The 461373-nt window shown below is 72.1% G+C and carries 395 protein-coding genes, 10 tRNA genes, 1 other RNA gene, 6 pseudogenes and 1 riboswitch (2 of these 413 running past the window's edge); of the genes and pseudogenes, 225 read left to right on the forward strand and 187 right to left on the reverse strand.

The features are described 5' to 3' along the window. The 3 genes from BLW14_RS20805 to BLW14_RS20815 form a co-directional block, all read left to right on the forward strand. Positions 1-159, forward strand: partial view of a response regulator transcription factor gene (locus BLW14_RS20805; RefSeq protein ID WP_177154042.1) — the end only. Its footprint begins 546 nt before the window's first position; the window shows 159 of its 705 coding nt (coding positions 547-705); its start codon lies beyond the left edge, outside the window; the stop codon is at positions 157-159. Further along, positions 156-1556 (forward strand): HAMP domain-containing sensor histidine kinase, encoded by a 1401-nt coding sequence (locus BLW14_RS20810; RefSeq protein WP_093708725.1) that lies wholly within the window; start codon positions 156-158, stop codon positions 1554-1556. Before BLW14_RS20805 ends, BLW14_RS20810 begins: the two co-directional genes overlap by 4 nt. Before the next feature lie 128 nt (positions 1557-1684). Further along, on the forward strand, positions 1685-3172 hold the full coding sequence (locus BLW14_RS20815) for a glycoside hydrolase family 18 protein (protein WP_093708726.1): 1488 nt from the start codon (positions 1685-1687) through the stop codon (positions 3170-3172). Between the two features lie 139 nt (positions 3173-3311). Here the strand turns inward: BLW14_RS20815 and BLW14_RS20820 are convergent, their stop codons facing one another. Then, the gene (locus BLW14_RS20820) at positions 3312-5099 is read right to left on the reverse strand and encodes a 2-isopropylmalate synthase (protein ID WP_093708727.1); all 1788 of its coding nucleotides are present in this window, start codon (positions 5097-5099) and stop codon (positions 3312-3314) included. Positions 5100-5274: 175 nt separating this feature from the next. On the opposite strand from BLW14_RS20820, the gene BLW14_RS20825 reads away from it, so the two are divergent. Continuing rightward, a complete protein-coding gene (locus BLW14_RS20825; RefSeq protein ID WP_177154232.1) occupies positions 5275-5970 on the forward strand; it encodes a FadR/GntR family transcriptional regulator in 696 nt (231 codons plus the stop codon). An 18-nt stretch (positions 5971-5988) separates the two neighbouring features. Here BLW14_RS20825 and BLW14_RS20830 read toward each other — a convergent pair whose 3' ends face one another. Further along, a complete protein-coding gene (locus BLW14_RS20830) occupies positions 5989-7644 on the reverse strand; it encodes a bifunctional aspartate transaminase/aspartate 4-decarboxylase (protein ID WP_093708729.1) in 1656 nt (551 codons plus the stop codon). Positions 7645-7702: 58 nt separating this feature from the next. Beyond that, positions 7703-9382, reverse strand: a complete 1680-nt coding sequence (gene aspT / locus BLW14_RS20835; RefSeq protein ID WP_093708730.1) for an aspartate-alanine antiporter — start codon at positions 9380-9382, stop codon at positions 7703-7705. A gap of 644 nt (positions 9383-10026) precedes the next feature. Here aspT and BLW14_RS20840 point away from each other — a divergent pair. The 8 genes and pseudogenes from BLW14_RS20840 to BLW14_RS20880 all read left to right on the forward strand — a co-directional run. Next, complete coding sequence (locus BLW14_RS20840) at positions 10027-11352, forward strand: ABC transporter substrate-binding protein (protein WP_093708731.1); 1326 nt, start codon at positions 10027-10029, stop codon at positions 11350-11352. Between the two features lie 166 nt (positions 11353-11518). After that, a complete protein-coding gene (locus tag BLW14_RS20845; protein ID WP_093708732.1) occupies positions 11519-12517 on the forward strand; it encodes a carbohydrate ABC transporter permease in 999 nt (332 codons plus the stop codon). 16 nt (positions 12518-12533) lie between these two features. Beyond that, positions 12534-13454: a carbohydrate ABC transporter permease gene (locus BLW14_RS20850; RefSeq protein ID WP_093708733.1), complete on the forward strand. Its 921-nt coding sequence runs from the start codon at positions 12534-12536 to the stop codon at positions 13452-13454. A 124-nt stretch (positions 13455-13578) separates the two neighbouring features. Next, entirely contained in the window at positions 13579-15045 is a 1467-nt protein-coding gene (locus tag BLW14_RS20855; RefSeq protein ID WP_093708734.1) for a GH1 family beta-glucosidase, read from the forward strand. 258 nt (positions 15046-15303) lie between these two features. Beyond that, positions 15304-16335, forward strand: a complete 1032-nt coding sequence (locus BLW14_RS20860) for a LacI family DNA-binding transcriptional regulator (protein WP_093708735.1) — start codon at positions 15304-15306, stop codon at positions 16333-16335. 56 nt (positions 16336-16391) lie between these two features. Next, positions 16392-16988 carry a hypothetical protein gene (locus tag BLW14_RS20865; RefSeq protein ID WP_093708736.1) on the forward strand — a complete coding sequence of 199 codons (597 nt, stop codon included), beginning with the start codon at positions 16392-16394 and terminating at the stop codon, positions 16986-16988. Continuing rightward, on the forward strand, positions 16985-17194 hold the full coding sequence (locus BLW14_RS20870; RefSeq protein WP_093708737.1) for a DUF397 domain-containing protein: 210 nt from the start codon (positions 16985-16987) through the stop codon (positions 17192-17194). Before BLW14_RS20865 ends, BLW14_RS20870 begins: the two co-directional genes overlap by 4 nt. Before the next feature lie 153 nt (positions 17195-17347). Beyond that, a pseudogene (locus tag BLW14_RS20880) lies at positions 17348-17694 on the forward strand (MBL fold metallo-hydrolase); the annotation flags it as partial. A gap of 57 nt (positions 17695-17751) precedes the next feature. On the opposite strand, the gene BLW14_RS20885 reads toward BLW14_RS20880, so the two are convergent. The 3 genes from BLW14_RS20885 to BLW14_RS20895 form a co-directional block, all read right to left on the reverse strand. Next, positions 17752-17824: transfer RNA gene (locus BLW14_RS20885), tRNA-His, on the reverse strand. 115 nt (positions 17825-17939) lie between these two features. Then, entirely contained in the window at positions 17940-18542 is a 603-nt protein-coding gene (gene orn / locus BLW14_RS20890; protein WP_018518050.1) for an oligoribonuclease, read from the reverse strand. Positions 18543-18552: 10 nt separating this feature from the next. Further along, positions 18553-19755, reverse strand: coding sequence for a GlxA family transcriptional regulator (locus BLW14_RS20895; protein ID WP_093708738.1), 1203 nt, complete (start codon positions 19753-19755; stop codon positions 18553-18555). 904 nt (positions 19756-20659) lie between these two features. Between BLW14_RS20895 and BLW14_RS20900 the strand changes: the two genes are divergently transcribed. Then, a complete protein-coding gene (locus BLW14_RS20900; RefSeq protein ID WP_093708739.1) occupies positions 20660-21181 on the forward strand; it encodes a universal stress protein in 522 nt (173 codons plus the stop codon). Positions 21182-21313: 132 nt separating this feature from the next. On the opposite strand, the gene glmS is transcribed toward BLW14_RS20900, so the two are convergent. Continuing rightward, positions 21314-23143: a glutamine--fructose-6-phosphate transaminase (isomerizing) gene (gene glmS / locus BLW14_RS20905; RefSeq protein WP_093708740.1), complete on the reverse strand. Its 1830-nt coding sequence runs from the start codon at positions 23141-23143 to the stop codon at positions 21314-21316. Positions 23144-23200: 57 nt separating this feature from the next. Further along, positions 23201-23476: a hypothetical protein gene (locus BLW14_RS20910; protein WP_018105728.1), complete on the reverse strand. Its 276-nt coding sequence runs from the start codon at positions 23474-23476 to the stop codon at positions 23201-23203. A 322-nt stretch (positions 23477-23798) separates the two neighbouring features. Here BLW14_RS20910 and BLW14_RS20915 point away from each other — a divergent pair, with 322 nt between their 5' ends. Continuing rightward, complete coding sequence (locus BLW14_RS20915) at positions 23799-25460, forward strand: beta-N-acetylhexosaminidase (protein WP_093708741.1); 1662 nt, start codon at positions 23799-23801, stop codon at positions 25458-25460. A gap of 51 nt (positions 25461-25511) precedes the next feature. Here the strand turns inward: BLW14_RS20915 and BLW14_RS20920 are convergent, their stop codons facing one another. The 6 genes from BLW14_RS20920 to BLW14_RS20945 form a co-directional block, all read right to left on the reverse strand. Further along, positions 25512-26543 carry an ABC transporter substrate-binding protein gene (locus tag BLW14_RS20920; protein ID WP_177154043.1) on the reverse strand — a complete coding sequence of 344 codons (1032 nt, stop codon included), beginning with the start codon at positions 26541-26543 and terminating at the stop codon, positions 25512-25514. Positions 26544-26661: 118 nt separating this feature from the next. Then, a complete protein-coding gene (locus tag BLW14_RS20925; RefSeq protein ID WP_093708743.1) occupies positions 26662-27093 on the reverse strand; it encodes a PIN domain-containing protein in 432 nt (143 codons plus the stop codon). A gap of 102 nt (positions 27094-27195) precedes the next feature. Next, entirely contained in the window at positions 27196-28362 is a 1167-nt protein-coding gene (locus BLW14_RS20930; RefSeq protein ID WP_093708744.1) for an acyl-CoA dehydrogenase family protein, read from the reverse strand. A 23-nt stretch (positions 28363-28385) separates the two neighbouring features. Then, positions 28386-29339, reverse strand: a complete 954-nt coding sequence (locus BLW14_RS20935; RefSeq protein WP_093708745.1) for a hydroxymethylglutaryl-CoA lyase — start codon at positions 29337-29339, stop codon at positions 28386-28388. Next, on the reverse strand, positions 29336-31426 hold the full coding sequence (locus BLW14_RS20940; protein WP_093708746.1) for an ATP-binding protein: 2091 nt from the start codon (positions 31424-31426) through the stop codon (positions 29336-29338). The genes BLW14_RS20935 and BLW14_RS20940 overlap by 4 nt, the downstream gene beginning before the upstream one ends. A gap of 7 nt (positions 31427-31433) precedes the next feature. Continuing rightward, positions 31434-33041, reverse strand: a complete 1608-nt coding sequence (locus BLW14_RS20945) for a carboxyl transferase domain-containing protein (protein ID WP_093708747.1) — start codon at positions 33039-33041, stop codon at positions 31434-31436. A gap of 119 nt (positions 33042-33160) precedes the next feature. Here BLW14_RS20945 and BLW14_RS20950 point away from each other — a divergent pair, with 119 nt between their 5' ends. Beyond that, on the forward strand, positions 33161-33796 hold the full coding sequence (locus BLW14_RS20950; protein ID WP_093708748.1) for an SACE_7040 family transcriptional regulator: 636 nt from the start codon (positions 33161-33163) through the stop codon (positions 33794-33796). Between the two features lie 53 nt (positions 33797-33849). After that, the gene (locus tag BLW14_RS20955; protein WP_093708749.1) at positions 33850-34629 is read left to right on the forward strand and encodes a phosphatase; all 780 of its coding nucleotides are present in this window, start codon (positions 33850-33852) and stop codon (positions 34627-34629) included. Between the two features lie 4 nt (positions 34630-34633). On the opposite strand, the gene BLW14_RS20960 is transcribed toward BLW14_RS20955, so the two are convergent. From BLW14_RS20960 to BLW14_RS20970, 3 genes are read right to left on the reverse strand one after another with little or no spacing between them, the layout of a single operon-like run. After that, positions 34634-35605, reverse strand: a complete 972-nt coding sequence (locus tag BLW14_RS20960; RefSeq protein ID WP_177154044.1) for a cation diffusion facilitator family transporter — start codon at positions 35603-35605, stop codon at positions 34634-34636. A gap of 57 nt (positions 35606-35662) precedes the next feature. Next, the gene (locus BLW14_RS20965) at positions 35663-36535 is read right to left on the reverse strand and encodes an acyl-CoA thioesterase (RefSeq protein ID WP_093708751.1); all 873 of its coding nucleotides are present in this window, start codon (positions 36533-36535) and stop codon (positions 35663-35665) included. A gap of 16 nt (positions 36536-36551) precedes the next feature. Continuing rightward, positions 36552-37709: an acyl-CoA dehydrogenase family protein gene (locus BLW14_RS20970; protein ID WP_093708752.1), complete on the reverse strand. Its 1158-nt coding sequence runs from the start codon at positions 37707-37709 to the stop codon at positions 36552-36554. Positions 37710-37962: 253 nt separating this feature from the next. On the opposite strand from BLW14_RS20970, the gene speB reads away from it, so the two are divergent. Together speB and BLW14_RS20980 are read left to right on the forward strand one after the other, a co-directional pair. After that, positions 37963-38931, forward strand: coding sequence for an agmatinase (speB, locus tag BLW14_RS20975; protein ID WP_093708753.1), 969 nt, complete (start codon positions 37963-37965; stop codon positions 38929-38931). Next, complete coding sequence (locus BLW14_RS20980; protein ID WP_093708754.1) at positions 38928-40613, forward strand: thiamine pyrophosphate-binding protein; 1686 nt, start codon at positions 38928-38930, stop codon at positions 40611-40613. The genes speB and BLW14_RS20980 overlap by 4 nt, the downstream gene beginning before the upstream one ends. A 60-nt stretch (positions 40614-40673) precedes the next feature. Here BLW14_RS20980 and BLW14_RS20985 read toward each other — a convergent pair whose 3' ends face one another. Together BLW14_RS20985 and BLW14_RS20990 are read right to left on the reverse strand one after the other, a co-directional pair. Next, positions 40674-41033, reverse strand: a complete 360-nt coding sequence (locus BLW14_RS20985) for a type I-C CRISPR-associated protein Cas8c/Csd1 (RefSeq protein WP_093708755.1) — start codon at positions 41031-41033, stop codon at positions 40674-40676. Between the two features lie 130 nt (positions 41034-41163). Continuing rightward, the gene (locus BLW14_RS20990; protein ID WP_093708756.1) at positions 41164-41634 is read right to left on the reverse strand and encodes a hemerythrin domain-containing protein; all 471 of its coding nucleotides are present in this window, start codon (positions 41632-41634) and stop codon (positions 41164-41166) included. Positions 41635-41828: 194 nt separating this feature from the next. Here BLW14_RS20990 and BLW14_RS20995 point away from each other — a divergent pair, with 194 nt between their 5' ends. Together BLW14_RS20995 and BLW14_RS21000 are read left to right on the forward strand one after the other, a co-directional pair. Beyond that, positions 41829-43298: a serine/threonine-protein kinase gene (locus BLW14_RS20995; protein ID WP_093708757.1), complete on the forward strand. Its 1470-nt coding sequence runs from the start codon at positions 41829-41831 to the stop codon at positions 43296-43298. 194 nt (positions 43299-43492) lie between these two features. Next, a complete protein-coding gene (locus BLW14_RS21000) occupies positions 43493-47233 on the forward strand; it encodes an ABC transporter ATP-binding protein (protein WP_093708758.1) in 3741 nt (1246 codons plus the stop codon). Between the two features lies 1 nt (position 47234). Here BLW14_RS21000 and BLW14_RS21005 read toward each other — a convergent pair whose 3' ends face one another. Then, a complete protein-coding gene (locus BLW14_RS21005; RefSeq protein WP_093708759.1) occupies positions 47235-47732 on the reverse strand; it encodes a hypothetical protein in 498 nt (165 codons plus the stop codon). A gap of 184 nt (positions 47733-47916) precedes the next feature. Between BLW14_RS21005 and BLW14_RS21010 the strand changes: the two genes are divergently transcribed. Both BLW14_RS21010 and BLW14_RS21015 read left to right on the forward strand, forming a co-directional pair. Further along, the gene (locus BLW14_RS21010; protein WP_093708760.1) at positions 47917-48333 is read left to right on the forward strand and encodes a hypothetical protein; all 417 of its coding nucleotides are present in this window, start codon (positions 47917-47919) and stop codon (positions 48331-48333) included. 146 nt (positions 48334-48479) lie between these two features. After that, positions 48480-49955 (forward strand): S28 family serine protease, encoded by a 1476-nt coding sequence (locus tag BLW14_RS21015; RefSeq protein ID WP_093708761.1) that lies wholly within the window; start codon positions 48480-48482, stop codon positions 49953-49955. Positions 49956-50007: 52 nt separating this feature from the next. Here the strand turns inward: BLW14_RS21015 and BLW14_RS21020 are convergent, their stop codons facing one another. The 4 genes and pseudogenes from BLW14_RS21020 to BLW14_RS21035 all read right to left on the reverse strand — a co-directional run bounded on the left by BLW14_RS21020 (position 50008) and on the right by BLW14_RS21035 (position 54345). Continuing rightward, on the reverse strand, positions 50008-51858 hold the full coding sequence (locus tag BLW14_RS21020; protein WP_093708762.1) for a glycoside hydrolase family 3 protein: 1851 nt from the start codon (positions 51856-51858) through the stop codon (positions 50008-50010). Between the two features lie 167 nt (positions 51859-52025). Beyond that, positions 52026-52440 (reverse strand): annotated as a pseudogene (locus tag BLW14_RS35230) (LysR substrate-binding domain-containing protein); the annotation flags it as partial. Further along, positions 52410-53198, reverse strand: coding sequence for a sugar phosphate isomerase/epimerase family protein (locus BLW14_RS21030; RefSeq protein WP_093708763.1), 789 nt, complete (start codon positions 53196-53198; stop codon positions 52410-52412). The gene BLW14_RS21030 and the pseudogene BLW14_RS35230, both read right to left, overlap by 31 nt. A gap of 82 nt (positions 53199-53280) precedes the next feature. After that, complete coding sequence (locus BLW14_RS21035) at positions 53281-54345, reverse strand: LacI family DNA-binding transcriptional regulator (protein ID WP_093708764.1); 1065 nt, start codon at positions 54343-54345, stop codon at positions 53281-53283. A gap of 118 nt (positions 54346-54463) precedes the next feature. Between BLW14_RS21035 and BLW14_RS21040 the strand changes: the two genes are divergently transcribed. The 3 genes from BLW14_RS21040 to BLW14_RS21050 are packed head-to-tail and all read left to right on the forward strand — an operon-like array spanning position 54464 to position 57622. Then, entirely contained in the window at positions 54464-55615 is a 1152-nt protein-coding gene (locus tag BLW14_RS21040) for a Gfo/Idh/MocA family protein (RefSeq protein WP_093708765.1), read from the forward strand. Positions 55616-55652: 37 nt separating this feature from the next. Further along, positions 55653-56798, forward strand: a complete 1146-nt coding sequence (locus BLW14_RS21045; RefSeq protein WP_093708766.1) for a dihydrodipicolinate synthase family protein — start codon at positions 55653-55655, stop codon at positions 56796-56798. Further along, positions 56795-57622: a sugar phosphate isomerase/epimerase family protein gene (locus tag BLW14_RS21050; RefSeq protein WP_093708767.1), complete on the forward strand. Its 828-nt coding sequence runs from the start codon at positions 56795-56797 to the stop codon at positions 57620-57622. Before BLW14_RS21045 ends, BLW14_RS21050 begins: the two co-directional genes overlap by 4 nt. A gap of 181 nt (positions 57623-57803) precedes the next feature. Here the strand turns inward: BLW14_RS21050 and BLW14_RS21055 are convergent, their stop codons facing one another. Beyond that, positions 57804-58322, reverse strand: a complete 519-nt coding sequence (locus BLW14_RS21055; protein WP_256332853.1) for a hypothetical protein — start codon at positions 58320-58322, stop codon at positions 57804-57806. Positions 58323-58422: 100 nt separating this feature from the next. Between BLW14_RS21055 and BLW14_RS21060 the strand changes: the two genes are divergently transcribed. Together BLW14_RS21060 and BLW14_RS21065 are read left to right on the forward strand one after the other, a co-directional pair. After that, entirely contained in the window at positions 58423-60744 is a 2322-nt protein-coding gene (locus tag BLW14_RS21060; protein ID WP_093708768.1) for an SF1B family DNA helicase RecD2, read from the forward strand. Between the two features lie 129 nt (positions 60745-60873). After that, positions 60874-62172, forward strand: a complete 1299-nt coding sequence (locus BLW14_RS21065) for a citrate synthase (protein WP_018518088.1) — start codon at positions 60874-60876, stop codon at positions 62170-62172. Between the two features lie 556 nt (positions 62173-62728). Here the strand turns inward: BLW14_RS21065 and BLW14_RS21070 are convergent. The 3 genes from BLW14_RS21070 to BLW14_RS21080 all read right to left on the reverse strand — a co-directional run bounded on the left by BLW14_RS21070 (position 62729) and on the right by BLW14_RS21080 (position 66433). Continuing rightward, positions 62729-65167, reverse strand: a complete 2439-nt coding sequence (locus BLW14_RS21070) for a heavy metal translocating P-type ATPase (protein WP_093708769.1) — start codon at positions 65165-65167, stop codon at positions 62729-62731. Positions 65168-65291: 124 nt separating this feature from the next. Beyond that, complete coding sequence (locus BLW14_RS21075; RefSeq protein ID WP_177154045.1) at positions 65292-65600, reverse strand: heavy-metal-associated domain-containing protein; 309 nt, start codon at positions 65598-65600, stop codon at positions 65292-65294. Positions 65601-65677: 77 nt separating this feature from the next. Beyond that, entirely contained in the window at positions 65678-66433 is a 756-nt protein-coding gene (locus BLW14_RS21080) for a TetR/AcrR family transcriptional regulator (RefSeq protein ID WP_093708771.1), read from the reverse strand. Positions 66434-66617: 184 nt separating this feature from the next. Here BLW14_RS21080 and BLW14_RS21085 point away from each other — a divergent pair, with 184 nt between their 5' ends. Beyond that, a complete protein-coding gene (locus BLW14_RS21085) occupies positions 66618-68858 on the forward strand; it encodes an MMPL family transporter (protein ID WP_093708772.1) in 2241 nt (746 codons plus the stop codon). A gap of 63 nt (positions 68859-68921) precedes the next feature. Here BLW14_RS21085 and BLW14_RS21090 read toward each other — a convergent pair whose 3' ends face one another. The 3 genes from BLW14_RS21090 to BLW14_RS21100 form a co-directional block, all read right to left on the reverse strand. Beyond that, positions 68922-69119 (reverse strand): MarR family transcriptional regulator, encoded by a 198-nt coding sequence (locus tag BLW14_RS21090; RefSeq protein ID WP_093708773.1) that lies wholly within the window; start codon positions 69117-69119, stop codon positions 68922-68924. Between the two features lie 248 nt (positions 69120-69367). After that, the gene (locus tag BLW14_RS21095) at positions 69368-69763 is read right to left on the reverse strand and encodes a peptidoglycan-binding domain-containing protein (RefSeq protein WP_093708774.1); all 396 of its coding nucleotides are present in this window, start codon (positions 69761-69763) and stop codon (positions 69368-69370) included. A gap of 222 nt (positions 69764-69985) precedes the next feature. Then, the gene (locus BLW14_RS21100; RefSeq protein ID WP_093708775.1) at positions 69986-70903 is read right to left on the reverse strand and encodes a sugar phosphate isomerase/epimerase family protein; all 918 of its coding nucleotides are present in this window, start codon (positions 70901-70903) and stop codon (positions 69986-69988) included. Between the two features lie 168 nt (positions 70904-71071). Here BLW14_RS21100 and iolC point away from each other — a divergent pair, with 168 nt between their 5' ends. The 4 genes and pseudogenes from iolC (at position 71072) to BLW14_RS21125 (ending at position 76676) form a co-directional block, all read left to right on the forward strand. After that, positions 71072-72091, forward strand: coding sequence for a 5-dehydro-2-deoxygluconokinase (gene iolC, locus BLW14_RS21105; protein WP_093708776.1), 1020 nt, complete (start codon positions 71072-71074; stop codon positions 72089-72091). 2 nt (positions 72092-72093) lie between these two features. Continuing rightward, positions 72094-72969: pseudogene (gene iolB / locus BLW14_RS21110) on the forward strand (5-deoxy-glucuronate isomerase); the annotation flags it as partial. 293 nt (positions 72970-73262) lie between these two features. After that, entirely contained in the window at positions 73263-75164 is a 1902-nt protein-coding gene (gene iolD / locus BLW14_RS21120; protein ID WP_093708777.1) for a 3D-(3,5/4)-trihydroxycyclohexane-1,2-dione acylhydrolase (decyclizing), read from the forward strand. 12 nt (positions 75165-75176) lie between these two features. Beyond that, on the forward strand, positions 75177-76676 hold the full coding sequence (locus tag BLW14_RS21125; RefSeq protein ID WP_093708778.1) for a CoA-acylating methylmalonate-semialdehyde dehydrogenase: 1500 nt from the start codon (positions 75177-75179) through the stop codon (positions 76674-76676). 38 nt (positions 76677-76714) lie between these two features. On the opposite strand, the gene BLW14_RS21130 is transcribed toward BLW14_RS21125, so the two are convergent. Together BLW14_RS21130 and BLW14_RS21135 are read right to left on the reverse strand one after the other, a co-directional pair. Continuing rightward, on the reverse strand, positions 76715-77185 hold the full coding sequence (locus BLW14_RS21130; RefSeq protein WP_093708779.1) for a GNAT family N-acetyltransferase: 471 nt from the start codon (positions 77183-77185) through the stop codon (positions 76715-76717). Positions 77186-77282: 97 nt separating this feature from the next. Beyond that, entirely contained in the window at positions 77283-77996 is a 714-nt protein-coding gene (locus tag BLW14_RS21135; protein ID WP_093708780.1) for a VC0807 family protein, read from the reverse strand. 209 nt (positions 77997-78205) lie between these two features. On the opposite strand from BLW14_RS21135, the gene BLW14_RS21140 reads away from it, so the two are divergent. Next, positions 78206-78826, forward strand: coding sequence for a DUF4291 domain-containing protein (locus BLW14_RS21140; protein ID WP_093708781.1), 621 nt, complete (start codon positions 78206-78208; stop codon positions 78824-78826). Here BLW14_RS21140 and BLW14_RS35235 read toward each other — a convergent pair. Together BLW14_RS35235 and BLW14_RS21150 are read right to left on the reverse strand one after the other, a co-directional pair. Then, positions 78778-79035, reverse strand: coding sequence for a hypothetical protein (locus BLW14_RS35235; RefSeq protein ID WP_256332854.1), 258 nt, complete (start codon positions 79033-79035; stop codon positions 78778-78780). The two genes, BLW14_RS21140 and BLW14_RS35235, sit on opposite strands and share 49 nt — an antisense overlap. A gap of 325 nt (positions 79036-79360) precedes the next feature. Next, entirely contained in the window at positions 79361-79897 is a 537-nt protein-coding gene (locus BLW14_RS21150; protein WP_093708782.1) for an ATP-binding protein, read from the reverse strand. 163 nt (positions 79898-80060) lie between these two features. Here BLW14_RS21150 and BLW14_RS21155 point away from each other — a divergent pair, with 163 nt between their 5' ends. The 5 genes from BLW14_RS21155 to tyrS all read left to right on the forward strand — a co-directional run bounded on the left by BLW14_RS21155 (position 80061) and on the right by tyrS (position 87323). Further along, positions 80061-82721, forward strand: a complete 2661-nt coding sequence (locus BLW14_RS21155; RefSeq protein WP_177154046.1) for an alpha/beta fold hydrolase — start codon at positions 80061-80063, stop codon at positions 82719-82721. Next, a complete protein-coding gene (locus tag BLW14_RS21160) occupies positions 82718-83596 on the forward strand; it encodes an ABC transporter permease (protein ID WP_093708783.1) in 879 nt (292 codons plus the stop codon). The genes BLW14_RS21155 and BLW14_RS21160 overlap by 4 nt, the downstream gene beginning before the upstream one ends. A 132-nt stretch (positions 83597-83728) precedes the next feature. Then, positions 83729-85300 (forward strand): vWA domain-containing protein, encoded by a 1572-nt coding sequence (locus tag BLW14_RS21165; protein ID WP_093708784.1) that lies wholly within the window; start codon positions 83729-83731, stop codon positions 85298-85300. A gap of 112 nt (positions 85301-85412) precedes the next feature. Further along, the gene (locus tag BLW14_RS21170; protein WP_093708785.1) at positions 85413-85859 is read left to right on the forward strand and encodes an anthrone oxygenase family protein; all 447 of its coding nucleotides are present in this window, start codon (positions 85413-85415) and stop codon (positions 85857-85859) included. 48 nt (positions 85860-85907) lie between these two features. Beyond that, a complete protein-coding gene (gene tyrS / locus BLW14_RS21175; RefSeq protein WP_093708786.1) occupies positions 85908-87323 on the forward strand; it encodes a tyrosine--tRNA ligase in 1416 nt (471 codons plus the stop codon). A gap of 148 nt (positions 87324-87471) precedes the next feature. Here the strand turns inward: tyrS and BLW14_RS21180 are convergent. Continuing rightward, a tRNA-Arg gene (locus BLW14_RS21180) sits at positions 87472-87544 on the reverse strand. A 316-nt stretch (positions 87545-87860) separates the two neighbouring features. Between BLW14_RS21180 and BLW14_RS21185 the strand changes: the two genes are divergently transcribed. From BLW14_RS21185 to BLW14_RS21215, 7 genes are all read left to right on the forward strand, one after another. Then, the gene (locus tag BLW14_RS21185; RefSeq protein ID WP_093708787.1) at positions 87861-89513 is read left to right on the forward strand and encodes a dynamin family protein; all 1653 of its coding nucleotides are present in this window, start codon (positions 87861-87863) and stop codon (positions 89511-89513) included. Beyond that, positions 89510-91408, forward strand: a complete 1899-nt coding sequence (locus tag BLW14_RS21190; RefSeq protein WP_093708788.1) for a YfjP family GTPase — start codon at positions 89510-89512, stop codon at positions 91406-91408. The genes BLW14_RS21185 and BLW14_RS21190 overlap by 4 nt, the downstream gene beginning before the upstream one ends. A gap of 102 nt (positions 91409-91510) precedes the next feature. Beyond that, entirely contained in the window at positions 91511-92116 is a 606-nt protein-coding gene (locus tag BLW14_RS21195; RefSeq protein WP_093708789.1) for a single-stranded DNA-binding protein, read from the forward strand. A 327-nt stretch (positions 92117-92443) separates the two neighbouring features. Next, complete coding sequence (locus BLW14_RS21200) at positions 92444-93796, forward strand: Cys-Gln thioester bond-forming surface protein (protein WP_177154233.1); 1353 nt, start codon at positions 92444-92446, stop codon at positions 93794-93796. A gap of 203 nt (positions 93797-93999) precedes the next feature. Next, entirely contained in the window at positions 94000-95664 is a 1665-nt protein-coding gene (ettA, locus tag BLW14_RS21205; protein WP_018518113.1) for an energy-dependent translational throttle protein EttA, read from the forward strand. 5 nt (positions 95665-95669) lie between these two features. Next, positions 95670-96092, forward strand: a complete 423-nt coding sequence (locus BLW14_RS21210; RefSeq protein ID WP_026242659.1) for an acyl-CoA thioesterase — start codon at positions 95670-95672, stop codon at positions 96090-96092. Next, on the forward strand, positions 96089-96781 hold the full coding sequence (locus BLW14_RS21215) for a DUF8010 domain-containing protein (protein WP_093708791.1): 693 nt from the start codon (positions 96089-96091) through the stop codon (positions 96779-96781). Before BLW14_RS21210 ends, BLW14_RS21215 begins: the two co-directional genes overlap by 4 nt. 9 nt (positions 96782-96790) lie before the next feature. On the opposite strand, the gene BLW14_RS21220 is transcribed toward BLW14_RS21215, so the two are convergent. Together BLW14_RS21220 and BLW14_RS21225 are read right to left on the reverse strand one after the other, a co-directional pair. Next, entirely contained in the window at positions 96791-97840 is a 1050-nt protein-coding gene (locus BLW14_RS21220; protein ID WP_093708792.1) for a DUF2804 domain-containing protein, read from the reverse strand. A gap of 84 nt (positions 97841-97924) precedes the next feature. Then, on the reverse strand, positions 97925-98329 hold the full coding sequence (locus BLW14_RS21225; RefSeq protein WP_093708793.1) for a globin: 405 nt from the start codon (positions 98327-98329) through the stop codon (positions 97925-97927). A gap of 151 nt (positions 98330-98480) precedes the next feature. Between BLW14_RS21225 and BLW14_RS21230 the strand changes: the two genes are divergently transcribed. Beyond that, the gene (locus BLW14_RS21230) at positions 98481-99590 is read left to right on the forward strand and encodes an NAD(P)/FAD-dependent oxidoreductase (protein WP_093708794.1); all 1110 of its coding nucleotides are present in this window, start codon (positions 98481-98483) and stop codon (positions 99588-99590) included. Between the two features lie 15 nt (positions 99591-99605). Here BLW14_RS21230 and BLW14_RS21235 read toward each other — a convergent pair whose 3' ends face one another. The 15 genes from BLW14_RS21235 to BLW14_RS21305 all read right to left on the reverse strand — a co-directional run bounded on the left by BLW14_RS21235 (position 99606) and on the right by BLW14_RS21305 (position 119450). Continuing rightward, a complete protein-coding gene (locus BLW14_RS21235) occupies positions 99606-100067 on the reverse strand; it encodes a MarR family winged helix-turn-helix transcriptional regulator (protein ID WP_093708795.1) in 462 nt (153 codons plus the stop codon). Between the two features lie 154 nt (positions 100068-100221). Next, positions 100222-101685, reverse strand: coding sequence for an FHA domain-containing protein (locus tag BLW14_RS21240; protein WP_093708796.1), 1464 nt, complete (start codon positions 101683-101685; stop codon positions 100222-100224). 106 nt (positions 101686-101791) lie between these two features. Next, a complete protein-coding gene (locus tag BLW14_RS21245) occupies positions 101792-103120 on the reverse strand; it encodes a vWA domain-containing protein (RefSeq protein WP_093708797.1) in 1329 nt (442 codons plus the stop codon). Between the two features lie 81 nt (positions 103121-103201). Then, positions 103202-104416 (reverse strand): PP2C family protein-serine/threonine phosphatase, encoded by a 1215-nt coding sequence (locus tag BLW14_RS21250; RefSeq protein WP_177154047.1) that lies wholly within the window; start codon positions 104414-104416, stop codon positions 103202-103204. A 2-nt stretch (positions 104417-104418) separates the two neighbouring features. Next, positions 104419-107175: a serine/threonine-protein kinase gene (locus BLW14_RS21255; protein ID WP_093708799.1), complete on the reverse strand. Its 2757-nt coding sequence runs from the start codon at positions 107173-107175 to the stop codon at positions 104419-104421. Between the two features lie 67 nt (positions 107176-107242). Next, on the reverse strand, positions 107243-108568 hold the full coding sequence (locus BLW14_RS21260) for a hypothetical protein (protein WP_093708800.1): 1326 nt from the start codon (positions 108566-108568) through the stop codon (positions 107243-107245). 73 nt (positions 108569-108641) lie between these two features. Beyond that, on the reverse strand, positions 108642-109685 hold the full coding sequence (locus BLW14_RS21265) for a glutamate ABC transporter substrate-binding protein (RefSeq protein WP_177154048.1): 1044 nt from the start codon (positions 109683-109685) through the stop codon (positions 108642-108644). A gap of 11 nt (positions 109686-109696) precedes the next feature. Further along, positions 109697-111097, reverse strand: a complete 1401-nt coding sequence (locus BLW14_RS21270) for a hypothetical protein (protein ID WP_371128084.1) — start codon at positions 111095-111097, stop codon at positions 109697-109699. 396 nt (positions 111098-111493) lie between these two features. Further along, a complete protein-coding gene (locus tag BLW14_RS21275) occupies positions 111494-112468 on the reverse strand; it encodes an N-acetylglucosamine kinase (RefSeq protein ID WP_093708802.1) in 975 nt (324 codons plus the stop codon). Then, entirely contained in the window at positions 112459-113724 is a 1266-nt protein-coding gene (locus tag BLW14_RS21280) for a 6-phospho-beta-glucosidase (RefSeq protein WP_093708803.1), read from the reverse strand. Before BLW14_RS21280 ends, BLW14_RS21275 begins: the two co-directional genes overlap by 10 nt. A gap of 3 nt (positions 113725-113727) precedes the next feature. Then, positions 113728-114630 (reverse strand): carbohydrate ABC transporter permease, encoded by a 903-nt coding sequence (locus tag BLW14_RS21285; RefSeq protein ID WP_093708804.1) that lies wholly within the window; start codon positions 114628-114630, stop codon positions 113728-113730. Between the two features lies 1 nt (position 114631). Further along, the gene (locus BLW14_RS21290; RefSeq protein ID WP_093708805.1) at positions 114632-115573 is read right to left on the reverse strand and encodes a carbohydrate ABC transporter permease; all 942 of its coding nucleotides are present in this window, start codon (positions 115571-115573) and stop codon (positions 114632-114634) included. A 10-nt stretch (positions 115574-115583) separates the two neighbouring features. Then, positions 115584-116921: an ABC transporter substrate-binding protein gene (locus BLW14_RS21295; RefSeq protein ID WP_093708806.1), complete on the reverse strand. Its 1338-nt coding sequence runs from the start codon at positions 116919-116921 to the stop codon at positions 115584-115586. Between the two features lie 67 nt (positions 116922-116988). Beyond that, complete coding sequence (locus BLW14_RS21300; protein WP_093708807.1) at positions 116989-118215, reverse strand: ROK family transcriptional regulator; 1227 nt, start codon at positions 118213-118215, stop codon at positions 116989-116991. A 176-nt stretch (positions 118216-118391) separates the two neighbouring features. Continuing rightward, on the reverse strand, positions 118392-119450 hold the full coding sequence (locus BLW14_RS21305; protein WP_093708808.1) for a mechanosensitive ion channel family protein: 1059 nt from the start codon (positions 119448-119450) through the stop codon (positions 118392-118394). Positions 119451-119743: 293 nt separating this feature from the next. On the opposite strand from BLW14_RS21305, the gene BLW14_RS21310 reads away from it, so the two are divergent. Then, the gene (locus BLW14_RS21310) at positions 119744-120280 is read left to right on the forward strand and encodes an HNH endonuclease (protein ID WP_018518134.1); all 537 of its coding nucleotides are present in this window, start codon (positions 119744-119746) and stop codon (positions 120278-120280) included. A 126-nt stretch (positions 120281-120406) separates the two neighbouring features. Here the strand turns inward: BLW14_RS21310 and BLW14_RS21315 are convergent, their stop codons facing one another. Further along, positions 120407-123409: a glycoside hydrolase family 84 protein gene (locus BLW14_RS21315; RefSeq protein ID WP_093708809.1), complete on the reverse strand. Its 3003-nt coding sequence runs from the start codon at positions 123407-123409 to the stop codon at positions 120407-120409. Positions 123410-123722: 313 nt separating this feature from the next. On the opposite strand from BLW14_RS21315, the gene BLW14_RS21320 reads away from it, so the two are divergent. The 11 genes from BLW14_RS21320 to BLW14_RS21370 all read left to right on the forward strand — a co-directional run bounded on the left by BLW14_RS21320 (position 123723) and on the right by BLW14_RS21370 (position 135353). Continuing rightward, complete coding sequence (locus BLW14_RS21320) at positions 123723-123989, forward strand: hypothetical protein (protein WP_018518136.1); 267 nt, start codon at positions 123723-123725, stop codon at positions 123987-123989. Beyond that, complete coding sequence (malQ, locus tag BLW14_RS21325; RefSeq protein ID WP_093708810.1) at positions 123990-126131, forward strand: 4-alpha-glucanotransferase; 2142 nt, start codon at positions 123990-123992, stop codon at positions 126129-126131. A gap of 20 nt (positions 126132-126151) precedes the next feature. Continuing rightward, on the forward strand, positions 126152-126382 hold the full coding sequence (locus BLW14_RS21330; protein ID WP_093708811.1) for a hypothetical protein: 231 nt from the start codon (positions 126152-126154) through the stop codon (positions 126380-126382). Positions 126383-126510: 128 nt separating this feature from the next. Further along, positions 126511-127443 carry a LysR family transcriptional regulator gene (locus tag BLW14_RS21335; protein WP_093708812.1) on the forward strand — a complete coding sequence of 311 codons (933 nt, stop codon included), beginning with the start codon at positions 126511-126513 and terminating at the stop codon, positions 127441-127443. Positions 127444-127508: 65 nt separating this feature from the next. Next, entirely contained in the window at positions 127509-128648 is a 1140-nt protein-coding gene (alc, locus tag BLW14_RS21340) for an allantoicase (RefSeq protein ID WP_093708813.1), read from the forward strand. Positions 128649-128944: 296 nt separating this feature from the next. Further along, positions 128945-129790, forward strand: coding sequence for an STAS domain-containing protein (locus BLW14_RS21345; RefSeq protein ID WP_093708814.1), 846 nt, complete (start codon positions 128945-128947; stop codon positions 129788-129790). Further along, complete coding sequence (locus BLW14_RS21350; RefSeq protein WP_093708815.1) at positions 129787-130164, forward strand: STAS domain-containing protein; 378 nt, start codon at positions 129787-129789, stop codon at positions 130162-130164. The genes BLW14_RS21345 and BLW14_RS21350 overlap by 4 nt, the downstream gene beginning before the upstream one ends. After that, a complete protein-coding gene (locus BLW14_RS21355; protein WP_093708816.1) occupies positions 130161-130586 on the forward strand; it encodes an anti-sigma regulatory factor in 426 nt (141 codons plus the stop codon). The genes BLW14_RS21350 and BLW14_RS21355 overlap by 4 nt, the downstream gene beginning before the upstream one ends. Continuing rightward, complete coding sequence (locus BLW14_RS21360) at positions 130574-131773, forward strand: ATP-binding SpoIIE family protein phosphatase (protein WP_093708817.1); 1200 nt, start codon at positions 130574-130576, stop codon at positions 131771-131773. The genes BLW14_RS21355 and BLW14_RS21360 overlap by 13 nt, the downstream gene beginning before the upstream one ends. Next, positions 131770-133707 carry an ATP-binding protein gene (locus BLW14_RS21365; RefSeq protein WP_093708818.1) on the forward strand — a complete coding sequence of 646 codons (1938 nt, stop codon included), beginning with the start codon at positions 131770-131772 and terminating at the stop codon, positions 133705-133707. Before BLW14_RS21360 ends, BLW14_RS21365 begins: the two co-directional genes overlap by 4 nt. Then, positions 133704-135353 carry a fused response regulator/phosphatase gene (locus BLW14_RS21370; RefSeq protein ID WP_093708819.1) on the forward strand — a complete coding sequence of 550 codons (1650 nt, stop codon included), beginning with the start codon at positions 133704-133706 and terminating at the stop codon, positions 135351-135353. The genes BLW14_RS21365 and BLW14_RS21370 overlap by 4 nt, the downstream gene beginning before the upstream one ends. 69 nt (positions 135354-135422) lie before the next feature. Here the strand turns inward: BLW14_RS21370 and pepN (BLW14_RS21375) are convergent, their stop codons facing one another. After that, positions 135423-137999, reverse strand: coding sequence for an aminopeptidase N (gene pepN, locus BLW14_RS21375; protein WP_093708820.1), 2577 nt, complete (start codon positions 137997-137999; stop codon positions 135423-135425). Positions 138000-138113: 114 nt separating this feature from the next. Between pepN (BLW14_RS21375) and BLW14_RS21380 the strand changes: the two genes are divergently transcribed. Further along, the gene (locus BLW14_RS21380) at positions 138114-138674 is read left to right on the forward strand and encodes a DUF1203 domain-containing protein (RefSeq protein WP_093708821.1); all 561 of its coding nucleotides are present in this window, start codon (positions 138114-138116) and stop codon (positions 138672-138674) included. Positions 138675-138678: 4 nt separating this feature from the next. On the opposite strand, the gene BLW14_RS21385 is transcribed toward BLW14_RS21380, so the two are convergent. From BLW14_RS21385 to pepN (BLW14_RS21400), 4 genes are all read right to left on the reverse strand, one after another. Then, positions 138679-139707 carry an aspartate-semialdehyde dehydrogenase gene (locus BLW14_RS21385; protein ID WP_093708822.1) on the reverse strand — a complete coding sequence of 343 codons (1029 nt, stop codon included), beginning with the start codon at positions 139705-139707 and terminating at the stop codon, positions 138679-138681. 179 nt (positions 139708-139886) lie between these two features. Then, entirely contained in the window at positions 139887-143195 is a 3309-nt protein-coding gene (locus BLW14_RS21390; protein ID WP_177154049.1) for a S8 family serine peptidase, read from the reverse strand. 210 nt (positions 143196-143405) lie between these two features. Next, positions 143406-144464 carry a hypothetical protein gene (locus tag BLW14_RS21395; RefSeq protein WP_093708823.1) on the reverse strand — a complete coding sequence of 353 codons (1059 nt, stop codon included), beginning with the start codon at positions 144462-144464 and terminating at the stop codon, positions 143406-143408. Between the two features lie 155 nt (positions 144465-144619). After that, a complete protein-coding gene (pepN, locus tag BLW14_RS21400) occupies positions 144620-147211 on the reverse strand; it encodes an aminopeptidase N (protein WP_093708824.1) in 2592 nt (863 codons plus the stop codon). A 143-nt stretch (positions 147212-147354) separates the two neighbouring features. Between pepN (BLW14_RS21400) and BLW14_RS21405 the strand changes: the two genes are divergently transcribed. Then, a complete protein-coding gene (locus BLW14_RS21405; RefSeq protein WP_093708825.1) occupies positions 147355-148005 on the forward strand; it encodes a mycothiol-dependent nitroreductase Rv2466c family protein in 651 nt (216 codons plus the stop codon). 123 nt (positions 148006-148128) lie between these two features. Then, complete coding sequence (locus BLW14_RS21410; RefSeq protein WP_093708826.1) at positions 148129-149010, forward strand: DUF4232 domain-containing protein; 882 nt, start codon at positions 148129-148131, stop codon at positions 149008-149010. On the opposite strand, the gene BLW14_RS21415 is transcribed toward BLW14_RS21410, so the two are convergent. The 4 genes from BLW14_RS21415 to BLW14_RS21430 form a co-directional block, all read right to left on the reverse strand. Further along, on the reverse strand, positions 149001-149966 hold the full coding sequence (locus tag BLW14_RS21415; RefSeq protein ID WP_093708827.1) for an aldo/keto reductase: 966 nt from the start codon (positions 149964-149966) through the stop codon (positions 149001-149003). The two genes, BLW14_RS21410 and BLW14_RS21415, sit on opposite strands and share 10 nt — an antisense overlap. Positions 149967-150055: 89 nt before the next feature. Then, the gene (locus BLW14_RS21420) at positions 150056-150895 is read right to left on the reverse strand and encodes an MOSC domain-containing protein (protein WP_093708828.1); all 840 of its coding nucleotides are present in this window, start codon (positions 150893-150895) and stop codon (positions 150056-150058) included. Between the two features lie 163 nt (positions 150896-151058). Further along, the gene (locus BLW14_RS21425) at positions 151059-151700 is read right to left on the reverse strand and encodes a superoxide dismutase (RefSeq protein WP_093708829.1); all 642 of its coding nucleotides are present in this window, start codon (positions 151698-151700) and stop codon (positions 151059-151061) included. A gap of 138 nt (positions 151701-151838) precedes the next feature. Continuing rightward, a complete protein-coding gene (locus BLW14_RS21430; protein ID WP_093708830.1) occupies positions 151839-153251 on the reverse strand; it encodes an amino acid permease in 1413 nt (470 codons plus the stop codon). A 397-nt stretch (positions 153252-153648) separates the two neighbouring features. On the opposite strand from BLW14_RS21430, the gene BLW14_RS21435 reads away from it, so the two are divergent. The 4 genes from BLW14_RS21435 to BLW14_RS21450 all read left to right on the forward strand — a co-directional run bounded on the left by BLW14_RS21435 (position 153649) and on the right by BLW14_RS21450 (position 156993). Then, positions 153649-154242 (forward strand): biotin transporter BioY, encoded by a 594-nt coding sequence (locus BLW14_RS21435; protein ID WP_093708831.1) that lies wholly within the window; start codon positions 153649-153651, stop codon positions 154240-154242. Positions 154243-154371: 129 nt separating this feature from the next. Beyond that, complete coding sequence (locus BLW14_RS21440) at positions 154372-154860, forward strand: ribose-5-phosphate isomerase (protein WP_018518159.1); 489 nt, start codon at positions 154372-154374, stop codon at positions 154858-154860. Positions 154861-154932: 72 nt separating this feature from the next. Beyond that, positions 154933-155742, forward strand: coding sequence for an Fpg/Nei family DNA glycosylase (locus BLW14_RS21445; protein WP_093708832.1), 810 nt, complete (start codon positions 154933-154935; stop codon positions 155740-155742). A gap of 105 nt (positions 155743-155847) precedes the next feature. Beyond that, entirely contained in the window at positions 155848-156993 is a 1146-nt protein-coding gene (locus BLW14_RS21450; protein WP_093708833.1) for a PP2C family protein-serine/threonine phosphatase, read from the forward strand. Here BLW14_RS21450 and BLW14_RS21455 read toward each other — a convergent pair. Then, complete coding sequence (locus BLW14_RS21455) at positions 156979-158169, reverse strand: cation:proton antiporter (RefSeq protein WP_093708834.1); 1191 nt, start codon at positions 158167-158169, stop codon at positions 156979-156981. The genes BLW14_RS21450 and BLW14_RS21455 overlap by 15 nt on opposite strands. A 153-nt stretch (positions 158170-158322) precedes the next feature. Here BLW14_RS21455 and BLW14_RS21460 point away from each other — a divergent pair, with 153 nt between their 5' ends. Continuing rightward, positions 158323-158808, forward strand: a complete 486-nt coding sequence (locus BLW14_RS21460) for an HD domain-containing protein (protein WP_093708835.1) — start codon at positions 158323-158325, stop codon at positions 158806-158808. A 68-nt stretch (positions 158809-158876) separates the two neighbouring features. On the opposite strand, the gene BLW14_RS21465 is transcribed toward BLW14_RS21460, so the two are convergent. Beyond that, positions 158877-160028 carry an acyltransferase family protein gene (locus BLW14_RS21465; RefSeq protein ID WP_177154050.1) on the reverse strand — a complete coding sequence of 384 codons (1152 nt, stop codon included), beginning with the start codon at positions 160026-160028 and terminating at the stop codon, positions 158877-158879. Between the two features lie 500 nt (positions 160029-160528). Here BLW14_RS21465 and BLW14_RS21470 point away from each other — a divergent pair, with 500 nt between their 5' ends. Then, positions 160529-160723: a hypothetical protein gene (locus tag BLW14_RS21470; RefSeq protein WP_093708837.1), complete on the forward strand. Its 195-nt coding sequence runs from the start codon at positions 160529-160531 to the stop codon at positions 160721-160723. A gap of 88 nt (positions 160724-160811) precedes the next feature. Here BLW14_RS21470 and BLW14_RS21475 read toward each other — a convergent pair. After that, positions 160812-160885, reverse strand: a tRNA-Gly gene (locus BLW14_RS21475). Positions 160886-161038: 153 nt separating this feature from the next. Here BLW14_RS21475 and BLW14_RS21480 point away from each other — a divergent pair. The 5 genes from BLW14_RS21480 to clpX all read left to right on the forward strand — a co-directional run bounded on the left by BLW14_RS21480 (position 161039) and on the right by clpX (position 165729). Beyond that, positions 161039-161115: transfer RNA gene (locus BLW14_RS21480), tRNA-Pro, on the forward strand. Between the two features lie 151 nt (positions 161116-161266). Next, positions 161267-162640 (forward strand): trigger factor, encoded by a 1374-nt coding sequence (gene tig, locus BLW14_RS21485; RefSeq protein ID WP_093708838.1) that lies wholly within the window; start codon positions 161267-161269, stop codon positions 162638-162640. A gap of 266 nt (positions 162641-162906) precedes the next feature. Beyond that, positions 162907-163512, forward strand: coding sequence for an ATP-dependent Clp protease proteolytic subunit (locus BLW14_RS21490; RefSeq protein WP_018518167.1), 606 nt, complete (start codon positions 162907-162909; stop codon positions 163510-163512). Positions 163513-163590: 78 nt separating this feature from the next. After that, positions 163591-164274, forward strand: coding sequence for an ATP-dependent Clp protease proteolytic subunit (locus tag BLW14_RS21495; RefSeq protein ID WP_018518168.1), 684 nt, complete (start codon positions 163591-163593; stop codon positions 164272-164274). Between the two features lie 156 nt (positions 164275-164430). Further along, complete coding sequence (gene clpX / locus BLW14_RS21500) at positions 164431-165729, forward strand: ATP-dependent Clp protease ATP-binding subunit ClpX (protein ID WP_018103185.1); 1299 nt, start codon at positions 164431-164433, stop codon at positions 165727-165729. A gap of 78 nt (positions 165730-165807) precedes the next feature. Here clpX and BLW14_RS21505 read toward each other — a convergent pair whose 3' ends face one another. After that, a complete protein-coding gene (locus BLW14_RS21505) occupies positions 165808-166809 on the reverse strand; it encodes a hypothetical protein (protein WP_093708839.1) in 1002 nt (333 codons plus the stop codon). Positions 166810-166948: 139 nt separating this feature from the next. On the opposite strand from BLW14_RS21505, the gene BLW14_RS21510 reads away from it, so the two are divergent. The 20 genes from BLW14_RS21510 (at position 166949) to obgE (ending at position 193961) form a co-directional block, all read left to right on the forward strand. Beyond that, positions 166949-169570 (forward strand): valine--tRNA ligase, encoded by a 2622-nt coding sequence (locus tag BLW14_RS21510; RefSeq protein WP_093708840.1) that lies wholly within the window; start codon positions 166949-166951, stop codon positions 169568-169570. Between the two features lie 110 nt (positions 169571-169680). Continuing rightward, positions 169681-171201 carry a bifunctional tetrahydrofolate synthase/dihydrofolate synthase gene (locus tag BLW14_RS21515; RefSeq protein ID WP_093708841.1) on the forward strand — a complete coding sequence of 507 codons (1521 nt, stop codon included), beginning with the start codon at positions 169681-169683 and terminating at the stop codon, positions 171199-171201. Between the two features lie 2 nt (positions 171202-171203). After that, on the forward strand, positions 171204-171563 hold the full coding sequence (locus BLW14_RS21520; RefSeq protein WP_093708842.1) for a DUF4233 domain-containing protein: 360 nt from the start codon (positions 171204-171206) through the stop codon (positions 171561-171563). A gap of 101 nt (positions 171564-171664) precedes the next feature. After that, a complete protein-coding gene (gene ndk, locus BLW14_RS21525) occupies positions 171665-172078 on the forward strand; it encodes a nucleoside-diphosphate kinase (RefSeq protein WP_024492992.1) in 414 nt (137 codons plus the stop codon). A gap of 292 nt (positions 172079-172370) precedes the next feature. Continuing rightward, a complete protein-coding gene (locus BLW14_RS21530; RefSeq protein WP_018518174.1) occupies positions 172371-173390 on the forward strand; it encodes a rod shape-determining protein in 1020 nt (339 codons plus the stop codon). A 99-nt stretch (positions 173391-173489) separates the two neighbouring features. Continuing rightward, positions 173490-174518 carry a rod shape-determining protein MreC gene (gene mreC / locus BLW14_RS21535; RefSeq protein ID WP_093708843.1) on the forward strand — a complete coding sequence of 343 codons (1029 nt, stop codon included), beginning with the start codon at positions 173490-173492 and terminating at the stop codon, positions 174516-174518. A gap of 11 nt (positions 174519-174529) precedes the next feature. Next, entirely contained in the window at positions 174530-175195 is a 666-nt protein-coding gene (gene mreD / locus BLW14_RS21540) for a rod shape-determining protein MreD (protein WP_018518176.1), read from the forward strand. A gap of 49 nt (positions 175196-175244) precedes the next feature. Further along, positions 175245-177410 (forward strand): penicillin-binding protein 2, encoded by a 2166-nt coding sequence (gene mrdA, locus BLW14_RS21545; RefSeq protein ID WP_093708844.1) that lies wholly within the window; start codon positions 175245-175247, stop codon positions 177408-177410. Next, the gene (rodA, locus tag BLW14_RS21550) at positions 177410-178600 is read left to right on the forward strand and encodes a rod shape-determining protein RodA (protein ID WP_093708845.1); all 1191 of its coding nucleotides are present in this window, start codon (positions 177410-177412) and stop codon (positions 178598-178600) included. Before mrdA ends, rodA begins: the two co-directional genes overlap by 1 nt. A 32-nt stretch (positions 178601-178632) precedes the next feature. Further along, positions 178633-180147 carry a CYTH and CHAD domain-containing protein gene (locus tag BLW14_RS21555; protein ID WP_093708846.1) on the forward strand — a complete coding sequence of 505 codons (1515 nt, stop codon included), beginning with the start codon at positions 178633-178635 and terminating at the stop codon, positions 180145-180147. A gap of 50 nt (positions 180148-180197) precedes the next feature. Further along, positions 180198-182123 carry a TIGR03960 family B12-binding radical SAM protein gene (locus BLW14_RS21560; protein ID WP_093710808.1) on the forward strand — a complete coding sequence of 642 codons (1926 nt, stop codon included), beginning with the start codon at positions 180198-180200 and terminating at the stop codon, positions 182121-182123. 89 nt (positions 182124-182212) lie between these two features. After that, the gene (locus BLW14_RS21565) at positions 182213-183406 is read left to right on the forward strand and encodes a hypothetical protein (protein ID WP_093708847.1); all 1194 of its coding nucleotides are present in this window, start codon (positions 182213-182215) and stop codon (positions 183404-183406) included. A 121-nt stretch (positions 183407-183527) separates the two neighbouring features. Next, positions 183528-184310, forward strand: coding sequence for a TIGR03936 family radical SAM-associated protein (locus BLW14_RS21570; protein WP_093708848.1), 783 nt, complete (start codon positions 183528-183530; stop codon positions 184308-184310). A gap of 232 nt (positions 184311-184542) precedes the next feature. Further along, positions 184543-188733 (forward strand): Rne/Rng family ribonuclease, encoded by a 4191-nt coding sequence (locus tag BLW14_RS21575; RefSeq protein WP_093708849.1) that lies wholly within the window; start codon positions 184543-184545, stop codon positions 188731-188733. A 103-nt stretch (positions 188734-188836) separates the two neighbouring features. Continuing rightward, positions 188837-189727: a UTP--glucose-1-phosphate uridylyltransferase GalU gene (gene galU / locus BLW14_RS21580; RefSeq protein WP_093708850.1), complete on the forward strand. Its 891-nt coding sequence runs from the start codon at positions 188837-188839 to the stop codon at positions 189725-189727. A 64-nt stretch (positions 189728-189791) separates the two neighbouring features. Beyond that, positions 189792-190544: a phosphocholine cytidylyltransferase family protein gene (locus BLW14_RS21585; protein ID WP_093708851.1), complete on the forward strand. Its 753-nt coding sequence runs from the start codon at positions 189792-189794 to the stop codon at positions 190542-190544. Beyond that, complete coding sequence (locus tag BLW14_RS21590; RefSeq protein WP_093708852.1) at positions 190532-191593, forward strand: iron-containing alcohol dehydrogenase family protein; 1062 nt, start codon at positions 190532-190534, stop codon at positions 191591-191593. Before BLW14_RS21585 ends, BLW14_RS21590 begins: the two co-directional genes overlap by 13 nt. 196 nt (positions 191594-191789) lie before the next feature. Next, a complete protein-coding gene (gene rplU, locus BLW14_RS21595; protein ID WP_014045903.1) occupies positions 191790-192110 on the forward strand; it encodes a 50S ribosomal protein L21 in 321 nt (106 codons plus the stop codon). 14 nt (positions 192111-192124) lie between these two features. Continuing rightward, positions 192125-192382 carry a 50S ribosomal protein L27 gene (gene rpmA / locus BLW14_RS21600; RefSeq protein ID WP_018103204.1) on the forward strand — a complete coding sequence of 86 codons (258 nt, stop codon included), beginning with the start codon at positions 192125-192127 and terminating at the stop codon, positions 192380-192382. Between the two features lie 139 nt (positions 192383-192521). Further along, positions 192522-193961, forward strand: coding sequence for a GTPase ObgE (gene obgE / locus BLW14_RS21605; RefSeq protein WP_093708853.1), 1440 nt, complete (start codon positions 192522-192524; stop codon positions 193959-193961). Between the two features lie 78 nt (positions 193962-194039). Here obgE and BLW14_RS21610 read toward each other — a convergent pair whose 3' ends face one another. Continuing rightward, the gene (locus BLW14_RS21610; RefSeq protein WP_093708854.1) at positions 194040-196262 is read right to left on the reverse strand and encodes a bifunctional glycosyltransferase/CDP-glycerol:glycerophosphate glycerophosphotransferase; all 2223 of its coding nucleotides are present in this window, start codon (positions 196260-196262) and stop codon (positions 194040-194042) included. Between the two features lie 184 nt (positions 196263-196446). On the opposite strand from BLW14_RS21610, the gene galE reads away from it, so the two are divergent. The 4 genes from galE (at position 196447) to rfbD (ending at position 200610) form a co-directional block, all read left to right on the forward strand. Continuing rightward, a complete protein-coding gene (gene galE, locus BLW14_RS21615; RefSeq protein ID WP_093708855.1) occupies positions 196447-197418 on the forward strand; it encodes a UDP-glucose 4-epimerase GalE in 972 nt (323 codons plus the stop codon). A 173-nt stretch (positions 197419-197591) separates the two neighbouring features. Then, on the forward strand, positions 197592-198662 hold the full coding sequence (locus BLW14_RS21620) for a glucose-1-phosphate thymidylyltransferase (protein WP_093708856.1): 1071 nt from the start codon (positions 197592-197594) through the stop codon (positions 198660-198662). Continuing rightward, a complete protein-coding gene (gene rfbB / locus BLW14_RS21625) occupies positions 198659-199648 on the forward strand; it encodes a dTDP-glucose 4,6-dehydratase (RefSeq protein WP_093708857.1) in 990 nt (329 codons plus the stop codon). Before BLW14_RS21620 ends, rfbB begins: the two co-directional genes overlap by 4 nt. Beyond that, entirely contained in the window at positions 199645-200610 is a 966-nt protein-coding gene (gene rfbD, locus BLW14_RS21630) for a dTDP-4-dehydrorhamnose reductase (protein ID WP_093708858.1), read from the forward strand. Before rfbB ends, rfbD begins: the two co-directional genes overlap by 4 nt. Here the strand turns inward: rfbD and BLW14_RS21635 are convergent. Continuing rightward, on the reverse strand, positions 200529-201182 hold the full coding sequence (locus BLW14_RS21635) for a dTDP-4-dehydrorhamnose 3,5-epimerase family protein (protein ID WP_093708859.1): 654 nt from the start codon (positions 201180-201182) through the stop codon (positions 200529-200531). The genes rfbD and BLW14_RS21635 overlap by 82 nt on opposite strands. Positions 201183-201418: 236 nt before the next feature. Between BLW14_RS21635 and proB the strand changes: the two genes are divergently transcribed. From proB to BLW14_RS21660, 5 genes are all read left to right on the forward strand, one after another. Continuing rightward, positions 201419-202504 (forward strand): glutamate 5-kinase, encoded by a 1086-nt coding sequence (gene proB, locus BLW14_RS21640; RefSeq protein ID WP_218137700.1) that lies wholly within the window; start codon positions 201419-201421, stop codon positions 202502-202504. Positions 202505-202647: 143 nt separating this feature from the next. Continuing rightward, entirely contained in the window at positions 202648-203151 is a 504-nt protein-coding gene (locus tag BLW14_RS21645; protein WP_093708861.1) for a hypothetical protein, read from the forward strand. Positions 203152-203233: 82 nt separating this feature from the next. Beyond that, the gene (locus tag BLW14_RS21650) at positions 203234-204517 is read left to right on the forward strand and encodes a glutamate-5-semialdehyde dehydrogenase (RefSeq protein ID WP_093708862.1); all 1284 of its coding nucleotides are present in this window, start codon (positions 203234-203236) and stop codon (positions 204515-204517) included. Positions 204518-204582: 65 nt separating this feature from the next. Continuing rightward, entirely contained in the window at positions 204583-205164 is a 582-nt protein-coding gene (locus BLW14_RS21655) for an SCO2584 family spore wall biosynthesis protein (protein ID WP_093708863.1), read from the forward strand. Positions 205165-205313: 149 nt separating this feature from the next. Further along, positions 205314-206432: an SCO2583 family membrane protein gene (locus tag BLW14_RS21660; RefSeq protein ID WP_093708864.1), complete on the forward strand. Its 1119-nt coding sequence runs from the start codon at positions 205314-205316 to the stop codon at positions 206430-206432. Here the strand turns inward: BLW14_RS21660 and BLW14_RS21665 are convergent. Next, the gene (locus tag BLW14_RS21665) at positions 206365-207483 is read right to left on the reverse strand and encodes a M48 family metallopeptidase (RefSeq protein WP_093708865.1); all 1119 of its coding nucleotides are present in this window, start codon (positions 207481-207483) and stop codon (positions 206365-206367) included. The two genes, BLW14_RS21660 and BLW14_RS21665, sit on opposite strands and share 68 nt — an antisense overlap. 111 nt (positions 207484-207594) lie before the next feature. On the opposite strand from BLW14_RS21665, the gene BLW14_RS34570 reads away from it, so the two are divergent. The 7 genes from BLW14_RS34570 to BLW14_RS21690 all read left to right on the forward strand — a co-directional run bounded on the left by BLW14_RS34570 (position 207595) and on the right by BLW14_RS21690 (position 211827). After that, complete coding sequence (locus tag BLW14_RS34570) at positions 207595-207747, forward strand: hypothetical protein (protein WP_018518200.1); 153 nt, start codon at positions 207595-207597, stop codon at positions 207745-207747. 83 nt (positions 207748-207830) lie between these two features. Beyond that, positions 207831-207992 (forward strand): hypothetical protein, encoded by a 162-nt coding sequence (locus BLW14_RS34575; protein ID WP_018518201.1) that lies wholly within the window; start codon positions 207831-207833, stop codon positions 207990-207992. A 38-nt stretch (positions 207993-208030) separates the two neighbouring features. Next, a complete protein-coding gene (gene nadD, locus BLW14_RS21670) occupies positions 208031-208648 on the forward strand; it encodes a nicotinate-nucleotide adenylyltransferase (RefSeq protein ID WP_093708866.1) in 618 nt (205 codons plus the stop codon). A gap of 19 nt (positions 208649-208667) precedes the next feature. Next, positions 208668-210413 carry an LCP family protein gene (locus BLW14_RS21675; RefSeq protein WP_093708867.1) on the forward strand — a complete coding sequence of 582 codons (1746 nt, stop codon included), beginning with the start codon at positions 208668-208670 and terminating at the stop codon, positions 210411-210413. Positions 210414-210555: 142 nt separating this feature from the next. Continuing rightward, the gene (gene rsfS, locus BLW14_RS21680) at positions 210556-210987 is read left to right on the forward strand and encodes a ribosome silencing factor (RefSeq protein WP_018518204.1); all 432 of its coding nucleotides are present in this window, start codon (positions 210556-210558) and stop codon (positions 210985-210987) included. After that, positions 210984-211637 (forward strand): histidine phosphatase family protein, encoded by a 654-nt coding sequence (locus BLW14_RS21685; RefSeq protein ID WP_093708868.1) that lies wholly within the window; start codon positions 210984-210986, stop codon positions 211635-211637. Before rsfS ends, BLW14_RS21685 begins: the two co-directional genes overlap by 4 nt. Positions 211638-211754: 117 nt before the next feature. Next, positions 211755-211827, forward strand: a tRNA-Ala gene (locus BLW14_RS21690). A 49-nt stretch (positions 211828-211876) separates the two neighbouring features. On the opposite strand, the gene BLW14_RS21695 is transcribed toward BLW14_RS21690, so the two are convergent. Further along, complete coding sequence (locus BLW14_RS21695) at positions 211877-212770, reverse strand: helix-turn-helix transcriptional regulator (RefSeq protein WP_093708869.1); 894 nt, start codon at positions 212768-212770, stop codon at positions 211877-211879. 102 nt (positions 212771-212872) lie between these two features. On the opposite strand from BLW14_RS21695, the gene BLW14_RS21700 reads away from it, so the two are divergent. The 8 genes from BLW14_RS21700 to BLW14_RS21735 all read left to right on the forward strand — a co-directional run bounded on the left by BLW14_RS21700 (position 212873) and on the right by BLW14_RS21735 (position 223649). Beyond that, the gene (locus BLW14_RS21700) at positions 212873-214345 is read left to right on the forward strand and encodes an MFS transporter (protein WP_371128085.1); all 1473 of its coding nucleotides are present in this window, start codon (positions 212873-212875) and stop codon (positions 214343-214345) included. 133 nt (positions 214346-214478) lie between these two features. Beyond that, on the forward strand, positions 214479-214712 hold the full coding sequence (locus tag BLW14_RS21705) for a hypothetical protein (RefSeq protein WP_018103228.1): 234 nt from the start codon (positions 214479-214481) through the stop codon (positions 214710-214712). Positions 214713-214827: 115 nt separating this feature from the next. Continuing rightward, positions 214828-214900: transfer RNA gene (locus BLW14_RS21710), tRNA-Ala, on the forward strand. Between the two features lie 291 nt (positions 214901-215191). Beyond that, positions 215192-218065 (forward strand): leucine--tRNA ligase, encoded by a 2874-nt coding sequence (leuS, locus tag BLW14_RS21715; protein WP_093708871.1) that lies wholly within the window; start codon positions 215192-215194, stop codon positions 218063-218065. A 137-nt stretch (positions 218066-218202) separates the two neighbouring features. Next, positions 218203-218916 carry a hypothetical protein gene (locus BLW14_RS21720; RefSeq protein ID WP_093708872.1) on the forward strand — a complete coding sequence of 238 codons (714 nt, stop codon included), beginning with the start codon at positions 218203-218205 and terminating at the stop codon, positions 218914-218916. A gap of 155 nt (positions 218917-219071) precedes the next feature. Then, positions 219072-219917 carry a DegV family protein gene (locus BLW14_RS21725; RefSeq protein WP_093708873.1) on the forward strand — a complete coding sequence of 282 codons (846 nt, stop codon included), beginning with the start codon at positions 219072-219074 and terminating at the stop codon, positions 219915-219917. Positions 219918-220353: 436 nt separating this feature from the next. Then, positions 220354-221100: a ComEA family DNA-binding protein gene (locus BLW14_RS35240; RefSeq protein ID WP_371128086.1), complete on the forward strand. Its 747-nt coding sequence runs from the start codon at positions 220354-220356 to the stop codon at positions 221098-221100. Continuing rightward, positions 221097-223649 (forward strand): ComEC/Rec2 family competence protein, encoded by a 2553-nt coding sequence (locus BLW14_RS21735; protein WP_177154051.1) that lies wholly within the window; start codon positions 221097-221099, stop codon positions 223647-223649. Before BLW14_RS35240 ends, BLW14_RS21735 begins: the two co-directional genes overlap by 4 nt. 167 nt (positions 223650-223816) lie before the next feature. Here the strand turns inward: BLW14_RS21735 and BLW14_RS21740 are convergent, their stop codons facing one another. Then, positions 223817-224272, reverse strand: a complete 456-nt coding sequence (locus tag BLW14_RS21740; RefSeq protein WP_093710811.1) for a pyridoxamine 5'-phosphate oxidase family protein — start codon at positions 224270-224272, stop codon at positions 223817-223819. A 101-nt stretch (positions 224273-224373) separates the two neighbouring features. Here BLW14_RS21740 and BLW14_RS21745 point away from each other — a divergent pair, with 101 nt between their 5' ends. Both BLW14_RS21745 and BLW14_RS21750 read left to right on the forward strand, forming a co-directional pair. Further along, positions 224374-225180, forward strand: coding sequence for an arylamine N-acetyltransferase family protein (locus BLW14_RS21745; RefSeq protein WP_093708874.1), 807 nt, complete (start codon positions 224374-224376; stop codon positions 225178-225180). Between the two features lie 146 nt (positions 225181-225326). Further along, the gene (locus BLW14_RS21750; RefSeq protein WP_093708875.1) at positions 225327-226211 is read left to right on the forward strand and encodes a YceI family protein; all 885 of its coding nucleotides are present in this window, start codon (positions 225327-225329) and stop codon (positions 226209-226211) included. Positions 226212-226233: 22 nt separating this feature from the next. Here the strand turns inward: BLW14_RS21750 and BLW14_RS21755 are convergent, their stop codons facing one another. Further along, a complete protein-coding gene (locus tag BLW14_RS21755; RefSeq protein ID WP_028425661.1) occupies positions 226234-226479 on the reverse strand; it encodes a hypothetical protein in 246 nt (81 codons plus the stop codon). 83 nt (positions 226480-226562) lie between these two features. Between BLW14_RS21755 and holA the strand changes: the two genes are divergently transcribed. Next, positions 226563-227558, forward strand: coding sequence for a DNA polymerase III subunit delta (gene holA / locus BLW14_RS21760; RefSeq protein WP_093708876.1), 996 nt, complete (start codon positions 226563-226565; stop codon positions 227556-227558). 318 nt (positions 227559-227876) lie between these two features. On the opposite strand, the gene rpsT is transcribed toward holA, so the two are convergent. Continuing rightward, positions 227877-228143 (reverse strand): 30S ribosomal protein S20, encoded by a 267-nt coding sequence (gene rpsT / locus BLW14_RS21765; protein ID WP_018518219.1) that lies wholly within the window; start codon positions 228141-228143, stop codon positions 227877-227879. Positions 228144-228357: 214 nt separating this feature from the next. Between rpsT and lepA the strand changes: the two genes are divergently transcribed. From lepA to hemW, 4 genes are all read left to right on the forward strand, one after another. Continuing rightward, positions 228358-230232, forward strand: coding sequence for a translation elongation factor 4 (lepA, locus tag BLW14_RS21770; protein ID WP_026242679.1), 1875 nt, complete (start codon positions 228358-228360; stop codon positions 230230-230232). A 226-nt stretch (positions 230233-230458) separates the two neighbouring features. Beyond that, the gene (locus tag BLW14_RS21775) at positions 230459-232348 is read left to right on the forward strand and encodes an AMP-dependent synthetase/ligase (RefSeq protein WP_093708877.1); all 1890 of its coding nucleotides are present in this window, start codon (positions 230459-230461) and stop codon (positions 232346-232348) included. A 221-nt stretch (positions 232349-232569) separates the two neighbouring features. Beyond that, positions 232570-234462 (forward strand): ATP-binding SpoIIE family protein phosphatase, encoded by a 1893-nt coding sequence (locus BLW14_RS21780; protein WP_093708878.1) that lies wholly within the window; start codon positions 232570-232572, stop codon positions 234460-234462. A gap of 55 nt (positions 234463-234517) precedes the next feature. Continuing rightward, positions 234518-235759, forward strand: coding sequence for a radical SAM family heme chaperone HemW (hemW, locus tag BLW14_RS21785; protein ID WP_093708879.1), 1242 nt, complete (start codon positions 234518-234520; stop codon positions 235757-235759). A gap of 53 nt (positions 235760-235812) precedes the next feature. Here hemW and BLW14_RS21790 read toward each other — a convergent pair whose 3' ends face one another. The 3 genes from BLW14_RS21790 to BLW14_RS21800 form a co-directional block, all read right to left on the reverse strand. Next, complete coding sequence (locus BLW14_RS21790) at positions 235813-238686, reverse strand: ABC transporter substrate-binding protein (RefSeq protein WP_093708880.1); 2874 nt, start codon at positions 238684-238686, stop codon at positions 235813-235815. 117 nt (positions 238687-238803) lie between these two features. After that, positions 238804-239622, reverse strand: a complete 819-nt coding sequence (locus BLW14_RS21795; protein WP_093708881.1) for a DUF3097 domain-containing protein — start codon at positions 239620-239622, stop codon at positions 238804-238806. Positions 239623-239766: 144 nt separating this feature from the next. Then, positions 239767-240486 carry an MBL fold metallo-hydrolase gene (locus BLW14_RS21800; RefSeq protein ID WP_093708882.1) on the reverse strand — a complete coding sequence of 240 codons (720 nt, stop codon included), beginning with the start codon at positions 240484-240486 and terminating at the stop codon, positions 239767-239769. Between the two features lie 185 nt (positions 240487-240671). Between BLW14_RS21800 and hrcA the strand changes: the two genes are divergently transcribed. The 9 genes from hrcA (at position 240672) to BLW14_RS21845 (ending at position 251180) form a co-directional block, all read left to right on the forward strand. Beyond that, a complete protein-coding gene (hrcA, locus tag BLW14_RS21805) occupies positions 240672-241688 on the forward strand; it encodes a heat-inducible transcriptional repressor HrcA (RefSeq protein ID WP_018518227.1) in 1017 nt (338 codons plus the stop codon). Further along, positions 241689-242825 (forward strand): molecular chaperone DnaJ, encoded by a 1137-nt coding sequence (gene dnaJ, locus BLW14_RS21810; RefSeq protein WP_093708883.1) that lies wholly within the window; start codon positions 241689-241691, stop codon positions 242823-242825. It begins immediately after the preceding gene. A 112-nt stretch (positions 242826-242937) separates the two neighbouring features. After that, positions 242938-244011: a nitronate monooxygenase gene (locus BLW14_RS21815; RefSeq protein ID WP_093708884.1), complete on the forward strand. Its 1074-nt coding sequence runs from the start codon at positions 242938-242940 to the stop codon at positions 244009-244011. Continuing rightward, positions 244008-244751, forward strand: a complete 744-nt coding sequence (locus BLW14_RS21820; RefSeq protein ID WP_093708885.1) for a 16S rRNA (uracil(1498)-N(3))-methyltransferase — start codon at positions 244008-244010, stop codon at positions 244749-244751. The genes BLW14_RS21815 and BLW14_RS21820 overlap by 4 nt, the downstream gene beginning before the upstream one ends. Positions 244752-244823: 72 nt before the next feature. Continuing rightward, complete coding sequence (locus BLW14_RS21825; RefSeq protein ID WP_256332860.1) at positions 244824-245357, forward strand: hypothetical protein; 534 nt, start codon at positions 244824-244826, stop codon at positions 245355-245357. A 134-nt stretch (positions 245358-245491) separates the two neighbouring features. Then, on the forward strand, positions 245492-248719 hold the full coding sequence (locus tag BLW14_RS21830; RefSeq protein ID WP_177154052.1) for a S41 family peptidase: 3228 nt from the start codon (positions 245492-245494) through the stop codon (positions 248717-248719). A gap of 158 nt (positions 248720-248877) precedes the next feature. After that, complete coding sequence (locus BLW14_RS21835; protein WP_093708888.1) at positions 248878-249237, forward strand: histidine triad nucleotide-binding protein; 360 nt, start codon at positions 248878-248880, stop codon at positions 249235-249237. After that, positions 249238-250146: a ribonuclease Z gene (locus BLW14_RS21840; protein WP_093708889.1), complete on the forward strand. Its 909-nt coding sequence runs from the start codon at positions 249238-249240 to the stop codon at positions 250144-250146. Between the two features lie 41 nt (positions 250147-250187). Further along, a complete protein-coding gene (locus tag BLW14_RS21845) occupies positions 250188-251180 on the forward strand; it encodes an adenosine deaminase (protein ID WP_093708890.1) in 993 nt (330 codons plus the stop codon). Here the strand turns inward: BLW14_RS21845 and BLW14_RS21850 are convergent. Further along, positions 251144-252505 carry an MFS transporter gene (locus BLW14_RS21850; protein ID WP_093708891.1) on the reverse strand — a complete coding sequence of 454 codons (1362 nt, stop codon included), beginning with the start codon at positions 252503-252505 and terminating at the stop codon, positions 251144-251146. The two genes, BLW14_RS21845 and BLW14_RS21850, sit on opposite strands and share 37 nt — an antisense overlap. Positions 252506-252832: 327 nt before the next feature. Between BLW14_RS21850 and BLW14_RS21855 the strand changes: the two genes are divergently transcribed. From BLW14_RS21855 to era, 7 genes are all read left to right on the forward strand, one after another. After that, positions 252833-253939, forward strand: a complete 1107-nt coding sequence (locus BLW14_RS21855) for a carbohydrate kinase family protein (RefSeq protein WP_093708892.1) — start codon at positions 252833-252835, stop codon at positions 253937-253939. 119 nt (positions 253940-254058) lie between these two features. After that, the gene (locus tag BLW14_RS21860; RefSeq protein ID WP_093708893.1) at positions 254059-255111 is read left to right on the forward strand and encodes a PhoH family protein; all 1053 of its coding nucleotides are present in this window, start codon (positions 254059-254061) and stop codon (positions 255109-255111) included. A 9-nt stretch (positions 255112-255120) separates the two neighbouring features. Continuing rightward, a complete protein-coding gene (gene ybeY, locus BLW14_RS21865) occupies positions 255121-255618 on the forward strand; it encodes an rRNA maturation RNase YbeY (RefSeq protein WP_093708894.1) in 498 nt (165 codons plus the stop codon). Beyond that, positions 255615-256910: a hemolysin family protein gene (locus BLW14_RS21870; protein ID WP_093708895.1), complete on the forward strand. Its 1296-nt coding sequence runs from the start codon at positions 255615-255617 to the stop codon at positions 256908-256910. Before ybeY ends, BLW14_RS21870 begins: the two co-directional genes overlap by 4 nt. Beyond that, complete coding sequence (locus BLW14_RS21875; protein ID WP_093708896.1) at positions 256907-257260, forward strand: MmcQ/YjbR family DNA-binding protein; 354 nt, start codon at positions 256907-256909, stop codon at positions 257258-257260. Before BLW14_RS21870 ends, BLW14_RS21875 begins: the two co-directional genes overlap by 4 nt. Before the next feature lie 60 nt (positions 257261-257320). Next, a complete protein-coding gene (locus tag BLW14_RS21880) occupies positions 257321-257683 on the forward strand; it encodes a cytidine/deoxycytidylate deaminase family protein (protein WP_093708897.1) in 363 nt (120 codons plus the stop codon). A 134-nt stretch (positions 257684-257817) separates the two neighbouring features. After that, on the forward strand, positions 257818-258792 hold the full coding sequence (era, locus tag BLW14_RS21885; RefSeq protein ID WP_177154053.1) for a GTPase Era: 975 nt from the start codon (positions 257818-257820) through the stop codon (positions 258790-258792). A gap of 29 nt (positions 258793-258821) precedes the next feature. On the opposite strand, the gene BLW14_RS21890 is transcribed toward era, so the two are convergent. Further along, positions 258822-259088: a protealysin inhibitor emfourin gene (locus tag BLW14_RS21890; protein WP_093708898.1), complete on the reverse strand. Its 267-nt coding sequence runs from the start codon at positions 259086-259088 to the stop codon at positions 258822-258824. Between the two features lie 69 nt (positions 259089-259157). Next, a complete protein-coding gene (locus tag BLW14_RS21895) occupies positions 259158-260234 on the reverse strand; it encodes a M4 family metallopeptidase (RefSeq protein WP_093708899.1) in 1077 nt (358 codons plus the stop codon). A 293-nt stretch (positions 260235-260527) separates the two neighbouring features. Here BLW14_RS21895 and leuA point away from each other — a divergent pair, with 293 nt between their 5' ends. From leuA to BLW14_RS21915, 4 genes are all read left to right on the forward strand, one after another. Continuing rightward, complete coding sequence (gene leuA, locus BLW14_RS21900; RefSeq protein WP_093708900.1) at positions 260528-262315, forward strand: 2-isopropylmalate synthase; 1788 nt, start codon at positions 260528-260530, stop codon at positions 262313-262315. A 208-nt stretch (positions 262316-262523) separates the two neighbouring features. Further along, on the forward strand, positions 262524-263201 hold the full coding sequence (locus BLW14_RS21905) for a TerB family tellurite resistance protein (protein WP_018518247.1): 678 nt from the start codon (positions 262524-262526) through the stop codon (positions 263199-263201). A 197-nt stretch (positions 263202-263398) separates the two neighbouring features. After that, positions 263399-264145 (forward strand): DNA repair protein RecO, encoded by a 747-nt coding sequence (gene recO, locus BLW14_RS21910; protein ID WP_018103271.1) that lies wholly within the window; start codon positions 263399-263401, stop codon positions 264143-264145. A gap of 21 nt (positions 264146-264166) precedes the next feature. Continuing rightward, the gene (locus tag BLW14_RS21915) at positions 264167-264985 is read left to right on the forward strand and encodes an isoprenyl transferase (protein WP_093708901.1); all 819 of its coding nucleotides are present in this window, start codon (positions 264167-264169) and stop codon (positions 264983-264985) included. A gap of 60 nt (positions 264986-265045) precedes the next feature. Here the strand turns inward: BLW14_RS21915 and BLW14_RS21920 are convergent, their stop codons facing one another. From BLW14_RS21920 to BLW14_RS21935, 4 genes are all read right to left on the reverse strand, one after another. Then, the gene (locus BLW14_RS21920) at positions 265046-265480 is read right to left on the reverse strand and encodes a Fur family transcriptional regulator (protein ID WP_093708902.1); all 435 of its coding nucleotides are present in this window, start codon (positions 265478-265480) and stop codon (positions 265046-265048) included. Between the two features lie 65 nt (positions 265481-265545). Beyond that, complete coding sequence (locus BLW14_RS21925; protein WP_093708903.1) at positions 265546-266439, reverse strand: metal ABC transporter permease; 894 nt, start codon at positions 266437-266439, stop codon at positions 265546-265548. Between the two features lie 2 nt (positions 266440-266441). Continuing rightward, positions 266442-267224, reverse strand: a complete 783-nt coding sequence (locus BLW14_RS21930; protein WP_093708904.1) for a metal ABC transporter ATP-binding protein — start codon at positions 267222-267224, stop codon at positions 266442-266444. A 56-nt stretch (positions 267225-267280) separates the two neighbouring features. After that, the gene (locus tag BLW14_RS21935; RefSeq protein ID WP_093708905.1) at positions 267281-268249 is read right to left on the reverse strand and encodes a metal ABC transporter substrate-binding protein; all 969 of its coding nucleotides are present in this window, start codon (positions 268247-268249) and stop codon (positions 267281-267283) included. A 146-nt stretch (positions 268250-268395) separates the two neighbouring features. Here BLW14_RS21935 and BLW14_RS21940 point away from each other — a divergent pair, with 146 nt between their 5' ends. Together BLW14_RS21940 and BLW14_RS21945 are read left to right on the forward strand one after the other, a co-directional pair. Continuing rightward, positions 268396-269778, forward strand: a complete 1383-nt coding sequence (locus BLW14_RS21940) for a glycine--tRNA ligase (protein ID WP_093708906.1) — start codon at positions 268396-268398, stop codon at positions 269776-269778. A 242-nt stretch (positions 269779-270020) separates the two neighbouring features. Next, positions 270021-270251, forward strand: a complete 231-nt coding sequence (locus BLW14_RS21945) for a DUF6243 family protein (protein WP_093708907.1) — start codon at positions 270021-270023, stop codon at positions 270249-270251. Between the two features lie 197 nt (positions 270252-270448). On the opposite strand, the gene BLW14_RS21950 is transcribed toward BLW14_RS21945, so the two are convergent. Next, a complete protein-coding gene (locus BLW14_RS21950) occupies positions 270449-271921 on the reverse strand; it encodes an MFS transporter (protein WP_177154055.1) in 1473 nt (490 codons plus the stop codon). Positions 271922-272033: 112 nt separating this feature from the next. Between BLW14_RS21950 and BLW14_RS21955 the strand changes: the two genes are divergently transcribed. Continuing rightward, a complete protein-coding gene (locus BLW14_RS21955) occupies positions 272034-272933 on the forward strand; it encodes an MmyB family transcriptional regulator (protein ID WP_093708909.1) in 900 nt (299 codons plus the stop codon). A 9-nt stretch (positions 272934-272942) separates the two neighbouring features. Here BLW14_RS21955 and BLW14_RS21960 read toward each other — a convergent pair whose 3' ends face one another. After that, positions 272943-274424 carry an MFS transporter gene (locus BLW14_RS21960; protein ID WP_093708910.1) on the reverse strand — a complete coding sequence of 494 codons (1482 nt, stop codon included), beginning with the start codon at positions 274422-274424 and terminating at the stop codon, positions 272943-272945. A 15-nt stretch (positions 274425-274439) separates the two neighbouring features. Further along, the gene (bla, locus tag BLW14_RS21965; RefSeq protein ID WP_093710813.1) at positions 274440-275366 is read right to left on the reverse strand and encodes a class A beta-lactamase; all 927 of its coding nucleotides are present in this window, start codon (positions 275364-275366) and stop codon (positions 274440-274442) included. 140 nt (positions 275367-275506) lie between these two features. Between bla and dusB the strand changes: the two genes are divergently transcribed. From dusB to BLW14_RS21985, 4 genes are all read left to right on the forward strand, one after another. Then, positions 275507-276655, forward strand: coding sequence for a tRNA dihydrouridine synthase DusB (dusB, locus tag BLW14_RS21970; protein WP_093708911.1), 1149 nt, complete (start codon positions 275507-275509; stop codon positions 276653-276655). Between the two features lie 550 nt (positions 276656-277205). Next, positions 277206-279917: a pyruvate, phosphate dikinase gene (ppdK, locus tag BLW14_RS21975; protein WP_026242685.1), complete on the forward strand. Its 2712-nt coding sequence runs from the start codon at positions 277206-277208 to the stop codon at positions 279915-279917. A gap of 505 nt (positions 279918-280422) precedes the next feature. Beyond that, on the forward strand, positions 280423-281427 hold the full coding sequence (locus BLW14_RS21980; protein WP_177154056.1) for an ArsR/SmtB family transcription factor: 1005 nt from the start codon (positions 280423-280425) through the stop codon (positions 281425-281427). 151 nt (positions 281428-281578) lie between these two features. Continuing rightward, positions 281579-281989, forward strand: coding sequence for a VOC family protein (locus tag BLW14_RS21985; protein WP_093708913.1), 411 nt, complete (start codon positions 281579-281581; stop codon positions 281987-281989). Between the two features lies 1 nt (position 281990). Here the strand turns inward: BLW14_RS21985 and BLW14_RS21990 are convergent, their stop codons facing one another. The 3 genes from BLW14_RS21990 to nirB all read right to left on the reverse strand — a co-directional run bounded on the left by BLW14_RS21990 (position 281991) and on the right by nirB (position 285944). Then, positions 281991-282908 (reverse strand): oxidoreductase, encoded by a 918-nt coding sequence (locus BLW14_RS21990; RefSeq protein WP_093708914.1) that lies wholly within the window; start codon positions 282906-282908, stop codon positions 281991-281993. Between the two features lie 85 nt (positions 282909-282993). Beyond that, positions 282994-283353 (reverse strand): nitrite reductase small subunit NirD, encoded by a 360-nt coding sequence (gene nirD / locus BLW14_RS21995; protein ID WP_093708915.1) that lies wholly within the window; start codon positions 283351-283353, stop codon positions 282994-282996. Further along, positions 283353-285944: a nitrite reductase large subunit NirB gene (nirB, locus tag BLW14_RS22000; protein WP_093710814.1), complete on the reverse strand. Its 2592-nt coding sequence runs from the start codon at positions 285942-285944 to the stop codon at positions 283353-283355. The genes nirD and nirB overlap by 1 nt, the downstream gene beginning before the upstream one ends. Positions 285945-286215: 271 nt before the next feature. Between nirB and BLW14_RS22005 the strand changes: the two genes are divergently transcribed. Next, positions 286216-287004, forward strand: a complete 789-nt coding sequence (locus tag BLW14_RS22005) for a sulfite exporter TauE/SafE family protein (RefSeq protein ID WP_093710815.1) — start codon at positions 286216-286218, stop codon at positions 287002-287004. A gap of 8 nt (positions 287005-287012) precedes the next feature. Here the strand turns inward: BLW14_RS22005 and BLW14_RS22010 are convergent, their stop codons facing one another. From BLW14_RS22010 to BLW14_RS22025, 4 genes are all read right to left on the reverse strand, one after another. Continuing rightward, complete coding sequence (locus tag BLW14_RS22010; protein WP_093708916.1) at positions 287013-287636, reverse strand: class F sortase; 624 nt, start codon at positions 287634-287636, stop codon at positions 287013-287015. 102 nt (positions 287637-287738) lie between these two features. After that, the gene (locus BLW14_RS22015) at positions 287739-288584 is read right to left on the reverse strand and encodes a hypothetical protein (protein ID WP_256332862.1); all 846 of its coding nucleotides are present in this window, start codon (positions 288582-288584) and stop codon (positions 287739-287741) included. A 359-nt stretch (positions 288585-288943) separates the two neighbouring features. Beyond that, positions 288944-289423, reverse strand: coding sequence for a DUF5990 family protein (locus BLW14_RS22020; RefSeq protein ID WP_093708918.1), 480 nt, complete (start codon positions 289421-289423; stop codon positions 288944-288946). A gap of 3 nt (positions 289424-289426) precedes the next feature. Then, positions 289427-290227 carry an aminotransferase class IV gene (locus BLW14_RS22025; protein WP_177154057.1) on the reverse strand — a complete coding sequence of 267 codons (801 nt, stop codon included), beginning with the start codon at positions 290225-290227 and terminating at the stop codon, positions 289427-289429. Positions 290228-290320: 93 nt separating this feature from the next. Here BLW14_RS22025 and BLW14_RS22030 point away from each other — a divergent pair, with 93 nt between their 5' ends. Together BLW14_RS22030 and cutA are read left to right on the forward strand one after the other, a co-directional pair. Further along, positions 290321-290944 (forward strand): NADPH-dependent FMN reductase, encoded by a 624-nt coding sequence (locus tag BLW14_RS22030; protein ID WP_093708920.1) that lies wholly within the window; start codon positions 290321-290323, stop codon positions 290942-290944. A gap of 67 nt (positions 290945-291011) precedes the next feature. Next, on the forward strand, positions 291012-291353 hold the full coding sequence (gene cutA, locus BLW14_RS22035) for a divalent-cation tolerance protein CutA (RefSeq protein ID WP_093708921.1): 342 nt from the start codon (positions 291012-291014) through the stop codon (positions 291351-291353). Between the two features lie 7 nt (positions 291354-291360). Here the strand turns inward: cutA and BLW14_RS22040 are convergent, their stop codons facing one another. Beyond that, entirely contained in the window at positions 291361-292134 is a 774-nt protein-coding gene (locus tag BLW14_RS22040; RefSeq protein WP_093708922.1) for a SanA/YdcF family protein, read from the reverse strand. 152 nt (positions 292135-292286) lie between these two features. Here BLW14_RS22040 and BLW14_RS22045 point away from each other — a divergent pair, with 152 nt between their 5' ends. The 6 genes from BLW14_RS22045 (at position 292287) to BLW14_RS22070 (ending at position 300003) form a co-directional block, all read left to right on the forward strand. Further along, on the forward strand, positions 292287-293120 hold the full coding sequence (locus BLW14_RS22045) for a Cof-type HAD-IIB family hydrolase (protein WP_093710816.1): 834 nt from the start codon (positions 292287-292289) through the stop codon (positions 293118-293120). Between the two features lie 89 nt (positions 293121-293209). Next, on the forward strand, positions 293210-294010 hold the full coding sequence (locus BLW14_RS22050; protein WP_093708923.1) for a sirohydrochlorin chelatase: 801 nt from the start codon (positions 293210-293212) through the stop codon (positions 294008-294010). Between the two features lie 36 nt (positions 294011-294046). Continuing rightward, positions 294047-295390: a deoxyguanosinetriphosphate triphosphohydrolase gene (locus BLW14_RS22055; RefSeq protein ID WP_093708924.1), complete on the forward strand. Its 1344-nt coding sequence runs from the start codon at positions 294047-294049 to the stop codon at positions 295388-295390. A gap of 88 nt (positions 295391-295478) precedes the next feature. Beyond that, entirely contained in the window at positions 295479-296738 is a 1260-nt protein-coding gene (locus BLW14_RS22060; RefSeq protein WP_018518280.1) for an NAD(P)/FAD-dependent oxidoreductase, read from the forward strand. Between the two features lie 106 nt (positions 296739-296844). Beyond that, complete coding sequence (gene dnaG / locus BLW14_RS22065) at positions 296845-298755, forward strand: DNA primase (RefSeq protein WP_093708925.1); 1911 nt, start codon at positions 296845-296847, stop codon at positions 298753-298755. Positions 298756-298908: 153 nt separating this feature from the next. Next, the gene (locus BLW14_RS22070; protein WP_093708926.1) at positions 298909-300003 is read left to right on the forward strand and encodes an RNA polymerase sigma factor; all 1095 of its coding nucleotides are present in this window, start codon (positions 298909-298911) and stop codon (positions 300001-300003) included. A gap of 45 nt (positions 300004-300048) precedes the next feature. Here BLW14_RS22070 and BLW14_RS22075 read toward each other — a convergent pair whose 3' ends face one another. The 4 genes from BLW14_RS22075 to BLW14_RS22090 form a co-directional block, all read right to left on the reverse strand. Beyond that, a complete protein-coding gene (locus BLW14_RS22075; RefSeq protein WP_093708927.1) occupies positions 300049-301980 on the reverse strand; it encodes an ABC transporter ATP-binding protein in 1932 nt (643 codons plus the stop codon). After that, positions 301980-303713: an ABC transporter ATP-binding protein gene (locus BLW14_RS22080; RefSeq protein ID WP_093708928.1), complete on the reverse strand. Its 1734-nt coding sequence runs from the start codon at positions 303711-303713 to the stop codon at positions 301980-301982. The genes BLW14_RS22075 and BLW14_RS22080 overlap by 1 nt, the downstream gene beginning before the upstream one ends. 135 nt (positions 303714-303848) lie before the next feature. Beyond that, the gene (locus BLW14_RS22085; protein ID WP_093708929.1) at positions 303849-305294 is read right to left on the reverse strand and encodes an FGGY family carbohydrate kinase; all 1446 of its coding nucleotides are present in this window, start codon (positions 305292-305294) and stop codon (positions 303849-303851) included. Positions 305295-305363: 69 nt separating this feature from the next. After that, on the reverse strand, positions 305364-305669 hold the full coding sequence (locus BLW14_RS22090; protein ID WP_093708930.1) for a hypothetical protein: 306 nt from the start codon (positions 305667-305669) through the stop codon (positions 305364-305366). 180 nt (positions 305670-305849) lie between these two features. On the opposite strand from BLW14_RS22090, the gene BLW14_RS22095 reads away from it, so the two are divergent. The 3 genes from BLW14_RS22095 to BLW14_RS22105 all read left to right on the forward strand — a co-directional run bounded on the left by BLW14_RS22095 (position 305850) and on the right by BLW14_RS22105 (position 306240). Beyond that, positions 305850-305922, forward strand: a tRNA-Asn gene (locus tag BLW14_RS22095). 5 nt (positions 305923-305927) lie between these two features. Then, positions 305928-306000 (forward strand) — tRNA-Asn (locus tag BLW14_RS22100). Positions 306001-306166: 166 nt separating this feature from the next. Beyond that, positions 306167-306240, forward strand: a tRNA-Ile gene (locus BLW14_RS22105). 278 nt (positions 306241-306518) lie between these two features. On the opposite strand, the pseudogene BLW14_RS35245 reads toward BLW14_RS22105, so the two are convergent. Then, positions 306519-306674 (reverse strand): annotated as a pseudogene (locus tag BLW14_RS35245) (VapC toxin family PIN domain ribonuclease); the annotation flags it as partial. Positions 306675-307139: 465 nt separating this feature from the next. Here BLW14_RS35245 and BLW14_RS22115 point away from each other — a divergent pair. From BLW14_RS22115 to BLW14_RS22135, 5 genes are read left to right on the forward strand one after another with little or no spacing between them, the layout of a single operon-like run. Further along, positions 307140-307706 (forward strand): hypothetical protein, encoded by a 567-nt coding sequence (locus BLW14_RS22115; protein WP_132901732.1) that lies wholly within the window; start codon positions 307140-307142, stop codon positions 307704-307706. Positions 307707-307726: 20 nt separating this feature from the next. Continuing rightward, positions 307727-309757 (forward strand): CHAT domain-containing protein, encoded by a 2031-nt coding sequence (locus tag BLW14_RS22120; protein ID WP_093708932.1) that lies wholly within the window; start codon positions 307727-307729, stop codon positions 309755-309757. After that, on the forward strand, positions 309754-314916 hold the full coding sequence (locus tag BLW14_RS22125; protein ID WP_093708933.1) for an AAA family ATPase: 5163 nt from the start codon (positions 309754-309756) through the stop codon (positions 314914-314916). Before BLW14_RS22120 ends, BLW14_RS22125 begins: the two co-directional genes overlap by 4 nt. Next, entirely contained in the window at positions 314913-316247 is a 1335-nt protein-coding gene (locus BLW14_RS22130) for a hypothetical protein (RefSeq protein ID WP_093708934.1), read from the forward strand. Before BLW14_RS22125 ends, BLW14_RS22130 begins: the two co-directional genes overlap by 4 nt. Continuing rightward, positions 316244-317530: an MFS transporter gene (locus tag BLW14_RS22135; RefSeq protein WP_371128087.1), complete on the forward strand. Its 1287-nt coding sequence runs from the start codon at positions 316244-316246 to the stop codon at positions 317528-317530. Before BLW14_RS22130 ends, BLW14_RS22135 begins: the two co-directional genes overlap by 4 nt. A 9-nt stretch (positions 317531-317539) precedes the next feature. On the opposite strand, the gene BLW14_RS22140 is transcribed toward BLW14_RS22135, so the two are convergent. From BLW14_RS22140 to BLW14_RS22155, 4 genes are all read right to left on the reverse strand, one after another. Continuing rightward, positions 317540-318346, reverse strand: a complete 807-nt coding sequence (locus BLW14_RS22140; protein ID WP_093708935.1) for a VOC family protein — start codon at positions 318344-318346, stop codon at positions 317540-317542. A 44-nt stretch (positions 318347-318390) separates the two neighbouring features. After that, complete coding sequence (locus BLW14_RS22145) at positions 318391-319746, reverse strand: carboxyl transferase domain-containing protein (protein WP_093708936.1); 1356 nt, start codon at positions 319744-319746, stop codon at positions 318391-318393. Next, positions 319739-321196 (reverse strand): acyl-CoA synthetase, encoded by a 1458-nt coding sequence (locus BLW14_RS22150; RefSeq protein WP_093708937.1) that lies wholly within the window; start codon positions 321194-321196, stop codon positions 319739-319741. Before BLW14_RS22150 ends, BLW14_RS22145 begins: the two co-directional genes overlap by 8 nt. Before the next feature lie 94 nt (positions 321197-321290). Then, entirely contained in the window at positions 321291-322502 is a 1212-nt protein-coding gene (locus tag BLW14_RS22155; protein ID WP_177154060.1) for a nitrate/nitrite transporter, read from the reverse strand. A 106-nt stretch (positions 322503-322608) separates the two neighbouring features. Here BLW14_RS22155 and BLW14_RS22160 point away from each other — a divergent pair, with 106 nt between their 5' ends. Continuing rightward, the gene (locus BLW14_RS22160) at positions 322609-323040 is read left to right on the forward strand and encodes an Lrp/AsnC family transcriptional regulator (protein WP_093708939.1); all 432 of its coding nucleotides are present in this window, start codon (positions 322609-322611) and stop codon (positions 323038-323040) included. A gap of 9 nt (positions 323041-323049) precedes the next feature. Here the strand turns inward: BLW14_RS22160 and BLW14_RS22165 are convergent, their stop codons facing one another. The 4 genes from BLW14_RS22165 to BLW14_RS22180 form a co-directional block, all read right to left on the reverse strand. Continuing rightward, complete coding sequence (locus BLW14_RS22165) at positions 323050-324633, reverse strand: GAF domain-containing protein (RefSeq protein ID WP_093708940.1); 1584 nt, start codon at positions 324631-324633, stop codon at positions 323050-323052. A 19-nt stretch (positions 324634-324652) separates the two neighbouring features. Next, entirely contained in the window at positions 324653-325690 is a 1038-nt protein-coding gene (locus BLW14_RS22170) for a rod shape-determining protein (protein WP_093708941.1), read from the reverse strand. A gap of 272 nt (positions 325691-325962) precedes the next feature. Then, positions 325963-326535, reverse strand: coding sequence for a hypothetical protein (locus tag BLW14_RS22175; protein ID WP_093708942.1), 573 nt, complete (start codon positions 326533-326535; stop codon positions 325963-325965). A 16-nt stretch (positions 326536-326551) separates the two neighbouring features. After that, positions 326552-326983, reverse strand: a complete 432-nt coding sequence (locus BLW14_RS22180; RefSeq protein WP_093708943.1) for a MarR family winged helix-turn-helix transcriptional regulator — start codon at positions 326981-326983, stop codon at positions 326552-326554. 151 nt (positions 326984-327134) lie between these two features. Here BLW14_RS22180 and BLW14_RS22185 point away from each other — a divergent pair, with 151 nt between their 5' ends. From BLW14_RS22185 to BLW14_RS22195, 3 genes are all read left to right on the forward strand, one after another. Beyond that, positions 327135-328154 (forward strand): NADP-dependent oxidoreductase, encoded by a 1020-nt coding sequence (locus BLW14_RS22185; protein WP_093708944.1) that lies wholly within the window; start codon positions 327135-327137, stop codon positions 328152-328154. Positions 328155-328242: 88 nt separating this feature from the next. Continuing rightward, the gene (locus BLW14_RS22190; RefSeq protein ID WP_093708945.1) at positions 328243-328671 is read left to right on the forward strand and encodes an organic hydroperoxide resistance protein; all 429 of its coding nucleotides are present in this window, start codon (positions 328243-328245) and stop codon (positions 328669-328671) included. Between the two features lie 53 nt (positions 328672-328724). Beyond that, positions 328725-329510 carry an EI24 domain-containing protein gene (locus BLW14_RS22195; protein ID WP_093708946.1) on the forward strand — a complete coding sequence of 262 codons (786 nt, stop codon included), beginning with the start codon at positions 328725-328727 and terminating at the stop codon, positions 329508-329510. 11 nt (positions 329511-329521) lie between these two features. Here the strand turns inward: BLW14_RS22195 and BLW14_RS22200 are convergent, their stop codons facing one another. Together BLW14_RS22200 and BLW14_RS22205 are read right to left on the reverse strand one after the other, a co-directional pair. Further along, entirely contained in the window at positions 329522-330520 is a 999-nt protein-coding gene (locus BLW14_RS22200) for an aldose epimerase family protein (protein ID WP_093708947.1), read from the reverse strand. A gap of 11 nt (positions 330521-330531) precedes the next feature. Continuing rightward, a complete protein-coding gene (locus BLW14_RS22205; protein WP_093708948.1) occupies positions 330532-331449 on the reverse strand; it encodes an SGNH/GDSL hydrolase family protein in 918 nt (305 codons plus the stop codon). A gap of 279 nt (positions 331450-331728) precedes the next feature. Here BLW14_RS22205 and BLW14_RS22210 point away from each other — a divergent pair, with 279 nt between their 5' ends. Beyond that, complete coding sequence (locus BLW14_RS22210) at positions 331729-332223, forward strand: DUF3145 domain-containing protein (protein ID WP_026242695.1); 495 nt, start codon at positions 331729-331731, stop codon at positions 332221-332223. 90 nt (positions 332224-332313) lie between these two features. Here BLW14_RS22210 and fabF read toward each other — a convergent pair whose 3' ends face one another. The 5 genes from fabF to BLW14_RS22235 form a co-directional block, all read right to left on the reverse strand. Beyond that, on the reverse strand, positions 332314-333576 hold the full coding sequence (gene fabF, locus BLW14_RS22215) for a beta-ketoacyl-ACP synthase II (protein ID WP_093708949.1): 1263 nt from the start codon (positions 333574-333576) through the stop codon (positions 332314-332316). A 77-nt stretch (positions 333577-333653) separates the two neighbouring features. Next, positions 333654-333902, reverse strand: a complete 249-nt coding sequence (locus tag BLW14_RS22220) for an acyl carrier protein (RefSeq protein WP_018518371.1) — start codon at positions 333900-333902, stop codon at positions 333654-333656. A 63-nt stretch (positions 333903-333965) separates the two neighbouring features. Continuing rightward, positions 333966-334997 carry a ketoacyl-ACP synthase III gene (locus BLW14_RS22225; RefSeq protein ID WP_018518372.1) on the reverse strand — a complete coding sequence of 344 codons (1032 nt, stop codon included), beginning with the start codon at positions 334995-334997 and terminating at the stop codon, positions 333966-333968. A 13-nt stretch (positions 334998-335010) separates the two neighbouring features. Next, a complete protein-coding gene (locus BLW14_RS22230) occupies positions 335011-335925 on the reverse strand; it encodes an ACP S-malonyltransferase (protein ID WP_093708950.1) in 915 nt (304 codons plus the stop codon). A gap of 89 nt (positions 335926-336014) precedes the next feature. Further along, on the reverse strand, positions 336015-337214 hold the full coding sequence (locus tag BLW14_RS22235; protein WP_177154061.1) for a PucR family transcriptional regulator: 1200 nt from the start codon (positions 337212-337214) through the stop codon (positions 336015-336017). A 110-nt stretch (positions 337215-337324) separates the two neighbouring features. On the opposite strand from BLW14_RS22235, the gene BLW14_RS22240 reads away from it, so the two are divergent. Further along, a complete protein-coding gene (locus BLW14_RS22240; RefSeq protein WP_093708952.1) occupies positions 337325-337981 on the forward strand; it encodes a pirin family protein in 657 nt (218 codons plus the stop codon). Positions 337982-338007: 26 nt separating this feature from the next. On the opposite strand, the gene BLW14_RS22245 is transcribed toward BLW14_RS22240, so the two are convergent. Next, a complete protein-coding gene (locus tag BLW14_RS22245; RefSeq protein ID WP_093708953.1) occupies positions 338008-338199 on the reverse strand; it encodes a hypothetical protein in 192 nt (63 codons plus the stop codon). Positions 338200-338305: 106 nt separating this feature from the next. Continuing rightward, positions 338306-338887 carry a GNAT family N-acetyltransferase gene (locus tag BLW14_RS22250; protein WP_093708954.1) on the reverse strand — a complete coding sequence of 194 codons (582 nt, stop codon included), beginning with the start codon at positions 338885-338887 and terminating at the stop codon, positions 338306-338308. A gap of 256 nt (positions 338888-339143) precedes the next feature. On the opposite strand from BLW14_RS22250, the gene BLW14_RS22255 reads away from it, so the two are divergent. Continuing rightward, entirely contained in the window at positions 339144-341210 is a 2067-nt protein-coding gene (locus BLW14_RS22255) for an alkaline phosphatase family protein (protein ID WP_093708955.1), read from the forward strand. 1 nt (position 341211) lies between these two features. Here the strand turns inward: BLW14_RS22255 and BLW14_RS22260 are convergent, their stop codons facing one another. Beyond that, positions 341212-342027 (reverse strand): serine hydrolase domain-containing protein, encoded by an 816-nt coding sequence (locus BLW14_RS22260; RefSeq protein WP_093708956.1) that lies wholly within the window; start codon positions 342025-342027, stop codon positions 341212-341214. 91 nt (positions 342028-342118) lie between these two features. Between BLW14_RS22260 and BLW14_RS22265 the strand changes: the two genes are divergently transcribed. The 3 genes from BLW14_RS22265 to BLW14_RS22275 are packed head-to-tail and all read left to right on the forward strand — an operon-like array spanning position 342119 to position 344089. Continuing rightward, positions 342119-342580, forward strand: a complete 462-nt coding sequence (locus BLW14_RS22265; protein WP_093708957.1) for a MerR family transcriptional regulator — start codon at positions 342119-342121, stop codon at positions 342578-342580. After that, positions 342580-343596, forward strand: coding sequence for an aldo/keto reductase (locus tag BLW14_RS22270; RefSeq protein WP_093708958.1), 1017 nt, complete (start codon positions 342580-342582; stop codon positions 343594-343596). Before BLW14_RS22265 ends, BLW14_RS22270 begins: the two co-directional genes overlap by 1 nt. Positions 343597-343642: 46 nt before the next feature. Next, a complete protein-coding gene (locus BLW14_RS22275) occupies positions 343643-344089 on the forward strand; it encodes a VOC family protein (RefSeq protein WP_093708959.1) in 447 nt (148 codons plus the stop codon). Between the two features lie 27 nt (positions 344090-344116). On the opposite strand, the gene BLW14_RS22280 is transcribed toward BLW14_RS22275, so the two are convergent. The 6 genes from BLW14_RS22280 to BLW14_RS22305 all read right to left on the reverse strand — a co-directional run bounded on the left by BLW14_RS22280 (position 344117) and on the right by BLW14_RS22305 (position 350341). Then, positions 344117-345163, reverse strand: a complete 1047-nt coding sequence (locus BLW14_RS22280; protein ID WP_093708960.1) for an alpha/beta hydrolase — start codon at positions 345161-345163, stop codon at positions 344117-344119. Between the two features lie 184 nt (positions 345164-345347). Then, positions 345348-346031 (reverse strand): response regulator, encoded by a 684-nt coding sequence (locus BLW14_RS22285; RefSeq protein WP_093708961.1) that lies wholly within the window; start codon positions 346029-346031, stop codon positions 345348-345350. Between the two features lie 13 nt (positions 346032-346044). Then, positions 346045-347262 carry a sensor histidine kinase gene (locus BLW14_RS22290; RefSeq protein WP_093708962.1) on the reverse strand — a complete coding sequence of 406 codons (1218 nt, stop codon included), beginning with the start codon at positions 347260-347262 and terminating at the stop codon, positions 346045-346047. A gap of 9 nt (positions 347263-347271) precedes the next feature. After that, positions 347272-348210: a DUF4429 domain-containing protein gene (locus BLW14_RS22295; RefSeq protein WP_093708963.1), complete on the reverse strand. Its 939-nt coding sequence runs from the start codon at positions 348208-348210 to the stop codon at positions 347272-347274. A gap of 87 nt (positions 348211-348297) precedes the next feature. Then, positions 348298-349509, reverse strand: coding sequence for an alpha/beta hydrolase (locus BLW14_RS22300; protein WP_093708964.1), 1212 nt, complete (start codon positions 349507-349509; stop codon positions 348298-348300). A gap of 175 nt (positions 349510-349684) precedes the next feature. After that, positions 349685-350341 (reverse strand): TetR family transcriptional regulator, encoded by a 657-nt coding sequence (locus BLW14_RS22305; RefSeq protein WP_093708965.1) that lies wholly within the window; start codon positions 350339-350341, stop codon positions 349685-349687. A 117-nt stretch (positions 350342-350458) separates the two neighbouring features. Between BLW14_RS22305 and BLW14_RS22310 the strand changes: the two genes are divergently transcribed. Continuing rightward, positions 350459-352066 (forward strand): MFS transporter, encoded by a 1608-nt coding sequence (locus BLW14_RS22310; protein WP_093708966.1) that lies wholly within the window; start codon positions 350459-350461, stop codon positions 352064-352066. A 256-nt stretch (positions 352067-352322) separates the two neighbouring features. Then, a complete protein-coding gene (locus tag BLW14_RS22315; RefSeq protein ID WP_093708967.1) occupies positions 352323-352724 on the forward strand; it encodes a peptidase inhibitor family I36 protein in 402 nt (133 codons plus the stop codon). Positions 352725-352792: 68 nt separating this feature from the next. On the opposite strand, the gene aceE is transcribed toward BLW14_RS22315, so the two are convergent. Beyond that, positions 352793-355534 (reverse strand): pyruvate dehydrogenase (acetyl-transferring), homodimeric type, encoded by a 2742-nt coding sequence (gene aceE / locus BLW14_RS22320; protein WP_093708968.1) that lies wholly within the window; start codon positions 355532-355534, stop codon positions 352793-352795. A gap of 540 nt (positions 355535-356074) precedes the next feature. Between aceE and BLW14_RS22325 the strand changes: the two genes are divergently transcribed. The 6 genes from BLW14_RS22325 (at position 356075) to BLW14_RS22350 (ending at position 360732) form a co-directional block, all read left to right on the forward strand. Further along, on the forward strand, positions 356075-356512 hold the full coding sequence (locus tag BLW14_RS22325; protein ID WP_018518391.1) for a DUF3052 domain-containing protein: 438 nt from the start codon (positions 356075-356077) through the stop codon (positions 356510-356512). 211 nt (positions 356513-356723) lie between these two features. Then, positions 356724-357182 carry a peroxiredoxin gene (locus BLW14_RS22330; protein ID WP_093708969.1) on the forward strand — a complete coding sequence of 153 codons (459 nt, stop codon included), beginning with the start codon at positions 356724-356726 and terminating at the stop codon, positions 357180-357182. Positions 357183-357331: 149 nt separating this feature from the next. Then, positions 357332-357907, forward strand: coding sequence for a TerD family protein (locus BLW14_RS22335; RefSeq protein ID WP_026171553.1), 576 nt, complete (start codon positions 357332-357334; stop codon positions 357905-357907). Positions 357908-358068: 161 nt separating this feature from the next. Beyond that, positions 358069-358644 carry a TerD family protein gene (locus BLW14_RS22340; RefSeq protein ID WP_093708970.1) on the forward strand — a complete coding sequence of 192 codons (576 nt, stop codon included), beginning with the start codon at positions 358069-358071 and terminating at the stop codon, positions 358642-358644. 70 nt (positions 358645-358714) lie between these two features. Next, complete coding sequence (locus tag BLW14_RS22345; RefSeq protein WP_093708971.1) at positions 358715-359842, forward strand: DUF475 domain-containing protein; 1128 nt, start codon at positions 358715-358717, stop codon at positions 359840-359842. Positions 359843-359997: 155 nt separating this feature from the next. Continuing rightward, on the forward strand, positions 359998-360732 hold the full coding sequence (locus tag BLW14_RS22350; RefSeq protein ID WP_093708972.1) for a TerD family protein: 735 nt from the start codon (positions 359998-360000) through the stop codon (positions 360730-360732). A gap of 15 nt (positions 360733-360747) precedes the next feature. Here the strand turns inward: BLW14_RS22350 and BLW14_RS22355 are convergent, their stop codons facing one another. Beyond that, positions 360748-361587: a TerD family protein gene (locus tag BLW14_RS22355; RefSeq protein WP_093708973.1), complete on the reverse strand. Its 840-nt coding sequence runs from the start codon at positions 361585-361587 to the stop codon at positions 360748-360750. Between the two features lie 221 nt (positions 361588-361808). Between BLW14_RS22355 and BLW14_RS22360 the strand changes: the two genes are divergently transcribed. The 4 genes from BLW14_RS22360 to BLW14_RS22375 all read left to right on the forward strand — a co-directional run bounded on the left by BLW14_RS22360 (position 361809) and on the right by BLW14_RS22375 (position 367057). Further along, positions 361809-362972, forward strand: coding sequence for an HpcH/HpaI aldolase/citrate lyase family protein (locus BLW14_RS22360; RefSeq protein ID WP_093708974.1), 1164 nt, complete (start codon positions 361809-361811; stop codon positions 362970-362972). Positions 362973-363037: 65 nt separating this feature from the next. Beyond that, positions 363038-365545, forward strand: coding sequence for a phosphoribosyltransferase (locus BLW14_RS22365; RefSeq protein ID WP_371128088.1), 2508 nt, complete (start codon positions 363038-363040; stop codon positions 365543-365545). Continuing rightward, entirely contained in the window at positions 365542-366369 is an 828-nt protein-coding gene (locus BLW14_RS22370; RefSeq protein WP_093708976.1) for an HAD family hydrolase, read from the forward strand. The genes BLW14_RS22365 and BLW14_RS22370 overlap by 4 nt, the downstream gene beginning before the upstream one ends. A 28-nt stretch (positions 366370-366397) precedes the next feature. Further along, positions 366398-367057 (forward strand): O-methyltransferase, encoded by a 660-nt coding sequence (locus tag BLW14_RS22375; RefSeq protein ID WP_093708977.1) that lies wholly within the window; start codon positions 366398-366400, stop codon positions 367055-367057. A gap of 171 nt (positions 367058-367228) precedes the next feature. Here BLW14_RS22375 and BLW14_RS22380 read toward each other — a convergent pair whose 3' ends face one another. The 3 genes from BLW14_RS22380 to BLW14_RS22390 all read right to left on the reverse strand — a co-directional run bounded on the left by BLW14_RS22380 (position 367229) and on the right by BLW14_RS22390 (position 369896). Continuing rightward, a complete protein-coding gene (locus tag BLW14_RS22380) occupies positions 367229-367444 on the reverse strand; it encodes an FmdB family zinc ribbon protein (RefSeq protein ID WP_093708978.1) in 216 nt (71 codons plus the stop codon). Between the two features lie 174 nt (positions 367445-367618). Then, complete coding sequence (locus BLW14_RS22385) at positions 367619-369022, reverse strand: hypothetical protein (protein ID WP_093708979.1); 1404 nt, start codon at positions 369020-369022, stop codon at positions 367619-367621. A gap of 106 nt (positions 369023-369128) precedes the next feature. Beyond that, complete coding sequence (locus BLW14_RS22390) at positions 369129-369896, reverse strand: DUF4097 family beta strand repeat-containing protein (RefSeq protein WP_093708980.1); 768 nt, start codon at positions 369894-369896, stop codon at positions 369129-369131. A 197-nt stretch (positions 369897-370093) separates the two neighbouring features. On the opposite strand from BLW14_RS22390, the gene BLW14_RS22395 reads away from it, so the two are divergent. Continuing rightward, a tRNA-Val gene (locus tag BLW14_RS22395) sits at positions 370094-370168 on the forward strand. Between the two features lie 68 nt (positions 370169-370236). On the opposite strand, the pseudogene BLW14_RS22400 reads toward BLW14_RS22395, so the two are convergent. The 4 genes and pseudogenes from BLW14_RS22400 to BLW14_RS22410 all read right to left on the reverse strand — a co-directional run. Further along, positions 370237-370625 (reverse strand): annotated as a pseudogene (locus BLW14_RS22400) (tyrosine-type recombinase/integrase); the annotation flags it as partial. 577 nt (positions 370626-371202) lie between these two features. Next, positions 371203-372588 (reverse strand): hypothetical protein, encoded by a 1386-nt coding sequence (locus BLW14_RS34255; RefSeq protein ID WP_143052019.1) that lies wholly within the window; start codon positions 372586-372588, stop codon positions 371203-371205. 1016 nt (positions 372589-373604) lie between these two features. Further along, on the reverse strand, positions 373605-374186 hold the full coding sequence (locus tag BLW14_RS22405) for an HD domain-containing protein (RefSeq protein WP_093708981.1): 582 nt from the start codon (positions 374184-374186) through the stop codon (positions 373605-373607). A 12-nt stretch (positions 374187-374198) separates the two neighbouring features. Further along, positions 374199-375317 carry a helix-turn-helix domain-containing protein gene (locus BLW14_RS22410; RefSeq protein WP_093708982.1) on the reverse strand — a complete coding sequence of 373 codons (1119 nt, stop codon included), beginning with the start codon at positions 375315-375317 and terminating at the stop codon, positions 374199-374201. Between the two features lie 175 nt (positions 375318-375492). Between BLW14_RS22410 and BLW14_RS34580 the strand changes: the two genes are divergently transcribed. The 3 genes from BLW14_RS34580 (at position 375493) to BLW14_RS22420 (ending at position 377502) form a co-directional block, all read left to right on the forward strand. Further along, positions 375493-375645, forward strand: coding sequence for a hypothetical protein (locus BLW14_RS34580; protein WP_177154062.1), 153 nt, complete (start codon positions 375493-375495; stop codon positions 375643-375645). Positions 375646-376112: 467 nt separating this feature from the next. Continuing rightward, the gene (locus BLW14_RS22415) at positions 376113-377087 is read left to right on the forward strand and encodes a threonine/serine dehydratase family protein (RefSeq protein ID WP_371128131.1); all 975 of its coding nucleotides are present in this window, start codon (positions 376113-376115) and stop codon (positions 377085-377087) included. 28 nt (positions 377088-377115) lie between these two features. Next, on the forward strand, positions 377116-377502 hold the full coding sequence (locus BLW14_RS22420; protein WP_093708984.1) for a DUF6578 domain-containing protein: 387 nt from the start codon (positions 377116-377118) through the stop codon (positions 377500-377502). Positions 377503-377522: 20 nt separating this feature from the next. On the opposite strand, the gene BLW14_RS22425 is transcribed toward BLW14_RS22420, so the two are convergent. Both BLW14_RS22425 and BLW14_RS35250 read right to left on the reverse strand, forming a co-directional pair. After that, positions 377523-377990 carry a DUF4240 domain-containing protein gene (locus tag BLW14_RS22425; protein ID WP_093708985.1) on the reverse strand — a complete coding sequence of 156 codons (468 nt, stop codon included), beginning with the start codon at positions 377988-377990 and terminating at the stop codon, positions 377523-377525. An 18-nt stretch (positions 377991-378008) separates the two neighbouring features. Next, positions 378009-378242, reverse strand: a complete 234-nt coding sequence (locus tag BLW14_RS35250) for a hypothetical protein (protein ID WP_256333044.1) — start codon at positions 378240-378242, stop codon at positions 378009-378011. A gap of 143 nt (positions 378243-378385) precedes the next feature. Here BLW14_RS35250 and BLW14_RS22435 point away from each other — a divergent pair, with 143 nt between their 5' ends. The 4 genes from BLW14_RS22435 to BLW14_RS22450 all read left to right on the forward strand — a co-directional run bounded on the left by BLW14_RS22435 (position 378386) and on the right by BLW14_RS22450 (position 380994). Beyond that, positions 378386-378568 carry a hypothetical protein gene (locus tag BLW14_RS22435; RefSeq protein ID WP_177153848.1) on the forward strand — a complete coding sequence of 61 codons (183 nt, stop codon included), beginning with the start codon at positions 378386-378388 and terminating at the stop codon, positions 378566-378568. After that, on the forward strand, positions 378565-378750 hold the full coding sequence (locus BLW14_RS22440; protein ID WP_093708986.1) for a hypothetical protein: 186 nt from the start codon (positions 378565-378567) through the stop codon (positions 378748-378750). Before BLW14_RS22435 ends, BLW14_RS22440 begins: the two co-directional genes overlap by 4 nt. Positions 378751-378828: 78 nt before the next feature. After that, entirely contained in the window at positions 378829-380055 is a 1227-nt protein-coding gene (locus BLW14_RS22445) for an MFS transporter (protein WP_256333019.1), read from the forward strand. 165 nt (positions 380056-380220) lie between these two features. Beyond that, a complete protein-coding gene (locus tag BLW14_RS22450) occupies positions 380221-380994 on the forward strand; it encodes a class I SAM-dependent methyltransferase (protein ID WP_093708987.1) in 774 nt (257 codons plus the stop codon). Between the two features lie 17 nt (positions 380995-381011). Here BLW14_RS22450 and BLW14_RS22455 read toward each other — a convergent pair whose 3' ends face one another. From BLW14_RS22455 to BLW14_RS22470, 4 genes are all read right to left on the reverse strand, one after another. Next, complete coding sequence (locus BLW14_RS22455) at positions 381012-381899, reverse strand: hypothetical protein (RefSeq protein WP_093708988.1); 888 nt, start codon at positions 381897-381899, stop codon at positions 381012-381014. Further along, a complete protein-coding gene (locus tag BLW14_RS22460; protein ID WP_093708989.1) occupies positions 381896-382234 on the reverse strand; it encodes a PadR family transcriptional regulator in 339 nt (112 codons plus the stop codon). The genes BLW14_RS22455 and BLW14_RS22460 overlap by 4 nt, the downstream gene beginning before the upstream one ends. A 25-nt stretch (positions 382235-382259) precedes the next feature. Further along, a complete protein-coding gene (locus BLW14_RS22465; protein WP_093708990.1) occupies positions 382260-383549 on the reverse strand; it encodes an MFS transporter in 1290 nt (429 codons plus the stop codon). A gap of 196 nt (positions 383550-383745) precedes the next feature. After that, positions 383746-384702, reverse strand: a complete 957-nt coding sequence (locus BLW14_RS22470; RefSeq protein WP_093708991.1) for a LysR family transcriptional regulator — start codon at positions 384700-384702, stop codon at positions 383746-383748. Between the two features lie 91 nt (positions 384703-384793). Here BLW14_RS22470 and BLW14_RS22475 point away from each other — a divergent pair, with 91 nt between their 5' ends. The 3 genes from BLW14_RS22475 (at position 384794) to BLW14_RS22485 (ending at position 387067) form a co-directional block, all read left to right on the forward strand. Then, entirely contained in the window at positions 384794-386263 is a 1470-nt protein-coding gene (locus BLW14_RS22475; protein WP_093708992.1) for an MFS transporter, read from the forward strand. A gap of 64 nt (positions 386264-386327) precedes the next feature. After that, entirely contained in the window at positions 386328-386771 is a 444-nt protein-coding gene (locus BLW14_RS22480) for a DUF7144 family membrane protein (RefSeq protein WP_177154063.1), read from the forward strand. 71 nt (positions 386772-386842) lie between these two features. Next, the gene (locus BLW14_RS22485) at positions 386843-387067 is read left to right on the forward strand and encodes a DUF2277 domain-containing protein (RefSeq protein WP_093708993.1); all 225 of its coding nucleotides are present in this window, start codon (positions 386843-386845) and stop codon (positions 387065-387067) included. A gap of 49 nt (positions 387068-387116) precedes the next feature. Here the strand turns inward: BLW14_RS22485 and BLW14_RS22490 are convergent, their stop codons facing one another. The 5 genes from BLW14_RS22490 to BLW14_RS22510 all read right to left on the reverse strand — a co-directional run bounded on the left by BLW14_RS22490 (position 387117) and on the right by BLW14_RS22510 (position 392167). After that, positions 387117-387770, reverse strand: a complete 654-nt coding sequence (locus BLW14_RS22490; protein WP_093708994.1) for a DedA family protein — start codon at positions 387768-387770, stop codon at positions 387117-387119. 242 nt (positions 387771-388012) lie between these two features. Continuing rightward, a complete protein-coding gene (locus tag BLW14_RS22495; RefSeq protein WP_093708995.1) occupies positions 388013-388471 on the reverse strand; it encodes a DoxX family protein in 459 nt (152 codons plus the stop codon). Positions 388472-388938: 467 nt separating this feature from the next. Continuing rightward, positions 388939-389583, reverse strand: coding sequence for an HNH endonuclease family protein (locus BLW14_RS22500; protein ID WP_093708996.1), 645 nt, complete (start codon positions 389581-389583; stop codon positions 388939-388941). Positions 389584-389942: 359 nt separating this feature from the next. Further along, complete coding sequence (locus tag BLW14_RS22505; protein WP_093708997.1) at positions 389943-390605, reverse strand: HAD-IA family hydrolase; 663 nt, start codon at positions 390603-390605, stop codon at positions 389943-389945. Between the two features lie 500 nt (positions 390606-391105). Beyond that, the gene (locus BLW14_RS22510) at positions 391106-392167 is read right to left on the reverse strand and encodes a peptidoglycan-binding domain-containing protein (RefSeq protein ID WP_093708998.1); all 1062 of its coding nucleotides are present in this window, start codon (positions 392165-392167) and stop codon (positions 391106-391108) included. Between the two features lie 135 nt (positions 392168-392302). Here BLW14_RS22510 and BLW14_RS22515 point away from each other — a divergent pair, with 135 nt between their 5' ends. Then, positions 392303-394363 (forward strand): MDR family MFS transporter, encoded by a 2061-nt coding sequence (locus BLW14_RS22515; protein ID WP_093708999.1) that lies wholly within the window; start codon positions 392303-392305, stop codon positions 394361-394363. Here the strand turns inward: BLW14_RS22515 and BLW14_RS22520 are convergent. After that, positions 394360-395061: a TetR/AcrR family transcriptional regulator gene (locus tag BLW14_RS22520; RefSeq protein ID WP_093709000.1), complete on the reverse strand. Its 702-nt coding sequence runs from the start codon at positions 395059-395061 to the stop codon at positions 394360-394362. The two genes, BLW14_RS22515 and BLW14_RS22520, sit on opposite strands and share 4 nt — an antisense overlap. Before the next feature lie 72 nt (positions 395062-395133). Here BLW14_RS22520 and BLW14_RS22525 point away from each other — a divergent pair, with 72 nt between their 5' ends. Then, on the forward strand, positions 395134-395529 hold the full coding sequence (locus BLW14_RS22525; RefSeq protein WP_093709001.1) for a Dabb family protein: 396 nt from the start codon (positions 395134-395136) through the stop codon (positions 395527-395529). A 108-nt stretch (positions 395530-395637) separates the two neighbouring features. On the opposite strand, the pseudogene BLW14_RS22530 reads toward BLW14_RS22525, so the two are convergent. Together BLW14_RS22530 and BLW14_RS22535 are read right to left on the reverse strand one after the other, a co-directional pair. Continuing rightward, positions 395638-396111, reverse strand: a pseudogene (locus BLW14_RS22530) (GNAT family N-acetyltransferase); the annotation flags it as partial. A 125-nt stretch (positions 396112-396236) separates the two neighbouring features. Then, positions 396237-397325, reverse strand: coding sequence for a DUF2330 domain-containing protein (locus BLW14_RS22535; protein ID WP_093709002.1), 1089 nt, complete (start codon positions 397323-397325; stop codon positions 396237-396239). A 355-nt stretch (positions 397326-397680) separates the two neighbouring features. On the opposite strand from BLW14_RS22535, the gene BLW14_RS22540 reads away from it, so the two are divergent. After that, positions 397681-399654, forward strand: a complete 1974-nt coding sequence (locus BLW14_RS22540) for a bifunctional glycosyltransferase 87/phosphatase PAP2 family protein (protein WP_093709003.1) — start codon at positions 397681-397683, stop codon at positions 399652-399654. A 113-nt stretch (positions 399655-399767) separates the two neighbouring features. Here BLW14_RS22540 and BLW14_RS22545 read toward each other — a convergent pair whose 3' ends face one another. From BLW14_RS22545 to BLW14_RS22575, 7 genes are all read right to left on the reverse strand, one after another. Beyond that, positions 399768-400748, reverse strand: a complete 981-nt coding sequence (locus tag BLW14_RS22545) for an AEC family transporter (RefSeq protein ID WP_256332864.1) — start codon at positions 400746-400748, stop codon at positions 399768-399770. A gap of 101 nt (positions 400749-400849) precedes the next feature. Further along, on the reverse strand, positions 400850-401287 hold the full coding sequence (locus BLW14_RS22550) for an aggregation-promoting factor C-terminal-like domain-containing protein (RefSeq protein ID WP_018518429.1): 438 nt from the start codon (positions 401285-401287) through the stop codon (positions 400850-400852). Positions 401288-401590: 303 nt separating this feature from the next. Continuing rightward, positions 401591-402415 (reverse strand): ECF transporter S component, encoded by an 825-nt coding sequence (locus BLW14_RS22555; protein WP_093709005.1) that lies wholly within the window; start codon positions 402413-402415, stop codon positions 401591-401593. After that, positions 402412-404145 carry an ABC transporter ATP-binding protein gene (locus tag BLW14_RS22560; RefSeq protein WP_093709006.1) on the reverse strand — a complete coding sequence of 578 codons (1734 nt, stop codon included), beginning with the start codon at positions 404143-404145 and terminating at the stop codon, positions 402412-402414. Before BLW14_RS22560 ends, BLW14_RS22555 begins: the two co-directional genes overlap by 4 nt. Beyond that, positions 404142-405302, reverse strand: a complete 1161-nt coding sequence (locus BLW14_RS22565) for a cobalt ABC transporter permease (RefSeq protein WP_093709007.1) — start codon at positions 405300-405302, stop codon at positions 404142-404144. The genes BLW14_RS22560 and BLW14_RS22565 overlap by 4 nt, the downstream gene beginning before the upstream one ends. Then, entirely contained in the window at positions 405299-405976 is a 678-nt protein-coding gene (locus BLW14_RS22570) for an SCO2322 family protein (RefSeq protein WP_093709008.1), read from the reverse strand. Before BLW14_RS22570 ends, BLW14_RS22565 begins: the two co-directional genes overlap by 4 nt. Next, positions 405973-407226 (reverse strand): prenyltransferase/squalene oxidase repeat-containing protein, encoded by a 1254-nt coding sequence (locus BLW14_RS22575; protein WP_093709009.1) that lies wholly within the window; start codon positions 407224-407226, stop codon positions 405973-405975. The genes BLW14_RS22570 and BLW14_RS22575 overlap by 4 nt, the downstream gene beginning before the upstream one ends. Before the next feature lie 122 nt (positions 407227-407348). Next, a riboswitch (cobalamin riboswitch) is annotated at positions 407349-407422 on the reverse strand. A gap of 226 nt (positions 407423-407648) precedes the next feature. On the opposite strand from BLW14_RS22575, the gene BLW14_RS22580 reads away from it, so the two are divergent. Both BLW14_RS22580 and BLW14_RS22585 read left to right on the forward strand, forming a co-directional pair. Continuing rightward, positions 407649-408287, forward strand: coding sequence for a helix-turn-helix transcriptional regulator (locus BLW14_RS22580; protein ID WP_093709010.1), 639 nt, complete (start codon positions 407649-407651; stop codon positions 408285-408287). 48 nt (positions 408288-408335) lie between these two features. Beyond that, on the forward strand, positions 408336-408800 hold the full coding sequence (locus BLW14_RS22585) for a DUF3291 domain-containing protein (RefSeq protein WP_093710820.1): 465 nt from the start codon (positions 408336-408338) through the stop codon (positions 408798-408800). A 3-nt stretch (positions 408801-408803) separates the two neighbouring features. Here BLW14_RS22585 and BLW14_RS22590 read toward each other — a convergent pair whose 3' ends face one another. Genes BLW14_RS22590 through BLW14_RS22600 form a run of 3 tightly spaced genes read right to left on the reverse strand, consistent with a single transcriptional unit; the run spans position 408804 to position 412623 of the window. Further along, positions 408804-409766 carry a winged helix DNA-binding domain-containing protein gene (locus tag BLW14_RS22590; protein ID WP_093709011.1) on the reverse strand — a complete coding sequence of 321 codons (963 nt, stop codon included), beginning with the start codon at positions 409764-409766 and terminating at the stop codon, positions 408804-408806. 18 nt (positions 409767-409784) lie between these two features. Next, on the reverse strand, positions 409785-411767 hold the full coding sequence (locus BLW14_RS22595) for a helix-turn-helix domain-containing protein (protein WP_093709012.1): 1983 nt from the start codon (positions 411765-411767) through the stop codon (positions 409785-409787). A 37-nt stretch (positions 411768-411804) separates the two neighbouring features. After that, positions 411805-412623: a 3-hydroxybutyrate dehydrogenase gene (locus BLW14_RS22600; RefSeq protein WP_093709013.1), complete on the reverse strand. Its 819-nt coding sequence runs from the start codon at positions 412621-412623 to the stop codon at positions 411805-411807. Positions 412624-412905: 282 nt separating this feature from the next. Here BLW14_RS22600 and BLW14_RS22605 point away from each other — a divergent pair, with 282 nt between their 5' ends. Then, on the forward strand, positions 412906-414153 hold the full coding sequence (locus BLW14_RS22605) for an extracellular catalytic domain type 1 short-chain-length polyhydroxyalkanoate depolymerase (protein WP_093709014.1): 1248 nt from the start codon (positions 412906-412908) through the stop codon (positions 414151-414153). Positions 414154-414203: 50 nt separating this feature from the next. On the opposite strand, the gene BLW14_RS22610 is transcribed toward BLW14_RS22605, so the two are convergent. The 7 genes from BLW14_RS22610 to BLW14_RS22640 all read right to left on the reverse strand — a co-directional run bounded on the left by BLW14_RS22610 (position 414204) and on the right by BLW14_RS22640 (position 420607). Then, a complete protein-coding gene (locus BLW14_RS22610; protein WP_093709015.1) occupies positions 414204-415097 on the reverse strand; it encodes an alpha/beta fold hydrolase in 894 nt (297 codons plus the stop codon). Further along, entirely contained in the window at positions 415094-416206 is a 1113-nt protein-coding gene (locus BLW14_RS22615) for a branched-chain amino acid ABC transporter permease (protein ID WP_093709016.1), read from the reverse strand. Before BLW14_RS22615 ends, BLW14_RS22610 begins: the two co-directional genes overlap by 4 nt. Further along, positions 416203-417090, reverse strand: a complete 888-nt coding sequence (locus BLW14_RS22620; protein ID WP_093709017.1) for a branched-chain amino acid ABC transporter permease — start codon at positions 417088-417090, stop codon at positions 416203-416205. Before BLW14_RS22620 ends, BLW14_RS22615 begins: the two co-directional genes overlap by 4 nt. After that, positions 417090-417836 carry an ABC transporter ATP-binding protein gene (locus BLW14_RS22625; RefSeq protein WP_093709018.1) on the reverse strand — a complete coding sequence of 249 codons (747 nt, stop codon included), beginning with the start codon at positions 417834-417836 and terminating at the stop codon, positions 417090-417092. Before BLW14_RS22625 ends, BLW14_RS22620 begins: the two co-directional genes overlap by 1 nt. Beyond that, entirely contained in the window at positions 417833-418621 is a 789-nt protein-coding gene (locus BLW14_RS22630; RefSeq protein WP_093709019.1) for an ABC transporter ATP-binding protein, read from the reverse strand. Before BLW14_RS22630 ends, BLW14_RS22625 begins: the two co-directional genes overlap by 4 nt. 3 nt (positions 418622-418624) lie before the next feature. Continuing rightward, positions 418625-419872: a substrate-binding domain-containing protein gene (locus tag BLW14_RS22635; RefSeq protein ID WP_093709020.1), complete on the reverse strand. Its 1248-nt coding sequence runs from the start codon at positions 419870-419872 to the stop codon at positions 418625-418627. A 135-nt stretch (positions 419873-420007) separates the two neighbouring features. After that, entirely contained in the window at positions 420008-420607 is a 600-nt protein-coding gene (locus BLW14_RS22640; protein ID WP_093709021.1) for a TetR family transcriptional regulator, read from the reverse strand. A 176-nt stretch (positions 420608-420783) separates the two neighbouring features. On the opposite strand from BLW14_RS22640, the gene BLW14_RS22645 reads away from it, so the two are divergent. The 3 genes from BLW14_RS22645 to BLW14_RS22655 all read left to right on the forward strand — a co-directional run bounded on the left by BLW14_RS22645 (position 420784) and on the right by BLW14_RS22655 (position 424004). Beyond that, positions 420784-422115 carry a glycosyltransferase family 4 protein gene (locus BLW14_RS22645; protein ID WP_093709022.1) on the forward strand — a complete coding sequence of 444 codons (1332 nt, stop codon included), beginning with the start codon at positions 420784-420786 and terminating at the stop codon, positions 422113-422115. Positions 422116-422184: 69 nt separating this feature from the next. Then, positions 422185-422934, forward strand: a complete 750-nt coding sequence (locus tag BLW14_RS22650; protein WP_073965384.1) for a class I SAM-dependent methyltransferase — start codon at positions 422185-422187, stop codon at positions 422932-422934. Continuing rightward, positions 422931-424004 (forward strand): prenyltransferase/squalene oxidase repeat-containing protein, encoded by a 1074-nt coding sequence (locus BLW14_RS22655; protein WP_093709023.1) that lies wholly within the window; start codon positions 422931-422933, stop codon positions 424002-424004. Before BLW14_RS22650 ends, BLW14_RS22655 begins: the two co-directional genes overlap by 4 nt. Positions 424005-424022: 18 nt before the next feature. Here BLW14_RS22655 and BLW14_RS22660 read toward each other — a convergent pair whose 3' ends face one another. Next, positions 424023-424310 (reverse strand): hypothetical protein, encoded by a 288-nt coding sequence (locus tag BLW14_RS22660; RefSeq protein ID WP_093709024.1) that lies wholly within the window; start codon positions 424308-424310, stop codon positions 424023-424025. 148 nt (positions 424311-424458) lie between these two features. Between BLW14_RS22660 and BLW14_RS22665 the strand changes: the two genes are divergently transcribed. From BLW14_RS22665 to BLW14_RS22675, 3 genes are all read left to right on the forward strand, one after another. Further along, entirely contained in the window at positions 424459-425013 is a 555-nt protein-coding gene (locus BLW14_RS22665) for a hypothetical protein (RefSeq protein WP_093709025.1), read from the forward strand. Between the two features lie 39 nt (positions 425014-425052). Next, the gene (locus BLW14_RS22670; protein WP_093709026.1) at positions 425053-425829 is read left to right on the forward strand and encodes a maleylpyruvate isomerase family mycothiol-dependent enzyme; all 777 of its coding nucleotides are present in this window, start codon (positions 425053-425055) and stop codon (positions 425827-425829) included. A gap of 87 nt (positions 425830-425916) precedes the next feature. Further along, complete coding sequence (locus tag BLW14_RS22675) at positions 425917-426957, forward strand: PHP domain-containing protein (RefSeq protein ID WP_093709027.1); 1041 nt, start codon at positions 425917-425919, stop codon at positions 426955-426957. A gap of 67 nt (positions 426958-427024) precedes the next feature. Here the strand turns inward: BLW14_RS22675 and BLW14_RS22680 are convergent, their stop codons facing one another. The 6 genes from BLW14_RS22680 to BLW14_RS22705 all read right to left on the reverse strand — a co-directional run bounded on the left by BLW14_RS22680 (position 427025) and on the right by BLW14_RS22705 (position 433460). Then, the gene (locus BLW14_RS22680; protein WP_093709028.1) at positions 427025-427807 is read right to left on the reverse strand and encodes a hypothetical protein; all 783 of its coding nucleotides are present in this window, start codon (positions 427805-427807) and stop codon (positions 427025-427027) included. A gap of 223 nt (positions 427808-428030) precedes the next feature. After that, positions 428031-428969: an N-acetylmuramoyl-L-alanine amidase gene (locus BLW14_RS22685; protein ID WP_093709029.1), complete on the reverse strand. Its 939-nt coding sequence runs from the start codon at positions 428967-428969 to the stop codon at positions 428031-428033. Between the two features lie 79 nt (positions 428970-429048). Beyond that, on the reverse strand, positions 429049-429693 hold the full coding sequence (locus BLW14_RS22690; protein ID WP_093709030.1) for a class I SAM-dependent methyltransferase: 645 nt from the start codon (positions 429691-429693) through the stop codon (positions 429049-429051). Positions 429694-429793: 100 nt separating this feature from the next. Continuing rightward, on the reverse strand, positions 429794-431119 hold the full coding sequence (locus BLW14_RS22695; protein WP_093709031.1) for a M20/M25/M40 family metallo-hydrolase: 1326 nt from the start codon (positions 431117-431119) through the stop codon (positions 429794-429796). Then, entirely contained in the window at positions 431116-432507 is a 1392-nt protein-coding gene (locus BLW14_RS22700; protein WP_093709032.1) for a cytosine permease, read from the reverse strand. The genes BLW14_RS22695 and BLW14_RS22700 overlap by 4 nt, the downstream gene beginning before the upstream one ends. Next, entirely contained in the window at positions 432507-433460 is a 954-nt protein-coding gene (locus tag BLW14_RS22705) for a DUF1177 domain-containing protein (protein WP_018518460.1), read from the reverse strand. The genes BLW14_RS22700 and BLW14_RS22705 overlap by 1 nt, the downstream gene beginning before the upstream one ends. Positions 433461-433608: 148 nt before the next feature. Here BLW14_RS22705 and BLW14_RS22710 point away from each other — a divergent pair, with 148 nt between their 5' ends. Both BLW14_RS22710 and pepE read left to right on the forward strand, forming a co-directional pair. Then, positions 433609-434442, forward strand: a complete 834-nt coding sequence (locus BLW14_RS22710) for an IclR family transcriptional regulator (RefSeq protein ID WP_093709033.1) — start codon at positions 433609-433611, stop codon at positions 434440-434442. A gap of 26 nt (positions 434443-434468) precedes the next feature. Further along, positions 434469-435221, forward strand: a complete 753-nt coding sequence (gene pepE / locus BLW14_RS22715) for a dipeptidase PepE (RefSeq protein WP_093709034.1) — start codon at positions 434469-434471, stop codon at positions 435219-435221. On the opposite strand, the gene BLW14_RS22720 is transcribed toward pepE, so the two are convergent. After that, positions 435160-436956, reverse strand: a complete 1797-nt coding sequence (locus BLW14_RS22720) for an MFS transporter (RefSeq protein ID WP_093709035.1) — start codon at positions 436954-436956, stop codon at positions 435160-435162. The genes pepE and BLW14_RS22720 overlap by 62 nt on opposite strands. A gap of 270 nt (positions 436957-437226) precedes the next feature. On the opposite strand from BLW14_RS22720, the gene BLW14_RS22725 reads away from it, so the two are divergent. Further along, positions 437227-438714 carry an MFS transporter gene (locus BLW14_RS22725; protein ID WP_177154065.1) on the forward strand — a complete coding sequence of 496 codons (1488 nt, stop codon included), beginning with the start codon at positions 437227-437229 and terminating at the stop codon, positions 438712-438714. On the opposite strand, the gene BLW14_RS22730 is transcribed toward BLW14_RS22725, so the two are convergent. The 7 genes from BLW14_RS22730 to BLW14_RS22755 form a co-directional block, all read right to left on the reverse strand. Further along, complete coding sequence (locus BLW14_RS22730) at positions 438653-440095, reverse strand: hypothetical protein (RefSeq protein ID WP_093709037.1); 1443 nt, start codon at positions 440093-440095, stop codon at positions 438653-438655. The genes BLW14_RS22725 and BLW14_RS22730 overlap by 62 nt on opposite strands. Positions 440096-440144: 49 nt before the next feature. After that, positions 440145-440777, reverse strand: coding sequence for a response regulator transcription factor (locus BLW14_RS22735; RefSeq protein ID WP_093710821.1), 633 nt, complete (start codon positions 440775-440777; stop codon positions 440145-440147). A 5-nt stretch (positions 440778-440782) separates the two neighbouring features. Beyond that, on the reverse strand, positions 440783-442033 hold the full coding sequence (locus tag BLW14_RS22740; protein ID WP_093709038.1) for a sensor histidine kinase: 1251 nt from the start codon (positions 442031-442033) through the stop codon (positions 440783-440785). A gap of 11 nt (positions 442034-442044) precedes the next feature. Next, positions 442045-442767, reverse strand: a complete 723-nt coding sequence (locus tag BLW14_RS22745; protein ID WP_093709039.1) for an ABC transporter permease — start codon at positions 442765-442767, stop codon at positions 442045-442047. After that, the gene (locus BLW14_RS22750; protein WP_093709040.1) at positions 442767-443696 is read right to left on the reverse strand and encodes an ABC transporter ATP-binding protein; all 930 of its coding nucleotides are present in this window, start codon (positions 443694-443696) and stop codon (positions 442767-442769) included. The genes BLW14_RS22745 and BLW14_RS22750 overlap by 1 nt, the downstream gene beginning before the upstream one ends. 207 nt (positions 443697-443903) lie before the next feature. Beyond that, complete coding sequence (locus BLW14_RS34585) at positions 443904-444080, reverse strand: hypothetical protein (protein WP_177154066.1); 177 nt, start codon at positions 444078-444080, stop codon at positions 443904-443906. A 122-nt stretch (positions 444081-444202) separates the two neighbouring features. Beyond that, a complete protein-coding gene (locus tag BLW14_RS22755) occupies positions 444203-445465 on the reverse strand; it encodes a hypothetical protein (protein WP_093709041.1) in 1263 nt (420 codons plus the stop codon). Between the two features lie 199 nt (positions 445466-445664). Between BLW14_RS22755 and BLW14_RS22760 the strand changes: the two genes are divergently transcribed. Genes BLW14_RS22760 through BLW14_RS22770 form a run of 3 tightly spaced genes read left to right on the forward strand, consistent with a single transcriptional unit; the run spans position 445665 to position 448581 of the window. Further along, entirely contained in the window at positions 445665-446501 is an 837-nt protein-coding gene (locus BLW14_RS22760; RefSeq protein ID WP_093709042.1) for a Nif3-like dinuclear metal center hexameric protein, read from the forward strand. Then, positions 446498-447241, forward strand: coding sequence for a zinc ribbon domain-containing protein (locus tag BLW14_RS22765; RefSeq protein WP_218137701.1), 744 nt, complete (start codon positions 446498-446500; stop codon positions 447239-447241). Before BLW14_RS22760 ends, BLW14_RS22765 begins: the two co-directional genes overlap by 4 nt. Beyond that, complete coding sequence (locus BLW14_RS22770) at positions 447241-448581, forward strand: bifunctional RNase H/acid phosphatase (protein ID WP_093709044.1); 1341 nt, start codon at positions 447241-447243, stop codon at positions 448579-448581. Before BLW14_RS22765 ends, BLW14_RS22770 begins: the two co-directional genes overlap by 1 nt. 267 nt (positions 448582-448848) lie before the next feature. On the opposite strand, the gene eda is transcribed toward BLW14_RS22770, so the two are convergent. Both eda and yaaA read right to left on the reverse strand, forming a co-directional pair. After that, positions 448849-449466, reverse strand: a complete 618-nt coding sequence (eda, locus tag BLW14_RS22775; protein ID WP_093709045.1) for a bifunctional 4-hydroxy-2-oxoglutarate aldolase/2-dehydro-3-deoxy-phosphogluconate aldolase — start codon at positions 449464-449466, stop codon at positions 448849-448851. A gap of 63 nt (positions 449467-449529) precedes the next feature. Continuing rightward, positions 449530-450330 carry a peroxide stress protein YaaA gene (yaaA, locus tag BLW14_RS22780; RefSeq protein ID WP_093709046.1) on the reverse strand — a complete coding sequence of 267 codons (801 nt, stop codon included), beginning with the start codon at positions 450328-450330 and terminating at the stop codon, positions 449530-449532. A gap of 179 nt (positions 450331-450509) precedes the next feature. On the opposite strand from yaaA, the gene BLW14_RS22785 reads away from it, so the two are divergent. From BLW14_RS22785 to rnpB, 4 genes are all read left to right on the forward strand, one after another. Beyond that, positions 450510-451928: an RNB domain-containing ribonuclease gene (locus BLW14_RS22785; protein WP_093710822.1), complete on the forward strand. Its 1419-nt coding sequence runs from the start codon at positions 450510-450512 to the stop codon at positions 451926-451928. A gap of 58 nt (positions 451929-451986) precedes the next feature. Beyond that, complete coding sequence (locus tag BLW14_RS22790; protein ID WP_093709047.1) at positions 451987-452496, forward strand: TetR/AcrR family transcriptional regulator; 510 nt, start codon at positions 451987-451989, stop codon at positions 452494-452496. Positions 452497-452611: 115 nt separating this feature from the next. Further along, entirely contained in the window at positions 452612-453181 is a 570-nt protein-coding gene (locus BLW14_RS22795; RefSeq protein ID WP_093709048.1) for a Uma2 family endonuclease, read from the forward strand. A gap of 40 nt (positions 453182-453221) precedes the next feature. Then, positions 453222-453621, forward strand: an RNA gene (gene rnpB, locus BLW14_RS22800) — RNase P RNA component class A. 16 nt (positions 453622-453637) lie between these two features. Here the strand turns inward: rnpB and BLW14_RS22805 are convergent. Continuing rightward, positions 453638-454882: a DUF6357 family protein gene (locus BLW14_RS22805; RefSeq protein ID WP_093709049.1), complete on the reverse strand. Its 1245-nt coding sequence runs from the start codon at positions 454880-454882 to the stop codon at positions 453638-453640. A gap of 90 nt (positions 454883-454972) precedes the next feature. Next, a complete protein-coding gene (locus BLW14_RS22810; protein ID WP_093709050.1) occupies positions 454973-456658 on the reverse strand; it encodes a glycosyl hydrolase family 18 protein in 1686 nt (561 codons plus the stop codon). A 394-nt stretch (positions 456659-457052) separates the two neighbouring features. Between BLW14_RS22810 and BLW14_RS22815 the strand changes: the two genes are divergently transcribed. Both BLW14_RS22815 and BLW14_RS22820 read left to right on the forward strand, forming a co-directional pair. After that, the gene (locus tag BLW14_RS22815; protein ID WP_093709051.1) at positions 457053-457796 is read left to right on the forward strand and encodes a lytic polysaccharide monooxygenase; all 744 of its coding nucleotides are present in this window, start codon (positions 457053-457055) and stop codon (positions 457794-457796) included. A 167-nt stretch (positions 457797-457963) separates the two neighbouring features. After that, the gene (locus tag BLW14_RS22820) at positions 457964-458188 is read left to right on the forward strand and encodes a hypothetical protein (protein ID WP_093709052.1); all 225 of its coding nucleotides are present in this window, start codon (positions 457964-457966) and stop codon (positions 458186-458188) included. Positions 458189-458243: 55 nt separating this feature from the next. Here the strand turns inward: BLW14_RS22820 and BLW14_RS22825 are convergent, their stop codons facing one another. Continuing rightward, positions 458244-458825: an NUDIX domain-containing protein gene (locus tag BLW14_RS22825; protein ID WP_093709053.1), complete on the reverse strand. Its 582-nt coding sequence runs from the start codon at positions 458823-458825 to the stop codon at positions 458244-458246. Between the two features lie 77 nt (positions 458826-458902). Further along, a complete protein-coding gene (locus tag BLW14_RS22830) occupies positions 458903-459277 on the reverse strand; it encodes a VOC family protein (RefSeq protein ID WP_093709054.1) in 375 nt (124 codons plus the stop codon). 154 nt (positions 459278-459431) lie between these two features. Here BLW14_RS22830 and BLW14_RS22835 point away from each other — a divergent pair, with 154 nt between their 5' ends. Next, the gene (locus BLW14_RS22835; RefSeq protein ID WP_093709055.1) at positions 459432-460304 is read left to right on the forward strand and encodes a ScbA/BarX family gamma-butyrolactone biosynthesis protein; all 873 of its coding nucleotides are present in this window, start codon (positions 459432-459434) and stop codon (positions 460302-460304) included. Positions 460305-460372: 68 nt separating this feature from the next. Here the strand turns inward: BLW14_RS22835 and BLW14_RS22840 are convergent, their stop codons facing one another. Together BLW14_RS22840 and BLW14_RS22845 are read right to left on the reverse strand one after the other, a co-directional pair. Continuing rightward, the gene (locus tag BLW14_RS22840) at positions 460373-461251 is read right to left on the reverse strand and encodes a PhzF family phenazine biosynthesis protein (protein ID WP_093709056.1); all 879 of its coding nucleotides are present in this window, start codon (positions 461249-461251) and stop codon (positions 460373-460375) included. 52 nt (positions 461252-461303) lie between these two features. Further along, on the reverse strand, positions 461304-461373 hold the end of the coding sequence (locus tag BLW14_RS22845; protein ID WP_093709057.1) for an SDR family oxidoreductase. 713 nt of this gene lie beyond the right edge of the window; 70 of the gene's 783 nt are visible here — the last part of the coding sequence; its start codon lies off the right edge, out of view; its stop codon occupies positions 461304-461306.

Raw genomic sequence — 461373 nt, forward strand, 5'->3', positions numbered from 1 at the left:
GTCTGGCAGCAGTCCTACGGCGACGACCAGACCATCGACGTCCACCTCTCGTGGCTGCGCCGCAAGCTCGGCGAGACCGCGGCCCGGCCCCGCTACCTGCACACCCTGCGCGGCGTCGGCGTGAAGCTCCAGCCCCCGGCCCCGGAGCAGCCGGCATGAGATGGGCGCTGGTCAAGGTGTGCCTGGCCGTCACCGCGATGGTCGTGGTCGCGTTCGCGGTGCCGCTGGGGCTCGTCGTCAAGGAGATGGCCCGCGACCGCGCGTTCTCCGACGCGGAGCGCCAGGCCGCGACGATCGGCCCGACCCTCTCCATCACCACGGACCGGGCCCAGCTCGAAAAGGCCGTCCTCACCACCGAACCGGGCGCCGCCGGCCGGATGGCCGTCCACATCCCGGCCACCGGCGAGCCCGACGGCGTGGAGGTGGACATCGGCCACGGGCACGCCACCCGCGAGGAGCTGGAGACCGTACGGGTGTCGGGCCGCGCCGCCATCACCGAGGTCACCGGCGGCTCGGTGCTGCTCCAGCCCACCGCGGTGGGGCCCGAGGGCATCGCCGTCGTCGAGGTGTTCGTACCCCAGGAGGCGGTCTCGCACGGGGTCACCACCGCCTGGCTGATGCTGGCGGGCGTCGGCGTCGCGCTCATCGTCGGCTCGGTCGCCGTGGCCGACCGGCTGGGCGTCCGCATGGTCGAGCCCGCCCGTCGCCTCGCGGGCGCCGCGCACGACCTGGGGGAGGGGCGGCTCGGCACCCGCGTCCCGGAGGAGGGGCCGGACGAACTGCGTTCCGCGGCCGTCGCGTTCAACTCCATGGCCGACCAGGTCGTCCAGCTCCTCGCCAACGAGCGCGAGCTGGCCGCCGACCTCTCGCACCGGCTGCGCACCCCGCTCACCGTCCTCAGGCTGAACGCCGCCTCCCTCGGCGAGGGGCCCGCGGCCGAGCAGACCCGGGCGGCCGTCGAACAGCTGGAGCGCGAGGTCGACACGATCATCCGGACCGCCCGCGAGCAGCGCCCGCCGACCCAGCCGGGCGGCCCGGGCGCGGGCTGCGACGCCTCCGAGGTGATCCGCGAGCGCATGGACTTCTGGTCCGCGCTGGCCGAGGACGAGGGCCGCGAGGTGCGCCTCGCCGGGGTGGACCGCACGGTACGCATCCCGGTCGCCCGGCCCGAACTGGCGGCCGCGCTCGACGCGTTGCTGGGCAACGTCTTCCGGCACACCCCGGAGGGCACCGCCTTCGCGGTCGACGTGCACCACAGCGGTGACGCGGTGATCGTGCTGGTCTCGGACGCGGGCGGCGGCATCGCGGACCCGAAGGCGGCCCTGGCACGCGGCGGCGCCCGGGACGCGGTGGGCTCGACCGGGCTGGGGCTCGACATCGTGCGCCGGGTCGCCGAGTCCACCGGCGGGGATGTGCGCATCGGCCGCTCGGTGCTGGGCGGCACGGAGGTCCGGGTCTGGATCGGGCTCGACGGACAGCGTCCGCCAGGGGGCGGACGGGGCCACCGGGTGGGCCGCCAACGGCGTCGCCGCAGCGTGGGACGCGCGAACCTTTAGCGCGGCCGATGCGCTCCTTAAGCCAACCCTAAGAACATCAACTCCGGTCCGGAGTGCCCCGTTTGCCCGTTCCGCAGCCGCTAGCGTGCTCCCGCATCCCCACTTCCGTATGACGAGGCAGGAACGCGATGGGCACCAGCACGCACCGGCGCACGATGGGCACGAGGACCAAGGTGATCGGCTCGGTCGTCGCCGCGGCCGTGATCGGCGGGACGGTGTTCGCCCTCACCGGCACGGCCCAGGCGTCGGCGGTCGGCGCCGCTTACACCCGTACCAGCGGCTGGACCGGCGGGTACACCGGGCAGTACGTCGTCACCAACGACACGGGTGCCGCGAAGAGCGACTGGAAGCTCGAGTTCGACCTCCCGGCGGGCACGAGGCTCAGCTCGCTGTGGAACGGCGAGCACACCGTCAGCGGCAGCCACGTCACCGTCCGCCCCGCGAGCTGGAACAAGCAGCTCGCCGCCGGGCAAACCGTCACCGTCGGCTTCGTCGCCGCCTCCGACGGCACGGCCGCCGACCCCACCGGCTGCCTCATCGACGGCGCGAAGTGCTCCGTGGACCCCGGCGCGACCCCCGAACCCAGCGGCCGCCCCACCGAGTCCGCGACCCCGACCCCCACGGCCACCCCCACCGACAAGCCCACGGACAAGCCCACCGAAACGGCGACCCCGACGCCGACCCCCACCCCCACGAAGACCGACGACGGCGGTGGCACCGCGAGCGGCGCCCGCTTCGCCCCGTACGTGGACACCTCGCTCTACCCCGCGTACGACCTGGTCGACACCGCGAACAAGACCGGGGTCAAGCAGTTCAACCTCGCCTTCATCACCTCCGGCGGCAGCTGCGCCCCGCTCTGGGGCGGGGTCACCGGCCTCGGTGACGACCACGTCGCCTCCCAGATCGGCGCCCTGCGCGCGGCCGGCGGCGACGTCCGGGTCTCCTTCGGCGGTGCCGCCGGCTCCGAACTGGCCCTGCGCTGCTCCTCGGCCGCCGACCTCGCCGCCGCGTACGGCAAGGTCGTCGACACGTACAAGCTGACCAAGGTCGACTTCGACATCGAGGGCGGCGCGCTCCCCGACACCGCCGCCAACACCCGCCGCTCGCAGGCCATCGCGCAGCTCCAGAAGTCGCACCCCGGCCTGGACGTGTCGTTCACCCTGCCGGTGATGCCCGAGGGCCTGACCCAGCCCGGCGTCGACCTGATCGCCGACGCGAAGAAGAACGGCGTGGACGTCGGCGCGGTCAACATCATGGCGATGGACTACGGCGCCTCCTACAGCGGCGACATGGGCACGTACGCCGTCCAGGCGGCCACCGCGACCCAGGCCCAGATCAAGGGCGTGCTGGGCCTCTCCGACGCCGAGGCGTGGAAGACCGTCGCCGTCACCCCGATGATCGGCGTGAACGACGTCAGCACCGAGATCTTCAAGGTCGATGACGCCACCCAGCTGGCGGCCTTCGCCAAGGAGAAGGGCCTCGCCTGGCTCGCGATGTGGTCGGGCACCCGGGACAAGGAGTGCGCCGGCGGCGCGAAGCCCACCGCCGACGCCTCGTGCAGCTCCATCACGCAGGAACCGCTCGCCTTCACCAAGGCGTTCGGCGCCTACAAGTAGGACTGGCACGCAGGATCGGCCCACAGGACCAGCCCACAGGACCAGCCCACAGGACCAACCCCCCTCCGCGCGCCCCGGCCGGGCCCCCTTCCCCCCACCCCTGGCCGGGGCGCGCGCCCCTTTCCCGGTCTGCCGCGCGCTACCCCCGCGCCCGGTTCACCGCCGACAGCACCGCCGCCACCGAAGCGGCCACGCCCGAGGCGTCGCGGCCCGCGCCCCAGCGCTCCTCGCCGTCCACCCGGCAGCGCGCGTACGCGGTCGCCGTCCCGGTCCCGTCCGGCCCCTGCTCCACCAGGTCCAGGACGGCCCCCTCCACCCCGGCCGCCGCCAGCGCGTCCGCGAACGCCGTGACCGGGCCGGTGCCCGTCCCCTCGTAGTCGCCCTCCCGCTCGTCCACCCGCAGGGTGCAGACGAAGCGGTGCTCACCGGCCGGGCCGGTCTGCGCCGACCAGGAGGTGAGCGCCACCCCGCCGTCCCGCCCGGGTACCAGGTACGCCGCCTCGAACAGGTTCCACAGGTCCTTCCCGGTGGCCTCCAGACCGCTGTCGTCCGTCGCCTCCTGGACGGTACGGGAGAACTCCGCCCGCATCCCGGCCGGCAGGTCGACGCCGTGGCCGGTGCGCAGCAGATGGGCGATGCCGCCCTTGCCCGACTGCGAGTTGACCCGGATGACCGCCTCGTACGTACGCCCCACGTCCGCCGGGTCGATCGGCAGGTACGGCACCTCCCACAGCTCCGACAGGCTGTCCGCGCGGCGGGCGAAGCCCTTGCTGATGGCGTCCTGGTGGGTGCCGGAGAACGCGGTGTACACCAGGTCCCCGCCGTACGGGTGGCGCGGCGGCACCGGCAGCCGGTTGCAGTGCTCGACCGTGCGGCGGATCTCGTCGATGTCCGAGAAGTCGATCATCGGGTCGACGCCCTGGGCGTGCAGGTTGAGCGCCAGGTTGACCAGGTCGACGTTGCCGGTGCGCTCCCCGTTGCCGAACAGGCAGCCCTCCACCCGCTGGGCGCCCGCCAGCACCGCCAGCTCCGCGCAGGCCACGCCCGTGCCCCGGTCGTTGTGCGGGTGCACGGAGAGGATCACCGAGTCCCGCCGGGCCAGGTTGCGGTGCATGTACTCGATCTGGTCGGCGTAGACGTTGGGCGTGGCGATCTCCACCGTGGCCGGCAGGTTGTGGACGACCGGCCGGTCCGGCGAGGCGTCCCACAGCTCGGTCAGGCTGTCGCAGATCTCCAGGACGTAGTCCGGCTCGGTCAGGTTGAAGACCTCGGGCGAGAACTGGAACCGGATGTCCGCGCCGGGCCTGGCCCGCGCCAGCCGGTCCATCTGCCGGGCTGCGTCCAGGACCACGCCGTGCACCTCGGCCCGGTCGCGGCCCAGGACCACCTCGCGCCAGACGGGGGCGGTCGCGATGTAGAGGTGGACGACGACCCGGTCCAGGCCCGCCACCGACTCGAAGGTCCGCTCGATCAGGTCGGCCTTGGCGGGGGTGAAGACGACCACGGTGACGTCGTCGGGGACGGCCCCGCTCGTCGCCAGGTGGCGTACGAAGTCGAAGTCGGTGCGGCTCGCGGACGGGTAGCCGACCTCGATCTCCTTGAAGCCCATCGCGACCAGCAGGTCGAACATCCGCCGCTTGCGCGGGGTGTCCATCGGTTCCGCCAGCGCCTGGTTGCCGTCCCGCAGGTCCACCGGGACCCACAGCGGGGGCCGTTCGATACGGGCCTGCGGCCAGCTCCGCGCGGTCAGCGGGATCGCGACGCGGTCGTACGCGGAGCGGTAGCGGTGCGAGGGCATGGAGCTGGAGCGCTGGGGGTTCCAGCGGGGCGCGGCCTCGGGGACCGGGCCGCGGGGGGTGCAGATGGTGGGGAAGCCGTGCATGGGGGACGGGGCGTCGGACGTGGCCGCGGACATGAACTCGGGCATGAACGGTGTCTCTTCTCGCATCGCCGGATGCGACCGGCACAGCACGGCACCCCGCGGCGGGGTGCCGATCGCTTCAGGCCCCGCCGCGGCAGCCGAGAAGGAGGAGACCGCGGTTCGTCATGGGCGGTACAGTAACCAGAACGCAACCCCTCAGACAACCTGACAGGTGAACGACGTGTCCCCGCCCGGCCCGCTCCGCCCCAGCCCCCTCGTCGAACAGGCGACCAGCCATCTGCGGACGCGGATCACCGAGGGGCACTGGCCGGTCGGCACGAAGCTCCCGGGCGAGACGACCCTTGCCCGCGAACTGGGAGTCGGCCGCTCCACGGTCCGCGAGGCGGTCCGCACACTCGCCACGCTCGGCCTCCTCCGCTCCCGCCAGGGCGCCGGCGTCTTCGTCGTCGCCGACCACGTCACCGAGGAATGGCCGGTACGGCTGCGCCGGGCGTCGGTCACCGACGTCTACGAGGTCCGCATGCTCATCGAGGTCCAGGCCGCCCGCCTCGCCGCCCGCCGCCGCACCGACGAGGACCTGACCGCCCTGGACGCGGCGCTCACCGCCCGGCTCGCGGCCGGCGCGGGCATCGACGACGCGGACTTCGTGGACGCGGACATCGCCGTGCACCGGGCGGTCGTGGCCGCCGCGCACAACCCGGTCCTCAGCGACCTCTTCGCCGAGTTCGTCCCGGCCCTGCGCCAGGGGCTCATCGACCTCGTGGACCTGCTCGGGCTGCGCCGCGAGGACCCCCAGCACGGGCAAGCGGGCCACCGCGCCCTGGTCACGGCGGTGGTGGCGGGCGACGCGGACGCGGCGGCGCGCGCGGCGCAGGAGGAACTGGAGGGCACGCTGGCCCGGCTGCGCGCGGCCTGATGCCCGTCGTCCGACGCCCTAGGAGCCCCCGGAGGCCCGCCACTCCCGCGCGTACTCGTCGAAGACGACCCGCAGATGGTGGCCGATCTTCAGGTAGTCCAGGTCGTCGAGGTTGGCCAGCGAGACCCGGACGGACCACTGCGGGCCGTCGAAACCGCCGCCGTTCAGCAGCACCACGGACGTCTGCTCGGCCAGCCGGAACAGCGGATCGACGGGCTCGTAGTTGGCCTCCAGATAGTCGGCGAACTCCTTGCCCAGAGTGCGTTCCGCCTCCGCCAGCAGGTCCAGCTCGATGTAGTACGCGGCCCGCTTCGGGTCCTCGGAGATCTTCATGTGCGCGCCTTCGAGAAGCAGTTGGAGGCGCTGCCGCACGATGGCGCGGATGCGGGCCTTGTACTGCTGGCCCTCGTCCAGCATGTCGAAGAGCGAGAACAACGCCATCATCACCTGCTGCGGCAGCGACAGACCCGCCGTGTGGTTGAGCGCCACCTGCCGGGAGTCCGCGACCAGCCGGTCGATGAACCGCATCCGCTCCGGCTCCAGGGAGAGCGACCCGTACCGCTTGTCCAGCCGTGCCTTCTCCTCGGCACTCTGCGCGGCCAGCAGGTCGTCGACGACGTTGTCGTCGTGCAGCCCGATGACCCCGAGCCGCCAGCCGGTGGCGCCGTAGTGCTTGGAGTACGAGTACACGAGCAGCGCGTTGCGCGGGAGTTCCGCGGCGAGCGAGCGGAAGCCCTCGACGAAGGTCCCGTACACGTCGTCCGTGACGATGATCAGGTCAGGGTTCCGCTCGGCCACGATCTCCGCGATCTGCTCGGCGACCCGCGTGGAGAGGGCGAGGGAGGGCGGGTTGCTCGGATTCACGCAGCACACCATCCGCACCGAGGGGTCGGCCAGCTTGGCGATCTCCTCCGGCGGGTAGCGCCACTGCCGCACCCCGGTCTCGGTGAACAGGTTCGCCTCGACATGTACGACGTCGAAGCCGTACGTGTCCAGCTCGGGGATCTCCAGGTACGGCGTGAACACCGGGACCATCAGGGCGATCCGGTCGCCCCGGTGCAGGATGCCGTTCTTCAGCAGAGAGTCGAAGATGTAGCACATCGCGGCGGTGCCGCCCTCGGTCGCGAAGAGGCTCAGGTGCTGCCCCTCCGGCGGCCGGTGGTCGAACATCTCGTCCGTCACGTAGCCGCGTACGATCTGCTCGACGTGCGGCAGAATGCGCCCCGGCACGGGGTAGTTGTCCCCGATCGAGGAGTCCGCCAGCTCGTGCACGAAGGCGTCGGGCGTGAAACCGAACCGCTTGACGGCCAGGTCGACGCACGCCTTCAGCAGCTCGATACCGGGCAGCCCCGGATTCGTACGCGTGAAGCGGGCGAAGCGCTCGGCGCAGCCGGGCTCCTCGGGCATCCCGCCCAGGTTGTCGGCGGTCCAGACCCGGCGGGACTCCTCGATCGCGAAGTAGCCGAGCGCGTGGTACGCCTCGCGGGGGCCGGTCGCGACCCAGTTCGGGTTGCCGCGGCCCGCGTTCAGCATGACGCGGGTGGTCTTCCCCTTCTGGCCGGGCTTGTCGCTCTGTTCGGCCTGGGCGATGCTGATGAACTTGTCCTTCAGCTCGAACGGGCTGAGCTGCGCGTACGAGCGGATCTCCGTGCGGCTGAGGGCGTCCTCGGTCATGGCTGGGCTCCCGCGGATCAGTGGTCGAGGAGGGCGGTGGCGGTGGCGGGCGGGCCGGTCATCCGGAACCGAGGACGCCGACGAGGACGGGGCCGGTGAGGGGCAGCAGGAAGTTGGAGAGCGCGTACGTGATCGTGTAACCGAGCAGCGGTACGGAGCTCTGCGCCACCTGGGTGATGGAGGTGATCGCGGGGGTCGAGCACTGCTGGCCCGCGATGGCGCCGATCAGCAGCGGCTTCTCGATGCGGAGCAGCTTCAGGCCGACGACCAGGGAGATGGTGGCCGGGACGAGCACCATGGCGATCCCGGCGAACGGCAGCAGCGCGCCGTACTCCTTCAGCAGCGGCCAGGCCTGCGGCCCGGCGGTCAGACCGGTGCAGGCGATGAAGACGGCCAGGCCCAGGTCCTTCAGCGTGTTGGCGGCCTGCGGCGGGAACGCCCCGAAGGTCTGCCGGCGGCAGCGGAACCAGCCGAAGAGCAGCCCCGAGACCAGGCAGCCGCCGCCGGTGCCGAGCGACATCGGGATGTCGCCGAACCGGACCACTACCTGGCCGAGCAGCGAGCCCGCCACGATGCCGAACCCCAGGTAGATGAAGTCCGTCGCGTCGTTCTTCACGACCGCGCCGATCTTCGCCACCAGCTTGTTCAGGCCCGCCCGCGCACCGACCAACGTGAGTACGTCGCCGCGCTGCACCGTGGTCTCGGCTGAGGCGGGCAGATGCTGGTCGTTGCGGAGCACGTCGGTGATGTACACCCCGTCCTTCAGGAACTCGGGGTGGTCCCGCTCCAGCCGGGCGATGGTCGAGCCGGCCGTCGCCTTCTCGGTCACCGCGACCTGCCGGGTCGCCAGCGGGGCGTCGAGGCCGGGCACCGAGGGCGTCTCGGGGCCGATCTCGCGGCCCGCCTCGATGATCCAGGAGCGCCGGCCGACCAACTGGACCAGGTCGCTCAGGATCAGCTCCAGGTCGGGGGAGGGGGTGAGCAGCTTGCTGCCGCGCTTGACGCCCTCGACGGTGACCCTGCCCGCCCGTACGGCCTTCAGCTCGCCGATCCTGAGGCCGTCGGCCAGCGTCACCAGATAGGTGCGGCCGACGGTGCCCGGCAGCGCCTCCCGCTCGTCGTCCTCCAGGCCGCGGGCGCCGCCGCGCATCTTCTCCCAGAGCTCGCGGGAGGCGTCCGCCAGGTTGATGCGCGTCAGCATCGGCATGATCTGGCTGGTGTACAGCACGATGGTGACCAGGCCGAAGAGGTAGCAGACGGTGTACGCGGTGGCGACGTGGCCCTGGTACTGGGTGACCTGGCCGGACGTCAGCCCGTCGAGCTTGCCGATGGCCTCGGTGGCCGTACCGACCACGGCGGATTCCGTCGCGGCGCCGGCCAGGATGCCGGACGCGGTTCCCACGTCGAGGTCGAACGCCTTGGCCAGCCCGAAGGCGATGCCGAGCACGCAGACCAGCTCGATCAGGCAGAGCGCGAGGAAGCGGAGGCTGCGCCGGTTGAGGTTGGCGAAGAACTGCGGCCCGGCGAGATAGCCGAGCGAGAAGATGAACAGCGCGAAGAACACCGTCTTGACGTCGTCGTCGACGGTGACGTGCCGGGTGCCGATCAGCAGCGAGACGATCAGCGTTCCGCAGATGCCGCCGAGCGTGATGGGGCCGACGCGGAGCTTCCCCACGAGATAGCCGAGGGCGAGGCAGAGGAAGAGAGCGAGCTCGGAATGGTCCCGGATCACACCCATCCGCTCAACGCCCCGAACCAGCGAAACCGACATTTGGCCACATAGCCGAAAGCTAACAGCGCCTGTCTTTTCCGGCACGTCCACGCAGCCCGGGCGCTCACCGGCCGCCGGTGGGGGCCCCGTTCCCGCCCGCCGGCTTCGGCCGGCCCCGTCCCGACTTCGGGCAAAGAACGCGCGACTCCGCATCCGCGCCCCCTCCGCGCCGTACCCCGTTCACTTCCCGGCGGGGCCCCTGAGGCCGCGCCGGGCTGTTGCCGGACCGTTCCGAAAAACCGGCACCACGGCTGGTTTCCCGTCGGGGTCCGGCCAAGATCCAACCCCAACCCGCCCCCCACCTGCGGGAATTCAAAACCCCGCCTCCCGCCGCAACGCGGCGAACCGCTTTGGCAAGCCCTCGGCCGGACACGGTCTCGTGACTTGCAGGACACGCTCGCGCAACGGAAGCGTCTTCAACTCTTGACACCCACCCCCCGCAGGCAGCAATCTTCCGACATCGACGCATGGGAGCGCTCCCACATCACGCGGGATTTTCCCGGGTGAACGGCACTGCCCGTGTCCTCCCCCCAAACCCATCCGGCACCCGCACTCACCAGCGCGTATGCCACGCAGTGAGCCAGTCCCACCCTGGAACAAGGAGTAGTGGAATGCGTATCACCCGCACCGTCGCCGGCCGGAGCCGCAGAGTCGCGGTCCTGGCCACCACGGGCCTGACCGCTTCGGCGCTGCTGCTGACCGGCTGCAGCAGTGACGACTCCGACTCGAACGAGTCCTCCGACGCGAACGGGAAGATCACGCTGACCGTCGCCGACTTCGGCCAGTTCGGCTACAAGGAAGCCGGTCTCTTCGCCAAGTACCACGAGCTGCACCCGAACATCACGGTGAAGGAAGACACCACCGCGGATGAGAAGGTCTACTACCCCAAGCTGCTCCAGCAGCTGAACTCGGGCAGTGGCCTCGCCGACGTCCAGGGCCTCGAGGTCGGGCGCATCAAGGAGCTCGTCGACACCAAGGCGGACCAGTTCGCCGACCTGAGCAAGGTCATCGACGTCAACGAGTTCGTGTCGTGGAAGGAGAAGCAGGCCACCACGGCCGACGGAAAGGTGATCGGCGCGGGTACCGACATCGGCCCGATGTCGCTCTGCTACAACACCGAGCTGTTCAAGAAGGCCGGTCTGCCGACCGACCGCAAGGAGGTCGCCGCCAAGATCTCCGGCGGCTGGGAGGACTACCTCAAGCTCGGTGAGGAGTACAAGAAGAAGGCCCCCGCGGGCACGTACTTCATGGACTCCGCCAGCGCCATGTTCAACGCCGTCGTCAGCTCCAACGCGAAGCAGTACTACGACGAGAGCGGCAAGGCGATCTACAAGGACAGCCCCAGCGTCCAGCAGGGCTGGAACCTCGCGGCCGAGGCCGCGGACAAGAAGCTGACCCAGGGCCTCGCCCAGTTCAGCGACCCGTGGAAGGCCGCGCTGCGCAAGAGCACGATGGCCACCGTGGTCTGCCCCGCCTGGATGGCCGGCCAGATCTCCGTGAACGCCGGTGACGCCAACAAGGGCAAGTGGGACATCACCACCGCCCCCGGCACCTCCGCGGCCAACTGGGGCGGTTCCTTCCTCGGTGTCCCGAAGGCCGGCAAGAACGTCGACGAGGCCACCAAGCTCGTCAAGTGGCTGACCGCCCCCGAGCAGCAGGCCGCCGTCTTCAAGGCGATCGGTTCCTTCCCGTCCAACAAGGGCGCGTACGAGCTGCCCGACGTGAAGACCGCGAAGCTGCCGTACTTCAACGACGCCCCGATCGGCCAGCTCTACGCCGACGAGGCCAAGTCCATCCCCGAGACGATCCTCGGCCCGAAGGACGCGTCCATCAAGGACACCATCTCCACCCAGATCAACAACATGGAGCAGCGCGGCACCAAGCCGGACGACGCGTGGGAGGCCGCCACCAAGGCCATCGACAAGGTGATCGGCTGACGTTCGCCGGGGCGCGTCCGGCCTGATCCGCCGGACGCGCCCGGCGCGGGCGGCCCTCCGCGGGCCGCCCGCACCTGCGTGTTCCTGAGGGGTGCGACGCGACGGCCCGGTCGGCCCCCGCCCCGTACCCGGGTAACTCAAGCAATCCAGGGAAGGACTCCCGCTCGTGGCCACCTCGACTCCCACCCGGGACGCATACGCGCCGCCACCCCGCGGCTCCCAGCACAAACCGGCGGACACCCGCCGGCAGATGTGGCGGAGCCGGCTCTGGCGGTTCGACGACAAGGCGTCGCCGTTCGCCTACATAGCCCCGTTCTTCCTCGTCTTCGGCGCGTTCGGGCTCTACCCGCTGATCTACACCGGCTGGATCGCCCTGCACCGGGTCGAGATGACCGGCATGAACCAGATGGAATGGGTCGGCTGGGAGAACTTCGACAAGATCCTCCACGACTCCGAGTTCTGGACGGCCGTCAGCAACACCTTCCTCATCGGTGTCATGTCGACGGTCCCGCAGCTGCTCGTCGCGCTCGGCCTGGCCCATCTGCTCAACTACAAGCTGCGCGCCAGCACCTTCTGGCGCACGGTGATCCTCACCCCGTACGCCACCTCGGTGGCCTCCGCGGCCCTCGTCTTCGCCCTGGTCTTCCGGGCCGACGGCGGCCTGCTGAACTGGGCGCTGCACTTCGTCGGCCTCGGCGACACCAACTGGGCCAACGGCCACTGGACGTCCAAGATCGCCATCTCGGTCATCGTGATCTGGCGCTGGACCGGCTACAACACCCTGATCTACCTGGCCGCGATGCAGGCGGTGCCGTCCGACCTGTACGAGGCGGCCTCGCTGGACGGCGCCTCGCGCTGGCAGCAGTTCCGCAAGGTGACCATCCCCTCGCTGCGGCCCACGATCCTCTTCACGATCGTCATCTCGACCATCGGCTCCATGCAGCTGTTCGGTGAGCCCCTGCTGCTGGAGGGCGGCACTCTCGGCGCGACCGGCGGCAACGAGAATCAGTACGAGACCCTCAGCGTCTACCTCTACAACTACGGCTGGAACCTCGGGCATCTCGGTCCGGCCGCCGCAGTGGCCTGGGCGATGCTCGCCCTCCTGCTGATCATCGCCGCGGTCAACTGGCTCATCGGCCGCTTCGTACGCAAATCCGCGGTCTGACCGGGAGCGAATTCCAATGACCATGACCAGCCCCACCAAAGTTCCGGAGCCCGTTCTCCCGGCGCGTTCCGCCCACCGCGCGCCGAAGCGTGCCAGCCGCTTCAAGCCCGGTGCCGGGCAGCAGCTGAAGGGCGGCCCGTTCGCCTACATCGCGCTGGCCGTCGTCGGCATCGGTTCGCTGCTGCCGCTGTACTGGACCCTCGTGGCCGCGTCCCACACCCAGGACGAGGTGCTGGCCAGCACCCCGCCGTTCCTGCCCGGGGACCGCCTCTTCCACAACCTCGACGCCGCCTGGACCCAGGCACACCTGGGCAAGGCGATCGTCAACAGCGTCATCGTGGCCGGCTGCATCACGGCGGCGACGCTCTTCTTCTGCACGCTGGCCGGCTACGCCTTCGCCAAGATGCGCTTCCGCGGACGCAACGTCCTGATGACCGGGGTCATCCTGACCCTGACCATCCCGCCGCAGCTCAGCGTCGTCCCGCTGTTCATGATGATGGCCGACCTCGGCTGGGGCGGGAACCTGGAGTCGGTGATCTTCCCGACCCTGGTCAGCGCCTTCGGCGTGTTCTTCATGCGCCAGTACCTGAGCGAGGCGCTGCCGTACGAGCTGATCGAGGCCGCCAAGATCGACGGCGCGAACAACTTCCGCATCGTGCTGAGCGTGGTGCTGCCGGTGGCCCGCCCCGCGATGATGGTGCTCGGCATGCTCACCTTCGTCCAGGCGTGGAACGACTTCTTCTGGCCCTACCTCGCCCTGAACCAGCAGAACCCCACCCTTCAGGTGGCCCTCGGCCAGCTCAGCGCCTCGTACACCCCCGACACCAGCATCGTGATGGCCGGCGCGCTGATCAGCACCCTGCCGCTGCTCGCGGTGTTCGTGGTCTTCGGCAAGCAGATCGTCGGCGGGATCATGTCCGGCGCCGTCAAGGGCTGACGCCCCGCCTGCCGCCTTTCCGTACCGGACCCGTACGGTCCCCGCCCGCCCCGCGGACCGTACGGGCTCCGCAGCCCCACCCCGTCACCGCCCCTGTCCGTCACACCCCTGGGAGCGCTCCCGCATGACTGCCGTACGACCTGACATCGCCCCGAAGCCGGTGCCCGAGGCCGCCACCACCTTCCCGACGGGCTTCCTCTGGGGAGCGGCCACCGCCGCCTACCAGGTCGAGGGTGCCGCCGCCGAGGACGGGCGCACGCCCTCCATCTGGGACACCTTCAGCCGCACCCCCGGCAAGGTCCGCAACGGCGACACCGGCGACATCGCCGCCGACCACTACCACCGCTACCGCGACGACGTGGCCCTGATGAAGCGGCTGGGGCTGCAGGCGTACCGCTTCTCCATCTCCTGGTCCCGAGTGCAGCCCACGGGTCGCGGCCCCGCCGTCGAGCGTGGCCTCGACTTCTACCGCAAGCTCGTCGACGAGCTGCTCGAGGCGGGCATCACGCCCGTCGCCACCCTCTACCACTGGGACCTGCCCCAGGAGCTGGAGGATGCGGGCGGCTGGCCGGAGCGCGCCACCACCGAGCGGTTCGCGGACTACACCGCGATCATGGCCGGCGCCCTCGGTGACCGCGTCGGTACGTGGACCACCTTCAACGAGCCGTGGTGCTCGGCCTTCCTCGGCTACGGCTCCGGGGTGCACGCCCCCGGCCGCACCGAGCCCGCCTCCGCCCTGCGGGCGGCCCACCACCTCAACCTCGCCCATGGCCGGGCGATCGAGGTTCTGCGCGGTCAACTCCCCGCTACCGCGCAGACCTCGGTCACCCTCAACCTCCACCAGGTCCGCCCGCTGACGCCGAGCCCCGAGGACGCGGACGCCGCCCGTCGCATCGACGCGGTCGGCAACCGGGTCTTCACCGGCCCGATGCTGCACGGCGCCTACCCGGAGGACCTGCTCACGGACACCGCGCACCTGGTGGACTGGTCGAAGCTGGTGCGGGACGGCGACCTGGAGGCGATCTCCCGCCCGGTCGACGTCCTCGGCATCAACTACTACACGCCGACCCTGGTCTCCACGCCCGCCGAGGGCGCCGGCGACACCCGCAACGACGGCCACGGCGCGAGCGACTACTCGCCCTGGCCCGGCTCCGAGCACGTCGCCTTCCACCTCGCCGACGGCAAGCCGACCACCGCCATGAACTGGTCGATCGACCCCAACGGTCTCTACAACCTGCTCATGGACGTCACCCGCGACCACCCCGGCATTCCGCTGATGGTCACCGAGAACGGCGCCGCCTTCGACGACTACGTCTCGCCCGAGGGCCGGGTGCAGGACCCCGAGCGCATCGCGTACCTGCACGGCCACCTCGACGCCGTACAGCGCGCGGTGGCCGACGGCGCGGACGTGCGCGGCTACTTCCTCTGGTCGCTGATGGACAACTTCGAGTGGGCGTACGGCTATTCGAAGCGCTTCGGCGCGGTGTACGTGGACTACGCGTCGCAGCGCCGCATCCCGAAGGCCAGTGCCCACTGGTACGCCGACGTGATCCGCCGTCACGCGCTGCCGCCGCAGGGCGACCTCGCCTGACATCTCCCTTCCTCTCCGGTACGTCCTGACCCGTACCGGCCCGCTGAGACCCGGCACCCGTTGCCGGGTCTCAGCCGTTCCCCGGCTCCGACGCCCCGGCCTGTGCGTGCCGCTTGACCACGCGCGTAGAGTGGGAGCGCTCCCATACGGTGGAGCGGGGGAGCGGCCGACCGGTCCCACAGAGTGTCAAGGGAACCAACGCCAGGACTTGGTTTGGTTATCCGACTGTGAGAAATTGACCGCGAACGGGAGGCAGCCATGACGGCAGCGCGAGTACGGAGCGGGGGCCGGCCCACGCTCGAAGAGGTCGCGGCGCGGGCGGGGGTCGGGCGGGGCACGGCCTCGCGGGTGATCAACGGATCGCCCCGGGTCAGCGCCCACACCAGGGAAGCGGTCGAGGCCGCCGTCGCAGAGCTGGGTTACGTGCCCAACCGCGCGGCCCGCGCCCTGGCCGGCAACCGTACCGACGCCATCGCGCTCGTCGTGCCCGAGTCGGAGAGCCGCTTCTTCGCGGAGCCCTACTTCTCCGACATCGTGCGCGGGGTCGGCGCCGCCCTCGCCGACACGGAGATGCAGCTGCTGCTCACCCTCGTCGGCAGCGACCGCGAGCGCCGCCGACTCGCGCAGTACCTCACAGCGCACCGCGTGGACGGGGTGCTGCTGGTCTCCGTGCACGCCGACGACCCGCTGCCCGACCTGCTCGAACAGCTCGGTATGCCCGCCGTGATGAACGGCCGCAGATCCGCCGACGAGTCCCTCTCCTCCGTCGACTCGGACAACTTCGAGGGCGCCCGCAGCGCTGTGGAGCACCTCGCATCGCGTGGCCGCCGCTCCATCGCCACGATCACCGGCCGGCTCGACGTCTACGCCTCCCAGAGCCGCCTCGACGGATACCGTCAGGCAGTCCAGGACGCGGGCCTTGAGCCCGACGAGCGGCTGATCGCCCCCGCCGACTTCTCCGAGGAGGGCGGCGCCCGGGCCATGCGCGACCTGCTCGCCCGCCGCCCCGACGTGGACGCCGTCTTCGCCGCGTCCGACGTGATGGCCGCCGGCGCCCGCCAGGTCCTGCGCGAGGCCGGCCGCCGCATCCCGGACGACGTCGCCCTCATCGGCTTCGACGACTCGGCCGTGGCCCGCCACATGGACCCGGCCCTCACCAGCGTGCGCCAGCCGATCGAGGAGATGGGCCGCACGATGACCCGGGTCCTGCTCGACATGATCTCCGGCGAGAGCGCGGACCGGGCCCAGATCGTGCTCCCCACCGAACTGGTGGTCCGCGACTCCTCGTGAGGCAGGTTCGCGGCAACCCGGTTCCCCCGCAACGCACTTCGCGTAGTTTCTGAGCCGTGGACCCTTCCCTGACCGCTCTGGCCGTCGCCGTCGTGGGGGTGGCCGGCACCCTCGCGTCCGGTGTGCTGGCGCACCGCGGCGCCCTGAAGGCCAAGACGGAGGAGCTCGACCGCGCGGAGCGGCAGCGACGGGACGAGCAACTGGCTGCCGAACGCCGCGAGGCCCTCGCCGCACGGCGGGCCTCCTACGCGGTGTTCAACCAGCGCCTGCGGCAGTTCCACTCAGTGCTGTCGCAGGACTACTTCGCCCTCGCCGCCGGGGAGGCGGCCCCCGACCGGGCCCGGGAGCGGGAGGAGCCCCGCTGCGTCCTGCGCGACGTGTACGCCGAGGCACAGATGGTGATCAGCGACGACGTGCTGGCCGCCGCCGGCGGCGTCGTGCACCAGCTGCACCGCATCCACGCTCTGCTCGGCCGGCACGAGCGGGGGGACACGGCGGACGAGTCCCTGGACGACATCAGGGAGAGACTGGAACGCGCCTCGGAGGGCCTGTACGAGGTACGGCAGACCATGCGGCGGGACCTCGGAGTGTCGGCGCTCCCGGTTCAGAGGCCCGACGGCTACGGCGGCGACATGAGGAGGAGCGAGGTATGACCCCGCACTGGACCAGGTCCAGCTACTGCGACTCGGCGGGACCCGACTGCGTCGAGGTGGCGCTGCCCCCCGGCCCCGCCGCCCCGGCGGTGCGCCTGCGCGACTCGAAGGCCCCGTCCCTCCCGGCGCTCGCCTTCGACCCGGCCGCGTGGTCGAGGTTCGTCGGCTCCGTCGGCCGGCCGACCGTCTTCTCCAGCAGTTCCTGAAGGGCCCGCTGCCCCTCCGGGCCGAGCCCGGCCAGGGGTGAGCCCTCCGCGAGGAGTTCCAGGAGCCGTGCGCGTACGCCGGTGCCCTCCGCGGTGAGTACGAGGTGCCGGGCGCGCCGGTCGGTGGGGTGGAGGCGGCGTTCGACCAGTCCGGTCGCCGACGGCGAGGAGATCTTCCCCGGCGTCCGGGTCCGGGTCGCCGCCGGACACACCGCGGGCCACACGGAGTCCGTCATCACCGGCGGCGGGCAGCGGCTGGTCGCCTTCGGGGACTCCCTGCACTCACCGGTCCAGGTGGACCGGCCCGAGTGGTCCTGTGTCTACGACCACGACCCGGTCGGGTCCGCGGAGCACCGCCGCCGCCTCGTCGCCGAGCTGGCGGAACCCGGCACGCTCGCCTTCGGCATCCACTTCGCGGACCCGCCGTCTTCGGCCGGGTCGTACGGGACGGCGCCGGACCGGCCTGGCGGCCCCTGGAGTCCGCCGACGGCCTTGCGTAGAGTCGAAAAAGGGATCAGCCCCCGACCTGCGAGACAGGTCGGGGGCTGATCCTTCAGGGTGAGTAACGGGACTCGAACCCGCGACATCCTGGACCACAACCAGGTGCTCTACCATCTGAGCTATACCCACCGCGTCCGGTCGTTTCCGACCGGCCGAGAAAAAGTGTACAGGGTCCGGGAGGGTGCTCGCGCCCTCATTCCCCGGCGGTGGGTCACGGCCCCTGGAAGGGCCGTGACCAGCGGCTTCAGCCCCGGGGCTGCGACACCCGCGCGGCGGCCGCCTTCGCCTGCTCCGAGTCCGGGCCGGGCTGCGGGACGAAGACCGCCTCCCGGTAGTACCGCAGCTCCGTGATGGAGTCGCGGATGTCGGCGAGGGCCCGGTGGTTGCCGTTCTTCTCCGGGCTGTTGAAGTACGCCCTCGGGTACCAGCGGCGGGCCAGCTCCTTGACCGAGGAGACGTCCACGATCCGGTAGTGGAGGTAGCCCTCCAGGAGCGGCATGTCGCGGGAGAGGAAGCCCCGGTCGGTGCCCACCGAGTTGCCGCACAGCGGCGCCTTGCCGGGCTCCTTCACGTGCTCCCGGACGTAGGCGAGGACCTGCTCCTCGGCGTCGGCCAGCGTCGTGCCGCCGGCCAGCTCGTCGAGGAGGCCCGAGGCGGTGTGCATCTGCCGCACCACCTCGGGCATGGTCTCCAGCGCCGCGTCCGGCGGGCGGATCACGATGTCCACCCCTTCGCCGAGCACGTTCAACTCCGAGTCGGTGACCAGCGCGGCCACCTCGATGAGTGCGTCTTCCGTCAACGAGAGCCCGGTCATCTCGCAGTCGATCCACACCATGCGGTCGTTCATGCGCCCCACCCTACGGGGCGCTGCGCTGCCCCGGCAGGGCCGGGCGCCCCGCGGCGAACACGTCCGTGCCCGCCTTCGCCTCCGGCGTCGCGGGTGCGGCGCCGGACGGACCGGGGACGGCGGTACGGCGGCTCTGGGGGGTGCCCTGGCTGGGCACCGCCACCTCCGTCACCATGACCGGCTCCGGCACCCCGCCCTGCGGACGGCGGGACCGGTAGGCGGCCCGGTACGCGGCGGGGGAGGAACCGAGCTGGCGGCGGAAGTGCCCGCGCAGCGCGACCGGCGAACGGAAGCCGCAGCGGCCCGCGACCTCGTCGACCGAGTAGTCCGACGTCTCCAGGAGGCGCTGCGCCTGCAGCACCCGCTGGGTGATCAGCCACTGGAGCGGTGCGCTGCCGGTGAGCGAGCGGAACCTCCGGTCGAAGGTCCGCCGGCTCATGTAGGCGCGCGCGGCCAGCGTCTCCACGTCGAACTGCTCGTGCAGATGCTCCAGCGCCCAGGCGACGACCTCGGCGAGCGGGTCGGAGCCGATCTCCTCAGGTAAAGACCTGTCGAGGTAGCGCTCCTGACCGCCACTGCGCCGGGGCGGCACGACGAGCCGGCGGGCCAGTGCCCCGGCGGCCTCGGTGCCGTGGTCCGAGCGGACTATGTGCAGGCACAGGTCGATGCCGGCCGCCGTCCCGGCGGAGGTCAGCACGTCCCCGTCGTCGACGAACAGCTCGCGCGGGTCGACGTGCACCGACGGGTAGCGCTTGGCCAGCGTCGGCGCGTACATCCAGTGCGTGGTGGCGGGGCGGCCGTCCAGCAGTCCGGCTGCGGCGAGCACGAAGGCGCCCGTGCACAGCCCGACGATGCGGGCGCCCTCCTCGTGGGCGCGGCGCAGCGCGTCCAGGGCCTCCATGGGCGGCGGCGAGGTGATCGAGCGCCAGGCGGGCACCACGACGGTGCCGGCCCTGCTGATCGCCTCCAGCCCGTAGGGCGCGGTCAGTTCGAGCCCGCCGGTGGTGCGCAGGGGCCCCTCTTCACCGCTGCACACGAGCAACCGGTAGCGCGGAACTCCCGCGTCCTGGCGGTCGATCCCGAACACCGACAGCGGGATGGAGCTCTCGAAGATGGGGCCACCGCTGAAGAGCAGTACGGCGACGACTTCACGGCGTCGTCTTCCGCCCAGCTTCCGTACAGCCTCCGTTGCGGTGGCGGAGTCCTGGCTCATGACGCTAAGCCCCCCTCGGTGTTCGCGTCTTCCTGGTCCTTACGGGCCTGTCGCACCTGCACTTGTCCCCTCGGTCGTGCACGAGTCCCCGGCCTTCGACGCCCAAGATCGAATCTACTGCGTCCCGTGGTGCCGTCGTGACAAGTTCACCAACCGGCTCATTGTCGACAAGGCAACCTGGCGGGAAGCGTTCGATCACGAAGCGTTTCACTCGCAGGTCGTACAGGGAAGTGCGTCCGGCGTTCATGGCCCGTCCCCATTGGGCGGAAGCGTACCGCGCGGTCTCTTCCTGCCTGGTGGCAAGGGGGTTGATCGGCCATTTCGACAAGGAACCGACCCGCCCCTGAAGTTGGCTGAAAATGTACGGTCGCGTGTGCGGAAATCAGTCGTTCTACCGGCGCACGACCCAGGGCGCCCGTCCGCCCCTGCGCGCCCCCTGGCAAGGGGAGTGCGGTGGCACCGGCCGGGCCGGCGCGCCCGGCGGGACGCGGGTGGCGGGGGGCAGCCGAATACCGCCCACCGGGCCGCGCCGGGCACAGCTCGTGCGGCAGGTTCCGGACGGGTTGGCGAGCGACGGCCGGCTCCCCCGGAAGGGTGGGTTCCGGTACGCCGGGGCGACGCGCGCGCCGGCCCGGGCGAAGCGTTCCTGCCGGGCGCCGGAAGGGGTCCGGACGGCGGTTCCCACGTGTGTGTACCGGGCAACCGGCATTGCCATCCGGGCCCGCTCTCGGGCATGCTCCGGAAAACGCCGCATGCGCCGTGCGCGGGGCGGGCAATGAAGGAGTGGCGCCGTACCCTTGGGGGTATGGGGTTGGGAAGATGATTCCCGGACACCACGACACAGCTCGCTGACGCACCTTCCCACGTCGCTCTCCTCACGAGGACTCTCTTCGCCGAGACACCGATGGCCGGTCACGAAATCCCCGAACCCGCGGACCGCAAGCAGGTAGCCGACCCCATGTCGGACCCGCTGGCGGCCGAACAAGCGCGCCGTCCGTGCGACCCCGCCTTCCGGCATGGGGTCGTCGTCGGCTTCGACGGCTCGACGTCCAGCGAGCGGGCCCTCGCCTATGCGATCGGCATGTCCCGCAGGACGGGTTCCGGTCTGATCATCGTCCACGTCGCCAACCGGCTGCCGACCACCGTCTGGGCGGGCTGCGAGCCCCCCGTCTTCGTCGACGTCCCGGACCACCGCACCGAGGTCCTCGGCCTGGAGCTCGCCTGCGCGGACTACCTCTCCGAGGTCCCCTGGGTGCTCGTGGAGCGCGGCGGGGACATCTGCCACGAGCTGGAGGAGGTCGGCCGGGAGTATTCGGCCGACGCCATCGTGGTGGGCTCCACGCACGGCCTGGTGGGCAAGATCTTCGGCTCGGTGGCCGGCCGGCTGGCCCGCCGCGCCCAGCGCCCGGTGGTCGTCATCCCGTAACGCCCCGGCTGCGGACCGTGGTTCCGGGGCGGTGCGTTCGCGCCACCCGGCGGAGCGCCCGCGTATACGGAAACGGCCCCCCGGCCACCACTGGTGACCGGGGGGCCGCATCCGTGCGACGGGGCGCCGTGCCTACTCGACCGTGACGGACTTCGCCAGGTTGCGCGGCTTGTCGATGTCCCGGCCCATGGCCAGCGCCGTGTGGTAGGCGAAGAGCTGGAGCGGGATGCCCATGAGGATCGGGTCCAGCTCGTTCTCGTTCTTCGGTACGACGATGGTGTGGTCGGCCTTCTCCTGGACCTGGTGGGCCACGGCGAGGATGCGGCCGCTGCGGGCCTTGATCTCCTCCATCGCGGCGCGGTTCTTCTCCAGCAGGTCGTCGTCCGGCACGATCGCCACGGTCGGCATCGCGGGCTCGATCAGGGCGAGCGGACCGTGCTTCAGCTCGGAGGCCGGGTAGGCCTCGGCGTGGATGTACGAGACCTCCTTGAGCTTCAGGGAAGCCTCGCGGGCCACGGGGTAGCCGCGCACCCGGCCGATGAACATCATCGACTTCGCGTCCGCGTACTCGGCGGCCAGCCGCTTGATCTCGTCCTCGCCGGCGAGGATCTCGCTGATCTGGGCGGGCAGCCTGCGCAGGCCCTCGATGATCCGCTTGCCGTCGGCGACCGACAGGTCCCGGATGCGGCCCAGGTGCAGGGCGAGCAGCGCGAACGCGACCACGGTGTTGGTGAAGCACTTGGTGGAGACCACGCACACCTCGGGGCCCGCGTGCACGTACGTGCCGCCGTCGGCCTCGCGGGCGATGGCCGAGCCGACCACGTTGACCACGCCGAGGACCCGCGCGCCCTTGCGCTTCAGCTCCTGGACGGCGGCCAGCACGTCGTACGTCTCACCGGACTGCGAGACCGCGACGTACAGCGTGTCGGGGTCCACGACCGGGTTGCGGTAGCGGAACTCGGAGGCGGGCTCGGCGTCCGCGGGGATGCGGGCCAGTTCCTCGATCAGCTGCGCGCCGATCTGGCCCGCGTGGTACGAGGTGCCGCAGCCGAGGATCTTGATGCGGCGGACCCCGCGCGCCTCGCGGGCGTCCAGGTTGAGGCCGCCCAGGTGCACCGTGGAGAACCGGTCGTCGATCCGGCCGCGCAGCACCCGGTCGACGGCGTCCGCCTGCTCGGAGATCTCCTTGTGCATGTACGTGTCGTGGCCGCCCATGTCGTACGACTCGGCCTCCCACTCCACGGTGGTCGGCGTGGCCGTCGTGGTCGAGCCCTCCGTGGTGTACGTACGGAAGTCGTCGGCCTTCAGGGTGGCCATCTCGCCGTCGTCCAGGGTGACGACCTGGCGGGTGTGGGCGACCAGGGCGGCGACGTCGGAGGCGACGAACATCTCCTTCTCGCCGATGCCGAGGACGACCGGGGAGCCGTTGCGGGCCACCACGATGCGGTCGTTGAAGTCGGCGTGCAGGACGGCGATGCCGTAGGTGCCCTCGACGGAGCGCAGGGCCTCGCGGACCTTCTCCTCCAGCGTCACGGCGTCCGAGCGGGCGATCAGGTGGACCAGCACCTCGGTGTCGGTCTCGGAGAGGAAGACGACGCCCTCGGCGGTCAGCCGGGCGCGCAGCTCGGAGGCGTTGTCGATGATCCCGTTGTGGACGACGGCGACCTTGCCCTCGGCGTCCAGGTGCGGGTGGGCGTTCTCGTCGCTCGGGGCGCCGTGGGTGGCCCAGCGGGTGTGGGCGATGCCGGTGGTGCCGGCGAAGCGCTTGGGGACCCGGGACTCCAGCTCGCGGACCCGGCCCTTGGCCTTGACCGACTTCAGCGTGGCGGGCTTCCCGGCCGCGGGCTTTCCGGTGATCACGATGCCGGCGGAGTCGTAACCCCGGTACTCCAGCCGCTGCAGGCCTTCGAGCAGCAGCGGGGCCACGTCACGCTTTCCGATGTAACCGACGATTCCGCACATAGAGCGTTCTGCCCTCCAACGATGAACAAGTAGGGGGTACCCGGCCGTGAAGAGGCCTCAGCCGTAGACGATGCGGCGCAGCTGACGGAGCGAGAGCTCCGGCGGCGCGACCGCCCGGTGCGGCAGTTCGGCCGCGATCCGTTCGAAGATCTCCGTGTTCACCAGGCCGCCGGCCTGCAGTTCGCGGTGGCGGCGGCGGACGAAGACCTCGGTCGTCTCGTCGAAGTACGCCAGCACGTCGAGGATCACCCGGGCGGCTTCGCCGCGGGGCAGCGTGGTGCTGCGCACCACGTGGTCAATGAGGTCGTCGTACGACGAGAGGCGTTCGAGCACCCGTCGATACTGCGGCGGAAGAGGCCCGAGCGCAACAATCCTGCCCGATTCCGGGCAGGGAGTGGCCTCGGCGATCCTCTTTCTCTGGCTTTGGCCGATTTCTGTGACCCGTCGAACGGCTCCGAGAGAGGCGTGGCGTGCGAGTGGTCGGAGCCGAAGGGGTGAACTACCGCATAAGCCGCAAAACGTCTTCAGGGTGCCGGGGTGACCAACGCCGGTGCGTGGTCTACATCTTGACCATCCGTGAGGTGCGCGGTACGCATGGTGACGGAGAAAGGTCAGGAGACCCAGCAGAGTGACCCCGTAGAAAGGGACCCGGCTTGTGAGACCGCACACGGTCCGGCGCAGTGCTCTTCCCCGTGCTCTACCCCGACTCCTCGGCTCGCTGCTGCTCGTCGCGGCGGCCGGTGTCTCCAGCGCGTGTGCCGCCCCCGAGGCGTCCGCCGCCCAGGTCACCGCGGTGGCCGCGGCGCCCGGGCCGCTCGGCCGGGTGGTGCCCGCCCCAGCCTCGGTCAGACCCGGCGGCGCCCCGTACGTCCTCACCCCGGCCACCAGGATCCGGGCCGTCGGGGGCGCCGGCGACGCCCGGAGGATCGGCGACTACCTCGCGGGCGTGCTCCGCCCGTCCACCGGGTACGCCCTGCCGGTCACCCGCAACGACGGCGCCGACGGCATCCGGTTACGGCTCGACCCGAGCGCCGGCGAGCTGGGCGCCGAGGGCTACACCCTCACCTCCGGGCGCGGCTCCGTCACCGTCACCGCCGAACAGCCGGCGGGGCTCTTCCACGGCGTCCAGACGCTGCGTCAGCTGCTGCCGCCCCGGGTGGAGCGCGACACCCGGCAGAAGGGCCCGTGGCGGGTCGCCGGCGGCACCATCACCGACACGCCGCGCTACGCCTACCGCGGCGCGATGCTCGACGTCTCACGGCACTTCTTCTCGGTCGACGAGGTGAAGCGGTACATCGACCAGATCGCCCAGTACAAGATCAACACCTTCCACATCCACCTCTCCGACGACCAGGGCTGGCGCATCGCCGTCGACTCCTGGCCGCGGCTCGCCACGTACGGCGGCTCCACCGAGGTCGACGGCGGGCCCGGCGGGTACTACACCAAGGCGCAGTACCAGGAGATCGTGCGGTACGCGGGCTCCCGCTACCTGGAGGTGGTCCCGGAGATCGACATGCCGGGCCACACCAACGCCGCCCTCGCCTCGTACGCCGATCTGAACTGCGACGGGGTCGCACCGCCGCTCTATACCGGCACCAAGGTCGGTTTCAGCTCGCTGTGCGCCGGCAAGGACGTCACGTACGACTTCATCGACGACGTCGTCCGCGAGGTGGCCGCGCTCACGCCCGGCCGCTACTTCCACATCGGCGGCGACGAGGCGCACTCCACCAGCCACCAGGACTACGTGGCGATCATGACCCGCGCCCAGGCCGTCGTCGGGAAGTACGGCAAGACCGTGATGGGCTGGCACCAGCTCACCGGCGCCGACCCCGTCGCGGGCGCCGTCGCGCAGTACTGGGGCTACGACAGAACCAGCGCGGCCGACCGGCAGCAGGTGGTGGACGCGGCGAAGAACGGCACCCGGCTCGTGCTGTCACCGGCGGACCGGGTGTACCTCGACATGAAGTACACCGACCAGACCGAACTGGGCCTGAAGTGGGCCGGACTGGTCGAGGTGCGGCGCAGTTACGACTGGGACCCCGGAACGTACCTCACCGGCGCCCCGGAGAGCTCCGTGCTGGGCGTCGAGGCGCCGATCTGGTCCGAGACCCTGACCGACAGCGCCGACATCGACGCCATGGCGTTCCCGCGGCTGCCCGGCGCCGCCGAGCTGGCCTGGTCACCGGCGTCGACGCACGACTGGGACATGTACAAGGTGCGGCTCGCGGCGCTCGGGGAGCGGTTCACCGCCCAGGGCATCGACTACTACCGCTCGCCGCAGGTCCCCTGGCCCGCCTCGGAGACGGGCGGGAGCTGACACGCCACCGCCCCGGCGGCCTTCAGGCTGCCGGGGTGGTGAACGGTCGCGTCAGGCGACCTTCTTGGCGTTCTCGATGGCCTTCGCCAGGTCCTCCAGGATCGGCGCGCACTTGGCGTAGCTGTAGATCGGCTCGGTCGTACGCGGGATGACCTGGCCGCCCTTGACCGCCGGCAGCTGCGCCCAGGTCGGCTTGGAGGTCAGCGCCTCGGGCTGGAGCGCCGAGGAGCGGTTGTCCATCATGATGATGTCGGCGCCGTACTTGTCGACGTTCTCCCAGCTCAGCTCCTCGAAGAAGCCCGCCGCGTTCACCTTCGGCTCGACGAACTTCACGCCCAGCTCCTGGAAGTACAGGGTGTCGGCGGACATCTTGGCGAGCGAGACGTAGAACAGGTCCTGGCTGGCCGAGCCGACCATGACCTTGATCTCCGGCTTGGACTTCGCCGCGGCGCGCAGCCGGGCGGCGGCCTTCTCGAAGCGCGCCTTGGCGGCGGTGACCTTCGCCGACTTCACATCGGCGCCGAGCGAGGCCGCGAGGTCCTCGTGGCGCTGGATGGCCTTGGGGATCGTGGTCTCGGCGGCCCACAGGGCGACGCTCGGGGCCAGCTTCAGGATCTTGTCCTTGGACTGGTCCGGCACGTACCAGAGGGCGTCCTTCTCCCACATCGCCGTGACCAGCAGCTCCGGGCCGAGCGCCGCGTACTTCTCGACGTTGAACTCGCCCCAGACGTTGCCCAGGATCTCGACCTTGCTGATGTCCAGGTCGCCGGCCTGCACGTCGGGCTTGCCGTCCTTGGTCTTCGTCGGCCCGAAGACCGCCTTGACCTCGATGCCGTAGTCGTGGAGGGCGGCGGCGACACCGGTGAAGGCGACGATGTTCTTCGGGACGGACTCGGCCTCGGCGACCTGGCCCCGGTCGTCCTTGAACTTCCACGGCCCGGCGTCGGCGCTCTTGGAGCCGGAGCCGGCGGAGTCCTTCGAGTCGCTGCCGCCGCAGGCCGCGAGCACGGCGCCGAGGCCAACGGCGCCGCCCATGGCCAGCAGGCCTCGGCGGGTGGGACGGGACGCTCGGGTTGCGCTCATGACGGAGTCCGCTTTCGTACGAGCCGGAGACCGGCCGATGACACGTTCGAGGGAAGGTTAGCCTAACCTCAGGCTGTGTCGACCTGCGGGCCCGGCCCCCACCGCCCGGCCGGCGGGCTCAGCCGTCCTGAGTCCGGCCGTCGAGAGGCTGGAGCCGCGTCATCGCGATGTCGGGGCATACCTTGGCGATCGAGCCGAAGTCATCGTCCACATGGATCAGCGTGAGGTGGTGCTGTCGCGCTGTCAGGGCGATCAGGATGTCCATCGGCGAGGGGCCCCGGTGGTGGCCGATCCGCACCAGTTCGCGCTGGACGTCGATGATCTTCGGCCACGGGTCTTCCGGCGCCGGCACCCAGCCGAAGGTCTGGCCGAGCACGGTGAAGAAGGGTTCGTGGTCGCGGTCCGCCCGGAGCGCCGGCATGAGTTCGGACTCGACGGGCGGGCACAGGGACGCGAGTCCCTGGGAAACGCGTTGCGCCCATGGGTCCCCGACCTGTTTGCGGAGCAGGCGCCAGACCGCCGACGTATCGGCGAGGGCGAGCGGTAGCAGGTGGTGGACGCGGGCGGGACGGACTCGGCCTCGGCGCCTGGGCGCAGCTGCTGTCGTGCCGGCCGGGGGCCGAGCTCTCGGGTCCCCGACCGGCCTCGGTCCTCAGGCTTGCAGGCCCAGCTCCCTCGCGATCAGCATGCGCTGGACCTCGCTGGTGCCCTCGCCGATCTCCAGGATCTTGGAGTCGCGCCACATGCGGGCCACCGGGTACTCGTTCATGAAGCCGTAGCCGCCGTGGATCTGGGTCGCCTCGCGGGCGTTGTCCACGGCCACCGTCGAGGAGTACAGCTTGGCGATGGCCGCCTCCTTCTTGAACGGCTCGTCCGCCAGCAGCCGGGAGGCCGCGTCGCGCCAGCCGATGCGGGCCATGTGCGCCCGCATCTCCATGTCCGCGATCTTGAACTGGATGGCCTGGTTGGCGCCGATCGGCTTCCCGAAGGCGTGCCGCTCGGCGGCGTACTTCACCGATTCGTCCACGCAGCCCTGGGCCAGGCCGGTGGAGAGCGCGGCGATGGCGATGCGGCCCTCGTCCAGGATGCGCAGGAACTGCGCGTAGCCCCGGCCCTCCTCGCCGAGCAGGTTCTCCAGCGGGACGCGGACGTCGGCGAAGGACAGCTCGCGGGTGTCCGAGGCGTTCCAGCCGACCTTGGAGTAGGGGGCGGCCACCGTGAAGCCGGGGGTGCCGGAGGGGACGATGATCGAGGAGATCAGCGGGGCGCCGTTCTCCTTGCGGCCGGTCACCGCCGTGACCGTGACCAACTCCGTGATGTCCGTACCGGAGTTGGTGATGAAGCACTTGGAGCCGTTGATCACCCACTCGCCCGTCGCCTCGTCGCGCACGGCCGTCGTCCGCGTGCCGCCCGCGTCCGAGCCGCCGTCCGGCTCGGTCAGGCCGAACGCGCCCAGCGCCTCGCCCGCGCAGAGCTTCGGCAGCCACCGCCGCTTCTGCTCCTCGGTGCCGAAGCGGTAGACCGGCATCGCGCCCAGCGAGACCCCGGCCTCCAGCGTGATCGCCACCGACGAGTCGACCCGGGCCAGCTCCTCCAGGGCGATGCCGAGCGCGAGGTAGTCGCCGCCCATCCCGCCGTACTCCTCCGGGAACGGCAGCCCGAACAGGCCCATCCGCCCCATCTCGCGCACGATCTCGTACGGGAACTCGTGCCGCTCGTAGAAGTCGCCGATCTTCGGGGCGACGACGTCGTGCGCGAACTCCTCGACGGTACGGCGCAGTTCCTCGTGCTCGGCGGTCAGCCGGTGGTCCAGGGACATGGAAACGTTCTCCTTGTGGGCGTTCACTGCGCCGCGAGTGCGCGGACGGTGCGGGAAGGGCTGGGTCGGCCCAGGTGTCCGGCGAGCCACACGCTGGTGGCGGTGAGCTCGTCGAGGTCGACCCCGGTTTCGATGCCGAGGCCGTCGAGCATCCACACGAGATCCTCGGTGGCGAGATTTCCGGTCGCGCTCTTCGCGTACGGGCAGCCGCCGAGGCCGCCCGCCGACGCGTCCACCGTGGACACGCCGTGCTGGAGCGCCGCCAGGGTGTTGGACAGGGCCTGCCCGTACGTGTCGTGGAAGTGCACCCCGATCACGTCGGTGGCCACCCCCGCCTCGTTCAGCCCGGTCAGCAGCGCGGTCACGTGGCCGGGGGTCGCGACGCCGATGGTGTCCCCGAGCGACAGCTCGTCGCAGCCGAGGTCCATGAGCGCCTTCGCGACGCGGACGACCTGCGCGACCGGCACGGCCCCCTCCCAGGGGTCGCCGAAGCACATCGACAAGTAGCCGCGCACGTGCACCGACTCGGCCTTGGCGCGGGCCACCACCGGCGCGAACATGGCCAGCGACTCGTCGACCGTCCGGTTGAGGTTGCGCGCGGCGAACGTCTCCGTCGCGGAGCCGAACACCGCGATCCGGCGGGCCCCGAGCGCCAGGGCCCGGTCCAGTCCGCGTTCGTTCGGCACGAGGACCGGCAGCGCCACGTCGCCCACGTCCGCGATGTCCCCGAGCATCGGGAACAGCTGCTCCGCGTCGGCGAGTTGGGGCACCCACTTGGGGTGGACGAAGCTCGTCGCCTCGATCGTGGTCAGCCCGGCGACGGCGAGGCGGCGAATGAACTCCGCCTTCACCTCGGTCGGGACGACCCCCTTCTCGTTCTGGAGGCCGTCGCGGGCGCCGACCTCGTGGATGCGGACCCGGGCGGGCAGGCCGTCGGCCGGGACGGTCATCGGCAGGGTGCGGTCGGCGGTCGTCATGCGTCCTCCCCGGCGGCGGGCACGACCACGGCCAGTACCTGGTCCATGGCGACCGTGGCCCCCGCGGTCACGTCGAGTTCGGTGACGGTGCCGGCGTGCGGCGCGGAGATGACGTGCTCCATCTTCATCGCCTCCACCACCAGCAGGCTCTGCCCGGCGGCGACCTCGTCCCCGACGGCCACCTTCACCACGGTCACCGTCCCGGGCATGGGCGCGGCCAGCGTGTCGGCACCGGAGCGTCCGGCACCGGTCAACGACGCCTCGACCGGGTCGTGGTCCCGCACGTGCCAGCTGTCGCCGTCCCGGCCGAGCCAGTGGCCCTCCGGGGAGACGGCGTAGGCGAACACGTGGGTGACACCGGCGAGTTCGAGTGCGATGCGGCCCTCGCCCGCCGCGAGGGTCCGGGCCTTCTCCGCCGTCCCGGGCAGCGGTCCGAGCGGGCCGCAGGTGCCCGACTCCGGGGGCGGCGGGTTCGCGCCCTCCCCGACGTGACCGAACGTCAGATCGGTGTCTCCGCCGCCGCACGGCCGCAGGCCCACCTGGACCGGCTCGTGGCCGGGAATGTGGAAGTCGTACACCGTCCGGGCCGGGGTGCCGCCCAGCCGCCAGCCGTCGCCGGCCGAGAACGGGTCTGCCCAGGCGCCGGCGACGGGTCGGGCGGCGGCGGACGCGGTGTGCTGCCGCAGCAGCGCGGCCGCCGCGTACACCTCTTCCGGCACGCCGTCCGGGACCAGCGCGTCCACCTCGCGCTCCACCAGGCCGGTGTCCAGCTCGCCCGCCACAACGGCCGGGTGGGCCAGCAGCCGGCGCAGGAAGCCCGCGTTGGTCGGGACGCCGAGCACCACCGTGTCCGCGAGGGCCACCCGCAGCCGGCGCAGCGCGGTCGCCCGGTCGGGGCCGTACGCGATGACCTTGGACAGCATCGGGTCGTACAGGCTGCCGACCTCGCCGCCCTCGCCGAGCCCCGAGTCGGTGCGCACCCCGCCGCCCTGCGGTTCGTGCAGCGCGAGCACGGTGCCGCCGGAGGGGAGGAAGCCGCGCGCCGGGTCCTCGGCGCAGACCCTTGCCTCCACGGCGTGCCCGGTGAGCGTGATGTCGTCCTGCCCGTACGGCAGCGGCTCCCCGGAGGCGACGCGCAGCTGCCACTCCACCAGGTCCAGGCCGGTGATCAGCTCGGTCACCGGGTGCTCGACCTGGAGGCGGGTGTTCATCTCCATGAAGTAGTACGAGGACGGGTCGCTGCCCGGGACGATGAACTCCACCGTGCCCGCGCCGACGTACCCGCAGGAGCGGGCCGCCTGGACGGCCGCCTCACCCATCGAGGCCCGGGTGGCCTCGTCGAGCAGGACGGACGGGGCCTCCTCGATGATCTTCTGGTGGCGGCGCTGGAGCGAGCACTCGCGCTCGCCCAGGTGCACCACGTTGCCGTGCGCGTCGGCCAGGACCTGGATCTCGATGTGGCGCGGCCGGTCGATCCACCGCTCCACCAGGAGCGTGTCGTCGCCGAAGGAGGCGCGGGCCTCGCGCCGGGCCGCCGCGATCTCGTCCGCGAGCAGCGCCGCGTCCCGGACGAGCCGCATGCCCTTGCCGCCGCCGCCCGCCGAGGGCTTCAGCAGTACGGGCATGCCGATCCCGGCCGCCGCCTCGGCCAGCTCATCGTCGCTCAGGCCGCTGCCGGAGGAGCCGGGCACCACCGGCACGCCCGCCGCGGAGACCGTCTCCTTGGCCCGGATCTTGTCGCCCATCAGCGAGATCGCGGTGGCGGGCGGCCCGATGAAGACGAGCCCCGCCTCGGCGCACGCCCGGGCGAAGGCCGCGTTCTCCGCGAGGAAGCCGTAGCCGGGGTGGACGGCTTGCGCGCCGGTGCGGCGGGCGGCCTCCAGGAGGCGGTCGGCGCTCAGGTAGCTCTCGGACGCGGGCGCCGGGCCGATCCGGACGGCCGTGTCGGCCTCCCGTACGTGCCGCGCGTCGGCGTCCGCGTCGCTGAAGACGGCGACCGAGCGCACGCCCAGCTCGCGCAGGGTCCGGATGACCCGGACCGCGATCTCGCCGCGGTTGGCGACGAGGACCGTGTCGAACATCGTCATCTCTTCCTCACATCCGGAAGACGCCGAAGCCGGCGTCGCCCAAGGGCGCGTTGGCGCACGCGGTCAGGGCGAGCCCCAGCACCTGCCGGGTCTCCAGCGGGTCGATCACCCCGTCGTCCCAGAGCCGGGCGGTGGCGTAGTACGCGTTGCCCTGGGTCTCGTACTGCTCGCGGATCGGGGCCTTGAAGGACTCCTCGTCCTCGGCGCTCCAGTCGTCGCCCAGCTGGTCGCGCTTGACCGTGGCGAGGACGGACGCGGCCTGCTCGCCGCCCATGACGGAGATCTTCGCGTTGGGCCACATCCACAGGAACCGGGGGCTGTAGGCCCGGCCGCACATGGAGTAGTTGCCCGCGCCGTAGGAGCCGCCGACCACCACGGTCAGCTTCGGCACCCGGGTGCAGGCGACGGCGGTGACCATCTTCGCGCCGTGCTTGGCGATGCCGCCGGCCTCGTAATCCCGGCCGACCATGAAGCCCGAGATGTTCTGCAGGAAGACCAGCGGGATGCCGCGCTGGTCGCACAGCTCGATGAAGTGCGCGCCCTTCTGGGCGGACTCGGAGAACAGGATGCCGTTGTTGGCGACGATCCCGACCGGGTGGCCGTGGATGTGCGCGAAGCCGGTGATCAGCGTCGTGCCGTACTCCGCCTTGAACTCGGCGAACCGCGAGCCGTCGACGACCCGGGCGATCACCTCGCGCACGTCGTACGGGGTGCGCGAGTCGACCGGGACCGCGCCGTACAGCCCGGCCGGGTCCACCTTCGGCTCCTCGACCGGCCGTACGGACCAGGGCAGCGCGCCCCGGTCCGGCAGCGTCGCGACGATGTTCCGCACGATCCGCAGCGCGTGCGCGTCGTCCTCCGCGAGGTGGTCGGTGACGCCCGATGTACGGGAGTGCACCTCGCCGCCGCCCAGCTCCTCGGCCGTGACCACCTCACCGGTGGCGGCCTTCACCAGCGGCGGGCCGCCCAGGAAGATCGTGCCCTGGTTCCGGACGATGACGGCCTCGTCGCTCATCGCCGGGACGTATGCCCCGCCTGCCGTGCACGAGCCGAGCACCGCCGCGATCTGCGGGACGCCCGCACCGGACATCCGGGCCTGGTTGTAGAAGATCCGCCCGAAGTGCTCGCGGTCGGGGAAGACCTCGTCCTGCATCGGCAGGAAGGCGCCGCCCGAGTCCACCAGGTAGAGGCAGGGGAGACGATTCTCCAGCGCCACCTCCTGGGCCCGCAGATGCTTCTTCACGGTCATCGGGTAGTACGTGCCGCCCTTGACCGTCGCGTCGTTGGCGACGATCACGCACTCGCGCCCGCTGACCCGGCCGATCCCGGCGATCACGCCGGCGGCCGGCGCCGCGCCCCCGTAGAGCCCTTCGGCCGCCAGCGGGGCCAGCTCCAGGAAGGGCGAGCCCGGGTCGAGCAGGGTGTCCACCCGTTCCCGGGGCAGCAGTTTGCCGCGCGCCACATGCCGGGCGCGGGCCCTCTCACCCCCGCCGAGCCTGGCCGTGGCGAGCCGCTTGCGCAGCTCGTCGGCGAGCGCGTGATGCGCCGCCTCGTTGGCCTGCCAGGCCTCCGAGGCGGGATCGGCCGCGCTCGCCAGCACCGGTGCCTGCTGCATCCTGTCGAGCCCCCTTGCCCGTTGTGCAGTGTTCCTGAGCGTCCACGCCACCTTGTTAATGAGCGTTAACGTGGCTACAGGTTAACGAGCGCTAACCCGCCTGTCTAGAATGGCTGCTCATGAGCACCCATGCCGCCGCCCGCGTCGCGGCCCCCACCCGCCGCGAGCAGATCCTCCGGGAGGCCGCCCGCCTCTTCGCCGAGCGCGGCTTCCACGGTGTCGGCGTCGACGAGATAGGCGCCGCCGTCGGCATCAGCGGCCCCGGTCTCTACCGGCACTTCCCCGGCAAGGACGCGATGCTCGCCGAGCTCCTCGTCGGCATCAGCGAACGGCTGCTGGCCGGCGGGGAGCTCCGGGTGTCCGAGGACGCCGCCTCCGGCGACGGATCGCCCGAGGCCCTGCTGGACGCGCTCATCGAGGGCCACATCGACTTCGCCCTCGACGACCGCCCCCTGATCACCCTGCACGACCGCGAGCTGGACCGCCTGCGGGACACCGACCGCAAGCGGGTGCGCCGGCTCCAGCGGCAGTACGTCGAGGTGTGGGTCGCCGTCGTCCGCGACCTCTACCCGGACCTCCCCGAGCACGAGGCCCGCGCCACCGTCCACGCGGTCTTCGGCCTGCTCAACTCCACCCCGCACCTCGGCCGGCCCGGGGCCCAGCCGGGCCGTACGGAGACGGCGGACCTGCTGCACCGGCTGGCCCGGGGCGCCTTCGCGGCGGCGGGGGAGCGGCAGGGCGTCCCCGGGCGCTGACCGACCCCCGGAACGGCCGGGACGCCGGACACCCGCCACGGCACAATGGCCCCATGCCGATATCCAGCCGCGCCGCCCTCGTCGAACATCTCGTCCGTACGCGCATCGCGGGGGACGTCGCCACCCCGCGGGACAACAACCTCGCCCACTACCGCAGCCTGGCCAACGGGGACCGGCACTACTGGCTGGGCCTGGAGCTGGGCGACCGGTGGCGCGACGAGCAGGACGTGCTGGCCGTGATGGCCGAGCGCTGCGGGGTCAGCGACGATCCGGAGCACCGGTTCGGGCAGGACACCATCGACCCCGAGCTGACCGTCGACGCCCTGGACCGGGCCGCCGCCCGGCTGCGCGAGGCCGTCGAGGGCTCCGAACGGGTCCTCTTCGCCACCGGCCACCCCGGCGGCCTGCTCGACGTGCACCGGCAGACCGCGCAGGCGCTGCGGGCGGCAGGCTGCGAGATCGTACGGATTCCCGGCGGGCTGATGGCCGACGAGGGCATGGTCTTCCAGTTCGCGGACGTCGCCGTCCAGGAGCGCGGCGCGACGCTCTGGCACACCCACTCCCCGGCCCCGATGGCCGCGATCCTCGACGGCCTGGAGCGGGAGGGCCGCCCGCTGCCCGACCTCGTCGTCGCCGACCACGGCTGGGCGGGATGCGCGGCGCAGCGCGGCCTGGACGCCATCGGCTACGCGGACTGCAACGACCCCGCGCTGTTCCTCGGCGAGTCCGAGGGCACCCTCCAGGTGTGCGTCCCGCTCGACGACCACGTCCTGGATCCGCGCTTCTACGAGCCGATGACGGACTACCTGCTGGACGCGGCGGGACTGCTCTGAGCCTTCAGGGCCCCTCCTCCTCCGCCGCACGGGCCCGGCGGCGCGCCTCCCGGCCCGAGGTGGGGTCCAGGTACACCCGCTTGATGGACGCGTACCGCTGCCGCAGCCGGCGCTCCGCCTGCTCGCAGGCCGTCTCGACGTCCTCGGCGCTGACCGTGTCCCGGAAGTCGACCTTCGCGGCCACCAGGATCTCGTCCGGCCCCTGGATGAGCGTGGTCAGCTCCAGTACGGAGATGAGGTGGTCCACGCCGAGCAGCTCCTCGCGGATGCCCTCCCGCATCGGCGCCGACACCGGCCGCCCGATCAGCAGCTGGACGTTGGACTTGCCGAGCACCCAGGCCACGTACACCAGCAGCACCCCGATCAGCAGCGAGGCGATGCCGTCCCACACGCCGGACCCCGTCAGCTGGCCGCCGAGCAGCCCGCCCGCCGCGAGCAGCAGGCCGAGGAGGGCCGCCGAGTCCTCCATCACGACGGCCTTGACCGCCGTGTCCGGGGTGCGCCGGAAGTAGTGCCGGGCGGGCGCGCCCAGTTCCTCGGCCTCCTCGCGGACCTGCTTGAGCCCCGTCCGCAGCGAGAAGCCCTCCAGCAGGAAGGCCACCGCCAGCACCAGGTACGAGAGCAGCGGGCTGCCCAGGTCCTCGCCCGCGAGCAGCGTGTGCACCCCGTCGTAGATCGAGAAGACCGCGCCGCCGACGAAGGTCGCGACGGAGGCGAGCAGCGCCCAGATGTACCGCTCGGGGCCGTACCCCAGCGGATGGTCCTCGTCGGCCGGCTTCTCGCTGCGCTTGAGCGCGGTGAGCAGCAGCACCTCGGTGACCGTGTCGGCGACGGAGTGGGCCGCCTCGGAGAGCATCGCGCTCGATCCGCTGATCAGCCCGGCGACCGCCTTCGCCACGGCGATGCCCAGATTGGCCAGCGCCGCGACGACAACGGTGAACGTGGACCCCCCGCCACTGCTTTTCGCGTCAGTCATGCCGGTGAGTATGTCCGCGACCGGCCCGCTCATGTCCGACGCGCGGCCGGGATCCCGTCACCGCGGGACCCGGACCACACCCTCCTGGATGACGGTGATCGCCAGGCGGCCGTCCTGCGTGTAGATGCGTGCCTGGCCGAGGCCGCGCCCGCCGGACGCGGACGGCGACTCCTGGTCGTACAGCAGCCACTCGTCGGCCCGGAACGGCCGGTGGAACCACATCGCGTGGTCCAGGCTCGCGCCCACCACGTCACCGACCGCCCAGCCGCCGCGCCCGTGGGCGAGCAGCACGGAGTCGAGCAGCGTCATGTCGGAGACGTACGTCGCCATGCAGACGTGCAGCAGCGGGTCGTCGGCCAGCTTGCCGTTGGTACGGAACCACACCTGGGACCTGGGCTCGCGCGGCTCGCCCACCGTGCCGAACGGCGGCGCGTCCACGTACCGCAGATCGACCGCGGCCCGGGCCTCGACCAGCCGGCCGACCATGCCGGGGTCGCTGAACCGGTCGGCGTACCGCGGCAGCATCTCGGCGGCCGTGGGCAGTGTCTCGGGGTCCGGCGCGGGCGGCATGTCCGCCTGGTGCTCAAGACCCTCCTCGTACGTCTGGAAGGACGCGGAGAGGTGGAAGATCGGCTGCCCGTGCTGGACGGCGACGACCCGGCGCGTGGCGAAGGACCGGCCGTCGCGGATGCGGTCGACGGTGTAGACGATCGGCGCGCCCGGGTCGCCCATCCGCAGGAAGTACGCGTGCAGCGAGTGGGCCGACCTGTCGGCGGGGACGGTGCGGCCCGCGGCGACGAGCGCCTGGGCCGCGACCTGCCCGCCGAAGACCCGGGGTACGACCGCCGAGCGGCTGGTGCCCCGGAAGATGTCCTGCTCGATCCGCTCCAGGTCGAGCAGATCGAGCAGGGAATCGAGTGCGGTGCTCATGGGAGGGAGGCGGTCCCTACAGGCCCATGGACTTGGCGATGATCGACTTCATGACCTCGCTGGTGCCGCCGTAGATGCGGTTGACGCGGTTGTCCGCGTACAGGCGGGCGATCGGGTACTCGTTCATGAAGCCGTAGCCGCCGTGCAGCTGGAGGCAGCGGTCGATCACGCGGTGCGCGACCTCGGTGCAGAACAGCTTCGCGGAGGCGGCCTCGGCGGCGGTCAGCTCACCGGCGTCCAGTGCCTCCAGCGCGCGGTCGGCGACGGCCTGGGCCGCGTCCACCTCGGCCTGGCAGGCGGCCAGCTCGAACTTGGTGTTCTGGAACGAGGCGACGGTCTTGCCGAAGACGGTGCGCTCCTGCACGTACTCCTTGGCGAACCGCACGGCGGCGGCGGCCTGGGCGTACGCGCCGAAGGCGATGCCCCAGCGCTCGGAGGCCAGGTTGGTGCCGAGGTAGCCGAAGCCCTTGTTCTCCTCGCCGAGCAGGTCCTCGGCCGGCACCTTCACGTCGACGAACGCCAGCTCGGCGGTGTCGGAGACGCGCAGCCCGAGCTTGTCGAGCTTGCGGCCGATGGAGTAGCCCTCGGACTTGGTGTCCACGGCGAACAGCGAGATGCCGAAGCGGCGGTCGTCCTCGCGCGGGGCGGAGGTGCGGGCGCAGACGATGACGCGGTCGGCGTGCACACCGCCGGTGATGAACGTCTTCGCGCCGTTGAGGACGTAGTGCGTGCCGTCCTCGGAGAGCTTCGCGGTGGTCTTCATGCCCGCCACGTCCGACCCGGTGCCCGGCTCGGTCATCGCGAGGGCCCACATCTCCTCGCCGGAGACGAACTTCGGCAGCCAGCGCTTCTTCTGCTCGTCGGTGGCGAGCATCTTGATGTACGGCAGCCCGAGCAGCGTGTGCACGCCGGACCCGCCGAAGGAGACACCGGCCCGGGCGGTCTCCTCGTAGATGACGGCCTCGTACTTGTGCGAGTCGATGCCCGCACCGTCGTACTCCTCGTCGACGTTGATCCCGAAGACGCCCAGCTCACCGAGCTGCTTGTAGAACTCACGCGGCGCCTGCCCGGCCTCGAACCACTCGTCGTACACGGGCACGACCTCGGCGGCGATGAAGGCCCGGATGGTCTCCCGGAACGCCTCGTGGTCCTCGTTGAATACCGTACGGCGCACGGGGTGCCTCCCTGGTGGCTGCGACTTCTACGTCTTCTGGGGCATGGCTAAGCGCTTGCTCAGCCATGCTTAAAAGTTACCCGGCGGTCACGGGGCTGTCCAGGGTGATGCTGAGCACGCGAATGCCGCCGTCCGGACCGGGGGCGATTCATCCGTTCCGGTGGGTGAGTGGACGAAACGTACACTTCAGTCCGGCGCCACAGGCGCCTAGCGTCGCTCCGGCACACGCACCCCAAGGAAGGGCACACCCGTCATGAGCAGCAACGACACGCCGCGCGGCCCCGTCGACTCCTCCCGCATCCCGCGGTACGCCGGGCCCGCGACGTTCGCCCGGCTGCCCCGGCTCGACGAGGTGGGTACGGCGGACGTGGCCGTCGTCGGGGTGCCGTTCGACTCGGGTGTCTCCTACCGGCCCGGCGCCCGCTTCGGCGGCAACGCGATCCGCGAGGCCTCGCGGCTGCTGCGCCCCTACAACCCGGCGCAGGACGCCTCGCCCTTCGCGCTGGCGCAGGTCGCCGACGCCGGGGACATCGCGGCCAACCCCTTCAACATCGAGGAGGCCGTGGAGACCGTCGAGGCCGCGGCCGACGCGCTGCTCGACACCGGCGCCCGGCTGATGACGCTCGGCGGCGACCACACCATCGCGCTGCCCCTGCTGCGGTCCGTGGCCAAGAAGCACGGGCCGGTCGCGCTGCTCCACTTCGACGCCCACCTCGACACCTGGGACACCTACTTCGGCGCCGCCTACACGCACGGCACCCCGTTCCGCCGGGCCGTCGAGGAGGGCATCCTCGACACCTCGGCGCTCTCCCACGTCGGCACGCGCGGCCCGCTCTACGGCAAGCAGGACCTGACCGACGACGCCAAGATGGGCTTCGGGATCGTCACCTCCGCCGACGTGATGCGGCGCGGCGTCGACGAGATCACCGACCAGCTGCGCCAGCGCATCGGCGACCGGCCGCTGTACATCTCCATCGACATCGACGTGCTCGACCCGGCCCACGCGCCCGGCACCGGCACCCCCGAGGCCGGCGGCCTCACCTCCCGCGAGCTGCTGGAGATCGTGCGCGGCCTCTCCTCCTGCCACCTGGTCTCCGCCGACCTGGTCGAGGTCGCCCCCGCGTACGATCACGCGGAGATCACCTCCGTCGCCGCCTCGCACACCGCGTACGAGCTGACGACGATCATGACCCGCCAGATCGCGGAGGCACGGCAGCCTTGAGTCACGACCACCACGACGAGCGGCCCGAGCTGACCCCGGCGCAGATCGAGGCAGCGCTGAACCCCCCGCCCGGACGCACCGGCGGCGACCTCGTCGTCGAGACGCTGCGGGGCCTCGGCGCGACCACCGTCTTCGGGCTGCCCGGACAGCACGCGCTGGCGCTGTTCGACGCGCTGCGCCGCTCGTCGCTGGAGTACGTCGGGCTGCGCGTCGAGAACAACGCGGGTTTCGCCGCCGACGCCTACGGCCGGATCACCGGCGAGGTCGCCCCGCTGTTCCTGTCGACCGGGCCCGGCGCCCTGACCTCGCTCGCCGCCCTCCAGGAGGCGGCGGCCGCCTCCGCGCCGGTGCTCGCGGTCTCCAGCCAGGTGCCGGTCCGGGGTCTGGGCGGCGGGCGCCACGGCCACCTGCACGAGCTGCGCGACCAGCAGGCGTCGTTCCGGGACGTGGTGAAGTCCGTCCACACCGTGCGCGCGGCCTCACAGATCCCGTCCGCGATCGCCGCCGCCTGGGAGTCCGCGCTGACGGCTCCGCACGGCCCCGTCTGGGTCGAGATCCCGCAGGACGTCCTGGACGCCGCGACGGCGCTGCCCGCCGTCGTGGCCCCCGACGCCACCCCGCGCGAGCTGCACGCCCGCCCGGAACTGATCGCGGTCGCCGCCCACCTGCTTGCCAACGCCGAACGCCCGGCGATCGTCGCGGGCGGCGGGGTCGTACGGTCGGACGCCTCCGGGAAGCTGCGGGCGCTGGCCGAGAAGCTGAACGCCCCGGTCGTCACCACGTACGGCGGCAAGGGCGCCTTCCCGTGGGGCCACCCGCTCTCGCTCCAGTCCTGGGTGGAGGACCGGCACATCACCGGCTTCCTGGAGGACGCCGACGTCCTGCTCGTCGTCGGCTCCGGACTCGGTGAACTCTCCTCGAACTACTACACGCTCGCCCCGCGCGGCCGGGTCGTCCAGATCGAGGCGGACGCCGGCAAGCTGGAGGCCAACCTCCCGGCGCTCGGCATCCACGCGGACGCCCGCGACGCGCTCGCCGACCTCATCGACGCGGTCGCCCCGCGCGAGGACCCGGCAGCGGCGGAGCGCGTCGCCGGGGTGCTCCGCCGCGTACGGGACCGGATCGGCGGGCAGGGACGCGACCTGGAGCAGGACATCCTGGCCGCGATCCGCACCGCCCTGCCCGACGCCTCGCCCAGCTTCTGGGACATGACGATCCTCGGCTACTGGGCCTGGGCCGCGTTCGACGCCCGCCGCCCCAACACCATGCACTCCGCGCAGGGCGCCGGCGGTCTCGGCTACGCGTTCCCGGCGGCGCTCGGCGCGGCGGTCGCCGACCCGACCCGGCCGGTCCTCGCGGTCTCCGGCGACGGCGGCGCGATGTACTCGGTCGCGGAACTGGCCACCGCCCGGCAGTACGGCCTGCCGGTCACCTGGCTGATCGTCGACGACGGCGGCTACGGCATCCTGCGCGAGTACCTGACCGGCGCCTTCGGCGAGACCACCGGCACGGAGCTGGCCCGCCCGGACTTCACCGCCCTCGCCGAGTCCTTCGGCGTCCCGGCCGTCCGTACGAGCCCCGAGACGCTGGCCGCGGACCTGGCGGAGGCCTTCGGACGGCCCGGCCCCTCGGTCGTCGTACTCCCGGCCCTGCTGAAGATGTTCGAGCCGACGCACCTGTAGGGGCTTTCGTCCGGACCGTGCCGGCTCGCGGGCCCGGGGCCGTCGCGGCCCCGGGCCGGTTCACCTCGCGGCGGCCCCCAGCGCCCTCTCCTGCGCCAGACACCCCTTGAGGAAGTCGTCGCGCTGCGCGTGGTTCAGGCTTCCCGGCAGCTCCCTCGACCGCGGCAGCAGCTCGGGGATCGACCGGAACACCTTCACGGCCTCCCCGCCCCTGGGCGACTTCTGGGCGCGCATGAGATGGGACATCACCCGGGGCAGATGGAGCTTCAGCGTGCCCCGCGGGTTCTCGGACGCCTTGGCCAGGGTCGTCCGGTTGTCCAGCTTCGCCCTCCCGTCCGGCGCGCCGAGCCGTTCGAGCGCCGCCAGCGCCGCGTACAGCTGTCCGCAGCGATAGGCGTCCGTGGGCTGACCGTCGGCCATGTGTTCCTCCCGTTGATCCACCGGCGGACGTCATGACTACCCACCCCGCGGTGGCGGCGAACCCCACGTCAACGACCCGTACGGGCTTCCGGCCCCCCACGAGTCGTCCCGCCCGTCCGGAGGGGCGCTGTCACTCGGCGCTGGGGACCGAGAGGGGCTTGCCGGGAGCGTTCTTCTTCGCTTCCGCCATCTGCTGACCGAGCTCGGTCAGGCGATTACGGCCCATGGCCTCGCGCACGTCGGGGAACCACTCCTTCTCCTCTTCCTCGACGTGGTGGCGGACGTTCTCGATGAGGACGGTCATCTTGGCGTCGAAGCGCTCGTCGGCGGGGTCGAGATCCTTCAGCTCCGACAGCAGCCACACCATGACGTGGTGCTCCTCGACGCTTTCCAGGACGTGATCCTTCGTGTCGGGCGCGGCCTCCCGGACGGCCGGGTAGAAGATCTTCTCCTCGATCCAGGTGTGGGTGGTGAGTTCGTCGATCACCCGGTCCACGATCTTCCGCTTCTCGGCGTGGGCGTTCTCGCCGGCCTTCTCGAACCGCTTGAACAGCTTCTCCACCGTCTTGTGGTCGTCCTTGAGCAACACGATTCCGTCCACGGGGCTTCTCCTCGGCCTGGGGGAGGGGCGGCACGGACGCCGTCCCTGCCGCCGCCCTGTACCCGGTGCGGCGCGATCCAGCTCTTTGCCGGCGGGAGGGCTGCACACGGCTCTTCGCGGGTACGCGGCGTCTCAAGGAGCGTCGGGTCCGGATCACCGACTGGCGTAAGCCCCCCAACGCAGCAGGAGAGGGAATGAGGCTTCGCGAAACTGCTCAGACCACGGCTTCCCGGCTTCACGCCGAGGTGCTCAGCGGCCGGTACCGTCTGGACGAGCTTCTCGGTTCGGGCGGTGCGGCGGACGTCTACCGGGGCCTCGACCTGCGGATGAGACGACCGGTCGCGGTCAAGGTCTTCCGGCCGGACGCCTGCCTCGACGCCGAGGAGAGCTGGCGGAGCGAAGCGGAGATCCTGGCCCGGCTGCACCACCCCGGACTGGTCACCGCCTTCGACGCCGGGCACCACGACGGGCGCGCCTTCCTGGTCATGCAGCTGGTCGAAGGCACCACCCTGAAGAGCCGCATCGCCCGGGGGCCGCTGACCCCCGATGCCACCGCGGCACTCGGAGCGGGCCTCGCCCAGGCGCTCGCTCACGCGCACGAAGCCGGAATCGTCCACCGCGACGTCAAACCGTCCAACATCCTGCTGGACGCCGAACGCCGTCCGTACCTGGTCGACTTCGGCATATCCAGGCCCCTGGACGCCACCACCCGCACCGCGACCGACACACTCGTGGGCACGGCCGCCTACCTGTCCCCCGAACAGGTACTCGGCCGACCCGTGGGCCGGCCCGCCGACATCTACGCCCTCGGCCTGGTGCTCCTCGAATGCCTCACGGGCAGGATCGAATACGGCGGCGGCCCCGTCGAGGCCGCGATCGCACGGCTGCACCGCCAACCCGCCCTGCCGGCCGAGGCACCGGAGCCGTTCCGCGCCCTGCTCCGCCGGATGACGGACCAGGACGACCACGCCCGTCCCACAGCCCGCGACTGCGCCCGCGCTCTGACCGCGCCGGCCGACACGACGCCCACGGTGACCGCGCCGGCCACCACCGAGCGCCTCGCCGCCGTCCCCGAGCCGCCGGGGGCGGTCGACCGCGCGCACGCGGAACCACCGCGCGGCCGGGACGACGACGCTCCCGGCACCCCCCGGCGAGGGCGCACCGTCATGGCCGGCGGGGGCGCCGCCCTCGCCGCCGTGGCGGCGGTCGTGCTCGCCGTCACCGGCAGTTCCGCCCCTCCCGACACCGAGCGGACCGCACCGCCGGCGTCCACCGCTCCCGCCGAGAGCACCCGTGCCCCCGACGGCGGAGGCGAGCGCGGGGCGACGACCGCACCGCCACCGGCGGTACGGTCCTCGGCCCCGCACGACGCGGCCGGTACGCGCAGGGCCGACGCACCCTCGCCCGGCACCTCCTCCGCCTCGCCCGGCGAATCCGCCGCCGGCACCGGCTCGAAGGATGCGACCCCCACGGCGACACCCACGCCGAGCACCGCGCCCACCACCTCGAACACCCCGCCCAGCGCGTCGATCACCCCGAGTGACGGGACCACATCCGCACCGGCGACACCGAGCACCACGGCGAGCGAGTCCCCCTGGCAGCCACCCGGCCGGGCCAAGGAGACAGGCACGGCCAAGGACCGGGAGAGGGGGCGTGCCGGCTGAGCGCCGTGCCACTCGCGGCCCGGCAGGGACGGCCCCGGAACGTGCAGCCGCCCTGGGCCGTGTCCGGCGCGGTGCGTTCATCCGGCCGGGGAGGGGACCTAGGTCCCCGGTCCCGTATTTGTTAACGCGGGATGAAATCCGCGGCGCGCCGCGTTGGTGCCTTCCGTCGGATCAGGTCGGACGGGAGGCACCGGGTGGCGGACGCAGAAGTGACGGAACGCGGGCAGCGGGGCGGCTGGGCGCGGAGGCTGAGCGGCTACGCCTGGAACTACCGGCGCAACGTCCTGCTGGCGCTCGGCTCCTCGCTCGGCGGCATGGCCGTCATGGCCCTCGTCCCGCTGGTCACCAAGGTGATCATCGACGACGTGGTCGTCGGGCACACCCGCTCCCTGGCCGTCTGGACCGGGCTGCTGATCGTGGCGGCCGTCCTCGTCTACGCCTTCACGTACATCCGCCGCTACTACGGCGGCCGGCTCGCCCTCGACGTCCAGCACGACCTGCGTACCGGCATGTACGCGACGATCGCCCGGCTCGACGGCAAACGCCAGGACGAGCTGTCCACCGGGCAGGTCGTCGGACGCGCCACCAGCGACCTCCAGCTGATCCAGGGCCTGCTGTTCATGCTCCCGATGACCATCGGGAACGTCCTGCTCTTCCTGATCTCCCTGGTCATCATGGCCTGGCTGTCGCCGCTGCTGACCCTCGTCGCAGTCGCCGTAGCCCCCGCCCTCTGGTACATCGCCCGCCGCTCCCGCGCCCGCCTCTTCCCCGCCACCTGGTACGCCCAGTCCCAGGCCGCCGCGGTCGCCGGCGTCGTGGACGGAGCCGTCTCCGGCGTCCGCGTCGTCAAGGGCTTCGGCCAGGAGGACCAGGAGACCGGCAAACTGCGCGAGGTCGGCCGCAAACTGTTCGCCGGCCGGCTGCGCACCATCCGGCTGAACTCCCGCTACACCCCCGCCCTCCAGGCCGTCCCCGCCCTCGGCCAGGTCGCGATGCTGGCCCTCGGCGGCTGGCTGGCCACCCGGGGCGAGATCACCCTCGGCACGTTCGTCGCGTTCTCCACGTACCTCGCGCAGCTCGTCGGCCCGGTCCGGATGCTCGCCATGGTCCTCACCGTCGGCCAGCAGGCCCGCGCCGGCGTGGAACGCGTCCTGGAACTCATCGACACCGAGCCCTCCATGAAGGACGGCACCAAGGAACTGCCCGCCGACGCCCCGGCGAGCGTCGAGTTCGACGACGTGCGGTTCGGCTATGACGACACACGCCGCCCGGTCCTCGACGGCTTCTCGCTGACCATCGAACCCGGCGAGACCGTCGCCGTCGTCGGCGCCTCCGGCAGCGGCAAGTCCACCGTCTCGCTGCTCCTGCCGCGCTTCTACGACGTGTCGCACGGCGCGGTCCTCGTCGGCGGCCACGACGTGCGGGAACTCACCCTCGACTCACTGCGCGCCGCCATAGGGCTCGTCCCCGAGGACAGCTTCCTGTTCTCCGACACCGTCCGCGCCAACATCGCCTACGGCCTGCCCGGCGCCACGGACGAACAGATCGAACAGGCCGCCCGCTCCGCCCAGGCCGACCGCTTCATCGCCGAACTGCCGGCCGGCTACGACACCAAGGTCGGCGAGCACGGGCTCACCCTCTCCGGCGGCCAGCGCCAGCGCCTCGCGCTCGCCCGCGCCATCCTCACCGACCCCCGCCTGCTCCTCCTCGACGACGCCACCTCCGCCGTGGACGCCCGCGTCGAGCACGAGATCCACGAGGCCCTGCGCCAGGTGATGGCCGGCCGCACGACGCTGCTCATCGCCCACCGCCGCTCCACCCTGAACCTCGCCGACCGGATCGCGGTCCTGGACAACGGCCGCCTCGCCGACCTCGGCACCCACGAGGAGCTGGAACGCCGCTGCGCGCTCTACCGCCGCCTGCTCACCGACCCGGACGAGCTGGGCACCCCCTCACCCGGACACCGACAGGCCACGGCCCCCGACGCCCCGGACCGGGACCGCGCGCTCCAGGAGGAGATCGACGCCGAGGCCGAGGCCGAGCGCGGGATCACCCCCGAGCTGTGGGTCCGCAAGAAGGACGACCGGGACACCGGCGCGGCGGGCATGCCCGCCACCCCCGAACTGCTCGCCCAGGTCGACGCCCTGCCCCCGGCCGACGACGTCCCCGACGTCGACGAGGCCCGGGCCGTGCACGCCGAGGACTCCTACGGGCTGCGCAGGCTGCTGCGCGGCTTCGGGCTGCCGCTGCTGGTGAGCCTGGGCCTGGTCGCCGTGGACGCCGGCGCCGGGCTGCTGCTCCCGGTACTGATCCGCAACGGCATCGACGACGGCGTCACCAAGCTCGCGCTGGGCGCGGTCTGGGCGGCCGCCGCCTTCGGCCTGGTCGTCGTCCTCGTGCAGTGGGCCGCCCAGATCGGCGAGACCCGGATGACCGGCCGCACCGGCGAGCGGGTGCTGTACGCGCTGCGGCTCAAGATCTTCGCCCAGCTCCAGCGCCTCGGCCTCGACTACTACGAGCGCGAGCTGACCGGCCGCATCATGACCCGGATGACGACGGACGTGGACGCGCTGTCCACGTTCCTCCAGACCGGCCTGGTCACCGCCTTCGTCTCCGTCGTCACCTTCCTCGGCATCATGGTCGCCCTGCTGGTCCTCGACGTGGAACTGGCCCTCGTCGTCTTCGCGACCCTGCCCGTCCTCGTCGTCGGGACGGTCTTCTTCCGCCGCAAGAGCGTCAAGGCGTACGAGCTGGCCCGAGAGCGGATCAGCGTCGTCAACGCCGACCTCCAGGAGTCCGTCGCCGGACTCCGCATCGTGCAGGCCTTCCGGCGCGAGCGGGACGGCGGCGACCGGTTCGCCGCGCGCAGCGACGAGTACCGCGAGGCCCGGGTGCGCGGGCAGTGGCTGATCTCGGTCTACTTCCCGTTCGTCCAGCTGCTGTCGTCGGTCGCCGCGGCCGCCGTGCTGATCGTCGGCGCGGGCCGGGTCGACGACGGCACGCTCACCGCCGGTGCGCTGGTCGCCTATCTGCTCTACATCGACCTGTTCTTCGCACCCGTCCAGCAGCTCTCCCAGGTCTTCGACGGCTACCAGCAGGCCGCCGTCTCCCTCGGCCGCATCCAGGAACTCCTGCGCGAACCCGCCTCCACCACGGACCGGGGCGACACCCGGGACGTACGGGAGCTGCGCGGCGAGATCGCCTTCGAGGACGTCTCCTTCGCGTACGGGGACGAGGAGGCCGCCCTCCGGGGCGTCGACCTGCGCATCCCGGCCGGCCAGACCGTCGCGTTCGTCGGCGAGACCGGAGCCGGCAAGTCCACCCTGGTCAAGCTCGTCGCCCGGTACTACGACCCGACGGACGGCCGGGTCACGGTGGACGGCACCGACCTGCGCGGCCTCGGCCTCACCGCGTACCGGCGCCGGCTCGGGGTCGTACCGCAGGAGGCGTACCTGTTCGCCGGGACCGTGCGCGACGCCATCGCCTACGGGCGGCCGGAGGCCACCGACGCCGAGGTGGAGGCGGCGGCCCGGGCGGTCGGCGCGCACGACATGATCGCCACCCTGGACGGCGGCTACCTCCACGAGGTCGCCGAGCGGGGCCGCAACCTCTCGGCCGGGCAGCGCCAGCTGATCGCGCTCGCCCGCGCCGAACTCGTCGACCCCGACATCCTGCTGCTCGACGAGGCCACCGCCTCGCTCGACCTCGCCAGCGAGGCGCAGGTGAACCAGGCGACCGACCGTCTCGCGGGCCGCCGCACCACGCTCGTCGTCGCCCACCGCCTGACCACCGCCGCGCGCGCCGACCGGGTCGTGGTGATGGACCACGGCCGGGTCGTGGAGGACGGCACCCACGACGAACTCCTCGCCCGCGACGGGCACTACGCGGTGCTGTGGCGCACGTTCATAGGAGAGGACGAGCCGGCCGGGGTGTGAGCTACTCCCCGTCCCGGATCGCGGAGATCTTCCCGGTCGCCAGGTCCGAGCGCACGGTCAGGTACGTGTACGAGCGGCTCTGGGCGGACCCCCAGGTGAGGCGGACCGTGGACCAGGTGTGGCCGGCGCCGCTGTGGCCCGGGGTGACCCGGTAGTCCGCCGGGACGTCCTGGGCGAGCAGCACCCCGTCCGCGTGGTTGGCCGCCTCCCAGTCGGCGAGGCGGGCGCGCAGGGCGGGCGTGAGGTAGAAGCCCCGCACGGCGGTGGCGAGCCTGCCGCCGTCCTCGGCGGCCACGGCGTCGGTGTACGCGCCGTAGAAGTGGTCGACCAGCCGGGACTCCTGGGTCGCCGTCTCTTCGAGGGCCGGGGCCGCCGGGGCCGCCGGGGCCGCCGCCCGCGGGGCCGCCGCGGAGGCGGGTACGGCGACGGCCGCGGCCAGGAGCGCGGAGGCGAGCAGGGTGCGGGCGGCGGTGCGCCGGGCGGAGCGGGTGCGGGTCATGGCGGTTCCTGCCTTTCGTGACGGTCTGTCCTGCCGGCTCCATGGTGGGCCGCCCCGATCCCCGGGAAGGCCGGGCCCGCCGGATGCAACCTCCGCATGGCCTCTCGCGTCGTACGCAGGTACACGCATATGCGCTCAGGTGTCGGGCAAGGGCACTCAGGTTCGAGGAAGCGATGGGGCTGCTGTGACCAGAGGGACCGGAAGACATGCCTGGGGCGCGCGGCAACGACTCCGCCGCCGCTTCCTGGTCCTCTCCCTGGCCACCGCCTTCGCACTGGTACTCGGCGGGGCGGTCGCGGGCAGCGCGAACGCCGCCTCGGTGTGCGCGGGGCGCCCGAAGAAGACGGTGAAGTTCCCGACGGGCGAGCTGCGCGTGTACAAGTCCCGCGCCTACGCCTGCGCCACCGCCGTGGCCGCCAAGCCCGGCAAGCGCCGCCGCATGTCCGTGACCATCCAGCCGCGCGGCGGCCACCCCGTCACGGACAGCGGCCGCTACACCGAGCGCGCCGGCCCGGTGACCGTCCACGCGCTGAACCGCTGCGTGCGCGTCTCCGGCTCGGTCGAGGGCAAGGGCGGCCGCACGAGCTGGATCCTCTGCTGACCGGGTGACACCCTGCGTAGCCCCGGCAAGGGGGTCTGGTCGTCCGGATGTCGCGCCGCTAGGTTCGCCGCGTCAGCTGTGAACCAAGAGGCGTCCCACGGGGCCCGGTCGTGCTCGGCGGGGCGCCTCCCAAGGGGAGGACGCGCATGCGCAAGGCGCTCAGAGGAATCCTGTCGCTCGCGGTGCTCATCGGCACGGTCGGTGCGACGGGCGCCTCGGCCGGGGCGGCCACCGCCGCCGTACCGGCCTCGCTCCGGACCGCCGCGAGCGACAGCGGGACGAGCACGGACATCAAGGACCGCATCCTGGCCATCCCGGGCATGAGTCTCATCGAGGAGAAGCCCTACGCGGGCTACCGCTACTTCGTCCTGAACTACACCCAGCCGGTCGACCACCGCCACCCGTCCGAGGGGACGTTCCAGCAGCGCATCACCCTGCTGCACAAGGACACCTCCCGCCCCACGGTCTTCTTCACCGGCGGCTACAACGTCTCCACCAACCCCAGCCGCTCCGAGCCCACCCGGATCGTCGACGGCAACCAGGTCTCGCTGGAATACAGGTACTTCACCCCGTCGCGGCCCTCGCCCGCCGACTGGTCCAAGCTGGACATCCGGCAGGCGGCAAGCGACCAGCACCGGGTCTTCACCGCGCTCAAGCGGATCTACTCCAAGAACTGGCTGACCACCGGCGGCTCCAAGGGCGGCATGACCGCCACGTACTACGAGCGCTTCTACCCGAAGGACATGGACGGCGTCGTCGCGTACGTCGCGCCCAACGACGTGGTGAACAACGAGGACTCGGCGTACGACCGGTTCTTCGCGGAGGTCGGCACCGAGGAGTGCCGCGACAAGCTGAGCGGAGTCCAGCGCGAGGCCCTGATCCGCCGCAAGCCGCTGGAGAAGAAGTACGCCCGGTACGCCGCCGACAACGGCTACACCTTCGACACCGTCGGCTCCCTGGACAAGGCGTACGAGGCCGTCGTCATGGATTACGTGTGGGCGTTCTGGCAGTACAGCCTGCTCGCCGACTGCGAAGGCCTCCCGGCCGACGCCGAGAAGGCGACCGATCAGGAGATCTGGGACTCGGTCGACTCGATCTCCGGCTTCTCCGCCTACGCCGACCAGGGCCTGGCCAACTACACCCCGTACTACTACCAGGCGGGCACCCAGCTCGGGTCCCCGGACATCAAGCAGCCCTGGCTGGGCAAGCTCAGCCGCTACGGCTACCAGCCGCCGCGCAACTTCGTGCCGCGCTCCATCCCGATGACGTTCCAGCCCCGGGCGATGCGGGACGTCGACACATGGGTGAAGCACCACGCGACGCACATGCTGTACGTCTACGGCGAGAACGACCCGTGGGGCGCGGAGCGCTTCCGGCTCGGGGCGGGCGCCCGTGACAGCTACGTCTTCACCGTGCCAGGCGGGAACCACGGCTCGAACGTCGCCGGGCTCGTCCCCTCCGAGAACGCCACGGCCACGGCCGCGATCCTGCGCTGGGCGGGCGTCGCCCCGGCCGCCGTCCAGCAGGACGCGTCGAAGGCGAAGCCGCTCGCGAAGTTCGACGCGCGTCTCGACAACAAGGACCTGACGACCGACCACCGCCTCGGCGTCCGGCGTCCGTGACGTGGACCCGCCCCGGCGGCCGTGGTGACACGGCAGCCGGGGCGGGAACCGGTCAGTACGTCAGCCCGTACCCCACCGGGTACAGCACCTTCGACGGGTCGTCCGCCCGCTGCACAGGGACCGGGAGCCTGCCCTCGGGGCGGGCCCGGCCCGCGATCACCCGGACCGCCGCGCGCAGTTCGACGTCGGTCCAGGAGTAGGCGGCGAGATGGGCCCTGTGCCCGGTGTCCGCCAGTTGCGCGATGTCGTACGGGTTGCGGATGGCGATCGTGATCACCGGGACGCCCGTCGCGGCCAGCGCGCTGACCAGGGTGCGCTGCGAACTGGTCGCCGAGACGTTGTACGTCCCCACGACCACCGCGTCCTTGCCCCGGGCCGCGGCCACCGCCGCGTCGATGGCCGCCTTGCTGGGCGCCGTCCCCGTCGGCAGCGCGGTCGCCGTGAAGCCCAGCTCGTCGAACGCCGCCGCGAGTGTCGTCGTCGGCGGGCCCGTGGTGCCCGAGGGCGATGCCGGGTCGGCGCCCACCACCAGCACGTTCCCGTGCGAGCGACGGGACAGCGGCAGCAGCCGGCCCTCGTTGGCCAGCAGGGTCGTCGTGTGCTCGGCGATCCGGTCGGCCTCGGCCAGGTGCGCCCGGGTGCCGACCGTACGGTCCACCCCGCGTCCGGTGACGAACGGCCGGTCGAAGAGACCGAGCTTCGTCTTCAGGCGCAGGATGCGCAGGATCGATTCGTCGAGCCGGGCCTCGCTGACCTCACCGCTCTTGACGGCCGCCAGCAGCGCGTTCCACGAGACGTCCAGGCTCGGCGGGTTCAGCAGCTGGTCGACGCCGGCCTGGAGCGCGAGCACCGGCACCCGGTCGTCGCCGTACTTCGTGCGTACGCCCTCCATGCCAAGCGAGTCGGTGACCACCACCCCGTCGTAGCCCAGCTCCTCGCGCAGGATGCCGGTGAGGATCGGCTTCGACAGGGTCGCCGGGTCCTCGGACGGGTCGAGCGCGGGCACCACGATGTGCGCGGTCATGATCGAGTCGATGCCCGCCGCGATGGCCGCGCGGAACGGCGGCGCGTCCAGCTCCGCCCACTGCGCGCGGGTGTGGCCGATGACCGGGAGGCCGGTGTGGCTGTCGGTGCTGGTGTCGCCGTGGCCCGGGAAGTGCTTGGCCGTGGAGGCGATCCCCGCGCTCTGATAGCCCTTCACCTGCGCCGCGACCATGCCGGCCACGGACTGCGGGTCCGAGCCGAAGGACCGTACGCCGATGACCGGGTTGGCCGGGTTCACGTTGACGTCCGCGTCCGGCGCGTAGTTCTGGTTGATGCCGATCGCGGCCAGCTCGGCGCCCGCGATCTGCCCGGCCCTGCGAGCGTCGGAGCGCGAACCGCCCGCGCCCAGCGCCATCGCGCCCGGCATCAGCGTGGCGGGCTCGCCGACGCGGCAGACGATGCCGTGCTCCTGGTCGGTGGAGATCAGCAGCGGCAGCGGGGTCCGCCCGGAGAGGCCCGCGCGCTGGATGCCGTTGGAGAGTTCGGCGATCTGGTGCGGGTCGCGGGTATTGTGCGCCCAGGCGAAGTAGATGATGCCGCCCACGTGGTACTTGGCGATCATCTCGGCGGCCGTGCGCACCCCGATCTCGGCGAGGTTGGCGTCGATGTCGGCCTGGTCGGGGTCGGTGGCGGAGTGCCCGTAGACCCGCATGACGAAGAGCTGGCCGACCTTCTCCTCCAGGCTCATCCGGGAGATGAGCCGCTTCAGCCGCCGGGTCGTGGCGGCGGAGTGGTGGCTGCTGTGCGCGGAGCCCTGGGAGGCGAGGGCCTCCGGGGCGGCCGCCATGCCCGCCGCGGCGGCGACCGCCGTGGCGGCGGTGGCGGTGAGGAGGGTGCGTCTGGAGGGGCGGTGGTGCACGTGAGCTCCTTCGGCCGTTCTCGGTGACGAGGGGGTGGTGAAAGAAACTTCCAAGGAGCACGGATATCCAGAAAATAACTTCCGGTCAAGGGTGCGGGCCGTTTTGAGCGCGTCCCTTCCGGTCGTTGCGTCTCGTTGTGCGTCCGGGGCCGACTGCCCCTCGCCCACCGCAGCCCCACGCCTGCCCCGTGCGCCTGGAGCGCCGCGACCGCCGCCGTGATCGCGGCCGGCGCGCCGCCCCCGTACGCCCCAGCGCGTACAGCCGCCGTGCCGGCACCGGGTCCATCCGTACCGCCACCACGCCCTCCGGCAGCGGCCCGCGCCCCAGCCGGGGGATCATCGCGACCCCGAGACCGGTGGCGAGCGGGGCCAGTTGGGTGTGGTTCTCCTCCGCCTGGGCCGGATGTCCGGCTCGTGGCCCGCCGCGCGCAGCGTCCGTACGAGCCAGTCGTGGCAGACCGTCCCCGGCGGCCGGCAGATCCACCGCTCCCGCGCCGGCTCCTCGCGCCGCACCCCGTCCCGCCCCGGAACCGGTACCCGCCTGAGACCGCTTACTGCTTGGGCGCGCCCAGCCGCAGCAGGTGCTCGCGTCCCGCGCCCAGCAGCCCCGGCAGCTCCGCCGCCTCCGGGTACCAGCGCTTCTCGTACTCCCAGCACACCCAGCCGTCCGGGTCCACGGTGTCCAGGCACGCCCGCAGCGGCAGCACCCCCGCGCCCAGGGCCAGCGGCGTGGTGTCGTCGGTCGAGGCGATGTCCTTCACCTGCACGTAGCCGAGGTGCGGGGCCAGGACCGCGTGGCTGGCCACCGGCTCCTCGCCCGCCAGCCAGGTGTGCATGACGTCCCACAGCGCGCCGACGCTCTTGTGGCCCACCGTCCCGGCCACCCGGGCCACGTCGACCCCCGCCCGGTGCGAGTCATGGGTCTCCAGGAGGAGGCGTACGCCCAGGTCGGCGGCGTACGGGGCTGCGGCGCCCAGCCGGCGCGCGGCGATCTCGTCGGCTTCCGACGGCTTCAGGTCCCCGCCGCCCGGGAACACCCGGACGTACGGCGCTCCCAGGTCCCGGGCCAGCTCGGTCAGCGCGGCCAGCTCGTCCAGGACCGGCTGGTCGTAGCCCTCGGCGGCGACCTTCGCGTACCCCGCCACGCCCAGGATCTGGACCCCGCCGCGCTCGAACTCGGCGACCACCGAGGCACGTTCGGCCTGCCCGAGGCCCAGGTGCACCGGCTCCTCGGGGTGGGCGCGCAGCTCAACCCCCTGGTAGCCGTTCCCGGCGGCGAGCCGGACGACGTCGGCGATGGGCAGCCCCGGAACCCCGAGGGTGGAGAAAGCGAGCTTCACGTGCGTGTTCCTTCCGTCGTTCCGTGCCGCCCCGTCCGGCGGGAGGCGGGGCGCCCTGACGCGTACCCCGACCCGCGGGCGCTCACCCCCGGGGCGGCGCCGTCGATCCGCGCACCATCAGCTCGGCCGGGATCAGCGCGATGCCGCCGGGCGGCGGGTCCTCCTTGCCCATGGCCAGCCGGCCCGCCCGCGCCCCCGCCTCGACGAGCGGCAGCCGTACGGTCGTGAGGGCCGGGACCACGTCCACCGAGAACGGCAGGTCGTCGAAGCCGGCCACCGAGATGTCCTCCGGGATGCGCAGCCCCCGGTCGCGGATCGCCGCCGCCGCACCGAGCGCCACGGTGTCGTTGGCGGCGACGACGGCGGTGATCGCCGGTTCGCGGCGCAGGAGTTCGACGGTCGCGTCGTAGCCGGATCCCCGGTCGTACGAGCCGTGCACGGTCAGCCGGTCCTCGTCGCCGGCCGCCCCCGCCCCGCGCATCGCCTCGCGGTGTCCGGCGAGCCGGTGCCGGGTGGTGGTGCGCTCCAGCGGGCCCGCGACATAGCCGATCCTGCGGTGCCCGAGGGATAGCAGGTGCTTGGTGAGCCGCTGGGCGCCGCCCTGGTTGTCGAAGGCGAGCGCGGCCACCACGGCCGCGCCGTCCGGCAGCGGCGGCCGCCCGCAGAGCACGACCCGGGTGCCCGCCTCCGCGAGCTTCGCCAGCTTCGCGGCCATCGCCGTCTGGTGCTCCGGGTCCTCCACCGCGCCGCCGGTGAGGACGACGGCGGCGGCGCGCTGGCGCTGGAGCAGGGTGAGGTAGGTCAGTTCGCGGTCCGGGGAGCCGCCGGTGTTGCAGACGACCGCCAGTTTCTCGCCGCCCGCCCGGCCCGACCCGTCGCCGGGCCCGCCGATCTCGGTCTGCGCGGCGCCCGCCATGATCCCGAAGAACGGGTCGGCGATGTCGTTGACGAGGATGCCGACCAGGTCGGACGTGGCCGCCGCCAGGGCGCTGGCCTGCCCGTTCAGCACGTAGTCCAGGTCGTCCACCGCGCGCAGGACTCGCTCCCGGGTGGACGCCGCCACCGGGTAGTTGCCGTTCAGCACACGGGAGACGGTGGCCGGGGACACCCGGGCGCGGGCCGCCACGTCCGCCAGGGTGACTGTCATCGCTTTCCTCCGTGGCCTGTGACCGATTGACGGGCCCCCTCTTGTCCGGGCCGCTGTCGGCAGGCTAGCGTCATCTCGTATAGAAAGCGCTTGCTACGGCCGTACGGAGGGAACTTTCGTGACACGCAGGACAGTGCGCATCGCCATGAACGGCGTCACCGGACGCATGGGATACCGACAGCACCTGGTGCGCTCGATCCTCGCGATCCGCGAGCAGGGCGGCCTCGACCTCGGCGACGGCGACGTGCTGTGGCCGGAACCGGTCCTCGTCGGCCGCCGCGCCCACGCCCTGGAAGAACTGGCCGCGCGCCACGGCCTGACCGAGTGGTCCACCGACCTCGACGCGGTCCTCGCGGACGACACCGTCGACATCTACTTCGACGCCCAGGTCACCCAGGCCCGGGTGGAGGCCATCAAGAAGGCCGTCGCCGCCGGCAAGCACATCTACACCGAGAAGCCCACCGCCACGGACGTCGAGGGCGCCCTCGACCTGGCCCGCCTGGCCCAGGAGGCCGGCATCAAGCACGGCGTCGTCCAGGACAAGATCTTCCTGCCGGGCCTGCTCAAGCTGAAGCGCCTCATCGACGGCGGATTCTTCGGCGAGATCCTCTCCGTGCGCGGCGAGTTCGGCTACTGGGTCTTCGAGGGCGACTGGCAGGAGGCGCAGCGCCCCTCCTGGAACTACCGCGCCGAGGACGGCGGCGGAATCGTCGTCGACATGTTCCCGCACTGGGAGTACGTGCTCCACGAGCTGTTCGGCCGGGTCACCTCGGTCCAGGCGCACGTCCAGACCCACATCCCCGAGCGCCGGGACGAGCGCGGTGAGCCGTACGCGGCGACCGCCGACGACGCCGCCTACGGCATCTTCCAGCTGGAGGGCGGCGCCGTCGCCCAGATCAACTCCTCCTGGGCGGTCCGCGTCAACCGCGACGAGCTGGTCGAGTTCCAGGTGGACGGCACCCACGGCTCCGCCGTCGCGGGCCTGCGCAACTGCCGCGTCCAGCACCGCTCGGTCACCCCGAAGCCGGTCTGGAACCCGGACCTCCCCGTCACCGAGTCCTTCCGCGACCAGTGGCAGGAGGTCCCGGACAACGCGGAGTTCGACAACGGCTTCAAGGCCCAGTGGGAGCTGTTCCTGCGCCACATCGTGCTCGACGAGCCGTATGCCTGGGACCTGATGGCCGGCGCCCGCGGCGTGCAGCTCGCGGAGCTGGGCCTGAAGTCCCACGCGGAGGGCCGCCGCCTGGACGTCCCCGAGCTGTCGCTGTGACCAGCCGCCTTCCCCTCGGCCCCCTGGAGTCGTCGCCGTGACCATCCATCTCCCGCAGGGCCCGTACGAACCCCGGGCCACCCCGCTCGAGCTCGCCCCGACGGGTACGCCGCTCGCCTCCCGTACGGTCTTCTCCGCCGCGCACGTCGTGGCCGACCCGTACGCCGATGTCAGCCCCGACTCGCCGGCCGCCGTCGACTGGGACGCCACGCTCGCCTTCCGCCGCCACCTCTGGTCGCACGGCCTGGGCGTGGCCGAGGCCATGGACACCGCGCAGCGCGGCATGGGCCTGGACTGGGCGGGCGCCGAGGAGCTGATCCGCCGCTCGGCCGCCGAGGCCAGGGCAGTCGGCGGGCGCATCGCCTGCGGCGTCGGCACCGACCAGCTGCCGCCCGGCCCGGCCACGCTCGCCGAGGTGCGTGCGGCGTACGAGGAACAGCTCGCCGTCGTCGAGGAGAGCGGCGCCCAGGCCATCCTGATGGCCTCCCGCGCCCTCGCCGCCGCCGCGAAGGGCCCCCAGGACTACCTGGACACGTACGCCCACCTGCTGCGCCAGGCCACCGAACCGGTCGTCCTGCACTGGCTGGGCCCGATGTTCGACCCGGCGCTCGAAGGCTACTGGGGCTCCACCGACCTGGACCTGGCCACCGACACGTTCCTCCAGGTCATCGCGGAGCACCCGGACAAGGTCGACGGCATCAAGATGTCGCTGCTCGACGCGGACCGCGAGATCGACGTACGCCGCCGGCTGCCGGGCGGGGTGCGCTGCTACACCGGGGACGACTTCAACTACCCGGAGCTGATCGCGGGCGACGACCGGGGCTTCAGCCACGCGCTGCTCGGCATCTTCGACCCGCTGGGCCCACTGGCCGCGCACGCGGTGCGGGTGCTGGACACGGGCGACACGAAGGGCTTCCGCGAACTCCTCGACCCCACGGTCGAGTTGTCCCGGCACCTCTTCCAGGCACCGACCCGGTTCTACAAGACGGGCGTGGTCTTCCTCGCCTGGCTGGCCGGTCACCAGGACCACTTCACGATGGTGGGCGGCCTCCAGTCGGCCCGCTCGCTCCCGCACCTGGCGAAGGCGTACGAACTCGCCGACGGGCTCGGCCTGTTCCCGGACCCGGAGCTGGCCGAGTCCCGGATGCGCGCGCTCCTCACGGTCAACGGAGGCACCCGATGAGCGACGGCCGTCTCTCCATCAACCAGGAGACCATCAAGCAGTGGTCGCTGCCGGAGCTGGCCGAGGGCTGCTCGAAGGCCGGCGTCGACAAGGTCGGCCTGTGGCGGGCCCCCGTGCAGTCGTACGGGGTCGAGGCGACGGCCCGGCTCCTCTCCGACCACGGCCTGACCGTCACCAGCCTGTGCCGGGGCGGCTTCCTCACCGCCCTGGACCCGGCGGAACGGGCCCGCGCCCTGGACGACAACCGTGCCGCGCTCGACGAGGCGGCGGGCCTGTCCACGGACACCCTGGTCCTCGTCTCGGGCGGCCTCCCGGAGGGCAGCAAGGACCTGTACGGGGCCCGCGAACGCATCGCGGACGCCCTGGCCGAGCTGGTCCCGTACGCGGCGGAGCGCGGGGTGCGCCTCGCCATCGAGCCCCTGCACCCCATGTTCGCCTCGGACCGGTGCGTGGTCTCGACGCTCTCCCAGGCCCTGGACATCGCGGAGCGCTTCCCGGCCGAGCAGGTGGGCGTGGTCGTCGACACGTACCACCTCTGGTGGGACGACCAGGCGCCCGCCCAGATCGCCCGGGCCGGTGCGGGCGGCCGCATCCACTCCTTCCAGCTCGCCGACTGGATCACCCCGCTCCCGGCGGGCGTCCTGCTCGGCCGGGGCCAACTGGGCGACGGCAGCGTGGACTTCCGGTTCTTCCGCCGCGCGGTGGAGGAGACGGGCTTCGACGGCCCGGTCGAGGTGGAGATCTTCAACGAGGACCTGTGGGCGCGCGACGGCGCGGAGGTCCTGGCGGAGGTGGCGGCCCGCTACGCCGAGCACGCCTGCTGAGTCCGCCCCCCCGGGGCCCGGCTGTGCGGTCCGGGTCCCGGGGAGGCCGGGTCCTACTGGGGCGGCGCGAGCGCGGGATCGTCCCCGACCCGGAACCGCGTGGTGCCCGACCGGTCGCCGACGAGCAGGTGCTTCGATCTACCCATGTCCCGGATGCCATCGGGGCGTTGGGGGCCGTGCCCTACCCTCCGGCGACGGTCCCGCAGGTGATGACGCCGTCGACGGTGATCGACTCGCCGCTGGGGTCGGTCGGTCCGAGCTTCAGCCCGGCCACGGTGACGACCCAGGTGTCGCCGCTCCTGCTGCCGCTGATCCCGGGCGCGGAGGCGTGCAGATAGCTGGCGCCGTCCTTCGTGGTGAGCGTGGTCATCGCCTTGTCACCACTCATGACGGCCGTGAACGAGGGCTTCGCGGGGGTGCTGCTGCCGGCGCTGTCGGGTGCGGTGACGGCGGCGAGCTTCCCGTTCATCACGGCACAGCGGACGCTCTCGATGGTGAACTCCCCGCCCTTCCCACCGCTGTAGTGCAGCTTCGCGGACCCCTTGCCGTCCCCGTCCGGCACACTCACCGTCGCCTTGCCGGTCCCGTCGTCCGAAACGCCCTTCCCGGACCCCCCGTCGTCCGACGAGCACCCGGTGAGCACCACCCCGGCGGCGGCCAGGGCAACGACGGCGAAGCTCAGTGCACGGGACCTGGACACGCGAACCCTTTCGACCACCTGACAGACGTTTCACCGTACAGGCGGCCCAGGAGCGGACGACAGGGCTCCGGGTGTCGCACCCACCCGGTAGCGTCGCGCCATGGCCACCACCACGCCCCACACCCCCAACCTGGCCGTCCTCGAAGGCGTACTCGAGCGGATCACCTACGCCAACGAGGAGAACGGGTACACCGTCGCCCGCGTCGACACCGGGCGGGGGAGCAACGACCTGCTCACCGTCGTGGGGGCGCTCCTCGGGGCGCAGCCGGGGGAGTCGCTGCGGATGGAGGGGCGTTGGGGCTCCCACTCGACCTACGGCAAGCAGTTCCACGTCGAGAACTACCGGACGGTCCTCCCCGCCACCATCCAGGGCATCCGGCGCTACCTCGGGTCCGGGCTGATCAAGGGCATCGGGCCCGTGATGGCCGACCGGATCACCACCCACTTCGGCGTGGACACGCTCGACATCATCGAGCGGGAGCCGAAGCGGCTGATCGAGGTGCCGGGGCTCGGGCCCAAGCGGACGAAGATGATCGCCGCCGCGTGGGAGGAGCAGAAGGCGATCAAGGAGGTCATGGTCTTCCTCCAGGGCGTCGGCGTCTCGACATCCATCGCCGTGCGGATCTACAAGAAGTACGAGGACGCCTCGATCTCCGTCGTGAAGAACCAGCCCTACCGGCTGGCCGCCGACGTCTGGGGCATCGGCTTCCTCACCGCCGACAGGATCGCCCAGGCCGTGGGCATCCCGCACGACAGCCCGGAACGGGTCAAGGCCGGGCTGCAGTACGCGCTGTCGCAGTCCACCGACCAGGGGCACTGCTTCCTGCCCGAGGAGCGGCTGATCGCGGACGCGGTGAAGCTGCTCCAGGTGGACACCGGGCTCGTCATCGAGTGCCTGGCGGAGCTGGCGGAGGAACCGGAGGGCGTCGTACGGGAGAAGGTGCCGTCGCCCGAGGGCGGGGAGCCGGTCACGGCGGTGTATCTGGTGCCGTTCCACCGGGCGGAGATCTCGCTCGCCGCGCAGGTGCGGCGGCTGCTGCGGACACCGGAGGAGCGGATGCCCGGCTTCGCGGACGTGGACTGGGACAAGGCCCTGAAGTGGCTCGCCGGCCGGACCGGTGCCCAGCTGGCGCCCGAGCAGGAGGCCGCCGTGCGGCTCGCGCTGACCCGGAAGGTCGCCGTGCTGACCGGCGGGCCCGGCTGCGGCAAGTCGTTCACGGTCCGGTCCATCGTGGAGCTGGCCCGCGCCAAGAAGGCCAAGGTGGTGCTGGCCGCGCCCACAGGCCGCGCGGCCAAGCGGCTCTCGGAGCTGACCGGGGCCGAGGCGTCCACCGTGCACCGGCTGCTCGAACTGAAGCCCGGCGGCGACGCGGCGTACGACAAGGACCGTCCGCTGGACGCCGATCTGGTGGTCGTCGACGAGGCGTCGATGCTCGATCTGCTGCTCGCCAACAAGCTGGTGAAGGCGGTGGCACCGGGTGCCCACCTGCTGCTCGTCGGCGATGTGGACCAGCTGCCCTCGGTGGGGGCGGGGGAGGTGCTGCGGGACCTGCTCGCGGACGGCGGGCCGGTGCCGGCGGTCCGGCTGACCACCATTTTCCGCCAGGCCCAGCAGTCGGGCGTCGTCACCAACGCGCACCGCATCAATTCCGGCGTACCGCCCCTCACTCAGGGGCTCAGTGACTTCTTCCTCTTCGTCGAGGACGAGACGGAGGACGCCGGAGTCCTCGCGGTGGACGTCGCAGCCCGCCGTATTCCGGCCAAGTTCGGGCTGAACGCGCGCCGCGACGTACAGGTGCTCGCGCCGATGCACCGGGGCCCGGCCGGGGCCGGGCATCTCAACGGCTTGCTCCAGCAGGCGATCACCCCGGCGCGGCCCGGAGTGCCGGAGAAGCGGTTCGGCGGCCGGGTCTTCCGAGTCGGGGACAAGGTCACCCAGATCCGTAACAACTATGACAAGGGCGAGAACGGCGTCTTCAACGGCACGGTCGGCGTCGTCACCGGCCTTGACCTGGACGAACAGCGGCTGACGGTCCTCACCGACGAGGACGAGGAGATCGGCTACGACTTCGACGAGCTCGACGAGCTGGCCCACGCGTACGCCATGACGATCCACCGTTCCCAGGGCAGCGAGTACCCCGCCGTCGTCGTCCCGGTGACGAAGAGCGCCTGGATGATGCTCCAGCGGAACCTGCTGTACACCGCCGTGACCCGGGCCAAGAAGCTCGTCGTGCTGGTCGGCTCGCGGCAGGCGATCGGCCAGGCGGTCCGCACTGTTTCCGCAGGCAGACGCTGTACGGCGCTGGATCACCGGCTGCGCGGGGGCGGCGACGGAGGATCGTCGGTAAAAATGATCGATCAAAACGGTGGGAAACATCACGGAGGTCTTCCGGAACCGCAGTCAAGGGGGCAGGATGGCTAAGTTCGCGGCACTCAGTGCCGCGAGTAGGTCCAATGGACGACCCCGAGTGCACTCTCCTGAGCCAAATGGGGGAGGGTGGAGACAGTCAGGGAACCTCGAAGAAGAGGCACTACGTCGGTGAGGGATGACGTGAGCGAGCACACCAACAACGCTGTGGTACTGCGGTACGGCGATGGCGAGTACACCTACCCGGTGATCGACAGCACCGTCGGCGACAAGGGCTTCGACATCGGGAAGCTCCGGGCGAACACCGGCCTGGTGACGCTGGACAGCGGATACGGCAACACCGCTGCCTATAAATCGGCCATCACCTACCTCGACGGCGAGCAGGGCATCCTGCGCTACCGCGGCTACCCCATCGAGCAGCTCGCCGAGCGCTCGACGTTCCTCGAGGTCGCGTACACGCTGATCAACGGTGAGCTTCCCAAGGTCGACGAGCTGTCGACCTTCAAGAACGAGATCACCCAGCACACCCTGCTGCACGAGGACGTCAAGCGGTTCTTCGACGGCTTCCCGCGCGACGCCCACCCGATGGCCATGCTGTCCTCGGTCGTCAGCGCGCTGTCCACGTTCTACCAGGACAGCCACAACCCGTTCGACGAGGAGCAGCGCCACCTCTCGACGATCCGGCTGCTCGCCAAGCTCCCGACCATCGCCGCGTACGCGTACAAGAAGTCGATCGGTCACCCGTTCGTCTACCCGCGCAACGACCTCGGCTACGTCGAGAACTTCCTGCGCATGACCTTCTCGGTCCCCGCCCAGGAGTACGAGCTCGACCCGGTCGTCGTCTCGGCGCTCGACAAGCTGCTCATCCTGCACGCGGACCACGAGCAGAACTGTTCGACCTCCACCGTGCGCCTGGTCGGCTCCTCGCAGGCGAACATGTTCGCCTCGATCTCCGCCGGCATCTCCGCGCTCTGGGGTCCCCTGCACGGCGGCGCCAACCAGTCGGTCCTGGAGATGCTGGAAGGCATCCAGGCCAACGGCGGCGACGTCGACTCCTTCATCCGCAAGGTGAAGAACAAGGAGGACGGCGTCCGCCTGATGGGCTTCGGCCACCGGGTGTACAAGTCCTTCGACCCGCGCGCCAAGATCATCAAGGCCGCCGCGCACGACGTGCTGTCCGCCCTCGGCAAGTCCGACGAGCTGCTGGACATCGCGCTCAAGCTGGAGGAGCACGCGCTCTCCGACGAGTACTTCGTCTCGCGCAACCTCTACCCGAACGTGGACTTCTACACGGGCCTCATCTACCGCGCGATGGGCTTCCCGACCGAGATGTTCACCGTGCTCTTCGCGCTCGGCCGCCTTCCCGGCTGGATCGCCCAGTGGCACGAGATGATCAAGGAGCCGGGTTCCCGCATCGGCCGCCCGCGCCAGATCTACACCGGCGAGGTCCTGCGCGACTTCGTCCCGGTCGAGGGCCGCTGAACGACCTCTACCGCATCCCGGCCCTGACTGACGCCGGACTCCTCGCCCCCGACTGCCGCGCCCTCGCCCCGAGCGAAGCGGAGCCGGGGGCGTCGTGCGTCCGCGGCCCGGTGGGGTGGGAGTGGGGGCGCGTGCGCTGCTACGGGCGTACGCGGGGCGCGTGCCGCGCCGTGTGCGTGCGCGGGGAGCGCTCCCGGCGTAAAGCGAGAAGCGCCTCGCCATCGATCCCCCCACGGGCCGACAGCGAGGCGCTTCCCATATCCCGGAGCGGATTCCCCCCACGGGATCCGGCCGGGCGTTCTGTGGGAGCCGTAGCTCCTGGGTGCTGCCTCGGTACTGCTCGTCCTGCCTACTGCTGTGGTCTGCCGGGGTACGTACCGACGGGAGGGCCGCTCAAAGCTCCCCGGTGTACGTGCCCCGGCCCACTTGCCCGGAGCATCCCCCAAGATGCTCCGCCGGACGTCCCCCAAGACATCCTTGGCATCGCACTCTAAGACTTACGAACCCATCGAATGGTTACCCTGAAACCAATGTGATCTGGATCTCATTGTGGATATTACGTGAAGGACCGCAGGCGCAGGCTGTTCGTCACGACGAAGACCGATGAGAAGGCCATCGCCGCTCCGGCAATCATAGGGTTGAGCAGCCCAAATGCCGCAAGGGGTAGAGCGGCCACGTTGTAGCCGAAAGCCCAGAAAAGGTTGCCCCTGATGGTGGTGAGGGTGCGCCGGGAGAGACGGATGGCGTCAGCTGTCACCTTGAGATCTCCACGAACGAGGGTGAGGTCGCTCGCCTCGATCGCCGCGTCGGTGCCGGTGCCCATCGCCAGACCCAGGTCGGCGGTGGCCAGCGCGGCCGCGTCGTTGACCCCGTCGCCGACCATGGCGACGACCCGCCCCTGAGCCTGCAGATCCCGGATGACGTGCGCCTTCTCCTCGGGCAGCACCTCCGCGCGGACCTCGCTGATCCCGACCTCGCGGGCCACGGACTGAGCCACGGCGCGGTTGTCGCCGGTCAGCAGGATCGGTGTGAGACCGAGATCCCGGAGCGCGGCGACGGCCTCCGCGCTGGACTCCTTGACCGCGTCGGCGACTTCGAGGACGGCGCGCGCCTCGCCGTCCCAGCCGACGGCGACGGCCGTACGCCCTTGGGCGGCGGCGTCCGCGACGGCGGTGGCCAGGGTGTCGGGCAGGGGGATTCCGGCCTCGGTGAGCAGCTGGGGGCGCCCGACGAGGACGGTGTGGCCGTCGACGGTGCCCCGGACGCCGAGGCCGGGCACGTTGGTGAAGCCCTCGGGGGCGGGGAGGGGGGCGCCGGTGCGGTCGGTGGCCGCGGTGGCGACGGCCCGGGCGATGGGGTGCTCGGAGGCGTTCTCGAGGGCTCCGGCGAGGCGGAGGGCGTCGGACTCGGTGTTTCCGGCGGCCGTGTGGACGGCCTGGAGGGTCATGCGGCCGGTGGTGACGGTGCCGGTCTTGTCCAGGACGACCGTGTCGACGCGGCGGGTGGACTCCAGGACCTCGGGGCCCTTGATGAGGATGCCGAGCTGGGCACCGCGCCCGGTGCCGACCATGAGCGCGGTCGGCGTCGCCAGGCCCAGGGCGCAGGGGCAGGCGATGATCAGGACGGCCACCGCCGACGTGAACGCCGCCGTCACGTCGTCCGTGGCCAGCAGCCACGCGACCAGGGTGGACAGGGCGATGAGCAGGACGACCGGGACGAACACCGCCGAGATCCGGTCGGCCAGCCGCTGCACCTCGGCCTTGCCGTTCTGCGCGTCCTCGACGAGCTTCGCCATCCGGGCCAGCCGGGTGTCCGCGCCGACCCGGGTCGCCTCGAGGACGAGCCGGCCGGAGGCGTTCACGGTGGCCCCGGCGACCTGGTCCCCGACGCCCACATCCACGGGGACGGACTCGCCGGTGAGCATGGACGCGTCCACGGCCGAGCCGCCTTCGACGACCGTGCCGTCCGTCGCGATCTTCTCGCCGGGCCGGACGACGAAGCGGTCGCCCACGGCGAGCCGGCCGACGGGCACGCGCACCTCGGTCCCGCCGCGCAGGACGGCCACGTCCTTGGCGCCCAGGTGCATCAGCGCCCGCAGCGCGGCCCCGGCCCTCCGCTTGGACTTCGCTTCCAGGTAGCGGCCCAGCAGGATGAAGGTGGTGACGCCCGCCGCGACCTCCAGGTAGACGGTCGTCGAGCCGTCGGCGCGGGAGGCCGTCAGGCCGAAGCCGTGCCGCATGCCGGGCATCCCGGCGTCACCGAGGAACAGCGCCCACAGCGACCACCCGAAGGCGGCGAGGGTGCCCACCGAGACGAGCGTGTCCATGGTGGCCGCGCCGTGCCGCAGATTGGTCCAGGCGGCCCGGTGGAAGGGCAGGGCGCCCCAGACGACGACGGGCGCGGCGAGGGTGAGCGAGAGCCACTGCCAGTTGTCGAACTGCAGCGCGGGGATCATCGCCAGGGCGACGACGGGGGCGGCCAGCACGGCGCAGACGACGAGCCGCTGCCGGAGGGAGGCCAGGGCGGGGTCGGGGGTGTCCTCGGGGGCGGGGCCGGTGTGTAGCGGCCCCTCCGGTTCCGGTTCCGCTTCCTGTGCCGGCTCTTGTGCCGGTTCTTGTGCCGGTCCGGGTTCGGAGACCCGCGCATCCGGCCGTTCCGGGCGGGCGGCCTCGGCCGGAGGGGGTGTGGCGGTCTGCGGCGCGGGCGGGGTGGTCTGCGGCTCGGCCCGGGGCAGCGGCTTCGCCGTATAGCCGGTCTTCTCGACGGTGGCGACGAGGTCCCGCACGGAGACGCCTGCGCCGTCGTAGCGGACGCGGGCCTTCTCGGTGGCGTAGTTGACGGTGGCGGTGACGCCGTCCATCCGGTTGAGCTTCTTCTCGACGCGGGCCGCGCAGGACGCGCAGGTCATGCCGCCGATCATGAACTCGGCCTGGGACAGCTCCGCCGCCGGGGTCCCGGCCTCCGTCGCGCTGTGCGTATCCGATGCGCTGTGCATGTCCGAACTCCTGGAACGCCGACCGGGCCGTACCCCACCAGTATCTGCTGGTCGGTCCGGCCCGGCGGTGACGGGTGGTGCGAGTGATGCGGATGGTGCGGGGGTCCGGGGGCTCCCGGGACGGTCAGGCGCGGCCGGTGAGCTCGTACCCCGCCTCGTCGACGGCGGCGCGTACGGCCTCGTCGTCCAGCGGGCCCTGCGAGACGACCGTCACCTGCCCGGTGGACGCCACGGCCTTCACCGAGGTGACACCCTCGATGGCGGAGACCTCGTCGGAGACGGCGCCCTCGCAGTGTCCGCAGGTCATGCCGGTCACCTGGTAGACGGTGGTCACGCCGGCCGGCCCGGCGTCCGTGCCCGCGCTGTCGTGGCAGGAACCGCTGGGCGAGCAGCAGGAGCCGGTCGCCTGGGGGAGCTGGGTCTCGGCGGTCATGGTGTTCTCCTCTTCGACGGGCACGCGGGGTGGAGGGGCGCACACCGGTGCGCCTCCATGCTCCCCACTTTATACCCCTAGGGGGTATGAGGCGAGTCGGGGCACGCGGCCGTGTCGGCGGGGATCATGGGTTCGAGGTACCGGTGGAGGACCGTCTTCAGCTCCCTGATGTACGCCTCCCGCTCGTCGCCCTCGTGCTCCATGATCACGTCCAGGCCGGACTTGAAGACGTGGAAGATCATCGTGGCGATCCGGGTGACCTCGGCGGGCGGCTTGTCCGGCAGGTATCCGGCGAGGATCGACTCGACGCGCGCGAGCATCGTGACGTGCACGGCGTCGTGCTCCTTGGTGCCCATGCCGGGAATCTCGGAGCCGTGCATCAGGACCGTGAACGCCGGGTTCTCGCAGTTGAACTCGATCAGCGGGTCGAGCGTGGCGTCGAGCATCCCGTCCAGCGGCAGCTTCAGGTGGTCGGCCAGGAAGGCGGCCCCGTAGGTCTCCCGCCAGCGGGTCAGGAGCTGGTCGCCGAGCTCGACCGCGATGGCCTCCTTGTTGGGGAAGAACTGGTACAGCGTCCCGGGCGAGACACCGGCCTCGCGGGCGATGGCGTTGGTGCTCGCGGCGGTGTAGCCCGTCGTGCAGAACACGTCGGCCGCGGCCTTGAGCAGCTGCGCGATACGGGCTTCGCCCCGGGCCTGCCGCCTGCGCGGCCTGGCGGGGGCCCCGGCCCCGCCCGCCTTCCCGGCGCGCGCGGCGTCCCCGGCCGGCGCGGCGCCTCCCTCGGGCTCGGCGCCCTCCGTCGGCTCGGCGCTCCCGGACCTGGCCTGCGACACGGTGAATCCCCAGCTTTCGTGAGCGGTTGACAAACGCGAGAGGTCGCTCGCATTCTTATGAAACGCGAGCGATGACTCGTGTTTGCCAGTGTATGTGGCAACGACTGATCCATGCTGCCCTGCGCGGCCGCCTCGTGCTGCCGCCCCGCGCGCCCGGATCCGGGGAAAAAGGGGACACCGCACCATGCCTGAAGTCAACGGTCCGCAGCGCTTGGGGGGCTGGACGCGTTTCGTCACCGCGCGCCCCCGGCTCACGCTGCTGGCGGCCTTGGTGATCACCGCCCTCGCGGTCCTCGCGGGCAGCGGCGTCGCCGACCGCATGGGCAGCGGCGGCTGGCAGGCCCCGGACGCCGAGTCCACCTACGCCACGAAGGCGCTGGAACGCGAGTTCCCCGCCTCCCAGCCGAACCTCCTGCTCCTCGTCGACACCAAAGGCGCCTCCGTCGACGACCCGGCCGTGGCCGCCGAGGCGGCGCGCCTGGCGAAGCGGCTGGCCGGCGAGGCGGACGTCGTGGGCGTCCGCTCCTACTGGCAGGACAAGACACCCGCGCTGCGCGCCGAGGACGGCAAGGAGGCGCTGATCGCCGCCCGCATCGAGGGCGACGACAAGGCGTCGGGCGAGGTCCTGGACCGGATGGCCCCGGCCTACCGGGGGAACCACGGACCGGTGAGCGTCTCGCTCGGCGGCCCCGTGGCCGTGCAGCACGAGATGCAGACGATCATCCAGGACGACCTGCTGAGGGCCGAGATGATCGCCCTGCCGGTGACGCTGGTGCTGCTCGTCATGGTCTTCGGCAGCGCCGTCGCCGCCCTGCTGCCCCTGGGTGTGGGCATCGTCGCCATCCTGGGGACCAACGCGGTGCTGCGCGGCATCACCGAGTTCACCGACGTCTCCGTCTTCGCCCAGAACCTCACCACGGCACTCGGGCTCGGACTCGCCATCGATTACGCCCTGTTCATCGTCCGCCGCTTCCGCGAGGAGCTGGCGACCGGCGCCCCGACCCGGACGGCCATCGGGACCACGCTGCGCACGGCCGGCAGGACCGTGCTGTTCTCGGCCCTGACGGTCGCGGTCTCGCTCGCGGCGATGCTGGTCTTCCCGCAGTACTTCCTGCGCTCCTTCGCGTACGCGGGCATCGCCGTGGTGCTCCTGGCCGCCTCGGCCGCCCTGATCCTCCTGCCGGCCGCGCTGATGCTCCTCGGCCCCCGGGTCAACTCCCTGGACCTCCGGAAGCTGCTGCGGCGCGGCCGCGCGAAGCCGCAGGCTGAGGCCGGGGCGGGCTGGGCCCGGTTCACCGCGCTGGTGATGCGCAGGGCGCCGGTCTTCGCGGTGGTCACGAGCGTGGGGCTCGTCCTCCTCGGGGTGCCGTTCCTGGGCGTCAAGTTCGGTACGGCGGACGACCGGCAGCTGCCCGCGTCCGCCGAGTCCCACGTGGTGCAGCAGCACCTGCGGGACGGGTTCCCCGGCAGCCCCGGCGGGAGCCTCGACGTCCTTGCGGAGGGCGAGGCGACGCCCGCCCAGTACGCCGAGTACCGCGACCGGCTCGCCGGGCTCCCCGGGGTGCTCCGGGTCGACGGCCCGCTCACCGAGGGGAGGGCCGCCTACTTCAGCGTGCTGGGGAAGGGCGAGCCGGTGGGGGAGGAGACCCAGCGCCTGGTGAAGGACCTCCGGGCCGAATCCGCGCCGTTCAAGACCTCCGTGACGGGCACGGCCGCGGTCCTGGTCGACTCCAAGGCCGCCATCGGCGACCGGCTGCCGTGGGCGGTGGGCATCATCGCCGTGGTGACGCTGCTGCTGGTCTTCCTGCTGACCGGAAGCGTGCTCATACCCCTCCAGGCAGTGGTGCTCAACGCCCTGAGCCTCACCGCGATGTTCGGTGCGGTCGTGTGGGTCTTCCAGGACGGCCACCTGTCCGGACTGCTCTCGTTCACCAGCACCGGTGACATAGAGACGACGCTCCCGGTCCTCATGTTCTGCGTCGCCTTCGGACTCTCCATGGACTACGGGGTGTTCCTGCTCTCCCGGATCAAGGAGGAGTACGACCGCACCGGTGGCCACGAGCAGGCGGTGGCGTTCGGGCTGCGGCGTACGGGCGGGCTGATCACCGCGGCGGCCGTGATCCTGGCGGTCGTGATGGTCGCCATCGGTACCTCGCGGGTGACAAACACCAAGATGCTCGGCCTGGGCATCGCGCTCGCCGTACTGATGGACGCGATGGTGGTCCGCAGCCTCCTCGTCCCGACGGTGATGAAGCTGATGGGCCGGGCGAGCTGGTGGGCGCCGGCGCCACTGCGCAGGTTCCACCAGCGGTTCGGGCTGAGTGAGGGGGAGGAGGCGCGGCCGGAGTCCGAGGAGGCGCGGCCGGAGGCGGGGGCGATAGTGGGCCCGGCGTCCGAGGAGGAGAGGGTCCCGAGCGGGACGTGAGGCCCGGGGGCGGGGCGGAGGGAGGGGAGGCCCCGCGGGACCGCCCGCCCCTCTGCCGCCCCCTCAGCCCCGCCGCCCCCGGTTCCCCGGCCGGGCCGCCACCCAGGCCCGGACGGTGTCCGCGTACCAGAAGGGCTTGCCGCTCTCCACGTGGTCGGGGCCCGGGAGGAGGCCGTGCTTGCGATAGGAGCGGACCGTGTCCGGCTGAACCCGGATGTGCGCGGCGATGTCCTTGTAGGACCAGAGCCTCGTGTCCGTCATGGTGCCACCTCTCTGCACCGCGGCGGCGGCCGGGAAGCCGTCGGGGGAGTCGCGCCGCGGTCGCTGACGATCACTCAGCCTCGGCGGGGTGATCGCCGGCGGTCGGTACCGGTCGGGGCCTGTAGAGCGCCTGTGACGGAAAACCCGCGTAACGGAGATATGCGTGACAAGGGGGTGATCTTCGCGGGGCGTCCGGCGGATCCGCCGCGCCCGCCCGCGCCTATCCGACGGTCAACGGTGCACGCCGGTCACGCGGTTGGGGCAACCGGCGCGTCACCGCGCCAGAGCGCGGCCCAGGTGTCGGCGTCGACCACGCCACTGGCCGGGAGCGGCGGGTGGTCGGCCTGGAAGCGCTGGACGGCGTCCAGGGTGCGCAGGCCGAACGAACCGTCGACCGCGGTCCACGGCAGGTACTGCCGGTTGGCGAGCATGCACTGCACCTGGAAGGCCCGGTCGCCCCGGTCGCCGAAGACGGTGAGCCCGTCCCCGTCGTAGAAGGCGCACACGGGGCTGGAGCCGGCCGGCGGCACGTTCTCGGCGTCGGCGGAGGCGCCCGGGGCCGCGGCGAGGGAGGCCGCCAGCGCGAGGCCGGCCAGCGCCCCGGCGACGAGGCTGCGGCGCGGGATGAGAGAGGTTCGGGGCATGGGGCTCGCTCCTAGCGGTGAGGTCGGGGGGCGGGCCCGTGGGGCCCGGTCTCACCGAGGACAACAGCTCGCACCGGCGTCACGTCACTGCCGGATCCCGGCCAAGCCGCCCGAACCGGGCGGAAGACCGGGGGGCGGGCCCCCGGGCCCCCGTGCCCACGGGCGTCCAGGACCCCCGAGCCCACGGGTCCCCAGGGGCCCCGAGCCCACGAGCGGCCCCCCTCAGCGCTCCGCCCCGAGCACTCCGCAGGACCGGAGGTAGTCCCGGGTGCGGCGGGCGATCGGGAAGGGGCGGTCGGGCGGGCAGGGGTACATGTCCTGCTCGACGATGGCGAAGAGGTCCACGTCCAGCCGGCGGGCGGCGGCGAGGACGGGCTCCAGGGCCGGGACCCCGCCCGGCGGTTCGCACATGACGCCGCGCGCCACGGCGGGCCCGAACGGCACCTCGTCCGCCACCACGCCGGCGAGGATCTCCGGGTCCACCTGCTTCAGGTGGAGGTAGCCGATCCGCTCGCCGTAGGTCTCGATCAGCTTGACGCTGTCACCGCCGCAGTACGCGTAGTGGCCGGTGTCCAGGCAGAGCGAGACCAGGTCCGGGTCGGTGGCGTCGAGGAAGCGGCCGACGTTCTCCTCGGTGTCGATATGGGTGTCGGCATGCGGGTGGACGACGACGCGCAGCCCGTACCGGTCCCGGACCTCGCGCGCCAGCCGCTCGGTCTGCGCGGTGAGATGGCGCCACTGCTCGGGGGTGAGCGTGCGGTCCTCCAGCACCTCGCCGGTCTTGTCGTCGCGCCAGAAGGCGGGGATGACGACGAGATGCGCCGCGCCCATCGCCCGGGTGAGGGCCGCGATGCCGGCGACATGCTCCCAGGTCCGGTCCCAGACGCCCGGACCGTGGTGCAATCCCGTGAAAACGGTGCCCGCCGAGACGGAGAGCCCGCGGCTCGCCGTCTCGTCCGCGAGGCGGGCCGGATCGGTCGGGAGGTAGCCGTACGGGCCCAGTTCGATCCACTCGTAGCCCGCGGCGGAGACCTCGTCGAGGAAGCGCTGCCAGGGCACTTGCCGCGGATCGTCGGGGAACCACACCCCCCACGAGTTGGGCGCCGAGCCGATGCGGATGCGGGCGGGGGATGAGGTCATGCGTCAAGCCTCACCACGCGCGGAGACGAGTGTCAAGGATAGGTCCCTATGTCCGTACAAATGATTGACGGTGATCGCAGAGGAGAGTGTGAAGGGAAGGAGCGGAACCGGAGGCGGTCCGCCGCCTCCGGCCGTAGCCCGAAGGGTGCCCAGCAGAAGGGACGCTGCATGCCTGAGCAGCCGTACGACGTGATCACCATGGGGCGGATCGGGGTGGACCTCTATCCGCTGCGGACGGGTGTGCCGCTGGCCCGGGTCGACACCTTCGGGAAGTTCCTCGGCGGCTCCCCCTCCAACGTCGCCGTCGCCGCGGCCCGCCTCGGCCGGCGCACCGCCGTGGTGACCCGCACCGGCGCGGACCCCTTCGGCGACTACCTGCGCGAGCAGCTGCGGGAGTTCGGCGTGGACGACCGCTGGGTGACGCCCGTGGCCGCCTATCCGACCCCGGTCACCTTCTGCGAGGTCTTCCCGCCCGACGACTTCCCTCTCTACTTCTACCGGCAGCCCAAGGCCCCCGACCTGGAGATCCACGCCCGCGAACTGGACCTGGACGCGGTCAGGGCGGCCCGGGTGTTCTGGATGACCGGCACCGGCCTGTGCGCCGAGCCGAGCCGTACGGCGACCCTCGCCGCCCTGCGCGCCCGCGACCGCACCGGCATCACCGTCTTCGACCTCGACTGGCGCCCGATGTTCTGGCCGGCCGACGACGGGAACGGCAGTTCCGGACCGAGCCCGTCCGCCCGCTACCGCGAGGCCCTGGCGTACGCGACCGTCGCCGTCGGCAACCTCGACGAGTGCGAGGTCGCGACCGGCGAGCGCGAACCGTACGCGGCGGCACGCGCCCTCATCGAGGCCGGCGTCGAGCTGGCCGTCGTCAAACAGGGGCCCGCGGGCGTCCTCGCCGTCCACCGGGACGGGACCAGCGCCGACGTGCCGCCGCTCCCCGTGGAGGTGGTCAACGGACTGGGGGCGGGCGACGCGTTCGGCGGCGCGCTCTGCCACGGGCTCCTGGCCGGCTGGGACATCGCGCGCACCATGCGCTACGCCAACGCCGCCGGCGCCATCGTCGCCGCCCGGCTCGCCTGTTCCTCCGCCATGCCCTTCCCCCACGAGGTCGAGGCCGCCCTTACGACCTCGCCGGCGGTCGCCGGCAAGGGCGCGGTCACCGCAACCGGCGAAAGGACCTGAGCATGCGAGACGAACCGACGTACCACCTGCCGGCGGGCAGTACCGCGCACGGCCCCTACGCCCTGGACGTCGGCCCGGAGCAGGCCGGCTGGGAGCGGTCGAGCCTACGAGTGGTGGAGCTGGAGCCGGGAGGAGTTCACACACTTGTCACCGGGGAGAGCGAGTGGATCGTACTGCCGTTGACCGGCAGCTGTACGGTGCACATCTCAGATGAGATCTTTGAACTGCTGGGCCGTAAGAGCGTGTTCAGCGGCGTTTCCGATTTCGCCTATGTACCGCGCGACGCCCACGCACAGATCGCCTCCGGCGCAGGAGGCCGCTTCGCCCTGGCAGGAGCGAAGTGCGAGCGACGACTCCCCGCTCGCTACGGCCCCGCGCCGGAGGTACGCGTGGAACTGCGCGGCGCCGGTACGTGCTCCCGCCAGGTCAACAACTTCGCCGCCGCCGACGCCTTCGACTGCGACCGGCTGATCGCCGTGGAAGTCCTCACCCCCGGCGGCAACTGGTCCTCCTATCCGCCGCACAAACACGACGAGGACCGCCCCGGCGAGGAATCCGTCCTGGAGGAGATCTACTACTTCGAGGTCGAGGACGACGGCATCGGCTACCACCGCGTCTCCCCGTCCCGCCCCGGCGGTACGGACGTGCTCGCCGAGGTCCGCAGCGGCGACACGGTCCTCATCCCCGACGGGTGGCACGGTCCGTCCGTCGCCCAGCCCGGCCGCACCCTGTACTACCTCAACGTCATGGCGGGCCCCGGCGAGAAGCGGGAGTGGCTGATCCGCGACCACCCCGACCACACCTGGATCCGCGACACCTGGCCGTCCCAGCCGGTCGACCCCCGGCTGCCGCTCCACGGACCGCAGGACCCCGGGCCGCTCCACGGGCCGGAGAACCTCGGGCCGCTCCACGGACCGCAGGACCCCGGGCCGCTCCACGGGCCGGAGAACCTCGGGCCGCTCCACGGACCGCAGGACCCCGGGCCGCTCCACGGGCCGGAGAACCTCGGGCCGCTCCACGGACCGCAGGACCCCGGGCCGCTCCACGGGCCGGAGAACCCCGGGCCGCTCCACGGACCGGAGAACCCCGGGCCGCTCCACGGACCGGAGAACCCCGGGCCGCTCCACGGACCGGAGAACCCCGGGCCGCTCCACGGACCGGAGGACCCGGCATGACCGCGACGCCCGGCACGACCGGTGAGGCCGTCCGCCGCCTCACCACCGCCCAGGCCCTCGTCGCCTTCCTCGCCCGCCAGTACACCGAACGCGACGGCGAGCGCCACCGGCTGATCGCCGCGACCTGGGGCATCTTCGGCCACGGCAACGTCGCGGGCATCGGCCAGGCGCTCCTGGAGACCGGCCCCGCCATGCCCTACCTCCAGGGCCGCAACGAACAGGCCATGGTCCACGCGGCCACCGGCTACGCCCGCCAGTCGGGCAGGCTCTCCGCCCACGCCGTCACCACCTCCATCGGCCCCGGCGCCACCAACCTCGTCACCGGCGCCGCCCTCGCCACCGTCAACCACCTCCCCGTCCTGCTGCTGCCCGGCGACACCTTCGCGACCCGCCCCGCCGACCCCGTGCTCCAGCAGCTGGAGGTGCCGTACGCGGGCGACGTCTCCGTCAACGACTGCCTGCGCCCCGTCTCCCGCTTCTTCGACCGGATCACCCGCCCCGAGGCGCTGGTCCCGGCCGCGCTGCACGCCATGCGGGTCCTCGCCGACCCGGCGGAGACCGGCGCCGTCACGCTCGCGCTGCCCCAGGACGTGCAGGCGGAGGCGTACGACTGGCCGGCGGAGTTCTTCGCGGAGCGTGTCTGGCACGTACGCCGCCCCGCCCCCGACCCGCACGAACTCGACCGGGCGGTACGAGCGGTACGTGCCGCGCGCCGTCCGCTGGTCGTCGCGGGCGGCGGGGTCCACCACAGCGCCGCCGAGAACGCTCTCGCAGCGTTCGCCGCAGCCACCGGCATCCCCGTCGCCTCCACCCAGGCGGGCAAGGGCTCGCTGCGCCACGACCACCCCGCCGACATCGGCGGCATCGGCCACACCGGCACCGCGACCGCCGACGACCTCGCCCGCACCGCCGACCTCGTCATCGGAATCGGCACCCGCTACACCGACTTCACCACCGCGTCCGCGACGCTCTTCGAGAACCCGGACGTCCGCTTCCTCAACATCAACATCACCGGCTTCGACGCCCACAAGCTCGCCGCGCTCCCGCTCGTCGCCGACGCCCGCACCGCCCTCGAAGCCCTCACCGGCGCCCTGTCCGGCCACCGCGCGGACCCCGCGTACGAGGCCGGGTACACGGAGGCCAAGGCCCGTTGGGAGCGGCGCGTCGATGCCGCGTACGCCACCCCCGACCCGCACGCCCGCCCCACCCAGACACAGGTCCTCGGCCTCCTGGACGAGCTGGTCACCGACGAGGACATCCTCATCAACGCGGCCGGTTCGCTCCCCGGCGACCTGCACAAACTCTGGCGGACCCGCTCCCCGCGCCAGTACCACGTGGAGTACGGCTACTCCTGCATGGGCTACGAGATCCCGGCCGCGATCGGCGTGAGCAGGGCGGCCCCGGACCGTCCCGTGTGGGCGCTCGTCGGCGACGGCACGTACCTCATGAACCCCACCGAGATCGTCACCGCCGTCCAGGAGAACGTCCCCGTCAAGCTCGTCGTCCTCCAGAACCACGGCTACGCGTCCATCGGCGGCCTCTCCGAGGCCACCGGCGGCGAACGCTTCGGCACGGACTACCGTCACCGGGCGGCGCACGGAGACTTCACCGGCCCGCCGCTCCCCGTGGACCTCGCCGCCAACGCCGCCTCGCTCGGCATGCGGGTGCTGCGCGCCGGGACCGTGGGGGAGCTGCGCGACGCCCTCGCCGAGGCCCGGGCGGCGGACCGGCCCGTCTGCGTGCACGTGGAGACCGAAACACCCGGCGCCGGACAGGGGCCTCCGGAGGCACAGGCGTGGTGGGATGTTCCCGTGGCCGAGACGGCCACCCGCCCCGCGGCGGTCGAAGCACGGAAAGAGTACGAACGACACCGCACCGGCCGACGCCGTCACCTCTGAAGGAGTCACAGCATGAAGACCGTGAACCACTGGATCGGTGGCAAGACCGTCGAGGGCACCTCGGGCAACTGGGGCGAGGTCACCGACCCCGCCACCGGAGCGGTCACCACCCGGGTCGCGTTCGCCTCGGTGGAGGAGGCCGGCACCGCGGTGGCCGCCGCGAAGGACGCGTACCGGACGTGGCGCGACTCCTCGCTGTCCGCCCGTACGGCGGTCCTGTTCCGCTACCACGCGCTGCTGGACGCCCACCGGGACGAGATCGCCGCGCTGATCACCGCCGAGCACGGCAAGGTGCGCTCCGACGCGCTGGGCGAGGTGGCGCGCGGCCTGGAGATCGTCGAGCTGGCCTGCGGGATCACCACGCAGCTCAAGGGCGAGCTGTCCACCCAGGTGTCGAACCGGGTCGACGTCTCCTCGATCCGCCAGCCGCTCGGCGTGGTCGCCGGGATCACCCCGTTCAACTTCCCGGCCATGGTGCCGATGTGGATGTTCCCGCTGGCCGTCGCCTGCGGGAACACCTTCGTGCTCAAGCCCAGCGAGAAGGACCCGTCCGCCGCCAACCTCCTGGCCGAACTGGCCGCCGAGGCCGGGCTGCCGGACGGTGTGCTGAACGTGCTGCACGGGGACCGGGTCGCCGTGGACGCCCTGCTGAACCACCCGGACGTGGCCGCCGTGTCGTTCGTCGGCTCGACGCCCATCGCCCGCCACATCCACGCCACCGCCTCGGCGAACGGCAAGCGCGTGCAGGCGCTCGGCGGCGCTAAGAACCACATGCTGGTCCTGCCCGACGCGGACCTGGACGCCGCCGCCGACGCCGCGGTCTCCGCCGCGTACGGCTCCGCCGGTGAGCGCTGCATGGCGATCTCCGCCGTCGTAGCGGTGGGCGCGATCGGCGACGAGCTGGTCGCCCGGATCAAGGAGCGGGCCGAGGGGATCAGGATCGGCCCCGGCACCGACCCGGACTCCGAGATGGGCCCGCTGATCACCGCCGCCCACCGCGACAAGGTCGCCACCTACGTCACCGGCGCCGCCGCCCAGGGCGCCGAAGTCGTCCTCGACGGGACCGGTTTCACCGTCGAGGGCTTCGAGGACGGCCACTGGATCGGCCTCTCGCTCCTCGACCACGTCTCCACCGAATCCGACGCGTACAGGGACGAGATCTTCGGGCCGGTCCTGTGCGTGCTGCGCGTGGACACGTACGAGGAGGGCGTGGCCCTCATGAACGCCTCGCCGTACGGCAACGGCACCGCGATCTTCACCCGCGACGGCGGCGCGGCCCGCCGGTTCCAGCTGGAGATCGAGGCCGGCATGGTCGGCGTCAACGTGCCGATCCCGGTGCCGGTCGGCTACCACTCCTTCGGCGGCTGGAAGGACTCCCTCTTCGGAGACCACCACATCTACGGCAACGACGGCGTGCACTTCTACACCCGAGGCAAGGTCACCACGACCCGCTGGCCCGACCCGGCCGACGCCCCGGCGGGCGTGGACCTGGGCTTCCCCCGGAACCACTGACCGGTGGTACGGGCCGGAGCCCCCGCCCCGGCCCGTACTCAGCCCAGCTCCAGCACCCCGACCGTCTGGCCCCCGCTCGTCTCGCCCGTGGGCCGGAAACCGAGCCCGAGGTAGAAGCCCTCGGGGCCGTCGTCGCCCGGGTGCCAGGTGACGTACATCCGGTCGCCGCCGCGCCGGCGTATCTCCGCGGCCACGGACTCGACCGCGAACCGCCCGCAGCCACGCCCCTGTTCGTCCGCCGCGATGTTCAGGCGCCACAGCCCGGAGCGGAGGTGGTGCTCCTTGGCGTCGTTCTCGAAGTCGATGTCCAGGAAGGCCATCAGGAAGCCGACGAGCCGGTCGCCGTCCAGGACGAGCCGGGGCCAGGCGACTGCCTGATGCACGTACGCCTCCGCGAGGGACGTCGCCACCGGCTCCACCAGATGCTCCTGGTCGGGCCGGACCCTGAGGGCGATCGCGGCATCGACGTTGTCGGCGGTGACCTCGGCCAGCCTGAGCGAAGTAGTCATGTGAAAACGGTAAACGGCGAGGTCAAACGTTTTTCGCCGCACACATGACCGCAGGGCCGCTCCCCCCGGAGCGGCCCTGCGGAGTTCTGTCGGACGCTCAGCGCTTCGAGTTGCCGGCCTCGGCCTCGATCATCCGCTCCATCGGGGCGACCGCGATCCGCCCCGAGACGACGAACGCCAGCACCATCGCGACCACCATGATCACGGTCCCGGCCCACACCATCGTCTCGACCGGCACGGTGTACGCGCCCACGGCCCGCACCGCGCACTCGGCGAGCAGTCCCAGGCCCCACACCGCCGAGAACCGCGTCTCGGCCCGCCGGAACGACGGCGAACCGGCGGACAGCCGCTCCCAGGCAGCCGTCTTGGCGGCCTCGCCCCGCGTCAGCCACGGTCGCAGCCCCGCCGACAGCATCGGCCGCCCCCGCAGCGCCGTCACCAGGAACGTCAGCCCGATGATGCTGCTCACCCCGCTGTCCTTGAGGAGCATCACCCGCGGGTCACCGGCGACAAGGCCCAGCACCAGCGAGACAGCGTTGACCGACACCATCAGCGCGGCGAGCCCGTTGAGCCTGCGGTCGCGGACCGCACCCCACACGGTGCGGACGGCGGGGATCACGCTGCTCCAGGCCAGCGCGGCGAAGGTGGAGAGCCCCGCCGCCTTCAGCCCGTAGTACGCGGCGAGCGGCAGCGCGACGTCCACCAGCAGCGGCTTCAGGCTGTCCACGAGCGCCTTGCGGGGCGCGATCGGGGTGGCGGCCGCCGGGGCGTCGACGACGGGGGCGGAGAGTGTGGCGGCCGGGCTGCTCATGTCGGTTCCTCCCGTTGCGGCGGCGCCTTCGTGGCTCCCGCTCTCGACACGTACAGAGTGCCGATCCGGCCCCCCTCCCCGGCAGAGCCGCGTGTACCGATCTCCACATGACGGATGTCATCGCGTTCGTGTGAGGCCGTACGGCTCCGAGCGCGTGACCGGTGGAAAACCGTTCGCCGTCCCCCGCCGCACGGTGCTGTGATGCTCGTATGACCGCATCCACGTCCGCGTCCACCGTGCCCCGCCACCAGATCCGCGCGCTGCACACCGCCGAGACCGTGACCGTCTACCAGGCGTACAGGCCGTCGCTCGGGCTGCCGGCCGCCCGCGACGGGCGCTTCCCGGCCGCCTGGAAGCGCGACCGCATGACGTGGATCAAGCCGAGCTTCCTGTGGATGATGTACCGCTGCGGCTGGGGGACGAAGGAGGGCCAGGAGACCGTCCTCGCCGTCGAGATCACCCGCGAGGGCTTCGACTGGGCCCTGGCCCACGCCGAACTCTCCCACTACGAACGGGGCGTGCACCCGGACCGCGCCACCTGGCAGCGCGACCTGCGCCGGGCGCCCGCCCGCGTCCAGTGGGACCCCGAGCGCGACCTGCACCTGAACCGGCTCACCCACCGCTCGCTTCAGCTCGGCCTGGCGGGCGAGGCGTCGCGGCGTTACGCGGACGAGTGGACGGTCGCGATCCGCGACGTCACCCCGCTCGCCCGGGAGATCCACGCGCTGGTCAGGGCGGGCGGGACGGAGGCCGCGAGCGCGCTGCTGCCGGACGAACGGGTCTACCCGGCGCCCGCTGCCGTCCCGGGCCCCGCGTCTTCGCCGTCGTAGGCGGCCAGCGCTGCCTGGCGGCACTCCAGCAGGTCGTCGAGGTTCGCGTGGGACACGTGCTCGCGGGCCAGCGCCACCATGGCCCTGGCCTCGACCGAGGCCCACGCGTGCCGCGCCCGCTTGTTGGCACGGCGTCTGGTGTCGCTGCGCAGGAAGCCAGCTCCTGCCGCGAACCCGGCGGAGGCGAGGGCGGCGAGGGAGGCGGCCACCCGCACATCCGCCGAGGCCAGCCCCGCCGCTCCCGCCGTGCCCGCCAGCAGGGCCGCGGGGAGCCCGAGGGCGATGTCCGCCCTGGCCCAGAACTCGGCCGGCGGTGCGCGAGTTTCCGCTGTCGCGTCGCCTCGTCCCTCATCCGGACGATCTCGGCCCGCAGGCGCCGGGCGAAGTCGTCCGGGCCCAGGCGCGTGATCCCGTCAGTGGAATTGACCATAGACGCATTCCAACACGCTTGAGCGAAAAGGTAGTTGGTGAGCACGGACAGCCTTCGCGCGCGTGGGGCGTGAGCTTCCCACAAGGCCGGGGGCCCGGCCGGGGTCAGGCGCCGGCCCACCCCGTCAGCCCCACGATCTCCCGCGCGATGTCCACCACCGTCCGCCCGTCCGTCGCCACCCGCACCGTGTCGGCCGGGGCGTGCGCGTCGAGCATCCGGGCCTTGCGCATGCTGTTGCGCAGCTCGTGCTCCAGCCCGGAACCGGTCTCCCGGCCGGTGAGCCGCTGAGCGGCCGTCGCGTCCGACGCGGTCATCAGGACCCGTACGCACCGGACCCCGGCCCCCATCGCCCGCTCGAACATCGGCGCCGAACCGGCCAGCACGCTCACCGTGTTCGTGTAGACGAGGCGGCGCAGGCCCAGGTCCGCGTAGTTGGCCCAGACCGCCGTCAGATTGCGTTCGGTGATCAGGGAGCGGTGCGGGTCGTCGTCGGGTGCGGGGTGCACGGCGCCCATGAAGTCGCCGTCGACGACCGCGTGCGGGGCGCCGGACTCCCGCAGCAGCGCCGACACCTCCCAGGCCACCGTCGTCTTCCCCACGCCCGCGCGGCCGCCGATCAGCAGTACCTCGGGGTGATCCATGGCGGCAGCGTTCCAGAGCGCGTGCGCGGCGCGCGACGCATTTGCCGGCCCGGCGCATACCGCGTCCGGAGTACGGGGGGCCGGTCCTGTACGCCTCGAGGATGCCCGGGAGTTCCGCCCGGCGGCAGGTGGGGCGGGGCGCGGGGCCGCATAGGCTCGGCGCATGGACTCCCCTGATGCGCGTACGTCCCGGTGGCGGCGCCTGCTGCCCCGCACCCGAGGCCGGTGGGCGGCGGGCGGTGCCGCGCTCCTCGTGCTCGCCGGTGCGGGCACCTGGACGGCGGTGGCCGACGACGGCGCGCCCGCCGTGCACCGCCAGGACCGGATGATGCGCGTCGACGGGGTGAACCTGGACACCTCCTACTTCACGGCAGGCGGCGGCGGACGCCGGCCCGCCGTGCTCATCGGCCACGGCTTCGGCGGCAGCAAGGCGGACACCCGGGCGCAGGCCGAGCAACTGGCCCGCGACGGGTACGCCGTGCTCACCTGGTCCGCCCGCGGCTTCGGCAGGTCGGGCGGCAAGGTCTCGCTGAACGCCCCGGACCGCGAGGTCGAGGACGTGTCCCGGCTGATCGACTGGCTCGCCGCCCGCCCCGAGGTGCGCCTCGACGCCGAGGGCGACCCGCGCGTCGGCGTCACCGGGGCGTCCTACGGCGGGGCCGTCTCGCTCCTCGCCGCCGGCTTCGACCACCGCGTCGACGCCATCGCCCCCGAGATCACCTACTGGAACCTCGCCGACGCGCTCTTCCCGGACGGGGTGTTCAAGAAACTCTGGGCCGGGATCTTCGTCAACACCGGCGGCGGCTGCGGCAACTTCGAGAAGGAACTGTGCGACCTGTACGAACGGGTCGCCGTCAACGGCAAGCCGGACGCCGCCGCGCGCGCCCTGCTCACCGAGCGCTCACCGAGCGCCGTCGCCGACCGCATCAAGGTCCCCGCGCTCATCGTGCAGGGCCAGACCGACTCCCTCTTCCCGCTCGGCCAGGCCGACGCCATGGCCAAGGCCATCACCGCCAACGGCGCCCCCGTCTCCGTCGACTGGACGGCCGGCGGGCACGACGGGGGTGACCGGGAGACCGGCCGGGTACAGAAGAGGATCGGTTCCTGGTTCGACCGCTACCTGAAGGGGGAAGAGGGTGCCGACACCGGCCCCGCCTTCCGCGTCACCCGGACCGGCGGCATCGACTCCACCGACGGCGCCGCCCTCACCCGCGGCGCGAGCGCCGGCACCTACCCCGGACTGCGCAGCGGCGGGCAGCCCGTCGAGCTGAGCGGCGACCCGCAGAAGATCAGCAACCCCGCGGGGGCCAGTCCGCCGTCCATCTCCGCCGTCCCCGGAGTCGGCGGCTCCATCTCCCAGCTCTCCACCCTCGGCGTCGGCCTCACCCTCGACTTCCCGGGCCAGTACGCCCGCTTCGACTCCGCCCCGCTCACCACGGCACGCCGCATCACCGGCGCCCCGACCGTCCGGGTGACCGTCGAGGCCGATCACGGCGACGCGGTCCTGTTCGGCAAGGTGTACGACGTCTCGCCGGACGGGAAGCGGCAGGTGCTGCCCGCCCAGCTCGTCGCGCCCTACCGGATCACGCCCGCGCAGCAGGGCAGGCCGGTCGAGCTGACGCTGCCCGCCGTCGACCACGAACTCGACGCGGGCCACCGCCTCCGCCTCGTCCTCGCCGCGACCGACCTCGGCTACGCGTCCCCCGCCGAGCCCGCCACGTACACCGTCTCCCTCGAAGGGCCGCTCACGCTCCCCACCGCGCCCGGCCTCGAAACCGCTTCGGCCGCGCTGCCCTGGTGGACCTGGGGGCTGCCGGCCGTCGCGCTGGTGATCGCCGCCGCCCTGCTGCTCACCGCCCGCCGCCGTACCGCGACGCCCGCCCCCGACCCCGCGCTCCGTGACGTACCGCTCCGGATCACCGGCCTGTCGAAGAAGTACGCCAAGTCCTCGGACCGGTACGCGGTCCGCGACCTCTCCTTCCGCGTCGAGAAGGGGCAGGTGCTCGGCCTCCTGGGCCCGAACGGCGCCGGCAAGACCACCACCCTGCGCATGCTCATGGGGCTCATCACCCCCGACGACGGCGAGATCCGCGTCTTCGGGCGCGCCATCCGCCCCGGCGCGCCCGTCCTCTCCCGGGTCGGCTGCTTCGTCGAGGGCGCCGGCTTCCTCCCGCACCTGTCCGGCCGCGCCAACCTGGAGCTGTACTGGAAGGCCACCGGACGCCCCGACGAGGACGCCCGCATCGACGAGGCGCTGGAGATCGCCGGCCTCGGCGACGCCCTGGCCCGCGCCGTGCGCACGTACTCCCAGGGCATGCGGCAGCGGCTCGCCATCGCCCAGGCCATGCTCGGCATGCCGGACCTCCTCATCCTCGACGAGCCGACCAACGGCCTCGACCCGCCGCAGATCCGCGAGATGCGGGACGTGATGATCCGGTACGCGGCCGGCGGCCGCACCGTGATCGTCTCCAGCCACCTCCTGTCCGAGGTCGAGCAGTCCTGCACGCACCTGGTCGTCATGGACCGCGGCCGGCTCGTCCAGGCGGGCCCCGTCGCCGAGATCACCGGCTCCGGCGACATGCTCCTGGTCACCACCGCCGACCCGCTCGCCGACCCCCTCGTGGAGAAGATCGCCGCCCTGCCGGGCATCGGTTCCGCCGTCCGCACCGACGACGGGCACGGGCTGCTCGTCCGGCTCGACGGGGCGACCTCGCCGCAGCTGATCGCCGAGCTGGTCCGCCTCGACGTGCCGCTGACGGGCGTCGGCCCGCACCGCCGCCTGGAGGACGCCTTCCTCACCCTGATCTCCGGAGGCTCCGCATGAGTACCGCAGCCGACCTCGCCGCGGCCCCCGAGGCACCCGGCTACCGTGCCCGCCACACGCTGCCGCTGCATGTCGAGGCGGTACGACAGCTGCGCCGGCGCCGCACCCTGCTCATGGGCGGGGTGCTGGCCGCGCTGCCGTTCATCCTGATCACCGCGTTCGCCATCGGCGGCACCCCGGACGGCGGGCCCGGCGGCGACGGCCGGATCACGCTCATGGACACGGCGACCGCGTCCGCCGCGAACTTCGCCGCGACCTGCCTGTTCGTCTCGGCGGGCTTCCTGCTCGTCGTCCCGGTCGCGCTGTTCTGCGGCGACACCGTGGCCTCCGAGGCGAGCTGGTCCTCACTGCGCTACCTGCTGGCCGCGCCCGTGCCCCGGGCCAGGCTGCTGTGGAGCAAGCTCGTCGTCGCGCTGGGCTTCAGCCTCGCCGCGATGGTGCTGCTGCCGCTCGTCGCGCTCGCGGCCGGCGCGGCGGCGTACGGCTGGGGGCCGCTGGAACTGCCGACCGGAGGGGCGCTGGGCGCCGGGGACGCGGTGCCGCGCCTCGCGCTCGTCGTGGCGTTCGTCTTCGTGTCCCAGCTGGTGACCGCCGGGCTGGCGTTCTGGCTGTCCACGAAGACCGACGCCCCGCTCGGCGCGGTCGGCGGGGCGGTGGGGCTGACCATCGTCGGCAACGTGCTCGACGCCGTGACCGCCCTCGGCTCCTGGCGCGACTTCCTTCCGGCGCACTGGCAGTTCGCCTGGGCCGACGCGCTCCAGCCCTCCATCGAGTGGGGCGGCATGGCGAAGGGCTCGGCCGTATCGGTGACGTATGCCCTGATCCTGTTCGCTTTCGCCTTCCGCGGGTTCAGCCGTAAGGACATCGTGTCCTGACCTTGACATTCCGCCGCCGTACCGCCCGTTGTTGCCGCATCGAGATCGTTCCGCAACACCTTCGTCGGGTCCGGGCCGCCCCTTCGCGCGTCACATTCACAAGTGCTGACGTGACGAGACAGGGGGTACGGCATGGAACACCGCACACGGAGGTACCGCGGCGCAGTCGGGCTGGTGCTCGCGGCCGGAGTGCTGCTCACCGGCTGTTCGGGGGAGGGCGGCGGCGGGGGCGAGTCGACCTCCGACCAGCGGCGCGCGGGGGCGCCCGCACCGGCCTACACCGGCGGGGCGAAGGAAGACGCGAAGGACGGGGACGGCGCGGACCGGCTCAAGGAGTCCGCCCCGCCCGACTACCTCTCCACCTTCGCGCTGGACGTCGACACCGCCTCGTACGGCTACGCCCGCCGCACCCTCGACGACGGCCGGCTGCCCGGCCCGGAGACCGTGCGGCCCGAGGAGTTCGTCAACAGCTTCCGCCAGGGCTACCACCGCCCCACGGGCAACGGCTTCTCGGTCTCCGTGGATGGTGCCAGGGCCGCCGGCGAGGAGGGGGACTGGTCGCTCGTCCGGGTCGGCCTCGCCACCAAGGCCGCGCCCACCACGGCCGAACGGCCCCCGGCCGCCCTGACCTTCGTGGTCGACGTCTCCGGCTCGATGAACTCGCCCGACCGCCTCGGCCTGGTCAAGACCTCGCTCGGCATCCTCACCGGCGAACTGCGCGACGACGACTCGATCAGCCTGGTCACCTTCAGCGACGAGGCGGAGACCGTCCTGCCCATGACCCGGCTGAGCGGCCACCGCGGCAGGATCCGCGACGCGGTCGACTCCCTGGAACCCGCCGAGTCCACCAACGTGGGGGCGGGCATCGAGCGCGGTTACGAGGAAGCGGTGGAGGGCCGCCGCAAGGGCGCCAACAACCGCGTCGTCCTGCTCTCCGACGCGCTGGCCAACACCGGTGACACCGACGCCGACGACATCCTCGAACGGATCGACTCCGCCCGCCGCGAGTACGGCATCACCCTGTTCGGCGTGGGCGTCGGCAGCGACTACGGCGACGCGTTCATGGAGGAGCTGACCAACAAGGGCGACGGCCACACCACGTACATCGCCGACGAGGAGCAGGCCCGCAAGGTCTTCGTCGACCAGCTCCCCGCCCACCTCGAACTGACCGCCCGGGACGCCAAGGCACAGGTCGCCTTCGACCCGAAGACCGTCGAGAAGTTCAAGCTCATCGGCTACGAGGACCGCAAGGTCGCCGACGACGACTTCCGCGACGACACCGTGGACGGCGGTGAGGTGGGCCCCGGCCACACCGTCACCGCTCTGTACGCGGTGCACCTGCGCGACGGCGCCTCCGGCCATGTCGCCACCGCGACCGTGCGCTGGCTCGACCCGAAGACCCGTACCCCGCACGAGAAGACCGGCTCCGTGGCGACCGGCGCGGTCACCGGCAAGCTGTGGGGCGGCCGGAGCACCCGGCTCCAGGTCACGGCGGTGGCCGCCTACTTCGCGGAGTACCTGCGCGGCACCGGCCTGCCCGGCGCGCCGGGCCTCGGTGAACTCGCCGGCCGGGCCGAGAAGCTGGCCGCGAGCACGGAGGACACCTCGGTCACGAAGCTGGCCGACGCGATCGTCCGCGCGGAGCGGCTGAAGGGCGGGGCCCGCGAGGACGGGACGGGCGCGGAAGAGGGCGAGATGGACTGACGGGACCGGGGCGGCCGGCGCGCTCGCACCGGCCGCCCCGCGACCCCAACGGTGCGCACGCGTCTGCGAATTGCCGCGACGCGTGCGCCCGTACCGGGCCATGATGGGCCCCATGGCATCCCTGTTCCTGACCCTCGCCGTGATCACGACCGGCCTCTACGCCGGATTCCTGCTGACCTTCCTCATCGCGGTGATGCCCGGTCTGGCCGTCCTGCCCGACGGCGGCTTCACCGCCGCGATGCGCCGCTTCAACGAGAAGGTCCCCGGCCCGGCCTTCCTGGTGCTCTTCCTGGGCGTCATCGCGTTCCCGGCCGTCCCGGTGTTCACGGAGGCCGGCGAGGACACCTGGCCCCTGCTGATCGCCGCCCTGGCCTGCGCCGTCGCCTCGCACCTGATCACGATCGCGGGCAACATCCCGCTGAACAACGCGCTCGCCGCGTCCGAGGGCGGCGACGACACGGAGGCCCGCACGGCGTTCGAAACCCGCTGGAATGCCTTGCACCGCGTGCGTACGGTGCTGTCCCTGGCGGCTTTCGCGCTGCTGGCGGTGGCGGCGTAGAGCGTGGCTCGTCGCTTCGGCGGAACTTCGATCCACGCAGGAGTCCCCATGACTCGCCTCGGCACATCGGAAGCCCGAACCCTTGAACTGCTCGCGCGGGACCTGTCCTCCGACACGACCGTGGAGGAGCTCCTGGCCGAGACCGGTGCCAGGCGTCGTCTGGACCTGTCCGATCTCAGCCCCGAGGAGCAGGCGGCACTGATCGCGGGCCGGACCGTGGGCGTGCTGCCCTCGCAGGACGCGCTGTCCTCGGCCATCGAGGCCGCCCGGGCCGAGGGGCGGCCGCTGCGGGTCAAGCTGGGCATCGACCCCACGTCGTCCGACGTGCATCTGGGGCACACCGTCCCCATGATCATTCTGAGCCGGTTCCAGCGCATGGGACACGACATCGTTCTGATCGTCGGTGACATCACTGCGAAGATCGGCGACCCCTCCGGGCGTTCCGACGAGCGTCCGCCGCTGACGGACGAGGACATCGCGAACAATCTCACCACCTACCGGGACCAGGTGTCCCCGTTCTTCGATTTCGAGCGCGCGGAGTTCCGCCGTAACAGCGAATGGCTCGCGGACATCCGACTTCCCGAACTCATCGGCGTTCTTTCGCGGATTCCCGTTTCCATGTCGCTGCAGCGCGAGGACTTCCGTACCCGGCTCGCCCAGGGGCAGGGCCTGGCGATGTCCGAGTTCATCTACGCCGTCGTCATGGCGATCGACTCGGAGAAGATCCACGCCGACATCGAACTCGGCGGTGTCGACCAGCTGCTGAACATGCAGATGGGCCGCAAGGTCATGGAGAACGCGGGCCGGAAACCGCAGCTCGTCATCAGCATGCCCCTGATCGAGGGCACGGACGGCAGCGGCGCCAAGATGAGCAAGAGCAAGGGCAACTACATCGCCCTGACCGCGACCGCGGACGACGTCTTCGGCAAGATCATGTCCATCCCGGACCGGCTGATGGTGCCCTACCTCAAGGCGTGGACCGAGTGGACCGACGCCGAGGTGGACGCGGCCGTCGCCCGTGTCGAGAACAAGAGCCTGCACCCGATGGACCTCAAGAAGGTCCTCGCCGGTGAGGCCGTCGCCGCGGTCCACGGCCTCGAAGCCGCGATGGCCGCCCGCCGCCACTTCACCGCGCAGTTCTCCCGGCGCAGCTTCGGCGACGTCGGGTCCCTGCCCGTCGTCCCGGCCGCCCACGCCGACGACGCGGTGGCCGCCGTACTCACCCAGGTCCTGGAGTTCGCCGCCGGCACCTCCGCGGCACGCCGTCTCGCCAAGCAGAACGCCCTGCGCCTCGTCGTCGAGACCTCGGAGGGGCGGAAGACGGTGACCCTCTCGGAGGACGACGTCACGCGCTCCCTCCACGAGGCCGTCAAGACCGCCCTGGCCGCCGTCGGCACCACGACGGCCGCCGGCACGGTCTACCTCAAGGCGGGCCGCAAGGTGGCGAAGATCGAGGGCGTGTGACGACGCACCCGGCCGGCGCCGGACCGTCCTCCTGGTCGCATGGGGCCGGTCCGGCGCTTACGTCGCTGCTACGCCTCGCTCGGTAATGTGCCGCCGACCAGCGAAAAGGCCCTCCGGGGTGGAGGGCCTCGTTGTGGTGCGATCTGTGTGCCCCCGGCAGGACTCGAACCTGCGGCCAAGCGCTTAGAAGGCGCCTGCTCTATCCACTGAGCTACGGGGGCCGGGTGGTGGCTGCGGTGCCGGGAGCCCCGGGACCGGGCGGTCCGTGACCTTGCCGGGACAAGGATAGGGCTCCGAATGGCTCGACCTCGTTGCTTCACCTGCGTGGCACGATGTGGAGGTTCGGTGAAGCGAGACGATAATCGCAGGTGGGCACGGATCATGCACCGCTTTTGACGCTTCACGCCTCGGGTGTTGTGCACTCGTTATGCCTGCGCCCCCCTCGTCACCCCTGTCCGGACGGGGGAACCGGCGCGCAGAAGTGGCTATACGCTTCAAAAGGGCTCCAAAATTGGGCATTCTTCGCATGTGGTGACCTTGGACGTACGGCCTCAGCTCATCGACGCACTCTCCGCCCTGCGCGACTGTGTCGCCGCCGTGCGTCTCCCACTTCCGCTCCCAGGGGCTCTTCGCGCCAGGCAGACCCGGATCGAGCTGCTCGCCCAGCTCGACGACTATCTGCTGCCCCGGCTCAAGGACCCCGACGCGCCCCTGCTCGCCGTCATCGGCGGATCGACCGGTGCCGGCAAGTCGACGCTCGTCAACTCCCTCGTGGGTCGCAGGGTCAGCGAGGCCGGGGTGCTCCGGCCCACCACCCGCACGCCCGTCCTGGTGTGCCACCCGGACGACCAGCACTGGTTCGCGGGCGTACGGGTGCTGCCGCAGCTCACCCGGGTCTGGCTGTCGCCCGATGAGTACGCCGATCCCGGCCAGTGCGACGACCTCGACGGCCCCGACGGCAACGCCGCGGAGGAGGGCACCGCGCTGCGCGTCGAGACCGCTCCCGGGCTGCCCCGCGGGCTCGCCCTGCTGGACGCCCCCGACATCGACTCCCTCGTCGTGCGCAACCGGGTCCTGGCAGCCGAGCTCATCTGCGCCGCCGACATCTGGGTGATGGTCACCACCGCCTCGCGGTACGCCGACGCCGTGCCCTGGCACCTGCTGCGTACCGCCAAGGAGTACAACGCCTCGCTCGTCACCGTCCTCGACCGCGTCCCGCACCAGGTGATCGCCGAGGTCTCCCGGCAGTACGGCGCCCTGCTCGCCAAGGCGGGCCTCGGCGAGGTGCCCCGGTTCACCATCCCCGAACTCCCCGAATCGGCGGGCGGCGGCAGCGGCCTGCTGCCCACCACCGCGGTCGCCCCGCTGCGCGCCTGGCTCGCCCACCGCGCGCAGGACCCGGCGGCCCGTCAGCAGGCGGTCGGCCGGACTGCCTCGGGCGTCATCGAATCCCTGAACGTCCGGATGCCCGCGCTCGCCGGGGCCGTCGCCGCCCAGTACGCGGCCGCCGTACGGCTCACGGGTGTCGTCGAGGAGGCGTACGGGAAGGAGGGCGCCCGCCTCCGCCGAAGGCTCAAGAACGGCGGCGCGCTCGCCGGCGACGCCCGGACCCGCTGGCGCGGCTACCCCACGTACAGCAGCTCCGAGGAAGTGCTCGACGCGCTCGTCGAGAGCCTGGCCGCGCTCCTGGAGTGCGCCGTCGCCGCCGCCGACGAGCAGATCCGTACCGTCTGGCGCCGCGAACCCGCCGCCTCGGCCTTCGCCTTCGAAGCAGCGGGCCGCGAGGAGGGCGGCTGGGGACCGGCCGAGGACATCCGGGGCCGGATCGACATGACCGTACGCAGGTGGCGCCGGATCCTGGAGGAACTGGCCGAGGAGGAGCTGCGCCTGATGGAGCGCAACACCGCCCCGGACCCCGAGACCGTCGCCGCACTGCTGGCCGCGGCCCTGCTCGGCGGCCGCCGCGCCCGCACCGCGGGCGAACAACTCGCCGAACGCATCGGCGCGCAGGGCGCGCTGCGGCTGCGCGACAAGGGCGGCGCGCTGCTCACCAACTGTCTCGACCACGTGCTGAACGGCGAACGCGACCGGCGGCTCGCGCCCCTGGACTCCCTCGACGTGGCCCCCGAACCGCAGGCCGAACTGATCGCCGCACTGTCCCTACTGCAGAAGGAGAGGTGGCAGCGATGACTGCCGTCACTGACGAGAATCCGGGGCAGGGCGGGACCGGGGAGTGCCTGTCCGACGCGTCGCACTCCGGCACCGGATGGGACGACGGGCTCATCGCCCGGCGGGCGCAGGCGGCCCCCAAGGAGGCCGAGCAGACGCCGGACGAGGTCCCTCCGGAGGACGACGGCGGGCCGCAGGTCGAGGCGTACGTGGACTCCGGCAGCCCGCTCCGGCCGCGCCTGGACGCCCTGCGCGAACTCGTCGGGCTGTCCAGGGCCCGCCTGGACCGGGCCGCCCTCGCCGAGGCGGGCCGGGTGCTGGACGAGGCCGCGGCCCGGCAGCGCCTGTCCTCCCGGCACACCGTCGTCGCCATCGCCGGGGCCAGCGGCAGCGGCAAGTCGGCCCTCTTCAACGCGCTCGCCGGCGCCCAGCTCTCCGAGACCGGCCTGCGCAGGCCCACCACTTCCTCCCCCCTCGCCTGCTCCTGGACCGACGGGGCCGCCGGACTGCTCGACCGGCTGGCCGTGCCCGGCAGGCTCCGGCGCAGGCCGCAGCCCGGCGCGGCGGCCGACGAGGCGCTCCAGGGCCTGGTCCTCGTCGACCTGCCCGACCACGACTCGGCGGCGCGGGGCCACCGCGACCAGGTGGACCGGGTGCTCGCGCTGGTCGACGCCGTGATCTGGGTCGTGGACCCGGAGAAGTACGCGGACGCGGCGCTCCACGAGCGCTACCTGCGGCCCCTCGCCGGCCACGCCGAGGTCACCTTCGTCGTCCTCAACCAGATCGACCGGCTGCCGGGCGAGGCCGCCGACCAGGTCCTTGACGACCTGCGCCGGCTGCTCGACGAGGACGGCATGGCCGTCGGCGAGCACGGCGAGCCCGGAGCCACCGTCCTGTCCCTGTCCGCCCTCACCGGCGAAGGCGTCGGCGAACTGCGCGAACTGCTCGGCCGGTTCGTCCAGGACCGCACCGCGGCCACCCGCCGCCTGGCCGCCGACGTCGACGCGGCGGCGGCCCGACTGCGCCCGGTGTACGTCGCCGAGGGGCGGCCGGGACTGGGGGAGCAGGCACGCGAGGAGTTCGCGGACCGGCTCGCGGAGGCCGTGGGCGCCGCTGCCGCGGGCCAGGCGGCCGAGCGCGAGTGGCGCCGCAACGCCGGACGGGCGTGCGGCACGCCGTGGCTGCGGCTCTGGCGCTGGTACGAGGCCACGCGGCAGCCCGGCAGCCGGGACCGCACGCCCCTCGCCGCCCCGCCCGAGGAACGGCTCACGGCACGTCAGCGCGTCGAGCAGGCGGTGCGCACGGTGGCGGACGACGCGGCCGCGGGGCTGCCCGGGCCCTGGGCACAGGCGGTGCGCGAGGCCGCGGTGCAGGGGGCCCAGGGGCTGCCGGACGCGCTGGACGAACTGGCGGGACGGGTGACCGGTGGGCCGGAGGCCGGTGCGCCTGCCACGGGTGGCGCGGCTCCGACGGGTGGCGCGGCTCCGACGGGTGGCGCCGCTCCACCCGGTGGCGCGGGCGAGGGCCGGGCCGCGCGGGCGGCCGGGAAGCCGCCGCGTCCCGCCTGGTGGCCGGCGGCCGTGCTGGCGCAGGTGGCGATGACACTGCTCCAGATCTTCGGCGGCCTGTGGCTGGCCGGCCAGATCATCGGGGTGCTGGAGCCGGGGCTGCTGACGCCCGCCCTGGTGATGCTGGCGGGCATCGTCGGCGGCCCGCTCGTGGAGTGGTCGTGCGCGGCGGCGGCGAGGGGGCCCGCGCGGCGGTACGGCCAGGAGGCCGAACGGCGACTGCGCGAGACGGCGGCGGCCTGCGGACGGGCCAGGGTGCTCGACCCGGTCTCGGCCGAGCTGGCGCGCTACCGCGAAGTGCGCGAAAGGTACGTGGCGGTGACGGAGTTCTCCACAACGGGCCGTTAGTCCACAGCCTCCAGCGGGATTTCCGCCTCCCCTCCAGCATGGGATCAGTGACCGCACACACGGTGCGGTCGCGGAGACCGGGCGAACAGGGGAGGCGGAGTCATGAACGAGACCTTGGTGACGCTGGTGGGCAACGCGGCGACGGCGGTGGAGTTCCGGGACACGACGAGCGGGGGGATGGCCCGGTTCAGGTTCGCGGTGACGCCCCGGCGGTGGGACCGGGCCAAGGAGGCCTGGGCCGACGGGCACACGAGCTTCTACACCGTGTGGGCGTGGCGCACGCTGGCCGCGAATCTGTCGGGGTCGGTCGCGGTGGGGGAGCCGCTGGTGGTGCACGGCAGGCTGAAGGTGCGCGAGGAGGAGTTGGACGGGCAGCGCCGGACGTTCGTGGACATCGAGGCGGTGGCGGTGGGCCACGATCTGACGCGGGGGACGTCGGCGTTCCGCAGGGTGGTCAGGGGTGAGCCGGGCCTGACGTCCCGGTACGGCCCGGCACCGGTCGCCGCGGGGAGCGACGATCCGTGGGCGGTGCGGGAGGCGCCGGAGCGGCCGGGCGGGGAGCCGGTGGGGGAGGGCGAACCGGCGGGCGGCGCGGTGGCGTCGGAGGAGCCGCCGGTGCCGGAGCGGCCAACCGCGCGACGGCGGACGGTGCGTCAGAAGGGCGGATCCGCGCCCCGGAAGGCGGACTCGGATCTGGTGACCGTGTGACGACCACGCGTGCCGGGGCGGGCCAGTGTTCGCAATGGGGCGCGAGTTGCGCCGGATAACGATTGCGATTCGGAATGGTTGTCGGACGGTATGACGGGGGACGGTTCTTTATCCGCTCCATAGGATCTCCCCGTACTCACAAGGCACTTGAGTAAGCAGGCGGGACAATCCCCACACGCGTACCGGGCGCGAGGGTCTCGCCCGGAGGGGAAATCAGTGTTTTCTGCTTCTTCAGCGACCGTTTCGTCGTCCACGGGGACGGCTCACACCGGACGGCGTCGGCGCATAGTCCGGCTCACGGCCTCGGTGGTGGCGTCCGGCCTGGCCATGGCCGGGGCCCTTGTCGGCGCGGGTAGCGCGACGGCCGACGAGGTGCCCGCGCACCAGGGCGGCGCGACCGCCGTACTGGACGGACTGAAGACCTACGACACCGCTTACGTCCACGAGGACGGCAAGAAGGACGACAAGGTCTCCGCGGGTCTGTTCGAGATGAACGTCGACGGCGGCGGCACGCTCAAGACGTACTGCATCGACATCCACAACCACACCCAGGACCAGGCGAAGTACCTGGAGACGCCCTGGGACCAGACCTCGCTCGGCGGCAACAAGGACGCCGGCAAGATCCTCTGGGTCCTGCAGCACTCCTACCCGCAGGTGAACGACCTCTCGGAGCTCGCCAAGGCGGCCGGCACCGGGACGCTCACCAACGAGACCGCGGCGGCCGGCACCCAGGTCGCGATCTGGCGGTTCTCCGACCACGTCGACGTCACCGCCGCTGACGAGCAGGCGGAGAAGCTCGCGGACTGGCTGGAGAAGTCCGCCACCGTCACCGCCGAGCCGAAGGCCTCCCTGGCGCTCGACCCGGTCGCGGTCTCCGGCCGCTCAGGTGAGCGCGTCGGCCCGGTCACCGTCCGCACCAACGCCGGCCAGGCCACGGTGACCCCGCCGGCGGACCTCGCCAGCGGCGTGAAGGTCACCGACAAGGCGGGCAAGCCCGTCACCACGGCGTCCGACGGCGACGAGCTCTACTTCGACGTGCCCGCCGGCTCCGAGGAGGGCACCGCCTCGCTGACCGTCCAGGCCGCGACCTCCGTCCCGGTCGGCCGCGCCTTCGCCGGGGTCACCAAGAGCCAGACCCAGATCCTGGCCGGCTCCAGCGAGTCCACGGTCTCCGCGGCCGCCACCGCCTCCTGGGCCAAGAAGGGCCCGATCCCGACGGCCACCGCCGAGAAGAACTGCACCAAGGGCGGCGTCGACGTCACCGTCGGCAACCAGGGCGACGAGGCGTTCACCTTCGAGCTCGACGGCAAGGAGCAGACCGTCGAGGCCGGCAAGACCGCGACCGTCACGGTCCCGGTCGCCGAGGACCAGGCGTACGACATCACGGTCACCGGCCCCGGCGGCTTCTCCAAGACGTTCAAGGGCGTCCTGGACTGCAAGACCACCAGCAGCGGCACCGGCGGCACGGGCGGCACGGACACCCAGACCGGTGGTGACGAGCCCACCTCGACCACGGCCACGGCCGGCGGCAGCACCTCGGGCGGCGACGACACCAACCTCGCCGAGACCGGCAGCTCCAGCGCCACCCCGATGATCGCGGGCATCGCCATCGCCCTGGTCGTCGTCGGCGGCGGCGCGGTCGTGCTCCTTCGCCGCAAGGGCCGCACCGCCAGTGAGTGACCTGCGGTAGCACACCGTCACACGCACTGATCAAGGCCCCGGCGGGCTTCGGCCCGCCGGGGCCTTCGCGTACCCCGGCCACCCCCGGCACGTACCGCGACCCGGGATCGCCCGTATCGCGCACCGGACCGGTTTCCGTCAAGAGGCGGCCGTCAGGCAAGATGGTTCCATCTGCCCACACATCGATTGCCGGACGGTTTCTCTTGGCTGAGTTCATCTACACCATGCGCAAGACGCGCAAGGCGCACGGCGACAAGGTGATCCTCGATGACGTCACCCTGAACTTCCTGCCCGGCGCGAAGATCGGTGTCGTGGGGCCCAACGGCGCCGGTAAGTCCACGGTGCTGAAGATCATGGCGGGCCTGGAGCAGCCGTCGAACGGTGACGCGTTCCTGTCGCCCGGCTTCAGCGTCGGCATCCTCATGCAGGAGCCGAAGCTCGACGAGTCGAAGACGGTCCTGGAGAACGTGCAGGACGGCGCCGCCGAGGTCATGGGCAAGCTCAAGCGCTTCAACGAGGTCGCCGAGCTGATGGCGACCGACTACTCGGACGCGCTCATGGACGAGATGGGCAAGCTCCAGGAGGACCTGGACCACGCCAACGCGTGGGACCTGGACGCCCAGCTGGAGCAGGCCATGGACGCCCTGGGCTGCCCGCCCGGCGACTGGCCCGTCACCAACCTCTCCGGTGGCGAGAAGCGCCGCGTCGCGCTCTGCAAGCTCCTCATCGAGGCGCCCGACCTGCTGCTCCTCGACGAGCCCACCAACCACCTCGACGCCGAGTCGGTGAACTGGCTGGAGCAGCACCTCTCGAAGTACGCGGGCGCCGTCGTGGCCGTGACCCACGACCGCTACTTCCTGAACAACGTGGCCGAGTGGATCCTCGAACTCGACCGCGGCCGCGCGCTCCCGTACGAGGGCAACTACTCCACGTACCTCGACAAGAAGGCCGCCCGTCTCAAGGTCGAGGGCCGCAAGGACGAGAAGCGCCAGAAGCGGCTCAAGGAAGAGCTGGAGTGGGTGCGGTCGAACGCCAAGGGGCGTCAGACCAAGTCCAAGGCCCGTCTCGCCCGTTACGAGGAGATGGCCGCCGAGGCGGACAAGATGCGGAAGCTGGACTTCGAGGAGATCCAGATCCCGCCGGGGCCGCGGCTCGGGTCCATCGTCGTCGAGGTCGAGAACCTCTCGAAGGCCTTCGGCGACAAGGTCCTCATCGACGACCTCTCGTTCACGCTGCCGCGCAACGGCATCGTCGGCGTCATCGGTCCGAACGGCGCGGGCAAGACCACGCTGTTCAAGATGATCCAGGGCCTGGAGACGCCGGACAGCGGCTCAATCAAGGTCGGCGACACGGTCAAGATCTCCTACGTCGACCAGTCCCGCGCCAACATCGACCCGAAGAAGACCCTCTGGGCCGTCGTCTCGGACGAGCTGGACTACATCAACGTCGGCCAGGTCGAGATGCCTTCGCGGGCGTACGTCTCCGCGTTCGGCTTCAAGGGCCCGGACCAGCAGAAGCCGGCCGGCGTCCTGTCCGGTGGTGAGCGCAACCGCCTCAACCTGGCGCTGACGCTCAAGGAGGGCGGCAACCTGCTGCTCCTCGACGAGCCCACCAACGACCTCGACGTCGAGACCCTGTCCTCGCTGGAGAACGCCCTGCTGGAGTTCCCGGGCGCGGCCGTGGTCATCTCCCACGACCGCTGGTTCCTGGACCGCGTCGCCACGCACATCCTGGCGTACGAGGGCGACTCCAAGTGGTACTGGTTCGAGGGCAACTTCGAGTCGTACGAGAAGAACAAGATCGACCGCCTCGGCGCCGACGCGGCCCGCCCGCACCGTGCCACGTACAAGAAGCTCACGCGAGGCTGATCGTCTTGGCTCGTCACATCTACAGCTGCCCGCTGCGCTGGTCGGACATGGACGCCTTCGGCCACGTCAACAACGTGGTCTTCCTCCGCTACCTGGAGGAGGCGCGCATCGACTTCATGTTCCGGCTGGCGCCGGGGGACGGCTCGCCGTCCTTCGCGGGCGGTTCCGTGGTGGCGCGGCACGAGATCGACTACGTGCGGCCCCTGGTCCACCGCCACCGGCCGGTGACCGTCGAGTCCTGGGTCACGAAGATAGGCGCCGCGTCCCTGACGATCGCCTACGAGATCAAGGACCCGGACCAGGTCTACGTACGCGCCTCGACCGTCGTCGTGCCGTACGACCTGGCCGCGGAGCGTCCCCGGCGCATCTCCGCGGAGGAGAAGCTGTTCCTCCAGGAGTACCTGGCCGAGGAGCCCGCCGCGGTATGACCGTGTCCGTACAGTCGCTGCGGTTCGCCGACGCGAGGGAGGCCGCCGACCTCGCGGCCTTCCTCGAACGGCTGCTCCACTACGACCGCGCCGCCGCCGTACGCCTCCAGGCGGGCGGCGGCGCGCTCGCCGTGTTCGGCCGGCCGCCGTCCTTCGACGTCCTGGCGATCCGTACGGCACGGCTGGCCGAGCCGCACGGCTTCGACCTCACGGTGTCGGCCGGTGACCTCCTGGAGAGCCTGCCGGCCGAGGGCCCCGGCGCCGGCTTCGGCGCCCTGCCCGCGCCGGTCACCGGACCGCCCTGGGCCGGTGTCCTGCCGCCCCGCGGCGGCTGGCGGGAGCGCCCAGGACTGCCCGGCCCCGCCGCCCTGAGGGCCGCGCTGACCGCGGCCGTCACGGAATTCCGGGCCCGCGACGAGGCACTCCCCGAGGGCCGGCGCACCCGCGCCGAGCGGGACCGCATCGGCCACGACATCTGGTCGCGCACCCTTGCGGACACCGAACTCCCGCTCCGCGCGGTCCACGCCGCGCAGTCCCTCGGCTTCCTGCGCGCCGCCCCCGACTTCCCGGTCGCCCTCCTGACGACGGGCAGCTGGCTGCGCCTGCGTACCCCGTACGGCTCCATCGCCCTGCGCCGGGCGGGCGCGACGGGCGGCCTGGGGAACCTCGCGGTCTCCGTGAACGGCTGAACCGCCCCCTCACCACCGCATGTGCACGTCCTCCGCCCAGCCCAGCAGGCGGTCCACCGCGATCTCCGTGCCGTCGTCGGCGCGGACGCGGCCGTCGTAGTGGCCGAAGCACTGGTCGGTGCGGTTGGCGAGCAGGCCCGCCTCGGTGCGGGTACAGCGGTTGTGGAACGGGGTGAACGTCAGGTCGATCTGACCGGTCAGCGGCGTGCGGATCGTCCAGGTGGCCAGCGGGTCCGAGGCCGACCAGCGCCAGTCCAGCTCCTCGCCGACCTTGCTGAGCCGTCCGTCCACGCACAGGGCGTTCTCCGTGGACCCGGTGCCCAGCGTCCACCGCCCGCCGAGCTGGAGGCCCACCGTACGGCCGTCGGTGCGGCCGGAGGCGGCGCCCCAGTTCCAGTCGACCGTACGAGGCCAGCGGCCCCGGCCGTGGTCCAGGACGGCCCAGGTGTCGTCGCCGTCGAAGTCCAGGAACTCGCCCCCGACCCTGACCCGGCCGGAGGCGGGCAGCGCGGTCTGCTTGGACGTGTACTGGAAGCGGTGGCTGTTCCACGGGACGACCACCGAGAGCGATTCGTGGTCCGCCGGGCGGCCGACCAGGAGATCCACGTCCACCGGCACCCGCTCCGGGGTCAGACAGCGAGCCCTGAGCCGGGTGCCGCCGGGCTCGTCGCGGATCTCCACGCGCACCTTGCCACCCGTGGGGCGCGCCGGTCCGGTCACCACGTCCGGGGAGCCGGCGGCGCCGGCCACGGTGTCGGGCAGGTGGACACCGAGGCCGCCGGGGATGACCGCCGTACGCTCCATCTCCAGCCCGCCGGGCGCGTATTCGAGCAGGTAGACGCTGTTCAGGGCGAGGAAGTCCAAATCGCTGACGGTCAGCGCCACCAGGTGGGTGGGCGTCGTGACGCACCAGTACTCCCACCGCTTCGTACGGCCCCAGCCGCGCAGATTCGCGCGGTGCAACGGCGTCCGCGACCAGCCGACCGCCGCCGGATCGAGGCGGCCGTCGGGCAGGCACAGGTCGACCGGCTCGGTGATCTCACGCTCGAACGTCGTCATGGCCGGATCCTAACGGCCGGTCAGCGCGCCGCTCGGGGGCGGACGGCGGAGCGAGCCCGGGCGGCACCCGGTCCTCCGGGGCCATCAGCCGTCGGTGTTCACCATCGAGGCCGCCGCGTAGGTGAGGTAGTCCCACAGTTGGCGCTCGTGCTCGGGCGCGAGGTCCAGTTCGTCCAGCGCCACCCGCATGTGGTGCAGCCACGCGTCGTGTGCGGCGCGGTCCACCTGGAACGGCGCGTGCCGCATCCGCAGCCGCGGATGCCCGCGGCGGTCGCTGTAGGTGCGCGGACCGCCCCAGTACTGCATGAGGAAGAGCGCGAACCGCTCCTCGGCCGGCCCGAGATCCTCCTCCGGGTACATCGGCCGCAGCAGCGGGTCATCGGCGACGCCCTGGTAGAAGCGGTGGACCAGGCGCCTGAAGGTCTCCTCGCCGCCGACCTGCTCGTAGAAGGTCAGCTCCTGCACCGTGTCGCGCGGATTCTCAGTCACCCGTCCATGGTCGCAGACGCGTCGCCCGCCGGGACGGGCCCGGGGATCTTCTCCGGCCTCCGGCCCTTTACGCCTTGTCAGTTCGTTGTGCGAACTACTATGGTTCGTGTAACGAACCAAGTCGTGTGTCCGTTCAATGGTTGGGGTCGGCATGGCAAAGGGAACAGCGAATCGCACCGTCGTGGTCGTCGGCGGCGGATACGGCGGCTCCGCCGTCGCCAAGGCGCTCGACGAGGAAACCGATGTGGTGCTCATCGACCCCAAGGACGCATTCGTGCACGCTGCGGGCTCGCTGCGCGCGCTGGTCAGGCCCGACTGGGCGCAGAACATCTTCTTCCCGTACGACACCCTGCTGAAGCGCGGCACCGTCCGCCGCGAGCGGGCCGTCGCCGTGGACCCGGGCGGGGTCACCCTGGCCGGCGGAGAGCGCGTCGCCGCCGACTACCTGGTGCTCGCCTCCGGCTCGGACTACCCGTTCCCGGCCAAGACGGACACCGACCTGGCGGGCGAGGCGCTGGCCCGGATACGCGAGGCGCACCGGGAACTGGCCGGTGCCAAGCGGGTCCTGATCACCGGCGCCGGACCGGTCGGCCTCGAACTGTCCGGTGAGATCAAGGCCGTCTGGCCCGAGAAGCACGTGGTCGTCACCGACCCCGCCGACGAGCTGCTGCCCGGCTTCCTGCCCGAGGTCCGCGAGGAACTGGAGCGCCAGCTGGCCGCACTCGGCGTCGAAGTGCGGCTCGGCACCGCACTCACCGGTGAACCGCCGGCCGCCCCGGGCCGCCTGGAGCCGTTCACCGTCACCACCGCCGCCGGTGACCCCATCGGGGCGGACATCTGGTTCCGCTGCTACGGCGTGCGCTCCAACGGCGACTACCTCGCCGACGGCCAGGTCGCCGAGCGCGACGCGCAGGGCCGGGTTCCGGTCGACGAGCGGCTCAACGTCGTGGGCCACGACCACATCTACGCCCTCGGCGACCTCACCGACCTGGCCGAGGCCAAGATGGCCGGGTACGCCATGAAGCACGCCGAGGTCGTCGCCGCCAACGTCCTGGCCCAGGTGCGCGGGGAGGATCCGGTGGCCGTCTACCTGCCGTCCCCGGTGCGCTCCGCGCTGCTCCCGCTCGGGCCCGGCGGCGGGGTCGGTCAGGTGCCGGCGCCGGGCGGCCCGGTGCTGCTGCCCGCGGAAGAGGTCAGCGCGTACAAGGGCAAGGACCTCTTCACCGGCCGCTTCGAGGAGCTCTTCGGTATCACCCGCTGAGGAGGGAGGCCCGCCTCAGCAGCCGGGAGTGGCTGCCGGGGCGTTCTCGCAGGACTCGCGGAAGACCATGGGCACCTTGTTCTCCAGCACCAGGCGCCCCAGAAGCGCGGTCAGCAGCTCGCGGTCGGGCTCGTCGAGCCCGTCCGCCAAGGCCTCGACCCGCCGGCAGGTCTCCGCGTAGAACTCCTCTGCGAGCTCGCTCCCGGCCTCGGTCGTCGCCACCCGCACCGCTCGCCCGTCCTCCGGATCGGGCTCCCGGCGCACCAGGCCCCGCTGCACGCACCGGTCCACGAGCCCGGTGAGACTGGACTTCGCGAGGCCGAGGACGGTGCCCAGCTCGCGCATGCCGTACGGCTTCACCATCAGCACGCAGAGCAGCTGGCCCTGCTGGGCGGTGATTCCGTGTTCGCGGCCGGAATCGGCATACACGGCATTCACCAGGAATGCGGAGCGCACCAATGCGGTGGCGGTCCCCATCTGCCCTTCGTCGGCCTTTCGCATGTGTACAGAATATGGCAGCGCGAACGGTACGGGCCCGCCCCGGAACGGACATTCGTGGTACGAACTACCGCAAGCCGCAGCGGCCGGTGAAGGGGGATCCCCTCACCGGCCGCTCGGTCGTACGCGGTGATCAGTCCCGGCGGACCGTGATCGTGGTCCAGGCCCCGACGTGCACCTGGTCGCCGTCCTGGAGCGGGACGGGGACGTAGGGCTGGATCGGCTCCTCGGAGCCGTTGACCGTGGTGCCGTTGGTCGAGTTCTGGTCGACCACGGCCCAGCTGCCGTCGGGCTGCTGCACCAGCACGGCGTGCTGGTGGGAGACGCCCGGGTCCTCCGGCGGCACCGACAGGTCGATGTCCGGGGACTCGCCCGTGCTGTGCCGGCGGCGGCCGATCGTGATCTGCGTACCGGTGAGCGCGAGCTGCTGCTCCGGGGAGTACGCGGGCAGGTTGAGCCCGGTCGCCTCGGGGCCGCTGCGCTGCATCATCGCCAGGAAGTACTCACGGTCGGGCGCGATGAACGCCGTCCAGTTGTCGGACAGCGGCGGCTGACCGGGGCCGGGACCGTGCTGCCGGCCGGGGTCGTGCGGATGCTGCGGACCGCCGTGCTGCGGGCCGGGACCGCCCTGCTGTCCGGGACCCTGGGGACCGGGGCCCTGCGGGCCCGGACCGTGCTGGCCGGGCCCCTGCGGACCCGGACCGTGCTGCCCGGGGAAGGGCGGCTGCGGGCCCTGGGCCGGTGGCGGCGCGGGCTGCGACGGCGGGGACAGCAGCCAGTCGTCGCCGTCCGAGCGCGGCGGGGCGGGCGGGGGAGCCGTCTGCTGCTGGAAGGCGGGCGGCGCGCCCTGCTGCTGGAACGGCGGGGGCGAGCCCTGCGGTCCCTGCTGGTACGGGGGCGGAGGCCCCTGGTGCCCCTGCGGACCGGGCGGGCCCGACTGGAACGGCGGCGGGGTGCCCTGCGGACCCTGGCCGAACGGCGGCTGGCCCTGGCCTTGTCCCGGGCCGTGCGGACCCTGGCCGAACGGCGGCTGGCCCTGGCCTTGTCCCTGGCCGTGCGGACTCTGGCCGAAGGGGGGCTGGCCCTGGCCTTGTCCCGGGCCGTGCGGACTCTGGCCGAAGGGGGGCTGGTCCTGGCCCTGCGGACCGCCCTGGCCCGGGCCCGTGGACAGCGGCTCGGCGGACCGGTTCATCTGCGAGGGGCGGGAGCCCTGATAGTCGAAGGAGTCGCGCGACGGCGGCGGCTGCTGGGCCGGGAAGCCGGGCGGCCGGTTGCCGGCCGGGCCGGGGTCGGCCGGGAGGTTGTGCCGGGGGGCCAGCGGGGTGTACGACGTCGCCGTGTTCGTGAGGAAGTTCCAGCGGCACTCCTCGCAGAACGGCGCCATCGCCTCACGCGGCGTGCGGCACTGCGGGCACAGCTCGGCCTGGGCCGTCGCGTTCGGGTCGTGCGGCTGGGGATATCCGTAGCCACGCGCGGGCGGCGGGGGAGGCGGCGGGGGAACCGCACCCGCAGGCGCGCCCGCCCCGGTCATGCGGTGGCCGCAGACCTCGCACCAGTCCTCGGAACCCGACTGGTGTCCGTTCGGGCAGGTCGGCATGTCGGCGCTTCCCCCTCTCCTTCTCCGGCCCGCAGGCCGTTACTTGTCCTGCTCGCCGCCCGACGGACCTGAACCGGCGGGTGGCTGATCGTGTGCGTCTGTCCGGTTATTTCTTGACGCGAACCGTCTTCGTCGAGCGCGTTTCGAGAGTCATCTCGTCCGCTTCCGCGACCTTCGCCTTCAGTCGCACAGTACCCGTCGCCGCGTCGACGACGTCTACCACCTTCGAAAGCAGTTTCGCAGTGTCCTCGTTCCCCGACGCCGACGCCAACTGCACCGCACGGCCGAGTTTGGCCGTGGCGCCGTCGAAGTCTCCCGACTTGCGGGCATCCAGTCCCTGCTGGATGACTTGTGCCAGTTCGGCCTGACCCGTGTAGTGCGCGACCTGCGGATTGATCGACGTCGAGGCCACCATGTCGTCCGTCCACACCGCCCGTACCAGCCCCTGCGACAGGGTCTGCGGCGCTCCGCCCGACGGGTCGGGAAGGATCAGCGAGACCCGGGCGGCGAGCATCTCCTGCCCGATGCCGGCCTCCGGCACCCGGACGCACACGTGGTAGTCGCGGGACTCGTCGCCCCAGGAACCGGTGGGGTAGTCCCCGGCGCGGGGGCCCGCCTCGGTGCGGCGGCCGGTCAGGTCGGCGACCGTCGGCGCGACCTGCTTCACGTACTGGATCTCCACGCCGACCGGGGTCCACAGCCGCAGCGCCACGTCCGCGACCTCCTTGCCCATGGCGTCCTCCATCATGCGCGTGAAGTCCGCGGCGAGCCCGGCCGGGTCGGCGACGATGTCGGCCGTGCCGAGGAGCGCCGACGCGATGGCTGTGACTTCTTTCACCTCCCAGTCCGTGCCGACCCCGCGGGCGTCACAGGTGAACCGGCCGGCACAGACCTCCAGCGCCGCGCGCAGGTCCTCGGGCGACTCGTGCTCGTTGCGCCCGTCGGTGAGCAGGATGCCGTGCCGGATGTCCACGTCGGCCGCGCCGAGCAGCCGGTCCGCCAGCCGCAGCCAGGTCCCGATCGCCGTACCGCCGCCCGCGCTGAGCCGGCGCAGCGCCTCCTTGGCCTGGGCCCGGGTCCGCGAGTCGGCGACGGCGAGCCGGCCGTTGCCCGGGTAGACCTCCTTGGCCACGTGCGTCCCGGCGACCACGGCGAACGAGGTGCCGTCGCGCAGGGTGTCCACGGCCGCCGCCGTCGCGTCGCGGGCGTTGCGCATCTTGGTCGGCGGGTAGTCCATCGAACCCGAGCAGTCCACCATGATCACCACGGCGGCCCCGGCGGCCGCCCCCGGCAGCGGTACGCCCCCGGTGGTGCCACCGCCGGTCGAGGTGACCGTGATGATGCCGTTGACCTCGCGGCCGCCCTCGGGCAGGAACTCGTTCTGGTACACCTCGACGGAGAACTGCGGCACGTTCGACTTGGAGAAGTTGGCCATCTGATCGGCTCCTTGAGGCTCCACGTCCAGGACGGAGCCCAGCAGTACGGACAAAGGCGTAGAGGGGTGAACCACCCCGTATCAGGCGGAGCCTGCCCCTTGCGGTGACACGGTGAACGGCAGCAGGGCCACTGTTACGTTGTCGTGGCCGCCCCCGTCGAGCGCGTGGCCGACCAGGACCTGGGCGCCGTGCAGCGGGCGGCGGTACGCGTCCTCGGGCACCGCGGCGGCCATCTCGGCGGCGGACTCCGCGTAGTTCCACAGGCCGTCCGTGCAGACCACCACCAGGCCCGGCCGGTCCGGCTTGAACGAGGCGGTGTGCGGCTCCAGTTCGTACGCGTCCGCGCCGAGCCAGCCCGTGATGGCGTGGGCGCGCTCGTCCGCGTACGCCTCCGCCTCGTTCATCAGGCCCGTCGCGACCATCTGCGCGGCCCACGAGTCGTCCTCGGTGAGCCGGGCGGGCGCGGCGGAGCGGTCCTCGGGGACCCAGTACACGCGGCTGTCGCCGATCCAGCCGACGACCAGCAGCCCGTTCGCCACGACCGCGCCGACCAGGGTGCACGCCGGAGCGTTCTGGTGGCGGTGCTGGTCGCGCTCCTGACCGGCCTGCTGGGCCAGCCGGTTGACCGACTCCGACGCCGCCACGATCGCCTCGTGCATCGCCTGCTGCGGATGCGTGCCGCGCGGCAGCGACTCCAGCAGGCACTCGTTGGCCGTGCTCGCCGCCGCGGCCGACGCCTCGTCGGGCCGGCTGGCCGACGACACCCCGTCGCAGACGATCGCGACGACGGCGGCCGAGCCGTCCGGCAGGGCGGTCGTCGACACCGCGAACGAGTCCTCGTTGCGATGGTGGCGCAGGCCCCGGTCGCTGACCGCGGCGACCGCACCGAGCTCCTGCTCCATGTGGTCGCGCTCGCGCGGCTGGGCGTGGCCGCAGTTCTCGCAGTAGCCGTCGCCGTCGACCCGGCCGGCCCGGCAGGCCACGCAGACCTTGCCCCCGGCCGCGGCGGCCGGGACGGGCTCCTGCGCCGTACGGGGATCGGGCGCGGCGGCCCCCGGAGCGGCCAGCTCGAAGTCGTCGGCAGCGTCCGGACCGCCGTGACGCACCCCGGACGGGGCCGCCGCCGCCGGTGCCTGGCCCGGGGTGACGAGGGCGACCGTCGGGCGGTCGGGAGCCGGCGCGGGCGCGGCCGACAGGTCGTACCCGCAGGCGCCGCAGAACAGGTCGCCCTGCTCCAGCGGCTCCTCGCAGCCGGGGCACCTCGGCAAGGCCGTCTCCTGGTGGTTCTGCGACATGTTCACACCCACGTTCGGGGGCGGAAACGGTTGGCCCGCTCCACCAGTTCGATCCTCTCGGCGCCGGGCTCAGCGAGCCGGGCGAGCATCCGGTACGCGCGCTCCAGGCCGAAACGCAGTCCGCGCTCGTCCAGCTCGCTGCCGAGCAGCGCCCCCGGGGCACGCGCCCCGGCCTGCGCGGCCGGCTGCGGTCCCGAGGGGCTACCGGAGAGTACCCAGTCGAGGGCCGTGCCCAGCACCTCGGCCGAAAGGCGCTCCCGCCGGACCGCGTCGAGCCCGAGCCCCGCGAGCCCCGACACCTGGGCCGACGCGGCCATCAGGTCCGCCATCAGCGGTTCGCCCGGGGCGCGTTCGCGCAGCCGGGCCCGGACGGCCGCGATCCGGGCCGCCGTGTAGTGGATCGACGCCTCCGGCACCGACTCCAGCGTCCGGACCGCCGCGCTCCGGTCACCGGCCGCGATCTGCACCCGGGCCAGGCCGAACGCCGCGCTCACGAAGCTCGGGTCGGTCATCCACACCAGCCGGTAGTACTCGGCCGCGTTGTCCAGCTGCCCCAGGACCTCCGCGCAGATGCCGAGGGCCAGCTTGGGCGCGGGCTCCCCGGGGAACGCGTCGTACACCGCGTCGAACGACAGCGCCGCGTTCTCCCTGTCGCCGCTCACCAGGGCGGTGAGGCCCCGGTACCAGACGACGCGCCAGTCGTCCGCGTGCTGCCCCTCCATCGCGGCCAGGGTTCGCGCGGCGGCGGCGAGGTCGCCCATCTCCAGGTACGCGCGCAGTTCCCGCAGTCGGGTCTCCAGCGAGGCGGCCGGGACCGCCTGGAGCGCGGCGATCAGCTCGGCGGGCGCCGACGCCATCACCCCGGCCAGGAAACCGGCGTTGGGGTCGCTCGCGTCGACCCGGGGCACGGGCAGCGCCAGCGAGGTCCCCCGCACGTCGAGCCCGGCGAGCCGGGCCACCCCTCCGCCCGCCGGCGCCTGCGGGGCGGGCGGCGCGGGGAGCGGGCTGCGGGGCGCCGGGATGCTCGCGGCGGGCGCGTACGGCAGGGGCCCCGGGCCGGTGCCCGCGCCGCCGGACGTACGGACATGGGTGGCCGCGGACGGCACCGGCGCCGCACCCGTGGGCGCCATGGGCGGCGGTCCGGCGGGCAGCGCCCCCGGCACACCCCCGGGCGGGGCCACGGCTGCGGGCGCCGACGGCGCCTGGGCGGCCGCCCCGCCCCGCCGGCGGCCCGTGCGCCCGCCGGACCCGTCGGCCCGGGCGCCCAGCCGGGACACCTCGCCCGCCTGGTCCGCGAACAGCTCCGTGTCGGTGACCCGCAGCTCCGCGCCGAACAGCGTCGACAGCGCCGGACGCGGGCGCCCCGTCTGGAGCGACACCACCTCGCGCAGCACGCCCGTCAGCTGCTCCGCCATCTCGGCCGCCGAGGCGAACCGGCGCGCCGGGTCCGGGTCGGTGGCGCGTACCAGGAGCCGGTAGAACGACTCGTAGGTACGGAACACCTCGATGTTGTCCGGGTCCGGCAGCGAGTCCACGAAGACGTTCGTGTAGCCCTGGAAGTCGAAGGTGAGCACCGCGAGCGTGCGGGCCACCGTGTACAGGTCGGAGGCGACCGACGGACCGACCTCGGCGACCTCGGGCGCCTGGTAGCCGACGGTGCCGTAGATCGCCGACTCCTCGTCGTCCATCCGGCGGACCGCGCCCATGTCGATGAGCTTCAGCTGGTCCTCGGTCTGGATCGCGTTGTCGACCTTGAAGTCGCAGTACAGCAGGTTGCGGCTGTGCAGATGGCCCAGCGCCTCCAGCGCCTCGATGCCGAAGGCGCACGCCTGCTCGACCGGCAGCGGGTCCCGCTTCCCGGCCGGGGTGCGGCGCTCGTTGGCGATCTCCTTGAGCGCCTTGCCGCCGACGTACTCCATGACGATGTACCCGTCCAGCGAACCGGTCCGCTGGTCCAGGTGCTCGACGAAGTTGTAGATGCGGACGATGTTGGAGTGCTCGATCTCCGCGAGGAACCGCCGCTCCGAGATCGCCGCCGCCATCGCGTCCTGGTCACCCGTGTCCAGCAGGCCCTTGAGCACCACCCACCGGTCCGAGACCGCCTTGTCCACCGCGAGGTAGACCCAGCCGAGCCCGCCGTGCGCCAGGCAGCCCGCGACCTCGTACTGCCCGTGGACGACGTCGCCCGCCTCCAGCTTGGGCACGAAGGAGTACGGGTGGCCGCACTTGGTGCAGAACCCCTCGGTGCGGCCCGGGCGGTCGCCCCGGGACCGGCCCACCGGCGCCCCGCAGTCCGACCGCGAGCAGAACCGCTTCCGCTCGGGCACCTCCGGGTTCTCCATCACGGCCGTACGCGGATCGGGCCGCGGCACCTCCGGCACCTGCACCAGGCCCGCGCCCAGCCGGTTGCGGCCCGAGGCGTTGGTCGACCTGGCGGAGGACCGCACCGAGACCGACTGCGAGGCGGCCGTGGCGGACAGCGACCGCGAGAGCCGCCCCGACACCGAACGCCGAGAGGTCGACGAACGCGAGGAGGACCGCGACGACGCCCGCGAGGACGACTGCGAACTGCTGCGCGCCGACGAGCTGCTGGAGCCCCGGCTGCCCCGGCCGCCGCCCGCGATTCCGGTGGGCGGCGAACTCACCATCCCGTTCGGAGAGACCACGGGCGCCAGGCCGCAGGTGTCGCAGTACAGCTCACCGCCGCCCATGTCCTCGTAACTGCCCTCGCACGCGGGGCGCTGGCACTGCGTACTCATGTTCGTTCCCCCTCTTCGCCCCGTCGGCTGGACGGTCCGTCAGTTCTGTTCACGTGCCCGGCCCGTCTCATCCGTGCCCCCGGCGGTCCTGCGGGCCCCGGCCGTTCAACTGCTCCAGAGCCGCGTCCTGGTAGCGCTGCACGGCCTGCGCCGCCACCCGCAGATCGCACGGCGCGCTCCACAGCATCCGCCGCGCCGCGTCGTACCGCTCGATCAGGACCGGGTCCTCCGCCAGCCCGTTGCGGGCCACCTTCGCCTTGTACGCGTCGAGCCGGCCGCGCAGCTCCGCCCGGACCGCCAGCGGCGCGGTGACCGCCGTCAGCTGCTCCCGGGCCCGCAGCAGCTCCTCCTCGGCCTCCCGCTCCAGGGTCTCCAGGAGCGGCGAGAGGCGGTGCCAGCGGGCGTGCCTGCGGTACTCGGAGGCGGCGGCCAGCCGCTCCTGGAGCGCGGTCGGCGGGCCGTTGACCACGGGCACCTCCGATGCGGCGATCTTGGCCAGCACCTCGCCGCGCGCCGCCCGGGCCTCGGCCAGCGTGCGGTCGGCCCGGGAGAGCACGTCCCGCAGGTGCACGAGCCGCTGCTCCGCGTCCTGCCGCACGGCGAGCACCGCCTCGACCTCGCGCCGCACCTCGTCCAGCGCCCGGGCCGCCCGGTCGTAGCGGGCCGTGTCGGGGCGCCCGCCGCCGGGCGCCGCGCTGCCCGGCCCCGGCAGCCAGAACGCCAGCGGGTCCGCGATCACCTGCGCCCGCAGCGTGGCCAGCTCCTCGGTGATCGCGTCCAGGTCGTCGCCCGCCGGGTGCTCACCGGGCCGTACGCCGACCGAGTGCGCCAACGAGTGCGTGCGGCGCAGCTCGGCGGCGAGGAGGTCTATGCGGGCGGGCATCGCCGACCAGACGGTGTCCGACGCGACGACCATGTCCAGGGCGTTCGCGTACAGCCCGTTCATCCGGGAGACCAGCTCCTCCAGCGTGAACCGCTCGGAGAGCCGGGCAGGGCCGGAGACCGACGGGTCGTGGCCCGCGGCCGCGTGCGCCACGGTGACGCCCTCGCCGCGCAGCAGCTCGGTCAGGGCCGTCAGGTCGTCCCGGTTGGGGTGGCGGCGCCGGGACCGCACCTTGCGCGCCTCGTCCAGCACGCCCGCGTACGCGTCGAAGTAGCTCCACAGCAGCGTGATGGACCGTTCGGTGACGGTCCACCGCTCACGGGTGACGCCGGACAGCTCCGCGCCCTCCAGGAGGCGGCGGCCCGCATGGTCCTGGAGGGCGAGGAGCGAGGTCTCGATCGCCTCGTGCTCCGCGCCGAGCCGGGCCAGCGCACGGTCGGCCTCGTCCCGGTCCATGACCGGACCGGGGGGCCGGGCCGCGTAGCTGGGGAAGGGGCCAGCGACGCCCATCGATCACCTCTCCGCTCTCCCCGCCGGGCCGGAGCCCCGCAGGATCAGTGCCGCCACCCACGCTCGGGCCGTGCTAGTCCCGGTACTTGGGCGCCGGCGGCGCCCCGATGCCCGGCAGGCCGTCCTCCAGCCATTCGCGGTACGACTTCATCCAGAGGCTGTCCGCGCCGCCGGCCCGGTAGTCGACCAGCACCTTGTTGACCCGGGCCACCAGGTCGTTCGCGCCCTTCTTCGTGGCCACGCCGTAGTACTCGGTGGTGAACGGGTCGCCCTTCAGCTCGACGGCCGGGTCCTGCGCGGCCTGGCCCGCGGCCAGCGCGTTGTCGGTGACGACCGCGTCGACCTCGCCGAGCTGGAGCCGCACCAGGCAGTCCAGCTGGTTGGGGACGGTGAGCCGGTCCTCGTCGGCCGCCGTGCCGTCGTGCTTGTCCTTGAAGGCCGAGCCGAACGACTCCTTCTCCAGCGCCTCGTACGCCGTGGAGCCCTCGGCGGTGCAGACCCGCTTTCCGGCCAGCGTGGAGTTGAAGCCGGTGATCGAATGGTCCTCCTTCGCGGCGAGGACCTGCTGCCCGGCCTGGAAGTAGGCCGTCGAGAAGGAGACCTGCTGGAGGCGGGCGCAGTTGATCGTCATCGTCCGCACGACGACGTCGACCTTGTCGTTCTCGAGCGCGGCGATGCGCTGGTTGGTCGGGATGGCCCGGAAGATCACCTTGCCGCCGTCGCCGAGGATGTCCTTCGCGATGGCCCGCACGAGGTCGATGTCGAAGCCTTCGAGGTCCCCGGACTCCGGATTGCGGAAGCCCCACTGGAAGCTGTTCTGGTCGACGCCGGCGATGAGCTTGCCGCGCTCCTTGATCTTGCGGACCGCGTCCCCGTCCACCTCGCCCGGCCGAACGCTGGCCTCCGGGTCCGTGCAGGTGTCGGCCCGCGCCTGCAACGCGTGCGCCGCGCCCGGGCCCGTCACCTGGGGGCCGAAGACGTCGTCGCCCTGGTGGGACAGCGGCAGCAGGGTCAGCGACGCCGTCACCGCGCAGGCCGCGGCCATCGCCGTCACGCCGCCCCAGCCGCGCAGCCGCCGCAGACGTCCGCGGCCCGTCCCCGGGTCCTTCGCTGTCATCGCTCCCCCTGTCACCGGAACTCCGAGAGCCTGCGGTTGATCCCGACGATCGCCGCGACCGCGCCGAGCACGGCCAGCACCGCCGCGCCGACGGGCAGACCGCCCAGGGCGCCGCGGCCGTCGCGCGCGGCCCGGGTGAAGTCGTCCTGCTCGTGGGCCAGGGCGTCGCGCAGGGCGTCGTCCACCTTCTTGAAGGACTCGCCCGTGGAGTTCTCCTGGCCGATGATCTGCTCCAGGGCCGACTCGTAATCACCGGCGTCGTCGGTCTTCCGGGCGGTCCGGTGGCGCTCCTGCCACTCCGTGACCGCCTTGGACGCGGCGGCCACCGGCTTGCCGCCCGTGGTGTCCCCGGTGTCGTCGGCGAGCTTCACCGCCGCGGCCAGCTCCTCGCCCAGCGCCTTCATGCCCGCGGTGTAGTCCGTCTCGTACTTGTCGTTCTTGCCGTCCGCGGTGAGCACCGCGCCCCGGGCGACCACCGTGAGGTTCTCGTCGGCGCGCGCCTTCAGCGAGTCGATGCGCGCCCGGTTGAGCACGTCCATGGACCGCTGCCCGTGCGAGTCGGCCTCCGCCAGGTCGGACCTGGCTACCGTGTGCCCGACCGCGAGCCACAGCAGCAGCACGGTCGCGGCGGCGGTCGCGGCGACCAGGCCGTGGTTGAACACCCGGTTGGTGCGCCGGTAGTTGCGCCGCTGCGCCCATACGAGCACCGCCAGCGCGAGGACTCCGGCCCCCAGCGAGAACCACGGCCGGGCGCGCGCGGAGCGGTGGTCGCCGTCGAGCCGGCCGGTCTCCGCCTTGTACAGCCGCTCGGCGGCCGGCAGCAGCTCGCCGGACATCTGCTGGTTCGCGTACCGCAAGTAGGCGCCGCCGAGCGGGAGGCCCTGCCGGTTGGCGGCGCGGGCGCGCTCGATCAGGCCCGCGTAGCGCGGCAGGCCCTCGTTGAGCGTGGTGATCTCACGGCCGGACGTGGTCCCCGCGTCCGTGTTCGCCGCGGCCTTCACCAGCAGCCGGGACGCCTCCTCGATGTCCTTCACGTACTGCTCGTGCACCGCGCGCGGCTCCTGCGGACCGGCCAGGAAGCCGCTCGCCGCCGCCGCGTCCGCGTCGGCCAGCGAGCGGTAGATGCCCGCCGCGTCCGCGCTGAGCGGCTGGCTGCGCTCCACCACGTCGTCGGCCGAGGCCGCCCGGCCGCTGATCTCGAACGCCGTGACAGCCCCGAAGACGAGGACGAGCAGCGCCAGGACGGCCCCGATGATCTGGAGGCGGCCCGGTTCGGTGGTCGCCGCGGCGCGCAGCCGCGCGATCGCGGCGGCGCGGGCGCTCGGTTGCGGCGGCGCGGGCGCGGCGGTCGGCGCAGGCGGCTGCTCCGGTGCGCGGTGCGGCGCCCGGCCCACACTCGGCGGGTGTGTCACTCGACCTCCCCCTCGGTCACTGACGGCGGTCCGGCCCCCCGGCCGATCGGGGGACAGGTGCCCGGCCAGAAGTATGGCCGCAGGGACCGGCACACACATCCAGAACGCCTGGATCGGGCACCGGACCACGCAGCGGCCGGATCGCACCGGCCGCGGTCACACGGCATTCGATCAAGACAAGCGTCGTTGATCAAGGGCGGACGGCACGATCCCCCGGCCGACCGTCCTCCCCACCATGAACACGTCCGGGGCGACCGTTCGGTTCCCGCCCGTGAAAGGCGCCCCGCTGCCGTACACGAAAGGCGCCTCCTCCCGCACGCGAGAGGTGCTTCGTACCCGCACGCGAAAGGCGCCCCGCAACCCACCGGCCACGGGGCGCCCCTGACGGGCCGGAGGTCAGGCGTACTGCGCCCGCAGCCTCGCGTGCACCTCGGGCGCCGCGCCCGTGTGGTCCAGGCCGAGGAGCCCGGCGCCGAGCACCGGCGACTCCTGCACCACGCGCACCACGGCCTTCGGGGCCCGGGCCGCGAGGAGTTCGGCGATCCGGTCGTCCAACTGCGGGTGACGCGCGGCCAGTACGCTGCCGCCGAGCAGCACCGGCGCCTCCTCGCCGAGCAGCCCGAGGCGGGTCAGCGCGACGGCGGCCAGCGCCACGACCTCCTCGGCCAGCCGGTCCACCAGTGCCCGGGCCACCGGGTCGCCCGCCGCGCCCGTCGCGAAGAGCACCGGAGCCAGTTCGTGCCGGCGCTCCGGCGCGATGCGGCCCAGGTGCAGCGCCTCGATCAGCGCGTACATCGAACCGAGCCCGAAGTGCGCGGGCAGCGCCCGGGCCAGCTCGGTCGGCTCGCCCCGGCCGTCCTCGGCGCGAGCGGCGAACCACATCGCCTCCTCGGACAGGCCCGAACCGCCGCCCCAGTCACCGGAGATCCGGCCTATCGCGGGGAACCGCGCGGTGCGCCCGTCCGGGACCATGCCGACGCAGTTGATCCCCGCGCCGCAGACCACGGCCACGCCGCGCGGCTCGTCGACCCCGGCCCGCAGGATCGCGAAGGTGTCGTTGCGGACCTCGACCGTGTCGCCCCAGCCGCGCGCGGACAGCGCCTCGGTCAGCTGCTCCTCCTCGACCGGCAGGTCCGCGTTGGCCAGGCAGGCGGACACGTGGGCGACCCGCCCCGCGTCCGTACCGGCCTGGGACAGCGCCTTCTCCACGGCCGCGCCGAGCACGTCGACGGCCGTCTCCACACCGACCACCGGCGGCTGGAACCCGCCGCCCCTGGCCGTGGACAGCACCGTGCCGTCCGCACCGATGAGCGCCACATCGGTCTTGCTGTTCCCCGCGTCGATCGCGAGGACCGAACCGTTCACGCCCACGCGAGGTGCTCCCGGTTGTGCGCGATCAGCTTGTCGGTGAGCGCCTCGGCGTACTCGAACTGGCCGATCAGGGGGTGCGCGAGCAGCGCCTTGAACACCCGGTCCCGGCCGCCGTGCAGCGCCGCCCGAAGGGCGAGGTCCTCGTACGCCGTGACGTTCGCGATGAGCCCCGCGTACAGCGGGTCCAGGGCCGGCACGGCGAGGGGCGTCGCGCCCGTGCCGTCGACCTTCGCCTGGACCTCGATGACCGCGTCGTCCGGGAGGAACGGCAGTGTGCCGTTGTTGTACGTGTTGACCACCTGGTGCGCCGAGCCGCCGCCGCCCAGGAGGGCCGCCGCCAGGTCCACGGCCGCCTCCGAGTAGAAGGCGCCACCGCGCTTGGCGAGCAGCGCGGGCTTCTCGTCCAGCGCCGGGTCGCCGTACATCGCCAGGAGCTCCTTCTCCATGGCGGCGACCTCGGCGGCCCGGGAGGGCTTGGTGCCGAGCTCGCGGACGACCTCGTCGTGCGCGTAGAAGTACCGCAGGTAGTACGAGGGGACGACGCCGAGGCGGTCCACGACGGCGCGCGGCATGTGCAGGTCGTCCGCGATGGCGTCGCCGTGCTCGGCGATCAGCCGGGGCAGCACGTCCTCGCCCTGCGGGCCGCCGAGGCGCACCCCCAGCTCCCAGGTGAGGTGGTTCAGCCCGACGTGGTCGAGGTGCACCTCGCCGGGGGCCACGTCGAGGAGCCGGGCGAACTTGCGCTGGAAGCCGATGGCCACGTTGCACAGGCCGACGGCCTTGTGGCCGGCCTGGAGGAGGGCGCGGGTGACGATGCCGACCGGGTTGGTGAAGTCGATGATCCAGGCGTCCGGGTTGGTGCGCCGGACCCGCTCGGCGATGTCCAGGACGACCGGGACGGTGCGCAGGGCCTTGGCGAGGCCGCCGGCCCCGGTGGTCTCCTGGCCGACGCAGCCGCACTCCAGCGGCCAGGTCTCGTCCTGGTTGCGGGCGGCCTGGCCGCCGACGCGCAGCTGGAGCAGGACGGCGTCCGCCCCGGCGACGCCCGCGTCGACGTCCGAGGTGGTGACGATGCGGCCCGGGTGGCCCTGCTTGGCGAAGATCCGCCGGGCGAGGCCGCCCACGAGGTCGAGCCGGTCGGCGGCCGGGTCGACGAGGACCAGCTCCTCGACCGGCAGCGTGTCACGCAGCCGGGCGAATCCGTCGATCAGTTCGGGGGTGTAGGTGGACCCGCCACCCACTACAGCGAGCTTCATGGTTCAGCCCTTTACTCCGGTCAGTGTGACGCCCTCGACAAAGGCCTTCTGTGCGAAGAAGAAGACGACGATCACAGGGGCCATGACCAGAACGGTCGCGGCCATGGTCAGGTTCCAGTCGGTGTGGTGTGCGCCCTTGAAGGACTCCAGTCCGTAACTCAGCGTCCAGGCGCCCGGGTTCTCGGAGGCGTAGATCTGGGGGCCGAAGTAGTCGTTCCAGGCGTAGAAGAACTGGAAGAGGGCGACGGCGGCGATCCCCGGCCTGGCCATCGGCACCACCACGCGCAGCAGGGTGCGCAGTTCGCCGCAGCCGTCGACCTTCGCCGCGTCGAGGTACTCGTCGGGGATGGTCAGCAGGAACTGCCGCAGCAGGAAGATGGAGAACGCGTCGCCGAAGGCCATCGGGATGATCAGCGGCCACAGCGTGCCGGACAGGTCCAGCTGCTTGGCCCAGAACAGGTACATCGGGATGACCACGACCTGCGGCGGCAGCATCATCATCGAGATGACGAGCATCAGCGACAGATGCCGGCCCCGGAAGCGGAACTTGGCGAGCGCGTACGCCACGGGCAGTGAGGACACCACCGTCAGAACGGTGCCCAGACCCGCGTACAGCAGGGTGTTCTTCCACCAGGTCAGAAAGCCCGGGGTGTCGAACACCTTCTTGTAGTTGGCCCACTCGAAGGGGTGCGGCCACAGGTCCCGGGTGAGGGCCTGCTGGTCGCTCATCAGGGAGGTGAGCACGAGGAAGACGAACGGCAGCACGAAGAAGAGCGCCGCGGCCACGCCGAGCGAGTGGACGGCGATCCAGTGCAGCAGCGCCTTGCGGCGCGCCACGCGATGGGCCGGGGTGACGGGGTCACTCACCGGTCCGGCGGCCTTCGGGTGGTCGAGAACCTGCGCCATGTCACTCACCTGCCTGGATCAGTCCGCTGCGGCGCCGCATCAGCAGTGCGGTGAACGCCATGGCGAGGACGAAGAGAACGAGCGCGACCACACAGGCGGAGCCGTAGTCGAAGCGCTGGAAACCGAGGTTGTAGACCAGCTGCGGAAGCGTCAGTGTCGACTTGTCGGGATAGCCGGGTTCGAACTGCTGGCCCGAGCCGCCCATGACACCGGACGCGACCTTCCCGGCCACCAGGGGCTGGGTGTAGTACTGCATCGTCTGGATGATGCCGGTGACCACGGCGAACATGATGATCGGCGAGATGTTCGGCAGCGTGACGTACCGGAACCGGTGGTACGCGGTCGCCCCGTCCAGCTCCGCCGCCTCGTACTGCTCCTTCGGTACGTCGAGCAGCGCGGCCATGAAGATCACCATCAGGTCGCCCACCCCCCACACCGCGAGCCCGGTCAGCGCGGGCTTGGACCAGGTGGCGTCGGTGAACCAGCCGGGCGTGCCCATCCCCAGGTCCCCGAGGATCGAGTTCACCGGTCCTGTCCCGGGGTTGAGCAGGAAGACGAAGCCGAGCGTGGCGGCGACCGGCGGAGCCAGGTACGGCAGGTAGAACAGCGTCCGGAAGACGCCCGTACCCGTCTTGATCTTGGTGATCAGCAGCCCGACACCGAGTCCGAAGACCACCCGGCAGGCCACCATCACGATGACCAGCCAGAGCGTGTTGCGCAGCGCCGGCCAGAACAGCGGGTAGTCGTTGAAGACGAACGACCAGTTCTTGAAGCCGCTGAACTGAGGTGCGGCGAACCCGTCGTAGCTGGTGAAGGAGAAGTAGACCGTGGAGATCAGCGGGTAGGCGAAGAAGACGCAGAACCCGATCAGCCAGGGCGACATGAAGGCCGCCGTCCGAAGCGCCGACCTGCGGCGCTTCGAGCGGAGTGTGTACGTGCTCATCGCGTCGGCCCTACTTCGCCTGGGCGATCGCCGCGTCGATTTCCTTCGCGGTCTTCTCCAGACCCGCCTTGATGTCCGTCTGCTTGCCCTTCTCGACGTCGAAGCCGAGGTTCTGCAGGGAGGTCAGGTACGCGCCGCCGTTGACCGAGGGCGGGGTGGTGGTCGACTTCGGGTTCGCGGCGATGTCGAGGAAGACCTTGAAGCGCGGGTCGTACTTCAGCTTCGGCGACTTCAGCGCCTCCAGCGTGGACGGCACGTTATGGATCGCGTTGGCGAAGTTCACGACCGCGTCGGTGTCGGTCGTCATGAACTTGACCAGCTCCCAGGCCGCGTTCTGCTTGCTGGAAGTGGCGGCGATCCCCGCGATGGTGCCGGTCAGATAGCCCTTGCCGTACGTGTCGGCCTCGTCGTCCGCGACGGGCATGGGGGCCACCCCGATCTCGAACTCCGGCTTGGTCTCCTCGGCCATGCCGAGCCGCCACTCGCCGTCCAGCTGCATCGCGACCTGGCCGGTGTGGAACGGGTGCTTGGCACCCCACTCGTCACCGAAGCCGGTACGGAACTTCTCCAGCTTCGTGTAGCCGCCGAGCGAGTCGACCAGCTTCTTCTGGTTGGCGAGCAGCGCCGCGAACGCCGGGTCCTTCGCGATGTTCGACTTGCCGTCCGCGTCGAAGTAGGTGGGGTTCCAGGCGCCGAGGTAGTGCTCGGTGGTCGACTCGTAGCCGTGGTAGTTCGGCATGAAGCCCAGCTGCTCGTACGAGTCGCCCTTGCTCTTCGTCAGCTTCTTCGCGTCGGCCGCGAACTCGGACCAGGTCTTCGGCGGGTTCGCGATCCCGGCCTTCTCGAACGCGTCCTTGTTGTAGTAGAGCCCGTACGCGTCACCCAGCAGCGGGACCGTGCAGCGCACCCCGTCGAACTGGGTGTACTCGTTCATCGCCTTGGGGAAGGTGGCCTCGGGGTCGATGCCGTCCTTCTTCAGGAAGGGGTTGAGGTCGACGAACGCCTTCGAGGAGCAGAACTTGCCCACGTTGTTCGTGGTGAACGACGAGACCACGTCCGGAGCCTTCGAACCGCCCGCGCGCAGCGCCTGGTTGATCTTGTCGTCGGTCATGTTGCCGACGACCTTCACGTGGATGTTGGGGTGGGCCTTCTCGAAGGCGGCGATCGTCGCCTCGATGCCCTTCACCTCGCCCGGCGCGCTCCAGCCGTGCCAGAAGGTGATGGTCGTCTCCTTGGACGCGTCGTCGTCGGCCCCGGAACTGCTCTGCCCGGTACAGGCGGAGGCGAACAGGGCTATCGCGGCGGTCGCGGCGAGTGCGGCGGCCGGCTTCCGGCGGTTTCCGGACATGGTGGTGTCTCCCGGTGAAGGGGTGGGCAGGGACGGGGCGTGTACGGGAAGGGGGTGGCGTGAGGGATCAGCGCGAGGTGTCGAACACTTCGTCGCGGGCCGTGGCGAGCGCGCTCTCCAGCGCGCCGCGCAGTACGGGCCGGTGGGTGACGTCCCCGGCGAGCAGCCGTGGCCTGGACGCGGCGAGTTCGGCCAGCTCGGCCGCGACCCGGGCGCGCAGCGGCTCTCCGCCGCGCGAGAACAGCTCGCCGGAGAGCACGACGATCTCCGGATCGAGGACCGCGACCAGGGAGGCGAGCCCGGTCGCGAGGCCGGTGGCGAACCGGTCGAGCAGCGCGGCGTACGGTCCGTCCTCGCCTTCCTCGCCCCGCTCCACGGCCTCGGCGGCCCGGCCCACCAGCTCGGCGGCGACCTCCTGATGGGTGCCGGAGCCCGGCGCGTCCTCGATGCCGAGTTCCCGGGCGAGGCGTGCGAGCACCTGGGCGCCCGCCAGCTCCTGGAACCCGCCTGCGTTGGCCTTGGTGACCTGGCGGACCAGCGGCGCCCCCGGCACCGGCAGGAAGCCGACCTCGCCGGCGCCCCCGGTGAAGCCCCGGTGCAGCCGGCCGTTGATCACGAGGGCGGCACCGAGCCCCTCCTCGTTCCACAGCAGGACGAAGTCGTCGTGGCCCCGGGCCGCGCCGCGCCGCTGCTCGGCCACGGCGACCAGGTTCACGTCGTTCTCGTACTCGACGGGCATCGGCAGCACGGCCGCCAGCTCGTCCAGCAGCGCGGGGGAGTGCCAGCCGGGCAGGTGGGAGGCGTAGCGCAGCCGGCCGGTGTTGGGGTCGAAGGCGCCCGGCGTGCCGATGACCACCCGGTGCAGATCGGCCCGGGTCAGCCCCGCGTCGGCGACCGCTCCGTCCAGCGCCTCGGTCACCTGGCGCACCACGCTGTCGGCGCGCCGCCCGGGGGTCCGCAGCTCGAACTCCCCGACCGTCCCGCCGGTCACATCGGCGACGGCGGCGACGATCCGGTGGGCGTTCACGTCGAGACCGGCGACATGGGCGGCGGAGGCGTTCACCGCGTACAGCTGGGCGTTCGGCCCGGGGCGGCCGGCCGCGGTCCCGGTGGCCACGACGAGTCCGGCGGCTTCGAGCCGGGCAAGGAGCTGGGAGGCGGTGGGCTTGGAGAGCCCGGTGAGCTTCCCGATCCGGGTCCGCGACAGGGGGCCGTGCTCCAGGAGCAGATCCAGGGCGGCCCGGTCGTTCATGGCGCGCAGAACGCTGGGTGTGCCCGGCGTGTTTCCGGCCATGTGTACGGCACCTGCCCCTCTGTTAGGAAAGTTTCCTATCCGGTGAGAGGAAGGTAGGGCCCGGGTCGCCGGGGCGTCAATGACCTGATGGCCGGTGGCAACCAAAGCGTTACCTGGCCGAAAACGACCGAGGCCGGGGACCGCGCGGGTCCCCGGCCCGATCCGGACAGAAGGCCTTACTTCGTGGTGCTCGGCGGCGGGATCGGGGTCGTCGCGAGGGACTGCGGTGAGGTCGCGGAGGCGTACGCGGACGGGGCGGCCACGCCGGCCGCGGGATCGGCGCCCTCCGCGGCCTCCTCCGGGGCGCCCGTCACCATGCTGATGCCCGCCGCGTCCAGGGCCACCTTGATGCGCCAGCGCAGCTCGCGCTCCACGCCGACCGCCTGGCCCGGCATGGTCTTGGCGCTCACCCGGACCGTCATGGACTCCAGCAGCACCGTGTCCAGGCCCAGGACCTCGACCGGGCCCCACAGGCGCTCGGTCCAGGGGTCCTCCTTGGCCATCTCCTGGGCGGCCTCGGTGATGACCGCGCGGATCTTCTCCAGGTCCTCGGTGGGGCGGACCTGGACGTCGACGCCGGCCGTGGACCAGCCCTGGCTGAGGTTGCCGATCCGCTTGACCTCGCCGTTGCGGACGTACCAGATGGCGCCGTTCTCGCCGCGCAGCTTGGTGACGCGCAGGCCCACCTCGATGACCTCGCCGGAGGCGACGCCCGCGTCGATCTGGTCGCCCACCCCGTACTGGTCCTCCAGGATCATGAAGACCCCGGAGAGGAAGTCGGTGACCAGGTTGCGGGCGCCGAAGCCCAGCGCCACACCGGCGACCCCGGCGGAGGCGAGCAGCGGGGCCAGGTTGATCTGGAACGCGCCCAGGATCATCAGCGCCGCGGTGCCCAGGATCAGGAACGAGGCCACCGAACGGAGCACCGAGCCGATCGCCTCCGACCGCTGGCGCCGCCGCTCCGCGTTGACCAGGAGGCCGCCGAGCGCGGTGCCCTCCACCGCCTGGGCGCTGCGGTTCATCCGTTCTATGAGCTTGGTCAGGGCGCGGCGGACCGCGATGCGCAGGAAGAGCGCGACGGCGGCGATGAGGACGATCCGCAGACCGGTGTTCAGCCAGGTGGACCAGTTCTCCTCCACCCAGCCCGCGGCGTTGCCGGCCTGCTTCGCGGCTTCGTCCAGCGAGCCGCCCGGCTCGGGTGACGGGGCTGCGGCCAACAGGGCGGACAGGGACACGGCTGGACCTCCAGGGGGCGGGCGCTGAGCGGAAGAGCGCTGAACAACCACACTAACGGGGCATCACCCGTGCTCCGTTGCCGTGACCGGGGGGAGAGACGCGGCTCACCCGGAGATACGGAACGCATAAGGGCCGAGGACGCCCCGGCACGGTCCCGGTCCTCTCCGGCGGAGAAAATTCGTCCCCGCCCGTTACCCGCACGTGGTGGCGCTTCGACCAGGCGTGAGGGGAGACTGAGAGCGGAGATCGTCCCGGCGCGAGCCACGCGCCGCCGGCGTACAAGGAGGCATCCGTGCCGCATGTCCTGGTTCTCAACGCGTCGTACGAGCCGCTCGGCGTCGTACCGCTCCGCCGCGCGCTCGTCCTCGTCCTCGAGAACAAGGCCATCTGTCTTGAGGAGTCCGGCGCCCTCATGCACAGCGCCACCCGGGTCGTCCCGGCCCCCAGCGTCGTCCGTCTCAAGCGCTTCGTCCGCGTCCCGTACCGGGGGCCCGTGCCGCTGACCCGGCGAGCCCTGTTCGCCAGGGACGGCGGGCGCTGCATGTACTGCGGGGCCGCCGCGACCAGCGTCGACCACGTCATCCCGCGCAGCCGCGGCGGGCAGCACGCCTGGGACAACGTGGTGGCGGCCTGCCGCCGCTGCAACCACGTCAAGGCCGACCGCCATCTGCCCGAGCTCGGCTGGCGGCTGCACCAGCAGCCCGCCCCGCCGACCGGACTGGCCTGGCGGATCATCGGCACGGGCCACCGCGACCCGCGCTGGCTGCCCTATCTGCAACCGTTCGGCGCGGACGACGCGATGGCCCGGATCGACGGCATCTCAGCCTGAGACCGGGCCTGTGTGCTTCCGGGCCTGTGTACTTTCCGGGGCGGTACGCCGTGCCGGGGCGTGCTCCGGTGTGCCCGGCGCCGGCCCCGCGGTCGGGGGGCTCGGCCTGCCGCGCCCGGGCCCCTGTCAGCCGCTCTTCGCCACCGCGTACGCCCGGACCGACCACAGCGAGATGCCGTACTTCGTGGCCCGCTCGTCGCCCGTGACGCGGATGAACCGGGTGTCCTTCGCGTCCATCCGCACCGACTCGTGGCCGCCCGCGCCCTCGCGGACGGTCGCGGCGGTGCGCCAGGTGCGGCCGTCGGCGGAGACCTGGACCCGGTAGCGGGAGGCGTACGCGTCCTGCCAGTCCAGCTCCACCTTGCCGAGGCGGACCGGGCCGGGCAGCTCCGTCTGCCACCACGCACCGTCCTCGGCCGGCGAGGACCAGCGGGTCTCCGCGTCGCCGTCGGACGCGGCGGACGCCGGGAAGCCGTCGGTCTCGTCGCCCGACGAGGAGGCGGCGGCCCCGCGCAGCACGTCGGGCCCGGCGGTGCGCGGGTAGGCCCGGACGGTCAGCGTGGTCCTCTCGTCGCCGAAGGAGAACGGCACCTCGTACTCACCGGCCGGGGTGTCCGCCGGCACGGTGATCTCCACCGGGACCTCGGTCCGCGTCCCGCGCGGCACGGTCGTACGCTTCGGCACCCGGACCTCGATGCCCTCGGGCGCCTTCGCGGTCAGCCGGCCCCTCACCTCGGCCGGGCGGCGTCCGGAGAGCCGGGCCCGCACCTCCTGCGGCCCGCCGCCGATCACCGCGTCCGTCTCGCCGCGCGCCAGGTCGAGGCGGGCGGCCGGCTCGTCGCCGAACCACGGCACCAGGGAGCGCACGTCCGGGGCCGTCCCCGCGCCGACGGACGCGCCGGCCAGCGGCGGGATGATCAGCGGCGGCGACCCGGCCACCACCGGCGCCGCGGCCGGCCAGCTGATCCGGACCGCGTCGGCCCGCACCCCCTCGCCCGCCGCCTGGGTCCAGCCGCTCGCCGACAGCGGGCCGAGCGTCCGCCAGCCCTCGTCCGGCACATGGGCCTGGACGATCGCGCCGGCCGCCGCCCCGCCGCCCGGCAGGGTCGTCGCGGTGACGGCCTCCAGCGGCCGGGTCCGGTCGAGCCGCACCGTGTAGCTGCCCGGGGCCTCGGTCACCTCGCCGCCGGACCGGTCCGTGCCGGTCCAGGACCGGGTCTCCTTCCGGACCCGGTCGAGGAACGGCCCGAGCACGCCCTCGCCGACCTTCGCGCCACCCGCCGCGATGTCCTCGCGGACCGGCTCCAGCGCCAGCGACGCCCGCCACGCGGCGGACCCGTCGCCCCGGGCCTGGGCGCGCAGCAGGTCGACGGCCAGCTCGCCCGCGTGGCCGTAGCGCGCCAGCTGCGCCGTCCACGGGCGGACCTCGTCGCCGAGCCGGCCCCCGGCCACGCCCGCGAGCCCGCCCGGGGCCTTCCGCATCCCGCCGAACGCGGCCCGCAGCCGGTCCGCCGCCCTGTCGAGCGCCTTGGCGTCGTCGCCCGCGTACGCCTTCCAGAACGCGGCGATCAGCGGCCGCAGATACGCGGACTCCGTGGCGCCGAGCACGGAGCCCGCGCTGTTGCCCGCGAGGGCCCGCAGCGCGTCGCCGCCGCCACCGGAGCCGCCCGCGAGGTCGTCGACGGCGGCCTGCCAGGACTCCTCGGAGTCGTACCCCTTCGGGTTCCACGCGAAGTCGGCGGCCGTGAACAGCGGGATGCGGGAGGCGGCCGGCTGCTCCATCGCGTTGGCCAGCAGCGCCGCCGAACCGGCCGCGACCGCCGGGTCCCGGCCGGTGTACGGGCCGAGGAAGAGCCGGTCCTGGGCGTAGTCGTTGACCGGGTAGTTGTCCATGGTCACCAGCGGATGCCCGAACGCGGCACGCGCCCCGGCCAGTTCCGCGCCGGTGATGGTCCTCGGCACGACCCCGACGCCCGTCCAGGCGACCTCGACGCCGTCCGCCAGTTCCCCGGCGAGCGCCGTGCGGTACTCGGTGGCGCCGTCCTGGTAGAACTCCGTCGGCATCACGGACAGCGGCCGCGCGCCCGGGTGGCGCTCCGCCAGGTGCCGGGCCACGCCGTTCACGACGCGGGCCTGAGCCCTGGCCGCCGCCTCGGGGCCGCTGCCGAAGGCGTCCGCGTCGGCCGCGCAGTGCCACTCGCTGTAGCTGACGTCCTGGAACTGCACCTGGAAGACCCGCACCCCCAGGCCCCACATCGCGTCGATCTTCCGGTTCAGCGCCTTCAGGTCGTGGTCGGACGACAGGCACATGGACTGGCCGGGGGCCACCGCCCAGCCGAGCGTCACGTGCGAGGCCGCGGCCCTCTCGGCCAGCTCCCGCAAGTCCGCGCGCCGCGTCGCCGGGTACGGGTCGCGCCAGCGGGCCTGCCGGTACGGGTCGTCGCCCGCCGCGTAGAGATAGCGGTTCTGCTTGGTGCGTCCCAGGAAGTCGATCTGCGCGAGCCGGTCCTCCCGGCTCCACGGCTGCCCGTAGAAGCCCTCGGTCAGCCCGCGCACGGCGGTGGACGGCCAGTCGCGGACGGTGACCCCGGCGACCTCGCCGCCCCGGACCAGCTGGCGCAGCGTCTGCACCGCGTGGAACAGGCCGTCCTCACCGACGCCCTCCAGGGCCACGGTGTCCCGCTTCGCGACGCGGCCGGCCGCCAGCCGGTAGCCGCCCGCGGACAGGTCCGCCCGGTCCGCCGCGCCCAGGGCGCGCAGCGCGTCCGCCGCCCCGTCGCCGCCCACCCGGAGCACCGGTCCCGCGCCCGGCAGCGCCTCGTGGACCGTGCGCACCCCGGCATCCCGCAGGACCGTGCGCAGCGCCTCCACGGCGTACGGATCGGCCTCCGCGTCCACGACCAGGGTCACCTCGCCGGTCAGCACGACGGCGGGTCCGGTCGCCTCGATGCTCTGCGGACGCGGCCACACGGCGGGCGGCGCGGAGTCCGCGGCACGGTCCCGGTCGGCGGCGGACCGGGACGCAGGGTTTGGGGGAGCGGCGAGCGCCTGCGGCGCCCCGGCGGCGAGCAGCCCGCCGAGCACGGCCACGGCGACGGCCGTCGCCCGCGTCCTGCCACTGAGCCGCATCCCTGTCTCTCCCCTCGCCCCACCAGTGGGTTCCGAGCCCACCACCCCACGCGCGAGAGTGTCAATGCGCGAGGCGACCGGTACGGAAATGCACCGATACGACCGGTGTGATGAGCGGGGTGCATGTGACGGGCCGATACGCGAAAGACAGCGCTGAATGGCCGAAAAAGGCGGACGTCTTGCGGACAACCGGCCCTTCGGGAACGGAATGTGACCCGGGGCACGTTGAACTCGTTGTTGTAACGCCTACGTCTGCGGCAGCGCCCGCTGGGTAGGCCGTCTCTGTCCTGTTCTCCATGGCCAGGAGGCCACCATGCCCGCCACCGCGCAGCTTCCGCTCTCCGCCCTCTCCAAACAGGCATCAGGTCCCGCCCCGCTGATCAGCGCGTCCCCCGCCACCGTGCCCGGCCCGCTCACGAGCGAGCCGCCGCTCGCCGACGCCATACCCCTGACCAGCGAGCCCCCGCTCGCCGAGGCCACCCCCCTGACCAGCGAGCCGCCGCTCGCCGTCCTCGCCCCGCTGACCAGCGAACCGGCCGCGTCCGGCAGCGCGTGGGGCACGGAGTCCCCAGGAGTCTGAATGGGCTTGTCCCGGCTCGCCGCACTGCACGGCGTCGCCACCTCCTTCTCCCCTTCCGCCGGTGTCACCGAGCCCGTCCCCGAGACGACGGTCGTCGCCGTTCTCGGTGCGCTCGGCGTCGACGCCACCACGCCCGAAGCGGTACGGGACGCGCTCGCCGCCGCCGAATCGGCGGCCCGCGCCCGGCTCCTCCCGGCCACGCTGGTGGTGTGGTCCGGCGAACCCCTGCCCTCCGCGCTCACCGGGCTGCCGCCCGGCACGGAGCTGTCCGTCCGGCCCCAGGAGGCGGACGAGACCGACGAGCCGGTGCCGCTGCGGGTGCCCGCCGGGGAGCCGGATCCGGCCGAACCGGGAAGCGCCTGGTGGGCCGCGCCCCCGCTCGGGGTGCACCGGCTCACCGCCCACGCGCCGGGCCGCGAGCCGCAGGACTGCACGCTCGTCGTCGCCCCGGACCGCGTCCCGCAACCGCCCGGCCGCAGCCACGGCTTCCTGGTCCAGCTCTACTCCCTGCTCTCCGTCCGCTCCTGGGGCATGGGCGACCTCGGTGACCTCGCCGACCTCGCCTCCTGGTCCGGCCGGCGGCTGGGCGCCGGCTTCGTCCAGATCAACCCGCTGCACGCGGCGGTGCCCGGCGAGCCCACCGACCCCTCGCCCTACCGCCCGTCCTCCCGCCGCTTCCCCGACCCGGTGCACCTGCGCGTCGAGTCCGTCCCCGAGTACGGCCACGTCCCCGACCCGGTGGCCCTGGACACGCTGCGCCGCAAGGGCGCCGAACTGCGCGAAGCCGTCCTGGACAAGGGCGCCCTCATCGACCGGGACGCCGTCTGGGCGCTCAAGCGGCAGGCCCTCGGCCTGGTCCTCGACGTCCCCCTCACCCCCGGCCGGCACGCCGCCTACTGCGACTTCCTCGCCGCCCAGGGGCAGGCCCTGGAGGACCACGCCCTGTGGTGCGCCCTGGCCGAGGTGCACGGCCCCGACTGGCACGACTGGCCCGAGGAGCTGCGGGACCCCCGCTCCGACGCCACCGCCCGCGCCCGCGCCGAACTGCTCGACCGGGTCGACCACCACTGCCGCCTCGCCTGGCTGACCGACACCCAGCTCGCCGACGCCCAGCGCGCCGCCCTGGACGCCGGAATGGCCGTCGGGATCGTCCACGACCTCGCGGTCGGCGTGCACCCCGGCGGCGCCGACACCTGGGCCCAGCGGGACGCCTTCGCCCACGGCATGTCCGTCGGCGCGCCCCCGGACGCGTTCAACGCGCGCGGCCAGGACTGGGGGCTGCCGCCCTGGCGCCCCGACGCCCTCGCCGCCTCCGGCTACGCCCCGTACCGCGGACTGCTGCGCGGCCTCCTCGCCCACGCGGGCGCCCTGCGCATCGACCACGTCATGGGCCTGTTCCGGCTCTGGTGGGTGCCCGAGGGCCGCCCGCCCACCGAGGGCACCTACGTCACGCACGACGCGGAGGCGATGCTCGCCGTCCTGGTCCTGGAGGCGCACCGGGCCGGCGCCGTCGTCATGGGGGAGGACCTGGGGACGGTCGAGCCCGGCGTCCGCGAGGCGCTCGCCCGGCGCGGCGTTCTCGGCACCTCCGTGCTCTGGTTCGAGCGGGACTGGGCGGGCGACGGCCGCCCCCTCGCCCCCGAGCGGTGGCGCGCGGACTGCCTGGCCACCGCGACCACCCACGACCTGCCCTCCACCGCCGCCCGGCTGACCGGCGACCATGTGACGCTGCGCCACCGCCTCGGTCTGCTCACCCGCCCGCTCGACGAGGAGCTGAGGGAGGACCGCGCGGAGACCGCCGAGTGGCTGGCCCTGCTCACCCGGCTCGGGATGCTCCCCGAGGGCGGCGGCGACGAGGAGGCGGCCGTCCGGGCCGTCCACCGCTTCCTGTTGCGTACCCCCGCCCGCATGGCCGGGGTCTGGCTGCCCGACACCATCGGCGACCGCCGCCCGCAGAACCTGCCGGGCACCTGGGACCAGTACCCCAACTGGCGGCTGCCCATCGCCGACGCGGAAGGCGTACCGGTGACGCTGGAGCAACTGGCGGCCTCGCCCCGGCTGCACCGGCTCATGGACGTCCTGCGCGCCCCCGGGGCGGGGTCGCAGACTCGTACGGCACCCCCGGGCGCGCGGCCCGCGTAGGCGTTCGCTACGTTTGCACCGTGGACAAGAAGAACGCTATGCGCGCCGGCGCCGTCGCCGCCGGAACGACGCTGATGATGCTGCTCATGTCGTCCCCCGCGCTCGCGCTCACCCGCGACGACGGCGACGACCCGGGTTCCGGCCTGAGCGTGATCGACACGATCGGCCTGTACGTCCTGGCGCCCATCGTCCTGTTCGCGGTCATCGCGGGCCTGGTCATGGTCCTCGACAAGTCCAAGAAGCAGGTCTGACCCACCTGTCCGGCGACCGGGGCCCCGCCCCCGGTGCCGCCCCGCACGGCACGGGTGCGCCGCACGGTAGCCACTACCGCGCGGCGCACACGCATGTCCGGACCCGGACGCGGCGGTAGGTTGCGGCCATGACCGAGTGGGACGTCAAGAAGCTCCGCATCCTGCGCACCCTGCGCGACCGGGGCACGGTCACCGCGACCGCCGACGCCCTCCTGATGACCCCGTCGGCCGTCTCCCAGCAGCTGTCCAACCTGGCGAAACAGCTCGGCGTGCCCCTCCTGGAGGCCCAGGGCCGGCGCGTCCGGCTGACCGACGCCGCCCATCTGGTCCTGCGCCACGCCGAAGTGGTCTTCGCCCAACTGGAGCGCGCCGACGCCGAACTGACCGGCTACCTGCGCGGCGAGGCGGGCGAGGTCCGCGTCGCCGCCTTCGCCACCGCCGTGCCCGCGCTCGTCGTCCCCGCCGTGCAGCGGCTGCGTGCCGACGGCCGCCCGGGCCCCGACGTCCGGGTGCGGGAGGCGGAGGCCGCCCAGGCGTACGAACTGCTCGCCGCCGCCGAGGTGGACCTCGCGCTGTCGCTCGCCGCCCACGCCCCGACGGCGCGCGACCCCCGGTTCTCCGTGCTGCCGCTGCTCGCCGACCCGCTCGACGTGGCCCTGCCGGCCGGCCACCGGCTCGCGGACGCGGACGGGCTGCGGCTGGCCGACCTGTCCGCCGAGCCCTGGATCTTCGGCGGCTCGGAGCCCTGGTCGGAGATCACCGTCTCCGCGTGCCGGGCGGCCGGCTTCGCGCCCGAGCAGGCGCACAGCGCGTCCGGCTGGACCGCGATCCTCGCCATGGTCGCCGCCGGTCTGGGCATCGCCCTGGTCCCGCGCATGGCCTCGGCGGAACGCCACGGCCGGGAGGGCGTGGTGATGCGGGTCCTGGACGCGGACCGGCCCCGGCGCCACGTCGTCGCCGCCGTCCGCCGCGGGGCCGAGGACGCCCCGGCGGTGGCCCGGGTCGTCGCGGCGCTGCGCGAAGCGGCGGAGCCGTACGGCGAGAGCGCGACCTTTCAGTAGAGCTGAACGATTCGTGCGGAAACTTTCGATGGACCTACCGGCTTGCGGCGTACGACAGTGAACGCATGACAACCGAACGGAACGAGACCCGGAACGACGATCCCCACGCCAACGACGCGGCCCCGTACGGGGGCGGCGACCCCTATGCCGACTACCGCACCGCCGACCTCCCCTTCACCGACCTCGTCGACCTCGCCGACCGCCGCCTCGGCGCGGGCGTGATCGCCGCCAACGACGAGTTCTTCGCCCAGCGCGAGAACCTCCTCGTCCGGGAGCGCGCGGTCTTCGACCCCGAACACTTCGGCCACAAGGGCAAGATCATGGACGGCTGGGAGACCCGCCGCCGGCGAGGCGCCGACGCCGAACACCCCTTCCCGGCCGCCGACGAGCACGACTGGGCGCTGATCCGCCTCGGCGCCCCCGGCATCATCCGCGGCATCGTCGTGGACACCGCCCACTTCCGCGGCAACTACCCGCAGCGTGTCTCGGTGCAGGCCGCCTGCGTCCCGGGCTCGCCCGGCCCGGAGCAGCTCCTCGCCGACGACGTGAAGTGGGAGGAGATCGTCCCGCCGACCCCCGTACGCGGCCACGCCGCCAACGGCTTCGAGATCACCGGCGGACGCCGCTACACCCACATCCGCCTCTGCCAGCACCCCGACGGCGGCATCGCCCGCCTGCGCGTGCACGGCGAGGTCGTCCCCGACCCGGCCTGGCTGGCCGCGCTCTCCACGTTCGACCTCATCTCGGTCCTGAACGGCGGCAGTTACGAGGACGCCTCGGACCGCTTCTATTCCTCGCCGACCCAGATCATCCTGCCCGGCACCTCCCGCAAGATGGACGACGGCTGGGAGAACCGCCGCCGCCGGGTCCGCGACACCAACGACTGGGTCCGCTTCCGGCTGCCCGCGCAGGGCGCCGTCCGCGCGGTCGAGATCGACACCGCCTACCTCAAGGGCAACGCGGCCGGCTGGATCGCGCTGCACGGCCGGGACGGCGAGAGCGGCGAGTGGTTCGAGATCATCCCGCGCACCCGCCTCCAGCCCGACACCCTGCACCGCTTCCCGCTGCCGGCCGAGGCCGTGGTCACCCACGTACGGCTGGACGCCTTCCCCGACGGCGGGGTCGCCCGGATGCGCCTGCACGGCTCCCTGACCGAGTCCGGCGCGGCCGAACTGACCGCCCGCTACGAGGCGTCGGCCTCATAACACCCTGCTCCCGCCCGGCGGACGGCTGCGCGTACGCGCCTGTCCGCCGGGCGGTTTCCATGGCCCCAGCCCGTCGCCGCCCGGCAGAAAAAATTGCCGGGTGTGAAGGGCTGGTGAACGGGCAGAGGGGTGTTCGTGCCTATGTCCATCTCTCTCCCCGGCCCCCTTCGCCCGGTCCGGTACGCCTTCCGGGACAGTGCCATCCGCCACCCCCGTTCGGTAGCAGGAGTGTTCGAGTGATGGCATACGCTGCGAGTGATCGCAGCCAAGGGCCTGAGGCAGAGGGAGCCAACCCGGTGACGAAACAAGACATATCGGCCAGGTTGGCCGAGCTGCTCGCGGAGCAGCAGGAATCGCTCGGCGGAGCCTGGGTGGAGGCGGTCGCCCGCACTCTGCGCGGCCGCATCTCGCTCGCCGAACTGGACCGGGAGCTGCGCGAGCTGTACGCGGCGCTGATCCAGGGCCTGCGCGGCGACGGGCTCGACTGGCAGGGCGACGCCTACGCGGAGCTGCGCGCGCTGCTCGCCGAGCTGTCCCGGGCGCGGGCCCGCCAGGGATTCACCCCGACCGAGACCGCCACCAGCGTCCTCGCCGCCAAGGACGTCCTCGCGCCCGCCGACGACACCCCGGCCGAGGACATCCGGTCCTACCTCCAGCTCAGCAAGCTGATCGACGCCCTCGGGCTGTTCACGCTGGAGGTCTACGCGAAGACCCGCGAAGAGGTCATCAGCGCGCAGGCCGAGCAGCTGATGGAGTTGTCCACGCCCGTCGTGAAGCTGTGGGAGGGCGTGGTCGCCGTCCCGCTGGTCGGCACCCTCGACTCGGCCCGCACCCAGGTGGTGATGGAGAAGCTGCTCCAGGCCCTCGTCGACACCGGCTCCGACCAGGCCATCATCGACATCACCGGCGTTCCGGCCGTGGACACCGAGGTGGCCCAGCACCTGCTCAAGACGGTCGTCGCCGCCCGGCTGATGGGCGCCGACTGCATCATCTCCGGCATCCGCCCCCAGATCGCCCAGACGATCGTCGCGCTCGGCATCCAGTTCGGCGACATCGTCACCAAGTCGTCGCTGGCCGACGCCCTCAAGCACGCGCTGCGCCAGAACGGCGCGGACATCACGCGGTCCGGCGGCACGGCGTGAGCGAGCGCGTACCCGTACTGAAGATCGGGGACGTCCTCCTCGTCTCCATCCAGGTCGAGCTGGAGGACCAGGTCGTCCTGGAACTCCAGGACGACCTCGCCTCGCGGATCGTCGAATCCGGCGCCACCGGAGTGATCATCGACATCACCGCCGTGGAGATCGTCGACTCCTTCGTGGGCCGCATGCTGGCGACCACGGCTTCCATCTCCCGCCTGCTCGACGCGCAGACGGTCGTCGTCGGCATGCGGCCCGCCGTCGCCATCACCCTGGTGGAACTGGGGCTCTCCCTCGGCGGCGTGCGCACGGCCCTCACCCTGGAAAAGGGTCTGGAGATCCTGGCCAGGCGCGGCAACGCCGGTCCGGCCGGGCGATGAATACCTCCCCGGTCGTCCCCGACGCCGAGCACGAGACCGTACCGATCGCCACCAACGACGACGTGGTCCGGGCCCGGCAGCTTGTGCGCACGCTCGCCCAGCGCTGCAAGCTCTCCCTGGTCGACCAGACCAAGCTCGTCACCGCCGCGAGCGAACTGGCCCGCAACACCCTGGTGTACGGCGGCGGCGGGGTCATGCGCGCGGGCCTGGTGCGCCGCGACGGCCGGGCCGGCGTGACCGCTGTCTTCGAGGACTCCGGCCCCGGCATCCCCGACGTCGAGCAGGCGCTGACCGACGGCTGGACGTCCGGCGGCGGCCTCGGCCTCGGGCTGAGCGGGGCACGCAGGCTGGTCGACGACTTCGTGCTGGACACCGAACCGGGCAGCGGAACCCAGGTCGCGGTGACCAAATGGGCACGCTGACACTTCCCCTCCTGGACGCCGATGACGTCATCTGGCTCCGGGACCAGGAAGCACTTCCCGCAGCGGCCCGGGGCGCCGCCCTCGCGCTGGGCCGCCGCATCGGCCTCGACGAGCAGCGGTGCGCCGAGGTCGCCCTGGCGGTCAGCGAGGCGGCCACCAATCTGCGCAGACACGCCGTGGAGGGTTCCTTCCTGCTGCGCGCCGTACGCACGCCCAGCGACGCGGGCCTCGAATTCGTCACCCTGGACGAGGGCCCCGGCATGGCGGACATCGCGCACGCCCTCTCCGACGGCACCTCCACCGCCGGCACCCTGGGCATCGGCCTCGGCACCATCTCCCGCCTGGCCGACTCCTTCGACCTGCACTCGCTGCCCGGCCGGGGGACCGTGCTGACCGCCCGCTTCTGGCAGCGCGATGCGGCCGTCCGGATGGCCGCGCTCGGCCGCCCCGTGGTCGAGGGCCTGACCAGGACGATCACCGGGGAAGAGGTGTGCGGCGATGCCTGGGCCGCTCGCCCCGTCCGTGGCGGCCAACCCGCGGAACCGGCCTCCGCGCCGGTCTCCGCGGCGCCGCGCCCGGTCCGGGACGAGCGCCTCGGCTGGGCGCAGCTGACCGGCTACCGGCAGCCGGGGACCCCGGGGCCGGAACCCGAGCGCGCGGGAACCGGGCCGGGCGGCCCCGACGCCCTCCTGGTGCTCCTCTGCGACGGCCTGGGACACGGGCCCCTCGCCGGGCGCGCCGCCCAGGCGGCGGTGACCGCGTTCCGCGACACCCGCGCCGAGCAGCCCGACGCGATCATGGGGGAAATCCACAGGGCCCTGCGCGGCGGCCGGGGCGGCGCCGTCGCCGTCGTCCGCGTCGAACCCGAGGCCGGCACCCTGGCCTTCTGCGGGGTCGGCAATGTGAGCACCTACGTGGTGGACCCGGCGACCGGCACCCGCCGCTCCCTGCCCTCGGCGCCCGGCATCGTGGGCCACCAGCTGCCGACCCTGCGCACCGTACGACAGCAACTGCCCCGGAACAGTGCGGTGATCATGCACTCCGACGGCCTCACCGAACGCTGGCGGGCGGAGGCGATGCCCGGGTTCCTCGAACGGACCCCGCTCGTCGCCGCCGCCCAGCTGCTGCGCGAGGCGGGCGTGCGCCGGGACGACGCCGGCGTCGTGGTGGCGAAAGGACCCTGGTGAACAGCTTCGCGGCGCTCGGCGCCGACCCGCTCGTCTCCTTCCCCCTCACCACGGAGCAGGACGTCTTCCTGCTGCGCCGGAGCGGCAAGTCGGCCGCCGAGGCGCTCGGGGTGGAGAAGCAGGACCAGATCAGACTCGCCACCGCACTGAGCGAGCTGGGCCGGGACCTGCTGGGTTCCGACGGCCTGACCGTCGCCTTCGGAGTGGCCCGCCGCCCGCTGCCGCTGCTGCTCGTCGGCATCGACTGGACGGAGGACCGGGACCTCGGCGGCGAGGCCGTCCAGGCCGCGTCCCGGCTCGTGGCCGTGCACTACACGCCCTCCGAGCACGCGGTGACGATCGAGCAGCCGCTCACCTCGGACGGCCGGACAGCCGAGGCGATCGCGCAGGTGCGCGAAGCCGTCCTGTCCCACACGCAGGCCGGGGTGCCGGACGACGCCCGGGCCCAGACCAGCGACCTCATAGCGGCATTGGTCGAGTCCCGGGCACAGCGCGAGGAACTGCGCCGCCTGAACGACGAGCTGGAGGAGACCAACCGGGGCGTGGTGGCCCTCTACTCCGAGCTGTCCGAGGAGCTGGAGGAGACCAACCGCGGCGTCGTGGCCCTCTACGCGGAGCTGGAGGAGAAGTCGCGCCTGCTGCGCGAGGCCAGCGAGGCCAAGACGCGGTTCTGGGCCAACGTCAGCCACGAACTGCGCACCCCCGTCAACTCGGTCGTCGGCCTGGCCCGCCTGCTCCTCGAATTCGACGGCGACGGGCTGGACGAGGAGCAGCGCCGGCAGATCGGCCTCATCTCCGCGTCGGGCGCCACTCTGCTCGCCCTGGTCGACGAACTCCTCGACGTCGCCAAGGCCGAATCCGGCCGCCTGGAACCCCATTGGGCACCGGTGGACCTGCGCGCCGCCCTCGGCCAGCTGCGCGGCACCCTGCGCGGATACGAGTCGCCGGGCGCCGCCGAACTGATCGTGGCCGAGTCCGGGCTGAGCATCGTCAGCGACGAGGTCATGCTCATCCGCGTTCTGCGCAACCTCCTGTCCAACGCCCTCAAGTTCACGCCCTCTGGGACCGTGCGCCTCGACGTGACGGCGGACCGGGCGGACGGGCGCGACCAGGTCGTCTTCACCGTCTCGGACACCGGGATCGGCATCCCGGAGGAGGAGCAGCAGCAGATCTTCGAGGAGTTCTACCAGGTGCGCGGCCTCCACCAGCGCGGCCGCAGCGGCACCGGTCTCGGCCTCCCCTACGCGCGCCGGCTCGTCGGACTCCTCGGCGGCAGTCTGCGGCTGACGAGCGAACCCGGTGCGGGCACCGTGGTCACCGTGACCCTGCCGGCCGACGGCCGGCCCGCCGCTCCGACCGCCCAGACCGCGCCGGGCGAGCCGTCCGCGCCGGGCGAGCCGTCCGCGCCGGGCGAGCCGTCCGCGCCGGGCGAGCCGTCCGCGCCGGGCGAGCCGTCCGCGCCGGGCGAGCCGTCCGCGCCGGGCGAGCCGTCCGCGCCGGGCGAGCCGTCCGCGCCGGACGAGCCGTCCGCGCCCGTGGTGGCCGTCCTGGTCACCGTGGACGACGACGACGCCTTCCGCGCCTCGATCCGGCCGCTGCTCGACCGGCTCGCCGGGCGCGTGGTCGAGGTGGCCGAGGGCGGCCGGGCGAGCGACACGGTGCGCCGCGAGCGCCCGGACGCGGTCCTCCTCGACCTGCACCTGCCCGACCTCGACGGGTACGCCGTGCTGGCCGAACTCGCCGCGGACCCGGCCCTGACCGCCGTACCCGTCGTCGTCCTCACCTCGACACCCGCGGGCGAGCTGGACCGGGACAGGCTCACCCACGCGCGGGCGGTCCTGGACAAGGCGGCGCTGAACCTCCCTGAGCTGGCCGCCGCCCTGTCGGGAGCCGGCGCCGCCGGACCCGCGAACCGGGAGGAGGGCCCGGCATGACGGTGCAACGGCACCGGGACAGCGCCGCCGCGACGGTGCTCGTGCTGGACGACAACGAGACCAACCGCTACATCGTCGGCAGCTGGCTGCGCCGGGCCGGCCACACCGTGGTGGAGGCCGCCGACGGCACGGAGGGGCTGGCCCTGCTCGCCGCCGCCCCCGACGGCGAGCTGCCCGAACTCGCCGTCGTGGACGTCAAACTGCCCGACATGAGCGGCTTCGAGGTGTGCGAGCAGATCAAGGCCGACCCGCGCACCGCCTCGCTGCCCGTGATCCACGTCTCGGCCACCGCGATCGAGCTGAGCGACCGCACCCAGGGCCTCCACCGGGGCGCCGACGCCTATCTCACCGAGCCGATCGCCCCGGACGAGCTGCTGGCCACGGTCACCGCCGCGCTGCGCTACGCCCGTGCCCGGCGCCGCGCCGAGCGCCTCGCCACCCGCGTGGCAGCCCTCAACAGCAGCACTCTGGCCGTCTACGCGGCGAAGGACGGCGAGACCTTCACCGCCGCGGCGGCGGCCGGTGCCGCGGCGCTGATGGAGTCCGCCGCCGTCGCCGTCGGCCTCAGCCCCGACAACCACACCCTGCACCTGGCCGCCGCCCCGAGGAGCACACCGGCCGGGAGCGGCGGTCCCGCCCGTGCGGACGCGGTGCGGCCGGAGGCGCGGCTGCTGGACCTGCTGGCCGAGAAGGCCCTCGGCGACCGCACCGGCACGGAGACCGTGGTCCTGCCGGGGGACGAGTGGCGGGCGCTCACCTGCCAGGACGACGGCCGCGCGGACGTGTTCGCCGGGGACGTCGCCCTCACCCTCGCCCGGACGAAGCGCGGCCGGCCCCCCGTCGCGTTCGCAGTCCGCGCCGACGCCCTCACCGGCGCGGACGACCGCGAACTGCTCTCGCAGCTGGCCCAGGCCTGCGCGCTGGCCCTCGAAGCCCTGCGCACCCGCAGCGAGGAACACGCGCTCGTCCTCACCCTCCAGCGCACCTTCCTGCCCGACCGGCTGCCCGAGGTGCCCGGCGTCGGCATGGCCGTGCGCTACGAACCCGCAGCCGACGACGCCGAGATCGGCGGGGACTTCTACGAGGCCATCCGCACCCCGGACGGCCTGCTGCTCGCCATCGGGGACGTGGCGGGACACTCGCTCAAGGCCGCCATGATCATGGGCGAGGTCCGGCACGCCCTGCGCGCGTACGCCATCGAGGGCCACGACCCGCAGTCCCTGCTGACGAACCTCGACGCGCTCCTCGTGCGCGTACGCCCGTCGATGACGGTCACCGTCTGCCTCGTCCTCGTCGAGCCGGAGGCGCGCCGCATTCAGGTGGCCAACGCCGGACACATCCCGCCCCTGCTCCGCCACCCGGACGGGGCCACGCGCTACCTGACCGAGCACGGCCCCCTCCTGGGGCTCAACCTCCCGCACCCGCCGCCCGTCGCCCACGACGTCCCCGAGGGCTCCACGCTGCTGCTCCTCACCGACGGCCTGGTCGAGGTGCCCGGCGAGAACCTCGATGAGAGCCTGCGGAAGCTCGGCGACACCCTCTCCCGGACCCCGGCCGGCATCGAGGAGCTCTGCGACCGGCTGCTGGCGACCTTCGGCAAGGGCAAGACCGACGACATCGCGCTGCTCGCCGCCCGCCTCGACTGAACCGGCGGCGGCAGCGCGAAGGGGGCGCCCCGCGACGGGGCGCCCCCTCCTGCGTACGTCCTGGACCGGTTACGCGGTCGCGGCCGCCGCGTCAGCCGTCCGGGCCCGCAGCGCGCGCTCCACGCCCGAGCGGGACTCCGAGATCAGCCGGCGCAGACCCGCGCCCGGCTCGGCCGAGGCCAGCCAGGCGTCCGTGGCGTCCAGGGTCTCCTGCGAGACCTGCAGCGCCGGGTACAGGCCGATGGCGACCTGCTGGGCCATCTCGTGGCTCCGCGAGTCCCAGACGTCCTTCACCGAGGCGAAGAACTTCTCTGCGTACGGGGCCAGCAGCTCACGCTGGTCCGTCTGCACGAAGCCCGCGATGACCGCCTCCTGGAGGGAGTTCGGCAGCTTGTCGGACTCGACGACCGACGCCCACGCCTCGGCCTTCGCCTCCTCGGTCGGCCGCGCCGCCCGGGCGGAGGCCGCGTGCCGCTCGCCGGCCGCAGTGCGGTCGCGCGCGTACTCGGTGTCGATCTCCTCCTCCTCGATCAGCCCGGTGGCCGCGAGCCGCTGGACGAGCGCCCAGCGCAGCTCGGTGTCCACGGTCAGGCCCTCGACCGCCTCGGTGCCGTCGAGCAGCGCGCGCAGCAGGTCCAGCTGCTGCGGGGTGCGGGCGGTGGCCGCGAACGCGCGCGCCCAGGCCAGCTGGTGGTCGCTGCCCGGCTCCGCCGCGCGCAGGTGCGCGAGCGTCGCGTCGGTCCACTGCGTCAGACCCGCCTCGCGCCACTCCGGCGTCGCGTACTGGTCCAGCGCCACCTTCACCTGGCGGTGCAGCGACTGCACGACGCCGATGTCGGACTCCTTGCCGATGCCGGACAGCACCAGCGCCAGGTAGTCGCGGGTGGCCAGCTCGCCGTCGCGGGTCGTGTCCCAGGCCGACGCCCAGCACAGGGCGCGCGGCAGCGACTCGGTGAAGTCGCCCAGGTGCTCGGTGACGACCCGCAGCGACTCCTCGTCGAGGCGGACCTTCGCGTACGAGAGGTCGTCGTCGTTGAGCAGGATGACGGCCGGGCGCGCCTGGTCGGCGGGGAACGGCACGGTGGTGCGCTCGCCGTCGACGTCCAGCTCGATCCGGTCCGTACGCACCAGCTTCCCGGCCTCGTCGAGGTCGTAGAAACCGATGGCGATGCGGTGCGGGCGCAGCGTCGGCTCGCCCTTCGCGCCGGCGGGCAGCGCGGGCGCCTCCTGGAGCACGGTGAACGAGGTGACGCGACCGTTCTCGTCGGTCTCGATCTCCGGGCGCAGGATGTTGATGCCGGCCGTCTCCAGCCACGCCTTCGACCAGGTCTTCAGGTCGCGGCCCGAGGTCTCCTCCAGCGCGCCGAGGAGGTCGGAGAGCCGGGTGTTGCCGAAGGCGTGCGCCTTGAAGTACGCCTGGACGCCCTTGAAGAACTCGTCCATGCCGACGTACGCCACCAGCTGCTTCAGGACCGAGGCGCCCTTGGCGTACGTGATGCCGTCGAAGTTGACCAGGACGTCGTCCAGGTCGCGGATGTCGGCCATGATCGGGTGGGTCGACGGCAGCTGGTCCTGCCGGTAGGCCCACGTCTTCATGGAGTTGGCGAACGTGGTCCAGGAGTGCGGCCACCCCGAGCCCTCGGCGTACGCGAGGCAGGCGATGGAGGTGTACGTGGCGAACGACTCGTTCAGCCAGAGGTCGTTCCACCACTCCATCGTGACGAGGTCGCCGAACCACATGTGGGCCAGCTCGTGCAGGATGGTCTCGGCGCGCGTCTCGTACGCCGCGTCCGTCACCTTGGACCGGAAGACGTACTGGTCGCGGATGGTGACCGCGCCCGCGTTCTCCATCGCGCCGGCATTGAACTCCGGGACGAAGAGCTGGTCGTACTTGGCGAAGGGGTACGCGTAGTCGAACTTCTCCTGGAACCAGTCGAAGCCCATCCGGGTCACGTCGAAGATCGCGTCCGCGTCCAGGTATTCGGCGAGCGAGGGCCGGCAGTAGATGCCCAGCGGGACGGTCCGGCCGTCCTTCTCGTAGCTGCTGTGCACCGAGTGGTACGGGCCGACGATCAGGGCCGTGATGTACGAGGAGATGCGCGGCGTAGGCTCGAACGACCAGACGTCGTCCTTCGGCTCCGGCGTCGGCGAGTTGGAGATCACGGTCCAGCCGGACGGGGCCTTCACGGTGAACCGGAAGGTCGCCTTCAGGTCGGGCTGCTCGAAGCTCGCGAAGACGCGGCGGGCGTCCGGCACCTCGAACTGGGTGTACAGGTAAGCCTGTTCGTCGACCGGGTCGACGAAGCGGTGCAGGCCCTCGCCGGTGTTGGTGTACGCGCAGTCGGCGACGACCTTCAGCTCGTTGGCGCCGGCCTGCAGGTGCGGCAGCGCGATGCGCGAGTCACGGAACACCGCCGCGACGTCCAGCGCCATGCCGTTCAGCTCGACCTCGTGCACCGCGGGGGCGACCAGGTCGATGAAGGTCTCCGCACCGGCTTCGGCGGAGTCGAAACGCACGACGGTGACGGACCGGTAGGTCCCGCCCTCCTGCGCTCCGGAGAGGTCGAGATCGATCTCGTACGCGTCCACGGTCAGCAGGCGCGCCCGCTCCTGTGCCTCTTCGCGGGTCAGATTCGTGCCAGGCACGCGGTCATCTCCTTGTTCTGGGATGTTTCCCGCCATACTTCCACGGGACCCCTGCCCAGGGCGATGTCCGTTTTCCGCCGGACCGGGGCGTCGTGGAGCGGCAGGCTCGGGACCATGACCACTTACGAGGCACGCGCGATCGAACCGGACGCGCTCAAGGAACTCCGGGAGACCGACGACGCCGGACAGCCCTGCGTCCCGTACGCCGCCACCGAGGGCGGCGACCCGCTGCGGTGCTGCCTGCGCGGCAGCGAACCGGGGGAGCGCGTCGCCCTCGTCTCCTACGCCCCGCTGCGCCGCTGGGCCGCGGCGACCTGGGCCCGTCCGGGGGCGTACGACGAGCAGGGCCCGGTCTTCATCCACGCCGACGCCTGCGCGGGGCCGGAGCCGGGCCGGAACGGCTATCCGTTCTCCCGCGCGGGCGCGCTGCGCACGGTCCGCCGGTACGACGCGGAGGGCCGCATCGTGGGCGGACGCCTCCTGGAGATCCCCGAGGACGAGGAGCGCGGCTACGACGAGGCGTTCGCGGAGGCCTTCGCGGACCCGGAGGTTGCCCTGGTCCACGTACGAGCCGTGGAGTACGGCTGCTGGCACTTCGAGGTGCACAGGCCGATCGCCGGACGGGCTGAAAACGCAGCCCGTCCGGCGATCGAGGACACACGGGGTTCGGGCTGAGGGGTCAGCCCCGCAGCTCCGCCGCGACCAGCTCCGCGATCTGGACCGCGTTCAGCGCCGCGCCCTTGCGGAGGTTGTCGTTGGAGACGAAGAACGCCAGCCCGTTCTCCACTGTCTCGTCGTTGCGGATGCGCCCCACGAAGGACGCGTCCTTTCCCGCGGCCTGGAGCGGCGTCGGGATCTCGGACAGCTCGACGCCCGGCGCGTCCTTCAGCAGCTCGTACGCGCGCTCCACGGAGACCGGACGGGCGAAGCGGGCGTTGACCTGGAGCGAGTGGCCGGAGAAGACCGGGACGCGGACGCACGTACCGGAGACCTTGAGCTCCGGGATCTCCAGGATCTTGCGGGACTCGTTGCGGAGCTTCTGCTCCTCGTCCGTCTCGAAGGAGCCGTCGTCGACGATCGAGCCGGCCAGCGGCAGCACGTTGAAGGCGATGGGGCGCTTGTAGACGCCCGGCTCCGGGAAGTCCACGGCCGAGCCGTCGTGCGTGAGCTTGTCCGCTTCGGCGACGACCTTGGACGCCTGGCCGTGCAGCTCGGCGACACCGGCCAGACCGGAGCCGGAGACCGCCTGGTACGTGGCGACGGTCAGCGTCTCGAGCCCCGCCTCCTCGTGCAGCGGGCGCAGCACGGGCATGGCGGCCATCGTGGTGCAGTTCGGGTTGGCGATGATGCCCTTGGGCCGGTCCGCGACGGCGTGCGGGTTGACCTCGGAGACGACCAGCGGGACCTCGGGGTCCTTACGCCAGGCGGAGGAGTTGTCGATCACGACGGCGCCCTGCGAGGCGACCTTCTCGGCGAGCGCCTTGGAGGTCGAGCCTCCGGCGGAGAACAGCACGATGTCCAGGCCCGTGTAGTCGGCCGTGGCGGCGTCCTCGACGGTGATCTCGCGTCCCTGCCACTCGATGACGGAGCCCGCCGAGCGCGCGGAGGCGAACAGCCGCAGCTCGTCGGCCGGGAACTTCCGCTCGGCCAGGATGCTGCGCATGACTGTGCCGACCTGACCGGTGGCGCCGACGATTCCGACCTTCACAGGAACTCCCTCAGACGTACGAACGGGCACGGTTGCCGGTCCATGATGCGTATGTCCACGGCCGCCATGTCCAATCCATTGTCCGACCTGCGGACGAGTGGCGCTCGGCACAGTGGGGCGGGTGCCCGGTGAGCACCCGCCCCACTGCCGTAATGGATCATGCGTTCAGCACGGTGTGACTACTGGACGACCTTCTGGATCACGACGCTGCCGGTGCCCGCCGAGGTGCCCCGGGCGTTGACGAGGCTCACCTCGCCGAAGAACTGCCGGCCCTCGGGAGCCGCGGCGGCCACCTTCACCTGCGCGCCGACCGTGGCCGACGCGCCGGCGGCCAGGTTCACGGCCTTCGACTCGTCGACGGAGATCGTGCCGAGCGACGCCGAGTAGTACACGTCCCGGTAGTCGTACTCGGTGGTCCCGGCCGGGACGTCGTACCCGTCGACGAGGACGGTGTACGTGCCGGCGGCCGGCTTCACCAGGCTGACGGACTCCTCGGAGCCCGCCGTGGTGGAGGCGCCCACCTGAGCGGTGCCCCTGTACACGTACAGGTCGAGGTCGGCGTTGGCGTCGGACGTGCCGCCGATGGCGATGTCCAGCTTCTCGACGCCCGCACCGATGGTGACCTCCTTGACGTACGAGCCGCCGGTGGAGATCGACGGGCGCTCGACGTCGGCCGAGCCCAGCGAGCCGCCCTTGAGCTTGCCCTCCAGGGGGCCCGCGTTGTTGGTGACCTTCCAGTCGACCGGGGCCGGGGTGCCGATCTTCGCCTCGGCGAGGGTCCGCACCGCCGGGTCGAACGTCGCGCCGAGCAGCGCCACGTCCAGCTTGTACGGGTTGTCCAGCAGCGGCGACGTGCGCCGGGCCTCGACCTCGATCTCCCAGACACCGGGCTGCGGGTCCGCGTAGGAGCGCGCGTCCGGGCGGCAGGTGTTGGACGGGTTCTCGTAGTTCGGGTAGCAGTACGGCGTACCGCTGTCGTCGACCGGCACCCCGTACGGGTGGATGGCGATGAAGCGGGTCTGGCTGCCCGAGCGCAGGGCGCTCATCGCGACCTCAAGGGTCTTGGCGCCCTCCGGCACGGTCACGAAGTACGACGTGGTGCCGTTGCGCTGCACCGAGCCGGACGCCTTGAACGCGTAGGACGGCTTCACCAGCTCCTTGGAGACGACGACCGTGGTCAGGATCTGCTGGTCCGTCCCGGCGGTCTTCCTGTCGTCGAGCTGGAGGATCGCGCTGTGCACGCCCGCGCTGCCCGGCTTCGCCTGGACCTTGACCGTCACCGGCTTGCCCAGCGGCAGCGAGACCTTGTCGGAGCCGACGAGCTTGAAGGTGCCGTCGTTGTACTTCCAGGAGAGCTTGTGCTCGACCTTCTTGTCCGGGCCCGTGGTGCGGGTGACCGTGACGTCGTAGGTCTTCTTCTGCCCGGCCTTGAGGCCGCCCTCGCGGTCGTACAGGCCGGTGCCGAAGCCCGGGGTCTTCAGCGCGAAGTCGATCGCGGTGTCGACGGGGGCCTTGACCGTGTACTCGTGCGCCGGGGCGCCCTGCTTCGCGATCAGCTTCCAGGCGTCGACGATGTTGATCAGACCGGCGCCCTGGGCGTGCGCGGGCACGTTCTTGATCTTGGTGGCGGTGCTGGTCAGCGCGGTGCGCAGGTCGGCCGGGGGCAGCTCGATGTGCTTCTGCTTCGCGGCGGACAGCAGCAGCGCGGTCGCGCCGGCGGCCTGCGGGGAGGCCATCGACGTGCCCTGGAGCATGGAGTAGCCGGCCGGAAGCGAGTAGCCCGCCTCCTTGACCGGCGAACCGGGCAGCCAGGTCTGCGTCGAGTTGATCGCCGCGCCGGGGGCCGTCAGGGTCGGCGCGAAGCCGCCGTCCTCGCGCGGACCCGCCGAGGAGAAGGGCAGCATGTCGTACTTCTTGGTGACGTTCGAGCCGTAGTTGGCGGCCCAGGTCTCCTTGGAGATGGACGCGCCGACCGAGATGACGTGGTCGGCGAGGCCGGGGTCACCGATGGTGTTGACGCCGGGGCCGTCGTTGCCGGCCGAGATGACCAGCTGGACGCCGTAGATGTCGACGAGCCGCTTGTACAGCTCGGCGCGGGCGTTGTTGCCGTCGTTCAGCGGCGGCAGCCCGCCGATCGACATGTTGACGACGTCGACGCCGCGGTTCACGACGAGGTCGATCATGCCCTCGGTGAGCGCGATGTTGGTGCAGCCGCCGGACCAGGTGCAGGCGCGCGAGGAGACGATCTTCGCGCCGGGCGCGGCACCGTTCATCTTGCCGCCGAACAGGCCGTTCGCGGCGGTGATGCCCGCGACGTGCGTCCCGTGCTCGGACTCGATGACCCCGATGGAGACGAAGTCGGAGGTGTCGCCGGCCGCGTTGTAGACGACGCCCTTGCGGTTCTCGACGACGAACGGGATGCGCTCGGAGACGTCGGTGCGCGGGTCGTCCTTGCCGAAGTAGGAGACCTGGTGCTTCTCCTTGTACGGCTTGAGGGCGGTGTCGTCGGTGAAGTCCGCGTTGCCGTTCAGGTCGACGCGGGAGGCGCCCGAGACCGGGTCGTGGAGCACGGCCCAGGTGTCGGTGGTGTCGCCGTCGCGGTTCAGGTCGCCCGCCATGTCGCCGCCCTTGGTGGCGGCCTCGGCGAACACGCTGATGCGGTACGAGCCCTTGGGGGCCTTGTACGTAAGCCCCTTGTACGTGAACACCGGGCCGGAGACGGCGTCCGTCATCCGCAGCCAGGTGCCGTCGCCGTCGCTCACCGGGTCGGTGGCGGTCACCCAGTCGGTGATCTTGCGCTCGCCGGTGGTGGTCTTCTGCAGCGCCGGGTGCGCGATGTCGACGCCGGAGTCCAGGACGCCGATGGTGATCCCGCGGCCGTCGGCCTTGGGGTGCTGCTTCACGAAGTCGACCGCGCCCGTCTCGAAGGACGGGTTGTACGGGTTCTTCGCCGGTGTCTTCTTCCCCGGCGCCGGGTAGCTGCCGGTGGACTTCACCTTCGCCTTGCTGCCCGTCGCCCGGTCCGCCGCCGGCGTCGGGTCGTCCAGCTTGACCTCCTGCTTGAGGTCGATGCCGTGGACGGAGCCGAGCTTGGAGGCCGCCTTGATGGTGGCCTCGGCGGTCGCGGTCGGCACGGTCGCCCGCACGTACCCGAGCTTGTCGTACGCACGTCCCAGCACGGAGCCCTTGACGGCGTCCAGCTGCTTGGTGACCTGCTCGGTCGCGCCGGGGGCGGTCGCGACCATCATGGTGATGTTCTTCTCGCCCTTGGCCTTGGCCTTGGTCAGGACCTCGGCGTCGGCGGTGCCCAGCTTGTCCGCGGGAGCGGTGCCGGCGGCCTTGACGGGGGCGGTGGCCGGGTCGTCGGCGGCGAACACGGGGGAGACGCCGGTGGCGGCCAGCGCGGCCACCAGACCGGCGGCGGCCGCCACCCGGGCGGCGCGTCTCGCTCCGGATATGTAACCGGGGGATTCGGAGGTCATCAGCATCCCTGTATGTGAAAGAGAGAGTCCGGAAATCGGTACCGGATGACCGCTCACCCTGTCGTAAATGACAGGGGTTTGTGGAGAGTTGCGGGATGCTTGTTGCGGACATGGCGGAATTCCGCCACCGGGGCCGAAGTGTCACCGGGGGCGAATGGGCCCATACGTGACGAGAACGCGGTCATGTGGGGCGATCGGCGAGGTGTCGCCCCCGGTTCAGCGGGGCAGGATCATCACATACGCCGCCGGCTCCCGGTCCGCCGCGGCCATCAGTGCTGTCCGGACCACGGTCGCCTGCTGCTCGCGCGCGTCGCGCAGCTTCTTCGGCGTGAGGTGGACGACAGTGACGCCCAGCCGTTCCAGGTGCTCCCGCCGCGCTGCGTACGCGGACCACTCGGCCTCGTGCTCCTCCTGACGCCGGCCCCCCTCCAGCCGGCTGTGGCGCGGGGCCCTGGTGTCCAGCTCCACCGCGACCGCCTCGTCGGGCCAGTAGGCGTCCACGCCGCCCAGGTGCGGCCCGCCGGGCAGCCGCAGGTCCACGTTCCACAGCGGCTCCTTGAGCCCGTGCGCGCGCACCATGTCGTACAGCCGCTCCTCCGCCATGGCCCGGCCCTCCGCCAGCAGGGTGTCCACCGCGTGCACCACCTGAGGCCGGCCCAGCACCTTGGCACGGTTCAGCTCGCCGACCAGCACGGCCGGTTCGCAGTGGCCGCCGCGCACCGCCTCGGTGAGCAGCCGGCGCACCGTGACCGCTTCCCCGAGCCCCGCCACCGCGTCCGCCAGCGCCCGCGCCACCGGGGCCACGGGCAGCCCGTCCACCCGTTCCGGGCGCGGCAGTTCGGCGGTCCGCAGCAGCCTGGCGTATCCGGCCGACCGCAGCCGGCGCACCCGGGGCACCAGCACGTCGACCCCCTCCACCGAGGCGACGGGCGGCGCGGCGGCGAAGCCGTACAGCGAGAGCGCGGCGAGCCCGGTGAGCATCGCCTCGCCGTACGCCGGGTCGGCGACCCGCGCGGCGGCCGTCCGCCGCCCGGAGACCGGCGGACGGCCCGCGTACAGCAGGGCGGACCGCAGCCGCTCCGGACCGCTGAGCGGACCGGGGTGCAGGACGAACACGCCGGGCAGCGGCTGCTGCCACGGCCCGCCGGCTCCGCACTGCTCGACGGCCCGTCCGGCGGGCACGCCCATCGCCTTCAACTGTGCTGCGGACAGCACGCGTTGGGCCGTGCGGGCGGTGACGGAGTGACAGGGCGGGAGCGGGGTGTTCTGGGTCATGCTCCGGTGTATCCCGCCAACGGACCGGCCTTTAACCGTTGTTACAGGCCCGTCGACATACCAGGACAACAACACTGTCCTGCATCACGACCCGGCCCGTCCGGCGTTCGAGGACGGAACCCCTGCCCTGGACCGGGGCAAGGGTTCCCGGACGGTCAGGCCACCGAATCCGCCGCCTGCGCCCGCAGCCCCCGGGCGAGGTCGTCCCGCGCCTCCAGCACCAGCCGCCGCAGCGCCGGTGCCGCGTCGGGCCGGGACGCCAGCCACGCGTCGGTCGCCTCCAGCGTCGCCGGGTCGTCCTGGAGCGACGGGAACAGCCCCTTGACCACGGCCATTCCGATCTGGATCGACCGCTCGGCCCAGACCCGCTCGATCGCCTCGAAGTACCGCGCGGTGTACGGCGCCAGCAGCTCCCGCTGCGAGGACTGCTCGAAGCCCGCGATCGTCGCCTCGACCAGAGCGTTGGACAGCGCGTCCGACTCCACGACGTCCGCCCACGCCCGGGCCTTCACCTCGGCGGACGGTCGCGAGGCCAGGCACCGTACGTGGTGCCGCTTGCCGGAGGCCGTGTCGTCCCGGGCCAGCTCCGCGTCGACCGCCCCCTCGTCGGCCGCGCCGTGCGCGACCAGCGGGGACAGGAACGCCCAGCGCAGCTCCTGGTCGACGTCGAGCCCGTCGATCCTGGCCGTGGAGTCGAGCAGCCCGGACAGCAGCTGGAAGTCGCTGTCCGACGCGGCGACCGACGCGAAGAACCGCGCCCACGCAAGCTGGTGCTCGCTGCCCGGCTCGGCGAGCCGCAGTTCGCCGAGCGCGCCCTCGGCCAGCGCCCTGCCGCTCTCCTCGCGCCACGCGGGAGCGGCGTAGTTCACGAGCGCGCCGCGCGTCCAGGCGTGCAGCATCTGGAGGACACCGATGTCCGTCTCGCGCCCGGCGAAGGCCAGGACCAGCGAGACGAAGTCGCGGGCCGGCATCAGCCCGTCGCGGGTGAGGTTCCACAGCGCGGACCAGCACAGCGCCCGGGCCAGCGGGTCCGTGATGTCGCCCAGGTGCGCGCGCAGGGTCGCGAGCGACACCTCGTCGAAGCGGACCTTGCAGTACGTGAGGTCGTCGTCGTTGACGAGGATCAGCTCGGGTCGCTCGGCCCCGGCCAGCTCCCCGATCACGGTGCGCGGACCCGACACATCCGCCTCGGCACGCGCGTAACGCACCAGCTCACCCTCGGCGTTGCGGCTGTACAGGCCGACGGCGACCCGGTGGGGGCGCAGCTCCGGGTGGGACTCGGCGGCCTCCTGGAGGACGGCCAGCTCGGTGATCCGGCCGGCCGCGTCGTACGTCGCCACCGGGGTCAGCGAGTTGACGCCCGCGGTCTGGAGCCAGGAGCGCGACCATGCGGTCATGTCCCGGCCGGACGTCTCGGACAGCACCGACAGCAGGTCCCCGAGCCGGGTGTTGCCGTAGGCGTGCTTCTTGAAGTAGCGCCGGGCGCCCTCCAGGAACGCGTCCCGTCCCACGTACGCCACGAGCTGCTTGAGGACGGAGGCGCCCTTGGCGTACGTGATGCCGTCGAAGTTCAGCTTGGCGTCCTCCAGGTCACGGATGTCGGCCGTGATCGGGTGCGTGGAGGGCAGCTGGTCGGCGCGGTACGCCCAGGACTTGCGGTTGTTGGCGAAGGTGATCCAGCCGTCCTCGAAGCGGGTCGCGCCGGTCATCGCGAAGACGCCCATGAAGTCCGCGAAGGACTCCTTCAGCCACAGGTCGTCCCACCACTGCATGGTGACGAGGTCCCCGAACCACATGTGCGCCATCTCGTGCAGGATGACGTTGGCCCGGCCCTCGTACGCCGCCTGCGTCACCTTGCCGCGGAAGATGTACTCCTCGCGGAACGTGACGCAGCCCGGGTTCTCCATCGCGCCGAGGTTGTACTCCGGCACGAACGCCTGGTCGTACTTCCCGAAGGGGTACGGGTAGTCGAAGTTGTCGTGGAAGAAGTCCAGGCCCTGCTTGGTGATCAGGAAGACGTCGTCGGCGTCGAAGTGCTTGGCGAGCCCCTTGCGGCACATCGCGCCGAGCGGGATCTCCAGCGTCGTGCCGTCCTCGAAGGTCCGGCTGTAGGAGTCGGTGACGTAGTGGTACGGGCCGGCGACGACCGCCGTGATGTACGTGGAGATCGGCTCGGTCTCCGCGAACCGCCACACCCCGCCCTCGCGGGACTCCTCCGCGCCGTTGCTCCACACCGTCCACTCCGCGGGCGCCGTCACCCGGAAGCGGTAGGGGGCCTTGAGGTCGGGCTGCTCGAAGTTGGCGAAGACCCGGCGGGCGTCCGCCGGTTCGTACTGGGTGTAGAGGTAGACCTCGCCGTCCTCCGGGTCGACGAAGCGGTGCATGCCCTCGCCGGTCCGGCTGTACGCGCACTGCGCGTCGACCACCAGGACGTGTTCGCCCTCCGCCAGGTCCGCCAGCGCGATCCGCGCCCCGTCGAAGACGACCGCCGGGTCAAGCTCGGCCCCGTCCAGCGTCACCGCGTTCACCGAGGGGGCGATGAGGTCCGCGAAGGTGGACGCGCCGCCGCGCGCCGCGCGGAACCGGATCGTCGTCACCGAGCGGAAGGTCGACGGGCCCTCCGCCGGCTCGTCACGGCCGGGCTCGCCGGTCGCGGAGCGGACGTCGAGTTCGACGTCGTAACCGTCCACGGTCAGCAGCTCCGCCCGCTCGCGGGCCTCGTCTCGGGTCAGGTTCTCGCCGGGCACGGCACACTCCTTTGTGTCACGTTCGAATAATTTGATCCTCCCATGCCGCCTCCCGGCCTCGCGGGCGGGAATGGCCGAAGCGCCGTCCGGTGTTCTCGCGCACAGACTTGCCCACAGATGCGTTCATCCGTTCGAGGAGAGAGATGTCTGACAACAGCACCGCGACCGGCAGGACCCCCGTCGACTTCTGGTTCGACCCGGTCTGCCCCTGGGCCTGGATGACCTCCCGCTGGATGCTGGAGGTGGAGAAGGTCCGCGACGTCGAGGTCCGCTGGCACGTGATGAGCCTGTCGGTGCTCAACGAGGACCGGCTCGACGACCTGCCCGCCGAGTACCGCGACATGCTGGAGAACAAGGCGTGGGGCCCTGTGCGCGTGGTGGTCGCCGCCCAGCAGCTCCACGGCGACGAGGTGGTGGGCCCCCTCTACACCGCGCTCGGCACCCGCTTCCACAACCGGGGCGAGGGCGTCACCCGCGAGGCCGTCGAGGCCGCGCTGAAGGACGTCGGCCTCCCCGTCGAGCTGGCGGACCACGCGGACTCCGACGCCTACGACACCGAGCTGCGCGCCTCCCACAAGGAGGGCATCGACAAAGTGGGCCAGGAGGTCGGCACCCCGGTCATCGCCGTCCCCGGCGCCGACGGCGAGCAGCTCGCCTTCTTCGGCCCGGTCGTCACCCCCGCCCCCAAGGGCGAGGACGCCGCGAAGCTCTGGGACGGCACCCTGATGGTCGCCTCGATCCCCGGCTTCTACGAGATCAAGCGCACCCGCACCCAGGGCCCGATCTTCGACTGAGCGCAAGCGGCGTCGCGGGGACCGGCCACGGACCGGTCCCCGCCGCCTTCTGTGACGGCACCGTGACGCAATATGTGACCTGGGGCACAGCCCGGCTCCGGCGCCCTTTGATCATCTGGGCGGATGCGTCCTGCCACCGCCCTCGTCCTGTGTGCCGCCCTCGCGAGCACCGCGCTGCTCGCCGGATGCGGGAAGGAGACGGCCGGTGCCCCGGCCTCGCCCGGGGCGACCTGCGCGCCCGCCGAGCCGGTCGTGGGCCCCGACGGGCGGACCTGGGACAACGTCCGGGTCGTCAGCGGAAAGTGCGGTCCCTCGGGCGCCCCGTCCACCGGGTACGAGGTCACCAACACCGACAAGGAACCGCTCACCTTCACCATCACGTTCACCTTGGTCAACGGCCTCGGCGAGGCGATGGACAACATCACGCGCACCGTGGAGGCGGTCGGGCCCGGGCAGACCGTGCGGCGGCCCCTGGACACGGCGGACGGACCGGGCTCGGCCCGCTCGTACCGGGCCCGGATCATCAAGGTGCGGGCCGTCCCGTCGGACGGGGCGGGCGGGGACTGCCCGTCCTCCGGGGTCCGCATCACCAACGACCGGGGCGACGCCGCGATGGGACTGCGCGTCGTGGGCATCCACCTGGAGAACTGCGGGACCGCCGACTACCACCTCAACGGCTACCCGTCGCTCCGGCTCCTCGACGAGGACCGGGAGCCGGTGAGCGGTGTGGACCTCCTGCACGGCACCGACAAGATCTCGACCGGGGTCGGTGGGAGCGCCGCGCCCCGGCCCGTGACCCTGCGGCCGGGGGAGTCCGCGCGCGCGACCCTCGCCTGGCGCAACACCACCACCGAGGGCGACCCGGTGAACGCCCCGTACGTCGAGGTCACCGCGAAGCCCGGCGCGAAGCCCGTGACGGTCACCCCGGAGCTCGACCTCGGCACCACGGGCCGGCTCGGCGTCGGCCCGTGGAAGAAGACCCCGGCGGGCGCCGGTCAGCAGTAGAAGTTGCGCGGCCACCGGTGCTCGGCCAGGACCGCCAACTGCTTGCCGGTGAGCGGCTGTCCGTCGCTCACGGCGGTGTTGCGCTCCACGTTGCGGACGCTGCGCATGCCCGGGATGACCGTGGAGACCGCCGGGTGGCTCAGGACGAACCGCAGCGCGTGCTCCGCGAGCGCGTCCTGCCCGATGCCCAGGTCCGAGACGAGCGCCGCGACGCGCCGCTCGACCTGCGCCGGGCGGTCGCCCTTGAAGTAGCGGTTGCGGAAGTCACCCTCGGGGAAGGTCGTGTCCGCGGTGATCCGGCCGGTCAGTCCGCCCTCGTCCAGCGCGACCCGCACGATCACACCGACGCCGTGCTCCGCGCAGGCCGGCAGGAATTCGTCGGCCGGGGCCTGGTCGAACACGTTGTAGATGACCTGCACGCTGTCGACCGCGCCGCTGCGGACGAGCGCGACGGCGCTCTCGGGCGCGTGGTCGTTGACGGAGACCCCGAACAGGCGGATCTTGCCCTCCTGCTTCAGCGCGGCGACCGTCTCCAGCCAGTCCCCGCGCCCCAGCCACTCGTCGTTCCAGACATGGAACTGGAGCACGTCGAAGTGGTCCAGCCCGGAGGCGGCGAGGCTGGTCTCCAGGCTGCCGCGGATGTGCTCGCCGGGGAACACGTCCGCCGGGTCCAGGCCGTCCGCCGCCGGCCACCCCCCGTTCTTCGGCGGCACCTTGGTCGCGACCAGCACCTCGTCACCGGCCCGTTCCCGTACCACCTGCCCGACGATGCGCTCGCTCTCGCCGTAGCCGCGCGCGGTGTCGATGAAGTTGACGCCCAGATCGATGGCCCGGTTCAGGGCGCGCAGCGACTCGTCCCGCGTCGCCCCCACCCAGCTGGACTCACCGATGCCCCAGGCGCCGTAGCCGATCTCCGACACCGAAAGTCCGCTGCGTCCCAGCTCGCGGTAGCGCACAGTCATCCTCCACGTCGTCGTCCCGTTCCGGGCACATCAGGTCGACGATAGGAGAGCCGCCCGTCAACGGCAGCCGGTTTTACGGGCGTTCAGCCGGCCACCGGGCTGTGAACGAGGACCGGGTCGCCGACCCGCACCACGCCCTCGCGGACCACCGCGTTCTTCGCGCCGAAGCTCAGCTTGTTCCCGAAATCGGGCTCCCTGCGGTACGTGGCCAGCGTGCGCACCGGCTCCGGGCCGGCGCGGCGGCCGGTGCGCTGGTCGACCAGCGGGACGTTGCACCGCAGCGCCCGTACCGAGTAGGCGAGTTCGGCGGTGCCCACGGTCATCCGCGCCACCCGGTCCTCGAAGTGCGGCTCGTCGTCGCCGGTCAGCACGATGTTGGCCCGGAAGCGGTCCATGGGGACGGGCGCGGCGTCGCCCCGGGCCGCGATGCGGGCGTTGAGGCCGGCCAGCGAGGCCGTCGAGGTGACCAGGACCGCGTGCGCGTCGCCGAAGTTGACCTTGCCGGGGGTCTCGCCCCAGCCGTCCCGGTCGAAGCCGGGCCGCACCCGTACCAGCCGGGACGCGGCTCCCAGCACATCGGAGAACCACTCGGCGGCCTCGTCCCCCTGGTCGACGGCCTCGCCGAGGTCCCGGCCGAACATGGTGACCTCGCGGCGCGGCCCGTCCGGGGTCACGTCGAACCGCAGCGTGCCGGTGCCCTCGGCGGACAGGGCGAGGGCCGCTCCGGAGTCCAGGACCCGGGCGCCGACCGCCGCCATCGCGGGGTGGGTGCGCTGGCTGCGGAAGGCGCCTTCGGCCGCGTCGACCACCATGAAGGTCCGGTCGTGGGCGAGGCCGGTGGCGGTGACCCGCGCGGAGTCGACCGCGGTCCCGGCGCAGCCCTTGACGGGGTAGTACACCAGCTCGTGGACGGTGATCGTCATGATGTGCTCCTCATGCCGGACATCATGGCAGCCGGGGGATGCGACAGGGAGGCCCCCGCCTGTCACGTCCGGGCGGGGGCCTCCCCTTCATCCGCCTGCCCGGTGAAGGTTGAGAAGACGATCACGAGGCAGGACGCTCGGTGCGCCCCGGCAGGGGCCCTGCTCAGGGGGCGAGGAGCAGCACGTCCGCGCGCTCCTTGGCGGCGGCGTAGCGCTCGGCCACGTCCTGCCAGTTGACGACGGCCCACATCGCCTCGATGAAGTCGACCTTCTGGTTCTTGTACTGGAGGTAGAAGGCGTGCTCCCAGGCGTCGAAGACGAGGACCGGGACCGAGCCCTGTCCCACGTTGCCCTGGTGGTCGTAGACCTGCTCGACGATCAGCTTGCCGCTGACCGGCTCGTACGCGAGGACGCCCCAGCCGGAGCCCTGCGTGGTGGCTGCGGCCTTCGTCAGCTGGGACTTGAAGCCGGCGAAGGAGCCGAAGGACTCGGTGATCGCGTCCGCGAGGTCGCCGACGCCGTCCGCCGCGAGGGGCTCGCCGCCGCCGTCGCCGGTCATGTTGTGCCAGTAGATCGAGTGCAGGATGTGGCCGGACAGGTGGAAGGCGAGGTTCTTCTGGAGGCCGTTGATGGCTCCCCAGGCCTCCTTGTCGCGGGCCTCCTCCAGCTGCTCCAGGGTGTCGTTGGCGCCCTTCACGTAAGCGGCGTGGTGCTTGTCGTGGTGGAGCTCGATGATCTGCGGGTTGATGACCGGTTCGAGCGCGGCGTAGTCGTACGGGAGTTCCGGGAGCGTGTACGTGGCCATTGGTTTCGAACCCTCCAACTGCTGACAAGTTGTTATTGCAACCTCTATGCAAGAGCAGGCTAACAGCAGGAACGCGAAACACCGGGTCAGCCCTTCGGCTTAGGACCCGGTGTTTCGTACGGATTTGTCAGTGTTGGCTCAGGCGCCCGCGCGCCGCCGCTGCCGTACGGCCCCGATCGCGGCCAGGACCACCGTGAGCGCGCCCGACGCCAGCAGCTGGTCGCGGGTGGAGGGCTGGCGGAGCATCAGTACGAAGATGCCGGCCATGGCGAGCAGCGCCGCCACCGTCAGCCACGGGAACAGCCACATGCGCACCACCAGCTTCTCGGGCGCCTCGCGCTCCAGGCGGGCGCGCAGGATCAGCTGGGAGACGGCGATGAAGATCCAGACGACGAGGATCACCGCGCCGGTCATGTTGAGCAGCCAGGGGAAGACGTCGTCCGGGCGCCAGTAGCTCAGCAGCACGCACAGGAAGCCGAACACGGACGAGACCAGGACCGCCGTGCGCGGCACCCCGCCGGAGACCCGGCCCAGCCGCTTCGGGCCCTGGCCGCGCGCCACCAGCGAACAGGCCATGCGCGAGGCGCCGTAGATGTTTGCGTTCATCGCGGAGAGCAGGGCGACCAGGATGACCACGTTCATGATCTGCGCGGCCTCCCCGACGCCGAGGTGGTCCAGCGCCGCGTAGAACGGCCCTACCTCGACGACCTTCGGGTCGCTCCACGGGACCAGCGTGACGACGACCGCCATTGAGCCCACGTAGAACAGCGCGATCCGCCACATCGCCGTCCGCACCGCCCGCGCGACGCCCCGCACCGGGTTCTCGGACTCGGCGGCCGCGATGGTGACCGTCTCCAGACCGCCGTACGCGAAGACGGAGGCGAGCAGTCCGATGACCAGCCCGTCCGGGCCGTTCGGCAGGAAGCCGCCCGCGCCGCTCAGGTTGGCGGTGCCCGGCGCGTCCGTCCCCGGGAGCACCCCCAGGACCGCCAGCACGCCTAGGACCAGGAACAGCGTGATCGCGGTGACCTTGAGCGCGGCGAACCAGAACTCGAACTCGCCGAACTTCGTCACCGACGCCAGGTTCGTCCCCAGGAACACCGCCATGAACAGCGCCACCCAGGCCCACTCCGGGGTCCCCGGCAGCCAGCCCGTGACGATCTTCGCCGCGCCGATCCCCTCCAGGCCCACGGCCACACAGAGCAGCACCCAGAACGCCCAGCCCGCCGTGAACCCGGCCCACGGGCCGATCGCCCGCTCGGCGTGCACGGAGAACGAACCCGACACCGGATTGGCCGCCGACATCTCGCCGAGCATCCGCATGACGAGCATGACCAGCAGCCCGGAGACGGCGTACGCGATCACGATCGAGGGCCCCGCGGCCGCGATGCCGGCGCCCGAGCCGACGAAGAGCCCGGCGCCGATGACACCGCCCAGGGCGATCATCGAGAGATGGCGCTGCTTCAGCCCGTGCGTCAGGGGCGAGTCGGGGCCGGTGTCGGGCGCGGTGGCCGGGGAGCCGGTGGGGGAGGGCGCGGAGGTCCGGGACATGGACGAACTCTGTTCGGTCGGCGAGACGGGCGGGACCTCCCAGTCTGACCACGCACCCCGGTCACCGGGAACCACCGTCCGTTATACGGTCACCGGGTCCACACCCCGCGGCCACGCGGCGGGGCGCGGTGGGCCGTCGTCACGCGCCGCGCTTTTAGAGGGAGTTCACAGTCCCGCCTCGGCGCCCCTTCCCGGCCCGCCCCGCTCGCATCCGCCCCCACCTCCGTGACAAGCATCACGCCCCGCAGCGATTGCGCGGCCCCTCTTGTGTGAATCCCACCAACGCCCCAACCGCCGCTTTGTGGGCCGTTGATGGTGATCGAGCGCGGCTCCGTCGGATAGCGTCACGATCAGTCCGTCCCCGCCCCCATATGCCCCTCACCCCGCGGAGTCCCCGATGAGCACTGCTGCCGCCCCCGCCCGTACCGGAGCGGTCCTCGCCGACCTGCTGCCCGCCGCCCGGCACCGCTACGCCGTGGACACCGCGCTGGTGCTCGGCGGCGCCGCGCTCACCGGCATAGCCGCCCAGATCGCCGTGCCGGTCCCGGGCTCCCCGGTCCCCGTCACGGGCCAGACCTTCGCGGCCCTCCTCGTCGGCACCGCGCTCGGCGCACGCCGCGGCTTCCTCTCCCTCGCCGTGTACGCCCTCGTCGGCATGGCGGGCATGCCGTGGTTCGCGGGCGGCACCTCCGGCGCGGGCGGCGCCTCCTTCGGCTACGTCCTCGGCATGCTGCTCGCCGCCACGGTCGTCGGCGGCCTCGCCCGGCGCGGCGGTGACCGCTCGGTGCTCCGCACGGCCGGGACGATGGTCCTCGGCTCGGCGATCATCTACGCGGTCGGCGTGCCGTACCTGGCCCTGTCCACCGGCATGTCGGCGAGCGCCGCGATCGCCGCGGGCCTGACGCCGTTCCTGCTCGGCGACGCGCTGAAGGCGGCGCTGGCCATGGGCGCGCTGCCCGCCTCCTGGAAGCTCCTGGACCGCCGGGGCTGACACCGCGACACCTCTTCGGGAGGCCCGCCGACCGCCATGCGTACGGCGGGCCTCCGCGCGTCTGCCCGGCACCGGGCACACTGCACCCCTTCGTCGGCGCCCCCACGCCGCACGTGCCACACTCCTCCCATGCGCGTGTACCTCGGATCCGACCATGCCGGTTACGAACTCAAGAACCACCTCGTCGAGTGGCTCAAGGCACAGGGCCACGAAGCCGTCGACTGCGGCCCCCACATCTACGACGCCCAGGACGACTACCCGCCGTTCTGCCTCCGGGCCGCCGAGAAGACGGCAGCCGACCCGGACAGCCTCGGCATCGTGATCGGCGGCTCCGGCAACGGCGAGCAGATCGCCGCCAACAAGGTCAAGGGCGTCCGCGCCGCACTCGCCTGGAGCGAGCAGACCGCCGCGCTGGGCCGCGAGCACAACGACGCCAACGTGATCTCCATCGGCGGCCGGATGCACACGGTCGAGGAGTCCACCAAGTTCGTCGAGATCTTCCTCGCCACCCCGTACTCCGGCGAGGAGCGGCACACCCGCCGCATCGACATGCTCACGGCATACGAGAACACCGGCGAGCTCCCTCCGATCCCCGCCCACCACCCGCAGCAGGGCTGACAGCTCCTGTGCCGCCGGTCCTTCCGGCGGCACAGTCATGTCCGGACCCGCACCACCAGGAGAACCGCCGCCGTGCCCGAGGGACACACGATCCACCGCCTCGCCGACGACCACCGCGAGCGCTTCGCCGGCCGGCCGGTGCGGGTGAGCAGCCCGCAGGGGAAGTTCGCGGACAGCGCCGCCCTGCTCGACGGCCGGGTCCTCGGCACGGCCGATGCCCACGGCAAGCACCTCTTCCTGGGCTTCCCGGACACCGGCTGGGTCCACATCCACCTAGGCCTGTTCGGCAAGCTGAACTTCGGTACGGTGCCGGCCCCGCCGCCCACCGACACCGTCCGGCTGCGCCTGGTCAACGACGCGCACCACGCGGACCTGCGCGGCCCGACCACCTGCGCCCTGATCACCGACGCCGAGAAGCGCGCGATACACGACCGGCTCGGCCCCGACCCGCTGCGCGCCGGCGAGGACGGCGAACGGGCCTGGCAGCGGATCTCCCGCAGCCGGATCACCGTCGCCGCCCTGCTGATGGACCAGAAGGTCATCGCGGGTGTCGGCAACGTCTACCGCGCCGAGGTGCTGTTCCGGCACGGCATCGACCCGTACCGGCCGGGCAGGGACCTCACCCGCCGTGAGTGGGACGCGATCTGGGCGGACCTGCGCGAGCTGATGCGCGAGGGCGTACGGAACAACCGGATCGACACCGTCCGCCCCGAGCACCTGCCCGAGGCGATGGGCCGCCCGCCGCGCGTCGACGACCACGGCGGCGAGGTCTACGTCTACCGGCGCGCCCGCCAGGGCTGCCACATCTGCGGCACCGAGATCCGCACCGCCGACCTCGCCGCCCGCAACCTCTTCTGGTGCCCCGGCTGCCAGTCCGCGTAATCCGCACGCCCTACCCACCGGTACGGCACCGGTCGGGCCGATTTCGAACACATTGTCATGGGGTCCCCCTGCACCGGAGGCCGCCGGGTGGATAAGGTCCCCGCAATGGCCCGACGCGCAGGAGCAGAGACGTACCCGGCCCGATTGCGGAAATCGGCGCACCGGGCCTACAGCACGCTGCGCCGGTCCGGGGTCGACTACTTCCGCGGCGACGGCTCCGACTGGATCGCCCTGGCCGGCCTGCTGCTCGTCATCCCGGCCGTCACCGCGCTCACCCTGGCCGACCCGGTCTGGTGCGCGCCCACCATGCTCGTCCTGCCGATCGTCGCGGGCGGCCTGCTGCTGCGCCCCGCCAGCCTCCTCGGCCTGTACGCGACGGCCGCCGCCGCCCTCATCGTCGAGTCGATCTGGCTCGGCCCCTACGAGGACGGCCCGGCGAGGGTCACCCCCGGCACCGTGCTCACCGTCGCCGCCTGCGGATTCTTCGGCCTGATCCTCGCCCAGTTCCGCGCCCGGGTCGGCGTGCCCTGGCGGCGCGGCGGCACCATGCTCTTCGACCTGCGCGAACGCATCCGGGTCCAGAGCTCGCTGCCCCGCCTCCCGCAGGGCTGGCACCGCGAGATGGCCCTGCGCCCGGCCGGCGGCCAGTCCTTCTCCGGGGACTTCGTCGTCGCGGCCCGCACCCACGGCGGCCGCACCCTGGAAGCCGTCCTCACCGACGTCTCCGGCAAGGGCATGGACGCCGGATCCCGCGCCCTGCTGCTGTCCGGCGCCTTCGGCGGGCTCCTCGGCTCGCTGCCCCCGCACGGCTTCCTGCCCGCCGCCAACGGCTACCTGCTCCGCCAGGACTGGGACGAGGGATTCGCCACCTCCATCCACCTGGTCCTCGACCTGGAGACGGGCGACTACGAGCTCCTGTCGGCGGGCCACCCGCCCGCCCTCCAGCTCCACGCGGGCAGCGGCCTGTGGGAGGAGAAGGCGGCGGAGGGCCCGCTGCTCGGGGTGTACGACGGCGCCGAGTTCGACGCGGTGAAGGGCCACCTCGCCCCCGGCGACGTGCTGATGCTGTTCACCGACGGACTGGTGGAGGCGGCGGACCGGGACATCGCGGAGGGCATCGACCGGCTGACCGGCGAGGCCGACCGGTATGTCAGCACCGGCTTCGAGGGCGCCGCCTGGCACCTGATCGAAGCCTGCGCCAAGGACGTCAACGACGACCGGGCCCTGCTGCTCCTGTCACGGAAGTCCTGAGCCGGCCCCGACCGGCTCGGGCTCGCGGAGCGCGGGTTCGGGTTCCCCCGGCAGGAACCGCGCCAGCCAGTGCGAGCGCCCGGCCGCCAGCGGGGCGAGGACCGCGAGGACCAGTACGTAGCCCGCGATGAACGGGGAGAGCCGTTCGTCGAGCCCGGCGCCCGCCGCCATCGTGGCGAGGATCAGGGCGAACTCGCCGCGTGCCACCAGGGTGGTGGAGATGTTCGCGGTGGCCTGCGGGCCGAAGCCGTACACCTTGGCGGCGGCGATTCCGGCGCACACGTTCATCGCGAGGGTGACCACGACGGCGGCCAGCACCGGCCACAGCACGGTGGGCAGGTCGCCCGGGTCGATGGAGAGCCCGAAGGCGAAGAAGAAGATCGCACCGAACGCGTCGCGCAGCGGGTGGACCAGCTTGAGGATGCGCTCGCCCGAGGACGTGCTGCCGAGCATCAGCCCGACCATGAAGGCGCCGATCGCGTCCGCGACCCCGAACCACTCCGAGATCCCGGCCACCAGGACGGCCGCGCCGAGGAAGGAGATGACCAGGAGTTCGTCGTCCCGGGTGTTGATCAGCCTTCCGATCACCCGGGTGCCGAACCGCGCGGCCAGGGCGAGCAGCAGCAGGAAGCCGAAGGCCTTGCCGCCGTCGGCCGCCGCCGCGGCGAGGCTGTCGGCGCCGGAGAGGATGGGCTGGAGTGCCGCCAGGTAGAGGGCGAGGAAGACGTCCTCGACGACGATGATGCCGAGGATGGGCCGGGTCTCCGGGTTGCCGATCCGGCCGAGGTCGACCAGCACCTTGGTGACGATGGCCGACGAGGAGATGCCGAGCACCCCGGCGAGCACCAGCGCCTCGGAGGTGCCCCAGCCCAGTGCGAAGCCGAAGCCGAGCCCGGCGCCGACGTTCAGGGCGAGGTAGGTGCCCCCGGCGACGGCCATCTTGCGGCCGCCCGCCTTGAGGTCGTCGAGGTGGAACTCCAGGCCCAGGTAGAAGAGGAGCAGCACCAGGCCGAGCGCGGAGAGCATCTCCAGGTCGTGCGGGTCGGCGACGAGGACGATGCCGGGGGTGTGCGGGCCGAGGAGGATCCCGGCCAGGATGAACAGGGGGATCGTGGGGAGCCCGATGCGGCGGCCGACGCGGGCGAGGACCGCGGCGGCGAGGAAGGCGCCGCCCATGGCGATGAGCGTGTCTGCGTGTCCGATGAGCCCGACCTTTCAGAGAGTCAAGAGATCGTCAAGGAATCGTCAGCAGTTAGTTTACCGAACGATTGACCTCGCAACTCTCCGGCCGCGGAACCGGTGTGCGCCCAAGGCCCTAGAGTCCCTGCCATGACCGCATCACGTGACCGGCTGACCCTGCCCGAGGTCGAGGCCCTCGCCCGCGAGGCCCACGCCGCCCAGCGCGACAAGGCCGGCCGCCCCTACGCGGAACACCTCGCGGCTGTCGCGGAGGGCGTACGGATCAGGGGCGGCAGCGAGGAGCAGATCGCCGCGGCCTGGCTGCACGACGCGGTGGAGGACGACGCGCTGTCCGCCGAGTGGCTGGCCGGGGCCGCGCTGCCGCAGGAGGTCAAGGACATGGTGCTCGCGGTCACCAAGCGCCCGGGCGAGGAGCCGGAGGCGTACACCCGGCGCATCCTGGCCACCCCCGGCGCCCTGCTCGTCAAGGAGGCCGACCTCGCGCACAACGCCGACCCGGCCCGCCTCGCGGTCCTGGAGCCGGCTACCCGTACCCGGCTGACCGCGAAGTATGCGCGGGTAAGGGAGCTGTTGGGGCTCACCGCGCCGGACGTGCCCCCGAAGCGTCGGGATTGAGCCAACACCGGTGAACGCGACGGAGCCCGGCCGCCGCGGGCCGGGCTCCGTGAGGGTGTGAGGAGGGTTCAGATCCTGGCGGCGTCCCGGCGGAACGCCCAGTTCATGTCCGGCTCGGTCACACAGCGCAGCGCCCGACGCACCGGCGGCGTGCAGAGCAGGGTGACGGCGGTGGAGGCGACCACGGTCACGATCACCAGGCCGGCCGGTCCGACCAGCCAGGCGTGGTCGTCGAAGAGGCCCGAGTAGGCGGCGCCCTTCACCAGGAAGCCGTGCAGCAGGTAGCCGCAGATCGTGCCGGCGCCCAGCACCGTGAACCACATGTGGCGTCGGGGGACCAGGGCCAGGAACCCGGCCGTCAGCAGCGTCGCGCAGCCGAACAGCCCCAGGGTCATCACCGCGCCCGACCACCACGGCGCCCCCATGTCCGGGGCGCTGGAGTTGCGCAGGAACCAGCCCAGCTGCATCCGGGGCGCCGCCCAGTACGCGAAGACCACCGCGGCGGCGAACAGCGGCAGGGCGAGCAGCCGGGCCCCGCGGCGGCGGACCAGCTCGAAGTGCTCGGGCTTCAGCTGGAGTCCGAGCACGAAGAAGGGCAGGAACTGGAGGACGCGCGGCAGGTCGAGGTCGTGTCCGATGCCGGGGGCGAGCGAGGCGAGAACGGCGATCGCGAGCGAAACGGCCAGCGGGTGGCGGAGGTTGCGCCACAGCGGCGTGGTGAGCCGCCAGATGAACAGGGCGACCAGGAACCAGGTCAGGTACCAGGGCTCCAGCAGGCTGACGCCCACGTCCGGCTGGTCGTTCGCGTACCGGCGGAACAGCGCGTACGCCGTCTCGAACACCACGTACGGCACGGCGACACCGGTGACCAGCCGCTTCACCTTGGCGGGGCTCAGGTCGAACGACCGGGAGAAATAGCCCGAGATGATGATGAAGGCGGGCATGTGAAACGTGTACACGACCATGTACAGCGCGCGGGCGGCCCGGCTGCCGTCCATGACCGGAACCCACGAGTGCGCCACCGCGACGAGCACGATGGCGAGGTACTTGGCGTTGTCGAAGAAGGCGTCACGCTTCTTGGCCGGGGTGCCAGGCGCGGGGCGCTCCGCCACCGGCGCCGGGGCCTCCCGGGCCGCTGTCGATGCAGCGGGTCTGGGCTCCGACTCCCCGGTCACGGGTGTGAGCGCGGCCCTCTGCAGTGCGTTCGGAGCGTGGAACATCTCAGGAACCCTAGACGTCTCGATTGCCATCCGTAAAACCGCCGTTGAATAGCGCGTCTTCCCTGCATATCAAATGGCAAACCCATGAAACCTGCCCGCTATGACCCGTTTCATGCGCATCAAATGGGGCAAACGGCTGGGCAGTTGGCCGGAGTGAATTACCTCGCGTTCGGCACCGAATTCGCCTGTGAATAAACTGTGTGGATACAGAAACGATCAACGTCGCATTTCGCGTCCGAAATGCGGTCGGGTGAGAGCGGGCGGAGCGGTGCCGACGGCCCGGAACGCCACCCGGGCCCGGGCCGTGCGGTTCCGCTCCTGCCGGGCGCACAGGGGGCGCACAGGGGGCGCAAGGGGCGCAGGATGGCGCGATATCGACAGGTCGATACGTCACCCGGCCACACCCCAGGGGGAGTTGGTGGCACGATGGGTGCGACGGAGGGTGCAGGGCCGCACATCTCCGGGCCGGCAAGGCGGACCGACCGAGGGTGTGAGCAGTCGTGGCCATTTCGCTGTCTGTGGTGCTTCTGTTGGGGATCATCCTGGTGGTCATGATCAGGAGCGGTTCCATCAAGGCCGGGCCCGCGATCGTCGCGGCGCTCTTCGGCTTCTTCCTGGCACCGACGGGCATGGGCCCGTCGATCAACAGGTTCATCGACTCGATCGTCGACTCGATCAGCCAGATCACCTTCTGAGCCGTCCGAGCCCCCGGGGCGCCGCGCCCGGGTCCACCGGACCGGACAACGCGGAAGGGCCCGGTCCATTGGACCGGGCCCTTCGCGATGGAGCGGGCGACGGGAATCGAACCCGCGTAGCTAGTTTGGAAGACTAGGGCTCTACCATTGAGCTACGCCCGCAGACACGGCACCGCAGGTCACGACGACCGCGGCACGACAAGCATCGTAGCGGGTCGCGGGCGGTGCCTGCACACCCCTTCCCCGGCCCGCGCGCGCCGTGCGCGAAGCGGACCGCCCAGCGCCCGGCGGCATGTACCCTACGTGTCGCACCGACGGGGTGTGGCGCAGCTTGGTAGCGCGTCCGCTTTGGGAGCGGAAGGTCGTCGGTTCGAATCCGGCCACCCCGACCACCGGCAAGATCGCATTGCGGGAGTTCTCCCCCTTGCCGTTACTATGCAAAATGCGTGCCCGTGTGTCTGATGTACCGGGCTCGGTCCGCGAAGCCGCCCCCCGTGCGGCGGAGCAGAACCCCAAGAAGTCAGCCACCAAGGAGACCGAACCGTGAAGAGCGCCGTGGAGACCCTGAACCCGACCCGGGTTCGGCTCAGCATCGAGGTGCCCTTCGAGGAGCTCAAGGACAGCCTCGACGCGGCGTACAAGAAGATCAACCAGCAGGTCACGGTGAAGGGGTTCCGCAAGGGCAAGATCCCCAGCCGGGTCATCGACCAGCGGTTCGGCCGTGGTGCTGTGCTGGAGGAGGCCGTCAACGACGCGCTCCCGAAGTTCTACACCGAGGCCGTCAACGAGGGTGAGCTGAACGTCCTCGGCCAGCCCGAGGTCGACATCACCGAGCTGAAGGACGGCGAGGTGCTGGCCTTCACCGCCGAGGTGGACGTGCGCCCCGAGATCGAGATCCCGGACTACTCCGGCATCGAGGTCACCGTCGACGCCATCGAGGTCACCGACGAGGACGTCGAGAAGGCCGTCGAGCAGCTGCGCGGCCGCTTCGCCTCCACCAACCCGGTCGAGCGCGCCGCCGCCGAGGGCGACGTCGTCACGATCGACCTCGAGGCCAAGGTCGAGGGCGAGGTCCTGGAGGACGGCGTGGCCGAGGGTGTCTCGTACACCATCGGTTCCGGCGAGCTCCTCGAGGGCATCGACGAGGCCGTGACCGGCCTGGAGGCCGGCGGCGAGGCAACCTTCACCTCGCAGCTGAAGGGCGGCTCGGCCGAGGGCAAGGACGCCGAGGTCACCGTCAAGGTCAGCGCCGTCGCCGCCCGCGAGCTCCCCGAGCTGGACGACGACTTCGCCCAGATGGCCAGCGAGTTCGACACGCTGGAGGAGCTGAAGGCCGACAGTCGCAAGCGCCTGGAGAGCACCAAGCAGTACGACCAGGCCACCCAGGCCCAGGAGCGCGTCCTGGAGGAGCTGCTGAAGCTCGCCGAGGTCCCGATCCCGGAGAAGCTGCTCGCGGACGAGGTCCAGACCCGCAAGCACAACCTGGAGCACCACCAGCTCGGTCAGATGGGTCTCACCCTCGACAAGTACCTGGAGATCCAGGGCAAGACCGCCGAGGAGTTCGAGGCCGAGACGTCCGAGCAGGCCGTCAAGGGCATCAAGACCCAGTTCATCCTGGACGAGCTCGTCAACAAGGAGAAGCTCAACGTCAACCAGGAGGAGCTCACCGAGCACCTCATGCGGCGCGCTGCCTCCTCCGGCATGAGCCCCGACCAGTTCGCCCAGGCCGTCGTCGAGGGCGGCCAGGTGCCGATGCTCGTCGGCGAGGTCGCCCGCGGCAAGGCGCTCGCCGTCGTCGTCGAGGCCGCCAAGGTCGTCGACACCAACGGTGAGGTCGTCGAGCTGGAAGACGATGAGGACGCGGCGGAGACCACGGAGGCCCCTGAGGCCGCCGCCGAGGAGAAGACCGAGGCCTGAGCCTCGCGCTGACCCCGTACGACGGGCTCCGGACGCCACCGCGTCCGGAGCCCGTCGTCGTACCGGCAGACGTTTCGTCGCAACCCGCGTGCCCGCTGCGGAGCTTGCGCTCCCAGCGAACAGTCGCGGAAGCGGGATGGCGTTGTTCCACCTGCGCGTTAGGGTCCATGAAGAGGAAGGGTCGGGTAGTCCCGGCCCACCCGGTACGAAGACGCTGAGACGGCCGGAGCCGTCAGAGACGAGCAGGTGGATACGTGACGAATCTGATGCCCTACGCCGCCGGAGAGCCGTCCCTCGGTGGAGGCCTCGGTGACCAGGTCTACAGCCGGCTGCTCGGCGAGCGCATCATCTTCCTCGGTCAGCAGGTCGACGATGACATCGCCAACAAGATCACCGCGCAGCTGCTTCTCCTCGCCGCCGAGCCGGAGAAGGACATCTACCTCTACATCAACAGCCCCGGCGGATCGGTGACGGCCGGCATGGCGGTCTACGACACCATGCAGTACATCCCGAACGACGTGGTCACCATCGGTATGGGCATGGCGGCCTCGATGGGCCAGTTCCTGCTCACCGGCGGCACCGCCGGCAAGCGCTTCGCGCTCCCGAACACCGACATCCTCATGCACCAGGGCTCGGCCGGCATCGGCGGTACGGCCTCGGACATCAAGATCCAGGCCCAGTACCTGCTGCGCACCAAGCAGCGCATGGCGGAGATCACCGCCCGCCACTCCGGCCAGAGCGTGGAGACGATCATCCGCGACGGCGACCGCGACCGCTGGTACACCGCGGAGGAGGCCAAGGACTACGGCCTCATCGACGAGATCATCTCGATCGCATCGGGCGTTCCGGGCGGCGGCGGCACCGGCGCCTGATCCGGACTCCCCGGACAGCGCCCGTACCGCACCGCATCTCTCGTACGCCGAGACACCCAGCCACAGAACGCCACCAGGATGGTGAACACCCACATGAACAACTTCCCCGGCGCCTCCGCGAGCGGCCTCTACACGGGCCCGCAGGTGGACAACCGCTACATCGTGCCGCGCTTCGTGGAGCGCACCTCGCAGGGCGTGCGCGAGTACGACCCGTACGCGAAGCTCTTCGAGGAGCGCGTGATCTTCCTCGGCGTGCAGATCGACGACGCCTCCGCCAACGACGTCATGGCGCAGCTCCTGTGCCTGGAGTCGATGGACCCGGACCGGGACATCTCCATCTACATCAACAGCCCCGGCGGCTCGTTCACCGCGCTCACCGCGATCTACGACACGATGCAGTTCGTGAAGCCGGACATCCAGACGGTCTGCATGGGCCAGGCGGCCTCCGCCGCCGCCGTGCTGCTCGCCGCCGGTACGCCCGGCAAGCGCATGGCCCTGCCGAACGCCCGCGTCCTGATCCACCAGCCGTCCTCGCAGACCGGCCGTGAGCAGCTCTCCGACCTGGAGATCGCGGCCAACGAGATCCTGCGCATGCGGACCCAGCTGGAGGAGCTGCTGGCCAAGCACTCCACCACGCCGATCGAGAAGATCCGCGACGACATCGAGCGCGACAAGATCCTGACCGCCGAGGACTCCCTCGCCTACGGTCTCGTCGACCAGATCGTGTCGACCCGCAAGAGCGCGGCCGGAGCGCTCGCCTGACCTGCGCCCCATCCCCTTGGCACGGCGGCGTCACCCGGCTCCGGCCGTGTGAACCGTGCCAAGGGGGGCCCGAATGGGGGGCCGGGCAAGGTACCGTCGGATAGAGGCACAGGAGCCGCTGAACCAGGCGTCTCCCAGGCGAAGGGGAAGCACCTCGTGGCACGCATCGGTGATGGCGGCGACCTGCTCAAGTGCTCGTTCTGCGGAAAGAGCCAGAAGCAGGTGAAGAAGCTCATCGCGGGACCCGGTGTGTACATCTGCGACGAGTGCATCGATCTCTGCAACGAGATCATCGAGGAGGAGCTCGCCGAGACGAGCGAGGTCCGCTGGGAGGAGCTTCCCAAGCCTCGCGAGATCTACGAGTTCCTCGAGGGGTACGTCGTCGGGCAGGAGCCCGCGAAGAAGGCCCTCTCGGTCGCTGTGTACAACCACTACAAGCGGGTCCAGGCCGGCGAGAACGGCGGCGGCGCGGGCCGCGACGACGCGATCGAGCTCGCCAAGTCCAACATCCTGCTGCTGGGCCCCACGGGCTCCGGCAAGACGCTGCTGGCGCAGACGCTGGCCCGCATGCTCAACGTCCCGTTCGCCATCGCCGACGCGACGGCGCTGACGGAGGCCGGCTATGTCGGCGAGGACGTCGAGAACATTCTGCTGAAGCTGATCCAGGCCGCCGACTACGACGTCAAGAAGGCCGAGACCGGGATCATCTACATCGACGAGATCGACAAGGTCGCCCGCAAGAGCGAGAACCCGTCGATCACCCGCGACGTCTCCGGCGAGGGCGTCCAGCAGGCCCTGCTGAAGATCCTGGAGGGCACCACCGCCTCCGTACCGCCGCAGGGCGGCCGCAAGCACCCGCACCAGGAGTTCATCCAGATCGACACGACGAACGTCCTGTTCATCGTGGGCGGCGCCTTCTCCGGCCTGGAGAAGATCATCGAGTCCCGGGCCGGCGCCAAGGGCATCGGATTCGGCGCCACGATCCGCTCCAAGCGGGAGATCCAGGCGAGCGACCAGTTCCAGGAGGTCATGCCGGAGGACCTGGTGAAGTTCGGGATGATCCCCGAGTTCATCGGCCGCCTCCCCGTCCTGACCTCGGTCCACAACCTGGACCGCGAGGCCCTGCTCCAGATCCTCATCGAGCCGCGCAACGCCCTGGTCAAGCAGTACCAGCGCCTCTTCGAACTCGACGGCGTGGAGCTGGACTTCGAGCGCGAGGCGCTGGAGGCCATCGCCGACCAGGCGATCCTGCGCCAGACCGGCGCCCGCGGCCTGCGCGCGATCATGGAGGAGGTCCTCCAGTCGGTGATGTACGAGGTCCCGTCCCGCAAGGACGTCGCCCGCGTGGTCATCACCGCCGACGTGGTCCGCAACAACGTCAACCCGACGCTGGTCCCGCGCGAGCCGCGCACGATCGGCAAGGGTGACGAGGGCCGCCACGAGAAGTCCGCGTAACGCGTTGCGGTAGTCCGCACGTACGCGAAGGGGCGCCCCGCCGGAGGACCGGCGGGGCGCCCCTTCGCGTCGCCCGGGTCAGATCTTGGTGCGGGAGGTGTTGTAGAGCTTGGCGGCGAGGTCGGCGACGTCCTCGGTCGGCATGCTCTTGCCGGTGGTCATGGCCGCGCCCAGGTCGACGGCGAACACGATGCCGACGGTGCTGTAGTCGGTCCAGATGCAGACGGGGATGTTGATTTCCTTCGGGCCGTTCTGGAGCGAGCCGTCGGACTTCTTGTTGACCGTCTTGATCGTCTGGCACTTCATCAGGGCGCCGTCGAAGCCCTTGGGCGTGACGCTCTCGGGCGAGCCGACGAGGGTCGCCTCGCTGTCGCTGTCGCCCTCGTCCTTCGCCATCTCGTCCTTGGCCCCGGCGAAGGCCGCGTTCAGCGTCTTCTCCGGGTCGTCGACCTGGCCCCAGACGCCCTTGAGCATGAGCATCTTCGTGGTGAGCGGGTTCTTGTCGATGTCCCCGCTGGCGTAGACGGCGCTGGCCTCGACGGGCGACTTGACGCCCATCTCCTCCGTCTCCGTCTTCTCCTTGCCGGTCAGCGGCCCGGTCTTGTTGTCGGAGTCGGTCTTGTCGTGCTTGTACTCGCCCACCGTCTCCGGCGGCGTCAGCTTGTAACCCTTGGTCGAGGACGCGACGGAGCTGCTGCCGCCGTCCGACGTCAGGAAGTACACGCCGCCCGCGATGACGGCCAGCGCGAGGACCGCGGCGCCGACGATCAGGCCCGTCTTCTTCTTCGCGGGGGCCGGCGGCGGGAAGCCCGGCTGCTGGCCGTAGCCCTGCTGACCGCCGTACGGGGGAGCCGGGGGCTGCTGGCCGTACGGGCCGGGCTGCTGGGCCGGCGGGTAGCCGTAACCGGGCTGGGGCTGCTGCTGGGGCGGGACGCCCTGGGGGGCCTGCTGCGGGTATCCGTAGCCGGGCTGGCCCTGCGGCGGCTGCTGGCCGCCGTACGGGCCCGGCTGCTGGCCGTAGGGTCCGGGCTGGCCCTGCGGCTGCTGGCCACCGTACGGACCCGGCTGGTTGTAGCTCATCTGCGGTGTCCCCTGTTCGTGATACTTATGCGTTGCGAACATCCTGACGGAAGCCCCCCGCGCGCGGACCACCGGGAGGCACACCGTTACGGAACAAACCGGTTTCAGTGCACTCCTGTGACGGCTCTAAACTGTCCGCGTGACCGAGAACCCAGCGCAGCAGCCAGCCAGCAACCCCGAACTGCCGACCCAGTACACGCCGGCCGAGGTAGAGGGGAAGCTGTACGAGCGCTGGGTAGAACGCGGGTACTTCGAGGCGGACGCGAAGAGCGAGAAGCCGCCGTACGCGATCGTCATCCCGCCGCCCAACGTCACGGGCTCCCTGCACCTGGGCCACGCCTTCGAGCACACGCTGATCGACGCCCTCGTCCGCCGCAAGCGCATGCAGGGCTTCGAGGCGCTGTACCAGCCGGGCATGGACCACGCCGGCATCGCCACCCAGAACGTCGTCGAGCGCGAGCTCGCCAAGGAGGGCAAGTCCCGCCACGACCTGGGCCGTGAGGCGTTCGTCGAGCGCGTCTGGCAGTGGAAGAACGAGTCCGGCGGCCAGATCTCCGGCCAGATGCGCCGCCTCGGTGAGGGCGTCGCGTGGTCCCGCGAGCGGTTCACGATGGACGAGGGCCTCTCCAAGGCCGTCCAGACCATCTTCAAGCGGATGTACGACGACGAGCTCATCTACCGCCGTGAGCGCATCGTCAACTGGTGCCCCCGCTGCCTCACCGCGATCTCGGACATCGAGGTCGAGTACCAGGAGGACGACGGCGAGCTGGTCTCCATGACGTACGGCGAGGGCGAGGAGACCATCGTCGTCGCCACCACCCGCGCGGAGACGATGCTCGGTGACACCGCCGTCGCCGTCCACCCCGACGACGAGCGGTACAAGCACCTGGTCGGCAAGCAGATCAAGCTGCCGCTGACCGACCGCACGATCCCGGTCGTCGCGGACCACCACGTCGACCCGTCGTTCGGCACCGGCGCCGTCAAGGTCACGCCCGCCCACGACCCGAACGACTTCGAGATCGGGCAGCGCCACGACCTGCCCTTCCTCACCGTCCTCGACGAGCGCGCGATCATCACCGTCCCCGGCCCCTTCGAGGGCCTGGACCGGCTGGAGGCCCGCTCCGCGATCGTCGCCGCCCTGCGCGCCGAGGGCCGGATCGTCGCCGAGAAGCGGCCGTACGTCCACTCCGTCGGCCACTGCTCGCGCTGCAAGACCACCGTCGAGCCCCGGCTGTCCATGCAGTGGTGGGTCAAGGTCGCCCCCCTCGCCGAGGCGGCCGGTGACGCCGTCCGCGACGGCAAGGTCCAGATCCACCCCCAGGAGATGGAGAAGCGGTACTTCGACTGGGTCGACAACCTCCACGACTGGTGCATCTCGCGCCAGCTCTGGTGGGGTCACCGCATCCCCGTCTGGCACGGCCCCGACGGCGAGATGGTCTGCGTCGGCCCCGACGACGAGCCGCCCACCGGCGAGGGCTGGACCCAGGACAGCGATGTCCTGGACACCTGGTTCTCCTCCGGCCTGTGGCCGTTCTCCACGCTCGGCTGGCCCGAACAGACCGAGAGCCTCGCGAAGTTCTACCCGAACTCCGTCCTGGTCACCGGCTACGACATCCTCTTCTTCTGGGTCGCCCGGATGATGATGTTCGGCTTGTACATCAACAAGGACGTCCCGCCGTTCGCGAAGATCGTGCTGCACGGTATGGTCCGCGACGAGCACGGCAAGAAGATGTCGAAGTCCTTCGGGAACGTCGTCAACCCGCTGGACTGGATGGACAAGTACGGCTCCGACGCGCTGCGCTTCACGCTCGCGCGCGGCGCCAACCCGGGCACCGACGTCCCGATCGGCGAGGACTGGGTCCAGGGCTCCGCGAAGTTCTCCAACAAGATCTGGAACGCGACCCGGTTCGCCCTGATGAACGGGGCGACGATCGAGGGCGAACTGCCGTCCGCCGACGAGATGTCGGTGACCGACCGCTGGATCCTCTCCCGCTTGAACAAGACGGTCGCCGAAGTCGACGCGTACTACGAGGACTTCCAGTTCTCCAAGCTCAGCGAGGCGCTGCGGCATTTCGCCTGGGACGAGGTCTTCGACTGGTACGTCGAGCTGTCCAAGACCACGTTCTTCGGCGGTGGCCGCCCGGCCGAGGTCTCCGGCCGGGTCCTGGGCGAGGTCCTCGACGTGATGCTGCGCCTGCTGCACCCCGTCGTCCCCTTCGTCACCGAGACCCTGTGGACCGCGCTCACCGGCCGCGAGTCCGTGGTCGTCGCGGACTGGCCGAAGGACTCCGGCTTCCGCGACGACGCCGCCGAGCGGGAGATCGAGCTCGTCCAGCAGGTCGTCACCGAGGTCCGCCGCTTCCGCTCCGACCAGGGCCTCCAGCCCGGCCAGAAGGTCCCGGCCGAGCTGACCCTGACCGGCACCCCGCTCGCCCCGCACGAGACGGCCATGCGGCAGCTGCTGAGGCTCCAGCCCGCCGGTGACGGCTTCCACGCCACCGCTTCGCTGCCCGTCGCCGGGGCGACCGTCGCGCTGGACCTGTCCGGCACGATCGACGTGGCCGCCGAGCGCAAGCGCCTGACCAAGGACCTGGAGGCGGCCCGCAAGGAGAAGGGCCAGGCCGAGGGCAAGCTCGGCAACGAGGCGTTCCTGGCCAAGGCCCCGGACAACGTGGTCGACAAGATCCGCGGCCGGCTCGCGAAGGCCGAGGCCGACATCGAGCGGATCACCGGCCAGCTGGCCGCCCTGCCGCAGGCCTGAGCCGTACCGGAGCCCCCGCACCTCTCACCCGAGGGGCGCGGGGGCTTCGGCGTGTCCGGCCCCCCGGGCGGCTGCGCGCGATGTCCGCGGCCATCCGTAGACTGGGGCCCGTGAGTGAGCCCCGCCCCGACCGGCCCGACGCGTCCGACTCCGACGACACCTTCGCGGAGATCGTCGACGAAGAGACCCAGCGCGACCCCGACCTGGCGGTGATCGAGGCCGGCAGCCGCACGCTGCGCGCCGCCTCGGGGCCGCCCCGCGCCGAGGATGTGCCCGCCCGCCCCGCCGACCCGGAGGTCGACAAGGCGCTGCGCGCGGTGGAGCAGGAGCTCGCCGGCCGCTGGGGCGAGACCAAGCTGGAGCCGTCCGTCACCCGCATCGCCGCCCTGATGGACGTGCTCGGCGAGCCGCAGCGCGCGTACCCCTCGATCCACATCACCGGCACCAACGGCAAGACGAGCACCGCCCGCATGATCGAGTCCCTGCTCGGCGCCTTCGACCTGCGCACCGGCCGCTACACCTCGCCGCACGTCCAGTCGATCACCGAGCGCATCAGCCTCGACGGCGCCCCGATGGACCCGGAGCGGTTCATCTCCACGTACGAGGACATCAAGCCGTACGTCGAGATGGTCGACGCCCAGCAGCCCTACCGGCTCTCCTTCTTCGAGGTGCTCACGGGCATGGCGTACGCGGCCTTCGCCGACGCGCCCGTCGATGTCGCCGTCGTCGAGGTCGGCATGGGCGGCACCTGGGACGCGACCAACGTCATCGACGCCGCGGTCGCCGTCGTCACGCCCATCTCGCTCGACCACACCGACCGCCTGGGCTCCACGCCGGGCGAGATCGCGACGGAGAAGTCCGGGATCATCAAGCAGGGCGCGACGGTCATCCTCGCCCAGCAGCCCGTCGACGCCGCCCAGGTCATGCTGAAGAAGGCCGTCGAGGCCGACGCCACCGTGGCCCGCGAGGGCATGGAGTTCGGCGTGGTCTCCCGGGAGATCGCGGTCGGCGGCCAGTTGCTGACCCTGCGCGGCCTCGGCGGTGAGTACGACAACATCTTCCTCCCGCTGTACGGCGCCCACCAGGCGCACAACGCGGTGGTGGCGCTCTGCGCCGTCGAGGCGTTCTTCGGGATCGGCGCGGAGCAGCCCGGCGCGCTGGACGCGGACATCGTGCGCTCGGCGTTCGCCTCGGTGATCTCGCCCGGCCGCCTCGAAGTCGTCCGCTCCAGCCCGACCGTCGTCCTGGACGCCGCGCACAACCCGGCCGGCGCCCGCGCCACCGCCGACGGCCTGTCCGAGGCGTTCGGCTTCTCCCGGCTGATCGGGGTGGTCGGCGCCAGCGGCGACAAGGACGTGCGCGGGCTCCTGGAGGCCTTCGAGCCGATCTTCGCCGAGGTCGTCGTCACACAGAACTCCACCGAGCGCGCGATGGACGCCGACGCCCTCGCGGCCGTCGCCGTCGAGGTCTTCGGACACGACCGGGTGCAGGTCGAACCCCGGCTCGACGACGCGCTGGAGGCGGCGATCACACTCGCCGAGGAAGAGGACGAGTACGCGGGAGCCGGAGTCCTGGTGACCGGTTCCGTGATCACGGTCGGCGAGGCCCGGCTGCTCCTGGGAAGGCGCTGACCATGCGCATGCTCTGTGCGTCCACGCTGATCGGCGAGTTCTTCGTGATCGGGTTCGCCGGACTCGTCGCGATGAAGTCGGACGACCTGTCGAACGCCACGGTCTGGACGGTGTGCGGCATCGGGATGCTGGTCTCCGTGCTGCTCTGCGGCATGATCACCCGGCCCGGCGGCATCCAACTCGGCTGGGCCCTCCAGGTCGCGCTGGTCGCGAGCGGCTTCGTGATCCCCGTGATGTTCATCCTCGGCGTCGCCTTCGGCGCGCTGTGGTGGGCCTCGGTGCACTACGGCCGCCGGATCGACGAGGTGAAGGCCCGCTGGGCGGCGGCCCACGCCGAGGCGGAATCGCCCGCCGGCGGCTGAGCCCCCCCGCCGGCCGGGCCGCGGCAAACCCGGCGGCGGGCCCGTCGCGGGGCCCCTGTAATGTCGCCTCACCGCACCCGTATGCCTTCAAGGAGCCGCAGATGACCCAGCGCACCCTCGTTCTTCTCAAGCCCGACGCCGTCCGCCGCGGACTGGTCGGCGAGATCGTCGGCCGCATCGAGCGCAAGGCCGGCTGGAAGATCACGGCGCTGGAACTGCGTACCCTGGACCGCGCCACGCTGGAGCAGCACTACGCCGAGCACGTCGGCCGCCCGTTCTACGAGCCGCTGGTCGAGTTCATGCAGTCGGGTCCCGTCGTCGCCCTGGTGGCCGAGGGCGAGCGGGTCATCGAGGGCGTCCGCGCCCTGGCCGGCCCCACCGACCCGATCGCCGCCGCGCCCGGCTCGATCCGCGGCGACTTCGGCACGATCACCCGGGAGAACCTCATCCACGCCTCGGACTCCGAGGAGTCCGCGGAGCGGGAAATGAAGCTGTTCTTCCCGGGTCTTTCCTGAATCGGGCTCAGCCGAACAGCGCTCATGACCTGGGGCGACCGAATTAATTCGGTCGCCCTTCGGCATAGGGTGTCCGGTCGCGGGAACGCATCCCCCCGACGTAACGTCACCATGAGTGGAACGGCCACCCGTTCTGCCCAGCCAGGCGGCGTACCCTCGCGCTGTGTCGGTGCGTCCGGCACTACGATGGAACCTTCCACGCCCGCAGCGCCCATCCCGCCCACCAAAACCAGCCATCCATGCTTTCGCTTGGAAGGCTCGACGCATCCTCATGGGGAACAAGGGGAACTCAATGTCGTTCATCGGCCGTGACATGGCTATCGACCTCGGGACTGCCAACACGCTGGTGTACGTCAGGGGGCGCGGCATCGTTCTGAACGAGCCGTCCGTCGTGGCCATCAACACCAACACCGGCGGAATCCTGGCGGTCGGCGCCGAGGCCAAGAAGATGATCGGCCGTACGCCCGGCAACATCGTCGCCGTACGGCCCCTGAAGGACGGCGTGATCGCCGACTTCGAGATCACGGAGCGGATGCTCCGCTACTTCATCCTGAAGATCCACAAGCGCCGATACCTGGCCCGCCCCCGGGTCGTGGTCTGCGTGCCCTCCGGCATCACCGGGGTCGAGCGACGCGCCGTCATCGAGGCCTCCACGCAGGCCGGCGCCCGCCAGGTGCACATCATCGAGGAGCCCATGGCGGCGGCCATCGGCTCGGGCCTCCCGGTCCACGAGGCCACCGGCAACATGGTGGTCGACATCGGCGGCGGCACCACCGAGGTCGCCGTGATCTCGCTCGGCGGCATCGTCACCGCGCAGTCCATCCGGGTGGCCGGCGACGAGCTGGACAACGCGATCATCCAGCACATCAAGAAGGAGTACTCGCTCCTCCTCGGGGAACGCACCGCCGAACAGATCAAGATCACCATCGGCTCGGCGTTCGACCTGGAGAAGGACGAGCACACCGAGATCCGCGGCCGCGACCTCGTCTCGGGCCTGCCCAAGACCGTGGTCATCTCGGCCGGCGAGGTCCGCAAGGCCATCGAGGAGCCGGTCAACGCGATCGTCGACGCGGTCAAGACGACGCTCGACAAGTGCCCGCCGGAGCTGTCCGGCGACGTCATGGACCGCGGCATCGTCCTCACCGGCGGCGGCGCCCTGCTGCGCGGCCTGGACGAGCGGCTGCGCAACGAGACCGGCATGCCGATCCACATCGCCGAGGACCCGCTGGACTCGGTGGCGCTCGGCTCCGGCAAGTGCGTCGAGGAGTTCGAGGCGCTCCAGCAGGTGCTGGACGCCCAGCCCCGACGGTAGTAACCCCACGGCCCTCCGCGCGGACGCTGCCGCTCCGCGCGGAGGATCGTTGATATACAGGCACGATCATTCCTACGAGGAAGGCACGGCCGCCGCACTGTGAGGGACACACGAGAGAGCCGGCTGCTCCTGGTGCTGCTGATCGCCATCGCGTTCGCGCTGATCACGGTGGACATCCGCGGCGGTGAGGCGTCACCGGTGGACGGCGCCCGGCAGGCCGCCGCCACGGTCTTCGGACCCGTGGAGAACGGCGTGGCGTCGGCGGTCGACCCGGTGGGCAACGCCATAGGGGCGGTACGGGCCTCCGGCGCCCGGCACGACAAGATCGCCGCGCTGGAGAAGCAGAACGCCGAGCTGAAGGCCAAGCTCGGCAGCGACGACCGCAACCGCAGCCGCGTCCGCCAGCTGGACGACATGCTGAAGAAGTCGGCCACCGGCCAGTACGGCATCAAGGCCGCGGAGGTCATCGCCATAGGAGCGGCCCAGGGCTTCTCCTGGACGGTCACCATCGACGCGGGCTCCAAGGACGGCGTCAAGCGCGACATGACCGTCCTCAACGGGGACGGGCTCGTCGGCCGCGTCACCACCGTCGGCCCGGACACCTCCACGGTGCTCCTCGCCAACGACCCCGACTTCACCGTCGGCACCCGGATGGAGTCCACCGACGAGCTGGGCTTCGCCACCGGGCAGGGCTCCCGGCCGCTGGCGGTCCAGTTCCTCAACGGCAAGGCCAAGGTCAGGAAGGGCGACCGGCTCGTCACGTTCGGCTCCAGCAAGGACAAGCCGTTCGTGCCCGGCGTCCCCGTCGGCGAGGTCGTCCGGGTCGATCCGTCGGGCGGCGACCTCACCCGTACCGTCTACGTCCGCCCGTACGTCGGCTTCACCAAGCTCGACATCGTCGGCATCGTCGTCCAGGCCCCGCGCACGGACCCCCGCGACGCGGTCCTGCCGAAGAAGCCGAAGGCGCCCGCCAAGCCGAAGCCCACCCCGACCGTCACCGTCACCATCTCGCCCAACGGCGACATCGTCGATACCGAGGGCAACGTGGTCGGCAACGTCCACGAGAGCCCGGACCCCAGCGGGAACGCCACTCCGAACGCCGACAACGCGGTCAACGAACAGAGGTAGAGCTGATCCCCATGCACGTCAACCGGACCCTGCTCTCCATCGTTCTGGTCGTCTTCGCCCTCGTCGTCCAGGTGTCGGTCCTGGCCCGGCTCCAGCTCCCCGGCGCCGTACCCGACCTGCTGCTCATGGTCGTCCTCGGCCTGGCCTTCGTCTACGGACACGTCAGCGGCGCCCTCATCGGCTTCGGCGCGGGCCTCCTCGCCGACCTGGCACCCCCGGCCGACCACGCCGCAGGGCGCTACGCCCTCGTCCTCTGCGTCATCGGCTACCTCGCGGGCCTCGCACGCCCGGAGAACGGCCAGCTCAAGTCCGCGTTCCTGCCGATGGCCGTGGTCGTCGCGGCGGCGATCGGCTCGACCCTGCTGTACGCGGGCGTCGGCGCCCTCGTCGGCGACACGGCGGCCCGTCACGTCGGCCTCGGCAGCCTGCTCTTCACCGCCGCGGTGTACGACCTGCTGCTCGCGCCGTTCACCGTGCCGCTGATCATGGCGCTCGCCAGACGTACGGTGAACGACCCCGTCACCGAGTCCTCCTCGGGCCGCGGCGACGTGGCGGCCGGCTGGCTCGCGGCGGGGACCGGGCTGCGGATCGGCGGCCAGCGCGGCGGACTGCGCGTGAAGGCGGCCCGCAACCGGGCGGCACGCGCCGGACGGATCAAGGGAGTCAAGCGACTGTGAGGCTGCATTCCGCCGGGCCCCGGCCCCGGAACACCACCGGGGGCGCCCCGTGAGCAACATCCCCGAGACCGGCCGGACCCAGCGGGTCCAGATCCGGCTCATCGTCATCCAGGTCCTCGTCTTCTCACTGCTCCTCACCCTCGGCGGCCGCCTCTGGTACCTCCAGATCCGCAACGGCCAGGAGTACTCCGACGAGGCGAAGAACAACCACGTCCAGCAGGTCGTCCAGCCCGCCGCGCGCGGCTCCATCCTCGACGCGCGCGGCGTGCCCCTCGCCGACAACGAGACCCGCCTCGTCGTCTCCGCCAGCCGCACCGAGCTGATGAAGATGGACGACGACGGCAAGGCCGTGCTGACCCGGCTCGCCGACGTGCTCGACATGAAGCCGAAGGACGTCTTCGACAAGGTCCGGCTCTGCGACGCCAAGACCCCGCAGCCCTGCTGGAACGGTTCGCCCTACCAGCCGATCCCGGTCACCGACGAGGCCACCACCCAGCAGGCCCTGACGATCCGCGAGCGCGCCGAGGACTTCCCCGGCATCACCGCGGAGCCCACCGCCGTACGCCGCTACGCCGCGCCCGGCAAGGCCAACACCGCCCAGGTCCTCGGCTACCTCTCGCCCGTCACCGACGAGGAGATCACCAAGGCCCAGGACAGCGAGTCGCCGTACCTGCGCTCCGACATGGTCGGCCGCTCCGGCCTGGAGCGCACGTACGACAAGGAGCTGCGCGGCAAGGCCGGCGTCACCCGCTACGAGGTCGACAACCTCGGCCGGGTCATCGGCCAGGCCAAGAACGACGAGGCGGAGGCCGGCTCCAGCGTCGTCACCTCCATCGACGCCCGCGTCCAGGCCGTCGCCGAGTACGAACTCAACGACGCCATGAAGAAGGCCCGCCAGGAGTTCGACACCAACACCGGCGAGAACTACAAGGCCGACTCCGGGGCGGTCGTCGTCATGGAGGCCAAGACCGGCCGCGTCGTCGCCATGGCCTCGCTGCCCAACTACGACCCCAACTCCTGGGTCGGCGGCATCTCCGCCAAGGACTACGCCAAGCTCACCGGCAAGAAGTCGAACTTCCCGCTGCTGAACCGGGCCATCCAGGGCCAGGCCGCCCCCGGCTCCATCTTCAAGGTCATCTCGTCGACGGCCGCGGTCAACGCCGGCTACCCCTTCGACGGGCACTACCCCTGCCCCAGCTCGTACTCCATCGGCGGGCAGACCTTCAAGAACTTCGAGTCCCAGGGCTACGGCGACATCACCATCGGCCGCGCCCTGGAGGTCTCCTGCGACACCGTCTACTACGGCATCGCGCACAAGGAGTGGGCCAAGGACGGCGGCAACAACCCCAAGAAGAACCCCAAGGACTGGTTCTACAAGACCGCCCACCAGTTCGGCCTCGGCAAGGAGACCGGCATCGACCTCCCCAACGAGGTCAGCGGCCGCGTCCCGGACCGCGAGTGGAAGAAGAACTTCGCCAAGGCCAACCACGACGCCTGGTGCAAGCAGGGCAAGAAGGACGGCACGTACGTCGAGAAGATCGCCTACGAGAACTGCCTCGAAGGCGACAAGATGCGCGCCGGTGACTCCGTCAACTACTCCATCGGCCAGGGCGACACCCTCGTCACCCCGATCCAGATGGCCACCATCTACGCGGCCATCTCCAACGGCGGCACGCTCTACGACCCCACCGTCGGCAAGGCGATCGTCAGCGGCGACGGCAAGACCGTCCAGGAGATCGAGCCCAAGTCGCACGGCAAGCTGCCCTTCACCAAGAAGACGCGCAACGAGATAGACGAAGCCCTCGCGGGTGTCGCGACCCGCGGTTCCGCCGCCTGGCGATTCGGCGGCTGGCCGCAGGACAAGATCCCGATGCACGCCAAGACGGGTACCGCCGAGGTCTACGGCAAGCAGACGACCTCCTGGTTCGCCACGTACACCAAGGACTACTCGATCGTCATGACGATCTCCCAGGGCGGTACGGGTTCCGGCGCGTCCGGGCCCGCCGTCCGCAACATCTACAACGCGCTCTACGGACTCGACGCCACCGGCAAGCAGGACCTCAAGAAGGCCCTCCTGCCCACCCCCCAGAAGGGCCTTCCGAAGGTCCAGACGGACGGCACCATCGACGCCCCGAAGATCAAGCCCTACGACCCCGCCTCGCAGAAGCCGCCCGCCGAGCAGACGCTCGCCGCCGTGCTGGGGAGGCGCGACTGATGGCCGGATTCTCCGTCCCGCGCTACGGCCCCGAACGGTCCGGCTGGGGCCGGCTCATGGCACGCGACTCCGTCGTGCGCCGGCTCGACTGGCCGCTCCTCGGCTCGGCGCTCGCGCTCTCCTTCATCGGCTCGCTGCTCGTCTGGTCGGCGACCCGGGGACGCGACTCGCTGACCCACGGCGACCCGTACTACTTCCTCATCCGGCACGCCCTCAACACCGGCATCGGCATGGCGCTGATGATCGGCACGATCTGGCTCGGCCACCGCACCCTGCGCGGCGCGGTCCCCGTCCTGTACGGGCTCTCCGTGCTCCTGGTGATGGTGGTCCTCACCCCGCTCGGCGCCACGGTCAACGGCGCGCACGCCTGGATCCTGCTTCCCGGCGGGTTCTCCCTCCAGCCCTCCGAGTTCACCAAGATCACCATCATCCTGGGCATGGCGATGCTGCTCGCCGCCCGCGTCGACGCCGGCGACCAGGTCCACCCCGACCACCGCACCGTCGCCAAGGCCCTCGGCCTGGCGGCGCTCCCGATGGCCGTCGTCATGGGGATGCCGGACCTCGGCTCCGTGATGGTCATGGTCGTCATCGTGCTCGGCGTGCTGCTCGCCTCGGGCGCGTCCAACCGCTGGGTTTTCGGACTCCTCGGCACGGGCGTGGCCGGGGCGGTCGCCATCTGGCAGCTCGGACTCCTCGACGACTACCAGATCGCCCGCTTCGCCGCCTTCGCCAACCCGGCGCTCGACCCCGCCGGCGTCGGCTACAACACCAACCAGGCCCGCATCGCGATCGGCTCCGGCGGCCTGCACGGCACCGGCCTCTTCCAGGGCACCCAGACCACCGGCCAGTTCGTCCCCGAGCAGCAGACCGACTTCGTCTTCACGGTCGCCGGCGAGGAACTCGGCTTCCTCGGCGCCGGACTCATCCTCGTCCTCCTCGGCGTCGTCCTGTGGCGCGCCTGCCGTATCGCCCGCGAGACCACCGAGCTGTACGGCACGATCGTCGCCGCCGGGATCATCGCCTGGTTCGCCTTCCAGGCCTTCGAGAACATCGGCATGACGCTCGGCATCATGCCGGTCGCCGGCCTTCCCCTGCCGTTCGTCTCCTACGGCGGCTCCTCCATGTTCGCCGTCTGGGTGGCCGTCGGCCTGCTCCAGTCGATCCGGGTGCAACGGCCGATAACGGCCTGAGCGGTTTCCCCGGAGCGCGCTAGGTTCGTTGTATGGCGGACTCCAAGCGCGAGGTCGAGCGGAAGTACGAAGCCACCGACGCCACCCGGCTGCCCGATCTGGGCCGGGTGGCCGGGGTCGGGTCCGTCGCGCACGAGGGCGTCATGGAACTCGACGCCGTCTACTACGACACCGAGGACCTGCGCCTCGCCGCCGCCAAGGTCACCCTCCGCCGCCGCACCGGCGGCTCGGACGCCGGCTGGCACCTGAAACTCCCCGTCGCCGCCGACGTCCGCGACGAGATCCGGGCCGCGCTCTCCGAGACCGTGCCGGCCCGCCTCACCGCCCTCATCCGCTCCCGGGTCCTCGACGCCTCCGTCGTCCCCGTGGTCCGGCTGCTCTCCGCCCGCGACGTCCACGTACTCACCGGCACCGACGGCACGCCCCTGGCCGAGCTCAGCGTCGACGAGGTCCGCGCGGAGCGGCTGCACGGAGGCGACCGCACCGCCGCCTGGACCGAGATCGAGGTCGAGCTCGCCGACGACGGGGACCCCGCCTTCCTCGACACCGTCGGCCGCACGCTGGAGGAGGCCGGCGTCCGCCCCTCCGCGTCCCACTCCAAGCTCGCCCGCGCGCTGGAGGAGACGGCGCCCGAGGTCGCGCGCCCCCGGGAGGACGAGCCACGTACCGCCGGTGACCACGTCCTGGTCTACGTACGCCGCCAGGCCGAGGCGATCGTCGCGCTCGACCCGGCCGTGCGGCGCGGCCTGCCCGACTCCGTGCACCGGATGCGCGTCGCGACCCGGCGGCTGCGCAGCGCCCTGCGCACGTACCGCCGTGTCCTCGACCCCGAGGCCACCCGCGCCCTCGGCGCCGAGCTGAAGTGGCTCGCGGGGGAGCTGGGCGTCGACCGCGACCAGGAGGTCCTGGACGCCCGGCTGCGCGCCCGGCTCGACGAACTGCCCCGCACCCTGGCCTTCGGGCCGGTCAGGGCGAGGCTGCGGCTCCGGTCGGCGGCGGGCCGCGGCGGTTCGCGCCGGCGCATCACCGCCGTCCTGGACTCCGCGCGCCATCTGGGCCTGCTGCGGGCCCTGGAGGCCCTGCTCGCCGATCCGCCCCTGCTGCCCGGGGCCGACGCCCCGCCCGGCGACGAGCTGACCCGCGCCGTCCGCAAGGACCACAAGCGCCTCGCTCGACGGATCGCGCGCGCCCTGGAGCCGCAGCCCGGACCGGACCGGGACGCCGCCCTGCACAGCGCCCGCAAAGCCGCGAAGAGGGCCCGGTACGCGGCGGAGGCCGCCCGCCCCGCCCTGGGGAAGCCCGCCAAGAAGGCCGCCAAGCGGCTCAAGGCCGTACAGAGCCTCCTCGGCGAGCACCAGGACAGCGTGGTCGCCCGCGAGACCCTGCGCGCCCTCGCCGTACAGGCGCACGCGGCGGGCGAGCCGTCGTTCACCTGGGGACTGGTGTACGGGCGCGAGGAGGCGGCCGCCGAGGCGGCCGAGCGCGCCCTGCCCGGGGTGTGGCACCGGGCGGCCCGGGCCCGTATCCGGCGGTCCTCCGGAAGCTGAGCAGCGAGGTACGCTGGATGGTCACCCCTGCCGGCTCTCGAAAGTTCGCGATGTCTGTCGATTCGGTCTTCCCACAGCTCGAAGCTCTGCTCCCGCATGTGCAGAAGCCCATCCAGTACGTCGGCGGTGAGCTGAACTCCACCGTCAAGCCGTGGGACGAGTGCGACGTCCGCTGGGCGCTGATGTACCCGGACGCGTACGAGGTCGGGCTGCCCAACCAGGGCGTCATGATCCTCTACGAGGTGCTCAACGAGCGCCAGGGCGTCCTCGCCGAGCGCACCTACAGCGTCTGGCCGGACCTCGAAGCGCTGATGCGCGAGCACAAGGTGCCGCAGTTCACCGTGGACAGCCACCGCCCGGTCAAGGCGTTCGACGTCTTCGGGCTCAGCTTCTCGACCGAGCTGGGCTACACCAACATGCTCACCGCCCTGGACCTGGCCGGCATCCCGCTGGCCGCGAAGGACCGGGACATCGACGACCCGATCGTGCTCGCCGGCGGCCACGCCGCGTTCAACCCGGAGCCGATCGCGGAGTTCATCGACTGCGCGGTCATCGGCGACGGCGAGCAGGCGGTCCTGGAGATCACCGAGATCGTCCGCGCCTGGAAGGCCGAGGGCCGCCCCGGCGGTCGCGAGGAGGTGCTGTTCCGCCTCGCGAGGACCGGCGGCGTGTACGTCCCCGGCTTCTACGACGTGGAGTACCTCCCGGACGGCCGCATCGGCCGCGTCGTACCCAACAAGTCGGGTGTGCCGTGGCGGGTGTCCAAGCACACCGTCATGGACCTCGACGAGTGGCCCTACCCGAAGCAGCCGCTGGTCCCGCTCGCCGAGACCGTCCACGAGCGGATGTCCGTGGAGATCTTCCGCGGCTGCACCCGCGGCTGCCGTTTCTGCCAGGCCGGCATGATCACGCGCCCCGTGCGGGAGCGAAGCATCACCGGCATCGGCGAGATGGTCGAGAAGGGCCTCAAGGCCACCGGCTTCGAAGAGGTGGGTCTGCTTTCCCTCTCCTCCGCCGACCACACCGAGATCGGTGAGATCGCCAAGGGCCTCGCGGACCGCTACACCGAGGACAAGATCGGCCTCTCGCTGCCGTCCACCCGCGTCGACGCGTTCAACGTGGACCTGGCCAACGAGCTGACCCGCAACGGCCGCCGTTCCGGTCTCACCTTCGCCCCCGAGGGCGGCTCCGAGCGCATGCGCAAGGTCATCAACAAGATGGTCTCGGAGGAGGACCTGATCCGCACGGTCGCCACCGCGTACGGCAACGGCTGGCGCCAGGTGAAGCTGTACTTCATGTGCGGGCTGCCCACCGAGACCGACGAGGACGTCCTCCAGATCGGCGACATGGCGGTCAACGTGATCGCCAAGGGCCGCGAGGTCTCCGGGCAGAACGACATCCGCTGCACGGTCTCCATCGGCGGTTTCGTGCCCAAGCCGCACACCCCGTTCCAGTGGGCGCCGCAGCTCTCCGCCGAGGAGACCGACGCCCGCCTCGGCAAGCTCCGGGACAAGATCCGCGGCGACAAGAAGTACGGCCGCTCGATCGGCTTCCGCTACCACGACGGCAAGCCCGGCATCGTCGAGGGCCTGCTCTCGCGCGGCGACCGCCGCGTCGGCTCCGTCATCCGCGCGGTCTACGAGGCCGGCGGCCGCTTCGACGGCTGGCGCGAGTACTTCAGCTACGACCTGTGGATGAAGAGCGCCGAGGCGACGCTGCCGGACTTCGGCGTGGACGTCGACTGGTACACGACCCGCGAGCGCACCTACGAGGAGGTCCTGCCCTGGGACCACCTGGACTCGGGCCTCGACAAGGACTGGCTCTGGGAGGACTGGCAGGACTCGCTCGACGAGACCGAGGTCGAGGACTGCCGCTGGACCCCGTGCTTCGACTGCGGGGTGTGCCCGCAGATGGACACGAGTATCCAGATCGGCCCGACCGGCAAGAAGCTCCTGCCGCTGACGGTCGTGAAGTGAGTCCTGGAGTGACCGCCGGCGTGTGACAGCTCGGTGACGAAGGCCCGGTCCGGGGAAACTCCCGGCCGGGCCTTCGCGTCATGAGGGGCATGGAACAGGGAAAGCACCGGGCACCGGCGGAGTACGGCGCCCACCAGGCGCCCGCGCACTACGAGGGCGGTGACGGCTGCCTCACCACGGTCATCCGGATTCCGGTCCGGGTCGTGGTGCTCCTCGTCGTGCTGCCGGTCCGGATGCTGTGGGACGCCCTCGTCGTCACCGCCCGCGCCGCCGAACGGGTGCTGCTGCGCCCGCTCGGACGCGTCCTGGCCCGGTTCTTCGGCGCCCTGTGGCGGTACGTGTTCGTCCCGCTGGGGCAGGCGCTGGTGTGGCTGGGGCGGGCGGTGTTCGTCTGGCCGTGGGCCGCGCTCTGGCGCTACGTCGTGGTGCCCGTGGTGCGGTACGGGATCGTGGTGCCGCTGCAATGGGCGTACGCGCGTCTGCTCACTCCGCTCGGCCACGGGCTGCGGTGGGTCTGGCGCGAGGCGCTGGTCCCGGCGGCACGGTGGCTGGGCACCGGCCTGAAGTGGCTGCTCACCGTGGTGCTCGTGCTGCCCGTGGTGCTGCTGTGGCGGTACGTCCTGGTGCCCGCCGGGACCGCCGCGGCCTGGCTGGTCCGGTATCTGGTCGTGGTCCCCCTCGTGTGGACGTACCGGAACGTGCTCACCCCCGTGGGCCATGGCATCGCCCGGACGCTGGATCTGCTGATCCGGGGGATCGAGGCGTTCTTCCGGGGGCTCGGCATCGCCCTGCGGTGGCTGGTCGTCACGCTGCTCGTGATCCCCGTCGTCCAGGTGTACCGGCAAGTCCTGAAGCCGGTCGGCCGGGAGATCGCCGCCGCGCTCGGCGTCGCCTGGCGCGTCGCCGGGTTCGTCTCCCGGGCGGTCGGCCGCCTGATCGCCTGGCTCGTCCTCCACCTGGTCGCCGCGCCCGTGCGCTGGGCGTACCGCACGGTGTGCGTTCCGGTCGGGCGTGTCGTACGGGACGCGGTCCTGGCGCCCGTCGGGCGGGCGCTGCGGGCGGTCGGGCGTACGGCCCGGCAGACGCTGCGCGCGGCCCGGGAAACGGTCCGGCAGGCGCGCCGCGACGCGTGGCGTGCGCTGGCCGGCGGGCCCGCCGAGCGCGAGCCCGGGGAACTCGGGGGCCCCCTTGCGCGTACTCTGGGTAGTGCAACGACCGTGCCCAGCGCGGTGCCCGGACCAGAGATCTCCCCGCTCCCGGAGAAATCCGCACAGCAGGGGTGAGCCGGTCCGGACCCCCGGGCCACCCGTATTTCGAGGGCGGCGCGCCACCGCGCCCGCCCCGCACCGAGGAGAAGAACCACTGGGCAAGCGACAGCCCGAAGGCCCGCCGCCCGCACCGGCGGTGCAGCGCATCCGACTGCGCTACACCAAGCGCGGCCGCCTCCGGTTCACCAGCCACCGCGACTTCCAGCGTGCCTTCGAGCGGGCACTGCGCCGCTCCCAGGTCCCCATGGCCTACTCGGCGGGCTTCACCCCCCACCCCAAGGTGTCGTACGCCAACGCCGCCCCCACCGGTACGGGCAGCGAGGCCGAGTTCCTGGAGATCGCCCTCACCGAAGCCCGTGATCCGGGCGTCCTGCGTGAGCTGCTCAACGACTCCATGCCGGACGGCCTGGACATCACGGACGCCGTAGAGGCCCGCACCTCGGGTCTCGCCGACCGGCTGACCGCCTCCGTCTGGGAGATCCGCCTCGACGGGGTGACCCCCGAGGACGCGGAGAAGGCCGTGTCCGCCTTCAATGCGGCGGAGACCGTCGAGGTCGAGCGCCGCACGAAGAACGGCATGCGGGCCTTCGACGCCCGTTCCGCCGTGGTCGACCTCAGGACCCTCGATCTTCCGGCTGATAGGTCCGGTGACAGGGCCTGTGCGATACTGCGGCTGGTTGTTCGGCACGTGACACCTGCCGTACGGCCTGACGACGTCCTGTCCGGTCTCCGCGTTGTGGCCGACCTGGCGCCGCCGGTCCCCGCAGCGGTGACCAGGCTGGCGCAGGGGCTCTTCGACGAGGAGTCCGGCACGGTGACCGACCCGCTCGCGCCCGACCGCGAGGCAGCCCCGGCCGCATCAACCACGGCCACCGGGACCGCCGTCGCGACGGCGCCGGAAGGTGCAGGTTCCGCGTAAGGCGGTCGTCGTAGCGCAGCCCTCGCGCTCGGGAGCCACCTGGGCCGGGCCGCGCGCTGACCCATAAGACTTTCGCCAGGCCGTCCGCACACCGCGTACGGAACCGGCGAGCCAGACATTCAGCTCCCGTGCGGCGCCCGCGCCCCGGACGGCGGTGCCGCGACCACCATGCGGACCGAACCGGACCGGAACCAGGTGCGGCGCCCGGGAGCGCGACGGGAGAAGCGCCCGCATGCCCCAGCCGAACGAATCCGGCACCGCCGGGAACGCAGAGGACAACAACACCCCCGGGGACAAGCTGCCGCCGCGCCGCAGGCGCCGCGCCGCTTCCCGCCCCGCCGGCCCGCCGTCCGCGGGCGAACGGGTCGCCGCCGACGCGTCGGCCATACCGGCTGCTGACGCGGGAGAGCCCCAAGCCGCAGCCGAGCCCGCCGCCGAGCCCGCGGCCCCGGCCCGCCCGCGCCGCCGTGCGGTCCGCAAGGCCACGTCACCGGCCGGTGCGCCGCAGGCCGCCGAGCCGGCCGAGACCGTCGAGCCCGCCCCGGCCGCCGCCGAGCCGGTCACCGAGGAGCCCGCGGCCGAGGCCCCGCGCACCCGCCGCCGCGCGGTCCGCAAGGCCACAGCGCCCGCCGGTGCGCCCGAGAAGGCCGCAGAGCCGGCCGCCGAGCAGGAGGCACCCGTGACGGAGAGCCCCGAACCCGCCGCCGAGCCCGTGGCCGAGGCGCCCCGCGCCCGCCGCCGTGCCGTGCGCAAGGCCACGTCCCCCGCCGGAGCGCCCAAGGCCGCCGAGCCGGCCGAGAACGTCGAGGAGGCCCCCGTGGTGGAGAGCCCCGAGCCCGCCGCCGAGTCCGCGGCCCCGGCCCGCCCGCGCCGTCGCGCGGTCCGCAAGGCCACGTCCCCGGCCGGTGCGCCCAAGGCCGCCGAGCCCGTGGAGATCGTGGCCGAGGCCGCCCCGAGCCCCGAGCCCGCCGCAGCGGAACCGGCCGCCGAGACCGTCGAGGCGGCCCCCCGCGGCCGCACCCGCCGCCGCGCCTCCGCCCCGGCCGGTGCCCCGCAGGCCGCCGCTTCCGTGGAGCCGGTCGACGAGGTCACCGAGGAGACGGAAGAGGTGGAGGAGACCGAAGAGGCCGCCGAGCCCGTCGTCGCCGAGGCGCCCGCCGAGGCCCCCCGCGGCCGCCGCCGCGCCACCCGCAAGGCGACGTCCCCGGCCGGTGCGCCGAAGGCCGCCGAGGAGAAGCCGGCCGAGCAGCCCGCCGAGGCCCAGACCGGTGAGAGCCTGCCCGAGGCCGCCGTGGAGGAGCTGGCCGCCGAGACCGTCGAGGTCGAGGAGGCCGCCCCGCGCGGCCGTCAGCGCCGCCGGGCCACCGCCGCCGCCGGCCGCCCCGAGTTCACCGCCAAGGCAGAGGAGCCCGCGCGCCGCAGCCGTCGGGCCACCCGCCCGGCCGTCGCCGTCTTCCAGGCGCCGGTCTTCGCCGAGCCGATGTTCCAGACTCCGGAGACCGCGGCCGCCGCCGCGGCTGCCGCCTCTCACGACGAGGAGCCCGGGGACGAGATCACCCCGGCCCAGGAGCGGACCGCGCCCGCCGAGGCTGCTCCCGCCGAGTCCGCGTCGCAGGGCGGTTCGCGCCGCCGTCGCCGCCGTCGCGGTGAGGCCGCCGAGACCGACGCCACCGAGGCCCAGGCCGCCGCCCCGGAGCCGGAGCAGGCCGAGGACGAGCAGGAGCCGGAGGCCGAGGCCGAGCAGGACGGCGAGGACTCCGACGAGTACGGCGACCGCCCGTCGCGCCGCCGTCGCCGGGGCGGCCGTCGCCGCCGCCGGGGCGAGGCCGCCGATGACGAGTCCGCCGAGCCGCAGCACGCGGACGACGCCGACCACGCGGACGACGAGCACGAGGCCGCCCAGGAGTCCGAGGACGAGGGCGACGAGGAGAACGACGACCACGAGGCCGCCGGCTCCGGTTCGAGCAGCAGCCGCCGTCGCCGGCGCCGCCGCCGTCGCAGCGGTGACGCGGTGTCCGACGCCGAGAACGGCTCGGACGACCCGGAGCGCACGGTCGTCAAGGTCCGCGAGCCCCGCAAGAAGGAGGAGCGGGAGCCCGGCACCGGCTTCGACGAGGTCCAGTCCATCAAGGGCTCGACCCGCATGGAGGCGAAGAAGCAGCGCCGCCGCGAGGGCCGCGAGCAGGGCCGCCGCCGGGTGCCGATCATCACCGAGGCGGAGTTCCTGGCGCGCCGCGAGTCCGTCGAGCGCGTCATGGTCGTCCGCCAGAGCGGCGAGCGCACCCAGATCGGCGTCCTCGAGGACGACGTGCTCGTCGAGCACTACGTCAACAAGGAGCAGGCCACCAGCTACGTCGGCAACGTCTACCTGGGCAAGGTCCAGAACGTGCTGCCGTCCATGGAGGCCGCGTTCGTCGACATCGGCAAGGGCCGCAACGCCGTCCTGTACGCCGGTGAGGTCAACTTCGAGGCGCTCGGCATGGCCCACGGGCCGCGCCGTATCGAGACCGCGCTGAAGTCCGGCCAGTCCGTCCTGGTCCAGGTCACCAAGGACCCGATCGGCCACAAGGGCGCCCGCCTGACCAGCCAGGTCTCGCTGCCCGGCCGCTACCTGGTCTACGTGCCCGAGGGCTCGATGACGGGGATCAGCCGCAAGCTGCCCGACACCGAGCGCGCCCGGCTCAAGACCATCCTCAAGAAGATCGTCCCCGAGGACGCGGGTGTCATCGTGCGCACCGCCGCCGAGGGCGCGAGCGAGGACGAGCTGCGCCGCGACGTCGAGCGGCTCCAGCAGCAGTGGGAGGACATCAAGAAGAAGTCGAAGAGCACCGGCAGCTCCAACGCGCCGACGCTCCTGTACGGCGAGCCGGACATGACCGTCCGGGTCGTCCGCGACATCTTCAACGAGGACTTCTCCAAGGTCATCGTCAGCGGCGACGACGCGTGGGAGACCATCCACGGATACGTCTCGCACGTGGCGCCCGACCTGACGGACCGGCTGTCGCGGTGGACCTCCGAGGTCGACATCTTCGCGACGTACCGGATCGACGAGCAGCTCATGAAGGCGCTGGACCGCAAGGTCTACCTGCCGAGCGGCGGCTCTCTGGTGATCGACAAGACCGAGGCGATGGTCGTCGTCGACGTCAACACCGGCAAGTTCACCGGCCAGGGCGGCAACCTGGAGGAGACGGTCACCAAGAACAACCTGGAGGCGGCCGAGGAGATCGTGCGCCAGCTGCGGCTGCGCGACCTCGGCGGCATCGTGGTCGTCGACTTCATCGACATGGTGCTGGAGTCCAACCGGGACCTGGTGCTGCGGCGCCTGCTGGAGTGCCTGGGCCGGGACCGTACGAAGCACCAGGTCGCCGAGGTCACCTCGCTGGGCCTGGTCCAGATGACCCGCAAGCGGGTCGGCCAGGGGCTGCTGGAGTCCTTCTCCGAGACCTGCGTCCACTGCAACGGCCGCGGTGTGATCGTCCACATGGAACAGCCCGCCTCGCAGGGCGGCGGTGGCGGCGGCAAGCGCTCCAAGAAGCGTCGCGGCGGCGGCCAGGACCACGGCCACGAGCACGACCACGGTCACGAGCACGACCACGGTCACGAGCACGCCGAGGCGGAGCCCGAGACCGAGGCCGAGGTGGCCGCGGAGGTCGCCGCGCCGGTGGCCCTGCCCGAGCCGGAGTTCGTCCCGGACGAGGAGCTGTACAGCAGCGCCGCCGAGGCCGAGGCCGCCGTACGCGGCCGTGGCCGCCGCCGGGCGACCCGCAAGGCGTCGGCCCCGGCCGGTGCCCCGAAGTCCGCCACCCCGGCGGAGATCGTGGCCGAGCCGGCAGCGGAGCCCGTCGCGGCCCCGGAGCCGGTGGCCGAGACGCCCGCCGAGGCCCCGGCCGAGGCACCTCAGGGCCGTACGCGCCGCCGGGCGACCCGCAAGGCGACCGCCCCGGCGGGTTCGCCGGCGTCGGCCGAAGCGGTCGTGGCCGAGGCCGTCCCGGCGGCCGAGCCCGCACCGGCCGCCGCCGAGGAGCCCGCCCAGGGTCCCGACCCGGTCGCCGCCGAGGACCCGGTCGTCGAGGCGTCGCACGCCGAGGTCCCGGCCGAGGAGCCCGCCGCGCCGCCGCGCGTCCGGCGCCGCGCCACCCGCAAGGTCAGCGCCCCCGCCGGCTCGCCCGCGGGCGCCGAGGAGGCCGCCGTCGTCGTGGTGGAGGCCCCCGAGGCGGAGGCCGTGACCGAGTCCGAGGCGGCTCCGGCCAAGAAGGCGGCCCGCAAGACCGCCAAGAAGGCCACGGCCAAGAAGGCGGCCGTCAAGAAGACCGCGGCGAAGAAGACCGCCGCGAAGAAGACGACGGCCAAGAAGGCGGCGAAGAAGACGGTGGCGGCGGAGCAGAGCGGTTCGTCCGTCACGGCCACGGCCGACGAGGTCTGACCTCCTCGCACCGTCCGCGGCGCGGTCCGGCCGGCCCCTTCCGGGGCCGGCCGGCCGCGTCGTGGCGCCGGGCCGCTCCGGCCCCCGACACGAAGGCCCCTGTATGCGCAAGATCCAGAAGGCCGTCATACCGGCCGCCGGGCTCGGGACCAGGTTCCTGCCGGCGACGAAGGCGACCCCCAAGGAGATGCTGCCGGTCGTCGACAAGCCGGCGATCCAGTACGTCGTCGAGGAGGCCGCCGCCGCGGGTCTGAGCGACGTCCTGATGATCACGGGGCGCAACAAACGGGCGCTGGAGGACCACTTCGACCGGAACTACGAGCTGGAGTCGGCGCTGACCCGCAAGGGCGACGCCGAGCGGCTGGTCCGGGTCCAGGAGTCGAGCGACCTCGCGACGATGCACTACGTGCGCCAGGGCGACCCGCGCGGCCTCGGCCACGCCGTCCTGTGCGCGGAGCCCCATGTGGGGGACGAGCCGTTCGCGGTGCTGCTCGGCGACGACCTGATCGACCCGCGCGACCCGCTGCTGACCCGGATGACCGAGATCAGGGAGCGTGAGGGCGGCAGCGTCGTCGCCCTGATGGAGGTGGCGCCCGAACAGAGCCACCTCTACGGGTGCGCGGCGGTCGAACCCACCCGGGACGGCGACATCGTCCGGGTGACCGGCCTGGTCGAGAAGCCGGACCCGGGCGACGCCCCCAGCAATCTGGCGGTCATCGGCCGCTATGTCCTGGACCCAGCCGTCTTCGGAGTGCTGCACGGGACGGAACCGGGCCGGGGCGGCGAGATCCAGCTGACCGACGCGTTGCAGCAGCTGGCCGCCGACGAGAAGCTCGGCGGTCCGGTGCACGGAGTGGTCTTCCGGGGGCGCCGCTACGACACCGGCGACCGCGGCGACTACCTGCGGGCCATCGTCCGTCTCGCCTGCGAGCGCGAGGACCTGGGCCCCGACTTCCGTACCTGGCTGCGCGACTTCGTGGCGTCGGAACTCTGAACCATCCGCCGGGCCCCGTACCGCTGACAACGGACACCCGTACCACCGCATCGAGGAGAACCCCATGATCGGCATGATTCTGGCCGCAGGCGCCGGCCGCCGCCTGCGCCCCTACACCGACACGCTCCCCAAGGCCCTGGTGCCCGTCGGGCCCGAGGGCGATGAGGAGAGCCTGACCGTCGTCGATCTGACGCTCGGCAACTTCGCCGAGGTCGGGCTGACCGAGGTCGCGATCATCGTGGGCTACCGCAAGGAGGCCCTGTACGAGCGCAAGGCGGCGCTGGAGGCCAAGTACGGCGTCAGCATCACGCTGATCGACAACGACAAGGCAGAGGAGTGGAACAACGCCTACTCCCTGTGGTGCGGCCGGGACGCCCTCAAGGACGGCGTGATCCTCGCCAACGGCGACACCGTGCACCCGGTCTCCGTCGAGAAGACGCTGCTGGCCGCGCGCGGTGACGGCAAGCGGATCATCCTCGCCCTCGACACGGTGAAGTCCCTCGCGGACGAGGAGATGAAGGTCGTCGTGGAGGACGGCGCGGGCGTCCGACGGATCACCAAGCTGATGGACCCGTCCGAGGCCACCGGCGAGTACATCGGCGTCACCCTCATCGAGGCCGAGGCCGCCGAGGAGCTGGCCGACGCGCTGAAGGCCACCTTCGAGCGCGACCCGGACCTCTACTACGAGGACGGCTACCAGGAGCTCGTCAACCGCGGCTTCAAGGTCGACGTGGAGCCGATCGGCGACGTGAAGTGGGTCGAGATCGACAACCACGAGGACCTGGCCAAGGGCAGGAAGATCGCGTGCCTGTACTGACCCGGCTGATTCCCGCGCCGGTCGTCGTCGACATCCGGGCCGGGGCTCTCGCGGATCTGGCGGTCGTCCTCGCCGATCAGCGGATCTCCGGCTCGGGCAAGCTGGCGGTGGCGATCAGCGGGGGTTCCGGCCGGGCGCTGCGGGAACGGCTCTCGGACAGCCTGCCGGGCGCCTCCTGGTTCGAGGTTGGCGGCGGCACGCTGAACGACGCCGTCAAGCTCGCCGAGGCCATGAAGTCCGGGCGGTACGACGCCGTGGTGGGCCTCGGCGGCGGCAAGATCATCGACTGCGCCAAGTTCGCCGCGGCGCGCGTCGGGCTGCCCCTGGTCGCCGTCGCGACGAACCTGTCCCACGACGGCCTGTGCTCCCCGGTGGCGACGCTGGACAACGACGCGGGCCGCGGCTCGTACGGCGTGCCGAACCCGATCGCCGTGGTCATCGACCTCGACGTCATCCGCGAGGCCCCCGCCCGCTTCGTGCGGTCCGGGATCGGGGACGCGCTCTCCAACATCTCCGCCGTCGCGGACTGGGAGCTGGCCCACCGCGTCAACGGCGAGGACATGGACGGCCTGGCCGCCGCGATGGCCCGGCAGGCCGGCGAGGCCGTGCTGCGCCACCCCGGCGGCCTGGAGGACGACGCGTTCCTCCAGGTGCTGGCGGAGGGCCTGGTGCTCACCGGGATCTCGATGTCGGTGGCCGGTGACAGCCGCCCGGCCTCCGGCGCCTGCCACGAGATCAACCACGCCTTCGACCTGCTCTTCCCGCAGCGGGCCGCCAGCCACGGCGAACAGTGCGGGCTGGGCGCGGCGTTCGCCATGCATCTGCGCGGCGCCGTCCAGGAGTCCGTGCGCATGGCCGAGGTGCTGCGGCGCCACGGTCTGCCGGTCACCGCCGAGGACATGGGCTTCGACGCGGCGGAGTTCGTACGGGTGGTGGCGTTCGCGCCCCGGACCCGGCCGGGCCGCTACACGATCCTGGAGCACCTGAACCTGTCCGAGGACGCCATCCGGGACTCGTACGCCGAGTACGTCAGGAGCGCCGCGGTCTGAGGGGCCGGGCCCGGTTTGACCGGCTGTGCCGGGCCCCGTAACCTTGACCGTCGGCGTTTGTTCGCCACACCTCTGAGCACCGACCTCCCGCTCGTACGGGAGAGGCCGCTCGTCCACTCCGGATCGTCATGGGTCTCAGGACCCGTGTGAGCGGCTGGCATCAGGGGTTTCCGCTTCGAGTGAGAGTGAGATCCGCGTGTACGCCATCGTGCGCAGCGGTGGTCGCCAGCACAAGGTTGCTGTCGGCGACATCGTTGAGGTTGACAAGATTTCCACTGCCAAGGTTGGCGACACGGTAGAGCTCTCTACCCTGCTCGTTGTCGACGGCGACGCCGTGACCAGCGACCCGTGGGTGCTCGACGGCATCAAGGTCCAGGCCGAGGTCGTGGACCACCACAAGGGCGCGAAGATCGACATCCTTCGCTACAAGAACAAGACCGGCTACCGCCGTCGCCAGGGTCACCGCCAGCAGTACACGGCGATCAAGGTCACCGGTATTCCCGCGGCTGCGAAGTAAGGGACTGAGAACACATGGCACACAAGAAGGGCGCATCGTCCACCCGGAACGGGCGCGATTCCAATGCTCAGCGGCTCGGCGTGAAGCGCTTCGGCGGCCAGGCCGTCAACGCCGGTGAGATCCTGGTCCGCCAGCGCGGCACCCACTTCCACCCGGGCACGGGCGTCGGCCGTGGCGGCGACGACACGCTGTTCGCCCTCGCCGCCGGTGCGGTCGAGTTCGGCACGCACCGTGGCCGCAAGGTCGTGAACATCGTTCCGATCGCCGGCTGAATTCCCGGCGCTCGTCGAGCGGTATGACGTGGAGGCGGACCTCACTTCCCGAGAAGGGAAGTGGGTCCGCCTTTCGCGTGTTGTCCCTATGGGGAATGAGCAAAGCTTTTCCGCAGGTATGCAACTGGAGGTTCCATCCATGACCACCTTCGTGGACCGCGTCGAACTGCATGTCGCCGCGGGTAACGGAGGCCACGGCTGTGCCTCCGTTCACCGTGAGAAGTTCAAGCCGCTCGGCGGCCCGGACGGCGGCAACGGCGGCCGTGGCGGCGATGTGACCCTGGTCGTCGACCAGTCCGTCACCACGCTTCTCGAGTACCACCACCACCCCCACCGCAAGGCCACCAACGGCCAGCCCGGCGGCGGCGACCACCGCACCGGCAAGGAGGGCCAGGACCTGGTCCTGCCCGTGCCGGACGGCACCGTCGTCCTCGACCGCCAGGGCAACGTGCTCGCCGACCTCGTCGGCCAGGGCACCACCTTCGTCGCCGGCCAGGGCGGCCGCGGCGGCCTCGGCAACGCGGCGCTGGCCTCCGCCCGCCGCAAGGCCCCCGGCTTCGCGCTGCTCGGCGAGCCCGGCGAGGCGCGGGACATCGTCCTGGAGCTCAAGACCGTCGCGGACGTGGCCCTGGTGGGGTACCCGAGCGCCGGCAAGTCCTCGCTGATCTCGGTCCTGTCGGCCGCGAAGCCGAAGATCGCGGACTACCCGTTCACCACGCTCGTCCCGAACCTGGGCGTGGTCACCGCCGGCGAGACCGTCTACACCATCGCCGACGTCCCGGGCCTGATCCCGGGCGCCAGCCAGGGCAAGGGCCTCGGCCTGGAGTTCCTGCGCCACGTCGAGCGCTGCTCGGTACTCGTGCACGTACTGGACACGGCGACGCTGGAGTCCGACCGCGACCCCGTCTCCGACCTCGACATGATCGAGGAGGAGCTGAAGCTGTACGGGGGGCTCGAGGACCGGCCCCGCATCGTCGTCCTGAACAAGATCGACATCCCGGACGGCCAGGACCTCGCGGACATGATCCGCCCCGACCTGGAGGCGCGCGGCTACCGCGTCTTCGAGGCGTCCGCCGTCGCCAGGACCGGGCTCAAGGAGCTGTCCTTCGCCCTGGCCGGCGTCATCGCCGAGGCGCGCGCCGCCAAGCCGGTGGAGGAGGCGACCCGTATCGTCATCCGGCCCAAGGCCGTGGACGACGCCGGGTTCACCGTCACCCTGGAGGACGACGGCATCTACCGGGTGCGCGGCGAGAAGCCGGAGCGCTGGGTGCGCCAGACCGACTTCAACAACGACGAAGCCGTGGGCTACCTCGCGGACCGGCTCGCCCGGCTCGGAGTCGAGGACCAGCTGCGCAAGGCCGGGGCCCGGGCGGGCGACGGCGTGGCCATCGGCGCCGAGGACAACGCGGTCGTCTTCGACTGGGAGCCGACCGTGTCGGCCGGTGCCGAGATGCTCGGCCGCCGGGGCGAGGACCACCGCCTGGAGGAGCAGCGTCCGGCCACCCAGCGCCGCCGCGAGCGGGAGGCCGAGCGCGACGAGGCCGCCAAGGAGTTCCAGGACTTCGACCCGTTCGCGTAGAGGTACGACGACGACCGCGGTCCCGGCCCCTTTCCGTACACCGGAGAGGACCGGGACCGCGGTCGTCGTAGGGGGCCTTCAGTGGCGGGCCGCCGCCTCGGCGGGGGAGGGAGCCGGGATCCGCTCGGCGAGCGGGACGACCGGCGGCAGGGTCTTCTCGCCCAGGAACACCCGGCGCACCACGCGCTCGGCGGCCCGCCCGTCGTCGTAGTCGCAGTAGCGCTTCCGGAACGCCGTGCGCAGCGCCGCCGCCTTCTCGCCGCGCCACTCGTCCGAGCCCAGGATCGCGGTCAGCCGCTCCTGGGTCGTCGCGACGGCGCCCGGCGGCTCGGCCATGAGGTCGAAGTACGTCCCGCGCACCACCCGGTAGGTGTCCCAGTCGTCCGCGTGGATGACGATCGGCCGGTCCAGGTTGGCGTAGTCGAACATCGCGGAGGAGTAGTCGGTGATCAGGGCGTCCGCCGCGAGGTAGAGCTCCTCGACGTTCCCGCGGCCGGAGACGTCGATGATCCGGCCGCCGGCCCGGAGCTCGGCGAGCCGCCCGGCGGGCTTGTAGAAGTAGTGCCCGCGCACCAGCAGGGTGACGCCCGGGCCCAGGTCCTCGGCCAGCTTCGACAGGTCGAGCCGGGGCGTGAAGGACTTCTCGTACTCGCGGTGGGTCGGCATGTACAGGAAGGCGGTCGTGCCGTCGGCCAGGCCGAGTTCCCGGCGGGCCGCCACGACGTCCGCCGCGGTGGCGTTGACCAGCACGTCGTTGCGCGGGTAGCCGGTCTCCAGCGTGGTGAACCGGCAGGGGTAGACCCGCTCCCAGACGGTGGTGGAGAACCGGTTGGAGGACAGGCTGTAGTCCCAGCGGTCGCACCGGCGCAGCAGCTTCTCCATGTCCATGCTGGTGGACGCCGGGTACCGCGCCTGGTCGAGGCCCATGGTCTTCAGCGGGGTGCCGTGGTGGGTCTGGAGGTGGATCTGGCCCTCGCGCTTGACGACGGTGTCGCCGAAGTTGACGTTGTTGGTGAGGTACTTGGCGCGGGCCATGACCGTCCAGTACGCGCGTGATCCGACGATCACCTTCTCCACCCCCGCGGGCACCCGGTCGCGGTGCTCGGAGCGCACGGCCCAGACGCGGCGCATCCGCGGTGCGAGGCGGCCCAGCTCGGCCTCGATCGCGGCCGGGTTGCAGGAGTAGCCGCGCCCCCAGTACGCGGAGAACACCGCGAGGTTCTCGTCCAACGGCATCCGCAGCCCGCACCGGTAGAGCACGCCGAGGGCGGCCCGCCTGGCCCGGCCGACGCGGGCCCGCCCGCCCAGCCGGGCGCGGTGGCGGACGTTGTTGGCGCGGGTCAGGCCGAAGAACGCGGAGTACGCGTCCATGCCGAGCAGCGCGTACTTGTAGCCCCGCCCGCCCGGCGGCCGCTCGAAGCCCTCGGGCAGCCGTGCGCGGTAGACCTCGGCGGCCCGGTGGAAGAACTCGGAGCGTGCGTCGCGCGGCAGCCGGCCCGGCTTCTCCAGCACGGTCAGGAAGTGGTCGGTCATTTTCAGGAAGAGCGCCGGACGCCAGCGTTCCAGCTCCGGATGCCCGCCCAGGAAGGCGAACACCCGGTCGTACTGGTCGAAGACATCGAAGTGTTTTCGGCTGACTGTACGAAGGATGTTGCCGCCCTCACGCCGTTGACGGTAGAGCACACAGGAGCGGTCGAGCACCGCGATGCGCTCCGCCGCGATGAGCGAGCTGTACGTCCACGGCGCGTCCTCGTAGTAGCCGGGCGGGAACCGGAAGCCGTGCCGGCTGACGAAATCGCGCCGGTAGGCCTTGTTCCAGACGATCTGGAGCAGATCCAGCAGCCGCGGGCGCTCCGCGAGCGAGAAGACGGCCGGGCCCTCCTCGGAGAGCAGTTCGGAGCGTGTGTTGCGCAGGTGCCGCCCGTCCCAGTAGGTCCGGGTGTAGTCGTAGATCAGGACATCCGGGTCGTCCGTCGCGTCCAGCCGTGCCGCGATGGCCGCCAGAGAGCCCGGCGCCAGGGTGTCGTCGCTGTCCAGGAAGAGGACGTAGTCGCCGGTCGCCAGCTCCAGACCCGCGTTGCGGGCGCGGCCCAGGCCCACGTTCTCCGTGAGGTGCAGCACCCGCAGCCGGTCGTCGCGCGCCGCGTAGGTGTCGAGGATCGCGCCGGAGCCGTCCGGGGAGCAGTCGTCGACGCCGATGACCTCGAAGTCGGCGAAGTCCTGCCCGAGCACGGAGTCGAGACACTCCCCGATGTACCCCCGGACGTTGTACGCAGGCACGACGAGTGTCAGTCGAGGCATCGTTCACCAGTTCCAGCTGTCCGCGGTGTCTGTTACGGGGCGCGGACGGACCGTGCGACAGTGGTCGATGTCCGGCATCCGAAAAGCGTAATTGATGGCTCCGGGCCCATCCGGAGATTGCCGCGGGGCGTACACGTAGGGTGGAACGCCGGCGGGATTCGGCATCCGACAGGAGACGCACGACATGACCTGGATGGTTACGGGCGGGGCGGGTTACATCGGGGCGCACGTGGTGCGCGCGATGCTCGCGGGCGGTCAGCGGGTGGTCGTGTTCGACGACCTGTCCACCGGCAGCGCCGACAAGGTCCCCGCGGGGGTCCCCCTGGTCACCGGCAGCGTTCTCGACCGCCGGGCCCTCGATGCCGCGATCGCCGGGCACGGGGTGACCGGCGTGGTGCACATCGCGGGCAAGAAGCAGGTCGGCGAGTCCGTGGAGCGCCCTCTGTACTACTACAAGGAGAACGTCACCGGCCTGGAGGTCCTGCTGGAGAGCATGGTCGCCGGGGGCGTCGGCCGGCTGGTGTTCTCCTCGTCGGCCGCCGTCTACGGCATGCCCGACGTCGACCTCGTCACCGAGACGACGCCGTGCGCCCCGATGAGCCCGTACGGCGAGACCAAGCTCGTCGGCGAGTGGCTCATCCACGCCGCCGCCAGGGCCCACGGGCTGCGCTGCGCCTCGCTGCGCTACTTCAACGTGGCGGGCGCGGCCGAGCCGGAGCTGGCCGACGCCGGCGTCTTCAACCTGATCCCGATGGTCTTCGAGCGCCTGGAGGCGGGCGAGTCCCCGCGCATCTTCGGCGACGACTACGCGACGCCGGACGGCACCTGCGTCCGCGACTACATCCACGTCGAGGACATCGCCTCCGCCCACCTCGCCGCCGCCCGCCGGCTGGAGTCCGCGGAGGCCGGCACGGACCTCACGCTGAACATCGGCCGCGGCGAGGGAAGCTCGGTGCGCGAGATGGTCGACCGCATCCTCAAGGTCACGGGCAGCGAGGACACCGCCGCCGAGGTCGTGGCACGCCGTCCCGGCGACCCGGCCCGCGTGGTCGCCGGCGCCGACCGCATCCGCGCGGAGCTGGACTGGTCGGCGCGGTACGGCGTGGACGAGATGATCGACTCCGCGTGGCGGGGCTGGCGCCTGCGCCACCCGTAGCCCTCGGTACGCCCCCCCGTACGGGTGACGAAAAGTTGCCGCTTTTCGTCCGGATGTGTCGGTGAACCCGGTCATGGGTCGTTTCGCCGCCGAAGTGGGGATGTGGGTCAGTAGGGTCGGCTGCGGCGGACCGCCGCCGCATCGGCCACATCTCATCGTGGGGGCAGCAAACTGTGAAGGCTCTCGTACTTTCCGGTGGGGCGGGCACCCGGCTTCGTCCCATTACCCATACCTCCGCCAAACAGCTGGTGCCGGTGGCGAACAAACCGGTGCTCTTCTACGGCCTGGAGGCCATCGCGGAAGCCGGGATCACCGAGGTCGGCATCATCGTGGGCGACACCGAGGAGGAGATCCGGGCGGCGGTCGGCGACGGTTCCCGCTTCGGCATCGACGTCACCTACATCCGGCAGTCCGAGCCGCTCGGCCTCGCCCACGCGGTCCTGGTCGCCCGGCGCTTCCTGGGCGACGACGACTTCGTGATGTATCTGGGCGACAACTTCATCGTCGGCGGGATCGCGGACCTGGTCGAGGAGTTCCGCGCGGACCGGCCCGACGCGCGGATCCTGCTGACCCAGGTGCCCGACCCGGCCTCGTTCGGCGTCGCGGAACTGGACGGGGACGGCAGGGTGGTGGCCCTGGAGGAGAAGCCCGAGCACCCCAAGAGCGACCTGGCGCTCGTCGGCGTCTACCTCTTCACCCCGGCCGTCCACGAGGCCGTCCGCTCGATCCGGCCCTCCTGGCGCGGCGAGCTGGAGATCACCCACGCCCTCCAGTGGCTGATCGACCGGGAACGCGACGTGCGCTCCACCATCATCCGGGGCTACTGGAAGGACACCGGCAACGTCACCGACATGCTGGAGGTCAACCGGACCGTGCTGGAGAGCGTCGAGCCGTCCACCGAGGGCGCCTACGTCGACGGCGAGAGCGAGATCATCGGCCGTGTGCTGATCGAGCCGGGTGCCCGGGTCACCCGCAGCCGGATCGTCGGACCCGCCATCATCGGGGCCGGTTCGGTGATCAGCGACGCCTATGTCGGCCCGTTCACCTCGGTCTCCCAGAACTGCCGCATCGAGGACAGCGAGATCGAGTACTCCATCGTGCTGCGGGGCGCCTCCATCGACGGGGTGCGGCGCGTGGAGGCGTCGCTGATCGGCCATGACGTCGAGGTGACGCCCGCGCCCCGCAGCCCCTCCGCCCACCGACTCGTCCTCGGCGACCACAGCAAGGTGCAGATCTCCTCATGACCACCACCCGCATCCTCGTCACCGGCGGCGCCGGCTTCATCGGCTCCCACCACGTCCGTACGCTGCTCGGCCCGGACGGCCCCGGGAACGTCGCCGTCACCGTGCTCGACGCGCTCACCTACGCGGGCAACCCGGCCAACCTGGACGAGGTCCGGGACCACCCCGGCTTCTCCTTCGTGCACGGCGACATCTGCGACGCGGAGCTGGTCGGACGGCTCATGGCCGGGCACGACCAGGTGGTGCACTTCGCCGCCGAGTCCCACGTCGACCGCTCCATCGACGGCGGCGCGGCCTTCGTCCGTACGAACGTCGTGGGCACCCACACCCTGGTCCACGCCGCGCACGAGGCGGGCGTGCGCACCTTCGTCCACGTCTCCACCGACGAGGTCTACGGCTCCATCGACGAGGGCTCCTGGACCGAGCGCGAACCCCTCGCGCCCAACTCCCCGTACTCCGCCTCCAAGGCGTCCAGCGACCTCATCGCGCTGGCGTACCACCGCACCCACGGCCTCGACGTCCGGGTCACCCGCTGTTCCAACAACTACGGGCACCACCACTTCCCCGAGAAGGTCATCCCGCTCTTCGTGACGAACCTCCTGGAGGGCCGGCCCGTCCCGCTCTACGGCGACGGCGCCCACGTCCGCGACTGGCTGCACATCGACGACCACGTCCAGGGCATCGAACTCGTCCGCACCCAGGGCCGCCCCGGCGAGGTCTACAACATCGGCGGCGGCACCGAACTCTCCAACAAGGAGCTCACCCGGCTGCTCCTGGAGGCGTGCGACGCCGACTGGGACACCGACGTGGTCCACGTCGAGGACCGCAAGGGCCACGACCGGCGCTACTCCGTCGACTGCGCCAAGATCCGCGAGGAGCTGGGCTACACGCCCCGCAAGGACTTCCGGACCGGCCTCGCCGAGACCGTCCGCTGGTACCGCGAGAACCGGTCCTGGTGGGAGCCGCTCAAGGAGAGGGCCGCCCTGTGAGGCCGCGCTGGCTGGTCACCGGGGCCGGCGGCATGCTCGGCCGGGACCTGACGACTGCTCTGGCCCGCGAGGACGCCACCGTCGTCGCCGCTGACCGCGCGGCCCTGGACATCTCCGACCCGGCGCAGGTCCGCGCGGTCCTCGGTGCCCAGCGGCCCGCCGTCGTGGTCAACTGCGCCGCCTGGACCGCCGTCGACGACGCGGAGAGCCGGGAGGCCGAGGCCCTGCGCGTCAACGGCACCGGACCCGCCGTCCTGGCCGACGCCTGCCGCGCCCACGGCAGCGTCCTGCTGCACGTCTCCACCGACTACGTGTTCGCGGGCGACGCGGACCGGCCGTACCCGGAGGACGCCCCGACCGCCCCGCGCGGCGCCTACGGCCGCACCAAGCTGGCCGGCGAGCGCGCGGTCCTGGAGACCCTGCCCGACACGGGCCACGTCGTCCGCACCGCCTGGCTCTACGGCGCGGGCGGCGCCAACTTCGTCCGTACGATGATCAAACTGGAAGCCGTCAAGGACACCCTCGACGTGGTGGACGACCAGCGCGGACAGCCCACCTGGACCGCCGACCTCGCCGCGCGACTGGTCCTGCTGGGCCGCGCCGCGCTCGACGGCACCGCACCGGCGGGCGTCTACCACGGCACCAGCGGCGGCGAGACGACCTGGTACGGCCTGGCCCGCGAGGTCTTCCGGCTGCTCGGCGCCGACCCGGACCGCGTCCGCCCGACCAGCAGCGCCGCCTTCGCCCGCCCCGCGCCCCGGCCCGCGTACAGCGTGCTCGCGCACGACCGCTTCACGGCCGCCGGCATCGAGCCCCTCCGCGACTGGAGTACGGCCCTGCACGCGGCCTTCCCCACCCTGCTCGCCGCCGAACGCCCCGCTCAGCCGGCCACCGGGCTGAGCGACGGCTCGCCCGACCTGACCTCCGGGACCGCCGGGCCGTCCACCCGCAGCCGCGCGTAGTACGCCTCGCACGCCGCGTACGACGGCAGCAGCCCCCGCTCCTCGGCCTCGGCGAGCGCCGGGGCCGACGCGTCCTTCGGGGACAGCAGCGGCGCGATGTCCGACGGCCACGCGATGCCCAGTTCCGCGTCGAGCGGGTCGACGCCGTGCTCGCGCTCCGGCGCGTACCCCTCGGAGCACAGGTACAGCACGCAGGCGTCGTCCGTCAGCGCCATGAAGCCGTGCCCGAGCCCCTCCGCGAGGTAGACCGCCCGGTGGTCGGTGTCGTCCAGCCGGACCGCCTCCCACCGCTTGTACGTGGGCGAGCCCGTGCGTACGTCCACGATCACGTCGAGCACCGCGCCCCGCACGCACTTCACGTACTTCGCCTGGCCCGGCGGCACGTCCGCGAAGTGGATCCCGCGCAGCGTGCCCCGGCGCGAGGTGGAGAAGTTGGCCTGCGCGAGCCCCAGCGTGTGCCCGGCCGCGGCCCCCAGGTCCGCCGCCCTGAACCACTCGTGGAAGCTGCCGCGATCGTCCGGGACGACCTGGGGCTCGTGCACCCAGGCCCCGGGAACGGAGAGCCGGCGCATGCGATCACATCCTCTTCGCAGTCCTCGGGACCTCCTGCCGGCCCCCGGTACCTCTGCCCAACGAGTCCACGGACCGAACGGACACGGAACGGGACGCACCGGTACGAAAGGGGTTCCATGCTGCGGAACGCGAAGGCGCCGGAATCCGCTCTCGCGTAGATTGCGGGGTCCAGCGAACGAACTTGGGGGACCGGGTGGCAGGGGCAAGGCAGGGCGTCACGGAAGCCCGCAGGATCGTGGTCAAGGTCGGTTCCTCCTCCCTCACCACCGCCGCCGGCGGCCTCGACGCCGACCGGGTCGACGCGCTCGTCGACGTACTGGCCAAGGTCCGCGACGGCGGCGAACGCGAGGTCGTCCTCGTCTCCAGCGGCGCCATCGCGGCCGGCCTCGCCCCGCTCGGACTGCACCGCAGGCCCAAGGACCTGGCCCGCCAGCAGGCCGCGGCCAGCGTCGGCCAGGGGCTCCTCGTCGCCCGCTACACCGCCTCCTTCGCCCGCTACGGCGTCCGCGTCGGCCAGGTCCTGCTCACCAGCAACGACACCAGCCGCCGCGCCCACTACCGCAACGCCTACCGCACCCTCGACCAGCTCCTGGACATGGGCGCGCTGCCCGTCGTCAACGAGAACGACACCGTCGCCACCGACGAGATCCGGTTCGGCGACAACGACCGGCTCGCCGCCCTCGTCGCCCACCTGGTCCGCGCCGACCTGCTGGTCCTCCTCTCCGACGTGGACGGCCTCTACGACGGCGACCCGAGCATCCCCGGCACCACCCGCATCGCCGAGGTCACCGGCCCCGCAGACCTGGCCGGGGTCAGTATCGGCAGCGCCGGCAAGGCGGGCGTCGGCACCGGCGGCATGGTCACCAAGGTCGAGGCCGCCCGCATCGCCACCGCAGCCGGCGTCCCCGTCGTGCTCACCTCCGCCAGCCACGCCGCGGACGCCCTCGCCGGCCGCGACACCGGCACCTACTTCCACCGCACCGGCCGCCGCTCCGCCGACCGGCTGCTCTGGCTCGCCCACGCCTCGACCCCGCGCGGCTCGCTGACCCTCGACGACGGGGCGGTGCGGGCGGTCGTGGAGCGCCACAGCTCGCTGCTGCCCGCCGGGATCGCGGCGGTCGAGGGCGAGTTCGCCGCGGGAGACCCGGTGGAGCTGCGCGACCTGAAGGGCCGTCCGGTGGCCCGCGGGCTCGTCAACTTCGACGCCAAGGAGATGCCGCAGCTCCTCGGCCGCTCCACCCGGGACCTCGCCCGGGACCTCGGCCCCGCCTACGAGCGCGAGGTCGTACACAGGGACGATCTCGTCGTCCTGCACGGCTGACGCGGCCCCTGAAACGGCTGAAAGTCCGGCCAACGGACGGGGACCTTCACGAAAACCGCCCCACACGGGGCCGCGGACTGGTCCACTTTGTAGCAGGGAAACTGCGGGGTACAGCAAAAGCACCACAACACAGGAGGCCGCCGGTGAGACGAGCGCGCCCGGGGGCGCCGCCCCGAGGAACGGGTGGCCGCACCCTGACCAGTGTCGGAGCGGGGCCCGGTTTCGACGGGAGCGGGCCCGTGGACCGGACGGACGAGCGCACCACCGCCCGGCCGGAGCCGAGACCCGCGAGCCAGGAACACGCCCCGTCGAAGCTGTGGCACATCACCCTCTGCGTCTCGGGGACCGAGTTCCCGCTGAAGGAGGTCAGACGCGGGCTCGAACAGCTCGCGCACGACCATCCGTTCCTGCTGACCAGCCGTTATGCCAACGACCACGCGGAGATCCGCTACTGGGAGGAGGCCCGCGACCTGCACGACGCGGCGGCGGTGGCCCTGCGGCTGTGGGGCGAGCACCGCTCCAGCGCCGGCCTGCCGCCCTGGGCGATCGTCGGCCTCGAAGTCATCGACCGCGAGACCTACCACCAGCGCGTCGCCGAGGGGTACGGACCGCCCCCGGCCGCCCCGGTCGGCGTCCACCCGTACTGACCCGGCCGCCGCCGGTGGGACGGCCGTCTCGCATCACGGGATGCGTGCGGAATGTCCGCAGTGTGCGCACTACTCTGCGGGCATGACCACGCTCTCGCCGTACGACAACATGTCTCCCGTGGCCCAGGCCGCCTACCGGGCCCGTTCCGCGGCCGCCGACATCGCGCCACTTCCGCGCGCGGCGAAGGACGACGCGCTCCTGGCGATCGCGGACGCGCTGGAAGTACGGACGAGCGACATCCTCGCGGCCAACGCCGAGGACGTGGCCCGCGCCCGTGAGGCGGGGACCAGCGAGTCCGTCGTGGACCGGCTGACCCTCACCCCCGAGCGCATCCGCGCCATCGCCGCCGACGTACGGGACGTCGCCGCCCTGCCCGACCCGGTCGGCGAGGTCGTGCGCGGCTCGACCCTCCCCAACGGCATCGACCTGCGCCAGGTGCGGGTGCCGCTCGGCGTCGTCGGGATCATCTACGAGGCCCGGCCCAACGTGACGGTGGACGCCGCCGCCCTCTGCCTGAAGTCCGGCAACGCCGTCCTGCTGCGCGGCTCGTCCTCCGCCTTCGCCTCGAACACCGCCCTGGTGCGGGTCCTGCGCGACGCGGTGGGCGGCTCCGGGCTGCCGGCCGACGCGGTGCAGCTGGTCCCCGGCGAGAGCCGCGACTCGGTGCGCGAACTCATGCGCGCCCGGGGCCTCGTCGACGTGCTCATCCCGCGCGGCGGCGCCTCGCTGATCCGCACGGTGGTCGAGGAGTCCACGGTCCCGGTCATCGAGACCGGCACCGGCAACTGCCACGTGTACGTCGACGCGCAGACCGACCTGGACATGGCCGTGGAGATTCTGGTCAACTCCAAGGCCCAGCGCCCGAGCGTCTGCAACGCCGCCGAGACCCTCCTCGTCCACAAGGACATCGCCGACGCCTTCCTGCCGCGCGCCCTGGACGCCCTGGCCGGGGCCGGGGTGACCGTGCACGGCGACGAGCGCGTGCTGGAGTACGGCGAGGGCTCCAAGGCCACGGTGGTGGCGGCGACGGCCGAGGACTGGGAGATCGAATACCTCTCGTACGACATCGCGGCGGCCGTCGTGGAGTCGCTGGACGCGGCCGTGGCGCACATCCGGCTCTGGTCCTCCGGGCACACCGAGGCGATCGTGACCACCTCGCAGGCCGCGGCGCGCCGCTTCACCCAGCTGGTGGATTCCACCACGGTGGCCGTCAACGCCTCGACCCGGTTCACCGACGGAGGCCAGTTCGGTTTCGGCGCCGAGATCGGCATCTCCACGCAGAAGCTGCACGCCAGGGGCCCCATGGGCCTGCCGGAACTCACCTCGACCAAGTACATCGTCACCGGCGACGGCCACGTGCGATGACGCCCGGGCGGGGCGAATCCGCCGTCTCCCTGCCCAAAACGGTCTCGCGGGTCTAGTCTGAAACCGTGCCGGACGACGTGGGGGGCAGGCCGTATCCGAACGGCCGGGAGCCCGACGACGACCGCGGGGGCGCGGACGAGGACTTCGCCTCCGTGGTGTTCGACGAGGACTTCGTACGGGCAGCCGCCTTCCACGAGCCCACCGCCGTCGAGCGGCTGCTGGCGGCGGCTGAGGCGCGCGCCGAGGCCGACGCCCGGCGCGCCGGCGGCCGCGGCGGCCTCTTCGACGACGAGCGGTACGACGAGGGCTACGGCCCGGGCGGCTACGATCCGCTCGACGCGGACGACGACGGCTTCCACGAGCACGGCCCCTACGGGCGCCACGGCGGCTCCCTGCGCCCGTACAGGGGGGCGGCCCGCTGGCACCGGCCGGTCGCCTGGCTGCTGGCCGTCCTGATGGGCGTCGGCATGGTCGCCCTGGCCTTCAGCGCCGTCTACCGCAACAGTTCGGGCGACCGGCAGGACCAGGTCCCGCCGCCCGCCACCAGCGGCGTGGACAGCGCGCCCGGCCCCGGCCCGGGTTCGGCACCGTCCGACGCGGACGAATACTCCCGCCCGATGGTCTCCGCCGTCCCGCGCACACCCTGAGCCGTTCACCGCCGCCGAACGGCTCCCGGCGAAACTCCCCGGTGGTTGCCGGGCGTCACCGCGTTTACCGTCGTCGTGTTCGACCCACCCTGAAGGTATGACCCCTCCTCCGCTCGAAGAGGGGACTTCTCACGGAGCCGGGAGAAGTCATGGCAGACCGCGGCGACCCACCCGATGGCCCGGCGGACAACGGCGCGGGCGGCCAGGACGACGAGTACGGCTCACTCGTCTTCGACGAGTCCTTCGTACGGGCCGCCCGCCTCCAGGAGCTGTCCGCCCAGGAACGCATGGTCGACCACGCCCGGGCCGTCCGAAGCCTGCCCGGACGGGCCGTCCGCAGCGGCTCCCGGATCGCCCTCGCCCTGATCATCCTCATCGCCCTGGCCTTCGGCGCGGCCGTCTTCATGGGCCTGAGCCACCCGTACGAGACCCCGGACGCCCTGCGGCCCGAACCGCTGCGGATGACCCTCGTCCCCCTCGCCCCGCGCGGCACAGTGCCCGGCGGCACCCCCGCCGCCCTCTTCGCCGGCAGCCCCGCCGCCCAGTACCCGAAGGGCAGGGACGGCATCAGCCCACCGGCCGCCCGGGCGACCGCCGACTTCTCGGAGAGCCAGGTCAGCGCCGCGCTCGCCACCGTCAAGGACTACCTGGCAGCGTCCTCGCTCGACCCCGACGTGCTCAGCGGGAACGCCGTGCGCCCTGTGGAGTCCCTGCTCGACCCCGACCAGATGGAGCAGTTCGACCGCAGCGTGGACGAGCCCTTCGACGACGGGCAGCACGCCGCGACCGGCTGGCTCGTCCGCTTCGACCCGGCCCGGGTCACCGCGGACCCCGAGATCCGGGTCCGCGGCACCCTGCGCTACGCCCAGACCGGCTCCGACGCCCTGGAGGTCGTCTCGGACCACACCTTCACGTACGCGCTGCGCCCAGCCGTCTCCGGACCTCAGCCCAAGGGCGGCGCCTCCCTGTTCACCGTGCGGCGGGAGATGCGCTTCCGGTTCGACCGGGAGGACCTGCGGCTGCACCGCCTGGAGGTGCAGACCAGCTACCTCCAGGCGGGACCGCAGTCCTGCCCGGCCGACGCCTCGGGCGCCCTGCGGCCGCTGCTCGCCGGGGAGCGCGCGGCCTCGCGCGGACCGGCGGGCACCGACCCGTACGCCACGGGCCGGCCCGTCGCCGCGCTCTGCGGGACGCTGGAGGTCAGCTCCCTTCCGTCCGGGGCCCCTGCGAGTCCTCAGGGCCCTCCGTCCCCGTCGAGCCGCCCGTAGCACCGCCCTTGGCACCGCCGGCGCCCCCGCCGGTGAACTTGTCCCGCAGCTTGCCGCCGAGATCCCCGGCGCCGCCCGCGATGTCGCCGACCAGCTTCATCAGCGGGTCCTTGCTGTTGCGCACCGAATCGGCGTAGTGCGAGGCGGACTCCTTGAACGAGTCCGTCACCGAGGTGTCCTTGTCCTCGTCGCGGCGCGGGTAGTGGCCGTCCATGATCCGCTGGTACTCACGGGTCTCCGACCACTTCTTCAGCTCGGCCGCGCGGACCGTGGTGAACGGGTGCGAGCGGGGAAGCACGTTGAGGATCTTCAGCACCGAGTCGCGCAGGTCCCCGGCCTTCTCGTACTCGTCGGCCTGGGCGAGGAACGCGTCCACGTTCATCTCGTGGAGGTGATTGCCGCCGGCGATCTTCATCAGGCCGCGCATCGAGGCCTGTATGTCCTGTCCGGCGAGCAGCCCTGCCCGGTCCGCCGACAGTTCCGACTTGCGGAACCACTCGCGCAGCGCCGTCACGATCGCCATGATCGCGACGTTGCCCAGCGGGATCCAGGCGACCTTCAGCGCCAGGTTGGTGAGGAAGAGCAATATCGTCCGGTACACCGCGTGACCGGACAGGGCGTGTCCGACCTCGTGGCCGATGACCGCCCGCATCTCCTCCTCGTCGAGCAGCTCCACCAGCCCCGTGGTCACCACGATGATCGGCTCGTCGAGCCCGATGCACATGGCGTTGGGCCTGGGGTCCTGGTTGACGTACATCGGCGGGACCTTCTGCAGGTCCAGGATGTAACAGGCGTCGCGCAGCATGTCGTTGAGGTGCGCGAACTGGGCGTCGCTCACCCGGACGGAGTCCGACAGGAAGAGCAGTCGCAGACTGCGCTCGGGCAGCAGCCCGCTCAGGGCCTTGAAGACGGTGTCGAAGCCGCTCAGCTTGCGCAGCGCGACCAGAGCGGAGCGGTCCGCGGGGTGCTCGTAGGCCCGGGAGGAGATGCCCGGGAAACGCTTGCGCTGCCTGCTCGGTACGGCGCCCCGGCTCTCGTGGCTGTCGGTCATGAATGGCCCCCTGTGTTCGTACGAGACGTCGCTCGCCCCCTGACGCCGCCCAGCCTAGGTGCTGGGGCTACGGTGTGCGGGGGGCTGTGGATAACTGAGGAGACGCCCGACATGCCGCACGCAGTTGCTCTGTTCGCCGCCGCATCCGAGGACCAGGGGCCGGGCAACACGATCCGCATCGTGCTCGTCGTCTCCCTCCTGGGAGCCGCCCTGCTGGCCTGGTTCCTGCTGCGCGGGTACCGCAACGACGACAACAACGACTGAGTCGGCGTGAGCGTGCCCGGGGCGCCCGCATACGATGTCCGCGACGTCTTCCCCCGACTCCCGATCGATAGGTCCTGCCGAAGATGAGCCTCACGAGCACCGCACACCAGCTGGTCACCGTCGCCGCCGAGGGCGAGCACGGCGGCAATCACGAGAGCCTGAGCCCCTACCTCACCGGTGGCGGTGCCTTTGTCGTGCTTCTCCTCCTTCTGTGGATCACCACGCGCTTCAACCGCGACCGCTGAGGCCGAGGCGTACAGCTGTGCCAGTAGGCTCTGCACGCATGGGAGAGCAGGAAGTGCCTACCGGCCGCGGAAAGCGCCGACTCGGCGTGATGGGCGGGACGTTTGACCCGATTCATCATGGACACCTGGTGGCGGCCAGTGAAGTGGCCGCCCAGTTCCACCTCGACGAGGTGGTCTTCGTACCGACCGGGCAGCCGTGGCAGAAGAGCCACAAGCACGTCTCCCCGGCCGAGGACCGTTATCTGATGACGGTCATCGCGACGGCGTCCAACCCCCAGTTCTCGGTCAGCCGCAGCGACATCGACCGTCAGGGCCCCACGTACACGATCGACACGCTGCGGGACCTGCGCGAGGTCCACGGAGACGCGGACCTCTTCTTCATCACCGGCGCCGACGCGCTCGCCCAGATCCTCACCTGGCGCAACGCGGACGAACTGTTCTCGCTGTCCCACTTCATCGGTGTGACCCGGCCGGGCCACGTGCTCACGGACGACGGGCTGCCGAAGGGGGGCGTCTCCCTGGTGGAGGTCCCCGCCCTCGCGATCTCCTCGACGGACTGCCGCGCGAGGGTCGCCGAGGGGGAGCCGGTCTGGTACCTCGTGCCCGACGGTGTGGTCCGCTACATCGACAAGCGCCAGCTGTACCGCGGCGAGTGAGCCACGGAAAGGGGCACCGGTGAACGACCGACAGAACCCGTACGACCCGTACTACCAGCAGCCGCAGATCATCGGCTACGACGAGTACGGGCAGCCGGTGTACCAGCAGCCGGGTCAGCAGCAGTACGACCCGTACGGGCAGCAACAGCAGCAGCCCTACGGGAACCAGCAGGCGCCGCAGCAGGCTCCGCAGGGCGGTGGGCAGGGGTACGGCTACGACCCGTACGCCCAGCAGCAGCCCCCTGCCCCGCCGCAGGGCTACGACCCCTACGGGGACCGCTCCCAGCAGGCCCCGCAGCAGGACTACGGCTACGACCAGTACGGCTATGACACCGGGCAGATGCCCGCGTACGACACCGGGCAGCAGGCCGCGGTCGACACGACGCAGCAGTGGAGCGCCCCGCAGCAGGCCCCGGCCCCCGCTCCCGCCCCGGCCCCCGCGCCTCGCGGGGAGCCGGAGCCGCGGCAGGCGCCGGAGGCGGCCGTGCCCGGGCAGCGCCGCGGCGGCGAGGACTACCGCACCGAGCAGTTCGCGTTCATCGAGGAGCCCGACGAGGACTCCGAGGACGTCATCGACTGGCTCAAGTTCACCGAGAGCCGCAGCGAGCGCCGTGAGGAGGCGCGCCGCCGCGGCCGCAACCGGGTCGTCGCGCTGATCGTCGCCGCGGTCCTGGCGGTGCTCGGCGGCGTCGGCTACCTGTGGTCGGCGGACAAGCTGCCCGGCATGTCCGGCGGGGAGAAGGAGAACACCGCGACGACCGGTCCGCAGCGCCGGGACGTCATCGTCGTGCACCTCCACAACACGAAGGGCGGCGGCACCTCCACCGCCCTGCTCGTCGACAACGTCACCACCAAGCAGGGGACCACGGTCCTGCTGCCCAACTCCCTCGCCGTCTCCGACGACGACGGGACGACCACGACGCTCGGCAAGTCGGTCGATGACGACGGCACCTCCGGGACCAGGGAGTCCCTGGACACCCTGCTCGGCACCGACATCAGCGGGACCTGGCGGCTCGACACCCCGTACCTGGAGAACCTCGTCGATCTCGTCGGCAACATCGAGGTCGACACGGACACCGCGGTGCCGGGCGCCAAGAAGGGCTCCGGCGACCTGGTGAAGAAGGGCGAGGCGCAGACCCTCAGCGGTCCGATGGCCGTCGCGTACGCCACGTACCGCGGGCCGGGTGAGGCCGAGGCCAAGCAGTTGATGCGGTTCGGGCAGGTCATGCGCGGGGTGCTGCGGAAGATCTCCGACGACCCGAAGGCCGCCACGGTCACCGTCCAGACGCTGGCCCAGATCCTCGACCCGTCGCTGCCCGAGAAGGACCTTGGGGCCTCGCTGGCGAAGCTCGCCGAGCACGCCAAGATCGGCGACTACAAGACGGCGCTGCTGCCGGTCCAGGACGACGGCACCCTCACCGACGCGGCCACCGACAGCGTGGTCAAGGACATCCTCGGCGGCACGGTCAAGGCGCCGACCGCGGACGGGGTGATCCGGGTCGGCATCAAGAACGCCACCGGGGACACCGGCTCCACCGAGTCCGCCCGGGGCAAGCTGGTCAACGGCGGTTTCGCCTTCGTCAACGGTGGGAAGGCCGACGCGGCCGCCTCCTCGCAGGTCGTCTACGCCGAGGCCGCCGACAAGGAGAAGGCGACCCAGGTCGCCAAGACCCTCGGACTGCCGACGAGCGCGGTGAAGAAGGGCAAGCCGGCCGGGAACGCGGACGTGTCCGTCATCCTGGGCCAGGACTACAAGGCCGAGTAGCGGGCCATGGGAGGAGGGGCGGCCCCCTCCTCCCACGAGCCGGTCGGGCCCTTCCCCGGCCGCCCCCGGAATACGGCTGCGTGCGACGTCGGTTCCCCGTGAGACCCTAGGGGTCTATCCGACCGACGACGAAAGCCTGCTTGTGACCGCCACTGACCGCTCCATCGAGCTCATCAACGCCGCCGCCCAGGCGGCCGCCGACCGGCTCGCGCACGATATCATCGCCTACGACGTCAGCGACGTGCTGTCGATCACCGACGCCTTCCTGCTGGCCTCGGCCCCCAACGACCGCCAGGTCAAGTCGATCGTCGACGAGATCGAGGAGCGGCTGCAGAAGGAGCTCGGCGCCAAGCCGGTCCGCCGCGAGGGCGACCGCGACGCCCGCTGGATCCTCCTCGACTACGTCGACATCGTCATCCACGTCCAGCACAGCGAGGAGCGCGTCTTCTACGCGCTGGAGCGCCTGTGGAAGGACTGCCCGGAGATCGACCTGCCCGAGGACGCCGTGAAGACCCGTGGCAAGGCCGCCGAGCACGCGGAGCTCAACGGCGGCACGGAAGGTGAGCAGAACTGAACGGCAGCAGAAGCGGCAGGGGCCGCAGGATCGTCCTCTGGCGCCACGGCCAGACGGCGTGGAACCTGGAGCGCCGCTTCCAGGGCTCCACGGACATCGAGCTGACCGAGACCGGTGTCGCGCAGGCCCGCCGGGCCGCGCGGCTGCTCGCCTCGCTGAAGCCGGACGCGATCGTCGCCTCCGACCTGCGGCGGGCCGTGGCCACGGCCGCCGAGCTCGCCGCGATCACCGGCATCGGCGTGGTGCACGACCAGGGCCTGCGGGAGACCTACGCGGGTGCCTGGCAGGGCCTCACCCACGAGGAGATCGTGGAGCGGTACGGCGAGCAGTACGCGGCCTGGAAGCGCGGCGAGCCCGTGCGGCGCGGCGGCGGCGAGCTGGAGACCGAGGTCGCCGACCGGGCGGCCCCCGTCGTCCTCGGGCACGCCGGCAAGCTGCCCGACGACGGCACGCTGGTCGTCGTCAGTCACGGCGGCACGATCCGGACCACCATCGGCCGGCTGCTGGGCCTGGAGGCGCACCACTGGGAGGGGCTCGGCGGGCTGACCAACTGCTGCTGGTCCGTGCTCGGCGAGGGCGCCCGAGGCTGGCGGCTGCTGGAGCACAACGCCGGCACGCTGCCGGAGCCGGTGCTCGGCGACGACACCTGACCCGGTCGCCACGGGCCGCCTCCGGGCGGCAGGGGCCGGATTTCACTTTCCGGCTGGTCACAGGCTAAAGTTCTTCTTGTTCGCAGCGCGGGAGCGCAGAGAAACACAGCGGACAGCGGGGCTATAGCTCAGTTGGTAGAGCGCTTGCATGGCATGCAAGAGGTCAGGAGTTCAATTCTCCTTAGCTCCACAATCGGAAATCCCGTCCCCACCAGGGGGCGGGATTTCCGCGTGTGCGGTCACGTGCGGGCCGCGGGGCCTCGGCGGTGTGCCCGCAGGTCCGCGAGCAGCCGCCTGCTCTCCTCGTCGGCCGCCGTGTACGTGACGATCCGGCACTCCAGCAGCCCGTTGACGGTCAGCGACACCGAGGTCATCCGTATCTCCCCGGCCACCGCGCGGTGCCGGAAGACCTTCACGCGCCGGCCCGGCGGTACGACGTCCCCGCTGCGCCACAGCTTCGCGAAATAGGGGCTGGCGTCCGACAGCGCCTCGATGAACCTCTCCCACGCCGGCTCGCCCACGTGGCGCCCGTAGCCGCTGCGCAGGGTCGCCGCCATCAGGGGCAGCTCCTGGGTCCGGTGGACGACCGGGCAGTCCTCCTCCGAGGCCGTGAACACCGACCACAGGGCGTTGTGGACGCGGGTGCCCTTCATGAAGGGGATGCCGAAGAGGTCGAGGTAGGCCGGGTTGGTCGCCAGTACGTCGTAGCGCGCGTTGTAGACGACCGAGGGCAGTGGATCGAGCGCGTCGATGATGCCCTGGATCTCCTCGCCGACCTCGAAGACGTCGGACTCGCGGCCCGGCAGGAAGGGGACCCCGGCCAGCTCGTAGAGGTGCTCGCGCTCCGGCGGGTCCAGCCGAAGCGTTCGCGCCACCGCGTCCAGGACCTGCGAGGAGGCGTTGATCGGGCGGCCCTGCTCCAACCACGTGTACCAGGTGACACCGACGCCGGAGAGCTGGGCGACCTCCTCGCGGCGCAGACCCGGCGTGCGGCGTCGTAAGCCGGGAGGCATGCCCACGTCGGCCGGGGTGACCCGGGCCCGGCGGCTGCGCAGGAAGGCGGCGAGCTCGGGCCGTTTGCCGTGCGCCGGCCCGTTCCGCCGTGTGTGCTGTTGTGTCGTCACCGTCGTCACGCCCCCATCGTCCGTGCTGCGCCCGGGTGTTGCCAGGTGCTGCCAGTACCAGCATCAGCGGGCTCTCGTTACCCGTATGCGTCCGGCACCAGCCTGGAAGGCATGACCGCGACCTCCGAGACGACGGCCTCACGCTCCGTCACCAGTAAAGCTCCCGCCACTGACAAGGCACCCGCACGGCTGCTCGCCGTGGTCCTCACGGCCCAGTTCATGGCCATGCTCGACATCTTCATCGTGAACGTCGCCGCCCCCACGATCCGTACCGAACTCGGCGCATCGGGGGCCCAATTGCAGCTGGTGGTGGCCGGATACACCATCTCGTACGCCGTCCTCCTCGTCGCCGGCGCACGGCTCGGCGGCCTGCTCGGTCACGGCCGCGCACATCTGACCGGGCTCGCGGTCTTCACCGCGGCCTCGCTCGCCTGCGGACTGGCGGCGGGCTCGGGGCAGCTGATCGCCTTCCGGGTGATCCAGGGGGCGGGCGCGGCGGTGATGATCCCGCAGGTCCTCAGCCTGATCCAGCAGCACTTCACCGGGGCGGCTCGGGTCCGCGCGATCGGCGCCTACAGCGCCGTGCTGGCCACGGGGGCCGCCGCGGGGCAGGTCGTGGGCGGGGTGCTGGTGAGCGTCGACCTGTTCGGGGCGGGCTGGCGCCCGGTCTTCCTGGTCAACGTGCCGATCGGGCTGGTCCTGCTGGTGCTCGGCGCCCGCGTCCTGCCGGGCGAGCCGCGCACCGGCCAGGCCCGGCGCGTGGCGCGGGCGCGCGGCTTCGACCCGGTGGGCCTGGTCGTGCTCGCCCTGGGCGTCACCCTGCTGACCGTCCCGCTGGTGCTCGGCCAGGAGCTGGGCTGGCCCGACTGGACGTGGATCTGCCTGCTCGCCTGCGCGGTCGTCCTCGCCGGCTTCGTGGCGTACGAGACCCGGCTCGCCGCACGCGGCGGTGCGCCCCTGATCGCGCCCCGAGTGCTCCGGTTGCCCGGAATCGCCGTGGCGTCGGTGCGCATCCTGCTGGTGATGGCGGTCAACGCGGGCTTCCTCTTCACGCTGACGCTGCACCTCCAGGGCGGCCTCGGGTACTCGGCGCTGCGCGCCGGGCTGATGTGCGCGCCGACCGCGGTGGCCTTCGGCGTGGCCGGACTGACCTGGCGGCGGTGGCCCGCCCGGCTGCAGAGGGGTCTGGTCCCCGGCGGCTTCGTGATGGTGGCCGTCGGCAACGTGCTGATCGGGCTGGCGCTGCGGGGCGGCGACGGCGGGGGCCCCGTGCTGTACGCGGGCTTCCTGCTGCTGGGTACGGGTATGGCTCTCGCGTTCAGCCCCAACCTCGCGGGCGCCCTGGCGGACGTACGGCCCCAGGACGCCGCCGACGCCAGCGGTGTGCTGGTGACCGTCACCCAGCTCGGCCAGGTCGTCGGAGTCGCCACCATCGGCACCCTCTACCTCAACCGTCTCGGCGCCCCGGGGGCGCAGGGGTCGGGGCACGCTCTGTGGGTCTGTGAGCTGGCTCTGGCCGGAGTCGCGTGCGCGGGCGCCGTTGCGGGGCTCGTACGGCGGCGGGCGGTGACTCGGGCGGGCTGACCCCCTTGCGGGGCCATGGCAGAATCGGACCGCCGGAGGGAGCGACGGACCGAACGGGAGGGTGTGCGCGATGCCTGGGAGCCGCCACGAGGTCCCGAAGCCGTCTTCCCTCCGTCGGGGCCGGAGCTGATCCATGGGTGCACACAGGCGGAAATGCGACTGGTGCGGCAGCGGTACGCCCATCGTCAGGGACATGGACCCGGTCAACGCGGACTACCAGTACTGGTGCGAGGAGTGCGCGCGGGCGCTGATCATAAAAGGCGACCCCATCGAGACCTACCGCGAGCTGGAGGGGGAGCCGATCTACGGCCGGCTCCTGGAGGAGCACTGCACGCTCAAACGGTTCTACTCCTTCGCGACGGCCTGACCGCTTCCCCTCCGAAGACCGGTGAAAACCGGTCCGCCCGGAATCGATTTGGTGGACGGCCGGGGTGACCGGTACTGTTCTCGATGTCGCCAGGGAAACGCGGGCGGCGCAACGAGGGGCTATAGCTCAGTTGGTAGAGCGCTTGCATGGCATGCAAGAGGTCAGGAGTTCAATTCTCCTTAGCTCCACAGTGAAGAAGAACGGCGGGCCATCCGGATCGGATGGCCCGCCGTTCTGTGTGCGCAGCCGGTCAACGGGCTATCGCCCTGAGGGGGACCGGCTCCGTGCGGTACCCTGACGCCATGCGTGCCGTAGGCCTTCTGCTTAGCGAGCCGCGCTGATCAGTCCCGACCGGTGAGAATGCCTGGTCGGCATCAGCGCGGCGTCCCCTCCTGTGCGAGGGGATTTTTCGTTTCCGTGGACGCGTGTCCGTACGACGTGGGCGCCGGCAGATGACGATCGATGGAGCTTTGAGGATCATGAGCGAGACGAATTCCGCAGCCGACGTTGCTGCGCCGCACCGCTACACGGCAGCGATGGCCGCCGACATCGAGGCACGCTGGCAGGACTTCTGGGACGCCGAGGGCACGTACGAGGCACCCAACCCGACCGGTGACCTGGCGGGCGATCCGGAGCTGGCCGCCAGGCCCAAGAAGTTCATCATGGACATGTTCCCGTACCCCTCGGGCGCGGGACTGCACGTCGGCCACCCGCTGGGTTACATCGCCACCGACGTCTTCGCCCGCCACCAGCGGATGACCGGGCACAACGTCCTGCACACCCTGGGCTTCGACGCCTTCGGCCTGCCCGCGGAGCAGTACGCCGTACAGACCGGCACCCACCCGCGGATCTCCACCGAGGCCAACATCGCGAACATGACGGCGCAGCTGCGCCGGCTGGGCCTGGGCCACGACAAGCGCCGCTCGTTCGCCACGATCGAGTCCGAGTACTACAAGTGGACCCAGTGGATCTTCCTGCAGATCTTCAACTCCTGGTACGACACCGAGGCGGACCGCGCCCGGCCGATCGACGAGCTGGTCGCCCAGTTCGAGAGCGGCGAGCGCGCGACCCCCGACGGCCGTGACTGGAGCGCGCTGAGCGCCGTCGAGCGCGCCGACGTCCTGGGCGGGTACCGGCTGGCCTACGCCTCCGACGCGCCGGTCAACTGGTCGCCCGGCCTGGGCACCGTCCTGGCCAACGAGGAGGTCACCGCCGACGGCCGCTCCGAGCGCGGCAACTTCCCCGTGTTCAAGGCCAAGCTGCGCCAGTGGAACATGCGCATCACCGCCTACGCCGACCGGCTGCTGAACGACCTGGACGGGCTGGACTGGCCCGAGGCCATCAAGCTGCAGCAGCGCAACTGGATCGGCCGTTCCGAGGGCGCGCGCGTCGACTTCCCGGTCGACGGCGCGGGCAGCGTCACCGTCTTCACCACCCGCCAGGACACGCTGTTCGGCGCCACCTACATGGTGCTGGCGCCCGAGCACGAGCTGGTCGAGCGGATCATCCCCGCCGCCTGGCCCGAGGGCACCCACCCGGTCTGGACGGGCGGCCACGCCTCCCCGGCCGAGGCGGTCACCGCGTACCGCAAGCAGGCCGCGTCCAAGTCCGACGTCGAGCGGCAGGCCGAGGCCAAGGACAAGACCGGCGTCTTCACCGGCGCGTACGCCACCAACCCCGTCAGCGGCGAGCAGATCCCCGTCTTCATCGCGGACTACGTCCTGATGGGCTACGGCACCGGCGCGATCATGGCCGTACCGGCGCACGACGCCCGCGACTTCGCCTTCGCGCGCGCCTTCGAGCTGCCCGTGCGCTGCGTCGTCGAGCCGTCGGACGGCCGCGGCACGGACGCCTCGACGTGGGAGGACGCCTTCGCCTCGTACGACGCGAAGCTGGTCAACTCCGCCAACGACGAGATCTCGCTGAACGGTCTGGGCGTCGCCGACGCGAAGGCCCGCATCACGGAGTGGCTGAAGGAGCACGGCGTCGGCGAGGGCACCGTCAACTTCCGGCTGCGCGACTGGCTGTTCAGCCGCCAGCGCTACTGGGGCGAGCCCTTCCCGATCGTGTACGACGAGGAGGGCATCGCCCACCCGCTGCCCGAGTCGATGCTGCCGCTGGAGCTGCCCGAGGTCGACGACTACTCGCCGCGCACCTTCGACCCGGACGACGCCGACACCCAGCCCGAGACCCCGCTGTCGCGCAACGCCGAGTGGGTCAACGTCACGCTGGACCTGGGCGACGGCGCTGGTCTGCGAAATTACCGCCGCGAGACCAACACCATGCCCAACTGGGCCGGTTCCTGCTGGTACGAGCTGCGCTACCTGGACCCGAACAACTCCGAGAAGCTGGTCGACCCGGCCATCGAGGAGTACTGGATGGGCCCGCGCGAGGGGCAGCCGACCGGCGGCGTCGACCTGTACGTGGGCGGTGCCGAGCACGCCGTGCTGCACCTGCTGTACGCCCGCTTCTGGTCGAAGGTGCTGCACGACCTGGGCCATGTCTCCTCCGCGGAGCCGTTCCACAAGCTGTACAACCAGGGCATGATCCAGGCGTTCGTCTACCGGGACAGCCGCGGCATCGCCGTCCCGGCCGCCGAGGTCGAGGAGCGTGACGGGGCGTACTACTACCAGGGCGAGAAGGTCTCCCGCGTCCTGGGCAAGATGGGCAAGTCCCTGAAGAACGCCGTCACGCCCGACGAGATCTGCACCGAGTTCGGCGCGGACACGCTGCGCCTGTACGAGATGGCGATGGGCCCCCTGGACGTGTCGCGGCCCTGGGACACGCGCGCGGTCGTCGGCCAGTACCGGCTGCTGCAGCGGCTGTGGCGCAACATCGTCGACGAGGAGACCGGTGAGGTCACCGTCGTCGACTCCGAGCCCGGCGAGGACACGCTGCGCGCGCTGCACAAGGCGATCGACGGAGTCGGCGGCGACATGGCCGGCATGCGGTTCAACACGGCGATCGCCAAGGTCACCGAGCTGAACAACCACCTGACCAAGGCGGGCGGCCCGCTGCCCCGCCCGGTCGCGGAGGCCCTGGTGCTGCTGATCGCGCCGCTGGCCCCGCACATCGCCGAGGAGCTGTGGCGCCGGCTGGGCCACACGGAGTCGGTCGTGCACCAGGACTTCCCGGTGGCCGACCCGGCGTACGTCGTGGACGAGACCGTCACCTGCGTCGTGCAGATCAAGGGCAAGGTCAAGGCGCGCCTGGAGATCTCCCCGTCGATCACGGACACGGAGCTGGAGGCCCTGGCCCTGGCCGACCCGGCCGTCGTCGCCGCGCTGGACGGGGCGGGCATCCGCAAGGTGATCGTCCGCGCGCCGAAGCTGGTGAACATCGTCCCCGCGTAGTCGCGGACACGGGTGGGGGCTTTCCCCTACGGGCAGGTTGGGGGTTCCGACGGAACCCCCAACCTGCCCGTTCCGTTTACGGTGGAGATGACCGGTGTACGTGTACCGGAGGCCGTCACACCATCCGAGGGGCGCTCATGGAATCCGTGATCCTGATCCTGGGGCTGCTCGTCGTCGCCTTCATGGCCCTGGGCGTGTACGCGACCGTCAAGGTCGTCGGGGCGGCCCGGCGCGGCGTGGACCGCACGATCACACAGGCGCGCCGCACCGTCGAGGACACCACGCTGCGGGCCAAGAGCTACGGTCAGCTGGGCGTCGGCGGCGAGCTGGCCCAGCTGCGGCTCTCGCTGCGCACGTCGATGCGTGCCACGCAGGAGGCGCTGCGGGCGGGCGCGGCCGAGGACGCGTCGCTCTCCGAGTCGCTGGGCCTGTTCGACCGGCTGAGCGTGTACGGGCGTGAGCTGGACGCGGAGCTGAAGGCGCTGGAGCGCGAGCCCGACAAGGCGACGGTGACCTCAAGGCTTCCCGGCCTGAAGGAGCGCACCGAGCGGATCACCCAGTCCGCCGACGCGCTGCGCTGGGCCGCCCGGGACCGGGCCCGCAGGTTCGCCGACGACGAGCTGTCGGCGCTGAACGCGCAGATCGACGTGGAGGCGGGGGCCCTGCGGCACTGGACCACGGCACCCGGCCCGGCCCAGCCGATGGCTGGCCAGGAGACCGGTCAGGGGCCGGTGCCGGCGGACGACTGGGACGGAGAGCCGGACGCGCCGGAGGCCATCACGGCCCGGGACCCCAGGCAGAGCACCACCTACCCGTGGCAGAAGACGGCCCGGCCGGAGACGTCCAACTGAGCCGTACCCCTCGGGGACCGGCTGTGACACGCCGGGAGGAACGCCGCGACCACCGGTGACCGAGGGTGGCAGGATGCGTTGCGAAGCGACCGCGGCTGATCATTCGTGCGGGGTCGGACTGCCTACTCCCCGGCGCTCCGGGTAACCTCCCGCTCATGTCCCGCCATGTCGCGATCGTCACCGATTCAACGGCCTACCTGCCGCCCGACACGATGCGGCGGCACGGCATCATCGCGGTGCCGCTGACCGTGGTCCTGGGCGATCAGGCCCTGGAGGAGGGCACCGAGATCTCGGCCCGTTCCCTGGCCCTGGCCCTCCAGAAGCGCCGTTCCGTGACCACGTCCCGGCCCAGCCCCGAGGTCTTCGCCGCCGCCTACCGGGCCGTCGCGGAGGCCGGTGCGAGCGGCATCGTCTCCCTCCATCTGTCGGCGGAATTCTCCGGTACCTACGACGCTGCGGTGCTCGCGGCGAAGGACGCTCCGGTGCCGGTGCGGGTGGTGGACACGGGAATGGTCGCTATGGCCCTCGGCTTCTGCGCCCTGTCGGCCGCGGAGACCGCCGAGGCGGGCGGCGGCCTGGACGAGGCGGTGGCGGCGGCCGAGAAGCGTGCGTCGGGCACCTCCACGTACTTCTACGTCGACACCCTGGACTACCTGCGCCGCGGCGGCCGGATCGGCGCCGCGCAGGCCCTGCTCGGCTCGGCGCTCGCGGTCAAACCCCTGCTCCAGCTGGACGGCGGCCGGATCGAGCTGCTGGAGAAGGTCCGGACGGCCTCGAAGGCCATCGCCCGGTTGGAGGAGATCGTCGTCGAACGCGCGGGCGGCGGGGGCGTGGACATCGCGGTCCACCACCTGGCGGCGCCCGAGCGTGCGGACCGGCTGGCCGAGCGGCTGCGGGAGCGTGTGCCAGGCCTGGTGGACCTGCACGTCAGCGAGGTGGGCGCGGTGATCGGCGCGCACACCGGGCCGGGGCTGCTGGGAGCGGTGGTCTCGCCGCGCTGACGGCCGCTCTGTCGACCGTCACTCTCCGGAGTGGGCGAGATATCCACATCGAGTTGGTTATCCACTGAAACCGCTTGTGCTCAGCGGGCTTTGGCGGGAGTGCCTAGCGTCCTTAGGCATGGCTTCCCGATCACAGCGTGCAACCAGCGGGCCCGGACGTGCCCCGGCCTCCGACGGCCGCGTCCGGCGGACGGCGGGCTCCGGACCGGGGCGCCGTCGGCGGACCACGGGCCGCGCGGAGGCGACCGCGGCGGCGCGCTGCCGGGCCGATGCGCTCATGGCGGGCGGGTACGGGGGACGGGTCGCGCGGTGGGGCGTGGGGGCGGCCCCGGCTCCGGATTCGGGTTCGGCGGCTTCGGACTCGATGGCGCCGGCTTCGGGTGCGGCGGAAGCCGGGGGCGGTGGTGCGGAGGCGGCCGGGGCCGTGGAGACGGGGATGGCCGGCGCGGTTCCGGCTGCGGCTCCTGTGGGGCGGTGGGCGGCGGCCGGACTCGCGGTGCGGGAGCGGCTGCCGATGTGGGTGCAGCTCAGGTGCGGCCTGGAGCCGAGGACCCTGGCCGCGCTCGCCGTGGTCCTGGTCGCCGCCGCCGTGTTCGCCGGGATGCACTTCTGGTCCGGCCGGCCCGAGGGCGTACGCGCTCCGGACGTGGTCGGCGAGGCGGTGCACGCGCCCGGGCCGGAGGCGGACGCGGAGCCGGAGGACGCGGGCCGGCCCGACCCGTCGCCCGGCGCCGTGCCTACAGCCGGGTCCGGTGGGCAGATCGTGGTGGACGTCAGTGGGAAGGTGCGCGACCCCGGGCTGCGTCGGCTGCCCTCCGGGTCACGGGTGGACGACGCGTTGACGGCGGCAGGCGGGGCGCGGCCCGGGACGGACCTGGCGGGGCTCAACCGGGCCCGGGTGCTCGTGGACGGCGAGCAGATCGTGGTGGGCGCCCCGCCGGCCCCGGTCCCGGCCGGCGGCGCGGGCGGACCTGCGGCCGCCGGGGGCGGCGGGCCGGTGAGCCTGAACGCGGCCACGGCGGATCAGCTGGAGGGCCTGCCGGGCGTCGGTCCCGTTCTCGCCCAGCACATCGTCGACTACCGCACTCAGCACGGCGGATTCCGGTCCGTCGACGAACTCCGCGAGGTCAACGGGATCGGTGACCGCCGGTTCGCCGATCTGCGCCCGCTGGTGCAGCCGTGAGCGCGCCGGACATCCACGCGGCGTCGGGCAGGCGCCTGGGACTCTCCGACCCCCGCCAGGAGGGCCCGGCCGATCTCCGGCTGCTCGGCCCGGCCGCCGCTGCCTGGGCCGGTGCCGGGCTCGCCCTCGGCGCTCCCGGGCGGTGGGTGGCGATGGGAGCGGGGCTCTGCCTGGGGGCGGCGATGATCTTTCTGGCCGTGCCGGGTCTGCGGAGGTCACGCAGGGCGGTCCCGGGACTGGACGGGTCTGCCGCCCGGGGAGTACCGGGCGAAGTCTTCGGAGACCCGGTCCGTGCGCGCCGGCGGCTGCCCGCCACCGCTGCGGCGGCCGTGCTGCTCTGCACAGCGGCGGGAGCGGCGTCCGCCGGGCTGCACGGTGCCGATGTGCGCCGGGGCCCGGTGCCCGGACTGGCCGGGCAGTTCGCCCGCGTCGAGGCGGAGATCACCCTTACCTCCGATGCCCGGCGTACGTTCCCCCGGGTGCGCGGCGACCACAGCACGCCCGCCTCCCTGTTGCTGGACGCGGAGGTCACGCTCCTGACGCGGCCCGACGGCACAGCCTTGCGGCTGCGGACGCCGGTGCTGGTCATCGTCCCGCCGGGCGGGGCGACGGCCGCCTGGCAGCGGCTGCTTCCCTCCACCCGGCTGCGGATCGACGGGCGCCTGGCGCCCTCGCTGCACAAGGGCGAACGGATCGCCGCCGTGCTGCGGCCCGACGGCAAGGCGCCGCCCCGGGTGACCGGGCCGCCCAGCCACCTCCAGCGCACGGCGGGGCGGCTGCGCGCCGGACTGCGCGAGGCCACCGACGGACTGGGCCCCGACGCACGGGCCTTGCTGCCCGGTCTCGTCGTCGGCGACACGTCACGGGTCACTCCCGAACTGCATGACGCGTTCCGCGCGACGGACCTCACGCACTTGATGGCGGTTTCAGGTTCAAATCTGTCGATTCTGCTCGTTCTGCTCATCGGGGCGCCCGGCAGAGCGCTGCGTGCCGAACGCGGGGGACTGGCCCCCAGGTTCGGGATCTCGTTGCGGACGACCGCAGTCCTCGGCGGTGGGCTCACGCTCGCCTTCGTCCTGGTCTGCCGGCCCGAGCCGAGCGTGCTGCGGGCCGCCGCGTGCGGGCTGATCACACTGCTCGCCATCGGCACCGGGCGGCGCCGGACGCTGATCCCCGCGCTGTGTGCCGCCGTGCTGCTGCTGGTGCTGTACGACCCCTGGCTGGCGCGCAGTTACGGCTTCGTCCTGTCGGTGCTGGCCACCGGCGCCCTGCTGACCCTCGCCCCGAGGTGGGGCGAGGCGCTGCGCCGGCGCCGGGTGCCGCCGCGCCTGGCGGAAGCGCTGGCCGCGGCGGCCGCCGCCCAGGCGGTGTGCTCGCCCGTCGTGGTGCTCCTCGCCTCGCGGGTGAGCCTCGTGGCGGTCCCGTGCAATCTGCTCGCCGAGTTCGCGGTGGCGCCTGCCACGGTCCTCGGGTTCGCCGCGCTGGCCATGGCACCGGTGGCGATGCCGTTGGCCGGGCTGCTCGCCCGGGTCGCGGGGTGGCCGGCCGGGTGGATCGCCTCGGTGGCAAGGACCGGGGCGGCGTTTCCCGGGGCGGAGGCCGACTGGCCCGGAGGCCTGTCCGGTGCGGCGCTGCTGGCCGTACTGACCCTGGTCCTCGTGCCGGTCGCCCGGTGGATGGGCCGCCGCCCCTGGGTCTGCTCGGCCGCCGCGCTGCTCCTCGTGCTCGCCGTGCTCCGGCCGGCCCCGCTGACGCGGGTACTGACCGGGTGGCCGCCGCCCGGCTGGGCGTTCGCGATGTGCGACGTCGGGCAGGGCGATGCTCTGGTGCTCGCCGCGGGAAGGGGCTCGGGTGTCGTCGTCGACGTGGGCCCCGATCCCCGGCTCGCCGACCGGTGCCTGCGCGAACTGGGCGTCAGCCGGATTCCGTTGCTGCTGCTCACTCACTTCCACGCCGACCACGTGCGGGGCCTGCCCGGGGTGCTGCGCGGCAGGACGGTGGGCGCGATCCAGACGACGAGCCTGGACGAGCCGCCGGAGCAGGCCGCGTTCGTCAGGAGAGCGGCGGCCCGGGCGCGGGTTCCCGTGATGCGGGCCTCCCCCGGTGAACGGCGCCGGATCGGCACGCTCGACTGGCAGGTGCTCTGGCCGCCGGGTGCGGCGGGGGTGGCCGGGCCCGTCCCGCAGGACCCGAACGACGCCAGTGTCACCCTGTTCGTGCGCGCCGGCGGGCTGACTCTGCTGCTGCCGGGCGACCTGGAACCGCCCGCCCAGCAGGCGCTGTTGCGCAGCCATCCGGAATTGCCTCGCGTGGATGTGCTCAAGGTCGCCCACCACGGCTCCGCGCACCAGGACAGCGCCCTGCTGCGGGCCGTCCGGCCCAGGTTCGCGCTGGTGAGCGTGGGCCGGGACAACCCGTACGGGCATCCGGCACCCCGGACGGTCGACGCGCTGACGGGGCAGGGTGCGGTGGTCCTGCGCACCGACAGGGACGGGGCGATCGCGGTGACGGGCAGGGGGAGAGGGTTGCGGGCGGTGGGGCGGTCATGAGGGCGTACCCGACGGCGGGGACCTGGCGGGCGGGCTGGGCGGATCGGGCGGGCCGGGCGGGCCGGGCAGGCCCGGCTGACTGGGCACTGGCACCCGCGCCCCGGACTCCGGAGCCCCGGACTCCCGTGACCCGGACTCCGGAGCCCCGGACTCCCGTGATCCCGGGCTCAGACCAGCCAGCGGCCGTCGGTCATCAGGTCGCGGTCGGGCTGTTCGTTGGACTCCCGCCAGGCCCTGATCGCGTGCGGCGTGAAGCGGAGGTACACCCAGCCGGGGCGTCCCCTCAGGTCCCAGGAGAACTTCGCCGCGAAGGCGTCGCCCGCTGCCGTCGGGAGGTCCGTGCCCTCTACCACTTCGGCCGTCGCCTCGATCATGACCACGTCGCGGGTGTGGCCGAGCGCGATGTGGGCCCGGCCGGCCGGTGTCAGGTTGACCGCCGTCGGGTTGGTGCGCCGGGTGGCCATCAGGAGGGCCTCCCCGTCCCATACGAACCACAGCGGTACGAGGGTCGGCGCCCCGTCGGCGGAGGCCGTGGACACCCAGGCGTCCGTGTCCTTCTCCAGGCGGACGAGTACGCCCTGCTTGCGCTGTTCACGGCTGCGGGCCGGTTCCGGGTGAGGCATGCCGCGCACGCTAACCCGCGCCCCGGCCGCGCGACACCGTCGCCGGACCTAGGACCAGTGGCGCATGGCGCGGCGCTGTGGCGCCGGCACAGACTGGCTCCATGGACCCCGACCTGCCGCAGACCATCGACGCCTATCTGGAGCGCATCGGCGCCGACAGGCCGGCACGCCCCGATGCCCAGGCGCTGCGCGAGCTGCAGCTGCGCCACCTCGTCGCCGTGCCCTTCGAGAACCTCTCCATCCACCTCGGCGAGGACGTCGTGCTGGAGGACGGGGCGCTCCTGGACAAGATCGTGGCCCGTCGCCGGGGCGGCTTCTGCTACGAACTCAACGGGGCGTTCGCCGTACTGCTGCGGGCGCTCGGGTTCCGCGTCACCCTGCTTCAGGCCCGGGTGCACGGAGACGGGGGGCGGCTCGGCATCCCGTACGACCACATGGCGCTGCGCGTCGGGACGGACGACGGGACCGGGCCGTGGCTCGCCGACGTCGGCTTCGGCGACCACGCCAGGCGGCCGCTCGCGCTCGACGACCGCGCCGACCACAAGGACCCGGGCGGTACTTTCCGGATCGCGCCGGCACCTGACGCCGAGGAGGCCGGGGACCTCGACGTGCTGTGCGACGGCAAGCCCCGGCTCCGCCTGGAGATGCGGCCCCGGGTACTGGCCGACTTCCGGGCCGGTGCCTGGTACCACCGGACCTCGCCCGACTCCCACTTCACCCGGGCCCCCGTCTGCTCGCGCAGCACGGACGACGGCCGCATCACGCTCACCGGGCGCAAGCTCCTCACGACGGTGGGCACCGAGCGCCACGAGACACCGCTCGCCGGCGACGAGGAGGTGCTCGCCGCCTACCGCGAGCACTTCGGGGTGCGCCTGGACCGGCTCCCCGCGAAATCGGACCTTCGGTAACACCTGCGCACAAGACCAGGCGAGATGCTCTGTTTGCCTCGAACACCCCAAGGGTGATCGAATGCATGCTCGTCGGCGGGCCGCTGCTCCGACAAAGACGTCTGCCATCCGGCCCGAGGTGAGAACGCGCCCGGGAGTGTGTGGAGATGTTCGGCCGTTGGTTCCGAAACAAAGGTGCGACGGGTGCCGCTCGTGGCGGTGCCCTCGCCGGACTGATCGTGCCGGACTCGGCCGGTGTCCTCAGCTGCCGGGTGCTCGACCCGGTCAACGAGCCGGTGCCGCTCGCGGAGTTCGTGCTGACGGACCGTGCGGGGCGCAAGGTGGTCGGGGGCGAGACAGACCCGTACGGCAGCGTCCTCGCCACGGTTCCGGCGGGGGAGTACCGGCTGGCCGTCACGGCGGAGGGCTTCACGCCCTTCCACGGTGCGGCCACGGTCACCGAGGGCGGCCATGCGAGCCTGGGCGATGTCACCCTCCAGGTCGCCGCGCCGCCGCAGCTGCCCGAGCCGGGCGACTGGGAGATCGAGCCCACGCACTCCCAGATCGGTTTCACCGCCCGGCACATCGGGATGGCCCGCATCCACGGCCGGTTCAACACCTTCGCGGGTGCGGTCCGGATCGCCGACCGCATGGAGGACTCGGCGATGCACGTGGTCATCGACGCCGCGTCCATCGACACCAACGTCCGGATGCGCGACGACCACCTGTGCTCCAGCGACTTCCTGGACGTCGGCCGCTACCCGACGCTGGAGTTCTACAGCGACCGCTTCGTGCACCGGGGCGGGACCCGGTGGGGTGTGAGCGGTGCGCTCACGCTGCACGGGGTGAGCCGCACGGTGACCCTCGACACCCAGTACCTCGGGCTCGGCAACGGGATGGAGGGCGAGTCCCGGGCCGCCTGCCGCGCCACCACGCAGCTGCACCGCGAGGACTTCACGCTCACCTGGCAGACGATGCTCGCGCGCGGCATCGCGGTCGTCGGCCCGAGCATCTCCGTCGAGATGGACGTCCAGATCGTCCCGAAGGGCTGATCCCCCGCACCGCGGGGCGGTCCTACGGGGCCTCCAGCCACCCCTCGTACTCCGCGGCGAAGGCGTCGAGCGCCGCGGCGTCGAGACGGTGGTCCGGGTCCTCCACGACCACGAGCCACTGGGCGTCCTCGGCGTCGTCCTCGCCTGCCAGCGCGTCCCGGACGAGCTGCGGCTCGTCGGTGACGCCGAACCGGTCGGCGAGTTCCTCCGCCGCCTCCTCGGCGGCATCGCGGTCGGGCAGCACCAGGACGTGTCTCTCATCGCTCACCCGCCCATTCTCGGATACGAGGGAGGGTGCGGCGGACCCGGCCGCGGCCGGGCTGTCGGTGGCCCGTGGGATGCTGGACGGCGATGGCCACCAGAAGGAATTCCACCGACGACCCGCTCGCCTCGCTCACGCTCGCCGTGGGTCAGGAGGACCTGCTCCTCGACCGCGCCGTGCAGCAGGTGGTGGCGGCCGCGCGCGCCGCCGACGCCGACACGGACGTCCGGGACCTCATGCCCGACCAGCTCCAGCCGGGCACGCTGGCCGAGCTGACCAGCCCCTCACTGTTCGCCGAGCGCAAGGTCGTGGTCGTGCGCAACGCGCAGGATCTCAGCGCGGACGCGGTCAAGGACGTCAAGAAGTACCTGGACGACCCGGTCGAGGAGATCACGCTCGTCCTGCTGCACGCGGGGGGCGCCAAGGGCAAGGGCCTGCTCGACGCGGCCCGCAAGGCGGGAGCCCGCGAGGTCGCGTGCCCGAAGACGACGAAGCCGGCCGAGCGGCTGTCCTTCGTACGGGGCGAGTTCCGCGCGCTGGGGCGCTCCGCGACGCCCGAGGCGTGCCAGGCGCTGGTCGACTCCATCGGCAGCGATCTGCGGGAGCTGGCCAGCGCGGTGTCGCAGCTCGTCGCGGACATCGAGGGCACGATCGACGAGGCGGTCGTCGGGCGCTACTACACGGGGCGGGCGGAGGCGTCGAGCTTCACGGTCGCCGACCGGGCGGTCGAGGGGCGGGCGGCGGAGGCCCTGGAGGCGCTGCGCTGGTCGCTGTCCACGGGGGTGGCCCCCGTCCTGATCACCAGCGCGCTCGCCCAGGGCGTCCGGGCGATCGGCAAGCTGTCGTCGGCGCGCGGGGGGCGGCCGGCGGATCTCGCGCGTGAGCTGGGGATGCCGCCGTGGAAGATCGACCGGGTGCGGCAGCAGATGCGGGGGTGGACGCCGGACGGGGTCGCGGTGGCGCTGCGGGCGGTCGCGGAGGCGGACGCGGGGGTGAAGGGGGGCGGGGACGACCCCGAGTACGCGCTGGAGAAGGCGGTGGTGGCCGTGGCGGGGGCTGCGCGGGGCGGGCGTGGCCCGCGGTAGTCCGGTGCGGTTTCGCCCCTGTGCGCCGCGGTTGTCCTCAATCGCCGGACGGGCTTGAACTCGCCGTTCATGCGTCCTCAATCGCCGGACGGGCTGGGTTTGCCGCGCGGGCCGTGGGCGTGCCGGCCCGATCGCGGGCGGGCAGGGCTGAAAGCCCACGCCGAAGGCCCCGCTCCCTGGGGAAAGGGTGGCGGGGCCTCGGGTTGGACTGGGTGCGTCGCACCCGCGTGGCGAACGCAGGTTCGGTGTGCGACGCGGGGGCCGGTCAGGAGCGGGGTAGAGGGCCCGCTTGGTCCGTTCCGGCGGTGATCAGGTCGCTCAGGCCTGGAGGGTGGCAGCCTTGGAGGCCAGCGCCGACTTCTTGTTGGCGGCGGCGTTCTTGTGGATGACACCCTTCGAGACAGCCTTGTCGAGCTGACGGGAGGCGGCGCGAACGGCCACGGTGGCCTTCTCGACGTCACCCGCGGCGACGGCCTCGCGGGCCTTGCGGATCGCGGTCTTGAGCGAGGACTTGACGGCCTTGTTGCGCAGGCGCGCCTTCTCGTTCGTCTTGTTCCGCTTGATCTGGGACTTGATGTTCGCCACGAAAGAGCCTTTTCAGGTTCGTTGGATCTTCGATGTGTGTCCGCGCGGCCCGAGAGCCACGAGGCACAGCTGTCCACGGTAGCAGGAGCCGTCGGACCGGCCCAAACCGGTCGCCGCCCCGGAGGCGTGGGACGATGGGAGCTACGTACAGATCCGCCCCGACCCGAACCGACCCGAGACACGGCGTCCGGCGTCTCAAGAATCAGGACCCTGCGTGCCCGCGACTCCTCTCCACGTGCCCGAGCCGAGCCGTACCGACCCGGCGCTGATCCGCAACTTCTGCATCATCGCGCACATCGACCATGGCAAGTCGACCCTTGCCGACCGGATGCTCCAGCTCACCGGGGTGGTCGACCAGCGGCAGATGCGCGCTCAGTACCTCGACCGGATGGACATCGAGCGCGAGCGCGGCATCACCATCAAGTCCCAGGCCGTCCGCCTGCCCTGGGCGCCGACCACCGGTGAGGGCCAGGGCAGCACCCACGTCCTCAACATGATCGACACGCCGGGACACGTCGACTTCACCTACGAGGTCTCCCGGTCGCTCGCCGCCTGCGAGGGCACGATCCTGCTGGTCGACGCCGCGCAGGGCATCGAGGCCCAGACCCTGGCCAACCTCTACCTGGCGATGGAGAACGACCTCACCATCGTCCCGGTGCTCAACAAGATCGACCTGCCGGCCGCGCAGCCCGAGAAGTTCTCCGAGGAGCTGGCCCACCTCATCGGCTGCCAGCCCGAGGATGTGCTCAAGGTCTCCGCGAAGACCGGCATGGGCGTGGACGCGCTGCTCGACCGCGTCGTCCGGGACGTCCCGGCGCCCGTCGGGAACGCCGACGCGCCCGCCCGCGCGATGATCTTCGACTCGGTCTACGACTCGTACCGCGGTGTCGTCACGTACGTCCGTGTCGTCGACGGTTCGCTCAACAAGCGCGAGCGCATCCGGATGATGTCGACCGGCGCCACGCACGAGCTGCTGGAGATCGGTGTCTCCTCGCCGGAGATGACCCCGTCCGACGGCATCGGCGTCGGCGAGGTCGGCTACATCATCACCGGTGTCAAGGACGTCCGGCAGTCCAAGGTCGGTGACACGATCACCTCGCTGAACAACGGGGCGACCGAGGCGCTGGGCGGCTACAAGGACCCCAAGCCGATGGTGTTCTCCGGTCTCTACCCGCTGGACGGCTCGGACTACCCGGACCTGCGCGAGGCCCTGGACAAGCTCCAGCTCAACGACGCCGCCCTGGTGTACGAGCCGGAGACCTCCGCGGCGCTCGGCTTCGGCTTCCGCGTCGGCTTCCTCGGCCTCCTCCACCTGGACGTGGTCCGCGAGCGGCTGGAGCGCGAGTTCGGCCTCGACCTCATCGCCACCGCGCCCAACGTGGTCTACCGGGTCGAGATGGAGGACGGCAGCGAGCACGTCGTCACCAACCCGAGTGAATTCCCCGAGGGCAAGATCGACAAGGTGCACGAGCCGGTCGTCCGGGCGACGGTCCTCGCGCCCAGCGAGTTCATCGGCGCGATCATGGAGCTGTGCCAGCAGCGCCGCGGCACCCTCCTCGGCATGGACTACCTCTCCGAGGACCGCGTCGAGATCCGCTACACCCTGCCGCTCGCCGAGATCGTCTTCGACTTCTTCGACCAGCTGAAGTCCAAGACCCGCGGTTACGCCTCCCTCGACTACGAGCCCACCGGCGAGCAGTCGGCGCAGCTCGTCAAGGTCGACATCCTGCTGCACGGCGACAAGGTCGACGCCTTCTCCGCGGTCACGCACAAGGACAAGGCGTACGCGTACGGTGTGCGCCTCGTCGCCAAGCTGCAGAAGCTCATCCCCCGGCAGAACTTCGAGGTGCCGATCCAGGCGGCCATCGGCTCCCGGGTCATCGCCCGCGAGACCGTCCGCGCCATCCGCAAGGACGTCCTCGCCAAGTGCTACGGCGGCGACATCTCCCGCAAGCGCAAGCTGCTGGAGAAGCAGAAGGAGGGCAAGAAGCGGATGAAGATGGTCGGCAACGTGGAGGTGCCGCAGGACGCGTTCATCTCCGTGCTGTCGACCGACGAGTCCGCCGGTGAGGGCAAGGCCAAGAAGTAGTCCCGGCAGCGCAGGACCGGCGGCCCCCGTATCGCAGCACGCTGCGGTGCGGGGGTCCGTTCGTTATCAAGCGGGGTCCGATTGCCTCTTACGCGGGGCGCGCGGGCCCTTTACCCTGATCACGACTTCTTAGTTACTCGCCAGTTAAGCAAGCGGGATCGCAGCACGCAGGATCACATCAAGCAGCAGCCGGTCGTGAAGTAACGCCGCAGGCCCGGAGGATGTCGTGAGCGACACACAGACCATGATCGATAACCGTCCGCCCTCCGTGGCGACCCTCTTCATCGACCGGGTGGCGGCCACCCCGGACGGGGAGGCCTACCGCTACCCGGTCCCCGCGGCCGGGGGCGAGGGCCCCGACGAGTGGAAGTCGCTCAGCTGGGCGCAGGCCGCCGAGCGGGTGTACGCCGTGGCCGCCGGGCTGATCGCGCTCGGCGTGCGGCCGGAGGAGCGCGTCGCGCTCGCCTCGTCGACCCGGGTCGAGTGGATCCTCGTCGACCTCGGGGTCATGTGCGCGGGCGCCGCGACCACCACGGTCTACCCCTCCACCAACGCCGAGGAGTCGGCGTTCATCCTCTCCGACTCCGAGAGCCGGGTCCTGATCGCCGAGGACGCCTCCCAGCTGGCCAAGGCCCGCGAGCGCCGCGCCGAACTGCCGGCCCTGGCCCACGTCGTGGTCATCGACCCCGAGGGCGCGGGACCGGCCGAGGGCGACCCCGAGGGCTGGGTGCTCACCCTGGCCGAGCTGGAGGCCCTGGGCGCCGAGCACCTGGCGAAGAACCCGGAGGCGATCCGCGAGCGCGTCGACGCCATCACCGCCGAGCAGCTGGCGACCCTCATCTACACCTCGGGCACCACCGGCCGCCCCAAGGGCGTACGGCTGCCGCACGACAACTGGTCGTACATGGCCAAGGCCACCGTCTCCACCGGCCTGATCACCAAGGACGACGTCCAGTACCTCTGGCTGCCGCTCGCCCACGTCTTCGGCAAGGTCCTCACCTCCGGGCAGATCGAGGTAGGCCACGTCACCGCCGTCGACGGCCGCGTCGACAAGATCATCGAGAACCTGCCGGTCGTCCAGCCGACCTACATGGCGGCGGTCCCGCGCATTTTCGAGAAGGTCTACAACGGCGTCGCGGCCAAGGCGCGCGCGGGCGGCGGGGCCAAGTACAAGATCTTCCAGTGGGCGGCAGGCGTCGCCCGCGAGTACGCCCGGGTCTCGCAGGACAACTTCCGGCGCACCGGCAACGCGTCCGTGCCCTTCGCGCTCGGCGCCAAGCACAAGGTCGCCGACACCCTGGTCTTCGCCAAGATCCGCGAGGCGTTCGGCGGCCGGCTGCGCGCCTGCGTCTCCGGCTCCGCCGCGCTCGCCCCCGACATCGGCCTGTTCTTCTCCGGCGCAGGCATCCACATCCTGGAGGGCTACGGCCTCACCGAGTCCAGCGCCGCCTCCTTCGTCAACCCCGGCGAGAGCTACCGCACCGGCACGGTCGGCAAGCCGCTCCCCGGCACCGAGGTCCGCATCGCCGACGACGGCGAGATCCTGCTGCGCGGCCCCGGCATCATGCAGGGCTACCAGGGCCTGCCGGACAAGACCGCCGAGGTGCTGGAGGCCGACGGCTGGTTCCACACCGGTGACATCGGCGAGCTGTCCGTGGACGGCTACCTGCGGATCACCGACCGCAAGAAGGACCTGATCAAGACGTCCGGCGGCAAGTACATCGCGCCCGCCGAGGTCGAGGGCCAGTTCAAGGCGGTCTGCCCGTTCGTCTCCAACATCCTGGTGCACGGCGCGGACCGTAACTTCTGCACCGCGCTGATCGCCCTCGACGAGCCCACCATCCTCGGCTGGGCCGCCGAGAACGGCATGGAGGGCAAGTCGTACGCGGACGTCGTCGCCTCGCCGAAGACCGTCGAGCTGATCGACGGCTACGTGAAGCGGCTCAACGAGGGCCTCCAGCGCTGGCAGACCATCAAGAAGTTCCGGCTGCTCCCGCGCGACCTCGACATCGAGCACGGCGAGGTCACCCCCAGCCTCAAGCTGAAGCGGCCCGTCGTCGAGCGCACGTACAAGGACCTGATCGAGGAGATGTACGCGGGCTCCCGCGAGGCCTGACCGGCGCCCGCTCCATTCCCGTACGCCCCCTGAAAGCCCCCCGCGCGCACCGGCGCGGGGGGCCGGCGCGTTTTTCGCGCAACGTCTTCACCACCCACTTCGGTAACTCGGCGCGTATGGGGAGGGTCGATCTGTCACTCTGTCCGTGTCGTCAGCGGCGCACAGCGGAGAAGCAGGCAGAGCGAGAACAGGTCAGGAGCCGCCCTGTGGGGTCCATTCCCTTGCAGCGGGACATCGTGCAGCGTCCCGGAACCACCGCCGCCACGGGCACACAGCCGGTCGCCCGGACCAGCCTGCCCGGCAACCTCCTCGCGCCCTCCGCGGCCAGGAGGTTCGTCGCCGCCGCCCTCGCCGAGTGGACCGGGCTCGGGCTGCCCGCCGCGGTGGGGTTCAGCGAGCGGCTGTCCGAGGACGCGTCGGTCATCGTCAGCGAACTGGTGACCAACGCCGTTGTCCACGCGGGCACCACCGTCGAACTCCTCTTCCGGCTGGAGGAGGCCACCGAGGAGGCGGAGTCCGCGCTGGTCCTGGAGGTCTCCGACCACCACCCCGCCCGCACGGTGCGCGGCGACCACGGGCACAGCGCCGAGGGCGCGGGAGAGCCCGCCGACTACGGGCGCGGCCTGGAGATCGTCGCGGCCCTCGCCGAACGGTGGGGCATCACCTACCGCACGGGCACGAAGACCGTCTGGGCCCGGCTCCCCGTCGACGACTGGAACCCCTTCCCCGAAGGGCGCGGCGAGTCCGGCCTCGACCGGGGGCTGCGCACCGCCGAACTCCTCGCCCCGACCGCCCGGCGCACCGCCCGCGACGACGGGGACTGGGCGGGGCGCGGCGCGCTCTCCTTCCTCGCCGAGGCATCCGACCTGCTGGCCGGGCAGCTCGACGAGGACATCGTGGCGGCCCTGGCCGGACAGTTACTCGTCCCCCGGCTCGCCGACTGGTGCGCGATCTGGCTGGAGCCCGAGAGCGGCGGCCCCGCGGCCGTCCCCCGCCTCGCCAAGATCTGGCACGTGGACGAGGAGCGCATCCCGGCGCTGCGGACCCTGCTGGAGGGCCACCCGCTCCGGCTCCCCGAACGCGTCGGCACCGGCGCGGTCTCCATGCCGTGGCCCGGGAGCGGCGAGGACGGCGAACCGCCGGACGACGAGGAGGGCGTCGCCTTCGCCTACCGGATCACCTCGGGCGGCCGCACCCTCGGAGCCGTACTCCTGGGCCGCGAGACCACCGTCCGGCTGCCCGACGAGCTGACGGCCCTCATCGAGGACTTCGTGCGCCGGGTCGGCCTCGCCGTCGGCGCCGCCCGCGCCTACACCCGCCAGGCCACCATCAGCCGCATCCTCCAGCGCGGACTGCTGCCCAGCAAGGTCGCCGAGATACCGGGCGTCGCCAGTTCCCTGGTCTACGAACCGAGCGACGACGGGGTCGTCGGCGGTGACTTCTACGACATCTTCCCGTGCCCCGGCGACCGCTGGTGCTTCGTGCTCGGCGACGTCCAGGGCAGCGGTCCGGAGGCCGCCGTCGTCACCGGTCTCGCCCGCCCCTGGCTGCGGCTGCTGGCCCGCGAGGGCTTCCAGGCCGACGAGGTGCTGGTCCGGCTCAACCGGCTGCTCCTGGACGACGCGATGGAGGCCGCCGAGGCCGCCGCGCTCATGGTCGCCGCCGCCGGTGGCCAGCACTCCGAGGACAACGGCGGGCAGTCCCGCTTCCTCTCCCTGCTGTACGGGGAGCTGGTGCCGCTGCCCGGCGGCGGTGCCCGCTGCACCCTGGCCAGCGCGGGCCACCCGCTGCCGCTGCTGCTGCGCCCGGACGGGACCGTGCGGCCCGCCGCCGAGCCGCAGCTGCTGCTGGGCCTCATGGACGACGCCGTCTACGAGACCCAGAGCTTCGACCTGGCGCCCGGCGACAGCCTGCTCTGCGTCACCGACGGGGTCACGGAGCGGCGCTCGGGCGGGGAGATGTTCGACGACGGCGACGGGCTCGCGCAGGCGCTCTCCGGCTGCGCGGGGCTGAGCGCGGAGGAGATCGCGGAGCGCATCAAGCACGCCGTGCACGACTTCGCCGAGCGCCCGCCGGACGACGACCTGGCGCTGCTGGTTCTCCAGGCCGAATAGGAGCGGGCGGGGCGGGGAAGAGGCGTGGCGTCCGGTTGCCGGGCGGCGCGCGACAATGGACGGTATGCCTTCCGTACTGCCCGATGGTGAACCCGTGCCCGACGACGGGGCGCTGCCCCGCCATGCCCTGGAAGGCGCAGCCGGCCGCCCGCTCGGCTTCTACCTGCACGTGCCGTACTGCGCGACCCGCTGCGGCTACTGCGACTTCAACACCTACACCGCGACCGAGCTGCGCGGCTCCGGCGGTGCGCTGGCCTCACGCGACAACTACGCCGCCCATCTGATCGGGGAGGTCCGCCAGGCCCGCAAGGTCCTCGGCGACGACCCGCGCCCGGTCCGCACGGTCTTCGTAGGCGGCGGCACGCCGACCCTGCTGGCCGCCGCCGACCTGGTACGGATGCTGGCGGCGGTCCGCGAGGAGTTCGGGCTCGCGGAGGACGCCGAGATCACCACCGAGGCCAACCCGGAATCCGTGGGCCCGGACTATCTGGCCGAGCTGCGCGAGGGCGGCTTCAACCGGATCTCCTTCGGCATGCAGAGCGCCCGGCAGCACGTCCTGAAGATCCTCGACCGCACCCACACCCCGGGCAGGCCCGAGGCGTGCGTCGCCGAGGCGAGGGCGGCCGGTTTCGAGCACATCAACCTCGACCTGATCTACGGGACCCCCGGCGAGTCCGACGACGACTGGCGCGCGTCCCTGGACGCGGCGATCGGCGCCGGCCCCGACCACGTCTCCGCGTACGCGCTGATCGTCGAGGAGGGCACCGGGCTCGCCCGCCGGATCAAGCGCGGCGAGATCCCGATGACCGACGACGACGCGCACGCCGACCGGTACCTCATCGCGGACGAGGCGATGGCCGCCGCCGGCTACTCCTGGTACGAGGTGTCGAACTGGGCCCGCACGCCCGAGGGCCGCTGCCTGCACAACGAGCTGTACTGGCGCGGCGCCGACTGGTGGGGCGCCGGCCCCGGGGCGCACAGCCACGTCGGCGGCGTGCGCTGGTGGAACGTGAAGCACCCGGGGGCGTACGCACAGGCGCTCGCCGAAGGGCGCTCACCGGGCGCCGGGCGCGAGATCCTGTCCGCCGAGGACCGCCGCGTCGAGCGCATCCTGCTGGAGCTCCGGCTCGTCGACGGCTGCCCGCTCGCCCTGCTGGCCCCCGCCGGGCTCGCGGCCGCCCGCCGGGCGGTGGACGACGGCCTCCTGGAACCGGCACCGTTCGAGGACGGGCGGGCCGTGCTGACCCTGCGCGGCCGCCTGCTGGCCGACGCCGTGGTGCGCGACCTGGTGGACTGAGGCGGGCGCGTACGCCGGACCGCGCCACCGCGCGCACTCCCGCAGGCCCGCGCTCACTTCAGCGGGCACCCCGAAGGCTCCAGCGCCCGCGCCCCCGCCGCCCGGCCGCAGATGATCCGGGCGTGGCTCCGGCCGTCCGGGTAGGTGATCTGCACGACGTCCAGACCGTGGCCCGCCTGTGCCTCGTACGGGATGAAGCCGCGGAAGGTGATCGTGCCCGTGGGCATGGTCCGCAGGTTCACCGCGTACAGGTTCGCCCAGGTCTCCGCGGCGCTGTTCACCGCGTCGCCGTGGCTCGCCGCGTCGTACAGCGCGGCCGTGGCGCTGTACGACATCACCGACTGACCGCTCGCGAAGAGCGGGTCCTCGTACGGTTTCGACGCCGGCAGCCGGGGAAGCGTCCGGCCCTCCGGGAGCAGCTTCTGCAGGGCCTGGTGCGACTCCCCGTAGAAGCCGTCGGCGCGGCCGCGGCCCATCGGCGCGAGGGCGGTGTGGTAGAGCGTGACGTTCTTCGTGGTGTCCGTGCTCGCGTCGAGCCGGGCCTTCGTCAGGTCGTCGCCCGTGAAGACGGTGATGGGGCGGCGGGAGCAGCTGTGGGCGAGCCGGCTCATCAGGTTGGCGACGTCCTCGACCCGGCCCGCGAAGTACAGCGCCTGCGGCGCCGGGTCCGCCGCGCAGATCTGCTGCACCGGCCGGTCCAGGTCGGCGCTGCTGCGGCGGCCGAGGCTGTACTCCACCGGCTCCGAGAGCGCGAAGCCCGACTTGGCGAGCATCGCGCTGCCCACCTTGCGCTGCTCCACCGTGTAGCGGTCCTTGTCGTTGTTGCCGAGCTTGCGCGACAGGACCAGGGCCCGCGGCCTGCCCTTGCCGCCCGCCTTCCCCGCCACCTGCTTCGCGATCAGGCCGAGGGCGTCCGCCTGCTCCTGGTCGGTGGCGGCCAGACCGAAGTAGTTGGAGTAGTCGGTCGCCAGGTAGCCGCCGGAGTTGGTGGTGTCGACCACGGGCAGGCCCGCGCGCTGGAGGAGCGCGGTGGCCTCCGGGCTGTCGGTGGTGTCGCGGCCGAGCCCGACCACGCCGACGACCGAGGGGTCTCTTCCGGCCACCTCGATGATCTTCTTCACCGCCGGTATCTGCTGGAGCATGTCCTGCCCGCCGTTGGCCGTCAGGACCCGCAGCTTCACGGAGAAGTCCAGCGTGTTGGTGTGGTGCTGGTAGAGGTAGACGCCGGTCAGCTCCTCCAGGGCCTTGCGGGTGCCCTCCGGGGACGGGGCGGTGAACGGGCCCGCGTAGATCAGGGTGACGTACTTGTCGCCCGGCTCGATCGAGGCGTTCTCCTCGGCCACCGCCCGCTCGATCCGGTCGAAGGTGGTGCCCGCCCCGGCCCCGTCCAGCTCCAGGCCGTTGCCCTCGGAGAAGCGCACCTTCGTGGTCGTGGCCACGCCTATGCACTCCTTGTCCCCGCCGCCCGGACCGGTCAGCCGCACCGAGTCCGTGTTGACGTCCGTGAGCGGTCCGTGGCAGTAACGGTCCGCCAGATGGTTGCTCAGCAGCAGTGTCCCCAGCAGCGCGCCGGCCACCAGGCAGGCGACCGTCGTCCGCGACATCACCCACCACACCCACGTCCGGCGCACCCGCTCCGTGGACAGCTGGGCGTGCGCGTGCTCATGGGTCAGCTGGGCCGTCGACAGCGGCAGCCGCAGCACCCAGGCGGGCGTGGCGGTGGCCGTGGGCGACTGGCCGACGCTGAGGTGACCGACCCAGTCCTCGTACCGGGCACGGGCCGCGCCGGTGTGCACGGGCGGCGGATCGGGCGGCAGCGGCGGGGTGTGCCGCAGGATCTCGGCGGCCGGCAGAGAGGCCAGGAGCAGCAGCGGATCGACCTCGCTGCGCCGGGAGCGCACGTTGTTGATGGCGTTGATCAGCTGGATGCCGCCGTTGCCCTGGCCGGCCGTCGGCAGGAAGACCACCGGCGGCACCGTGCGCTTGCCGCGCCGCCAGTCCGCCGCGTGCGGCCGGTAGTTGTTGCGCAGGTCCTCCAGCAGCGCCTGCACCCGCAGCTCCAGGTGGAACTGGCGGGACCGCTCGTCGCCGGCCGCCGCGTCGGCCACCCGCCCGGCGACCACCGCCGCCCGCGCCCGGATCACCCGCCACGAACCGCTCGGCGAGAACCGCGACCAGCCGTCGGACGGGTAGCCGGTACTGGCGGCGGCCAGCGAGGAGGTGGTGGCGAACCACTTGCTGGCCCGGCGCAGCCACAGCAGCGGCGGCGCGGACGTCGTCAGCAGCCGGACGACCGAGAGCCCGAGGACCGCCCCCACGGCCACCAGCGTGGTCGGCAGCCAGCCGATCTCGCCGAGCAGCACGCCCAGGACCGCGATGACCACGGCGCCCACGAACGTCTCCGGCCGCACCGACTCGCGCAGCGCGCTCCACCAGGTGCCCCGGCCGCGCCGCCCGGCCCGCCAGCGCAGCGCGCTCAGCTCCTCCAGGATCCGTTCGTCGCGCTGGTCCCGGGAGCCGCCCGGTTCCGGATCCCGCAGCACGGCCTCGCTGGCCTGCTCGATGGCCCCGAGCAGCCGGGAGCGTGGGAAGGCGAACGGCTTGTACTGCGATCCGCCCCGGGTCTCCCACGGCTTCTCGGTCAGCGTGCGGACCATGTCCAGGGCCGCGTCGTACGGCGTCGGGCCGCGCCCTTCGAGCAGCTTCAGCGGGACGCGGCGCGGCTGGTTGGCCCGGTGGATCTGCCGGACGATCTGTTCGACCCGGGCGTCCACGGCGGCCGGCACGTCGGCGTCGGCGGCCTGGAGGACCACCAGCGGCATCACGGGCCGGTTGTCGGAGAAGCGGTCGATGAGCTGCTGGACGAAGTGGAAGACGGCGGAGGCCGCCTCGTTGTCCGCACTGTCCCGCCAAACCTCGCGCGCCATCGCCCCCGTGCCTTCCCTCGCGAAAAGAGCCTGGCCCCACTCAATAACCGATGATGCGTGCGAGGCGCAGGCATTCGTCCGTATCGGTGCGGGATCGACGGGAAAGCCCGCCGGACATCAGTCCGGAAGGGTGACGAAATCAATCAATTCCTCTACCCGGCCCAGGAGTTCGGGCTGAAGGTCACGGTAGGACCGGACCGAGGACAGAATCCGCTGCCAGGCCGCGCCGGTGTTCTCCGGCCACCCCAGCGCCCGGCACACCCCCGTTTTCCAGTCCTGCCCACGCGGCACCACCGGCCAGCCGGCGATCCCCACCGACGCGGGCTTCACGGCCTCCCACACGTCGATGTACGGATGGCCGACCACCAGGACGCTGTCCCCGGAGACCTGGGCCGCGATCCGCGACTCCTTGGAGCCGGGCACCAGATGGTCGACCAGCACGCCCAGCCGGGCGTCCGGCGCCGGCCCGAACTCGCGCACGATCGCCGGAAGGTCGTCGATGCCCTCCAGGTACTCGACGACCACGCCCTCGATGCGCAGGTCGTCGCCCCACACCCGCTCGACCAGCTCCGCGTCGTGCCGCCCCTCCACGTAGATCCGCCCGGCCCGCGCCACCCGGGCCCGCGCCCCCGGCACCGCCACCGAACCGGAGGCCGTACGCGCGGGCCGCACCGGTCCGCCGGCCGACGGGCGCACCAGCGTCACCACCCGGCCCTCAAGCAGGAAGCCGCGCGGCGTCATCGGGAAGACCCGGTGCTTGCCGAACCGGTCCTCCAGGGTCACCGTCGGCCCCTCGGCGGTCTTCTCGCACCGGATCACCGCACCGCAGAAACCGGTGACGGCCTCCTCCACGACCAGATCGGTCTCGGCGGGCACTTCGGGGGCGGGGGCGGACTTCTTCCACGGCGGGGTCAGATCCGGCTGGTAGCTGCGCATCGCACGACGATAAGCGGGGAAGACCCGCGACACGCCGAACCGTGAGGCCGCCCGGCGGTCCGCCCTTCCCCGCTACGACCCGCCGAACCGTCCCGCCGGCGCGTCCCGCTACGACCCGCCGAACCGTCCCGCCGGCGCGTCCCGCTACGACCCGCCGAACCGTCCCGCCAGCGCGTCCCGCTGCGCCCGGACGAAGGCCGCGTCCACCACCGCCCCGTGCCCCGGCACGTACAGCGCGTCCTCGCCGCCCAGCTCCAGAAGCCGGTCAAGCGCCGCCGGCCAGCGGGCGGGCAGGGCGTCCGGACCGGCCTGCGGCTCGCCCGACTCCTCCACCAGGTCGCCGCAGAACACCAGCGGCGCAGAGCCGGGGACCAGCACCGCCAGGTCGTGGCCGCTGTGCGCCGCGCCCACGTTCACCAGCACCACCTGCCGGCCGCCCAGGTCCAGCACCCGCTCCCCGTCCACCTCCTCGCCCGGGGCCACCAGCGTGTCGACGGACTCCGCCGCGTCCGGCTCGGGCAGGCCCTGGGACACCGCGTCCGCGTACAGCTCGCCCGCCCCGCGCCGCAGCAGCTCCGTCATGCCGGCCGCGCCGTACACCCGGGCCCCGGCGAAGGCGGCTGTGCCCAGCACATGATCGAAGTGCGGGTGACTGAGTGCGATGTGCGTCACCCTCCGGCCGAGCAGCGCCTCCGCCTGCGTACGCAGCTCGACGCCCTCGCGCAGTGACGCACCGGTGTCGCAGAGCAGCACTCCGTCCGCGCCGGCCACCAGCAGGGCCGTGGCGTCCCACACCGGAAGGCGCCGTCGGCCCGTTCCGGGGCCCAGCCGCTCCCACCCGAAGTCTTCCCAAGAGGCGTCCATGGGGCGACGCTATCGGCAGCGACCTGCGCGGTCCTGCGGCACGGTGGCCGGTCGCCCTTGCTAGGAAGCCACCCCGTCGCCGTACACTGGCCGGGGATCGCTGGCACTCGTACGTACCGAGTGCCAGGAGGAATCCCGGGAACGGCCCGAGGACCACGAGATGGACAGCTGGAGGTGTGCGCGCGATGCTCAGCGAACGCAGACTCGAAGTGCTGCGCGCCATCGTCCAGGACTACGTCGGCACCGAGGAGCCCGTAGGCTCCAAGGCGCTCACGGAGCGGCACAAGCTCGGGGTCTCCCCGGCCACCGTCCGCAACGACATGGCGGTGCTGGAGGACGAGGGCTTCATCGCCCAGCCCCACACCAGCGCGGGGCGCATCCCGACGGACAAGGGCTACCGGCTCTTCGTCGACAAGCTCGCGGGCGTCAAGCCCCTCTCGTCGCCGGAGCGCCGCGCCATCCAGAACTTCCTCGACGGCGCGGTCGACCTCGACGACGTCGTGGGCCGCACCGTACGGCTGCTCGCGCAGCTGACCCGGCAGGTCGCCGTCGTGCAGTACCCCTCGCTGACCCGCTCGACGGTGCGGCATGTGGAACTGCTGTCGCTGGCACCGGCGCGGCTGATGCTCGTGCTGATCACGGACACCGGCCGGGTCGAACAGCGGCTGGTCGACTGCCCGGCGCCGTTCGGCGAGACCGCGCTCGCGGACCTGCGGGCCCGGCTCAACAGCCGGGTGGTGGGACGCCGCTTCGCGGACGTCCCGCAGCTGGTGCAGGACCTGCCGGAATCCTTCGAGAGCGAGGACCGGGGAACCGTGTCCACCGTCCTCTCGATCCTGCTCGAAACCCTCGTCGAGGAGACGGAGGAGCGGCTGATGATCGGCGGCACCTCCAACCTCACCCGCTTCGGACACGACTTCCCTGTGATGATCCGGCCGGTGCTCGAAGCACTGGAGGAACAGGTCGTGCTGCTGAAGCTGCTCGGCGAGGCCAAGGACTCGGGCATGACCGTACGCATCGGGCACGAGAACGCCCACGAGGGCCTCAACTCCACGTCCGTCGTCGCGGTCGGCTACGGTTCGGGCGACGAGGCAGTCGCCAAACTCGGCGTGGTCGGACCGACCCGCATGGACTACCCCGGAACGATGGGAGCGGTACGCGCAGTGGCACGTTACGTCGGACAGATCCTGGCGGAGTCGTAAGTGGCCACGGACTACTACGCCGTACTCGGCGTGCGCCGCGACGCTTCTCAGGACGAGATCAAGAAGGCATTCCGGAGGCTCGCCCGCGAGCTGCACCCGGACGTGAACCCCGATCCGAAGACCCAGGAGCGGTTCAAGGAGATCAACGCCGCCTACGAGGTGCTGTCGGACGCCCAGAAGAAGCAGGTCTACGACCTCGGCGGCGACCCCCTCTCCCAGTCCGGGGGCGGCGGCGCCGGCGGCTTCGGACAGGGCGGCTTCGGCAACTTCTCCGACATCATGGACGCGTTCTTCGGTACGTCGTCGCAGCGCGGACCCCGTTCGCGCACCCGACGCGGCCAGGACGCCATGATCCGGCTGGAGATCGACCTCGCCGAGGCGGCCTTCGGCACCACCAAGGACATCCAGGTCGACACGGCCGTCGTGTGTACGACGTGCAGCGGCGAGGGGGCGGCCCCCGGTACCTCCGCGCAGACCTGCGACATGTGCCGCGGCCGCGGTGAGGTCTCCCAGGTCACCCGGTCCTTCCTCGGTCAGGTCATGACCTCGCGGCCCTGCCCGCAGTGCCAGGGCTTCGGTACGGTCGTGCCGACCCCCTGCCCGGAGTGCGCCGGCGACGGCCGCATCCGCTCGCGGCGCACGCTGACCGTGAAGATCCCCGCCGGTGTCGACAACGGCACCCGCATCCAGCTCGCGGGCGAGGGTGAGGTCGGCCCCGGCGGCGGCCCCGCCGGCGACCTCTACGTCGAGATCCACGAGCTGCCGCACTCGGTGTTCCAGCGCCGCGGCGACGACCTGCACTGCACGGTCACCATCCCCATGACGGCGGCGGCCCTCGGCACCAAGGTGCCGCTGGAGACGCTGGACGGCCTGGAGGAGGTCGACATCCGGCCGGGCACCCAGTCCGGCCAGTCCGTCCCGCTGCACGGGCGCGGCATCACGCACCTGCGCGGCGGCGGACGCGGCGACCTCATCGTGCACGTCGAGGTGACCACCCCGATGAAGCTGGACCCCGAGCAGGAACGCCTCCTGCGCGAACTGTCCAAGCTGCGCGGCGAGGAGCGGCCCACCGGCCAGTTCCAGCCCGGCCAGCAGGGCCTGTTCTCCCGCCTGAAGGACGCCTTCAACGGCCGCTGACGGCACCTCTCCACGCGGTACGGACCCGGTCTCCGGGTCCGTACCGCGCCGGGGCCCTACGCCGTCGCGGGGCGGGCATCACGGGACACCAGGGACGTGACACGATGCGGTCATGTCCTCCGCGCTGACCGATCTCTGCCGGTATCCGATCGTGCAGGCCCCCATGGCCGGCGGTCCCTCCTGCCCGCAGCTCGCCGCGGCCGTCTCCGAGGCCGGCGGGCTCGGCTTCCTGGCCGCCGGGTACAGGACGGCGGACGGCATCCGCGACGAGATCGACCAGGTGCGCGGCCTGACCGGGCAGCCCTTCGGCGTCAACCTCTTCATGCCGCAGCAGAGCCACACCGACCCCGCGGCCCTGGACGTCTACCGCCGCCGGCTCACGGGCGAGGCCGCCTGGTACGAGACTCCCCTCGGCGACACCGACGTCCCCGGCGACGACGGGTACGAGGACAAGCTCGCCGTCCTCCTCGACGCCCCCGTCCCGGTCGTCTCCTTCACCTTCGGCTGCCCCTCGCGCGACACGCTCGACGCGTTCGCCGCGGCCGGTACGTACACCGTCGTCACGGTCACCTCGCCCGAGGAGGCGCAGGCCGCCCAGTGGGCCGGGGCCGACGCCGTCTGCGCCCAGGGCACCGAGGCGGGCGGCCACCGCTCCACCTTCCAGGACGACCCGGCCACCGAGGACGGCGGCACCGGGCTGCTCAGCCTGGTGACCCAGGTCCGCGAGACGGTGCAGATACCGGTCGTCGCCGCCGGCGGCCTGATGCGGGGCTCCCAGATCGCCGCCGTGCTCGCGGCGGGCGCCGACGCCGCCCAGCTGGGCACCGCCTTCCTGCCCTGCCCGGAGTCCGGCGCCCATGTGCTGCACAAGAAGGCCCTGACCAACCCGCTGTTCGTCCGGACCACCCTGACCAGGGCGTTCTCCGGCCGCCCGGCACGCGGCCTGGTCAACCGCTTCGTGCGCGAGCACGGACCGTACGCCCCCGCCGCCTACCCCCAGGTCCACCACATGACCTCCGTGCTCCGCAAGGCGGCCGCCAAGGCCGGGGACGCGCAGGGCATGGCGCTGTGGGCCGGGCAGGGCCACCGGATGGCCCGCGAACTGCCGGCGGCCCGGCTGGTCCGGCTGCTCGCCGAGGAACTGGACGCCGCACGGACGGCAGTGAGCACGAGGAGTACGCAGTGACGGCACCCGTCTTCGTCGTCGAACAGCTGGCGGACGCACCGGAGTTCGTCCTCGACGGCCCCGAAGGGCGGCACGCGGTATCCGTGAAGCGCCTGCGCACCGGCGAGGAGGTCGTCCTGACCGACGGCCGCGGCCGGTGGGCGCCCGGCCTCGTGCGGGCCGCCGAGGGCAAGGACCGGCTCGTCGTCGACCTGGACCCGGTCCACGAGGAGCCGGCCCCCGCCGTCCGGATCACCGTCGTCCAGGCCCTGCCCAAGGGGGACCGGGGCGAGGTCGCCGTGGAGACGATGACCGAGACCGGAGTCGACGGGGTCGTGCCGTGGCAGGCGGCGCGCTGCATCACCCAGTGGAAGGGCGACCGCGGTCTCAAGTCCCTGGCCAAATGGCGCGGTACGGCCCGCGAGGCCGGCAAGCAGTCCCGCCGCGTGCGCTTCCCGGACGTGGCCGACCTGGCCACCACCAAGCAGGTCGCGGGCCTGCTGGCCGCGGCGGACTTCGCGGCCGTCCTGCACGAGGACCGCGACTACGACAGCGAGCCCCTGGCCACCGTCGCCCTGCCCGACGCGGGCGAGATCGTGCTGGTCGTCGGCCCCGAGGGCGGTGTCTCCCCGGACGAACTGGCCGCGTTCACCGCAGCCGGAGCCCGCACCTGCCGGCTCGGTCCCTCGGTCCTGCGCACCTCGACGGCGGGCACCGCGGCGACCGCGCTGCTGCTGGGGCGTACGGGGCGCTGGTCGTAGACCGTCCCCGATGGGGTGGTTGTGCCCGGAAGTGCTCTACCGCACCGCCAGGTACGGTGGGAAGCTGCCCGTATGGGGACATCAAGGGCAAGGGGCCGGCGTACGGCCCGTCGCTTTCCGGCCGCACTCTGCCTCGCCGCGGCGGCCGTCGCCGGCCTCGCCGCCTGTGAACCGGTGGACGCTGCGGGCGCGTTGAACACCGCGTCCGTCGCCGTCACCACCGACCGGACCGCCACCCGGGCACTGGAGCACGAGGGCGTCCACGTGCGCTGGCTGACCTGCACGGCCTCCCTCGACAGGGGCGGCGCCACCCGTTCCGCGGCGCCCTCCGCCTCCGTGCGCCGGGTGGCCGAGGTCCACTGCGACGGCGAGACGAAGTCCGGCGGGGACATCGCGCTGGACGGGAAGGTGACCCATGCCGTCGAGGGCCGCTGCGTACGCGGCGACATGACCGCGAGGACCGGTGGGCGCGCCGTCTTCCGGGCCACCCTGCTCGGCGACTGCGCCGCCCCGGCCACGACCGCACCGCCCGCCGGAGTCCCGGGCCGGGGCAACGGCCCGACGGCCACGGTGACCGTCACGGTCACCGCGTACCCGGGCAAGTAGGGGCATCGTGTGGGGCGTTGACCTTTCCCGTGGTCCGCATATCCCCGGGTCATGCCCGCACGGCCGGCGCCGACGCCGGACGTACTGCGGCCAACCCCGTGCCACCCGGGGCGTGCGCGGCCTAGGGTGATCGTGTGACACAGCCTTCCTACCTCCGGTACCCCCATGTCCAGGGTGACTTGATCGCCTTCACCGCCGAGGACGACGTCTGGCTCGCCCCGCTCGACGGCGGCCGGGCATGGCGGGTCAGCGCAGACAACCGTCCCGTGACCCAGCCGCGGATATCGCCCGACGGCACCCTCGTCGCCTGGACCTCCACCCGCGACGGGGCGCCCGAAGTGCACCTCGCACCCGCGGACGGCGGACCCTCACGCCGGCTCACCCACTGGGGGGACACCCGCACCACCGTGCGCGGCTGGACCCCCGAAGGGGACGTACTGGTCACCAGCACCCAGGGCCAGGTCTCGCTGCGCCGCAGCTGGGCCCGGGCCGTCCCGGTCGACGGCGGTCCCGCCCGGACCCTCCCGTACGGCCCCGTCGGCTCCCTCGCGTACGGGCCCGGCGGACGCGTCCTGCTGCTCTCGGCCACCATGGGCCGCGAGGCCGCCACCTGGAAGCGCTACCGGGGCGGCACGGCCGGCAAGCTCTGGATCGCGGCCGAGGACGACCCACTGGAGTTCGTCCGCGTCCACGAGGACCTCGACGGCAACCTCGAATGCCCGATGTGGGTGGGGGAGCGCATCGCGTTCCTCTCCGACCACGAGGGCGTCGGCGCCCTCTACTCCTCGCTGCCCGACGGCACGGACCTGCGCCGGCACACCCCCGTCGACGGCTTCTACGCGCGACACGCCACCACCGACGGCACCCGGGTCGCCTACGCCTGTGCCGGTGAACTCTGGCTCCTGGACGGCCTGGAGGGCGACGAGCCCCGCCGCGTCGAGATCCGGCTCGGCGGCCAGCGCGCCGACCTCCAGCCGTACCCGCTGCACGCCGACAGCCACCTGACCAGCGCCTCCCCCGACCGCACCGGCCGGGGCAGCGCCGTCCTCTCGCGGGGGGCCGTCCACTGGGTCACCCACCGCGAGGGCCCGGCCCGCGCGCTCGCCGCCGAACCCGGCGTACGGGCCAGACTGCCGCGCACCTTCCAGGCCGACGGCGACCAGCACGTCGTCTGGGTCACCGACGCCGAGGGCGACGACGCCCTGGAGATCGCCCCCGCCACCGGCACCTCGCCGGGCGCCGCGCCCCGCCGCCTGGCGGCCGGCCGGCTCGGCCGCGTCCTGGACCTCGCGCCCGCCCCCGACGGCAGCCGGTTCGCGGTCGCCGCTCACGACGGCCGCGTGCTGATCGTCGAGCGGGACAGCGGCGAGATCCACGAGGTGGACCGCAGCGAGCACGGCGACGCCTCGGGTCTCGCCTGGTCGCCCGACTCCGCGTGGCTCGCCTGGTCGCACCCCGGCCCCGAGCCGCTCAGCCAGCTCAAACTGGCCCACATCGCCGACCTCTCGGTCTCCGAGGCCACCCCGCTGCGGTTCCGGGATTTCGCGCCCGCCTTCACCGCCGACGGAAAGCACCTGGCCTTCCTCTCCGAGCGCGCCTTCGACCCCATCTACGACGCGCACGTCTTCGACATGGCGTTCATCGGGTCCTGCCGGCCGCACCTGCTGACGCTCGCGGCGACCACGCCCTCCCCGTTCGGGCCGCAGCTGCACGGCCGGCCCACCGAGAAGGAGAAGGGCGCCGACGGCGAGGACAACCCCACCGCGCTCCCGATCACCCGCATCGACCTGGACGGCCTCGCCGACCGGATCGTGCCCCTTCCCGTCGAGGCGGCCGTCTACTCCTCGCTCCGCGTCGCGCGGGACGGGCTGCTCTGGCTGCGCCACCCGCTCACCGGGGTCCTCGGCACCAGCGGCGCCGGCCCGGACGCGCGGCGCCCGGACACCGTCCTGGAGCGGTACGACCTGGAGAAGCTGCGCTGCGAGGAACTCTCCTCCGACGTCAGCCGTTTCGCGGTCAGCGGTGACGGGAAGCGGCTCGCGATCATCAACCACGGCAAGCTCTCCGTCGTCCCCTCCGACAGCCGGGTGCCCGCCGGCGACGACGACCACGACGACGCCGTGACCGTCGACCTCTCCCGGATCCGGCGCACCCTCGACCCGGCCGCCGAGTGGCGCCAGATGTACGCCGAGGCCGGCCGCGTCATGCGGGACAACTTCTGGCGGCCCGACATGGGCGGCGTCGACTGGGACGGCGTCCTGGACCGCTACCGCCCGGTCCTGGAGCGCGTCGCGACCCACGACGACCTCATGGACCTGCTCTGGGAGGTCCAGGGCGAGCTGGGCACCTCGCACGCGTACGTCACCCCGCCCGGCGGGTGGCGCGACGAGGCGGCCCGGCAGGGGCTGCTCGGGGCGGACCTCTCGCGCGCGGAGGACGGCAGCTGGCGCGTCGACCGCGTGCTGCCCTCCGAGACCTCGGACCCGGCGGCCCGCTCGCCGCTCGCCGCACCGGGCGTGGCGGTCCGGGCCGGCGACGCGATCGTGGCCGTCGACGGGCACCCCGTCGACCCGCTGACCGGGCCCGCGCCGCTGCTCACCGGCTCGGCCGGCAAGCCCGTCGAGCTGACGGTCTCCCCGGCCGACGGGGGCGACCCGCGCCATGTCGTCGTCGTACCCGTCGCCGACGAGGAGGCCCTGCGCTACCACGCGTGGGTCGCCGACCGGCGGGCGTACGTGCACGAGCGGTCGGGCGGCCGGCTGGGCTACCTCCACGTGCCCGACATGGTCGGCGGCGGCTGGGCCCAGATCCACCGCGACCTGCGCACCGAGATGGCGCGCGAGGGCCTGGTCGTGGACGTCCGGGAGAACCGGGGCGGCCACACCTCCCAGCTCGTCGTCGAGAAGCTGGCCCGCCGCATCGTCGGCTGGGACCTGCCGCGAGACGCACAGGCCTACAGCTACCCGGCCGACGCGCCGCGCGGGCCGGTCGTGGCCGTCGCGAACGAGTTCTCCGGCTCGGACGGCGACATCGTGAACGCGGCGATCAAGGCCCTGAAGATCGGGCCCGTGGTCGGCGTGCGCACGTGGGGCGGCGTGGTCGGCATCGACAGCCGCTACCGGCTGGTCGACGGCACGCTGGTCACCCAGCCGAAGTACGCGTTCTGGCTGGACGGGTACGGGTGGGGCGTCGAGAACCACGGCGTCGACCCGGACGTGGAGGTCGTGATGACCCCGCGGGATCACGCCGAGGGGCGTGATCCGCAGCTGGACGAGGCGGTGCGGATCGGGCTGGAGTCGCTGGAGCGGGTGCCGGCGAAGGTGCCGCCGGAGCTGCCGGAGCTGCCGGAGCTGTCGGACTGACGTCCCGGACCCGGGGCTCCGCTCCGGACCCCGCGCCTCAGACGCCGACGGGAGCGAAAATCAAGCCCCTCGGCGATTGAGGAGCGGGGGTCCGGGGGCAGCGCCCCCGGATAGGCTGGACCGCGATGGATCACCCAGACCAAGGAGCGCGTAAGCGAATGGCAGGAGAACCCCAGCCCGACTGCCTGTTCTGCAAGATCGTCTCGGGCGAGATCCCGGCCACCATCGTCCGCGAGACGGACACCACCGTGGCCTTCCGCGACATCAACCCCCAGGCCCCCACCCACGTACTCGTCATCCCGCGCCTGCACCACCCGGACGCCGCCTCCCTCGGCGCCGCCGAACCGCAGGTGCTCGCCGACGTGCTGTGCGAGGCGGGCAACGTGGCCGCGGACGAGAAGATCGACGAGACCGGATACCGGGTCGTGTTCAACACCGGCGCCGGTGCCGGCCAGACCGTCTTCCACGCGCACGCGCACGTGCTGGGCGGCCGCGGCCTGGAATGGCCGCCCGGATAGATGTCCGCGCGTGAACTCGTCGTGCTCGGGACCGCCAGCCAGGTCCCGACACGGCACCGCAACCACAACGGCTACCTGCTGCGCTGGGACGGCGAGGGCATCCTCTTCGATCCCGGCGAGGGCACCCAGCGCCAGATGCTGCGGGCCGGGGTCGCCGCGCACGACATCAACCGGATCTGCGTCACGCACTTCCACGGCGACCACTCGCTGGGCCTGGCCGGGGTGATCCAGCGGATCAACCTCGACCAGGTCCCGCACCCGGTGACCGCCCACTACCCGGCGAGCGGGCAGCACTTCTTCGACCGGCTGCGGTACTCCACCGCCTACCGCGAGACCGTGAAGCTGACCGAGGCCCCGGTCGACGCCGACGGGCCGCTCGCCACCACCGCCGCGTACACGCTCGACACCCACCGGCTTTCGCACCCCGTCGAGTCGTACGGCTACCGGCTCACCGAGCCCGACGGCCGGCGCATACTGCCCGCGAAGCTCGCCGAGCACGGCATCAGGGGTCCGGACGTCGGACGCCTCCAGCGCGAGGGCGCGCTCGGCGGGGTCACGCTCGCGGACGTCTCCGAGCACAGGCGCGGACAGCGGTTCGCGTTCATCATGGACACCAGGCTCTGCGACGGCGTGTACGTGCTCGCCGAGGGCTGCGACCTGCTGGTCATCGAGTCGACCTTCCTCGACGAGGACCGGAGACTGGCCGCGGACCACGGTCACCTGACCGCGGCCCAGGCGGCCGCGGTCGCCCGGGAGGCGGGCGTACGGCACCTCGTCCTCACGCACTTCTCCCAGCGCTACCCGGACCCGGAGGCCTTCGAGGCCGAGGCGAGGGGGGCCGGGTACGAGGGCGGGCTGACCGTCGCGGAGGATCTGATGCGGGTAGCGGTGCCGAGCCGTCACCCGTAGCAGCCCCCCACCCAGCACCACCTGCGTAAGCGAGAACCACCGTGCACCTCCCCAAAGCGGAACTCCACCTCCACATCGAGGGGACCCTCGAACCGGAACTGGCCTTCGCGCTCGCCGCGCGCAACGGCGTGACCCTGCCGTACGCGGACACCGAGGTCCTGCGCACCGCGTACCTCTTCGAGGACCTCCAGAGCTTCCTGGACCTCTACTACGCGCTGATGGCGGTGCTGCGGACCGAGGACGACTTCACCGAGCTGGCCGACGCCTACCTCGCCCGGGCCGCCGCCCAGGGCGTGCGGCACGCCGAGATCTTCTTCGACCCGCAGGCCCACACCGCACGCGGCGTCCCCATCGGCACCGTCGTCGAGGGGCTCGCCCGGGCTCTGGAGCGCAGCGAGGAGAAGCACGGCGTCTCCACCCAGCTGATCATGTGCTTCCTGCGCGACCAGTCCGCCGAATCGGCGCTGGAGACCCTGGAGGCGGCCCGGCCGCACCTGCACCGGATCAGCGCCGTCGGCCTGGACTCCGCCGAGGTCGGCCACCCGCCCGTGAAGTTCCGCGAGGTGTACGAACGGGCCGGGGAGCTCGGACTGCGCAAGGTCGCCCACGCGGGGGAGGAGGGGCCGCCCTCCTACATCCGCGAGGCGCTCGACGTGCTGGGCGTGGAGCGGATCGACCACGGGCTGCGCTGCATGGAGGACCCGGACCTGGTGAAGCGGCTGGTCGCGGAGCGGGTACCGCTCACGCTCTGCCCGCTGTCCAACGTACGGCTGCGCGCGGTCGACACCCTGGAGCAGCACCCGCTGCCCGCCATGCTGGAGGCCGGGCTGCTCTGCACGGTGAACTCCGACGACCCCGCCTACTTCGGCGGGTACGTCGGAGACACCTTCCACGCCGTGCACGAGGCCCTCGGCCTGGACCGGGAGCAGCTGCGCACGCTGGCCCGCAACTCCTTCGAGGCGGCCTTCCTCGACCACGACGAGGAGCGCAGGGCGCGCTACTTGTCGGAGGTCGAGGCGTACGCGTTCGACTGACCGCCCTCCGGGCCGGCCGTGCGGAACGCGTTCCTGCCCAGGCGCCTGCGGCGCAGGGCCGGGAGGCTGATCTCCGTGACGGCCTGCTCGGGCGCGCCCACCTTGGGCACGGCGCCGGGCACCGCACCCGTGGTGACGGCGAGCAGGGCCGCGGGCGCACCGCCCCGGCGGCGTACCGAACCGGGCACCAGCGGACGGCCGCCGGTGTGCAGGGCGACCGCGGTCACCGGGAGCGCTATCAGCAGGGTCGTCACGCCCAGGACCAGACCCATCCCCGGGTAGCCGGCCTCCTCGGACAGCACACTGCCGAGCACCGGCCCGCAGGCGACGCCGACGGACGAGGCGGACCCGGCGAGGACCGCCCAGCGGCCGCGTACGTCCAGGGAGGCGGCCAGGCCGATCAGGTACGAGAGGACCACCGGGTAGACGGTGTTCCACAGGATCTCGCCGGTCGCGAACGAGCCGAGGCTCACGGCCGACGAGCTGAGCACGATGCTCCCCGCGATGACCGCGGTGCCCACGCCGATCGGGACCGCCCGGCCGAGCTTCGAGCCGAGCACCCCGGCGCCCATCACGCCGAGCAGCCCGGCGCCGAGCGCGGCGGCGAACACGGCGCCGATGGTCACCTCGGACAGCCCGACCTGGTCCACGCCGATCCGGCTGCTGACGCCCCACAGCGCGTTCTGCGCCATCGACCAGACGAGCATGCCGCCCGCGAGTACCAGGCCCGAGCGGCGGTGCGGCAGCCGGCCCTTCGCGGTGACGGCCGGTCCGGACTGGTCCTCGGGGGCCGAGCCGCCGAGCCGGGAGGTGGCCGGCCAGACCAGCAGCGCGACCAGGGCGATCGAGGCGAACGGCAGCCGGTGGCCGCCGCCCAGGTGCGGGATCGTCAGATACAGGGCGCCCGCGGTCGCCGAGACGCTCAGCAGGCCCAGGGACGAGGTGCGGTGCGGGTCGCGCTGGGCGGCGATGCCCGACGCCGCGACGGCGGTCGCCGTGCCGGAGCCGAAGCCCCCGACCACCGCGCCGGAGACCACCAGCGGCACGGACCCGGCCAGCGCGGCGCAGCCGTACCCCACCACGCACAGGACCAGTCCCACGCGTGCCGGTCTGCACGGACCGTACGTCTCCACGCGACCCGCCAGGGAGAAGCCGGCGGAGGCCGAACTCAGCAGCAGCGCGCTGCCGACGAGCCCGGCCTGAGCCGTGCTGAGGCCCAGGTAGACGGAGAGCCGTCCCACGATGGTGGGGAGGAGGTAGGCGGCGAGGTAACCGGCGGTGAACACGGCGACCAGGGGCCACGCGGCGCGAGGGCGCGAGGACATGGGCGTTCCTGAAGACATGCCGAGATACGGCAGAAGGCAGAGGGGGTGCAGAAGGGTGATGCGGAAAGGTGAATACGAGGAAATCGGCGCTTCCGTCGGGTACGTCTCCAACGGTGCTCGCGGGCCAATTTGTATCAAGTGCTCCCGGCCCACCGAAAGCCGGTGTTATGTGATCTGGGGCACATTTGTGTTTACGCGATTCGCGGATGGGTAGCGACCGATGTTTACGCAGGTCAGCAGCCGTGAACACACGCGCGGCGCGCACCCGTCCATCACCGCCGCGTATCGGGCACACTGGCCGCAACCGTCACGACCGGGGAGTGCAAGGTGAGCGCTGACATCCCAGACATCGACCCGCTCGACGGGCTGCGTGCCCCGCAGGACCCCGACTGCGACGTCTTCCTCACCGGCACGGTCTTCCTCGACATCATCTTCACCGGCCTGGACAGCGCCCCCGTACGCGGCACCGAATCCTGGGCACGCGGTATGGGGTCCAGCCCCGGCGGCGTCGCCAACATGGCCACCGCGCTGGCCCGGCTCGGCCTGCACACCTCCCTGGCCGCCGCGTTCGGCGACGACCACTACGGCGAGTACTGCTGGGACGCGCTCGAACAGGGCGAGGGCATCGACCTCTCGCGGTCGCACACCGTCCGCGGCTGGCACTCCCCGGTGACCGTCTCCATGGCGTACGAGGGCGAGCGGACGATGGTCTCGCACGGCCACGAGGCCCCGGCGCTCCCCACCACCGCCTCGCCCGAGGCCCCCGCCTTCCCCCGCTGCCCGCCCAGGGCCCGGGCCGCCGTCACCTCGCTCGTCCCCGGCCGCACCGAACCCTGGGTCGCCGAGGCCGCCCGCCGGGGGGCCCTGATCTTCGGCGACGTCGGCTGGGACGAGACCGGGCGCTGGGACCTGGACGCCCTGAACGGCCTGGAGCACTGCCACGCCTTCCTGCCCAACGCCGAGGAGGCGATGCGCTACACCCGAACCGACTGCCCCCGCGCCGCCGCGCACGCCCTGGCCGAACGCGTACCGCTCGCCGTCGTCACCCTCGGCTCCGAGGGCGCCTACGCGGTCGACGCGGCCACCGGGACCGCCGCCGAGGTCCCGGCCATCGAGGTCGAGGCCCTGGACCCCACCGGGGCGGGCGACGTCTTCGTGGCCGGCTTCGTCACCGGCACCCTGGCCGGCTGGCCCCTCGCCGACCGCCTCGCCTTCGCCGGGCTGACCGCGGCCCTCTCCGTCCAGGAGTTCGGCGGCTCGCTCTCGGCCCCCGGCTGGGCGGAGATCGCCGCCTGGTGGCGGCAGGTGCGCACCTGCGCCGGCCAGGACCCGGCCGCGCTCAGGCGGTACGCCTTCCTTGACGACCTGCTGCCGGCCGCCGCCCGGTCCTGGCCGCTGCGCCGGGCCGTACCCACGATCGGCTTCCGCCCGTAACCCCACCGCCCGGGAAAACCTCTGGTGTTGTCGGTGCGGAGTCGTAGGCTTGAGACACGAGGTTTTCGAGCAGCGAGAACCCTGCAACGGGAGGTATGCGCAGGCCCGAGGGCCGGCCCATGACTCAGTCACCCACACAGCCGCAGGCGCGTGCCCACATCAGCATCCCGGCCGCTCACCCGATGGTGATGCTCCTGGGAGCGGGCGACTCGCTGCTGCGCGTGATCGAAGCGGCGTTCCCGGCGGCCGACATCCACGTCCGGGGCAATGACATAAGCGCGACGGGCAACGCGGCGGACATCGCCCTGATCCAGCGCCTGTTCGACGAGATGGTGCTGGTGCTCCGCACCGGACAGCCGATGACGGAGGACGCCGTGGAACGGTCGATCGCGATGCTCAAGGCCAGTGACAACGGCCAGGCGGACGGCGCCGAGACCCCGGCCGAGGTGCTCACGCAGAACATCCTCTCCAGCCGAGGCCGCACGATCCGCCCCAAGACGCTGAACCAGAAGCGGTACGTCGACGCGATCGACAAGCACACGATCGTCTTCGGTATCGGCCCCGCCGGTACGGGCAAGACCTACCTCGCCATGGCCAAGGCGGTCCAGGCCCTCCAGTCCAAGCAGGTCAGCCGGATCATCCTGACCCGCCCGGCCGTCGAGGCGGGCGAGCGCCTCGGCTTCCTGCCCGGCACGCTGTTCGACAAGATCGACCCGTACCTGCGCCCGCTCTACGACGCACTTCACGACATGCTCGACCCCGACTCGATCCCGCGCCTGATGGCCGCGGGCACGATCGAGGTGGCGCCCCTGGCCTATATGAGGGGCCGTACGCTCAATGACGCCTTCATCATCCTGGACGAGGCGCAGAACACCAGCGCCGAGCAGATGAAGATGTTCCTGACCCGGCTCGGCTTCGACTCCAAGATCGTCGTCACCGGTGACGTCACGCAGGTCGACCTGCCGACTGGGACCAAGAGCGGTCTGCGTCAGGTCCAGGAGATCCTGGAGGGCATCGACGACGTGCACTTCTCCCGGCTCACCTCCCAGGATGTCGTACGGCACAAGCTCGTCGGCCGTATCGTCGACGCGTACGAGAAGTACGACAACAGCAAGGGCGAGCAGGACGGCGGCGGCCCTCGGGGCCGCGGCCGCCACAACGGGAAGCAGTAGCAGCGCACCATGTCGATCGACGTCAACAACGAGTCCGGAACCGAGGTCGACGAGCAGGCGATCCTCGACATCGCCCGCTACGCGCTCGCGCGCATGCGGATCCACCCCCTCTCCGAGCTCTCGGTGATCGTGGTGGACGGCGCCGCGATGGAGCAGCTGCACATCCAGTGGATGGACCTGCCGGGCCCGACGGATGTCATGTCCTTCCCGATGGACGAGCTGCGTCCGCCGGCCAAGGACGACGAGGAGCCCCCGCAGGGGCTCCTCGGTGACATCGTGCTCTGCCCCGAGGTCGCGAAGAAGCAGGGCGAGGAAGCCGAGACGCAGCACTCCATGGACGAGGAGCTCCAGCTCCTCACCGTCCACGGGGTGCTGCACCTGCTGGGCTACGACCACGAGGAGCCGGACGAGAAGGCCGAGATGTTCGGTCTCCAGGCGGCCATCGTGGACGGCTGGCGCGGCGAGCGCGGGCTGACCGGTCCGTCCCCCGCCCCGACCGTCTCGTGAGCCTGCCCCTGATCTCCGGCGTCGTCCTGCTGCTCGTCGTGGGCTGGCTCGCGGCGTGCGCCGAGGCCGGTATCGCCCGTACGTCGAGCTTCCGGGCCGCCGAGGCGGTCCGCTCGGGGCGGCGCGGCAGCGCCAAGCTGGAACAGGTCGCGGCCGACCCGACGCGCTATCTCAACGTCGCCCTGCTGGTGCGGGTCGCCTGCGAGATGGCCGCCGGGGTGCTCGTCACCTACGCCTGCCTGAAGGAGTTCCCGGAGACCTGGGAGGCGCTGGCCGTCGCCATCGGCGTGATGGTCCTCGTCTCGTACGTCGCGATCGGCGTCTCGCCGCGCACCATCGGCCGCCAGCATCCGCTGAACACGGCCACCGCCTCGGCGTACGTGCTCCTGCCGCTGGCCCGGGTCATGGGGCCGATCCCGCAGCTGCTGATCCTCATCGGCAACGCGCTGACCCCCGGCAAGGGCTTCCGCAAGGGCCCGTTCGCCAGCGAGGCCGAGCTGCGGGCCATGGTGGACCTCGCCGAGCAGGAGTCGCTGATCGAGGACGAGGAGCGCCGCATGGTGCACTCCGTCTTCGAGCTCGGCGACACGCTGGTGCGCGAGGTGATGGTCCCGCGCACCGACCTCGTCTGCATCGAGCGCTACAAGACGATCCGTCAGGCTCTCACCCTCGCGCTGCGCTCCGGCTTCTCGCGCATCCCGGTCACCGGCGAGAACGAGGACGACATCGTCGGGATCGTGTATCTGAAGGACCTGGTCCGCAAGACGCACATCAACCGGGAGTCGGAGGCCGACCCGGTCTCCACGGCGATGCGCCCGGCGTCGTTCGTGCCCGACACGAAGAACGCCGGCGACCTGCTGCGCGAGATGCAGCAGGAGCGCAGCCACGTCGCCGTAGTCATCGACGAGTACGGCGGCACGGCGGGCATCGTCACCATCGAGGACATCCTGGAGGAGATCGTCGGCGAGATCACCGACGAGTACGACCGCGAACTGCCGCCAGTCCAGGAGCTGGAGAACGGTTGCTTCCGGGTCACAGCGCGGCTCGACATCGGCGACCTCGGCGAGCTGTTCGGCCTCGACGAGTACGACGACGAGGACGTGGAGACGGTCGGCGGACTCCTCGCGAAGGCGCTCGGCCGGGTGCCGATCGCCGGCGCCTCCTCGGAGGTCGAACTGCCCGACGGGCGGCGGCTGCGGCTGACCGCGGAGTCCCCGGCGGGCCGCCGGAACAAGATCGTCACGGTGCTGGTGGAGCCGGTGGCTCCCGAGGAGGAGGAGACACCGGAATGACCCCGCAGCAGCTGAGGGCGTTCTGCCTGGGCTTCAACGCGAGCGTCGAGGAGTTCCCGTTCGGACCGGAGGCGTCCGTCTTCAAGGTGCTCGGCAAGATGTTCGCGCTGAGCGCGCTGGACGCCCGGCCGCTGACGGTGAACCTCAAGTGCGACCCCGACGAGGCGGTGCGGCTGCGCGAGGAGTACGAGGCGGTGGTGCCGGGCTGGCACATGAACAAGCGCCACTGGAACACCGTCACGGTCTCCGGACTGCCCGACGCGAAGCTGCGCGAGCTGATCGAGGACAGCTACGACCTGGTGGTGGCGGGGCTGCCGAAGGCGGAGCGGCTGCGGCTCGACCGGCCATGAGGCGCACCGGCCCGGCCTCCCGCGTGCCCGGCCCCGCGCCGGGCTTCGTATGCTCGGCACATGACTGAGAGCACCGGCACCACCGACCTCGGGGCCGAGGACCGCAAGATCGTCACCCTGGCGCGCAGCGCCCGCGCCCGCAACGGCGTCCCCGAGGGCGCGGCCGTCCGGGACGAGACCGGACGCACCTACGTGGCGGGGACCGTGGAGCTGGACTCGCTGAAGCTCAGCGCGCTGCGGACGGCCGTCGCGATGGCCGTGGCCAGCGGGGCGAAGTCCCTGGAGGCCGCCGCGATCGTCTCCGAGGCCGAGACCCCGTCCGAGGAGGACCGGGCCGCCGTACGGGACCTGGGCGGGGCCGGCACGCCGGTGCTGCTCGCCGGGCCGGACGGACAGCTGCGGCTCAGCGTCACGGCCGGCTGACTTCCGTACGCACGGGCAGTGCCGCCGTACCCGCGCCGTGACGCTCCCGGAGCGGGCGCGGCGGGGCCGCCCGGACGGGGCCCGGAGGCCGCGGCGGGCGCCTCGGTGCCCCGCGGCTCCCGGGATCGGGGACAATGGGCGCCATGAGCGTTCGACCTAACCCCGAAGCCGCCGCGCGGCAGGCCGAGAACCCCGCCCCCCACCGGGCCGGTTTCGCCTGCTTCGTGGGACGCCCCAACGCGGGCAAGTCCACCCTGACGAACGCTCTGGTCGGGCGGAAGGTGGCCATCACCTCCAACCGCCCGCAGACGACCCGGCACACCGTGCGCGGCATCGTGCACAGGCCGGACGCCCAGCTGATCCTGGTCGACACCCCGGGGCTCCACAAGCCGCGCACCCTGCTGGGGGAGCGGCTCAACGACGTCGTGCGCACCACCTGGGCCGAGGTCGACGTCATCGGCTTCTGCCTGCCCGCCGACCAGAAGCTCGGCCCCGGCGACAAGTACATCGTCAAGGAGCTCGCGGGCATCAAGAAGACGCCCAAGATCGCGATCATCACCAAGACCGACCTGGTCGAGTCGAAGCAGCTGGCCGAACAGCTGCTGGCCGTCTCCCGGCTCGGCGAGGAGCTGGGCTTCGAGTGGGCGGAGATCATCCCCGTCTCGGCCGTCAAGGACCAGCAGGTCGACCTGCTCTCCGACCTGATCGCCCCCCTCCTGCCCGAGGGCCCGCCCCTCTACCCGGAGGGCGACCTCACCGACGAGCCGGAGATGGTCATGGTCGCGGAGCTGATCCGCGAGGCCGCGCTCGAAGGCGTACGCGACGAGCTGCCGCACTCCATCGCGGTCGTCGTCGAGGAGATGCTGCCGCGCGAGGACCGGCCGGCGGACAAGCCGCTGCTGGACATTCACGCCAACGTCTACATCGAGCGCCCCAGCCAGAAGGGCATCATCATCGGCCCGAAGGGCAAGCGCCTGAAGGACGTCGGCACCAAGTCCCGCAAGCACATCGAGGCCCTGCTCGGCACGCCAGTCTTCCTCGATCTGCACGTCAAGGTCGCCAAGGACTGGCAGCGCGACCCGAAGCAGCTGCGCAAGCTCGGGTTCTGAGACCTGCCTGACCCTTCAGCGGCTCCGTCTCACGCGCCCTCCTTCAGGACGCGTGAGATCAGGGCGCGCTGGGCGTCGCTCAGGCGGGGGTCCGCGCAGTGCACGGTGCGGCCGTCGACCGTTATCCGGTAGCTGAAGCCGTCCGGGACGCCCTTGGGCGCGGCTGCTTGGCCGTCGGCGAGGGCGGAGCCCGCCAGGGCCTCCCACTCCCGGGCGTCGGCCCGTCCGGAGGTGTCGATCTCGCGGTGGCGCGCGATACCGGCGAAGCCGCCGGTCCTGCTCACCTGAATCCGCATGCGGTGTCCTTCCACGGCGGACGGGCCGGTCGGTGGGTGTGCTGAGCTGCCGGGTACCCGGAGCGGTGTCTAACTGGTCGGAACGCCCACCTCCGACCACGCCTTGAGGACGGCCTCCACCTCGTCGCCCTCGCCGAAGCGGCTGCGCGCCGCCGCCACGGTGAGCCGGGCGAAGTCCGCGAAGTCCGCGTCCACCGCCAGTTCACCACCTGTGAGCACATCGAACCAGAGCTGGCCCGCCCGCTCCCAGGAACTGCCGCCGAGCGCGGTCGCCAGGAGGTAGAACGCGCGGTTGGGGATACCGGAGTTGAGGTGCACCCCGCCGTTGTCGTCGCCGGTGTGGATGTAGTCGTCCATGGAGGCCGGCTGCGGGTCCTTGCCGAGCACGTCGTCGTCGTACGCCGTGCCGGGCGCCTTCATCGAGCGCAGCGCCTTGCCCTCGACCCGGGGCGCGAGCAGCCCCTCGCCGATCAGCCAGTCGGCCTGCTCGGCGGTCTGGCCCAGCGAGTACTGCTTCACGAGGGAGCCGAAGACGTCCGAGACCGACTCGTTGAGCGCGCCGGACTGGCCGTAGTAGCTGAGGTTGGCCGTGTACTGCGTGAGCCCGTGGGCCAGTTCGTGGGCGATGACGTCGATGGCGACGGTGAAGTCGAGGAAGATCTCCCCGTCCCCGTCGCCGAAGACCATCTGCTCGCCGTCGAAGAAGGCGTTGTTGTACTTCTCGTCGTAGTGGACGGAACCGATCAGCGGCAGTCCGTTGCCGTCGATGGAGCGCCGGCCGTAGGCGGTCAGTAGCAGGTCGAACGTGGCGCCGAGACCCGCGTACGCGCGGTTGACGCTGGCGTCCTTCGTGGGCTTCTCGCCCTCGCCGCGGACCTTGGTGCCCGGCAGGTCCGTGCCGTGGCGGCAGTCGTAGAGCGTGCGGTCGGGCTTGGCGGAGCCGTCGTCCTCGGGCTGGGCGGAGGGGGTGGGCCGGACGACGGTGGTCATCCGGCGGCGGGTGCGCCGGGCGGCGTCGGACGCCAGGGTGCGGCGGGCCGGGTCCGCGAGGGCGGGGTCGTCGGACTGGGAGATCTTGTCGAGGAGGTGGGGCGGGACGATGGTGCAGAAGACGGGGTGGAACCCCTGCTGTGAACGAGGCTGCATACACACGACTGTGGCACTGCGTAAGCGTGATGTCACTGGTTGCAACCGGGGTTGATGAAATAGAGTGATTGGTCACGGTTGGGCGTTTAGAGCGTCCGATCCCGCATACTGATACGGCACCCACGTCTCCGGTGTCCCTCGGCTAGTCTCGACGCATCATGCGTTTCGGGCTGCTTCTTCTTAGCTGCCGCGGCGAGGGCCTGTAGTCGTAGGCCGACCCCCTCCCCGCGGAGTCTGGTGTTGCAGTGACACAGTCGGCCGTCCCGTAGAAGGACCCCGAGGAGCCCTACGCCATGACCGAAGTGAATCCCGCCCAGACTCCCGCCTCGCAGGCCGTCGGCCGCCCCACGCCGATCACCAACGCCACGGTGCTGCAGAAGCCGTCCGGGATGCCGGTCCACAAGTACGGTCGCTACGAGGCCGTGGACATCCCCGACCGCACCTGGCCGGAGAAGCGGATCACCAAGGCTCCCCGCTGGCTCTCCACCGACCTGCGCGACGGCAACCAGGCCCTGATCGACCCCATGTCGCCGGCCCGCAAGCGCGAGATGTTCGACCTGCTCGTACGCATGGGCTACAAGGAGATCGAGGTCGGCTTCCCGTCCTCCGGCGAGACCGACTTCGCGTTCGTCCGCTCCATCATCGAAGAGGGCGCGATCCCCGAGGACGTGACGATCTCCGTCCTGACGCAGGCCCGCGAGGAACTGATCGAGCGGACAGTCGAATCACTGCGCGGCGCCCACCGCGCCACCGTCCACCTGTACAACGCCACCGCCCCCACCTTCCGCCGCGTGGTCTTCCGCGGCTCCCGCGAGGAGGTCAAGCAGATCGCGGTGGACGGCACCCGGCTGGTCATGGAGTACGCCGAGAAGATCCTGGGTGACGAGACGGTCTTCGGCTACCAGTACAGCCCCGAGATCTTCACCGACACGGAGCTGGACTTCGCCCTGGAGGTCTGCGAGGCCGTCTGTGACGTCTGGCAGCCCGAGGAGGGCCGCGAGATCATCCTCAACCTGCCCGCCACCGTGGAGCGTTCGACGCCGTCCACGCACGCGGACCGGTTCGAGTGGATGTCGCGCAACCTGTCGCGCCGCGAGTTCGTCTGCCTGTCCGTCCACCCGCACAACGACCGCGGCACCGCCGTCGCCGCCGCCGAACTGGCGCTGATGGCCGGGGCCGACCGGATCGAGGGCTGCCTGTTCGGCCAGGGTGAGCGCACCGGGAACGTCGACCTGGTGACGCTGGGCATGAACCTGTTCTCGCAGGGCGTCGACCCACAGATCGACTTCTCGCAGATCGACGAGATCCGCCGCACCAGCGAGTACTGCAACCAGATGGAGGTCCACCCGCGCCACCCCTACGCGGGCGACCTGGTCTACACCGCCTTCTCCGGCTCCCACCAGGACGCCATCAAGAAGGGCTTCGACGCCATGGAGGCCGACGCGGCCGCTCAGGGCAAGACCGTCGACGACATCGAGTGGGCGGTCCCGTACCTGCCGATCGACCCGAAGGACGTCGGCCGCTCCTACGAGGCGGTCATCCGCGTCAACTCGCAGTCCGGCAAGGGCGGCATCGCGTACGTCCTGAAGAACGACCACAAGCTGGACCTGCCGCGCCGGATGCAGATCGAGTTCTCCCGGATCATTCAGGCCAAGACCGACGCCGAGGGCGGCGAGGTCACGCCGACGCAGATCTGGACCACCTTCAAGGACGAGTACCTGCCCAACCCCGAGAACGCGTGGGGTCGTGTGCAGATCCGTTCCGGCCAGAGCACGACCGGCTCGGACGGCCGGGACACGATCACCGTCGAGGCGACCGTGGACGGCACGGACACCGTGCTGACCGGTACCGGCAACGGTCCGATCTCCGCCTTCTTCGAAGCGCTGCAGGCCATCGGTATCGACGCCAGGCTGCTGGACTACACCGAGCACACCATGAGCGAGGGTGCGAGCGCGCAGGCCGCCTCGTACATCGAGTGCGCCATCGACGGAAGGGTGCTGTGGGGCATCGGCATCGACGCCAACACCACCCGCGCCTCGCTGAAGGCCGTCGTCTCGGCCGTCAACCGCGCCACCCGCTGATCCGGCGCCCGGAAAGGCCCGGAGCCGTAAGGTCCGCGAACCCCGCCCACCCGTCTCCGGGGGCGGGGTTCGGCCATTCTCCGGGCGGTTGTGACGGGCGGGGTGCTGACGGCGCAACGGTGATGTGGTTAACATCACGTCGACACGGCAGTGTTGCCGGAGTGTTACGGAGGTGTGCGACGTGCGGTCAGCCCTGGGACAACGCGCCATGAAGCTGCGTATCTGCGGCATCCGTACGCTGTGGGACACCGTCGGTGACGGGGAGTTCTTCTGCCCCGGATGCGGCGGGGACCGCAACTACCGCCGCCTCACTGGACGCCGCCGCTTCGCCGTGCTGGGCGTGCCGCTGCTGCGGCGCGGCACCACGGGCCCGGTCGTCGAATGCGCGGCCTGTCACGGGCACTTCGACTGCGAGGCGCTCGACCACCCCACCACCACCCGGTTCTCCGCGATGCTCAGGGACGCCGTGCACACGGTGGCCCTCGGCGTCCTCGCGGCCGGCGGCAGCACCTCCCGTACGGTCCTGGAGACCGCGGTCGAGACCGTGCGCGGCGCCGGTTTCGACGACTGCACGTCCGAACAGCTCGCCACCGTCGTCGAGGTGCTGTCCGCCGACATCGGACACGGCTCCGCGTTCGACCCGGCCGCCGAGGCCTGCGGCGCGGCCCTCGCGATCGAGCTCCACGAGGCGCTGGAACCGCTCGCTCCGCACCTCGCCCCCACCGGACGTGAATCGATTCTGCTCCAGGGCGCCCGGATCGCCCTCGCCGACGGCGCGTACAGCCCGGCCGAGCGCGAGGTGCTGACCACGGTCGGCGGGGCGCTGCGGCTGCGCGCCGAGGACACCACCCGACTGCTCGCCGCCGCGGCGCGTACGCCCTCCTGATCCCGGGCCCGCCCCACCGCGGCCGGCACCGCCGTCGCGGGCCTGCAGTGCCTCCTGGCCGCCGATCTCACCAGCAGCCGGGGCCGAGGACCCCGTCGTCGCCGGCGGCGCCCTGAGCGCACTCCTGGCCGTCTGCCGGCAGGGCCGCCCCGCGGGGGCGGGCCCCGGGTGTCGGTGGCGTACCGGACAATGGACGCATGAGCTTGTTCCGGGACGACGGCGTGGTGCTGCGCACGCAGAAACTGGGCGAGGCCGACCGGATCATCACGATACTGACCCGGGGCCACGGCCGGGTGCGGGCCGTCGCGCGCGGGGTGCGCCGCACCAAGTCCAAGTTCGGGGCCCGCCTTGAGCCGTTCTCCCATGTGGACGTGCAGTTCTTCGCGCGCGGCAGCGAGCTGGTCGGGCGCGGGCTGCCGCTGTGCACCCAGAGCGAGACCATCGCCCCGTACGGCGGCGGGATCGTCACCGACTACGGGCGCTACACCGCGGGCACCGCGATGCTGGAGACCGCCGAGCGCTTCACCGACCACGAGGGCGAACCCGCGGTCCAGCAGTACCTGCTGCTGGTGGGCGGGCTGCGCACGCTGGCCCGCGGCGAGCACGAACCGCATCTGATCCTGGACGCCTTCCTGCTGAGGTCCCTCGCGGTCAACGGCTACGCCCCCAGCTTCGATGACTGCGCCCGCTGCGGACTGCCCGGACCGAACCGTTTCTTCTCCGTGGCGGCGGGCGGCATCGTATGCGGCGACTGCCGGGTGCCCGGCAGCGTCGTACCCTCGGCTGAGGCCGTCGCCCTGCTGAGCGCCCTGCTCACCGGCGACTGGGAGACGGCGGACGCGTGCGAGGCGCGTCATGTCAGGGAGGGGAGCGGACTGGTGTCCGCGTATCTGCACTGGCATCTGGAGCGCGGGCTGCGTTCACTGCGGTACGTAGAGAAGTGACACAGGGAGACTGAGAAGCTCATGGCAGTACGCGGGATGCTCGGCGGCCGTAACCGGCGCGACTACAAGACCCCGGAGCCGCACCCGTCCGGTGCCGTGCCCCCGAAGATCCCCGGTGAGCTGGTGCCCAAGCACGTCGCCATCGTGATGGACGGCAACGGCCGCTGGGCGAAGGAGCGCGGTCTGCCGCGCACCGAGGGGCACAAGGTCGGCGAGGGCGTCGTCATGGACGTGCTCAAGGGCTGCATCGAGATGGGCGTCAAGAACCTCTCGCTGTACGCCTTCTCGACGGAGAACTGGAAGCGGTCCCCGGAGGAGGTGAAGTTCCTGATGAACTTCAACCGGGACGTCATCCGCCGCCGCCGCGACGAGATGGACGAACTGGGCATCCGCATCCGCTGGGTGGGCCGCATGCCCAAGCTGTGGAAGTCGGTCGTCCAGGAGCTCCAGGTCGCCCAGGAGCAGACCAAGGACAACGACAGGATGACGCTGTACTTCTGCGTCAACTACGGCGGCCGGGCCGAGATCGCGGACGCCGCGCAGCGGATCGCGCAGGACGTCGCCGCCGGACGGCTCGATCCGTCGAAGGTCAACGAGAAGACGTTCGCGAAGTACATCTACTACCCGGACATGCCGGACGTCGACCTCTTCGTGCGCCCCAGCGGCGAGCAGCGGACCTCGAACTACCTGATCTGGCAGAGCGCGTACGCCGAGATGGTCTTCCAGGACGTGCTGTGGCCCGATTTCGACCGCCGGGACCTGTGGCGGGCCTGCCTGGAGTTCGCCCAGCGCGACCGCCGCTTCGGCGGCGCCGAGGAGATCGCGGCCTCGGGGAGCTGAACGGAAGGGCCGGCGGGGGTGTCCCCGCCGGCCCGTTCCCTGCTGCTTGCCGCTCGCGGCCTACTGCTCGCCGCCCGCGCAGTCCGCACAGGTGCCGAAGACCTCGACCGTGTGCGCCACGTTGACGAAGCCGTGCTGGGTGGCGATGGTCTCCGCCCACTGCTCGACCACGGGGCCCTCGACCTCGACCGCCTTGCCGCACATCCGGCAGACCAGATGGTGGTGGTGCTCGCCGGTCGAGCAGCGCCGGTAGACGGACTCGCCCTCCGTGGTGCGCAGGACGTCCACCTCGCCGGCGTCGGCGAGGGACTGAAGGGTGCGGTAGACCGTCGTCAGGCCGACCGAGTCCCCGCGGTGCTTGAGGACGTCGTGCAGCTCCTGGGCGCTGCGGAACTCGTCCACCTCGTCGAGCGCGGCCGCCACGGCTGCCCGCTGCCGGGTCGACCGGCCGCGGACCGGAGCCGCGTTCGTTCCACTGATCGGCGCCGTCGCCACAGGAGCCTCCTCGTGTCGCCCGTACATCTGTCGGGCCATTGTGCCAGCCCGCCCCGTCCGGGGGATCAGACTCGGACGTCGTCCGGCGCCGGGCGGGCCGCCGGTACTTCCAGGGTGCACCGCTCCGTCTCGGTTTCGCCGCGCCGGGCCCGGCGGCGGGCCAGCGGGGCCGCGAGCACGGTCAGGGCGACGAAGACCCCGATGGCCAGCAGCACGATCGTCGCGCCGGGCGGGACGTCCTGGTAGTACGAGGTGATGGTGCCGGACAGGGTGACGCCGACGCCGATGACCACGGAGAGCACGAACGTCACCTTGAAGGACCGGGTGATCTGCTGCGCGGCGGCGACCGGGACCACCATCAGCGCGCTGACCAGCAGCAGCCCGACGACCCGCATCGCGACCGTGACGGTGACCGCGGCGGTGACCGCGACCAGCAGGTTCAGCAGCCGCACCGGCAGCCCGGTCACCCGGGCGAACTCCTCGTCCTGGCTGACGGCGAACAGCTGCCGCCGCAGCCCCACCGTCACCAGCAGCACGAACGCGGCCAGCACCGAGATCGCGGTGACGTCCTCGGAGGAGACCGTGGACAGCGAGCCGAAGAGGTACGACGTGAGGTTGGCGTTCGATCCGGTGTCGGAGAGGTTGATCAGCAGCACACCGCCCGCCATGCCGCCGTAGAAGAGCATGGCCAGCGCGATGTCGCCGCGGGTGCGGCCGTACCAGCGGATCAGCTCCATGACGACCGCGCCCGCCACGGCGACGGCGGTGGCCATCCAGACGGGGCTGGTGGAGAGCAGGAAGCCGAGGCCGACGCCGGTCATCGCGATGTGGCCGATGCCGTCGCCCATCAGGGCCTGCCGGCGCTGGACCAGGTAGATGCCGACGGCGGGCGCGATGACGCCGACGAGCACGGCGGCGAGCAGGGCCCGCTGCATGAAGGGAGGGTCGAGGAATTCCATGGTCAGCTCAGCAGTCCCGTCCGGACGGGCTCGGAAGCCGCGTGGGGGTGTACGTGGTCGTGACCGGGCAGGGCGTGCTGCCCGACGGCCTCCGGGGGCGGTCCGTCGTGCAGGACGCAGCCGTCGCGCAGGACGACCGCCCGGTCGATCAGGGGCTCCAGCGGCCCCAGCTCGTGCAGCACGAGAAGCACGGTGGCCCCGCCGGCGACCTGCTCGCGCAGGGTGGCGGCGAGGATCTCCTGGCTGGCCAGGTCCACGCCCGCCATCGGCTCGTCCATGATCAGGAGCTCCGGTTCGGCGGCGAGCGCGCGGGCGATCAGCACGCGCTGGTGCTGGCCGCCGGAGAGGGCGTTCACCGAGTCCTTGGCGCGGTCGGCGAGGCCGACGAGCTCGATGGCCCGGTCGACGGCGGCCCGGTCGGCCTTGCGGGGGATGCCCAGCCGGGTGCGGGAGAGGCGCCCGGCGGAGACGACCTCGCGGATCGTGGCGGGTACGCCGCCGGCCGCCGTGGTGCGCTGCGGTACGTAACCGACCCGGGCCCAGTGGCGGAAGCGGCGCAGCGGGGTGCCGAAGAGCTCGACGGTGCCGCCGGTCAGCGGGACCTGGCCGATGACGGAACGGACCGCGGTGGACTTGCCGGAGCCGTTGGCGCCGAGCAGGGCGACGACCTCGCCGCGGCGCACGGTCAGGTCGATACCGCGCAGCACGGGGCGTGCGCCGAGGGTGGCGGTGGCGTCGCGGACGACGATCACGGGTTCGCGGTCGGGGTTCTGGGGCTCGGGCATGAGCGCCTCCGGTGCTGCTGCGCGGTTCGGGCCGGTGGGTGCGGTGGGGTCGTCGCTCACTTCGCGCCGAGTGCCGTGCGCAGGGCGGCGAGGTTGGACTTCATGACCTCGATGTAGTCATCGCCCTTGGATGCCTTGGTGATTCCCTCAAGGGGGTCCAGGACGTCGGTGCGCAGTCCGGTGTCGCGGGCGACGGTCTTCGCGGTCTTGTCGCTGGCGAGTGTCTCGAAGAAGACGGTGGTGACCTTCTTCTTCTCCGCGACGGAGTGCAGGGCGCTGATGCGGGCGGGGCTGGGCTCGGCCTCGGGGTCGATGCCGGCGATGCCCTCCTGGGTGAGACCGTAGCGCTCGGCGAGGTAGCCGAAGGCGGAGTGCGTGGTGATGAACGTCTTCGTCGCGGTGTTCTTCAGCCCGGTCCGGTACGCGGTGTCGAGCGCGCCCAGCTCGTTGACCAGCGTGTCGGTGTTCTTGCGGTAGTCCGCGGCGTGGTCCGGGTCGGTCTTCTCCAGCGCCTTGCCGACGCCCTTGGCGACCTCGCTGTACTTCACCGGGTCCAGCCAGATGTGCGGGTCGGCGCCGGCCTCCTCGCCCTCGTGCTCGTGGGCGTGCTCGTCGTGGCCGTGTTCCTCGCCGCCGACCTCCGTGCCGTGGTCCTCCAGCGAGGTCAGCGTCGTGACGTCGAGGGTGTTCTCGGACTCCGACTGCTTGATCGCGTCGTCGACGGCGGGCTGGATGCCCTTGAGGTAGAGGATGAAGTCGGCGTCGGTGAGGCCGCCGATCTGCCGGGGGCTTAGCTCCAGCTCGTGGGGTTCCACGCCGGGCTTGGTGAGGCTGGAGACCGAGACGTGGTCCCCGCCTATGCGCTCCGCCAGGAACTGCATCGGATAGAACGACGCCACCACGTCGAGCCGGTCGCCGCTCTTGTGATCGGAGGCGTCGGAGGACGAGCAGGCGGTGAGGGCGGTGAGACCGAGGGCGGCCGCGCCGGCGACGGCGGCGGTGGATATGAGGCGGCGTACGTTCATGACAGTCATTTTCAACAAAAGTGGAAACGATTGTCAACAAGCGGGGTTCGCGGCCGGGACCGATACCGATTTGATCGAAGGGGCGTGGCCGCCGGTAATCTGGGCCCTTCGCCCGCCCGTTCCGTCGTCGTAATGAAGAGAGCACCGTGGCCGCCGACAAGATCGACACCATCGTCAGCCTGAGCAAGCGCCGTGGCTTCGTCTACCCCTGCAGCGAGATCTACGGTGGCCAGAAGGCCGCCTGGGACTACGGGCCGCTGGGTGTCGAACTCAAGGAGAACCTCAAGCGCCAGTGGTGGCGCTACATGGTCACCTCCCGCGAGGACGTGGTCGGTCTCGACTCGTCGGTCATCCTGGCCCCCGAGGTGTGGGTGGCCTCCGGCCACGTCGCCACGTTCTCCGACCCGCTTACCGAGTGCACCTCCTGCCACAAGCGCTACCGCGCGGACCACCTGGAGGAGGCGTACGAGGAGAAGCACGGCAAGGCGCCCGTCAACGGCCTGGCCGACCTCAACTGCCCGAACTGCGGCAACAAGGGCACGTTCACCGAGCCCAAGCAGTTCTCCGGCCTGCTCTCCACGCACCTCGGCCCGACCCAGGACTCCGGCTCGGTCGCCTACCTGCGCCCCGAGACCGCCCAGGGCATCTTCACCAACTTCGGCCAGGTGCAGACCACCTCGCGCAAGAAGCCCCCGTTCGGCATCGCGCAGATGGGCAAGTCCTTCCGCAACGAGATCACTCCGGGCAACTTCATCTTCCGCACGCGCGAGTTCGAGCAGATGGAGATGGAGTTCTTCGTCAAGCCGGGCGAGGACGAGCAGTGGCAGGAGTACTGGATGGAGCAGCGCTGGAACTGGTACACCGGCCTCGGCATGCGCGAGGAGAACATGCGGTGGTTCGAGCACCCGCAGGAGAAGCTCTCCCACTACTCCAAGCGCACCGCTGACATCGAGTACCGCTTCCGCTTCGGCGGCAGCGAGTGGGGCGAGCTGGAGGGCGTCGCCAACCGCACCGACTACGACCTCACGGCCCACTCCAAGGCCTCGGGCACGGACCTCTCCTTCTTCGACCAGGAGAAGAGCGAGCGCTACACCCCGTACGTCATCGAGCCCGCGGCCGGTGTCGGCCGCGCGATGCTGGCCTTCCTCCTCGACGCCTACAACGAGGACGAGGCGCCGAACGCCAAGGGCGTCATGGAGAAGCGCGCCGTGATGCGCCTCGACCCGCGCCTGGCACCGGTCAAGGTCGCGGTCCTCCCGCTGTCCCGCAACCCGCAGCTCTCGCCGAAGGCCAAGGGCCTCGCCACCGACCTGCGGCAGAACTGGAACATCGAGTTCGACGACGCGGGCGCCATCGGCCGCCGCTACCGCCGCCAGGACGAGATCGGCACGCCGTTCTGCGTCACCGTCGACTTCGACACCCTGGACGACAACGCGGTCACCGTCCGCGAGCGCGACACGATGAAGCAGGAGCGCGTGTCCCTGGACCAGATCCAGGGCTACCTGGCCACCCGGCTGCTCGGCTGCTGACGGCCGCACCCGCTGAACGAGCCCCCGCTTCCGCGCCCGCCGCGGAACCGGGGGCCTCTGCGTCGGGGGACCGCGGGCGGAAAACCTGGTGAGGCGGACGCCCGGTGTGGGTACCGTCCTGACCATGTATTCGTTCTTCCAGATCTACGAGTGAGAGCGCGGCGGGCCCGACCACCCGCCGCCCCCCGGATCGATCCGAGGTCGCGAGAGACCTCACCGAGACCACACATTGGGAGAACCCCATGGCCAAGAGCCGCAACAACCTCCTCGGCGTCGGCGGACAGCGCAAGAAGCTGTCCCGCTCCGGGGCGCAGGGGGCCGGCCCCGCCGGAGAGGCCGACCGCAGGACGGCCGCCGACCAGAAGCAGGAGCTGCTCCGCAAGATGCGGGAGCGGGCCGAAGGGCCCGCGCAGCCGGACACCGCGGACGCCGAGGCGTCGGCCGCGGAGCCGGAGGCCCCGGCGCAGAGCTGACGAGCGCGTGGGCGCCGAAGGCGCCTGCTCTCGCCCTGGCAGCCCGGGCCGTTCGGCCCGGGCTGTCGCGCGACTACGGCCTCGCCGGGGGTCGGCCCACACGGGCCCGCCCCGGCGAGGCCCCCGCCGCCCGCCGTGCCGCCGTACCGTCGCGCGGCCCCGCGACCGCCCGGACACCGCGCCCGCAGGGCGCCACCTCACCCCACCGTGCGCGGCAGCCGCAGGCTCAGCGCGGCCGTCAGGGCGACCGCGGCCAGCTGCACCAGCAGGGTCACCACCAGCGCGTCCCGCATCCCCGAACCGGGTGCCAGGGCCAGGAACAGCGAGCCGAGCGTCGCCACGCCGAGGGTCAGCGTCGCCTGCTGGGTCGTCGTCATCACGCCGCCGCCCACCCCGGCCCGCTCCGGCGGAACGTCCGACAGGATGATGCGGAAGATGACGGGCAGCTGGAGGCCCTGGCCGAAACCGGCGACGGCCATTCCCGGCATCAGGCCCGCCATGCCCAGGTCGGGCCAGCCCCGCCACACCGTGAGCGCGAGCACCGCCACGCCCACCGCCTGGATCAGCCCGCCCGCAGTCACGACCCGGCTGCCGTACCGCCGTACCAGCCGGGGGCCGGCCAGCGATGCCACGAAGAAGGCCACCGCCATCGGGGCGATCGACAGGCCGGACTGCGCCGGGCCCAGCTTCAGGCCCTGCTGGAGCGCCACCGCGATGACGAACATGAAGCCGCCGAAGCCCACCGAGAACGGCACCACCAGGGCGAGACCGCGCCGCAGCGACTCCAGGCGCAGCAGGCTCGGCGGAACCAGCGGGGTCAGCCCGCGCCGGTCCGCCCGCCGCTCCACCCGGTAGAACGCCGCCGCCGCGAACGGGAACAGCGCCAGCGACACCCAGGTCCACAGCGGCCAGCCCGCCGCCCGCCCCTCCGTCAGCGGGGCCAGCAGCGTCAGCAGCGACACCGCGAGCAGCAGCGTGCCCGGTACGTCGACGGGCGCCGGCCGCTCCGACCGCGTCTCGGGCACCGTGCGCGCCGCCAGGACCAGGCCGACCGCCGCGACGGGCACGTTGACCAGGAACACCGAGCGCCAGCCCGCGCTCTCGCCGAACACCGAGGACATCGGCGCGGCGGCGACCAGCGCGCCGCCCAGGATCTGGCCCGCGACCATCGAAAGCCCCGCGGTCGCCCCGTACAGGCTCATCGCCCGGGCCCTGCGGTGGCCGGAGGTGGCCGCCTGGATGGTGGCCAGTACCTGCGGGAGCATCAGCGCGGCCGACGCGCCCTGCGCGACCCGCGCCCCGACCAGGGACCAGGCGTCCGGGGCCAGCCCGCAGGCCAGCGAGGTGAGTCCGAAGGCCGCGATGCCGGCCAGGAACAGCCGGCGCCGGCCGGCCATGTCGCCGAGCCGCCCGCCGAGTACGAGCAGCACGGCGTACGCGAGCCCGTAGCCCGCGACGACCAGTTCCAGCAGGGCGGGGCCCGCCGCGAGGTCGTGGTCGATGGTGGGCAGGGCCACGTTGACGATGAAGAAGTCGATCAGAGGGAGGGCCGCGCCCAGCAGCACCGTGAACAGTCCCAGCGTGCCGAGCACCGGGCCGGGATGGTCGTGGCGCACGACCGGGGAGGCCGTGGCGCTTGCCGTTGTCGTCCGTACAGATGATTCACTCACGCCACCGACGATCGCCCGGCACGCAGCCTGGTACCAGAGTGTCTTTATCCTGGTACAAGGACCACCAGGCACAGGCGGTCCGCAGTCCCCGCACCGCCCGCACCCTGGAGGCATGACGACCATGGCGACGCCGGCCACGCAGACGGCCGCCCCCGGCGGGGGCGAGCCCGACGTCCGGCGGCACGAACTCGCGAACTTCCTGCGCAGCCGCCGCGAACGGATCACCCCCGAGCAGGTCGGCCTCGTCCGGGGCCGCCGCCGGCGGACGCCCGGGCTGCGCCGCGAGGAGGTCGCCCAGCTCTCCGCCGTCGGCGTCACCTGGTACACCTGGCTCGAACAGGCCCGGGACATCCAGGTCTCGCCCCAGGTCCTCGACGCCCTCGCCCGCGCCCTGCTGCTGGACCGCAGCGAGCGCAGCCACCTCTTCTCGCTCGCGGGCGCCATCGATCCCGCCCCCGGCACGGACTGCCCGCACATCACCACGGCGCTGCGCACCATGCTGCGGCAGCTGGAGCCGATCCCCGCCTGCGTGCAGAACAGCCGGTACGACATCCTCGCCCACAACCGTACGTACGGGCGGCTGCTGTGCGACATGGACGCGGTCGCGCCCGAGGACCGCAACGTCATGCTGCTCGCCTACACCAACGAGCAGTGGCGCGCCTCGGTCATGGACACGGCCGAGGTGACCCGCTTCATCACCGCCAAGTTCCGCGCGGCCATGGCGGAACACCTCGCCGAGCCCGCCTGGAAGGAGCTGCTGGGGCGGCTGGAGGCGGCCTCGCCGGAGTTCCGCGAGAACTGGGCCCGGCACGAGGTCGTCGGGGCGGGCAGCCGGTCCAAGGTCTTCCGCAACGCCTGGGTGGGGCTGCTGCGCGTCGAGACCACCGACCTCTGGCTCGGCCCGTCGGCCGGCCCCCGCCTGGTCAGTTACGCGCCCCGCGACGCGGAGACGCGCGAGCGGCTGGAGCGGCTCCAGGAACTGGTCCGCGCGGCGGAGGCCGCAGAGGACTGAGCGGCGGACTCACGCCCCCGCCCGCGCCGTCGAGGAGTGGGCGGCCGGGCCCTCGGCCACGGGCTCCGCCAGCCGTTCCGCCGTCCGGCGTGCCGTCCCCCGCGCCCAGCGACCGCTGCTCAGCGCCCCCACGAACAGGACCGCGAGACCGCAGCCCGTCACGATCCACCAGCCCGGCCTGCTCGCCTCCACGAAGCCGTCCGCCGAGCCGGCGGATCCGAGGGACCCGCCCAAGCCCGCCGCCAGGACCGCGCCGATCACCGCGACACCGAGGGTCTGCCCGATCTGGCGGCTCGTGGAGGCGACGGCCGCCGCCACGCCCGCCTGGGAGCGGGGCATGCCGGAGACCGCGGTGTTGGTGATGGGCGCGTTCACCGAGCCGAAGCCCAGGCCGAACAGCACGTACGCGGCGAACATCGAGACCGTCCCGGTCTCCGCGTCGAACGCCGCCAGCATCAGCCCGCTCACCGCCATCGCCCCGCCCGCGATCAGCAGCGGGATGCGCGGCCCGCGACTGGCCACCAGCCGCCCGGACAGCGGCGACAGCAGACACACCACGGCCGCCATGGGCAGCGTGTAGAGCCCGGCGTCCAGCGCGCTCAGCCCCCGGACGTCCTGGAGATAGAGCGTGTTGAGGAAGAGGAAGCCGCCGAGCGCGGCGAACGCGCTGACCGCGATCACGGTGGCCCCGCTGAACGGCACGCTGTGGAAGAACCGCAGGTCGATCAGCGGGTCCGCGCGCCGCGGCTCGTACACGAGCAGTCCCACCAGGGCCGCCGCCGCGAGACCGGCGAAGAGCAGGATCTCGCCGGAGGTCCACCCCTTCTGCGGGGCCTCGATGATCGCGTACGTCAGCGAGCCGAGCAGTGTGATCACCAGGAACTGGCCCAGCGGGTCCGGGCGGCGGGCCCGGTGGGCGCGCGACTCGGGGACGTAACGCCAGGTCAGCAGCAGGGCGGCGAGGCCGACCGGGAGGTTGACCCAGAAGATCGACCGCCAGCCGACCGAATCGACCAAGGTGCCGCCGACCACCGGGCCGGCCGCCATCGAGATGCCGACGACGCCGCCCCAGACCCCGATCGCACGGGCGCGCTCGCGCGGATCGGTGAAGGTGTTGGTGATGATCGACATCGCGACCGGGTTCAGCATCGAGCCGCCCACGGCCTGCACCATCCGGAAGGCGATGAGGGCCTCCAGGTTCGGCGCCAGCGAGCAGAGCGCCGAACCCAGGGTGAACAGGACCAGCCCGGCCATGAAGACCTTGCGCCGGCCGATCCGGTCGGCGGTGGAACCCGCGAGCATCAGCAGGGAGGCGAGGACGAGCGTGTACGCGTCGATCGTCCACTGCATCCCCGCGACGCTCGCGTCCAGTTCCCGGCGCATGGCGGGCAGGGCGACATTCAGGGCGGTGGAGTCGAGGCTGACGATCAGCAGGCTCATGCAGCAGATCGCCAGCACCAGCATCCGTCGTCGGTGGCTGAGCTCAGGCATCCATCGATAGTACGACTAACTAACGACTGCTGCCGCCAGTGCCTCCGCCGCGTCCCGGACCAGCGGGTGGTCGCCCGCCGCGTCGGAGGCTCCGGCGGGCTTCGTCGTCAGTACTGCCAGGACCACCGGCACGCCCTCGGGCGTCCACGCGACGCCCACGTCGTTGCACGAGCCGTACGAGCCGCCGCCCGTCTTGTCGGCGACCGTCCACTCCGGCGGCAGCCCGGCCCGGAACCGCGTACCGCTCGTCCGGCAGTTGAGCAGCCAGTGCGTCAGCCGCCCGCGGTCCCGGCGCTCCAGCACGTTCCCCAGGACGAGCCGGGCGTAGTCGCGGGCGAGCGCGGACGGGGTGGTGGTGTCGGTGACCCGGCCCGGCTCCGCGGAGTTCAGCAGGGGCTCCCAGCGGTCCAGCCGGGTCACGCGGTCGCCCAGGGAGCGCGCGAAGCGGGTGACGGCGGCCGGGCCCCCCAGCTCGCGCAGCAGCAGGTTGGCCGCGGTGTTGTCGCTGTCGCCGATCGCGGCGTCGCACAGGCGGGCGACGCTCAGCCCGCTCGCGAGGTGCTCCGGGGTGTCGGTGACCGGCGAATCGGACACGCAGTCCGCCTTCGTGTAGCGGACCACCTTCTCCAGCACCTCGCCGTCCCGGTCCAGATCCCGCAGGACGGCCGCCGCGGCGAGCGTCTTGAAGGTGGACAGCATCGGAAAGCGCTCGTCCGCCCGGTGCCGCACCGCGACCCCGGTGGCCACGTTGTACGCGAAGGCGCCGACGCGGGCCCCGTGCGCCCGCTCCAGCTCGCGCAGCCGGGCCGTCGTGGCGCCCTCCGCCGCACGGGCGGTCCCCGCACCGGCGAGCAGCGCGCCCACGGCCCCGGCGCCGCCGAGCGCGAGCAGTCCGCGCCGGCTGGGGGAGGCCGGGGTCAAACGGGAAGAGGTCGTCGTCATGAGCTCGGTCTCCTTCGTCCGCCGGCTCGTCGCCGGAATCCCCACGCTACGGCGGCGCTCCGGCAACGCCCGCTCCTTCCCCGCCCCGGCGGGTTGCGACCGCCTCGGGAGCAGTCGCCGGGGTACGGGACAATGGGGCCATGACCACGCTCGCCCCCTCGCCCCCGCTGCTCCGCATCGGCCCGCACACCGTGCAGCCGCCGGTGGTCCTCGCACCCATGGCCGGCATCACCAACGCCCCCTTCCGGACGCTGTGCCGGGAGTTCTCGGGCGGCAAGGGGCTGTTCGTCAGCGAGATGATCACGACGAGGGCCCTGGTCGAGCGCAACGAGAAGACCATGCAGCTCATCCACTTCGACGCGACCGAGACCCCGCGCTCGATCCAGCTGTACGGAGTGGACCCGGACACCGTCGGCAAGGCGGTCAGCATGATCGTCGACGAGAACCTCGCCGATCACATCGACCTCAACTTCGGCTGCCCGGTCCCCAAGGTCACCCGCAAGGGCGGCGGCTCGGCCCTCCCGTACAAGCGGCCGCTGCTGCGCGCGATCCTGCGCGAGGCCGTCTCCCGCGCCGGGGACCTGCCCGTCACCATCAAGATGCGCAAGGGCATCGACGACGACCACCTCACCTACCTCGACGCCGGCCGGATCGCCGTCGAGGAGGGCGTCACGGCGGTCGCCCTGCACGGCAGGACCACCGCCCAGCACTACGGCGGCACCGCCGACTGGGACGCCATCGCCCGCCTCAAGGAGCACGTCCCGGAGATCCCGGTGCTCGGCAACGGTGACATCTGGTGCGCGGACGACGTCCTGCGCATGATGCGCGAGACCGGCTGCGACGGCGTGGTCGTGGGGCGCGGCTGCCTGGGCCGGCCCTGGCTCTTCGGCGACCTGGTCAGCGCGTTCGAGGGCACGGAGACCCGGCAGGCGCCCACCCTGCGCACCGTCGCCGACGTGATGCTGCGCCACGCGACGCTGCTGGGGGAGTGGATCGGCGACGAGGCCCGGGGCGTGATCGACTTCCGCAAGCACGTGGCCTGGTACCTCAAGGGCTTCGCGGTCGGCTCCGAGATGCGCAAGAAGCTGGCGATCACCTCCTCCCTGGAGGAGCTGGGCTCCCAGCTCCAGGAGCTGGACCTCGACCAGCCCTGGCCGGACGGCGCCGACGGACCGCGCGGGCGCACCTCGGGCAACAACCGGGTGGCCCTCCCGGACGGCTGGCTCAAGGACCCGTACGACTGCGCGGGCGTCAGCGCCGACGCGGAGCTGGACACCTCCGGGGGCTGAGGAAGCCTCGTGCGTGTGGGCACTCGGTGCCCACACGCACCTCTCGCTCATCTGAGCGCCAAATGGGCCGCGAATCGGCCCCGGGGATCTCGGATCGATGGCCTACGGACGAGTACGCCCCTCATTCACCACGTTGAGTGAGCGAGAAGTGCACCCAGAGTTGCCAAACGGGTGTCCGGATGGTGACATCTGAGCGGCCTCCATGGAGTGATTCTCGCCACCTTGAGAGCCCTGGTGCTCACATGAGCGTGAAATCCGGTGCTGCACTTCTCAAAGGATGGCACTGGGTGCCAGGTGGTCGGACTTTGATCGATCGACGCTTCGGTTACTTTCAGCCACGGAATGGCGTGTTCCGGATGGCGCTGCGTCATCCTGTGTACGAGTCCTGAACGCATGCCTCCGAGCGTCCTCCGAACGGCCGACTTTCGATCTGCTGGCGGACGGGTGGTTACGGCCGTACGACGCGCAAGTGGACGTACCCACACACCTTCGATCTGGGTATGTTCCTCGCCGTCAGGGCAGCCACCGCGTCCTCGAGGAGTCGAGACCCGTGTCGGAAAACAAAGATGTGCAGAAGTTCGTCTACGACTTCACCGAGGGCAACAAGGATCTGAAGGACCTGCTCGGCGGGAAGGGGGCCAACCTCGCCGAGATGACCAACCTCGGGCTCCCCGTCCCTCCCGGCTTCACCATCACCACCGAGGCGTGCAAGGTCTACCTCGACAGCGGTGACGAGCCGGCCGCCCTCCGCGACGAGGTGAGTGCGCACCTCGACGCCCTGGAGCGGCGGATGGGCAAGAAGCTCGGCCAGGCCGACGACCCGCTGCTGGTCTCCGTACGCTCCGGCGCCAAGTTCTCGATGCCCGGGATGATGGACACCGTCCTCAACATCGGGCTCTCCGACGCCTCCGTCGTGGGCCTCGCCGACCAGGCCGGTGACGAGCGGTTCGCGTGGGACTCCTACCGCCGGCTCATCCAGATGTTCGGCAAGACCGTGCTCGGCGTCGACGGCGAACTCTTCGAGGAGGCGCTGGACGAGGCGAAGGCGGCCAAGGGCGTCACCGTCGACGTCGATCTCGACGCGGGCGACCTGAAGAAGCTGGTCAAGCAGTTCAAGAAGATCGTCACGCGCGACGCCGGCCGCGACTTCCCGCAGGACGCGCGCGAGCAGATGGACCTCGCCATAAAGGCGGTCTTCGACTCGTGGAACACCGACCGGGCCAAGCTCTACCGCCGCCAGGAGCGCATCCCCGGCGACCTCGGCACCGCCGTCAACGTCTGCTCCATGGTCTTCGGCAACCTCGGCCCCGACTCGGGTACGGGCGTCGCCTTCACCCGTGACCCGGCCAGCGGCCACCAGGGCGTGTACGGCGACTACCTCCAGAACGCGCAGGGCGAGGACGTCGTCGCGGGCATCCGCAACACCGTGCCGCTCGCCGACCTGGAGGCGATCGACAAGAACTCGTACGACCAGCTGCTCAAGATCATGGAGACGCTGGAGACGCACTACAAGGACCTCTGCGACATCGAGTTCACCATCGAGCGCGGTCACCTGTGGATGCTCCAGACCCGGGTCGGCAAGCGCACCGCCGGTGCCGCCTTCCGCATCGCCACCCAGCTGGTGGACCAGGGCCTGATCGACGAGGCCGAGGCGCTCCAGCGGGTCAACGGCGCCCAGCTCGCGCAGCTGATGTTCCCGCGCTTCGACGACACCGCGAAGACCCGGCGGCTCGGCCGGGGTATCGCCGCCTCGCCCGGCGCCGCGGTCGGCAAGGCGGTCTTCGACTCGTACACCGCCGTCAAGTGGTCCCGGTCCGGCGAGAAGGTCATCCTGATCCGCCGCGAGACCAACCCGGACGACCTGGACGGCATGATCGCCGCCGAGGGCATCCTGACCTCGCGCGGCGGCAAGACCTCGCACGCCGCCGTCGTCGCCCGCGGCATGGGCAAGACCTGTGTCTGCGGCGCCGAGGAGATCGAGGTCGACACCAAGCGCCGGCGCCTGACGGTCGGTGACATCGTCGTGGAGGAGGGCGACGTCGTCTCCGTCGACGGCTCCACCGGCAAGGTCTACCTCGGCGAGGTCCCCGTCGTGCCGTCCCCGGTCGTCGAGTACTTCGAGGGCCGGATGCACGCGGGCGCCGACGACGCCGACGAGCTGGTCGCCGCCGTGCACCGGATCATGGCGTACGCGGACCGGGTGCGCCGGCTGCGGGTGCGGGCCAACGCGGACAGCGCGGAGGACGCCCTGCGCGCCCGCCGCTTCGGGGCCCAGGGCATCGGGCTGTGCCGCACCGAGCACATGTTCCTCGGCGAGCGCCGCGAGATGGTCGAGAAGCTGATCCTCGCCGACACCGACAAGGAGCGCGAGACCGCCCTGGAGCAGCTGCTCCCGCTCCAGAAGGCGGACTTCATCGAGCTGTTCGAGGCGATGGACGGGCTGCCGGTCACCGTACGGCTGCTGGACCCGCCGCTGCACGAGTTCCTGCCCGACATCACCGAGCTCTCGGTACGGGTGGCGCTCGCCGAGGCCCGCAAGGACGCCAACGAGAACGACCTGCGGCTCCTCCAGGCCGTGCACAAGCTGCACGAGCAGAACCCGATGCTCGGGCTGCGCGGCGTCCGGCTCGGCCTGGTCATCCCCGGCCTGTTCGCCATGCAGGTGCGGGCCATCGCGGAGGCGGCCGCCGAGCGCAAGAACGCCAAGGGCGACCCGCGCGCCGAGATCATGATCCCGCTCGTCGGCACGGTCCAGGAGCTGGAGATCGTCCGCGAGGAGGCGGACCGGGTCATCGCCGAGGTGCAGGCCGCCACCGGCACCGACCTCAAGCTGAAGATCGGCACGATGATCGAGCTGCCGCGCGCCGCGCTGACCGCGGGGCAGATCGCGGAGGCGGCGGAGTTCTTCTCCTTCGGCACCAACGACCTGACCCAGACCGTCTGGGGCTTCTCCCGCGACGACGTGGAGGCCTCGTTCTTCACCGCGTACCTGGAGAAGGGCATCTTCGGGGTGTCGCCGTTCGAGACCATCGACAAGGACGGCGTCGGCTCGCTGGTCAAGAACGCCGTCGCGGCCGGCCGGGCCACCCGCCCGGACCTGAAGCTCGGCATCTGCGGGGAGCACGGCGGCGACCCCGAGTCGGTGCACTTCTTCCACGAGGCCGGCCTCGACTACGTCTCCTGCTCGCCGTTCCGCATTCCGGTGGCGCGCCTGGAGGCGGGCCGTGCGGCGGCCGGGCCGCGGGGCAGCGACAGCCGCTGACGCGGCGCCTCCCACCCATTCCGCCTCCGCCGCCGGTACACCCCACCCTCACCGAACCGGCGGCGGACGCGGAATTCCGGAGACGGCGGCACCCTGTGCGGGGGTGCCGCCGTCTTGTCGTACGGACCGGCGCCGCCATGGGTTGTTGTCATGCTCACGTGAATGATGTGTCCGGCGTCCATTGCTTCGTTTAATGCGCAAAGAAATCGAGCTGAACGGACCCGGGTGCGGCCCGTGGATCCCCATCCACGGGCCGCACCCGGCTTACCCCCATCGAGTGCGGAGCCGCACCATTGCCAACCGCCGCCGAACGAGCAAAACCCCCCACGGCCTTCACTCGCTCTTCCGGTGGCTCCGGAATCGCACCCGACGACGCACAGCCTTTCGTCCGGCGGCGGGTCGGGGCGAGGCGTTTCACCTCTGGCCGAAACCCCGTGGTGACGTGCTGTTACGATTCGCATACGCTTGCGAGGGGGGAATTGCAGGTGCAAGGGGTGGGAGTTCGGTGCTGCGTATCCATGTCTCCGGATGGGACCTTTCCAGGGTGCGGATGGCCGCCGGGCCGGACGCGCTGTGGGAGACCATTCTCAGCTTTCACCGGCTGAGGGACCGGAGGGCTTCCGCGGTCTTCGGGAAATGGCGCTCGGAAACCCGCCCGAGGTTGAGCGGTGAAGTACGGCTGCTGTCCGCGGTCGTTCCGCAGCGCGGATATTTCCCCGACTTCCTGACTCCTTCTCAGGAAAACTCCGAACCGCTCCGGCTCGACGCCGGAATGGAAGCCGTGCGCGCCACCCCGCCCGAGCGGCTGCGCGCCGAGATCGCCGTCCTGGAGGAGTCCGGCCCGCCCGGCGCCCGGCGCACCGCCCGCCGCGCCCGCCTGGAACCGCTGCGCGAGGGCGGCCCCGGGCCCCTCGGCCGGCTCGTCGGCGCCTTACGGGACTACCACCGCGCCGCCGTCGAGCCGTACTGGCCGCACATCCAGTCCGCCGTCGAGGCCGACCGCGCCATCCGGGGCCGCGCCCTGCTGGACGGCGGCACGGACGAACTGCTCCACTCGCTCCCGCCGGTCATCCGGTGGCGGGCGCCCGTCCTGGAGGCGGACTACCCCGTCGACCGGGACCTCCACCTGGACGGGCGCGGACTGCTCCTCCAGCCCTCGTACTTCTGCCGGGGCACCCCCGTCGTCCTGCGCGACCCCCTGCTCCCGCCCGTCCTGGTCTACCCGGTCGCCCACCCGGCCGCCCCGGCCTTCGCCGAACCGGGCCCCTGGCTCGGCCGGCTCCTCGGGCAGACCCGCTCCACGGTCCTGCGGGCCATCGGCGACGGCTGCACCACCAGCGAACTGGCCCGGCGCGCCGGGGTCTCCCTCGCCTCGGCCAGCCAGCACGCCTGCGTCCTGCGCGAGGCGGGCCTCGTCCACACCCTGCGGCACGGCGGCTCGGTCCTGCACACCCTGACCCCGCTGGGCGGCTCGCTGCTCAGGGGCGGGGCGCCGCTGGCGGTTTCCTGAGCCGGACCGCGCGGAAAGGATCCGCCGCCGGCACCGATGAGTTCCGGGCGGCCCCGGCGTCTACCTGTCGAGAAGCGTTCGACAGAGGCACTTCGACAGAAGCACTTCGGCAGACGCACAAGGAACCACGCACCGAGAGAGCGAGACGGCCATGCCTCAGATGATCTTCGTGAACCTGCCGGTCAAGGACCTGGAGACGTCCAAGGGCTTCTACGGCAAGCTGGGCTACTCCTTCAACCCGCAGTTCAGCGACGAGCGCACCGCCTGCCTCGTCATCAGCGACACGATCTTCGCGATGCTCCTCCAGGAGGAGCGCTTCAAGGACTTCACCAAGAAGGAGATCGCGGACGCCTCCAGGTCCACCGAGGTGATCCTCGCCCTCAGCGCCGACAGCCGCGAGAAGGTGGACGAGCTGGCCGACGCGGCCCTCGCGAGCGGCGGATCGCCCGCCAACGAGCCGCAGGACCTCGGCTTCATGTACGGCCGGTCCTTCCAGGACCCGGACCACCACATCTGGGAGGTCGTGTGGATGGACCCGTCGGCCGTCGACGACCAGGGCTGACCTACAGCCCGGGGTACGTCACCCCGGTCAGCTGCTCCGAGGCCACCCACAGCCGCTCGCCCGCCACGTCGTCGCGCGTCCGGTCCGCCCGCCAGGACGGTCCGGGAGCGCCGCGCCGGCCCCGCCGCGGGCCGGTGAACCAGTCGGGGCGCACACCCGGCGCGGTGGCCGCGTACAGCGTGGGCAGGGCCCCGGCCGACGCGGGCTGGGCGAGGACGTTGACGAGGCCCATGACCCGTTCCACCGCCCTGCGCCTCTCCATCCGGGCTCCCGCCGTGTGCAGGTCGGTCGCGGCGAGGCCGGGGTGCGCGGCGGCGGCGACCAGAGTGCTGCCGGCCGCCGCGGCCCGCCGGGCCAGCTCGTGGACGAAGAGCAGGTTGGCGGTCTTCGAGCGCCCGTAGGCGATCCAGCGGTGGTAGGTCCGCTCGCTGTTGAGGTCGCCCATGTCGATGTCGGCCAGCGCGTGCATCCCGCTGGAGACGGTCACCACCCTGGCCCCCTCGGTGGCCAGCAGCTTCGGCAGCAGCAGCCCGGTGAGCGCGAAGTGCCCGAGGTGGTTGACGCCGAACTGGGTCTCGAAACCGTCGGCGGTCCGCCCGTACGGCAGGGCCATCACACCGGCGTTGTTGATCAGCAGATCGAGCGTGTCCGCCCGGTAGTCCGCCGCGAACTCCCGTACGGAGGACAGGTCGGCCAGATCCAGGGCGGCGAACTCCACGTCCGCGCCGCGCACCGCGTACCGGATGCGGTCCGCCGCCTCCTTGCCGCGCCGTTCGTCGCGGCAGGCGAGCAGCACCCTGGCGCCGCAGCGGGCCAGTTCGCGGGCGGTGTGCAGCCCGATCCCGCTGTTGGCTCCCGTCACCACGGCCGTCCTGCCGCTCTGGTCGGGTATGTCGCGCGCACTCCAGCCGTGGCTCATGGATCAAGCGTACGACCGGGGACGAGGATGGCCGGAAGTACCCGTTCGGGGGTTCTTCCGGCCGTCTCCGCACGAGCGGACGCGTTCAGTCCGCGCGCACCTCGAAGACCGGTACGGAGACCTCGTCGTCGTCCAGGCAGGCCCCCGTCGCCAGGTCGAAGCGCTGCTTGAGCAGGGGCGAGGCGACGAAGGGCTGCCCGCCGTCCGAGCCGACGAGGCCGCGCGAGAGGACGTAGGCGCCGGTGAACGGGTCGCGGTTGTCGATGGCGTACGTCCGCCCCGCCCGGTCCAGGAACAGCGCGACCTGCCGGCCGTCCGGGAGGAGGGCGGCGACCCCGCGCCCCGGGGTCAGCAGCGAGCGGTCGCACACGGTGAGCCAGCCGTCCCCGGCGGCGAGCCGGATGCTGCGGGTGTCCTGCGCGGTCTCCAGCGTCTGCGTGGTCATCAGGAGGCGGTCCCTTCAAGAGTGCGGATGGCGAGAACCGGGCCCGCGAGGATGTCCAGGTCGGGCTTGACCTGGTCGCGTTCCGGGACGAACTTGACCGACGGGTCGGGCGCGTCGGGCGCGTTGACGAAGGTGACGAACCGGCGCAGCCGCTCCGGGTCGTTGATGGTCTCCGCCCACTCGTCGCGGTAGCCGCGGACGTGGTCGGCCATCAGCCGCTCCAGCTCGTCGCAGAGCCCGAGCGAGTCGTGCACGACGACGTCCCGGACGTGCTCCAGGCCCCCCTCGATCCGCTCCAGCCAGGCCGAGGTGCGCTCCAGCCGGTCCGCGGTGCGGATGTAGAACATCAGGAACCGGTCGATCAGCCGGACCAGTTCGGCGTCCGACAGGTCCTGGGCGAGCAGGTCCGCGTGGCGCGGGGTGGCGCCGCCGTTGCCGCCCACGTAGAGGTTCCAGCCGCCCGCCGTGGCGATGATCCCGAAGTCCTTGCCCCGGGCCTCCGCGCACTCCCGGGCGCAGCCCGACACCGCCGACTTCAGCTTGTGCGGGGCGCGCAGGCCCCGGTAGCGCAGCTCCAGGTCGATCGCCATCTTCACGGAGTCCTGCACGCCGTAGCGGCACCAGGTCTGCCCCACACAGGACTTGACCGTGCGCAGCGACTTCCCGTACGCGTGCCCGGACTCGAAGCCCGCGTCGACGAGCCGGGTCCAGATCAGCGGCAGCTGGTCGACGCGGGCGCCGAACAGGTCGATGCGCTGGCCACCGGTGATCTTGGTGTAGAGCCCGAAGTCGCGGGCCACCTCGCCGATCACGATCAGCTTGTCCGGGGTGATCTCGCCGCCGGGTATGCGCGGCACGATCGAGTACGAGCCGTTGCGCTGGAGGTTGGCGAGGAAGTGGTCGTTGGTGTCCTGGAGGGCCGCCTGCTCGCCGTCCAGGACATAGCCGCTCGCGCCGACCGTCGGGGCCAGCGAGGCGATGACCGAGCCGACCGTCGGCTTGCAGACCTCGCAGCCGTCGCCGCCGCGCGCCTCCTCCCGCCCGTGCGAGTCCAGCAGATCCGCGTACGAGGTGATCCCCAGGGTGCGGACGATCTCGTACAGCTCGCTGCGGGTGTACGCGAAGCAGCCGCACAGACCCGCGTCCTGGCTCTGCGGGAGCAGCTGGCCGATCACCTTGACGCAACTGCCGCAGCCGGTGCCCGCCTTGGTGCACTTCTTCACCTCGGGAAGCGTGGTGTGCTCGCAGATCGCGCCCTTGGTGACGTTGTGGCAGGAGCAGATCACCGCCTCGTCGGGCAGCGAGGAGGGGCCGAGCGCGACCGGGCCGCCCGCGCCCGCCGGGAGCACCAGCTGCTCCGGGGCGACGGGAAGGACGGTGCCGGTCATCGGGCGCAGCGTGCCGTACTGGTCGGCGTCGCCCACCAGCACTCCGCCCAGCAGGGTGCCGTCCGCCGCCACCACCAGCTTCTTGTAGACGCCGGAGCGGGCGTCCGAGTACACGACGTCCAGGCAGCCGTCGGCGGTGCCGTGCGCGTCGCCGAACGAGGCCACGTCGACGCCGAGCAGCTTCAGCTTCGTCGACAGGTCTGCGCCGGTGAACGCGGCCTTCTCGCCGGTGATCACCTCGGCGGCCGTCAGCGCCATCTCGTACCCGGGCGCCACCAGCCCGTACACCCGGCCGTCGGAGGCGAGCGCGCACTCCCCGATGGCGAAGACCGCCGGGTCCGAGGTCCGGCACTCCTCGTCGACGACGATGCCGCCGCGCTCCCCGACCGCCAGACCGCAGTCCCGGGCCAGCTGGTCGCGGGGGCGCACCCCGGCCGAGAACACCACCAGGTCCGTGGCCAGCGAGGAACCGTCGGAGAGCGCCATCCCGGTCACCGCGCCGTTCTCGCCCGCGGTCACCTCCTGCGTCCCGACCCCGGTGTGGACGCTCAGGCCCATGTCCTCGATGGTGCGCAGCAGCGCCGCGCCCCCGCCCTCGTCGACCTGGACGGGCATCAGCCGGGGCGCGAACTCCACCACGTGCGTCTCCAGGCCGAGGCCCTTCAGCGCGCCTGCCGCCTCAAGACCGAGCAGCCCGCCGCCGACCACCGCGCCGGTCGTCGCGTTCTTCGCGTACTCCTCGATGGCGAGCAGGTCCTCGATCGTCCGGTAGACGAAGCAGCCGGTGCTGTCCTTGCCGGGGACCGGCGGCACGAACGGGTAGGACCCGGTCGCGAGCACCAGCGTGTCGTACGCGAAGACCTCCCCGGACCGCGCGGTGACCGTGCGGGCCGTGCGGTCCACGGACACCGCCGGGTCGCCGAGCCGCAGCTCGAAGCCGTGCCGCTCCATGAAGCCGTGCTCGACCAGCGACAGGTCCTCCGGGGTCGTCCCCGCGAAGTACGAGGTCAGCTGGACCCGGTCGTAGGCGGCGCGGGGCTCCTCGCACAGGACGACGACCCGGGCGGTGCCGGCGGTGCCGGTCAGCCCGCGCTCGGCCAGGGCTTCCAGGAAACGCTGGCCGACCATCCCGTGCCCGACGACCACGAGGGTGGGCGCGGCGGCAGGGGAGGTGGGGGTGGTCGGGGGAGTGGACACCGGCATCTCGGGGCCTCCGTCGTCGGTGAGCAGTTTCGGCAGGGCCACAGGCGCCGGGCCTGTGTGCTCATGACGGAAAGCGTGTCCCGGCGGTGTTACCCGGCCGGTTCCCCGCTGTTTCCCGGGAGGAACCTTGCGCTCAGCACCCCCCGTCCGGACCTGTGAGGCCGCCGGAAAGCCGCCGTGGGCTGCGGGAACCTCAGAGTTGGCTCAACTTTCCCGCCGGGTCGCCGGGATGGTTGGACGGCGCATGTATCCGCTCCATAGGGTCGTGTCCATGCCGGACATCACCCTGACCACCCTTGTCGTGCTGTGCCTCGCCGCCGCCGCGGCCGGCTGGGTCGACGCGGTGGTCGGCGGCGGCGGGCTGCTCCTGCTGCCCGCGCTGCTGCTCGGCCTGCCGCATCTGCCGGCCGCGCAGATCCTCGGCACCAACAAGGCGGTCGCCATCGTCGGTACCTCGGGCGCCGCCGTCACCTACGCGCGAAAAGCCCCCGTGAAGGTGGGTACGGCGGTGCGGATCGGGCTCGCGGCCCTGACCGGGTCGATGACCGGCGCGTTCTTCGCCGCCGGGATCAGCAGCGAGGTGCTGCGCCCGGTGATCATGGTGGTGCTGCTCGCGGTCGCCGCGTTCGTCATGCTGCGGCCCCAGTTCGGCCGGGCGGCGGGGGACGGTGTCCCGCCCGAGGTCACGCGCGCCCGCATGGTCACCGCGATCGTCCTGGTGGGCGGCGGCATCGGCCTGTACGACGGACTGTTCGGCCCCGGTACGGGCACCTTCCTGGTGCTCGCCCTGACCGCCGTGCTCCACCTCGACCTGGTCACCGCGTCCGCCACCGCGAAGATCGTCAACGTCTGCACCAACGCCGGGGCGCTCGCGATGTTCGCCCACCAGGGCAACGTGCTGTGGCAGCTGGCGGCCCTGATGGCGGTGTTCAACCTGGCGGGCGGTCTGCTGGGCGCGCGGATGGCGTTGCGCAAGGGCAGCGAGTTCGTGCGCGGGGTGCTGCTGGTGGTCGTGTTCTCGCTGGTCGCGAAGCTCGCGTTCGACCAGTGGCACGCCTGAGCGGAGCCTCAGCGCACGCTCGTGAGGTGGGCGTACGCCACCACGTTCCCCCGGTAGCCCGTCGCCTCCGAGTAGCCGCCGCCGCAGGTGATCAGCCGCAGCGAGGCGTGTGCGGACGCGCCGTAGACCCGCTGGTCGGGGAAGTCGTCGCTCTCGTACACCTCGATCGCGTCGAGGGTGAAGACGGCGGTGCGGCCGTCCTGCCGGTCCACCTCGACGGTGCTGCCCTTCTTCAGCGATCCGAGGTCGTAGAAGACGGACGGGCCCTCGGCGTTGTCGACGTGGCCGGCGACGATCGCGGTGCCCTTGGCGCCGGGCGGTGTGCCGTCCTTGTACCAGCCGACGATGTCGGTGTTCCCGGCCGGCGGCACGTCCAGGCTGCCGTCGGCCCCGAGCCCGAGCCGCATCATCGGCGCGTCCACCCGGATGGCGGGGATCCGGATGCGTACGGGCGCGGAGGGGCGCAGCGGCTCGGCGACCGGTGAGCCGGGCAGCAGGGCGGGCCCGGCGGTGAACGCCTGGGCCGCGGCTGGTCCGGGCGGGGTGAGCCGGGTGCCCGCGCCGCTCTGGATCAGCCAGACACCGGCCAGCGCCACGACGACGAGCAGCCAGCCCTTGGCCTTCTGGGACACGGTCGTCCTCCGGGGTGCGGAAGAAGGGGGAGACGGTCCCGTCCCGGTGGCGCGGGGCCACCGGGACGGACACCGGGCGGTACGGAGGGGTGGATGCCTCCGTCAGCCGGCGTCCCGCGTGCCGCTCGCCCGGCGACGCAGGAGCCAGGCTCCGCCGACGGCGGCAGCGGCGAGTACGCCGGCTCCCGCCGCGATCTGGGTGGTGTCCGGGCCGACGCTGCCGCCGACTCCGGTCTTCACGTGGCCCGAGGGGGCGGTGGGCGCGGCCGAGGTGCGGTGGCCCGAGGGCTCGCGCTGACCGGACCCGGTGTCGTCCCGGCCGGGTGCGGTCGTGTGGCCGGAGGGGAGGGGGCGCTCGGTGGGCGTGGTGCGGCCCGCCTCCGAGGGGGCGTCCGGTACGAGGGCGGAGCCGGCGGCCTCGGCGTCGAGACCGTCCAGGCCCTCCGTGTCCTCGTCGCCGCCCAGCCCGTCCAGGTCGGAGAAGTCGTACGCGGGCGCTTCGGAGGTCGCGGCGGGGTCCTCGGTGCCGGCCTCGTCGGACGCGTCGGCCCCGTCGCGGGAGGAGCCGGCCGCCCGCTCGGCGGACTTCACCTCGATCTGCCCGGTGGCCTTCTCGCCGTTCGCGCAGTCCACGCCGATGCCGTACGAGCCGGGCGCGACGCCGCCGGGCACCCGGAAGGAGCCGGCCAGGGTCTCTTCGAGGGAGGCGGGCACCAGCGGGAACTCCGGGGCGTCCAGCGCGCTCGCGTCCCCGGTGGCGCTGCCGCCGCTTCCGCAGGCGGTGGTGTCCACGGTGACCGTGGTGCCCGGAGCGGCGCTCGCGGGGGTGATCCGCAGGGATGCCGGTCCCTCCCCGTACGCGGACGGGGCGGCGGCGCTGAGGCCGAGCGCGGCGGCGGCGAGGGCCGCGGCAGCGGTGCCGGTCACGAGTCGGGCAGGACGGCGCATGGGGGTTTCCTCCGGACCTGGGCGCTGGCGGATGTGTCCTGGCCCCGAGCCAACAGCCGGACCGGCCTCCATGCCTGCTGACACCGAGTCAGCTCTCACCCGTTCGGCCCGGCGCGGCGCCCTTGCCAAGCCGCGTCCGCGCAGGTCAAGGCGGTGGTGGCGGGTGAGGTGCGCGGCTCGCGGCACCCCGGTGCCGTTCGGGTGACGGGGCCGTCGTCCTATGTGATGCATGTCACACGCGTGAGGTGGAGCTGAGCGGGAAGACGCAACACAACCCCCCACGGGACGGTGTGCACAGCCGCCCCCGGCCGCTGCCCCCTCCGGACCTCCCCCCCTGGGTCCGAAGGGGGCGCACTGCGTCAGGGGCGCCCCGGCGCGCTGGCCGACCACGCGATGACCGGGGGCCGGACACGGGCGCAGCGCGGTCGCCCCTCGGCGTCCGAGAGCGGAAGCCGGGCGGTGAGATGTCCGCAGCGCACGGCCGCGGTCAGGACGGCCGGGTCGATGTCGGCGAACATCAGCTTGGCCCGCCGGAACATCGTGAACAGGCCGTCCTCGTCGACCGTGCCCCAGGACAGGTAGACGAAGCGCCCGCCGAGCCGGTTCTGCACGTACGGTCCCCGGACCGCGACCCCGTCCCCGTCCGCGACGGCCGTGCACTCCAGGGTCCAGCGGGCCTCCGGCGCGTCGCCGGGGGTCGGGCCGAGAAGCTCGCCCGGGCGGTCCTTGCGCTGGACGCCCACATGGACGTTCTCGTAGCCGGGGAAGCCGGGCCCGGCCGGGCAGACGCGGCCGGGCAGGCCCGAACCCTCGACGTGGACGAGCAGGGCAGTCTCCATGAGTCAGACCGCCTCGTCCGCAGCCGCCTCGTACGCCCCGGTCAGCCGCTTCATCAGCGCCTCGTCGACCGTGAACGCGGTGTCGCCGATCCGGGCGACCGGGGCCAGGCCCTGCGAGTTGGTGAGGAAGGCCGACCGGTAGGTGCCGAGCCCGTCCAGGGTGACCGCCCGGCGCACCGACTCCACTCCGGCGCCCGGCAGCTCCCGTTCCAGGACGCCCATGGTGATGCCGGTCAGCGCCGGCGCCTGCGGCCAGACGACCGCGGTGCCGTCCCAGAAGCCGATGTTGGCGACCGCCCCCTCGGCCACCGATCCGTCGGGCCCCGTCAGCAGCGCGTCGTCGAAACCGGACCGGCGGGCCAGTTGCGCGTAGTAGGTCTGGCCGAACTCACCGGGGCGCTTGAGGTGCGGGGCGGTCCGTGTGTAGGGGACCGGCATCAGGCTCCTGGGCTCGGGCGACATCCGGGCCGGCCCGGCCACCGTGACCATGACGGTGGCCGCGGTGTTCCCGAGCGGCGGGTGCCCGTACACCCGCACCGAGGCGTCCGCCGCGCCCGCGCTCCCCAGTGCGTGCCGGATCAGCCCGCGCACCCGGCCGCCGTCCAGGGGGAGTTCGAACAGCTCGCGGTTGGCCGCGTCCAGCCGCGCCAGATGCAGGTCAAGGCCGCGTACCCGGCCCCCGCGGACCTGCATCGCCGTGAAGTGCCCGTAGTTGACGAGGAGCGCCCGGCGCAGATCGTCCTCGGTGGCGGGCCGGCCGTCGAATTCGGCGTACGGAAGGACTGGCGCTGCTGGAGTCGTCATACGGCCACGGTATGCGGCCGCCTCCACCCGGCAGGAGGTGCGTTCCCCGTCACGTTTGACCTCAACCATGGTTGATGTACGAACGTCTTCGGCATGGACCTCATCACCGCGGAATCCACCGCCACCGCCATGACCGAAAACGCCCCCGTGAAGGTGGCCGTCATTCTCGCCAGCAACCGCGAGGGCCGGTTCGCCCCCGTCATCGCCGACTGGTTCCTCGCTCACGCCGACGGCCACCCGGCCATCGAGACAGAGGTCGTCGACGTCGCCGCCCTGGACCTGCCCACCGCCCTCGCGTACCGGCTGGAAGCGAGCACCCGCGAACTGCTGGCCGACGTCTCCGCGCGGCTTGACGGGGCGGACGCCTTCGTCGTCGTCACCCCCGAGTACAACCACTCCTACCCGGCCCCGCTGAAGAACCTCATCGACTGGCACCGCGCGGAGTGGCAGGCCAAGCCGGTGGCGTTCGTCTCGTACGGCGGGGTCTCCGGCGGACTGCGCGCCGTCGAGCACCTGCGGCAGGTCTTCGCCGAGCTGCACACCGTGTCGATCCGCGACACCGTCTCCTTCCACAACGCGGGCGCCCGGTTCGACGACGAGGGCAGGCACCGCGACCCGGCCGGCCCGGACGCCGCCGTGAAGACGCTGCTCGACCAGCTCGTGTGGTGGGGCCGGGCGCTGCGGGCCGCGAAGAGGGCCCATCCGTACGGCGGCTGATGGCGCGGCGGGCGGCGGCGGCCCACAATCGGGGAGAAACCGCCGACCACCGCGAGGGGACTCCGAAGTGACGACGACGCCGGCCTGGCTGACCGTACTGACCACGACGGACAGCGAGGAGAAGGCCAGGGAACTGGCGCGGGGACTGGTCGAGGCGCGGCTCGCCGCGTGCGTGCAGATCTCCGCGCCCGTCACCTCCGTCTACCGCTGGCAGAACGCCATCGAGGCCACCGAGGAGTGGCAGCTGTTCTGCAAGACGACGGCCGAGCGGTACGAGGAGCTGGAGGCCCACCTCCAGGAGGCGCACGACTACGACACCCCGGAGATCATCGCCCTGCCGGTCCTCCGGGGCAGCGCCCGCTACCTGGGCTGGGTCTCCGCCGAGACGGCGCCGGTCACCTCGGTCTGAGGCGCCGTCAGCGGGAGGCCGCCGCCAGCGCGTCGTCGACGCCCCGTTCCCGGGGGCCCAGGAAATGCGGGTCCGGCTCGAACAGGGCGTCGAGCGCCGCCTTCCCCGCCGCGAACACCTCCCGCGCGCCGCCGTAGTACCAGGTGACGTCGTGCCTGGCGTCCACCCCGACGCCGTACGCGTCGATCCCCGCCGCCCGGCACAGCGCGATGGCCCGGCGGATGTGGAACCCCTGGCTCACCAGCACCGCCCGGTCGACGCCGAAGATCTTCTTCGCCCGCACGCACGAGTCCCAGGTGTCGAACCCCGCGAAGTCGCTGACGATCCGGTCGTCCGGCACGCCCTTCCCGACCAGGAACGTCCGCATCGCGTCCGGCTCGTCGTACTCCTCACGGCTGTTGTCCCCGGTGACCAGGACGACCTTCACCTTCCCGTCCCGGTAGAGCGCGGCGGCCGTCCGCAGCCGGTTCGCGAGGTACGGGGACGGCTTCCCGTCCCACAGCCCCGCCCCGAACACCACCGCGACCTGCCGCGCGGGCACGTCCTCGACGGTCCTGACCCGGGCGTCGGCCACGGTGTGCAGCCAGGTCGCGGGCGCGAGCGCCAGCACACAGGCGGCCATCAGCCCCTGCACCGCCCGCCGCCGCCCCTGCCGGGTCGTCGGAAGCCGCAGCCGGGGGAGGGCCCTCCACAGGCGGGTGGCGGCCGTCCGCAGCCCCGCGAAGGCCCTCCGCAGCCGGGTCCCGCCCGCCCGGTCACCGCCCTTCGGCGTCCGCCGCATCCGTGCCCTCACGTACCCGCCCCCACTCGTCCGCCCCTGGTGCCGGGGCTGCCGGGGCCGATGCCCCCCGTCCTACTGGACGATCCGGCGGCCGAAAGGGTTCTCCGCCCGCCGCGGGGCCCACGTACGATCGGGCGATGTCGCTCCCACGGTTGATCGCCTCCGATCTCGACGGCACCCTCCTGCGCGGTGACGGCTCGCTGTCGCCCCGCACCCTGCGCGCCCTGCGCACGGCCGAGGAAGCCGGAGCGGAGATCGTCATCGTGACCGCCCGGCCGCCGCGTTTCGTGGACCGGCTGGCCGAGGCCACCGGGCTCGCCGGCACGGCGGTGTGCAGCAACGGCGCGCTGATCTACGACATCGCGAGCCGCAGCGTCGTCTCCTCCCGGGTGCTGCCCCTGACCGTCGCCCGGCAGGTCGCCACCGCGCTCGCCGCCGCCGTACCCGGCATCGGCTTCGCCCTGGAGACCGGCAACCAGGTGCTGTACGAACCGGCCTACCGGCTGCGCCTGTCCGAGGACGAGGGCGCCGAACTCCCCGTGGCCTCCCTCGCCGAGCTGTGGCTCACCGAAGCCCCCGTCACCAAGCTGCTCGCCTGGTCGGAGCGGCTCGACGCGGACACCCTGCTGGCCGCCGCCCGCCAGGGCGCCGGTGACACGGTCCAGCTGACCCACTCGGGCGGGCGCGGGCTGCTGGAGATCAGCGCGCCCGGCGTCACCAAGGCCGGCGCGCTCGCCGTGCTGTGCGCGGACCGGGGCATCGAGGCGGCGGACGTCATCGCGTTCGGGGACATGCCCAACGACCTCACCGTCCTCGCCTGGGCCGGTACGGGCTACGCCATGGCCAACGCCCATCCGGCGGTGCTGGCCGCCGTTCCGGTCCACGCCCGGACCAACGAGGAGGACGGGGTGGCGCAGGTGATCGAGGGCCTGTTCGCGACCCGGCGCCGCACCGAAGCCGCCGCCGCACCGGAGGTCCCCGCCTGACGGCCCCCGCCCTTCCCCTGTGAGGGCGCGGAAAACCCCCGTGACCGGCGTGCAACGCCCCGGCAACGTGCGTCCGCCACCATCGGCGCATGCACCGCATCCGGCACCTTCCCCCGCCCGGCCACGTGAACCGTCCGGCGCCCGCCGCCCCGGCCCTGGTCGCCGTCGCCCACGGCAGCCGGGACCCGCGTGCCCCGCACGCCGTGGCCGCCCTCCTGGACCGGGTGCGCGAGCTGCGTCCGGGGCTGGACGTCCGCATCGGGCACATAGAGCTCAACGCACCCCTCCTGCCGGACGCCCTGCACGCCCTCGGCGCCGGAGACGCCGTCCTCGTACCGCTGCTGCTCGGGCGCGGGCACCACGTCAAGCACGACATCCCCGCCTCCGTCGCGGACGCCCCCGCCCTGAGCGCCCGGGTCGCGGGCCCCCTCGGGCCGCACCCGCTGCTGGTGGAGGCGCTGCACGACCGGCTCACCGAGGCCGGCTGGCGCGCCTCGGACCGCGACGGCGCCGTGGTGCTGGCCGCCGCCGGATCGCGGGACCCCGAATCGGCCGCCGACACCCGGCGTACCGCACGGATGCTCGGGGAACGGCTCGGCGGCGTCCCCGTGGTGCCCGCGTACGCCTCCGCCGCCGCGCCCACCGTGCCTGCCGCCGTGCGCGCGCTCGCCGCCCGGGGGCACCACCGGATCGCCGTCGCCTCGTACTTCACGGCACCCGGCCGCTTCGCCTCGGCGGCCGCCGCCCACGCGCCCTGGATCGCCGCCGCCCCGCTCGGCGCCCACCCCGCGATGGCCCGGCTGGTCCTGCACCGCTACGACCGGGCGCGCGCGGCCGGCGCGGGCGCCTGCGGCATACCCGCGCACACACGGTTTCCGGCCTCCGCCTGACCCGTCCTGTCGGTGCGGCGGATTACTGTCGGACCCATGAACGGCACGGACGGCACGGACAGCACGGTCGGCACTCAGCACCCCGGTACGGCGCCCTACGGCCCGGCCGACGCCGAGCGCTGGGACCCCGAGCCGGACAAACGCCCCGGCCGCACCGCCTTCCAGCGCGATCGCGCCCGCGTGCTGCACTCCGCCGCCCTGCGCCGGCTCGCCGGGAAGACCCAGGTCGTCACGCCGGGCACCCGCGGCCCGGCCTGGGACGCCAGCCCGCGCACCCGGCTCACCCACTCCCTGGAGTGCGCCCAGGTCGGCCGCGAGCTCGGCGCCGCCCTCGGCTGCGACCCCGACCTGGTGGAGGCGGCCTGCCTCTCCCACGACATGGGGCACCCGCCTTTCGGCCACAACGGCGAGCAGGCGCTCAACGACTTCGCCTCCGACTGCGGCGGCTTCGAGGGCAACGCCCAGTCGCTGCGGCTGCTCACCCGCCTCGAACCCAAGCGCTTCGTCCCCGACACCCGCACCGGCGACCTGGCCAGCGTCGGCCTCAACCTCACCCGCGCCGCCCTCGACGCCGCCACCAAGTACCCCTGGCCCCGCGGCGCCCACCCCGCCGATCCCGGCTCGCCCAAGTTCGGGGTCTACGAGGACGACCTGCCGGTCTTCGAGTGGTTCCGCAAGGGCGCGCCGCCGCACCGCAAGTGCTTCGAGGCCCAGGTCATGGACTGGTCCGACGACGTGGCGTACTCGGTGCACGACTTCGAGGACGGGCTGCACGCCGGGCACATCGATCCCAACTGCCTGGAGGCCGAGCCGGAGCGCCGCGAGATCTGGGACGTCGCCATCGGCCGGTACGTCCCGGTCGACACCGACCCGCAGGAGCTGGCCGAGGCGCTGGACCGGCTCATCGCCCAGGAGTGGTGGCCGCACGGCTATGACGGGTCCGCCGTCGCCCAGGCCCGGCTGAAGGACGCCACCAGCCAGCTGATCGGCCGCTTCTGCCTCGCCGCCGAGACCGCCACCCGCCAGGGATACGGCACCGGACGCCTCACCCGGTACGCCGCCGAGCTGGTCGTCCCGCGCGCCACCCGCAACGAGTGCGCGGTGCTCAAGGCCATCGCCGACCGCTACGTCATGCAGCGTGCCGAGCAGGAGGAGATCCGCGCCGACCAGCGGATCGTCATCGCCGAACTGGCCGCCGCGCTCACCGCCCGCGCCCCCGAGGGGCTCGAACCGCAGCTGCGCGCGCTGTACGAGGCGGCGCCCGACGACCGCGCCCGCAAGCGGGTCCTCGTCGACCAGATCGCGGCCCTCACCGACGCCTCGGCCCGCGCCCTGCACCGCTCGCTCACCACCCCGGGGACCGACCACCACCGGGTGTGACCTGATCGGGCCACACCCCCTTTCGCCACTACGCTGCGTGCGGGACGCTCGCAGTTGGCGCCGCGCAGCAAGCACCGAGGAGGCACAAGTGGTCGACGCACATCGGACGTTCGTCATCGTCGGCGGAGGGCTGGCCGGGGCGAAGGCAGCCCAGACGCTCCGGTCGGAGGGATTCAGCGGCCGGGTCATCCTGATCGGCGACGAGCGCGACCATCCGTACGAACGCCCGCCGCTGTCCAAGGGCTACCTGACCGGGAAGGAGGACCGCGACACCGTCTTCGTCCACGAGACCGCCTGGTACGCGGGCGCCGACGTCGAGCTCCACCTCGGCCAGCCCGTCACCGCGCTCGACCGCGCCGCCCGGACCGTCGAGACGGGCGACGGCACCGTCGTCCACTACGACAAGCTGCTCCTGGCCACCGGCGCCGAACCCCGCCGCCTCGACGTGCCCGGCACGGACCTGGCCGGCGTCCACCACCTGCGCCGCCTCGCCCACGCCGACCGGCTGCGCAACGTGCTGGCCGCCCTCGGCCGGGACAACGGCCACCTGGTCATCGCCGGGGCCGGCTGGATCGGCCTGGAGGTCGCCGCGGCCGCCCGCGGCTACGGCGCCGAGGTCACCGTCGTCGAACCGGAGGCAACCCCGCTGCTGCGGGTCATCGGCCCCGAGCTCGGCCAGATCTTCACCGAACTCCACAGCGACCACGGCGTCCGCTTCCACTTCGGCGGCCGGCTCACCGAGATCGTCGGCCAGGACGGCATGGTCCTCGCGGTGCGCACCGACGACGGCGAGGAGCACCCCGCCCACGACGTGCTCGCCGCGATCGGCGCCGCCCCGCGCACCGCGCTCGCCGAGGCCGCCGGCCTGGAGATCGCCCCGCGCGAGCAGGGCGGCGGCATCGCCGTCGACGCCTCGCTGCGCACCAGCGACCCGCACATCTACGCCGCCGGCGACGTGGCGAACGCCGCCCACCCGCTGCTCGGGACCCGGCTGCGGGTCGAGCACTGGGCCAACGCGCTGAACGGCGGCCCGGCGGCGGCCCGCGCCATGCTCGGCCAGGACGTCAGCTACGACCGGGTGCCGTACTTCTTCTCCGACCAGTACGACCTGGGCCTCGAGTACTCCGGCTGGGCCCCGCCCGGCTCCTACGACCAGGTGGTCATCCGTGGCGACGCGGGCAAGCGCCGGTTCATCGCGTTCTGGCTGAAGGACCGCACCGTGCTCGCCGGGATGAACGTCAACGTGTGGGACGTCACGGAGCACGTGCAGAACCTGATCAGGGCGGGCCGGCCCGTCGACCCGGACGCCCTGGCCGACCCGTCGGTGCCCCTGGAATCCCTGGTCTGAGCGGTCCCGGGCCGGTGCGCGGGCCCTCACTCCCGCCTCCGCGCCGGCCCGGTGCCGGCCCCGGCCCGGACCGTTCCTGTCCGAGCCCACCCGTAGACTTCAACGCGTGGCAGGCAGGATCAATGACGACGATGTGAAGGCGGTACGGGACGCGGTCCCGATCGACGCCGTCGTTTCCGAGTACCTCCAGCTGCGCAACGCGGGCGGGGGCAACCTCAAGGGCCTGTGTCCCTTCCACGACGAGAAGTCCCCCTCCTTCCAGGTCAGTCCGAGCAAGGGTCTCTTCCACTGCTTCGGCTGCCAGGAGGGCGGCGACACGATCGCCTTCGTGCAGAAGATCGACCACCTGACGTTCGCGGAGGTCGTCGAGCGGCTCGCCGCCAAGGCCGGCATCACCCTGCGCTACGAGGAGGGCGGCTACAACCCCTCCCACCAGCGCGGCGAGCGGATCAGGCTGGTCGAGGCGCACAAGGCCGCCGCCCAGTTCTACGTGGAGCAGCTGAACGGCCCCGAGGCCGAGATCGGCCGCAAGTTCCTCGCGGACCGGGGCTTCGACCAGGCCGCCGCCGCCCACTTCGGCGTCGGCTACAGCCCCGCAGGCTGGGACCACCTCACCCGCTTCCTGCGCGGCAAGGGCTTCAGCGACAAGGAGCTCATCACCTCGGGCCTCTCCCAGGACGGCCGGCGCGGCCCCATCGACCGCTTCCGCGGCCGCCTGATGTGGCCCATCCGCGACACCGCCGGGGACGTCGTCGGCTTCGGCGCCCGCAAGCTCCGCGACGACGACAACGGCCCGAAGTACCTCAACACCCCCGAGACCCCGATCTACAAGAAGTCCCAGGTGCTGTACGGCATCGACCTGGCCAAGAAGGACATCGCCAAGTCCAGCCGGGCCGTCGTCGTCGAGGGCTACACCGACGTGATGGCCTGCCACCTCGCCGGGGTCACGACAGCCATCGCCACCTGCGGCACCGCCTTCGGCGGCGACCACATCAAGATCCTGCGCCGCCTCCTCATGGACAACGGCAGCGCCCGCGTGATCTTCACCTTCGACGGCGACGCGGCCGGCCAGAAGGCCGCCCTGCGCGCCTTCGAGGACGACCAGAAGTTCGCCGCCGAGACCTACATCGCCATCGCCCCGGACAACATGGACCCGTGCGACCTGCGGCTGGTCAAGGGCGACGACGCCGTCCGCGACCTGGTCGAACCCCGCACGCCGCTCTTCGAGTTCGCGCTGCGCCAGATCGTCGGGCGCTACGACCTGGAGACCCCGGCCGGCCGCGCCGCCGCGCTCGACGAGGCCGCCCCCGTCGTCGCCAAGATCAAGACGGGCAGCGTCCAGCGGGAGGTCGCCGTCCAGCTCGCCGGCTTCATCGGCATCCTGGACCAGGAGTACGTCGTCCACCGGATCAACCAGCTCGCCCAGTGGGCCCGGGGCCGGGGCGGCGACCGGCGCGGACCCGCTCCCGCGGGCCGGGGCGGCGCCCGCCACCAGCAGCAGGTCCAGGCCGCGCCCGTCCCCTCGGGCCCGGCGCTCAACCTTCGCAGTCCCGCCCACCGCACCGAGCGCGAACTGCTCAAGCTCGCCCTCCAGCGCCCCGAGCTCGTCGCGCCCGCCTTCGACGCCTACGGCTCCGACGAGTTCACCGCACCGCCCTACACCGCCGTGCGCGAGTGCATCGCGGAGGCGGGCGGCGCCGAACAGGGCCTCGCCGACAGCCGCGAATACCTGGTCCGGGTGCTCGACGCCACGCCCAACGAGTCCGTCCGCAAGCTGATCACCGAACTCGCGGTCGAGGTCTTCCACGGCAAGTCCATCGACGAGGCCTACGCCGGAGAGCACCTGGTCAAGGTCCGCCTGCGCGCCGTCGACCGCCGGATCAACGACGTCCAGAGCAGCCTGGCCCGCCTCGGCAGCAACGTGGCCCCCGACCACCTGGCCGCCGCGCAGAACGAGGTCTGGGTCCTCCAGCAGTACGCCCAGACCCTGCGCAACCACGGCGCCGACGCGCTCTGAGTTATCCGGGCCGTCACGCGACGACCTCAGAAAGTCACCGCACGCCCCTCGTGGCGGCTGTGTGTCGTACCCCACACTGGATGGCGGTGCCCTGAGTCATCGGAGCGCGGCCCCGTCCCGCGGTCCTGCAGCGATCACCTGGAGGTCGCCCCCGTGCAGACCCGGACCGTGACCGAAACCGAGAGCCTGCCTGCCATACCCGTGCAGGCCAGGGCCGTGTGCCACCCCGAAGCCGGCGGGCACCCCCCGGCGGCGCCCGAGCCGGCCGAGGCCGTCGTGATGGAGGAGGCCGTGGACCCGGAGGAGCCCCCGGAGAGGCGCGGTAAGACGGAGACCGGGCCCACATCGGACCTGTTCCGCCAGTACCTGCGCGAGATCGGCCGCATCCCGCTGCTCACCGCCGCCGAGGAGGTGGAGCTCGCCCGGTGCGTCGAGGCCGGCCTGTTCGCCGAGGAACGCCTCGCCCGCACCCCGGACCCCGACACCCGCCTCGCCGTCGACCTGGACCGCCTGGTCGTCATGGGCCGCACGGCCAAGCGCCGCCTCATCGAGGCCAACCTCCGGCTCGTGGTCTCCGTCGCCAAACGCTACGTGGGCCGCGGCCTGACCATGCTGGACCTCGTCCAGGAGGGGAACCTCGGGCTGATCCGGGCCGTCGAGAAGTTCGACTACGCCCGCGGCTACAAGTTCTCCACGTACGCGACCTGGTGGATCCGCCAGGCCATGTCCCGCGCCCTCGCCGACCAGGCCCGGACCATCAGGGTCCCGGTCCACGTCGTCGAACTGATCAACCGCGTCGTCCGGGTCCAGCGCCGCATGCTCCAGGAACGCGGCTACGAGCCCACGCCCGAGGAGGTCGCCGCCCACCTCGACCTGACGCCCGAACGGGTCGGCGAGATCATGCGCCTCGCCCAGGAACCCATCTCGCTGCACGCCCCGGTCGGCGAGGAGGAGGACGTCTCGCTCGGTGACCTCATCGAGGACGGCGACGCCGCGTCCCCCGTGGAGTCCGCGGCGTTCCTGCTGCTGCGCCAGCATCTGGAGGCGGTCCTCTCCACCCTGGGCGAGCGCGAACGCAGGGTGGTCCAGCTGCGCTACGGACTGGTCGACGGACGGCCCCGGACGCTGGAGGAGATCGGCCGCATCTTCGGCGTGACCCGCGAACGCATCCGCCAGATCGAGTCCAAGACCCTCGGCCGACTCCGCGACCACACCTCCGCCGACCAGCTCCGCGGCTACCTCGACTGACGCGCACGCGCGTACACCCGGGGCAGCCGCGGGGCGGCCGTACGGCTAGTCGACCTCGGCGACCGCCTGCGCGAACTGCGCCGCGTACAGCCGGGCGTAGGCGCCCTTCGCGTCCAGCAGTTCGTCGTGCGTGCCCTGCTCCACGATCGAGCCGTTCTCCATGACCAGGATGACGTCGGCATCCCGGATGGTGGAGAGCCGGTGCGCGATCACGAAGCTCGTACGGCCGTGCGCGAGGCCCGCCATCGCCTTCTGGATCAGTACCTCGGTCCGGGTGTCGACGGAGCTGGTCGCCTCGTCGAGCACCAGTATCACCGGGTCGGACAGGAACGCCCGGGCGATCGTGATCAGCTGCTTCTCACCCGCGCTGACCCCGGAGCCCTCGTCGTCGATCACCGTGTCGTAGCCGTCCGGCAGGGTCCGGATGAAGCGGTCGGCGTGTGCCGCCCGCGCCGCCTCCTCGATCCGCTCCCGGCTGACGTCGCCGGAGGCCCCGTAGGCGATGTTCTCCGCGATCGTCCCGCCGAACAGCCAGGTGTCCTGGAGGACCATGCCGATGCCCGAACGCAGGTCGGCCCGCGACATCTTCGCGATGTCGACGCCGTCCAGCGTGATCCGGCCGCCCGTCACCTCGTAGAACCGCATCAGCAGGTTGACCAGCGTCGTCTTGCCGGCGCCGGTCGGGCCGACGATCGCGACCGTGTGGCCCGGCTCGACGTTCAGCGACAGGTCCTCGATGAGCGGCTTCTCGGGGTCGTAGCGGAACGCCACGTTCTCCAGCGCGACGCTGCCGCGCAGGATGCCGGGGTGCTCGCCCTCGCCCTTCGCCGGATCGGGCTCCTGCTCCTCGGCGTCCAGCAGCTCGAAGATCCGCTCCGCCGACGCCACACCGGACTGCACCAGGTTCGCCATCGAGGCGACCTGGGTCAGCGGCATCGAGAACTGCCGCGAGTACTGGATGAACGCCTGCACATCACCGATCGACAGCGCGCCGGAGGCGACCCGCAGCCCGCCGACGACGGCGATCAGCACGTAGTTCAGGTTCGACACGAACATCATCAGCGGCTGCATGATCCCGCTGTTGAACTGCGCCTTGAACCCGGCCTCGTACAGTGCCTCGTTCTGCTCGGCGAAGTCCTTCGCGGACTCCTCCTGCCGGCCGAAGACCTTCACCAGCGTGTGCCCGGTGTACATCTCCTCGATGTGGGCGTTGAGCTTGCCGGTGACCTTCCACTGCTGCACGAACTGCGGCTGCGAGCGCTTGCCGACCTTCGTCGCCACGACCACCGACAGCGGCACCGTCACCAGCGCGACCAGCGCCAGCAGCGGCGAGATCCAGAACATCATCACCAGCACGCCGATGATGGTCAGCAGCGAGTTGATGAGCTGGCCCATCGTCTGCTGCATCGTCTGCGAGATGTTGTCGATGTCGTTCGTCGCCCGGCTCAGCACCTCGCCGCGCTTGGCACGGTCGAAGTACGAGAGCGGCAGCCGCGACAGCTTCGTCTGGATGTCCTCGCGCAGCTGGAACACGACCCGGTTGATGATCCGGATCGACAGCCGCGTCGACACGAGCATCAGCAGCCCGGCGCCGACGTACACCGCCAGCGCCATCAGCAGGACGTCGCCCACCGCGCCGAAGTCGATGCCCTGTCCCGGCGTGAAGTCCACCTTGGAGAGCATGTCGGCCAGGCCGCTGTTGCTCCTGCGCAGGCCCTCGACGGCCTGCTCCTTGGTCGTCCCGGCGTCCATGCCGCGGCCGACGACCCCGGCGAACACCAGGTCGGTCGCGCGGCCCAGGATCTTCGGGCCGACCACGGAGAGCGCGACGCTGCACGCGACCGCGACCAGCATCACGTACAGCGTGTTCTTCTCGGCGGCGAAGCGCTTCAGAAGCCGCTTCGAGGACCCCTTGAAGTCCATGGACCGCTCGGTCGGCGCCCCGCCCGCCATCATGCGTCCGCCAGGCCCGGCCATTACGCGGCCTCCGCTTCCGTCAGCTGGGAGAGCACGATCTCCCGGTACGTGTCATTGCCGTCCATCAGCTCGTGATGGGTGCCGGTCCCGACGACCCGCCCCTCGTCCAGCACGATGATCCGGTCGGCCTCCCGGATGGTGGAGACCCGCTGGGCCACGATCACCACGGTGGCCTCCGCGGTCTCCCGCCCGAGCGCCGCCCGCAGCGCCGCGTCCGTCGCGTAGTCCAGCGCCGAGAACGAGTCGTCGAAGAGGTAGATCTCCGGGCGCTGCACCAGGGTCCGCGCGATCGACAGCCGCTGGCGCTGACCGCCGGAGACGTTGGTGCCGCCCTGCGCGATCGGCGCGTCGAGCCCGTGCTCCAGGGCCTCGACGAACTCCTTCGCCTGGGCGACCTCCAGCGCGTGCCACAGCTCCTCGTCGGTCGCGTCCGGATTCCCGTACCGCAGGTTCGTCGCGACCGTCCCCGAGAACAGGTACGGCTTCTGCGGGACCAGGCTCACGGTCTTGGCCAGCAGCACCGGGTCCAGGGTCCGCACGTCCGTGCCGTCGACCAGCACCTGGCCGTCCGTCACGTCGAACAGCCGGGGTACGAGCCCGAGAAGCGTCGACTTCCCGCTGCCCGTCGACCCGATGATCGCGGTCGTCTCGCCCGGCCGCGCCACCAGGTCCACCGCCCGCAGCACCGGCTCCTCGGCGCCCGGGTAGCGGAAGTCCGCGCCGCGCACCTCCAGATGCCCGTGGGCGCGCAGCTCCCGCACCGGCTCCACCGGCGGGACGACGCTGGACTCGGTCTCCAGGACCTCCTGGACGCGCTCCGCGCACACCTCGGCGCGCGGCACCATCATGAACATGAAGGTGGCCATCATCACCGACATGACGATCTGCATCAGATAGGCGAGGAACGCGGTGAGCGCGCCGATCTCCATCCCGCCGCTGTCGATGCGGTGCGCGCCGAACCAGACGACGGCGATCGACGACACGTTCACGACGGTCATCACCGTCGGGAACATCAGGGCCATCAGCCGGCCCGTCGACAGCGCCACGTCCGTCAGCTCGGTGTTGGCGCCCCGGAAGCGCCCCTCCTCGTAGTCGTCGCGCACGAAGGCGCGGATGACGCGGTTGCCGGTGATCTGCTCGCGCAGCACCCGGTTGACCGTGTCGAGCCGCTTCTGCATCTGCCGGAACAGCGGGCGCATCTTCCGCACGATCAGGCTGACCGCGACCCCGAGGACCGGCACCACCGCGAGCAGCACCGCCGAGAGCGGCACGTCCTGGCCGAGCGCCATGATGATGCCGCCGACACACATGATGGGCGCCGACACCATCAGCGTGAACGTCATCAGGACCAGCATCTGTATCTGCTGGACGTCATTGGTCGTACGGGTGATCAGCGAGGGCGCGCCGAACCGCCCGACCTCGCGCGAGGAGAACGACTGCACCCGGTCGAAGACCGACGCCCGCACGTCCCGCCCGAGCGCGGAGGCGGTACGGGCACCGATGTAGACGGCCCCGATGTTGCAGACCACCTGGGCGATGCTGACGACGATCATCACGCCGCCGTACTGGAGGATGTAGCCCGTGTCTCCCTGGACGACACCGTTGTCGATGATGTCGGCGTTGAGGGTCGGCAGGTAGAGGGTGGCGCAGGTCTGCAGCAGCTGGAAGACGACCAGCACCGCGATCGGTTTCTTGTACGGACCGAGATAGGCCCGCAGAATTTTTATGAGCACGCGTGTCTCTCGGAGTCGGCGTAGGTCGGGTGAGCCGACCCATCTTCCGGCACCGCTCGCCGGGACCGCGAACGTTTTTATTCAAGTCCAGGTCAAAAAACGGACCCGGTCCATAATTTCGCGGTCCCTCCGCACTCACCGTGTCGAGTCGAACGCTCCCGGGTGAATCTGGTCCCGCGTCGCGATGTACTGCTGGCGCACCGCCTGCCCCACCGGCAGCTCCTCGCCCGGCTCCAGCACCTGCGCCGCCGCGCCCTGCCAGGCCGGCGGAGTGCGCCCGTCCAGCGCCCCCTGCGAGACCCCGAGCGCCCAGGCCGCCTGACGGGCCGCCCCCAGCGCCGCGTACTGGGCGGGCTGCGGCACGACCACCTGCGTGCCCAGCACCGAGGGCGCCAGCTGCCGCACCGTCGGCAGCTCGGCCGCCGCGCCCAGCAGGAAGACCCGCCGCACCTCCACGCCCCGGCCGCGCAGCACGTCGAGCGCGTCCGCCAGCGAGCAGAGCATCCCCTCGAATGCCGCCCGCGCCAGGTGCTCCGGCTTCATCGACTCGCGCCTGAGCCCGCACAGCGTCCCCGCGGTGTGCGGCAGCTGCGGGGTCCGCTCGCCCTCCAGATACGGCAGGAGCACGAGCCCCGAGGAGCCGGGCGTCGACTTCAGGGCCAGCGCGGACAGCGCGTCGAGACCCTCCACGTCCAGCATCTCGGCGGTCCCGCGCAGCGCGCGTACGGCGTTCGACGTGTGCACCACCGGCAGGTGCATGCCCGTCGCGTCGGCGAACGAGGTGATCATCCCGGTCGGATCGGCCAGCGCCTCGTGGTGCACGGCCATCACGGAACCCGAGGCCCCCAGCGACACGACCGCGTCCCCGACGCCGACCCCCAGGCCGAACGCCGCCGCCATGGTCTCGCCGGTCCCGGCGGAGATCAGCAGCCCCTCCGGCGTCGTCCCGGCCGCCTCGGATGGACCCAGCACCTCCGGCAGCGCCGCCTGGTGCCCGAGCGCCAGCTCCACCAGGTCCGGCCGGTAGGACTCCGTCCCCGCCGACCAGTACCCGGTCCCGGAAGCGGCGCCCCGGTCGGTGGTCCGCCGGGCCGGCCGCCCGAGCAGCTGCCACACCAGCCAGTCGTGCGGCTGCAGCACCGCCGCCACCCGCTGCGCCGGCTCCGGCTCGGTCCGGGCCAGCCAGCGCAGCTTGGCCACCGGCTGCGCGGCCTGCGGCACCGCCCCGACCGCCTCGGCCCAGGCCTGCCGCCCGCCGAGCCCGTCGATCAGATCGGCCGCCGCGGCCTGCGCCCGCTTGTCGTTGCCGAGCAGCGCCGGACGTACGAGGTTGCCCTGGTGGTCCAGCGGAACGAGCCCGTGCTGCTGCGCGGAGACGCCGATCGCCTGCACGCCTTCGAGCAGCCCGCCGGTGGCGGCCTCACCGAGGGAGAGCAGCCACGCCTGCGGGTCGGCCTCGGTGGCCTTCGCCTCGACGGGGTGCGGGGCGTACCCCTCGCGCAGTACGGCGCCCGTGTCCGTATCGCAGACCACGATGTGTGTGAACGCGGAAGAACTGTCCAAGCCGGCGACTATGCCCATACACAGATTCTGCCGCACCCCCGGCGGTTTCCCTTACCGGTGGTGCGGCAGAAGCCGTGGCGCGGCCGACTAGGTGTTGGTGGTCCCCCAGTCGTCCGCCGCGCCGTTCCCGGTCCCGCGCCCCCGGAAGGACCGCACCCGGTCCGTCACGGATGCCGGCACCTTGTCGCCGACCTTCTCGCCCACCGCGTGGTACGCCTTCCCCGCGAACTCACGGCCGCTCTGGGCCGCGGTCTCGCAGGTATTGCGCACGGCCGGGTTCTGGGCGAACTGGCGCGCGGACTTCTTCAGCTGCTCGTAACGCTCGCGCCCGGCCCGCGTGCCGAGCACGTAACCGAGGGCCACTCCGGCGATGAACGTGAGCCGGTACCGCATGGCTGCCACCCTTCCTTCGCTCCGTGCGACGTGTGCTGCCCGCCTACCCGCAGACGCCCGAGATCACCCCGGCCGATACCGATTGGCAAAGCACCCCCCTGCTTGCGCTAATGTATGTGTCGCAGCGAACGCGCGCCGCCCGGCATCCGCCAGGCAGGTACGTTCGAGGCACCGCAGCAATCCCCTGTAGCTCAATTGGCAGAGCAGCCGGCTGTTAACCGGCAGGTTACTGGTTCGAGTCCAGTCGGGGGAGCGCGATCCCCTGTAGCTCAATTGGCAGAGCATTCGGCTGTTAACCGGAGGGTTACTGGTTCGAGTCCAGTCGGGGGAGCGATCGGAAGAGGACCCCTCAGGGGTCCTTTTTCGTGTGCCAGGAACCGGCCGCCGGGCAGCGCCGTCTTCATGGTCATCAGCAGCCGGGCATCCGCAGCGGGAGATCGTATGACCGGCTATGCTGCGGCAGACGGTGCGCACACATGTACGCGCCACGCCGAGACGGGGCGGTAGCTCAGCCGGTTAGAGCAGCGGACTCATAATCCGTCGGCCGTGGGTTCGAGTCCCACCCGCCCCACCCAGCTTCCCCAGGCAGAATCGTTCTGACCTGGGGAAACGCGTTTTCCGGGGATGTTTTCGGGTGTGGCGACCGCCTCTGGGGTGTGGTGATCGCCAGCCCTCGCGGGCCGAAGGTGTTCTCCGGGTGGCTTTGGTCTGGTGGTTTGTGGCGACGCCTCCGTGAGGGCGTCGCGGAACGGTCCCACGACCGTTGGGGGAGTGCCGCGCTCCGCTCGACCGCCCCGCATCGGCGTGCCATCGCCCCCTCCGATCCCCCTCCGCGTCGGCGCGCAGGCCGGCGAAGTCGCTGTCCACGTGGAGCACCGTGTGCCCGTGAAGGACCGCTGTCGCACACACCACGAGGTCGATGGCCCCGGCGGCGAGGTGCTGCGCCCGCTGGGTGAGCTTGTACTGCGCGGTGTCGACCCAGCGCCAGGCGTTCTTGGGGACCGGCGGGCAGTCCGGGCGGGTGGTGGTGGGCGACGGCCCGGTGCCCGGGCGGGCAGGGGCTGGTTCCGATCTCTTCGGTCGTGACCCGCTCCCGCACTGTTCTGCGTGAGTGGAGCCACAGGTCACGAGAAGGGGGATATTGGTCCGAATGGCTGACATGCTGGGCGGCGAGGTCAGTATCCTGAGCGCCGAGATCCTGGTCGGCGGGGGGCGCGCATGTCTGGCTCATACACGGTGTACCGCAAGGCAGTTCGGGGGGACTGGGCGGACTGGTGGCTGGCCTGGCCGCTGGTGCAGCGGGTAGCGGTAGGAGACGTTCTCCATAACTTGGACGGCCGCGTTCGGACGGCCGGGGTGCTGTCGGATCGGGGGGTCGGGTTCACCCTGCGCCCGGGTCTCCCGCACAGGGATTTTCTGTACGACGCCCAAGGAACCGTATCGGTTCGGTTCAAGACGGCCGGTGCCGCGATGGACGGTTTCGCGTCTCTCGCCGTCGCCGATCTCGGGGCGGCCGTCGAGTTCACGAAGAGCAAGTCCGCCCTGGTGGTGTTCACGGGCATGGTGGAGAGCGGCGTGGCGAACCACCCCGGGCTCGCGGCGGAGCTGGTCCGTCAGAGCTGGGACACCTGGGACGACTCGCTGCTGGCGGTGACCCAGGTGGTGACCGCGCGGTCCGGCACATTGATGACGAGCGGCGCGAGCAGCGCCTCTGCCGAACTGCGCCTGCAGGCCGGGGCCGGCCAGGCGCAGTTGGGGCTCGCCGATCTCGCGGCGGGGGCTTCGATCCTGCGGGCACAGGGTCTGTCCGAGCAGTGGACGGGCGGGGAGTGCACACCGTTCTTCCGCGTGGTGCGGCTCAGGAAACCGTGGTTCGGAGCGGCGAAGGCGGACTACGGACCTCGTCAGCCCGGCCGCGGCGCCGGGCCGGTGCCGGTCCCGCCCGTGCTGTTGGAGGAGGCACTGGACGATCCGGGCGCGGTGCTGGAAGAGGTAGGACCGGAGGAACAGCCGGGTTTCGATCCTTCCGGGGAGTAGACGGGGGGCTGGCGAGGATCATGAACAGTGCGGTGTGGCTGCGCGTTGTGGAGCTTCCGGGCAGCGCGTCGGGCTTCGGTGTCCACTTCGTGGCGGACAAGGGCGTCCAGCTCCTGGTGCCCATGGCGGACGTGGGAGACCTGACGGCTCTGAGGGCCGTATTCGAGAGGCAGGCGACGGAGCAGGACCGCCGGGAGGCCGGCGACACTCTCTTCGACGCGGTGTTCGGCGGCGGGCTCGGTTCGCCTTGGGCGGAGTTACGGGCCGGTGCCACGAGGGACGACCCGTTGCACGTGCTTCTGACCGTCGAGCCCGCGGCTCTGCGCGCGCTGCCGTGGGAGCTGATGCGCTGCCAGGGCACCTGGTTGTGGCGGCGGCCCGAACTGCTGCTCAGGCGGGGGGTGCCGGCCGCGGGGGCGGAACCGTCGCCCTCGGAACGCGGGCCCAGGCGCGTGCTGGTAGTGGTGGCGACCCCTGCCAGCCAGGAGCAGATACTCGCCGAGCACGAGATCGCCGCGCTCTCCGGAGTACTGGAGCGGTCCCCGGGACTGGCCCATGTGGAGGTGCTCGACTGCCCGGCGAGTGCCTCGGTGCTTGCCGAAGCCGTGGAGGAATTCCGTCCGCACGTGGTGCATTTCATCGGACACGGGATGCCGCGATCCGACGGCGGCAGCCCGGAACTCTCCTTCTCCTCCGACACGGGGGTCCTGTGGACTCTCGCGGCCGAAGACGTCGCGGATCTGTTCGGTAGGCAACCATCCGTCGTGGTGCTGAACGCGTGCCGCATCGCCCAGGCCGACCCGTCGGACTGGATAGGCGGAATCGCGCAGGCGTTCCTCGAATCCGGGGTGCGGGCAGTTCTTTCGATGCAGGCCGACATCGAATCGCAGGCCGCCGTGATCTTTTCGGGCAAGTTCTACGAGGCGTTCGCGGAACACAAACCGCTGGACGTCTGTGTCGCCGTGGCGCGCGCCGAGCTCGGGCGGATGCCCGAGAGGACCGGTGCCTGGGCCCTTCCCGTCCTGCTGATGCGCAGCGAGCCCGATGGTGCGCTGCCTCATCTGCTCGCGACGCCGGACAGCTCGGTGACCGATGTTCTTCGTCACAGGCAGTACGCCGACCTGCAGCTTTTTGTAGGGCGTTCTGAAGAGCGGCGGAACGCCTGGTGGGCTTTGGACGATCCCCGGGCCGTTCCTTCCGTACCCGAGCGTCATGTGCTCGTGATAGGCAAGCATCCCCGGAGCGGGCACAACCCGACAGGAAAGACCTGGCTGGCGAACTGGTGTCTTGCCACCTGGTTCCTTCGAGGGCATCACATAATCTCCGTTGACCTGGCGCAGAGGATTTCGGCACCGGGTGGACAGACGGGTGGCGGGTCGAAGAAGGACTGGTTGGCTGTGCTGCGCATGATTCGTGAAAGGGCGGTCTCGCCGGATCAGCTCTGCTCGTTACCGAAGGACGTCTTCGGTGAGTTCAACGCGCAGCTCAACCGACTGGTGTCGGGAGCGGTGAGGCCTCTTGAAGGAGAGGTGTACGGGCAGGAGGACGAATGGGAACCGTTCAATGTGGACGCGGGCCACGCGGATGAGCGCAAGGCGCAGATTCTGGACGCGTTTCGGCAGGCTCTCTGCAAGGCTGCCGTCACCCGGCCGATCGTCATTGCTCTCGACCATGCCGAAATGGTGACGGAAGAGTCGTTGAGCGGCGAGCTCTACCACGGTCTGATCAGGCCCATCGCCAAGGGCGAGGCGACGCCGCTTCGGCTGGTCCTCGTTGCCTCCGAGTTCTCGCGGCCCGTGGTTCCCGACGCGGACTCGCATTTGGTGGGCCGTGTCCAGGTCGGCGATTTCAAGAAGTCTCACTTCATGCGGCTGGCCAGGGCCTACAGCAGCCGACTGAAATGTGTACCCAACGCCGCGACTCTCAACTTGCTCCATGCTTATGTCCAGCAGCCGGACGACTACTTTCCGGTAGGGCTCTTCCAACTGTTCACGCAGAAGAGGATCATCCAGCAGTGGACCGAAGCGGCTCGGGCTCTGGAGGCCCGATGACGAACGCCGCGGACATGATGGCCGATCTGGCTCGCAGACTGGCGTCGGGCGAGAGTCCCGAGGACATCAGCAGGTCACTGGTACCCGAGTCCTGGCGGCCGGCGCTCAGAGCGTGCGCCGCGGCCCGGATGTTCGATCCGGCGCTCTACGAGGGGACGCTGCGTCCCTGGGCGCGCCGTGCGACCGGGGAGGAGCCTCCTTCCTGGAACGACCTCGTCGAACAAGGGGCCGTTGTTCCCGCCAGGTGGCAGCACGGGCAGTATGCGCTGACGGATTCCGATCGGAGTAGTTATTTCCGTGAGTGGCTGAAGCCCACCCCCTCCGGGCTCCTGGCCGAACTCGAGGAACTGGAAAGGGAAGTTGCGCGGTATTGGGGTGCCGCGGACGATGAAGTCGAGCAACTTCGGCACCTTCTCCTGGGCGCACCGGAACGGGCCGTCAGTCTGTTCGACCGGCTTTTCGCGCAGGCGGACGAGGACGGGGACTTCGCGGCATGCGAGGACCTGGTCGATGTTCTGGGGGACCCGGACCGCTCGGTCCGCCTGGCGCCCGAGCTGCGTCAGAGATACCGGGACTGCTCGGGCTATGTCCGTACCCGGTCCTTCTGGGCGGCCGACTACGCCCGCGCGGCGCAGTATCTCCCCCCGGACGGGATCGAGGAACAGGCGGAACGCCTGCTGCGGGGCGAGCAGCGGATCTGGCAGATGTACGCGCCCGGCGGCGCGGGCAAGACGATGCAACTCCGCTGGCTGGTAGCGCGTCACTGGGTGCCGGCCGGGCGGGATGTGCTGTGCGCCAGGATCGACTTCGACTTCGCCAGTGCCAGAGCGGTCGGCCGCCATCCCTGGCTCATTCTGCTGGAAATCGCGGAACAAGTAGGGCGCCGATTTCCCGGTAAACTTTTCGAGAGGCTCGAAAGCTACGCTGCTTATCGGGTGCTTCTCGACCGCCGGCCTTCCAAGCTGGCGAGCGACGTGGCGCGTGACATCGCTCTGCTGAATTCCGAGGCCGTCGAGGACGAGTTGGTCGGCGCCTTTGCCGACAGGCTCAACCGCGTGCGTCCGGGCAAGCCGGTGGTTCTGGTCGTCGACACCCTCGAAGAGCTCCTGTTGCACGGCTCGGGCGAGGCGGCGCAGCTGCTGCGTCTGCTTGCCCGCCTGCTCGACCGCTGCCCGGGGCTCCGGGTGATTCTGGCCGGCCGATACGATCTCCGAGAGGCGGTCCCGGACGCTCTTACCGTCTTCGGAGACGACGAGATCGCTCACGTCGAGGTTCCACTCTTCACTTCCGGGAAAACGCGTGCCTACCTGGCCCGGCGCGGCATCACCGATCCGGAGCTGGTGCGCGCCGCGACGTCGAAGGCCCAGGGGCTTCCCTTCACACTGGCGTTGTGCGCGGACGTGATCGAGAGCGATCCCGATATCACGCCGGAGACCTTGAACTCCTGGGGGGAACCGCACCTTCGATACCTGATCGAGCGAGTTGTCTGCCGCATCGAAGACCCCCAGGTGCGATGGATTCTGCGCTACGGCGTCATTCCGCGGCAGCTGCGGTTCGAAGACGTCAAGCAGGTCATGCTGCACTGGCTCTCAGCCGGCATCAGCGGGGTGGAGGAGGTGGACGATCCCCGCACGGACGCGCATCACCTGCGCGGCAGCTCCGAGGTCTTCCCCGTCGTATCCGATCAATTGACCGGTTGGCGGCTCGAGAACGCCTGGCAGCGTCTACTCGATTACGCAGGCGCGTCCTCCTGGGTGTCCCGGCAGCCGGGAGACGACTCCGTAGTCGTCTTCCATCCCAATGTGGCGGCGCCCATGAGGCAACTGGTCGCCCTTCAGCCGGTGGCCAGGAAGCTGCACCGCGCGTTCGCGCTTCACTTCGAGAGTCAGGCAGACGCGCACCCCGAGCAGTGGCTCACCTGCACCAGGGAGGCTCTTTACCATCACTTCCAGGGCGGGCACCCCGATGCCGTGCAGGCTTGGCACAACGCCGTTCGACGGGCCGACGAGCGGAACGACTTCGACGGCATGCGCGAGCTGGCCGAGGAAGTGCTGGGGCCGGAGTACGTGGAGGGAACAGAGCCCAGACGGCTTCCCGACGGACCGCAGTTGATCAGCCACACCACGCTCATTGCCGCGCATCTCGTGATAGCCACCTCGCTCGTACTGAAGCAGGCGGAAGAGAACACGTACAACGCCGCAGACCCCCTCTGGAACGAGATCGAGCACAGGATGGCGGTCGTCGGCGAGCTGCGTGCGAAGGCCCCAGCACCTGACGTGCAGTCGAACAGCGCGGAACAGCTGCTGCGGGCCTGCCTTCTGAGCAGCCGGAACAAGCATCAGGAGGCAGCGCACATCGTTCAGCAGGCGCTGCGCGAAGAAGAGGAGGACCGGTGGAGGGAACGGCTTCAGGTCACCCTCGCCCGCATTCAGACGGCACTCCACGACGGTGAAGCGGAATCCACCTACCGCTCGGCTCTCCACACCGCCCACACCCGCAGTGCCACGGCCAGCCAATGGCTCATCTCCCTGGAACTGGCGCAGCAGCTGGAGCGCCAGGGGAACATCACCAAGGCTGTCGAACTCGAGGATCAGGTCGTCACACCGGCCGGATCCAAGGCATCCGCCGTCCTCACCCGGAACGCGGGGCGCCACCACGAGCGGACGTCCCCGTTGCAGTCCCGCGCGATGTTGGCCAAAGCCCGCAGCCAGCTCAATTCGTTCGTTCCCACGGAAGCGCTCGCGACGCTGCAACGGCCGGAGTTACTGGCCGTCCCGCACGCACAGCGTGTTGAGAGATGCCTGCTCCAGTCACGCGCCCACCGGCTCCTGGGGCAGTCCCAGGAGGCACTCACCGCCCTGGACGAGGCCGAGCAGTCGTCGGCCTCGGGCGAGGGGCCGGCCCGCTTCCGGCACCTCGCCAGGAGCCTCATGGCCCGTGCCGCGATCGAGGGCGAGATGCTCGCCGTCGATCGCGCCCAGTCGCTCTTCGACCGTGCGGCCGGTCTCTGGAGTGACCTGGGTTTCCCGCACGGACACCCGCGCTACCTCCTTCTCTACGCACGCTTCCTGGCCCGTGATCTGCAGGACCTGCGTCGTGCGGCGGCCGTACTCGTTCAGTTGCAGACCGCCGACGCGTCGGGGGGCTGGGCCGTGGAGCGGGCCCTGCTGTGGCACCAGCTGTCCGGCCTGGGCTACCCGGTGCACGATGTCTCGCTGTTGGACGTGCCCGCCGACTCCCGGGAGAAGGTCCTGCGCGGAGGCGTGGCGGCCGTACTGAACTCACCGCAGCGGACAGCTGAGCTGTGCCTGGCCCTCGCCACTGTGCAGCCTCCCTCGGCGCGGCTGGGGGCACTGGCGGGGCTGAGCAGTTTTCCGACACCCCCCGACGAGGCCCCGAGCCCCTCGCATCTGAACGCTCTGCACGCACTGTTCGCCCCCATCGCGCAGCCTGCCCGGTCGGGGCTCGACTATCAGGTGCAGCTCACCCACCTCGCGCATCTGGGACGACTCGGCGGGCAGAGGGCGCAGGCAGCCCATCTCTCCGACCGCGCTCATCAGGAACTGCACACCCGGTCCGGCGATCCGCTGTCGGCCTGGCGTCGAGCTCAGGCGCAGATGCTGGCCAGGGGAACCACCACCAAGCACGTCAGCGACAGCCTTCTGGAAGTCGCACCGGCGACGGCGCCGTTGTCGTCCGCGGTCGCCCGCTGGTTCCTGGCACAGAGAGCCTCCGCCACGGCCGAGGAACGCGACGAGCACCTGCGCAGGGCAGTCGCCGACCTGGGCGGGGTGCACCAGGAATCGGCATGGGAGGCACGCATTCTCCATTCCGTCGGGGAGGACCTGAACGACCGCTCGATGATGAAGGCCGCCGACCGCATGATGGTGAGGCTCGGACATCCCGCGCCGAGAGAACAGGCCCGGAGTCCGCTCGATGATCAGGAGCGGCCGGAGACGGACCGCGTGTTCAGCATCGTTCCCGGCAACACGTCCACGGCGGGCCACCAGGCGCTGGCCGACACGCTGCTGGCGGACTGGCGTGCGGCAGCGGCGACCATGCTGCCCCGGCTGCGGGAGGTGTGGCCGGGTGCCGACCAGGTCTCGCGTATGCAGGTGCGGTCCGACGATGCCGCTCTGCACACGTTCCCCTGGGAACTGTCGTCGCTCGCGACGAGCGAGGACGAACACATGGTCCTCTACCGGACCCTCCCCGATGCCGCGGAATCGGCGGATGTCCGGGCCTTGCAGTCCGCGCTCCGCCTCATGGCCGGCATGGAGATCATCGCTGACGGGGTCTTGGGCGGTGCGACTTTCGCGGCCGCTGCCGCCGCCCTCAACATTGTGCTGCCCAAAGGAATGAGCGGGACGTCCAGGGCTCTGGTGTCGCTCGCCGGCGCGGCCCTGGTCACCCTTCTGCGGGAAGCGCGGCAGCGAACGCGGGCGAAGTTCGGAGCGCGCTCGGTACTCCTGCTGGAGAGCGCGCCGAACGATGCCCTGCTGGACCTGCAGGTGTCAGCCAGGTCCCTTACGGATGTCTACCGGTCACAGGGATGCGAGGTGCTGCAGGTATCCAGTCCTGCCTCGTTGCCGCCCGCCCGTCGTGGGGCGCCGGCTGTGCTGCATGTACACGCCCCGCTGAGGATCAAGGGGGGCACGACCCCGTACTTCGACCTGTCGCCGGTCGGACTCAGCCCGAGCGATCGTCTGGACAGCAAGGCCTCGGGGTCGGACCTGGATCCCGGCAGGCTGGTCCAGTGGCTGGCCGGGTTCGAGCCGGGAACCCAGCCGCTCATCGTTCTCGACCCCCCGCGCCCCAGTTCGTCCGCCGACATCCCTCTGCAGCTCGTGCTGCGCAACCACTTCGCGGCGATCCTCTTCGCCTCGGGCCTGGTGCCTGCTGCCCTCGGGACCGGACTCGTCAAGGCATCCGAGCTCCAAGCCATGGTTCTGGCGACCGGGATCGTACGGGAGGCGCCTCTGATGGAGTTGCACAGGGCTCTGCAAGCAGTGGTCCTGCTCCAGACGGATCCAGGCCGGGGAGACACCAGATGGACGACTACCGACTGGGGCGATGACTCTCTCGAAGCGATCACCGGAACCATGTTCGCCACCCCGTCCGCCCTGCACATCTCGGATTCCGAGGCGGACGAGGAATGACCCGTGTCGACGGGGGCTACAGGCATCGCCGGGAGCATGAGACGCGGCACGTCATCGATGATCTGAGGGCAGAACTCTCCTCGTGGAGCAGCAGTGCTTCAGAGGGCCGTTCCCTGGAGAAGCACGAGTCGCAAGTCCGTTCCGTTGTTCTGGTGCTGACGACGGTACTCGACCGCATCGACCTGATGCCGCCGGACGAACGCGTCCTCCGGGCGGCGGACATCGTCCTCGACCTGCACCACCTGTGGGACTTCTTCAGAAGCAAACTGCTCATCCGGCAAGTCCCCCGTTACGCAAGGCTGCTCGAAGTCACCGACGAGTTGGCGTGGTCGTTGTACGAACCCGTCATGCTGGCCGCTGCGTCGGAATCCCGGCTGCGTGAACCGCCTTTGACGTTTCCCAGCCGCCGGCCCGTTCCTTTCGCGACGGCGCGCGGGTCCGACTTCGAGGACCTGCTCTCCGATGGAAAGCAGCGGACGATGGACGGCCGCAAGGCGAGCAAGTACCTGCCCGTCCCCCTCATCTCCCTGCCGTGGTCGTCGGGACGCCACCTGCCCTCCCTCCTCGCCGTCGCACATGAGACGGCCCACCACATCGAGGACGATTTCGGCCTGACGCCATCGCTGCTCGCCAGACTGAGAAGCGTTACGGGGATGGAGGCCGACCGCCTGCTGCTCTGGGAGCGGTGGCTCGGAGAGGCGTTCGCGGACATCTGCGCGACCATCGCCTGCGGGCCGGCCTATATCTGGGCGCTGGCCGACGCCCTGCGAACGGCGGAGGAGCGCCATACGGGAGAGTCCGCCGACTATCCCCCGCATCGTCTGCGGCTCCTGATCTGTCACGCCGCTCTTCCCTCCCTTCAGGAGCCGTACTCGCTGCCACCCCTTCCGGGGCATCAGGAGTCCGCCGACGCGGAGCCGGGCGCAGTGGTCGAGGCCCTGCTCTCCGACGGAATGCGGGAGCTGGGAGGAAAGGGGTTGCGGGAACTGATCGGCCTGCGACGCCCCGCGGACATTCCGGAAGAGGTGGCCCGGCTCCGCAACGCACTCCGAACCCGACGTCGTGACGTCCCCGGGATCCTCGCCACGGCGACCCTGGCCTTCGTCGCGGACCCCTCGGCCTACGAGGCGGCCGGTATCGGCGAACGGTGCATGAACGAGGTCATCGGTCTCAGGCAGAAAGGGAAGCGTCACACGGTTTCCGGCGGGCACCGGGGAAGCCAGGAGGGCGACGCGCTCTTCGAGCTGCTGCGCGACCGCGCCGAGGCGTCAGGACCACGAGTCCCACCGGCGCGTACCGCACCGGGGAGTGGTCGATACCATTCCGCGTGACCGAATCCCTGACCGAATCCGACGCCGCCGCCGGTGAACCGGCGCCCCGGGGCCGGATATTCGCCGATCTGACCCCTTTGCGCACCTCCCCGGACTACCGGCGGCTCTGGTTCGGGAACACCGTGTCCTGGACCGGGCAGGGGATGACGGCGCTCGCCGTGTCGTTGCAGGTGTACGACCTGACCGGGTCGGCGTTCTCCGTGGGGCTCATCGGAGCCTGCTCGCTGGTGCCGCTCGTGGTGTTTGGGCTGTACGGCGGGGCCGTCGCGGACACCGTGGACCGGCGGAAGCTGGGGCTGGCCAGCGCGTTCGGGTCGTTCCTGCTGTCGGTGCTGCTCGTCGGGGTCACCGTCGCCGGGATCGAGCAGGTCGGGCTGCTGTACGGGATCGTCGCGCTCCAGGCCGTCTGCTTCGCGCTGAACTCGCCCGCCCGCTCCTCGATGATCGCCCGCCTGCTGCCGGCCGAGCAGCTGCCCGCCGCCAACGCGCTGAACTCGATGACCAGCACCACCGGCAGCCTCGTCGGGCCCATGCTCGGCGGGCTCATCGTCGGCTGGTGGGGGTACCGCGCCGCGTACGGGGTCGACGCCGTCACCTTCACCGCGGCCCTCTACGCCATGTGGCGGCTGCCCGCGATGCTGCCCGAGCGGGGCGAGGAGACGGGGAGGAAGCGGGCCTCCGTGCTCGACGGGCTGCGGTTCCTCGGCACCCGGCCCAACCTGCGGATGACGTTCCTCAGCGACATGTGCGCGATGGTGCTCGCCCAGCCCCGCGCGCTGTTCCCCGTCGTCGCCGTCCTCTGGTACGGGGGCGACGCGAAGACCACCGGGCTGCTCGTCGCCGCACCGGCGCTCGGGGCGCTGCTCGGCGGGGTGTTCTCCGGGTGGCTGGGGAGCGTACGGCGGCACGGGCTCGCGGTGCTGGTCGCCGTCGGATGCTGGGGCGCCGCCGTCGCGGTCTTCGGACTCACCCGGCAGCTGTGGCTCGGGCTCGTGTTCCTGGCGCTCGCCGGGGCCGCCGACACCACGTCCATGGTCTTCCGCAACACCATGCTCCAGGCGGCCGTCCCGGACGAGCTGCGCGGACGGCTCCAGGGCGTCTTCATCGTGGTGGTGGCCGGCGGGCCCCGGCTGGGGGACTTCATCGCCGGGTCCGCCGCCGACCTGACCTCCCCGGGGTTCGCCGTCACCGGGGGAGGCGTCGCCTGCGTGGCCGCGGTGGCGCTGCTCGGGCTGCGGTGGCGGGGCTTCGCCCGGTACGACGCCCGCCACCCCGAGGCGTAGCGCCTCCTGCTACGACACCCGCTCCAGGTTCGGCATCTCGCCGCCCGTCGTGCCGTTGTCGATCAGCGAGAACGGCGAGCCCTGCGGGTCCGTCAGCGCCGCGAACCGGCCGAATGGGATGGTCATCGGGCCGAACCGCAGCGTCGCGCCCATGGACTTCGCCTTCTCCACCGCCGCGTCGCAGTCGTCCACCGTGAAGTACACGTTCACGTACGGCGGCACCTCCGGCGGGAACTCGTCCGTCATCCTCATGCGGCCCAGGACCGGGTCGGCGCCCAGGTCGTAGAGCGTGAAGTCGACCCCGTCGTCCGTCATGCGCTGCACGCCGTACCCGAAGACCTCGGAAAAGAAGGCGTCGGCCCGCTCCGGGGCCCGGGTGAAGACCTCGGCCCAGTTGAAGGCGCCCGGAACGGTCCGCGCCTCGAAGCCCTTGTGGGTGCCGGGCTGCCACACGCCGAAGGTCACCCCGCCAGGGTCGGAGGCCAGCACCATCGTGCCGAACTCGCCGACCCGCATGGGCTCCACCAGGAGCGTGCCGCCGGCGCCGCGGATCTTCGACGCGGTGGTCTCCGCGTCCGGCGTGGCCAGGTACAGGCACCAGCCGACCGGCATCTGCCCGGGGCCCGGCGGCATCAGTGCGGCGACCGCCTTGCCGTCCACGTACGCCTGTGTGTAGTTGCCGTACTCCGGCAGCGTGTCGCCGAACGTCCAGTCCAGCAGCTCACCGTAGAAGCGTTTCGCGCCCTCCAGATCGGTGAACGTCGCGTCGGCCCAGCACGGCGTGCCCTCGGTCATCTCTGCGGGCATCGTGGTCATCTCCTCGTACGAGTGAACGCCCCCTTGTTCAAGCTAGCCACCCTTCACGCCCCCTGCCCGTCGGCGCGATGCCCGGCCACCGAACGGGCCACGCCCAGGTCCACCAGATCCTGCGGGCGCAGCCGCAGCTGGCCGGCCGTGGCCCTGACCCGGTCCGGGGAACGCTTCAGGATCGCGGCGGCCAGTTCCGGCGCGATGACCGAGAAGTAGCTGTCCGGGGTGACATGGGTGCGGTCCGGCGCGGCCAGGGCCAGCGCCCCGCCCGAACCGCCCTCGCCGATCACCAGGGTCGTCACCGGGACCCGGGCCGCCGCTATCGCCGCGAAGGCGTCCGCGATGGCCGCGCCCGCGCCGGACCGCTCCGCCTCAGCGTCGTTGGCCGCGCCCGGGGTGTCCACCAGCGTGAGGACCGGGACGCCCAGCCGGTCGGCGAGCCGGATCACCCGGGCCGCGGTGCGGTAGCCGGCCGGGCGGGTCGCGGTGCCGCACTGCGCCACGTACGCCACCGCACGCCCCTCGCGCACCCCGAATCCGCAGAGCAGCCCGGGGTCCGTGCCGCCGCAGCGGTCGCCGCTCAGCGGGAGCCGCGCGTCGAAGTAGTCGTCCAGATAGGCGCCGGCGCGCGGCCGGTCGGCCGCCCGCGCCCGGAGCACCGCGTCCCAGCCCGTCTCCGGCAGGTCCCTCGCCCCGAGGGCCGCCGGGACCGGGGCGGGGGAGGGCGGGTCGTCGTGGTGGGCGAGCAGCCCGAGCCAGCGCCCGACCGTGGCCGGCAGGTCCCCGGGCGCCACGACCGCGTCGACCGAACCGGCCGCGAGCTGACCCTCGGCCCCGTACGCGGCGGGGTCGGCGCCGGCCGGACGCACCCGCGATCCGGCGAACCCGATCTGCGCCCCCGGCAGCGCGAGGATCACGTCCGCGCCCGCGCCCAGGGTGGCCCAGCCGCCCCCGGTCGTCGGGTCGCGCAGGACCGCGAGCTGCGCGGGCCCCGCCGCCCGCAGCCGTGCCGACGCACGGGCGACCCGCTGGAGCTGGGTCAGCGCGATCATGCCCTCCTGCATCCGGCTCCCGCCCGTGGCGATCAACGAGACGAGCGGCAGCCCCCGGGTGATCGCCTCCTCGTACGCCGCCTCCAGCCGGTCCCCGGTGCGCTGCCCGAGCGAGCCGCCCAGGAAGCCGAACTCGAAGGAGATCAGCACGCAGGGGTTCCCGCCGACCGTGGCGGTGCCGTGGACGACGGACTCCCGCTCCCCGGTACCGGCGGTGGCCCGGGCCCGCGAGTCCGCGTAGCCGGTCCAGCCGAGCGGGCCGTCGCCGTCGGTGTCCCCGGCGGGGGCCGGCAGCTCCGTGAAGTCGGCGGTGAGCGCGGCGACCGCCCCGCGTGCCGTCAGCCGCTCAGCCATGGAGCGCCCGCTTCATGATCTTGCCCAAGTCGTTGCGCGGCAGCGCGTCCAGGTAGCGGACGGTGCGCGGCCGCTTGTGCGGGGCGAGCTGGGCGGCGACATGGTCCGCCAGCTCCTCGGCGGTGGGCGGGGCGGCGGGGTCGGCCGGGACCACCCAGGCCACGATCCGCTCGCCGAGGTCCGGGTCGGGTTCGCCGGTGACGGCCGCCTCCCGCACGGCGGGGTGGTCGAGCAGCGCGTTCTCGATCTCGCCGGCGCCGATCTTGTAGCCGCCGCTCTTGATCAGGTCCGTGGCTTTGCGGCCGACGATGCGCACATAGCCGTCCGGGTCGAGCGTGGCCATGTCGCCCGTGCGGAACCAGCCGTCCTCGGTGAGCGCGGCGGCCGTCGCGTCGGGCCGGTTGAGGTAGCCGGTGAACAGGTTCGGGCCGCGCACCTGGATCTCGCCGATGGCGTCCGCGCCGGTGAGCGGCGTGCCGTCCTCCTCGACCAGGCGCAGCTCCACGCCGCGCAGGGGCGGGCCGACCGTGCCGGGGCGCGGGGCGCCGTCGGCCCGTACTCCCGTGTTCATCAGGGTCTCCGTCATGCCGTACCGCTCGATGACCCGGCGGCCGGTCGCCGCCGCGATGCGCTCGTGGTCGTGGACCGGCAGCGCGGCCGAGCCGGAGACCAGCAGCCGGGCGCCCGCGAGGGCGTCGGTGAGCCCGGCGGACGCGTCCGGGTCCGCCAGCGCCTCGGCGAGCCGGTGGTACATGGTCGGTACGCCGAACAGCATCGTGCCGCCCGAGGCCAGCTCGCGGGCCACGCCCTCGGGCGAGAACCGGCCCAGGTGGCGCACCGAACCGCCCCGGCGCAGGGGGCCCAGGACGCCCAGGATCAGCCCGTGCACGTGGAAGAGGGGCAGGGCGTGGACGAGGACGTCGTCGACGGTCCACTGCCAGGCGTCCTCCAGCGCGTCCAGCGACGCGGCGAGCGCCCGGCGGGGGAGGACGGCACCCTTCGGCGGGCCCGTCGTGCCGGAGGTGTACACGACCAGGGCGGGGGACTCCGGGTCGGGCTCCGGCAGGGCGGCGGGCGCGGGGCCGTCGGGCGCGGTGGTGACGTCGAGGCGTTCCAGACCGGCCAGAGCGGGCGGCAGCACGTCACCGGGCGCGGCCAGCACCAGCGAGGGCGCGCTGTCCGCGACGATGTGCGCGAGCTCCCGCTCCCCGGTCTTCGGGTTCAGCGGGACGGCCGGCACCCCGGCCCGCAGCGCGGCGACCACCGCGACGACGGTCGGCGCGCTCGGCGTGGCCCAGACGGCGACCCGGACCGCGCCGGCCAGCCGGGCCGCGAGGGCGGCCGTGACCCCGGCCAGCGCGGAGTAGGTGAGGGTGACGTCATCGAACCGGACGGCTTCGCGGGCGGCCGCCGGACCGGACGCGTCCTGGAGTGCGGGCAGAAGTGGCATCACCCTGCGCACCCTAGATCGACACCGAGCCCCGGGGCCTGGAAACCGGCTCGAATGAGGCCCGCCTCACGCCCCGGGCGAGCCATCGCTCTCCTCAGCCGTCCCGCTGGACGTTCCGCATGCGGCCGTACGCGTACACACAGCCCGCGAGTGCCAGGTCGGACAGCAGCATGAAGCCGATCGAGTACGAGTCCTTCGCGCTGTAGATCGCGCCCATCACGAGCGGCGGCACGAACCCGCCGAGCCCGCCCATCGCGCCGACGATCCCGGTCACGCTGCCCACCTTCGGCTGCGGGGTGACCTGCGAGACAAGAGCGAAGACGCTGCCGCTCGCGGTACCCAGGCCCGCCGCCATGACCAGCAGCGCGATCGTGCCCGTCGGGTCCAGCCGGGGGTCGAAGGCCTGCACGATCGCCATCAGCGCCGCGACGCCGAGGGCCACGGAGGTGACGAGCGCCGGGTGGACGCGGTCCGAGAGCCAGCCGCCGATCGGCCGGAAGATGACGGTGACCAGGGCGAACCCGGCCGCCTTCGTACCGGCGTCGGTCGGCGACAGCTCGTACCACGTCTTCAGATACGTCGGCAGGTACACGCCGAACGCGACGATCCCGCCGAAGCCGATCGCGTACAGCGCGGACAGCTCCCAGGTGACCCGCAGCCGGCCCGCCGAGCCGAGCCGGTGCGCCAGCGAATCCGTCGGCACCTTGCGGCCGGGGTGGTCGTTGATGAGCACGGCCGAGAGCGCCGCGTACACGACCAGGGCGCCCGCGACCACGAGGAACGGCAGGTTGTCGCCGTGCTCGGCGATGCGCGGGGTGAAGTAGCCGGACAGCGCCACACCGCCCATGCCCATGCCGAAGACACCGAGCGCGAGGCCGCGCTTGGCGGGCGGGAACCACGAGTTGACCAACGGGATGCCGATGGCGAAGGTCGTGCCGCCGACCCCCAGCAGGAAGCCGACGGCCAGCATCGCGCCGTACGAGTTCTTCGCCGGGATCAGCAGCAGCACCGGCAGGATCGTCAGCGCCGAGGTGACCGGGAACATCAGCCGCGCCCCGTATTTGTCGGTCAGCGCGCCCACCGGGATCCGGCCCAGCGAACCCACCAGCACCGGCACGGCGACCAGCAGCGACTGCTGGAAGGAGTTCAGGTCCAGGCGGTCCTTGTAGTCCCCGGACATGGGCGCGATCAGATTCCAGGCCCAGAAGGTGAGCGTGAAGCCGACCGTGGCCACGATCAGGTTGCGATAGGCGGCGGAGCCCGGGGCGTCCGCGGCGGCGGGTGACTGCTTCACGGCTGTGTCCACACCGCCAGTCAAGGCCGGACACGGGCCGTGAGCCCGTCGGCCTGCGCCGTACGGGGGACACTTCCTCACCCTTCGCATATGCGCCGAATCTGTGACAATTGGGACCATGGATCGTCTGGACAGGGAAATCCTCGGCGTCCTCCAGGAGGACGCCCGGATCTCGTACCGCGACCTGGGCGTACGGGTCGGACTCAGCGCCAACGCGGCGGCCGACCGGGTCAGACGGCTGCGCAAGGACGGCGTCATCCGCGGTTTCACCGTGATCGTCGACCCCGCCGCCGACACCCGCACCGGGCTCGTCGTCTTCATCGACGTGACCCTGCGGATGGACACCACCAACGAGACGTTCGAACGGGCGGTGCTGGCCCTGCCCGGCATCACCGAGCTGGTGCACGTCACGGGCGCGCACGACTACCTGGTACGCGCCACCGCGGCCGACACCGCCGCGCTCGACACCCTCCTGCGCCGCCTCAAGCGCGAGGCGGGCGTCGCCCACTCGAACACCCGGGTCGCGCTGAGGGCGGCGCCGGGGCCGTGACCGGGGCGTTCAGAGAGGTGCCTCCCAGACCACCGTGTCCGCCCGCGAACCGTCCGGCTCGTGCCCGTCGTCCGCGACCGTGAGACGGACCGCGCCCCGCCCGTCCGGCAGGGTGACCGTCGCGTCCACCTCCACCTCGATCGCCGACACCCCGGTCCGCCGGTGCGCCGCCGCCAGGGCGCCCCGCAGCGCCGCGAGGAGCCGCCCGCCGACCGGTTCGGACACCAGCGCGTCCACCGCCCCGGCGAAGCGCACCGACGGCTGGAAACCGAGCACCGCCGCCGCGCCCCCGGTCTCCCTCAGCACCCGGCCGCGGAAGGTGGCGGGCGCCTCGGCGGGCGGCTGCTGGAGCGCGAAGATGGCCGTCCGCACCTCCTGGATCGTCGAGTCCAGCTCGTCGACGGCCGTACCCAGCAGCTCGCCCGTCTCCCCGCCCCCGGCCCTGCGGCGCGTCGACTCCAGCATCATCTCGGTGGCGAACAGCCGCTGGACGACCAGGTCGTGCAGATCACGCGCGATCCGGTCGCGGTCCTCGTACACCGCCAGCCGCTCCCGGTCCTGCTGCGCGTCCGCGAGCACCAGGGCCAGCGCCGCCTGCGAGGCGAACTGGGCGGCCAGCAGCCGGTCCACGTCGGTGTACGGGCGGGCTCCGCGCCGCCGGGGCAGCGCGAGCGTCCCGATGAGCCGGCCCCCGCTCTGGAGCGGCAGCATCATGCTCGGCCCGAACCGCGACCGTACGGGGGTGGTCATCCGGGGGTCGGTCGCCGAGTCCTCGATGAAGACGGCCTCGCCGCCCAGCAACTGCACCAGGACCGGTGAACCGGGCGCGATGGCCGTGCCCACCAGCCCCGCCGGGTCCTCCCGCGTCGAGGCGACGACGATCTCCATCCCGCCCTCGTCGGTGGGCTGCAGGATCACCCCGGCCGAGGCGTCGCTGAGGATGCGGGCCCGCTCGGCGACCGTCGTCAGCGCGTCGGAGAGGTTCTCGCCGGTGAGCAGGGTGTTGGTGACGGCCGCCGCGCCCTCGATCCAGCGCTCCCGCTGGCGGGCGCTCTCGTAGAGGCGGGCGTTGCCGATCGCGATGCCGGCCTGCGCGGACAGGACCTTCAGCAGCCCCGCGTCGGTCTCCGTGAAGTGCCCGGTGTGCTTCTCGGCCAGGTAGATGTTGCCGAAGACCTCGTGGTGGACCCGGATCGGGGCGCCGAGGAACGAGCGCATCGGGGGATGGCCGGGCGGCATGCCGGTGGCGCGCGGATCGGCGGCCAGGTCGTCGGAGCGCAGCGGGCCCGGCGCGTCGACGAGCGCGCCGAGCATTCCCGTGTGCCCGTCCGGGAAGTAGCCGACGGCCGCCTGCTCGGCCTCCGTCATCCCGCACACGTACAGCTCGCGGATCGTGCCGCGCCCCGGGTCGAGTACGCCCAGCGCCCCGTACCTCGCGTCGGTCAGGGCGGTCGCGGTGTCGATGATCTGCTGGAGCGTGGCCCGGAGTTCGAGGTCCGAGCCGACGCTCAGCACGGCCTCCAGGAGCCGCGGCAGCAGCGGCGACCTGGGCAGGCCGCCGTCCGGCGGTCCGCCGGGCGGCTGGTCCGTCACGGGCCTGTCCCGGCGCCCGTCAGCTCGCCAGCGGGTCGAGGACCATGGGGCTGATCTCGCCCTCCAGCATGGCGCCCAGGCCCAGGATCGCGCAGGTGTCGGGCTGCTCCGCGATGTGCACCGGCACACCGGTCGCGTCGCGCAGCATCTGGTCGAGGCCGGGCAGCAGGGCGCTTCCGCCGACCATCATGATCCCGCAGTCCGCGAGGTCGGCCACCAGGTCGGGCGGGCAGTCCCGCAGCACCTTGCCCACGCCGTCGAGGACGGCGGTGAGCGGGCGGTGGATCGCCTGCCGGATCGCGGCGGTGTCGACCTCGACGGACCGGGCGAGCCCGGTGGCCACGTCGCGGCCGTGGATCTCGGTGACCGAGGGGCCCCGCGCGGTCAGCCCGGTGCCGCTGAGCGCGAGCTGCAGGGGGCGCACGGACTGGCTCGGCAGCATCAGCTCGTGGTGCTGGCGCAGGTGCTGGATGACCGCGTGGTCGATCGCGTCGCCGCCGACCGGGAGGCGTACCGCCGTCACGATCGAGCCGAGCGAGAGGACCGCGATCTGCGTCGTCGCGGCCCCGCACACCATGATCATGGTCGCGGTCGGCTGTTCGACCGGGAGCCCGCTGCCGACGGCCGCCGCGACCAGGGTGTCGACGAGCTCCACCCGCCGGGCGCCGAGGCCGACCAGGGTCTCCACCGTGGCCCGCCGGGCGAGCGGATCGCTGTCGTGCGGGGTGCAGGCGGCGGCGCGCAGCCAGGGCTTGCGGCGCAGCTGGCGGCGGAGCTTCTCGCCGAGCAGGTGGCGCAGCATGCGCTGGGCCATCTCGATGTCCACGACGGTCCCGCCGGACACGGGCCGGGCCACCCGGATGTAGTCGGGCGTGCGGCCCGTCATCTGCTCGGCCAGCGCGCCCACGGCGATCAGTGAGCCGGTACGGGTGTTGACGGCTGCGACGCTCGGTTCGTCCACGACGAGGCCGGGCCCCTTGACGTACACCCGGGTGCGGGCGGCCCCGAGGTCGACGGCGACATGGCAACGGCGCAACTGCTCAAGGCTGACGGTCACGGCGGTTTCCTCCCGAGAGCGTTGAGGGGGACCGACGGGCAGCCGGCTCTCCTGAAAGCCTGCGCCGTTCGGACTCCCCGCGCCCGCTGGGCTGAGCCGTAGGAGGGACCACCTGACGGCGTGTCGAGCGCGCCGCGCGACCCGGCCCGTCAAGCCCGTCCGGCGACCGAGGACGCCCGCACGTCCCACACCACCCCCGCCACATCAAGCCCGTCCGGCGATTGAGGACGCCTGGACGGCAAGTCCCAGCCCGTCCGGCGATCGAGGACGCCTCAGCCCCCACGCGCCACCCGCTGCAACAACCCCCACGTGAACTCCGCGACGCACGCGTCCGCCCCGTCCCCGACCCGCAGCGCGAACCGCGTAGGCGCACTCCCCTCCGTCGGCCGGGCCGGAGCGAACGCCCGGGCCACCTCGTCCACCGTGGACGACCAGGGCACCAGGTCGTCTACCGTGCGCAGCACCGGCGCGGCAGCGCCCCGCGCCCGTACCAGCCACTCGTTCCACACCGCTCCGCCCGGCGCCACCATCACCTCGAACCGCAGGTCCGGCCAGAGCGGCACCGGCCACAGCAGCACGTCGAACTCCAGGTCACCGAGGGCCCGGCGGCCCGTCGACTCCGGCTCACCGAGCACCGAGCGGTAGCGCCGCAGCGCGCCCCGCCCGCGCGGCGCCCGGACCATGGCCTGCCAGCGCCGGTTCGCCTCGCGCATCTCCGCGAGCGTCGCGCTCAGCTCGTGCCGGGCGTCCTCCACCAGATCCGGCTGGTGGTCCGCCATCCGGCGCAGCAGGACGAGCTGGAACTCACGGGGCCCGAAGGGGGCGGAAGCGCTCATGCCGCCCATCGTGCCCGACCGCCGCTCAGGCGCCGGCGCCCAGCATCCGCCGCAGGAGATCCCGCAGCACCGTCCGGTCCGCGTCCGACAGCCCCGCCAGCGGCTCCCGCGCGAAGTCCAGCGCGTCGCGCAGCTGCAGCGCCGTCGCCGCCCCCCGCTCGGTGGGCGCGGCCAGTTTCACCCGGCGGTCGGCCGGGTCCGGGCGCCGCTCCACCAGCCCGCGCGCCTCCAGCCGGTCCACGATCCCGGTCACGTTGGACGGCTCGCACTTCAGCTTCAGGGCGATCCTGCGCATGGGCAGCGGCTCGACGGACAGGAGTCCGAGGACCCGGGCCTGCGCGCCGGTGAGGTTGTGCGCGGCGGCGGCCTGCTCGTACTCCTCGTAGTAGCGCGCCACGACGGTGCCGATGAGCTCGATGACTTCGAGGGTCAGGGGATCTGTGCGCGAGGTGGCCATGACACACAGGATACCCAGTTGCTTGACAACATGAAATATCCAGGAGCATGGTTGTTTCATGTGGTGAAGCTTTTCCACCGCTTCCAGAACCACAGCTTCAAGAACCACAGCTTCCAGACCGACACCCCCACACCGAGGAGACACCGAGCCCATGTCTGCAGCTCTTCCCGCGTCCGGCCGTGAATGGCACCTCGTAGCCCGTCCGCACGGCTGGCCGAAGGCCGAGGACTTCGCGCTGCGTGAGGCACCGGTCACCGCCCCCGCCGAGGGCCGGGTCCTCGTGCGCAACCTGCACTTCTCGGTCGACCCGTACATGCGCGGCCGGATGAACGACGTGAAGTCGTACACCCCGCCCTTCAAGCTCGACCACCCCATGGACGGCGGCGCCGTCGGCGAGGTCATCGCCTCCGATGCCGAGGGCTTCGAGGTCGGCGAACACGTCCTGCACGGCCTCGGCTGGCGCGAGTACGCGAGCGTCCCCGCCAAGCACGCGGTGAAGGTCGACGCCTCGCTCGCCCCGCTCTCCGCCTACCTCGGCGTGCTCGGCATGACCGGCCTCACCGCCTACGCCGGCCTGTTCGACGTGGCGTCCTTCAAGGAGGGCGACGCGGTCTTCGTCTCCGGCGCCGCCGGCGCGGTCGGCAGCCAGGTCGGCCAGATGGCGAAGATCAAGGGCGCCTCCCGGGTCATCGGCTCCGCCGGCTCCGACGAGAAGGTCAAGCTCCTCACCGAGGAGTACGGCTTCGACGCCGCGTTCAACTACAAGAACGGCCCCGTCAAGGAGCAGCTCGCAGCGGCCGCCCCCGACGGCATCGACGTCTACTTCGACAACGTCGGCGGCGAGCACCTGGAGGCCGCGCTCTCCTCGTTCAACGTGCACGGCCGCGCCACCATCTGCGGCATGATCGCCCAGTACAACGCCACCGAGCCCACCCCGGCCCCGCGCAACCTCGCGCTCGTCATCGGCAAGCGGCTGCGGCTCCAGGGCATGCTCGTCGGCGACCACGCCGACCTCCAGCAGCAGTTCGTCCACGAAGTGGCCGGCTGGCTGAACTCGGGCGAGCTGAAGTACCGCGAGACCGTCGTCGAGGGCATCGAGAACGGCGCCGACGCCTTCCTCGGTCTGCTGCGCGGCGAGAACACCGGGAAGATGATCGTCTCCCTCGGCTGAACCGCGTTTCCCCGCACCCGTTAGGCTCAACCCAACCGTCGCGATCGTGGGCGCGAGTCGCGGCGCACCAGCAGGAGGAATCCTCAGCATGACCATTCAGGACATTGCCGTCGCGTACACCGCCGTCGCCACCGCGGAGAACGGCCGTGACGGCCGCGTCGCCTCGGACGACGGCAAGCTCGACGTCGTCGTCAACCCGCCGAAGGAGATGGGCGGCAGCGGCGCCGGCACCAACCCGGAGCAGCTCTTCGCCGCCGGTTACAGCGCCTGCTTCCAGGGCGCACTGGGCGTCGTGGCCCGCCAGGAGAAGGCCGACATCTCCGGCTCCACGGTGACCGCGGCCGTCTCCATCGGCAAGACCGAGGCCGGCGGCTTCGGCCTGGAGGTCGCCATCACCGCGACCATCCCGACCGTCGACGAGGCGACCGCGCGGGCGCTCGTCGAGAAGGCCCACCAGGTCTGCCCGTACTCGAACGCCACGCGCGGCAACATCAAGGTGGAGCTCGCGGTCGCCTGACCGTCCCCGCACCACTGAACGAGCCCCGTCCCGGACCCCGTTAGGCTGACGCCATGCGTGATCTCGGGGCGGGGCTCGGTTTTCTGGTCAAGGGCCAACGCTGGGTGTTCGGCCACGGCAAATGGTTCGGGATAGGGCTGCTGCCCGGTCTGATCACCCTCGTGGTGTACGCGGGCGCCCTCGTCGGCCTCGGCTACGGCGCCGACGACCTGGCGGAGTGGGCGACACCGTTCGCCGACGACTGGTCCTCGCCCTGGCCCGGCCTGCTGCGCAACGCGCTGACCGCACTGGTCTTCGTCCTCGGCCTCTTCCTGGCCGTCATCACCTTCACCGCCGTGACCCTGCTCGTCGGGCAGCCCTTCTACGAGTCGCTGTCCGAGGAGGTCGAGCGCACCGAGGGCGGCACGGTCCCCGAGTCCGGACTGCCCCTCTGGCGGGAGCTGTGGATCTCCGCCCGCGACAGCGTGCGCATTCTCGTGCGGGTCGGGCTGTACGCGGTCCTGCTCTTCGCCCTCGGATTCCTCCCCGTCGTCGGGCAGACCGTCGTCCCCGTCATCGGCTTCTGCGTCACCGGCTACTTCCTCGCCGAGGAGCTGACCGCCGTCGCCCTCCAGCGCCGGGGCATGGTGCTCAAGGACCGGCTCGCCCTGCTGCGCGGCAACCGCCTGCGCACCCTCGGCTTCGGCGTACCGCTGGGGCTGGCCTTCATGGTGCCGTTCGTCGCCGTGTTCCTCATGCCGGGCGCCGTCGCCGGGGCCACCCTGCTGGCGCGCGGCCTGGTCGGCGACGAGGAGCCGGCGGACGGCGCAGGCAAGGGCGAGACGGTCGCCGCGGACTGAGCGGTCCCGGGTCAGCGCACCGAGAACCCGTACACCGTCGTCGACACGAACTCCTCGCCCGGCCGCAGCACCGTGCTCGGGAACTCCGGACGGTTCGGCGAGTCCGGGAAGTGCTGGGTCTCCAAGGCGATCCCGGCGCACGGGCCGAACGGCCGGCCGTCGAAGTGGTCCGCGGTGTACAGCTGGAGCCCGGGCTCCGTCGTCGTGACCGTCAGGACCCGCCCCGACACCTCGTCGTACAGCTCGGCCGCCGCACCCGCCGCGTCCGCGTCGAGCACGAAGTTGTGGTCGTACTCCTTGGTCACCGGACGGGCCTCCCGGAAGTCGAACCGGGTGCCCTCCACCGGCAGGAACTCGCCCGTCGGCAGCGACTCCGCGTCCACCGGCGTGACCGCCCCCGCCGCGATCCGCAGCCGCTGGCCGAGCGCGCTGCCGCTGTCCGCGCCCGCCAGGTTCCAGTAGGTGTGGTTCGTCAGGTTCAGCACGGTCGGCGCGTCCGTCACCGCCCGGTACGCGATCCGCAGCGCGCCGTCCTCGTCCAGGGTGTACGCCGCTGTCAGCTCCACCCGCCCCGGGAAGCCCTCCTCGCCGTCCGCCGAGACGAGGGACAGCTCCACCCCGTCCGCGGTCTCCCGCGCGTCCCAGACCCGCTTGTCGAAGCCGCACTCCCCGCCGTGCACGTGGTTGCGGCCCTCGTTGCGCGTGAGGTGGTGGGTCCGGCCGTCCAGCTCGAAGGACGCCCCGCCGATCCGGTTCGCGTACCGGCCGACCAGCGCCCCGAAGTAGGGCCCGGCGTACTCCTGGTACGAGGCCAGGTCCGGCAGCCCGAGCGCGATCCCGGCCCGCACCCCGTCCCGGTCCGGCACCTCGGCCGACTGCACGATGCCGCCGTACGTCAGGACGCGCACCCGCGTGCCGCCCCGCTCCAGCGTCCAGCGGTGCACGGCGGTGCCGTCCGCGAGGGTGCCGAAGTGTTCCGTACTCATCACCGTGTTCGAACCCGTCTGCATGATCAGCGACTCTACGCGGGCGGGCGGACCGCCGTGACGTTGCGGTAGGCGATCTCCGCGAGCCTGGCCTGGCCGTTGCGGCCGGGGTGGAACCAGTCCCACTGGCTGAGCTGCTTGCCGGTGAACCGGTAGTCGTACACCGCCCCGCCGTCGTACCGGCAGCGGCTGTCCTTCGCGCAGACCTCGCGCAGCACCTCGTTGTACGCCACGACGCGCTCCTGCACCGCCGTGCGCCGGGCCACCGCCGCCGCGCCCATGTCGTCCGCGTCGCTCAGCATCGACCTGCAGATGCCCAGTTTCCAGATCTGCTTGCCCAGCTGGTTGACCCGCCCCTGCGACCACAGCCGCTTCAGGTCCGGCACGCTCGACACGTACACCTGCGCCTTCGGCGCCCCGCTGCGCAGCTTGCGCAGCGACGCCTCGAACGACCGCCGGAAGTCGGCCACCGGGGTCATCGTCCGCACCGAGTCCCGGCAGGCGTCGTTGGCGCCGATCATCACGGTCACCAGATCCGGGTTTTCGTCCGCCGCCAGCGCCATCTGCTCCGGCAGCTGGGCCATCCGGGCGCCCGTCACAGCGTGGTTCCAGCTGTGGTCCGCCGCCCGGGAGGCGCCGAGGAGGCGTACCGCCAGACTGCGTACGGAGCTGTCCGTGCCGGTCGACCAGGAGACCTCCGGGCAGTCCGCCAGCACCGAGCACGCGTCGAAGCCGCGCGTGATCGAGTCCCCGACCGCCGCGATCGACGCGGGCTTCGGATCCCAGACCGGGCCCGCCGCCGGGGACGGCCGGCGCTCGGCCGACGCCGGGCCCTTCGTCGTACCGCCGGGCCCCGAGTCGCAGCCCGCCAGCGCACCGGTGCCCAGGCAGGCCAGTGCGGCCAGCCCGGCCAGTGCGGTGCGCGAGCGGTGCCGTACGGACCGATCCGGCATGGCCTGGCCTCCTCCTGTTCGTGACCCGACGCTCCGCCGGGGTGAAGACTGCGCGAAGAAGGGCCCCGGGACCGACGGTACGTCACACCGGCGACCCCCGGGCGCGGTAGCTTTTCCCCGTCGAACCAGTGGCTCCTGCGATGCCCGGCTCCACTCGGGTGGCATCCGAACATCACACCACGTCACATACTGTCGCTTTTCCGGAGAATAACTCCCGATGCTGTTTACTGATGACAGGCCGCTGGGGAAGGCGAACCTCGTCCCACACTGGAGGTCCCGGTGACGACACGTGGAGTCCTGTACGTTCACTCCGCACCGCGCGCGCTCTGCCCACACGTCGAGTGGGCGGTGGCGGGAGTCCTCGGTGGGCGGGTGCAGCTCGACTGGATCAGACAGCCCGCCTCGCCGGGCACCTGGCGCTCCGAGTTCTCCTGGCAGGCCCGGCCCGGCACGGCGTCCAAGCTGGCCTCCGCGCTGCGCGGCTGGGACCTGCTCCGCTTCGAGGTGACGGCGGAGCCTTCCCCCACGGCGGAGGGCGAGCGGTACAGCTCGACGCCGGCCCTGGGCATCTTCCACGCCGTCACCGGCATGCACGGCGACATCCTGGTCCCGGAGGACCGCCTCCGCGCCGCGCTGGCCCGCTCCGCGGGCGGCGAGACGGACCTGGCGGCGGAGGTCGCCAAGCTCCTCGGCAAGCCGTGGGACGACGAACTGGAGTCGTTCCGCCATGCGGGCGAGGGCGCGCCGGTCCGCTGGCTCCACCAGGTCGTGTAACCCGGGGGCGGAGCCCCCGAACACCACGACGAAGCCCGCGCCCCCACACGGGGGGCACGGGCTTCACGCACAGGTGACGCGCGTCGCGCGTCAGACGCTACGGAACGCCAGCACCACGTTGTGCCCACCGAAGCCGAACGAGTTGTTGATCGCGGCGATCGGCCCCTCCGGCAGCGCCCGGGGCGCATCCCGCACGATGTCCGCGTCGATCGACTCGTCCAGGTTCTCGACGTTGATCGTGGGCGGGGCCATCCGGTGGTGCAGCGCCAGGACCGTCGCCACGGTCTCGATGCCGCCCGCGCCGCCGAGCAGGTGACCCGTCATCGACTTCGTCGCGGAGATCGCGACGTGGTCCAGGTCCTCGCCCAGCACCGCGCGCAGCGCCTTGACCTCCGCGATGTCACCCTGCGGGGTGGACGTCGCGTGGGCGTTCAGGTGGGCGATCTCCGACGGCTTCAGGTCGGTCTGGTCCAGCAGGTTCTGCATCGCAGCGGCGATACCGCGGCCCGTGGGCTCCGGCTGCGCGATGTGGTGGGCGTCGGCCGAGAGGCCCTGGCCCAGCACCTCGCAGTAGACCCGGGCGCCACGCGCCGCCGCGTGCTCCGCGGATTCCAGGACGACGACACCGGCGCCCTCGCCGAGGACGAAGCCGTCACGGCCCACGTCGTACGGGCGCGAGGCCTTCTCCGGCTCGTCGTTGCTCTTGGACATCGCCATCATGTTGGCGAACGCGGCGATCGGCAGCGGGTGGATCGCCGCCTCGGTGCCGCCGGCGAGGACCACATCGGCGCGGCCGGTGCGGATCATCTCGACGGCGTACCCGATCGCCTCGGCACCCGACGCGCAGGCGGAGACCGGGGTGTGGACGCCCGCCTGGGCGTTCACCTCGATACCCACGTTCGCGGCCGGGCCGTTGGGCATGAGCATGGGCACGGTGTGCGGGGAGACTCGGCGTACGCCCTTCTCCTTCAGCACGTCGTACTGGTCGAGCAGGGTGATCACGCCGCCGATGCCGGAGGCGATGACCGAACCCAGCCGCTCGGGCTGGATCGTTTCGTCCTCACCGGCCTTGCCGGTGAAGCCCGCGTCCGCCCACGCCTCGCGGGCCGCGATCAGCGCGAACTGCGCCGAGCGGTCCAGACGGCGGGCGAGCGGACGCGGCAGGACCTCGGAGGGATCGACGGCAGCCAGGGCCGCGATCCGTACAGGCAGTTCGGCGAAACGTTCGCCCTCAAGGGGCTTGACGCCGGAACGGCCCGCCATCAGCCCTTCCCAGGTCGATGCGGAATCGCCACCCAGCGGAGTGGTTGCGCCGATACCGGTGACGACCACGGTGCGATTGGTCGAGTTCACTGGAAAATCTTCTCCACGTGTAGGGGATCGTGAATCAGCGGCGCCACCGCCGGGTGGCGACACACGAACCGGCTGGATCAGGCCTGGTGCTTGAGGATGTAGTCCGCGGCGTCGCCGACGGTCTTGAGGTTCTTGACGTCCTCGTCGGGGATCTTCACGTCGAAGCGCTCCTCGGCGGCGACGACGACCTCGACCATGGACAGCGAGTCGACGTCCAGGTCGTCCGTGAAGGACTTGTCCAGCTCGACGTCCTCGGCCGGGATACCGGCGATCTCGTTGACGATGTCGGCGAGACCCTTGACGATCTCTTCCTGCGTGGCGGCCATGGCGGCGCTCCTTCGGTGTTTATCTGCTGGGTTCGGGCTTCCGGGCGAAAAGCGCCGGTGTGCCTAGGGGAGAGTAACGACCGTCGCGGCGTAGACGAGACCCGCCCCGAAGCCGATGACGAGAGCGGTGTCGCCGCTCTTGGCCTGTCCGGTCGCCAGGAGCCGCTCCATCGCGAGCGGGATCGAGGCGGCGGAGGTGTTGCCGGTGGTCTCCACGTCACGGGCGACCGTGACGCTCTCCGGCAGCTTCAGCGTCTTCACCATCGAGTCGATGATCCGCATGTTGGCCTGGTGCGGGATGAAGACGTCCAGGTCTTCCGGGGCGATCCCGGCCGCGTCCAGCGCCTGCTGGGCGACCTTCGCCATCTCGAAGACGGCCCAGCGGAACACCGCCTGGCCCTCCTGCGTGATGGCGGGGAACTTGATCTCGCCGCGGTCGTTGAGGGGCAGCTTCGTGACGTCGCCGACCTGGAAGTCGTTCCACGCCACGGTCTGCTTGATCGTCTCGGACTTGTCGCCCTCGGAGCCCCAGACGGTCGGGCCTATGGCAGGCACCTTGGAGGGGCCGACGATGACCGCTCCGGCGCCGTCGCCGAACAGGAACGCCGTCGCGCGGTCCGTCAGGTCGGTGAGATCGCTCAGCCGCTCGACGCCGATGACGAGCACGTACTCCGCCGAGCCCTCGACGATCATGCCCTTGGCCAGCGTCAGCCCGTAGCCGAAGCCCGCGCAGCCGGCCGAGATGTCGAAGGCGGCGGGCTTGCCGGCGCCGACCCTGTGGGCGATCTCGGTCGCGATGGCCGGGGTCTGCTTGAAGTGCGACACGGTCGAGACGATGACCGCGCCGATCTGCTCCGGGGTGATCCCGGCGTCGGCGATGGCCTTGCCGGACGCCTCGACGGACATCGCGGCCACGGTCTCCTCCTCGGAGGCCCAGTGGCGGGTCGCGATGCCGGAGCGGGAGCGGATCCACTCGTCGGACGAGTCGATCGTCTCCAGGATGACCTCGTTGGGGACCACCCGGGTCGGGCGGTAGCCGCCGACGCCCATGATCCGCGCGTACGGAGCGCCCTGGCTGGGCTTGATCTTCGACATGCTCTCGGGCTCCTTAGGCGCCCGCGTGCTCAGCGATGAGCGCGCGGGCCGCGTCGAGGTCGTCGGGGGTCTTCAGCGCGAGGGTCCGGACGCCGGGCAGCGCCCGCTTCGCCAGACCGGTGAGCGTGCCGCCGGGGCAGGCCTCGATCAGCGCGGTGACGCCGAGCGCCTCGAAGGTCTCCATGCACAGGTCCCAGCGGACCGGGTTCGCGACCTGGCCGACGAGCCGGGTGATGACCTCGTGGCCGGTGGCGACGGTCTTGCCGTCCGCGTTCGAGACATACGTCACGGACGGGTCGGAGACGTCCAGGTCGCCGGCGGCCGCGCGCAGTCGCTCGACGGCGGGAGCCATGTGGTGCGTGTGGAACGCGCCGGCCACCTTCAGGGGCACCACGCGGCGCACGCCCTCCGGCTTGTCCTCGGTGAGCGCGGCGATCTGCGCGGCGGTGCCGGCGGCGACGATCTGGCCGCCCCCGTTGACGTTCGCCGGGGTCAGGCCGAGCTTCTCCAGGTGCTCGACGGTGACCGCGGGGTCGCCGCCGAGCAGCGCCGCCATGCCGGTCTCGGTGACCGCCGCGGCGTCGGCCATGGCGAGCCCACGCGTGCGTACGAAGCGGAGCGCGGCCTCGTCGCCGATGACTCCGGCGAGGGCGGCGGCGGTGATCTCACCGACGCTGTGGCCCGCGACGACGGCCGGTGAGGCGTCGAGCGCGGCGGCCGAGAGCAGGCCGGCGGCGACCAGCAGCGGCTGGGCCACCGCGGTGTCGCGGATCTCCTCCGCGTCGGCCTTGGTGCCGTAGTGGGCAAGGTCGAGCCCGATGGCGTCGGACCAGGCCGCGATGCGGTCGGTGGCACCGGGGAGGTCGAGCCAGGGAGTCAGGAAGCCGGGCGTCTGAGCGCCTTGGCCGGGAGCGACGAGTACGAGCACCCTCACACTCTCTCTTGTGAACGGTCCGGAACACCCGTGGGGACAGGGACGAAGAACCGTAGGGGGAATTGTTGATGTCCGACAAAAGTCTAGGACTGCGTATCCCGGTCGGCCAGACGCCCCAGGATGAGGGCGATTCGCAGAGTGAACGCCGAGCGGACATCGGAAGGTGACCAGCCGGTGACGTCTGTCACACGTCGGAGCCGGTAGCGCACGGTGTTGGGATGCACGAACAGCATCCTGGCCGCGCCCTCCAGGCTGCTCGCCTGCTCCAGATACACACTCAGCGTCTCCAGGAGCGCGGAGCCCGCCTCTTCGAGCGGTCTGTAGATCTCCTCCACCAACTGCTCGCGCGCGGCCGGGTCGCCCGCCATCGCGCGCTCCGGCAGCAGGTCGTCGGCGAGCACCGGCCGCGGAGCGTCCTGCCACGCCCCGCACGCCTTCAGCCCGGCCGCCGCGGCCTGCGCGGACCGGGTCGCCGCCAGCAGGTCCGCCACCACCGGGCCGGCCACCACGGGGCCCGCCGCGTACGGCCCGATCAGGGCCTTCGCGACCTGGAGCGGGTTGTCGCTGCCGCCCGCGATGACGACCAGGCGGTGGCCGAGGACGCCCGTGAGGACCTGGAGCTTGGCGTGCCGGGCGGCCCGCCGGATCGCCTCCACGGTCAGCTCGCTGTCCCCGTCCGGGGCGGTGCCGAGCAGGACGCAGACGTGCTCCGGGGAGTTCCAGCCGAGCGCGGCGGCCCGGGAGACGGCGCCCTCGTCGGCCTCGCCGGAGAGCACCGCGTTGACCACGAGCGACTCCAGCCGGGCGTCCCACGCGCCCCGGGCCTCGGCCGCCTGCGCGTACACCTGGGCGGTCGCGAAGGCGATCTCGCGGGCGTAGACGAGCAGCGCCTCCCGCAGCACGGATTCGTCGCCGGGCGCGGCGACCTCGTCGATCGCGGCCTCCATGACCTCGATGGTGGTGCGCACCATCTCGACGGTCTGCCGCAGTGTGATGGCCCGGGTCAGCTCGCGCGGGGCTGTCCCGAAGACGTCGGTCGAGATCGCCTGCGGGGTCTCCGGATGCCGGAACCACTCGGTGAACGCCGCGATACCGGCCTGGGCGACCAGGCCGATCCAGGACCGGTTCTCCGGGGGCATCGCCCGGTACCACGGCAGCGACTCGTCCATGCGGGCGATCGCGTTCGCGGCCAGCCGGCCGGAGGACTGCTCCAGCCGCTTCAGGGTCGCGGCGTGGAGATGGGCGTCGTTCGCAGCGGGCTGCTCAGGATCGGGTCGGGGCACGGACACAAGACTGCCTTATCGGGACGGACGCACGGAGGGCCGGGGCCGGTGGCGGGTCGGATCGGCGTCCGGCGGGGGCTCCGCGGGAGCCGGCGGGCTACCGTGGACGGGTGATTTCCGTACACCGCGCGGGCGACCGGTTCGAGGGTGGGGACGGGGCGGCCGGCATCGAGTCCCGGCACTCGTTCTCCTTCGGCTCCTTCTACGACCCGGACAACCTCCGCTTCGGCCCGATCCTCGCCTGCAACGAGGAACGTCTGGCCCCCGGTGCGGGCTTCGAGGAGCATCCGCACAGCCATACGGAGATCGTCACCTGGGTCGTCGAGGGCGAGCTGACCCACCGCGACTCGGCCGGCCACGCCACGGTGGTCCGCGCCGGCGACGTCCAGCACCTGAGCGCCGCTTCCGGCGTCCGCCACGTCGAACGCAACGACGGGGAAAACCCGCTGACGTTCCTTCAGATGTGGCTCGCGCCCCTGGAGCCCGGCGGCGAGCCCTCGTACACGACCGTCCCCGGCATCGCCGACTCCACCCCGTACGCACTCCCCGAGGCCGGCGCGATGCTTCATGTGCGGCGCCTCGCCGAGGGCGAGCGGGCGGCGGTCCCGGACGCGCCGCGGGCGTACGTGCACGTGGTGCGCGGGACGGTGCGCGTCGGCGCCGACGCGCTGGCGGCGGGGGACGCGGCCCGGATCACCGGCGGGACGGGACTCGAACTGGTCGCGGCGGACGCGGCCGAGGTGCTGGTCTGGGAGCTGTGCGACTGACCGGCACCCCGGCCACCGGCCCCGCGTCAGCGGGCGTGGTGCCGGTCGGCCTGCTGTCGCGGGATCTCGCTCAGCCGCACCCCCGCCGGGCGGCGACGGCTCCGGCCGGTGCTCCGGCCGGGAAACGCGTTGCGCCGCGCGGGCACCTTCGGGGCAAGGGCGACGAAGGTGATCGGGGCGAGGACCGCGACGAGGATCAGCACGATGACGACGTTCATGTTCCTGCCTTCCGTCCGGTACTGATGGTCTTTCACTACTTGTCGTAACCGGAAAACGGCTCCGTAAACACGAGGCGTGACGAAAATCCTGGTGGCGGGGGCCCTTCTACCCCCGCCACATCGACCACATCGGCGGCCCCGACCGGAACACCATCTCCTCGCGCACCTCGAAGCCGTGGCGGCGGTAGAACGTGAGGTTGCGGCTGTTGCTGGACTCCAGGAACACCGGGCGGCCGTCCGCGTCCGCGCGTTCCAGGAGGCCGGCGAGGACCGTCGACCCGCGGCCGGTCCCGCGCGCGTCCGCGTGGGTGCCGATGTACTCCACGTACCAGTGCGCCGGGCGGACCGGGTGGCGGTGCTCCAGGGTCAGCAACCGGGCCGCCATACGGGGGAGTTGGGCGCGGCCCGCCCGCAGCAGTGTGCCCGCGTTGCGCAGCAGGTGGGTCACCGGGAGCTTCCACGCGCCGGGCTCCGTCCAGACCGCCGCCACCGTGCGCTCCGGGTCCGTCCACACCCGGCCCGCCGGGACCTGCTGGGCCAGGTGCGCGGTGAACAGCCGCCGCAGCCGCCGGTCCCGGTCGTCTGGCATCAGCCAGGACCACACCGGGTCCCCGGCGTACGCACTGGCCAGGACACCCGCGAGCGCGGGGACGTCGGACGCGGTGGCGCGGACTATGTCGTCGGTCATGGGCGGGGAGCGTAGCGGCGGTCCGCGACCGGCGGCCAGCGTCGCGGCAAGACCCGCCGACCGGCCAACGGGGCACGATTTCCGGCTATCACCGTGCGGGATCTCGACTGCGTGCCGTGGCCATGGAAATCTGCCGGTGCCTCAGGAATACGTCCACGGTTCGCCCGCCGTTCGTACCGGCGGCCTAGATTTCGCAGGCGCGCGCAGACGTCCTTCTTCCCCCCTTGTGAACGACTCTCCCCCCAGAGGTGCCCCGATGACCCTTCAGATCAGCGAGCCCCCGTGCCCGGCCGACGACGTCGACGCGGGCGAGCTCACCAACGAGACGCGCATCAGCCGCCGCCGGATGCTGCAGACGGCCGCCGTCTCGCTCGGCGTGATCGCCGCCGGGCCGGTGGCCGAGGCGGCCGGCGGGGCACGGGCCGAAGCGGCCGAGTACCGCCTGCCCAAGGGCTTCAAGGGCGACATCTCCGACCTGAGGCACGTGGTGATCCTCATGCAGGAGAACAGGTCCTTCGACCACTACCTCGGCCAGCTGAAGGGCGTACGAGGGCACGACGACAAGCAGGTCCTGACCTTCCAGGACGGCACCACCGTCTTCCAGCAGCGCGCCGCCGACGGCACCATCGTCACGCCCGCCGTCTCGACCGCCACCTGGAGCGACAAGCACAACTTCTACGGGGCCGACGAGGGGCGGTGGGACACCTGGGTGAAGGACAAGGGCGACCACTGCATGTGGTACTACACACCCGACTACATGCCGTGGATGTACTCGCTCGCTTCCCAGTACACCGTCTGCGACATGAACTTCTGCTCCCTGCACGGGCCCACCATCCCCAACCGCTACTACCTGATGAGCGGTACGGCGGGCGGCGAGACCACCAACGCGGGCCAGAACAACTACACCCGCACCTGGACCACCGTCCCCGAACAGCTCCAGCGGGCCGGCATCGACTGGCGCGTCTACTCCGACAACAGCGGCAACGGCGTCGGCGGCAGCCTCCAGAGCGGGTACGTCGGCGAGTACGGCTGCAACGTCACCAACAGCTTCGCCTCCTTCGACCCGCGCACCGCGGACCCGGCCGAGCTCGAACCAGGCACCGGCAAGGTCTGGAAGGCCAACTCCTTCGTCTACGAGGGCGCCACGACGCCGAATGACGACTCCGAGGCCAACCTCGACGCCGTCCTGCGCGACCTCGTCGCCGCGTGCGAGCCGGGCGCCGAGCACCCGCTGCCCGAGGTCTCCTGGGTGGTCATGCCCGCCGCGTGGAGCGAGCACCCGGGCTTCGACACGGTGCACGGCGAGCGGTACATGAACAAGGTCCTCAAGACCCTCCAGAGCAACGAGGACATCTGGAACCACACCCTGGTGATCATCACCTACGACGAGAACGACGGGAAGTTCGACCACGTCCTGCCGCCCCGCCCGGAACAGGGCACACCCGGCGAGTTCGCCGGCACCACCCCGTACGGCTTCGGGCCCCGCGTCCCGATGCTGCTGGTCTCCCCGTGGACGCGCGGCGGCTACGTCGCCTCGGAGGTCTTCGACCACACCTCGACCGTGAAATTCCTGGAGACCTGGGCGGCGCACCTGGGCAAGCCGTTCACCTGTCCGAACATCACCCCGTGGCGCCGCTCCGTCGCCGGAGACCTGACCAGCGCGATCGACTTCGCGCACCCGCGCCCCGGCCCGGTCGTCATCGCCGACCCGGTCACCGGGACCCCGCCGCGTCCGCCCCGCGACCGGATGGAGCCGCGCGGGCTCTCCTTCCACCCGCACGCCACGTTCACCGAGGACCGGAGAACCGGCACGGTGACCGCGTCGATGACCCTGACCGGCGGCCCCTCGGGCAAGGCGGTGAGCCTCCAGGTCTTCCCCGACCGGTACCTGCCGTTCTCCAACACCCCGTACACGGTGAGCGCGGCGAACCCGCGTACGTACACCTGGGACACGACGCGGACGGACGGCGGGTACGCCTTCTCGGTGTACGGCCCCGACGGCTTTCTGCGCTCCTTCGCCGGAGAGGTGCTCCCCGAGGACGCGAGCACCCGGCACATCGGCCTCCCGCGCGTCGAGGTGCGGCTCGTCAGGGGCAGGCGCCCCGCGGTCCGGCTGGCGCTGCACAACGACGGACGGCACCCGGTCCGCTACACCCTGCGGGCCAACGACTACGCCGGCGGCACGCGCAAGGTCACCGTCCCCGGCGGTCACTCCACCGTCGTGGACTGGCCCACCGAGCACGGCTACTACGACGTGGTGCTCACCGCGGACACCGGCACGGGCTGGACCCAGCGGTACGCGGGCCGGGTGGCGACGGTCTGAGTCACCCGGCCAGTTCGGCCAGCACCGCGTCCGTGAACGCGGGCCACACCTCGACCGCCCACGGCCCGAAGGCCCGGTCGGTGAGCGCGACGCACGCCGCGCCCGCGACCGGGTCGATCCACAGGAAGGTGCCCGACTGGCCGAAGTGGCCGAAGGTCGCGGGGGAGGACGAGGCGCCCGTCCAGTGCGGGGACTTGGAGTCGCGGATCTCGAAGCCGAGGCCCCAGTCGTTGGGGTTCTGGTGGCCGTAGCCGGGCAGGACGCCCTTCAGGCCCGGGTGGACGACGCTCTGCGCGACGGCCACCGTACGCGGGTCGAGGAGGCGGGGGGCCTGCACCTCGGCCGCGAAGCGCGCGAGATCGTCGACCGTGGAGACGCCGTCCTTGGCGGGGGAGCCGTCCAGGGTGGTGGCGGTCATCCCCAGGGGCTCCAGAACCGCCTGTCGAACGTATTCCGGGAACGGGATGTCGGCGGCCTTCGCGATGTGGTCGCCCAGCACCTCGAAGCCGGCGTTGGAGTACAGGCGCCGGTTGCCGGGCGGGGCCATCACCCGGTGCTCGTCGAAGGCGAGGCCGCTGGTGTGGGCGAGCAGGTGGCGCACGGTCGAGCCCTCGGGACCCGCCGGTTCGTCCAGCTCGACGGCGCCTTCCTCGTACGCCACCAGCGCCGCGTAGGCCGCGATCGGTTTGGTGACGGAGGCGAGGTGGAAGCGGTGGGCGGTCGGGCCGTGCGTACCGGCGACCTCGCCGTCCGCTCGTACGACGGCCGCCGCCGCGGTGGGGACGGGCCAGTTCTCGATCATCGCCAGGCTCTGCATGCGTACGAGAGTAGATTCCGCGTCCCACCTGTCGGAAACCGCACCCGGTGATGCTTGCTTCGAGTGCACTCCAACGTCATAGCGTGGAGCCATGACCGTGACGGAGACCACCGCGAGCCGGACCGACCTCTGCGCCTCCGCCCCGTCGGCGCACCCGCGCCCCGACGGGCAGGACCGCTACACGATCAGCGAGGTCGCCGCGTTCACCGGCCTGACCGCCCACACCCTGCGCTGGTACGAGCGGATCGGTCTCATGCCGCACGTGGACCGGTCGCACACCGGCCAGCGGCGCTTCAGCAACCGGGACCTGGACTGGCTGGCCTTCGTCACCAAGCTGCGGTTGACCGGGATGCCGGTCGCCCACATGGTCCGGTACGCCGAACTCATACGTGAGGGCGACCACACCTTCGAGGAACGGCAGGAGCTGCTGGAGGCGACCCGCCGCGACGTGAGAACGCGGATAGCGGAGCTCCAGGACACCCTGGCCGTGCTGGACTACAAGATCGACTTCTATGCGGGCGCCCGCGGGGCGCCGGAAGGGCCCAGTGCCTGATGACTGACAACAAGATCGCCACGGTGGAGCTCGGCAGGGGCGGCCCCCGGGTCGGGGTCCAGGGCCTCGGCTGCATGGGCATCAGCGAGTTCTACGGCGACACCGACGAGGCCGCGGCCCGCGAGACGCTGGAAACGGCGCTCGCGGCGGGCGTCACCCTTTTCGACACCGCCGACATCTACGGCAGCGGAGCCAACGAGACGTTCCTCGCGCCGTTCGTCGGGGCGCACCGCGACGAGATCACCCTCGCCACCAAGTTCGCCATCGAGCGGCGCGACGACGACCCGGACTACCGGGGCGTCAACAACAGCCCCGCCTACATCCGCAAGGCCGTCGAGGCGAGCCTGCGCCGGCTCGGCACCGACGTGATCGACCTCTACTACATGCACCGCCGCGACCCGGCCGTCCCGTTCGCCGAGTCCGTCGGCGCCATGGGCGAGCTGGTGCGGGAGGGCAAGGTCAAGCAGCTCGGGCTCAGCGAGGTGACCGGCGCCGAACTGCGCGAGGCGCACGCGGTGCACCCGATCGCCGCCCTCCAGTCCGAGTGGTCCCTGTTCAGCCGGGACGTCGAACGCAGCGCGGTGGCCGCCGCCGCCGAGCTGGGCGTGACCGTCGTGCCCTACTCGCCGCTGGGCCGGGGCTTCCTCACCGGATCGTTCGCGGACGCGGGCAAGGAGCTGTCCCAGGGCGACTTCCGCGCCTCGCAGCCCCGCATGACCGGCGAGAACGCGAAGGCCAACACGGCGCTCCTAGAGCCCGTCCACAAGATCGCCGCCGCGCACGGGGCGACGGCCGGGCAGGTCGCGCTCGCCTGGGTGCAGCAGCGCGCCCAGGTGCACGGCATCACCGTCGTCCCCATCCCGGGCACCCGAAAGAGCCACCGCCTCCTGGAGAACGCGGGAGCCACCCGCCTCACGCTCACCGACGACGAACTGGCCGTGCTGGAACCGATCGCCGGGCAGGTCGCGGGCGACCGCTACCACGACATGAGCCTGACCTCGCTCGCGCGCGAGTAGCGGGCGGGTAGCCTCCGCACGAGGAAGCGACCAAGGAGGCAACAGCATGGCGATCAAGCGGATGGACAACGTCGGCATCGTCGTCGAGGACCTGGACGCCGCCATCGCGTTCTTCGCGGAGCTCGGGATGGAGCTGGAGGGCAAGGGCGAGGTCCAGGGCGGCTTCGCCGACCAGTGCACCGGGCTCGACGGCACCCACTGCGAGATCGCGATGCTCCGCACGCCGGACGGCCACAGCAGGCTGGAACTCGCGAAGTACCTCAGCCCCGAGCTGATCGACGCTCCGCGCGACCGGCCGCACAACGTGCTCGGCACACACCGCGTCATGTTCGCCGTCGACGACATCGAGGACACCGTCGCCCGGCTGCGCCCTCTCGGCGGTGAACTCGTCGGCTCCATCGCCCGGTTCGAGGACACCTACCTGCTCTGCTACCTGCGCGGCCCGGACGGCGTCATCGTCGGACTCGCGGAGGAGCTGGGCGGGAACGGCTAGAGCCTGTCCGGCGGGTCGGGACAGGCCCTAGGCGTACGCGCCCTTCGCGATCGCCGTGAACGCGCGCAGCGACTCCGTGCCCGGGGCGAAGTAGCCGGTGTGCCCGTCCGCGTCGCCGGCGGGCACCCGTCGGGCGCCGAAGCCCGGCGACGCGGGGTCGGCGCCGTGGCCGAGCCCGGCGAACTCGACGTGCGGGACGTTGGCGATCCAGTCGCCGGGGTCCTTCGCCGCCCACACCCGCGCCCCGGTGCGCAGATCGGCCACGTCGTCCGCGCGCATCCCCGGGGAGCCGAGGACCACCAGGTCGGCGGCGTGCAGCCGGGGCGCGGCCAGGCCGCAGACGACCGAGCCGTAGCTGTGGCAGAACACCGTCGTGACGGGCGTCCCGGCCGCCGCCAGCCCGTCCGCGAACCGGGTCAGCCGCACGGAGCCCGCCTCGGCCAGGGTGCCGCGCGCGGCGTCGAGGCCGAGGCCCACCGGGGTGGTGTACCCGGCCCAGGCGATCACGGCGGTGCCCGGACCCGTACGGGCGTACAGCGACCGGGCCATGCCGGCCGGGGTGCCGTACACATCGGTCGTACGGTCGAAGGTGCCGGCGTCGATGTCGGAGCCGGGCACGATCACGGAGACCCGGTCGGCGCTCGCCAAGTCACCGAAGACCTCAGCGACTTGGCCCCGGCCGCGCGGGTCGAACGCCAGGATGCGGCGGGCCGGGTCCTTCGCGAGGTGGGCGTAACGCGGATCGTGGGACGCCTTCAGGGCAAGGGCGTTGGCCCGGTAGCGCAGTTCGGCGGGTGCCCCGTCCAGGTTGCCGACGACGAGCGGGTGCCGGAGGGCCAGTGCCTGCTGCCCGGCGTCCGTGAGCCCCGCGAAGAAGCGGGCCACCGCAGCGGGTGAATCCCTTTCCGGGTCGGGCAGTTCGCGCCCCAGCGTGTGGTCGGCCCGCCAGGACGCCGTACCGGGCGGCGGGCCCGTGACCGCCTGCTGGGCGTTGCCCGCCACCCAGCCGGCCGTCCCCGACACCATGGTGACCGTCAGCGCCACCGTGACCAGGGTCCTCGCGTAACGCCGCATCCGCCCCGCCCTCCCTCTCCGGCCGAACCGGCCGTTCCCCGCGCGCTGTTCGGCGCGACGGGAGGAAGGTAGGGACGCGGTGGGGGCCCGGGCGTCACACCGGGGAGCCAACTGCCGTGTGATACCCGGGTAGGGGGTGTAGCGGGTGGGCCGAGCCGGGACGGCCGCCCCGCCCCGTGGCCCGTCAGGCGGAGCCGGGGACCACCAGCCCCGCCTCGTACGCGAAGATCACCGCCTGCGCGCGGTCCCGCAGGGAGAGCTTCGCCAGGACACGCCCGATGTGCGTCTTCACCGTCTGCTCGGCGAGCACCAGCCGGCCCGCGATCTCCTGGTTCGACAGGCCGCGCGCGATCAGTTCCAGGACCTCCGTCTCACGCGGCGTCAGCCCGTTGAGCCGCAGCGCGGCCCCGCCCCGGGAAGCCGCCGGCGGCTGCTGCCTGGCGAAGTCCGCTATCAGACGGCGCGTCACGGACGGGGCGAGCAGCGCGTCGCCCGCCGCCACCACCCGTACCGCCGCGATGAGATCCGCCGGCGGCGCGTCCTTCAGCAGGAACCCGGACGCGCCGGCGCGCAGCGCCTCGTACACGTAGTCGTCCACGTCGAACGTCGTCAGCATCAGCACCCTGGGCACATGGACCACGCCCGGCGGCGGGTCGAGCAGCTCCCGGGCCGCCGCGAGGCCGTCCATCTCCGGCATCCGGACGTCCATCAGCACCACGTCCGGGTGGACCCGGCGGCTGACGTCGACGCCCTGGCGCCCGTCCGGCGCCTCGCCGACCACGTCGATGTCCGCCTGCGCGGCCAGCAGGGCCGCGAATCCCGCCCGCACCATGGCCTGGTCGTCGACGATGATCACACGGATGGGCACGGTTCCTCCGGGCTCAGGGGGCGTCGGCGGGCCCGGGCGGGGGCAGCGGCAGCCGCGCGGCGACCCGGAACCCCCCGTCCGGCAGCGGCCCGGTGTCCAGTGAGCCACCGGTCAACCGTACGCGCTCCCGCATCCCGACCAGGCCGTGGCCCGTTCCCGCCGACTCCAGAGGTGAAACCGGCTGCTCGGGCGGGCCGTTGACGACCAGCACCGTCACCTGTTCACCGTCCGAGGTGACCGAGATCCGGGTGCGTGCCCCGGGCGCGTGCCGGACCACATTGGCCAGCGCCTCCTGCACGATCCGGTACGCGGACAAGTCAACGGCGGGCGGTACGTCACCCAGGTCGGCGGCCAGCGACAGTTCGGCCGGCAGCCCCGCCCGTACCGTCGCCTCCACCAGTTGCTGCAGGCGGTCGATCCCCGGCTGCGGGGCCCGCTCGCCCTCCGTGCCGTCGCCGCGCAGCACCACCAGCAGCCGCCGCATCTCGGCCAGCGACTCCCGCGCGCTCGCCGCGATCGTCCCGAACTCCTCGCGCGCCTCGTCCGACAGCTCCGGCAGCCGGTAGGGCGCGGAGTCCGCCTGGACGGTGATCACGGACATGTGGTGGGCGACCACGTCGTGCAGCTCGCGGGCGATCCGGGCCCGCTCCTCCAGCAGCGTCCGCCGGGCGCGCTCCGCCTCGCTGACGGTTTCTTGCTCGGCGAGCCGGCGCTGCGCGACACGCCGTTCCCGTACCGCCGCGCCGATCACCAGCACCACGGCCCCGAACAGGGGCAGGAGCAGCGCGCTGCCGTTGCTGCGGTCCGCGCGGACCAGGTGCAGGATCAGGCTCGCCGCGCCGCTCGCCAGCCAGACGGCGACCAGGACCCGCCGCGACCGGCGCAGCGCCAGCGCGAGGAGCAGGAAGAGGTAGGCGATGAGCGGTGCGGGCGGCCACGGCCACACGTCGTACTCGCGGGCCGGCTGCCCCAGGAGCACCAGCGCGCCCGCGATGTCCGCCGGGAAGACGATCCACCACGCCCACAGCGGCTGCCGCGCCAGCAGCAGCAGGGGTCCGGCCTGGGTGACGGCGAGGGTGGTGGCGGCCGCGCCGCCGAGCCCGTACTGGTCGAGGAGGTTGGCGAAGGTGACGGGGAGGAAGAGCGCCGTCAGCGCGACGGCGGCGGCCTGCGGCAGGAACCTCTCCCAGCGCCGCGAAGCGGAGGCGGTAGCGGGTATCGGCTCGGTCATCGCGGGCGGCTACAGCTCGGCGAGGAGCTGCGCCTTCTTGGCGCTGAACTCCTCGTCGGTCACCAGACCCGCCCGGTGCAGCTCCCCGAGGTGGTGGATGCGCTCCGCGATGTCCGCCGGATCACGCCGGGCCGCGGCCGTGAGGGGAGCGGCCGGGGGCGCGGACTGCTTTCTGCGTACGGACTCCAGGACGGCCGCCGCGAAGGGCAGCGATTCGTGGACGGGGCCGTAGCCGAGCCCGAAGATCACCGCTGCGGGGTCCTGGTCGGCCCGCGCGGGCCGGGGTATGACCGGCTGGACGCCCGTGGCCGTCCCGGTCCGCATCCCCGCGCCGGTGAGCACGTCCGAGGCCGGCGCCACGGGCTCCGCCCCCTTGGGCAGCAGCCGCAGATAGCCCTCCAGGCCCTCCGGCGACCGCCACTCGACCCCGCACAGGTCGGTGACCGGGAACGTCTGGTCGCCGGCCTTCCACTTCTCCGACGAGGCGCCCGTCCAGAACCAGCGGAACGAGATCCGCTCGCCGTCGAAACCGGCCCGGCCGTCGTACGCCTTGAACTGCATCGGCGCCTCGGGGGCGGCCACCAGGAAACGGTCGGCGGGCGCGGACGCGTCCGAGCCGAGACAGGTGCGCAGCTCGTCCGCGTAGTACTCGGCGAGGGTCTCTCGGGCGGCGGGGAGCACCAGGCGGTACGGGTCGCAGCCGTCCTTGAGCTGCCCGGCCGCCGCCTCCAGGAGCGGGTCGGCACCGGGGCGCGGGACCGCGCGCAGCACCACCGTGCCCCGCCTGCCCGGGGTCAGCGTCACCGATGACAGCGCCGCGTGCGGGACGCGGCGCTCGCGGAGGCTCTGGAGGAGTCTCGGCGTGCGGATACCCCGTTCGTAGCGGATGAGCACGGAGTCGCCGTCGAACTCCCAGGTGGCATGAATTCCGGCCAGCACATCACCCATGCGCCTCATCGTATGCGGCACTTGCCCGCCCCGTCCCCTCTCGGAGTGCATCGCGTCCGAGGACCGGACGCGATGTCTCTACGCGCGTCAGGCTGTCGTGTTGGGATACACCCCGTCGTTGCAGGTGCTGTCGGCCCGTGCGCAGGTCACCGAGGTGTACGCGCCCACGCCGATCGCGGCGAAGTTGTCGAGGCTCTCGGTGCCCGGCTCGAAATAGCCGCTGTGGCCGACCGCGCCCTGAGCCGAGACGACCCGGGCGCCGAAGTCGTGGTCGACCGGATCGGCACCGTGGCCGAGGCCCCCGAACTCCAGGTTCGGCACGTCCTCGATCCAGTCCCCGCTGTCCCGCATCGCCCACACATGCGCCCTGGTGTGCAGCTGAGCCGCGTTGTCGGCGCGCATGCCGGGGCTGCCGGCCACCGCGATGTCCTCCACCCGCCCGGGCAGCCTGCTCGCGGCGACCCCGCACAGCACGGAGCCGTAGCTGTGGCAGAACAGCGAGACGGGCGCGGGACCCGGGAGCGCCCGGACGAGCGCGTCGAGCCGGACCGCCCCACGCCGGGCGAGGTTGCCCAGGGCGGCGTCCATCCCGATGCCGACGGGCGTGGTGTAGTCGGCCCAGGCGATCACCGCGGGACGCGCCTGGGGGCGCGCGGCGAGCTCGGCGGCGTACAGCGACTTGGCCATGCCGACGGGCGCCGCGTTGGTCTTGGCGCCGGTGCGCTCCAGCGTCAGGAGGGTGGTGTCGACGCCGGGCACCACGAGCGAGATCCGGTCGGCCCGGTCGAGGTCGCCGAACACCTCGGCGGCCAGCCCCCGCCCAGAGGGGTCGAAGGCCAGGAAGTGCCGGTCCTTCGCGAGCATCGAGCGGAAGCGGTCCAGGCGGTGCTGTGCCTCGGAACGGCCTGTGGCGGAGAGCCTGCTGTCGTGGACGCGTTTGCGTTCGACGGCGCTCGCCTGCCCGATCGCCCGCCGGTTCGCCCGGTAACGGGTGGTGACCGGGGCGCCGTTGAGGTTGCCGACGACGAGCGGGTATCTGTCGGCGAGCTGTGCGCGCTGCGCGGCGGTGAGCGTGGCGAAGAAGTGCGCCAGCTTGTACGGCGGTGCGTCGGCCTCCGGCAGCGGCTGTCCCGCTATCGATCCCTTGGCCCAGGCGGCCAGCGCGAGCGCGCGGGAGTCGGCGGAGCGCTGATGGTGCACGGCGGTCCAGCCGGTGGTCGCGAGCATCACGAAGACGACCGCCAGGGCGAGCAGCGCGCGCCAGGCGGTGAGCGTGGGGGAGGAATCGAAGGAAGTCACTCCGGACCACCCTAGGAGACGCGCGTGGCCTGTTTGTGACAGGGGTGACGTACATCACCCGACTGTGCGGAATGACACGGCGGTCGCCTCACGCTGCGTACGGCCTTGCGGCACGCTCCGCGCCCTCGGAGGCGCCTCGCTCACGGGCTGTTGACGGAGTGTGGCGCGCTGGTGTTCACGGTGTGCGCCATCTCTCGGAGAGGGCCGGGGCGAGCGCGTCGAGGTGTGTCTCGGTCAGGGCGCGGAGCGATTCCATGCCGCCGTCCCCTCTCTGGCCCCACAGTTGGCCCGCCGCGCGCATGACCCCGGAGAACGCCGCGACGGCGACCCGGGGGCGGGGGTCGCGCGCCGGGTCCAGGCCCTCGCGCCCCGCGATCAGTTCGGTGATCCGGTTCTCCAGGACGATGCCGCGGCGCAGATGGGCGGCGAGGAGCGACGGCGTGGATTCGATCATCCGGTAGGCGCGCATGTGGAGTTCGACCGGGATGATCGCCTCCACGGTCTGTCCGATGCTGTCCCAGGCGCACAGCACGGCGCGGCGCATCGCCTCGAACGGTGCCTCGTCCGCGGGTCGTTGGCGCAGCTCGGAGAGGAAGTGGGACTCCACCATGTCCTGCACGGCGAAGACCGCCGCCTCCTTGCCCGGGAAGTAGCGGAAGAAGGTGCGCTGGGAGACCTCGACCGCGTCGGCGATCTCGTCGACGGTGGTCTCCTCGTACCCGTGGGCGGTGAAGAGTTCGAGGGCGGCGACGAGCAGCGCGTCGCGGGTGCGCCGCTTCTTGCGCTCGCGCAGCCCGGTGGGGAGCGCCGCGGACGGCTGCCCTTCGGTCACTGAACCGGCCCTCTTTTCCCTGCTTTGTCCAGCTCAGCTTACCTGTGAGCTACATGACAGTTACCGACTAGTGAAATGGTTAGTCAACTGTCAGTGGCTGACACTAGTCTCACGCGTATGACTAGTCAGACCACCGTCGAAAAGGCTCCGCGGGACCCCGGGGGCCTCGCTCCCGCACCTGCCAAGGGGCTGCGCGGCCACCCCTGGCTGACGCTGTTCTCCGTGGCCATCGGCGTGATGATGGTCGCGCTCGACGGCACGATCGTCGCGATCGCCAACCCCGCCATCCAGCAGGACCTCGGCGCCTCGCTCGCCGACGTCCAGTGGATCACCAACGGCTACATGCTCGCCCTCGCGGTCTCGTTGATCACCGCGGGCAAGCTCGGTGACCGCTTCGGCCACCGCCAGACCTTCCTCATCGGCGTCGTCGGCTTCGCGGCCGCCTCGGGCGCCATCGGCCTGTCCGACAGCGTCGCCCTCGTGATCGCCTTCCGGGTGCTCCAGGGGCTCTTCGGCGCGCTGCTCATGCCGGCCGCGCTCGGGCTGCTGCGCGCCACGTTCCCGGCCGAGAAGCTGAACATGGCGATCGGCATCTGGGGCATGGTGATCGGCGCCTCGACCGCCGGCGGCCCGATCCTCGGCGGCGTGCTCGTCGAGCACGTCAGCTGGCAGTCCGTCTTCTTCATCAACGTGCCGGTCGGTGTCCTCGCCCTGGTGCTCGGCGTGCTGATCCTCAGGGACCACCGCGCCGAGAACGCCCCGCGCTCCTTCGACATCGCCGGCATCGTGCTGCTGTCCGGCGCGATGTTCTGCCTGATCTGGGCGCTCATCAAGGGCTCCGAGTGGGGCTGGGGCGACCTTCAGACGATCGGCTTCCTGGTCGGCGCGGTCGTCCTGTTCCTGGCCTTCGCGCTGGTCGAGCAGCGCGTCAAGGAGCCGCTGGTCCCGCTGGCGATGTTCCGCTCCGTCCCGCTCTCGGCGGGCACGGTCCTGATGGTGCTGATGGCCTTCGCGTTCATGGGCGGCCTCTTCTTCGTGACCTTCTACCTGCAGAACGTGCACGGCATGAAGGCCGTCGACGCGGGCCTGCACCTGCTGCCGCTGACCGCCATGATGATCGTCGCCTCGCCGGTGGCGGGCGCTCTCATCACCAGGTTCGGCCCGCGCGTCCCGCTGGTGGGCGGCATGGTCTGCACGGCCGTCGCGTGCTTCGGCATGTCCCAGCTGACCGTCGGCACGGGCACGCTCACCATGTCGGTCTGGTTCGCCCTGCTCGGCCTCGGCCTGGCCCCCGTCATGGTCGGCGCCACCGAGGTCATCGTCGGCAACGCCCCGATGGAGCTCTCCGGCGTCGCCGGCGGCCTCCAGCAGGCCGCCATGCAGGTCGGCGGCAGCCTCGGTACGGCGGTGCTCGGCGCGATCATGGCCTCGCGCGTCGACTCCGAGCTGCCGGGCAACTGGAAGGACGCGCAGCTCCCGCAGCTCTCGCCCGAGCAGCTCGACCAGGCCTCCTCCGCCATCAAGGTCGGCATGCCGCCCGTCACCGAGGAGACCCCGCCGGAGATCGCGGGCAAGATCGTGGGCGTCGCGCACGACACCTTCGTCTCCGGGATGAGCACCGCGTTCATGGTCGCCGGCATCGTCGCGGTGATCGCCGCCCTGGTCGCCACGCTGACCAAGCGCGGCGAGAACGCGGAGGCGGGCATGGGCGGCGGCCACATCTGACCGCCCCTCACCCCGCGCGCGTCAACACAGCGTGTCCGACCCGCGCGCGTCAACACGGCGTGTCCGACCCGCGCGCGTCAACACGGCGTGTCCGACAGCCCCGCCGGAGCGAACCGGCGGGGCTGTCACCTGTCAGGGTGAACCCGGCCCCGGACTCTTCCGGTTACGCAGCGTAACCGTCCAGGGTGGTGGTGGAAGATCCACACCGGTGGACGTTCCCACTCTGCGTTTCCATCACAACGGGGGTTCATCTCGCATGCGTACGACCACTGTCACGGCCGCCCTGGCCGCCGCCCTGCTCGCCCTCACGGCCCTGTTCTCGTCCCCGCCGGCCCGCGCCACGGCGGTCCAGGGAGCGGCCGCCGCGCCCGTCAGGCTCGGGGACTGCGGGAGCGGGCAGCTCTGCCTCTGGGCGAAGCCCGACTTCACCGGGGCCCGGCAGACCCACGAGCTGTCCACCATCGACATCGAGAGCTGCGTCCCGCTGAAGACCGGCACCACCGCCCAGGCCCTCGCCAACCGCACCGGCCGGCCCGTCACCACCTACCAGTCCGCCGAGTGCCAGGAGACCGGCGAGTTCGAGACGTATCCGGGCGGCGGGACCTGGCTGCCACGCTCCCCGTACCAGGTGCGCGCCTTCAAGGTCTGGGAGAGCTGACCGGCCCCGGACACGCTGCGGGGCGGCGGCACCCACCCGGGCACCGCCGCCCCGCACCGGTCGCGGTGTTACGCGTCGCCGCCCGCGGCCCCCGGATCGGCCGAGGCCACGTCCAGCAGCTCGTAGCGGTCGACCGCCGTCTTCAGCACCGAACGGTCGATCTTCCCGTCCTTCGCCAGCTCCGTGAGCACAGCGAGAACGATCGACTGCGCGTCGATGTGGAAGAACCGCCGCGCCGCGCCCCGCGTGTCCGCGAAGCCGAAGCCGTCCGCACCCAGCGACTGGTACGCACCGGGCACCCAGCGGGCGATCTGGTCCGGCACCGACCGCATCCAGTCCGACACCGCCACGAACGGCCCCTGCGCCCCGGAGAGCTTGCGCGTCACGTACGGGACGCGCTGCTCCTCCTCCGGGTGCAGCAGGTTGTACCGCTCCACGTCCACGGCCTCGCGCCGCAGCTCGTTCCAGGAGGTCGCCGACCAGACGTCCGCCTTCACGTTCCACTCGTCCGCGAGGATGCGCTGCGCCTCGACCGCCCACGGCACCGCCACACCGGACGCCAGGATCTGGGCCGGGATCTCGCCCTTCTCCCCGCTGCTGTAGCGGTAGACGCCCTTCAGGATGCCCTCGACGTCCACGTCGGCGGGCTCCGCCGGGTGCTGGATCGGCTCGTTGTAGACGGTGAGGTAGTAGAAGACGTCCTCGTTCTCCTCGGGCGTCCCGCCGTACATGCGGCGCAGACCGTCCTGGACGATGTGCGCGATCTCGTACCCGAACGCCGGGTCGTAGGCCACACAGCCCGGGTTGGTCGAGGCCAGCAGCTGGGAGTGCCCGTCGGCGTGCTGGAGGCCCTCACCGGTCAGCGTCGTCCGGCCGGCGGTCGCACCCAGCACGAAGCCGCGCGCGAGCTGGTCGGCCATCTGCCAGAACTGGTCACCGGTGCGCTGGAAGCCGAACATCGAGTAGAAGACGTACACCGGGATCAGCGGCTCGCCGTGCGTTGCGTACGCCGAACCCGCGGCGATCAGCGAGGCCGTGCAGCCCGCCTCGGAGATGCCGTCGTGCAGCATCTGCCCGGTCGGCGACTCCTTGTACGCGAGCAGCAGATCGCGGTCCACCGACTCGTACTGCTGCCCGAGCGGGTTGTAGATCTTCGCGCTCGGGAAGAACGCGTCCATGCCGAACGTGCGGTACTCGTCGGGCGCGATCAGCACGAAGCGCTTGCCGATCTCCTTGTCCCGCATGAGGTCCTTCAGGATGCGGACGAACGCCATGGTGGTGGCGATCGACTGCTGACCCGAGCCCTTCTTCGCCGTCGCGTACGTCTTGTCCCCGGGCAGCTCCAGCGCCTTCGCGCGCACCACGCGGGTCGGGACGTAGCCGCCCAGGCCCTTGCGGCGGTCGTGCATGTACTGGATCTCCTCCGAGCCGCGGCCCGGGTGGTAGTACGGCGGGTTGCCGTCCTCCAGCTCCTTGTCCGCGATCGGGATGTGCAGCCGGTCCCGGAACCGCTTCAGGTCCTCGGCGGTCAGCTTCTTCATCTGGTGGGTCGCGTTGCGGCCCTCGAAGTTCGGCCCGAGGGTCCAGCCCTTGACCGTCTGCGCCAGGATCACCGTCGGCTGGCCCTTGTGGGCCTTGGCCGCCGCGTACGCCGCGTACACCTTGCGGTGGTCGTGACCGCCGCGCCCCAGGTGCAGGATCTGCTGGTCGGTCATGTCCTTGACCATCTCGCGCAGCCGCGGGTCGTCGCCGAAGAAGTGCTCCCGGATGTACGCGCCGGTCTCCGTCGCGTACGTCTGGAACTGCCCGTCCGGCGTCGTGTTCAGCTTGTTGACCAGGATGCCCGTGCGGTCCTGCGCCAGCAGCGGGTCCCAGGAGCGGTCCCAGACCAGCTTGATCACGTTCCACCCGGCACCCCGGAACTGGGACTCCAGCTCCTGGATGACCTTGCCGTTGCCGCGCACCGGGCCGTCGAGGCGCTGGAGGTTGCAGTTGACGACGAAGGTCAGGTTGTCGAGGCCCTCGCGGGCGGCGATGGACAGCTGGCCCAGCGACTCCGGCTCGTCCATCTCGCCGTCGCCGAGGTACGCCCACACATGCGAGTTCGACGTGTCGGCGAGACCGCGCGCCTCCATGTACCGGTTCATCCGCGCCTGGTAGATCGCGCCGAGCGGGCCGAGGCCCATCGACACGGTCGGGAACTCCCAGAAGTCCGGCATCAGCCGCGGGTGCGGGTAGCTGGACAGCCCGTTCGGCGCCTTCGACTTCTCCTGGCGGAACGCGTCCAGCTGCGCCTCGCTCAGCCGGTCCAGCAGGAACGCGCGGGCGTAGATCCCGGGCGACGCGTGTCCCTGGAAGAAGATCTGGTCACCGCCCAGACCGTCGTCCTTGCCGCGGAAGAAGTGGTTGAAACCGACGTCGTACAACGAGGCGGACGACGCGAACGTGGCGATGTGCCCGCCGACGCCGATCCCCGGCCGCTGGGCGCGCGAGACCATCACGGCCGCGTTCCAGCGGGTCGCGTTGAGGATCTTGCGCTCGATCTCCTCGTCGCCGGGGAAGAACGGCTCGTCCTTCGTGGCGATCGTGTTCACGTAGTCCGTGCTGCGCATCTCCGGCACGGCGACGCGCTTCTCGCGCGCTCGCTCGATGAGCCGGAGCATGAGATAGCGGGCCCGCTCACGGCCGCGCTCGTCGACGGCGGCGTCGAGGGAGTCGAGCCATTCCTGGGTCTCTTCGGGATCAAAATCCGGGACCTGACTCGGAAGGCCGCCAATGATGATCGGGTTGCGATCGGATCCGGAAGCCACGCTGTTCCTTCGCTGTTCGGTGCTGCGCTTCGGGGCCTGTTACGGGAGTCATGCCCCCGGACATGAGGATGTGTACGCCATCCCCATCGTGTACCGCTGGAACGCGTACGTCATCTCTACCGAGAGGTAACTCCGAACTCGTCCCGGAACCCGGTTCCGCCGGGCGGATGGACGGCCGCCGAGTGGGTATCGGTGCAGGCAGGAGGTGTCGGACAGGACGGGGCAGGCAGGATGACAGGGGACGGACCGCAACCATACGCCCAAGGCGTCCAAGTGTTCCCAAACGCTTCTCGACTCCGGATGCCGGGCCGAAACGGCATAAGCTGTCCAAGGACGCAGGACATCAGGAAAGGGGATGGAGGACGCGGGCCCTCGCAGGGGGCCGCCGGCAGTACGGCGACGTGACAGGAAACGTCACCGTTTAGGCGGTCTCGTACGCTGGGTACTTGCGCGATCCGCCGCTCCCGTGTGGACTACGGCCAACGCCCCGCGTACGCGCGTGGCTGAAGCATTTTCCGAAACATGATCAGGAGGCAACCCGTGAGCGCGACCGCGGACCACGCGGAGGAACGGACCAACCCGGCTGCACGCCTGGGGTTCGAACCCGGACAGGTGGTCCAGGAGATCGGCTACGACGACGACGTCGAGCTGGAGCTCCGTGAGGGCATTGAGGCCATTACCGGCCAGGACCTCGTCGACGAGGAGTACGACGACATCGCAGACGTCGTCCTGCTCTGGTTCCGCGACGAGGACGGCGACCTTACGGACGCGCTGGTGGATGCCATCGGTCTGCTCGAGGACGGCGGTGTGGTCTGGCTCATGACGCCGAAGACCGGCCGCGACGGATACGTCGAGCCGAGCGACATCAACGAGGCCTCCCAGACCGCCGGGCTCTCCCAGACCAAGAGCGTCAACGCGGGCAAGGACTGGTCGGGAAGCCGTCTCGTCACGCCCAAAGCGGCCAAGGCCAAGCGCTGACCCCACCAACCCCTGAAGGCCCCCGACAGGCATCGCGCCGGCCGGGGGCCTTTGTACGTCCCGTCGTACATCCGTCCCCGCCGCCCGGTGGCTTGATCCGCTCGTACGCGGGAAGCCTTCCCGGGTGCCGCGCGGGCGCCGGAGGGCTCTGCGTAGGGTGGGTGTCACCCGGACAGCCCAGCCCGGCGACGTAGCGAAGGGACGCGTTTTCATGGCGATCGAGGTCGGCACCCAGGCCCCGGATTTCGAGCTGAAGGACAACCACGGCCGGACCGTGAAGCTCTCCGACTACCGGGGTGAGAAGAACGTGGTGCTGCTGTTCTACCCGTTCGCCTTCACCGGCGTCTGCACGGGCGAGCTGTGCGCGCTCCGCGACGAGCTGCCCGCGTTCGAGAACGACGACACGCAGCTGCTGGCCGTCTCGAACGACTCCATCCACACCCTGCGCGTCTTCGCCGAGCAGGAGGGTCTGGAGTACCCGCTGCTCTCCGACTTCTGGCCGCACGGCGAGACCTCGCGGGCCTACGGCGTCTTCGACGAGGAGAAGGGCTGCGCGGTGCGCGGCACCTTCGTCATCGACAAGGAGGGCGTGGTGCGCTGGACCGTCGTCAACGGCCTGCCCGACGCGCGCGACCTCAACGACTACATCAAGGCGCTCGGCGCCCTCTGATCCGGCTTCCGGCGGATCGTGGGCCGATCCGGTCCCGAAAGCCTGTTTAGGGCGGGAACCGGTCACTAGGATCCAGTCGTTGATCCGATGTCAACACGACGTGGAGGCGCCGGCACCGGCCGGCCCCCAAGAAACCAATGGGAGGACTCGTGGGAGTCAGCCTCAGCAAGGGCGGCAACGTCTCGCTGACCAAGGCCGCGCCCAACCTGACCGCGGTCATCGTGGGTCTCGGCTGGGACGCCCGTACCACCACCGGTGGGGACTTCGACCTCGACGCCAGTGCTCTGCTGACGAACGCCGAGGGCAAGGTCGCCAACGACGGCAACTTCGTCTTCTTCAACAACCTCAAGAGCCCCGACGGCTCCGTCGAGCACACCGGTGACAACCTCACCGGTGAGGGCGAGGGCGACGACGAGGTCATCAACGTCAACCTGGCCACGGTGCCGGCGGACGTCGACAAGATCGTCTTCCCGGTGTCGATCTACGAGGCCGAGACCCGCCAGCAGAGTTTCGGCCAGGTCCGCAACGCGTACATCCGCGTCGTCAACCAGGCCGACAACAGCGAGCTCGCGCGCTACGACCTGTCCGAGGACGCCTCGACCGAGACCGCCATGGTCTTCGGCGAGCTGTACCGCAACGGCGCGGAGTGGAAGTTCCGGGCCATCGGCCAGGGCTACGCCTCCGGTCTGCGCGGCATCGCGCAGGACTTCGGCGTCAACGTCTGACCTGCCCGGGGCCAGGCCCCGGCATCAGCGTCCGCGTCCGGCGCCGCACCACGTGCGGCGCCGGACGCGCTCGATGGACGGTTCCGCCCCCGGACCCACGGGTCCGGCCGGCGGGTCCGTCCCGCACAAAAGACGGTTCACAGACTCGGGGAGGACACACCATGGGCGTCACGCTCGCCAAGGGAGGCAATGTCTCCCTCTCCAAGGCCGCACCCAATCTCACCCAGGTGCTGGTCGGGCTCGGCTGGGACGCACGATCCACGACGGGGGCCGACTTCGACCTGGACGCCAGCGCGCTGCTGTGCCAGTCGGGCCGGGTGCTCGGCGACGAGTGGTTCGTGTTCTACAACAACCTCACGAGCCCCGACGGTTCCGTGGAGCACACCGGTGACAACCTCACGGGTGAGGGCGAGGGCGACGACGAGTCGATCATCGTGAACCTCGCGCAGGTCCCGGCCCATTGCGACAAGATCGTCTTTCCGGTCTCGATTCACGAGGCCGACAATCGCGGCCAGACATTCGGCCAGGTCAGCAACGCGTTCATCCGCGTCGTCAATCAGGCCGACGGTCAGGAACTCGCGCGTTACGACCTCACCGAGGACGCCTCGACCGAGACCGCGATGATCTTCGGTGAGCTCTACCGCTACAACGGCGAGTGGAAGTTCCGTGCAGTTGGTCAGGGGTACGCATCGGGGCTGCGCGGCATCGCTCTAGACTTCGGGGTCAACGTTTCGTAAAGCCGCGCACGGCGCGGGGGAGCCCCGTGCACTTCGGGGGAGACCCGTTACATACATGATGGGGTAGCCAGTGCTTCTGAAAACCTTCGGATGGTCGTTCGCGATCACCGTGATCGGCCTCGTGGCCGCGTGGTTCTACGGGGGGTGGGAGGCATTCGGCGTAGTGGCGATCCTCTCCGTCCTGGAGATCTCGCTGTCCTTCGACAACGCCGTGGTCAACGCCGGAATCCTCAAGAAGATGTCCGCCTTCTGGCAGAAGATCTTCCTGACCGTCGGCGTGATCATCGCGGTCTTCGGTATGCGGCTGGTCTTCCCCGTCGTGATCGTGGCCATTACCGCCAGCCTGAATCCGATCGACGCGATCGATCTGTCGTTCAACGACCCGGACCGCTACAAGGAACTGGTCACGGACGCCCACCCGGCGATCGCCGCCTTCGGTGGCATGTTCCTGCTCATGATCTTCCTCGACTTCATCTTCGAGGACCGTGACATCCAGTGGCTGCGCTGGATCGAGCGCCCGCTCGCCAAGCTCGGCAAGGTCGACATGCTGTCGGTCTGCATCGCCCTGATCGTCCTGCTGATCTCCGCGATGACCGTCGCCACCCACGCCCACCAGCACGGCGGCGGGCACGTGGACAAGGCGGAGACCGTCCTGCTCGCCGGTATCGCGGGTCTGATCACGTACCTCATCGTCGGCGGGCTCTCCGGTTACTTCGAGGACAAGCTCGAAGAGGAGGAGGAGCGCGAGCACGAGGAGGAGGAAGAGGCCAAGCGGAGCGGCAAGAAGATCTCCGCGGTCGCCCTCTCCGGCAAGGCCGCGTTCTTCATGTTCCTCTACCTGGAAGTGCTCGACGCGTCCTTCTCGTTCGACGGCGTGATCGGCGCCTTCGCCATCACCAATGAGATCGTGCTCATGGCGCTCGGCCTCGGCATCGGCGCCATGTACGTCCGTTCGCTCACGGTCTACCTCGTCCGCCAGGGCACCCTGGACGACTACGTGTACCTGGAGCACGGCGCCCACTACGCGATCGGCGCGCTCGCGGTCATCCTGCTGGTCACGATCCAGTACGAGATCAACGAGATCATCACCGGTCTCGTCGGCGTCGTCCTGATCGCCTGGTCCTTCTGGTCCTCGGTCCGCCGCAACAAGGCGCTGGAGGCCGAGGAAGGCAAGAGCGGAGTGACCGCCGGGGTGTGACCCGGTAGGAATTGAGGGAACGCTCTCTGCGGGGCGGCTCGTACGGCAAGGTTTCCGGGACAGCACCCGGAGGCGGCCCGGAGCCGCCCCGCAGTGGTGCGTGGGTCGTGTGCGCCGCATGCGACGGGTGAGGGACCGAGAGGGCGGGGTCGGGGATGGAGTTCTGGAACAGTCTGTGGCCGGGGCGGGAGACACAGTTCGAGTCGGGGAACGCGGCCACCAACTCCATCGTGCTCACCCGGCGCCGCCCCACGGTCTCGCTTACCAAGCAGGGCGCGCTCAGCGGCAACCTCCGCGTCAACCTCTCCTGGCGCATGCGCACCTCGGACATCGAGGGCCGCTCCCGCCAGAGCGGCCGGCTGCTGCGCCCGTTCAAGCTCTTCCAGCCGGAGCCCGTCCAGGCGCACACCCAGGGCGTGGTCAACGTCGACCTGGACCTGGGCTGCATGTACGAGCTGGCGGACGGCACCAAGGGCGTCGTGCAGCCCCTGGGCAACCTGCTCGGCGATCTGAACGGGCCGCCCTACATCCGGCTCAGCGGCGACGACCGCTTCGGAGCCCCCTCCGGTGAGACCCTCTACGTCAACCTCGACCAGCGCGAGAACATCAAACGGCTGATGGTCTTCGTCTACATCTACGACCAGACCCCGGCCTTCGACCGTACGCACGCCAAGGTGACCCTCTACCCGGGCAACGGGCCGCGCATCGAGATCGAGCTGGACGAGCGCGCCCCGCAGGCCCGCTCCTGCGCGGTGATGACGGTGGAGAACATCAAGGACGAGCTGATCGTGCGCCGCGAGGTGAAGTTCGTCTACGGCTTCCAGTCGGAGCTGGACCGCATGTACGGCTTCGGCATGCAGTGGGGCCGCGGCTACAAGACCCGTACCTAGGGCCTTTCGTTCGGATCAGGGCCGTATGAACTGCGGCCCCTGCGGCGGCAGCACGAAGTTCGGATCGGGCGCGGGTGCCGCCGCAGGGGCGGGCTGCGGATAGCCGTAGGCCGGCTGGGGGTAGCCGTACGCGGGCTGCGGCGCCGGCGCCGCGGTGGGCTGCGGGTAGCCGTACGAGGACTGCTGGTGCAGGACGGTCGCCTGCGAGTCGGGCGCCGGGACCGGTGCCGGAGGGAACGAGGGCGCCGGCGGCACGGGAGGCAGGTACCGCGCCTCGGGCTGCTCCGGTTCGGGCGTCCCGGTCTCGGGCTCCGCCTCGTCGACCGAGATGCCGAACGCGGTCGCCAGACCGATCAGCCCGGTCGGGTAGCCCTGCCCGACCGCCCGGAACTTCCAGCCGTCGCCGCGCCGGTACAGCTCGCCGCAGATGATCGCGGTCTCCTCCCCGGTCTCCGCGCGCACGTCGAACACGGCGAGCGGTTCGCCGCCGGCCGCCGCCGCGTCGTAGATCAGGATGCGCAGATCGCGTACGGCTCCGAAGGCCGCGCCGTCCGACGACGCCGCGATGACCACCTGGTCGACCGACGGATCGAGCGCGGTCAGATCGGCCTCGATGGCGTCCGTCAGGCCCTCGGGCAGGCTGCGCTTGGGCAGCCGCCGCACCAGGCCGGACGGATGGCGCGGCTGGTTGTAGAAGACGAAATCCTCGTCCGAGCGCACGCGTCCGCCGGCCCCGAGCAGCAGGGCCGAGGCGTCCACATCGGGCACCCCGGCGCCCGGCCTCCAGCGCAGCACGGCCCGTACGGCCATGGCGTCGAGGGGGACGTTCGAGCCTTTCACCATCGCGTGCGTCATGCCCGTCATCCTGCCTGCTGGCCGCCCGTGCGGACAACGCGGGGGGCACGGTCCGTGTCCCGGCGGCGGGGCGGATTCACCCGGTCCGCCCCCTTCGAAATGACTGCGAAACGGTCATGCCACCCGCAATTCACCTGCGGAGGGAACTGCCGACACCCGTTCGTACGTACTATTACCGGCCACACGTTGTCCGGTCGGTCAGAGAGTACGGGGGGAATTGCATGCGTCATTTCGGGCATATTGCAGCTGCTGCGAAGGACAGGCTGTTCTTCCAGGAACCCTGCGCGTTCGACGCCGACTCGCCGGCCGCCCTCCTCTCCGCCGCCCTGGGCGCCACGCTCTACAGTCCCGCCACCCGCCCCCGGCTCGCCGACGACATCGTCAAGCTGGCCGGGCGCGGAGTCGTCTCCATGGTGCTGTGCCTGGAGGACTCGATCGACGACTCCGAGGTCACCGGAGCCGAGGAGAACCTGGTCAGGCAGTTCGCCGACCTCGACACACGCTCTGTCGAGCTCCCGCTGCTGTTCATCCGGGTCCGTGAACCGGAACAGATCACCGACCTGGTGCGCCGCCTCGGCGCCTCGGTCCGGCTGCTGTCCGGATTCGTACTCCCCAAGTTCACCCGCGAACGCGGAGTGCCCTTCCTGGAGGCCCTCACCAAGGCCGAGGCCACCGCCGGACGGCGGCTCTTCGCCATGCCCGTCCTCGAATCGCCCGAGCTGCTCCACCTGGAGACCCGTCGCGACACCCTCCGGGGCATCGCCGACACCGTCACCGCCCACCGCGACCGGGTGCTGGCGCTGCGCCTCGGCGTCACCGACTTCTGCTCGGCGTACGGACTGCGGCGCGCCCCCGACATGACGGCGTACGACGTCGGGATCGTCGCCCACGTCATCGCGGACGTCGTCAACGTGCTCGGCCGGGCCGACGGGACCGGCTTCACGGTCACCGGACCCGTATGGGAGTACTTCCCCCGCCAGGAGCGCATGTTCAAGCCCCAGCTGCGCCGCAGCCCCTTCCAGGAGAACCGCGCGGACGAACTGCGCACCGCGCTCATCGAGCACGACATGGACGGCCTGCTGCGCGAGATCGAGCTGGACCGGGCCAACGGCCTCCTCGGCAAGACCTGCATCCACCCCTCGCACGTGGCGCCCGTGCACGCGCTGTCCGTGGTCAGCCACGAGGAGTTCAGCGACGCCCAGGACATCCTGCGCCCCGAGCGCAACGGCGGCGGGGTGCTGCGCTCCGCGTACACGAACAAGATGAACGAGGTGAAGCCCCACCGGGCCTGGGCCGAGCGCACCCTGCTGCGCGCCGAGGTCTTCGGCGTGGCCCGGGAGGACGTCGGCTTCGTGGACCTGCTGGCGGCCTGCCTCGCGGAGTGAGCGGAACGCGCGGGACGATCGGTACGGACGGCCGGCGCCGGAAGGGGCCCGGGTCCGACAGGCGAGTGGAAAGAGACGCGAACGTGGTGTGGTCGGGTAGCTGGGTGGCGGAGCGACTGGGCGTCGGGCTGGTGGGCGACGGGGAGCTGCGCGAGCTGCTGGGCCTGGCCCTGCGGCGCAACCCCAAGCGGGCGCACCTGCTCGTGTCCAACGTGCTCGGCAAGCACGTCCCGCAGCGCCCCTGTGTCGTGTACGCCGCCGGATACGAGCTCGGCCGCCGGGTCCGCGCGCTCCTCGGCGAGGACGGGGCCCGGCGGGCGGTCGTCCTCGGCTACGCGGAGACCGCCACCGGCCTGGGCCACTCCGTCGCCGACGGCCTCGGCGACGCGCCCTACCTCCACTCGACGCGCAGGCCCGTGCCCGGCGTGGCCCGGGCGGGCGGCTTCGAGGAGTCCCACTCGCACGCCACCTCGCACCTGCTGCTCCCGGAGGACCCGCACCTGCTGGCGGCGGCCGGGGACGGCTCGGCGCTGGTCCTCGTGGACGACGAGTTCTCCACCGGCAACACCGTCCTCAACACCATCCGCGACCTGCACGAGCGCTACCCCCGCGACCGGTACGTCATCGTCGCCCTGGTCGACATGCGCTCACCGGCCGACCGGGACCGCCTCGCCGGCTTCGCGGCCGAGATCGGCGCCCGGGTGGACCTGATCGCCCGCAACACCGGCACGGTCACGCTCCCGGACGGAGTCCTGGAGAAGGGACAGGCGCTGGTCGCGGAGCAGGAGCAGGAGCAGGAACGGCAGCAGGAGCGCGAGGGCCGCCTTGAGGACCGCCCCGAGGGACGGGCCCCGCGACCGTCGGCTCCCACCCGCGTCGACCTCCCCTGGCCGGCCGGCGTCCCCGACGGCGGGCGCCACGGCTTCACCCCGGCCCACCGCGCCCTCCTGGAGCCCGCGCTCCCCGCCCTGGCCGACCGCATCGCGCAGGCCATCGGCGACGGACCCCGCCGCGTCCTCGTCCTCGGCTCCGAGGAGCTGATGTACGCGCCGCTGCGCCTGGCCACCGCCCTGGAGGAGCGCACCGGCGCCGAGGTCCGCTACTCCACCACCACCCGCTCCCCGGTCCTGGCCGTCGACGACCCCGGCTACGCGATACGCACCCGGCTCGTCTTCCCGGCCCACGACGACCCGGCCGACGGACCCGGCGAGCGCTACGCGTACAACGTGGCCGGAGCCGGCTTCGACGCCGTGGTCGCCGTCATCGACTCGGCCGCAGACACCCCCGCCCTGCACGCCCCCGGCGGCCTGCTCGACCGGCTCGCCCCGCACACCGCACACGTCCTGCTCGCGGTGATCCCCTCATACGTACCGGCCCCGCCGGACCCCGCACGCCAGGAAGAAGCCCCCATGCAGCTGCCCGAGCCCCTTCGCGGCCCCGCCTTCTCCTCGTACGCACCGGACGAGGTCGGCTGGCTGCTCCAGGACCTCTCGGACACCCGCCTCGAAGCGCCCACGGAGGAGCGCGAGGAGGCGATACAGAGCGGGGGCGCGCACTACGCGGAGTCGCTCCCCGTCGAGTACCAGCCCTCCGCCGCGTATCAGGAGCTGTTCAAGAGCGCCCTCGCGGTGTCGGCCGCCCGCATCGCCCGCGCCGTCGGCACGGTCACCGAGACGGTCCTCGCCGAGCGCGGCCCCCGCCCGGTGCTCGTCTCGCTCGCCCGGGCCGGTACGCCGGTCGGCGTGCTCATGCGCCGCTGGGCCCAGGCACGGCACGGCGTCGAACTGCCCCACTACGCCGTCTCCATCGTGCGGGGACGCGGCATCGACGCCAACGCGCTGCGCTGGCTGGCCGAACACCACGACCCGGCCGACGTCGTGTTCGTCGACGGCTGGACCGGCAAGGGTGCGATCACCCGCGAACTGGCCGCCGCTGTCACCGAGTTCGAGAAGGCCGGGGGAGTGGCCGGCTTCAACCCGGAGATCGCGGTGCTGGCGGACCCGGGCGGCTGCGTGCGGACGTACGGCACCCGCGAGGACTTCCTCATCCCCTCCGCCTGCCTCAACTCCACCGTCTCCGGGCTCATTTCGCGTACGGTCCTGCGCGCCGACCTGGTCGGCCCGCACGACTTCCACGGCGCGAAGTTCTACCGCGAGCTCGCCGGCTCCGACGTCTCCGGCCTCTTCCTCGACACCGTCGCCGAGCGCTTCGACGAGGTCGCGGACGCCGTGGACGCCGAGGTGAAGGAGTTGCTCGCCACCGACCGGGCCCCCACCTGGGAGGGCTGGGCGGCGGTGGAACGCATCAGCGAGGAGTACGGCATCCACGACGTCAACCTCGTGAAGCCGGGCGTCGGCGAGACCACCCGGGTCCTGCTGCGCCGCGTCCCCTGGAAGATCCTCGCCCGGCGCGGCGCCGGCACGGACCTGGACCACATCAGGCTGCTCGCCGAGCAGCGCGGCGTACCCGTCGAGGAGGTCGACGCACTCCCGTACACCTGCGTCGGGCTCATCCACCCCAAGTACACCCGAGGGGCCACCGGCGCCGACGGCAAGGCGGTGGAGTCCGCGTGACTGCCTCCCAGGTCACCCTCGTCGCCAGCGACCTCGACCGCACCCTGATCTACTCGGCGGCCGCGCTCCAGCTCACCATGGAGGACGCGCAGGCGCCCCGGCTGCTGTGCGTCGAGGTCTACAAGCACAAGCCCCTCTCGTACGTCACCGAGACCGCCGCGGGTCTGCTCACCGAGCTGACCGACGCCACCTCCACGGTCTTTGTCCCCACCACCACGCGCACCCGGAAGCAGTACCAGCGCATCCGGCTTCCCGGTGGCCCGGCCGAGTACGCGATCTGCGCCAACGGCGGCCACATCCTGGTGAACGGCGAGTCCGACCGCGACTGGCAGCGCACCGTGGCCCGCCGGCTGACCGACGAGTGCGCCCCGCTCGCCGAGATCCGCGCCCATCTCGCCGCCACCGCCGACCCCGCGTGGCTGCTGAAGGAGCGCGTCGCGGAGGACCTGTTCGCCTACCTCGTCGTCGACCGCGCCGAACTGCCCCCGGAGTGGACCAAGGAACTCGCCGCCTGGGCGGAGCCGCGCGGCTGGACCGTATCCCTCCAGGGCCGCAAGATCTACGCCGTACCGCGCCCGCTCACCAAGAGCGCCGCCATGCGCGAGGTCGCCCGCCGCACCGGCGCCACCCGCACCCTCGCCGCCGGCGACTCCCTCCTCGACGCCGACCTCCTGCTCGCCGCCGACCGGGGCTGGCGCCCCGGCCACGGCGAACTCGCCGACGCGGGCTGGAAGGCCGAGCACGTCGAGGCGACCGCCGAGCGGGGCGTGGCCGCGGGCGAGGAGATCCTGCGCCGCTTCCTGCGGGCGTCGGGGACCCGGTAAATCGCTTGGGCGACCGTAGAGTTGTGCGATGACCAAGGGAAACTCCACCAAGATCACCGATGAGCTGTACGCGTACATGCTGGCGCACAACCCGCCGCTGGACGCCGTGCAGCGCGAACTGGTCGAGACGACCTACGCCCGGCTGCCCGAGCACGCGGGCATGCAGTCGGCCGAGGAGCAGGGCCCGCTGCTCGCCTTCCTCGTCCGGCTGACCGGCGCCCGGCACATCGTCGAGGTCGGGACGTTCACCGGCTTCTCCGCCCTGGCGATGGCCCAGGCCCTCCCCGAGGACGGACGGCTGATCGCCTGCGACGTCTCGGAGGAGTGGACCGCGTACGGCCGCGAGGCCTGGCAGAAGGCGGGCGTCGCCGACCGCATCGACCTGCGCATCGCCCCGGCCCTGGACACCCTGCGCGCGATGCCGGAGGAACCCCACATCGACTTCGCCTACCTGGACGCGGACAAGGGCAACTACATCGCGTACTGGGAGGAACTGGTGCCCAGGCTGCGCCCCGGCGGGGTCATCACCACGGACAACGTGCTCTTCCACGGCCGCGTGACGGACTCGGACGCGACGGGCGCGGCGAAGGCGATCCAGGAGTTCAACGACCACGTGTCGGCGGACCCGCGGATGGACAGCGTGCTGCTGACGGTGTCGGACGGGCTGACGCTGTCACGCAAGCGGTAGCCGCCCGGGGCGGCGGGTCCGGGCATCCAGGGGATGGCGGCCGCGCGTCGTCGGACGGGACGGTCCGGGGGCGGCGGGTCCGGGTCCGGGGCGCGGTGGCCGTGCCTCGTCGGACGGGGCGGTCCGGGCGCGGGAGTCCGGGGCGCCGCCGCTGCCGGCGCGCCGCCGGGGTCAGCCGCAGCAGCCTCCGCCGCAGCAGCCGCCCCCGCCACCGCCGGAGGGCGCGGGCGCGGAGCCGGCCGAACCCCCGACTGCGACGGCGGAGAGCAGCTTCACGGTGTCCTCGTGCCCGGAGGGGCAGGAGGCGGGCGCCGAGGAGTCGGCCATGGGCCGGCTGAGCTCGAAGGTGTCTCCGCAGGTGCGGCAGCGGTATTCGTAACGAGGCATGGCGCCAGGTTAGCGGGCGGGACGGGGGACGTCTGCCGGGCGACGGCGGTGACGGGTGCGTGGGCGTGCGGGGCGCGCTATCCCGGGCGGCCGCGGTACGCGGTCCGCGCGAGGCCCCTGGCGCGGGCGCCGCGCGTCCGCCCACGCCCCGCCGAACCCCGACGCCGCGAGGCGTCAGTGGCTGCCCGCGCCGCGCTCCTCGCGGATGTCGGCGACGACGTCCGCGGCGATCTGCCGCAGGCCCTCCGTCACGGTCAGGAAGTGCCAGTAGTCGGGGTGGCGGTTCTCCAGGGCCGTGATCGCCTGGTCGAGGCGGGCCACCGCGTCGTCCAGCGGACGGGCGTGACGCGGCTCGGGGGTGTGGCGCCCGGCCATGGCGAGCCGCTGGGCGTCGCGGATGGCGAACCGGGTGCGCTGGATCTCCTGCTCCGGGTCCTTCGCGACCTCGTCGAGCCGCCGCAACCGGTCACCGGCGGCCGACACCGCCTCGTCCGTCGCGTTGAGCAGCGCGCGGACCGTGCTCAGCCGGGAGGTCGCGTCGGCCCAGCGCTGCTCCTCGCGCGCCCGGGCCGCCTCCTTCAGCTTCTCCTCGGCCTGGCGCACATTGACCGCCGCCTGCTCCGGCACCGGCTGGAGGTCCTGCCAGCAGGCCGCGGAGAACCGCCGCCGCAACTCGCTGAGCACCGGCTCCACGGACGCGGACCGGGTCGTCAGGGCCTGGGCACGGGTGCGCAGGGTCACCAGCCGGCGGTCGATCTCGGCGGCGCGCTCCGGGAGCTTCTCCGCCTCGGCCCGTACGGCTTCGGCATCGCGCAGCACGCGATCGGCGCGCTGCAGGGTCTCGGTCACGCCGTGCCGCCCCGCGCCCTGGTTGAGCTTGGTCAGTTCAGGGGCGAGGGCGGCGAGGCGGGCGGCCAGATCGTCGGCCCGCAGCCCGGACGCCCGCACCGCGTCGAGAGCGTTGCTCGCGGCGAGGAGCGCCTGTCGCGCGCGCTCGACGGCGGGGGCGAGGCGGGCCAGCTGCGTCTCGGCGCTCCCGAGCAGCGGCCCGAGCCCGGCGCCGAACCGGTCGAGCTCGCCCTTGACGCGTACCAGCTGATCCTTCGCGGAGGTCAGATCGGCCCGCGCCTTGGAGGCGACGGACGGTTCGAGATCGTCCCGGTCGAGGTCGTGGGCGTCGACGGCCGTGATGTACGCGTGGCTCGCCTCGTCGATGCGCCGGCCGAGCGCGGCGAAGTCGTCGACGGCCTTGCGGGCGGCCGGTGAACTGTCGACCGCCGTGATCGTCTCGATGGAGATCTTCAGATCGCGCTGTGCGGTGTCCAGCTCGTAGAACGCCTCGGCGGCCGCGTCCTTGGCCGCCTGCGCCTCGGCCCGCTGGCTCTCGCCACGCCCCCCGAACCACCGCCGCGTACCCCCGCCGGCGACGGCGAGGGGGAGTACGGCGGCGAGGAGGGGAAGGGGCGCGAGGACCAGGAAGCAGACGTCACGGAGCCCCCGCCCGGCCGTACAACGCCGACTCCGCTCCCGGACCGCTCCGACGACTTCCGCCTGCGGCTGCGCGTCTGTCGCCGTCACAATCCCTCTCCCGTGCCGTTTCGTCCTGCCCGGTACATTCTCCCACCAGTAAGGACGAACACACGGGCCGGTTAGTTCACGGCAGGGCGGTGACCGCGCACCTTTTTCAGCCCGCGTGCCGGACGGCGACCCCGCCGTTGTCGCTGTGGGCCTTCACCACGTGTCGGCTGGAGTCGCTGCGCGGCACCTTCACGTCGACGTGCCCGTTGTCGGCGGACGCGGTCACGGCGTACGAGGTCTTGCCGGCGGGCAGGTCGATGGCGATGCGCCCGTTGTCGCTGACGGTGTCCACGAGATCCGGGACCCGGCTGAGATCGAGGTCCACAGACCCGTTGTCCGACCGCGCCACCACGGACCGCGCGGAAACCCGCTCGCCCCGGACGGACCCGTTGTCGCTCTTCAGCTCCAGGGGCCCGCTGACGTCCCGTACGACGACCCCGCCATTGTCGGAGTACAGCTTGAGCGGCGTACTGAACTTGGACGCGGTGACCTTCCCGTTGTCCGCGTCCACGGTCAGCGCGAGCCCGCGGGGCACCTTCACCTCGTGCCGCGAATCGCAGTTGCTGATCAACGCCTTGCACTTCACCCGGAGCGTGAGCGTGTCCCCCTCCAGCTTCCACACGGGGTCCGGCCCACTCCCGAGCACTGCCCACCCGTCCACCCTCCGGGTCACCTCGATCTCGTCCACATCGGCGGGAACGACCTCCACGGTGGAGTTCTCCGCCTCGATCGTGAGCGCCTTCCCGCCGTACGCGAACGACTTGTGCTCGACGGGCGCGTCATCCACGTCCGTGCTCCCGCACCCGCTCAGCGCCGCCACGAGCAGAACGGTGCCCCCGACGGCCACGAGTGCGCTGCGATTACGGATGGTCATGGTGATCAGGTCCCCCTGGGCCGGCGCTGCGATGTGCCCCCACGGTAGGCAACTCCCCGCCACCAGGACGATCCGGACGGCTACCGTCTCGGGGGTGGGGCTATCCCCCGTACGCCGTGGTCCGCCGCCCCGTCCGGCTCCGCAACAACCGATTGTCGACACACCCCACGGGCCATGTAACCTGTTCCTTCATCCACGGGTGCGTAGCTCAGGGGTAGAGCGCTGCTCTTACAAAGCAGATGTCGGCGGTTCGAAACCGTCCGCGCCCACCAGCACAAAGACCCCCAGTCGATCATGGCTGGGGGTCTTTGACATCTACGTCTGACATCAACGGGCGCGGTCACCCACGGTCGGAACGCCTCCGCTTCAGCATCCGGTCCAGGCGACTCACGCCCTCGCGCTGCGTGTCCTGGACGACGTGGGCGTAGATGTTCATCGTGACCGCGATCTGACTGTGCCCGAGGATCTCCATCACGCCCCGGGGCGGGACGCCGACAGCGGTCAGCAGGGTCGCGAAGCCGTGGCGGGCATCGTGCAGGCGGATCACCCGAAGTCCGGCGGTCGCTGCAACGCGGGTGAACGAGCGGTACAGGTTACGGGGTTCGATCGGCCGGCCGGTGCGTGTGGTGAAGACGTAGCCCGTGGCCTCCCACGATGACCAGCAGCCTCACGCCGAGCAGCCTGCCGCAGCCGTCGCCAGCGGAGCGGAGCAACGCACGGGGCGAGGAGGAGCGTCCAACTCTTCGTCGAGGCAGGAGCCGAAGCGGTTACCGACTCGACGCAACCCATCGCCCAGGCCATCAGTCCATAGCCGGGCACCTGGCTACTCACGCCGCCCGGAGTTGTTACAGGTTTCTCTACCTCATCAAGGCACCCGGCTGCGCTCCGCTCCGCCGGGCGCGCTTCCCGGCTCTGGCTGCGCCCGCGCTCCTGCCTCCGGCCCGCTCGGCGCTGCCGCCGCCGACGCGCGCCCACAACTGGATAGGCCCGGGGGCATGAGACGAGAACCAAGCCCGCGGCTTCAAGACGACGCCTCCGGCGGGGGCGCTCAGACTCCGGGATGGACGGGGCACCGTTCGCGAGTGCCGGCCGGAGCGTGGCGAGCGTCGTGGGGCTCCCATCCCGACCACCTTCGACCCAGGCAGAGCCGAGCAGTCGCGGCCCAGGGCGTCAAGGTCATTCGTACAGTGGCGCGCTCCACCTTGACGCCCTGAACCACGACCGCTCCACGGTGTGTGGGCCGAAGGCGGACGGGATGGGAGCCGGGGTGAGTGGTGGGTGGAGCAGCTACAGCCGGACGGTGCGCTCACGTCCATCCCTTAGAGCGCTTTCTGTCGGCAGGTGGGCTTGGGGCCGGATGATATATCTCGATAACCCTGCATCGTACTTCTGTGCCGTTCATTTTGACGCGTTTCCATGCCAATTCAAATTCTCTCCCTCGGACCGGATAGGGAAACGTGTCGAGCTTTTGAAGCAACTCGCCGGTTGAATTGACTGGCAGGAGTTGCTCCACAAATCTAAGGCTCGTAGTTCGAATTTCCTCATCTGTGGCTATTCGTGAATCAAGGAGTCTGGGAGTTCCGACCATCCATTCCCACTGGACGTCGCCGAACGGCGGCCAGTCGGGGGGAAGTTTGACCACTGCCCCGGCGGCTATCTCCCGCTTGAGGCGACGAATCTGCTCCCTACCCTTATCGATTGCATCTTCTTGCTTCCAAGTTTCTGAGAGCACTCGTGCATCGATCGGCCACTTAGCCTCCACTATCAGTCCTGTTTTTCTGTCTGCGTCTAGAGTGACGATGTCAAGGTCACCAATTTTTCGGCGATTTTGCGCTAGAACTTTTACTTCCGATGCCACGCGAACGCCAGGAACGGTCTCAAGCCGGCTGCGCCATTTCGCGCACAGATCGCCAAGGGATCCGCCTAGCTTCCCGGAAGTTGCTGGATTGGATGCCGCAGCGCGAAGGACCATTCTTTCTTCCAGTCCATCCGACAGTAGCGGAAACGGCATTAGTAGTTGACCGTCCCACGGGATGATCGGTGCAGAAAAGGCGGTTTTCCCTCCAGGTCCGTCGTAAGTCAGCATCTCGATAAACTTATCGATTGCCGAACTCTTCGGGTTATAGCGACGTAGAGTCCGTTTTAGAGTATCCAGAGACATGCCGAGGTAGGCAGTATTTGGAGTCGGCTCCCCTCTGAAAAGGGAAAGCTGGAGCAGCGACATCCCCTTTAGTGTGCCTATCAACGGAATGGCCTCACCGACTGTGATTCCTCCTAGGTCTGTATCTGTAGGTACCTCCCAGCGGCGGCCGGCGACGTAGTTCTTCATGTGCTGCACATATAGTCCGCCAATCCACTGAGGTATATGTGCATGCACGTTACGGCGCCCCTGCAAAGAGCGAAAGAAGGCATAGGCGGGCTCCAGGCTGGGGCCCCTATCATTCTCCTCCGGATTCTCTGTATCGATTCTCTCCAGCATCATGTCAACAACCTCAATGCTGGGATCCGATATAGGGTCTATCGCCAACCCCTGCTTGTCCTCAAAGATACGCACTCGGCCGGCTCGCCCGCCTTGGAGGCCAATCTCAATAACTTCCCAATCCTGAGCGGCTGAGACTGCGTCCTCGACATCCTTCTTAGTAAGAGAGCCCACTGCCGTCTGGTTGCCGTATAGGTAGCTCCATTCGATCAATCGAGCTGTTACATTGGCCCAATTTCTTGGTTCGCTCCCAGGGCCCCCGGAATTCCTGTCAGGGTCTTTACGCACCTCCCTCAGATACCGAACAGCAACAGATAGCAGTAGGGCATGCAGGCATGAACTGCCCGCCTTCCATATCGCCAGCTCTGACGGTGCGCTATCAGACAGCGACCGCAACTTGCGATAGGGGGCGTCAGGATTTTGCTCAAGGTCGGTCACTGCTTCTCCAGTCTCTGCATTCGATAGTCAGGATATGGGTTCGAGTGATGCATGGTGAGAAATTTTCACAGATTGGGCCGATTCGACTCGCTAGCTTCTGTTGACTGTGCGGCGGAAAATGCAATGAAGCGTACAACTCTCTCATTTCGCCCAACTGGCCAACGGTGCGATAGCTGGCCGGTTGGTGTGCCTCCGGCCTATGCTTGAGCAGGGGCGGCTCGCCTTAACATCTACTCCTGGTATCAACAGCAGGAGACGCTGCCGGGCAGCATCTGCGATCCACCGGGCTGTGCGGACACCGCCAGCGCCGGCCAGCAGGGCGAGTTCCTGGGCCGTGCGAGGCTGGCCAGGAGCGACCGCGGACGACAAGCGCGCAGCACCTGCTTTGACGCGACCGTGCAGGGCAGCCGACGAGTAGATGCCGAGCCCGTGAGCTGACATCCACGGCCGACATCAACGTCGGTGCACAACGGCAGCCCTGGAGAGCCATGGACGGCAGTCGCGGCCGGGCCCGCCAGGGTCCTTGACCGCGTCCGGTCGAACTTACAAAGCAGTTGTCGGCGGTTCGAAGCCATCTGCGTTCGCCGTGGATCAACATGGGACTGGGCTGGAATCCCCTGTCCTGGCTTCATCAGCCTGGCGAGTCTCGGCCCCCATCGGCCTCGCGTGGTGGGGGCAGGCTGCTTGTCCGGCCATGGACGCGCTCGCCCTCGACCGGCGTCTCACCTCAATACCCAATCTGCCTTAGGGCATTTGGTCGGACGCAGGAGTGATGCTCCGCTGCGCACAGGTCAGGGCTTCGGTTCGCCGAGGGCTGTGCGTAGCCAATCCAGTGAGTCTTGCTCCAGGAGTTCGGCAGCCAGGCGTTGTCCGGTTTCAGTGACCAAGCGGGCTCGGCTGTTGTCGATCCAACGTTGGGCGTTCTCGTAGCCTTGGGCCTTGTACTCAATGCCTTGGAGCAAGCACTCCAGCTTGTCGGCATCGCGGGCGCAGATGGCCTCCGATGATTCCTTGGCTTCGTACTCGGCGATGACGTCTTGGATCGCGGACGCGAGGGCTTCGGGCATCCCCGTTGTCTGGTCGGCGGTGACGGCTTGTGGGTCGCCGGCCGGGGCGTACTTCTTTCCTACGTAGTTCACGTCGCCGGTACGAGTTTCCTGGGTGTCGTGCCATACGGCGAGGAGCGCGGCCTTGGCCGGGTCGGCGCCTTCGAGCTTGGCGATGAGTGAGGCGATCAGCGAGGTGCGCCACGAGTGCTCGGCCACGCTCTCCGGGTCTCTGACGCCTGCCATCCACCAGCCGGTTCGGCGGGTGTGCTTCAGCGTGCCCGCCTCGAACAGGAAGCGTCCCACTGCGGACAGATCGTCAGTCACGCCCGTCTCCTCTCACGCCTCGGCGAGGCGGATCGCGTACCGGATGCCGTCGAGCTCCCGGCGTGCCTGCGTCGACAGCTCTTGGTTATCCAACATCACGGGAAGGGCTGCGCGTAGCTCGTTGCTGGTCGCGTTTCCTGGGTGAAGCAGGTTGGGCCGGACAGCGAGCAGGGCCCACAGGGTGTGGACGTTCAGGTCGAAGAACCCCTGGTTCGGGGTCATGCCTCGCACGAGGTGACGCATCAGCTTGTCGCCCGGCCACGGGCCTGGGTTCGATTCGGCAATGAAGTCGTCGGACAGTTGGAGGTGCGGAGCCTCACCGAGCCAGTACGCCCAGTAGTTGAGGTTCGCCGCCTCGCCCGCGTCGTGGTCTGTGAGGTTCGTCCGGATGAAGTGCGCCATGCGGTCACGGTCGCCCTGCCTGGCGGCGACGGCTGCAACGGAACGGGAGTTGAGCCAGCCGGTGAGCCAGCCATCAGGGCGCTCAGTACGTTGCTGTCGGGCCAGCCACGCAGAGGTGTCCGGTGCATCGTCGTATCCGGCCAGATAGAGGGCTTGGCGCCGGAGCAGGAAGTCGTCTTCGCCCCGCGCCTGTTCGGCGGTTCGGCGCATGCGGGTGAAGAAGCGACGGCGGTCGTCCGCGGGAAGTTCAGGCCCGCGTGGTACAGGTCCGCGGCGAGGTCGGGGCGGCGCGGGCAGATCCTTCAGAGGGGTGGGGGTCTCTCCGTTCAGCGGCCAGGACAGCACTTCGACCAAGTCTCGCTGCATCACCCACGCGCCGATGGGGCTGTTAGCGGCGGGGTTCTCCTCATCGAGGGTGCTCGCCAGGAGGATGTCCGCTTCCATGGCCCTTTCCAGGATCTGCAGCAGAGGCGGCACGCTGCCCAGATGCAAGAGCTGGTGGCGGTACACGAGCATCTGGCCGACCGGTACGGCAGTCAGGGGTCGACGCCCGGACTCCCATCCGGCGACCGTGTCGGCAGAAATGCGAAGCCGTTCGGCGAGGGTTTCCTGGGTGTGCCCCAGCTGCTCGCGGATCAGGCGAAAGACGTAGCCCGAAACGATGCCGCCGCGGCCGCGCGGCGCCGTTCCCCGACTGCTGGTCAGGGTGGTCTGTGGACCAGCTTTCATCGTGTCCCCCTTGATGGCCGGCCGTGGTCGGGTACCCGTACCCACGGTCAGTTCAAGCGGCGGTCTGCGCTGCATAACGTCTGGAGTGCAGTAACGCCCAGACAACTCAGCGTAGTGGAGGAAGTGGCCTGTGGGCCCCATTCTTCGGCGACCGCGGCGGGAGGAGCCCCCGGTGATGACGATCAAGGTGTACGAGGTGGACAGCACCACCGGGGCCAGGACGGTGGTGCGGGAGACGGAGCAGGTCGTGCCTGTGACTGAGCCGGACTGGAGGGCGGCCATGGAGCCCTGCGAGTGCCCCCGTTGCAGCAAAGGCGTCGCCTCGTGACCGCCGCCGACCGTGCCATCACGGACCAGGCGTACAAGAAATGGCTCGGCCACACTCTCACCTGTGCGGAATGCCGCGCCGGCACGGCATGCGCCGCATCCGTACGTCTTGGGCGTGTGTGGCGGAAAGTACGAGCATGAGGTGTGCCAACTGCGGTCGCACGCTCACCGAGGAGGCTGCGGTGCGATACCCGATCGACGGTGCCAGTACGGCCGGCCGCACGGTTGTCCTGTGCAAGTCGCCGTGCCGCCGTTCCCCGACGCACCCGCGCACCTACCCGACGCGCTGATCTCCCCGCTGGGACCACGCCGCCTCGACCGCTCGTTCCCTGCCGGGACTGTGGTCGAGGCGGTCCATGCGCTATCCATCCGAGAGTGAGATGTGCGAGGTCAGCGAGCGGTTCGGGATTCCGGGGGAGGTAGGTTCGTTCTGGCGACCTGGGGGCCGTCGTTGTGGCTCGGGCGATATTGGAGGGGAACGTGTTGATCACCGTCGCGGATGTGGAGGCCGAGGCCGAGCGGATTGCCGCCTACGTGGTGAGGACGCCGACCGTGGCGAGTCCCGGGCTCTCCGTGTTTCTGGGGGCGCCGGTCACCACGAAGCTGGAACTGCTCCAGCGCACCGGGTCCTTCAAGGCGCGCGGGGCGACGGCGAAATTGCTGTCGCTCAGCGGGGCCGAGCGGGCTGCGGGGGTTGTCGCCGTGAGCGGTGGCAACCATGGCATCGCGGTCGCGGAGATGGCCGGTGCGCTGGACATCAAGGCGACCGTCGTCATGCCCCGGTCCGCCCCCGGCCGCTCCGTGGAGATGGCCGAGGCAGCCGGGGCGAACGTCGTCCTCGCCGACACCATGGGCGGCGCCTTCGCTCTCGTGGGCGAACTCCAGGAGTCGGGGCTCGCGTTGGTCCACCCCTTCGACGACCCGGTCGTCATCGCGGGCCAGGGCACGGTCGGCCTGGAGTTCGCGGAGGATGCCGGCGAGCTCACCGACGTACTCGTCAGCATCGGTGGCGGCGGTTTGATCTCCGGTGTCGCGGCCGCGCTGCACGCGCGCCGTCCGGGTGTACGGGTCTGGGGTGTGGAGACCGAGGGCGCGCGAGCCATGTCGGAAGCCCTGGCCGCCGGAGGGCCGGTGCCCGTTGAGCTGGCCTCGATGGTCTCGACGTTGAGCGCCCCGAGCGCCTCACCGCTCACCTACGAACACGTCTCGGCCCTGGTCACCGATGTCCTCACCGTGACCGATGCCGAGGCCGTGGAGGGGGTCCTCGACCTGGCCGACCATGCGAAGGTCTGGGCCGAGCCCGCCGCCGGATGCCTGCTGCCCGCGGCACGCCAGGTGCTCGAACGCGTCGGTGGGAGCGCCAGGCTCGGCCTGGTCATCTGCGGCGGCAACGCGACCACCGCCGATGTGACCGCCTGGGCCGGACGCTTCGGGCTGCGCTGACCCGTAATGCGCGGCGCACAATGGCTGGATGGCGTTGAAGATTTGGGTCGATGACTGGCAGATGCAGTGCTGTGGGGAGCCCTTCGCTGCCGGGGATGTCGTGTCGTGGGCGTTGGTGGAAGTCGATCCCGAGGACTACGTCCACCTCGTCGGCGAGGAGCGCGCGGAGGGGATCGACTTCCGCGAGGAGCATCACGGGGGAGAGGAGGGGGTCCCGCAGGTCCCGTTGGAGGTGGTGTCCGTCGTGGAGGTGCACTGCCGTTACGGGTTGCTTCCCGGCGCGACGGACCGGGTTCGCGGCCCCGTTCCGGGCACGACCGAGTTGGTTCCGGTCGAGGGGGCGGCCGACGGGTGGGCGAAGGCCAGGGGTGGGAGGACCTTCGCGGGCTACCTGGTGACGGCCAGGCGGCAGTGAGGGAACGGCTGCCGCCCCGGTCAGGTGCGCAGGTGGGGCCAGCCGTCCTTGTTGGAGAAGGATTCGTAGCAGTAGCGGGTCGTGCGGTGCCACTCCTTGCCCGTGGCCAGTTCGTAGACCTCGTCCGGGATGTACAGCAGGCGTTCGCCGTCGTAGTCGAGTGAGGTGTACTGGGCGGACTCGGCGGGGTCCGAGAGGGCGCTCTCCCATGCCTCGCGGCCCGCTGCCACCACAGCGCAGCGGGCGTAGAGGAAGGAGTCGCCGGACTGCGGGAAAGGGGCGCCGGTCTCTGTCGTCATGCCGACCACCGGGAGGGAGCCGAACTGCTCCTGGTCCAGGCGGTACAGCGCTTCCGCGTGGTGTTCCGCGAAGGCGGTGATGTCGGGGAGGGATCGGCGGCTCAACCGCTTGGCGAGGCGGTGGCAGTCGGCTTCGGTGGCCTCGCCGCCGAGGGTGGCTATCAGTGCCCAGAATTCGGCCCATGTCATTGTCACGGCGGCAGGGTGTCAGGGGGGACTGACAGAGCCCGCCGCACGGTGTTCGGTCGGGCCGGTCAGGCCGTCGGTGACGTGTGGGCGTACCACAGTCCTCGCCTCGGCCTCCGGCAGTACGCGTACCAGCTCCGCCCGGGCCGCCCCCACCGGGCCTGCCAGTGACAAGCGTGTCTCCTGGAGTGCGGAGATGCGGTCGTCCAGGCCCTGGAGGTGCTGTTCCAGGGTCTCCAGCTTGCACAGGGCCACCGTGCCGTCCTGGCGTACGCACGGGAGCAGGTCGCGGATGGTGCGGGGTCGGGAGGCCCGCGTCCAGCAGGGAGCGGATGCGGCGGACCACGGTGGGGGCTTCGGCGTCGTAGCGGCGGTGGCCGCCGGCGAGGCGGTCGGAGGTGAGGAGGCCCTGGCGCTCGCGGGAGGACCTGGACCGGCACAACGCCCTGCCCGCGCCGCGCGTCTTCCCCGGTGATCTGCCCGCCCTCCTGGAGGACGCGCCGGAGGTGTACGCCGACACCATGATCAGTCCGTACGCGGTCTCCGCCGAGGGCGTCGCGGTCGGTACAGTCCCCGGGTGACCAGCAAGTCCGAACCGGCGATTCCGGAGATCACCCGCACCGACTGCGCCCGGTGCGGCACCGAGGTGCACGGCCTGGCCGGGCGGTACGCCTGTGCGCTCTGCGGGTGGGTCAACCACTACTCGGAGGGGCACGAGGAGCTGCCCGGCCTGGACGAGGATCCCGACCACGGGCGGCGGTAGCCCGCTCCGTAAACGCGGGTGCCGTCCCGTTCGCGCGCCCTCTACCCTGCCGCCATGGGTGAAGCGAGCACGGAGTTGATGGATGTCCGCGACCAGGAGAAGGAGCCGCCTTCTCCGCTGCGGCTGCCGGCCTTCCGGCGGTTCCTGCTCGCCCATCTGATCTCCGCGGCCGGGTCCGCGATGGCTCCCGTGGCGCTGGCGTTCGCCGTGATCGGGCAGGGCGGGGGAGCGGGGTCGCTCGGGATCGTGCTCACGGCCAACACCGTGCCGACCGTGGTCTTCCTCCTCATCGGCGGGGTGCTGGCGGACCGGATGTCCCGCAGCCGGATCCTCTTCCTCGGGAACCTCGGGGCCGGGGCGGCGCAGGGGGCCGTCGCCGTGCTCGTCGCGACCGGGGCGGCGACCACCGCCGCGATCAGTGTGTGCGCCTGCGTGTCGGGGGTGTCATCCGCGTTCACCGCGCCGGCGGCCCAGGGCGTGGCGTCCCGGCTCGTGCCGCCGGAGCAGCTTCAGCAGGCGAACGCGCTCGTCCGGGTGCCGAGGAACGCCGTCAAGGTCGTCGGGCCCGTCATCGGCGGGTTCGTCGTCGCGCTGACCGGGCCCGCCTGGGCGCTCGGGTGGGACGCCCTCACCTTCGTCGTCGCCGCGCTGCTGCTGTCCGCGCTGCGGCTGCCGGGCGCGGTGTCCCCGGGGGGCTCCGGTGGCCTGGTGGCCGATCTGCGGCAGGGGTGGGCCGGGTTCAAGTCGCGTGTCTGGTTGTGGAGTTACACGCTGTCCGGTACGGCGGTCGTGGCCGCCTGGCTGGCGGGGTACCAGCTGCTCGGGCCGATCGTGGCGGCCCGCAGTTATGCGGGCGCCGGTTCCTGGGGGCTGGTGCAGGGGGCGTTCGCGGCCGGGCTGCTGGGCGGGACGTTCGTCTGCCTGCTGTGGAAGCCGCAGCGCCTGATGCTGGTCTGCGTCGTGACCAGTTCGGGGCTCATGCTGCCGCTGGCCGCGCTGGGGCTCGGGCTGTCGCTGCCCTGGGTGCTGTTGGCGACCGCCGTCGCCGGGGTGGGGATGGACGTGGCCATCGTCGCCTGGTCCACAGTGCTGCAACAGCAGGTGCCCGACGACGAGTTGGGGCGGCTGAGCTCCCTCAACTCGTTCGGGGAGCAGATCGCCATCCCTGTCGGCTACCTCCTGGTCGCCGCCACTTCCGCGTACTGGAGCAGCGCCCGCATCCTGCTGGTGTGCTCCGCCGTCGTCCTCGTCGCCGGGGTCGCCAACGCCTGCGTACGCGATGTGTACCGGATCAAGAGGGTCTGAGGGCGGGAGGAGGACCGGGAAGGCGGTCTGGAGGAGGCGCGCGCATAGGCCGGTGGTTTGTATATGTCGGTAACCGACCTATGATTGCGGCGTTACGCCCCCGGGCCCGCCTCACGCTGCGGGTTTTCCGGGATGCCGCCCCGCAGTGGAGAAGGTGGAGCAGTCATGGCCTCCAAGAAGAACCTCGTCGCCAACCGTGAGTCCCTCGCCCACAAGGTCCGTTACGCCGCGCGCCGTCCGGGCCGCATCGCGCCCTATCTGAAGAGGGCGGCCCGGGACCGGTGGCTGGCCTTCAAGCACCCGGACCACGTGAACTACTACCGGGCCGTGATGGCCTCGGACACCCGGCGCAACCCCGAGGCCGCCGTGGGCAGTCAGACGCACGAGCGGTGGCTGGCGCTGGGGCAGATGCAGTTCGACTACCTCGTCGAGCACGGACTCGCCCCCGGGGCCCGGATGCTCGACATCGGATGCGGCAATCTGCGCGCCGGCTGGCGGTTCATCGACTACCTGGAGGCCGGGCACTACTACGGGATCGACATCTCGCCCGACATCCTGATGGCCGCCAAGCAGACCCTGACCACGCAGGGGCTCCAGGCCAAGGTGCCGCACCTGACCATCACCAAGGACCTGACGCTGGACTTCCTGCCGGACGCGTACTTCGACGTCGTCCACGCGCACAGCGTGTTCTCGCACTCGCCGCTGGAGATCATCGACGAGTGCCTCGCCCATGTGGGGCGCATCCTGGCGCCCGGCGGCCACTTCGACTTCACCTTCGACCGCACCACCGGCACCGAACACCAGGTGCTGCGCGAGGACTTCTACTACCGGACCGAGACCCTGATCGACCTCGCCGCGAAGCACGGGCTGCGGGCGCGGTTCATGGAGGACTGGGAGAAGCGGGGCCACGGGCAGTCGAAGATACGCGTCACCACCTGAGGCCCGCCCCCGGCCGCTCAGCCGGTGCTCGACCTGCTCCGCAGCCGCCACAACCGCAGCGCCACCCCGGCCGCCGCCAGCACCGCCAGGGCCGGGACCGCGGTGTCCCGGTCCACCACCCCGGCGCTGTACCCCATCGCGACGAACGGTGCCCCGGCCAGCGCGAACCGCCCCGGGGTGCGCAGCCGGGACAGCGCCGGGCGGCCCACCAGGAGCAGCGCGGCGGCCATCGGGACACCCAACCGCCACAGCACGACCGCGAGATGGCTCTCCGCGTCCGCCAGGGTCAGGGCGGCCACCGCGAGCCCGGTCCACAGCAGCAGCGCGACCCGGGCCGCGGCGCCCGGGGTCCTGGCGGGCGGGCGCAGGTCCGGCGGGCAGGCCAGGGGGAGGGCGGCCACCAGCACCGGGGCCAGGAGGTACGGGGCGGCGGCCGCCGGCAGCAGTACCCCGGCCGACAGGGGGACTAGGACGAGCGAGAGCGCCTGGGTCAGCGCGCCCGCGAACGCCCACCGCGCCCCCGCCGCAAAGCTCCCGCTCAGCGCCAGGACCGCCCCGGCCAGCGTCACCAGGTCGCAGCCGATCATGACGAAGCTGAACGGGACCAGGAAGTCCGGGTCCCCGCTCAGCCTCCAGTCGGCGAGCATCGAGACGAGGCCGAAGGCGGCGTACGCGGCGTTCGCGGCCGACGCGAAGGGCGCGGCGGCCGCGAACAGGCGGCCGGGGCGCTGCGCGGACCCCAGGCGCAGACGCATCCGCAGCGCGTGCGCCACGATGTCGCCCGCTTCCCGGAACCGGGCGATCCGGCCGGCGTCCTCGGTCGCCTCGCGGTACGCCTCGGCGATGTCGTCCCCGAACGCACGGCGGTAGCCGGTCGGGTACAGCCGCAGCAGCGAGGTGCTCATGCGGTGGCCGGCTTCTCGCCGACGCCGAGGCGCCGGGTGGCCTCGCGGGCGGTGGCCGCGATCCGGAGGGCCTCGGCGGCCAGCACCTCCCGGCCGGTCGCGGTGAGCGTGTACGTGCGGCGCAGCCTGCTGTCCACGACCTCCTCCGCGTGGACCTCGATCAGGCCCTCGTTCAGGAGCCGCTCCAGCGCCCCGTACAGGGTGCCGGTACGCATCCTGACCCGGCCGCCGGAGATCGTCTCGACCTCGCGCGCGATGGCGTAGCCGTGCCGGGGCTCGTCCGCCAGGGCGGTCAGGAGGAGGAGGGTCGGTTCCTGCATCGCGCGCTCGCTCATGCCCGTATCGTACGCCAGGAATGGGTCACTCACCGGCATATGACGGGCCTGCCTGACCTGCGAGGGGGAGGCGTTTCCCCAGGCGGGACAAGGGGGAGAGCGCCATGAACAGCGGGGAGAGGGCGAGTGCGACCGCCGTGGCCAGCAGGCTCGGGCGAAGGCCCCACGCACCCGCCAGGAAGCCGCCGAGGAGCGAGCCGAACGGGGTGAGGCCCATCCCCGCGAAGTTGATCGTCGCCACCACCCGGGCCTGGATGGAGACCGGGGTGACCGCCTGCCGTACGGACATCACCGTGACGTTCACCAGCTGGCCGAACGTACCGAAGACGAAGTTGACGGCCATCAGCGCGGGCAGCACCAGTGGTCCCGGGCCGTGCAGCGCCGGTACGCCGAGCATCGCGCCGTCCGCCAGGACCGCCGAGCCCACCAGGACGACGCCGTACCCCAGCCGCTCCGGCAGCCGCGCCGCCAGCAGCGACCCCAGCACCGCCCCCGGGCCCGTCGCCGCCAGCGCGAGCCCCACCTCGGCGCCGGACAGGTGGAGTTCGCGGGGCAGGAAGAGCAGATAGACGGTCATCAGCGCGGCCAGCGAGAACTGGAACAGGGCCGAGGCCATACCCACCGCACGCAGCGCCGGATGCCCGGCGACGAAGCGGAGACCCTCGTGGATCCGCCGCAGGACCGGGGCCGGGGGCCCGGCGAGCTCGGGGACGCGTTCGCGCCGGCGGACGCGGCCGATCGACACGGCCGACAGCACGAAGAAGCACGCACCGGTGACGACCGCGAGCAGCGGTGAGAACACCGACATCAGCGCCCCGCCGAGCGCCGGACCGCCGATCCGCGCCGCCGATCTGCTGCCCTCCAGCGCGCTGTTGCCCCGCATCAGCGACTCGCGGTCCACCAGCCGGACCAGCGACGCCTGGTACGCCACGTCGAAGAACACGCTGCCGACGCCGAGCAGCGCGGCGACCACGAGCAGGACCGGCAGTCCGAGCACCCCGAAGAGGAGGGCCAGGGGGACCGCCGCCAGGGCGAGCGCACGGCCGAGGTCCGCCGCCACCATCACCGTACGGGTGCGGCGGCGGTCGGCCCACGCGCCCGCGAACAGCGACAGCAGCAGGATCGGCGCCTGCTCCACCGCGCGCAGCAGGCCGAGCGAGCCCCCGTCGGCGTGCAGCGAGACGACGGCGACCAGCGGCAGGACGACCAGCAGGGCCTGCTCGCCGAACTGGGAGGCGGTCTGCCCGGCCCACAGGCGCAGGAAGTCGGCGTCCCGCCGGAGGGCGGGTGAGGAGGTACGGGATTCGGGATGCACGGGGGCCCCTCGGTCTGCGGAGGACAACGCTCCGCCGCCACCGGACGCGGGGCGCGCGTCGGCGGTCGGGCGGGAAAGGCTCGCTGTGCCGCAGTCGGAGGCAGCACGCGATGACGGGTCGGTCGACCTGATACGTCAGCGCGCGCTCGGGCTACCGGGCATCTTCCCCTCCTCAGGGCCGTCTGTCGGGGGGAGGTTAACCGGCGGGCGGGGCGGGGGACACCGAATTTTCTCCGTTCTCGTCCGGGGCCTCCTCGCGGGCCAGTTGCCGGAAGCAGCCCCGTAGCCAGGCGTGCGCCGGGTCCGCGTCGTGGCGCGGGTGCCACGCCATGCCGAAGGAGAGCGGCGGCAGCGGGAAGGGGATGCGGAACGTCCGCAGGCCCAGTGGCTCGGTCAGGGGGCGGGTGCGCAGCGAGGCCAGGCCGACCAGGTCGCTGCCGAGCAGGAGGAAGAGGGACGAGGGAAGCGTGCCCACGCTGCCCACCACCCTTCGGCTCAGGCCGAGTTCCGCGAGGGCGGTGTCAACCGGGCCCTCGGTCCGGCCGCGCCGCGAGACCGTCACATGGTCGGCGGCGGCGAACCGGGCCGGAGTGATCTCCCCCTCCAGGAGCGGGTGGCCCGGGCGCACGACCCCCACCATCCGGTCGTCGTAGAGGTGTTCGCGGCGCACCTCCGGGGAACGCGTGTCGATCACCCCCACCTCCAGATCGGCGGCGCCCTCGCGCAGGAACGGGCCGTCGACATGGCTCTCCATCAGGAAGCGGAGCCGCACGCCCGGCGCCTCGCGGGCGATCCGGGCGAACAGAGCCGGGCCGGAGATCGCCGCCAGGGTGTCCTGGGCCAGCACCGTGAAGGTCCGCGACAGGGCGCGCAGATCGACCTTGCCGCCCGACAGGAACACCCCACGCGCCCGCTCCACGACCGCCCGCACCTCACCGTGGACGGCCAGGGCGTGCGGGGTGGGCACCATCGTGCGCCCGGCCCGCACCAGCACCGGATCGCCCAGCGCCTTGCGGATGCGGCCCAGGGTGCGGCTCATCGCCGGCTCGGACAGGTGCAGCCGGGCGGCGGCGCCCGAGACGCTGGATTCCTCGATCAGGACGTCCAGGGCGACCAGAAGATTGAGGTCAAGGCCGGATTGCGTCACACGCATACATCCCTTGTCAAAGATGCATTGGAAAGCAAGTCGCGCCAACTCTACGGTGGACAGCACACCCCACCACCACGGCTCCCCAGGAGGAGCGTTGTCCCCGTATGCCCAGAAGGCCCCCGGCCTCTCCCGTGCGGCGCTGTTCGTGCTCTGCGCCTGTGTGCTCGTCGCGCAGGGCATGGTCGCCGCCGTCAACCTGCTCATCCCGCAGCTCGCCGCCTCGACCCTGCACCCCTCGTCCAGCGAACTGCTGTGGGCGGTCGACGCGTACGTCATCGTCTTCGCCGGCCTGCTGATCCCGGCGGGCGCGCTCGGCGACCGCTTCGGACGCAAGGGCGCCCTGCTCGCCGGCCTCGGCCTCTTCGCCACCGGCGCCGCCGTCAGCGCGGTCGCCACCGCCCCCGCCGTGCTCATCGCCGGGCGCGGGGTGTGCGGCGCCGGCGCCGCGCTCATCATGCCCGCGACCATGTCGCTCCTGGTCACCCTCACCCCGCCCGCCCGCCGCTCCCAGGCGCTGGCGAGCTGGACGCTCGCCGCCGGCCTCGGCGGCCTCGCGGGCAACGTCGGCGGCGGCCTGGCCGGACAGTTCGGCAGCTGGCGCACCCTGTTCTGGGCCATGGTCCCGCTCGCCGCGCTGCTCGCCCTCGCCGTCGCCCGCCTCTCGCCCCGCAGCCCGGAACGGACGGACTCCGCGCCCGACCCGCTCGGCTCGCTGCTGCTCGTGGCCGCCCTCACCGCCCTGGTGTACGGGATCATCGAGGGCCCGCCGCACGGCTGGGGATCGGCGCGGGTGCTGACCGCCTTCGGCCTCGGAGCCGTACTGCTCACCGTCTTCACCGTCCACGGGCTGCGCGCCGCCAGGCCGCTGCTCGACCCGCGGATCTTCGCCTCGCCGGTGGTGCGCGCCGGGACGCTGGGCATCGCCACGGCCTTCTTCGGGCTCTTCGCGCTGTTCTACGTCAACTCCCAGTACCTCCAGTACGTAAAGGGCTTCCCGGTCGGCCTCGCCGGGGTGGCGATCGTGCCGCTGACCGTCGGGATGGCCGTCATGCCGAAGATCGGGGCGCGCTGGCAGGACCGGTACGGCATCCGCCCGGTGGCGGGCGGCGGACTCGCGCTCATCGGCCTGGGCCTGCTCCTCGTCTCCACCGCCGACGGCGGCACCCCGTACGCCCTGTACGCCGTGTACCTCCTGGTCATCTCCGCCGGTACGGGGCTGTGCGCGCCGGCCCTGACCGTGGCCGTCGTCGCCGGGCTGCCCGCGCACCGCAGCGGGCTCGGCTCCGGGCTCAACACGGCGGCGCGCGAGATCGGGGCGGCTCTTGGAGTCGCCGTTGTCGGCACCGTGCTGGCCTCCGGGACCGGCGCGGACCACGTGGGTCCCGGGCACGCCGCCGCGTTCGCCCCAGCGATGTCCGACGGGCTGCGGGTCGTGGCGGCGGTGCTCCTCGTGGCCACGGTCTTCGTGGTGCTCGGGGCGTCCGGCCGGCCGCGCCGGGACGCGGGGCCGGAGCCGCAGGAGGGACGGCCCGAGGGCGTCACCCGTACGGGCGCTTCCGCCTAGCCGTGCCGGGCGAGGCGGCGCAAGGTCGGTCTGAGCCGCACGTTCCACCGGCCCAGGAGTCCTCATGGCACAGACAGCGCCCCCGCCGGGCACCCCTTCCTCGCCCATGGGCCCCGGCCGGGATGACGACAACCCCTGGGCCACCGGCGGGATCATGTTCGCCGGTGTCCTGCTGATGGTCGACGGTGTGCTCGGGGCGATCAAGGGCATCGCCGGGATCGCGTCGGACGACGTCTACGCGCGGATCAACAACTACGTCTTCAAGTTCAACGTGACGACCTGGGGATGGATTCACCTGGTCCTCGGCATCGTCGTCGCCATCGTCGGGTGGGGCATCCTGCGGGGCTTCGGCTGGGCGCGCGGGGCCGGTGTGGGGCTCGCGGCGCTCAACATGATCGCCAACTTCATGTGGCTGCCCTACCAGCCGGTCTGGGCCGTGGTCTCGCTCGCCATCGACACCTTCGTGATCTGGGCCCTGTGCACCGGACGCCTGAAGCCGGTCGTCTGATGCCAGTCGCCTGAAGCCGGTCGCCTGACCGCCTGGGCGCAGTTGTCAGTGGTACGGGTCACACTGGGAGCATGTGCCGCAGTATCAAGACGCTCCGACCGCCCGCCCTCCCCGAAGAGGCCACCGAGGAGGACATCCGCGCCGCCGCCCTCCAGTTCGTCCGCAAGGTGTCGGGCTTCCGTGCGCCGGCCGCGCACAACAGGGAAGTCTTCGACCGCGCCGTCGACGAGGTCGCCGAGGCGACCGCCCGGCTGCTGGACGGCCTGGAGATACGGGGTGGCGCCAGGGCTTCCTAGGGCCGGCTTCCTGTAACCGGCTTCCCAGGACCGGCTTCGTGGGACCGGATCAGGCGGCCGAGGCGGCGCGGGCCGCCTCGGCGGGGCGCCGCATGAGTAGTGCGGCGAAGGAGCCCGCGACGAACAGGGCGAGGACCGAGACGGCCGTGCCCAGCCAGCCCGCGCCCAGCCACTGCGCGCCGAAGTAGCCGAGGCCCACGCTGTAGCCGGCCCAGGCCAGGCCCGCGACGGCGGACCACGGCAGGAATTCCTTCACCTTGCGGTGCGAGGCCCCCGCGCCCAGCGAGACGACCGAGCGCCCGGCGGGGGCGAAGCGCGCGATGACGACGAGGACGCCGCCGCCCCGGCTCAGGGCCGCGCCCAGACGTTCCTGCGCGGAGGTGAGGCGGCGGGAGCGGGCGATGGCGCGGTCCAGCCGCTCGCCGCCGATCCGGGCCAGCCGGTACGCGGCGAGGTCGCCGAGCACCGACGCGGTGGCGGCGCACAGCAGGAGGGCCAGCAGCGAGGGGACCTCGGTGACGTGGCGGGCGGCACCCGCCGCGTCGGCGGCCACACCGGTGGTGCCCGCGGCGGCGGCCGTGGCGGCGGTGATCACCAGCACACCGCTGGGCAGCACGGGAAGGAAGACGTCCAGCAGCACGGAGAGCGCGACCACGACATAGATCCATGGGCTGCCGATCAGCGCACCCACACTCTCCAGCACCTTCTACTCCCCGGTCGTGACAACGCCGCGATGTCGCAGGGGAGCGGCAGGAGCGGCAGGTTCAGCTGTACAGCGTACGCCTGTCGTTCACCCGGTGATCCATATATATGCGTGATGTTGGGCACCCCGGTCGAGGCCCGGTGGAGCGCGTACCGCCGGGGAGCGGTTTCCCGGCGGTACGCGAGGGGTTGTGTGCGGGGCCCGGTCGGTCGGCGGGCCCGGGGGGAGTCGGGGAGAGCGGGTCAGACGGAGACCGGGGAGTTCCGTTCCGCCGTGCGGTCCCGGTCCTGGCGGTCCGGGGTGCGGGCGGTGAGCAGGCCGTCCAGGGCGAGGGCGCCCGGGCCGGTGAAGACGATCAGCAGGAAGACCCAGCAGAAGACGGCGGACGGTTCGCCGCCGTTCTGGAGGGGGAGGAGCGCGTGGGACTGGTGGACCGTGAAGTAGGCGTAGGCCATGGAGCCGGACGAGATCAGGGCGGCGACACGGGTGCCCAGGCCGAGGGCCACGAGGATGCCGCCGATGAGCTGGATGACCGCGGCGTACCAGCCGGGCCAGGTGCCGGCAGGTATGGAGCCGCCGTCCCGGGCGCCGCCGAGTATCCCGAAGACCGAGGCGGCTCCGTGGCACGCGAAGAGCAGGCCGACGACGATGCGGAACAGCGCGAGGACATAGGGCTGGGCCCGGTGCAGATGTGGGGTCATGGGGGAGGGGCTCCTTCGGTCTGGTGGGGACGTGAACCGACTGGGCGCCATAGATTAGGTAAACCTCACCAATACTTGCAAGTTCAACGTTCTGTCGAGTGGCTGAAATGCGACGGGGTGATGTGGGCCGGTCGACGCGCCAATACCGCCTCGAACTGGGCAGCCTTGCTCCCGCACTTGGCCTGAACCAATGAGAGCGCAGTTTTCCGGCCATGAGGGCGGAGTCCGGTCGCTCGATGCTCCGACCACGGGCGCCCCCGGTTTCACTGGAGTCCCGCTGGAGTTGCGTGCCCCTCGCGCCCCGTTGGCGGACTGCCGGCTCGCGCTTCGGGGGTAAGGCGCCTGCTCTCTTGTCATGAACAGCCGTAGTAGGCCGAAAACACGTCGGTGGCCCCGCCGGCCGGCCCGTCGTGCGGGCATCGGCCGGTGGGGCCACCGGGGTTGAGGGCGCCGGGGCGTCCCTCGGTTCAGCAGCCGCTGAGGGCGGACTGCAGGGCCGACTTCTCGGCCGAGTCGACGGTGAGCTTGTAGTAGTGCTTCACGTGGATCCAGGCCCGCACGTAGGTGCACTTGTACGCGGCGCGCGGCGGCATCCAGGACGCCGGGTCCTTGTCGCCCTTGGCCTGGTTGACGTTGTCCGTGACCGCGATCAGCTGCGGCCGGGTCAGGTCGTTCGCGTACGCCTGCCGTTGGGCGGTGGTCCAGCTGGAGGCGCCCGAGCGCCAGGCCTCGGCGAGCGGGACCATGTGGTCGATGTCCAGATCGGACGCGGCGGTCCAGGTGGCGCCGTCGTACTCCGAGTACCAACTTCCGCCGGTCGCCGCGCAGCTGGAGTCCTGCGAGACGTTGGTGCCGTCCCGCTTCAGGACGACCTCGCGGGTGTTGCAGGCGCCGGACTGGGTGATCCAGTGCGGGAACTTGTCCCTGCTGTAGCCGCTGGACGAGCCCTCCGCCTTCACGGTCAGCTCGCTCAGGTACGTGCGGGCCGTCGAGGCGGAGACCGGAGTGGGCATGGCCGCCTGTGTGCCGGGGGCGTTGAGCAGGCCGGTGGTGACGGCGAGGGTGGCGGATGCGGTGAGGACGGCTATGCGACGCGCGTAGACACCTGACATGCGAACTCCCTTGATGTGGGGGGACATGGACGGGCCGTCATGAACGGCTCGGGCCATCGTGGCGGCGCCGGGTTTCCGTGGGGTGGGCGCCAGGTAACAGAGTGGCGACATGGGCACGTCACATCAAGGGATCTGACAAAGGGGTTCGCGGTGCGGGGGGCGTACGGGCCTGTGCGCGCGGGCGCGTTGAGCCGGCCCGGCACGGCGCCGACGCCCGCGACCTGCGCGGACGCGCATGCGAACGGCCCCCGCCCGGGGTGGGCGAGGGCCGTACTGGGGTTCGTGGTGCTGGTGTTTGACGGGGGATCAGCGGCCCCGGTGCGCCTCTGTGGCCGGGCGCGGGGTGTTCCCGCGCGAGGTTACCGCGCGTCGAAGTGCAGGGTGAACCCACCGTCCGCCGCGGCCTCGACGCGCAGCTGCGTCAGGTCGGCCACGTGGGCGTCCGGCGCGTGGGCACCCGCGCGGGGTCCCACGCCCACGACGCGCATGCCGGCCGCCCGGCCCGCCGCGATGCCCGCCTCGGAGTCCTCGAAGACCACGCAGTCCGCCGGCTCGAAGCCCAGTGCGGCCGCGCCCTTGAGGAAGCCCTCCGGGTCCGGCTTGCTGGCGCCGACGCTCTCGGCGGTGATGCGGAGGTCCGGCATCCGCAGCGAGGCCGCGTTCATCCGGGCCGTGGCCAGTGCGAGGTCGGCCGAGGTGACGAGGGCGTGCGGAAGGGCGGCGATGGCGTCCATGAAGGCCGGTGCGCCGCCGACCGGGACGACGCCCTCGGTGTCGGCGGTCTCCTCGGCGAGCATCACCCGGTTATCGGCGTGGTTCTGTTCCATCGGGCGGTCCGGCAGCAGGACCGCCATCGTGGCGTAGCCCTGGCGGCCGTGGACCACCTTCAGCGCCTCTTCCGGGTCCAGGCCGTGCCGCAGCGCCCAGCGCCGCCAGCAGCGCTCCACGACGGCATCGGAGTTCACCAGGGTGCCGTCCATGTCGAGCAGCAGTGCTTTGGCGGTGAGGGCGGTGGCCGGCATGGGCGGGCTCCAGAGCGGGGGGAAGCGAACGCCGCGGGGGTGGGCGGCGCGGGAGAACAAGCGGCCCCCGCCCGCCGGTCAGGGTGTGCGCGCGGAGGCCACTTTGTTCCTCCACGATACAAAAACGGGGTCGCGAATGCGAATCCCCTCCGGGGTGGGGTGCGTGAAGGCCCCGGTCCGGGGACGTGGCGTCCCCGGACCGGGGCCTTCGGGTGAGGCTGCGGTCGTGCTCCCCGGCCCGGGGAGGCTCTGCTGCGGCCTTGCGGCCTTGCGGCCTGCGGCCCGCAGGCTGCGGGGCTGCGGGGCTGCGGGGCTGCGGGGCTGCGGGGCCGGGTCGGCCGCGTCCGCGGGGCGGGCGGTGGTGTCCGCGGGGTCTGCGCCCGCGGGGGCCGCGCTTGCAGGGCAGGCGGCGGTGTCCGCCGGTGCCCTCGGGCTGTCGGTGGTGTCCGCTGCGTCTGCGGGGCGGGCGGTGCACGTGGGGGCTGGGCCCGCCGCGGCTGTCAGCGGCGGCCTCGGCCCGTCGTCCTCGCCTCCAGGGCGCTCCGGGTCTTCGGGCCGTAGACGCCCTCCGGGTCGCCGTCGATGCTGTACCAGACCTGGAAGTCGCTCACCGCCTGCTCCGTCCGGGAGCCGTAGTCCGAGTCGACCGGGCCGTTGTAGACCCAGACCTCGCGGAGCCGGTTCTGGAGTTCCGCCACCTCCGGGCCGTGGTCGCCGCGTCGCAGGGTTCCGGCTTCGTCCGGTGTCGCCACCGGCGGGGCCAGGCCCTCCACCGGGCCGCTGGTCTCCGCCGTGGCCGACGGGGACGAGGAGGCGCCCGGGGCCGACGCCGACGAGGAGGCCGTGGCGGAGCGGGAGGCGGAGGCGGAGGGCGACACGGACGTGGACGGCGAGGCCGAGGCGGACGCGGACGAGGAGGGGGCGGGCGAGCGGGAGGGCGGCGCGGAGGCGGTGGGCGTCGTGGACGGCGAGGGCTCGCTCTCGTCCGGGAGGCTGGCCACCGTCGACGGCAGGGCCTGGTCCAGATCGGCCTCGCCGTTGCCGTCCCCGTTGAACAGTCCGCCGATGAAGGCCGCCGTGCCCACCACGGTGACCACGGCCGCCCCCGCGATCACGGCGGCGAAGGGCTTGCGGCGGCGCGGCGCCACCGGGTCGGGCCCGCCGAGCAGGAGCGCGGTGTCCGCCGGGGTGCCCGCGTCCGCCGGAGGAGGGCCCGCCGGGTCCAGGAACAGCGGCATCGTGGTCGCGGCGTCGCCCTCGGGGCCGTAGACCTGCGGGGCGCCCGGCGGGGGAGCCGGGGGCGCCGCAGTCGCGGCGTCGCCGCCCAGGGTCACGTACGGGCGGATGCGCAGGGGGTCGAAGTCCTCAGCGGCGGCCATCTCCGCGGACCGGCCGGCGTGGTGCTCGTCGGCGATGCGCTGCTGCTCGGCGGCCCGTGCCGGGCCGGTGGCGTGACCCGGCGCGCCAGTGGCTCCGTATGCCGCGCGGCTCGCGCAGGCGCAGCCCGGAACCGTGCCCGGTCTGCTCTCCGTACCGCACTCCGGGCATATATGTCCGGCCATCGTGGGTCCCCTCCCCTTGAACTGCCTGCGATTATGCAGGCCGCCGCCGAGAAGCCCAATCACCCGGCCCCCCGGCAGGCCATAACGGGGGATAGCGGACAGGATGGGGGTGTAGCGGATCCGAGGAGATGTTTCATGGCCCAGCAGCTGAGCCCCACGGCCCAGGCCCCCGGCGGTGACCGCTCCACGCGGTCGGTCCTGGTGGCGATCGGCGCACTGCTTCTCGGCATGCTCCTCGCCGCACTCGACCAGACCATCGTCTCCACCGCGCTGCCCACCATCGTCAGCGACCTCGGCGGGCTCGAACACCTCTCCTGGGTCGTCACGGCCTATCTGCTGGCCTCGACCGCCGCGACCCCGCTCTGGGGGAAGCTCGGCGACCAGTACGGGCGCAAGAAGCTGTTCCAGACCGCGATCGTCATCTTCCTGATCGGCTCCGCGCTCTGCGGCATCGCCCAGAACATGCCCCAGCTGATCGGCTTCCGCGCCCTCCAGGGCCTCGGCGGCGGCGGCCTCATGGTCCTGTCGATGGCGATCGTCGGCGACATCGTCCCGCCGCGCGAACGCGGCAAGTACCAGGGCCTCTTCGGGGCCGTGTTCGGCGCGACGAGCGTCCTCGGACCACTGCTCGGCGGCTTCTTCACCCAGCACCTCTCCTGGCGCTGGGTCTTCTACATCAACCTCCCCATCGGGGTCGTCGCCCTCGTCGTGATCGCCGCCGTGCTGCACATCCCGGTCCGCCGGACGAAGCACACCATCGACTACCTGGGCACCTTCCTCATCGCCTCCGTCGCCACCTGCCTGGTCCTCGTCGCCTCGCTCGGCGGCACCACCTGGGCCTGGGGCTCCTGGAAGATCATCGGCCTCGCGGTGCTGGCCGTGCTGCTCCTGATCGCGTTCGTGTTCGTGGAGCGGCGCGCCACCGAGCCCGTGCTGCCGCTGAAGCTGTTCCGGATCAGGACCTTCAGCCTCGTCGCCGTGATCAGCTTCGTCATCGGCTTCGCGATGTTCGGCGCGATGACCTATCTGCCGACCTTCCTCCAGGTGGTGCACGGCATCACGCCGACGATGTCCGGCGTCCACATGCTGCCCATGGTGTTCGGGCTGCTCATCACCTCGACCGCGTCCGGGCAGATCGTCAGCCGGACGGGCCGCTGGAAGGTCTTCCCGATCGCCGGCACCGGCATCACCGCGATCGGCCTGCTGCTCCTGCACCGGCTGACCGTCTCCAGCAGCACCTGGGAGATGAGCGCCTACTTCTTCGTGTTCGGCGCGGGGCTCGGCCTGGTGATGCAGGTCCTCGTCCTGGTCGTGCAGAACGCCGTCTCGTACCAGGACCTCGGCGTGGCGACCTCAGGCGCGACGTTCTTCCGGTCCATCGGGGCCTCGTTCGGTGTGGCGATCTTCGGCACCATCTTCACCAACCGGCTCACCGACAAACTCGGCGCCGCGCTCGCCGGCCGTTCGCTGCCGCCCGGGGTCGACGCGAAGAGCCTGGCCGCCGACCCGCGCGCCATCGGACAGCTGCCGGCCTCCCTGCGCGGGCCGGTGCTCCAGGCGTACTCGACGTCGATCACCGACGTCTTCCTGTACGCGGCCCCCGTCGTCCTGGTGGCCTTCCTCTTCGCCTGGCTGCTCAAGGAGGACAAGCTGCGCGGATCCGTGACGGCCCCCGATACGAGCGAGACCCTGGCACCCAACCCGGTCGAGCGGTCCTCGTACGACGAGTGCGCGCGGGCCCTGTCCGTGCTGGCCACCCGGGAGGGCCGCCGCGAGGTCTACATCAAGATCACCGAGAAGGCGGGCTTCGACCTGCTGCCCGCCGCCAGCTGGATGCTGCTGCGGATCAGGCGCCATGGCACCGTGGAGCCCGCCCGGCTCGCCGAGGTGGCCCCCGTACCGCTGCGGGTGATCAACGACGCGGCGCGGCAGCTGGAGGGGCGTGGGCTCGTCCGGCGCGTCGGGGTGCAGATGGTGCTCACCGAACCGGGCGCGGAGGCGGTGGTGAAGCTCGCCCAGGCCCGAGAGGACTCCCTGGCCGAGCTGCTGGGCGACTGGTGGGGGCCCGACCGGCCGACCGACCTGGTCGCGCTGGTCTCCGAGCTGACGCGGGAGACCAGCGGGTCCAGCAAGGAGCGCCCGCACAGCCCGGAGCCGAAGCGCGACCATGCGGCGGGGCACCCGGACAGGTCCTAGGAGCCGTCCGGCCGATCGCCCTCAGCGGTGGTCTGCGACAGTTGCCGGTCGCCCGCGTACGCGCGCAGGAAGGTGTCCACGGCCGCTTCCGCCGTGCCGCGCAGCTCGGCGGCCGGTACGCGGCGGGTGCCCAGCAGGGAGCGGGACTCCAAAGGGCCGGTCAGCAGGGCGAAGAAGTGCTCAGCGGCCTGCTCCGGGTCGCACGGGCGTAGGGCGCCGGCCAGGGAGAGGCGGGCCAGCCGGTCGGCCAGTGCCGCGCGGGGCCGGTGCACGGTGCGCTCCTGCGTGGTCTCGGCCAGGTCGGGGAACTGCGCCGCCTGTGCGTAGGTCAACCGTCGCAGCGCGCGAGCGGGTTCGCCGCAGCAGATGCGCGCCAGCCCGTGAGCCAGGTCCGTCAGTGCCGCATGCGGATCCTCGTCCGGCGCCCGGGCGCGCAGGCGCCCGATCACCGTGAGCTTCTCCTCCAGGAGGGCGTCGAGTGCCGCCTCGACAGCGTGACGGAAGAGGGTCTCCTTGTCGGAGAGGTGGCTGTAGACGGTCGGCTTGGCGACCCCTGCCTCCTCCGCGATCTCCTGAACGCATGCCTGCGCGTATCCACGCCGCGCGAAGACGGTGAACGCAGCGTCCAGGATCGCCTTCCGCTTGTCGACGCGGCCGCGCGGAACGGACTTGGGCCTGCTTGACGCTGCTGAACTCATGCGTTCATTCTAGATAACAACTCATCAGGAAGTTTTTCTGAACCGGCTGGTTCAAATAGGGGAGTGTGAACCATGATCGTCCACATGCTGCGATTCGCGTTCAAGGAAGGGACGACCGAAGAGGAGAAGGCCCGTGTGCTCACACTGATGCGGCGCACGGCATCCATCGAGTCGGTCTCCTTCGCAACGGTCGGGCAGAGCCTGGCCGACCCCGCCGGCGGCTTCACCCACGCCTACTGCGTGGGTATCCAGGACCTGGCGGCCCTGGAGCGGTACATGCACGACCCGGTCCACCTCGCTGGAGACCCCGAGATCTTTCCGCATCTGGCCAGGATCGCCGTCGGCCCCGACGTCTCCGACGACATGGACCCTGCGCTGGCCGACGAAATCATGGCGCTGCACGAGAAGAAGGCCGCCCTGTATCCGGAGTGGGCGGCCCAACTCGGTCCGCTTCTCACTCTCGCCTAGGCCAGGACATCAAAGGGGACGGACGGTGCCGAGCGTCAGGCCGAGACGCCGTGGCGGAGCCGGTTCGCCCGGGGGAAGCCCGGCGCTGGTGCCCTGCGCCGCCTGGGCCAGTTCCTTGGCGAACCAGCGTTCCCTGTAGGGCCCGCTGTTGAACGCCGGGACCTCCCGGAAACCGTGCTTCGCGTACAGGCCGCGCGCCTCGACCAGGTCGTTGCGGGTGTCGAGCCGCAGCCGGGACAGCCCGAGGGCCCGGGCCCGGTCCGCCAGCGCGGTGAGCAGCAGCCCGCCGCCTCCCGTGCCCCGGAACTCCGGGCGGACGAAGACCCGGGTCAGCTCGGCCGTCTCCGCGTCCACGAGGACCAGGCCCGCGCAGGCCGCCGCCCGGCCGCCGTGACGGCCGACGACGAAGTCACCGGTCGGGGCCGTGAGCCGCTCGGCGCCGTCGTCGGTGAGCCCGTCCCGGATCTCCTCGGCCGTCGCCGGGCGGCCCCAGTAACGGCTGGCCACCTCGTCGTAGTAGTCCCGCCGGAGCAGGGCCGCTTCCGGGGAGTCGAAGGGTTCGGGTGCCACGGTCCAGGTCATGCGGCCATTCTCGCTGCCGCACGCATGTACGGGCCAAGTGATTTCGAGGGGGTGGGCGCGGGGGTCTGGGGCCCTGGGGTCCAGCTCGGTCCCGCGCCTCACCCTCCGTACGTACATCCGAGCGGCTAGCGCAGCGGCGGCGGTGTGAACACCGGCGGCGGGGGTACGACCGGGCGCCGCCGCCGGGCGCGCGCCACCAGCAGCAGGGCCACGACCACCGCGACCGCGCCGCCGAACGGCACCAGCAGCCAGACCGGCATGCCGCCCCAGGTCAGCAGCGTGTCCCGGTAGACCACGGTCCGGTACGGGGTGTCCTCGGCGGCCGCCCGCAGTTCGTGGTCGCCGTCGATCCGCTCCGGCGACGGGAAGTACTGGTCGATCGCCGTCACGAAGACCGGCTTGTCGCCCGTGACCGCCGCCAGCGCCTCGTACGGCTCCTTCGCGGGGTCCACCCGGCCCGCGTACGCGACCTTCGGCGGCCGCCCGCCGATCGCGCCGCGCGGTTCCATGCGGTGGCCGGCCAGCACGTACAGGTCGAGGGTCTGCGGGGTCGCGGCCAGCTCGGACAGGCGCATCGGATAGACCAGCCGGTCGCTGGCGAACCGCAGCCGCAGCGGTTCGAGCGTCCCGCTGAGCAGGGCTCCCCGCTCCTCCGGTGCGAGGCGCACCGCCACGTACTCCCACTTCTGCTCGACGTACGGGCGCAGGGCCGTCGCCAGGCGGTCCGGCAGTTCGAAGCCGTTCTCCTCCAGCCAGCCCTCCAGCGCCTCCGGGTCGGTCGCCGTCAGCCGTGCCACGTCGAACGGCCCGAGCCGCTCGCGGCCGACCACGTCGACCGGCGCGGCGGCCCCGGGGGCGGCGGCCCGGTCGCCGGCGCGGTCGTCGGAGCCGCGGAACGGCCAGTCCTCGTCGCGGGGCCAGAAGTAATGACGGTCCTCGTGCACCGGCGCGGTGATCGCCCTGAGCTCCGTGAACAGCGCCGCGTCCCCCAACTCGACCGTGGCGCGGTGCGGGACCGGCATGATCCAGGCCGCGTCGGGCGCGTTCCCCCGGACGCTCAGCTGCATCACTATCTGCTCGGTGCTGCCGTCCCAGCCGACCGCCGACGTCTCCCGGGAGACCTCGACCCGGCTGTCCCGGTTCACCACCATCGCCCCGCAGCCGCAGGCGTACGCCGGTGCGATCAGCGACCCCAGCTGCAACGACACCAGCATCAGGGCCAGGGAGAGCGCACGGACCGCCCAGCTCCTCGCTCCTCGTTCTCTGCCCCCGCGGCGCATCTTCCGTCCTCCCCGTCGTTACCGATCACGGGCTCAGACGTGCGCGGGCCCCCGGCGGTTCCGGCCGGCGCGGTCCGCCCGGCCGGGCGGACTTTCGGGTAAAGCGGGGTGACAGTCAGGCGTAAAGCGGGTTGATTGGGTCTACCTCATGACGCAATGCGAAGGTTTCACACATGCCGGGCAATTGGCCGGCGACAGACCTTGGGAGGGTCGGCGCAGCGTGGCGAACGCGGAGCACGGTGGGAGCGGAAGCGCGACGACGGGAACGAGGACGGGAGCGGCACGGGCGGTGCTCTGGCTGGTCGTAGCCGCGCTGGCCGTCCGGCAGATGGCGGTGGTGCTGCGGCAGCCGCCGGGCGAACGGCTCACCGATCTGGAGACCTGGATCGGCGAGAACGGCGTGCTCCACGTGAACGGCTCGCTGTACGACACCGACCGCTTCACCGGCACCCCCTTCGCCGGGCTCGTACTCAAGCCGCTCACCCGTACCGCCGAACAGAGCCTCGGCGTCGCCTGGACCTTCGGCTCGCTCCTGCTCGTCGCCGCCCTCGGGGTGGTCGCGGCCCGCGCCCTGCCCGGCCCGGTCGGCCGGCGCACCGCCCTGCTCGCCGCGCCCGTCGCGATCAGCCTGCTGATGCTGTCGCTGCCGGTGCGCAACGCGTTCCACCTCGGCCAGGTCAGCATCCTGCCCGTCCTCCTGGTCCTCGTCGGCCTCTTCGCCGTCCGGGGGGAACGCAAGGCCGGGGTTCTCATCGGGGTGGCCGCGGCCCTCCAGCCGACCGTGCTGCTCTTCGCCCTCCTGCTGTGGCTCACCGGCAGACGCCGCTGCGCGCTCGCCGCCGCCGCCGCGTTCGCCGCGAGCACCGCCCTGGCGTGGGCCGCGATGCCGCACGACTCGTGGACCTACTGGGTGCACCACGTCGCCGGGGCCGGCCTCGGCGACCAGGCGGACAGCCTCGCCAACCAGTCGCTGCACGGCGCGCTGCTGCGCCTCGGCCTCGCCGGGCCGCTGGAGATCGCGCTGTTCCTCGCGCTGGCCGCCGCCGTCTGCGTGATCGGCCTGCGCCGCGCCGTGCGCTACGCCCGCGACGGACAGCTGCTGCTCGCCGTGTCCGTGACCGGCTGCGTCGCCGTCGCCGTGTCGCCGACCGCCTGGCAGCACCAGTTGCTGTGGGTGCTGCTGGCCGTGGTCGGCAGGGTGGGCCGGAGCGCCTCGGACCGGCTGGTGTGGCCGCTCCTCGTGGTGCTGGTCACCACCCTGCCGGGCACGGTGCTGCTGCCGAACATCGGCGCGGTGTTCCCGGTACGCGACAACGTGATGCTGATCGCCGCGCTCGGGGCCGCCTGCGCCGCCCCGTTCCTGCCGCGGACCTCGCCGTACTGGCAGCGGCCCATGCCCACCGCGTACGCGCGGCCCGTGCCGGCCCGCTGGAGCCGGGTGCCGCTGCTGCCGTTCTGGCGGCGGGTGCTCAACCGGCCCAACCTGCTCCTCGAACTCCTGCTGATCCGGGTCGTCTACTCCGCGTACGCCCACGTCAGACTGGCCGCCACCGCCGGGCGGGCCACCGCCGAACGGCACGGGCGGCAGGTCCACTCGGCCGAACAGTGGCTGCACATCGACGTCGAGCACCGGATCAACCACGCGGTCGCGGGTGTCGGCCGGCTGCGGGACTTCTTCGACTACTACTACTCGACGTTCCACTTCGTCGTCCCGCTGGCGATCCTCGCCGTGCTGTACGTACGCCGCCCCGCCGACTACCGCTGGGCGCGCTCCACCCTCGGCTTCGCCACGCTCCTGGCCCTCGTCGGCTTCTGGCTCTACCCGCTGGCCCCGCCGCGGCTGATGCCCGGGCTCGGCTTCATCGACACCGTGCACGGGGTGCAGGACTTCACCGAGCCGGACTACGGGGCGCTGACGGCGGTCACCAACCAGTACGCGGCGATGCCCTCGCTGCACTTCGGCTGGTCCCTGTGGTGCGGGGTGGTCATCGTGCTGCTCGCCCCGAAGGCGTGGATGAAGGCGCTCGGGGTGCTGCATCCGCTGCTCACGGTCTCCGCGATCGTCGCGACGGCCAACCACTGGGTACTGGACGCGGCGGGCGGCGCTGCGGTCGTCGCGCTCGGCTTCCTCATCGCGTACGCGCTCGCCGGACCGCGCCGGCTGCGGGTGCCGCCCGAGGCACCGGAGGGCAGGACCGCCCGGGTGCCCGCTCCCGCCGCCGCCCCGGAGGCGGACAGCGAGACGGTGGCCGGCAAGCCCTAGGCGTACGCCGAAGGGGTGCGCAGATACGTGAAAGCGCCCCCGCACCCCTTCGGCCGGTGGATCGTCGCCCGTCCAGCATCCGTCCGCCCCCGGCGCCCCGCCACTCGAACGGCTCAGGGCCCCAGCGCCCACGTCGCCACGGAAAGCGTGACCATCGACACCAGGGTCGAGGCCACGATGGCGTTCCGGGCGAGACCGGTGTCCAGGCCGTACTCGCGGGCGTAGATGAACGAGTTCTGCGCCGTCGGCAGCGCCGCGCACAGCACCACCGCGAGGAGCTGGTGGGCCGGGAGGTGCAGCAACGGGCCCGCGACGAGCAGCGCGGCCAGCGGCTGCCCCAGCGTCTTCACGGCGACCACGACCGCGGTCTCCGCCCGGTCCCCGCGCGTCCGGCCCCCGCCGCCCGAACCCCGGTGCAGCGACAGGCCGAGCGTGATCAGGGCCGTGGGCACCGCCGCCGCGCCCAGCACGTCGCACGGGTGCGTCAGGGCGGCCGGCAGCCGCAGCCCGGTCGCGGAGACCACCACACCGAGCAGCGAGGCCAGGATGATCGGGTTGCGCACGGGCATGGTCAGCATCCGCCGGAACCCGCCGCCGGGGCGCCGCCCGTCCTCCCCGCGCGTCCCGGAGTCGAGCAGGGTCAGGATCACCGGTGACAGCACGAGCACCTGGAACAGGATGACCTGCGCGACGAACGACGCGTCACCGAGCACCTGGACCGCCACCGGGATACCGAGGTTGGCGGAGTTCACATGGCCCGAGGACATGGCACCGATCGCCGCGTCCGCCCGCCCCCGGCCGAACACCCGCCGCACCAGCACGAACCCGGACCCGGCGGCGACGGCCGTGCTCGCCGCGAACGCGAGCATCGACGGATGGCCGAAGACGTCCGGACTCGCCCCCGACACCATGGTGAACAGGGCGGCCGGCATGGCGACATGGAAGACGAACCGGCCGAGCACCGCCTCCGCCTGCTCCCCGAGGAGCCCGCCGCACCCGACCGCGTAACCGATGCCGGTCAGCACCCAGATGGGGGCGAAGGCGGAGAGCAGGGCATGCATGCCCGCCATGATCCCCGTACGCCTGTCCGGCATGCGGACGGGGGTACGGATGCGCGTACCGCTGCCCGGACATGCCGATGCCCCGGCCGCGGGGCGGTCGGGGCATCGGGACTACTGGTTCGAACCGGGCCGGCTCAGTACCAGTTGTGGGCCTGCCAGAAGGACCAGGCGCCACAGGGGCTGCCGTAGCGGGAGTTCATGTAGTCCATGCCCCACTTGATCTGCGTGCCGGGGTTGGTCTTCCAGTCGGAACCGGCGGACGCCATCTTCGAACCGGGCAGGGCCTGGACCAGGCCGTAGGCGCCGGAGGAGGCGTTGGTGGCGGACGGGTTCCAGCCGCTCTCGTGGCTGACGATGTTGCTGAAGCACTGGAACTGCGCGTCGTCACCGATCATCTGCTTCGCCGTGTCCTGGGCACTGCCTGCGGACGTCGGTGCTGCGGACGGGGCCGCCATGGCCGGGGAGACGCCCAGACCGATGCCGGTGGCTCCGAGAAGCACGGTGGCGCCGGCGACGGCGGCCTTGCGACGGGCGGTGCGGGGCTTGGAGATGAGGTTGCGGGCGAACGACACAGGGAACCTAACGGTCGGGAACGGGGGAGTCGCGGGCTCGGTCCGAATCCTGCGTGGACCGGCGCTCGTTGACCGCGATCCCGGTGAGGACCCTGCGGTGCTCGGCGACGGGATCCAGTCTTAGCGGCGCCGTTCGGCCGTGGCAACGACCCCTGTTACGACCCCGCCTCGCGCCCCGGGCCGAACGTCCCGAACCGGCCCAAACCGCTTCATTGCAGGTCGTGGCGGGTGCGGCTGGGGCCTGCGGGCCGCCCGCGCGGCTCCTAACACGCTTCGTACGGGACCAAGGTCCTGTGGGTGCCCTCACTCGCCACGGGCGTCGAATGTGACCTGGGCCTCGAAGGAAGCGCGCCGCGTCGCCCTCCGCAGCGCCTTCAGCAGCGGCGCCCCGACCGTCAGCGTGAGGACCACCGTGAGCACGGCCCGGCCCAGGTCCCAGCCGAGCGACGTCGTCGCGCAGTACGCGAGGAAGCGGACCAGGTTGTCGCCCAGCGGGTCGCCCGGCCGGAACGAGATGCCCGAGGCGAGGCCCGGCACGATCGTCCACCCGTACAGGTTCATGATCGTCCCGTACGCGAACGACGCGACCGCCCCGTACGCCGCCAGCATCAGCAGCTCGCCGCGCCCGCGCAGCCGGTCCGGGCCCGGCAGCAGGCCCGCGCCCATCGCGAACCAGCTCATCGACAGCATCTGGAACGGCATCCACGGCCCCACCCCGCCGGTCAGCAGCGCGGAGGCGAACATCGTCACGGACCCCAGCACGAAGCCGAACCCCGGCCCCAGCACCCGCCCGCTCAGCACCATCAGGAAGAACATCGGCTCCAGGCCCGCCGTGCCCGCCCCCAGCGGGCGCAGCGCCGCCCCGACCGCGGCCAGCACCCCCAGCATCGCGACCGCCTTCGCGTCGAGCCCGGCGTCCGCGATCATCGCGACCACCACCCCGACGAGCAGCGGCAGCAGCGCGGCGAACAGCCACGGCGCGTCCTGCGCGTGCGCGAGCCCCGAATCCCGGTCCGCGAGCAGCGGCCACCCGAAGGCGGCGATCCCGATGGCGCTGATCAGCACCAGCGCCACGATCGCCCGGGGGCCGAGCCGGACCGGGCGGCCGCGCCTCCGCACGCCGTTCACGCGCCACCCTCCAGGGCCGCGCGCACCTGGGAGACGGTGAGCCACTCCTGCGGGGCGAGGATCTTGGCGGTCTGCGGGGAGAACGCGGGCGAGGACACCACGACCTCGGCGGTCGGCCCGTCCGCGACGACCTCCCCGTCGGCGAGGATCACCACCCGGTGCGCCAGCTCGGCGGCCAGCTCCACGTCATGGGTGGCCAGCACGATGGCGTGGCCCTCGGCGGCCAGTGCGCGCAGCACCCCGACCAGCCGGGCCTTCGCCGCGTAGTCGAGGCCCCGGGTCGGCTCGTCGAGCAGGAGCAGCGGCGGCGGGGCGGTGAGCACGAGGGCCAGGGCCAGCGCGAGGCGCTGCCCCTCGGACAGGTCGCGGGGGTGGGTGTCGTCCGCCACCCCCGGCAGGAGTTCGGAGACGAGTGCCCGGCAGCTGCCCGGCTCCGCCCCGGCGTCGGCGTCGGCCGCCGCGCACTCGGCGGCGACCGTGTCCGCGTACAGCAGGTCGCGCGGCTCCTGCGGTACGAGGCCGACGCGGCGCACCATCTCGCGCGGCGGGGTGCGGTGCGGGGCCAGGCCGCCGGTCAGGACGGTGCCGGAGGTGGGCTCGACCATGCCGACGAGCGCGCCGAGCAGCGTGGACTTGCCCGCGCCGTTGCGCCCCATCAGGGCCACGGTCTCGCCGGCCCGGACGGTGAGCGTCACCCGGCGCAGCGCCTCGACCCGGCCGCGCCGTACGCCGAGCCGCTCTGCCTGGGCGGCGGGGGTGCCGCCGGGGCCGCCGGTGGCGGGGTCCGGGGCGGGGGCCTCGTGCGGGGCGCGCCGGAACAGCCGGGCGAGGGCGCTGCGGCTCGGGGCGGTACGCGGGGGGAGTGGGTCTGCCGGGGCGCCCGGCGCGTCCGGGGCCGGGTGCCCGGGCGCCACGTCCGCCAGCCGGTCGCGCAGACCGCCGGCCCGCCGCCGCGCGTCCCGGACCGAGAGCGGCAGCGGCTCCCAGTCCGCGAGGCGGCCGAGCGCGACGACCGGCGGGTGCACCGGGGACACCGCCATGATGTCGGCGGGCGCGCCCATGACCGGAGGGGCGCCCGGCGAGGGCAGCAGGACGACCCGGTCCGCGTACTGCACCACGCGCTCCAGCCGGTGCTCCGCCATCAGGACCGTCGTGCCCAGGTCGTGGACGAGCCGCTGGAGGACCGCGAGGACCTCCTCGGCCGCCGCCGGGTCGAGCGCGGACGTCGGCTCGTCGAGGACCAGGACCCGGGGGTGCGGGGTGAGGACCGAGCCGATCGCGACGCGCTGCTGCTGACCGCCGGACAGGGTGGCGATCGGGCGGTCGCGCAGCCCGGCCAGGCCCAGCAGGTCGAGGGTCTCCTCCACCCGCCGCCGCATCACGTCGGGGGCCAGGCCCAGCGACTCCATGCCGTAGGCCAGCTCGTCCTCGACCGTGTCCGTCACGAAGTGCGCCAGGGGGTCCTGGCCCACAGTGCCGACCAGGTCCGCGAGCTCCCGGGGCTTGTGCGTACGGGTGTCACGGCCGTCCACGGTGACCCGCCCGGTCAGCGTGCCGCCCGTGAAGTGCGGGACCAGGCCCGAGACGGCACCGAGCAGCGTCGACTTGCCGACCCCGGAGGGGCCGACGAGCAGCACCAGCTCACCCTCCGGGACCGTCAGGTCGACCCCGGCCAGGGTGGGGCGCCCGGCACCCTCGTACCGCACCGAAACATCGTCGAACCGGATCACACCTGCTCCTCGAAGCCTGTGGGGGAGGGCGGGACGGGCGCGACCACCGCCGGAAGCAGCCCGAGCAGCACGGCGGCGGCCGGCCACAGCGGCAGCACGGGCGCGGTGAGCGGTACGACCCCGGGGTGCAGCGCCGCCGGGTCGGCGTTCCCGGCCCAGATCATCGCCGCCGCGACCGCCGCGCCGGACCCGGCGACCAGCCAGGCCCGCACGCCCCACCGGTCGGGCCGGTAGCGGGTCCGCACCGAACGCGCCCCGCCGAGCCGCAGCCCCGCCATCGCCGCGAGGAGACCGGCGACGAGCAGCGGCACCCCGTAGCCGGCGCCCTCGGCGGCCAGCAGCCCGTACGTACCGGCGCACACGCCGAGCAGGCCGCCGAGCGTGAGGGCGTTCGTGGTGTGCCGGACGACGGCCGGGACCCGCGCGGTGCGGCCGTAGCCGCGCGCGTCCATGGAGGCGGCCACGGCGACCGACCGTTCGAGGGCGCCCTCCAGGACCGGGAGCCCGATCTGGAGCACGGCCCGCACCCCGCCGGTGGGCCGGCCGCGCAGCCGGCGGGCGGTGCGCAGCCGCAGCACGTCGGCGACCATGTTCGGCGCGAACGTCATCGCGACGACGACGGCGACCCCGGCCTCGTAGAGCGCGCCGGGCAGCGACTTCAGCAGCCGGGCCGGGTTGGCGAGGGAGTTCGCCGCGCCGACGCAGATCAGCAGGGCCGCCAGCTTCGCCCCGTCGTACAGCGCGAACAGCATTTGCTCGGCGGTGACCCGGCCGCCGATCCGGACGCCCTTCGCCCAGTCGGGCAGCGGCACCTCGGGCAGCGTGAACAGGGTGTGCGTGCCGGGGATCGGCGAGCCGAGGAAGACGGAGAACAGCAGCCGGACCGCGATCACGAACAGCCCGATCCGGATGAACATCCCGTACGACCTGGCCCACGGCGCGTCCGTGCGGCGCGCGGCCACCACGTAACCCGCGACCCCGACCAGCAGGCCGAGCAGCAGCGGGTTGGTGGTCCGGGACGCGGCGGTGGCCAGACCCAGCGCCCACAGCCACCACGCCCCGGCCGGCAGCGCGTTGCTACGGGTGGCGGCGGGGGCGCGCCAGGCGGGGAGCCGGTGTGTCGCGGTGTCCGCGCGGCCGGCCGTCGGGCCGGTCATCCGCGGCGGCGGCGGGCCTGCGCGACTGCGGCGATACCGAGGAGCAGCACGGCGCCGATCCCGACGAGGACCCCGGCGGACGGGCCGCCGCCGTCACCGTCGCCGTCGACCGAGGCGGCGGCGGAGGTCGAGGCGGGTGCCTTGCTGCCGCTGCCGCCGTCGCCGTGGCCGGAGACCTGCTCGCCGCAGCCCGTGGCCGGGTAGCCGGAGATCGCGCAGAGCATGGCGCTCGTGTCGTAGCGCAGCGGCTTCGCCACCGCGGCCAGGGCCTCCGCGCTGCTCGCGTCCTCCGGCACCCGCGCGCACGCGGTCCGCAGCGCGGGCGGGGTCTCCCCGTCCGGCGCGTCGGCCGCGGTGCCCGGGTCGATGACGAGGGCGACGCGCTTGCTGCCGTCCTTCGCCGGGGTGTCCGCGCAGATCTTCGCGAAGTCGGCGGCGCGGCGCGGCTTGGAGGCGTCCTGCGAGTCCGCGCTCACCGAGAAGCGGAAGCCCTGCACCGAGCCGTCGTCGGGCCGTACGAGCGAGGGCCCCTGGGTGGCGTACGACCAGCCGTTCGCCGAGCCCTCCCAGAACGACCAGTAGCGGTAGCCCGCCGCCTGCGCCGTGCCCGTGCCGAGCACGGCCAGGACGGCGCCCACGACCAGCAGCGCGGCTGCCCGTGCGGTGCGGCTCACAGCTGCTGGTTCTTGCGGCGGCCGCTGATCAGGAAGCCCACGCCGGCGCCGACGGCGAGCCCGATCCCGACGAACCACCAGAGGCCGCCGATGCCCTCGCCGTCGCCGCTGTCCTTCTGCTCCTCCTCGGTGGCCTTCGGCTCCGGCTTCGTCACGGAGGCCGGGGCGGGGCCGGTCGCGTTCAGCTGGGAGACGAGGTCGGCGCCGCCGAAGTCGTGGACGTCGGCGCCGGTGGCGTGCGCGGCGAGGACGAGCTGGGCGTACGCGGCGGGTCCCGCCTGCTTCGCCCAGGCCGCGGAGTTCTTCTTCAGCCAGGTGACGGAGGCGACGGCCTTGTCCTTGTGGCCGGCGGCGGCCAGTGCGACGACCGCGTCGGCGGTGTTGCCGAAGTCGGGCTGCGGCTCGCTGTCCTCCGCGCCTGGCATCGGCGGCTGGTCGAGGTGGCCGCTCTTCGCGAGGGCGGTGGCGAGGTAGGCGGCGCCGTTCTGCGCGGCCTGCTCGGGGAGCAGGGGGGAGCCCTTGCGGCAGGCGGGGTCCTTCACGGCCGCGTTGTCCGCGACGACCAGGCCCTTGCCGAGCGCGCCGAGGACACCGGCGGCGGTCGCGTCACCGTTGGCGGCGAGCTTGCCGGCCTTGTCGGGCTGGTAGGCGAACGCGCCGCCGTCCTTGCCGCCGCAGGGGATGGAGAAGCCGAGCAGCGCGTCGTACGGGGTCTTGCCGCCGTGCGTCGTCACGCCGTCCAGCCGTTCGCCCGCCCGGGCGAGGGTGCCGATCACGATGGACGTGGAGTTCGCGTCGCTCGGGCTGCCGGCGGTGTAGCCCCAGCCGCCGTCCTCGTTCTGGACGGACTTGAGCCAGCCGACCGCGTTCGCCATGGCGTCCTGGTGCCCGCCGATCGCGCGCAGGGCCTGGGCGGCGACGGCCGTCGCGTTGGTGTCGGCGACGGTCTTGTCGTCGCACGGTGCGGAGGCGTCCGCGCGGTACGCGGCGAACATGCCGCTGTCGCACTGCTGGCCGGTCAGCCAGTCCACCGCCTTCGCGGCGGGCGTCACGCCCACGGCCTGCTGCGCGAGGAACGCGAGCGACTGCCGCCACACCCCGTCGTACGTGGGGTCGTTCGTACCGTAGAGCCCGGAGGGCAGCGCGGCCGAGGGGGACGGAGACGGCGCGGCGACGGCGGCCGGGGCGGCGGCCGCGCAGAGCACGGCGGCGGTGGCGGCGAGCGCGGCGGCGCTGCGGCGTACGGTCATGGCGGGCGGTGCCTCTCCTGGGGACCGGGGCAGGCACACACGGCACCGGGCTCCGGCTCCGTATACCTCGACGGGGCGGGCCGCCGGGGTTCCGGCGGCGTGAGCCGGTCACGACTCGGACAGGGCATTCCGACTTCCGCCGCGAGCGGCGGTTCACGGCTGCGGGTCAGTGCCGGATTCGCACCGGCTTCCCCCTGAACGGGCATAGTGACGACGCGGCCAGTCTAACGGGCGGGGTTTGTCCCCCTGCCCGCCCCTTCCCGAAACCGGGGCGCTGCCCCGGACCCCGCGCCTCAACCGCCGGCGGGGCTTGATCTTGCCGCTGCCGCCGCACATCTGCGGCGGCATTTTCAGCCCCTCCGGCGATTGAGGAGCGCTTCCGGGGCGGAGCCCCGGAGGGGTGCGCGCCTAGACTCGCCGGTGTGAGCAGTGACGACGACGCCCTGGATGCGCTGGCCGCCCTCGGGGACCCCGTACGACGCGGGCTGTACCGATACGTGGCCGCCGCCCCGGGCGACGTCACCCGGGACGCCGCCGCCGACGCGGTCGGGGTGACGCGGGCGGTGGCCGCGTTCCACCTGGACAAGCTGGTGGACGCCGGGCTCCTGGAGGCCGGCTTCCGGCGGCTCTCCGGCCGCACCGGACCCGGCTCCGGGCGGCCCTCCAAGCTGTACCGGCGGGCGGACGGCGAGCACGTCGTCTCCGTACCGCCGCGTTCGTACGACACCGTGAGCCGGCTGCTCGCCGAGGTCGTCGAGCGGGCCGGGCTGGACGCGGAGTTGCAGGCGGCGGCGCGGGCCGCCGGGGAGGCGGCGAGCGCGGCCGACCCCGTCCACGCGCTGCGGGAGCGCGGCTACGACCCGTACTGGGACTGCGGGAAACTCCGCCTCAACAACTGTCCGTTCCACGCGCTGGCTGAGCAATTCCCGGCCCTGGTCTGCGGGATGAACCTCGCCGGTATCGAAGGGCTGCTCGCCGAGGGCTGGAGCGCCGCCATGGACCCGCTGCCGGAAGGCTGTTGCGTCGCGATCGAGGGGCCCGACGAGGGCGGCGAAGTCTAAAAACGAATCCGTTGACTTTAGAAGGGTCACCCGGTCATGCTTGGGCCCGTGAACGACTTCCACCTTGCCCAGGTCAACGTCGGGCGCATCCTCGCCCCGCTCGACAGCCCCCAGCTCGCCGACTTCGTCGCCCAGCTCCCGGAGATCAACGCCCTCGCCGACGGAGCCCCGGGCTTCGTCTGGCGCATGGTCGACGACGAGGGGGCCGATGCCACGAGCCTGCGTCCCGAGGCGGAGGACGACCTCTTCCTCATCAACTGCTCGGTCTGGGAATCGGTCGACGCGCTGAAGGCGTACGTCTACCGCAGCGACCACCTCAGGGTCCTGGCCCGCCGCCGCGAATGGTTCGAGCGCCTCGCCGACCACCACAGCGCCCTGTGGTGGGTCCCGGCCGGCCACCGCCCGAGCGTGCGGGAGGCGATGGACCGGGTCGCCCTGCTCCGCGAGAAGGGCGAGACCCCCGACGCCTTCACCTTCCGCTCCCCGCACCCGCCCCCGGTCACCGCCGTGTAGGCGTCAGAGCGTCCGCACCTCCGCGTCCGGGAGCTCGGCCCACCAGTGGTGGTAGCGGCTGTAGACCGTGCGCTCACGGGCGCCGAGGAACGCAGTCAACGCCTTGGCCTCCGCGCCCAGTTCGTCCCACCCTGCGGCCGGCAGCGGGTGGAACGCCGTGGCCTCCACGCCCTCGGCCGTCGGGCGCCACACGCCCGCGACACGGCCGTCCACCAGCAGGGTCGGCAGCACGTCGCCGTTGCGCCTGATCACCAGCGGGCGGTACTCCGGCGGGATCACCCGGCCCCGGTCCGCGTACGCCAGCAGCGTGGAGTCCCACATCGCCATGAGCCGGGCCGGGGCGGGCGTCCCGCCGTCCGGCCGGGGCGCGTCCGGGAGGTCGAACAGTGCCTCCCCGTCCGGTCCCTCCAGCCGTTCCACCTCGTCCGCCATGGCCGCCAGCGCGGCCCGGACCGGCGCCCGCCCCACCATCGAGAACTGCGCCACGTCAGCGACCGACGCCGGACCGAACCCGGCCAGGTAGCGCAGGATCAGGGTGCGCAGCGCCTCCTGGTCCACCGTCCGGCCCCGGGGCGCGGGCCCCTCGCCCGCCGCGACGAATGTGGCACGCGCGCCGAAGGACCACGGCGGACCGGTCGGCACGTGGTGCAGCGGCGCGTACGCCTTCATGCCCCACCACACCGCGTCCTTGCGCTCCGCGCCGTACAGCTCCGCCAGCCACGCCTGCATCTCGGCCGACGACCTCGGCGTACGGGTGAACTCCACTACCCGCGCCACCAGTTCCTCGCCGTCGGCCGGGGTGAAGTCCGTGAGGCGGTTCCACAGGGCGATGTACGGCGAGGCCGGGTGCTGGGCCTGGAGCGCGACCACCCGCCGCACCCCCTCGGCGGCGGTTAGCGGCTCACGGGCCAGGAGCAGTTGACGGCTGAGGGTGGCCCGGTTGAGGGCGCGCGCGGAGATCGTCACGGTCCGGGATTCTGCCCGTCAGGCCGGCCGCGTGTCCCGCGAAGAACCCGACAACAGGTGCAGCCGCAGCGCCAGCTGGAGCTCCAGCGCCCGGTCCGGTTCGTTCCAGTCCCGGCCCAGCAGCACCTGGATGCGGTCCAGGCGCTGCACCACCGTGTTCACATGGACGTGCAGCTCGTCCTTGGCCCGGATCAGGCTGCCGCCCGCCCCGAAGTACGCGCTCAGCGTGCGCACCAGATGCGTGCCGCGCTGTGCGTCGTACTCCAGCAGCGGCCCCAGCGTCACCGCCACGAACCCGTCCACGTCCTGCGCGTTGCCCAGCACCACGCCCAGGAAGCCCAGCTCCTCCACGCACGCGCCCTCGCCCGCCCGCCCCAGCACCCGCATCGCCCGCAGGCAGCGCGCCGCCTCCGTGTAGGCGGCGGCCAGCCCGCCGGGGCCACGCGCCGGACCGGCCGCCGCCACCGTGACGGGGGACTGGGCCAGCTGCCCCAGCTGGGCCGCCGCCGAGCGGGCCGCCGCGCCCGCTCCCGTACCGGCGTCCTCGATCAACAGCACCACCGCGCCCGCGTGCTCGGCGCTCACGCCCTGGTTCTCGCCGCCGAACAGGAAGCGCATCGCCGCCGGTGCCAGCCGCTCCCGCGCCCCGGTCTCCGCCACGAGCAGCAGATGCGGGCGGTCCAGGTCGATGCCGAGCCGGCGGCCGCGCTCGGCCAGCCCCGCCGGGTCACGGGCCGGGTCCGACAGCAGGTCAGCGATGAGCTCACCGCGTATCCGGTTCTCCGTCTCGGCCACCGTGCGCCGGAGCAGCAACAGCAGCCCCGTCACCACCGCCGACCGCTCGAACAGCCGCCGGTCCGAGTCGTCCAGTGGGCGGGCCCGGTGCAGGACGAGACCGGCCAGCAGCTCCTGCCCGGCGAGCACCGCGCACACCACCCGCCCGTCGCGGTGCACGGCCCGCGCTCCCGTACGCGACTCCTCGGCCGCCTCCGCCAGCCAGTCCGCGTCCATGCTGTCGGCGGCGAAGCCCGTACCGTCCGGGCGGACCGCGGCCAGCGGGCGGCCGCCCGGGTCGTGGATGGTCAGCGGCGAGCCGAGCAGCCCGGCGACCGCCGCCGCCACGTCCTTGACGTCCCGGCCGCGCAGCACCAGGTCGGTGAGCCGGTCGTGCGACTCCTCGGCCCGTGCCATGGCCGCCGAGTGCGCCCGCACAGAGGCGTTGGCCTCGGCCAGCTCCGCGTTCGCCTCGGCCAGTTCGGCCAGCGCGGCCGTGGTGTCGGTGAGCGCGCGGGCCGTGTCGATGGCGATCGCCGCGTGCGCCGCCAGCGAGCAGAGCAGGGCCACCTCGTCGGGGCTGAAGACCCGGGGCGAGCGGTCCGCCGCGAACAGGACGCCGATCACCTTGCCCGTACCGCCCCGGCTCGACCCCAGCAGCAGCGGTACGCCCAGGATCGCGACCAGGCCCTCGTCCAGCACCCCGGCGTTGATGTTGCGGGTGTGGCGGAAGCGGTCGTCGGTGCGGTAGTCCGGCGTCGCGTACGGGCTCGCCGTCTGCGCCACCAGACCGCCGAGGCCCTCGCCCAGCTCCAGGCGCAGCCGTTGGAAGAGCACCGAGACCGAGCCGTCGGTGACCCGCATGTAGGTGTCCCCGGCCTCCTCGTCCGGCAGGGTCAGATACGCGGTGTCCGTGCCCAGCAGCATCCTGGCCCTCCGCACGATCGCCTTCAGCACGTCGTCCAGGTCGCGGGACGCCGCCAGGTCGCCCGCCGTGTCGAACAGTGCGGTCAGCTGGGCCTCGCGCCGCCGGTGCTGGCGCAGCGCGCTCCTGATCCGCAGCGCGGTCGCCGTCGCCCGTTCCACCTCCGCCAGCTCCCCGGTGGGCACCCCGTCCGCCCGCGCCTGCGAGGAGACCGCCCCCAGCGCCTCGGCCGGGGCGTCGTCGGCCAGCAGGTCGAACAGGCGCCGGAGGTGGGGCGCGGCGGAGGGGAGCGGTTCAGGCATGGTGTTCCAGGGTTCCTCGGGGGTCGGGGCAGGCGGGTCAGTTCGCGGTCCAGCCGCCGTCCATGGAGAGCGACGAGCCGGTGATGTGCCCGGTGCGCGGGCCGCACAGCCACAGGACCGCCTCGGCCACGTCCGCCGGCTCGATCAGCCGCTTGACCGCGCTGCGCTCCAGCATGACCCGGCCCACCACCTCCTCCTCGGAGATGCCGTGCGTGCGGGCCTGGTCGGCGATCTGGTTCTCCACCAGTGGGGTGCGCACGTACCCGGGGCAGACGCAGTTGCTCGTCACCCCGTGCTCCGCCGCTTCGAGCGCGACCACCTTGCTCAGTCCCTCCAGTGCGTGCTTGGCCGTCACGTAGGCCGATTTGTACGGGCTCGCGCGCAGCCCGTGCACCGACGAGATGTTGACCACGCGCCCCCAGCCGCGTTCGTACATGCCCGGCAGGGTCCGGCGCAAGACGCGGAACGGCGTCTCCACCATCACGCGCTGGATCAGGGCGAACCGGTCCGGCGGGAACTCGTGCACCGGGGCCACGTGCTGGAGGCCCGCGTTGTTGACCACCACGTCCACGTCGGCGGGCAGGGTGTCCACGACCGCCGGCTCGGACAGGTCCACCACCCAGGGCGTCCCGCCGATCTCCTTCGCCAGCCGCTCGGCGGCTTCGCCGGCCCGGTCCACGACGTGCACATGGGCGCCCGCGGCGGCGAGGGCCTGCGCGCAGGCCCGCCCGATCCCGCTCGCCGCCCCGGTCACCAGCGCGGTGCGCCCGGCCAGGACGGGTTCTGCGGGGGCCTGCGCGGGGCCGCCGGACGCGGCGGCTGCGGGCTGGTGATCCGGTCTGCGGGAAGTCTCCATGGCCGTCACCGTAGGTACGCGCGGGCCCGCGTCACACGGCGCCGGTGCACACACCCACGTACCCGGGCATGGTGCGGGCGTACATGGTGCGGGGCCCCGGGCGGCCGCCGGGACGCGACCGGCGGGGGCCGCCGCCGCAGGCCCGCCGCCGCTCCCCGTCGCGCAAGGGCGTCGGCGCACACAGCGGGGGCCGGGGTGTGGCCACCGGTCCCATGGGCGGGGACCGGCCCCGCTCGTAGGTTCCGCAGCAACCCGTACCCCCACGGCAGGGAGAGACCACCCGTGCGACCACCGATCCTGAAACGTCTGCTGCGGCGCCTCGCGTCCGCCGCCGTCCTCGGACTGCTCGCGGCGACGCTGAGCGCCACCACCGCCGCGCAGCCCGCCGCCGCTGCCGCCGGCCTCCAGCAGGTGACCGGCTTCGGCTCGAACCCCGGCAACCTCCAGATGTACGCGTACACCCCGGCAGGACTCCCCGCGAACGCCCCCCTGGTCGTCGCCCTGCACGGCTGCACGCAGACCGCGAACGCCTACTACACCAACTCCGGCTGGCCGAAGTACGCCGACCAGTGGGGCTTCGCCGTCGTCTTCCCGCAGACCACCTCCGCCAACAACGCGCTGTCCTGCTTCGGCTGGTTCGACCCGAACGAGGACACCCGGGGCAAGGGCGAGGCCGCGTCGATCGTGCAGATGGTCGACTACGCGAAGAAGACCTACGGCTCCGACGGGCGCCGGGTGTACGTCACCGGGCTCTCCGCCGGCGGCGGGATGACCGCCGACCTGCTCGCCGCCTACCCCGACGTCTTCGCGGGCGGCTCGGTGGCCTCCGGACTGCCCGCCCAGTGCGCGACGAGCCAGGCGGCCGCCTCCGGCTGCCAGACGGGCCCGCAGAAGCTGACGCCCGCGCAGTGGGGCGACAAGGTCCGCGCCGCCTACCCCGGTTACAGCGGTCCCTGGCCCAAGGTCGCGATCTGGCAGGGCACCTCGGACTACACGGTCTACCCGGCCAACGCCACGGCCCTGCGCGACCAGTGGACCAACGTGTGGGGCATCAGCCAGACCCCGTCCTCCACGGACAGCCTCCCCGGCAGCACCACCCGCACCGTCTACAACGACGCCTCGGGCAAGCCGGCCGTGGAGATGTACTCGGTCTCCGGCATGGGCCACGGCCTGCCCGTCGGCCCCGGTTCGGGCGCCCAGCAGTGCGGCTCGACGGCCGCGTACTTCCTGAACACCCTCTGCTCCACGTACTACACGGGCGTCTTCTGGGGCCTGGACGGCGGTACCGACCCCGGCGGCCCGGGCGACCCCGGTGATCCCGGAGACCCGGGTGACCCCGACCCCGCGCAGTGCTTCACCGCCACCAACTACGCCCACGTCACCGCCGGCCGGGCGCACATGTCCGGCGGGTACGTCTACGCCAACGGCTCCAACGAGAACATGGGCCTGTACAACGTCTTCGTCAGCCACACCCTGAAGGAGACCCCGGCCGGCTACTTCGTCATCGCGGACAGCGGCTGCACCACCTGAGGCACGGAGAGCAGGGCCCGGCGTGGTGCCGGGCCCTGCTCGTACGTACTTCAGCCGCGCGCCAGCGCCACCAGCCGGTCCGCGATCTCCCGGCCGCCCCGGTCGCCCGTCAGGACCGTGTAGTGGTTCACGTCCTTCACCGCGACCGGCTCCACCCGGGTCCCGCCCAGGTCGGCGGCGGCCAGCCGGCCCTCGTCGTAGAGGCCCTGCTCCTCGTCCATCAGGCCGCGCTCCGCCCACAGCAGCGCCGCGTCGACGGGCAGCTTCCGCACCGCCGACAGGACCTCCTCGTCGAACAGGCCGACCCCGTCCGTGCGGATCGCCTCGATCCGGCAGGACGAGCGCAGGTCCGGCTCCTCGCCGGTCAGGTCGCGCTGGATGTACGCGTCCACCTCGTCCGACCAGGCGCCGGCGAACGCCGGATGCGCCTGCCAGAACGCGCGGTAGGCGGCCCGGTCCGGGAAGGTCATCGACAGGCGGTCCATCGCCGGGCCGATCACCGCCGTCATCAGCTCGTCCGGCGTCAGGTGCGTCGGAGCCGGGAAGCCGATGCCGCCGTCCACGAGCAGCAGCGGCCCGAAGCGGTCCGGGTGGCGCACCGCCGCAAGGGCCGCCACGAACGCGCCCATCGAGTGGCCCGCGAGGACTACCCGGTCCCGGCCCAGGGCCTCGGTCAGCGCGGCGATGTCGTCGGTGTGCCCGGCGATCCCGTACGGGCCGGGCAACTGCGCACTCCCGGCCCGGCCGCGCAGATCCGGCGCGACCAGCGTGACCCGGCCGTCCAGCAGCCGGGCCACCGCCGCCCAGGACAGGGCGTTGGAGGTGATCCCGTGCAGGGCCACCACCACCGGCGCCTCCGGGGCGGCGGCCGGCCAGCGCAGCGCCGCCAGGAAGCCCCCGCGCACGGGGACCTCGATCTCTTCGTACTCCACGAGCGGGCTCAACTGACTACGGTCTCCTTACGGTTCGAGGCTGCCCGCAGCCGGGACGGCAGCCGGGCCAGGCCGCCGGGCAGCAGATGTACCACGGCCACGAACAGCACGCCCAGCAGGAACAGCGGCTGCGAGAGCGGTACGCGCAGCACCGCCGGCAGGTCCGCGACCGCGCCGGAACCGGCCAGGTCGCCGAGCCTGTGGTCGGCCCAGGTGTAGAGGATGCCGCCGGCCATCGGCCCCCAGCGGGTGCCCGAGCCGCCCAGGACCACCATCACCAGCAGCGACAGCGTGAAGTCGGACGTGGTCGTCTGCGGGGTCGAGCCGCCCGTCAGGAGCAGGTGCACGATCCCGCCGAGGGCCGCGAGTCCGCCCGCGACGACGAAGGCCGTCAGCTTGAACCCGTACGGCTTCAGGCCCAGGACCTCCACCCGGCGCTCGTTCTCCTTGATGCCCTCCCAGACGCGGCCGGTGGGGGAGCGGACCGCCCAGTGGACGACGCCCAGGGTCAGGACCAGGTAGGCCAGCGCGATCCAGTACAGGTTGGCGGTGTTGTCGATGCCGACGAGCGAGGACGGCAGCAGGTCGGAGGGGGCCGCCCGGCCCTCCTCGCCGCCGGTGACCCCGCCGGGGTTCCGGGACACCAGGATCGAGCCCGCCTGGGCGAACGCGAGGGTGACCATGGAGAAGCCGATGCCGGTCACGCGCAGGCTCACCGACCCCAGGGCCAGGGCGAGCGCGATCCCGAAGAGCATCCCGAGGACCGTGGCGAGCGCGAACGGCAGGCCCGCCTCAAGCAGGAACAGGTTGGTGGCATAGCTGCCCGCCGCGAAGTACAGGGCGTGCCCGAAGGAGAGCAGCCCGGTGCGTCCGAGAAGCAGGTCGTAGCCGGTGGCCAGCGCGCCGAACAGCAGGCAGGTGGCCAGGAGTTGCAGACTGCCCGCCGAGCCGAGCGGCCCGTCGAGCAGGCCCGGCACCGGCACCGCGCTGAACGGCGCGACCACCAGTACCAGCAGGACGGCGGCGGGCCACCAGCGCAGCAGCCGGGCCCGCCCGGCCGGGGCCTGGGCGGTGGCCGGGCGGCCGGCGGTGCGGTCGGGTGTGTCGGTGGCGGTGCTCACGCGAGCCTCCCCGTCAGTCCGCGCGGCCGGATCAGCAGCAGCACGGCGAGCAGGACGACGACCGCCAGGTCGCCGAGCCCCGCTGCGGTGTAGTAGTTGGCGAGCTGCTGGACCAGGCCGATGACCACGGACGCCACGGCGGCGCCGGTCACCGAGCCCATGCCGCCGGTGACCACGACGACGAACGCGAAGATCAGCAGCGAGGTGCCCTGGCGCGGGTCGACCGAGCCGAAGTACAGCCCGCCGAGCGCACCGCCCAGCGCCGCCGCGCAGCCGCCGATCGCGAAGACCAGCGTGAACGCCCTGCGGACGTCGATGCCGAGCGCGGTGACCATCGCCCGGTCCTCGACACCGGCCCGGACGACCAGGCCGTGCCGGGTCCGGCCGAGGAACAGCCGCAGCGCCACCAGCACCACGACCGCCGCGCCCACCAGGACCACCCGGTTGACCGGGACCTGCGCGCCCAGCAGCCCGAAGGTGCCGGACAGCGCCTCCGGCCCCGGGAACGGGTGGGCGTCGGAGCCCCAGATGCCCGAAAGCAGCGCGGGCACCGCGAGCCCCACCCCGACCGTGGCGAGCACCTGCTCGCGCGGCCGGGTGTAGAGCGGGCGGACCACCGCGAGTTCGAGGAGCACGGCGGCGGCGGTGCCCACCGCCGTACCGAACAGGACCGCGAGCACGAAGCCGGCGCCGCCGGGGCCCGCGCCGGGCAGGTTCCCGGACGCGGCCCACCAGGTGCCGTACGCGCCGATGGACAGCAGCGCCCCGTGCGCGAAGTTGAGCACGTCCATCAGGCCGAAGATCAGCGAGAGTCCGGACGCGACGAGGAAGTAGAGGGCCCCCAGACCGAGTCCGGTCATGGTGAGCAGGACGAGGGTGGACATCAGGAATCCGCCTTCACGGAAGGGTGTGCGGGGAGCGGGCCGTGGCCCACACCGAGCAGCGTGCGGGCCGCCTCCGCGTCGCCCAGCAGCTCGGCGGCCGGGCCGCGGTGGGCGGTACGGCCGTCGGCGAGGACCACGCAGTGCCCGGCCAGCCGGCGCACCACGGCGAGGTTCTGCTCCACGAGCAGCACCGGCACCGCCTCGGCGGCCCGCTCCAGCACCTGCGCCACCTCGGTGACGACCTTCGGCGCCAGGCCCTTGGTCGGTTCGTCCGCGATGATCAGCCGGTTGGCGTTGAGCAGGGTCCGCCCGATGGCGACCATCTGCTGCTGGCCGCCCGACAGTGTCCCCGCCAACTGCTTCGCCCGCTGCTTGAGTTCGGGGAACAGCTCGTGGACCAGGCCGTACGCCGGCTCGCCCGCGCCGCGCCGCTCGGCCAGCCGCAGGTTCTCCGCGACGGTCAGCCCGGCGAAGATCCCCCGGTCCTCGGGGGCGTAGCCGATGCCGCGCCGGACCAGGGCGTGCGTGGGCAGGCCCGCGGTCTCCTCGCCGTCGAACCGCACGCTTCCGGCGCGCGGGACGAGCCCGAGGACGCCCCGGACCGCGGTGGTCTTCCCGGCACCGTTGCGCCCGAGGAGCGCGGTGACGCCGTGCGCGCTGACGTCCAGGTCGACGCCGTGCAGGATGTGCCGGCCGCCGATCAGGACCCGCAGGTCCCGCACGTCCAGGAGGGGTTGTTCCGTCACAGTCCCTCCCCGAGGTACGCCTGCTGCACGGTCGGGTCGGCGGTGACCGCCTCCGGTGTGTCCAGGGCGAGCAGCCGGCCGTGGTGCATCACGGCGAGCCGGTCCGCCAGGCCCAGCAGGACGTCCATGTGGTGTTCGACCATGAGGACCGTGCGCCCCTCCTCCCGGTGCAGGGTGCGGATGAGTTCGGTCAGGGCGGGCACCTCCTCGGCGCTCACCCCGGCCATCGGCTCGTCGAGCAGCATCAGCCGGGGCTCGCCCACGAGCAGCACGGCGAGCTCCAGCTTCCGCTTCTCGCCGTGCGACAGTTCGCCCGCCGTCGCCCCGGCCCGGTGGCCGAGGCCGGTGCGCTCCAGGACGCCGGCGACCTCGGCGGTGTACGGGTCGGCGCGCCGCCACAGCCGGTACGAGCCGCCCCGGGCGGCCTGCGCGGCGAGGCGGACGTGGTCGGCCACGGTCATCGCGGGCCACAGGCTGGAGGTCTGGAAGGTCCGGCCGATCCCGCGCCGGGCCCGCACGTGCGCGGGCCGGTCCGTCATCTCGGCGCCGTCCAGCTCGATCCGCCCGGCGGTCGGCAGGTTCAGCCCGCTGATCAGGTTGAACAGGGAGGTCTTGCCCGCCCCGTTGGGCCCGATGAAGGCAAGGAACTCGCCCTCGCGGACGCTCAGCGAGACGTCCTCGACGATGGTGGCGCCGCCGACGCTCCAGCCGAGTCCCTCCAGCCGGAGCACGGGCGTCTCCCGGTCCGCCGGGCTCGCCTGCCCGAGAGTGTGGGGTGCGGTCACGGGTCAGCCCGCCGCGGGCTTCACGGGCGGTGCCACGGCGTCCATCTGCTCGGTGTCCAGCAGCTTCGGCTCGGCCGTCTTGCCCTTGCCGTCCAGCTTGGCCACGAACATCGGCTGGAGCAGCGCGTGGTCCTCGCCGCGCACCCGGGTCTGTCCCTTGACCCCGTCGAAACTCCAGCCCTCCAGGGCCTTCACCATCGCGGCGGTGTCGGTGGCGCCGCCCTTCTCGACGGCGTGCACGATCATCTGGGCGGCCGTGAAGCCGTCGGGCGTGAACAGGTCGGGCCTGCCGCCGTCCTTCTTCACCGCGTCCAGCATCGCCTTCTCGACGGCGTTGTTGCCGCCCGCGCCCGGGAAGTAGTGCGCCAGGAACGACACCTTGACCCCGGCCGCTCCGAAGATCGGGTACGAGGCGGTGCCGGCCAGGCCGGTGACCACCTTGCTCGCGCCGAGCACGCCCTGCTGGTCGAGCGCGGTCCAGAGCGCCGGTGCGGTGGAGCCGGCCCAGGCGACGAAGACCAGGTCGGGGCCGCCCGCCTTGACCTGCCGGGCGAACGGGGTCAGGTCCGTCGCGCTGGGCGGCGCCAGCACCGAGCCGACCAAGGCGCCCTTGCCGCCGAGCACCGCCTTGACGGCGGCCACGTTGGCCTGGCCGAAGGTGGAGTCCTGGGCGAGGACCGTGACCTTCTTGCCCTTGGCGTCGCCGAGCATCGTGCCCGCCGTGAGGATGTCCTGGTAGGACTGGCGGCCGGAGCGGAAGGTGTAGTCGTTGATCCCGGTCACCGCGTCGGTGGCGGCCGGTCCGCTGACGTAGAGCACCTTGTTCTGCGCGGCGAGCGGGGCCATCTGGAGGGCGACGCCGGAGTCGGTGGTGCCGGCCAGCACCTTGTAGCCCTTGCCGATGAGGTTCTTCGCGGCGGAGACGGCCTTGCCCGGGTCGCCGGCGTCGTCCTGCTCGGTGACCTCGATGCGGTGGCCCGCGACCTCGCGGGTCCCCTTGGTGGCGTAGTCGAGGCCGGCCATGAAGCCGTCGCGGTACTGCTTGCCGTAGTCGGCGAGGAGCCCGGTCCTGGAGTACACCAGGCCGACCTTGACGGCCGCGTCGTCGGCGGACTTCGCGGAGTCGGAGCCGCCCGCCTTCCCGGCGGCGGTGCAGCCCGTCAGCAGCAGTCCGGCCGCGGCCAGGACGGCGACGGTACGGATGTCACTGAGGGATCTGAGGGCTCTGCTGGCTGTGCGGCTGCGGGGCATGGTGACCGGCTCCTCGGCGTGTTCCTGTGATGTCGCCGAACCGTATGAACCCCGTGCCGCCGTAGATATGGTGCAGGGCACCCCACCTCGCCCCCGGGGCGTGTGGGCGCCGCACATGGCAGGCGGGTGCGCCCGTCAGGGGGCCGCCGGGCCGATCAGCCCGCACGCCGTCTCGATGTCCGTGCGCACCTGCGCGATCGACTCACGGCCGGAGAGCCAGCAGATCAGCGCGGAGTGCCAGGTGTGCTCGATCACCCGCACGGCGCAGAGCTGGTCCGGCGTCGGGTGGCCGGTGCCCATCGCGTCCAGGATGATCGCCGTCGTGAGCCGCGAGACGGCGTCGGCCTCGGGGCCGGCGCCGCGGTCCGCGAACGTCAGCGCGCGCACCATCGCGTCCGCGAGCTGCGGTTCGCGCCGCATCGAGCGGAACGCCCGCATCAGCGCTTCGGTGACCCGGGCCGCCGGGTCGTCCCCCGCCGGGGGGCGTGCGCGCAGAGCCGCGCGGAGCTGCTGGAGCCGGTCCTGAAGGGTGGCGACGAGGAGGTGGACCTTGGACGGGAAGTACCGGTACAGCGTGCCCAGGGCGACCTCCGCGGCCTCCGCGACCTCGCGCATCTGGACGGCCTCGAAACCGCCCCGGCGGGCGAGTTCGGCGGTGGCCTCCAGGATGCGGCGGCGACGGGCCTCCTGGCGCTCCGTCAGGGGCGGCGTTGCCGGTCGGGCTTCCGCTGTCATGTGTCCCATCCCGTGGCCGGGGTGTGTGCCGTGGCGTGAATCACCTGATCCGGCCGTTGCACCGACGCTACCGCCCGGTAGATTCGTAGCTCATTGAACTAGCCAGTCTGAAACTTGTTCTAGATTAGCGTCGGCGGTTACGCTCCGGCGAACAGGCAGTGAGAAGGGGGCCGAGTGTGACCGCTGAGGCCGTTGAGTCGGGCCCCCGTACGGGCGTCGCCACGTCGGGCACGGGCCCCGGTGACGGCCCCCTGCGCATCGCGCTCCTGACCTACAAGGGCAACCCCTTCTGCGGCGGCCAGGGCGTCTACGTACGCCACCTCGCCCGGGAGCTGGCCCGCCTCGGCCACAGCGTCGAGGTCATCGGCGCCCAGCCCTACCCGGTGCTCGACGAGGGCGTCCCGCTCACCGAGCTGCCCAGCCTGGACCTCTACCGGCAGCCCGACCCGTTCCGCACGCCGGGGCGCGGCGAGTACCGGGACTGGATCGACGCCGCCGAGGTCGCCACCATGTGGACCGGCGGCTTCCCCGAACCGCTCACCTTCAGCCTGCGGGCCCGGCGCCACCTCGCCGCCCGGCGCGGCGAGTTCGACGTCATCCACGACAACCAGACCCTCGGCTACGGGCTCCTCGCCGACCTCGGCGCCCCCCTCGTCACCACGATCCACCACCCCATCACCGTCGACCGGCAGCTCGACCTGGACGCCGCGCCCACCCGGCGGCGCCGCGCGTCCGTACGCCGCTGGTACGCGTTCACCCGCATGCAGAAGCGGGTCGCGCGCCGGCTGCCGTCGGTGCTCACCGTCTCCGGCTCCTCCAAGCAGGAAATCGTCGACCACCTCGGCGTCGACCCGCGCCGCGTCGAGGTCGTCCACATCGGCGCCGACACCGACCTGTGGTCGCCCGACCCCTCGGTCGCCGAGGTCCCCGGCCGCATCGTCACCACGTCGAGCGCGGACGTCCCGCTCAAGGGCCTCGTCCACCTCGTGGAGGCTCTCGCCAAGCTCCGTACCGGCAACCCCGCCGCCCACCTCGTCGTCGTCGGCAGGCGCGCCGAGGACGGACCGGTCGCCCGGGCCATCGAGCGCCACGGGCTCGCGGACGCCGTCGAGTTCGTCAAGGGCATCAGCGACACCGAGCTGGTCGACCTGGTGCGCGGCGCGCAGATCGCCTGCGTCCCCTCGCTGTACGAGGGGTTCTCGCTGCCCGCCGCCGAGGCCATGGCCACCGGCACCCCGCTCGTCGCGACGACCGGCGGCGCGATCCCGGAGGTCGCGGGCCCCGACGGCGAGACCTGCCTCGCGGTCCCGCCCGGCGACCCCGGCGCCCTCGCCGACGCGCTCGGCCGGCTGCTCGGCGACGCGGAGCTGCGCGCCCGGCTCGGCGCCGCCGGCCGTGAGCGGGTGCTCGCCCGGTTCACCTGGAAGCAGGCCGCGATCGGCACCGCCGAGCTCTACCGGCAGGCCATCGCCGCCCGCGCCGCCACCGGCCCCGGTGGCCGGCGGTGACCCCGCCCCGCCCGCCGGGCCCCCGCACCTGACCCCCGACCCCACCCCCGACCGCGAAAGCAGGCACTCGTGCTGACCGTGGACTTCACCCGCTTCCCGCTCGCCGCAGGCGACCGCGTGCTCGACCTCGGGTGCGGCGCCGGACGCCACGCCTTCGAGTGCTACCGGCGCGGCGCCCAGGTGGTGGCCCTCGACCGGAACGGCGAGGAGATCCGGGAGGTCGCGAAGTGGTTCGCGGCGATGAAGGAGGCCGGGGAGGCCCCCGAGGGTGCCACCGCCACCGCGATGGAGGGCGACGCGCTCAACCTGCCCTTCCCCGACGAGTCGTTCGACGTCGTGATCATCTCCGAGGTCATGGAGCACATCCCCGACGACAAGGGCGTGCTCGCCGAGATGGTCCGGGTGCTGCGGCCCGGCGGCCGGATCGCCGTCACCGTCCCGCGTTACGGCCCCGAGAAGGTCTGCTGGGCCCTCTCCGACGCGTACCACGAGGTCGAGGGCGGCCACATCCGCATCTACAAGGCGGACGAGCTCCTCGGCAAGATGCGCGGCGCCGGCCTCAAGCCGTACGGCACCCACCACGCCCACGCCCTGCACTCGCCGTACTGGTGGCTCAAGTGCGCGTTCGGCGTCGACAACGACAAGGCGCTGCCGGTGAAGGCGTACCACAAGCTCCTGGTCTGGGACATCATGAAGAAGCCGCTGGCCACCCGGGTGGCCGAGCAGCTCCTGAACCCCGTCGTCGGCAAGAGCTTCGTGGCGTACGCGACCAAGCCGCACCTGCCCGTCGCCGCAGTGGCCGCCGAGGCCGAGGCGTGAGCCTTCCCGAGCGGACCGAACACCTCGTCCTGCCCGGAGTCCTCACTGCCGCGCAGGCCGCCGAGACCGTCACCGCGCTGCTCGCCACGCAGTGCGAGGACGGTGCGATCCCGTGGTTCCGCGGACACCACCTCGACCCGTGGGACCACACCGAGGCCGCGATGGCCCTGGACGCGGCCGGCGAGCACGCCGCCGCGGAGCGCGCGTACGAGTGGCTGGCCCGCCACCAGAACGAGGACGGCTCCTGGTACGCCGCCTACCACGACGGCGACCCGCAGCGGCCGACCGACCGGGGCCGGGAGACCAACTTCTGCGCCTACGTGGCCGTCGGCGTCTGGCACCACTACCTCGCCACCGGCGACGACGCCTTCGTCGACCGGATGTGGCCCACGGTCTACGCGGCCGTCGAGTTCGTCCTGCGCCTCCAGCAGCCCGGCGGCCAGATCGGCTGGAAGCGGGAGGACGACGGCACGGAGGTGACGGACGCGCTGCTGACCGGGTCCTCCTCCATCCACCAGGCCCTGCGTTGCGCGCTCGCCATCGCCGAACGCCGCGAGGAGCCCCAGCCGGACTGGGAGCTGGCGACCGGGGCGCTCGGCCACGCGATCCGCAGCCACCCGGAGCGCTTCCTCGACAAGAGCCAGTACTCGATGGACTGGTACTACCCGGTGCTCGGCGGCGCGGTCGCCGGGGTGGCGGCCAAGGAACGCATCGAGGAGGGCTGGGACCGCTTCGTCGTCCCGGGCCTCGGCGTGCGCTGCGTGCTGCCCAACCCGTGGGTGACCGGCGGCGAGAGCTGCGAACTGGCCCTGGCCCTCTGGGTGATGGGCGAGTCCGACCGGGCGCTGGAGATCCTCCAGTCCATCCAGCACCTGCGGGCCGAGGGCGGCATGTACTGGACGGGGTACGTCTTCGAGGGCAACCGGGCGTTCTGGCCCGAGGAGCACACCTCGTGGACGGCCGGTTCGCTGCTGCTGGCGGTGGCCGCGCTCGGTGGGGACGAGGCGACCACCGCCGTCTTCAGCGGGGACCGGCTGCCGAAGGGGCTGGAGCCGGACTGCTGCGGCTGAGCGGTTGACGGGGCTGCGTCAGCGTCGGACGCGGCCCGCCACGGCGTGCCCGATGAACAGGTACACCAGGGCGGCGAGGCCGTAACCGGCGACGACGTTCGCCCACGCCTTGTCGAACGTGAACAGGTCGTACGACCAGCCCGCGAGCCACCTGGCGGTGTCCCGCACGAACTCGACCAGCTCGTTGCCGCGGTTCGCGTCGAGCAGGTACATCAGGATCCACAGGCCGATGATGAAGGCCATGACGTCCGCCACGAGGGCGATGACACGTGCTGCGGTGAAGCCACTGCCTCTGCTGTAGGACATGGTCTCCGCTTTGCCGCTCCGGCGCGGCCGAAACCCGGTGGCCGAACCCTTACGGCCGCCCAGCGGTGGCGGGTTGGCCCGTACGCGGCCAGCCTGGCGGGGAGTGCCGGGACCCGGCACCCGCCCCGCCAGGCCAGGGAGGCCCGCCGTGCCCCGACCCGTACCGCTCCGCCGCCTGCTCGTCGCGCTGCTGCTGGCCTGTGCCGTGCTGGCGGGCACCACCGCGTGCGGGAGCGACGACAAGGGCAGCGGTACGAGCAGTTCGGCCTCGCCGACCGGCACCTCGTCGGCCGGGGCGCAGAAGTGGGCCAAGACCAGGTTCGCCGCCAACGCGGGGCTCGCGGCGGGCGCCACGTACCAGTGGATCGTGAAGCCGTACCGGGCCGGGAAGTTCAAGAAGGGCGCCGACGGGCGCACCTTCGCCCTCGTCAAGGCCGGACTCGCGGGCGGCTTCGCCTACAACCGGCTCAAGGCCGCGACGGAGAACGCGAAGGGCGACCCGCTGCTGTCGAAGGCCGTCGCCCCGCTCACCGCCGGCATCGCCTCGCTCAAGGGGCTCGGCACCAAGCTCCGCAAGGGCGAGGCGGGGGCAGGAGACATCGGGGTGTTCGAGAGCGTCATCAGCGGCATCAAGGACGCCGGGAAGAGCGCGGGCGCCGAGGTGAAGGACAAGGTGCCGTCCACCTCGCAGCTCGGCGGATAACCGCATGTGGAAGCGGTCTCCTCGCACTAGGGTGCGGTGATGGCCCTTCTTGCGCACGAGCGCTACTGCGATGAAATCGTCCGGCTGACCGGGGAGTTGAGGGCGGCGATCCGGGGAGCCGACCTCGGCGCGACCGTACCGACCTGCCCCGACTGGACCCTGCGCGAACTGGCCGAGCACGTCGGCCGCGCCCACCGCTGGGCCGGCGAGATCGTCCGCACCCGGGCCACCGAGGAGGTGGCGGACGAGAAGGTGCCGGACAACAGCCCCGCGGGCGACGGCCCTGCCGCGCTCGACACCTGGCTGGCGGAAGGCGCCGCCGGCACCGTCGACGCGCTCCGGGAGGCCGGGCCGGATGCCCAGGTCTGGTCCTGGGCCTGGAACCGCAGCGCGGGCTTCTGGGCCCGCCGCATGGCTCTGGAGACCGTCGTCCACCTCGCCGACGCGGCCCTCGCCGCGAAGGTCCCGTACACGATGGCGCCGGAGCTGGCGGCGGACACCGTCGAGGAGTGGCTGCAGATCGTGGCCTACGCGCAGAAGGTGGGCTACTCCGGGTCGGCCGAGCTGCCCCGCGACGGACGCACCCTGCACCTGCACGCCACCGACGCCCCCGGGGCCGAGTGGCTGATCGAGCTCGGCGCGGACGGCGTCACCTGGAGCCGTGAGCACGGCAGGGCGGACGTGGCGCTGCGCGGGCCGCTCACCGACGTCATGCTGGTCTTCAACCGCCGCCTCGCCGTCGGCAGCGACCGGGTGGAGGTGCTGGGCGACGCCGGGCTGCTGAACTCCTGGCTGGAGCGCACGTCCTTCGAATGAGGGGGCGGGCCGGTGTGCGGGCCGGGCCGTGCTGGGCCAAGCTGGACGGGCGGCCGCCGGCCGTCCCGTCCAGCTGTGGAGGTGCCGATGGACCCCGTCCGGGCCCTGGAACGGATCGCCTTCCTGCTGGAGCGCGGCAGGGCGGTCACCTACCGCGTCCAGGCCTTCCGTACGGCCGCCCGCACCGTCGCCGCGATGGACGACGGCGAGGTGGAGCGGCGCGTGTCCGACGGCTCGCTGGAACGGGTCAAGGGCATCGGCCCCCGCACCGCCCAGGTGATCCGCGAGGCCGTGGCCGGCGAGACCCCCGGGTATCTGGAGCGGCTGGAGTCCGAGGCTTCGAGCGCGGGACCGCTGGCGAAGGGCGGCGAACATCTGCTGTCCCTGCTGCGCGGCGACTGCCATACGCACTCCGACTGGTCGGACGGCGGCAGCCCCATCGAGGAGATGGGCCGCGCGGCGGCGGAGCTGGGCCACGACTGGACGGTGCTCACCGACCACTCGCCCCGGCTCACCGTGGCCAACGGCCTCTCGCCGGAGCGGCTGCGCAGGCAGCTGGCCGAGGTGGCCGAACTCAACGCGCGCTGGGCGCCGTTCAGGCTGCTCACCGGCATCGAGTGCGACATCAACCTGGACGGCTCCCTGGACCAGGAGGAGGACCTCCTCGAACAGGTCGACCTGGTCGTGGTCTCCGTCCACTCCAAGCTCCGCATGGACTCCGCCCCCATGACCCGGCGGATGGTCGCCGCCGTACGCCACCCGCAGGCGAACGTCCTCGGCCACTGCACCGGGCGCCTGGTCACCGGCCGGGGGCGCCCGGAGTCGGCGTTCGACGCCGACGAGGTCTTCGCCGCCTGCGCCGAGGCGGGCACCGCCGTCGAGATCAACAGCAGGCCCGAACGCCTCGACCCGCCCCGCCGGCTGCTGCGCGAGGCCGTGGCGGCGGGCACCCTGTTCGCCGTCGACACCGACGCGCACGCACCGGGCCAGCTGGACTGGCAGGCGTACGGCTGCGCCCGTGCCGAGGAGTGCGGGGTGGAGCCGGAGCGCGTGGTCACCACCTGGTCGGCGGACGAACTGCTCCGCTGGACCCGGAAGGGCAAGCTCCCCGCTCGGGCGGCCGGTTGAGCCCGCCGGACACGACAGCGGCCCCCCGCCCGGAGAGGGCGGGGGGCCGACAAGGGGGCGGGGCGCGTCAGCCGCGCTGGATGCCCGTGGTGTCCTGGAGGACGCCACGACGGCCGTCCTGCGTCTGGGCGATCAGCGCCGAACCGCGCTGCTCGACCGCGAGGTACCAGGTGCCCGGCGCCAGTTCGGCGATCGGGGCCTGCGAACCGTCCTCGTTGTACAGCTGGCGGGCCACCGGCACCGCGAACCAGAACGGCGTGAAGTCACCGGCGCCGCCCCCGGCCGCCGGAGCCGCCGGAGCCTTCTGCGCCTCGGGCTGAACCGGCTGACCCGGCTGCTGCGCACCGTACGGCTGCGGCTGGCCCGGCTGCTGGCCGCCGAACGCCGGCTGCGGACCACCCGGGTAGCCGTAGCCCTGGCCGGGCTGGCCACCGTACGGCGGCTGCACGGCCTGCTGGCCCGGGGCGCCCGCGAGCGGGGCCTTGAGGGCCGGGACCAGCGGCGAGGCTACGGCGCCGCCGGCGAGTGCCAGCGAGGCGATGAAGCCGAGGATCAGGCCGGCGCCCGCGTCGATCTGACCGAGGTCGATGATCGTCCAGAACATGTTCCACGCGGTGAACACGGTGGCGGCGACGCCGAACTGGGCGAGGTCGAGGCCCACGACCTTGCGGGGCTGGGGCTGCGAACGGGAGAACACGATCAGCGCCGCGCCGATGACCCCGACCATGTAGACGCCGATGCCGTTGCCGAGGCCGTCCCAGGCGTTGGGGGCGTCGATCCTGTTGCTTCCGTAGTCGTAGTAGTCGAGGAACGAGGCGATGAACAGCACGACCGCTGCTCCGATCACCACGCCATCGCCTCGAGTGAGGGAGCGGATATTCACGTGAAGGTCCTTAGTCGGTCGTCTCGTCGGGGCGGTCGTCGTTGCCGCCGGATGCTCGGCGGGGACGGCTTGAAGCTCGGGAACGGCTCCCCATCGTACGGATGAATCTATCGTCTGCCCGGGCGGGTTGTGTTCCTGCCCGGTTGCCGCGCGGACATCCTCCCGAATTCATCGCAGAATCACCCCTTGCTTACCCCTTGAGGTAGCTGCTGATGCCGTCCGCGATGCCCTGGGCGGCCTTCTGGCGCCAACCCGGGTCGGTGAGCAGGGCGGCGTCCTCGGGATCACGCATATTGCCGCATTCGATGAAGACTTTGGGCACGGTCGACAAATTAAGTCCGCCGAGATCCTTGCGGACGTCCAAACCCGTTTTGCCGCCGATGTAATTGGAGGGAGAACTTCCGGTACTGCGTACGAACAGTCCCGCGATACGCGTGCCGAGGTCGCGCGAAGGGGCGACGATCTTCGAGGTGTCCGCACCCCCGCCGCGTACGGACGCGGGAAGGATCACGTGGAACCCCCGGTTGCCGACGGCCGATCCGTCCGCGTGGATGGAGACCACCGCGTCCGCGTGGGCCTTGTTGCCGATACGCGCCCGCTCGTCCACGCACGGCCCGAACGCCCGGTCCCGGTCGTAGGTCAGGATCACCGTCGCGCCCTGGTCCCGCAGCAGCGTCCGCAGCCGGTGCGCCACGTCGAGGGTGAACTCCGCCTCCGCGTAACCCCCGTTGGTGGCGGTACCGGTGGTGTCGCACTCCTTGTGCCCGGTGCCGATGTCGACCTGGCGGTTGATCTCGGCGGTGTGCAGGTGGTTGGCCGGGTTGTGCCCGGGGTCGATGACCACCGTCGTGCCGGACAGCGGCCCGTCGGGAGCGGGCGGGGTCTTCGAGGGGGCCTTCGACGGGGGCCTCGACGGGGACTTCGACGGCGACGGGGCGGCCTTCGTGGGTGCCGGTGACGGCGTGGCCGGCGGGGTGGTGGCCGCACCTCCGCTCGGCCCGGCCTGGGCCGCCGCGGTGCCGCCGCCCCCGTCGCCGCAGCCGGCCAGGCCCAGGCACAGCAGGGCAGCGGCGGCGAGCCGGAGCGGGCGGCGGCGCGGGGTGGGGGGAAGGCTCTCGTCGTGACGCACCCGGCGATGCTATCGGCCGGGCGCGGCGGTGTCCGGGCCGTCCGCGGACCGGCCGGGCACCCCCGTACGGCTCGTGTCCTCAGGTGCCCGAGCCGGTCCGGCGCAGCACGCGCAGCGAGTCCGTGACGGAGATCTCCGTGAAGGCCCCCGACTCCAGCGCCCGCAGATACACCCGGTACGGGGCCTGGCCGCCGTGCGCCGGGTCCGGGAACACGTCGTGGATCACCAGCAGCCCGCCCTCCGCGACGTGCGGGGCCCAGCCCTCGTAGTCGCCGTTCGCGTGCTCGTCGGTGTGGCCGCCGTCGATGAAGACGAAGCCGAGCGGGCCGCCCCACACCGCCGCCACCTGCGGCGAACGCCCCACGAGCGCCACCACGTGGTCCTCCAGGCCCGCCGCGTGCAGCGTCCTGCGGAAGGTGGGCAGGGTGTCCATCCTGCCCACCTCCGGGTCCACCACGGTCGGGTCGTGGTACTCCCAGCCGGGCTGCTGCTCCTCGCTGCCCCGGTGGTGGTCCACGGTGAGCGCGGTGACGCCCGCGGCCCGCGCCGCGTCGGCGATCAGGATCGTGGAGCGCCCGCAGTAGGTGCCGACCTCCAGCAGCGGCAGGCCGAGCGCGGCGGCCTCGGCGGCGGCGTCGTACAGCGCGAGCCCCTCGGCCACCGGCATGAAGCCCTTGGCGGCCTGGAAGGCGGCGAGAATCTCCGGCTTGGGCTCGGCGGCCATGGTGTTCCTCCTGGTGGGACGGGTAGGGCGCCATCGTGCCGTACGCCCCCGCCGAAGGTACGGGCGGGGGCGTACGGAGGGGTGCCTGGCGTGGCTCGGGTCAGCAGCTCTGCCAGAGGCGGGTCATGACGCGGACGCCGAAGCGCAGGCCCTCCAGCGGGACGCGCTCGTCCACGCCGTGGAAGAGGCGGCCGTAGTCCAGGTCGTGCGGGAGCTTCAGGCCCTTGAAGCCGAAGCAGCGGATGCCCAGGTGCGTGAACGCCTTGGCGTCCGTGCCGCCGGGGTTGCAGTACGGCACCGGGTGGCCGTCCGGGTCCTCGGCGCGCACCGCCGCGCACATGGCGTCGACGAGCGGGCCGTCGAACGTGGTCTCCATGGCGATGTCGTGGTTGACCCACTCCCGGCTCACCGAGGGCAGCAGCAGCCGGTCGATGGTGTCGATCAGCTCCTGCTCGTGGCCGGGCAGGAAGCGGCCGTCCACCCGGGCGGTCGCCTTCCCCGGGATCACGTTGGTCTGGTAACCGGCGCTGAACATCGTCGGGTTCGCCGAGTTGCGCAGGACCACCTGCATGAAGTCGGCGACCGGGCCGAGCCGGGCGAGGCTGCCTTCGATGTCGTCCTCGTCGAAGTCGACGCCGTAGAGCCGGGCGGCCTCCTGGAGCAGCGCGCGGACCGGCTCGATCAGCCGGACGGGGAAGGTCTCGCGGCCGATCCGGGTCAGCGACTCCGCGAGGTCGGTGACCGCGTTCTCGTCGTTGGGGGAGGAGCCGTGGCCGGCCCGGCCGGTGGCGGTCAGCTCCATCCAGGCCATGCCGCGCTGGGCGTTCTCGATCGGGTAGAGGCGCCGGGTGTCGTCGATCGCGAAGGAGAACCCGCCGCCCTCCCCGATCGCCTCGGTGACCCCGGCGAACAGCTCCGGGCGGTGCTCGACGAGCCAGTGGGCGCCGAACTTGCCGCCCGCCTCCTCGTCCGCGAGGAAGGCGAGGACCAGGTCGCGCGAGGGCTTCGTGCCGGTGCGGGCGAAGTGCCGGGCGGTGGCGAGCATCACCGCCACGGTGTCCTTCATGTCGATCGCGCCCCGGCCCCAGAGGTAGCCGTCGCGGATCTCGCCGGAGAAGGGCGGCACCTGCCACTCGGAGGCGTCCGCCGGGACCACGTCCAGGTGGCCGTGCACCAGCAGGGCGCCGCGCTCGGGATCGTGGCCGGCGATCCGGGCGATGACGCTGGCGCGGCCGGGCGCCGACTCGACCAGCTCGGAGCCGATGCCCACCTCGGCCAGGCGGGCCACCACCCACTCGGCGCTCGCGCGCTCGGTGCTCGTCGGGTTGGAGGTGTCGAACCTGATCAGCTCGGCGCAGAGGGTGACGACCTCGTCCTGGGCCTCGTCGGAGGCCGGGACGGGTGCGGTGCCGGGTGCGGTGTTCATGCTGCTCCCACGGGGGTGGTGGTGCGGGCGTCCGGGGCCGGGTCGTCCTGCTCGTCGGCGAGGACGGAGGTGCCGTAGGGCTTGATCCAGCCCAGCAGGCCCAGGGCGCTGTACAGGACGAAGGCGGTGGCCAGCGAGTTCAGGGCCGGGATGCCGCCGTCGTAGAACTTGCCGACGCAGAACGCGGCGATCCAGATGGCGATCGACATCGGCACCCAGGTCGGGGAGTGCGCCGGCAGGGTCTGGGCCTCCCGGGTCTCGTCGAGAGGCTTGCGCATCCGCTTCACGACCCAGTACTCGGCGACGATGATGCCGCCGATGGGCGGGATGGCGACACCGAGGATCGTCAGGAACTCGGTGAAGTGGCTCATGATCCCGACGGCCGACAGGACCGTGCCCGCGATGCCGAGGACGATGGTGACCGCGCCGCGGTGGACGCGCTTGCCGAAGACGACCTGGAAGAAGTTGACGACGCCGAGCGAGGAGCCGTACAGGTTCCAGTCGTTGATCTTCGCCGTGGACATCAGGACGACGAGCACGCCGAACGCGCCGGAGGTGGAGAGCACGATGTGCGAGACCTCGTTGCTCTTGACCAGGTGGCCCAGGAGCACGCCGGTCAGGCCGACGATGTACTCGGAGAGGATCATCGACGAGGCGCTCTGCAGGAAGACGTGCGAGCCCTTGCGGTTGTAGCGGGTCATCTCCGGGGAGACGATCGCGCCCGTCATGTAGCCGCCCGCGATGGCGGTGGCGGCGACGGCCAGCGGGATCGTGTCGCCCGGCGGCGGTGAGTGGACCAGGTCGCCGAACGAGTGGTCGTTCAGGGTCCGGATCACCGAGAAGGCGACCATCGCGAAGAACAGTGGGGTGACGATCTTCGCGAAGTTCGCCATGTACTTGAAGCCGAAGATCACCAGCGCGGTGATGGCGATGCCCGCGAGCACGCACCAAATCCAGGCCGGGCCGCCGACCAGCGCCGAGACGCTGTCACCGAAGATCTTGTTCTGGACGCCGAACCAGCCGACCAGGCTGACCGCGATCACGAAGCTGACCAGCGCCGAGCCGTTGCGGCCGAAGCCCACCCAGCGGGTGAGCATCGGGGTGGCGAGACCTTCGCGCATCCCGGCCAGGCCGATCGCGAAGATCACCACCTCCAGGATCACCGCGCCCAGCGTGAACGCCAGGAACGCGTCGCCGAAGGTCATCCCGACACCGATGGTGGCGCCGAGCGTGAACTGAGAGATCGAACCGGACTGGGCCAGCCACTGGAGGAGCATCGACCAGAAGCCGAACCGCTGGTCACGCGGGACGCGCGAGAGCGAGTAGTCGTCGCTGCCGATGCTCTTGGGCGCGGACGCCACGGCACCGGACTGCGGGGTGGCTGCCATCAGGACTCCTGGGGGGTACGGCCGAAGGTCTGCAGGTGGGTCAGCGAGCCGTAGCGGCTGACGAGGTTCTCGAACTCCACCGCGTCGTGGAAGTCCAGCCGGCCGTCGCCGTAGCCCTTGGCGACCTCGACGGCGTAACGGGCGGCGGACGCGATGTCGCTCTCGTGACTCGCGCCCGTCCCGCAGCCGGGCACCGCCGCGGCCGAGGTGATGGCCAGGCCGATCACGGGGGCCGCCGTCGCGGTGGAGGGCTGGAGGATCGAATTGATGTGGTGTGCACCATTACCGTACGGGGTGATGTCCTGAGTGGTCACCGGGTACGTGACCAACGGCTCACCGGTCACCACGGCCAGCAGCTCCCCCAGCTGCTCGTTGACGCGGAGCACCCAGCCCTCCTTGACGGTGGGCGACAGGGCGAGGCCCTTGTGGTTGATGATGCGGTTGCCCTTGGTGGTGTCGATGGAGAGCACGGCCTCCATCTCGCCGGTCACCTCGTGGCGGTTCATCGTGGCGATGTCCACTGGCGACCCCATGAACGGCACCGGGTCGTGCGGCTCGGTCGGGGCGTCCGGGCAGATGTGGGTCGCGATGACCACGTCACCGGGCAGCACATCGCCCCGGCGGCGCATGTCGAGCAGCTTGGCGGCGGCGGCGAGCGCCGAGACGGCCCCGTCCGCGTCGGAGACCAGGCCGGTCACCTCGGGCCGGGCGCCGATGCCGCCGAGCCGGCCGACGACGCCCAGGGTGCGGGCGTCGCCCCCGGCCGTACGCCCCCGGGAACCGGGGATGCGGACCGACACGAAGTCCGTCGAGCCCCGCTCGCCGGCGACCGTGGTGACCTCGGCGGACGAGCCGGCGGCCCCCGCCGCGGCGTCCAGGTACTCGGCGACCGTCTTGCCATTGGCCTGGGGGTCGTCGAGCAGCTCGACGAGGTCCAGTACGTACTTCAACATGGGGGGCCTTTCTCGCGCATCCGTCACACCCGTCCGGAGCCCGCCAGGGAGCAGAGGCTCCGGACGGGGTGCTGAGAGCAGATTCGGGATCGGATAGCGTTGAGCGCAATGATTTCCCGTTATCTGCAATTCCGGTCTGAATGGTGAGATGGCTATGGCGGAGTTCGACGTGGACCGGCGCACCCCCGCCGGAGCCCTCCAGACCGTGGACCGGGCGCTGCTCGTGCTCCTCGCGTTCGAGCGGACCCGGCCCGACTGGGGCGTGACCGAGGTCGCTGCGGAGTTCGGCTGGGACACCTCCGTCGCCCAGCGGTTGCTCGCCACCCTCGCGGGGCGCGGCTTCCTGGTCTCCGACCCCGCCACCCGCCGCTACCGCATCGGCCCGGCCGTGCTGCGCCTGGGCCGTCTCTGGGAGCGCTCGGGATCACTGGAGCTGCTGGCCGGACCGGTCCTGGAGGAGCTGCGCCGGGTCACCGGCGACACCGTGCTGTTCTGCCTGCCCGACAGCTTCCACATGCGGTGCGTGGCCGCCGAGGAGGGCGAGGCGGGACCGCTGCGCTACTACCCGCTCGTCGGCGAGCTCTACCCGGCGCACGCCGGGGCCACGTCCAAGTCCTTCTACGCCTACCTGCCCGACGAGCAGCGCCACCGGCTCTTCCGGGGCCGCCCGATGGCCCGCTTCACCGACCGGACCGTCACCGACCCGGACGCGCTGGAGCAGGAGCTGCTCAAGGTCCGCGCCCAGGGGTACGCCTGGACGGTCGGCGAGTACGACACCGGCATCGCGACCGTCGCCGTACCCGTCTTCCTGGGCCGCGAACCGTACGGGAGCCTCAGCCTGGGCGGCGCCGAGGAGCGGTTCGAGGGCGCGCCCGAGAACCGCCTCGAAGCGCTGCGGCACGCCGCCGCCCTCCTGGAGAAGCGCCTCACCCACCCGCCGCAGCGACCGAAGCCCAAGGCCCGCCGCACCCCCACGGCCTGACCGATCAACCTCCGAGGAAGTACCCCGTGAATCTGCTCCTGCTCTCCAACTCCACCCAGCACGGCTGCGGTTACCTGGAACACGCCCTGGACACCGTCACCGCGTTCCTGCCCGGCGGCGCCCGGCTCGCCTTCGTGCCGTACGCGCTCGCCGACCACGACACGTACACCGCACGCGTCCGCGGCGCCCTGGAACCGGCCGGCATCGCCGTCCACGGCGTCCACGAGCACACCGACCCGGTCGCCGCGCTGGCGGCCGCCGACGCCGTGTTCATCGGCGGCGGCAACTCCTTCCGGCTGCTGAGCGCGCTCCACCGGACCGGGCTGCGCGAGGCCGTGGCGGGCGCCGTGCGCGGCGGCCTGCCGTACATGGGCGCCAGCGCCGGGACCAACATGGCGGCGCCCACCCTGCGCACCACCAACGACATGCCCATCGTGCAGCCGCCGTCCTTCGAGACCCTGGGCCTCGTGCCCTTCCAGATCAACCCGCACTACCTGGACCCGGACCCGGCCAGCACCCACAAGGGCGAGACCCGCGAGGAGCGGCTCACCGAGTTCCTGGAGGAGAACGACGTCCCGGTCCTCGGCCTGCGCGAGGGCTCCTGGCTGCGCGTCGGGGGCGGGGCGGCCCGGGTCGAGGGCGCCCGCCCCGCCCGGCTGTTCACGCGGGGCGCGGCGCCCCGGGAGCTGCCGGCGGGGACGGACGTGTCCTACCTGCTCACGACGGAACCGCGGTTCGACGCTCCGGCGCGCCGACGGCACCCAGCACGAGGTCGGTGACCGCGGGGCCGCCCTTCGCCGGGCAGGCGCGCGGCGCGTGCCCCGCGGCGGACGCGGCCAGGACGTACGTGCCGGCCTCCGGCGCGGCGAGCGCCCAGCGGCCCCACGTGTCCGTGGTGGTGAGCCCCGCCTGCCGGCCCTGCCGGTCGATCAGGGTCACATTGGCCGCGTTGACAGGGGCCCCGTCCGTGTCCAGCACCCGGCCGCGGAAGCCCTCGGGGCCGGGCAGCGGGAGCGGTTCGACGTCCTCGGCGGCGGTGCGCCGGGCCGCCGCGTCGCCCTCGCTGCTGGCCAGGAGCACCGGCGCGGTGGCCGTGCGCCGGGACGGCAGGAACGAGGCCAGGACGAGGCCGGCGATCACCGCGCCCGTCGCGATGAGGAACGAGATGCGGAAGCCGTGCATGGTCGGCACCGTGACCGGGCCCATCCGGGTGGAGGTGTGGGCCAGGACCATGCCGATGACCGCGCTGGAGACCGAGGTGCCGATGGAGCGCATCAGGGTGTTCAGCCCGTTCGCCGCGCCCGTCTCGGAGGCGTCGACGGCCCCGATGATCAGGGCGGGCAGCGAGGAGTAGGCGAGCCCGATGCCGGCGCCGAGGAGCACGGCGATGATCACGGTCTGCCAGGCGGCGCTCATCAGGCCGAGCCCGGCCCCGTAGCCGATCGCGATGACCAGCATGCCGAGCATCAGGGAGACCTTCGGGCCCTTGCGGGCGGAGATCCGGGCGTACAGCGGGGCGACGAACATCATCGTCAGGCCGAGCGGGGCCACGCAGAGCCCGGCGACCACCATCGACTGGCCGAGGCCGTAGCCGGTGGAGGTGGGCAGCTGGAGCAGCTGGGGCAGGACGAGCGAGACGGCGTAGAAGGCGACGCCGACCATGATCGAGGTCAGGTTGGTCAGCAGCACCTCGCGGCGGGCCGTGGTCCGCAGGTCGACCAGCGGGGCGTCGCTGCGCAGTTCGAACAGGCCCCACAGCACCAGCACGACCAGCGAGGCGGCGACCAGGCCGAGCGTGGTCGGCGAGGTCCAGCCCCAGTCGGATCCCTTGGTGATGGGCAGCAGCAGGAGCACCAGGCCGAGCGAGAGCCCGAGCGCGCCGACGGTGTCGAAGCGGCCGGGCGCGCGCAGCGAGGTCTCGGGGACGGCGAACACGGTCAGCGCCATGGCCAGCACGCCGAGCCCGGCCGAGCCGAAGAAGAGGGCGTGCCAGTCGGTGTGCTGGGCGACGAGCGCGGCGGCCGGCAGCGCGAGTCCGCCGCCCACCCCGATCGAGGAACTCATCAGCGCCATCGCCGAACCGAGCTTCTCGCGCGGCAGCTCGTCGCGCATGATGCCGATGCCCAGCGGGATCGCGCCCATCGCGAAGCCCTGGAGGGCGCGGCCCACGATCATGACCACGAGGTCGTCGGTGAAGGCGCATATCAGGGAGCCGACGACCATCACGGCGAGGCTGGCCAGCAGCATCCCGCGCTTGCCGTACAGGTCTCCGAGCCGCCCCATGATCGGGGTGGCGACGGCTCCGGCGAGCAGGGTGGCGGTCATCACCCAGGTGGCGTTCGACGGATCGGTGTGCAGAAGGGCGGGCAGATCCTTGATGACGGGGACGAGCAGGGTCTGCATCACGGCGACGGTGATACCCGCGAAGGCGAGCACGGGGACGATCCCCCGGCCCGCCTTCGCGCGCGGATCGGGAAGCTCCGCGGCGGGCTTTTCGTACGTCGTCTGTGGCATGCGTGCGGCCTCCGGGCAGCAGGGCGAAATGGGGCGATACGGTCGTGCGGCCGGCGCCGAGGGCAGCGCCGACCGCCAAGTCTGTGCAGGGTGAACCTTCTTCGGCTACGGCGTATTCCGGTGCACGGGGTGCGAACGGGCCGCGGCCGCGCGCGGGGCGCGCGCGGAAAGGGGGTGACGCTTCGTCAGATCGAGCGCCGGTCCTACGCCGCTGGACCGAGACCGACCGGACCCGGAAACCGATGTACGGGGCACTCGGCGGCTGCGAGTATGACACCCATGGTTGACGCCTCCACACCCGCACCGCCCTCCGGACGCACCAGGACCCGCACCTGGGCGGTGGTCCTCGCCGCCTGCGTCGGGCAGTTCCTCGTGGTGCTCGACGTGTCCGTCGTCAACGTCGCCCTCCCCTCCATGCGCGCCGACCTGGGGCTGAGTGCCATCGGGCTGCAGTGGGTGCTCAACGCGTACTCGATCGCGTTCGCCGGGTTCATGCTGCTCGGCGGGCGGGCCGCCGACCTCTACGGCCGCAAGCGGATGTTCCTCGTCGGCCTCGGCCTGTTCACCGCCGCCTCACTGGCCGGCGGGCTCGCCCAGGAGGGCTGGCAGCTCCTCGCCGCCCGCGCCGCGCAGGGCCTCGGCGCGGCCGTCCTCGCCCCGGCCACCCTCACCCTGCTCACCGCCGCCGTCCCCGAGGGCGCTGCCCGCGCGAAGGCCATCGGCACCTGGATGGCGGTCGGCGCGGGCGGCGGCGCGGCCGGCGGCCTGGTGGGCGGGGTGCTCACCGACGCGCTGTCCTGGCGCTGGGTGCTGCTGATCAACGTGCCCGTCGGCGTGCTCGTGCTGGCCGGCGCCGCCCTCCGGCTCGCCGAGGGCCGTACGGACGGCCGCAGCCGCATCGACCTCCTGGGCGCCGTCCTCGTCACGGCCGGCCTCGCCTCCGTCGCGTACGGGATCGTGCAGACCGAGGAGGCGGGGTGGACGGCGACCGCGACCCTGGTGCCGCTGCTGGGCGGGCCCGCGCTGCTCGCCCTGTTCGTCCTCGTCGAGACCCGCACCGCACGGCCCCTGATGCCGCTGCGCGTGCTCGGGGCGCGGGCGGTGGCCTCCGCGAACGTCGCGATGCTGGTGATCGGCTCCGCCACGTTCTCGATGTGGTACTTCATGACGGTGTACGCGCAGAACGTCCTGGACTACAGCGCGCTGCAGGCCGGGCTCGCCCTGATGCCGTCCTCGCTCGCCGTCGTCATCGGCTCCAAGAGCGCGCCCCGGCTGATGGCCCGCGTCGGGGCGAAGAACCTCGCGCTCATCGGCACCGTCGTCGCGGCGGCCGGCTTCGGCTGGCAGTCCACGATGACCGTGCACGGCTCCTACCTCACCGCGGTCTGCCTGCCCGGCGTGCTCATGATGGCCGGTGCCGGGCTCGCCTCCACCCCGCTCGCCTCGCTGGCCACATCGGGAGCGGCACCGGGGGAGGCGGGTCTCGTCTCGGGCCTGGTCAACACCTCCCGCACCATGGGCGGCGCGCTCGGACTCGCCGTGCTCTCCACGGTCGCCGCGGCCCGCACCGGTGACGTGGCGGACCCGGCCGCCCTGACCGCCGGCTACGCGCTGGCCTTCCGCACGGCGGGCGGCGTCCTGCTCGGCGGCCTGCTCGTGATGCTGCTGTGGCTCCCGCGCCACCGGGCGCCGCTGATCACTTCCGTTCGTACAGCGTCACCCGACGCCCCCGCGCCCGCTCGTCCGCGATCACGCTGAAGTGGTCCCGCAGCACTGCGGCCTTCACCTTCTCGCGCCGTTCCGCCTCCGGCCGGGCTGCCTCCGGGGTGTCCGTGACCAGCAGTATCCGCGGCTCCGCCAGCATCGCGGCCCTTATCCGGGCCGGCTCCGCCTCCACCCCGTTCAGCGTGCCGGTCGCGAGCGGGCCCCGGTCCAGCGCGATGTCCCGCAGCCCCGCGAACGCCCCGGGCGAGACCAGGGCCGTGTCGCGCCGGGCGGACGGCAGGAAGACCACCGCCATGCCCGGCTCCTTCAGCCGCCGCACGTCCGCCGTGACGGCCAGCACGTCGTCCACCCGGCTCGACGGCGCCCGCTTGGCCAGTGACTGCGGCAACAGGGCCGCCACCGCGCCCGCAAGCAGCACCGGCACGAGCCACCTCGACGCCCTCGGGAACCGCGGCGCCGCCGCCCGAACCGCCGCTGCGCACGCCGCCCCCGCCAGCAGCGCCAGGCCCAGCATGCTGAACAGCACGTACCGGTCCAGGAACAGCGGCTTGAACAGCGACAGCACGACCAGGCCCAGCTGGGGAACTGCCAGCAGCGGCAGCCCGACCGACGCCAGGGACAGCCGCCCCGCACCCGGCCGGTCCGCCAGCGCCCCGAGGCCGCCGACCGCCAGCAGCACCGCGGGGCCGATCAGCATGTGCCAGGTCAGCGGCGGTATCCAGGACACCTGCTCCGACTGGCGCGCGGTGTACAGGATCAGCGGCAGCGCCCCCGCGACGGCCGCCGCCGACGCCGCCGTCCAGCGCGCCCACACCCCCCGCCCGGCCCCGCTCCACGCCAGGGTCGCCGCGTGCGCGGGCAGGATCAGCAGCGAGAGCCAGTTCAGCAGCGCGCCGAGCAGGACCGTGCCCGCGTACGCCGCCCAGCGCCCCCACCGGCCGGGCCGCCGGAGCAGCGTCACCAGCAGCAGCGTCGAGACCCCGGCCCCGCCCGCGACCAGCGCGTACGGGCGCCCCTCCTGGAAGTAGAACTGCACGGCGGGCAGCAGGCCGAGGACCATCCCGGCGCCCAGGCCCGCCCCGCGCCCGCCCAACTGCTCGCCGGTGACGGTCACACAGGCCGCCGCCACCGCCATGGCCAGCACGGACGGCAGCCGCAGGGTCGTGGTCGTCGGCCCGAACCAGTCGAACAGGCCGTGCATCAGCAGGTAGTAGACCCCGTGGACCGCGTCGACGTTGGCCAGCATGGTCCGTATGCCGGCGGTGGACCGCAGCGCCACCTGCCAGGTCGCGGCCTCGTCCCGCCACAGGCTGCCCTGCCGCGAGAGCCCCCAGAGCCCGAGGCCCAGGGTCCAGAGTGCCGGTACGAGCCAGAGCGGAGGAGTGCGCCGGGGCGCGGGTATGCGGGACGACATGAAGCGGCAGGGCCCCTAAGGGTCGGTGACGGGTATGGACGGAGCGTGGTCAGAGCCAGCCCTGCTGACGGGCCGCGCGGACCGCCTCCATGCGGTTGCGGGTGCCCGTCTTGCCGATCGCCGACGACAGGTAGTTGCGGACCGTCGACTCCGACAGATGCAGCTTCGCGGCGATGTCGGCGACCGTCGCCCCGTCCGCCGACGCGACCAGCGCGTCCCGCTCACGCGCCGTCAGCGGACTCGGCCCCGAGCTCAGCGCGGCGGCCGCCAGCGCCGGATCGACCACCGTCTCCCCGGCCAGCACCCGGCGGATCGCCTCGGCCAGCTCCTCCACCGGGCCGTCCTTCACCAGGAAGCCCGCCGCCCCGGCCTCCATCGCCCGGCGCAGATAGCCCGGCCGGCCGAAGGTGGTCAGGATCAGCACCCGGCAGTCCGGCACCTCCTCGCGCAGGTCCGCCGCCGCGTCCAGCCCGCTGCGCCCCGGCAGTTCGATGTCCAGCAGCGCCACGTCCGGCCGGGACGCCAGCGCCGCCGCCACGATCTCGTCGCCCGCGCCGACCTGGGCCACCACCTCGATGTCCGGCTCCAGACCGAGCAGCAGGGCGAGCGCGCCGCGCATCATCCCCTGGTCCTCGGCGAGCAGAACGCGTACGGACGTGGCCGGTGGGTGCTCCTGTGGCATCTCGTTCACCGGCCCAGCGTAGGCGAGCAGTCCGGTCCCTCCCCGGCTCCCGGCGGGGCCGTCGCGTCGCCGCCGCCGTCGCCCTCCTCACCGCCGCCCGCGTCCACCGGCAGTTCGGCGGTGACCACGAAGCCGCTGTCCGTGCCCGGGCCCGCCACCAGGGAGCCCCCGGCAGCGGCGAGCCGTTCGGTGAGCCCCTTCAGACCGGTGCCGCCGATGCCCGGGGTGGGAGCGGGGCCCTCGCGCCGGCCCCGGCCGTCGTCGGTCACCGTCAGCCGGACCTGCTCACCGGTGCCGCCGACCTCGAACACGCAGCGCGTCGCCGTGGAGTGGCGTACGACGTTGGTGACGGCCTCCCGCACCACCCAGCCCAGCAGCGCCTCGGCCTGCGGGGCCAGCGGCGGCCCGGAGCGCCGGACGACCGGTTCGATCCCGGCGGCGGTCAGCGCGGACCTGGCCCGGTCCAGTTCGGTGGCGAGGCTCCCCTCGCGGTAGCCGGTGACGGCCTCGCGGATCTCGGTGAGCGCCTGGCGCCCGACGGACTCGATGTCGGCGACCTGCGTGAGCGCCGCGTCCATGTCGCGCGGGGCGAGCCGGCGCGCGGCCTCCGACTTCACCACGATGACCGACAGCGTGTGGCCCAGCAGGTCGTGCAGGTCCCGCGAGAAGCGCAGCCGCTCCCGCTCGACGGCGGCCCGTGCCAACTCCTGCCGGGTGGCGCGCAGTTCCGTCACGGTCTCCGCCAGCCTGAGGATCGCCGACGTCACGGCCCCGGAGATGAACGTCCCGTATCCCAGCGTCCACGGCGGCGAGGCGCTGTCGTCGCGCCAGACCGCGACCACGCACGCGGCCACCGCGAGCCCCAGCAGCCCGGCCACCAGCCAGCGGTGGCGCAGGACCGTGCCCGCGGCCAGCGAGAGCAGCGGGAAGAACAGCAGCCAGCTGCCGCCGTAGGCGATGGCCAGGGCGAAGGTGACCGCGGCCAGCGCGCCGAGCAGCACATACGTCACCGTGCTCTCGCGCTTCTCCTTGGCGAAACCGCGGAACACCACGGAGATGTAGAGGGAGTTGAAGGCCAGCAGGCCGGCGCCGGCGATCCAGGGAGTGGAGGTCTCGCCCTGGAAGAGGTTGGAGAAGGCGCCCAGGCCCATCAGCAGCCAGGGCAGCAGGGCGTACGGCGACGGCGGTCCGGGCCTGCGGCCCTCCCGCCGCAGCCGGCGGCGCTCCCTGAACGACGGTCGTGCGTTCCGCGGCATGTTCGCTCCTGTCACACGGTCCTGGCGGACCGACGGTACGAGATCACCGCGTACGCGCCGAACAGCAGGAGCCACGAGGCGAGCACGACCAGCGTGGTGGCGCCCGGAGCGTGTCCGTGGGTCGTCGCCCAGCCCAGGTCCGCGAACCGGTTGGCCGGCGTGAACCGGCCGACCGAGCGCAGCCACTCGGGCAGCATCTCCAACGGGAACCACAGCCCGCCGACGACGCCGAAGCCCATCAGGCAGGCGACGTTGACGACACCCGTGCCCTGCGGGGTGAGCCGGTAGCCGTTGCCCAGGCCGAGCAGGGTGAAGGGGAGCGCGCCCAGCCACAGCACCAGGACCAGCACCGCCCACTGCCAGGCCGCCATCCGCACCCCGTTGATCAGGGCGCCGGCCAGCAGCACGGTCAGGACCACCGGCAGCACGGTCACCGAACCGCTGACCGCCCGGCCCACCACGGCGTGCGAGGGGGCGAGCGGGGTGATCCTCAACTGCTGGAGCCAGCCGAGGGACTTGTCGGACGCGACGCCCGTACCTATCGACATGGCCGAGCCGAGCGCCCCGTACGCGGCCATGCCGACCATGGAGGCGGTCTTCCAGCCGTCGGCGCCGTCGTCGGAGCCGATGTTGGTGAAGATCAGGTACATCATCACGGGCATCCCCGTACCGAAGATCAGGAAGCCGGCGTCGCGCAGGGTCCGGCGCATTTCGAGCAGGATGTACTGGAACATCAGACGGTCTCCTTCTCGGTGGTGTGCGCGGTCTTCGCGAGTGCGGCGCGGCCGGGTGCGGTGAGCGCGAGGAAGGCGGTCTCCAGGGTGGCCCGGGAGACCTGGAGGCCCCGGACCAGGCCGAGCCGGGCCAGCTCCACGACGGTCGCGTCCGAGTCGTCGGTGCACAGCAGCGCGCGGTCCCCGGTCACCTCGACGGTGACGACACCGGGCAGCCGGTCCAGGCCCTCGGTGGAGCGGCCCGCGAGGTCGAAGGAGACCTGGCTGTGCCCGGCCGCGTCCTTGATCGCCTCGCCGCTGCCGTCCGCGACGATCCGGCCCCGGTCGATGACGACGATCCGGTCCGCGTTCTCGTCGGCCTCCTCCAGGTAGTGCGTGGAGAAGAGCACCGTGTTGCCGCGCCGGGCGTAGGCCCGCATCGAATCCCAGAACGCGCGACGCCCCTCCACGTCCAGCGCGGCGGTCGGCTCGTCCAGCACGATCAGCTCGGGATTCCCCGCCAGCGCCACGGCGAACCGCAGGCGCTGGGTCTGACCCCCCGAGAGCTTGTCGATGCGCCGGTCCGCGTACTCCGAGACCCCCGCCAGGACCAGCGCCTCGGCGACCGGCAGCGGGCGCGGATAGGTGGAGGCGACGAAGGAGACCAGCTCGCGCACGGTCACCTTCGGTATCGGCTTCCCCTCCTGGAGCATGGCGCCGACCAGCCCGGCCCGCACAGCCTTGCCGGGGGAGCGGCCCAGGACCCGCACGGTCCCCTCGTCCGGCTCGTTCAGCCCCAGCAGCAGCGAGATGGTGGAGGACTTGCCCGCCCCGTTGCGGCCCAGCAGGGCCACGGTCTCGCCGCGGCCGATCCGCACGTCGATCCCGTCGACGGCGCGTACCCTCCGCCCGGCCCTCCCGAAGGTCTTCACCGCGCCGGTGAACACCACCGCCGTCTCGTCGTCCCTTGTCTGCGTCATGCCTACGACGTTACGGAGCGTGAGCGCGGCGTGGCAGAGGCATGTGTACGCGGTCCGCCATGACATTTGTCATCGCCGCCGGGACCGGAAAGAGCGGTGCCCCCGCCGCCGTGGTCGTGCCACGGCGGCGGGGGCACCGCTTCTCCCCTTCTCGTTCTTCCTTCCGGCGTACGGCGGTCAGGCCGCCGCCGCGCCGCCCTCCTCGGAGGGGCGGCGGTGCCGGCCGGCCGGTGTCGCGGCCGTGTCGTCCACCGCCACGCCCCCTCTGTGCTTTCCGGAGCCGCCGGCGTCGGCCCGTTGCGCGTCCGCCCCCGGCGGGTACGTCTGGGTCGTGTCGGTCTGGGCTTCAGACATGTGGGAAGTCACCCCGTTGTGATCGCTTACGTGTGTGTCGACCGGAGCATCACGCCGCCGCAGTCCCGGGAAAGGCCACGGTCGGTGACCGGAAAGCACGGTTGCGTGAGCCCCGCCCCAGCTTAGCCAGGGGCCGTACGCCCCACGAGAGGCGCCTGCCCCAAGGGAACCGGGGTACACACAGGAGGATTCACCGGCGCGCCGGAAGGTTGCCTACCACTTGCGTCGCCCGCCGGTTCCGTCTCCTCCGGCATCTCCAGGAGCGCCACCGCGCACGCCGTGTCCCCGTCGGCGTACGGGAGTTTCAGCACCCCGTCCCGGGACCAGACCCCGCTGCCCGCGAGCCAGCCGACGGGCGCCGCGAGCTGGTGGAGCCGGCGGCCCGACGGGCGCCAGAGCCCGAGCGAGCTGCCCGCCGCCCCGTCGATCCCGAGGGCCACCGCGCAGCTCTCCGGCATCAGCATCTGGCCCGGCTGCACGGCGATCGGCGTCACCGTGCAGCCGGGCAGGCGCAGGCACTCCGGGAAGCGCACCGGCAGGCAGCTGCCGAGGACGCCCCAGCCGAGCCGGTCGTGGCCGGGCGCGTCCGAGCGGATCAGCAGCAGCCCGCTGTCCGGGTCGGCGAGCAGCAGCCGGTCGTCGCTGTCCGGCGCGATCTGGAGCAGCGGCGTCATCTCGGCGTCCCGGCCCAGGTCCACCGCGACCGTCTTCACGGGGCCGCCCCCGGCGGGCTCCCGGTCCAGGGCGAGGAGCCGGCCGGCCCGGTCCAGCCAGACCCCGCCGGAACAGCGGCCCGGCAGGTCCGCGAGGTGCTCGGGCCCGGACACCCCGCCCGCCACCCGCCACAGCTCCGTGGAGTACGCGCCGACCGCGAGGGCGTACGCGCTCACCCCGTCCGGCGAGGGCGGCAGCAGGGCCAGGGCGTCGCGCTCGACGGCCCCGAGCAGCAGCTCGCCGGTGCCGGGGCCGGTCGGGTAGAGCAGGGAGAAGGTGTGCCGCTCGGCGACCCGGCGCCGGATCAGCACCCGCCCGTCGGCGAGCGGCAGCAGCTGCGCCTCCGCCTCCTCCGGCTGGTCGGTGGGCAGCGGTACGGCGTACGGTTCGGGCCCGTCGAGCGTCCAGCGCTCGGCGTACCAGGCGGTGTCGGGTCCGGGCACCGGTGCGGCGGTGAGCCGGGCTCCGTACGCCCCGTCGGCAGTGAGCACGAAGGGCGGCAAAACCGTTTCGCCAGGGGTGGCCGTCACGACGGCCACCGGCGCTCGGGCACCCTCCGCCTGGCCGGTCTCCGCGGCTCCCGCGGGATCGCCCGGATCGGGCTCCGGCTCCGGCCCCGCCGGCTCGTCGTCACCCGTGGTGGTCCCGTCCTCGATGGCACAGGAAGTCATCGACTCATCACCTCCGGCGACCGAAGGTAGTTTTCGCACTTCCAGCCGAACAACACGAGCCTCCCCACTTCACACATAAGGGTGGTGATGGCCGGATTTCGTTGTCGGGCCGCGGGCGGGTGTGCTTCGGGGCGGACCGCCGCCGGGCGGCCCGTTCCCGGGGCTCCCGGGGGCGCGGCGGGCAGGTAGCCTTTCCTCCGTGCCCCGTCTGTCTGATGTCATCTCCGAGCTCGACGCCCTCTGGCCGCCCGAGCGGGCCGAAGGTTGGGACGCGATCGGCACCGTCTGCGGTGATCCGGACGCCGAGATCCACCGGGTGCTCTTCGCCGTCGACCCCGTCCAGGCGGTCGCCGACGAGGCGAAGGAGCTGGGGGCGCACCTGATCGTGACCCACCACCCGCTCTACCTGCGCGGTACGACGACGGTCGCGGCGGACACCTTCAAGGGCCGCGTCGTCCACACGCTGATCCGGGACGGCGTCGCGCTGCACGTCGCCCACACCAACGCCGACACCGCCGACCCGGGTGTCTCCGACGCCCTGGCCGCCGCCCTCGACCTGCGCGTCGAGCGCCCCCTCGTACCGGACCCGGCGGACCCCTCGGGGCGCCGCGGACTCGGCCGGATCTGCGTGCTCGACCACCCCGAGACCCTGGGCGCCTTCGCCGCCCGCGCCGCCGCCCGGCTGCCCGCCACCGCGCAGGGCATCCGCCTCGCCGGCGACCCGGACGCGCTCGTGCGCACCGTCGCGGTGAGCGGAGGATCGGGCGACAGCCTCTTCGACGCGGTGCGCGCCGCCGGCGTGGACGCCTTCCTCACCGCGGACCTGCGCCACCACCCGGCCTCCGAGGCCACCCAGCACTCGCCGCTCGGCCTGGTCGATGCCGCACACTGGGCCACCGAGTGGCCGTGGTGCGAGCAGGCCGCGGCACAGCTCGAAGCGATTTCCGACCGCCTCGGATGGGACCTGCGGGTCCACGTCTCGAAGCAGGTCACCGACCCCTGGACCGCCCACCACTCTTCTGGAGCCCCCAACTGAACGCCGCGCCCGCCGACCAGATCCGACTTCTCGACGTCCAGGCGCTCGACCAGCGCCTCTCCCAGCTCGCGCACCGCCGCAAGTCCCTGCCCGAGCACGCCGAGATCGAGTCGCTGACGGCCGACCTCGCCCAGCTCCGCGACCTGCTCGTCGCCTCCACCACGGAGGAGAGCGACACCGCCCGTGAGCAGACCAAGGCGGAGCAGGACGTCGACCAGGTCCGCCAGCGCGCCGCCCGGGACCAGCAGCGCCTGGACTCCGGCGCGGTCACCTCGCCGAAGGACCTGGAGAGCCTCCAGCGCGAGATCGCCTCCCTCGCCAAGCGCCAGGGCGACCTGGAGGACATCGTCCTGGAGGTCATGGAGCGCCGCGAGTCCGCCCAGGAGCGGGTCGCCGAGCTGACCGACCGGGTCGCCGCAGTCCAGGCCAAGGCCGACGACGCCACCGCCCGCCGCGACGCCGCCACCCAGGAGCTCGACGCCGAGGCCGCCACCGTCACCAAGGAGCGCGAGGTCGTCGCCGGTTCGGTCCCCGCCGACCTGCTGAAGCTGTACGACAAGCTCCGCACCCAGCAGGGCGGGGTGGGCGCCGCCCGCCTCTACCAGCGCCGCTGCGAGGGCTGCCGGCTGGAGCTCAACATCACCGAGATCAACGACGTGAAGGCCGCGTCCCCCGACACGGTGCTGCGCTGCGAGAACTGCCGCCGCATCCTGGTCCGCACCGCCGACTCGGGCCTGTAGTGGACCGGCCGCGCCGCTTCGTCGTCGAGGCCGACGGCGGCTCCCGGGGCAACCCGGGCGCCGCCGGCTACGGCGCGGTCGTCATCGACCCGGACACCGGCGAGACGCTGGCCGAGGCCGCCGAGTACATCGGGACCGCGACCAACAACGTCGCCGAGTACAAGGGCCTCGTCGCCGGCCTCCGCGCGGTGGGCGCGCTGCTCGCGGACGGCCCGGTGGGCACCGGGGTCCGGGTGCACGTCCGGATGGACTCCAAGCTGGTCGTCGAGCAGATGTCGGGCCGCTGGAAGATCAAGCACCCGGACATGAAGCCCCTCGCGGCCGAGGCGGCGGGCGTGCTGCCCGGCGCGGACGTCACGTACGAGTGGATCCCGCGCGAGCGGAACAAGCACGCGGACCGGCTGGCCAACGAGGCGATGGACGCCGGCCGGCGCGGCGTCCCATGGGATCCCTCGGCCTCCACCGCCGCCCTGGACACCCCGCGCTCCCCGGTCGCCGCCGCGTTGCCCCCGACCCAGGGCCCGCCCGGCGACGCGGCGGCGGGCGCCGCCCGCGCGAGGGCGGCGCTGAAGCGGACGGGCGCCGGGCCCGAACCGCTGCCGGGTACCGAGGTTCCCGGCGCCTCCCGGACCGCGCCGACCCCGGCCGTCCCCGCCCCGCCGCCGGCCTCCGACCCGGTGACCCCGCAGGTGGGCTGGGGTGCGGCGCCCGACCTGGGCGCCCCCGCCACGCTCGTCCTGCTGCGGCACGGCGAGACGGCCCTCACCCCGCAGAAGCGGTTCTCCGGCAGCGGCGGCACCGACCCCGAGCTCTCCGCCGCCGGCCGCGAACAGGCCGCGCGCGCTGCTGCCGCCTTCGCCGCCCGGGGCACCGTGCAGGAGATCGTCAGTTCGCCGCTGCGCCGCTGCCGCGAGACGGCCGGTGCGGTCGCGGACCGGCTCGGCCTGGAGGTGCGGATCGAGGACGGGCTGCGCGAGACGGACTTCGGCGCCTGGGAAGGGCTCACGTTCGGCGAGGTCAAGGAGCGGTACGCGGCCGACCTGGACGCCTGGCTCGCCTCCCCGGACGCGGCGCCCACCGGCGGCGGCGAGAGCTTCGCGGAGGTCGCCCGCCGGGTGGCCGTCGCCCGCGACGCCCTGGTCACGCGGTACGCGGGCCGCACGGTCCTCGTCGTCACGCACGTCACACCGATCAAGACCCTGGTGCGGCTGGCCCTGGGAGCCCCGCCGGAGGCGCTGTTCCGGATGGAGCTCTCGGCGGCGTCGGTCTCGGCCGTCGCGTACTACGCGGACGGCAACGCCTCCGTACGTCTGCTGAACGACACGTCCCACCTGCGCTGACAGCACCGGGACAGCACTCGGCCCCACCGGTCGGGGGGAGGACCGATGGGGCCGAGGCGGTTCCGGCGGGTCGGGGGATTACCGGCCGGAACCCGGGTCACCCGGCATGCGGGCTACGTCCCCTACAAGGGTCGTGCCCCGGATGCCGGGGAGCATGCACGGCGATGTGCGCCGGGTTTTCTGCACCGCACCGTTCAGGCCAGATGCGGGACGAGCCTTCCACCGCGCGGTTCGGGCCGGGTGCGCACCGGTACCCGACCGCACCGTTCAGGCCAGTGCCGCCGCCTCGGCGGCGAGGCGCGCCACGCGGTCCCAGTCCCGGCCGGCCACCGCGTCCGCCGGGACCATCCAGCTCCCGCCGACGCAGCCGACGTTGGGCAGCGCCAGGTACGAGGGCGCGGAGGCAGCCGAGATGCCGCCCGTCGGGCAGAACCGGGCCTGGGGGAGCGGCGCGGAGAGAGCCTTCAGACAGGCCGTGCCGCCCGCCGCCTCGGCCGGGAAGAACTTCATCTCGGTGACCCCGCGCTCCAGCAGCGCGACCACCTCGGACGTGGTCGAGACCCCGGGCAGGAACGGCAGCCCGGAACCCTTCATCGCCTCCAGCAGCGCATCCGTCCACCCCGGACTGACCAGGAACCGGGCCCCCGCCGCCACGGTGTCCTCGACGTTCCGCGCCGAGATCACGGTCCCGGCCCCGACGACCGCGCCCGGCACCTCCGCCGCGATCGCCCGGATCGCGTCCAGGGCGGCGTCGGTGCGCAGGGTCACCTCGATCGCCGGGAGCCCGCCCGCGACCAGGGCCCGGGCGAGCGGCACCGCGTCGGCCGCGTCCTCCAGGACGACGACGGGCACGACGGGGGCGAGATCCAGTACGGAGGAGGTCATGCGCCCATCCTGCCCGTGCACGCCACAGGACGCAACGCGCGTTGCGCAGGGTGCAACGTACGGCTAGTGGATCTCCGTGACCACCACGTCGAGCTGCCACGGACGCCCCGCCCGCGCGGGCGCCTCGGCCTCGACGACGTACCCCAGATCCCGCAGGACCGTCACCAGCTCGGCCGGACCGGCCGGCCGCGCCCCCGCGAGCAGCAAATCCCGCACCATCCGGCCCTTGGTCGCCTTGTTGAAGTGGCTGACCACCGACCGCTTCTCGACCCCGTCCACGATCTGCGACTGCAGCACCCGCACGCTCGCCGTCCGCTCCGCGACCGCACCCTTCGGCTTCCACGCCGCCGTGTACGCGGACGAGCGCAGGTCCAGTACGAGACCCTCCCCCGCCGCCTCCGGCATCACCTCCGCCATCGGCGTACGCCAGAAAGCCCCGAGCGCGCCGAGGCCCGGCAGCCTGACCCCCATCGAGCAGCGGTACGGAGGAATCCGGTCGCCCACTCGCACCGCGCCCCACAGCCCCGAGAACACCAGCAGTGACTTCCCGGCGAGGCGGCGGGCGGACGCGTCGAGGGACCCGAGCCCGAGCGCGTCGTACAGGACACCGGTGTACAGCTCCCCGGCCGGCCGGGTGCCCGCAGTCCGCAGCTCGGCGTTCTTCGGGATCTCGCCCCGCAGCCCCTCGCTGAGCCCCAGCACCTCGCGGGCCTTCTCCTCGTCGGCCACGCACAGCTCCACGAGCGCGTCCAGCACCTCGCCCCGCGCCCCGGCGAGACCGGGCAGCGACAGCGACTCGGGCTTCAGCGGAGCCCCGCGCCCCGAGGCGGCCTTTCCTTCGGAGGGCGGCAACAGCACGAGCACGGCGGATCTCCTTCATACGTACGGGAAGGGCGTCGGCGCGGTGTGTGCGGACCGCGCGGATGCCCCCGGCCAGCGTACGGGGGCGAAGGGGCACACCGTACGGGCACAAGGCCCCTCCCGGAATGCCGCGACCCACGCCCCGCCCTACGCTCGGGACCATGCCCCGCCGCCTCCTGCACATGACCGGCGCAGCCGAGACCCCGCTGCGGGCGGCCCTGCGCGGGCTGCGCACCGAACTGTCGCTGCCCGACGACTTCCCGCCCGACGTGCTCGCCGAGGCGGCGGACGCCGCGCGCGGTCCGGAACTCGCCGGGCACGCCGACGCGACGGACATCCCGTTCCTCACCATCGACCCGCCCGCGTCCACGGACCTCGACCAGGCGATGCACCTGGAGCGGCGAGCCCACGGCTACCGCGTGCACTACGCCATCGCGGACGTCGCCGCGTTCGTGCGCCCCGGCTGCGCGCTGGACGCCGAGGCCCACCGGCGGGTGACGACGCTGTACTTCCCCGACGGCAGGGTGCCGCTGCACCCGGAGATCCTCTCCGAGGACGCCGCCAGCCTGCTGCCCGGCCGCGTCCGCCCCGCCGTCCTGTGGGAGATCGACCTGGACCCGGAGGGCCGGGCGGGGGCGACCCGGGTGCGCAGGGCCCTCGTACGCAGTCGCGCCAAGCTGGACTACGCGGGCGTCCAGCGGCAGATCGACGCCGGCACCGCCGAGGAACCGCTCGCCCTGCTCAAGGACGTCGGCATGCTCCGCGAGGAGCAGGAGGTGGCCCGGGGCGGCATCTCCCTGGGCGTGCCCGAGCAGGAGATCACCGAGCACGACGGCACGTACGGCCTCGCATACCGCGCCCCGCTCCCCGCCGACGGCTGGAACGCCCAGATCTCCCTGCTCACGGGCATGGCGGCGGCCCGCCTGATGGCCGAGAGCGGCACCGGCATCCTGCGCACCCTGCCGATCGCGCCCGACGGCGCGGTGGCCCGGCTGCGCCGCAGCGCCGAGGCCCTGCGCATCGACTGGCCGCACCACGTCCCGTACGCCCAGGTCGTCCGCTCGCTCGACCCGGGGCGCACCGACCACGCGGCGTTCCTCCAGGAGTGCACGACCCTGCTGCGCGGCGCGGGCTACACGGTCTTCGACCACGGCGACCTGCCGGACCCGGCCGTGCACGCGGCGGTGGCGGACCTGTACACGCACTGCACCGCGCCGCTGCGCCGCCTCGTCGACCGGTACGCCGCCGAACTGTGCGTCGCCGCCTGCGAGGACCGCGACCCTCCCGAATGGGTCCTCGCCGCCCTGCCCGCGCTGCCCAAGGAGATGGCGGAGGGCACCCGGCGCGCCAACACCGTGGAGCGGGAGTCCGTCGACCTGGTCGAGGCCGCGCTGCTGAAGGACCGGGTGGGCGAGGTGTTCGACGGGTACGTGGTGGACGTGAAGGACAACGAACCCGCGACCGGCACCGTCCACATCGACGACCCGGCGATCGTCGCGCGCATCGAGGGGCCCGTGCCCCTTCCGCTGGGCGAGCGCCTGCGGGTCCGCCTCGCACAGGCGGCGCCGGGCAAGGCGAAGGCCCTGTTCACCCCGGCCTGACGGCATCTCGTACGATCGCGAGTTCGGCCCCCGCGCCCCGTACGACGGAAGGACCGGCGTGACCGACCGCGCCCGCCAGCACCAGATCCTGGCCGCCGCCCGCATGCTCCTGGAGCAGGAGGGCCCGGACGCGCTGACCATGCGCCGCCTCGCCGGCGGGCTGGGCATCACGGCCCCCTCCCTCTACAAGCACTTCCCGGACAAGTCGTCCGTGGTGAACGCGCTGGCCGACGCGATGCTGACGGAGACCGCCGAGGCCCTGGAAGCGGCGGAGACGGCCGCCCCGGGCTCCTTCCCGGCCCTGGCCGCCGCCTACCGCGCCCACGCCGTGGCCCACCCCCACCTCTACCGCCTCACCACGTCCCGCCCCCACCCCCAGCACCTCGAAGAACGCGCCGCGGCCCCGCTCTTCCGCGCCCTGGCCCCGGACGAACCCCTGGCCCGCGCGGCCTGGGCCTTCGCCCACGGCATGGTCCTGATGGAACTCAACGACCGCTTCCCCACCCCGGAGGCGGTCACCACGGCCTGGACGGCGGGCATCACGGCGCTGGCGTCGGGCCGCCTCTGACGTCATGACGTCGTCCTGTGCCACGATCGGGGGAAAGACTCCCATCTCACGGACGGCTGGTTCCGCGATGGCCCACTCTGGCGAGCGACCGAGGAAGGGGCGTGACATGTCTGCCATGCCGCACGAACCGCTCTCGCAGGCGGACGTCCTGCTTGAGGGCTTCCTGGCGCTGGATACGCCGGAGGGCTTCCGGGCGGAGCTGATCGAGGGGGAGATCGTCGGGACACCGCCACCGGACGGGGATCATGAGGACTACATCAGTGTGATCTTGAAGCAGGTCGTCAGGCACGCGACGACCGACATGGACTTCTCCGGGAACAAGGGCCTGAAGCTGAGAAGCGGCGGAGGCTGCCCGAAGAACCACGCCATCCCGGACGGCACGTTCGCCCCGACGGCGCTCCGGCTCTACCGGGGTGCGGACCCGTGGATGCCGTGCGAGGGGGTGGCGCTGGTCGTGGAGGTCACGTCCTCCAAGCCGGCCGCCGACCGGGAGGCCAAGCGGCACTGCTACGCGAGGGGCCCGATCCCGCTGTACCTACTGGTCGACCGGGAGGAGTCCTCGGTGACGCTGTTCCGTGATCCGGAGGGCGACGACTACCGCCAGCACTGCACCGTGCCCTTCGGGAAGCCGGTCCGCCTGCCGCCCCCCTTCGACCTGGAGCTGAAGACCGAGGACTTCCTCTGAGCCACCCCTCCCGGCCGGGTAGCATGGGCTCCACGGCAGACGAGCCGGGCGGACGGCCGCGTGGGGATCTTCGGATCCTCCCGAGGAACGTCCGGGCTCCACAGGGCAGGGTGATGGCTAACGGCCACCCGGGGTGACCCGCGGGACAGTGCCACAGAAAACAGACCGCCCGGGACCTCGGTCCCGGGTAAGGGTGAAACGGTGGTGTAAGAGACCACCAGCGTCTGAGGTGACTCAGGCGGCTAGGTAAACCCCACCCGGAGCAAGGTCAAGAGGGAGCGCCTTGGTGCTCCTGCGCGAACGTTCGAGGGCTGCCCGCCCGAGTTCGCGGGTAGACCGCACGAGGCCGGCAGCAATGCCGGTCCTAGATGGATGGCCGTCTCCCCGGCCGCCGCGAGGCGACCGGGCGACAGAACCCGGCGTACAGCCCGACTCGTCTGCCGCTTCCCCGCGCGGCTACCGCCCGCGCCGCTCCGCGTCGCGGCGCCGGCGTGCCCGCTCGAACTCCGTGACGTCCGGGATCCACGGCCCGTGCTCCCCGAGGCCGGCGCAGCCGCCGCGGACGAAGGCGCCGACCAGGGACCGGTAGCCGCTCATGCCGTCGATCAGGGTGTACTCGACCCGGTACTCCGGGTCCGCGCCGTCCCGGCCTTCGCGCAGTGTCGTGATCCGGGCTGCGGAGTCCGCGTAGAAATGGAGCTGGATTCCCTCGCCGCGCTTCTCGTCCTCGATCGTGAACACCTCGTTGTCCGAGGCGGCGCGGGCGGCGACGAACTCCCAGAACTCCGCGGTGGCGCTCAGGGAGTTGCCCGGGCGCCAGGTCGTCTCGGTGTCCTTGTCGTCGGTGAACGACAGGGGGGTCCTTCTCGTGGGCCGGCCGTCGTCGTCCATGGGGGTGTTCCGGGACAGGTCCGCAGCCTCCGAGCACAGCAGGAAACTCACGGCGCGCACCGCCTCGTCGACGAGTCCGGGGTGGGCGCGGCGTACGGCCGTCCCGGCCGCCGTCTCCATGCGTGTCCAGTCCCGCTTGTCCGTGGCGTGCTTTCCGCGGCGCGGGTCGCGGCCGATGCACAGGCCGGCGCACGCGTGTTCCGCGGTGGCGAGCACCCGCATGACCTGGGGCAACAGGGCGGGGTCGACGGCGCCGGGGGTGCGCCTCGGGATCGTGGCGCCGTGCAGGTACTGGTTCGTGTACCGCAGGAGCGCGGTGTCGAGCGGGCCGAGTACGGTGCCGCGTTCGGCCCGGCGGTGCTGTGCGTGGTCCTCCTGGGCCCGCTTTCCGTCGGACGTCTCCGTCGCCGTACGCATCGCGGCGACGACCTGGCCGCGGTCGAGCAGGCCGATGTCGGCGCCGTGGGCGACGAGCCGGCCCCGCTCCCACGGGACGCGCCGGAAGAGCGCGTCGACGTCCGCCGGCGGTGCGAGCAGGACCGGGTCCAAGAGCGCGACGGCGGCGTCCTCGTCAAGCCGTCCGCGGGTGCCGGCGGCATCGCACAGCGGGAGGACCGCGCTCCACAGCAGCAGGTGCCGGGCCAGATCCTCCCGGATCACGGCGAGGTGGGTCTCCCCGATCGGGAAGGTGAACGTGCGGGGCTCGTGGTTGGCGTCGGCCCCCGCGCCCAGCATCTGCCGCAGCGCACCGTCCTCGCGGACCACGGCGGGCATCCAGCCGCTCCCGCGCGTGAACACGATGTCTCTCATGGGGGCAGTCTTTCCCAGTCGTCCCGGTCCCGTACGGCCGAGGGCCCCGCCGGTGCGCGCACCGGCGGGGCCCTCGGTGGGGCAGGGCGTTCAGCAGGCGCCCAGGTCCTTCCAGACGCCCCAGTCGCCGGTGCTGCCGGGGGTCTCGTTCTGGGTCCACCACTGGGCCTTGTACTTGTGGCCGTTGTAGGAGACCTCGTTGCCCGCGTTGTAGACCGTGCCGGCCACGTACGCCGGGGCCGAGCCGCAGCCGGTGGCGGGCGGGTCCGTGGGGCCGGTGGTGGGCGGGGTGGTCGGGTCGGTGGTCGGCGGGGTGGTGGGGCCGGTGGTGGTGCCGCCGATCGCGGTGTTGATCTGCTTCAGCAGGGTCGCGTTCTCGTCCAGGCCGAGCAGGGAGTACATCATCGCGCCGGCCAGACCGCGCTGCTTGCCGTAGTCCGCCCGGGCCTGGATGGACTTCTGGTCCAGGCCCGTGAAGAACTCGCCGTCCTTGTAGAAGTAGGACGCCTTCGCCTGGTCGTCCCAGTAGGTGGTCGCCGGGTTGTCGACGATGCCGCCGAGCTCCTTGTAGTGCGCGATGCCGGCCTGCTGGCTCAGCGGGCGGGGGGAGGAGCCGCCGGTCGCGGACTGGGCCAGACCGTGGGTGGAGCCCTCCGGGACGCCCTTCCAGCCTCGGTAGTAGAACTCGTAGCCCAGGGTCAGCTTGTTCGCGGGGAAGCCGCCGGCGATGCCGTAGGCGGGCTTGCCGTCGAGCCAGGAGTCGACCGCGTTGTCGATCGAGTACTTCTCGGTGCCGGGCGCGACCGGGTCGGACGGGTCGTTGCTGCCGGAGTGGAGCGGGGACTGGTGGTACGTCGGCCCGTCCCCGTCCCAGGCGCCGTGCATGTCGTACGTCATCAGGTTCGCGTAGTCGAGGTACTGGCCGATCTTGTCGGTCTCGATGTTCGCGATCTTGTCCTGGCCGGCCCCGAAGGCGGCGGTCAGCAGGTACTTCTTGCCGCCGTTGGCAGCGCCGTACGCGTCGAGCTGCTTGCGGAACTCCGCGAGCAGGAGGGTGAAGTTCTGCTTGTCCTCGGGCGCGTAGTGGTTGCCCAGGTGGCCGCCCGCGGAGGCGGGGTACTCCCAGTCGATGTCGATGCCGTCGAAGATCCCGGCCGCCGAGCCGGCGCCGCCGAAGCCGCCCTCGACCGGGAGGTTTCCCTTGATGTACTGGTCGATGCAGGAGGAGACGAGCTTCTTGCGGCTCGCGTCCGTCTTCGCCGCGTCGCTGAAGTACTTGGAGTAGGACCAGCCGCCCAGCGAGATGTTGATCTTCAGGTGGGGGTACTTCGCCTTCAGTTCCTTGAACTGGTTGAAGACGCCCACGATCGGCTGGTCCCACTTGTCGGCCACGCCGTCGACGCTGTCCGCCGCACTGAAGGACTTCTGGTAGTCGGCGTACGAGTCGCCCGCGCCGTCACCCGCGTTGGGGTTGTTGTCGTCGCCCGCCGCCTTGTTGGCCTCGAAGCAGGTGAGGTCGGTGGGGTGGATGTTGCCGAACGAGTAGTTGATGATGTCCAGCTGGCCGGCGATGCCCCGGGTGTCGAGCTGCTTCGGGTAGAAGGCGTTGCCGTAGACGCTCCACTGGTCGTAGTACGCGATGCGCACGTCGCCGGCGGAAGCGGAGGCCGGTGCGTCGGCCGCCTGCGCGGAGCCGATGCCGACGGTCGCGGCGAGGCCGCCGGTGACGAGGGCCGTGCTCAACAGCGCGGCGATAAGAGTTTTACGGGGGTGCACGTACGGCCTCCAGCGGGGGAGCGGGTGGTGCTGTGGATGGGCTGGAGCAGTGATAACCAGCCCGTGACCTGCGCGTCAACGATTCCAACGAGATTAGGACTAGACCAATTTGACGGTGTGTGGGGCACGCGGAGGGTGCGTCGGTATCGGGCGGCCGCCGGGCGCCGCCGGTGACCAGGGGCTTAAGGATCACTTAAAAGTGGGGGTGCGAGTACTGCGGTGACGAACCATTCGATCCTGAAAAGCGGAGGCGCGAACCGACGTGGCTCAACCCCTTGACCGGGCCTTGTCCGTCACTAAGGTCTAGACCTGCATCGGCCAGGTCTGGACCAGGGGTGCCCATGTGCCGCAGGCGAGCGCCCGGCCTCCGTACGAGCGAAGGAAGTGATGTGGCATGAACGCCAAGCGTCGGATGGCCGTCTCCGTCGGAGCGCTGGTCGCCCCCGTGCTCGCCCTCGGCGTGCAGGCCGGCATCGCGAGCGCCCACGGCTGGGTGACCGCCCCCACCAGCCGGCAGGCCCAGTGCGCCGCGGGTGTCGTCGACTGCGGCCAGATCAAGTACGAGCCGCAGAGCGTCGAGGGGCCGAAGGGCCTCAAGAGCTGCAGCGGCGGCAACGCGGCGTTCGCCGAGCTGGACGACGACAGCAAGGGCTGGCAGGTCACCCCGGTCGGCAAGACGTACACCTTCACCTGGCACCACACGGCCCGTCACGCCACGGACAACTGGCAGTACTTCATCGGCGACCAGAAGATCGCCGAGTTCGCCGGCAATCACGCCCAGCCGCCCGCCGACGTGAGCCAGGAGGTGGACTTCGGCAGCTTCACCGGGCGGCAGAAGGTGCTCGCCGTCTGGAACGTCGCCGACACCGCCAACGCCTTCTACGCGTGCGTCGACGTCAACATCGGCTCCACCGGTGAGAACGGCGGCGGTGACGGCGGCAACCCCGGCGGCGGCGACGGCGGCGACCCGGGCGACTGCACCGTGCCGCTGTGGAGCACCGAAGCCGTGTACACCGGCGGCGACACCGTCTCGCACGACGGACACACCTGGCGCGCCAAGTGGTGGGTGAAGGGCGACAAGCCCGGCACCACCGGCGAGTGGGGCGTCTGGGAGGACCTCGGAGTGTGCGCGGCCTGACCACGCGCGCAGGCCCGCGGCCCGGTGGGGGAGCGACCCCGCCGGGCCGCTCCGGCCCGCCGTGCGGCTCCTCCGGAACGCCCGCCCCCCGTGCTCGGACCGGCCCGGTTCGGCCCTCCCCCGACGTCAGGCCCGATGATCGGCCGTGACGACGAAAGGGCAGGTGGATGAGTTATTACGGCGACTTCCCGCCCGTCGTCACCGGCTCCCGCTCGCTCGGGCGCCTCGGCAACCGCCTGGCCCTGACCGCCGAACGGCTGGCCGACGCCCTGGACCGGGTCGTCCGGCAGGGGGACTACGCGAAGGCCGCCGCCCGGGGTGCCGAGCACATGGCGGGCGAGGACGGCGCGGCCAGGACGGCGGAGGCCGTGGAGCGGCTGATCGGGGGCTGAGGGGGATCCCCGCCGTTTCAGCCGCCGTTCAGCCCTCCACTGCCCCCGGCGCCGCTCAGCCGTCGCCCCACCCCCACGTGTCGAAGTAGGCGGCCGTGCCCGTGAGGCGCGCCGTCAGCACCGATTCCAGACGGGCGAAGTCCTGCGAGGGCATCAGCGGACGCCACTCCTCCAGGGGGAGGGCCAGGACCGCGTCGTGTTCGTGCGGGTCCAGGACGAGCGAGCGAATCCGCTCGTCCGTCAGCCGGCCGCCGTCGAACACGCATCCCCAGGTGGGGTACGGCCAGTCGGCGCCGGGAGGGCCGAAGACCGTGGCCAGCAGGCGCGGCGGCCCCGGCACCTCGATGCCCGTCTCCTCGCGGCACTCCCGCCGCGCCGTCTCCCAGGGCCGCTCGCCGTGGTCCATCGTCCCGCCGGGGAACTGCCACGGGTGCGTCCGCGAGTACGTGGCCCGCAACTGCACCGGGCGGTCGTGTGCGTCGGTGAAGAAGACGCAGGCGAAACCGGTCGACTTGGGCACCGAGCGGACGTACTCCTCCGGTGGCAGCAGCGCCCGCCCGGCACCGGCGCCCGGGACGCGCGGCGCGGCCGGTTCCGGGGGTGCCGGGGGCGACAGGAAGAAGGGTGGCTGGGGCATGGGGTCACCTTTCGGCGTGGTGCGTCGGAGGCAGTCGACCGGACGGTCCCGGTCGCCCTGTCCAACGACGCCGCGCCTCAGCGGTGCGTCAGTACGTTGACCACCTTGCCGTTCGGGTCGCGTACGAAGAACCGGCGCACGCCCCACTCCTCGTCGTGCGGGCCGTACACGATCTCCGCCCCCTCGCGCACCAGCGCGGCGTGCACGGCGTCCACGTCCGCCACCTCGACGCTCAGGTCCGGGTTGACGGGGCCGGTCTCGTCGCGCGTCATGAAGCTGATCTGAGCGGCCGGCTGGGTGGGCGAGGCAAGGGTCATGATCCAGCCATGGTTCATGACCTCCTCGAAGCCGAGCATGCCGTAGAAGGCGGCGTTGTCACGCAGGGCGGAACCATCCGATCCGGCGTCACCCCCGCCGACCGGCACGTTCGGGACCACACGGTGAACGGACATCAGTCACTCCTGTCACAACATTGACGGTCGGTTGCCCGAGCCAGCCTAGGGGTGGACCCGAGGGGGTGGCTGGAAACTGAGGGCGGGGCCGGGGCAGACTGGCCTGATCACTACCGGGGCGGGGGCCACCCGGCCTCTTCGCATCGGAGTCCCCATGATCCAGTTCTCCTCGCAGGTCACCGGGGAACACTTCCGGCGGCTGGTCCACCGCGCGGACCCGCAGGACGTGTTCCCCACCGGGGTGACCCGGCTGAGCGACACCCGGTTCCACGTGCCCGCCCACTGGCCGCGCGCCCACCGCTTCTTCGCCCCCGTGGGCGGCCGCCACCAGGACCCGCTGCTGATCGCCGAAACGATGCGGCAGGCGGCCATGCTGGTCTGCCACGCCGAACTCGGGGTGCCGCTCGGGGACGCGTTCGTGATGTGGGAGCTGAACTACACCACCGCCGCCGAGCACTTCCTGCTCGGCGACGAGCCCTGGGACATCGAGGTGGAGGTGTCCTGCTCCGACATCCGCCGCCGGGGCAGCAGCATCGGCTCGATGCGCGTCGACTTCGTCCTGCGCCGGAACGGCGGGACCCTCGCCACCTGCGGCTCCCGGATCAGCTGCACCTCGGCCGCCGCCTACCAACGGCTGCGCGGCCACCGGGCCGGCGCCGCCCCCGGACCCCTCCCGCCGGCCCTCGCGCCGCGCGCGGCCGGCCGGGCCTGCGAGCGGGACGTCGTCCTCGCGCCCGCCGTGCGCCCCGGCCGGTGGCCGCTGCGGCTCGACACCGGGCACCCGACGCTGTTCGGCCGCCCCAACGACCACGTGCCCGGCATCCTGCTGCTGGAGGCGGCGCGGCAGGCCGCCACCGCGACCGTGCCCGGCTTCCTCCCGGTGTCGGTGCGGTCCGACTTCCTCCGGTACGTGGAGCTGGACGTCCCCTGCTGGATCGAGGCGACGACCGTCCCGGCCGGCGGGGTGCTGGTGCGGGCGGTGCAGGACGGCGGCACCGTCTTCACCTGCGCGTTCGGCCCGTCCTGACCCGCGCCGGTTCCGGGCTCAGGCAGGTTCCGGGCTCAGGCAGGTTCCGGGCTCCGGCCGGCCCGTGCTCAGGCCGGTTCCGGCAGCCGGGTGCCCGTCCCGCTCACCCGCACCCGCGCGTCGCCCGCCCGCAGTGTCACGGTGAGCGTGCCGGGGCGGCCCATGTCCTCGCCCTGGTGCAGGGTCAGCACGGCGGCCTCCGGCACGAGGGCGAGGGCGCGCAGGTACGCTCCGAAGGCGGCCGCCGCCGCGCCCGTCGCCGGGTCCTCGACCACTCCGCCGACCGGGAACGGGTCGCGGACGTGGAACACCGTGCCGGAGGCCCGCCACACGAGCTGCACGGTGGTCAGCTCCAGCCGGTGCATCAGCGCTTCGAGGCGCGCGAAGTCGTAGTCCAGCGCGGCCAGCCGCTCCCGGGTGCCCGCCGCCAGCACGAGGTGGCGGGCACCGGCGTACGCGATCCTGGGTGGCAGGGCCGGATCGAGGTCGGCGGCCGGCCAGTCCAGGGCCGCCAGCGCCTCCGCCAGGTCCGCCGGCGCGACGTCCTCGACGCTCGGTTCCACGCTGGTCAGCGTCGCCCGCAGCTCGCCGTCCTCGCGGACCACGGTGACCGGCACCGGACCGGCGGGGGTGGCGAACTCCAGCTCGCCCGGCCCGTCCCGCTCGGCGAGCGCGAGGGCCGTGGCGACCGTGGCGTGTCCGCAGAAGGACACCTCCGCCTTCGGGCTGAAGTAGCGGATCGTGTAGCCGCGCGCCCCGGGCTCCACCGCCTCGGTCCGGCCGGTCAGGAACGCCGACTCGCTGTAACCCAGTTCCGCCGCCACGGCGAGCATGGCCGCGTCGTCGAACCCGGAGGCGTCGAGCACGATCCCGGCGGGGTTGCCGCCCTCGGGGTCGGGGGAGAAGGCGGTGTAACGCAGGACGTCCGTCGCGGGAATCTCACTCATGTGCCGCTCAACCACCGTGCCACCGACGGCATTCCCGGCCCCGCCGGGTGCGTCAGCCCCGTCCCACGTACGGCATCGCCGTCGCCATCACCGTCGCGAACTGGACGTTCGCCTCCAGCGGC

The sequence above is a fragment of the Streptomyces sp. 2131.1 genome (assembly GCF_900105515.1).
GTDB classification, from domain to species: domain Bacteria; phylum Actinomycetota; class Actinomycetes; order Streptomycetales; family Streptomycetaceae; genus Streptomyces; species Streptomyces drozdowiczii.

Excerpts from the sequence above, each read along its gene's own strand:
- BLW14_RS20810 (WP_093708725.1), top strand. The coding sequence starts at position 156 with ATGAGATGGGCGCTGGTCAAGGTGTGCCTGGCCGTCACCGCGATGGTC.
- BLW14_RS20815 (WP_093708726.1), top strand. The coding sequence starts at position 1,685 with ATGGGCACCAGCACGCACCGGCGCACGATGGGCACGAGGACCAAGGTG.
- BLW14_RS20820 (WP_093708727.1), bottom strand. The coding sequence starts at position 5,099 with ATGCCCGAGTTCATGTCCGCGGCCACGTCCGACGCCCCGTCCCCCATG.
- BLW14_RS20830 (WP_093708729.1), bottom strand. The coding sequence starts at position 7,644 with ATGACCGAGGACGCCCTCAGCCGCACGGAGATCCGCTCGTACGCGCAG.
- aspT (WP_093708730.1), bottom strand. The coding sequence starts at position 9,382 with ATGGGTGTGATCCGGGACCATTCCGAGCTCGCTCTCTTCCTCTGCCTC.
- BLW14_RS20840 (WP_093708731.1), top strand. The coding sequence starts at position 10,027 with ATGCGTATCACCCGCACCGTCGCCGGCCGGAGCCGCAGAGTCGCGGTC.
- BLW14_RS20850 (WP_093708733.1), top strand. The coding sequence starts at position 12,534 with ATGACCATGACCAGCCCCACCAAAGTTCCGGAGCCCGTTCTCCCGGCG.
- BLW14_RS20855 (WP_093708734.1), top strand. The coding sequence starts at position 13,579 with ATGACTGCCGTACGACCTGACATCGCCCCGAAGCCGGTGCCCGAGGCC.
- BLW14_RS20860 (WP_093708735.1), top strand. The coding sequence starts at position 15,304 with ATGACGGCAGCGCGAGTACGGAGCGGGGGCCGGCCCACGCTCGAAGAG.
- BLW14_RS20870 (WP_093708737.1), top strand. The coding sequence starts at position 16,985 with ATGACCCCGCACTGGACCAGGTCCAGCTACTGCGACTCGGCGGGACCC.
- orn (WP_018518050.1), bottom strand. The coding sequence starts at position 18,542 with ATGAACGACCGCATGGTGTGGATCGACTGCGAGATGACCGGGCTCTCG.
- BLW14_RS20895 (WP_093708738.1), bottom strand. The coding sequence starts at position 19,755 with ATGAGCCAGGACTCCGCCACCGCAACGGAGGCTGTACGGAAGCTGGGC.
- BLW14_RS20900 (WP_093708739.1), top strand. The coding sequence starts at position 20,660 with ATGGCCGGTCACGAAATCCCCGAACCCGCGGACCGCAAGCAGGTAGCC.
- glmS (WP_093708740.1), bottom strand. The coding sequence starts at position 23,143 with ATGTGCGGAATCGTCGGTTACATCGGAAAGCGTGACGTGGCCCCGCTG.
- BLW14_RS20920 (WP_177154043.1), bottom strand. The coding sequence starts at position 26,543 with ATGAGCGCAACCCGAGCGTCCCGTCCCACCCGCCGAGGCCTGCTGGCC.
- BLW14_RS20930 (WP_093708744.1), bottom strand. The coding sequence starts at position 28,362 with ATGTCCCTGGACCACCGGCTGACCGCCGAGCACGAGGAACTGCGCCGT.
- BLW14_RS20935 (WP_093708745.1), bottom strand. The coding sequence starts at position 29,339 with ATGACGACCGCCGACCGCACCCTGCCGATGACCGTCCCGGCCGACGGC.
- BLW14_RS20940 (WP_093708746.1), bottom strand. The coding sequence starts at position 31,426 with ATGACGATGTTCGACACGGTCCTCGTCGCCAACCGCGGCGAGATCGCG.
- BLW14_RS20945 (WP_093708747.1), bottom strand. The coding sequence starts at position 33,041 with ATGCAGCAGGCACCGGTGCTGGCGAGCGCGGCCGATCCCGCCTCGGAG.
- BLW14_RS20950 (WP_093708748.1), top strand. The coding sequence starts at position 33,161 with ATGAGCACCCATGCCGCCGCCCGCGTCGCGGCCCCCACCCGCCGCGAG.
- BLW14_RS20955 (WP_093708749.1), top strand. The coding sequence starts at position 33,850 with ATGCCGATATCCAGCCGCGCCGCCCTCGTCGAACATCTCGTCCGTACG.
- BLW14_RS20960 (WP_177154044.1), bottom strand. The coding sequence starts at position 35,605 with ATGACTGACGCGAAAAGCAGTGGCGGGGGGTCCACGTTCACCGTTGTC.
- BLW14_RS20965 (WP_093708751.1), bottom strand. The coding sequence starts at position 36,535 with ATGAGCACCGCACTCGATTCCCTGCTCGATCTGCTCGACCTGGAGCGG.
- speB (WP_093708753.1), top strand. The coding sequence starts at position 37,963 with ATGAGCAGCAACGACACGCCGCGCGGCCCCGTCGACTCCTCCCGCATC.
- BLW14_RS20985 (WP_093708755.1), bottom strand. The coding sequence starts at position 41,033 with ATGGCCGACGGTCAGCCCACGGACGCCTATCGCTGCGGACAGCTGTAC.
- BLW14_RS20995 (WP_093708757.1), top strand. The coding sequence starts at position 41,829 with ATGAGGCTTCGCGAAACTGCTCAGACCACGGCTTCCCGGCTTCACGCC.
- BLW14_RS21005 (WP_093708759.1), bottom strand. The coding sequence starts at position 47,732 with ATGACCCGCACCCGCTCCGCCCGGCGCACCGCCGCCCGCACCCTGCTC.
- BLW14_RS21015 (WP_093708761.1), top strand. The coding sequence starts at position 48,480 with ATGCGCAAGGCGCTCAGAGGAATCCTGTCGCTCGCGGTGCTCATCGGC.
- BLW14_RS21035 (WP_093708764.1), bottom strand. The coding sequence starts at position 54,345 with ATGACAGTCACCCTGGCGGACGTGGCGGCCCGCGCCCGGGTGTCCCCG.
- BLW14_RS21050 (WP_093708767.1), top strand. The coding sequence starts at position 56,795 with ATGAGCGACGGCCGTCTCTCCATCAACCAGGAGACCATCAAGCAGTGG.
- BLW14_RS21060 (WP_093708768.1), top strand. The coding sequence starts at position 58,423 with ATGGCCACCACCACGCCCCACACCCCCAACCTGGCCGTCCTCGAAGGC.
- BLW14_RS21070 (WP_093708769.1), bottom strand. The coding sequence starts at position 65,167 with ATGCACAGCGCATCGGATACGCACAGCGCGACGGAGGCCGGGACCCCG.
- BLW14_RS21075 (WP_177154045.1), bottom strand. The coding sequence starts at position 65,600 with ATGACCGCCGAGACCCAGCTCCCCCAGGCGACCGGCTCCTGCTGCTCG.
- BLW14_RS21085 (WP_093708772.1), top strand. The coding sequence starts at position 66,618 with ATGCCTGAAGTCAACGGTCCGCAGCGCTTGGGGGGCTGGACGCGTTTC.
- BLW14_RS21090 (WP_093708773.1), bottom strand. The coding sequence starts at position 69,119 with ATGACGGACACGAGGCTCTGGTCCTACAAGGACATCGCCGCGCACATC.
- BLW14_RS21095 (WP_093708774.1), bottom strand. The coding sequence starts at position 69,763 with ATGCCCCGAACCTCTCTCATCCCGCGCCGCAGCCTCGTCGCCGGGGCG.
- BLW14_RS21100 (WP_093708775.1), bottom strand. The coding sequence starts at position 70,903 with ATGACCTCATCCCCCGCCCGCATCCGCATCGGCTCGGCGCCCAACTCG.
- iolC (WP_093708776.1), top strand. The coding sequence starts at position 71,072 with ATGCCTGAGCAGCCGTACGACGTGATCACCATGGGGCGGATCGGGGTG.
- iolD (WP_093708777.1), top strand. The coding sequence starts at position 73,263 with ATGACCGCGACGCCCGGCACGACCGGTGAGGCCGTCCGCCGCCTCACC.
- BLW14_RS21125 (WP_093708778.1), top strand. The coding sequence starts at position 75,177 with ATGAAGACCGTGAACCACTGGATCGGTGGCAAGACCGTCGAGGGCACC.
- BLW14_RS21130 (WP_093708779.1), bottom strand. The coding sequence starts at position 77,185 with ATGACTACTTCGCTCAGGCTGGCCGAGGTCACCGCCGACAACGTCGAT.
- BLW14_RS21135 (WP_093708780.1), bottom strand. The coding sequence starts at position 77,996 with ATGAGCAGCCCGGCCGCCACACTCTCCGCCCCCGTCGTCGACGCCCCG.
- BLW14_RS21140 (WP_093708781.1), top strand. The coding sequence starts at position 78,206 with ATGACCGCATCCACGTCCGCGTCCACCGTGCCCCGCCACCAGATCCGC.
- BLW14_RS21150 (WP_093708782.1), bottom strand. The coding sequence starts at position 79,897 with ATGGATCACCCCGAGGTACTGCTGATCGGCGGCCGCGCGGGCGTGGGG.
- BLW14_RS21155 (WP_177154046.1), top strand. The coding sequence starts at position 80,061 with ATGGACTCCCCTGATGCGCGTACGTCCCGGTGGCGGCGCCTGCTGCCC.
- BLW14_RS21160 (WP_093708783.1), top strand. The coding sequence starts at position 82,718 with ATGAGTACCGCAGCCGACCTCGCCGCGGCCCCCGAGGCACCCGGCTAC.
- BLW14_RS21165 (WP_093708784.1), top strand. The coding sequence starts at position 83,729 with ATGGAACACCGCACACGGAGGTACCGCGGCGCAGTCGGGCTGGTGCTC.
- BLW14_RS21170 (WP_093708785.1), top strand. The coding sequence starts at position 85,413 with ATGGCATCCCTGTTCCTGACCCTCGCCGTGATCACGACCGGCCTCTAC.
- tyrS (WP_093708786.1), top strand. The coding sequence starts at position 85,908 with ATGACTCGCCTCGGCACATCGGAAGCCCGAACCCTTGAACTGCTCGCG.
- BLW14_RS21190 (WP_093708788.1), top strand. The coding sequence starts at position 89,510 with ATGACTGCCGTCACTGACGAGAATCCGGGGCAGGGCGGGACCGGGGAG.
- BLW14_RS21195 (WP_093708789.1), top strand. The coding sequence starts at position 91,511 with ATGAACGAGACCTTGGTGACGCTGGTGGGCAACGCGGCGACGGCGGTG.
- BLW14_RS21200 (WP_177154233.1), top strand. The coding sequence starts at position 92,444 with ATGGCCGGGGCCCTTGTCGGCGCGGGTAGCGCGACGGCCGACGAGGTG.
- BLW14_RS21215 (WP_093708791.1), top strand. The coding sequence starts at position 96,089 with ATGACCGTGTCCGTACAGTCGCTGCGGTTCGCCGACGCGAGGGAGGCC.
- BLW14_RS21220 (WP_093708792.1), bottom strand. The coding sequence starts at position 97,840 with ATGACGACGTTCGAGCGTGAGATCACCGAGCCGGTCGACCTGTGCCTG.
- BLW14_RS21230 (WP_093708794.1), top strand. The coding sequence starts at position 98,481 with ATGGCAAAGGGAACAGCGAATCGCACCGTCGTGGTCGTCGGCGGCGGA.
- BLW14_RS21235 (WP_093708795.1), bottom strand. The coding sequence starts at position 100,067 with ATGGGGACCGCCACCGCATTGGTGCGCTCCGCATTCCTGGTGAATGCC.
- BLW14_RS21240 (WP_093708796.1), bottom strand. The coding sequence starts at position 101,685 with ATGCCGACCTGCCCGAACGGACACCAGTCGGGTTCCGAGGACTGGTGC.
- BLW14_RS21245 (WP_093708797.1), bottom strand. The coding sequence starts at position 103,120 with ATGGCCAACTTCTCCAAGTCGAACGTGCCGCAGTTCTCCGTCGAGGTG.
- BLW14_RS21250 (WP_177154047.1), bottom strand. The coding sequence starts at position 104,416 with ATGTCGCAGAACCACCAGGAGACGGCCTTGCCGAGGTGCCCCGGCTGC.
- BLW14_RS21255 (WP_093708799.1), bottom strand. The coding sequence starts at position 107,175 with ATGAGTACGCAGTGCCAGCGCCCCGCGTGCGAGGGCAGTTACGAGGAC.
- BLW14_RS21260 (WP_093708800.1), bottom strand. The coding sequence starts at position 108,568 with ATGGGCGTCGCTGGCCCCTTCCCCAGCTACGCGGCCCGGCCCCCCGGT.
- BLW14_RS21265 (WP_177154048.1), bottom strand. The coding sequence starts at position 109,685 with ATGACAGCGAAGGACCCGGGGACGGGCCGCGGACGTCTGCGGCGGCTG.
- BLW14_RS21280 (WP_093708803.1), bottom strand. The coding sequence starts at position 113,724 with ATGAAGCTCGCTGTAGTGGGTGGCGGGTCCACCTACACCCCCGAACTG.
- BLW14_RS21285 (WP_093708804.1), bottom strand. The coding sequence starts at position 114,630 with ATGGCGCAGGTTCTCGACCACCCGAAGGCCGCCGGACCGGTGAGTGAC.
- BLW14_RS21290 (WP_093708805.1), bottom strand. The coding sequence starts at position 115,573 with ATGAGCACGTACACACTCCGCTCGAAGCGCCGCAGGTCGGCGCTTCGG.
- BLW14_RS21295 (WP_093708806.1), bottom strand. The coding sequence starts at position 116,921 with ATGTCCGGAAACCGCCGGAAGCCGGCCGCCGCACTCGCCGCGACCGCC.
- BLW14_RS21300 (WP_093708807.1), bottom strand. The coding sequence starts at position 118,215 with ATGGCCGGAAACACGCCGGGCACACCCAGCGTTCTGCGCGCCATGAAC.
- BLW14_RS21315 (WP_093708809.1), bottom strand. The coding sequence starts at position 123,409 with ATGCGGCTCAGTGGCAGGACGCGGGCGACGGCCGTCGCCGTGGCCGTG.
- BLW14_RS21320 (WP_018518136.1), top strand. The coding sequence starts at position 123,723 with ATGCCCGCCACCGCGCAGCTTCCGCTCTCCGCCCTCTCCAAACAGGCA.
- malQ (WP_093708810.1), top strand. The coding sequence starts at position 123,990 with ATGGGCTTGTCCCGGCTCGCCGCACTGCACGGCGTCGCCACCTCCTTC.
- BLW14_RS21335 (WP_093708812.1), top strand. The coding sequence starts at position 126,511 with ATGACCGAGTGGGACGTCAAGAAGCTCCGCATCCTGCGCACCCTGCGC.
- alc (WP_093708813.1), top strand. The coding sequence starts at position 127,509 with ATGACAACCGAACGGAACGAGACCCGGAACGACGATCCCCACGCCAAC.
- BLW14_RS21355 (WP_093708816.1), top strand. The coding sequence starts at position 130,161 with ATGAATACCTCCCCGGTCGTCCCCGACGCCGAGCACGAGACCGTACCG.
- BLW14_RS21360 (WP_093708817.1), top strand. The coding sequence starts at position 130,574 with ATGGGCACGCTGACACTTCCCCTCCTGGACGCCGATGACGTCATCTGG.
- BLW14_RS21370 (WP_093708819.1), top strand. The coding sequence starts at position 133,704 with ATGACGGTGCAACGGCACCGGGACAGCGCCGCCGCGACGGTGCTCGTG.
- BLW14_RS21380 (WP_093708821.1), top strand. The coding sequence starts at position 138,114 with ATGACCACTTACGAGGCACGCGCGATCGAACCGGACGCGCTCAAGGAA.
- BLW14_RS21390 (WP_177154049.1), bottom strand. The coding sequence starts at position 143,195 with ATGCTGATGACCTCCGAATCCCCCGGTTACATATCCGGAGCGAGACGC.
- BLW14_RS21395 (WP_093708823.1), bottom strand. The coding sequence starts at position 144,464 with ATGACCCAGAACACCCCGCTCCCGCCCTGTCACTCCGTCACCGCCCGC.
- BLW14_RS21405 (WP_093708825.1), top strand. The coding sequence starts at position 147,355 with ATGTCTGACAACAGCACCGCGACCGGCAGGACCCCCGTCGACTTCTGG.
- BLW14_RS21410 (WP_093708826.1), top strand. The coding sequence starts at position 148,129 with ATGCGTCCTGCCACCGCCCTCGTCCTGTGTGCCGCCCTCGCGAGCACC.
- BLW14_RS21420 (WP_093708828.1), bottom strand. The coding sequence starts at position 150,895 with ATGACGATCACCGTCCACGAGCTGGTGTACTACCCCGTCAAGGGCTGC.
- BLW14_RS21425 (WP_093708829.1), bottom strand. The coding sequence starts at position 151,700 with ATGGCCACGTACACGCTCCCGGAACTCCCGTACGACTACGCCGCGCTC.
- BLW14_RS21430 (WP_093708830.1), bottom strand. The coding sequence starts at position 153,251 with ATGTCCCGGACCTCCGCGCCCTCCCCCACCGGCTCCCCGGCCACCGCG.
- BLW14_RS21435 (WP_093708831.1), top strand. The coding sequence starts at position 153,649 with ATGAGCACTGCTGCCGCCCCCGCCCGTACCGGAGCGGTCCTCGCCGAC.
- BLW14_RS21440 (WP_018518159.1), top strand. The coding sequence starts at position 154,372 with ATGCGCGTGTACCTCGGATCCGACCATGCCGGTTACGAACTCAAGAAC.
- BLW14_RS21450 (WP_093708833.1), top strand. The coding sequence starts at position 155,848 with ATGGCCCGACGCGCAGGAGCAGAGACGTACCCGGCCCGATTGCGGAAA.
- BLW14_RS21455 (WP_093708834.1), bottom strand. The coding sequence starts at position 158,169 with ATGGGCGGCGCCTTCCTCGCCGCCGCGGTCCTCGCCCGCGTCGGCCGC.
- BLW14_RS21460 (WP_093708835.1), top strand. The coding sequence starts at position 158,323 with ATGACCGCATCACGTGACCGGCTGACCCTGCCCGAGGTCGAGGCCCTC.
- BLW14_RS21465 (WP_177154050.1), bottom strand. The coding sequence starts at position 160,028 with ATGTTCCACGCTCCGAACGCACTGCAGAGGGCCGCGCTCACACCCGTG.
- BLW14_RS21490 (WP_018518167.1), top strand. The coding sequence starts at position 162,907 with ATGCCCTACGCCGCCGGAGAGCCGTCCCTCGGTGGAGGCCTCGGTGAC.
- BLW14_RS21495 (WP_018518168.1), top strand. The coding sequence starts at position 163,591 with ATGGTGAACACCCACATGAACAACTTCCCCGGCGCCTCCGCGAGCGGC.
- BLW14_RS21505 (WP_093708839.1), bottom strand. The coding sequence starts at position 166,809 with ATGAGCTACAACCAGCCGGGTCCGTACGGTGGCCAGCAGCCGCAGGGC.
- BLW14_RS21520 (WP_093708842.1), top strand. The coding sequence starts at position 171,204 with ATGCGCATGCTCTGTGCGTCCACGCTGATCGGCGAGTTCTTCGTGATC.
- ndk (WP_024492992.1), top strand. The coding sequence starts at position 171,665 with ATGACCCAGCGCACCCTCGTTCTTCTCAAGCCCGACGCCGTCCGCCGC.
- BLW14_RS21530 (WP_018518174.1), top strand. The coding sequence starts at position 172,371 with ATGTCGTTCATCGGCCGTGACATGGCTATCGACCTCGGGACTGCCAAC.
- mreD (WP_018518176.1), top strand. The coding sequence starts at position 174,530 with ATGCACGTCAACCGGACCCTGCTCTCCATCGTTCTGGTCGTCTTCGCC.
- rodA (WP_093708845.1), top strand. The coding sequence starts at position 177,410 with ATGGCCGGATTCTCCGTCCCGCGCTACGGCCCCGAACGGTCCGGCTGG.
- BLW14_RS21555 (WP_093708846.1), top strand. The coding sequence starts at position 178,633 with ATGGCGGACTCCAAGCGCGAGGTCGAGCGGAAGTACGAAGCCACCGAC.
- BLW14_RS21560 (WP_093710808.1), top strand. The coding sequence starts at position 180,198 with ATGTCTGTCGATTCGGTCTTCCCACAGCTCGAAGCTCTGCTCCCGCAT.
- BLW14_RS21565 (WP_093708847.1), top strand. The coding sequence starts at position 182,213 with ATGGAACAGGGAAAGCACCGGGCACCGGCGGAGTACGGCGCCCACCAG.
- BLW14_RS21575 (WP_093708849.1), top strand. The coding sequence starts at position 184,543 with ATGCCCCAGCCGAACGAATCCGGCACCGCCGGGAACGCAGAGGACAAC.
- galU (WP_093708850.1), top strand. The coding sequence starts at position 188,837 with ATGCGCAAGATCCAGAAGGCCGTCATACCGGCCGCCGGGCTCGGGACC.
- BLW14_RS21585 (WP_093708851.1), top strand. The coding sequence starts at position 189,792 with ATGATCGGCATGATTCTGGCCGCAGGCGCCGGCCGCCGCCTGCGCCCC.
- rpmA (WP_018103204.1), top strand. The coding sequence starts at position 192,125 with ATGGCACACAAGAAGGGCGCATCGTCCACCCGGAACGGGCGCGATTCC.
- obgE (WP_093708853.1), top strand. The coding sequence starts at position 192,522 with ATGACCACCTTCGTGGACCGCGTCGAACTGCATGTCGCCGCGGGTAAC.
- BLW14_RS21610 (WP_093708854.1), bottom strand. The coding sequence starts at position 196,262 with ATGCCTCGACTGACACTCGTCGTGCCTGCGTACAACGTCCGGGGGTAC.
- galE (WP_093708855.1), top strand. The coding sequence starts at position 196,447 with ATGACCTGGATGGTTACGGGCGGGGCGGGTTACATCGGGGCGCACGTG.
- rfbB (WP_093708857.1), top strand. The coding sequence starts at position 198,659 with ATGACCACCACCCGCATCCTCGTCACCGGCGGCGCCGGCTTCATCGGC.
- BLW14_RS21635 (WP_093708859.1), bottom strand. The coding sequence starts at position 201,182 with ATGCGCCGGCTCTCCGTTCCCGGGGCCTGGGTGCACGAGCCCCAGGTC.
- BLW14_RS21650 (WP_093708862.1), top strand. The coding sequence starts at position 203,234 with ATGACCACGCTCTCGCCGTACGACAACATGTCTCCCGTGGCCCAGGCC.
- BLW14_RS21660 (WP_093708864.1), top strand. The coding sequence starts at position 205,314 with ATGGCAGACCGCGGCGACCCACCCGATGGCCCGGCGGACAACGGCGCG.
- BLW14_RS21665 (WP_093708865.1), bottom strand. The coding sequence starts at position 207,483 with ATGACCGACAGCCACGAGAGCCGGGGCGCCGTACCGAGCAGGCAGCGC.
- BLW14_RS34570 (WP_018518200.1), top strand. The coding sequence starts at position 207,595 with ATGCCGCACGCAGTTGCTCTGTTCGCCGCCGCATCCGAGGACCAGGGG.
- BLW14_RS34575 (WP_018518201.1), top strand. The coding sequence starts at position 207,831 with ATGAGCCTCACGAGCACCGCACACCAGCTGGTCACCGTCGCCGCCGAG.
- nadD (WP_093708866.1), top strand. The coding sequence starts at position 208,031 with ATGGGAGAGCAGGAAGTGCCTACCGGCCGCGGAAAGCGCCGACTCGGC.
- BLW14_RS21700 (WP_371128085.1), top strand. The coding sequence starts at position 212,873 with ATGACCGCGACCTCCGAGACGACGGCCTCACGCTCCGTCACCAGTAAA.
- BLW14_RS21705 (WP_018103228.1), top strand. The coding sequence starts at position 214,479 with ATGGGTGCACACAGGCGGAAATGCGACTGGTGCGGCAGCGGTACGCCC.
- leuS (WP_093708871.1), top strand. The coding sequence starts at position 215,192 with ATGAGCGAGACGAATTCCGCAGCCGACGTTGCTGCGCCGCACCGCTAC.
- BLW14_RS21720 (WP_093708872.1), top strand. The coding sequence starts at position 218,203 with ATGGAATCCGTGATCCTGATCCTGGGGCTGCTCGTCGTCGCCTTCATG.
- BLW14_RS21725 (WP_093708873.1), top strand. The coding sequence starts at position 219,072 with ATGTCCCGCCATGTCGCGATCGTCACCGATTCAACGGCCTACCTGCCG.
- BLW14_RS35240 (WP_371128086.1), top strand. The coding sequence starts at position 220,354 with ATGGCCGGCGCGGTTCCGGCTGCGGCTCCTGTGGGGCGGTGGGCGGCG.
- BLW14_RS21740 (WP_093710811.1), bottom strand. The coding sequence starts at position 224,272 with ATGCCTCACCCGGAACCGGCCCGCAGCCGTGAACAGCGCAAGCAGGGC.
- BLW14_RS21745 (WP_093708874.1), top strand. The coding sequence starts at position 224,374 with ATGGACCCCGACCTGCCGCAGACCATCGACGCCTATCTGGAGCGCATC.
- BLW14_RS21750 (WP_093708875.1), top strand. The coding sequence starts at position 225,327 with ATGTTCGGCCGTTGGTTCCGAAACAAAGGTGCGACGGGTGCCGCTCGT.
- holA (WP_093708876.1), top strand. The coding sequence starts at position 226,563 with ATGGCCACCAGAAGGAATTCCACCGACGACCCGCTCGCCTCGCTCACG.
- hemW (WP_093708879.1), top strand. The coding sequence starts at position 234,518 with ATGGACGGTATGCCTTCCGTACTGCCCGATGGTGAACCCGTGCCCGAC.
- BLW14_RS21790 (WP_093708880.1), bottom strand. The coding sequence starts at position 238,686 with ATGGCGCGCGAGGTTTGGCGGGACAGTGCGGACAACGAGGCGGCCTCC.
- BLW14_RS21795 (WP_093708881.1), bottom strand. The coding sequence starts at position 239,622 with ATGCGCAGCTACCAGCCGGATCTGACCCCGCCGTGGAAGAAGTCCGCC.
- BLW14_RS21800 (WP_093708882.1), bottom strand. The coding sequence starts at position 240,486 with ATGGACGCCTCTTGGGAAGACTTCGGGTGGGAGCGGCTGGGCCCCGGA.
- hrcA (WP_018518227.1), top strand. The coding sequence starts at position 240,672 with ATGCTCAGCGAACGCAGACTCGAAGTGCTGCGCGCCATCGTCCAGGAC.
- BLW14_RS21815 (WP_093708884.1), top strand. The coding sequence starts at position 242,938 with ATGTCCTCCGCGCTGACCGATCTCTGCCGGTATCCGATCGTGCAGGCC.
- BLW14_RS21825 (WP_256332860.1), top strand. The coding sequence starts at position 244,824 with ATGGGGACATCAAGGGCAAGGGGCCGGCGTACGGCCCGTCGCTTTCCG.
- BLW14_RS21835 (WP_093708888.1), top strand. The coding sequence starts at position 248,878 with ATGGCAGGAGAACCCCAGCCCGACTGCCTGTTCTGCAAGATCGTCTCG.
- BLW14_RS21840 (WP_093708889.1), top strand. The coding sequence starts at position 249,238 with ATGTCCGCGCGTGAACTCGTCGTGCTCGGGACCGCCAGCCAGGTCCCG.
- BLW14_RS21850 (WP_093708891.1), bottom strand. The coding sequence starts at position 252,505 with ATGTCCTCGCGCCCTCGCGCCGCGTGGCCCCTGGTCGCCGTGTTCACC.
- BLW14_RS21860 (WP_093708893.1), top strand. The coding sequence starts at position 254,059 with ATGACTCAGTCACCCACACAGCCGCAGGCGCGTGCCCACATCAGCATC.
- ybeY (WP_093708894.1), top strand. The coding sequence starts at position 255,121 with ATGTCGATCGACGTCAACAACGAGTCCGGAACCGAGGTCGACGAGCAG.
- BLW14_RS21875 (WP_093708896.1), top strand. The coding sequence starts at position 256,907 with ATGACCCCGCAGCAGCTGAGGGCGTTCTGCCTGGGCTTCAACGCGAGC.
- BLW14_RS21880 (WP_093708897.1), top strand. The coding sequence starts at position 257,321 with ATGACTGAGAGCACCGGCACCACCGACCTCGGGGCCGAGGACCGCAAG.
- era (WP_177154053.1), top strand. The coding sequence starts at position 257,818 with ATGGGCGCCATGAGCGTTCGACCTAACCCCGAAGCCGCCGCGCGGCAG.
- BLW14_RS21890 (WP_093708898.1), bottom strand. The coding sequence starts at position 259,088 with ATGCGGATTCAGGTGAGCAGGACCGGCGGCTTCGCCGGTATCGCGCGC.
- BLW14_RS21895 (WP_093708899.1), bottom strand. The coding sequence starts at position 260,234 with ATGCAGCCTCGTTCACAGCAGGGGTTCCACCCCGTCTTCTGCACCATC.
- leuA (WP_093708900.1), top strand. The coding sequence starts at position 260,528 with ATGACCGAAGTGAATCCCGCCCAGACTCCCGCCTCGCAGGCCGTCGGC.
- BLW14_RS21905 (WP_018518247.1), top strand. The coding sequence starts at position 262,524 with ATGAAGCTGCGTATCTGCGGCATCCGTACGCTGTGGGACACCGTCGGT.
- recO (WP_018103271.1), top strand. The coding sequence starts at position 263,399 with ATGAGCTTGTTCCGGGACGACGGCGTGGTGCTGCGCACGCAGAAACTG.
- BLW14_RS21915 (WP_093708901.1), top strand. The coding sequence starts at position 264,167 with ATGGCAGTACGCGGGATGCTCGGCGGCCGTAACCGGCGCGACTACAAG.
- BLW14_RS21925 (WP_093708903.1), bottom strand. The coding sequence starts at position 266,439 with ATGGAATTCCTCGACCCTCCCTTCATGCAGCGGGCCCTGCTCGCCGCC.
- BLW14_RS21930 (WP_093708904.1), bottom strand. The coding sequence starts at position 267,224 with ATGCCCGAGCCCCAGAACCCCGACCGCGAACCCGTGATCGTCGTCCGC.
- BLW14_RS21935 (WP_093708905.1), bottom strand. The coding sequence starts at position 268,249 with ATGAACGTACGCCGCCTCATATCCACCGCCGCCGTCGCCGGCGCGGCC.
- BLW14_RS21945 (WP_093708907.1), top strand. The coding sequence starts at position 270,021 with ATGGCCAAGAGCCGCAACAACCTCCTCGGCGTCGGCGGACAGCGCAAG.
- BLW14_RS21955 (WP_093708909.1), top strand. The coding sequence starts at position 272,034 with ATGACGACCATGGCGACGCCGGCCACGCAGACGGCCGCCCCCGGCGGG.
- BLW14_RS21960 (WP_093708910.1), bottom strand. The coding sequence starts at position 274,424 with ATGCCTGAGCTCAGCCACCGACGACGGATGCTGGTGCTGGCGATCTGC.
- bla (WP_093710813.1), bottom strand. The coding sequence starts at position 275,366 with ATGACGACGACCTCTTCCCGTTTGACCCCGGCCTCCCCCAGCCGGCGC.
- dusB (WP_093708911.1), top strand. The coding sequence starts at position 275,507 with ATGACCACGCTCGCCCCCTCGCCCCCGCTGCTCCGCATCGGCCCGCAC.
- BLW14_RS21985 (WP_093708913.1), top strand. The coding sequence starts at position 281,579 with ATGCCTCAGATGATCTTCGTGAACCTGCCGGTCAAGGACCTGGAGACG.
- BLW14_RS21990 (WP_093708914.1), bottom strand. The coding sequence starts at position 282,908 with ATGAGCCACGGCTGGAGTGCGCGCGACATACCCGACCAGAGCGGCAGG.
- nirD (WP_093708915.1), bottom strand. The coding sequence starts at position 283,353 with ATGACCACGCAGACGCTGGAGACCGCGCAGGACACCCGCAGCATCCGG.
- nirB (WP_093710814.1), bottom strand. The coding sequence starts at position 285,944 with ATGCCGGTGTCCACTCCCCCGACCACCCCCACCTCCCCTGCCGCCGCG.
- BLW14_RS22005 (WP_093710815.1), top strand. The coding sequence starts at position 286,216 with ATGCCGGACATCACCCTGACCACCCTTGTCGTGCTGTGCCTCGCCGCC.
- BLW14_RS22015 (WP_256332862.1), bottom strand. The coding sequence starts at position 288,584 with ATGCGCCGTCCTGCCCGACTCGTGACCGGCACCGCTGCCGCGGCCCTC.
- BLW14_RS22020 (WP_093708918.1), bottom strand. The coding sequence starts at position 289,423 with ATGGAGACTGCCCTGCTCGTCCACGTCGAGGGTTCGGGCCTGCCCGGC.
- BLW14_RS22025 (WP_177154057.1), bottom strand. The coding sequence starts at position 290,227 with ATGACGACTCCAGCAGCGCCAGTCCTTCCGTACGCCGAATTCGACGGC.
- BLW14_RS22030 (WP_093708920.1), top strand. The coding sequence starts at position 290,321 with ATGGACCTCATCACCGCGGAATCCACCGCCACCGCCATGACCGAAAAC.
- BLW14_RS22040 (WP_093708922.1), bottom strand. The coding sequence starts at position 292,134 with ATGCGGCGGACGCCGAAGGGCGGTGACCGGGCGGGCGGGACCCGGCTG.
- BLW14_RS22050 (WP_093708923.1), top strand. The coding sequence starts at position 293,210 with ATGCACCGCATCCGGCACCTTCCCCCGCCCGGCCACGTGAACCGTCCG.
- BLW14_RS22055 (WP_093708924.1), top strand. The coding sequence starts at position 294,047 with ATGAACGGCACGGACGGCACGGACAGCACGGTCGGCACTCAGCACCCC.
- BLW14_RS22075 (WP_093708927.1), bottom strand. The coding sequence starts at position 301,980 with ATGGCCGGGCCTGGCGGACGCATGATGGCGGGCGGGGCGCCGACCGAG.
- BLW14_RS22085 (WP_093708929.1), bottom strand. The coding sequence starts at position 305,294 with ATGGGCATAGTCGCCGGCTTGGACAGTTCTTCCGCGTTCACACACATC.
- BLW14_RS22090 (WP_093708930.1), bottom strand. The coding sequence starts at position 305,669 with ATGCGGTACCGGCTCACGTTCATCGCCGGAGTGGCCCTCGGTTACGTG.
- BLW14_RS22115 (WP_132901732.1), top strand. The coding sequence starts at position 307,140 with ATGGACGGTTTCGCGTCTCTCGCCGTCGCCGATCTCGGGGCGGCCGTC.
- BLW14_RS22120 (WP_093708932.1), top strand. The coding sequence starts at position 307,727 with ATGAACAGTGCGGTGTGGCTGCGCGTTGTGGAGCTTCCGGGCAGCGCG.
- BLW14_RS22125 (WP_093708933.1), top strand. The coding sequence starts at position 309,754 with ATGACGAACGCCGCGGACATGATGGCCGATCTGGCTCGCAGACTGGCG.
- BLW14_RS22130 (WP_093708934.1), top strand. The coding sequence starts at position 314,913 with ATGACCCGTGTCGACGGGGGCTACAGGCATCGCCGGGAGCATGAGACG.
- BLW14_RS22140 (WP_093708935.1), bottom strand. The coding sequence starts at position 318,346 with ATGACCACGATGCCCGCAGAGATGACCGAGGGCACGCCGTGCTGGGCC.
- BLW14_RS22145 (WP_093708936.1), bottom strand. The coding sequence starts at position 319,746 with ATGGCTGAGCGGCTGACGGCACGCGGGGCGGTCGCCGCGCTCACCGCC.
- BLW14_RS22150 (WP_093708937.1), bottom strand. The coding sequence starts at position 321,196 with ATGCCACTTCTGCCCGCACTCCAGGACGCGTCCGGTCCGGCGGCCGCC.
- BLW14_RS22160 (WP_093708939.1), top strand. The coding sequence starts at position 322,609 with ATGGATCGTCTGGACAGGGAAATCCTCGGCGTCCTCCAGGAGGACGCC.
- BLW14_RS22175 (WP_093708942.1), bottom strand. The coding sequence starts at position 326,535 with ATGGGCGGCATGAGCGCTTCCGCCCCCTTCGGGCCCCGTGAGTTCCAG.
- BLW14_RS22180 (WP_093708943.1), bottom strand. The coding sequence starts at position 326,983 with ATGGCCACCTCGCGCACAGATCCCCTGACCCTCGAAGTCATCGAGCTC.
- BLW14_RS22185 (WP_093708944.1), top strand. The coding sequence starts at position 327,135 with ATGTCTGCAGCTCTTCCCGCGTCCGGCCGTGAATGGCACCTCGTAGCC.
- BLW14_RS22190 (WP_093708945.1), top strand. The coding sequence starts at position 328,243 with ATGACCATTCAGGACATTGCCGTCGCGTACACCGCCGTCGCCACCGCG.
- BLW14_RS22195 (WP_093708946.1), top strand. The coding sequence starts at position 328,725 with ATGCGTGATCTCGGGGCGGGGCTCGGTTTTCTGGTCAAGGGCCAACGC.
- BLW14_RS22200 (WP_093708947.1), bottom strand. The coding sequence starts at position 330,520 with ATGCAGACGGGTTCGAACACGGTGATGAGTACGGAACACTTCGGCACC.
- BLW14_RS22205 (WP_093708948.1), bottom strand. The coding sequence starts at position 331,449 with ATGCCGGATCGGTCCGTACGGCACCGCTCGCGCACCGCACTGGCCGGG.
- BLW14_RS22220 (WP_018518371.1), bottom strand. The coding sequence starts at position 333,902 with ATGGCCGCCACGCAGGAAGAGATCGTCAAGGGTCTCGCCGACATCGTC.
- BLW14_RS22225 (WP_018518372.1), bottom strand. The coding sequence starts at position 334,997 with ATGTCGAAGATCAAGCCCAGCCAGGGCGCTCCGTACGCGCGGATCATG.
- BLW14_RS22245 (WP_093708953.1), bottom strand. The coding sequence starts at position 338,199 with ATGAACGTCGTCATCGTGCTGATCCTCGTCGCGGTCCTCGCCCCGATC.
- BLW14_RS22250 (WP_093708954.1), bottom strand. The coding sequence starts at position 338,887 with ATGACCGACGACATAGTCCGCGCCACCGCGTCCGACGTCCCCGCGCTC.
- BLW14_RS22255 (WP_093708955.1), top strand. The coding sequence starts at position 339,144 with ATGACCCTTCAGATCAGCGAGCCCCCGTGCCCGGCCGACGACGTCGAC.
- BLW14_RS22260 (WP_093708956.1), bottom strand. The coding sequence starts at position 342,027 with ATGCAGAGCCTGGCGATGATCGAGAACTGGCCCGTCCCCACCGCGGCG.
- BLW14_RS22265 (WP_093708957.1), top strand. The coding sequence starts at position 342,119 with ATGACCGTGACGGAGACCACCGCGAGCCGGACCGACCTCTGCGCCTCC.
- BLW14_RS22270 (WP_093708958.1), top strand. The coding sequence starts at position 342,580 with ATGACTGACAACAAGATCGCCACGGTGGAGCTCGGCAGGGGCGGCCCC.
- BLW14_RS22275 (WP_093708959.1), top strand. The coding sequence starts at position 343,643 with ATGGCGATCAAGCGGATGGACAACGTCGGCATCGTCGTCGAGGACCTG.
- BLW14_RS22280 (WP_093708960.1), bottom strand. The coding sequence starts at position 345,163 with ATGCGGCGTTACGCGAGGACCCTGGTCACGGTGGCGCTGACGGTCACC.
- BLW14_RS22290 (WP_093708962.1), bottom strand. The coding sequence starts at position 347,262 with ATGACCGAGCCGATACCCGCTACCGCCTCCGCTTCGCGGCGCTGGGAG.
- BLW14_RS22295 (WP_093708963.1), bottom strand. The coding sequence starts at position 348,210 with ATGGGTGATGTGCTGGCCGGAATTCATGCCACCTGGGAGTTCGACGGC.
- BLW14_RS22310 (WP_093708966.1), top strand. The coding sequence starts at position 350,459 with ATGACTAGTCAGACCACCGTCGAAAAGGCTCCGCGGGACCCCGGGGGC.
- BLW14_RS22315 (WP_093708967.1), top strand. The coding sequence starts at position 352,323 with ATGCGTACGACCACTGTCACGGCCGCCCTGGCCGCCGCCCTGCTCGCC.
- BLW14_RS22330 (WP_093708969.1), top strand. The coding sequence starts at position 356,724 with ATGGCGATCGAGGTCGGCACCCAGGCCCCGGATTTCGAGCTGAAGGAC.
- BLW14_RS22340 (WP_093708970.1), top strand. The coding sequence starts at position 358,069 with ATGGGCGTCACGCTCGCCAAGGGAGGCAATGTCTCCCTCTCCAAGGCC.
- BLW14_RS22350 (WP_093708972.1), top strand. The coding sequence starts at position 359,998 with ATGGAGTTCTGGAACAGTCTGTGGCCGGGGCGGGAGACACAGTTCGAG.
- BLW14_RS22355 (WP_093708973.1), bottom strand. The coding sequence starts at position 361,587 with ATGACGCACGCGATGGTGAAAGGCTCGAACGTCCCCCTCGACGCCATG.
- BLW14_RS22360 (WP_093708974.1), top strand. The coding sequence starts at position 361,809 with ATGCGTCATTTCGGGCATATTGCAGCTGCTGCGAAGGACAGGCTGTTC.
- BLW14_RS22375 (WP_093708977.1), top strand. The coding sequence starts at position 366,398 with ATGACCAAGGGAAACTCCACCAAGATCACCGATGAGCTGTACGCGTAC.
- BLW14_RS22380 (WP_093708978.1), bottom strand. The coding sequence starts at position 367,444 with ATGCCTCGTTACGAATACCGCTGCCGCACCTGCGGAGACACCTTCGAG.
- BLW14_RS22390 (WP_093708980.1), bottom strand. The coding sequence starts at position 369,896 with ATGACCATCCGTAATCGCAGCGCACTCGTGGCCGTCGGGGGCACCGTT.
- BLW14_RS22410 (WP_093708982.1), bottom strand. The coding sequence starts at position 375,317 with ATGAAAGCTGGTCCACAGACCACCCTGACCAGCAGTCGGGGAACGGCG.
- BLW14_RS34580 (WP_177154062.1), top strand. The coding sequence starts at position 375,493 with ATGACGATCAAGGTGTACGAGGTGGACAGCACCACCGGGGCCAGGACG.
- BLW14_RS22420 (WP_093708984.1), top strand. The coding sequence starts at position 377,116 with ATGGCGTTGAAGATTTGGGTCGATGACTGGCAGATGCAGTGCTGTGGG.
- BLW14_RS22425 (WP_093708985.1), bottom strand. The coding sequence starts at position 377,990 with ATGACATGGGCCGAATTCTGGGCACTGATAGCCACCCTCGGCGGCGAG.
- BLW14_RS22445 (WP_256333019.1), top strand. The coding sequence starts at position 378,829 with ATGGATGTCCGCGACCAGGAGAAGGAGCCGCCTTCTCCGCTGCGGCTG.
- BLW14_RS22450 (WP_093708987.1), top strand. The coding sequence starts at position 380,221 with ATGGCCTCCAAGAAGAACCTCGTCGCCAACCGTGAGTCCCTCGCCCAC.
- BLW14_RS22455 (WP_093708988.1), bottom strand. The coding sequence starts at position 381,899 with ATGAGCACCTCGCTGCTGCGGCTGTACCCGACCGGCTACCGCCGTGCG.
- BLW14_RS22460 (WP_093708989.1), bottom strand. The coding sequence starts at position 382,234 with ATGAGCGAGCGCGCGATGCAGGAACCGACCCTCCTCCTCCTGACCGCC.
- BLW14_RS22470 (WP_093708991.1), bottom strand. The coding sequence starts at position 384,702 with ATGCGTGTGACGCAATCCGGCCTTGACCTCAATCTTCTGGTCGCCCTG.
- BLW14_RS22480 (WP_177154063.1), top strand. The coding sequence starts at position 386,328 with ATGGCACAGACAGCGCCCCCGCCGGGCACCCCTTCCTCGCCCATGGGC.
- BLW14_RS22485 (WP_093708993.1), top strand. The coding sequence starts at position 386,843 with ATGTGCCGCAGTATCAAGACGCTCCGACCGCCCGCCCTCCCCGAAGAG.
- BLW14_RS22495 (WP_093708995.1), bottom strand. The coding sequence starts at position 388,471 with ATGACCCCACATCTGCACCGGGCCCAGCCCTATGTCCTCGCGCTGTTC.
- BLW14_RS22500 (WP_093708996.1), bottom strand. The coding sequence starts at position 389,583 with ATGTCAGGTGTCTACGCGCGTCGCATAGCCGTCCTCACCGCATCCGCC.
- BLW14_RS22505 (WP_093708997.1), bottom strand. The coding sequence starts at position 390,605 with ATGCCGGCCACCGCCCTCACCGCCAAAGCACTGCTGCTCGACATGGAC.
- BLW14_RS22510 (WP_093708998.1), bottom strand. The coding sequence starts at position 392,167 with ATGGCCGGACATATATGCCCGGAGTGCGGTACGGAGAGCAGACCGGGC.
- BLW14_RS22515 (WP_093708999.1), top strand. The coding sequence starts at position 392,303 with ATGGCCCAGCAGCTGAGCCCCACGGCCCAGGCCCCCGGCGGTGACCGC.
- BLW14_RS22520 (WP_093709000.1), bottom strand. The coding sequence starts at position 395,061 with ATGAGTTCAGCAGCGTCAAGCAGGCCCAAGTCCGTTCCGCGCGGCCGC.
- BLW14_RS22525 (WP_093709001.1), top strand. The coding sequence starts at position 395,134 with ATGATCGTCCACATGCTGCGATTCGCGTTCAAGGAAGGGACGACCGAA.
- BLW14_RS22535 (WP_093709002.1), bottom strand. The coding sequence starts at position 397,325 with ATGCTGGTGTCGTTGCAGCTGGGGTCGCTGATCGCACCGGCGTACGCC.
- BLW14_RS22545 (WP_256332864.1), bottom strand. The coding sequence starts at position 400,748 with ATGCCGGACAGGCGTACGGGGATCATGGCGGGCATGCATGCCCTGCTC.
- BLW14_RS22565 (WP_093709007.1), bottom strand. The coding sequence starts at position 405,302 with ATGACCGGCCCGACGGCCGGCCGCGCGGACACCGCGACACACCGGCTC.
- BLW14_RS22575 (WP_093709009.1), bottom strand. The coding sequence starts at position 407,226 with ATGACCGTACGCCGCAGCGCCGCCGCGCTCGCCGCCACCGCCGCCGTG.
- BLW14_RS22595 (WP_093709012.1), bottom strand. The coding sequence starts at position 411,767 with ATGCCTGAACCGCTCCCCTCCGCCGCGCCCCACCTCCGGCGCCTGTTC.
- BLW14_RS22600 (WP_093709013.1), bottom strand. The coding sequence starts at position 412,623 with ATGGAGACTTCCCGCAGACCGGATCACCAGCCCGCAGCCGCCGCGTCC.
- BLW14_RS22620 (WP_093709017.1), bottom strand. The coding sequence starts at position 417,090 with ATGTCCACCCTCGTCCTGCTCACCATGACCGGACTCGGTCTGGGGGCC.
- BLW14_RS22635 (WP_093709020.1), bottom strand. The coding sequence starts at position 419,872 with ATGCCCCGCAGCCGCACAGCCAGCAGAGCCCTCAGATCCCTCAGTGAC.
- BLW14_RS22640 (WP_093709021.1), bottom strand. The coding sequence starts at position 420,607 with ATGACAGCGGAAGCCCGACCGGCAACGCCGCCCCTGACGGAGCGCCAG.
- BLW14_RS22660 (WP_093709024.1), bottom strand. The coding sequence starts at position 424,310 with ATGTCCTACAGCAGAGGCAGTGGCTTCACCGCAGCACGTGTCATCGCC.
- BLW14_RS22670 (WP_093709026.1), top strand. The coding sequence starts at position 425,053 with ATGGCCCTTCTTGCGCACGAGCGCTACTGCGATGAAATCGTCCGGCTG.
- BLW14_RS22675 (WP_093709027.1), top strand. The coding sequence starts at position 425,917 with ATGGACCCCGTCCGGGCCCTGGAACGGATCGCCTTCCTGCTGGAGCGC.
- BLW14_RS22690 (WP_093709030.1), bottom strand. The coding sequence starts at position 429,693 with ATGGCCGCCGAGCCCAAGCCGGAGATTCTCGCCGCCTTCCAGGCCGCC.
- BLW14_RS22695 (WP_093709031.1), bottom strand. The coding sequence starts at position 431,119 with ATGAACACCGCACCCGGCACCGCACCCGTCCCGGCCTCCGACGAGGCC.
- BLW14_RS22700 (WP_093709032.1), bottom strand. The coding sequence starts at position 432,507 with ATGGCAGCCACCCCGCAGTCCGGTGCCGTGGCGTCCGCGCCCAAGAGC.
- BLW14_RS22705 (WP_018518460.1), bottom strand. The coding sequence starts at position 433,460 with ATGTTGAAGTACGTACTGGACCTCGTCGAGCTGCTCGACGACCCCCAG.
- BLW14_RS22710 (WP_093709033.1), top strand. The coding sequence starts at position 433,609 with ATGGCTATGGCGGAGTTCGACGTGGACCGGCGCACCCCCGCCGGAGCC.
- BLW14_RS22720 (WP_093709035.1), bottom strand. The coding sequence starts at position 436,956 with ATGCCACAGACGACGTACGAAAAGCCCGCCGCGGAGCTTCCCGATCCG.
- BLW14_RS22725 (WP_177154065.1), top strand. The coding sequence starts at position 437,227 with ATGACACCCATGGTTGACGCCTCCACACCCGCACCGCCCTCCGGACGC.
- BLW14_RS22730 (WP_093709037.1), bottom strand. The coding sequence starts at position 440,095 with ATGTCGTCCCGCATACCCGCGCCCCGGCGCACTCCTCCGCTCTGGCTC.
- BLW14_RS22735 (WP_093710821.1), bottom strand. The coding sequence starts at position 440,777 with ATGCCACAGGAGCACCCACCGGCCACGTCCGTACGCGTTCTGCTCGCC.
- BLW14_RS22740 (WP_093709038.1), bottom strand. The coding sequence starts at position 442,033 with ATGCCGCGGAACGCACGACCGTCGTTCAGGGAGCGCCGCCGGCTGCGG.
- BLW14_RS22745 (WP_093709039.1), bottom strand. The coding sequence starts at position 442,767 with ATGTTCCAGTACATCCTGCTCGAAATGCGCCGGACCCTGCGCGACGCC.
- BLW14_RS34585 (WP_177154066.1), bottom strand. The coding sequence starts at position 444,080 with ATGTCTGAAGCCCAGACCGACACGACCCAGACGTACCCGCCGGGGGCG.
- BLW14_RS22755 (WP_093709041.1), bottom strand. The coding sequence starts at position 445,465 with ATGACTTCCTGTGCCATCGAGGACGGGACCACCACGGGTGACGACGAG.
- eda (WP_093709045.1), bottom strand. The coding sequence starts at position 449,466 with ATGACCTCCTCCGTACTGGATCTCGCCCCCGTCGTGCCCGTCGTCGTC.
- BLW14_RS22785 (WP_093710822.1), top strand. The coding sequence starts at position 450,510 with ATGACCGGCGCAGCCGAGACCCCGCTGCGGGCGGCCCTGCGCGGGCTG.
- BLW14_RS22795 (WP_093709048.1), top strand. The coding sequence starts at position 452,612 with ATGCCGCACGAACCGCTCTCGCAGGCGGACGTCCTGCTTGAGGGCTTC.
- BLW14_RS22805 (WP_093709049.1), bottom strand. The coding sequence starts at position 454,882 with ATGAGAGACATCGTGTTCACGCGCGGGAGCGGCTGGATGCCCGCCGTG.
- BLW14_RS22815 (WP_093709051.1), top strand. The coding sequence starts at position 457,053 with ATGAACGCCAAGCGTCGGATGGCCGTCTCCGTCGGAGCGCTGGTCGCC.
- BLW14_RS22820 (WP_093709052.1), top strand. The coding sequence starts at position 457,964 with ATGAGTTATTACGGCGACTTCCCGCCCGTCGTCACCGGCTCCCGCTCG.
- BLW14_RS22825 (WP_093709053.1), bottom strand. The coding sequence starts at position 458,825 with ATGCCCCAGCCACCCTTCTTCCTGTCGCCCCCGGCACCCCCGGAACCG.
- BLW14_RS22830 (WP_093709054.1), bottom strand. The coding sequence starts at position 459,277 with ATGTCCGTTCACCGTGTGGTCCCGAACGTGCCGGTCGGCGGGGGTGAC.
- BLW14_RS22835 (WP_093709055.1), top strand. The coding sequence starts at position 459,432 with ATGATCCAGTTCTCCTCGCAGGTCACCGGGGAACACTTCCGGCGGCTG.
- BLW14_RS22840 (WP_093709056.1), bottom strand. The coding sequence starts at position 461,251 with ATGAGTGAGATTCCCGCGACGGACGTCCTGCGTTACACCGCCTTCTCC.